Raw genomic sequence first — 461,373 nt, forward strand, 5'->3', positions numbered from 1 at the left:
TTGATGTTGACCAGCCATGGCCAAGGCTATATCATCTAACCTTTGCTCCCCATAGGTAAAATCAAAGGAATGACTAGACCCTTCAGCTGTGAAACCTCTCCCCAATTCATAGGTCTTGGACCCTTCTTCACGCGCCTTCTTCTCGAAAACATCTCTAACATCAGTACGGTCAGTCGCATAAATAAAAGGAGCCCCATTCTTCAAAACACCAACTTTTTCTGCTGCAATTTCAGCATGGGTATTTCCCAAAATAGCCTGATGGTCTAAACCAATCGAAGGGCAAAGGACTGCCAAAGGCTTAAATAGATTAGTCGAATCATGAAGGCCGCCCATTCCAGCTTCAATGAATGCGATATCAACAGGATGGACCTGACCAAAATAGAGGAACATCAGGACTGTGATAATTTCAAACTCTGTCGCATTTTCATGCTCTGTCTCTTTTGGTAGACGTTCAACCACAGGCTTCACACGACTAACCAAGTCAAGTAAGTCCTCTTCTGAAATCATCTGACCATTAAGAGAGATTCGTTCCTTGAAGTCGATAATATAGGGCGAGGTAAAGGTTCCAACTTCATAGCCTGCCTGGGTAAAAATTGTTTGTAGGGCATTGACTGTAGACCCTTTGCCGTTTGTTCCCACGATATGCACAGCCTTGAGATTATCTTGTGGATTTCCCAATTCTTTAAGCATCCAAGCCATACGCTCCAAGCCAGGCTTGATGCCAAATTTTAATTGTCCATGAATCCAATCCAATGCTTCCTGATAAGTCATAATTACTCCTTTTTTGGCTAATGCTTCAACTTAGTCATTAAACTGACCTTTAAACTAGATTCCTAGTTTTTCCTTGAGCTTAATGAGTTGACGTTCTTATTATACCAAAGACTTCTAGTCTATAACCAAAATATGCAAAAAAGGCAACCCTAGGGTCACCTCTTAAGCTTTCTCTTTTTCGTCAATAACAAGACGAACTTTTTTACCTTGAGTAGGTACCGAATAGACAATCGCTCTTATCGCCGTAATAGTACGTCCTTTTTTCCCGATAACACGCCCAATATCGGCTGGGGCAAGATCAAGATGGTACTCCAAATACTCAGGACCGTCAATGATTTTGATGGTCAACTGATCTGGTGAAGCAATTAAAGGTTTAACGATAGCGATAATAAGATTTTCAATGGTATCCATAGGCTAAAAAATTATTTTGAGAATTTTGATTCGTGGAATTTCTTCATAACACCTTCTTTTGAAAGGATGTTACGAACTGTATCTGAAGGTTGTGCACCTTTAGACAACCACTCAAGAACACGCTCTTCTTTAAGTGTTACTTGGTTTTCTTCAACGAGTGGGTTGTAAGTACCAACTGTTTCGATGAAACGTCCATCACGTGGAGCACGTGAATCTGCAACGTTAATACGGTAGAAAGGTTTTTTCTTAGAACCCATACGAGTCAAACGGATTTTTACTGCCATTTTTAATATCTCTTTTCTTTAGTTTTTTTATTATGGTGAGGGCTCTTATCGCCCCTCGACCTTAACTAGTATACCATATAATTTTTATGTGTCAAGAAAAAAACTTGACAGACTTAAATTTTCTATAAAAAAAATTAGAGTTTGACTCTAACTTCCTTTTAGACTATTTCTTAGTTGTGGTCTTATGATTTTTTTCATAAGCTACTTTTGCTTCAGCATATTGAGCTTCTAAACTCTTAGCAGCTGCCTTTGACACTTTCTCATAAGCATCACGACTAGTCAACTTGCCATCCTCGTTGTATGTAGAAACAACCAAGGTATCTTTATTTACAGTATAAGACTTGGTGCGTTTTCCTTTACGGTAGAGTCGGTAGTTATCTACGTTATCCGAAATATAGTAATCTACTAGATTCTTATCTGCATTTGGATAAAGTTGCGAGACAACTTTAGTCAACTCACGCTTAAATTCTGAAACTTCTTTAGTATAGGTAATAGATTTATTCCACTGATCAACAACTTGATATTCCTTCAAATAATCTGAAGCTGTAAAAGTAGGCTGATCCTCCTCACCTTCTTTATAGAAGTAAGAATGCGTTTGTAAATTATTAGAATGATCAACTTTAAGGAAAGAGACGTAAATTTCATCTTTATCTTCATGTTCTTTCAGAGCATTGGTTAACTTACCAGAATTCTCGTCCAAGACCTTAGACGATTTTAATTCCCAAGTTCCCTCAATGTTCCCCGAAGCATTACGCCAAAAACCGTATACACCACCGACAAGCAACATCAAAACAACAGCAACAAGACTAGAAATCAAGGCTCCTTTGCCCCAATTTTTGGCCTTTTGCGACTTTTGATTAGCGTTTTGAATCGTTTCTAGAAGACGAACCTGACTTTCCAATCTCTTTTCCAATTTGGCAACTGTCTGTTCTTCCTTAGATTTAGCTTTGGAAGCTAGCTTTTCGGCTTTTTTCTTATCACGAGCAGCTTGACGAGCAATCTTCTTAGCTGCCTTTTCTTCCTTACGATCAAGTTTTGTCAAATCCTCAGATAATCCAAGATGCTGTGCTTGGTTACTGAAAACTGGAATAGCTTGATTAGGTTCACTCAAGGTATTAACAGAATGATTTCCTGCATCTGGACGAGTTGGCGCATAACTTGCCAAACGTTCCTTAGCCTCTGCGACGCGTTTGCGCTGTTCCTCTTCCTTTTGAATATCCTCAGCCTGACGGCCCGACTGAATGGTTCTTACTTGACCAACAGTCTCTTGAGATAGGGCCTTTCTCTTTTCCTGGGCCGCATTTGCCATAGCTTCTTGCGCGTTGTCACGCTCTTTCTGAGACTGAGCTAGTGCTCTGGCGGTTGCGGTTCCTTCTTCAAACTGTTGGTCAGCTGCTGATTCACCTTGATCAGCTACTTGGTTAGCCTCTGTACCTTCAGAGAGAACAAACTCTCCTCGTTCCAAGGCCTCTTTGAAGTCGATTGGTCTTGGTTTTCGGCCATTAACAGCCTCAAAGTACTCTAACCATTCGTCTTTCAACATAATAAATCCCCCTGAATTAAAAAACACATGATTAACTTCCCTATTTTACCATACTTTTTAACATAAAAATAGGGATTAACAAGAATTCTAAAAATTCTTATTAAGTCCCCATTAATCTTCTTTTGGTGTAATAGACAATAATTGAACAAAACGGTGTTGTGCTGATTCTGTTTCAAGCGTGACGTTGTCGTATCTGAAGAGAATCTCCTCGATATTTGCTAAGCCCAAACCACGACCTGTTCCTTTCGTTGAAAATCCTCTTTGTTTCAAAGGAGCTACATCAATAGAAGCTTCCTTAGTTGAATTTTCAACAACAATAACTGATTGATTTTCCATCTTAAAGATAGCAATAGATAATTTTGGTTTATCTGCTAATACAGTAGCTTCAATAGCATTATCACAAAGAATTGATATGATTGTAATCAAGTCGAGTGGACGCATATCTGTGAAGAAGACCCCCTCTTCAACCTCCACATGACATTGAATACCTTTATCAAAAGCCTCAGCCACTTTAGATGATAAAAGACTCTTAAGTGGCATATTGGTCACACGAGTTAATTTTGCCAAATCAAACTTTTGCTGATTCAGATCTGATGCAGAATCTTTAAGGACACTGTCATAAATCATCTTAATCTGGTCAATGTCTTTCATCTGAATGGCTTCATTAAGCGAAATCATGACATTAGTATAGTCGTGACGGAAACTGCGTAACGTTTCGTAAAGGCTTTCAACCTGCTCAGAATACTTCTCTAGGTCATCCAAGTGACGACGATTTTCTTTTTTTCGCTCATTTTCAAAGTACTCATCTGCATATCTATTGACACTGTAAACAGCATAAAGAATCGCAATATATCCAATCAAGGTTATAATATGGCCAGCATAGTACAAATCAAAGAAACGCGAAGCCACAACTACGGAATAGTTCAGAATCACATAACTAATCAAAACAAAGTTAGTGAAGAACATAATCCGACCAAATTTGCGATCTCGTTCCAAGACCCTCAAATATTTAAAATCAATATTAAGAAGTTTGGAAAGAGCAACAAATGTTGGAATAATTAAAAGGTCAAAGAAAATAAAATAAAGATAACTTTTGTTAAGAAAATCCGATGTGATACCAAATCCTGGCATCAAAAAGTAGGCATAACCATTAAAAATCAAAAGATAAAGAACAAGAGGATAGAAGGCATAAAACGCCAACATATTGGTGGTTCTTTCCTTGCCATAGAAATAAGCATAGAAAAGAAGGTAGAAAGGTGTCATAAAGGACAAACCGACATTATATGACATCCCCAGTATTCCCCCTATACATTCAACTAGGAACGCAATAGGAAGAATCATACGTGGTATCCTAACCAGGCTAGTCTTTTCGTAAATCCACTGTATAACGATGAAATGCAAAAGAAACTCTAATGCAATTTGTAAATTGAGTATCATTTAATGGTTAGCAACTTCCTTCTAAAGATTCTAAATAAACAACAAAAGGTCATACTGCTATTCTATCATAATTCCTGATAATAAATGAGATAAAGTTGAATAGTTATCCCTAATTTCAGAAAAATTTCAATAACAATTAAAGAAAAAAGGAGAGCTAAAACTTTAACGGTTTTTCAACCGTTCCAAAAATTCCTTTTTACGTGTGCGCGAGAGCAGACAAGACTCATCACCCTCAAAAAATACCATATTAGCTGTACGATCAACGCTGGCGACATTGCTAATATTGACAACAAAGGAGCGATGCGTTTGGAAGAAAATGTCATCCAACTTTGCTACTTCTGCAATCTTTCCATAGAATTCTACCAAGTTTAACTTGGTGTGGGCAATCAACTTATGGGGTACCGGAGCTGTCTCAATATATAAAATATCTTCATAAGGAAGATTGACATCATTTTTATCTGTTTTGACAGTTAGGCTCTGAGCCTTAGTTTCTTGTTCAACCTGTGACTGAGCAAAATCTAATAGTTCTACTAGGGCTCTCTTAAGATCCACATCGTCCATGGATTTATCTACAAAATCAAGGGCTTGAATCTTATAACGAAAGGTCAAAGGCATAAATTCGGAATAGGCCGTTACAAAAGCAATTTGTGCCTTTAAATCTTCTTTTCGAATCTCCAAGCCAATATCTAGTCCCTGCTTGGTCTGATTCTTGAGGTCAATATCCAAAAGATAAACCATGGATTTACCTGAGTCCCTGTCAGTATCTAACAATTCCTGACCCTGCTCATAAAAGGTAATCCCATCAACAACGGCCTTCGACTCCTCAACTGCTTCGTCCAATAAACGACTAACACGATGACGCTGCAAGGCATCATCTTCAAGGACGATAATAGAAAGCATCTTATTTCCCTCTTTCTTTCTAATATACTTTAATATACCTACCTAACATTTTATCATAATTAATCGGATAATATTCCTTTTTTTACAGCATAAAATCTTTTTAACTCACCACATTTCATTTATAAAACAATTGTTATCTCCTTGTCATTTCATCTTCATTTTTAGGTGTTATCATGAGAACTGTTTTTGTTTGATATTAAAAAGGAGAAAGTTATGTTACGTTCATTTAAAACACAAGGGACTAAGACAAAGACCATCTTGACCCTTGCAACTGTCGGTATCATTAGTGCTTTTCTTGTGGGAAGTCCTCAGCATGCCTCTGCGGATCAAACCTATGTTTCAGATCCTAATCAGGCTCTGACATTTTCCGAACTTGAAACAGCTACAAATACAAATATCATCGCTCAAACAGGTGTATCTAGTGAAACACCTACTACTGTGACTACTGTGTCACATACCTCTGTGGATGGTCTTCATACACATGAAAATGACTATGAACAAACTCCCGCAAATACTACGACTTTTGAGGAATTGAAACAAGATAGTCAAACAGCTAATAGTACTGTCGACAGCCAGACTGGCAGCAAAACCTATGAGACTAGAATTCCGACAAATACAGATAGCAATCAGAAGGCTGTAGAAAATCAAGCTGAACCAAAGACCGAAACTGTTGCTCAAGCACAAACCTGGTCAAATGATGGTGCTACATGGGTGTCAACAGAAATTAATAATGGTAACGTTCATAAGATTCTATCTACTTATATTCCAAAACCATTAACACCTTCTACAAAACCAACGACAACAGCTACACCGAAACCTAAACAATCAACTCCTGCTGTTAGTCAACCTAAAAAAGTGGCCACAGTCGCTAACAAACCTAAAACACCTACAACTCAGCCTAAGAAACCAACAACGACTGTCACTAAACCTACAGCTCCTAAAGCCACTCCTATCCAACCTGCTAAACCAGTGGACCGAGTTGCTCAAGTATGGCAAAAGAATAACGAACTGGTAAAAGAGAATTACGACACTCCTCACTGGTCAAGTAAGGAAGCAACAGTCTTCATCAATGCTAAGAATCCTGAAATCGTGAACGCCTACAAACAAGCTATCACTTCTTGGAATAACACTGGTGCCTTTAATTTCTTGCTCACTAACGATAAACAAAAAGCTAACATCATTGCTGATGAACGTTATGAAGGTAATGTAGCAGCTCCTCTTGGGGTTACCTACTCTACTTACTACCTCCCAACAAAGCAATATAGTAATGCTACTGTTTACTTGAATACCTTCCATGTTCAAAACAATTATTATCAAAAGAATGGTGGAAAACTCCTTAACACTGCGCAACACGAATTAGGACACTCAATTGGACTTGAGCACAACAGTGCCGTTGCCTCTGTAATGGAACCTAAAGGTGGTAAGACAAGTATCCAACCTGTTGATATTAACAATGTTAAGAAACTCTATAGCAAGATTGTCTAAGTTCTTACACTATTACTACAATTCATAAGCAGACCTATCAGGTTCTGCTTTTTTTATACAGGTGAGTTGACCATTCAAGACTAGAAAATGACTGTTCATGATTATTTCTTACATATTTTAAAAATACGTAAGATTTTCTTCGTTTTTTTTGGTAAAATAGAAAATGTAAAGAGAGACCGGATGAGTTATAGAACTCAACTTTGTTAGTTTTTGCTCATTATTCTCATAAACAGAATAACATAGTCTAGGAACCCTTCTTAACATTTATACCTATCTTCCCCAAACACTTTTCCCCCATTCCTAGATTTCCAGATCTCTCCTAATAAAGAACGTCTAGCAACAGCAGCTAGGCGTTTTTTAGTCTATTAAAGCACATAGTCGTTGGTATTAGCTCACTAGATTAGTAATCGTTCAAAATAATTCTCACAAAATTACCATTCAAGACCAGAAAATGACTGTTCATGATTGTTTCTTACATATTTTTGATATATGTAAGTTTTCTCTGGTTTTTTTGGTACAATAGATAATGTAAAGAGAGATATAATGAGCTGTAGATAAGCGTTTTGTCATTTAAAATTTATTATTCTCATAAACATTTTCTAAATAGTCTAGGAACCCTTCTTAACATTTATAACTATCTTCCCCAAACACTTTTCCCATTCCTAGATTATCAGATCTCTCACAAGAAAAGCGTCTAGCTCACCCGGCTAGGCTTTTTTTCTTTTTCCATACTTTTGCTATAATAGAGCCATACCGTTTGAAAGGAACTCATAAAATGACTATAGATCAGCAACTTCTTTGCTACAAACGTTTACCAAACTGGACAGCTACAACACTTCCGGAAATGGTGACGCAAAAACACAATACTAAGGTGGGAACTTGGGCTAAATTGACCATTCTATCGGGATCTCTTCACTTCTACGAATTAGACGAACAGGGAGAGGTTACTGCCGAGCACCTCTTTACCCCCGAGACAGAGATTCCTTTTGTTGAACCACAAGCTTGGCATCGCATCGCTGCTGCTTCAGATGATTTGGAATGCTATCTTTCTTTTTACTGTAAGCCTGAGGACTACATGGCTAAAAAGTATGACACTAGGGCCCACTCCGAGGTTCTTGAAGCTGTCCAATCTGGCCATATCAAACCTGGTCGCACCCTTGACCTAGGCTGTGGTCATGGCCGTAACGCTCTTTATTTGGCATCTCTTGGGCATGATGTTACAGCCGTTGATGTTAATAACGAAGCTACACAACGCATCCAAATGATTGCAGATGAGGAAAATTACAATGTTAGAGCTGGCTACTACGATATCAATGCTGCTGCTCTTCCTGAGTCTGAGACCTTTGATTTCATCCTCTCAACAGTAGTCTTTATGTTCCTTGATCCGGATCAAATTCCGGCTATTATCAAGAATATGCAAGAGCGTACTGTCGTCGGTGGTTACAATCTAATTGTCTGTGCCATGGATACTGAGGAACACCCTTGTACCATGCCTTTCCCATTTACGTTTGAAGAGGGAGAGTTGAAAAACTATTATAGTGACTGGGAGTTAGTCAAGTATAATGAAAATCTTGGTCACCTTCACCGTTTGGATGAATATGGCAATCCCATCGCCCTTCAATTTGCAACCATGTTAGCTAAGAAGGTTAAATAAGAGCGAATGACTGTAGAAGAGCTGAACACAGCTTGACTTGTCTTCAAAGTAAAAACTAGGAACCCAGTCGGATTCCTAGTTTTTTAATTGTTTACAATGTCTGCATATCCTGATTTAAGGTCTGCATTTTCTGTTTCTTTGACATAATAGACACCACCATTGGTAGTTGGTGAATAAAGCACAAAGGGAGTCCCATCTTTTTTAATGGTGAAGAAATAACGGTGAACAGATACATTTTCCCATCTCTCGTAAACCGAAACAATGGTATACTCAGAACTGCTATTACCATTTGCGGCATAAGTAGCATCCACAGTCTGGTTATGGTCTGACATCCAACGGATAGGCAAGGAAGAGGCTTCATTGGTAATTTCTTTGTATCCAGGCTGATTCATCTGATTGCCCCAAGAAACCATCAAACTAGCAAGTCGACTAGCTTTGTCATTGGTCCAACGTGGATTTTCAGTATAGGCTTCCTTAGCATGGTTAGCATCAGGTGTGTCAATACTTGCACTGCTAGATTCACTTGTCTTCGTATTTCCGGCCAATGAAGTACTTGATGTGGCACTAGCCTTCTCTGTCGATGAAAATATCGAGCTAGCCACTGTGGCAGATGACTTGGTCTGTCTGACGTTCTTCATTGAACTAGAGACTAGAGTCAAGCCAATACCAACGACGATTGCTACTAGAGCTCCCAGAAGAATATAGATATAATTATAATTTTTCGAGATTCCAATAAGGCCAGACTGATAAGCTAATTGCAGTTCATCAGGTTTGGGTTTCCGCCCTTGAACTTGCTCAAAACGACTTATCCATTCTGCTTCTGACAGCTTTCGCATAATTTTCCTCTTCTCTTTATCAATTATCTTCCATCCTATCATAGAACAGTGATGATGACAATAGTAGAGAGAACTTGAGGTTTACCTTCAACCTATTATCCTTTATTTTCAAAATAACGACGAACAATCGGCGCCACTTCTTCACCATAAAGTTTAATAGCCTTTAGAACGTCTTCATGCGGCATAGAACCAATTGGGAGATGAAGCATGAAGCGATTTAGCTGTAAATCCTCAATAATACGAATGATTTTTTGAGCAACGTGAGCAGGGTCCCCAACGAACATGGCTCCGTTTGGTCCAACACTAGCATAGTACTGCTCTTTAGTCATTTCAGACCAGTGTGGGCGATCCTTAGCAATGTTATCCACTGTTTGTTTTGTTGGATAAAAATAATTCTCTATCGCTTGGAAATTATTTTCTTCAATCCAACCCCAAGAATGAGCAGCCACCTTAAGTTGTTCATCCGAATAACCATTTCGAGCACCTATCTCCTTATAAACCTCAACTAATTTTGCAAAGGCCTTTGGATTTCCTCCAATTGTAGCATAGGCAATTGGCAGACCTTTTTCCGCAATTTGAATGGTCGACTCAATGTGACCACCTGTCGCTACCCATATTGGAAAATCATCTTGGACTGCTCGCGGATACACAGGGCGATTGTCAACAGATTGAGTATGCTTACCTTGCCAAGTTAAATTCGTTTGCTTTTTCACTTCCAGAAGCATGTCTAGTTTTTCATTGAAAAGTTCATCATAGTCTGAAAGATCATAGCCAAAAAGTGGGAAACTCTCAACAAAGGAGCCTCTACCCGCCATGATTTCTGCACGGCCACTTGACAGAGCATCAATGGTTGCATACTGCTGATAGACACGAACCGGATCAATAGACGACAAAATGGTTACTGCACTAGATAAACGAATTTTCTTGGTATTGACAGCACCTGCTGCAAGAACAATTTCCGGTGCCGATACCGCAAAGTCTTCACGGTGATGCTCTCCAATCGCATAAATGTCTAGTCCAACTTGATCCGCCAATTCAATCTCTTCAACGAGTTCTCGAATACGTTGGTCATGAGAGATAGCTTTTCCAGTTGATTCTAGGAGGGTTGTTTCTCCAAAAGTTGAAATGCCAAGTTCAATCGTCATAAATCTTTCCTCCAGTGATTCTTTTATTTGTTATGAGAACAAAATTATCACTAATTAGTGATACATACAAATAAAAAAGCCTAAGACTCTATTTTCCAAGAAAGGCTAATAGGGTTAGGCAGAAAAGGAGAACTAAAGCACCCATGACCACTAGGAGACTAAGCTTATAGCCTAGGGGATTTCTAGGATTTAAACTGGTTCCAAGACCACTCCTACGAAGGACAAATAAGGGTTCTGAGGGAGATTGATTAAGGGTGTAATGCAAGAGATACCTTAAGCAAAATAGAAAGTAGAGACTCATCCCTGGAAAAATGGCAAGGGGAAGAATCATTCCCTGTGACCACCAAATCATGATTGTAAGAATGATTTGTATCAATAAGAGAGCCCAAAACAAGTAATAAATGTAGGATTGCTTTTTCATTAATATATACCTCTCAATCTAAGATAAGTATACTCCTCCTAGCTTCCCTTATCAAGCCCATAACTCGCCTGACACCTTATTTTCTGCTACAATAGATAGGAAAGACTCAAAAAAGGAAACTGTACACATGAAATTAATTTCTTGGAATATTGATTCCCTAAATGCCGCCCTTACTAGTGATTCTGCACGTGCTCAATTATCACGCGCTGTTATCGACACCTTGGTCGCTGAAAATGCAGACATCATTGCTATTCAAGAGACAAAACTGTCTGCCAAAGGTCCGACTAAAAAGCATTTGCAAATCTTGGAAGACTACTTCCCTGACTATGACAATACTTGGCGTTCATCTGTCGAACCTGCCCGTAAAGGTTATGCTGGAACCATGTTCTTGTATAAAAAAGAATTGAATCCAGTCATTACTTATCCTGAAATCGGAGCACCGTCAACCATGGACTGTGAAGGACGCATCATCACTCTTGAATTTGACAATTTCTTTGTGACACAGGTCTACACACCAAATGCTGGTGATGGCCTCAAACGTCTGCTTGAACGTCAAATCTGGGACGAAAAATATGCGGATTACCTAGCTGAATTGGACGCTCAGAAACCAGTTCTTGCGACTGGTGACTACAATGTTGCCCACAAGGAAATCGACTTGGCCAACCCTTCAAGTAATCGTCGTTCGCCAGGATTTACTGATGAAGAACGTGCTGGTTTCACTAACCTCCTTGCAAAAGGTTTCACAGATACCTACCGTCACCTCAATGGCGACGTTACAGGAGCCTACACATGGTGGGCCCAACGTAGTAAAACATCTAAAATCAACAATACAGGCTGGAGAATTGACTACTGGTTGACTTCAAATCGTATTGCCGACAAGGTCACAAAATCAGACATGATTGACTCTGGTGATCGTCAAGACCACACACCTATTGTCTTAGAGATTGATTTATAAAATAACTCTAGACCTAAATCACAAAAAGAGTAGACCTGCTACTCTTTTACTATGCCCAATTAAGGAGAAATTATGAAAACCAAACTTAATACCACTCAAAAGCTCGTTCTGTCAGCTATTATGATGGCTCTTTACATCGCTATCCTCTTTGTGTCTCAAGCCATTTCCTTTGGTGCGATTCAAATGCGTCTGGCCACCGCTTTATATGGATTAACCTACATCTTCCCATTTTTGGTATTCCCAATTAGTCTAGCTAATGCCATCGCTAACTCTTTTGGCGGATTGGGATTGATTGACGTGGTTGGTGGTTTCTGTGCTAGCTTTTTAACAACCGGTAGCATCTACCTCATCCGTAAAGCTAAGTTATCTAGCTGGTTCATCATCCTTCCAATCCTACTCGTTCCTGCCTTAGTGGTACCAATCTGGCTTAGTGCCTTGCTCAAACTTCCTTATTTTGCTCTCGTTATTAATCTCCTCCTGGGACAATTAGTTCCTGCGATTTTGGGAGCAGTCCTTGTACGAGAGTTAGCTAAACGAGGATATAAAGACTGACAAACAAAAATATCTCTGCACATTGCAGAGATATTTTTTAGTAATGATATGCTTTCTTGTAAGCTTCTCTTGGTGTCAGCTTGTCACCAGAGATAAGCAAACGGTAGTCAACATTAGTAGGATCTTTTTGATACTCATCAACCCAATCTTGATTCATTTCGAGGTAAAGATTATAAGTTCCCAACTCAGTCGAAACAGTACCTACCTTGTAAAAATCTTTATAACGCTTTTGGTTATCTGTTTTTTTCAATTTTTCATATCGATAATAGGTTCTGGCAAAGTCTGTGAACTGGTATTCTTTCTTATCTTTTCCAGAGCCAGTTGTGACTTCAATGGTGCCCTTGTTATTTGTCAAATGCAAATCATAATCATAATCATTGTGACTATTCACTTGGAAGACGCCTGAAGTAATATCACTATCATCAGAGAATGTCTGAATGTCAGCAAACTTAGCAGCCTGCCAAGAAGCAGGGACTCCTTCATATTCACCATCACTCTGGAGACCTAGAAGTGACCAATAGTGACCGAGATAGAAGGTATTAGACTTCTCACGATCTGTCACCAGTTCACCTACCATCTTAAGGTTTTCAGCACCCAGACGGTATGGGTTAGAGAGATAACCAAAGACTGGGAAGAAATAAATGATGACTGTAAAGGTCAAGAGGGTCTTCATATTAATCTTATTGATAGCCCAGAAGAAATAAGCAGCTGAGAACAAGAGAGCGTAAGCAGCACCGTAGCTGAACTTATGCGCATGGGCAATCAAAAGTAAAATGAAGAAAATAGGTTGAATAGGACGGACCTTGTGATAGATGATAGAGAAAACATCCTCCTTGTCTTCCTCAGATTTGAAAATCAAGGACAAGACAATGGTCAAGAGTACAAAGAAGGCGCCAAACCCGAAGCCAACATCATTTGGACGGAAGAAATAAGCCAAGATGGACATGTCCATCACCAAAAGCCAGACAGATGCAAATTTGATCATGTTGTTACCAAATTTTGCAGCCGTTTGACTAGGTGCCTTTAAAGGTACCTCGAAGGCCTGTGCAAGTGCTCTTTCTTTGGCTTGACGTTCGGCCTCTATTGCTGCTTTCATTTCCTTAGTACGGCGTTCCTTTTGGAACAAATGGGCAACCTTGGTCGGTTCATCTTGCCTTGACTTGGTGATACTCAAAAAGAGTAAATACTGCATGGCAAAGATAAGAGCTGTGTTCCCACCGTATTCTAGGAAGGAACCATTCCAAATACTAGAAACAACTGCAAAAACGATATAACCTCCAATTGAGATTAAAACCGTCAGGAGCAAATGAATCCAACGATAGCGGTAAGTGTATTTATCAGTTGTATCTCGCCTCAAAAACGTGTCACGTGGGTAAAGATACCAGATAACGAAGATAAGTTCAATGGCTTGAACCGCTGTTAGAAAACCAACGTAGTTGAAGCCAAAAACGGCTGCTACCACATTGATGAGATAGGAAATAATAGCCAAAACTCGCAGACTGGTGCGCTTAGACAAAAGTCCAATAGTCATCAGGGTGATAGTTGAGAAGGCAGAAAAACCAGCGCCCATCTTATTATCAAAGATAAACACATTGACAAAGGCAAAAATCAAGATTCCTAAAAGAGTTAAGACTTGTTTTTGCATTTCTTTTTTCTTTTCTTTCATATTTTCCCTCCTTATGGAAATGATAACGTTTCCGTACTCCTATTTTAACACAATTGTACTATTTTTGTCAGATTTAAAAAGGCCTTCGGATAAGCGAAGGCTTTTTCATTAGTTATCTATTGCTTCAATCTTGAGGAAAACAAAATCCCCATCAAAGCGTTGAATATACTTTTGAAAACCTAATAAACTAAAGGTTTCAATCTCATAACGGACCTGATCAACACCATCACTAGTGCTTTCTTCAAGCAATTTTAGTTTTGGAATATCGGATTCCAAGACATCACGGTAAAGTCCTTTATACTCAAAGGTAATTCGAGCCCACTCGTTACCAGAAAGCATTGAGAAAGCTTGATAGCGCACCTGCTCATCTGTAATAAGACGTTCTTTTTGTTCTGGACTGAGCGTGAAAGCCAAATCATTTTCAGATTTGTGAATGGTCTGGAAACGATCTACACGGAAATAACGGATTTCAGAGAACTGATAATCACAAGTAAAGTTATCATCCAGTTTGTAAGAAATACAGTAAAAATAATGGTTGTCAAAAATGACTGAAATTGGAAAGACCTTATATTCCTCCACTTTTTCTCCTGGCTTACGGTAACTAAAAGACAATGGACGTTGGTCCACTATGGCATCGAAAATAGCTGAAATAGCTGGTAAGAGTGACTTATCTTGTTCCTGATAAATCTTAAGCTCTTGATAACTATCTAATTCTAGCTCAGTCAATCGCTTGATTCGTCTGCGCTCCTTGTCGTCTACAGCCCTCTCAACAAAGATGTTGATTATCTCTGCTACTTCATCCTTTCGAAGGGCACGACTCTCTAAAAGAATCTTAGAGAGGATAACTGCCTGATTGTATTTAAGGTTACCGTAGCCTTGTTCATACTGAGCATGATAGGAACCGTATTTTCTGGAATACTTAACCTTCATATTTGGACGGAGTTCAGTCAAGTTCTCCTTGAGCTCACTCACATCCTCTTTAAGCGTACGCTCACTGATACCAAAGCGAGTTAGGTAGTCCGTTTTTGAAATGTCATTTCCCTTTTCCAATTCGGACATAAAGTACAAGAGACGTTTGGTTTTTGATGCTGTCATTATAAAATCCCCCTCTATAATCAAACCTCTTATTACTAAAAAATTGCTGTCTAGTTATTAATTATCATAGATAGTCATCACCAGTGGCCACGAGCCACAGAATTATAACTCAAATAATAGTCCTTTTTCTTTTCGTTATACTCATAAGAAGACCGACATCCAGCTCACACTTAAGAGTATCAATGGCAAAACAAGGGTCAAAAAGAAATGTCGCTTTTCAGCTTTTTCCTCCTGAAAAGCAGATTCAAACTCTGGCCCTTGATTACTAAAAGCCGACTCGAAAGCCTAATCACCATTCTTTCGATGATCATCACTTAAATAACGTTCACTTTCTTTATTAAACAAACATCTACTCCTCTAAATATTCTATATAACAATTTCCCAGTTTTTTCTATTGTAACAAATGAAAGCGTCATTTTCTACAGAAATACTTAAAAAGCAACCTGTCTTAGGTTGCTTAATGGTTTAACATTAGTCATTCTCAATTTTTTCAGCTTCTGTACTGAATTTTTGTGCGATGGCTTCAAGAGCTAATTCATCTGTATCTGGAAGAGTGATGGCATCATCAGAAATCTCATCAATATTTGCATAGAATTCAATGTGATTTTTAAGGTTTTGAAGCTGGATAGGTGCATCACCACCGTATTCGCCATCGAGGTTAATCATCATACGATCATCACTTAGAGGCTCAATATACAGCGAGCTCGTTTTGATATAGGAAATTCTCTTATCGTAGATGTGTTTACCACCTTGGAGAACCTGACGAATAAGGTCTACCAATTCAAAGAGGTTGGCTGTCTTAACCATGATTAGTGTAAATTTACCATCATCCAGTTTAGCATCTGGGGCAATCGTTTCAAAGCCACCAACTGAATTGGTCAAGGCAACAAAAATCATGGAAAGACCACCTTCAAAGACACCCTCATCATGCGTAATGCGGACAGGAACCTTCTTAACTTGTGGCAGCAACTCTGCCCCCTTAACAAGGTAAGCCAAATAACCAAGGACTGTCTTTAAGCGGCTAGGCACACTATAAGTTAGTTCCGTAAAGGAACCCGCAGCCGCAATATTGATGAAGTATTTGTCATCATAGGCACGACCAATATCCATTTGAAGGGTTTGATTTTTAGCAATAACCTTGGCTGCTTCTACAGGATTCCCTCTTGGAATCTTTAAAGCGCGTGCAAAGTCATTTGTTGTCCCCGTTGGAATAACCGCCATTTGTGGGCGCTTTTTGAGTGGGGCAATCCCAGAAACAACCTCATTGATTGTTCCATCGCCACCTGCAGCAATAACTAAGTCAAAGCCTGCTTTGGCTGCACGAGTGGCCTCATTTTTTGCTGAGTTCTCATCTGGTGTTGTTTGAAAGGCTGACGCTTCAAAGCCAGCACCTTCCAGAATATCCAAGACCTCGGCAACATTTTTTTTCATAATTTCTTGTCCAGATGTTGGATTATAAATTAAGCGGGCACGTTTTTGTTTCATATTGAACTCCTATAAATCCAGCAACCAAGCCTCATCTTTTACGTCAATTCCTAGGCTTTGTGCTTTTTCCAACTTACTTCCGGCATCACTACCAGCAACTACTAAATCTGTTTTCTTAGAGACAGAACCTGTCACCTTAGCACCCAGAGCTTCTAATTTTGCCTTTGCTTCACTACGTTTAAGATGCTCCAATTTTCCTGTCAAAACAACTGTCTTACCAGATAGGATGGCATCATCTGCTACCTTTTGCCCAAGGTAGGACAAATTAACTCCATAAGTCTCCAGTTCTTTCATAAGAACTTGAGCTTCTTCCTTGGCAAAATAGCGCTGGATGGATTTGGCGATAACCCCTCCTAAACCATCTACAGCAGCAATTGCCTCGACATCTGCACTTGCTAACTCTTTTATACTGCCAAAAGCTTCTAGCAACTGCTTACTAACCTTGGCACCGACATGACGAATACCCAAACCATAGAGCAATTTCTCCGCAGAATTTTCTTTTGAGGCTTGAATGGCTGCATAAAGTTTTTCAGCAGACTTTTCCTTGAAACCTTCCAATTGGAGGAAATCTTGACTGTTCAATCCATAGATATCAGCTACATCTTTAACCAACTCAGCTTTAAAGAGCTTTTCAACCACTGAAGGTCCCATACCTGCGATGTTCATGGCATCACGAGAGACAAAATGGATGAGGCCTTCCTTAATCTGAGCAGGACAAGAAGGATTAATACAACGTAGGGCAACTTCATCTTCAAAATGTAAGAGACCACTGCCACAAGATGGACATTGCGTCGGTACTTCCATCGGCTCTTGCGTTGTACGCTTGCTTTCTACTACACGAAGTACTGCAGGGATAATATCACCAGCTTTGTAGACAATAACGGTATCACCGATACGAATGTCTTTTTCAGCAATATAATCCACATTATGAAGAGTAGCTCGACTTACCGTTGTCCCTGCTAATTGCACCGGAGTCAAATTAGCAGTCGGCGTTACTACACCCGTACGACCTACCTGCCAGTCCACTGAGAGAAGCTCTGCTTCCTTTTCCTCAGCAGGGAATTTATAGGCAATGGCCCAACGTGGTGCCTTAACTGTAAAACCTAGCTCTTCTTGCATGGCTAAACTATTGACCTTGATAACAACGCCATCAATATCGTAAGCCAAGTCATCACGATCCTGACCGACAGCTTGAATAAAGTCCCAAATTTCATCCATCGATGATGTGACAATACGTCGTGGATTAACAGAGAAACCTAGTTCTGCCACTTCATTCAAGACATCATTTTGTGTGAGACGCTCCGTTGGACTCGCTTCCTGATAAAGGAACGTCGCCAAACGACGCTCTGCAACCACTTTGGTATCCAACTGACGAAGGGTTCCGGCTGCTGCATTACGTGGATTGGCAAATTCGGCTTCACCGTTCTCCTGACGCTGGATGTTGATGCGTTCAAACTCAGCCCGTGGCAGGTAACACTCTCCACGAACGGTAATATTAAGCGGTTGGTCCAACTTGAGAGGAATGTCAGAGATACGCTTGACATTTTCAGTGATATTTTCACCGACAGAACCATCACCACGTGTCGCACCTACCTGGAGAACACCATCCACATAGGTCAGCGAGATAGAGAGACCATCAATTTTGAGTTCAGCCATATAATCAGCATTAGGAAATTCGGCCTTCACTCTCTGATCAAAGGCATCCAGTTCTTCTCGTGAAAAAGCATCCTGCAAACTATAAAGCGGATACTCATGTTGATATTTTTCAAAACCATCAAGGACCAGACCTCCCACACGATGCGTAGGACTATCTGCTTGAACATATTCAGGGTGCTCAGCCTCCAAAGCTACAAGCTCTCGATAGAGCTTATCGTAGTCTGCATCTGACACCGATGGATTATCTTCCGTATAATACTCTTTTGCATACTGGTTAAGTTTAGCAACCAGCTCTTTCATTCGTTTTTCCATAGGAACATTTTAACATAAAAGCAGAAAAAAACGCCTTTACAGACGTTAATTAGGAAACAAAATCAATGACTTTGGCCAATTTCTTAATAAGAATTGCACCAACCAAGAGAGAAGCCAATTCTCCCATAGCAACAGTGAACCAAGTTGCCCAAAATGGTGCTTGAGTAACTAGGGTCAACTCAGCCGCAATCGTCAACATGAAGAATGAGAAGTAAAAGGCAAAGAAAACATGAGACTTGTCAAAAAGGCCACCTAAAATGTCTTGGTTTTTAAAACGGTCAAAGAAATAAACACCTGAACCGACAAAGACCAATGTTGATAGGCTTCCAACAACCACATCAATCATGTTAAAGCTAAAGAAATTAGCAATCACACAGCCCAAAGTAACGGCAATGATATACTTGCGATTATAAAATCCTAAAAGATTGAACATTTCTGCAATTCGGAACTGGTAGGGACCGTAGGAAATTAAGTTAAAGGGTGGCACGACAGTCAAGACCACATAAAGGGCTGCCACAATAGCAATATGTGTTAAATCACGAACAGTTTGTTTTTTCATTTTTCCTCCATAATCAATGTTTTTATTAGCTACGAAAAATCAATAATCCCGTCAAAAGAGCCTGGATCTCACCAAGCTCTTTTTATCATCTAGGAATCATCCTCATGTTTTTTGTGTTTTTTGCTATCACTACCATCTCCAGAAAAACTCTGAATAATAGTAATCACATCTCCTCTTCTACTTTTTAGTTCACCTTGTCTAAGCTCTTGATAGGTCGCATTAAAGACGGCACCCAAAATCAAAATTCTGGCCAAGAAGATGAACCAAAGCATGAAGACGAAAATCATAATGGATCCAAATAACTTGATGTCAACCAATCGACTCAAGGTACGAATCACGTAGGTTCCAAACAAGTTGCTTAAATAACCAATCACTAAAGTCGTAAAGATAGTCCCTGGCATAACATAGCGGATTTTTCGAATCTTCACATTCGGAAGCACGAAATAAAGCACCATCATTCCCAGGAAGACAACTGCAATACTCAGAGGTTGAATACTATTTAGAATAAGCTGGGTCATCTTGGAACCAATAGGATAGGTCTGATTGACAACTCGAAGGACCGACTGAATAATCGTGGACAGCATTAGTGCAAAGGTGAGCAGGAACAAAATGACCAGACTCATGAAACCACCGATAATGTGACTAATAAAGACATCACGGTGTTCTGAAGCACCATACACCTTGTTAATCGCCTTTTGAAGGGAAGACAAGGACTTAATCATAGTCCAGAATCCCGTCAAAGAGGCAACTCCCAACAACTGTCCAGAAGGTGTCGAGAAGATATCCTGAACAACGTTGGCTGCAGGTGCATAAAACTGCTTAGGAAGATGCTCATTCATAAACTTCAATAGATCAGTCGTATCAATATTCAGATAGGGAAAGACATTGGCCGCAATGACTATGAGCGGAAAAACCGTCAAAATGAGATAGTAAGCCACTGCGATAGTTGAAATGTCTATCTCTGCACTACGATAATGCCTAAGATAAACCTGCAAAGGGCGCCACTGGAGTTTATCCAGGAGACGGGCCATTAAGCCTTGTCGTTTCATATTAGTAAGTTCTTTCTTCGCCTTGAGAAGTCAAAATTACTGGACCATCCTTAGTAATAACAAATTGGTGCTCATATTGACATGAAAGTCCACCGTCAAGAGTTTTGTGAGCCCAACCCGTTTCAAGGTCCGTATCAATTTCCCAAGTACCAGTGTTAATCATTGGCTCGATAGTCAAAACCATTCCTTCTTTGAGACGGAGACCTCGTCCGGCTACCCCATAGTTTGGTACCATTGGCTCTTCGTGCATTGTTGGCCCAACTCCGTGTCCAACCAAATCACGAACAACACCGTAACCACGACTTTCAGCGTATTCTTGGATAGCTGCCCCGATATCACCGATACGGTTACCGACTACCGCTTGTTCAATACCAAGATACATAGCCTCACGTGTTACTTCCATAAGTTTTTTAACTTCGTCAGATGGCGTTCCAATCGCATAAGCCCAACATGAGTCAGCCAAACCGCCAGAATATGATTCCGTGTATTTTTTAACCTGAGCAACATTATCAAAATCCAATTTTGACACATCGAGAACAGACTTATCAATAGGTTCTGACAAGACCATATCAACTTTCAAGAGGTCACCGTCTTTCAAAATATAGTGACGTGGAAAGGCATGTGCCACTTCGTCATTAAGGCCACAGCATGTCGCATAAGGGTAATCCATAATACTTCCCTCAACACCAATCTGAAGGGGAAGAACATTTTCTTCTTTACAACGACGACGCACATACTCTTCTACTTCCCACATGTCTACGCCTGGTTTCAAGAGATCACGTAGACCAATGTGAATACTAGCAAGAAAATCCCCTGCCCTATCCATTGCTTCAATTTCACGTGCTGATTTTAATGTAATCATTGTTTTCTCCGTTTTCTTTATATCTTTATTTTTTTAGTTACTAAGTTTTCTTAACCACAACGACTGATTTGCAGACGGTATGATTTCCGTGTGTAACCATAAGGTCCAGATGAGCTCTACGTCTGGTCTCAGCGATAATACTTGGTGTAATCGTCACCTTGTCATCAATCTGAGCCGCCTGAAGAAAGTAAAACATCATCTCTTCAATCACAAGACCATTTTGCTCCTGCTTTTCCATGATACGATAGACAACCTCTTTAACCATCTCTGCAAGAACACCCTGAGTGAGGTTCCCAGAATTGTCAATCATAGTGGGCTCTACCTCAAAGCTGAAAGCATGCTTGTCCTGGTTTAGGTTAGCTATCATTTGATCGCTAAAGGTATGCAAGTTGCCACGATTATTGTCCTGAAGTTCTTCCAAAACCTGACGACGGGTTATGACACCTAGATAGTGTTTTTCTTCGTCCACAACAGGAATGATATCAAAGTCTTCAAAAATCATCTTTTGGGCAACAGTTGCCAGACTAGTCTCAAGTCGTGTCACCGTCGGCTTGGTCATGATTGCCTTAAGCATGGTCGTCGGTTGCTGATTAGACACATCCCGCATGGTCACAATCCCAATCACTTTTTCAGACTCAGATAAGATTGGAAAACGTACCAAGTTGGTCCGTTTAACCAAATTCTGAAAATCCCTGACCGTCATTTCTGGAGTCATGTAGTTGTAGTCTTCTCGTCTGGTATAGACTTGAGCTACAGTCTTGATGTCTGTTTTGATGCGGACATTCGAAAGCGCCTGGTTAATCATAGTTGCCACGGTAAAAGTATCGTATGTTGTTACCATGACCGGAAATTGCTTCAAACGAGAAAGCTCTTTTACCCTATCGGAAACCTGAAAGCCCCCCGTCACTAGAATAGCATTATTGTGTTCCAGGGCAAGCAATTGAATATCCTCACGGTCCCCAACAATAAGAAGGTCTCCCTTGGTTAGATAACGGGTGATATTCTCAATAGTCATGGCTCCAATATAGAACTTACTGAAGACACGTTCCAGACCTTCATGACCAGAGATAACCTCAGACTCTGTAATCTCTGCAATCTCCGCAAAGGTCAGCCTGTCAAGGCGAACTTGGACTTTCTTTTCAATTCGAACCGTCCCACTCCGAGGACGTGTCTCAACCAACCCTCGATTTTCAGCTTCTTTAATTGCTCGATAGGCAGTTCCATCAGAAACCTGTAAGTGATTCGAAATACTACGCACACTAACACGCTTACCGATAGGCAAGGCCTCAAGATAATCTAGAATTTCTTGATGTTTACTCACAGTTCTCCTCCTTCTCAAAGCGGAGATAATCACGCATGGTACGAGTGTATCGGTCTGCTCCCTTAAAGCGAGACACAAGTTTAAAGCCAGATTTTTCCGCTACACGAATCGATGCCTTATTTTCCAAATGTGCAATAAGGATAATACGATCCATTCCCATAGCTGTCAAAGCCAAATCTGACAGACAGGTAACCGCCTCAGTCATTAGACCTCTACCCCAGTAAGAGGCATTCAGAAAATAGCCAAGCTCTGCAGTCCGTTTCTGGACATCAATCTTCTCAAAACGAACGACGCCAATCATCTTATCTAACTCTTTATCTACAATGGCCCATACACCTAGAGGCTCCTTCATGAAATAATGGACCAAAAGGCAATCCGTTTCATGCTGTGTTTGAGTGGCAGGAAAGAAAAATTGTAGATTCTGAGGATTTGATACAATTTCGTGTAAATCAAAACGATCCAAAAAGATGAGTGGTCTAAAAGAAAGGCGCTCCGACTCAAAAAAGGCAAAAGCACCCAGACTAGTCCAAATATCCATGATAGTATTATAACACAGTTTTAGAAATGGAAAAAGGCTCAACCACTAGGGGTTGAACCTTAGACTTAATCTTCAATCAAACGAATATCTGCACCAAGGTCAGAAAGTTTCTCAATGATATTTGAATACCCGCGAAGGATAAACTCAATATTGGTAATTTCAGTTTGACCTTCTGCCATAAGACCTGCCGTAACAAGCGCCGCACCCGCACGTAAATCACTAGCTTTTACTGGTACACCTGAGAGTTGCGTTGGACCGTTATAAACAATCTGTCCACCGAGTACTTGAATATCAGCTCCCATACGAGCCAATTCAGGAACGTGGTTCACACGTTTTTCATAAATTGTATCTATGATTTTTCCTCGACCACTTGCTTTCAATAACAACGGTGTCATCGGTTGTTGTAAATCTGTTGCAAAACCTGGATAAGGCGACGTCTTAATGTCAACAGGTTTTAGATCACCTTGCTCTTCCACAAAGATGGCATCTTCTTCAACTGTCATACGAACACCCATTGCTTCAAGTTTAGCAATAAAACTTTCAAGGTGTTCATAAAGAACATTTTTAACCTTAACTCCCTTACCGATAGCCGCGGCCATAGCAATGTAAGAACCCGCTTCAATACGGTCTGGAATAACTTGGTGACGAGTGCCATGTAAGCTCTCTACACCGTCAATCGTGATAACCTCTGTACCAGCGCCACGTACACGTGCGCCCATATTGTTAAGAAGAGTTGCTACATCAATAATCTCAGGTTCACGCGCCGCATTTTCAATAACCGTACGACCCTCAGCCTTAGCTGCTGCCAACATGGTATTGATAGTCGCTCCAACACTGACCGTATCCATGTAAATATGAGCACCCTTAATGCATTGACCAGCATCAGTCGCAATACGCATAGACTCCGCTTCATAGGAAATGCTAGCACCCATCGCTTCAAACGCCTTAAGGTGAAGGTCAATAGGACGTGGTCCCAAATCACAGCCACCTGGCAAACCTACTGTTGCCTGTCCGTAACGTCCAAGCAAGCTACCGTAGAAATAGTAAGAAGCACGAAGGCTGTTAATCTTACCAAATGGCATTGGCATATCCTTAACGCCTCGTGGATCAATTTCAAGTGTTTCGCCATCACGCTTAACAGAACCACCCATTACCTCTATAATTTCAATGAGGTTATCGACGTCGCTGATTGCTGGTACCCCGTCAAGAGTAACCACTCCATCAGATAAAATAATAGCTGGAATCAATGCAACAACTGAATTTTTAGCCCCTGATACTGTAACTTCTCCCTGAAGTTTCTTACCACCATTGATGATAATTTTACGCATACTGTTCAATCTTTCTTATACTGGAATATTAGCCTTTACATTCTACCATAGATTGAGGTGCATGACAAATTAAGAACTCTAACAATTATCGGACAGTTTCACTTGACCATTTAAACCAACCCTTAAAACGTATGGCTCCGTCTTTATCTGTTCGTAAAACCTTAATGTGACGTTGCTTAAAACGTTCTAATGTTTCATCATTTGGATGTTTATAACGATTGTTCTCACCAGCTGAAACAAGTGCAAGGGAGGGCTGCAACTGATCCAAAAAAGCTTCAGACGATGAGCCTTTTGAACCGTGGTGTCCAGCTTTGAGGACGCTTGCCCTTAAAGTTGGATAGCTGGCCATCAGCTCCTCCTCTCCTTCTTTTTCCAAATCACCAGTAAACAAAAAACTGCTTCCTAATAGTTTTCCGTAAAGAACTATCGAATCGTTGTTACCACCATCACCAATTTTATTGGGATAAAGAACCTGTAGCTTACTTCCCATCATGGGTAATTTGTCGCCAGCCTTTAGAGTGTGAACTGGTCGTTTTAAGGTCCGAAGTCTTTTAACAAAACTAGGTTTAGTCAAAGCCCCCTGACTGACACAGATTTCCTTAATCTTAAACCTCTTGGCCACTTCTTCCAAATCACCAATATGGTCTGTGTCCGTATGCGTCAGGACCAGGTGATCAATTTGAGACACTCCTCTAGCCTGTAGATAGGGAATCAAGGTTTTCTCTGCATTGCTCGTCTGGCTCCCCTCCTGCCATTTTTCCTTTGAACCGAAAGTCACCTTGCCACCCACATCAATTAGGATGGTATCGCCTTTCATACTCCTCAGAAAAATACTATCTCCCTGACCAACGTCAACCATAGTCACCTCATTGGTTAAAGGATGTTTGACCCAGACCATCAAAAGACCAAAAATCATCAAAAGGCAAATCCTAAACTGAGGCTTTTTCCAAAAATCAAAGAGCATAACCAATACAGCTATCATCAAGCTAAACTGTAACAAACTAGGTTTCCCTAAAATTAATGGCTGGCCTATCCAAGATTGTATCCAAGTCAAAAAGGTCTCCATCCATTCAAAAAGTGGGTTGATTTGAGAAAAGATTACCAGTCCTGAAAGGGCAAAGAAGACCGTCAAGACAGGCAAGAGAAAGTTATCAAAGACTATGGAAAATATCGCCGTCAGAATTAAACTCACCGGTTGAAAGGTCCCATAATAGTAAGTTAGAAAAGGCAAAATCCCAAGACTCAATACCAAGCTCATACAGATTGACTTTTTAAGAGATGACATCTCCTCAAAATCAAACAAACACAACAAAAAAGCATAGGAACAACTTAAAACACCTCCCACTGTTAAAAGAAAATGAGGTAAAAAGAGAAACAATAGAAGTAAGGTTATTCCCATATTATCCAGTTTTTTAATACCAAACTCCGCCAACAAACTTTGAATCAGGGAACGTAGGACTGAAGCTGTCCAACCTGTCATTAAGCCATAGCATAAGGAAAAAGGTAGCAAGATAATAAATAGATAATCTTTAGGAAGGCCCAAGCGTAGGAGTCCATAGCGAAACCATCCCAGAAAAAAGCCCACTTGCATCCCCGAAAGTGCGAATAGATGAATAATACCTAGGCTTGTGTAAAGCTGACTCTGCTCATCGAACTCCTTATCCAAATACCCAAAGAGTAGGCCTGTCATATAGTGTCTCATAGGACTAGGAAAATGTGTCTGGATATGAACCAAAGCCCTTCTCCTCAATTGATGGAAAAAAGCTAAGGGAGATAGAGATTTTTGAGACACCACATAATCCAAGCGCTCAATCTGAGCCATTCGATAAATACCTTGGCTGGCTAGATAAGACTGATAATTGAACCCTTGAAAATTACGTTGACCAGTTGCTGGGGATAACTTTATTTTCCCCTTTAATACCAGCGTTTGGCTAGTAGTCTTAAAAAAATGCTGCTCCTTCTCAGATTTGAGTCGGTAAAAGACCTGATAAGTTTGTCCCTTTGCCTTTCCGATAGCTGATAATTGCTCACCATTAACCGATAACGTATCAGCAACCAGAGTCACCTGATTGATTTCAGCAGGAGCTTGTTTATCTTGTATGGTAGCTTTGTGGTGTAAGAATAAAAAGTAGACCAAAAAGAAACTACCTACAATTCCCACCAACTTTAGGGCAGCCTTATTCTTCCAATGATGTTTCAAAAAACAGACCATAAGAAAGACAAAAGTCCCAATAGCATAAACATTAGTGACAAAAACCGTAAAATAAAGAGCAGCTATTAACAGAGCCAAGGAAAAAAGATTGATTGGAGCCTTTTTAAGCCACATAGAGGGACTCTCTGATTTTATCTAAAGTTTTTTCACCAATTCCTGAGACATTTTTCAAGTCATCTATGGATTGAAAGCCACCATGACTTTCACGATAGGCAATGATATCCTCAGCACGCTTAGCTCCAATCCCAGAAATGGTTTGCAACTCCTCTGAGGTCGCTGTATTTAAGTTAATTTTGCCATCCTTAGCACTAGTTTGCCCTCCTTTATCAGAGACCTGACCAGTTCCTGATTGACCAAGAACAGAGAGGTTTTCATCCTTAGTTGCCACATAGACAACCTCTTCGTCTGACAAGCTTGCAGCTAAGTTAACACTCTTAGCATCCGCATCCTCAGTCATTCCCCCAGCGGCTTTGATGGCATCAGTCACCCTAGCGCTTGCTTTTAAGGTATAAACACCCGGATTAGCCACAGCCCCCTTAACATCTACCGTTACTTTTGACTCATCCTTTTCACTTCCTTCAGTCTTTGACTGGGAAGACGCCTCAGAAAGAGACTGTGAGCTTTGTTTGGAGGAGGAGGAGGTTGACAAAGCTGTCACATCTGTATAAGACGTCTCCGCCTCCATGCTGTTGCCGGCACAGTAAGTCATCCATAGGAAGAAGCAAAAAATCACCATCAGTACAGCAATAACACTCACAAACAGACAATTATCTTTGACATAGGCTAGAATCTTTTCCTTCACGCTATTCTCCTTAATTGATATATTTTCTTTCTTATTCGTAAAAAATTTGAAAAATATATCAAAAAGTAAAAAACTCCATCAGATCTATATCTGATAGAGTTATTAGCTTATTTCTGCGTTTCTTTGGCACGGTGTTTTTCAGGGTTCCAAACAAAGCTAGCTACATATGAGAAAGCCATGGTCAAAAGCACTGCAATGATAGCCACAAGACCGAGAGGTACACGGTAAATATAAGTCAATGGGTTTGGTTTTTTGCCTGTTTGATAGCTCAAAGCTTCTTCATCAAGACGATCAAATTCAGACTGGATACGACGAGCAACCTCTTGAATATTTTCGTCATTCAAACGCTTCAAATCTGAAATATCAATAGGATTACCATAGTTCATATCCACACGTTCACCCGTTAAGAGACCCTTGAGCTCACGAGGGCCTTGATAGACAACTGGCATAATCTTAACCTTGGCCATTTTAGCGATAACCGCAACCCCACCCTTAACATCAGAAGAATGACGGCTACCACTTGGAAACATAATCAAACTACGATTACTCTTCTTAAGCATGTTAACAGGGTACTTGATAGCTTCTTGACCAGGATTTTCACGGTCAATTGGAAAGGCGCCACACATGCGGATCCACCAACCAAAGATACGGCTCTTAAAGAGTTCTTTCTTAGCCATGAAAATAAACTGCTTAGGACGGGCTGAAAAGGCCATATAAACAGGGTCCCACCAAGTTCGGTGCGGAGCAACCAAGATATAGTTTTCATCCTTGTCCAATAATTTATTGCGATTGTGGTAATGGGCATTGCCATTGATAATCCAAAGAAGGAAGACAACAAGCCCACGTAAATAAGCGTAAAACACGTTTTTACCTCTTTTTCTACAAGTTTTTTACTATTATACCAAAAAAGGAGCTCTTTTTTCATCGAATTTCTTTGCAAAAGTCTTGAAAATGGTGTGGCACTTTCTAATAGTTTGAGCTATAATGTAGCTATGATAAAAAGTATTAAGATTACAGGGGAAAATCGAAAGGCACTTAATATTTGCCTCATTATTGCAAACTTGGCTGTTTTGGCTATCCTAGGCTTTGTCCTATTCCAACGCCATAACACGAAATCTGAACAAGTAGCCAAGGTTGAAAAGACTGAACAAGTCGCTAATAGCACAAGTTCAGCTTCAGAAAAAGCTAAGGAAGAAGATAAAACACAACTCAAGAAAGGTAGTAACCACAGCATTGCAGCTTCTGACTATGCTTACGATGTTACTGCTGTTAATAACACTATTCGAGGCGAATCTCAGGATATCGACGACAAGGTAGTCTTTTTAACATTTGACGATGGGATTGATCCTACATTGACACCACAAGTCATGGATATTTTGAAAGAATATGGTGTTCATGCTACATTCTTCCACATTGGTTACACCATTACACAAGAAAATGCGGACATCCTCAAACGCCAAATTACAGAAGGACACGCGATTGCCAACCATAGCCTCAGCCATAACTTTAATCTCCTTTATCCAGGACGTGTTCCTAATCAAAGTCAGATTGTTTCTGAGGTTAACCAAACCATGGCTAATTTCCAAGCCATCCTAGGTAAAGACTTCAAGACAAGAATTTTCCGTTATCCTGGTGGTCATATGTCATGGCAAGGTCTAGAAAGTACTGACCAAGCTCTTGCCAAGGAAGGTGTCCAGTGGATTGATTGGAACATGCTTTGTGGTGATGCAGAACCAGCCTCTGTTCGCCCAACGACATCTGAAAGCATGATGGCCTACTTGGATGGTTCACAAAAATATTTCCCTGAGAGTCATGTTAAGGTTGTGCTTATGCACGACACTGCTGGTAAGGAGCTCACAGTTCAGACCCTTCCACAAATCATCGAATACTTCAAAGACCAAGGCTACACCTTTGGTGTCCTAGAGTAATCACTCACAACAGTTCCTTTGGGAGCTGTTTTTTGTTACAATAAAAGCTATGACAAATCCAATTTTAAAAGATGGAGAACGCATTGACCAACTCTTCTCCACAGATGTAAAAATCATTCAAAATAAGGAGGTCTTCAGCTATTCTATCGACAGTGTCCTCCTCTCTCGATTTCCAAAAATTCCCAAGAAGGGGTTAATCGTCGACCTCTGTTCGGGAAATGGTGCCGTTGGCCTCTTTGCTAGTACACGTACTGAGGCACCAATTACCTTGGTTGAGCTACAAGAACGTCTGGCTGACATGGCCAAGCGTTCCGTCACTCTCAACCAGCTAGAGGACCAGGTGACCGTTGTCAATGACGACCTAAAAAATTTGCTTGACCATGCCCCACGATCTCAGGTAGACCTTATTCTCTGTAACCCTCCCTACTTTAAGGCGACAGAAACGTCCAAGAAGAATCTGTCCGAGCACTACCTCTTGGCCCGTCACGAAATCACGACCAATCTAGAGGAAATTTGCCAGGTCGCACGTCATGCCCTCAAATCTAATGGACGCATTGCCATGGTGCATCGCCCTGACCGATTTTTGGATATCATCGACACCATGCGCCAATATAATCTAGCACCTAAACGCATCCAGTTCATCTATCCTAAGATGGGACGTGAGGCAAATATGCTCCTGATTGAAGCTATTAAAGACGGCTCGACAGATGGCTTGAAAATCCTTCCGCCTCTCTTTGTGCATAAGAAAAATGGCGACTATACCGACGAAATCTTTGAGATTTACTTTGGAAAAAAGACTGAGGGTGAGTCCTAGACGATGACAGAAAAGGATAACAAGGCCTACATGTATGTGGTTGAGTGTGCCGATGGCACCCTCTATACAGGCTATACCACAGACGTCGAACGCCGCCTCAAAACCCATAACGCAGGCAAAGGCGCCAAGTATACCAGAGCCCGCCTACCAGTTAAACTCCTCTATTCAGAATTCTTTGACAGCAAGCCTGAAGCCATGAGCGCCGAAGCACTCTTTAAGAAAAAAAGTCGAGAGAAAAAACTGGCTTATATCAAAGAACACACGGAAAAATAACCGTGTGTTCTTTGATATTGGAAAACGCTCTATTTTCATAGAGCGTTTTCATTGTTTATTTATCACCCTTGTTACGGATAACAAAGCCGTTTTTCTTTTCGCTTGAGGTACGGTGTGGGCGTTTATTGCCACGGTTTTCGAAGTCACGGCTATTCTTCTTAGACTTGCGTTTGAAGTCACGACGGCCACCATCTCGGTCATCGCGGTTACGGTCGCCACGGTATCCACCACGACGGTTGTTATCGCGACCACGGTTGCCACGGCCACCTTTGCCGCCTTTACCACCAAAGCCACCACCTGATGGTTTGAATGGCAATGGTTTTTCACGGGCAATTTCCACTTCTGGCATTGTCTCTGGGTCTTGAACGGTCAAGCTCAAGATGTAAAGTGCCAATTCTTCAGGAGTGAATTCTTGAGCCAATTTTACCGCATCACCCTTGAACTTGTCAAAGTTAGAACGGATAGCTTCATCCGCAAAGTCGCGTTCGATCTTCTTAAGGGCAACTTTCTTCTTAGCTTGGAAGGCTTCTTGAGCTGTTGGTGGCTTAAGACCTTTCATGCGTTTCTTGGTCAAGTTTTCGATGATTCCCAAGTAACCCATTTCGTTTGGTGCTACGAAAGTAATAGATTGACCTGATTGGCCTGCACGTCCTGTACGTCCAATACGGTGAACGTAGCTTTCTGGATCTTGTGGAATATCGTAGTTGTAGACGTGAGTGACACCTGAAATGTCAAGACCACGCGCTGCAACGTCTGTCGCAACCAAGATATCGATTTGGTCGTTCTTGAAGTCACGGATAACACGAAGACGTTTGTTTTGGTCAAGGTCACCGTGGATACCCTCTGCACGGAAACCACGAAGTTTCAAGCCACGTGTCAACTCGTCCACACGACGTTTGGTACGACCAAAGACAATTGACAATTCTGGTTGGTCAACATCCATAAGGCGAGTCATGGTATCAAACTTCTCTTGTTCCTTCACTCGGATAAAGTATTGGTCAACGTTAACATTGGTCAATTCTTTAGCCTTGATTTTCACATGCTCAGGGTCTTTCATGAACTGCACACCAATACGTTTGATGGCATCAGGCATAGTTGCTGAGAAAAGGAGAGTTTGACGTTCTTCTGGTACTCGGCTAATGATAGCTTCAATGTCTTCAAGGAAGCCCATGTTAAGCATTTCATCAGCTTCATCCAAAATCAAAGTCTCGATGTTATTGAGTTTAAGAGCCTTACGTTTGATAAGGTCAAGGAGACGACCTGGTGTCCCTACAACGATGTGGGCACCTGAACGAAGGGCCTTGATTTGTTTTTCAATGCTAGAACCACCGTAGACTGAGCGAACTTTAACGCCTTTGTCACGACCAAAACGGAAAAGCTCTTCTTGAGATTGCACTGCCAACTCACGTGTTGGGGCAATAACAAGGGCTTGGATTGTATTTTCTTCTGTACGAATTTTATCTAGGGTAGGCAAACCAAAGGCAGCTGTTTTACCAGTACCAGTTTGGGCCTGACCGATAACATCCTTACCTTCAAGAGCGAGTGGAATTGTCAACTCTTGGATAGGTGATGGTTTTTCAAAACCGGCAGCTACAACAGCTGATTGGATGTCTTCTGATAGGTTTAAATCTGTAAATTTCAAAGTATTCTTCTTTCTATTTGAAGGCGGTGCGAAGCCACCTTATGAGACTTGGTTGTGTAGTAGATTAACTACCTGTATTTAATAGTCGTTTATTTTAACAACTCATCTAGTCTATCATATTTAGAAATAAAAAGACAGGAAATAACGTTTTAAAACCGCCTTCAATTTGAGAAGACGGTTTCACTCACTAATTATTATCTATGGACCAACCAACGCAGGTAGCGGGCCAAGACCAAACAAAGAATCACACTACCGATAATGATGAAAATCCAGGCTGGACTAACCGTCATAAACGGTAAAGGAACATTCATCCCAAAGAAACCGGTAATGACGGCGAGCACTCCCAAGAGTACCTCAATAATGGTCAAATTACTCAAGTTGTTGTTCAGGTTATTGTTTAGGATATTATTATAAGAACCTGACAGTTGCTGTAAGACCTTAGAAATGAGGTCCGTCATGGCTACTAACTGTCTGGCTTCAATCATGGCATCATCAAACTGTTCTTTTTCAACCTCGTTGAGACGACGATAAATGGCGTGCCCCTTGATGTGCTCCAAAAGGAGACGGTTTTGTGTAGCGGCAGCTACCAAATAGACCATGCCTGTTTCCAAATCTGAAAGGTCGTAAAGATTCTTACTTGTCGTAGTCTGCCTTAGACGTCGACTAACCTCATCTTTTTGCTGATCCAAACGTTCAATGACGGGATAGTAGGCATTTGAAATCATCTCAAGTCCTGCAAAGAGCAATTTATAAATGGACAAATCCTCATGGTTATCCACATAGTCTTGCATTTTGCTGATCACATAAGCATTATCCTCGTTACTAATGGTCACCAAACGCGTATCTTGTACAATAAAGGTCAGAGGAATGGTTTCATAGTATTCCTTGTCCTTCTCAAGAGCTAGGACATTATAGATAAAGGTGATTGTTCCATTCTCACGGTTGTAGTCCATGTGAGCTCGTTCATTTTTATCCAAGGCATACTCTATGGTTTCCTGGTCAATATCATACTTGGTATAAAGGTAGGATTGCTCAGAAATAATATCTGAGTCAATATTAATCCAGTGACGCTTATAACCCAGTTCTTTTTCAATAAACATTTTTCTTCCTCATTACTTTAGCACTGCTGCTGCCAAAGCTTGTTGAATTTCAAAGACATTATTATCACTCTTAAATTGAAGGACCTCTGCGGGCTCCAATGCTGATGAAATCCAAATCTTAAGTTCAGCATCTAGGTCAAAGTGCCCTGAACTTTCTACAGTAAAACGAGAAATCGAGTGATAAGGGATAGACTTGTAGGAAGTCTTCTTCCCTGTAACACCTTGCTTATCGACTAAAATCAAGCGCTTCTCTGTAAAGACAATCAAGTCACGAATAAGGACATAGGCTAACTCCACCTGTTCACCTGGAATTAAGATGCCCTCCAATTGGCGCTCAACTTTATCATTATCTTTTTTAGATGCGTTACCAAGCAGTCCTGAAAAAAGTCCCATAGTTGTTTCTCCTTTTTTATTGTAAAGATAATCCTTGCTTTAACTATACCACAATTTTAGGATTTCAGACACTTGCAGAAATGGGTTTCTAGTAGTACAATTAAGGAGTCACAAGAGGAGCAATTGCTGAGAATGGCTAGCTTGATTATTTCTTCAAGACATGCCTAAACTCTTACCACCTGATCAGGTTAGGACCTGCGTAGGGATGTGTCTCAAAATAGATTGAAATAGAGGAACTTCTATGACGTCGTTTTGATGTGGCAAAAAACAGCCAATCAAGACGATTGGTATAGGAGGTTTTTTTATGTCGAAAACAAATATTCGACCAATGATTGAGGTTGCCCTTTTTGCAACCATTGCTTATATCCTGGACCTAGTTACCCAGCCCATGTCACTAGGCCCTTGGATTTCCCTTTCCTTTAAGATGGTACCTATCTTTCTCCTCAGTTTTCGCTGGGGGGTTAAAGCTGGTGCTATGGGCGGTCTTATCTGGGGGCTACTTCAAGTGGTGACAGGACAGGCAGCCGGTGGTTGGCTGACCTTGACACAAGGGTTTCTGGAGTACTTTGTCGCCTTTAGTCTGATTGGTATCAGTGGTGTGGTCAAACCAGCCCTTGATAAAGCCATTAAACAAGGCAATAAAGTCAAGTCTCTGATGGTGATTACTGAGGGGATTCTTCTTGGTAGCTTCGCTCGTTACCTCATTCACTTTATAGCCGGTGTCATCTTTTGGGGAAGCTATGCCCCTAAAGGACAAAGCCCTTATCTCTATTCATTTATTGTCAATAGCTCATCCTTCCTTGGAGAAACATTGGCCAGCCTCATCGTTTTCTTCGCCCTACAACGATTCCTAGGCAGGTTACTAAATACAGAAAAATAAAAGAAACCATAGGACAGTCTTAAGTGACAGTCCTATGGTTTTTCTTGTTTATATAAAAAATAGCAATTATTGCCTATTCACAGTAATAACCTCACTTTTGTTTTACTGTTTTTTATGTTAAGATACAAAAAAATATATGTTCCCATATATGCAAACTGGAGGTTTCCCATGCAAAAATTTGGAGAAATTTTTAAAAAATTTCGCGAATCAAGAGGGATACGATTAAAAGATGTCGCAAAAGCTGGTATCTCGACATCTCAACTGTCTCGTTTTGAAAAAGGTCAGACAGACTTAACCATTACAAAGTTTATGTTGATATTGGACGAGATTAACATGCCTATTGACGAATTCATGTATGCTGTCCATGATTTTCATCGTGATGATCTGAATGAGCTATTGTCAAAAATTCGACTTTTTGTATCAACTCATGATATCGATGGATTAAAGAAGTTACTTAATTCTCAATTAGAATCAGAACCTAAACGAGAGAAGTTTCATCACATTAATACTATTTTATTAAAAATTCGCTTGCAGGATTTATCGGGAGAAAGCTATTATACACAGCAAGACCTAACCGATTTAACCGATTATCTATTTAGTGTTGAGTACTGGGGTTATTATGAATTATTGATTTTTGCAAATACCTTAGATGTGTTGAACCATGAGACTCTTATGGTTTTGGCAAAGGAGATGTCTAGAAGGTCTGATTTTTACAAAGAGATTCCTAATAATCGACGCATGATATCAACCATGTTATTAAATGTTTATATTACATGCATAGAAAGAGAAGAACTCATTGATGCACCGTATTTTGAAAAACAATTAAACCAATGCTTTTTTATCGAGACTGAAATCTATGAACGATTGGTTTTTCAATATGCACAAAATTATTATCAATATAAAAAAGAAGGAAGCAATCAGTCTATTATCGAAATGAAGAGATGTATTGATGCCATAAAATTGGTAGGGAGCAAGAATATTGCAAAGACTTATGAAGCGCATTTGAAAAAATTGATAGATATAAATAGTTAGCAAGCATATATGGGAATTTATTAAATAAGCTTATTATTCTTGTAAAATTATTTAAAAATATGTGTGAATCCAATTTCATTTCCAGATTTGGTAACCAATAAGGAGAAACGATATGTCTAAATCCTTTCTGAAATTACTTATCTCTCAGTTATTTGCTAACTTAGCTGACATTTTTCTTAGGGTATCTCTCATTGCAAATATTTACGTCATTACAAAATCCGTTATTGCAACCTCAATGGTTCCGATTTTAATCGGATTGTCAGCTTTCGTGGCAAGCCTTCTGGTGCCATTAGTAACTAAAAAACTAGCCTTAAATAGAGTGCTTTCATTCACTCAATGTGGAAAGACTTTTTTATTAGCAATACTCCTTGTAATGCTCATTAAGGCTCAATTTGTTCCAGCCTTAGGAATGTATATCTTTGTTGTCGCTATTTCTATCTTAGATGGCTTTGCGTCGCCCGTATCTTATGCCATGATTCCTAGATATGCCACAAATTTGGGAAAGGCAAATGCTGCCTTATCAATGAGTGGTGAGGGAGTACAATTGATTGGTTGGGGACTAGGCGGTCTCTTATATACTTCGCTTGGTCTTTTTCCCACACTGTTGATAGTCTTACTCCTTTATCTCCTCTCCACTTTTGTGATGCTCTTTCTTCCTCAGGCTAAAATAGAGCAGTTAGAAGCGGAGACAAATATTGATACTCTAGTAAAAGGATGGAAGTTAGTTGCAAAAAATCCTAAATTAAAGTTATTTGTTCAAGCAAATTTATTAGAGGACTTCTCCAATACAATCTGGGTATCGTCTGTAATCCTTGTTTTTGTAACCGAGGTGTTAAAACAAACTGAAAGTTACTGGGGCTACTCAAATACAGCCTATTCCCTTGGTATCATTTTAGGTGGAATAATTGTCTACAAACTATCCGAAAAGTTTTTAGCGCATAAGTGGAAAAGTATTCTCTTTTCACTCTTAGCAATGGCGACCATCACAGCCAGTATCCTCTTTTTCTCAAATACACAAACATTTTTAATTTTCTCAAGTTTAATCGGCTTCTTTTCTCAGTTAAAAGAAGTACCTGAAAGTGTCTTTCTTCAGGAAACTGTCGATGAAAACCAGTTAGTACATGTTTATTCTGTATTTGAAGTCATTTCAACCCTTGCTTTTTCAGTTTTCGTCTTTCTGATGAGTTCTATTACTGAAAAATTTGGAATTACAACAAGTTTCTGGCTATCAACAATTTGCATACTTTTAGAAGCTGGCTTGATTTATCATAATCGTAATTATCTAAAGTAATTAATCATAGGTATACTTGATAACTATTAGGTTTATAAAAAATATAGGGCTATCTGATTAGATAGTCCTATATTTTTTTGTGTTGTTTTAGAGACGTGACGTAGTTAGTGAGACGGCTAGCTAGCCACAAGATAGGGGCTAGCGTCAAAAGATGAACGATTTACATAAACTATACATAGTATTACGACATGAGAAAACGGAAACGATAATTTTCCGTTTTCGAGTTAGTAAAGGACTTAGTCACGGTCCTATAGGACGTGGCGTAGATTGCTTAGGCTATGATATAGCCAAGCAATCTTAGTACATTACATCTTCTCTTCCAATGTTACATCTGGATATTTATCTGCAAACCAACGGAGGGCAAAATCATTTTCAAAGAGGAAGACTGGTTGGTCAAAGCGGTCTTTAGCCAAGATATTTCGGCTTGATGACATGCGTTCATCAAGGTCCTCAGGTTGGATCCAACGCACAGTCTTTTTACCCATTGGTGTCATAACAACTTCGGCATTGTATTCATTTTCCATACGGTGCTTGAAGACTTCAAACTGAAGTTGACCAACGGCACCAAGCATGTATTCGCCTGTTTGGTAGTTAGTATAGAGCTGGATGGCTCCTTCTTGCACCAATTGTTCAATTCCTTTGTGGAAGGACTTCTGTTTCATGACGTTTTTAGCAGAAACCTTCATGAACAACTCTGGCGTAAAGGTTGGTAGTGGTTCAAATTCAAATTTGTTTTTACCTACAGTAAGGGTATCACCAACCTGATAAGTTCCTGTATCGTAAACCCCAATAATGTCTCCTGCCACGGCATTTTCGACATTTTCACGAGACTCAGCCATAAACTGAGTAACGTTAGAGAGCTTAGCTCCTTTACCAGTACGGGTTAAGTTAACACTCATACCACGCTCGAATTCACCAGACACGATACGAACAAAGGCAATACGGTCACGGTGACGTGGGTCCATGTTGGCTTGGATTTTGAAAACAAAGCCAGAGAAGTCCTTGTTAAGAGGATCAATCTCGTCACCATCAACTGTCTTGTGGCCATGTGGTTCTGGCGCAAATTTGAGGAAGGTATCGAGGAAGGTTTGAACTCCAAAGTTTGTAAGGGCAGAACCGAAGAAGACCGGTGTCAATTCACCAGCTAAAATAGCTTCTTCAGAGAATTCATTACCCGCTTCTGTCAAGAGTTCGATATCTTCTTTAGCCTGCTCATAGAATGGATTGTTGGCAAAAAGGGTATCACCATCTTCAATCTTGGCAAAGCGCTCGTCACCCTTGTAAAGCTCCAAGCGTTCGTTATAAAGGTCATAAAGTCCTTCGAAGGCTTTCCCCATACCGATAGGCCAGTTCATTGGGTAGCTGGCAATACCAAGCACTTCTTCCAACTCTTCCAAGAGGTCAAGTGGCTCACGTCCATCACGGTCCAATTTGTTCATGAAGGTGAAGACAGGAATACCACGGTGTTTGACAACTTCGAAAAGTTTTTTGGTTTGGGCCTCGATACCTTTGGCTGAGTCAACAACCATGACAGCAGCGTCAACCGCCATAAGGGTACGGTAGGTATCCTCTGAGAAGTCCTCATGCCCTGGGGTATCAAGGATATTGACACGTTTGCCGGCATAGTCAAACTGCATCACAGATGAGGTTACTGAGATACCACGTTGTTTCTCGATATCCATCCAGTCTGATTTAGCAAAGTTTCCAGTTTTCTTCCCTTTTACGGTACCAGCTTCACGGATTTCACCCCCAAAGTAAAGCAATTGTTCAGTGATTGTTGTTTTACCAGCATCGGGGTGAGAGATGATGGCAAAAGTACGGCGTTTTTTGATTTCGTCTTGGATACTCATAGTTTTCTTTCTTCTTTAAAAATAAACTTTTTGATACTTTTCATTAGCGGTATCGGACTTCAATAGCTTCCTTAGGAATTGTAAAACTTCCATGCTCAATAGGAACTGACAGTCATCGGTTTTTACCAGATCGAAAAGTAAGATAGTTGTAGCACTTCTTTCAGAAAATTTCTCTCTTTTTAGGGCTATATTTGTTGTCGAGGCTTGCGATAATCTCGCAGGCACAGCTCCTTTATTATATCCAAATTACAGTGTGAAAGCAATTCTGAAAGCGTTTTGTGTTAGAATAAAACAAATAAAATGATTGGGAGATTATTATGGAGTTTGTTGGAGTACTTGTTTTTGTAACCCTTGTAGGAATGCTTTTCAATGCCTACTTTCTGATTTTACCTTCACTTGAGATGAAAAAGCATCAGATTTGGATATGTTCTGCTGTTCTAGCTATAATCATCTGTTGCTTGTTTCCTTTATCCCTTTTTCTGATTCCGAGCATTATTTACACATTAAATATCTTTGCTCTATGTAAAAGTTTTTCAAAAGGCAAAGGACATAAAGCGGTTTGGATTGCACTAGAAATATTTTGCTTATTATTATCTCCAATTCTAGCTGTGTATCTCTTTGGTTCTATGTTTGCCTTAGACAATTATTACTACTACCTATCTCTAATCATCCCACCATTTTGGGTTATGTGGATTTGGTCATCCCTTAATCTGAGCAAGAAAATCAAAATAAACAAAATTATACTACACAGCATAATGGCAATCCTGCTAGTCCTTCCAACATTGACTATTTATGGCTGTCGACATAACCCAACTGTGTACGGTCGTAGGGTCTCTATCAACAGAGACGGCTTTAAACACGTTTACTGGAACGAGCAGATTTTAGATCATGCCAAACATGTTGAACAGGTGATCGCCCTTGATATTATTGAAAACTATGAAAATGTTGAGAGTATTAGATTTACCGATGTTTATCAAAATAAATATTATTTTGAATCTCCTGACTCGTCTAATCGTTTTGAAGTTGAAGTTCTTATCAATGGTAAATACAAAGCCACCTATGATGTCAATTTTTCCGCAAAAGACCCTAACGATCCAGAAGACAAATATGATAAAGGGGTTGAACTATATAGAATGTCATCTTATGGCCCTAATTTCATCTCAGAGAAGAAAAATCTAAAGAAAGACAAAATTTTTACTCTTAAAGATTTAAATAATCCAAAATATCAAAAACTGCTTAAAAATACTGATATCACCTACTACCAGAAAAATGATATTTATAAACTCAAGAAAAACAACTAAGTCTGGTTTAGAAAAGATAAAAACACGCTATCAACTTTCTGATAGCGTGTTTCTTCATTTATTTAATATTTGTCTTCAAAATGCTCCAAACCTTTTTTCATGATTATCATGAGAATAATCAGAGCTCCTGAAACAGCAAGGTATTTGACAAATAAGGGAGTTCCCATAATAAATGGCGTGTGTTTAAGCATGCCATAGTTTCCACCGATAGTCTGATTAACGATTACCAAAGCTAGATTCAGTAATAAGGTAGCCACGACAATCAGCCGCTTACTGATGGGATGCGTTTTATAACTATTAAAAATTACATTCAGGCTATTGACCAGTAGGGCATAGTGGCCAATTAGGAAAGAAAAGCCTGTGATATGAGGAAACTCATAGGGGTCAAATACTGGATAAATCAATGCACAGTAGGTCCCGACAACTCCCATAATAGCAAAATAGCTCTTTATCTTACTATTTTTCAAGAGGAGAACAGCAAACATGGCCATGCGGCAATGGTAAAGGGGGAGACTAATATAAAGAGGAAAGCCCTGCCAGAGATACCAGGTATAGAGGGCAAAGAGTTGAATGGATTGGATAGTAAGAAAGGTCCAACGCCATATATTATTCTTATACCAACGCCAACTCAAGTAACTCAAGACTACCATCACCAAAAGCATAAGCAAATAATAGGGCAAAGGTATCTGGGGTGGATGAGTTTGGGTGGTTGTCAAAAAATCCTTCATTCTCTTCTCCTGCTGAAATTACTATTCCTGCTATTATATCAAATTTCAGGATAAAGCAAAAACCTGCTTGGAGAGCAGGTTAGAGAACTTAATTCTTAGCTTGGAGTTCTTCCACGACCTTGGCTAGGTTCATAGAGTTAGAGCCCTTGAGCAAGATTTGATCGTGCTCGCCCAGGCTTTCTTTGATTTGCTTAACCATAGCATCAAATTGGTCTTCGTCAGCTGTCTTCTTGAAATAATAGACATGACCAAGTGGGAACATTTGACTAGCAAGTTGTGACAATTCTGCAATGTCTTCACCGTAGAAAATCACCGTATCAATAGCATCTGGTGTCAGGCTGAGAATCATCTGTGTGTGAAGTTGCACAGACTGTTCACCAAGTTCTTTCATATCAGCTAGGACAGCGATTTTCTTGCCTCCTTCATTCTTAGGAATGGCTGAGAAGGTCTCCAAAATGAGCTTCATGGCTGTTGGATTGGCATTGTAAACGTCTGAAAGAATATCCGCACCATTAGCTGCTTTTTTCCATTCAGTACGGTTCTTTGTAAGCTGTAAGTTAGCAAGAGCTGAGAGGATATTTTCCTCAGTTACACCCAAGTGTTTTGCGACATAGGCAGCAACCATGGCATTTGTAGCATTGTATTTTCCAGTGACTGGCAAGGTAACTTGTCCATCTAGGAAGTTAGTTGAGAAGGTGAGATGGTCCTTGAATTCTGTCAAGTCAGAGACTGTAAGCTCTGCACCATCTCCAAAGCGTACCACTTCAAGATTGCTTGGCAAGAAAGGATCAACGATTGGGTCACTTGGCACAAGCAAGAGGCTACCATCAGGCATACCGTCTTGCATTTGCATTTTCCCTTGAGCAATCTTGTCACGGCTACCGAAGAATTCCAAATGAGCCTCTCCGATTAAGGTAACAACGGCTGTTTTTGGCTTAGCCAAGGTAGACAAGAGGTGAATGTCTCCCATGTGGTCTTGTCCCATCTCAAGGACGATTTTCTCCGTATCATCAGGCATGTGGAGGGCTGTATAAGGAAGACCAATCTCATTATTGTAGTTGCCTTGAGTCTTGTAGGTACGATAGGTTGTCGCCAAGATATCATGAATCATGTCCTTGGTTGTTGTCTTACCGTTAGAACCAGTCACAGCAATAACATCAACCTCAGTCTTTTCAAGATAGTAGGCAGCTAGCTTTTGGAAGGCTTCAAGAGCGTCATCAACTAGGATGTGGACTTGATCAGCTGGTAATTCTTTTTCTGTGAATGTCGCTAGGGCACCATTGTCAAAGGCTGTTTGGATAAAATCATGCCCGTCACGCGCACCTTTTAGTGGTAAAAAGAGGTCGCCCGCTGTAATCTTACGGCTATCAAACTCAATCTGGTTAATGGCAACATCGTCATAGGCTGTGACATCATTTTTAGCACCAACAACCTTGGCAATTTCATGGAGTGTCAGTTTCATCTTAAAATCCTCTGTTTTATTTTTACAAGTCTGGTAAGAAAATCTTATTTCTTACCTGCAATCACTCCCAATTATATCACAAATCAGGCTAGCTTTTGCTTGGAAGACGAATTTGTTACAATGGTTGATGAAAGGATTAGGCATGACAAAGAAAAAATTAATCAACCTCTCTAAGGGAGAGGAAAATATAAATAGCGCCTATCAAAGTATCGAAGAACCTAAAGGATGGCACCTTAATTGGAGAAAGATAATCCCACTAGAGCCAACAGCCGAATTGATTATTTTAGTGCTACTGGCACTGCTGTATGGTGGTTTTTATTATTATGATCATTATACAGTCAATGAAGATAACATATATGGTCTCTGGCAGTCTGATCATCATAAGTTAGCGATTTCCTATAAGCATATTCGGAAACGAGGAAATATCGACTGGCAAGTCGTACAGGATGGTAAGTATATTATCTATGCTGCTAGAACTCGCCCGGTCAAACGGCTTAATGACGGAACTCTTCACATGGAGCTCTACACTGTGGAAGGCTACCTGACAGACCTACCCACTAAGGACGGCTTCAGCTATATGGATTTCTATCTTCGCAAAAACAATTATCTTACCTATGACGGTGATTCCTACAAGCGTATCAATTCTGGAAACAAGACTATTACTTGGAAAGATGGTTCTACCAGCCCTTATGGTGAACGGAAAACAACTATAGATGAGGTTTTTGAATCCCTCTATTTGATACTTATGGGGATTTGCTCATTTCTTATCATTATAGAGGCTCGGCAAAAGAGGAGAGAAAAACTAAGTGAGACACCAATCAAAAAGAAAATACGCTGACCGAAAGAAACTCAATCGAAAGTATCATTCACAAAAAGCATATCGAAAAGAACAAAAACGTAAAACAGGATGGCGAGCACGCTGGAATAAATTTACAGACTGTTTAGCCAACATTTTTGGGATATGTTTCCTACTCATGATACCGATTTTCATCGTCCATATGATTTTCTTTGATGATGGGGTTTATAAAGATGGTATCTACGGTCTGTGGCAATCTGAAAATCATAAGCTTGCCATATCATATGAAGATGGGTCAAAGGGAAGTAAGCGTGATTGGGATATTGTTCAAGATGGAAATGTTCTCATCAAAGATGCACGCGTTGATGATATAAAACGCTTAGAGGATGGGACCCTCTACATTGAAGTATATGCCAAGGAAAGTCTGTTTTCAGACCTTCCCACAAAGAACGGCTACAACTATTTGAATATGTATGTCCGTAAAGATAACTACTTGACCTATGATGGCGAATCCTACAAACGGATTGATGATGAAAACAAGAGTATTACCTGGAACGATGGTTCAAAATCCCTTTATGGTCAACGAATAACCTTGTTTGATTGTCTTGAACCTTATATCTTTTTTGGAATGTGGGGAGTATTGCTTGTATACGTTCTTTTCATTGAATGGAAGATCAAAAGAAATCTAAAAAGGAAAAATAGGCTAAATGAGGCATCAAAAAAAGAAAAAATACAGTGATCAACAGGAAATTGATAGAAAAGACCATTCACAAAAAGAATATCGAAGAACACAAAAGTACAAAACTGGATGGCGAGCACGTTGGGGTGAATTCAAAGACCATTTAGTCAAGATTTTTCGGATTTGTTTTCTAATCATGGTACCTATAGTCACCATCTATCTTAGATGCTTTTATGATGGTATCAGTGAAAATAGTATCTACGGGCTATGGCAGTCTGAAAATCACAAGCTTGCTATTTCCTATAACGAAGGAGGAAGAAGTCGTAAGTACGATTGGGAAATTGTACAAGATGGAAAGCTACTTATCAAAAATGCGCGAACTCAGAAAATTAAAGGTCTTAAAGATGGAACCATCTACATTGAAGTTTACGCCAAGGAAAGTCTGTTCTCAGACCTTCCCACAAAGAACGGCCATAACTATTTGAATATGTATGTACGAAAGGATCATTATTTGACTTATAATGGGGAGTCCTACAAAAGGATTGATGATAGGGACAAAACCATTACTTGGAAAGATGGCTCTACCTCGGTCTATGGTGAACGCAAAACTTTTTTTGATTATATTGAACCATTTCTTTTTTGGGGAATCATGGGAGCCCTTTTCTTGTCAATTATTTTCATCGAGTGGCGAGATAGAAAAAACAAAAAGGTAAGAAAAAAATCACCCTAAAACAAGAAAAACCACCCCTGCTTCTAGCTAAGCTAGATAGCCACGGAATGGTTGTTTTATTCTTATTAAGCAAGACTTACTCCTTAGAGAGGAACTAGTCTTATTTCACTTCGCCACCTTCAACCACGAGGTCATCAGCTTTAGCTGCATCACCGTAAGTTGGACGAAGTGTTTTTTCATAATCTTTGTGGAAGAAATTCTCTTCACCAAGTTTCTTAATGTCTTTATTGATAAAGTCAAGGAGTTCTTTGTTACCTTTTTGAACGGCTGGGGCAATGGTATCTGGGTCACCAAGTGATGTGATTCCTACTTCATAACCTTTATTTTCTAGAGCCCAAGCAAGAACTTCTGTATTATCAGTTGAGAAGGCATCGCCACGACCATCAAGGAGGGCTTGGTAAGCATCGCTATATTGGTCATACTTTTGCAATTTGATATTTGGGTAGTTCTTTTCAAAGTAAGTTTCAGCAGTTGTTCCCTTAGTAACAATCAAAGTTTTACCTTCAAGCTCTTTAACGTCCTTAATGACCTTGTCTTTAGGTGACACCACACCGATTGAGACTTTCATGTAAGGAAGGGCAAAGTCCACTTGTTTCTTACGTTCATCAGTTACTGTAAAGTTGGCAAGGGTAATATCTACCTTGTTTGAAATCAAGAATTCTGCACGGTTGGCCGCATCTACTGAGACGTATTTAGGTTTAACACCCAAGTCTTTGGCCAAACGGTTCCCAAGTTCAATATCGTAACCTTGATAAGCACCCTTGTTATCTACATAACCGAAAGGTTTCTTGTCCGCAAAGACGGCGATACGGAGTTCACCACTCTTCTTAATTTCTTCGATAGTACGTGCTTTGGCTGTGGATTTACCAGAGCTACTGTTACTTGAGCAAGCAGTCACTGCCACCAAGGCAAAGACGAGGGCTAATAGGGCAAAAATTTTCTTTGTTAATTTCATAAATATCTCCTAAAATATTATATTTTTACTAAAAACAATGGGTTACAAATAGGCACCAAACTGACTAAAATCAAAGACATTGAGGAACTCTTGAGCCCGTTGTGTCTTCGGATGATTGAAGAATTCTTCAGCAGTCCCTTCCTCAGCGATGACTCCCTTATCCATAAAGATAATACGGTCAGCGATGGCACGCGCAAACTGAAGCTCATGGGTGACAATCAACATGGTACGCCCTTCTTGAGCGAGGTCATTAATCAATTCCAGAACTTCACGAACCATCTCAGGGTCAAGCGAAGCTGTCACCTCGTCAAAGAGGATAACTTCAGGATGCATAAGCAGGGAACGGACAATAGCCACACGCTGCTTTTGACCTCCTGACAGTTGTCGTGCGAAGCTATGCTTCTTGTCCAGAAGTCCCACACGGTCCAAAAGTTTCTCAGCCTCCGCAATGACTTCTTCCTTGTTACGTCCTTGAGCTTTGACTGGACCCAAGATCAGATTTTGCAGGATGTCCAAATGTGGAAAGAGGTCATAACTTTGAAAGACCATTCCGATTTTCTGACGAATCAAGTGGAAATCCTTCTTACTGCCAGTGATAGACTTGCCATCCAGGAGAATATCGCCTCCTTGAATGGTCTCCAAGCCATTGATGCAACGTAGCAAGGTCGATTTCCCACAACCTGAGGAACCCAGGATAACAACGACTTCACCTTGTTTAACATCCAAGGAGATGCCTTTGAGAATCTCATTGTCCCCAAAGGACTTTCTCAAATCCTTGATTTGTAAAATGCTTTCTGTCATCTTAATTCCTCCAACGATTTTCAAGATAAGTAGACAGCTTAGATACTGGGTAACAAATGGCAAAATAAAGAATCAAAATCGTGCCATAAATCCAGAAAGAAGCTGTTGGAATAGTCAGGCGGTTACTGTCGATAATCTGCTGACCAACCTTGGTCACCTCAACCACGCCAATCAAAACCACCAAGGACGTAGTCTTAATCATCCGTGTCACCAGGTTAATAGCCTGAGGCAACAAGCGACGCAAGACTTGTGGAATAATCACGTAGGTATAGAGTTGCCCATTGGTCAGGCCAAGGGCCCTTCCGCTCTCAAACTGGTGTTTAGGTAGCGATGTGATTGACCCACGCACCAAATCACCCATCTCAGCCGTTCCCCAAAGGGTAAAGACGATAATAGCCGATAGCTCGCCTGAAATGTTAATGTTAAAGTTCCTAGCCAAACCAAAATAAACAATAAAGAGCAAGACTAACTGAGGCATGATACGAATAAATTCCAGATAAATACGTGACAAGAAACAAATAATCTTAGACTTCGAAGTCATGACAATCCCAAAAAGGGTTCCTAGTAAAAGGGAAAGAAGAACCGAGACGATGGAAATTCCAATAGTTACGCCTAAACCTTGTAAGATACGTAGGAAATTATTCCCCTGAAGAAGAACCTGAAAGCCCGAATCCTGCATAGCGTAACCTCCTTTCAATCCAACTAAAGACTAGAGAAATCGGCAGCAACATCAAGAGATAAGCCACCACCAACATGCCTAGAGCCACATCGGTTTCGTAGTAAAGACCAATCAAATCCTTGGCCACATACATCAAATCCGCCAAGGCTACCGCTGAGAATACTGACGTTTCCTTGATAAGGAAGATGACGTTAGCACTAAATGACGGAAGCGCCACAGCCACTGCCTGAGGAAGGACCACATAGCGAAAGACTTGGAATGGCGTCAAACCAATAGACAACCCCACTTCATGCTGGGTCTGACTAACAGCCTCTAGGCCACTTCGGAAGGACTCCGCCATATAGGAACCACCCAAGAAAATCAAACCTACCACAGCACAAGCCTCTGACGATAGAACCAAACCTATACGAGGCAAGCCAAAGTAGAGAAAGAAAAGCTGAATCAAGAGCGGCGTATTCCGAGATAACTCAATATAAGCCGTCGAAAGCTGACTCAAAATCGGCACTCGGTAATGACGAATAACACTCACCACCAAGCCCAAAAGGAAGGAACCAAGAATCCCCAGAACGGCAATATGTAAGGTTAAAAAGAATGCCTTCTGATAAAAGGGCAAATATTGTTGAACAATGGACCAGTCCAAAACTTACCTCCTCATTTAAGATACAAAGGGCGTGTAGAATTCCGTAAGCAAATAGGAAACTGACGACGTGTGCTGGCACACTAGGAAGTTTATCTTTTGCTCTAGGAATTTAGCCTGTGTTCAATTCCATAAGATACAAAAGGCGTGTAAAATTCCGTCAACACTTGCTGACTGCCATCTACTTCTAGCCCTTTGACCTTCACTCGCCTCTGATAATCATTGTGATACGCAAATCTTCATCAAACACGAACGAATTGCTTTATTTCATTTGAAACGTTAGATTTATTCTACCACCTGTTAGATTATTTGGATAATATGTATTTTTTATCGAGGTGATAAAGAAAAGATATAAATAAAATCTGGATTTCTGTAAAGAAAAAAACACCTCAGTCTCAGAGATTTCTCCAAGACTAAGATGTTTGTGTTCTAAATCATATTTCTTAAATCAAATGGCTTTCACGTTTATCAAACATTTCTTGTCCCAAGGCCACCAATTCCTTGATAAGGTCTGAGTAAGAAAGTCCCATATTTTCCCAAAGAAGTGGGTACATAGACCATTGGGTGAAACCTGGCATGGTGTTGAGCTCGTTAAGGTAGATGGCTCCATCCTCTGTTAGGAAGAAATCACAGCGGGCAAGACCACAACCACCGAGGGCACGGAAGGCCTTAGCCGCATAAGCACGCATTTGCGTCATAACTTCTGCAGGCACGTGAGCTGGGATGTCCATGGTAATCTTGTTGTCGATGTACTTGGCTTGGTAGTCATAGAAAGCCACATCCTTGACTACTTCACCTGGATCAGTCGTTTTGACAGTTGTATTGCCAAGGATACCAACTTCGATTTCACGGGCAACCACACCTTGCTCAATCAAGATACGGCTATCATATTTGAGAGCCAGATCAATCGCTGCACGAAGCTCTGCTTCATTTTCAGCTTTAGAAATCCCAACAGATGACCCCATGTTAGCAGGTTTGACAAACACTGGGAAGGTCAATTTTTCAAGCGTTTCAGCTACTGCTGCTTCCAAATCTTCACCCTCGATGAAGACTGTGTAGGCAACCTGAGGTACACCAGCAACTTCAAGAATGTGTTTGGTCATAATCTTGTCCATAGCCACACCTGAAGAAAGAACATTAGTACCCACATATGGCAATTTGAGGGTTTCGAGGAAACCTTGGATAGAACCATCCTCACCCATTGGACCATGAAGAACCGGGAATACTACAGCGCCTTCTTCATAAATATCGCTTGGTTTGATAGCCTGACTAGCCACAACTGTGTCATTAGTCATAAGCTTCTCGTCATCACCTGGTGTTTCTGTAAATTCTTGTGTTTTGATAAAATCACCAGACTGAGTGATAAAGTAGGTTTTAACCTCAAATGCGCTGTAATCCACCGCACGCATAACACTCTCAGCTGAGAGCACAGACACTTCACGTTCTGCTGAACGTCCACCGTAGAGAAGGATAAGAGTTTGTTTAGACATAGGTATACCGTTTTCTTTTCTTGATTTTCTAGTCTCAATTTTGAGAACATAATTACCTTAATCATATCACAAAAGGAAGGGATTTTCAAAAAGATTATGGGTAGAGAAAAACAGCCTAAGAGCTGTTTCATTCCTGTCTTAAATTTCATCACCAAGTTCGAACTTAGTACCTTTGAGGGCACGTTTGAGAGACCACTTCCATGGTTTCCCTTCAATAGTGACTTGTTTGTTTTCGAGGTCAACTTTAACATTCTCAACGCCTTTAACAGCAGAGAGTTTTTCGGTAACGGTGTTGACACAACCTTGGCATTTCATTCCTGTAATGTTATATGTTTTTGTCATTTTTCTTTCTTCCTTTTCTTTAAATTGTTTTTTTGATACACGTCTTAATTGATAGAGGGCATAACCAATCGACACTTAGACTTTGCGACGTTTGAGACGCAGAGCATTGAGGACGACTGAGACAGAGCTAAAGCTCATAGCCAGTCCTGCTATCATTGGGTCAAGAAGCGGGCCACCAAAGAGGTGGAGGACACCCATGGCCACTGGGATAGACAGGATATTGTAGATAAAGGCCCAGAAGAGGTTCTCTTTAATCGTTGTGATTGTCGCCTGACTAATTTTCAAGGCCTTAACGACATCCATGAGGTTGGGTTTCATAAGGACCATATCGGCACTTTCCATGGCAATATCTGTCCCAGAACCCATGGCAATACCGATATCTGCAGTCGCAAGGGCTGGGGCATCATTGATACCATCACCAACCATGATGACTGATTTTCCTTCTGCTTGAAGGTCGCTAATCACCCTAGATTTCTCTTGCGGAAGCACTTGACTGATAACACGCTTGATACCAACCTTTTGAGCGATGGCTTGAGCTGTTTGGTCATTATCACCAGTCAACATGATGACTTCTTTGCTCATTTGATGAAGAGCGGCCACCATATCGGCGCTATCTGCTTTAACCTGATCAGCTACACCAAAGAGTCCGATTAACTTACCATCTTCAGCCAAGAAAATAGGTGTCTGACCATCCGCTGTCAAGCTTTGGAAATCAGCTTGTGCTGAAGTCAAGTCGACTTTTTCCTCAGCCATAAGAGTTTGATTCCCAGCTAGATAAGTTTTGCCTGCATAGCTTGCAGTTAGTCCTCGTCCAGTCAAACTTGAGAAATTGTCCATCTCTAACAAGTCCAAGTTAGCATTTTCTGCTGCCACAAGGATGGCTTGACCCAAAGGGTGTTCGGACTTGGCTTCCAAGGATGCCAAAAGTTGCAAGGCTGCTCCGCTATTGTCATAAGTATAGCTAGAAGCGAGCTGAGGTTTACCCTGAGTAATGGTTCCTGTCTTGTCAAAAACGAGAACATCAGCCTTGTGAGCTAACTCGAGCACATCTCCACGCTTATAGAGAATACCATGCTCGGCACCAAGCCCTGTACCAACCATGATGGCTGTCGGTGTCGCAAGTCCCAATGCACATGGACAAGCAATAACCAAGACGCTGACTGCTACAGTCATAGCGAAGGTAAAGGTTTGTCCCATGATAAAGTACCAGAAGAGACCTGAAACAAGGGCGATAGCCATGACAACGGGAACAAAGACCGCTGACACCTGATCGGCAATCTTAGCAATCGGTGCCTTGGTTTGTTGGGCATCCTCAACCAATTTGATGATTTGGGAAAGCAAGGTGTCCTTACCAATCTTTTCAGCTTCATAAATCAAGCTACCCTGACCATTAATAGAACCTGCAAAAACTGGTTTACCAGCTGATTTTTCAATAGGGAGTGACTCACCTGTAAGCATACTCTCATCAATAGCAGAGCTACCAGAAATCACTCGACCATCCACGGCTATCTTTTCCCCAGGTTTGACCACAATATGGTCACCAAGAACAACCTTATCCACAGGAAGCTTGACTTCCTTACCATCACGAAGGACAGTTGCTTCCTTGGCTGACAAGTGCATAAGTTTCTTAATAGCTTCTGAAGTTCGACCCTTAGAGAGGGTTTCAAAGTACTTCCCTAGAGTAATCAGGGTCAAGATAACAGCCACTGACTCAAAATAAAGTTGGTGGGCGTGATGGGCATGCCCCAATGAAATGTGGTAAGTACCATAGAGACTATAAAGAAAGGCTGCCGACGTTGCCAAGGCTACCAAGGCATCCATGTTAGGATGACCCTTGGCCAAGGTACGAAAACCATTACTATAGAAAGAACGGCCTAACCACATGACGGGCACTGTCAAAACTAGCAACACCAAGGCATAAGTCAAAGCTGCATGATGAGGAGACAAGAAGTTTGGCACAGGTAGACCGACCATTGGCCCCATAGCTAGATAAAAGAGAGGAATGGTGAAGACCGATGACCAAATGAGGCGCTCACGCACCTTGTGAATCTTGTCTTCTTCACGTTCTTCCTGACTTTTAGCTGTATCTGGGTTGTAGACTTCAGCCGCATAACCAGCGTCAGCTACAGCCTTTTCAATAGTTTCTGGACTAACCTTATCCCCAGCATAATCTACAGACATTTTTTCGGTGGTTAGGTTAACCACAGCCTTGTCCACACCATCCAACTTATTAACAGCATTTTCAACGTTGGCTACACAGGATGCACAGGTCATCCCATTAACCACAAAGGTTTCTTTTGCCATTTCCTATATCACCTCCATATGATGCCCACAAGCACATTGGCCAGGCACACAGTCACAAACCACCTGATCCACAGGTTCTTTTGCTAAAAGCAAGGCCTGTAACTTGTCCACATCAGCTTGTGTCATCGGCGTCTTCTCGATGAGTTGACCCAACAAGTCGCTGTGTTTGGTCAAACAAATCTTGTCAAAAACTGCCTCTAAAGCTTGAAAATTCGCTTCATCCTCACCCAAGCTGGCTTGATAGATAAACCCTCGTCCTTGACGCTGACTAGTTAGGTAACCCTTGTCCGCCAAACGCCCAAGCAAGGTCTTAACTGTCGAAGCCGACCAGTCTAGCTTCTTAGCTAGAATCGCTATAATCTCTGAAGAAGTCGCTTGCCCCTTAGCCCAGAGCACTCGCATGACTTCCCATTCCGCAGATGAAATTGTCAGCATGATAGCTCCTTTCTGAATGTTGTTATTTGTTTACGTTTGTAGATTTATTTTAACGCTATCGTGAAAACGTGTCAAGGGTTTTGTTTACATTTGTAGATTTATTTTTTAAAAAATTTCCAAGACCACTTCAAGGACCTTGGAACGCTTTCATTATCTTAGGCAAAAAATTATGACTTTAGATTTTTCTGATACAGTTTAGTCATAAGCATTATTCCCAAGACGAGTATAATGACTGGAAGACTGTATCCCAAATAAATCGTAGTGACCTGCAGACCTCTCTTGATAAGCATACCACTGACAAATACAACAATCCCTGTCAAAACCTGATTCAAGACTTCAATTTTCAAATAAAGATTGTTAAGTTGTAAGGGATTCAACTTCTCCTGCAGGTAAACATTTTGTGAGATTCCGGAAATAGTTTGACCAACTGCTAAAAAGATATAGCTAAGCAAAACAGTCGGTAGGTTAGGTACGAATGGAAAGACGACAACGTAACCCAAATAGACAAGAGACCCTAACAAGTAAACGGTCATAGGGGAGTATTTAGTGAGACTTTTGAAAGATAGAATTGAACTCGTTGCTAGAAAGGCAATGGCTAAGAAGGACAGAGAGAAAGAATAGGCCTGACTAGAAATACCGACATCTTTGGTCAGGAAGATAACCTCATAAGCATCATATAAGACACCCACTGACTGTAAGAGTATAGTCATCATAACCATCTTAAGGACGATACTCTGCCTTCCAAAAATAGGACTACCTTGACCGGAAGAAACCTCCTCTTCTGAATCATTCTCACGGTCAAAAATAATCGGTCCCAGTTTAAACAATAAGAGGGTTGCTAGTAGCGTTAGCACACTGTAGACCAAAAATAAGCTCCCTAAATCAAGGCTACCCCAGAGACCAACTATCATAGGTGCTAAGAAATAGGAAGCTGACCCAATCATGGTATAGGTACTGTTAAATTTTTGCAAGTTGGCTTTTTTAACAAGCACAGGCACCGCTGAGGACAACAAACTGTTAAAGTAGGTTGTCAACACTTCAGTCAGAACCACCAAAGCAAATACAAAAACACTGCCCATGGCAAGATAGATCAAAGCAAGACAGACTGCCTTAAGTAATTCAATACCAATCAAAACATATTTTTTATTTGTGATTTTTCCTACAAATTGATGTCCCACATTGGCAAGAATCCCTCCTAAGAATTTGGCAATCCATAGCCCTAAGACATAGTCCACCGAGATTTTAGAGAAGATAATACTCAGTGCTATCGCATAACCGTACTCGATAATCAGCGACAAAAACCTATTAAGGAAAATAATTCTGGAATTGTTGGTAAACATTAACGATTTCTAAACCTTTTCTTTTTCATTGCCCTTATTGTAACACTGAACATACTAGCCTTCAATAGTTCAGCGCATTAGAAAAACACCTCCTAAGAGGTGTCACACTTTACTAAGATAAGATTGAGTTGACAAGGCTACGTCCAAAATCCCTACCTTCTATATACAAAAATGTAAACATGCCAGGGTAAATAACAGCCAAACAAATAATCATAAAGATTATTACTAGAGCTTTCTTGTGTGATACAAAGAATGAAAAAATATGATTAATCATCTTTACTGATACCTTCTCTTCTTTTTTAGCTATTAAATCATTCTATAGTTTTCGAAAAGAAAAAAATAGTGACATAAATGTCACTAAAAAGGCTTATTCATTCAATACGAGATATAGAAAAGTTGATTACGATGATCTATTACTACTTCTAACAGAGATTTACCCCTCAGCTCAAGCCCTTGTAGAGATACAAGGCACCAACAAAAAGAAAAATCAGTGCAAAATGATTCTCTCCTCGATAGAAAAAGAGTAAGGCTCCTATTAAGAAACAGACCCCTAGTATTACCCTCAATGATACTTTCATGTGTCTACCTTCTTTCTATAAGTAAGATGAAAATAAAAACAAGAGATACATTTAATTCGCTACAATCCACCCATATTATAAGCTTGATAACTAAGAAAATCAAATGTCCCAAAGAATGATTTGATAAAAAATACTCCCCATTTCTGGAGAGTAGCATCTGCTATTTTTCAAAGTGTGAACCGAATGTAACAAATTCAGCGACTTCTTCTTCCTTACCGTCGTGGAGGTCACGGACAATTTTTGATCCAACGATAACACCGTCTGACACAGCGTTAAAACGTTTGATGTCTTCCTCTGTTGACACACCGAAACCTGTGAGAACTGGAATGTCTGCATGAGCAGTCAAGTTAGCCAAGTGTTTATCAAGGTCATCACGGTAATTACCAGTCTTACCAGTAACGCCATTGATGGCAACAGCGTAGATAAAACCTTCTGCACCTTCAATCAACTGTTTCTGACGGTCAATACCTGTAGTCAAGCTTACCAAAGGCACGAGAGCAATATCACTGTCTTTCAAATAAGGGGTGATAAAGTCAGCGTGTTCATCTGGCAAATCAGGAATAATGAGCCCCTTGACAGATGTCTCTGCAAGATCCTTAACAAAGGCTTCAATACCATATTGATAAACTGGGTTGATGTAGGTCATGATAACCAAAGGTACCTGTGTTTTTTGTTCCTGAAGCTTCTTGATAATAGCTGTCAAAGTCACATCTTTAGCCAAACTACGTTGTCCTGCTAGTTCAATAACGGGACCATCGGCCACAGGGTCTGACCATGGAATACCCACCTCAATAGCTGAGACACCACTATTTTCTAAGAGAGCGATAGTCTCAAAGAGTCCATCTAGACCTTTAGCGTGGTCACCAGCCATGATATAAGGTACGAAAATACCGCGTTTACTGTCTTTGATAGCTTGTAGGTGTTTTGTTAGTGTTTTTGTCATGGTTTATTTCCCTTCTGCTTCAGCTTCGAAACGTTCTTTAACCTGCATAACGTCCTTGTCCCCACGACCTGAGAGGCAGACGATGAGGCTTTGGTCTGGCGACATCTTAGCTGCCACTTTTTGCGCAAGTGCAATGGCATGGCTAGACTCAAGAGCTGGGATAATACCTTCCAAACGTGACAGAAGTTTGAAGCCTTCAAGAGCTTCTTCGTCTGTGATAGAGTCGTAAGTCGCACGGCCAATTTCGTTGAAATAACAGTGCTCAGGACCAACCCCTGGGTAGTCCAGACCAGCTGAGATAGAGAAGGCTTCCATGATTTGACCATGAGCATCTTGGAGGACATCCATAAGCGCTCCGTGAAGGATACCTGGACGGCCTTTGGCAAAGGTTGCGGCATGTTTTTCAGTATCAAGCCCCAAACCAGAAGCCTCAGCACCATACATGGCTACTGACTTATCATTAACAAATGGGTAGAACATACCGATAGCATTTGAACCACCACCGATACAAGCCATTACAGCATCTGGCAATTTACCACCTGAAATCTCAGCGTATTGGCGTTTGGCTTCACGACCGATGACAGATTGGAAGTCACGAACAATTTCTGGGAATGGTGCAGGACCAAGGGCAGATCCCATGATGTAGTGCGTATCCTCGATACCTGCAACCCAAGCACGAAGGGCTGCATTTACGGCATCCTTAAGCACTCGCGAACCATCTGTTACGCTAAATACCTTGGCACCAAGCAATTCCATACGGAAAACGTTAAGCGCCTGACGTTTAACATCTTCTTCACCCATATAGATTGTACAATCCATGTCGAAAAGGGCTGCGGCTGTCGCTGTTGCAACACCGTGTTGACCTGCACCTGTTTCGGCGATGATTTTCTTCTTGCCCATACGTTTGGCAAGCAAGACTTGACCAAGGGCATTGTTAATCTTGTGGGCACCTGTATGGTTAAGATCCTCACGTTTAAGATAAATTTGTGCTCCACCAATATGGTCAGTCAAACGTTTGGCGTGGTAAAGAGGTGTCTCACGTCCCACATAGTTTTTGAGGAGGTCATCCAATTCCACTTGGAAACTTGGATCTTCCTTGGCTTCACGATAAGCCTTGTCCAATTCAATAACGGCTGTCATCAGCGTTTCTGGAACGAACTGACCACCGAATTTTCCGTAAAATCCTTTTGCATCAGGTTGTTGATATGTCATGCTTTCACTCTTTCTATAAATGCTTTAATCTTGTCTAAATCTTTGTGACCATCTGTCTCGACACCTGAGGACACATCTAAGGCATAGGGGTGGAAAATCTCCTTGGCCTCTGCCACATTGTCCACAGTTAAGCCACCAGCGATGAAATAGTCCTGCTCAATCTGCTTATCAGCCAGGAGTTGCCAGTCAAAGGTCTGACCACTACCAGCAATGGGAGCATCAAAGAGAAGATAATCCGCCTGGCTCTTGACTTGAGAATCACTATCCGAAATCTGAATAGCTCGAATAACTGGTACTGATATCTCTGGAATCAGAGCTTCATCAAAAGTTCCATGAATCTGAACGATATCTAAGGGAACCTTACCGATCGCTTCTTCCAGTTCTTCAAGACTGGGTGAAACAAAGACACCGACGATTTTTGTCTGACCTGTCACACCTTTAGCTAGCTGGTGAGCTTGTTCAAGACTCACTTGACGCTTACTCTTGGCGAACACAAAGCCAATGTAGTCAGCACCTGCTTCAACTGCAGTTGCTACCGCTTCTGGTGTCGATAGTCCACAAATTTTAACCTTTGTCAATTTGCAACTCCTTGACCTTTTCAGCCACATTGTCAGCTGTCATAAGGGCAGTTCCTACTAGAATCCCATTAAAATATGGGGCAACTAAGGCAGCATCCTGACCTGTAAAAATAGCCGACTCAGAAATATAAACAGGCTTGTCCTTGAAATGCGTTGATAACTCTAGACTGGTGTTGATATCTGTCTCAAAAGTAACCAAATTACGGTTGTTAACGCCGATAATCTCAGCACCAATACGATGAGCAACTTCCAATTCTGGCAGATTATGCGTTTCAACCAAGACTTCCAAGCCAAGGCTTGTCGCAAAATCGTAGAGCTCCTTGAGACGAGCCTCTGGCAAGGCCGCTACAATCAAGAGAATGACTGTCGCACCCGCATTACGACTACGCACAATCTGTTTCTCATCAATAATGAAGTCCTTAGCCAAGGTTGGAATAGCCACCTGTGACGAAATCTCTTTCAAATAGGAAATATCACCCTTGAAGAAAACCTCATCCGTCAAAACAGAAATCATGACTGCCCCATTTACCTCATAGGTCTTGGCCTGAGCCACAATATCCACATCTAGGTTAATATCACCCATACTTGGACTAGCTTTTTTCACTTCAGAAATAATTTGCAGCTTGTTTTGATTTGACTTGAGAAAATCATAAAGACGATAGGTCTGACGCAAGGGTTGCAAGTCTTCCATGACCAACTGGGCCACTTCTTTTTCTTTTTGTTCTAAAATTGTTGGGAGAAAGGCTTTACTCATACTTGTACCTCTTGGAGTTGGCGAAGTTTTTCTAGGGCTGAGCCGTCCGCAATCAATTGACGAGCAAGCTCAACACCTTCTTTAATGGTCGCAACCTTACCATTGGCAAAGAAGCCGAGACCCGCATTAAGCACTGTTGTTTCAAGATAAGGACTAGCTTCATTTTTCAAGACACTTAGAAGAATCTCTGCATTTTCCTTGGCATCGCCACCTGTGATGTCAGACAACTCAACCTTTTCCATACCCAAATCTTCATAAGTGAAAGTGTGCTGACTAATGTGACCATCTTCCAAAAGGGTGTAGGTGTTAGTGCCATAGAGGGCAGCTTCGTCCATATTGTCAGGACCTGTGATAATAACCGCACGTTTCCGTCCCAACTGTTGAATAGCATTAGCAACAATTTCTTGTAATTCCACACGATAAAGCCCCATGAGTTGTGTCTCAAGGTCAAGAGGATTAGCCAGTGGCCCAACCAAGTTCATAATCGTTGGAATCCCAAGAGCTTGGCGGGCTGGACCGATAAAACGCATAGCTGGGTGCATGGTTTGGGCAAAGATAAAGGCTAAACCAACTTCATCAAGTGCTTTAGATAGGGTTTCTGGTGATGCCGCAACGTTGATTCCAAGGGCTTCAAGAACGTCTGCCGAACCAGATTTAGAGGAAATCGAACGGTTACCAGCCTTGGCCATACGAATACCGCCTGCTGCTAGGATAAAGCAAACAGTAGTCGAAATGTTGAAGCTATAAGACTGGTCCCCACCAGTTCCACAGTTACACATAGCGTCTGTGAAAGTCTCAGGCAAGACAGTCGCATGTGATTTGAGGGCACGCACGATACCTGTGATTTCATCTGCTGTTTCCCCCTTAGTCTTAAGCCCCATAAGGAAGGCAGCAATTTGGCTTTCTGAGACTTCATTTTTAAGAATGCGGTCAAAGACTGCTTGGACTTGGTCTTGAGACAAGTCTTGACGGTTTGAGATTTGTAGGAATATTTCTTTCATATCTGTTTTCCTTTAAAAAACTGTTCAATGTTTTCTGATGCACGCGAGAGATTTTGAGCGTAGAAAAATCTAGTCCAAAGACTGTCCAACTAGCCTGCAACAATTTTTACGAAATTTTCAACCATCTTAAGTCCATCTGGACTTCCGATGCTTTCTGGGTGATATTGCAAACCGTAAATAGGTAGCTCCTTATGTTGAATGGCCATAATTTCTTGATCATCAGTTGTGATAGCTGTCACATCAAAGCCCTCTGGCATTTGGTCAACAACGATGGAATGGTAACGCATGATTGGGACATCATTGTCGATATCCTTGAAAATAGGTGATGGCGTTTCAAAAGTGATGTTACTTTGTTTCCCATGCATGACATTCTTAGCCAAGCCAAGTTTACCACCAAAAGTTTCCGCAATAGCTTGATGCCCCAAGCAAATTCCCATCATCGGTTTTTTACCAGCGAAATCCTTGATTAAGGCTTCCATTTTACCCGCATCAGCTGGCCAACCTGGACCCGGTGAAAAGACAAGCCCGTCAGCTTTTTCCGCCTCTTCATAGAGGGTCTCATCATCGTTACGCAAGACCTTTACCTCTGTAAATGTCCCTAGGTATTGTGCCAAATTATAGGTAAAAGAGTCATAGTTATCAACTAATAAAATCATTGGGCATCTCCTATTCTTGTCATAGCTTTCGCCTTGTTAATCGTTTCGTAAAATTCATTTTCAGGAACACTATCGTAAACAACACCAGCACCTGCTTGAACATAGGCTTTTTGATTTTTGAGAATCATAGTACGGATGGCAATGGCAAAGTCCATATCTCCTGTCGCAGACAGATAACCAATAGCTCCCGCATAAATACCACGTTTTTCCTGCTCAAGCTCATATATACGACGCATGGCACGAATCTTAGGTGCTCCTGATACGGTTCCAGCTGGAAGGGTTGATTTTAGCGCATCCAGTGCTGTCAATTCCGGCAAGAGTTGTCCCTTAACCACACTGGTAAGATGCATCACATAGCGGAAATACTCAACTTCCATATACTTGGTCACCTTGACCGTACCATTTTTAGCAATCTTACCAATATCATTACGTCCCAAGTCAACCAACATACGGTGTTCCGCAGTTTCTTTGACATCATGTGAGAGTTCATCTGCCAAAGCAGCGTCTTCCGCCTCATTGGTACCACGAGGGCGAGTTCCAGCAATCGGATTGGTTACCACCTCTCCATTTTTCACTGAAACCAAACTCTCTGGGCTAGCACCAATCACCTGATAATCTCCAAAATCGTAGAAATAAAGATAGTTTGATGGGTTGGTCACACGCAAGTTACGGTAGTAATCCAAAGGATCTCCCTCAAAGTCCGCTGAAAAGCGTTGGCTAAGCACACATTGGAACATATCTCCCTCACGAATGAGTTTCTTGGCCTTAGCCACCATATCCATGAAGACTTCTTTTTCGATATGATTTGAAAATTGCAAGGCTTGCAAGGCTTGAGGCGTAAACTCGTTTGGCGCCTGAGTCTGGAGGTTGGTTACCACCTGACCAAGAGCTTGACGCACCGCATCGTTGTCACGACCAGAGTAGATATTGTCCTCAACCACATAAACCTTTTCCTTCTTGTGGTCAAAAATCAAATAAGACTCATAGATGAAGAAATGCATATCAGGTGTCCCAATCGTATCTTCTGGAATCTCACCGATATTTTCATAGAGACCAATCATGTCATAGCCTGCAAACCCGATAGCACCACCTGCGAAAGGTAGATCAGACTTGATGCCCTTGACTGTTACTTGGTCCAAGTATTCGAAAGGATCTTGATTAATAACCTTACCATTTTCATAAAGAACACCATCCTTGAAGGTTACTTCAAAGACCGGATTGTAGGCAACAATAGAAAAACGTGCATTTTCCTTCTCACGAGGAATCGATTCAAGGATAACCTTGTGTTCCCCTTGAACACGCATATAAGCCAAGATTGGTGTTAAGGTATCGGCTGGTAAAATTTTTCTCATAATATTTCCTTTCAAACTGGTTTATCAAGAGTAATAAGACTGATGCAAGGCCCCTTTATAGGATGTATTGGCACCATATTATTCTTTGTTCACTTTCTCTTCCAAAGCAATAAATGCTTTAATCATGCTTCTCCAAACACTTTCAGCCACATCTGGCGATAAGCCAAGCTCTAGTGCCTCCTTACGACGGTTTGCTATCACTTGAGCAACACGATCACTAGCCTGGACAGCAACCTTGTCTCCCTTGGGTTTAAGCCGTCCTGCCTTTTCCACAAGTATTTGACGTTGGGCCAGTAATCGAATCAACTGTCTGTCAATATTATCAATCTCAATTCGAATATCGCTTAATGCATCCATAAATACCCAACCTTTCATTGAATAATGACATAACACTTCTTTAAAGATAAAAGTAAACAAAAAACCTCACAGAGAAAAACTCTGTGAGGGCATTAAATCTAGTTTAACACGGTACCACCTCAGTTAATGGTCTCCAAAAAAACGACCATCATCTCTATCTCCTCTAACAAGGAGTTGCACGGTAAGGGGTGCCAACCGAGAAGAATATGTATTACCTTCTCATTATCATCCAATCAGCCCAATGTTCGCTCATCTCGATTACCTACTCACAATCACCGCAGGCTCCCTGAAAATCTAAGACCAGTTACTTTCTGATTTACTAACTATTGTACTCCTTTTTAGAGGGATGTCAAGAATTTTCTGTTAATTTTGACAATTTCAACGACCCAACTGACTTTATTTCTTACATTATATGGTATTTGCATCTCCTCAGGATATCTTATGAGAATAAGTCAAAATACCTCTTAAACTAGGTTCTCGATATTAAAACTAACTAATATCGTCGTTAGAGTTGTTATATCGAATCTTATTTAATCGAATTACTTGATCTGCTTGTTCCCAAATACCTGGATTATGGGTAGCAATAATAATGATACGATTTGGATTTTTTAGTGATCGAATTAAGTCCATAATTTCTTGAGCATTATCAGGATCCAAAGAAGCTGTTGGCTCATCAGCTAGTATGATAGGAGGATTTTTCAAAAAAAGTTTAGCCAGAGCAACACGCTGTGCTTCTCCGCCAGATAATTCGTATATTTTTTGATTAAGATTTAAATGTTCCAGATGAACATCTTTCATCACTTTTTCTTTGCATTCTTGAATATCATTCTTTCTGAGTTTCTTTCCTACCAACCCCAAATCCAGGTTGTAACTTATACTATCATTTTCAATAAGCCCAAAGTTTTGGAACAAATAACCCAAATAATCACGATAATAGACTTGAGATTTAATCTCTTTCAAGTCTGTATCATCATAAGTGACAGAACCACTATCATAAGTCTCTAGTTTTGCCAGAATATTTAAAAGAGTCGTTTTCCCAGAGCCACTTTCTCCGATAAGCGCATATATCTTTCCTTTATCAAAAGATAAATTTAAATCATCAAAAATAACTCGCTTACCAAAATATTTGCTTAGTTTCTTAATTGCAATCATATTACTTTCCTTTCAAAACACTGACTGAAGTTCTACTCTCAGTAAGCGTCTGTTTGTATAAAATGGTAAACATGTTGATAATAAACAAGGAAACTATAAGTAAACTCATAATCAAATGATGAATCAAGAAAATCAAAAACACAAGTGCAACACCTAAAACACAGATTTGTGAAAAAAGATAGTTAAAATGAACTTCTTCAAACCTCATACCAGATAATCGCTTGATAAAGATTTCTTTTCTAAATTGCTCAAAGTAAAGAAGGTTCATACTGTCAAATAAAAGTATAGAGGTCAATAAACCTAATAAAACACCAATTAATAGAAAAGCAAGGCGACTACGACTCTCTGAAAGAATCTTATAGTAGCTATTACGATTATTAGTCAAATAAGAAACCCATTGATAAACACCACCTTGTTTAAGTAAATCAATGCTATCCTTATAGCCCGTCATGTGTAATCCCGAACCTACTTCTGTTCCCCAAAATAACTGACTACTTGGTGTATCTCCCATTGCTTCAGGGGTAGTCACAACAATAATAGGATCATTAAGGAATTGCATAGGTATGTCACTATCTGTATTGTACAAAAAACGCTTTTTCTTATCTTTTACGAATTCGGTAGAGACCGATACCTTAAATAAGTGATGACTATGAGGATTTAGACTACGACTTGAGAAACCTGACATATATTCTGAATATATACTCTCTAACTCTTTCCTACTATTCTTCAACTTCTCTGGAATTATTAATCCAAATTCGCCACGCTTAAGTTTTTTCATTTGTGCTAAAAATTCATCGGAGACACCAACATTTTGCTTTTCCAAGTAATTAGGTGAAACATAAATGGTATTCCCATTAGGCACATAGTCTGTTATTTTAACCCCATTAGCTATATTTGATACTAAGAACTGACGTAAATTTGTTTTTACAAATAGCCCTTTATCGTCCTTTAGAGTACGATTTGCGAAGTCATACCAAGACTTATTCTGCTTTTCTTCTTCCTTACCTTGTGTAAAGGCAGAGCTATAACTATAAGATAGCTGGTAGTAATTTCTATTTATAGACCACTCTTCTTTAGCACTATTTAATTGCACAAAATCTTGATAACTGTTCAACAACGTACCTACAGTAATACCAACAACTACAATTGCAACGAATTGTCCTAAGAACATCACTCCTAGAAGTCTTCTTAAGGGGAGGCGCCCTCTCATAACTTCAACTAAAGAAGTTGCTTTTAACCCTAGTAGATATATTAAACTTAACCCAAGAGAAATAAAACATAGCGCAAAAAAATATAAAGTTACTCCTGTAAAATAAAGTAATATAGGCAAAGATTGCAAAATCCGAAAATGCCACAAACCTACTCCCCCAATAAGAATAGATAAACAATATGCAACCAATAACTGCCTAGAATCAACGATAAATGATGATAACATTACTTTCATCATGCTTTGCCCCGAAACAAGCTTGATTCCCGCATCCCTTAAATCCTTTATTCGGTAAATCAACACCAGTGAAGCAAAGGTCAACAGAAATAATGCGAAACTAATAAGTGAAACCTCATTCAATAATATTGTTAAAAGTAAAGACAGTATTGAATAAGAAGAAAAATCAACCGCATTATAGCCAAGCTGACTGAATGTCGAGATAAGTTCTGCTCCCTTTAAATCACCTGAGACAATTAGATAGTTACTAACTATATCACTGCCTTCAGCACTCTCCTGAGAAGCCCTTTTTAAATTAGAAGGTGGAGAAACGTGTCCGTAAAACTGATAACGAAAATCTATTTCACCCTTTTCATTTGGTTGAACAATCCGTCTAGCAATTAAGCTATTATGCTCATTAGCTAAATTAGTTAAAGCATCTGTTACTTCCTTGCGATTAGATACCTTATGATCAGTCAAAGCCTGACCAGTCACATCTACAGCATTATAACTCGAAAAAGATATTTGCTGATTTTGTTGAACAATCATTGTGACTAAGTAGCAAGAAAACAGGATAGTCGAGATGAATATAAAAACACGTTTCATACAAACCTCCTAAACGGAACAATTATATATCTTTGTATTGAAATAAAGTTTACGGTCGAAAATGGAACCATTACAAGGAAACAAAAACTAGGTTGACATATTACATTCAACCTAGTCACCGTTACTTAATTAATTATAGTTATAGTAAAAGGCAGCCTGCTCGCCAAAAGACGTTTTAATAAAAGCATACGAAGTCTGACCGGCATAAGCATAGGCCTTACTAGATTTAGAGGTCCAACGACTAACTACAGTTGAACTATGATATTTCGAACCATGATAGTAATTCGAAAAAGCACCACCGTTAGAAGCCCCGTAAGTCCAAACACCACCACCTGGATACTGCGTAGCTGCAGCAACTCCAGACAAAGTCACAAAAGAAGTCACAGCAAGAGCCAAAACCATTAACCATTTCCTCTTTTTCTCATAAGTATTCTCCTTAAAGTAATTGCTACGAAAGGAATAAAATAGCATAAACTATTCATAACATTTCTAAACCTTCATAAGTCAACTGCCACATTAAGTAAGCGCTTACTTTTAAAGTTATTATATACAGTTTTTTCATTTTTTGTCAATACATTTTCAATGTTTTTATAAGAATTAATATCCTTGCTATACAAAAAAGTCCCCAAAGGGACTTCTCGGTTTGATAAACAACGGCAGGGTGACAGTCCTGCATCTCTTTCAGACCCGAAGGTGCGGCGGCTGCCTCTTCCGCCCTCGTTGTTATTTCTTATCCATATTATATCACATTTTCTTAGCTCTACCAGCATTTAGATAATTTTTCAGCTTAGAATCTTTAATCACAAACATGGTACGGACATTAAGTTTATCACATAATCTGACCGCTACCAAAACATTACCATCAATACGTTTGATGTATTCCAAGGACTGGCCATTAGGATGGCGACCGATATAGTCCGGATGAGCAATAATCTCTGGAATACGTTCATAGGTGGCATCAAAATCACTGAATTCCTGGCGATGTTTTTCCATATGCTTCTTACGTTGTGCAGACAGCGTGATTTCTTCACCAGGCTTGTAGTCCAAATCAAAAGCTTTAATGACTTTTGACGTCAAGTGCCCTACTGTTTTCATGCCTCTATTGTACCATACCTCATACACATCAAGGCCGTTCCTACTGTTGAGGTATCAAAAAACTCAAGCCTGTTACCAAGCTCGAGTTTTGACTTATGCTTTTTGGAAAGCACCTTGTTTGTAGCTAATCCAGAAGAAAAGCGGTGTACAGATAGCCATTGCTATCAGATAGATTGGCAAGGTGTAGCTATTAAGTGTCGAAATTTCAATCACATCTCGAAGATAGTAAGAGCTAATTAAGAAACCAAAGACTGAGTAAATAATCAAGGCCACACGTCCCTTATTCAAGGGGATACAAGCACGAATAACGGCAAGGACACCCGTTGATCCCATCATATAGTAGGAAAGCGTCAGCATGTCCGTATTGCTCATGCCAAGATAGACCTGAGATAGATGGAAAATAAGAACACTGATAACCAGCATCAAGGCATTAGGAATAGATAACTGGAGCGAACGTCTGAGGAAATGTTTCTCAACAGGTCGAATATTACGTTCGAAGGTCAAAATAAATGGTGGAAGACCCTCGATAAATTGCCCCGCTAAAGTCATCTGAACCTGAATGAATGGGAAGACCAAGAGGTACTCTGCCTTTCCAAAAACAATACTGGCAATACAGATAAGTCCCAAAAGGAAGGAATAGACCGTTTTGATGAGGAAAATAGGTGCAATGTGGGCAATATTATTAACCACACGACGTCCCTCAAATAGAATTTCAGGAATATCCTTAAACTCAGAATCCATAAGCACCAAGTTGGCAATCTGACGTGTAGCGGGATCCCCTTCAGCCATAACAATCGAACAGTCCGCTTCACGTAGTGCCAAGATATCGTTGACACCATCACCAGTCATAGCTGTGGTATGCCCATTGGCATTAAGCGTTTGGATTAACAACTTCTTCTGATGCGGAGATACGCGACCAAAGATTGCCGTATCTTCAGCCAAAGCCTCCAACTCCTCATCACTGACCTTAGAACAGTCAATATAACTTTGATAATCTGCAAAACCAGCCTGGTGGGCAATATGAGAAACCGTCACAGGATTGTCACCAGAAATAATCTTAAGCGTCACATCTTCTGAACGTAGGTATTCCAAAGTTTCTGCAGCATCCTCACGAATAGGATCGGCAATTTCAAGTAAGGTCAAGCCTTCAACATCATTCGGCAAACTCATGGTCTCTGTATCAACCGCTGACTGACTCCATGCCAAAATCAAAACACGAGAACCACGAGCCTGAGCCTGATCGACTGCTTTTGGATTTTCCTTAAGAAGCATCTCAGGTGCTCCCAAAAAGAGAGTTCCTACCCCGTCAATGCTCATAGCACCCCATTTACGATCACTTGAAAATGGAATAATATCCCCTACCTGATAGTGATGCTCCAGACCTTCATAGGCATTCCGAATCGCCTGAGCCGTTGCATTGTTATCCTTGCTATGCTGCATGTAAGCCGCAAGCAAGCGCTCCAACTCCTCTTTAGTGAAACGCTCTGACAGTAGTTTCAGACCCTTAACGGTCATCTTTCCTTGCGTAATTGTCCCTGTCTTATCTAAACAAAGCACATCGACACGCGCCAAGGTTTCGACAGAGTACATCTCCTGCACCAGGATATGTTTCATTCCAAGCTTAATAACGGCCGTCAAAAGAGAGGTAATTGTCAAAAGGGCAATCCCCTTAGGCAACATTCCCAAAAGGGCTGTCGAACTGGTAACTACCGATTCTTGAAGAGAGAGCTGTTTAATCAAGTAAGCCTCAAAAAAGAGTGCAAGCCCAAACGGTATCACAATCTTGCCCGTAAACTTAGCAATCTTATCCATATTATAGAGGATGCGTGACACAATTGGCTTATGCGTCTTGGCCTCTAGCATGAGCTTATTGGCATAATTGTCCTCGGCTACGTTAATAACCTTAGCATAAACCTGACCACTCACAAGGTAAGAACCCGAGAGCAACTCCTTCCCATCCTTCTTGAGAATAAGGTCACTCTCACCCGTCAGCATAGCCTCATTGAGCTCAGCCATCCCATCAACAACCACGGCATCACTAGGCACCTGTTCACCCGCAGACAAGAGCATGATATCATCCAAGACAATATCCTGAGGATCAATAGAAGTCACCTCGCCATCACGCACCACACGGATCTGATCCTTATTCATGAGATTGAGCTTATCAATCATGCGACGGGCACGCAACTCTGTCATCATCCCCGTAAAGGCATTAAGCACAATGATTCCGAAGAAAAAAAGATTCGACCAAGCCTGAACAGCAATCAAGGCCACAAAAATAGCAAAATTGAGCATATTAAAGGAGTTAAAGACATTACGTCTAAAAATCTCCCAGTTGCTGGAGCCAGTTTTTGCTTTAAAATGATTTGTTTTACCGGCATCTATCCGCCGCTTGACCTCCATCTGCGTCAAGCCTTGTAACTGTTTTTCCATAACTTTCATAGTAGCATAAAAATGAGGTGTTTTCAAAGGTTAGCCGTCATGGAAAGCCAAGAAATGGACCTATTATATCGAACCACTCTCCCGACTATTTCACTCAACCTAAACTACTTTCAAATAGCAAAGGCAAGAGTCCCTACAAAACACTTCTATGCTATCTTATTCTCTAATTAAACCTACTTTGATAAATTAAATTAAACAGCCACTGAAGATTAATTAATGGTTTTGGTTGCTCATCAATCACTGGTTGGACAGTTTCTCTAATTTCTTTTTTGACTTTTCGTTGATTATATTTAATAGTATGATAACGTTTGTCAAAAGCATGTTGGATAGAAAAATTACGATCAAAAAGATAACTTTCACCTGAGTCCAGGAAAAAAAATAGAGTACCATTCGTAAAACTTAATACAGACGTTTTAGTTCCTTTTTCTCTAGTTATAGCGTACGACCCATCATCATCATAGCTAATACCTTCTATTTCCGGTGTATAGGCCCAACCCATATTCTCCATCAACATAATGATGTCCGGTTCCGTTCCCTCTTTATGAGGAATATGCTGAGCATAATAAACAGAGTTAAATTTTATATTAATAAAAGTAAATAGGCTCATTCCTAAGACTGTATACAGCCCTATAACTAGTCCTACAAGAATCCCTAAAAAATTTCTTTTTTGCATTGTCACTTCTCTTTCTTTTTTATCTCCAATCGAATTTTGACTGGATTAACAATAAACCATTGTACAGTATTTATCATAGGTCTTACAATTTAATGATTTGTAATTGCTCTAACATTTGTTATGAATAAGAAAAAATCAAGTCTTTACAAATTTCTTCAATACTCCTCCCCACTTTGTCAATCAAGCTAAACATGGTATAATAGTTAAGATTTTTATACTACTTATTTCTGGGTAGAAGTGGGCAGTAAATTTTAACAAACAAGGGCTAACCCCTTGATATGAAAGGAATCTAGAAACTATTATGATGAACATGCAGAACATGATGAAGCAAGCTCAAAAGCTTCAGAAACAAATGGAAAAAAGCCAAGCTGAGTTGGCTGCTACAACCTTCACTGGAAAATCAGCACAAGACTTGGTTGTTGCTGAATTGACTGGTGACAAAAAAGTGGTCAACATCACTTTTGCTGATGCTGTCGTGGATCCTGATGATGTGGAAACACTTCAAGATATGACTGTTCAAGCACTTAACGATGCTCTTGGACAAATTGACGAAGCGACTAAAAAATCAATGGGTGCCTTTGCCGGTAAATTGCCATTCTAAAAAATGAAAAGGAATCTCGCAGTTCCTTTTTTCTATTAACAATTCAGTCATAACATACAAAAGACTTGGACAAGAAATCCAAGTCTTTTTAAGATAGTCATATAAAAATTTTATTCTTCAACCAAAGCAAGACCTGACTGTGCGTCTTCTTCGTTGGCCAATTTATAGCGATTCTTTTGACCTAAGTAGATGCTCGCTGAATTTAATGAACTTTCTAAATTAGGGTAATTCACATCTTCATTCGCTGTTTGGATAGGTACCGGTCCTGAAATTAATAGCTCATCAGCATTCTTGACATAAATCTGGTATTCTCCAACTTCGCTAGTTTGAGCTAAAATCTCATTCAACAAGTCTGGGTTAAGCGTTTGAGCGACACCATCAACCACTTGATTAGCGTCCTGCTTATGCTCCGATGAGTCCACTACTTCAGTGATAACGATGTAGTCAGGAGTTTCCTCATCTGAAACTTTAGTTCCTTCAGTTTCTGGCTGTTTTTGTCCAGGTGTTTCTTGCTTCTTCGTCTCTTGAGCTTGTCCATCATGGGTCTTCAATTCCTCATCACTAACGGTTTGAACTTTAGTTTGATTAGCATCTAAATCAAGTTTTGGAGCTTCTTTGACATCAGCTGAAGCTCCACTGGTACCCATGAATAGAGCTAGAGTCCCCAAAGTAGCAATCAAGCTGATTACTGCTTTGCCGATAAAACCATTATCTTTGTTTTTAATCATAAATCCCTCACTATTTGTTTGGTTAGCTCTAACTGGCTAACAACGAGTCCAATTTGCTGCTGTAGGTGGTAAAAGGTTGGTTGAGCTGTTTGACCAACCCTTCACCCAGATAACAATCTTAGCATGCAAAAACCTTGATTTCAAGCATTTCTTTAATTTTTAAGCATTTTAAATAAATGACAACTTCATGTCTTAAAATTGATGACAATCTATTATCTGATTAGCTTTTTTACGCTATGCAAATGGTAATTTCTTTAAATGGTACTTAGGGAAATAATACTTGTTTTTTAGACAGATTCTTCAGAAACCACTTTTGCTGACTTACCTCCCAAAAAAATTTATCGGATAGCAAAATTCTGTCCAAACACTTTAAATGCAACTATAAAAAGAATTCTTGATTCAGGTAGTGGAGTTTTCAACATCCTAAAATACTATTAGAAACTAAAACCCCTCAATTAGACCAAAGAAAGCTACAACAAAAGTATTTATAAAACGCATCCCAATAAACAACTCATTCTAAAAATGCGCACCTCTCATTTAGATATCTAATTTTAAAGTATTTACAACTTCTTTAAAAATAACTAACACACAAAAAATGATTACGAAAAGGCCGCTATTTCCCCATGAATAAATTAACCCATATAGAAAATGTATCTTCCAAATGCAAAAAAATGGCGGTATTCTGGATATATCCATGCTCGAAACTATGAAAAAACTCTTTATCCATCATCAACTCTGACGCAAAAGTAGATTCCCTCTGACACCCCTATGGTGAAACATTTACCGACCTAAAGCCTCCGACAATGATGGAAATTTGGAAAAATGGGAAATCCACTCAGTAAAAGACTAAAAATAACCTAACTTTATAACTATTCCACCAAATTTTCACCTCACTCAAAGCTCATCTAGAATAGGTTTTTCTCATGTGTAAACGCTTCACTCAAATTTCTGTCACATGTAAGAAAATCTTATCGTCTTTTGAACCTTTTTTTGCTTCAAAAACTAGATATTCCAAGGAAAATCCGTTACAATAGAGTACGGAAAGATAGGTAATTATCAGCATCATTATTTTCGTATGAAAGGGAAATTCATGGCTTATATTCAAATGAAGCATAGCTATAAACGCTATAAAACCGGTGATCTGGAAATTATCGCAAACAACGACGTAAGCTTTGATATTGAAAAAGGGGAGCTTGTCGTTATTCTCGGTGCCTCTGGTGCCGGGAAATCAACCGTTCTTAACATCTTGGGTGGTATGGACACCAATGACGAAGGCCGCGTCATTATTGATGGTAAGGATATCTCTGAATACACAGCTAAAGAACTGACAACCTATCGTCGTGAGGACGTTGGCTTTGTGTTCCAATTTTACAACTTAGTTTCAAACCTTACGGCCAGGGAAAACGTCGAACTAGCATCCGAAATCGTTCCAAACGCTAAAGATGCTACTCAAACACTCGTCGAAGTCGGTTTGGGAGACCGCTTAGACAACTTCCCATCACAACTATCTGGTGGGGAGCAACAGCGTGTTGCCATTGCACGCGCCGTTGCCAAAAATCCAAAGATCCTTCTTTGTGATGAACCAACGGGGGCTCTGGATTATCAAACAGGGAAACAAATCCTGACCCTCCTTCAAGAAATGGCTCGCAAACAGGAAACAACTGTTATTATCGTGACCCATAATGCTTCTCTAGCTCCAATCGCCGATCGTGTCATTCGAATGCACGATGCCAAGATTAAGAGTGTGGAACTTAATCCTAATCCACAAAAAATCGAGGACTTGGAATACTAGAAAGGAGCACCGTCATGAAAAAAACAACTTATTGGAAAGATGTTTGGCGAACCTTTGTAGCTTCTAAAGGGCGTATGCTCTCTATTGCCTTGCTTATGGCACTGGGATCCTTTGCCTTGATTGGTCTTAAAGTAACTTCTCCTAATATGAAAAAAACTGGGGAACACTTCTTCAAGACGCATCAAACAGCTGACTTGACCTTAATCAGTACTTACAGTATCAACCAAACCGATCAGGACCTTCTCAATACGATTAAAAAGAAGAATGTAGATATCGAGTATGGTTATTTCAAAGATGCTGTCATCAAGGGGAAGAATACGGCATTTCGTATTTTCTCTAAACCTAATAAAATCTCTACTTACGACCTTATTGAGGGGAAACTTCCTACTAAGGACGGGGAAATCGCTCTTTCCTCAACTTATAAAGAAGAATATAGCGTCGGAGATAAGATTAACTTTTCTGAGCCAGTAGATAGCTCAGGGCAAAAACAGTTAAAGGAACAAACATATACCATTACTGGTTTTGTTAATTCCTCTGAACTTCTCTCTAGGAACCGCCTTGGTAATGCCAGCGCTGGTACGGGGAAACTGGATGGCTATGCCATTGTTCCAGAGACGGACTTCACCTCTAATGATTATATGATTGCCCGCATCCGCTACAAGGATTTGGAAAATGTTAGTCCTTTTAGCAAGGAATACGCAAATAAGATTTCTGAACGAAAGGCTGAACTCAAAGAACTCTTTAAAGACGAACCTGAGAAACGCCTCGCTGAAATCAAGTCACAGTCTCAAGCTCAAATTACTCAAGCTAAACAAGAACTTGAAACAGCACTCGCACAGACCCAGCAAATGGCTACAAGCAACCCTGCTGAAGCTGCTAGCGTCAAAGAAGCTACTGCCAAGATTGAAGCCAAACAAAAAGAACTCGAAGAAAGTCAAGCAATGGTTGATAATTTACCAGCGCCTAGCTATCAATTCTACTCTCGTCGAGAGATTCCGGGTTCTGAGGGATATGTTGCTTATGAAAGTAATATTAACATCATTCACGATGTGAGTAACATCTTCCCTGTCGCTCTCTACTTTATGGCAGCTTTGGTTACCTTTGTAACCATGGGACGCTTTGTTGAAGAGGAACGTGGTAAGGCTGGTATTTTCAACGCCCTAGGCTACAGTAGTCCGAGAATTATCCATAAATTCGTCATTTATGGTTTGATTACGAGTATTACTGGTACAACCGCAGGTGTTATTACCGGTCATACACTACTTCCGATTCTCATTCACAATACTTATAAGAGCGATTTGCAGCTTCCTGCTTTCGAATTGCACTTCTACCTAGGACTTACTCTTGTGGCCTTCCTTTTAGGTCTCTTATCTGCTGTGCTACCTGCCTTTGCGGTTGCCAAGAAAGAGCTCTGGGAAAAACCTTCCCAACTCCTCCTTCCAAAACCACCTCGTGCAGGAGCTAAGATTGTCCTAGAACGCATCACACCTCTTTGGAAACGTCTCAGCTTTACGGAAAAAGTTACCATGCGTAATATTTTCCGCTATAAGCAACGGATGTTTATGACCCTCTTTGGTGTCGCAGGTTCTATTGCACTGCTCTTCGCAGGTTTAGGCATTCGATCTTCTGTATCTAACCTTAACCAGCAACAGTTTGAAGACATCATTCACTATGATATGATTGTTGCCAAGCAACCAAATACGTCAAGTGCTTTGGATGAGGAACTCACTAAACTCCTCGATAGTAAAGACGTTAAAGAATACTTGAATGTCCATTTTGAAACCTTGCAAAAAATTGCCGGTAGCAACAAGGACACTCAGGAAATCTCAACCCTTGTCTTTAACGACCGTGACGATAAACTCGTTGATAGTTACGTTAGCTTGCATGACCGAGACCGTAATAAGACTCTCAAGCTATCTAATGACGGAGCTATTATCTCTGAAAAAATGGCCAAACTCCTAAACCTCAAGGTTGGAGATACCATTACTGTGCAAAACAGTCAGGATGAATCTGTCAAGATTAAGATAGCTGGTATCACTGAAATGTACATGGGGCATTTCCTCTTTATGAATGCTAGCTACTACCAAAAAGCTTTTGGAACACCTTCAGTGAATAATGCCAACCTTGTTACTCTCGCTGAACCAACTAAGCAAAATGTTGAAAATATGGCAGCCAAATTCATCAACTTACCAAATGTTTATGGTGTTGTTCAAAACAACAACCTTAAACTGCAGATTAGCACTATGGTCAATTCATTGACACAGGTTATTGGTATCTTGATTACGGTTTCCATTCTCCTTGCTGTGGTTGTTCTCCATAATCTCACTAACATCAACGTTTCAGAACGTATCCACGAACTTTCAACCGTTAAGGTTCTTGGTTTCTACAATAACGAAGTATCCCTCTACATCTATCGTGAAACCATTTACCTTTCAATCATCGGTATCTTCGTAGGGTTCGGTCTTGGACAGGCACTTCACCATTATATGGTAAGCATCATTCCGCCAGATCGTATCATGTTTGATCCATCTCTCGGATTGGCTACCTACCTTTTACCAGCTGTCCTTATCGGCATAATCCTTATTATCCTTGGCTTCGTCGTCAACAAACGTCTTGCCAAACTAAATATGCTTGAAGCTCTAAGCTCAGTTGAATAAGCTAAAAACGCCTGAGAAGTAATTCTCAAGCGTTTTTTATGTTCGATAACCTATTTTGTTTTAGTCTTAGCCAACTCTAGACAGTAGGTCTTCACATGACAATGAGGACAAGTCAGTTTACGAGTCCTAGGTGTATGTCCAGAAATGGCAAACTCTTTAAAACTAGGATCAAAGGTCCTATGACAATTAGGACAGAGGTATTCGACCTGCTTTCTATAATGATATACCAATAGATTTATGGCTATTAAAAATGTCGGACAGACAATAAACAAACCTCTGGGATCCTTAAAATAATAAAAGACAACCAGTAGGCCTAGCAGATAAAGAAGGGAGGTTAGAATGACACTCCCATACATTCTCAACTGCAAATGACGCCATGATTTTTGATTTTCCATAAGACGTGAAATGTCTGACAAATCTTCCAACGAAAGTTGACGCCGCTTAGCAGTGGCTTTTTGCAAGTGACGGGCACGTTTTAGTCTGACCTCTATTTCCTCTGAAGACTTTTCCAAGCTTTCGATTTGGTCTGTCAACAACAGCTCTAAAACCTGTTCCCTATTCTCCTCTTGCAAGAGTTTTTGGATTTGTTTGATTGAGAAATCCAAATCTCTTAAGAAACAAATGACTTGCAGTCGTTCCAAGTCTGATTCGTGATAGATTCTCCGACCACCCTCTGTGACTTCAGATGGCGTCAAGATCCCTCGTTGATCATAGTACTGGACAGTCCTAACAGACACTTCTGCTGCTTTAGCCAACTCTCCTGTTGAAAACTGCGACATCTCAGTCACCTCCTTTTAAGATTTTCTATCAAAGGAGGTCTTTCACCACCTTTGATACCTAGATTCCACCTTATAACGTAAGGTAATATGCAAGCTATCACCCTAGAGGATTTTCTTTTCTTACAGAAAAAGTTAGCTATCACTCTTTACAGCCTTTACAGTTCTTGTAAAGCTTTAGTCGAAAAGACCGCCCAAACCTAAGGCTGCAAAAGGATTGTTACTGACTTCTTCCTGTTGCTCCAAAAGTTTGGCATTCTCATCTAATTCGAGAAACTTCTCGTAAATCTGAGCGGTCATCCGAGCATCCTCCAAGCTGTTATGCCCGTGTCCCTTGATTCCGAAGAAATCTGCCACACTGGTTAGCTTGAGATTGACAATACCATTCAAATCCGAAGCACGACGGTCAAAGGCCTCATCAAAAACATCTAAAGCATATTGCTCTTCCAAGTCTAAACCATTTTCCAACAAAATAGGCAAGTCCGACTTAAGGGCATTGTAGCCGATAAGTGGAGTGTCGCCAACAAATGATTTAAAATCCGCCAGAACGGACTCTAGCTTTGGTGCCTTGGCAATCTTATCCGCTGTAATTCCCGTCAAACCATTGATAAAGGACTGTAAAGGAACGTCCGAATAGACAAAAGAGTCAAACTGATCCACTTCCTCATGCTGATCCATCTTAATGGCAGATACTTGGATAATATGGCTAACACCATCCACTGTGTTGAACTCCAAATCAAAGGCAATATAAGTTTCTAAATTTTCCATTTTATCTCCTATAATAGTTAAAGCTGAGACTGAGTCCCAGCTTCTTTTTTATTTTCCAAATAGACGTCCAAAGAAACCTTTTTTAGAAGCTTCTTCTTGTTTGGTCTGGATTTCTTCCACTTGGGCCTTGGCTTCGTCAACCTCAACCTTAGCCTCATCGAGTTCCAGTTTAAGCTCTTCCTTGTCCTTCATAGCAGTCAAGGTCAATTGTTGCTGTTGATCGATTTGCTTGTCCTTTTCAGCGATTTGAACGTCTTTGACACGCAATTGATCATCCATGTTAGACAACTGCTCATCCTTAGCCTTCAACTGAGCATAAAGACGGGCAATCTCAGAGTTTTTCTCGTCTACAAGAATCTCTAACAACTCACGTTGCTTTGTTTCTTCATCGATTGGCTCATCGTCAAAGATGGTTTTCTTGTAGATTTCCTCCAACTTAATCAAGCCACTGCGTTTAACGACAGTAACCCCTTTAGCATTTTTTTCTAGATCTTCTTCTGGAAGTTGTTTGACACGATTATTGACTGCTTGACGACTAACGCCAAGGATTTCAGCAATCTCGCTGACTGTCTTTTCAATACTCATAATAGCCTCATTTTCTCTTGAAATGTCTTACTATGAGAATATCACAATCACTCCTTTCTGTCAATTTGACTAGTTATTCTGGATATCTGAAGGACTCTTTTTAAGTTCCTTTTTCCTTTCACTCTTCAAACAATTTACTTGATAGGAAGCTAAGCTTTTGGTAAACTATGTGTGGGTATAAATGTATATAGAAGGAAAGTCTTTGACTTAAACAATCGGTACTTCCAAATTAGGTTTGGCCGGTATCAGATCTGTTGTATCTAGGAATGGTGGGAACAATTCCACAAGGTTTGGGATTTTCATTCTTGCTCCAATTATGGGTGGCATTCGAGCAACCTTGGTTGCAAAACTGCTTGATATTGAAGCATAAATCACATTATCTTCAACGGTTTGACTGTTGGAGTTTTTTTATTGTCAATCCACTCGCTCACTAAAGTCTCATATTGCCATCCGAGATTGAAAAAAGCCCTAAATTATGCCATAATAAACAAAAGCAAAATAGAAAGAATGAGTCCTATGAAAAACTTCCGTGATGATATTAAGGTCAATTATTTGGCCCAGCCCTTCTTAGAGCCAATCGTTGAACAAATGACCACTGTATTCGACCCTGAGATTGAGCTAGACATTTACAACCTTGGTTTGATTTATGAAATCACCGTCGATGAAAATGGCCACTGCTACTTCCTTATGACCTTTACTGATACTGGTTGTGGCTGTGAAGAGACTATGCCTTATGAAATCGCTGAAAAGCTAAAATCCATTGACGGCATTAACTCTGTCAAGGTGGAAACCACTTATTCACCAGTCTGGAAGATGACACGTATCAGTCGTTATGGACGCATTGCCCTTGGTATCTCACCTCGAGGCGGAAAATAAAAGGAAAACCGATTGGACATTTCCAACCGGTTTTTTTGAGGCTAACAGCAGATAGACGATCACTTTTTCATGATGCTGCCATCAACTGTCTCAGGATTTAACACCAAAAAATCACATCGCACATATGTCCGGTGTGATTTTATTTTATATCATGTAATTAGGCTTTACCTGATTTATCCATGTTCCAGAAGTCGGTAACGGCACCACGAGATGCTGATGAAACGATGTGAGCATACTTACCGAGGACACCACGGCTATAAAGTGGTGGCAACTCAGTTTCAGCTTTACGCTTCGCCAACTCTTCGTCTGAAACGTGCATAGTAATTTCTTTGGTATCTTGGTCAACTGTAACCATATCACCTGTACGGAGGTAGGCAATAGGTCCACCAACCTGAGCTTCAGGAGCAATGTGACCAACAACGAGTCCGTAAGTACCACCTGAGAAACGTCCGTCTGTCAAGAGGGCAACTTTGTCCCCTTGACCCTTACCAACGATCATTGATGACAATGACAACATTTCTGGCATACCAGGACCACCCTTAGGACCTACAAAACGTACAACAACTACGTCGCCATCAACGATTTCATCAGAAAGAACTGCTTCGATGGCATCTTCTTCTGAGTCAAATACTTTAGCAGGACCAGTGATGTTACGAACTTTAACCCCTGATACTTTGGCAACCGCACCTTCTGGAGCCAAGTTACCTTTCAAGATAATCAATGGACCATCAGCACGTTTAGGATTTTCAAGCGGCATGATGACTTTTTGACCTGGTGTCAAATCATCGAAGGCCTCCAAGTTTTCTGCAACAGTCTTACCAGTACATGTGATACGATCACCGTGAAGGAAACCATTCTTAAGAAGGTATTTCATAACGGCTGGCACACCACCGACGTTGTAAAGGTCTTGGAAGACATATTGACCTGAAGGTTTCAAGTCAGCCAAGTGAGGTACACGCTCTTGGAAATCGTTGAAATCTTCAAGTGTCAAATCAACATTAGCAGCGTGAGCAATAGCGAGCAAGTGAAGTGTCGCATTTGTTGAACCACCAAGTGCCATTGTGACAGTGATGGCATCTTCAAAGGCTTCACGTGTCAAGATGTCTGATGGCTTAAGACCTAGTTCAAGCATCTTAACAACCGCACGACCTGCTTCTTCGATATCTGCTTTTTTCTCAGCTGATTCTGCAGGGTGAGATGATGATCCTGGAAGACTCATCCCCATTACTTCGATTGCTGTCGCCATTGTATTGGCAGTATACATACCACCACAACCACCAGGGCCAGGGCAGGCATTACATTCAAGCTCTTTAACCTCTTCGGCAGTCATATCACCGTGGTTCCATTTACCGATACCTTCGAAAACAGAAACCAAGTCGATATCCTTACCGTTAAGATTACCTGGTGCAATGGTACCACCATAGGCAAAAATCGCTGGAATATCCATGTTAGCAATGGCAATCATAGAACCAGGCATGTTCTTATCACATCCACCGATAGCAACAAAGGCATCGACGTTGTGACCACCCATAGCTGCTTCGATTGAGTCAGCAATGATATCACGAGATGTCAATGAGAAACGCATCCCTGGTGTCCCCATAGCAATACCATCAGCAACGGTAATCGTACCAAATTGAACTGGCCAAGCACCCGCGTCTTTAACACCTTCTTTGGCAATTTGACCAAAACCGTGCAAGTGGATATTACATGGTGTGTTCTCAGCCCAAGTTGAGATAACCCCAACAATAGGCTTTTCAAAACTATCATCCGTCATCCCAGTCGCACGAAGCATGGCACGGTTAGGTGATTTAACCATGCTATCGTAGACAGATGAACGGTGTTTCATGTTATTTTCAGACACGATATTTTCCTCCATAGTTAATAACTATTCTAATTTAGACTTCTACTCCTATTCTAACATAAATTGTCTAAAAAAACTGACCATTTACCAACTATTCTCCCTTTTTAAATTATGCTAAAATAAAGGCATGAAACATTTTGATACTATCGTTATTGGTGGGGGACCTGCTGGCATGATGGCGACCATCGCCTCAGCCTTCTATGGCCAACAAACCCTCCTAATTGAAAAAAACAAACGTCTCGGAAAGAAGCTGGCTGGTACTGGCGGTGGACGTTGTAATGTTACTAACAACGGGACTTTAGACGATCTTCTAGCAGGCATTCCTGGTAATGGACGTTTCCTCTATAGCGTCTTTTCACAATTTGATAACCACGATATCATTGCTTTTTTCGAGGACAATGGTGTCAAACTCAAGGTTGAGGATCACGGGCGTGTCTTCCCTAAGACAGATAAATCACGGACCATCATCCAAGCTCTGGAAAATAAAATTCAGGAACTGGGTGCTAGTATCCTTACCAATACAGAAGTTGTCTCCGTCAAAAAAGTTGATGAGCAATTCCAAGTTAAGTCTTCAGACCAGACTTTTACCAGTGATAAACTCATCGTCACAACTGGAGGAAAATCTTACCCATCGACTGGTTCAACTGGTTTTGGACATGATATTGCCCGCCACTTTAAGCTCCATGTCACTGATCTTGAAGCTGCAGAAAGTCCACTCCTAACCGACTTTCCCCACAAGTCCTTGCAGGGAATTTCTCTTGACGATGTCACTCTGTCCTATGGTAAACACAAGATTACCCACGACCTTCTTTTCACCCATTTTGGCCTATCTGGACCAGCTGCTCTACGTCTTTCCAGCTTTGTCAAGGGTGGTGAGATTGCCCATCTGGACTTTCTTCCCAACCAAAGCCAAGAAAATCTCAAGACTTACTTTGAGGAAAACCGTGAGAAATCTGTCAAAAACACTCTCAAAGCGCTTGTCCCAGAGCGTGTCGCTGAATTTCTAGCAGAAGATAAGGCTGATAGCAAGGTTAAACAACTGCACCCCAAAGACTTGGAAAACATTATCAGTCAGCTTAAGGACATGGAAATCCCAATCATAGGTAAAATGTCACTTGCCAAATCCTTTGTGACTAAAGGTGGCGTTGACCTTAAGGGAATTAATCCCAAGACCCTAGAAAGTAAAAAAGTCCCTCACCTACACTTTGCAGGAGAGGTCCTTGACATCAACGCCCACACTGGTGGCTTTAACATTACTAGCGCCCTCTGTACTGGTTGGGTAGCAGGTATCCAGAGCCCTTGGGACTAGGAAGATTTTTCAATTAACGACAACAAAAAGGTCCCTTCTATGACAGAAGGGACCTTTTGTCTATTTCTAAAAGGAGAGGAGGGGATTCGAACCCCCGAGCCCCGTTAAGGACTACACGCTTTCCAAGCGTGCGCACTCGGCCTCTATGCGACCTCTCCACAACAAACGATTAGCCTATTAATGGCTAATCGTTATTTTAATCAAGTTTTCAAGAGTTAATCTTTAAACTGAGCCTCTACTCGATAGATGACCTGACCTTTTTCTGAGAACTTACGCTCGTATTCAGTCATGACGTTGCCTTCATAATCACTGGCATGAAGGTCCAACCAAACTTTGTTGAGAACCATTCCATACTGTGAAAAGCTCGCCAAACTGTATTCGAAAAGTCCACGGTTGTCTGTCTTAAAGTGAATCTCTCCATTTTCAGGCAAAATTTGCTTATAAGTATCTAGGAAAGTCTTGTAAGTCAAACGACGTTTCTCGTGGCGACTCTTAGGCCATGGATCTGAGAAATTCAAATACATCATATCCACTTCGCCATCTTCAAAATAATTGGTCAAGGCTGAGCCATCCACGCGCAAGAGTTTGACATTTTCAGCACCCGAAGCCAAAACCTTATCCAAGGCATAGCTCAATACAGACAGCTGAATATCAATACCAATGTAGTTGATATCAGGGTTTTGTTGGGCCATACCAGTAATGAAGGCCCCTTTACCAGATCCTACCTCGATATGGATAGGATTGTCATTACCAAAAAGCTCATGCCACTTACCTTTAGCAGCCTCCGGCTCAAGGATAACGTACTGAGGATGGTTAGCTAGGTGTTCCTCTGCACCTTTACGTTTTCTAACTCGCATGTCTACTTTCTAATATCTGTGCAAGATCTCTCTGAATTTACGAAGTTCATAAATTTCTCGGTTGGCATGTTCCATATCACGACTATCAAAGAATTTTGAAATCTGTGTCAAATATGAAAACTGCCCATACCAGTAAATCTTGTCCATCACAAGGTCGTTGTTCTTATAGCCATAGTATGACAACCACTGTGGCCAATGTGCCAATGGGATATAATGGCTGAGGATCTGCGCCACATCATACATACGATCTGTTAGACGTACAGAATCCCAATCAACCAAATAAATCAATCCTGAGGTTGTGATGACAAAGTTACTATGACGAGCATCTCCATGAACAATTGTTGCAATCTCCGCACGAAACTCTGGAAGATGACGTTTCAAATCTCTAACAACGTCTTGAAGGAAGCCATTCTCACGCAATTGGTAAGCAGCGTTTTCCTCCCACTCGTGTAGAAGATCAAAAGGATTTTCAATATGATAATCCAACTGCAAGAGTTGATTAACCAAGTGTTTAGAGCGGTGCAAATTACCAAGAATTTGGATAATCTGTTTACTGTTCATGTCATGTTTGGTCAAAATACGACCATCAAGCCACTCCTGTGCACTCATCATGTCACCATTTCCCAGACGCTTAGCCCACAAGAGCTGCGGTGCAATCTGTTCCTTGGCAAGAGCTGCCAAGATTGGTGTTGTATTCATCTTCACAAAGACGCGATCTCCGTTTGGGTAAGTTCCCATATAGGCCTTACCACTATTTCCTTTGAGAGGAGTCAGGCTCAAATCTTTATCTGTTGATGTCACCTAGGCATCTCCTTTTTCTTTAGTCATTCGTTTCTATTTTAACTTATTTAATAGGTGTTAGTCAATCATCTTCTTAAGCTTGGCTGGTAGGTAAACAAGGCTCAGAACTAGCATCATTCCAACCAAAATCAGACTAAACTTAAGGTCGAAGAGACAAATAGCCTGTACCAAAGTCAGTACAAGTACAATCTGGCTAATCAAGCGCTTAAGATTGCTTACCTGCATGTCTTTTCCAACTGGCATAAGGTTAGCCATTCTCTGATAAGCAAAGTGCGATTTAAGTGCTGTGAGCTGGAAGAGCAAGAGGTAGTCAAAAACAACCACAAGCACCATAGCCAACCATTTTTCAGGAACCAAAAAGATAACTAGAAGCGTTAAAGCAAAAAGTCGTAGGCTAAGGGCAAAGTAATCTCCAGAACGCAAGAAGGCCCTTAGGTAAAGATTGTACCAGGTATGTTCCTTGTCTTTCTTTGTACGTTTGAGAATAGCATCCAAATAAGAACGGCGTTTAACACTCGACGTAATCCCCTTAACATTGGTAAAGAGTGAAAAGAACTTCAGAATCGATTGTTGACGCTTGTTTTCCGCTGCAATAGCCTCAGTCCAATTCAGGCCAGACTGTCTATAAAAAGGTTGGGCCTTTTTCTGGAAAATAAAATACTTAAGAATAGCCATAGCCACAGCTACAAGGATAACTCCCCAAACTGGAAGTCCCAAGGCTAAAAAGAGAGGAATAACCAAAATAAAAATCAGGGTTTGTACTATTACCCAAAATCTAAAAGCACGCCCTGTTGCCTTCTTAACATGGTCTAGCACCTCTTCTTCCTTAACCAAAAGGTAGTGCTTGTCCGCAGGTTCTAGATAAGTAGCAATATTCCCCCAGAAAGGTAATAACAGACACAGCACAAGCAAGCCAAGAATGATTGCCCACGGATTTTTTGGAAAATGCTTCAGCAACTGGCTATACTGAACTAAGACAAAGCCTAGCAGAAAGAGAAGAACCAAGATAAAATGATCATTAAAAACGTAGCGACTATACTTAGCACAGCGGGTATTGAATCGCTTGCTACGCTCCTTAAATAGCTTAGCTATCATGACAATTCTCCCTTAGTTAACTGCATGTAGATATCGTTAAGACTAGCACTATCGTCGCCAAAAGTCTGACGGAGCTCCTCGAGAGTCCCCTGTGCTAAGACTTGACCGTGATGCAAGATCACAAAGCGATCACACATCTTCTCAGCTGAATCCAAAACGTGGGTAGACATGAGAATCGCCTTGCCCTTAGCTTTTTCCTCAGCTAAAAGCTCAATTAGGTCGGAGATTGCCAAGGGATCCAAACCCAAGAAGGGTTCATCAACAATGAAAAGACTGGGGTTAACAATAAAGGCACAGATAATCATGACCTTCTGCTTCATTCCCTTTGAAAACTGAGTCGGAAACCAGTCCAATTTTTCATCTAATCGAAAGAGTTTGAGGTACTTGTCCGCACGTGCCATCCCCTCAGTCACATCAAGACCATAGGCCATCAACACCGTTTCCAAATGTTCACGAAGCGTCAACTCTTCATAGAGACTTGGCGTTTCAGGAATATAGCCAATCTTCTGACGATAACTTGCCGAATCTTGCTGTATGGTCAAACCATCAATAGCAATCTGTCCTCCATAGGGTGTTAAGAGACCAATAATCTCGTTAATTGTTGTTGATTTTCCGGCACCATTAAGACCAATGAGGCCAATCAATTCACCATCAGCCACCTCAAAAGTCACATCTTTTAGGACGGGAATATTAGCGTAACCACCCGTCACCTTTTCTAATTTAAGCATTATCTTTTCTCTCTTTGGTATGATATAATCTATTATAACAAAAACTCATGGAAAGGTCGTTATTATGGATAATTGTATTTTCTGTAAAATTATATCTGGAGAAATCCCTTCATCAAAAGTCTACGAGGACGACAAGGTTCTAGCCTTCCTCGATATTTCACAAGCTACAAAAGGACATACCTTGGTTATTCCTAAAGAGCACGTTCGTAACATCTTAGAAATGTCTGCTGAGACTGCTGAGACTGTCTTTAGCCGTGTTCCAAAAATTGCTCGTGCCGTGCAAAAAGCAACTAGAGCAATCGGCATGAATATCCTTAATAACAACGAAGAAGTTGCTGGACAAACCGTCTTCCACGCTCATATTCATCTCGTTCCTCGTTACGGTGCAGACGATGGTATCCACATGGGATTTGACGAACACGAACCAGACTTCGCTGCCCTGGCTGACCTTGCTGACAGCATCGCTAAAGAGGTAACAGAATGAAAATTGGACGCTTTCTAGCTCTTGGAGCCCTCGCCTACGGTGCCTACTACGCCTATAAACGACGTGAAGACATCAAAGAGGAAATCCTAGACCTCAACCAATCACGAGAAAATATCTCTCACGATCTGGACAATATCAAACGCAACCTTGACATCATCAAGGAACAAAACCTTGTTCTCGCTGACATCAAACAAGACCTTAACTATAAAACACGCGTCTTCAAGAAAAACCTCGAACCCCGACTCAACATCATCCAAGAACGCTTGAAAAAATATCAGGGTGAGGATAAAGAATAAAGGTAAGTAGCCTGTGCTACTTACCTTTTTTATCAATGATGAAAACTTATAAAAAGTTTATGGATAGTGTAATAGTCACTCAATGTTCCTTTTTTTCACAACAGAAAGTACCATTCAATAATAAAAGGCACCACTAATCAGATTAAAGAGAACACTACTAAACCTATTTTCATATAATTACTATTTCTCTTTTAAAGCATTAATAATAGAACGTGTTGCTGATCTCGTTAAGCCTTGATTTTTAGGATGTGTCCTTAAATAGGAATGGACTTTGGTACCAGTATCTGAACGTGTGTAACCATTTGTATTAACAATCTTATTACTTAACAGTTTATCCAATAAATCCATTCTGCATCTCCTCACAATTAGTAATTAAAATTTATACTAAATGAATTCATTGTATCATAGTTACCATTCTGTATATTAGCAGTCCACCCAATATTTTCACCGCTCTTCATTTTATGCTTATAGTAGTTTGCTTTTTTTGCTTTTTCGTCTGATTCCTCAACTTTCTGTCCTGGATTAACTGCAACAAATTCTGATATAGATACTGACTGCTTTCCTTTCGGATCGATACTAGATTGTGACGAACTAAATGGTGTTGCTTCAATACTATTGTTAATTACAATAGTTGATTCAATATTAATTTCTTTATCCGTTAAGTTATCAATAATAATATTTCCACCAGTTCTTGTTATTTTAATATTTTTATCACTATATAGTTCTTCCGTTTTTGCTACTTTTTTTTCGAACCCGTAATACTTTGTCCTACTTTTGACGTATTATTGCCATTAGTAGAATTTTCATTCGAAGAATCTCTAATAGCCAAAAAAATTATTAACAATGTAAATATAAATCCAAAAACTGCAAATACATAAACGCTAACATTAAAAATTTACTTTAACATATCTTTTCCTTACCTTTATTTTTGAGTTTCAATTGTCACTTTTGCCTCGTGGTCCAAAGATTTAATCATTGTAGAGTAGTACTTCTCGGCTGACTCCTTTAATAATTTTTTATTGTCCTTTATAAAACCTTGTTGTTCCTTATTTGAAAAACCTTCTGCAACAGCCTCACCAGTATCTATGTCTTTAGTCGAATAACTAAGAATCCCTCCACTAGTATCGTAGAGTGTATAAGGTTTGTCTTTATCTAATTCAACACCAATAACTTCAAATTTGGGTAATGTAACTTGATAATTATGATTACCATTATCTTTAATGGTTACATCATTCTTAATACCGAATTTTGCCGTATAATTTAGAATAATGAGTGCTTTCTTTTCTGAACCAGGTATTACAAAGTTACTACCAAATAACTTTGTATTATTTTCTATTGACTTAACTTTTTGAATAGATGCATTGAGTAAAACTAACTCACTGACCTTTTCCAAAGATTTTACATTTACTATGATTTCTGTCTTTGGTTTTTGATTACCAGATGACTCACTCCCTTTATATACGCTAAGAAAAATGAATCCTACGACAATCACTAATAAAATCGCTAAAATACCATATATTATCTTTTTCATACTTTTTTCCTATTAACTCATTTCTTCAAAAACAACTGGATTAACAATCCTGCAATCACAATACCAGCTGCAATTAGGGGGTTCAACATTGCTATTCCTACAAGAAGTAGAATAGCCAAAATCCATAAAACTACTTTTAACATTATTTCTCCTTATCAAATAACAAAAGATTGTAATATTAAACCCAAGAAATCACTAACTAAAATTTAATTTTACACAAAAATTATATAGCGATATGAATGCGTTGTCAACGCTTTCTTGAAAATAGAATATATTTTTAACTATTTACCATATTATCATAATTTAAACAATTTTATCTCATTTTATATTTAAGAATAAATATAAAAGTCACAGCTATACACAATACAAGACTTTCCGCTGTGCTAAAAGTGAGAGAAGCAATAATGTTTCCCTCACTCGGAAGATTTGAGACCCAGGCTCAAATCTTAGGAATGGAATCCGCTAGGAAGTCACTTCCGTCCCTAGCACCCAAGGAAAGTCTAAAAAATTTATAAAAAGAAAAGCAGAGACGTTTAACATCTCTGCTTCATAAATAGGATTAGGAGGCTTTATGCTTTTTATTTAGCATCTTTTTCTTTGATAACCAAGACACCATCTTCCATATCAGCTTCTAGGTGTTTAGCATCAAGGTTATCCAAGTGGAAGTCTGTGACTTTGTCACGGATTTGTTGTTCAACCACACGGCGGAGTGGACGAACACCCATGACTTCGTCGTAGCCTTCTTCAGTCATGTATTCTTTAGCAGCTTCGCTAACTGCCAAGTCAATGTCTTTCTTAGAAAGCGTCTTGTTAACTTCAACCAACATAAGGTCTACAATCTTAGAAAGATCTTCTTTGCTCAAGTGTGAGAATTCGATGACAGCATTGAAACGGTTAAGGAATTCTGGACGGAAGTAAGGTTTCAAACGATCCATAAGTTCTGGTTTATCAGCATCTTCTGTCAAGTTAGCTTCGTAACCAAAGCCAGCGTTTGAAGTTGCGATAATCACAGTATTCTTGAAGTTTACAGTGTTACCTTGACCATCTGTCAAACGACCATCATCCAAAACTTGGAGGAGAAGGGTGATGACTTGAGGGTCAGCCTTTTCAATTTCGTCGAGAAGGACGATTGAGTATGGGTTACGGCGAACACGTTCTGTCAAAGTATTGCTATTGTCATCATAACCAACATAACCAGCTGTTGTACCAATCAATTTAGAAACGGCTGTGCGGTCGCTGTATTCTGACATGTCCAAACGGATGATAGCATCTTTTGTTCCGAACATATCAAGAGCCAATTGTTTAGCCAACTCAGTTTTACCAACACCAGTAGGTCCTACAAAGAGGAAGCTACCAATTGGACGGTTACCTTCGTCAAATCCTGCACGGTTACGACGGATGGCACGTGCCACTGCTTCAACGGCTTTATCTTGACCGATAACCTTAGTTTGCAAACGGTGGCCCATATCTTTCAAACGTTCGATATCAGTTGCTCCCATTTGCGATACTGGGATACCAGTCATACGTTCTACAGATTCAGCCACATCGTTAACAGTTGCAGTGACTTTAAGGTCTGCTGTGTGGTTAGCAATTTTCTTTTCAAGTTCTTCAATGCGAACTTTAGCATTTAGAGCTGCTTCGTAGTCTTCTTTGGCAGCTGCAGCTTCTTGTTTAGCTTTTTCTTCTTCGATTTCATGTTCAACAGCATTCACATCAGTCACTGGGTGTTGAGCAGCCAAGTGAGCCGCTGTTACATCGACAAGGTCGATAGCCTTATCTGGCAAGCTACGTTGTGGAATGTATTGGACAGAGAAATCTACTGCTGCTTTCAAGACATCATCTGGCAAGATAACATTGTGGTGTTTTTCATAAAGATCACGAATACCTTGGAGAATCTTGAAAGTATCTTCTGCAGAAGGAGCATTAACCTTAACTTCGTTGAAACGACGAGCAAGAGCAGCGTTCTTCAAGATAGTGTTACGGTATTCATCCTGAGTTGTTGCACCAATCACTGTCAATTCACCACGTGAAAGAGCAGGTTTCAAGATATCAGCAAGACCTTTAGATCCTTGACCATCACCAGTGCTTCCGGCACCAAGAATTTGGTGGATTTCATCGAAGAAGAGAATGATATTTCCAGCTTCTTTGACTTCATTTACCAAGTTTTGAATGTTTTCTTCAAAGCTACCACGGTATTGCGTACCAGCTTCAAGTCCAGAAATATCAATTGAGATGATTTCTTTGTTCTTGATAGCAGCTGGGACATCACCATTTACGATGGCTTGTGCCAAACCTTCAACTACGGCTGTTTTACCAACACCAGCGTCCCCGACAAGGACTGGGTTATTCTTGGTACGACGAGCCAAGATTTCGCAAGCTTCTTGGATTTCTTTGTTACGTCCGATAACAGGATCCAATTTACCTTCGCGAGCTTCTTCAGTCAAGTTACGACCAAGTTTAGCAAGGATACCATCTTGTTTAGGTCCTTTACCTTGGTGTTGAGTTGAGTTCACTGCTTCACCTTCATTACCAGGCAATTGACCTGTTTGACGGTAGATAGCAAATTCTTCAGGTGTCACTTCACGACCGTTAATCATGTAGCGACGGTTTTCTGAACGGTAACCACCCATGTTACCCATCAATTGATTGAAAAGATCATCCATATTGTTAAAGTTGTTGTTCATATAATTACCTCGTTTTGTGTTTTCTTGTGAAATTTTTTAAGTGTTATTTTTTATGTTAATGTGTAAGTTTTGACTTTTACTGACCAAAACCCTAAAAATTTTTAGTAGCTTCAACTACTCTTCTAATAATTTCAGGTTTTGCTCTTGGTAGGAGACTGAGAACTTTCTCAGTCTTAAACAAATTGTCATTTAGCATAAGAGCCACCTTCTTTCTGTGAATCTCTCAATATAGCTAACTCCCAAGTCCCTTTTGAAACTACAAACAGTTTTTTCAGAAAGAAACTTGAATATTAAGGAATCTTTTCTCCTTATAGTTTTATCATATACCTTTCATTTGATCAGGTCAAGAATTTGGTTTTGACTTTTACTGACCTTTCAGATGAAAATTTTTGCAGACTAGCTGCAATCCTTTTTTTATTGGTATATGGGCTATTTACATAACCTTCATAAGGATTTCATTTCCTTATGTTTATATTGTACAACATTAGTCAGTAATAGTCAATAGTTTTTTTGACTTTTTTTGACCTTTGTTATCATTTTTTTGTAGCCAAGCTATAATTACCTTTTTACAATAATCTAGCCAATGCTACAAAACTTATAAGGAAGATAAATCCTTATGTAACTATCATACACTATTAGTCAGTAAAGGTCAATAGTTTTATTTGATCTTTTTTGACCTTTTTGAGAATATTTTCCGAAAAGTAAAAAAGCCTACCAAAGGTAGACCTAATAATGATCTTTAAAAGATAGAAAAGCGACGCTCTTACCATCAATCATATAAATCAAACGATTTTCAGCATCAATTCGTCGAGACCAAGCTCCTTGAAAGTCATACTTTAAGGGTTCTGGCTTACCAATACCTGAAAAAGGATCCCGTTGAATGTCTTTAATTAATTTATTGATTCGCTTGAGGGTCTTCCTATCTTGATTTTGCCAATAACAATAATCTGTCCATGCATCTTCAGTAAAAGTGAGTAACATTTCCTACTCCTTTATTGCATGTTCTTGAGTCTCTCCAGCACGTACCTGAGCCATTCCTCTTAAAACCTTGTCTGATAGTTCTTTATTTTGAACAATACGCAATGTTTCTTGAATGCTATCCCATTCACTCTTTGAGACCACTACAATATCTTCATCAGGATTTTTATTGACTACAGCTAGAGGTTCAAACTCATCATTAACCTTCTTCATATAATCCTTTAAATGATTTCGAAACGTTGAATAGACGACTGCTTCCATTAGCATACCTCATTTTCCTCTTTTCTTTTATTATATACCAAAAGAATAAACTTGTCAGGAACTTGTACAAGTTTATCCTTTCTATTACATTTATTCGCAAAAGAAGCAAAAAAGCCTACCAGAGGTAGACCTTCTATAAAACTATTTTACTCTAATTGGTATGCGTCCGAAGTTTTGTTCGGAAAGCTCGGGATTGCCTAATTGATAAACATTATCCGCTTGTTGTGTAAGCATATCCCAAGGCTCCCTTCCAATCCGAGCCACTATATCCACAGACTTTTTCACAGATTTGAGATGAAACTGCCCTTTTTGAGAAAATCCAAGCACATGAACAGCCTGGGGTAAAGGATTATCCACAGCCCCGACCAGGATATAGGTCAAAATACGACGTACCCGTGCTTTTGTATAGCGTTTGGTTGCTACCTTATCCACCAGTTCCTCCACAGAAGAAACCTCACGGATAGCAGCCTTTAGACGACTAGCAATCTCTTCATTAACCTGGAAAACACTAGTCAAATCAGAGTTTGTAAGAATCTGATAAACCAGCAATTGGAAATAATTATCCCAAGAAACTTGTGGAGAAGTCTGAAAAAGTTTGCTATTTGGCATGAACTTATCCACAAAATCACTATCTTGCTTGTGGAGACGTAGGCTGGTTGCTGAAGCGAAAGATACTTCCTTATCTGAGGAATGATAGCCGGCCCCTTGTCTCTGAATAGGATTCAACTTAATCCCCTTACCAGCACAAGCTTTGGCATAGGCTAAGCCTAGAATATGGTTGGGTGTATTGCCAGTAAAGGCTACACCAGCAAACTTTTCCCACATTTTTTGTGTCTTTTGTGGATAAGATAAGTCACTCGATAAATTTTCCACAAAGGCTTCCATTTCCTCTGACTTTTCAGCATAAACATCTGCGATAGTCTGATAGTCTAGGACTTCTTCCGTGCCAAAGGTAAGGCTATCGATTCCCAGTCGGGACAAGATATCGACGGCACCAGCAGCAAAATAATCGGCAGACTGGACAGATGTCAAGAAGGGCAACTCAACCACAAGGTCTGCTCCATTTTCCAAAGCCATCTGAGCCCTAGTCCACTTATCCACAATAGCTGGCTCACCTCGCTGAACAAAATTCCCAGACATGGCAACGATTTTTACGCCCTCAGCCTGATCCAAGAGATACTTGTGACCGTTATGAAAGGGATTGAACTCAGCAATAATACCTGTAACTGTCATTTTTTCTCCTACTTTTCAACATTTATGTCTCTACACCTTCTATAAGGTCTGAAATTACATTTTTAACATCCTCATGAATCTCATCTTCATTCATTTCTTTAAACACAATATCATTCGTACAATCTTGATTATATTCTTCTTTTATAAATTCATAAAACTTCTTTCTTAGATTTTTACCATTAATCATCGAAATTTTATTTTCAAGTCCCTTATTCCATGAAGAATAAAATAATTCTTCACATTTATCACGAGCCTTCGATGCCTCCCATTTAGGGTTTAATTCTTTTTCATAACCTGTGCCGAGAGAAACTGTTTTATCATAAAATTTATTAAATGTCTGTTCTCGAAAACTATCACAAATTTCTTCTAGTTTTTTATAAAAATTTTTTCTATCATTACTTTTAGATATCCTAAATAAGACTTCTGGAACCAAAAGATAATTTTCAAATTCCTTTTTCGTCCAAATATGGAGTTTTATTACATCTGATGTCTCATCCCTTATTGAATCTAAGTGAGATTCAGGGTAATAGTCCCTATCCAATACACTAATTACACTTATATTCGAATCAATTTTAGAAAATAATTCAGCTACTTTATTGTATTTCTCAAGATTCGAAAATCCTCCTATTTTTTCATAGAATATATTATCGATTGAAAAATCACTATCAGGATACAACTTCTCATAAAATTTCTTCAGTAAAGACATATCATTACCTTCAAGAAACAGTAATTTCTTATAAGTAAACAACCGTATCAAAGACATATTTTGAATACTTCCAATTTCATCTACAACACCTTGAAGCTTAGACAAATTAAGCGTATACTTCAATTTTTTCTTTTTATTACTAACATTCAGAATATTCTCTGAATCGACTTCAGAAATAATTTCTATAGAATGAGTCGCAATAATCACTTGTTGAAAATTTCTACGAACATATTTCAATAATTTTCGTTGCAAATCGGGGTGCATATATATATCTGGCTCATCTAAAATAACCGTCGTTATACCTTGGTTTTTTGATTTAGTAACAAACCACATCATTTGTAACCACATTTGAAGTCCATTACCAACATATCCTAATTCTGTCATAAAGTCATTCTCTCCTACGACTAAAGAGACCAAAGTATTATCTGAAGAGTATTCAAGTTTTGGAGGATTTATTTGCAGATTTTTCCATGTTTGCTTTATTAATGAAGAAAATTCATTAAATACTTTTTCATCATTAGTCATTTCCAAATAAATCTCGTTTCTGAAGTGCAATGATGCTAAATATGTATCTTTATCTTTCATTACTGTTTCTTTCGACAAATATTTTTCAATTTTTTTTAATGGACCTATTTGAGGTAAAATATTTAACTTAGGAAATCCAGAATTATTAAAAGTACCTTTATTAGTAATAAGTTTACCATTCGAGTCATAAATAAGTGCAAATATTAAATCATCATGGAAGTGAACTATAATTTTATAACCATCATCAAATCCTGCAGTGAGTTTTGGTTTAGAATCTTCGTCATAGTTATGAGGAATCGTACTAGTATTGATTTTTAACATCTTACCATTGACAATAATACATTTAGCTTTTCTAGGAAAATCAAGAACCAAACTCTCAGGAATATTTTTAAAAGTTGGTTTGGATAGAGCATAAGAAATTATTCTTAATGCTTCAATAATAGTTGATTTTCCTGCATTATTTTTTCCAACTGCAATTGTTAAATCCTTAAACTCTAGTTTTGTATCTTTAAAGCAACGATAATCTTCTAAATGTAAAAATTTAAGCATCTAATTAGCATCTCCCTTTTCAAATTTTTAAAATAATTTATTACATACGAAAAACCATCGTTTGCTGGTCTTTGTTGGCTCTTTATCTTCAAAGTCAGCATAAAGTTTGAAAGATTTGAAGCCAGCTTGCTCCAACAAGATATCATAAGTCAAGACCTCATAGGTACGCTCCTCATGGACCTCATCATGGCGACTAAAGCTTCCATCTTCCTCTTGGACAAAGAAGGTTAATTCATGAACAATAGAATGCGGTGCCGCATCCTCATAGGTATCCCAAAGCATGGCAAAGTCTTCTGCATTTTCATGGTAAGAATAGCCAGGGAAAACCTCATCCGTTTGATAGGTTGAGTGCACATCAAAGATGAAGACGCCATCTTCATTAAGGGCATTGTAAACCTCCTTGAAGACGTCCCCAACCTCAACTTCGTCCTGCATATAGCAGATTGAATCTGAGTAGCAGGTCACAAAATCATACTTGCCCGCTTGCGATAAATCCAACATGTTGCCTTCAATAAAGTCAATTTTCTGTTTGGCTGAAGAGGCACGCTTCTCAGCAATTTTCAACATATCAGCACTCAAATCGAGTCCAGTTACATCAAAACCAGCTTGAGAAAAGCGAACAGACTGAATTCCAGTTCCACAAGCCAATTCAAGCAATTTCTTTTTGTCCTTAGTCTTTGGCAAATGACGGAGGGAAAAATCCGTCCACAAATCGTAAAGACTATCATCCATAACAGCGTCGTATACCGCCGCAAAAGTTTCATAAGTAGCCATAATTATGATACCAAGTTCGCCCGTAATCGGAAAGGAAATTAGGGGAGTGAGACAGAACGAATTTTCTTAGAAAAATCGTTCGTTGTCTCACCCCCGCAAGGCTGATTAGGTACTCTTCCGAGCTTAAAAAGCGAATGAAGAGTCCAATCAGCTACTGCGCCAAATAATAAATTTTAATATTAATAATTTAACATAGAGCTATCTATTTTCCGACGATTACAGGACGGGTTCAAATCCTTTCTAAGATACAAAGAGCGTCAAAAGCAAAGAGAAAATAGGAAACTTTCTGCCGTATCACCAGATACAAGGAAAGTTTATCTTTTTCTCATGGCTTTTAACTCGTGTTCAGTTGACAAACCAACCAAACACAAGGCTATATCCTTCCTATTAAATCTTTAGTTTAACCAACAAAACCCAGTTGTCGCCAACTGAGTTCAATTTTTATGCCAAATAAGCTGACACATCCACCATTGGTGCTTCGTGCCAGAGTTTTTCAAGGTTATAGTGAGCACGTTCATCTTCTGTAAAGATGTGAACAACGACGTCGTTAAGATCCAAAAGAATCCAACCACCCTTGTTGTCACCTTCCATGTGACTAGCGTCAAGGCCAGCTTCTTTCACTTTCTCACGGATGTTGTCGGCAATAGCTTCCAACTGACGGCTATTCATTGCACTCAAAATAACAAAGTAATCTGTTAGGCTTGTAAGGCCGTACAAATCAAGGGCAACAATGTCTTCAGCTCGCTTTTCATCAGCAGCTTTGACAACCAATTCAAGTAATTCTTCTTTCATTTAATCCTCTTTCATTAAAAAATCGTTTTGTAATCTAAGACATCCGCAAAACACTCATCCCAAATGTTCTCATAAAATTCATTAATTGTTTCTGCCGGAATGTCATCTCCATCAAAGGTTGTAACAGCACCTTCAGGAATTACTAGCTTGTAGCCGTGTTCAAAAGCAACTTTAACGGATGTATCGACACAATATTCTGTTTGCATACCACACAAGACTAGTTGTTTAATTCCTTGTTGCTCCAAGTATTCTTTTAAACCTGTCTCTTTAAACATACTATTGTATTGCTTCTGAAACACCTTTTCATCAGGCTGTCTCTTTAATAGTGGCGATAATTGCCAATCTTCAGAGGTTAGAGCCTCATTTGTTTCAATATGTTGAATGTAGATGATTTCAATCTGCTGTTTTCTAGCCTGATCTTGTAAATAAGAGATTTTCTCTAACAGCTGTTTCGTTTCAAAACCTGTTTCTACTAAGATATTTTGTACATCAATAATGATAAAAGCAGTTTTCACTCATTGATCCTCTTTCAAGTACTTCACAAAAGCATTATAGGTTTCCAAGGTTTGTGGGAAAATCGGTAGAGCTTGATGGGCCAAGTGTTCTACCGTATGGACTGTCTCAAAAGCGACTGCCTTATCCAAGGATTGCTCTGCTACTTGTCTAGCTTCCTCTACCAAAGGGAAATTACGGTTATGCTCAATATAATCAGCCACATAGACAATCTTATCCAGAGTTGACATTTCATGGCTTCCGACGGTATGGATTTCAATACTGCGTAGAATCTCGGGATCAGTCAATCCCAAATCTTCTTGGATTTTGTAAATCCCAACCATGCCATGCCAGACATTATTCCCCCAATTTTTCAATTCAGGATCAAGCTTATATTTATCAATAAGCCCCAAGAATTCCTGATCTGGGAGTTCCTTGGCATAATCATGAAGCAAACCAGCCAATCCGGCTTTCTCAGTATCATATCCGTACTTTTCAGCAAGAGCAATAGCAGCTCGCTCAACACCCAGAACATGATTGAAGCGTTTAGGGCTCATGACCGCTCGAACTTTTTCAAGGAGTTCTTCACGAGAATAGTCTAGGTATTTTTCATAGGTCATTTATAGAGCCCCGCTTTCTTGATGTAGGCAAGTACAGACTGTGGCACCATAAAGTTAGGTGTGCGATCCTTCTTAATGTAAGCTCTGACTGCACTTGAACTAATATCCATAAGGGGCACATCCACCCAAATAACTGGGTAAGACGTTCCAGCCTTATACTTAGGACGCTGAACACCAACAAATTGTACCATCTCGATAAGTTCATCAATACGATGCCACTTAGGTAGGTATTCGACCATATCCGCTCCAATAATAAAGTAATAATCCGTATCAGGATTGGCTTCCGTCAAGAGCTTCATGGTGTCATAAGTATAGCTGATTCCCTTACGTTCCAACTCAATGGTTTCGATGTCCAATCCTTCGATACCGTTAATAGCCAACATAAGCATATTAAGGCGGTGTTTTTCATCAATGGTCTCTTTTTTATTGACATGAGGTGGCTCATATTCAGGCATGAGAAGAACTTCATCGAGACCTAACTGCTGACGCACCTGATCAGCAACAACCAAGTGGGCATTATGAACAGGATTGAAGTTTCCACCTAATATTCCCACTTGCTTACGGCCTGTATCTTTGATTTCTTCCTCTAGTTGAACCTTTGTAAATGGGGTTACGAGATCTAGTGCCATGTACGCCTCCTCTTTCTCAAGCATTATACAACTGACTTAAGGCTAGCTTTAATGCTTCAAAAGTGTTCCTATACCTTAGTTTTTCCTTCACCAAGCAAAGTCGGCAACTATTTTTGGATAGCTTTGACCTTTGGTGACAACTTACGATTTTCTTTTTTAGCTGATTCTTTATAGAGAATCAAGATACGTCCAATCTTAAGGACTGTATCACAGCCAATTTCTTCTTCCAAAATTTCGGCAACTTCATGGATATCTTCCATGGTATTTTGGAGTAGGGTTACTTTGATCAATTCACGAGCATCAAGGGCGTTACGAACGCTAGTTTTGATGTGGTCGTTAAGACCGTTTTTCCCGATTTGTACAATAGGTTTGAGAGTGTGTGCTTCCGATTTGAGGAAGGCACGTTGTTTTGATGTTAATGACATGTTTATTCCTTTTAATTTTTTTGCTGTTTTTCTAGGGTGATACGGACACAAGCAAACCTTCGATTTCATAGCTAATTTTTGAGCCTAGGGTCTCAAAAATTCCGAATCTAAGTCACATTTTATGTTGCTTGGACTATCACGGCGAAAAACACATCGTTTGCTTATGACGAAAATCTAGGCAAACTTCATGTTCATTGAAAAGACTCTTTTTATACTTTTAACTACTTTATTAAGTTTAAATAATCGCTTTTCGTACGACGACGCCAACACCTTCTGGTGCCCAGGCAGCAACGATGGTTGGTTGGTCAGCTTTTCCTTGGACACGAATCCAACCTAATCCCGAGAAGACAATGTCTGTCTTATCTTTGACAGTAAATTCGTGACGAACAAGTTTTGGAAAATCAGCCAGATCCTTTGGTCCAGGAGGCACGAGAAGACTTCCAACATGCTTATCATAGAAGGCATCTGCGCCTTCAAGTTTGGTACGATGAAGCTTCAAGTTATTATCAAAGAAGGCTGTAAAACCTTGCTTATTCCCATCAATAAAGTCAAATCGTCCAAGACCACCTAGGAATAGGGTTTGACCTGCATTTAACTGGTAAGTTTTTGGCTTAATTTCCTTCTTCGGACTAACGTACTTGAGGTCCTTCGCTGACAGATAGTGTGCCATCTGGTGGCGGTGGATGATTCCTGGTGTATCAAAAATGTAAGTACCATCATCCAAAGGAATTTCAATCTTATCAAGGGTTGTTCCAGGGAAACGAGAAGTCGTGATAATATCTTTATCACCTGTAATTTCCTTGATAATCGCATTAATTAAGGTTGATTTACCAACATTCGTCACACCGACAACATAAACATCACGACCCTTACGGAGTTTTTCAATACGCTGAATCAACTCTTTAATGGCGTGATGATTTTGGGCAGACGTCAACATGACATCCACGGGACGCATGCCTTCTTCATGGGCACGTTCTGTCAACCATTGAGTTACCTTACCATCTTTAACAGATTTAGGTAGGATATCCTTTTTATTTCCGACCAAGAGCACATCATTACCAGAAACAAAGCGTAACAAGCCTGGAATGATTGATCCATTAAAATCGAAAATATCAACAACATTGACAACGAGGGCATCACTGTCTCCAACTTCATGAAGCAATTTTAAAAATTCATCATCTGTGATGTGGACATCCACAATTTCATTGTAATGACGAAGGCGGAAACAACGTTGACAGTACAACTCACCTGTTTCTTCAGCTTTTTTTATAGAGCTAGCAGGTGTGTAACCAGCCTTTTCTTTATCTTCTGTTTGAATTTGGGCTCCACAGCCAATACAAAATAATTCTTCCATTAAATTCCTTTGTTAAAGGTCATTGGACCATATGCTTTTTCAATCTTTTTCCACATGCGACGCTCACGCCAACGATTAAACTTGGTTACCCAAGCATCTGATTGCACCAAGGGCTTAACCAAAATCGAGCGAATACCAGCTCGGTGGCTCGCTCTGATGTCAGTCATGAGCTGATCTCCCACCATAACGACCTCGTCACGGTTAAAGTGGTAACGCTCAATCGCTTCATTAATCCCTTTCGTAAAAGGTTTCATGGCACGACTCACGAAATCCACATGGAAATTGGCAACCGCACGTTCAACACGTTCATGTTTATTGTTAGAGACCACAACAACTGGAATGTCAGCCTCTGTCATCTCATCTAACCAAGCACGTAGCTCAGGAGTCCCATCAGGGTTGTTCCAAGCAATCAAGGTATTATCCAAATCGACCAAGACAGCACGAATACCGTGTTCACGTAGCTGGTCAGGTTTCAAATCATAAACAGCCTCCACCATAAAATGGGGCCTGTAATCGTCTATACTCATTTTCTCTCCAAAATGTTAGTTTACCTCTTATTCTACCATATTTTTAAGGTTTATGTGTGGGACTTTAGTCCTATTTTTTAAGAACATCTTTGACATTAAGGTATCGAAAAAGAACCACAATCACTTGGGCTCTATCTTTATCTTTGAATTTTCTCTTGTTTTTTAAGGGCTACTAAATCCTTAAGCGAAATGAGGATAACAGCAAGAACAATTAAAATCATTCCAAGCACATCAATGGCAAAGAAGTGGTCACCCATGATTAAGACCGTTAAAATGACCGATGCCACTGGTTCTACCGATGCCAGAAGACTTCCTTTTACAGCGCCAACCATGGTTGTTCCCTTGAGGAAAACTGTATAAGCAAAAACTGTCCCGATGAAGACCAACCCAAAGAGTGCTAAAAGATTGCCACCAGTCAAGGGTAACTCATACTTCCAGGCTTGGATAGCAATCGGAAAGATTAGACCACCGAGTAACATTCCTAGACCGATGACAATCAGACTGCCCCACTTTTCAATAGCTTTAGCAGGCAGTAAGATATAGAGTGCATAGGTTACTGCCGAGAAGAGGCCCCAGAACAAGCCAATAGGTGTGATAGCCAACTCTGTCACCTGACCATGCGTGGCGATAATAAAGGTTCCCGCAATAGCCATGATAATCGCCACTAACTCTGAGACCGTTGGAAATCTGCGGTTCTTTGCACACACAAAAGCCAGAATAAGGACTGGCGTGACATACTGTAAGACTGTCGCAGTTCCAGCGTTGGTGTACTGAATAGCACTGAGATAGGCATACTGATTCAAGACCAGACCAAAGAGAGCAAATAAGGCGATACTTACTAAGGTTTTCCTATCTTTAATGGCTTGTACTAATTTGTCTCGCTGCCTAAAAAAGACCGAAGCCGTTAGTAAGGTCCCAGCTAGAATCAAACGTAAACTCGTCAAAAGATTGACATTAACCCCATGAGACATCAGGTATTGACCAGAAACCCCTGAGATTCCCCAGGCAATCCCAGCAGTTATGACCATCAGACTACCTTTTAATTGTTTAGACATGTGTTTTCCTCGATTATGATAATGCCTATTTATTATAACACAGGGAGTTGCCAGCCAGGCGATAACTTCAGAAAAATTAAACTGTTTTTCTTGAAGAATTTTCCAGCCACCAACCGACAATCCAGCCAAGGACTAAAAGATAATTCTCAAAAGCTCCAACAGCATTAACAGAGTGATGATATTGAAGATAGCTAAGGAAATGATTTGTTCCAATACCTAGGCCTCCCAGAATCAAAGCAAGCAGAACGGCTCTCAGATAAAACCAATCGTACTTGATGTTAACGGCAAGGAGGATGACCAGAACCGCCACATTCCAAATACCAATCTCCCTCTGCCATCCAACCGAAATACCGTAGCCCGAATGACTTCCCATATAGGTGGGAAAGAATAGCTGAAAAATAATGGCACCAGTCATGGCAAGGATGACAAGGATAAATAGGAATCTTAAGAATTTGTTCATGGGGTTTCTCCTGTTTAAAAGATGCTTAATTTAATATCACTAGTATAACAAAAAAGACCTCAACCAGAGTTGAGATCTTTAATCAAAAATTAAGCTTCTTGTTCTTCTTTCAACAATTTCTTATCGTAGACACGAATAAATGGGAAATAAACAAGGAAGGCGGCAACAGCACAGACAAGAGCAACTAGGACAGCACGGAGATCTGCAGTTCCTAAGAAAGCTCCGATTCCCACTGGGGTTGGCCATGGAACCTGTGCAATAACAGGATTAATCAAATGCAATGCATTAACAAAGTAGTAAATAGTAGCTGTAACCATTGGCGCCAAGATAAATGGAATCGCTAATGCTGGATTATAGATAATTGGCAAACCAAAAATCAATGGTTCATTAATGTTAAATAATGCTGGAACAACTGAGGCACGTCCAATCGCTTTTAGTTGCTCTGACTTGGCAGCAAAAGCAATGTAGAGACACAAACCAAGAGTTGCACCTGATCCACCAGCGATAACAAACATGTTAGAAAATTCACCAGCTACAGCATAGTGTCCACCAGCAGCATTTTCTGCCATGTTAGCAAGTGCGATAGGGTTAACGAAAGCAAAGATAATATTAGCTCCATGAATCCCTACAATCCAGAGAAGCTGAGTTAAAAGATAAATAATCATTAATCCAATCCATGAGTTAGTTAGGTTAGCAACAAACCCAAATGGAATAGCAATAACTTTAAAGATGTCAGTTCCCAGCGCTACGAGTGCACCATTAATAAAGATAACTACAAATGCAACGACGAATCCTGGAATCAAGGCTGTAAATCCACGTGAAACTCCTTCTGGAACAGCTTCAGGCATTTTAATAACCCAATTACGTTTTACACATGTACGATAAATAAGGACTGTCACAATAGCCATGATAATAGCTGTGAAAATACCAGTTGTACCAAAGCGAGTTACTCCATTACCCATTGCCCAACCGTCAACAACGACTGCACCTTCTTTTAGGCTACCTACAGCCTTCATCATTCCACCGTCAAAAATGATTTGTGGAACTGTCATGATAAAAGCCATGAGCGAAAGAAGAGCACCGTTTAGAGGATTCATATTTAGATCTTCTTCTTCTGCATAGATTTTAGTTAACTCATAAGCAAGTGAGAGAACAAAGTAAAGTGAGAGAGAACCCATAGTAGCATAGTTAGCAACCATGTATAGAGAAGTAAACTTATCAAATGAAGCTGAGAAAATATCAGCTACAATTGGCCAGAATGAGAAGGCTTGTGGCAGAATACTAAATACCAAGAACATTGACCCTACAATAGTAAATGGTACAGCTGCCATACCTGCTGCCGTGATTGCACGTACAACTTTAAACTGGGCAAGTTTTCCCATTGGTCCCATGACATGATTTTCAAGGAAACCAAACAATCCGTTTTGTTGATCCATAATCGGACCTCCTTAATAATAATTTTATATTTATTTCAATAGCAATCCTTTTAAAAGATGTTATAAGGTCACAGAACTCTTTTCTAACTGGATAAAGCGTTGATAAGCCTTATCTTTACGTTCATATATTTCTTGAATTCTTTTAAGATTTAACAAGCATAGGCCAAAACCTAGTAAAAGAATAACGAAAACGAAGAAACGTGCAGCTTGATTATTTTCAAAAATTGGGAAAAGAGTTGTGAACAAGCTCGTCCAAGTTAGAACAAGTAGTCCCATCTGAATAACTGCCTGTGAGCGGATAAACATCTGAGTCACCTTCAAACGTTCATCACGCTTGCCATACAATCGAAACTGCTCAACAGTAGCCAAAATCGCTAATACAATTAGTGTGATAGGGAGAACAATAACAAAAGAAGGACGAATAAATTGATTCAAAAGCCAATAAATATTGCCAAAAAAGAAGAGTGCTATTGTATAACGTAGAAGAAGGTAGCGATTAAAGAAAGTATTTTTTAATGCTGTCTCCCGACGTTGACGCTCGATTTCTAGTTGTTCTTTTTTTGTCATTGTCTTCCTCCTTGTTTAACTATATATGCTTAACCAACCTTTCTATGAAGAACCAGCATTTCTTTTGCCACTTCCAATAGAGTCATTGTAGTCATTAAATGGTCTTGAGCATGGACCATGATAATTTCAATCTTAATTTCTACACCACTTGCATAGTCTTGCAAAAGTTTTGTTTGTGCATGGTGTGCTTCTAAAATTTCTTCATTTGAATGTTCTAACTTAGCTTCTGCTTCGTCAAAACGACCTTCTCGCATATCGGCAAACGCTTCATGAATTTCTGTTCTAGCAGTACCTGAATGAAGAATAATTTCAAAGGCTGCAACCTGTAGTTCTTCTTGATTCATATGAACCTCCTATGTTATTTTTTCAAATATTGTAATAAAATCTTCAAAATCCTTGCAATTGATTAATTGCTTTTGTAAGTCATCATTTTCTGTTAAGGAAACTATTTTCTTCGTCACATCCTTCAACCCATCATTACCATATAATGATGGTGATAAAAGAAAAACAAGTTGAATATGTGAACTTTGATTATCCCAAGATATAGGTTCTTGACAGATAGCAACTGATACTTTAACTTCTTTCCCCAAAGGCCTAATGGGATGTGGAACCGCAATTTTTTCAGAAAAGACGACAGAACTTAATTCCTCACGCTGTTTAATTTCGTAAAGTAAAGATTGTTTGAAATCATCCGATTCACCGACAGATAGACCTTCAACCATTTCTTCCAATAGTCGTGTTTTATCACATTTCATCCATACAAAGAAGTTATCTTGACTAAAGTATTGTTTAAAATTATCGTCTTTAATCCGAGCTACTTCTGAACGATTTCCAATTCTCGAAACTTGCATCTGGTCCATAGCCTGACGGATCTGAGATATTTCTTCGGTTTTAAGAAAAACACTCACTGTAAAAACTGGTATCTGAAAGTAAAGGTTTGATAAATCAACAGCCGATACAATAAAATCAATACCGTCTATTTTTTCTTGGTTCAACTCATAGTAACCTATGACATCAACCACCTCTATACGATTCCCAAGCTCAGATTCAAGACGATTTTTAAGCATTTGAGCAGCCCCAAATCCTGTCGCACAAATCGCCAATACTGAAAATTTATGGTTTTCTTTTCGACGTTCGATAGCAGCTAAGAAATGAAGACAGACATAAACTATTTCATCGTCAGATATAGTAGCCTGTGAAAAAGCTTCCATATTTGCAAGAATTTCCTTGGTCATGAAGAATACATCACTATAATTCTGTTTAACCTCATCTACCAATGGATTACTAAGATCAATATGACTGGCTAAACGTACCTGTAAGGTCATCAAATGGGTTATAAGACTCTCAACAAGTTGAAAATCTGAGGAAAAGTGGTATATATCGTCTAACCCTAAGGTTTCAAAACTTTGGACCAACGAGTCTCTCAGTGCCTCTTTAGAAAACTCTGTTTGGTTGTTTTGGGGTAACTGACTTTTAGCTAACAGATGTAAGGTAATATAATCGATTTCTTGAACTGGAAATTCTTGATTGGTTACCTTACTAACTCTTGAAAGAATCTTCTTAGCAACCCGACGTTCGATGTCGTTAACTGCCATCTGACAATCTAAGTTACTAATTTCAAAACCAGACTTGATACGGCCTATTGCTAAAGCTATATGAACAACTAAATTTTGTAAAACAAAATCCGATAACTTCAGATTAGCTTCCTGACATTCTTCTAAAACAATCTTTGCCAATTCCTCTAATGGAAGATTTTGGTCAAAAAAATTTGACTTCACATAAGAGTGTAGTGCTTTAAAAAACTGGTTCTCCAAGAAATAACTCATAATAAAGCGACGTTTGTCTCGTTCTTCACCAGAAACGTAGACACCTTTATTCGCTCTACTTTCTATAGTTAGGCTGTAGTCAGCTAGCATCTGGCGAATCTTTTTAAAATCATTACATAAAGTTGATCGACTAACATATAGCTCCTCAACTAAATCATCAAAAAGAACCGGAACCTGTTCAAACAAGAGCTTATTTAAAATGAAGGCTAGACGATCATCACCTTGAGACATAGACGTTTTTGTACTATAATCGTTGCCTAATTCATAGATTAGACGAAAGGTTTGGCAAACTTCTTGACTTTCAAAAATTAGTCGATAGCCTTGTCCTTGTTTTGACACTAAGCTAACACCTTGAAGGTTTAAGGTTTGATCAATTGATTTCAAGTGATTACGTACAGTTCTATCCGAACAGGACAAGTATTTAGCAAGTTCCTTACTTGTAACATAACGTTCCCTGTGCTTTAACAAGAATTGAAGGATGCCTTTTTCTCTAGTATTTGACACTCTCATATCCTCCTAAAAATGATATTCTCACCTTCTATTATAGGATATTTTCACACCTTAAATTCTTTTTATTGAGCATAAGTCATATTATGAATCATTTATAATTTAGCTAATAGATAATATTAACTAATACCTATTTTTTGCACTATTTCTTTAATGAAGATTAGATATTTTCTACAATCAAATTAGCCATTTTTTCAATTCCCATTGGGATTGGAATATAGGCTTGAGGTGGAATTTGAACAACTGGTTTTCCGACTTTAGCACCTGCTTCTTCAAACTGTTTAAAATACATTTTTGTTTGAGGACTTACAAGGTACAAATCAAACTCTGATGCTGCAATAGCTTTTCCGCCTTCAGTAGCACTAATAGCGTCAACCTCAATATCCTGACCTTTCCCCTTTAAAAACTCCGTTGTTTTCTTCGCCATGAGTGATGAAGACATTCCTGCCGCACAAATAATCAACGCTTTTGCCATAAGATTTTCTCCTTTAATCTAATCCCATCAAATTGATACCTGATTGGGTTATTTCTTATTTACATTTTAATTATAAAGTAAAACGCTTACAATTACCATTGCTGATTTTTCCTCAACGATACGGAAAATAATTATTTGTACTTCAATTTATAAATCAAAATAATCCCAGATAGCAAGAACGAAACACTATTAGCCAAAATCAAAGGTAAGTCACCAATATGAAGACCATGAGCAAGCCACAAAGCAATGCCAATAACCTGCATAACATACATCCCTAAGGCAATCGATTCAGTATCTTTTGTTTTTACTACACGCACAACTTGCGGCAAAAAGGCAAATGTTGTTAAAATTGCTGCAATGCTACCAATCATATTTATTCTCCTATGTTTACTAAAGAAGCTGGGAATTCCCCAGCTTCTTAGTTTTATTCTACCGTTGCACCATTAGATGCAATAACTTCTTTATACCAATTAAATGATTTTTTCGGTGAGCGTTCATAACTTCCTTGTCCATCGTCATCTTTATCCACATAGATAAATCCGTAACGTTTCCTCATCTCACCGGTACCAGCTGAAACCAGGTCTATACAGCCCCAAGGTGTATATCCCATTAAATCAACACCATCTTCAACTACAGCTTTTTTCATTTCACGAATATGAGCACCTAGATAATCAATTCGATAATCATCATGAACCATGCCATCTGATTCAACTTGGTCTATAGCACCGAAACCATTTTCAACAATAAATAGTGGCAAATGATAATGATCTGTAAACCAGTTTAATGCATAACGTAATCCCTCTGGGTCAATTTGCCACTCCCACTCAGATGCCTGAACATAATTATTTTTGACTAAATCTTCTGTTTCAAGATAATCGAAATAAGGATTATTCTCACGATGAGAATCGATAGCAAAAGACATATAGTAACTAAATCCAATATAGTCTACCGTGCCTCCAAGTAAATCCTCTTTATCTTGCTCTGTAAAGTCAACTGAGATTCCTTTACGTTCCCAATACTTGAGAATGTGTTCAGGATATTTACCAAAAACATGTACGTCAGTAAAGTAATAACGTTTTTGCATAGCCTTCATGGCCATTAAAATGTCTTTAGGATTACAAGTTGCAGGATAAATAGGACACATCGCAATCATACAACCAATTTGAAAATCTGGATTGATTTCATGGCCAATTTTTACTGCTCGAGCAGAGGCTACTAACTCATAGTGTGCTGCTTGATACATAATAGCTTCTCGGTCGTCACCTTCCTCGTATACAATACCTGAGTTCGTAAATGGTGCAAAATCTTCCTGGTAATTGGCCTGATTATTGATTTCATTGAAGGTCATCCAGTATTTAACTTTATCTTTATAACGTTTGAATACGACTTCTGCAAAGCGAACAAAGAAATCAATCAATTTGCGATTTTTCCACCCACCATATTCTGTAACCAAATGATAAGGCATCTCAAAATGGGATAAAGTAATTACAGGTTCAATTCCATGCTTCAAGCACTCATCAAAAAGATCATCATAAAACTGCAACCCTTCTTCATTGGGCTCTAATTCATCACCCTTTGGGAAAATACGTGTCCAAGCAATTGATGTTCGGAAGCACTTAAATCCCATTTCAGCAAAAAGCGCTATATCTCCTTTGTAACGATGGTAAAAATCTATGGCCTCATGGTTTGGATAATATTTACCTTCCAAAACACCTGGTGTAATTTCACGGGCAACTCCATGGCGACCAGCTGTCATGACATCAGCAACACTGATACCCTTTCCACCTTCTTGCCATCCACCTTCAAGTTGATGAGCAGCTACAGCACCACCCCATAAAAATCCATCTTTAAAAGTAGTCATCGTTTTTCCTCCTGACTTTGATACTTCTATTATAAACTCCATAAATAGTAATGAAAACGCATTCTTTTTCCATAATACTACGGAAAGTAATAAGTTATCTTTTGCTTGAAAACGCTTTAGATAAAGAGTATACTATACCTCATAAGGAGGCAATATTATGAATTTCATACAGTTTTTAATCACTTTTGCTGGACTTGTTGTTGGAGTTAGCGCTGTTGCTATACTCTTCTGGTACTTAAGTAAGACTTTGAAGAAAAACGTCATTGTACGTAATGGTAACACTTTTACTATTGTTCATCTTAAAGAGCTAGATCAATACCCTGACTTACTTAAGAATACCGATTTCAAGAAAATGGGAAACTGGACAGCTCATGATAATGGACGTGAATTCCGAGGTACTGCTAATGTCTCTAAAGAAACACTTCGCCAATGGATTATTGATAAATATCATTTAAAAGCTCATCAAGTTATTGTCACTGTTCCTGAAGAAATGAAGGTTGCTTCAGCTCTTCCTCATTTCTAAAGTCACTTAGTCTTTTTCAAAAACTCCTAACGAGTCGATTCGTAGGAGTTTTTGTATACCCTGCAAAGAAAAAACCAACCTTTCGGCTGGTTGTTTATCTATTACTCTTCTTTCAACTTAGCCAATTCTTGAGCAAGTAGCTTGAGGGCTACTTGTGGGTTGGCTTGGCCTTTGGTTGCTTTCATGAGGAAGCCTGTGAAGGCCTTGTCAGCGTTACGTTTACCTGACTTGAAGTCGGCTACGGCTGCTTCATTGTCTGCAAAGACTTGGTGGATGATTGGGATCAAGACTTCAGGGTCTGAAATCTGTACCAATCCAGCTTTTTCGACGTATTCACGCGCACCGCCACCGTTTTTCGCCAAATGAACGAAGACTTTCTTGGCAATCTTAGAAGAGATGGTTCCATCTTCAATGATGGCAATCATTTCTACCAAGTTTTCTGGTGTCAACTTGATTTCTTCAAGCGTTTTACCTTCTGCGTTCAAGAATTGAGCCACTTCACCTTGGAGCCAGTTAGACACTTGTTTAGCGTCTCCGCCAAGGGCTACGGCTGCTTCGAAGAAGTCAGATGTGACCTTAGTAGCCGTCAATTGGTTGGCATCATAGTCAGACAAGCCAAGCTCTGTCACATAGCGAGCACGACGGTCTTTTGGAAACTCTGGCAACTCAGTACGCATTTCCTCGATCCACTCATCTGAGATTTCAAACAAGGGAAGGTCTGGTTCTGGGAAGTAACGGTAATCCGCTGCTCCTTCTTTGACACGCATAAGAATAGTGCTCTTGTTGGCTTCATCGTAACGGCGTGTTTCTTGACGAATGACACCACCTGAACGCAAGATTTTCGCTTGGCGTTGCACTTCGTATTCAAGACCTTTACGGACGTTTGAGAAAGAGTTCAAGTTCTTCAACTCAGTCTTGGTACCAAATTCCTCTTGACCGTATGGGCGAAGGGAAATGTTAGCATCCACACGCATAGATCCTTCTTCCATCTTGACGTCTGAAATACCAGTGTACTGGATGACTTCTTTCAAAGCTGTCAAATAGGCGTAAGCTTCTTCTGGAGAACGCATATCTGCTTCAGATACGATTTCGATCAATGGAACCCCTTGACGGTTAAGGTCTACGTAAGAGAAGCCATCTGTTCCATGCGTATTCTTACCGGCATCTTCTTCCAAGTGGGCACGTTCAATCCCGATTTTCTTAGTTGAGCCGTCTTCCAATTGCACTTCAATCCAACCGTTATATCCGATTGGCTCGTCAAATTGCGAAATTTGGTAAGCCTTTGGATTATCAGGGTAGAAATAGTTCTTACGGTCAAAGTGCATGTGCTGGTGGATATCCATATTGAGCGCCAAAGCAGCCTTGATACCAGCATCCACAACACCCTTGTTCAAGACAGGAAGCACCCCTGGGAAAGACCAGTCAATCACATTGGTATTGGCATTTTGCTCGTTTCCAAAGTGGGCAGAGGTCGGTGAGAAAATTTTTGAGTTTGTATTCAATTCAACGTGGACTTCAAGTCCGATGACTGTTTCAAAGTTCATTAATTGTCACCTCCGAAAATAAGGGGTTGTTGCTTGTGGTAATCCGTCGTTGCTTCAAAGGCAGTTGCAGCTTGGTAGATGGTTTCTTCCGAATACTTCGGACCAATCAACTGCAAACCAACTGGAAGACCTTGCGCAAAACCTGCAGGAATCGAAATCCCTGGAAGACCTGCCAAGTTGACTGGAATGGTCAAGAGGTCAGCCAGGTACATGGCAACCGGATCATGGTTGAGCGAATCCAAATCAAAGGCCACGCTTGGAGCTGTTGGACCAAGGATAAGGTCGTAATCCGCAAAGACTTTTTCGAAGTCTTGGATAATAAGGGTACGGACTTGACCAGCTTTCTTGTAGTAAGCATCGTAGTAACCAGATGACAAACTAAAGGTACCAAGCATGATACGGCGTTTGACCTCATCGCCAAAGCCTTGACTACGAGTGTTCACGTAGATATCATCCAAGTTTTTAGCATCTTCTGCACGGAAACCATAGCGAATACCGTCGAAACGTTGCAAGTTTGAAGAAGCTTCAGATGAAGCGATGATGTAGTAAACAGCAACCCCGTATTTAGAATGAGGCAGGCTAACTTCTTCGACAGTTGCTCCCAATTTTTCAAAGTGTTTCGCCGCATTAAGGATGGTTTCTTTGACTTCTGGGTCAATCCCTTCACCAAGGTATTCCTTAGGAAGGGCAATCTTCATGCCCTTGATGTCTTGACCAATCTTAGAAGTAAAGTCTGCTACACGAACAGGTGCAGAAGTCGAATCCTTGGCATCTTCGCTGGCAATGACATTGAGCAATTGGGCATTTTCCTTAACGGTTGGTGAGAAAGTACCGATTTGGTCGAGTGAGCTACCGAAGGCAATAAGACCGAAACGTGAAACAGTTCCATAAGTTGGTTTTAGACCAACAATCCCGTTAAAAGCAGCCGGTTGACGGATAGAACCACCTGTATCTGAACCAAGTGACAAACGGACTTGCCCTGAAGCTACAGAAGCTGCTGAACCACTAGAAGATCCACCAGGCACCTTGCTGTGGTCCCAAGCATTCTTGGTTGGTCCATAGTAAGAAGTTTCTCCAGATCCACCCATGGCAAATTCATCCATGTTGGTCTTCCCGATGACAATCATATCTTTGGCTTTGGCATTGGCAACAGCTGTCGCATCAAAGATTGGCTCGTAGTTGTAGAGCATTTTTGATGCCGCAGTAGTCAAGATGCCATCTGTTGAGATATTGTCTTTGACAGCGAGTGGAATCCCTGACAAGAGGTTATCTGCATCAATTCCCTTTTCATCAATGGCCTTGGCTTGCGCAAGAGCCACTTCTTCTGCCACTGTCACAAAGGCATTGACTGCTTCTTCACGCGCCTTGATATCGTAAAGCGTTGCTTGGGTCAATTCCGTTGCCGAAATTTCCTTAGAGACAAGGAGGTCGTGCAACTCTTCAATGGTTTTATTGTTGAATGACATTAGGCATCTCCTCCATCTTCTAGGATAGCTGGTACCTTGATGTAATAGTTATCTTTTTCAGGTACATTTTTAAACAAGCGGTCACGGTCAGTCCCTTTTTCAGCAACATCCGGACGCAATACGGTCTTGCGGTCAGCCATGGTCGTTGTTGGGGCAACACCTGTTGTGTCCACTTCTTCCAACAATTCCACCATGTCGACAATTTTAGACAAGGTTGTCGCAAACTCAGCTGTCTCTTCTGGAGAGAATTTCAATTTTGAAAGATTGGCAACGTGGGTTACCTCTTCTTGCGTAATTTTCATCTTGCTTCCTTTCGTGAAATGATGATTTTTCAATACCCTCTATTTTACCATAATTTAGCCTATTTTGCTTGGAGGATAAAAAAACTGTAGTAACTTTTTTGTCACTACAGTTTACAGAGATAGAGCTTTTTCAAAACACTTATCGTATGGCTATCAAGAGCTTTCTCCAAGCCTCTAGAATTACAGGTTTCAAATACTGTTTTGCCAGGTCGTATGAGACTTGGTGCATAGACTCAAGATCACTCTCTAAGGCAAATACAATTTTATCCGCCATCTGAGAAACAAGCAGGTCCTCATCCATAGTCTCGCTATAAGGAACCAGATAGCCATTCTCACCATCTTTGATGAAGGTTGGATTGCCATAACGGGCATCAAAACCAACCAGAGCTAAACCTGCTCCCACCGCTTCCATCAGAGTCAAACCAAAGGTCTCCCACTGAGAGGTGGTGACGTAAAGTTCATACTGTGGGTAGACGTCTCGTAAATCCGCATTTCCTCGAAGATGGATGTAATCATTCGCCCCTAGAGTATCAATCAGATCTTGTAGATTCTCTTGCTCCCCACCTTTACCGTAGATGTCATTAGTCGAGAACTCATAGACTATTCTACAGAGGCACCGTTACTTGCGATAACTTCTTTATACCAGTTAAATGATTTCTTCTTAGAGCGTTTAAGGCTACCATTACCATCGTTGTCACGGTCTACATAGATGAAGCCATAACGTTTCTTCATTTCACCAGTTCCAGCAGAAACAAGGTCGATACAGCCCCATGTTGTGTAGCCCCAAAGCTCTACACCATCTTCATTGATAGCATCACGCATGGCCTTGATGTGGGCTGCCAAGTAGTCGATACGATAATCATCTTCGACATAACCATTTTCATCTGGGGTATCCACAGCACCAAGACCATTTTCAACAATAAACATCGGTTTTTGGTAACGATCCCAAATAACGTTAAGGGTAATACGAAGACCTAGTGGGTCAATTTGCCAACCCCATTCTGAAGCTTCCAAATATGGATTTTTAATAGAGGCAAAGATATTTCCTGCTGTCTTTTCATTAACTTCTGGATCACCTGAAGCCACACGACTTGCATAGTAAGAGAAGGAGATAAAATCTACAGTATGCTCTTTAAGAAGGGCCAAATCTTCTTCAGTCATCTCAATCTCAATGCCATCACGTTCCCACTGCTTCTTAGCATAATTTGGATACTCTCCACGAGCCTGAACATCAATAAAGAAATAACTACTACGATCTTCTTGCATGGCTGCCCAGTAGTCACGTGGGTGGGCTGTATTTGGATAATATTGACCTGCTGCCAACATACAACCAACCTTATTTTCAGGGTCAATCTCATGGGCCAACTTGGTCGCCATAGCTGAAGCTACCAACTCATGGTGAGCTGCTTGGTATTTAACCTGTTCCTCATTCTCACCCTCTTCAAAGCAGAGTCCTGCTCCCATAAATGGTGCATGGAGAATCATATTGATTTCATTGAATGTAAGCCAGTACTTCACCAAACCTTTATAACGTGTGAAAAGGGTACGGCAAAGATTTTCATAGAAGCCAAGCATCTTACGGTTACGCCAACCACCATACTCGGTAATCAAGTGCATTGGACAATCAAAGTGTGTGATTGTCACCAAAGGTTCAATGCCATGCTTGTGACATTCTTTGAAGAGGTCCTCGTAAAAGGCAAGCCCAGCTTCATTTGGCTCAGCCTCATCCCCCTTAGGAAAAATACGTGACCAAGCAATAGAAAGACGATAGGTCTTAAAGCCCATTTCACCAAAGAGAGCAATATCTTCCTTGTAACGATGGTACATGTCGATACTTTCCTTAGCTGGATAGAAATAGCCGTCCTCAAAATCAAACATCTTACGACGTCCAGTGATAATTGAAAGACGGTCCTCGCCAATTGGCACCACGTCAACATTGGCTAAACCACGTCCATCAGCATCAAAGGCACCCTCACATTGATTGGCTGCTGTCGCTCCACCCCACAAAAATCCGTCAGGAAAAGTCATTTTTTTAGTCATTGTTCTACCTCTTTATGATTCAAGAATATTTCAGTAATAGTATATACTAATCTGGAATCGTTTTCTTATAGTAAACTACGAAAAACTGATACTATCCTATGATTTTAGACAAGAAGCGAGAGTAGGCCAGATTCCCACTCTCAATCATAAATCTTCTTACTCCACAATTGTTGCTCCAAGAACATTCTTAAAATGCCCGATAGCAAAGTCATGAGCTTCAGGCGTCAAGGAAGCTGTTGCACTCGCTACAACCTCAATATCATAGCCCAAATTATAGGCATCAATGGCTGTATGTAGGACACAAATATCCGTTAAAACTCCTGTCAAAACAACTGTCGTCACACGACGCTCACGCAAACGAATATCTAAATCCGTTCCCGAAAAGGCTGAGTAGTGTCGCTTATCCATCCAAAAGACACGATTATCATCCTTAATAGCATCATATACACCAGCTAACTTACCATAAAGTTCTCGCCCAGACGTCCCTGCAATATTGTGCGGTGGAAAGAGCTTGGTTTCAGGATGGAAGGTATCTCCTTCATCATGTCGGTCCATAGCAACGAAGATATAGTCCCCATTGTCATAGGCTTCTTGAGTTACCTGAGCAATGCGATCTTCAATGGCTTGGGCAGGCTTTCCAGCCGTCAACTTCCCATCATCTGCCACAAAATCATAAGAGTAATCAATTGATATCAATGCCTTTGTCATAATACTTTCTCCTTTAAAAAAAGTGGGGCAGGCTCCTCCTACCTCACTTTCTTTCAGTATTCTTCTTATTCGTATTCTTTCAATTTATCGTAGATACCTTCGTTAAGGACTTTAAGATAAGTCCCTTTCATACCGAGTGAACGGCTCTCAATAATACCAGCTGATTCCAACTTACGAAGGGCATTAACGATAACTGAACGTGTAATTCCAATACGGTCAGCGATAACAGACGCTGTCAAGCGACCTTCCAAACCGTCCAACTCATTCAAGATAGCTGAAACTGCCTTGATTTCTGAGTAAGACAAGGTATTAATAGCCATGTTAATAGCTGTTTGTTTACGAATTGTTTCTTCCAAGTTCTCTGTTTGAAGGTTCAACAACTGCAACCCAACTACTGTAGAGGCAATTTCAACCAAGATAAGATCTTCATCTACAAAGTCATGATCGTTACGCCAAATGATGAAAGAACCAAGACGCATACCACCACCATAGATAGGTGCAATTGTAGTCAAACCATCTGGGAAGTCATCTTTTGACTCCACAGGGAAAATGGTCAAGTCACTGTCAATACCAATGTTTTCTTGAGTGTCATAAACACGGCTGATACCACGTGTGTATTCTTCTGGAAGTTGTTTGGCTTCAAAAAACTCTTCCACACGATCAGTGTTGGTTTTGTACTTCATGGCAAAACCAAGAAGAGCACCACCACCATTAACGATAGCAGCGTTACAATCAATGATATCCGCCAATTGAGCAGCCATGTTGTTGTATGGAAGATCTCCTTCCAAGCTATCTACTGAGCGTTGCAAGATAGATGTAATTTTACGTGTTTTAGCCAGCAAATTTGCCATATTTATTGTCTTCACTTTCTATTGTAATCATAATAATATCAAGCCTTGTACTAATCTTCTGCGTCAAGACCTACTAGCCCTATCATTATAGCACACTTAACCTAGAAATTGCAAACAATTGTCTGAAAATTATTTATTATTCTACTATTCATTATATTAAGTATATTATGGTATTTTTAGGAAAAATGTTCGGATTTTGCTCAAATATGTCCCCTTTTTAGAGACAATAAAAACTGGACAAGCCATTTTGTCCAGTTTTTCAAGAAATTAACGCTTGTAATATGACAAGACTCGTTCGATTTTGTTACCGAGATCAGCCAACTCTTCCACACGAGGAAGGTAGACAATACGGAAGTGATCTGGTTCATTCCAGTTAAAGCCTTTACCTGGAACTAGGAGAACCTTCTCCTTCTTCAAGAGACGAAGACAGAATTCTTCATCATCTTCAATATCATACATATTACGGTCAATTTTAGGGAAGATATAGAGCCCTGCATCTGGTTTAACAGCTGAAAGCCCTGGAATAGCGTTTACGGTATTCGTGATAAACTCACGTTGTTCATAGATACGCCCGCCAGGAATCAAGAGCTCATCCACAGATTGGTAGCCACCAAGTGAAGTCTGAATAACGTGCTGAGAGAGCACATTAGCACAAAGACGCATGTTGGCCAACATATTAAGCCCTTCAATATAGCCTTTGACGTTCTTTTTAGGTCCAGAGAGAACCATCCAACCTACACGGAAACCACAGATGCGGTGAGACTTAGAAAGACCATTCATAGACACACAGAAAACATCTGGTGCAAGACTAGCAATCGCAGTATGCTTTTTACCATCCATAACCAAGCGGTCATAAATCTCATCCGCAAAGATAATCAAATCATTTTGTCGAGCAATATCCACAATCTGTTCAAGGACATCCTTAGGATAGAGTGAACCTGTAGGATTATTAGGATTGATGACTACAATTGCCTTAGTATTTGACGTAATCTTTGATTTGATATCATCAATATCTGGATACCAGTTAGATTTTTCATCACAGACATAGTGTACAGCATTACCGCCTGCTAGACTGACGCAGGCTGTCCAAAGAGGATAGTCAGGCATTGGGACCAAGACCTCATCTCCATCATCAAGCAAGGCCTGCATAGACATGGAAATCATTTCTGAAACACCATTACCAATATAAATATCATCAATATCTACATTTGGGAATCCCTTTAGCTGGCAATACTGCATAATCGCCTTACGAGCTGAGAAAATCCCCTTACTATCTGAATACCCTTCACTGTTACGAACATTCATAATTAAATCACGAATGACTTCATCCGGTGCTGTAAAGCCAAATTCCGCAGGATTTCCCGTATTAAGACGAAGAATCTTTTCACCTTTAGCAATCATACGGTTGGCTTCATCCAAAACTGGTCCACGAATATCATAGGCAACGTGATCCAACTTTGATGATTTATCAAATGTTTTCATAAGTTAATCCTTTCAAAAGATACTAAAAGTAGATACATCTAGCAGAAAATAAGAAAATTCAACACCTGATGGGGATTTCCACTTTTATTGACACCAACTTTAGGCTTGGCCACTTGGTATCATTTCTGAAGACTTGTCTTCCTCTTTTTTAATTATCATGTTTCTTACGAAGCTAATAACAGATTGTATTATACCTCTTTTTCAAGCAATCTTCAATTTTTAGATAATACTGAAATCTTCACATTACTAAGAGCATCCTAAAGTAAGCAGTCAAAAAAAGATTTCAGAAAATCTATAACAACGCTTTCATTTTTTAGATTAAAGGAGTATAATAAAGCTAAAGATAGGAGGTAGAGCTTATGTCTCAACAATATGAACGTATTATGGTAGCTATCGACGGTTCTTACGAATCAGAACTGGCCTTTATTAAAGGTGTGCACGTTGCAAAACGTAATAATGCTCAGTTACTATTGGTACACGTTATCGATACACGCGCCCTTCAAAGCGTTGCGACTTTCGACTCTTACATCTATGAAAAACTAGAAGACGAAGCTAAAGCTGTTTTGGCTGACTTTGAACGCCAAGCCAGAGAAGCTGGTTTAACCAAGATTCGCAAAGTTATTGAGTTCGGTAATCCTAAGAGCCTCTTGGCTGTTGATATCCCTGATAAGGAAAATGTTGACCTTATTATGGTTGGTGCCACAGGTCTCAATACTTTTGAACGCTTGCTTATTGGTTCATCTTCTGAATACATTCTCCGTCACGCAAAAGTTGACTTGCTCATTGTTCGTGACTCTGAAAAAACACTTTAGTCACCTCTCACAAAAGCACCTCTGGTGCTTTTCTCATATGAAAAAGAACCGAGATCCTAAATCTCAGTTCTTTTTTTGTTCTATTTTTCAGACTTTGCTGATTCAGACATTACTTCTGACTCTGAAGTTGACTGGCTTTCTTCGGCCAAGTCTTCACTAGCAGATTGACTTGAGGCACCTGCTTGCTCCAAAGCAAGGCTAGTTGAAAGGCTCTCACGTTCTGCTTCCTGACTAAGGCTAGCTTCAACAATCATGAGTTCCTTTTGACGTTCTGTTTCACGAAGATATTCACGTTCTTCAAATTCTTCCTGACGACGTCTTTCCTGCTCACGTCTTTGAGCTTTTTGACGCTCACGCTTAGCATGACGTTTTTGCGTCTCATCAATCAAGACCTTAGTGTTGTCTTTAATATGCATCCACTTAATAAGACGAACCAAGAGTCTCCATAAGAAGACAATAATTGACTCTGCAAAAAGAAGAATCTCAACCAGAATAACTCCCAACAAGCTCCAAGCCATGAAGAGTGTAATCAATAACTGTGTGAAAATCTTCTTCAAGTCACCCAAATGATTATTGTGAATATTAAGGGTTTCAAGGAAAAGATCTAAAATCCCTTGCAAGAGGTGTGATTTAACAGATTTGTCTCCCTCTAGGCTCAAGTCCGTCTGGACTTCTGCCGGAGTAACAACTGTCAAGTCCCCATCTTGGTAGACATCAATACGATCTCCTAATTTTATATCAAAATCAAAAAGCGTGCGATCTATTTTCTTAAGTCGCCCGTCAGGATGACTGAGATAAACAAAGTCATCATCAAATTTTAAAATACGAAACATAATTTACCTGCTCTTTATTGCTCCCTAAATAATAGCAAAGTTAAAAAGCTCTTGTCAAGAGCTTCTGTTTTAATCCAAGGTTTTAACACCGATACGATTTTTATACTCTTGATACGTTTCAGTGTGCATGAGAGCTTTGGCATTTTTGACACGATCTGCCGTTGGTGGTTTGACCCCTTCCAAAGGATATGGAATACCGAGCTCACGCCATTTGAACTCACCCATTGTATGATAGGGAAGAATTTCAAATTTATCGACATTTTTCAAGGTCTTTACAAACTCACCAAGTTTAACCAAGTGTTCGTCAAAGTCTGTCAAACCAGGTACCAAGACATGGCGAATCCAGACTGGAACTTGTTTGTCAGATAGATATTGAGCAAATTCCAAAATATTCTTATTAGGTTGACGGGTCACAAACTTGTGTTGTTCGGGGTCAATCTCTTTGATGTCAAGTAGGACCAAGTCAGTCACAGCCAAAAGTTTGTCAACAACTTCATGATACTCAGGAGTATTGCGGTACGCAAACCCACAAGTATCAAGCGTACAGTGAATCCCTAGCTTCTTAGCCTCTGTAAAGAGGGCAGTGACAAAATCAATCTGAAGCATGGCCTCACCACCTGATACAGTGATACCACCATGCTCACCCCAGAAATGACGGAAACGAAGAGCCTCATCTAAGACATCTTCAACTGTACGTTCAACAGCCTTATTTGACTCCATAGCCCAAGTATCTGGGTTATGACAATATTGGCAACGCATCTTACAGCCTTGCATGAAAACAATAAAACGGATACCAGGACCATCTACGGATCCAAAACTTTCGGTTGAATGAACAAGTCCAGTCACCTGACTGTAATCAATTTCTGCCATGGCAGCCTCCTTGAAAACGCTTTTTACATGTTTTTATTATACCTCTTTTATCAGAAACATGCTCCATATCTGCCTGAATTCAGGCAAAGGTTATACTATAATACATCTGAATTAAGGAATATCTATACTATACCAGAAGAAAAACAAAAAAACTGGAAAAATCCAGTCTTTTATCCTCTATATTATTGGGCACGTTTCTTAAGACCCAAAAAGGCTGCAGTAGCAAGGAAGAATGTTCCTGCCAATGTCAAGATTACTGTTGATGATTCACCAGTCTTAGGAAGTGTAACTTCCTTACCTTTAGCATCTTTACCAGTCAATGTACCGTCAGCGTTCACTTTGAATCCTACTGTTTCAGGAGCGACAACACTTGTTGTACCATCAGTGTTAGCGATAACAATTTGGCTATTTTGTGTAGACACAATTGTTTGGCCAGCTGCAGTGATAACTGGAGCTGTTGGTGTTACAGTAACAACAGGTTGTCCATTAACATTCACCGCTGGAGTTTCAGAGTTTTGAGGTGCTTCGCTTGTCCCTTTATCAGTTGCTGAAGCTGGGTCTTCTGGCTTATCGGCTGGTTTTGTTGATGAATCAGCTGTTGGAGCCGGTGTCGCAGGTGCTTCCGGAGTTGCTGGTGTTGTTGGCTCAGCTGGTACTTCAGGAACTGTAGGTGTTGGTGTTGTTGGCGTTGCCACACCTGTGTTTGAATCATTGCTACGAGCCAAGTCACCATCACTTGGGGCTGTTGAAGGACCAGTTGTTGCACGATCTGTCGTTGGTTGTGTAAGAACAGCATCATTTGTCGCAATACCATCATCCGCAAAAGAGGTTACTGGTACAAAAGCTCCTAGGGTAAGGGTGAGTAAAAGCAAGCTACTATATATAGATATAGATTTTTTAGAAGCCATTAAGATTCTCCTTTTTTCATTTATCAGTTAACCTACATTCTACCATAAAAAAGTAATAAAAGACCGCTTTAATTAAAATCTTATTTATTTTTATTCTAAATCTTTCAACACGCTGAAATATGTTAGAATACCTTCAAAATTATCGTTATTTTTCTGACAAATTCTAACACTTTTGATAGGTTAAAAAGGCTTTATGACGTATTTTATAGACGTTTTCTAATCTTATTATTTTGATAAACTGATATTCCAAGATAGATAAGAAAAAGCACTTTCACTCATAATGAGAGAAAGTGCCTAATTAGTAAATAGTCGCTTTTAAGTTCCAATATTTTCTAATAAAAACATGTAGAGAACTATTCTTCTGCCTCTTCTGGAGCTGCCGTGATGATTACCTTAAGTTTGGTTACACGACCATCCTTAACCTTATCATTGATAAATTCAAGGTGTTTGTCCTTGTTGATAACTGAATAGTGTTCCTTGACTTCTTGAGTAGGAATGGCTCCCACACCAGTCAAATAATAACCTGCGATAGTATCAACGTCATCACTCTCAAGTTCTGTATCAAAATGTTCATTGAAGTCGTTAAGAGTCATAGCACCCTCGACAATATAGGTATTCTCGCCAATTTCACGAACTTCAATACTAGATTTATCTGTTTCGTCGTCAATCTCACCAACGATTTCTTCCAAAAGATCCTCGAAGGTAACAAGACCAGCAACCCCACCGTATTCATCAAGCAAAATAGCCATCTGATTATTGGTGTTACGAAAGGCCGCCAAGAGATCATTAACGAAGATAGTCTCTGGAACAAAGAGAGGTTCATTCATAATTCGACGAAGTTTGATATTTTCGAAACCAAGTTCGAAACCTGCTTTTAGAAGGTTTTTGGTATGAACGACACCGATAATCTTATCCTTGTCGTCTTCGTAAACAGGAATACGAGAGAAACTTTCCTTGAGAATAGCTTGGATATTTTCTTGAGTATTGTCTTCAATATCAATCATGAAGGCATCTGTACGAGGGACCATAACCTCACGCGCCATCAATTCATCAAGAGAGAATACCCCTTGGAGCATTTCAATTTCTTCAGCCTCAAGTGTATCCTCACTCTTAGTCAACATGTACTCAATCTCATCACGTGTCATCTGCTCATCTGCATCATCAAAGGTCATAGGCGTCAAACGAGACAAAAGATTGGTTGACGCCGAAAGAATCCAAACAAAGGGACTAACAATCTTACCTGTAACAATAATGACAGGTGCCGAGTAGATGGCTAGATTTTCCTTGAGATTCATAGCGATACGTTTTGGATAAAGTTCCCCAAAAACGATAGAGATATAAGTCAAGACAACCAAAGAAATCATGCTACCTGCTGTCTTAGCCCAAGCCACATGACCAAACCAAGTCGCTATCACTGCACCTAGTGATGCAGAGAGACTGGCCCCTTGTAAGAGGCTAATAAAGGTAATACCAACTTGGATAGTTGATAGGAAGTTGTTTGGATTTTCAAGAACCTTGAGCAGGCGGATAAATTTCTTATCGCCTTCTTCTGCCTTTTGCTCCACACGTGAGCGGTTAAGTGATACAAGAGCCATCTCAGATGCTGAGAAAAAGGCTGTAAGCAAGGTTAAAATTAGTAGTAAAATAGATTGAAATAATAAGGACTGACCACTAGAGTCTTCCATTTTTTCTTCTCCTCTAAAAAAAATTCTGACTTTTATTATACCATAATTTCCCAATAAAGGCGTCTATTTTATGCTATAATTAGGGTAATTTATCATCAAAGGAGAGACTTATGTCACTTATACGATTAGAAAATGTCAGCTTGGTCCGCCAAGGAAAAACACTTTTATCTGACCTTAACTGGACAGTTGAAAAAGGACAAACCTGGGCTATCCTGGGACTTAACGGTGCTGGAAAATCAACCCTCTTACGTTTGTTGACAGCTGAATTTTTCCCTTCTGAAGGGAAGGCTGAGATACTAGGCTACACCTTTGGTAATGGAGACATCACAGGTCTTCGTCAACACATCGGTATCGTCAGTTCCTTTATCACTGAGCGTCTACCTCAACATATGACTGCTGAAAAAATCGTCCTTACCGGTAAGTACAAGAGCTCAATCCTCTACAAAGCCTATGGAGACAAAGAGCTACAAGAAGCCAAGGATATGCTAACTTCACTTGGTGCTGGAGATTTGATTGGTCGTAAATACCATGGCCTCTCTCAAGGGGAAAAGCAAATCTGTTTGATTGCTCGTAGTCTGATGGAAGATCCCGACATCATCATCCTTGACGAAGCAACTGTGGGCTTGGATCTCTTTGCCCGCGAAAAGCTCTTACGTCAGATCGACCGTATCACCTCGCTTCCTCACGCACCCCTGGTCCTTTACGTCACCCACCATGCTGAAGAGATTACTGAGAAGATGGACCACATCCTCCTACTCCGTCAAGGAAAAATCGTGGCACAAGGACCAAAAAATGATATCATCACACCGGAAGTTTTAGCTGACTTCTACCAAAATCCTGTTCAAATTATTCCAATTGATGACCATCGTTTTTACATTAACCCTCTTCTATAAAAATCGCTCAAAGAAACAAGTCCCCTAGACATTATCTGGGGGACTTGTTCTTTTATCACTACTCCTCTTTTATTCTAGATACACCATACAAAATTAAGGCTGGAACGATAAGCTGTTCTATAAAAATATATTAAAAAGAAGCCAAAATTTTTCTTGGCTTCTTTTTGTGATAACATTCATTGCTTAAGCTCGACCTCGAGCCAGATTAATCATATCATAGGTTAACGTGTTGCTAGTTTCTTTGAGAGAGTAATCCTCCAAAGTATTGACTTCCTTACGAAGCTGCTTGGCATAACGGCTAGAGATAAGTTCAGCCTGCTCGTACTCGTTGATAACCTTACGTTCCAAATAGTAGCCACGCAACATTTCATCAATATTGTCTGGATGAAGGTGAGTGATAACCCGCTCGACAAAGGCACCTGATTGAATAATCTCAGCCTCTTGAAGGCGACTGCGTTTCAGATAAGACAAGAGATCTGAGTGATAAACACCTTCCAGATTACTCAAGGCTTCCAAAATCTGCTCAGTATTTGTCAAATAGAGCTCAGTCATATGGTCGCGGTTTTCTTCCGTCAACCTAGGACCTCTTCTAGTATCATCCTGATCAATACGAAACTTGAAAGTAAGAGCTAAGTGTAACAATCTACGAAGGCCACGCACAAAGACAGCTAGGGCGTAAGAAAGGCTAGAGACAAAACCACGGTTGATACGACGTTCCAAGCCCTTGATATAACGTTGGTAGAGATTATATTCGAGTTCTGAAATCTTACCCTTCTTGTAGGCATATTCCAAACCCTCACTCTCAATTTCCATAATCATTACTCGGATATTGGCCAACTCTTCTTTGACATCATTTGATTCCTGCTCCAAGATTAAATCTTCCAAGCGTTGATTGTAGTTATCAATCGTAGCATAGACAGCCCCTTGATTGGTAGACTGTTTTAGATCTTTTTCCAACTCACCGACCACATCATTGAGAATGGCAATCTGCATATAATGGTTGGTCGTATGCCCTGGACCAGTGGCTAGCTTAGGTAGGACTAAAATCCCTGTTAAGAAGCTCAGCAAGGTCACACCCGCTACCGTAAAGAGTAAAAGACTATGTTCCAGAGCAGTCATATTGGCAACTGGAAGCAAAAGGATGGTTGCAATGGAAACCGTTCCTTTAACGCCAGAAAAGGTTAACAGAGTAGCACCCTTCCAGATTTTTTTTAGTGATCGTTTGGCCCTCCAAGCTCTTTGGGCAAATACTGCACTAATCATAACAAAACGAATGCCAAACATGGTCGCTGTTAAAAGGACGATAGCAAGCAGCATCCAGAGATTATCGTAGGTACTGCTACGCAGTACTGGCGTTGCTAGAGTTGGAAGTTCTGTCCCCAAGAGGAAAAAGACCATGCCATTAAGCATAAAGGTAATGGTTCCCCAAATCGTATGGGAAACGTTATCCAGCTTGGCATCAAAAACGGTGATTTTTTTGAAACGACTGGCAAGCGAAATCCCTGCTACGACAACAGCAATAATTCCAGAAGCATGAATTTCCTCGGCTACAAAGTAAGAGGAGATTGGTAGTACCAGCTCTAGTAAGAGAGCACCTGTGACATCTGCAGCATCCATATTGTCCAAAATGGTTAAAAAGAGACGATTAAATAAGGCTGTAATCAAGCCAACTAAAAAACCACCAAGCACAGAAATAACCAAATTCCAGCTCGCACCAAGGAGGGAAAAAGCACCTGTTGTCAAGGCAGTCACTGCCACCTGAAAGGCGACCAAGCCAGAGGCATCGTTCAGAAGACCCTCACCCTGCAAAATATAGCTAATCCACTTTGGGAAACTGAAGCGTTTGGAAATAGCGGAATAGGCAACCAAATCCGTTGGCCCAAGGGCAGCACCAATGGCTAGACAGGCAGATAAGGGGACCGAAGCAGGCAAGACGGCCTTAGCAAGATAACCGATTCCCAAGGTAGACACAAAGATAACTGGAAAAATTAAAAATAGAATAAGTTTCCAGTTACGTAGAATACTAGTGATATCACTTTCTTCACCCTCACGAAACAGCAAGGGAGCAATAATGAAAGCTAGGAAAAGTTCTGTTTCAAGCTCGAAAGCGCGTCCCTTAAAAAGTAAACCAATACCAACCCCAAAAATAATTTGAATCAAAGGCAGGGGAAGACGCGGAAAGACACGATTGATAACGTTCGATAAAATCAAGCTAAAAAGAAGAACAAGCAAAGCTAATGATAAATGCATAGCTCCTCCTACCCTTCCTTATGACAACAGTTTGAGAATAGTTCTTTTTGCTTACTAATTTTTTTATCAATGGCAGTGACATCTTCTTTGGCCAAAAGTTTATGGCAACGTTCAACCTCAAGACTAGCTAACTTTTTCTTAATTTTAGCCGTTTTACGATTATCAACCTTTTTTAAAGTATCCTCGGCACTTTGCTTGTCTATATATTTGGCCTGCATATCTGCAAGCTTTTCTTTAATATCTGTAATCATTGTAATTTCTCCAACATCACCAAAAATGGTGGGGTATTAATTTGATTAAGGGGTTGGTAAAGCATAGCTGTAAAATCACGCTGGTCCAAACCGATAACGTACTCAAGCACAGCATCCTTCTCCATATCGCCACCATCATGACCATAGTAAATCATAATAGCTAAACGACCACCCACCTCTAGACGGTCAAGAATTTTCTCAATGGCCTCAAGAGTCGTGTGGGGCTTAGTAATAACACTCTTATCTGCAGATGGCAGATAGCCCAGATTGAAAATAGCTGCACGAATAGGTTCCGTGACATAACGGTCCAGATTTTCATGACCATCTAAAATGAGTTCCGCATTTTCAATTGCCAAGTCCGACAAGCGTTGACGAGTCTTTTCGAGCGCCTGCTCCTGCACGTCAAAGGCATAAACCTTCTTGGCAAGGCCAGCTAGAAAGGCTGTGTCATTGCCGTTTCCCATGGTTGCATCGACAGCAACACTCTCATCATCCAGCACTTGAGCTAGAAAGTCATGAGACAGATGAATTGGTCGTTTAATCATGCTTTTTCCTCCTTCTCGTTAGCTACTTTGCACCCTTGCCATGAGTCACGACGTTCCATCTCTTTGTCAATGGCATTGAGGACTTCCCATTTGTTGAGACTCCACATAGGACCAATCAACATATCTCTCGGCGCATCACCAGTGATTCGATGAATGACGATATCCTCAGGGATGATTTCCAACTGGTCACAGATGATTGACACATACTCTTCCTGACTCAGCAATTTAAGACGCCCCTCGTGGTAGTCCCTTTGCATACGCGTATTGGTCATCAAGTGGAGGAGGTGGAGTTTAATCCCCTGAATGTCATTGTCCGTCACACAACGGCGAACATTTTCCACCATCATCTCGTGGGTTTCCCCTGGTAGCCCATTAATCAGATGCGATACAATCTCAGCCTTTGGCGCACGCTCACGCACACGCTTAACCGTCTCCACATAGAGATCATAGCTGTGTGCTCGGTTAATGAGCTCTGACGTTTCTTCATAAGTCGTTTGCAAGCCAAGTTCGACGGTCACATGCATACGTTCTGTGAGTTCTGCCAGATAATCAATCACATCGTCTGGCAAACAGTCTGGGCGGGTACCGATATTGATGCCAACAACACCAGGCTCATTGATAGCCTGTTCGTAGCGTTCCTTGATAACTTCAAGCGGTGCGTGGGTATTGGTAAAATTTTGAAAATAAACCAGATATTTCTGAACTTCTGGCCACTTGCGGTGCATGAAGTCAATCTCATGGTAAAACTGCTCACGAATCGGTGCCTCAGGTGCTACAATAGCATCCCCAGACCCCGATACCGTACAAAAGGTACAGCCACCGTGGGCCACTGTGCCATCACGGTTGGGACAATCAAAACCCGCATCTATTGGTAGTTTGAAAATCTTTTCGCCAAAAATTTCACGATAGTAATCATTGACTGTTCTATAACGTTTTTTCATAAAGACTATTATAACACTTTGACCTAAAAAAGAGAGTAAGACTCAGACAAAAATCATGGATTTCTGCCTGTCTTACTCTCGCTTCTTATTTAGTCTTTTTCAAATAATCAATGGCTTCTTGAGCTGTTTTAACAGGGACAATTTTCATCTTGGTTCCCAGTTTCTTGGCAGCTTCCTTGGCCTCTTGATAGTTGGTTTTGGCATCTGGATCAGCCTTTTTCATTTCCTTGGTTACTGGATTATTAGGTACGAAGAAAATGTCTGCACCACTATCAGCCGCTGATTTCACCTTGAGGTAGGCACCACCGATATCACCGACAGAACCATCCTTTTCAATGGTTCCTGTTCCAGCAATCTTACGGCCAGCCTTAAGATCTTGACCAGACACCTGATCGTAAATAGCTAGGGTAAACATAAGACCCGCACTTGGGCCGCCAACACCATCAAGTTTAAACTTCACATTTTCAGAACTCTTGACCTCGGTATGATCTGTCAAACCGATACCAATACCATTTTTACCATTGGCAATCTTGATAATCTTACCAGTAGCAGTCTTTTCTTTGTCATCTGTCGTATAAGTGACCTTGACTTTTGAACCCAGCTTAAGTCCCTGAACGTATTTAATCAAGTCAGCAGAATTATCAAAGGTCTTGCCATTAACAGCTGTCACCGTATCGGCAATATTAAGAACACCCTTAAAGCTAGAATCGTCAGCCACCTGAAGTACATAGACACCCATATACTCCAAGCTAGCCTCCTTACCAGCCAGAGTCAAGCCCTGATAAATCGCTTGGTTTTGGGAAGTCTCCATGTAAAATTGGTTGATACGCATGAAATCTTCATCAGAGTAATTCCCAGTTGCCTCTTCAGCTGTTTGAAGCTTTGCAAAATCATTAAGCTGGGCATAGAGCATCAAGGCCAAAGTCGCCTTGGTTTGAGCCACCGCCACAAAATTGTAGGATCCTTTTGAATCATCAGCTTTCTTGTCTACAGTCAAGACTTCCTTGGTATCAAAAGCACCACCCGGAAGCTCAACATAATAATTATTTAGCGGGAAAAAGAGGGCAAATAGGAGGAAAAGTACCGTAAAAATACTTAACAACCACCACTTAATCCGCCAAATTTTCCCTAATAGTGATTTAGATTCGTTCTTGTTTGCCACGCTTGGCCTCCACTTCCTTAACAACTGCTTGAGGAACATAGGAACTAATGTCCCCCTCAAAATAAATCAACTCACGCACACGACTGGAAGAGACTGGTGTTACCTCATGACTAGCAATCAAATAAACCGTTTCAATTTCAGGGGCCAACCCCTTATTGAAATAATCCATATTAGCCTCATAGTCAAAATCTGTCGCATTACGAAGGCCTCGGACCAAATAAGTCACCCCAAGATCTCTGGCGACATCTACAGCCAGACTATCGTGAGCCGTTATAACCTTTACATTGGGAAGATCTGCCACGACCTCTTCCAAGATACGCTTGCGAGTCTCCACGTCCCAGAAGCCCTGCTTATTTTTATTATAAAAGAGACCGATATAGAGCTCATCAAAGAGCTTGCTGGCTCTGGCAATAATATCCATATGCCCATTAGTAATCGGATCAAAAGACCCCGTAAACATAGCAATCTTTGTCATAGCATTCCTTTCTACAACTTCCCTATCAAAGGCTAACGCACGTAAACGGTCACCTTACTGATACCATAGGTTTTCTGTTTCCAAATCCCAAAGTTTGAAATTTCTTCAGGCAGGTCCACAGCCTTATCCGTCTCGCAAACCAACATAACCTCCTCAGCTAAGAGCCCTTGCTCCTCTAACTGAGTAATATTGGCCACAATCTGCTCTTTGGCATAAGGCGGATCTAAAAGTACCAAGTCAAACTTTCCTGTCAATTGTGTCAGCGCACGCGCCGCATCCATCTTCAAAAGCTGGAACTGCTTCTCACTCTTGGTCATCTTGATATTTTCCTGAATAACAGCCTGTGCCCGACGATCCTTTTCCACGAGGACAGCAGACGACATACCACGACTGATAGCCTCAATAGCCAGACTACCACTTCCAGAAAAAAGATCCAAAACACGCCCTCCATCAAAGAAAGGACCAATCATATTGAAAATGGCACCCTTGACCTTGTCCGTTGTTGGACGAGTCGTTTTGCCTTCTAACGTTTTAAGCGGACGTCCGCCAAATTCACCTGCTACAACACGCAAGTCGGTCACCTCGTTTTTACTGATTTTTAGTAAGACTTTTCTATTATAACAAAAAACACGCATAGATGTTGGTCCAAAGGGGACTAGACAAGCTAAATCCCCCCAAGAGAACACAAAAAACTCGAGAACATCCCGAGTTTTTATTATTTTACTTATCACCAAGTGCAGTCACGTAGTTGTAGGCTTCGATACCAGCTGTGGCACCATCACCTACGGCTGTTGTAATTTGGCGAAGGTCTTTCTGACGGACATCCCCAATGGCAAAGATACCAGGAATACGTGTCGCCATCTTATCATCTGTAATTACCCAACCATCTTGGTCAGTGACGTCGAGACCTGTCAAGTAATCTGAAACAGGATCAAGTCCCACATAAACGAAGACACCGCCAAATTCGTGGTTAGTCACCTCACCAGTTTTGACATTCTTGATATCAACACTGCAAACCTTGATGTCATCACCCTTAATTTCTTCAACGACTGAGTCCCAGATAAACTTAACCTTTTCATTGGCGAAGGCACGGTCTTGAAGGACCTTTTGAGCACGCAATTCATCACGACGATGAACAATGGTCACGCTATTGGCAAAGCGTGTCAAATAAATTCCTTCTTCAACGGCAGAGTCTCCACCACCAACGACCAAGAGGTCTTGATTACGGAAGAAGGCACCATCACAGACCGCACAGTAAGATACCCCACGGCTGTTGTACTCTTCTTCGCCAGCAACACCAATGTGGCGATGTTTGGCACCAGTCGCAATGATCACTGTCTTGGTTTGGTACTCTTCATCACCAGTTTTGACAACTTTATAGTCACCCTTGTCTTCGATACCAGACACGATACCATAAAGATTTTCAACGCCCAATTTTTCCAAAGGTTCGAACATCTTCATTGACAATTCTGGACCAGAAATACTTTCAAAACCAGGGTAATTTTCAATATCAGACGTGTTATTCATCTGTCCACCAGGAGCACCTTGCTCCAAAGTTGCCACTTTAAGGTTGGCACGTGCTGCATAGAGTGCTGCAGTCATCCCCGCAGGACCAACTCCAATAACAATTGTATCGTACATAAGTAACTCCTTATATGATTTTCTTGTAGAGATATCTTACACCTAATGTGCCAACAAAGCTAGAATTATGCATTCAGCACGATAAGAATCGCCATAAAAGCAAATGCCAAAACTGGGATCGAAACCATCGACATCATAATAGCATCATAGAGGGCACCTTGACGCTCCTTAACAGTTTTGTCCGCACGACGTAAGGCACGCCATCCAAGCCAAATGGCACCAATCACCAAGCACACAAAGAAAGCAATCACAAGGCCTAAGAGGTAAAATTTAAAAATATTTAATAACATAAATCATCCTAAAGTGAGAAATAGAAAAGGCTGAGATAACATTCTCCAACCTCTAAATTCGACTAGTAATAACTGCACGATGCAGTTTCTGATTGGACTATAGTCGCCTTTGAAACATTCAAAAGTTCCTAATCATCCTTGTGGGACTTTGACTATGGACTAAAATGTCGTCCACTCCCACCACCTTTTCTATTGTAACAAAAATCTCATCTTAAAGATATTGTTTTGAATAAGAAGCGAAAAATTCTTTTGTTCGTTCTTCTTTTGGATGGTTAAAGACTTCGTCAGGTGTTCCTTGTTCAAGAATACGACCTTTTTCAAGGAAGAGCACCTTGTCAGCCACTTGATAAACAAAGTTCATGTCGTGACTGACCAAAATCATAGTTTGACCTGACTTAGCTGCATCAGCGATTGATTTTTCAACCTCACCAACCAACTCAGGGTCAAGAGCAGATGTTGGTTCGTCAAGCAAGAGCACATCAGGCTTCATTGCAAGGGCACGAGCCAAGGCCACACGTTGCTTTTGACCACCTGACAAGTGACGTGGGTAGTGGTTTTCACGATTAGAAAGCCCAACCTTAGCAAGCTCTTCTTTCGCAATCTTGGTAGCTTCTTCGTCAGAAAGTTTCTTAACAATCTTAAGACCTTCCTTAACATTATCCAAGGCTGTACGACGTTCAAAGAGGTTGAACTGTTGGAAAACCATGGCCAACTTACGGCGAAGGGTAAGGATTTGTTCTTTAGTGATAGTCTTAAAGTCGACTTTAAAATCATCAATGGTAATGGTACCAGAATCAGGTTGTTCCAAATAGTTTAAGCTACGAAGAATTGTTGATTTCCCTGCACCAGAGGCACCAACAAGAGCTACAACTTCACCCTTTTCAATGTCAATATCAATACCATCGAGAACCTTTTGACCTGAAAATTCCTTGGTCAAATTTTTGATACTAATCATTAGCGGTCACCTCCAATTCCAGAAATGTCAGTCACTTCAGGCGCCTTAATGGCCATGTGATTTTCAACTGAACGACCAATGTACTCAATCAAGATTGAGATTACCCAGTATACAAGGGCAACTGAGATATAACGTTCAAAGTAACGGTAGTCAGCACCACCCAAGATTTGAGCCTGAGCATACATTTCGACGATACCAGCACTAAAGGCAAGTGATGTTCCCTTAGTCAAGCCAATCAAACTGTTAATCAAACTTGGTGTTGCAATAACTGCCGCATTTGGAATAATAACACGACGGTAAACCTGTGCCGATGTCATCCCAAGAGAACGGGCAGCTTCGATTTCCCCAGCGTCAACGGCCTGAATCGCTGCACGAATGGTTTCACTCATGTAGGCTGCTTCGTTAAAGGCAAAGGCCGTAATCGCGAAGATAGCTGGTGGAATCTCATTGATATTCCAATCCAAACCAAATTCACCATTCAAATAACGAAGGAAGAGTGGTATTCCATAGTAAGTCAACATGAGTTGTACAAGGATTGGTGTCCCACGCAAGAAGCTCACAAAAACTGCTTGAATTGGATAAAGGATACGTACTCGATTGATCTTAACGACCGCAAAGACAAGGGCCAAAATCAAACCGAAGAAAGCACCTGCAATGGTCAATCCCAAAGTCAAAGGCAAGCGTTCCACAATCTTAGGAACAGCATCAAAGACTGCCTTCCATGAGAAGAGCTTACCAGCTGGCATCCAAGACGAAATCCATTTGAAGATAATCGTAATCAGTTGCAAAACATAGCCCCAAAGAATTTCTACTAGCCAAGACAAGGGAATGGCTAAAGCAACAGCTACTGCCAAACCAACCAAGCCAATGATAACTTGGAGATACCAAGGTGACCGATTAAATGCTTCTATACTCTTTTTCACAATGTCGCCCTTTCTTTCTAAAAAAGTAGGTTAGCCTAGTGCTAACCATTCAAATATCTTATCATAATTTTATAGTATTCATTTTAGCACGACTCAGAAAGTCTGTGAAATAGTCTTTTCTTATCATAGTGATAAGAAAATCGTATCACTGATAATAATACCTTGTTAAGACCAAAAAGATTTGAACTAATTCCTTATTTAACGAACAAAGTGAGCATAAACCGAGGCTTTCCGGCGTGAGAAAAACACCTGAAACTTTAAAGTTTCAGGTGTTCGGAAGTTTTGAGACCTTAGGCTCAAAACTTAGTCATGGAGCTTCGACGAAGGTCGCTGACGTCCGTCATCACCTCAGGAAAGCCTCAAAAGAAAGCTTTGTGTTAAATCCAAAGCTGAGACAGCAGTCTCAACTTTTAACAGTCTTATTTCAAATCACTGACGTAATCGCCACCGAAGTATTCCTTGCTGAGTTTGGCAAGGGTTCCATCCTTCTTAAGCTCTTTGATACGCTTATTAACAAATGTCTTGAGTTCCTTACCTTGCTTATCATTTGAGAATAGAAGATATTCCAGACCATCAGTCTTCATACCGATATCGTCTTTAATCTTGTTTACAGCTAGCTTATAGCCTTGATCTTTGACAATGTACTCAGACGAAATCGCATCGTAAAGGATAAAGTCAATTTTTCCTTCTTGAATGTGTTGAATACGTGTTGAAAGACCCGTTGAGCTAGAAGCATAGTTGATAGTAATTGGTGTCTTGTCCGCATTGGCATGGTTCCAATTTTCAAGCAACTGAGCATAGTTAGAGCCAGGAAGCACCTCTGTCGTCTTACCAGACAAATCGTCTAGGCTAGTATACTTGGTACCCTCAGCACTAGTGATGGCATAGTTAGAACGTGAAATCGGATCTGAGAAACCATATTTCTGAGCACGTTCTTCATTGTAGTTGAAGTCGTTAGCCGCAATCTGATAACGTCCAGAATCCACCCCTGTCAAGATGGAATCAAAAGGTGTCGTTACAAACTTGACCTCATATTTGTCCGAATCCTTGAAAATAGCCTTGACCAAATCAATATCATAACCCTTGAAGTCGTCACCTTTTTTGAAAGTGAAAGGTGCCGTATCAGAGTCCGTCGCAACAGTAATCGTCTGCTTTTCACCAGATCCCTTACTGTCACTCTTGTTTCCACAAGCTGCCAAAGTCAAAACTGACAAGCCAAGAATCCCTAAACCTGCAAGCCATTTTTTCATATCTATAATCCTCGATACTTTCATTAATAGTTAGTGATAACAGTTTATCATCTTCATCCTTAGTCGTCTAATAATAAAAACCTAAGTGGTGATAGAAAATGGTTATAGGGGAATCGATACAACGAACAATAAGAAAAGAGCTGCCACTGGTGTGACAACTCTTCTCGTCCAAAAAAGCTTTCCGTACATGTTTAACATCAAATGCAATAAAACTCTATTTTCCCTTACTTGATGACTTACTGCTTGAATCGCTACTGTCTTCAGGTTGATAATCTGATAAATTCTTATGGATACGTTCAGCGTAAACGGCTCTGCTTCCTGATTCATCATGGTCAACCAAGGCTTCGGCAAGCTCTTTATAATCTTCTATAGAAATCGTCCAGTTGCCTCCATCATCTTTGGTTAGCTTGAGGGTCTTTTCTAGATTATCAGCACCTGTCAAAGGTGTATAGGCCATTTCTTTATCAATATCCTTAAATTGTGTCAAATCTCCGTTAAAGTTTTCACCATAAAGGAATTTCGTTGTGAGATCTTTGGCTTTACCTTTTTCCACATCGTTGTTATCAGCTTGATTCCATTGTTTCAACTTGTCAATATCGTTGTCATAGAGACTCATAAGGAGAGTACGAACAGCAGCTGCAGCACCATAGGCACTAACAGAACGTGAAGTAAAGGTAACTGTCGCTTCATTTCCTTTAACTTTGACATCTTTCAGCTTATAGTCCTGAATCTTACCAATCATATTACGACGGACCTTGAGGAACTTAGAAAGCACTTGGGTTGGAGTCTTGGCATCATAACCTTCAATGTATTTAAACGTATACTTGTCTTCCGGTGTATACCCCTTTTCTTCGATAGTATCTGCAACTTGTTTTTCAAAAACATTCGTTTCAGTCCAGGTTTCGTAATTTTCACCGTAGAGTTTTGAAAAACCGTTACTAGATTTTCCAAGCATAGTATCAATTAAAACTGTCGCATCAGCCTTGGCACGTTCTGTCGGAGTTGGTGTCGCTTTTTTCTTCTCAGCTGGTTTATTGGAAGCACAAGCTACGAGAACCAAGCAAGCTGCTAGAATCAGTCCTAAATAGGTAAGAACTTTTTTCATTAATATTATTCCCTCATTTCTTTTAGTTACTCTTTAAGATAGCATAGGTCTGATGATTCTTCAAAGTCACTTTCCAAAAGAAAAAATCAAAACTCTACTATTATAATGACTCCAAATCATCTAGGTCCAATTGCCTGCCTTCTTGATCTTCCAGACCCGTCAGCGTCACACCGAGCAGGCGAACACCGCTGCTATTTTCCTCTAATTGATCAAAAATGGTATGGGCAATCCTTTCGATGGTGTCGAAATCCTGAGTCGATTTGTCCAAGGTCATACGCTTGGTTAAGGTCGAGAAATCCGAATAACGGACCTTGATGACAATAATTCGACCGACTTTTTTATTTTTCTGAGCACTTTCAGCTACCCGCCTAGCATTCTTAGTCAACTCAGCCTTGATGTCATCTTCATTATAAAGAAGTTTGCCGTAGGTTCGCTCACTTCCAATAGATTTACGGACACGATTGGGCCTAACAGGACTATTGGAAATCCCTCTAGCCTTTCGAAAGAGATCAAATCCAAAACGTCCAAAACGATCAATCAGCGTCATCTCAGGAATCTTCAGAAGATCGGCACCGGTGTATATTTCCATGTCATGAAGACGTTCAACTGACTTTTTACCTACCCCATGAAACTTTTCAATAGGTAGCTTTCCCAAAAATTCCTGAGCTTCCTCTGGAAGCACCACCGTCAAACCAGCAGGCTTTTGAAAATCAGAGGCTAGTTTGGCGATAAATTTATTGTAGGAAACCCCTGCTGAACAAGTCAGGTGAAGTTCCTGCCAGATATCATACTGGATAAGTTTGGCTACCTTAACCGCCGATTTGATACCAAGCTTATTTATCGTCACATCAAGATAGGCTTCGTCGATAGACATAGGCTCTACCAAGTCGGTGTAGCGTTTAAAAATCTCACGAATTTGCATCCCTACCTCTCGGTAATGGCTATAATTTCCTGAGATAAAGACAGCATTAGGACAACGTTCATAGGCTTCCTTAGAAGACATGGCTGAATGGACACCATATTTTCTAGCCTCGTAATTACAGGTTGATACCACACCACGTCCCCCAGTTTTTCTAGGATCGTGACCGATAATAACCGGTTTGTCCTTAAGACTGGGGTCATCCCTCATCTCGACCTGAGCAAAAAAGGCGTCCATGTCAATATGGATGATTTTCCGACTGGTATCATTTATTAGAGGAAACTCTAACATGGCTCCCTGCCTCCTTTCTCAGATTTATCTCATTGTAAAGCTTTTCACATAAAACTTTGGGACTACAAAGCATTCTCCCCTTATGATACCAAAATCTATCAAAAAACAGAAATTTATAATACAGATTTGTCGTTTTCGAAACTGTATTATAAAAGAATGTCTCTAAAAACGCAGTTTTAAAGTTGTGTAAGCGGTTACTGTGTGATAGAATACTTCTAGAGAATGTAACAGATGATTTTGTTACTAGAATTATAGGAGATCCAAACTATGGCAACGGTTAAAACTAACACAGATGTTTTTGAAAAAGCGTGGGAAGGCTTTAAAGGAACTGACTGGAAAGAAAAAGCTAGCGTTTCACGTTTCGTTCAAGCAAACTACACACCTTATGATGGTGACGAAAGCTTCCTTGCAGGACCAACTGAACGCTCTCTAAAAATTAAAAAAATCGTAGATGAAACTAAAGCAGGCTATGAAGCTGAAGGACGCTTCCCAATGGATACTCGTCCAACTTCAATCGCTGACATTGACGCAGGATACATTTCAAAAGAAGATGAACTTATCTATGGTATCCAAAATGATGAGCTCTTCAAATTGAACTTCATGCCTAAAGGTGGTATCCGTATGGCGGAAACTGCTTTGAAAGAACACGGTTATGAACCAGACCCAGCTGTACACGAAATTTTCACAAAATACGTGACTACAGTTAACGATGGTATCTTCCGTGCTTACACTTCAAACATCCGTCGTGCACGTCACGCTCACACAGTTACTGGTCTTCCAGATGCTTACTCACGTGGACGTATCATCGGGGTTTACGCTCGTCTTGCCCTTTACGGTGCTGACTACTTGATGCAAGAAAAAGTTAACGACTGGAATGCTATCAAAGAAATCGACGAAGAAACTATCCGTCTTCGTGAAGAAGTTAACCTTCAATACCAAGCACTTCAAGACGTTGTTCGCCTTGGTGACCTTTACGGTGTAGATGTTCGTCGTCCAGCCTTCGATACTAAAGAAGCTATCCAATGGACAAACATCGCCTTCATGGCAGTATGTCGTGTAATCAACGGTGCCGCTACTTCACTTGGTCGTGTGCCAATCGTCCTTGACGTATACGCAGAACGTGACCTTGCTCGTGGTACTTACACTGAATCAGAAATCCAAGAATTCGTTGATGATTTCGTTATGAAACTTCGTACAGTTAAGTTTGCTCGTACAAAAGCTTACGACCAATTGTACTCAGGTGACCCAACATTCATCACAACTTCTATGGCTGGTATGGGTGCTGACGGACGTCACCGTGTTACCAAGATGGACTACCGTTTCTTGAACACTCTTGACAACATCGGTAACTCTCCAGAACCAAACTTGACAGTTCTTTGGACTGACAAATTGCCTTACTCATTCCGTCGCTACTGTATGCACATGAGCCACAAACACTCTTCTATCCAATACGAAGGTGTAACTACTATGGCTAAAGACGGATACGGTGAAATGAGCTGTATCTCATGTTGTGTATCACCACTTGACCCAGAAAACGAAGAACAACGTCACAACATCCAATACTTCGGTGCTCGTGTTAACGTGCTTAAAGCCCTTCTTACTGGTTTGAACGGTGGTTACGACGATGTTCATAAAGACTATAAAGTATTTGACATCGAACCAGTCCGTGATGAAGTTCTTGACTTTGACACTGTTAAAGCTAACTTTGAAAAATCTCTTGACTGGTTGACTGACACTTACGTAGATGCCCTTAACATCATCCACTACATGACTGATAAGTACAACTACGAAGCTGTTCAAATGGCCTTCTTGCCAACTAAACAACGTGCTAACATGGGATTTGGTATCTGTGGTTTCGCAAATACTGTTGATACATTGTCAGCAATCAAATACGCTACAGTTAAACCGATCCGTGACGAAGATGGCTACATCTACGACTACGAAACAATCGGTGAATACCCACGTTGGGGTGAAGATGACCCACGTTCAAACGAATTGGCAGAATGGTTGATTGAAGCTTACACTACTCGTCTTCGTAGCCACAAACTCTACAAAGATGCAGAAGCTACAGTTTCACTTCTTACAATCACTTCTAACGTTGCTTACTCTAAACAAACTGGTAACTCTCCAGTTCACAAAGGGGTATACCTCAACGAAGATGGTTCAGTGAACTTGTCTAAATTGGAATTCTTCTCACCAGGTGCTAACCCATCTAACAAAGCTAAAGGTGGATGGTTGCAAAACTTGAACTCACTTGCAAGCCTTGACTTCGGTTATGCAGCTGACGGTATCTCACTTACTACTCAAGTATCACCTCGTGCCCTTGGTAAGACTCACGACGAACAAGTTGACAACCTCGTAACTATCCTTGACGGATACTTCGAAAACGGTGGACAACACGTTAACTTGAACGTTATGGACTTGTCAGATGTTTACGAAAAGATCATGAGCGGTGAAGATGTTATCGTACGTATCTCTGGATACTGTGTAAACACTAAATACCTCACTCCAGAACAAAAAACTGAATTGACACAACGTGTCTTCCACGAAGTTCTTTCAATGGACGACGCTTTGGGATAAATCTAAGCATATAACAAGAAACAAGCATCCTAGTGATGCTTGTTTTTTCTTAGCTTCTTAAACAGTTTCTACCAAACTGTACAAAACCTTACATTAACAGTTGTTAATAATTATGGATAGGACTATAATACAAACTGAATTTGAAAGAAGGTATTATTATGAAAAAAGTGTTTTTCAAAACTAGTCTTGGAATCACACTTAGCGTCCTAGCTAGTGTCTTATTCCTTGCCCACAAATCTGAATTCTTCAAGGACGATAGTGCCTTATATGATGAATTTGATTCTACGTTGGATTAAGGAGGAGAACTATCATGCAAAAGAAAAAAGCAATTATGATCGGTGCTGGTTTATCAAATATGGCTGCCGCTGTTTACCTCATTCAAGAAGGTAAATGGTCAGGAGACCAAATCACTTTCTACGCTCTTGATAATTACGGATCAAACGACGGTTCCCCTACCCAAGATGTTAAGGATGACTATTGGAATAAAAATCATCCGATGGAAAATCAAAAGGGTTATATTGCTCGCGGTGGTCGTATGCTTAACTACCGTACCTATGTTGACTTGATGGATTTGCTTGATCGGGTTCCTTCAATGACAGAACCATGTCTTACAGCTGCTGAGGATACTCGCCAATTTGATGCCGCACACCCAACCTATGACAAGGCTCGTCTCTTAACAGGCGGACAAGGTATCGTTGATGGTGGTAAGCTTGGTTTGAATAATAAAAGTCGTAAGCTCCTTACGCAGTTAATTATGATGCCTGATTCACAAGAAGAAAAACTAGATAACATCACGATTGCTGACTATTTCAAAGACAATACTGAGTTTTTCGAAAGTAACTTTTGGTTTATGTGGGAAACGACATTCGCTTTTAGGACTCGCAGTTCTGCACAAGAGCTTCGTCGTTACATGCACCAAATGATTTATGAATTCACTCAGATTGAGCATTTAGTTGGTGTTAACCGTACACGCTATAATCAATACGAAAGCATCATGAAGCCTTTGATTAATTACTTGGAAAAAGAGGGCTGTCACATAGTCCTTAATCGTCGTGTTGTTGACTGGAAATTCAAGGACAGCAAGATGCAAGACGAAATTACTGTTACTGGTCTTCACATGGTCAATACTAAAACTGATGAAAATGAGTTCGTCCCAGTGGATAACGATACAGCAGTCATCTTTACAAACGGTTCGATTACTGACTCTGCAACACTAGGTGATTTCAACACTCCGGCTGCAGAAAACATGGATTATGGTGCTGCTTCAAGTCTTTGGAAAAAGGCATCAGATCATTTTTATAACCTTGGTAATCCTGATAAATTCTTCGCTGATCGTGATGCCAGTGAATGGGTAAGTTTCACTCTCACTACTAAAAATCATCTCTTCTTGAACGAAATTGCTCGTATTACCACTCAGGAACCAGGCAACGCCCTTAATTCCTTTATTTCTACAGAACCAGTGACACCACTCGGTCAAAAAGATGTAACCATGTCAATCGTTGTCCATCACCAACCTCACTTCACTAGTCAAAAACCAAACGAAACGGTTCTTTGGGGATACTTCCTCTACCCTCGTCGTCACGGGGAAATCATTGATAAACCTTATATCGAAATGACTGGTAAAGAGATGCTCCAGGAACTTATTGGACAACTTTCAAAGGTAGACCCAGGGCCTATCAATATCAGCGATAAAGAAGAGGAAATCATGGACAGTGTTATTAACTGTATCCCTGTCTATATGCCATATGCTTCTGCTCTCTTTAACAATCGAGCCAAGTCAGATCGTCCTAAGGTTATTCCAAAACATTCAACAAACCTTGCCTTTACTGGAGAATTTGTCGAACAACCTTATCAAATGATTTTCACAGAAAATAGTGCTGTTCGTTCTGGAGAAATCGCAGCTTTCCATTTTGCTGGTATCCCCATGTCACGTTTGGTGAAAACACCTCGTTATGATAAAGATGTCAAAACCTTGTTAAGAGCTGCAAAGAAAATGTTCGATTAAGAATCATTACACACATTAAAGACAGTAAACATCATGATTTCAAAATGTTTGCTGTTTTTTTATTTTTGCAAAAACCAGCTTTCATTATATTTTTCTAAATCTACTATAATTTACATTTGACTTTTTATCAGATTAGCTATAAAATAAAAGCGTTTCCGTTTGGTATCTCCAAACACTTCCTTCTCAGAAGCACCATAGAGAAACGATACTCAATTACGTCAAATGGATAGTGTCTAATAACACGTAAACTATCATTGTTATAAGATTAAAGAATATAAGGAGGACAAATGAATAAGAAAAGTTTTAAACTAATTGGATTAGTAGCTCTCGTAGCAAGTACTATCCTACTCGTAGCCTGCCAGTCTGATACCAAAACTGAATCCTCAAAGTCCAAGGACGTTCAATGGGGTTATACTGATGCTACTGGTCCAGACCATTGGGGTGACCTTTCTAAAGATTATAAACTCAGCAAAAATGGTAAAGAACAATCTCCGATCAATATCACCGGAGCTGAGGACGTTGATCTTCCAGAACTAAACCTTAATAATCAAGAATCAGAGGCTCAAGTTGAAAATAACGGGCATACAATTGAAGTCAGCTTTAAAAATCCAAAGAATACCCTAACGATTGGTGATGATGTCTATAAATTACAGCAGTTCCATTTTCACGCACCTAGTGAGAATGAAATTGATGGTCAGACTTATCCTCTAGAGGGTCACTTCGTCTACAAGACTGATAATGGGAAAATCACAGTTGTCTCAGTTCTCTATAATTATGGCGATGAAAATCAAGCCTTAAAACAAATCTGGGATAAGATGCCTCAGGCTGCTAATACTGAAACCGAGTTGTCTCAACCTATCTCACTAGATGATTTCTATCCTGAAGACAAGGACTACTACAACTTCGAAGGTTCCTTGACAACACCACCATGTACTGAGGGTGTTAACTGGATTGTCTTCAAGAATCAAGAAACCGTTAGTAAGGAACAAGTGGAGAAATTCACTCAAACCCTTGGATTTAAAAATAACCGTCCTATCCAAGATACAAACGGTCGACAAATTAAAGAATAAAACAAGATAAAAAGCTTGATGATGACTCCTCTCATCAAGCTTTTTTTCGTTGACAATTAGTTATAGACTTTGTTACACTTGCCCTATGATTATCAAACATACAAGAGATACACTCTCAGAAACTTACCTCGATGCCGTAGCCATCCGAAACACTGTTTTTGTTAAGGGGCAAGGTGTTCCTCGCTCCATTGAGATTGATGCGAATGAAGCCTACTGCATCCACTTTGTTCTATATGATGACAAAGGCAAGGCTGCAGCAACCGTACGCCTACTACCGAATAAAGACTTGACTCAGCTTACCCTCCAACGTATGGCGGTGCTCGATGCCTACCAAGGTCAAGGTCTGGGGAGCATTCTCCTAAAAGAAGCTGAAGATTTTGCACAAGAACAAGGCTTCCAGACTATTTCTCTCCATGCTCAACTCAGTGCACTTAAGTTCTACCTCAATAATGGCTATCAAGAAGTCGGTAACATCTTTGAAGAAGCTGGTATCCAACACATTACTGTAGAAAAATCCTTAATAAGTAAAAAAGCTTAAGCAGTTGACGTACTGCTTAAGCTTCTTCTTTTGTCGCAAATATAGGATAACCATGCTCGACAGCCAGCACTGTCACATTTTCTCTAGCTTTTAATCTCTCTGTGATTTTTTTCCAGTATTTCTGTCCTGTAAAAAGAAGGACAAAAAATCCCATGTAGACCAAAAAACCAAGAAATTGTTTATAATCAGAAGATGCCATTCTTGATTCTAGTTCTAGTAGCTCAAATAGTCCTCTCAATAGGGCTGTAAAGGTAATCATTATAAGACTAAGTCCATTAAAGTATCCTAAACATATAAGCAAATACTCTATTTGAAGCTTCTTGGAACGCTTTTTGTAGAGTAACTTATAGTCTTGACCATACTTTTCAAACACAGGAAAATGAATATCAAACCCTCTTCTCATATGAAGGACTTTTAAATCGGGTTGGGCACGATACCCAAGGCAATGAATCAGTTTGTATAGTAGTTCTCTTATCAAAATATAAAAAGAAATAATAAGGTTAGATAACAAGCTAATAAATACCAAAACTACAAAAGAGCTTACATCTCTATTAGTCGTCAAAAAAATGATCACCACTGTAAAACACATACCACAGAAAAAGAGACTACTCCCGTTAAGCATGCAAAAGAGCAAACTCAGAAACCAAGGGATAAGCTTTCTTTCCTTGGAGTGTCTACTCGACCGTTTCACGAATCAGCTCCTTCTTCATTATCTCAATTAAAACATCTCTGTCCTTAATCCATTGAGCTCTCTCATCCTTGTAGTAAGTACGATTACTGAGGAAAATCGCCGCACGTTGACGAGGGATATTGATAAGCACAAAGGTACCTGTATAACCAGTGTGAAGAATCCACTCGCCTTGGAGGTCCCAAGCGACACTGCGTTCCTTGTTGGATTGGCTGATATTCTGCGTCATATTTTTAGCAAAATCATCCGTCAAATAATGGTTAACAAAAATCTCTAAGTCTTTTAGTGTTGAAAAGAGACCTGCTGAACCTGTATGTTCTTTGAGAACTCGAGCCTTGGGATCATGAACAGTCCCTCCCGTAACCCCCTTAACTGTTGGAACAGCTACCTCAACTGGGCCAAACTGTGTTTCAGACATACCAAACGGTTGAAAAATCTCGGAGTCAAAGAGCTTATCCAGTGTTTGTCCAGAGACTTTTTCAAGCATCAAACCTAGGAGAATAAAATTTATATCTGTATACAAGAAAGGTTTATCAGCCTTAACTTTGATGGCATTAATAGCAGCAATCAAGCCAGCTTGGTCTAAGTCATCACGATTTGGAATAAAAGGATCAATTCCGCTACTGTGAGAAAGAAGCTGACGAAGGGTTAACGTCTTATCCACAACTTCAGGATAATAGGTCGATAGTTTCTCATCCAAGTCCAATTTTCCCGCTTGCAAGTAGAAAAGACAGAGGGTCCCAACTCCGACTACCTTGGAAACACTAGCTAGATCATAGGTAAGTCCTGGAACTACCGGAATAGTTCCATCCTGAGTTCCTAGATAATGCTCCTGCCAATCTTGTCCGTCATAAAGTGCAAGGCTGGCACCTGGAAAGATGTCAGCCTTGATGTAGTCTGTAATTGTTGACAATGTTTGTTGAAAATTAGTCATTACTTTGTAAACCAAACCTCAATATTGCTCATGTCAGTGAGTGCGAGCAAGTTCCCTTTGCTGTCTAGGTAACTAGAGAACTGTTCTTTTTCAAGTTTATCATGCAAGGCAACCAAGTCATAGTCTTCTGCTACCTTAAACTCTAGAATTTCCAAATCCCAAGTCTGGTCTGGACTCACTTGGAGGTCAGGACCTTCTGCTTTTTCAAAGTGGATAGACAAAGGCAATTCTTCGCCAAAAAGATTATCGTAGAAGAAAGCTGCTTGAGCTGTATCAACAACGTTCAAGGTCAAAGACTCAACCGTAAAGTCTGACACTCCTTTGAAATCTTCTTTTTCTTCAACATCTGCGTATTCAACTGTCTTAAGAGTAGACAAGTCATCTTCGGCATGCATCAAAATAAGACCATTCTCAGGTGAGATTGTTTCAAAGGCATACCCCTTTTCCCCTTGGAAAATAGCCTTGGCTTGGTGATCATCACGCGCCAAAAGGTACTCAATCTCAAGTGGATTTGAAACTTTAATGACCACTTTATTAATTTTCTTAGGACCTTCAACAGCGCGACAACGATAAGCTGGTGACTCCTCAATCACAAAAAGTGAGTTACGGTCTGTCCAATCTGTGAAGACCGCAAGGGCATTTTCCTCAGTCAAAAGCTTAAATCCTAATGTATTTTGGTAAAAATCAATATTTTCTTGTCTGTTATTTACACGAAAAATTGGTGTGTGAAACTTAAAATTCCCTGATTGCGTCATGACAACCTCCATTCTTTTCTATTTTATCCGAAAAGAGCCTGTGTGACAAGGATTTTCCTAAGAAAAAACAGTATTGTAATTTTTTCACTTTCTTTCACACAAATTATGAAAATCATTACATTATCTTTACTTTGGGGCTAGCATTTTCCTCATTTTAGAGTATAATAGAGTCTATGAAAACTCTTGTCAATAATCTGGCATTTAGACATGCCTATCAGGGATTTTTTTTACTGCTGATGATAGCTATCCCAAACATCACCTTAGGTATGACAACCTTATATAACAATCAGACTGGATTGACTTTTACGAAGCTTGAAAGCTGGGGAGTCATCGCTATCAATCTCATCATTTTTTACCTTACCTATCTCTGGGCAAAGAGTGAAGGATTGATGACTCGTTTTAGACTAGACCTCAAGGATGCTAAAGCAATTATCTGGGGCTTTCTCACTATCTTCTTGATGGGAGTCATTGGCAGTAATCTTATGCTACTAACCCATACCAACTACCATGCAGAACTTCAAAAGACGCTCACAACAACGCCTATCCTTCCAGTAACCATTGGTATGATTACGACAGCCTTCCTCCAAGAAATCCTCTTTCGCAAGTGGATTTTCACCTGGTTAGCTCCTTATTCGAAAACAGCTGTGCTAGTCAGCACTGGGCTCTTTTGTCTCTTTCATATGCCAACTAATCTTGCCTACCTCACTCTTTATATCGGAATGGGCTTGGCTCTCTCTATGGTCTACCAAAAAAGAGAAAACTTATCTGCAAGTATCACACTTCATGTTTTATGGAATCTTTACACCTTAGGTGCTACCATTCTAGTAATGACTAATCCAATGTGACTGAGAATATTTTCTCAGTTTTTTATTACTTTCAAAATTTTAAGCATAAAAAAATCTGAAGCACTAACTTCAGATTTTTTGTATTGATTAAAGGTAGAGGAACTTGAACAAAGCTATAGCTAAAACTCCTGCTAAGATTGGAGCTACAACTGGAACCCAAGCATACCACCATTTAGAATCACCTTTGTGCTCACCAAGAACTGTTGTTGGCAAGATGTGGTGGAGAAGACGTGGCATCAAGTCACGGGCTGGGTTAAGAGCTGGACCTGTTGCACCACCAAACGAAATAACCAAGGCTGCAACCAAGAAACCAACACCGATGTGGGCAACCGCAAGTGCACCATTAGCCATTTGACCTGTTACAGCTTCTTTATCATACCCATATTGAACTGCTTGTGAGACTAATTTGTGACCAAAGTAGTTGTTAGTCAAGGCAAGAGCACCAAAGAAGAGAAGGAATGAACCCGCAAACTCATTGGCAAAACCATTAAGCCAAGCACGTTTGTGATTTTCCTCTGAGTCTGAGTTATCATCAACAGCAGAGATTGTAGAGAAGGTACCGAGGATGTTGTTTGGATTCTCAGTTTGAAGATAATAAGGTTGGTGAACCCAAACCACGATAGCTTGTCCTAAGAAAGCACCGAGAAGTTGAGCAATCAAGTAACCTGGAACGGCTACCCATGAGAACAAGCCAGATGCAGCAAGTCCAAGTGTGAAGGCTGGGTTGATGTGGTTACCAGAAACATCACCAAACATAAGTGCTGGCATCATTACCGCAAAACCATAACCAAAACCAATAACAAGCCATCCAGACTTATTACCCTTAGTCCCTTTAAGCTCAACATTGGCAACCGAACCATTACCAAGTGCAACCATCAAAGCTGTCCCAATAAACTCAGTAATGTACTTCATAATCCAATCATGACTGAGCGCTTCTTTTAGAAAATCATTCATTTGTCTCTTTATTTCCTTTCACATTTTACAATAATTTAGACATCTATCATTTTATCAAGTATAATGTCTGATGTAAAGATATTTCTGAAATGTTTACGTATTCTTTTTTTGAGGTTTTAAAGTATGAAATTTAATCAGTTTAGTTACATCCCAGTAAGTCCTGAAATGGCTTGTCAGGAACTCCATTCTCTGGGCTTTGAAGTCTCTCTAGATGCCAGTGCCAAAGCTAATTTTGAGGCTTTTGTTCGCAAGCACTTCCTTTTCTTTGAAGATACTGATTTAGCTTTGAAAAATTGGATTGCTGATACAGAGACTGATCTCCTAACCTTCTTCCAATCAGACCGACCTTTGACTGCTGACGTCTTTGGTTTGGTGGCTCTTCAAATGCTAGGATTTGTCCCTAATGTAGACTTTACAGATAGTGTTGCTTTCCTAGAGGAAATGGCTTTCCCAATTACTTTTGATGGTAGCCTTAATAACCTCCATCAATTGCTAGCAACACGCACACAGTCTGGCAATACCTTAATTGATCAGTTAGTAGCTCAGGATTTGATTCCTGTAAGTAATAACTACGTCTTCTTTAATGGTAAGAGCTTGGCAACATTTGACACTAATCAGCTTTACCGTGAGGTGGTTTATGTTGAAACACCTGTAGATACCGATAAAGATGGCCAGTTAGACTTGGTCAAAATGACTATCTTACGTCCTAATGTGGACTTCCCAGTTCCAGCCATGATGACCGCAAGCCCTTATCAACAAGGGACTAATGAGCCTGCTTCAGATAAGCTTACCCACAAGATGGAAGGTGATTTACTCGTCAAACCAGCAGGTGAAATCTCCCTTAGCCAACCAGAAATCAAGACACCAGAGGCAGACCTTACGCCTATCAATCCTGTCACAAAGGCTCAGGAGCGTTTTGCTCACACAGATACCTACACGCTTAACGATTACATGTTGGCTCGTGGTGTGGCTTCTATCTATGTATCGGGTGTCGGTACCTTCAATTCTGAAGGCTTCATGACCTCTGGAGACTATCAACAAGTTCTGGCCTATAAAGCTGTCATTGACTGGCTCAATGGTCGTGCACGCGCCTTTACTAGCCGAAGTAGACAGCATACCATCACTGCGGATTGGGCTTCTGGTAAGGTGACTACTACCGGACTTTCATATTTGGGTACCATGTCCAACGCCCTTGCTACAACTGGTGTCGACGGTTTGGAGATGGTTATCGCTGAAGCGGGTATTTCTTCTTGGTACGACTACTATCGTGAAAATGGACTCCTCGTCAGTCCTGGAGGCTACCCTGGTGAAGATCTCGACACCTTGACCGAATTTACCTATTCTCGTGCCCTATTAGCTGGAGAATACCTACGCCACCAAAAAGACTACGAGGCTTACCTTAAAGAGCTAAGCACGGCTATTGATCGTACGCATGGTGATTATAGCCAGTTTTGGCATAACCGTAACTATGTGCAGTTCGCAGACCGTGTTAAAGCTACCGTTGTCTTTACACATGGTAGTCAAGACTGGAATGTCAAACCGATTAACGTCTATCAAATGTTCAATGCTCTTCCAGACTCTCTTGAAAAACACCTCTTCTTCCACAATGGTGCCCACGTTTACATGAATGCTTGGCAGTCTGTTGACTTCCGAGAAAGCATGAACGCCTTGATTTGTCAGAAACTCCTTGGTTTGGAGAATGGCTACACACCGCCTACTGTTATCTGGCAAAACAACCAGTCTGAACAGACCTGGGAAGTTCTCGATAACTTTGGACACAACAATGGTAAAAACATTCAGCTTGGTGAGGCTGAAGCTATCATCGCTAACCATTATGAAGAGGAAACCTTCGCCAAATACGGTAAGACTTACCAAAGCTTCAAGGATGACCTCTTTGCTGACAAAGCCAATGCCATCACCTTGGACTTTGAACTGGACCAAGATATCCAAATCAATGGTCGTGTCCACCTAGAGCTCAAGGTTAAGTCTAACACAAACCGTGGTCTCATTTCGGCCCAAGTTCTAGAAATGGGTGACAAGAAGTATCTCGCACCTATTCCTGCACTCAAACGCATGAATTTAGATAATGGCCGTCTCTTCAAGGAAGAAGCCTTACGTGAATTGCCATTCAAGCAGGCAAAATACCGTGTCATTACCAAGGGACACCTTAACCTGCAAAATCGTAAAGACCTCCTCACCATTGAGGATGTCACTCCAAATGAATGGATGACTATCGGCCTGGACTTGCAACCAACCATCTACAAACTCAACAAGGGCGACAAACTCCGACTTGTTCTCTATACCACAGACTTTGAACACACTATTCGTGACAATAGTGACTACGAATTAACCGTGGACCTAAGCCAAAGTCAGATGACATTGCCTTATTAGCTTTTTATAGTCAAAACCACCCGTGAGAACGGGTGGCTTGCTCTTCGGCTGAAAGCCTCTGCTACCGGCCGAGGCCTAAAGGCCTACCGAATGGTTTCCCTTCAGCACCACCTTTGCTAGCTGACCCGAAGGTCTCTTTAAGATTACTTTCTTTTATTATTCTCACCTGTAAACGGATCATACTCCTCAAAAAGACTGAGCTAATCTGCTATCACGTCTTCTTGTAATTGATTACGAATATATTCTTCAATTCGCTTCTGATTTCGCCCAACCGTATCAACATAAAACCCTCGACACCAAAATTTGCGATTCCCATATTTATACTTTAAATTAGCGTGTCGGTCGAATATCATTAAGCTACTTTTACCCTTTAAATATCCCATAAATGAAGAAATACTTAGTTTCGGTGGTATACTCACTAACATGTGAATATGATCTGGGCAAGCTTCTGCTTCATGAATTTCAACGCCTTTTCTTTCACATAATAACCGTAAGATTTGACCAATACTTGCTTTGTATTTCCCATAGATTATCTGACGTCTATATTTTGGGGCGAAAACAATATGATACTTACAATTCCATGTAGTATGTGCTAAACTATTATTATCCTGTCTCATCAGGGGTCCTCCTTTTGTATATTAGTTAGTGGTCGGGAAACCTTATCTAATATAACACTTTAGGGGGACTTTTTTGATACATCGCTAAAAGCTTTTCGGAACCACTAGCACAGCTAGTGGTTTTCGTAAGATAAACAAAAAAATCCCATAGGATGAGAACTCTCATGGGATTTTTTGATTGTGTGGAAATAAACAAGATTTAGGCTTCAATTTTTACGATTCATTTTAATGTTATTTAAACAAATGATATATCCAAGACAATGGAATAATACAAAGATATGCCAGTAAAAATAGAGCATAAAGCTATCAGATTTGATTATCGAATAAAAAAGAAAAATTGCAACTAATAAAATAGAGAACCACAGCGTCTTCTTAACGAATAAAAAGTATTGATGCCATATCTCTTTATCACCCAAAGTAACTTTAGATTTTTTACTTAGGAAAAGATGCATCAAGATCTCTACTAGACTGCTAAGTACTGTTAAAACCCGAATCTTACTTAGAGGAATACCTAAAAAGAATCCCATCCACTCAATAAGTAATTGGGACAAAACAATGGCCGTAAGGGCACGTAGATTTTTTGACATAAAACTTAAACCTCACACTTCTCTCAAACAGAAAGTTTTTACAATACCTAGAAAGTTACCAAAGCATAGATAAGCACTTACAGCCTCGCTATTTTTATAGGCGTGTCTATCATAAACTGCCATTCTAACCTCGTTCACTTTGTTTAATGATTTTAAGCACTCTAGGTGTCAGAAAAACTAGTAAACAAATATCCAAAACAATCACAACAATAATGATTAGACGCCATTCGGCATCTCTCACCGTCAGCAAACGATAAATACCAGCTAAAATAATAGCCAAATGCGCCAAGCCCATACCAGCGTAAATTTGTTTAAGAGTAAACTGTCGTTCTTCAAGTGGACGACGGTCAAGCTCTCGCTTAATCAACAGGGGCAACACAAGTAAAAAGATTGATAGCAATACTAAAGGCAGCCAAAATAAGAAAGAAGAACCATTATATAATAATTCTAAACCAATATTTCCACCTATCAAACCAAAGGCAACAACCATGAGTCGTAAATAACGTAACGTTCCTGAACGAAGTCGGTTAAGATAAGGTATCGCACTCTCCTTTCATCACAATCACTTGTCCGCTTGGCATAATCATAACTAGGACTTAAGGATCTTTCTCTGCTCCTCAACAGATTGGAAAAGAACCTTTTTGCCCCATCTTCCTTTTCTCACTGGACAACTCAACCTTAAAACCAAGAAATCCTCCCTAATGACATCAATAGCCATAACGAATCGCTAGCAATTTTCGCAACTCTGCTATTCGCTCCTCGATAAAGGGAGACAAGGTCAGCTGGTCTTTTCTGACCACTTCGGATATTTCCAGTGACATCCTGCTTAAGATATAGGGAGTGGCTGAACGAGAGTCTGCAAGTTCCGTTCGGTAGGAGTGCAGGACCTGCTTCAAATCAGCATAATCTGGCTTATCTCCAATAGTTTCAATTACTTCATCGATAATAGCTACTGCTTGTTCTCGTCTCTCTTTGCCTCCTGCAAACCATTTAAGTCCTGTCATTAAGAAAACCTCCTTATTTCTTTCAACTAATTTTTCAATCACATCTTTAGTATAGCATTCAAGTGTCTCTATCAGAGCTAGCGTCCCAAAAAGTGGCTATACGTCCCGAGTAGTAAAAAAAAAGACTGAATATCATTTTTGATTCAGTCCATGTCTTATTGAAAAAGCTTTAACTAATTCTTTCTATACTGCCTATAGACTCCAAATAAAAAGAAAAAGAATCCTATTGATGCTAACAAAAGTTGATAGATATTTCCTGATGACAATAGTACTTTGCTATATAAATATATCATCGCAATAGTCGAAAAAATGATTAGGTATTTCTTCATTTGTATCACCTATCTCAAATGAAGATTATTCAGCTGTACCATAACAAAATGCTGTGCTACCGCCTGCAAATCCAGCTCCTGCACCGTCGTTATGAGTTAATTTTGTAAACATTGCTTATACTCCTTATTTTGTCAATTACTTACTTCTCTATATTATGGTTGATATACTTGATGCCCCATAAAAATAGTACGAAACCCAATAATGAAAAAAAACCTACAAATATAGCGATAACTTTTTGATAATAGAAATCTGTTGTCAAAAAACGAAGGCAACTAAGTGTCAGTAACAAGAAACAAGCTAGGGAAGCTTTTAATTGATTTAACACAGTTGGTTCTTCTCTTCTTGTCATTATTTTTCGAATGAGCAATATATCAACCACAACCACTAAGAGGGCTGCTACGATGTAGACCAATTGGAATACGGATGATAAGTTATGAAGTAATTGACTAAAAAAAAGTACCAGTAAGGATATGCTAACTACTTGGGCAATGACAAATAGCACTATATCCCTTTTTGAAACTCTATGTGTCATTGTTGTTCTCCTTCAACACTAGCAAGTGTTTCAAGGTCGAGGGTGTTAAAGTTTTCAATTGTTTGAGTTGCCATGGCAACTACCTCCTAAAATTTTTATCGTGTGATCTCTCAATTACATCTTTAGTATAGCATTCAAGTGTCTCTATCAGAGCTAGCGTCCCAAAAAGTGGCTATATGTCCCGAATGGTAAATTCATACTATAAATATCACATGATATTTTAATCTTATTTTCATCTCATTGTATAACTAAGTCATATTATGATATACTATTACATAATTTATGAATATTTTCAGAAAAGCTACAGCTAGTAAAGATGGAGGAAGCTCCCCTTGGAAATTTATATTTTAGAGGACAATCTCATTCAACAAGGACGACTGGAGATGGTATTGTCTCAAGAGTTAAAAAAATACAATAAAGACTTATCTATTGTACACACCTTTGATAAGCCTCAGCAATTTATAGAAGCGATTGATTCAACAACTTCTAACCAGCTCTTTTTTCTTGATATCGAAATTAAGGGAGAAAAATTAAAAGGGCTCGATATTGCTAAAATCATTAGGGAAAAAAATCCCTACGCTACTATTATCTTTGTCACTACCCACTCAGAGTTTATGCCACTAGTTTTTGATTACCAAGTATCTGCCCTAGACTATATCGATAAAAGTCTCTCTGAAATAGAATTTAGGAAAAAGATAACCAGAGCTTTAGCTATAACTATGAAACCACTTGGAATAGAGAATGACGAGATTTTTGATTTTCAAACACAACATACAGCTATTCACATCCCTTTAAACCAAGTTATCTATATTGAAACTTCTCCGCAAAAGCATTATGTGATACTCCATGGTACAAACAATCAAATGACCTTTCGTGCAAATCTAAAGGACCTTGAAAAAGCTAGTCCTTCACTCGTATCTTGCCATCGTTCGTATCTCATTAACCCTAACAACATTATAAGAATCAACAAATTAAAACGTGAAGTCGAAATGACTGATGGTAGTATCTGTCCTTTTTCACGTACCAAAGCTAAAATGCTGATGGATACTTTTAAAAGAAGGAACCTTCAATGATTATTTTTTTATTTTTGCTTACTGTTGTCTCTGAATGTTTCAATATTTGCCTGTTTCTTTACTTAATAAACAAAAGAGTTTCAATTGGGCATTTTCTTATTATCTTATTTTGTCGCATAGCATATACCAAAATATGTAACAGTCTATCCTGGAAATTCTTATTCTACTTTAACGAAGAAATATTCTATCTTTTATTATCTTTTTTTATATCACGAAAGCCCTACTTACAATCAAAGCTTAAAATATTCAATGCTCTTCTCCCCACAACTCTTAATAATATCAGTTTTAGAGTAATCATTTTCTTTATATTTCCTTTGTTTGGAATCAGTGTTGAAACAATAAAAGTTAATTATCTTATAGCTGTCTCATCTTCTTTCCTAACTATTTTACTATCCTTTCTTTTAATAAAATTATTCAAGGAAAGCTTTGGAGTTATACAAAAAGGACGATTAGCCCCTCTCATATCAAAGAGTATTATTATTGCTGATATCATTATGATTGCTTATACATTTACCCAGCAATATCTCGTCTACCTCGAAAACACTACTCATACATCCACTCTGATAATCAGGAAGTTAATTGTGGTTATTTATCTAGTCTTGTTCTTTATCATGCTTATCTTCTTAGATAGAAATATCCGAGCAACAATACAAAGTCAGTTGGACTTTCAAAAAGATATTCAACTATCGCATCTTACGAATTATAACAAACAGATTGAAAACCTCTATCAGTCGGTTCGAAGTTTTCGTCATGATTATGCCAATATTTTAACAACACTCAAACTTGGTATCGATCAAAATGATATGGCTATTGTAAAAGAAGTCTACGACTCAGTTCTAAAAGATTCCGATAAGCATTTAAAATCGAAAACATTTGATTTAACTCGCTTAATAAACATAGAAGATAACACTATCAAAAGCCTACTTGCAGCTAAGTTCCTAGAGGCAGAAGAAAATAACATTGATATCTCCTTAGATATTCCTGAAACTATCAAACTCGAGGGTATGGAGATGGTCGATTTTATTACTGTAATATCTATCTTTCTAGACAATGCGATGGAAGCATCGATTCAGTCTGACATACCAAAAATGCATATTGGCTACTTCAATCATGGTAATAAGCAAATCTTTATTGTCCAAAACTCAACCCAGGAAGAATTTATTCCTATCTCATCACTTTTTGAGAGAGGTGTCTCCAGTAAAGGGGATCATCGCGGTATAGGTTTGGCCAACGTTAGGAATATATTAGACAACTATCAAAATATTTCTTTAAAAACTGAAAGTATGACTTTTGCATTTACACAGGAACTTAATATATCGAAAAAAGCTTGACTAGTTTCAAGCTTTTTCTGTTGCTCCATCTTACTACTTATGAAAGTATCTTCTAGATTACCTACAGAATAATCAAGTGAAATCATTTATTGTTTAAAATAGTTTTTGACTTGCAAGTAAGCTAGAAAATCACAGAGGATTAACAAAAGCATTAATACGGCTAGTACTATACGGTCTGTGATATCACTGAATGTAAGTAATGTGTAAAACTCTACACAAAGCACAAGAAATGAGATGACAAGAAAGACAATGAAGGACTGCCGTATTGTTAACGGATTTACTGAATCTGGACGTTTCTTAAGCAAACGGTAGAGCAGTCCATTAACAAAAATGACTACTAAAGCTAGTGCTCCGACTGCTAACCAAATCTCTGGAGAGGTCTTGCTTTTGTAGAGAGAAATACTGGTACTTATAAGGAAAACTGCCAGTACAGCAGTGACGACCCTAGAAAATCGCAATACTCTTGAACTAATATTCTTTAACTTCATGATAAAACAATTAAGCTATGAATAACCTCAGTCAGTCTTGTAAACTGAATAAGCTATTACATTTAACTATATTCCTTTCTGTATTTCATATTTCGTTTATACATTGCTATCTTTAGTAGGCTTGAGAATAAGCCCTTAGCGATTAAATTCTACTGGAGATGTAATACAATAGCGTCATTAGTACTGATACTTTAAATAAGCGAATATACATATCTTTGTTTTTTCTATTACAAAGATATGCAATCAAATATAATATAATCTCCGCTATCATTAGCAAGAATAATTTTACTTCGGGAACATCAAAAATAAGCATTTGCAAGCACCTCACGTTCAAAGGGGCCACAAGTTACTTTTTAAACTGTGCCCATTTTTTTAAAAGCAGACTATAAAGAAGCAAGGTTAGCCCAAACAAGTTAATGGTATGGTGAACAGCATCCAAACTTCTAAATAGATTAGCAAGGCCCATTCCTATGAGAATGGTAGCCAGTAAATACGGTTTTGAGTTTTTAAACATACTTTTCTCCTTAAAGTGTTTTTAGCTATCTGTGCACAAGCTATGAATTTTATTATAGATTGGAAGCCGATAAAAAAGTAGTGACATAAATGTCACTACTTGTCTGATTTTATATCCTTGATAATCGTACACATAAGAAAGAGAAAAAGACATAACCCAATAAGATTTAGGCATTGAAGTCCAAAACTCAGTTTTTCTCCCAAGTTATGTAAGGCAACAAGGATGAAGCCCATAGACATCATTAGAGACACTAGACGTTTTTTAGTCATAAGTACAAATACCTCTTCTTTTATATCGAAGTTTTCAACCACTATTCACAAGCTATTCACAGACTAGCAATTGACAAGGTATCTCAATTAAGATTTCTTTTTAATGGAATTGGTAGATTTGTGTTTTTCAAGCAATGACATAATAGGCTTATCCAAAAAAGTCATCAAGGCCATGCAAACCATCCCTAAAATATAACTTTTCAAATCAAACATAATCCATCACCACCAGCATGTTGCTCCATAACCAACACCCCCTACAATAGCACCTCCAGCTGCTCCTGCGACAGCACCTTGCCAAGTACGTGTTTTGATACCTAATCGTAAACCATTACCAACTCCTGTAGCTACTCCTTGTTTAGCAAAACCTCCCCAGCTACATCCACCACCTTCAACGTTTGCAAGTGCCTCGAGATCGAGTGTTTCAAAAGTGTTCATTGTTTGTGTTGTCATTCTAACAACCTCCTAAAATATTATTTTTTAGCTTTTTCTCTCAAGCTATGGTTTTATTATAGGGTGCAAGCCAACAAAAAAGTAGTGACATAAATGTCACCACTCGATTTTGATTTTTAAGAAATCTTTTCGAATATAGAATCTATGGTCTAGACTAGCTTACTCTCCTTCCATTGCACCTGCTTGTAGGCTGTACATCTTGTGGTAGGTGCCGCCGAGGGCTAGGAGCTCCTCATGGGTACCGTGTTCGATGATGCGGCCCTTGTCTAAGACATAGATGCAGTTGGCATCTTGGATTGTCGATAGGCGGTGGGCAATGGCAATGGTTGTGCGTCCTTGACGCATTTTTGCTAGAGAATTTTGGACAATAGCCTCTGTCTCTGAATCAATATTGGCTGTCGCTTCATCTAGAATCAAAATCTTAGGCTGGCTAGCAACGGTCCTAGCAAAGGCTAGAAGTTGGCGCTGTCCGGTTGAAAAACTTGAACCTCGTTCAGAAACTGGAGCATCATATCCTTCTGGAAGTTTGTCGATAAAGTGATTGGCATCCACAAACTCAGCGGCCGCTTTAATCTCTTCATCAGTTAACTCCTGATACATGGCAATATTGGATTTGATTGTACCATGATAGAGAAAGGGTTCCTGAAGGACAAGACCAATGTTCTTACGCAACTCTGTCTGACTATAATCGCGAATATCCACACCGTCAAGAAGAACTCGGCCTGATTGGAACTCATAGAAACGCATAAACACGTTGATAATAGAGGATTTTCCGGAACCTGTAGAACCGACAAAGGCGATGGTTTCACCTTTACTGACAGAGAAGGAAATATTATCCAAAATCTGGTGCTTGCCATCATAGGAGAAGGAGACATTTTCAAAGCGAATATTCCCCTCAGTAACCTTGGCATCTGTATCTCTCTGTTCTGGCTCATAGGTGCGCTCGTCAATCAAGGCAAAGACCCGACCGGCTGAGACCATAGAAGTTTGCAAGGTTGAGAAGTTTTGTGTCACTTCAATCAAGGGATCAAAAAGACGGTTAATGTACTGGATAAAGGCATACATGGTCCCCGCTGTGATACCTAGATAGATACCACGATAGCCAAAATAGGCCATGAGAACAGCATAGCCCAGGAGCTTCAGTAAGCTCATGGCTGGGCGTAGAAAGAGAGAGTCCAGTGACATGGAACGGCTAGCATAAATCAGGTGTTCCTCATTAATAGCATCAAACTCTTTTTTGAGGCGTTTCTCTTGGTTGAAGGCCTGAATGATGCGAATCCCTTCGATACTCTCTGACAGTTTGGCATTTATATCTGAAAGCAAGGCTCTGGTCTTTTCAATGATAACCACTGATTTTTTTCGGTAAAGGTTAACCAAAAGAACAATCAAAGGAAGAAAGAGTACAATAAGCCCGGTCAGACGAATGTCCAACATCATCATAGTGTAAAGGGTAGTGACAAAGATAAATATAGCCGAAATAAAGCTAGACAGAATCCCTGAGAACATCTCACTAATAGTCTCTGTATCATTGGTCAAGCGAGAAACGATAGAGCCTGCGGGAGTCTTGTCAAAGTAAGACATACCCAGTTTTTCCATATTGGCAAAGGCATCTCGGCGAATATCCCTGACAATACTGTAGGACACACGCGCAAAAAAGAGATTTCCCAAATACTGAACTAGTGTCTGCAAAAGATAAAGACCATAGTAACCAATCAGAATTAAGCTTGCTGCCTGATTCATATCATGAAGATAGTGGTCGATAAAATAAGAGGCCACAAGGGGAATAATACTCTTGATAACCGTTGTGGACAAGAGAAAGGCTAAAGCTAGAAAGGTCAAGAATTTGTAAGGCTTGAGATAGGTCAAGAGACGCTTAAACACAGACCATTGGTTTTGATTAGGCATCGGCTTCTCCTCCTTCCATTTCTAACTGTTGAGACTCATAGGTCTTGGCATACCAACCACCCTGAGCTAGCAAGTCCTCATGACGGCCACGTTCAATGATACGACCATCCTGCATGACTAAGATAAGGTCAGCGTGCACCACCGCACTAAGACGATGGGTGGTAATAATAGTCGTCTTGTCCTTGCGGGTATGTTTGAGATTGTCAATAATAGCATATTCTGTCTTGGCGTCAACCGCAGATAAGGAGTCATCCAAAATCAAAATATCTGGATCCAAAATCATGGCCCGACTCATGGCCAGACGTTGTTTTTGACCACCTGATAGGCTGACACCCTTTTCACCAATGATCATTTCAAAACCTTCAGGCATATCCTTGATATCATCATAAACTTGAGCTAACTTAGTTGCTTCCTCTACCTTGTTCAAGGAGAGATCAGGATTACCAAAGCGGACATTGTCTAAAATGGAACTGGCAAAGAGAAACTGGTCTTGAGGAACATAGCCCATCAAGCTACGCAAGTCTGATAGGCGATAGTCTCTGATGTCATGGCCATTCAAATAGATGGCTCCTTGATTGACATCGTGCTCCCGCAAGAGCAACTTGACAAGGGCCGTCTTTCCTGAGCCAGTCTGCCCAACCAAACCAAGGGTTTGCCCCTTGTCCAAGGTAAAATGAATATCTCTCAAAGTATCCTCATCCTCAAAGGCAAAGCGGTCAATCGCATATTCTAAACGACCATTTTCAATACTTGGGAGAGGGTGCGCAGGATCTTGAACATCTGATTCCTGTTCCAGAAGATTTTCAATACGTTGGTAGGATACATTTCCCCTCTGTGTGATATTAAAGAGGAAGCCAATGGCCATCAGAGGCCAAACCAGCATGTCCAAATAGGTAATGAAGGTTACCAAATTTCCGACCGTTATCTGACCAGCCTGAATCATAAAGGCACCGACAAGAAGGGTCAAAACATAAGATGAGCCAACAAAGAGTAAGACCAAAGGATCAAAAAGGCTATCATACTTCATGGTATGCATATTCTTTTTAAAGGTCATCTTATTGGTCTCTTGGAAGGACTGAAGCTCAGCCTCCTGATAGCCAAAAGACTTGGTTACCTTGATTCCTGATACCGACTCTTGAACCTTATTATTAAGTTCTGAAAAGGCTGCCTGGGATTCTCCAAAAGCTTTATGGGTCTTGCGTCCCAAACGACTGGTCGCAAAAGCCATGAAAGGTAGGGGGAAGACAGCCACTAGTGTCATCTGCCAGGAAATGCTGAAAAACATAGTGATTAGGGTTACCAAGGCTGTAATAGAGGCATCCACGGCTGACATGACACCCCCACCAGCCAAGCGGGTTAAAGAGTTGATATCATTGGTTGCATGGGCCATGAGATCCCCAGTTCGGTACTTTTGATAAAAAGAAGGCGACATCTTGGTAAAATGCTCAAATAGGCGTGAACGCATAATCTGGCCTAAGCGATAAGAAGTCGCCAAGATATACATGCGCCAAACATAGCGCAAATAGTACATCCCCAGAGCTGCCAAAAGCAAATAAACGAGATTCAGAAGCAAGATCTGATTGGTCAATTTTCCCGATGTGATAGCATCAATGACCCGTCCCATAACCATAGGAGGAATCAGATTGAGAACCGAAACCAGACTCAGTGCCAAAATCCCAACAATATACCGGCGTTTTTCTAACTTGAAAAACCACCAAAGTTTTGCAATGATTGATTCTTTAAAAGACAAGTTACTCCTCCTATCCTTACAAATGGTTAATAATAGACCTCGTATAAGTCTCTTATGATAAGGTTACTTCCAATAGCGATAGATTGTGCCATCTTCTAACTGAAAGTGACCAATATAAGATAACTTCCCAAAATCAGTAGACTCTGGCAATTGATAAGCAAAGGAATCAAAATTATATACCTTGTTCCCACCATCCACAGAGTAACTCTCCTTATCATGGATAACTGATTCATCTTTCTTAGGGTTCCAAATGCGTCTGATTTCATCAGATGTCTTATACTCTCTGACAAAATTGTACAATTCAAAGTTAGTTGCCTCACTGAGATAGCGACCATCGGTGTTGTAGTTGGCTAATTGAGGCTCTCTCTTAGACTCAGAATAATTCCAAACCTGTCCTCTTTCTCGCATAATATCGGCATCACGGCCACTTTGATAAGTATCTGCCTTAACCATCGTCATTGTTACTCCTAACGTTAATACGGTGACTACTGTCATCATTAAGTGTTTCATTATTTCTCCAAACGTGTTTATTCATTTTTCCCTCTTTTGAATGTGTTGTATTTGTATGATAGAAAATAAGTGAAACCTGAGACGCGTAAGCTCCCAGGTTTTTTACTCTTTTAAATGCGTTTGAATCAGTTTTACAAGAAGGCGGTAGACAACTAGTGCCACCAAACCTCCCAAAGTGTTGGTCCATAAATCATCTAACTCAAAGACACGATTAGCATCAATGAGAAGATCTAGAATGACTTGTCCAACCTCAATCGTCAAAGACATGACAAAGGTCGCTAAAAGGACCTTTTTCCAAGACCTGAATCTTGGGTACAAGGCTAAAAGCCCTAAAATCAGCGGACTCAGCAAGAAAATGTTGGTCACATTTTGCCCAAGCACAAAGACAATCTCTTTAAGACTATCCAGCTGATAAAAGTTGGTCAAACTATTGAATGGGGTTAATAGGACCACTACACGACCAAAATGTTGAATACCAGGGGTTTCAACACCTTCAACTAGCCCGTACTGGGGTGTCCAACATAGGAGCACTAAACAAAGGAGATAAGCACAGACCAAAACTCGGCTTAGCTTTCTTCCTTTTGATGTTAGTTCTCCATCCTTATCTACCCAAGTCTTAAGCTGAAACATCTTACTTACCTTCTGATTTACCAGAAGCTTCTGCTACTGCCTTTTGACGGTCACGTTTCATAGTGTTTGAACGCAATTGTCCACAAGCTGCGTCGATATCTGTACCGTGCTCTTGACGAACCACGCAGTTGACTCCATTTTTCTTGAGCACATCGTAGAAGGCCGCCACACGTTCTTTCGTTGAACGGCTATATTGGTCGTGCTCTGATACTGGATTATATGGAATCAAGTTGATGTATGACAACTTACGGATTTTCTTAGTCAAATCAGCCAACTCTTGAGCATTTTCAGGATGGTCATTGACCTCATTAAGCATGATATACTCAAAAGTTACACGACGGTTGGTTGTCTGGATGTAATACTCGATAGCTTCAAAGAGTTTTTCAAGTGGGAACGAGCGGTTGATACGCATGATGCTTGAACGAAGGTCATTGTTAGGCGCGTGAAGTGATACGGCAAGGTTAACTTGAACACCTTCGTTAGCAAATTCCTTAATTTTTGGTGCCAAACCAGATGTTGACACGGTGATGTGACGCGCTCCAATGGCAAGACCATTGTCATTGTTAATGGTACGCAAGAAGCGAAGCACATTGTCATAGTTATCAAATGGCTCACCGATACCCATAACAACCACGTGGCTGACACGTTCACCGTCACCACGATCGTCAAAGTATTTTTGTACCAACATGATTTGCGCCACAATCTCACCAGCAGTCAAGTCACGTTGTTTCTTAATCAAACCACTGGCACAGAAAGTACAACCGATGTTACATCCAACCTGGGTTGTCACACAGACAGACAAACCATAGTGTTGACGCATCAAAACCGTCTCAATCAACATACCATCTGGCAATTCAAAAAGATATTTAACAGTACCATCTTTAGATTCTTGAACGATACGTTGTTTCAATGGGTTTACGCAGAAATTCTCATTCAATTTAGCAATGAAATCCTTTGAAATGTTGGTCATTTCTTCGAAAGATTGCACACGCTTCTTGTAGAGCCAATCCCAAATTTGTGTAGCACGGAATTTCTTTTCACCGTGTTCCATAGCCCAATCAATCAACTCATCACGAGTAAGACCATAAATAGAAGGTTTGTAGCCTTCCATATCCTCTAACTTCTGACGTTTACGACGTTCTGGTTTTGCTTGTGTTGTTACTTCTGACATAGTTTAATTTCCTTTTTTTCTGATTGTGAAATGCTGACCATCTGACTTGGTCTGGCTTTGTTTCTTCGATGGGGTGTTTTGACCTTTAGATTTTGGAGCTTGCTTCTGACTCTTCTTGAAGTTAGGCTTACGCTCACGACCACCATCCTCGGATCTAGATTTGAACTTAGGACGACGCTTGATTTTCTCAAAGCTTGGGCCCTCTTGATCCCTATCTCTTCGTTTGGACTTGTCTGGCTTTTGCTTAGCAGAAGCTTTTTGCCCCTTATTCTTTTGAGAAGCATTGCGCTCTCTATCTCTAGATTCCTGAGAAGAATTACGACGACTATTAGAACGACGGCGCTTGCGACGAGGCTCCGTCTCCTCTTCAAAGACGATTAACTGCGGCTCTTCATTTTTCAAAATAAAGTAGGCACAGCCAAAGGCACAGTATTCACGCAAATACTCCGATAATCGGCTAATGCGGTCTGTCTTACGCGTATTAGGGCGCTCGTCCTCGTAAAATCCCTTAAGACGAAGCTGATCATTAGACCAGTCCCCAACGATATAATCATACTTGAGCATGATTTCAGAAAAACGTTGCCCAAAGCGGGTAGCGTCTAAAGCATCCTTGTGATTTTCAAGAACTGTAAACTGACAGGCATCTGATTTCAGAAGATCAGCCACATACACAAAGTCTGGCCCTGGATATTTATTATAATTAAACATTTCTGGCAAGATTTCTTTACGCATGTGCCATCCTTTCTGCTCTCTCTTATTTTCTATTCTGATGCTGTAATAATGTCTCTATATCTTATCCCAATTGGCACCATTTTTTCCTAAATACTTGGCCACAAGTCCCCTTAACAAATCTGGAAAAAGAAGAGTAACTTCCTTTTCCTTAACTGTAGGGAAGTAAGAAGCAAAGTAGTACTGGTCCACAAGGACCAAACTAAATTTCTCATTGGAATCTACAACCCTTCTATTATACAACAAATTACCGTTTTTGTAAGCAAAATTCCCCGTGATTACTTCACCAAATGTCTTCCCTCTAAATCCCATACCTTTAATAGCTTGATTTTTAAGGAGTTCAGCCTTAGTAAAAACTTCCTGACAGATTTCTTTGAGTTCTTGTCCTGTCACGACTAGACGTGCCATCCGCATCTGGTGAGGAAGGGCTTCTTGCAGGTCTGCCATGGTCACTTGAGGACCTAGTGTTTTCATGATAAGTCCAGTATTTAAAAGCGTTAACTGACTATGAGTCTCCTGACAAACAGCCTGTAAAACCAATTGACAGGTCTCATCAAAATCTAGTTCTCGACCTAGATTAGCTACCTTTTTCTGAGCTAAACGACGATGGCCTTCCTCACGCATAGCCTTGATAAAGGCTTCGTCCTCCTTGTCTAAATCCAAGATGTAGGACTTGGTGGGAATAGCCTCGACCTGACATTCTATCAATTGCCCATTTTCCACAGTAAGGTCAATACAACCAAGATAATAACCATATCTGTCAGCAGCTGCCAAATAGGTTTCATTGACTAATCTGCCCTCTTCAAAAAGGTGATGCGTGTGACTCCCGATAACAAGGTTTACCTGCGGATAAGTCTCTGCAATCTGCTCATCATAACGTACACCTAGATGGCTAAGAACGATGATTATATCTGCATCCCTTACCTCAGGACGAGCCAAATCCTCTTCCAACCTAGCCATAGGCTCTAACACCTGCCAACCGTTGGGAGCATAGGTAATGTAATATGGGAAGGTGTAGGCCAAAAAAGCAATTTTTGTACCCGCCTTAGTTTTGTGGATAAGATAGGGCTTGCCCCATTCAGGTTGTCTCCCCTCATCCTTGAGATTTCCTATGATCGGCTGAAACTTAGCCTTCTCATAAAGACAGTCTAGCTCATCCTTGGCCAGACCAATCCCCTCATTATTTCCAATAGTCGCATAGTCTATCCCCAACTCATTCATCAGGGCCACATTAAAACGCCCAGCGGTCGCATCAGACAAGGGATGGGACTTATCCACATTGTCCCCAAGATCTGCCTTAATCAACTCTCTATCCGTCTGACTCAAATCATCCACAGCTCGCTTGAGTTGTGGATACTGTTCAAAATGAGAGTGTAAATCATTGATATGAAGAATTCGAATCGTGTCTTTCATGACTCCTATTGTAGCACTTTTGCTATAAAAAAACTTGACAATCATTCTGCCAAGTTTTTACATGCTATTTTTCAAACAGGAACGTATTCCTAGTTAACTTTCTTTTTAACATATTCTTCTGCGAGATGATAGACGTCATCTGCTAGGGATATACTGACATAGATGCACACAATTGAGAAAATTTCTCCTCTAAAGTGTTGCCAAGCAAAGAATATAAGCCCATAAATTAGGAGAGCAAGTACTATTTGGCCAAAAAATTGACTCAGTAATCGCCTAATAACGACAAATAAGGCCATAAGTAATCCCATCTTTAATACCATAACCAATACCCTTTAAGGCTGCACCTTGCCAAGTACCTGTTTGAATACCACCTTTAATGGCTCCTCCAACAGCCCCGACGCCTACGGCAGCTGTAGCTCCCCAAAAACTACATGCTCCACCCTTAACAGTAGAAAGATCTTCGGAATTAAGTGAGTTAAAATTGTTAATGATTTGTGTCGTCATTAAAACAACCTCCTTTAAAATATTTTTTAGCCTTTTCTCAAAAGCTATGATTGTATTATAGATAGAAAGCCAACAAAAAAGTAGTGACATAAATGTCACTACCTGATTTTGAGAGTTGACTCAACTAATAACCTCAAACTTACACATTATTTTACTTTAAACGGAAAGCTTCTTAAAAATGTCTGTGATAAAACTATTTAAAATCTGTCATAGTTTCAGTTCTTAAGACAGCCAATTATTTTGCGAGTGTAGTGAGCATATACTGAGACTTGTCACTGTGATAATGACGACTAAGACTTTGTAGTCATAAGCGTTGGGAAGTTTTGAGACCTTAGGCTCAAAAGAAAAATATATCTTCAAACTAAATAAGGTCTTTTGAGTTTCCAAAAAGTTTGATAATAATCAAAAAAGCTGAAACACTTTGGTTTCAACCTCTTGAATTTTTAAATTAAAATTTGCTCTCACCTAGAAGCCAATACTTAGAAACTTTGCTTCTTAGCTTTACGCTCAGCACGCCCCTTAGCACGGTTAGCCGCACGACGCTCACGTTTGCGTTTCTCGTCAACCTTCCACTGAATTTTCTTCTTGTAGCCAGGTTTGATTTTTTTCTTTTTCTTCTTAACCAAACCGATCATTTCCGTATCAAGTTTTTGATAGGCTTTTTCACGGTTGGCACGACGGTCACGGTCATAGGTATCTTGAAACTCGCCGTCCTTATAGACTTTAGGTTCAAAGGTAATCCCCATCTTTTCAAGCTCACGAATATCTGAGTCGTCACTTGGTTGATAGAGGGTAATGGCTGTTCCTGACAAACCATTACGTCCTGTACGTCCTACACGGTGAACAAAGAAAGACAAATCCTGAGGGATGGCATCGTTGATAACATGGCTAACCCCTTCAATATCAATCCCACGCGCTGCAAGGTCAGTCGCTACAATGTACTCAAAATCAAGCTTCTTGACTTGATTCATGATACGCTTACGCTCACGTGGTGGAATACCTCCATGAATTTTGGCAACCTTAAGACCATTTGACACTAGGTAGCTGTGCAAATCGTCAGCACGTTCCTTGGTATTAACGAAAATCATTGCCAAATATGGCTGCATCCCCTTAAGCATCTCAAGAATCTGTTCATTCTTGTTGCGCCCCTTTGTAGATACCAACCAGTTATCAATGGTGTCTGCAATAACTGTTGAAGTTTTGATTTGTTCCATGACTGGATTGGTCAAATATTTCTTCAAGAATGGTTGCAGTTTTTGAGGGATGGTTGCTGAGAAGACCAAAATTTGCACTTCTTTAGGAAGGCTTGCCGCAATCTTGTCCACAGTATCCAAGAATCCCATGTCCATGGTCATATCAGCCTCATCAACAACAAAAGTATGGGCCTTGTGGATAGCCAAGTCCCCAGACTTAACTAAGTCATAGATACGCCCTGGTGTCCCAATAACAATATGAGGTTGGGCTACCTTGAGTTTCTCAATCTGACGTTGCTTGTCTGTACCACCCACATAGTTAACCACACGAATTTCAGTATCAGAGTGTTTAGCAATCTGTTTTGTTGCTTGGTAAATTTGTGTCGCCAATTCACGTGATGGCGCTGTAATAACAACTTGAACATCGCCACTCTTTGGATTGAGTTTCTCAAAAATTGGCAAGAGGAAGGTATGTGTTTTCCCTGAACCCGTCTTTGATTCACCCACTAAATCACGACCTGAACGAACCACTGGAATCAATTTCTGTTGAACAGGCGTCGGCTCCTTAAACTTGATCTCATCAAGAGCCTCCTGAATAAATGTTTTAAAATTAAAATCTTTAAATGACATATTTTCTTACTTCTTTTCTATCTAGTCTATCCCTATCATTATAACAAAAAAAGAGCATTTCTGCTCTTTTCATTTATTTCATAACGTTTCCAAGAACCATCCAAAGGGTAATGGTACTTGCAAGTGCTCCAACTGTCCAAAGGAAAGCATCAACCTTCCATTCTGACCATTTGTCACCCTTACCCGAGATACCACCCAATTCGAGATGATGGTGGAATGGTGTCATACGGAAAATACGACGACCTTCACCATACTTACGTTTAGTGTATTTGAAGTAGCTGACCTGCAACATAACAGAAGCTGTCTCAAAAACATAAACTACACCAATCAAGAGTAGTGTCCACTCCACACGTAGGGCGATGGATATAACTGCAAGCATGGCACCAAGTGACAAGGAACCGACATCCCCCATAAAGACCTTGGCTGGCTTGTGGTTAAAAACAAAGAAACCAAGAAGGGCCCCAATCATAGTGATGATGATTGTTAAAATAGCGAACTCATCCTTGACAAAAGCGATAATCCCATAGGCAATCAAGCTGATAACCACAGAGATAGAAGCTAAACCATCAATACCGTCTGTCAAGTTCACAGCATTTGAGAAACCAACAATCCAGAATAGGACAAAGAGAACATAAAAGACACCGAGGTGAATGGTTAATCCACCAATAGCTAGGCTATCTGTCCCACTAGGGAGTACGTGGATAAAGTAGAAAAGCAAACCCGCAATAATCTGCAAGGCCATCTTTTGCCAAGGTTTAAGTCCCTCATTGATTTGACGGAAAATCTTAAGGAAATCATCAAGGAAACCAATGATTCCATAAATCAAAATGACAAAGAGAATCCCCGCTGTGGCACCATAGGCTTGGTGTCCCTCGCTAAAGACGTGGAAGTTGAAAATCAAGCTAACCAAGATAGCAACTACTAGGAAGACTGTCCCTCCCATAGTTGGTGTTCCAGCCTTAGCCAAATGCTGCTTCACATCTTCATGCATTTGTTGGCCACCGATTTTCTTGATTTTGTAGTAAGTAATAAAGTGAGGCATGGCGAGCACCGTCAACACAAAGGCGGCCACACCTGCTATCAGACTCATAGTCATCTTAGTCTCCTAAAGTAATGGTAATCTTCTTGGTTTTAGACAGGGCTTTTCCTGCCGCAACACTTTGTTTGGTAACAGTCCCTGACTTGCCACCCTTATAAGTAACTTTAATGCCTTTCCATTTGGCAAAGGTTTCAACGTTCTTCTTGGTCCAACCATACATGTCTGGAAGTTCTGTGAAGTCATTGGTCATGATAAGAATCTGTTCATTAGCCTTAATATTGGCTTTGGCATCTACAGAAACCTTCTCAATCTTATCACCAACCCCCAGAACAATTGGATGAATCAAGTTTTGACGAAGGGTGTTAGCTATCTCACCTGGACTCTTACCGATAATATCGCCGGTTTGATAACTCGTTTCCTCGGTCTTTTCACTACCTTCAGACACAGAAGTATCTAGGGTGTCTCCCATAGACATGGCTTCTTCCAAAACCGGGTTAACCACAGTCGCATAAAAATTATTATCCCAAGTCTTAGGCTCCAGAACAGTCACATACATGATGTATTCTGGATTATCTGCAGGAACCATGGCCACAACTGAGTTGAGAGTTTCATTAGTCCCATCTTTGTAAGTCCCAGTCTTTTCATCGGCAACTTGGGCCGTACCAGACTTAACCGCTACGTCATAGTTACCGACCTTGATAATAGGTGCCCCTTCAGATTTATTGTAAAGGGTACCGAACTCTGGATCCGTACCAACGGAGATCATATAGTTACGCGTTTCAGAAGCAGCCTGCTTAGAAACTGGCTTACCGATAACTTCCTTCTTAGCTGTACGAGCTGTACCTTGGTTAACATCGGCAACTTGTTTGATAAATTGAGGTTCCAACATTATACCGTTGTTTGAAATAGCGGTAAAGGCTCGAAGCATTTGGACCTGAGTCACCGAAATCCCTTGTCCAAAGGATGATTGAGCTATATTAACAGAGTTTCGAGAGACAACCCCTGAAGACTCACCAAACATCCCAAAACGGGTTGGAAGACCAAATTTGAAAAGAGATAAGTAGTTAGACCAAACTTTATCTCCCATCTCTTGTTCCAGCATGGTCATAACAACGTTACTTGAATAAGAGAATCCTTGAGCAAACGTCATGGTGCGACCTGTTGAGATACCTTCATTGATTGACCAGTCATTGATTTCAACGTCATCAACCTTAATACCATTGGCATTACTGTAGGTCGCATTGGGATTGAAGCTTCCATTGTTGATAGCAGCCGACAAGAGCATGACCTTCATGGTTGATCCAGGCTCATACTGAGCTTCGTAAAGACGGTTAACCCAGTCATAGTTTTTCTTAGCCTGTCCTTCAAGGGTATCAGAATTATAGGTCGGACGTTGTGTCGTTGCAAGAATTTCACCTGTCTTAGCATTGACAACAGTCGCCGAGGCATTTACCCCTTGCGTCTGCTCCATAAAGGTATCCATCTGCGTTTCTAGGAAGGTTTGAAGAGGCGCTGACAAGGTTGTATAGATGTTCTTACCATCGATAGCTTCCTTGGTAATGGTTTCCGTACCTAGAAGCGTATTACCGTTTTTATCCTTCTCATAGATGGCTTCACCATCTGTCCCAGTCAAGAGGCTATTGAGCGAGCGCTCCAAACCAGTTTGACCAATCAAAGAATAAGAGCCGTCTTTTTTATTTTCAACAGCTTCGGCACGACCAAGAAACTCTGATGCGAAGGTCCCATTAGGGTACATACGTGACGTTGTTGCTTCAAAGGCCATCCCCTTAATTCCCGCATCTTTAAAGGCTTTCTCTAGTTCTTCTTTAACAGAGTAGGTAATTCCCTTCCCCTTTAGTCCAAAGGAAACTTGATAGGCACCCTTGGTACGCAATTGAGCCAAGGAATCACTCTTTTCAATTCCTAGCTTATCCTTTAAAATATCAGCAACCTTGTCAAACTGACTATCTTGGACATAGAGTTTTTCTTGAGTCGCTGACACATAGCTGGTCGACACGATTGCGTAAATGGCATAACTAGTTGAATCCTCAGCTAAAACATTTCCATTTCGGTCATAAATCGTTCCACGCTTGGCAGCCACTGTGGTCTTAGTGTTATAAGACTTAGCAGCCTGGGTCGACAAATCGACACCAAACTTACTGTCTGTCCCGATAATCACGACAAAGTTGATAATAAAGACGAAAAAGATAAAGATGCTGAGAACCATAAGGTTCTGACCAACGTGCTGTCGGTTCTGGGCTGGCTTTCGCCTATCCCTAACGACATAGTTTAGAAATAAATGTTTAAGTTTTCTTAATCTGTTCATTGGCTATTTCACACTCTTAATACTATCGTTATTAATAGACAGGCCTGCCTTATTAGCAATCTCTTTAATACGGTCAGAGTTAGTCAACTCATTAACCGCCTGCTTAGCATTGTTAAGCTCTGTTTTTTCATCACTAATCTTGCTATTAAGGTCTGTGATTTGTTGCTTGATAGCCTGATTACGCCCTTGTAAAAATACAACAGCGATACTCATCACAATAGCTGTCAAAACAATTGCCGAATAGAAGGCCTTTTCCATACGCGTCATAAAACGAATATGGTTTCTAATGGCTCTATTAACAATCTGATGTTCCTTATTTTCCATAATTATTTCCTGATTTTTTTAGCCACACGCAATTTAGCAGAATGCGAGCGGTTGTTAGCTTCTAATTCTTCCTGACTAGGTAGGATTGGCTTACGATTAACTAAGGCTACCTTAGGTTGGAGGTCTTCAGGAATAAAAGGTAAACCTTTAGGCACATCTACCGTACTGGCTTCCTTGAAAAGCTGTTTAGTCAATCGATCCTCCAAAGAATGGAAGGTAATGACCGAAATACGACCATCTACAGCAAGTAAATCCAAGGCCTCTTGAATAGACTCATCCGCAGCACCAAGCTCATCATTCACTTCGATGCGAATAGCTTGAAAAATTTGCTTGGCTGGATGGCCTTTCTTCTTCAATTCCTTAGCAGGCTTAGCCGATTTAATGATTTCCGCCAGTTCCGTCGTGGTCTCAATTGGTTTAACCTGACGAGCCTGTTCAATCTTACGTGCAATCTGTTTAGAGAACTTGTCCTCACCATACTTGAAGAAAATACGCACCAAATCGTTGTAAGGATAGGTATTGACCACATCATAAGCGGTCAAGCTCGCCTCCTCATTCATGCGCATATCCAGCTTAGCATCCTGTTTATAGGAGAAACCACGCTCACGCTCATCCAACTGTGGGCTAGAGACACCCAAGTCATAGAGAATGCCATCAATTTCAGACACCCCCAAGGCTTCAAGATTGGACTTGAGATTACGGAAATTATCCTTGATGAAAGTCACCATACCCTTATCAATATAGTCCTTGAGACGCACTTGAGCATTATCAATAGCCTTTTGGTCCTGATCAAAGCAGTACAAATGACCCTTTTCAGATAATTGCGACAAAAGATAAGACGAATGTCCTGCGCCACCCAAGGTCGCATCAACATAGATACCATCGGGCTTGATATCAAGCATATCAACAGTTTCGTGTAAAAGAACGGTTACATGGTGAAATTCATTAGTCATAACTTTTATTATAGCACAAGAATGGAGAAATTGTCTCGTTCTGTAAGTTGACAGGATAGTAAAAAAGCCAGACCCAAGGCCTGACTCTTTAGTTCCTATATCATCTGATAAGATTAATCCACTCTGTAAAAATAACTTTCCTCAGATGGCACTCCATTCGTTGCTAAGATACGGTCCTTACTGTTATCTCCCGCATCACTTGCATCACTAACTCCCTTAGGACAAAGCTGAATTGGGGTATTCCCTACTGGACTAGAATCAACATAAGTTAAGGTATATATATCAGACACATACTGATTGGGTGAGACTTTGTCGATAGGATAAGTATAGCCCCAGAAATCCAATTGCCCATCCGAAGTAATGGTGATGGTCTTTCCATTTGAAGATTTCCATGTCCCTACAGCTGATTTGTAGTTGCCGTTTTTGAGTTCATCAGGCTTGAGGGCTGATGAACTTGTTTGAGTTTGTGACGATGTGCTCGAGCTATTATTAGTAGGGGCACTGCTCAGATCCTTCCAATCCCAATTAGAAAGATCAACCTCATCTGCACCCGAATCACTGTCCTCTTTTACAAGAGACTGACCATCACTACTAAAGCGGTAGCCTGCACCTCCACCAGCCATAGCACCAGCACTACCATAGTAGCTGAAGGTGTTATCCATGAGGTAGGCCAATGTCATACGCTCACCCAACATGCCCAGTTGTGAACCTTCTGTCAGACGAACAACCTGACCACTATCCTTAGAGATAGTGTAAATATCCGTAATCACATGTTCTTTAAAAAGTTTACCTGGCTTAAAAGCAAGAATCAACTCATCAACACCATTACCATCCAAATCACGGTAAGTATAGACCGTTGAGGCAGGACTTGTTTGAGAATTAGCATAGGTCACCACCAAAGGATTAATTGAAGCGTCAGTTTGATTGTCAGCTACAGCTGTTTGATACTTGCTGATGATGGCATCATAAGCAGAGGTATCTACTTTCTTCTCTTCACTTGAACTTTCGCTACTATCTGATTGGGACTGCTCTACTGATGAAGATGAAGTCGTCGCTGTTAAGCCATTCTGCAGGTTTGAACAAGCTGTCAAGAGGACTAAACTAGACAAAGCCGTCACTAACACTAAAACTTTACTTTTCATTTTTAGTCTAACTTTCCTTCTCTTTGACTCTTATTCTGCTGTTCCAGAGCTAACATCTGCGCTGTAGGCAGGGGCTGTATAGCTTGAAGCCTCACTATGTGACTCGGTATAAGTTGTTGGTGGCACATAGTTATACTGAGGCGCTTGATAAGTCTCTTGTGCTGAAGAAGGCGTTGGCGCCGATGCTACCGCAGGAGTTGAGCTTGCTTCTGTCTGACTAGCTGCTTCTACCGTTGAGCTTGCTGACGATGATTCGCTTGAAGACTCACTTGAAGTTGAAGAAGATGACGACGAACTTGAGCTCGATGACTTGGATGAAGCCTTGGGTTTGCTTGATGATGATTGCTTAGTCCCCACCTTAACTTGGACCTTAGCATGATTCTGCGCAGGTTGCAAAAAGACGATAGCCAGAGCCAAAAGGATAGCTGGTAGGGTAAATGCCAAAATAAGATAACGTTTTTCTTTTAAATGACGAATTAGTTTCATAGAATATTCACATTTCTTAAATATATTTTAGTATTGATTAGTCTCAGATAAGATTATATCAGAAATATTAAAATGTGCAACATTAACATAAAACTTTTTTGACATCAGAAAAACCAACTCTTTGAGTTGGTTGATTGTCGTTATTGCTGTGGGTTATCGACGTTGTTCAATGGCACTTCTACTTCTGTTGGTTGACACAGTAGAAAAATAAGGATAAAAATACCGACAAATGGAATTAAAGGAATAAAAATATACGGCCAATTATAGCCAGCATCACGCAAACGACGAACAGTTATAGCAATACCAGGTAAAACCGTAGCAACACCATAGGCAAAAAAGATAAGTAGTAAAATAACTCCAATAGTAAATAAATCGCTTGATCCTGTTTCAGCTGCCATTCTTTCAAACACTGCTAGGAGCAAATACCAAGCAAATAAAATCAATACATGTGCCGAATATGCAAACCAGTAATCTGAAGGTGTTGAACGTCCCGTAAAATCAACATAGCCCTTCCAAAATCTTTTGTAGGCTTCAATCATAATTAAAATTCCCCTTTTTTATGTTACTCTCAGTATAACAAGAGAAGAGGAGCTTGACAAATCAACTAAAAAAACAGCCTAGCAAGGCTGTTAAGTCATTATTATTGCTGTGGGTTATTGAAGTTGTTGAATGGATACTCAACCTTAGTTGGTTTACACAACAACACAATTAAGATAATACCACCTACAAATGGGATAAATGCAACAAAAATATACGGCCAATTGTAGCCAGCATCACGCAAACGACGAACAGTTACAGCAATACCAGGTAAACACGCAGCAATACCATAGGCAAAAAAGATAAGTAGTAGGATAAGTGAAATAACAGCTAAAAAGCTTGAATCAGTTGCACCTGCAATTCCTCCAAATACTGCTAACAACACATAAAAAGCAACGACAGTTAACATATTTGCCAAATATGCAAACCAGTAATCTGAACGTGTTGAACGTCCCTCAAAATCTACGTAGCCCTTCCAAAACTTCTTATAAGCTTCGATCATAATAAAATCTCCTCATTTTTTGATAATACTACTATACCAAAAGACCGGTCTTCTGGCAAATTGACTAAGGAGCAGCCTATAAGGCTGCTAAGCACTTTTATTGCTGTGGGTTATTGAAATTATTAAACGCTACTTCTACCTTTGTTGGTTGTAAGGTTAAGATAAAAATAATAAAACCACCAAGATATGGAATTAGCGATAGGAATATCAAGGCCCAGTGGTAACCTGCATCTCGTAAACGACGTACTATGATTGCAATGGATGGTACAAGTGAGGCCAACGCATAGACTCCAATTCCTAACACTACAATATAGACCAAAATCATTTGAAAACTATATGGATCAGATGTATACGTAGAGGAGTCTCCTCCTAAAATCATTATTAGTATGAGTAAGAAACTAAACAATAAATAAACCAAGCATTGCGCAAGAACATTAAGCCAATAATCTGAACGCGTTGAACGTCCCTTAAAATCTACATAGCCCTTCCAAAATTTTTTGTAGGCTTCAATCATAATAAAATCCCCCTTTTTTATGATACCCCCAGTATAGCAAAAGCTTTATACTCTAGCAAATAGACCAAAAAAGCCCCATGAGGAGCTTTTTGTTTATTCTCTAATTTGACCTTGGCCATTAATATAGAACTTGGTTGAGGTAAGGGCCTCAAGTCCCATTGGACCGCGGGCGTGCATTTTTTGGGTTGAGATTCCGATTTCAGCACCTAGTCCAAAGACGAAGCCATCGGTGAAGCGGGTTGAGGCATTAACATAGACAGCTGCAGCGTCAACATCATCTTGGAATTGCTCCGCACGACTGATATCCTGAGTTACGATAGCCTCTGAATGCGATGTCGTGTAAGTATTAATCCATTTAATAGCCTCATCAAGGCTGTCTGCCACTTTAACAGACATAATATAGTCAAGAAACTCTGTCGCAAAATCTTCTGGTAAGGCTGAAACAGCTTTGTCCATCACTTTCAAGGCACGCTCATCCGCACGGAACTCAACAGCCTGAACTTTTGAAATAGCTTTTTCCAAATTAGGTAAGAAGTCTTCCGCAATATCAGCATGAACGACGAGAGATTCTGCAGCATTACACACGCTTGGTCGTTGAGTCTTGGCATTGATGACAATCTGTGTCGCCATATCTAAGTTAGCATATTTATCCACATAAATATGACAGTTACCAACACCCGTTTCGATGACAGGAACCTTGGCTTTTTCTTTAACTGTTTGGATGAGACGTGCTCCACCACGAGGGATGAGCAAGTCTACATACTTAGTCGCCGCCATGAGTTCCTCTGCTACCTCATGAGAGGTATCTTCAACCAGCTGAACAGCATCTGCTGTGATACCTGCATTTTCCAAAGCCTTACGGGCTACTGTAACCAAGGCCTTGTTGGAATTGATGGCATCACGTCCTCCTCGGAGAATGATAGCATTATTGGTTTTAAAGGCAAGGCTAAAGGCATCGATTGAGACATTGGGACGGCTCTCAAAAATCATAGCGATAACACCCATAGGAACACGCTTTTGAACAATTTTGAGACCATCCAGATTCGTATAGCCACGAACTACTTGACCGATTGGGTCCTGAAGATCTGCCACCTGACGGACACCCTCAGCAATTCCTGCGATACGGTCTTCCGTTAAGAGCAAACGATCTTGCATAATCTCTGAAATACCATTTTCCTTGGCATTTGCCATATCCTTAGCATTTTCAGTGATAATATAGGCACTCTCAGCTACTAGAGCTTTAGCTACCTGATTTAGAAGGTCGTTTTTAGCTGCTGTTGATAATTTAGCGATCTGACGACCTGCCACCTTGGCCTGTTGGCCTAGTGTATCGATATATGTCATCTTAGTCCTCCTGTTTAAAGAGTGTACCAATCTTGGCTCCTTCTAGGACACGAAGGATGTCACGTGGATTTTCACCATTCATCAAAACCATTTGGCTATGATTTTCAAAAACCATCTGGGCAGATTTAATCTTACTCATCATACCACCCGTACCAAATTTACTACCAGCACCACCAGCTGAGGCCAGAATTTCCTCGGTAATCTCTGGGACATAGCTACGAAGGGTCGCATCCTCATAAACATTTGGGTTCTTATCAAAAAGCCCATCAATATCTGACAGCATGATAAGTAGGTCTGCACCAACAATCTTAGCAACAATAGCAGACAAGCGGTCATTGTCTCCAAACTTAGTCGCATGGTCCATTTCATCTACGCTGACAGCGTCATTTTCATTCACAACTGGGACAACTCCAAGCTCGAAGAGGCTCTCAAAGGCATTGATGGCATTGGCCAAACTCTCGGGATACTCAACCACATCACGCGTCAAAAGCAACTGAGATACCTTGGTCTGATAATGTGAAAAGACCTGAGAATAAAGGCTCATCATAGCCACCTGCCCTACACTTGAGACAGCCTGTTGCTTACCGACTTCAGCCGGTCGCTTGTCTAGGTCTAGGACATTGAGACCAAAGCCCATGGCACCAGAGGATACGAGGACAACCTCAATACCTTTATTATGCAAGCTAGAAATGACAAAAGCTAATTGATCGATTTTTTCAAGATTAATTTTTCCTGATGGTAAAACCAGAGAGCTAGTCCCGATTTTGATAACCAGGCGTTTTACTGAGTCAAAATTTCGTTTCATGTTTATGATTATACACTAAATTCAGGTATTTTAACATATATAATGCATAAGTTTACATATTAAAGATTTTCAGTAAAAAAGAGTCCCTCCAATCGGAGAGACTCTTTAAACAGTTTGTTCTAGGCAAAAAATATGGCTCTAATACGTTTCCAACGTCTGCGGTCAACAAAGAGATAAACGATTAAGGCAATTAAAGCTATAAGCCCAGATACTATAGCGTTGACTACTAGGGCAATCCAGAACTTACTTGCAAAGAAGACAATACCTCCTAGCAAGGCAGCGATGAAAATTGTAAGAATAAAGATACCCATATAGAGCCACTGTCCGCCACCCCGATTGAAGAGCTGAGTGACTTCCTGCCAATTCACTTCCAATAATTTTAGGTCACGTTCAAAGAAATAGCCACCTACAAGATAGGTTGTTACGAGAAAACCAAGAGCGAAACTTGCCACCAAAATAGGATGGAGATGTGCAAGGAATATTAAACCAAGTCCTCCTAGTAAGAGGGATACACCGACTTGCAAGCCATAGAAAATCCAAAACTTTTGACGAAGATAGTCACCCGTATTGATTGGCAGGCTACGGATAAAGTCAAAGTTTGTTCCCTCTAAGGAAGTTGCCACCCCAAGAAAACTTGTTGGTTGCGCTGAAAAGAAACCAAAGGCAATTCCGACTAAAAGCATGAGCCCGAAATAGTCTGGACCTAAATCTTTCAAAAAGAACGCACCTCCACCCAGCATGATCATATATAATACTGGTACCACATAGGTATTGATAATGAGGGTTGAGTTTCCCAAAGTAGATAAATGATGGCGAACCAAGACCTGTCTTTGACTTCGAGTAACAACTTTTACCTGAGTCTTTCTAGCCTTTTTGTTATAAATGGCTTCGTGGAAATAACGAGGCATTCTGACTTTATAAAACCAAAAGCCCAAGATAAGCACTAAGATAAGAGGAAGATAAAAATTTAGTAGAGCCTCCGGAGATAGAGGAGCAGCTACCACATCATAGTAACCTCTTAGATAAGGCAATAAAGGAAAATCAATATGTCCAGCACCCTTAATATAACCATTAAGAAAACCAACCATCATGATAGGGAACATAATCAATAGGGTTGACAGGGTCATCAAAATAGTCGAATAGAGCTTTTGATGTGAACTGCGAACAATCAGCGTTCCAATACTATTAGACAGAATCACTGAAAAAACGAGATTGATAAAGAGAGAAACGATAAAGGATAGCAGCCCCACGACTATCCCCAGTGGGCCAATAAATTGCCAGTAAGCTAGAATGAGAAGACTAAGGATAGGTACCATGAAGGTCATCCCAACCATAGAACCTGACAAGGTCTTGGCCAAAAAGACTTCTGATGGCTTTAAGGGGAGAGGCAGATAAGCCTTGCTATCCTTACTATCGTAAAAGGTACTATAGAGAGCCGTAAAAGTCTGTAGAAGCCCCATGATTGAAAATGTCAAAAGATATAGGGTTAAGACTCCAGGATTGGCCTTATAATCGACACCTACAAAAAGATAGCTATATACAACCGTAAAAATAATTAAAATCAAGAATTGTTGTCTAAGCATGGCATTAACGATGGAGAAATTAGCCTTTTTCTTTTTCTCCTGACGTTTCTGTAGGTTAGTTACCGCTTGAGGATTTGCATAGAGGAGATTAATTTTAAAAAGCTCCCAAACATGGTTCCAGTTCATGACTACACCTCCTCGATCTTACGTCCAGCCATTTCCAGATAAATGGTTTCCAAATCCTTGTCAGGGTACTGAGACTTAAGTTCAGCTAGAGACCCTTGGAATATGAGTTTTCCTTTCTTCAAAATAGCAATACGATCACAGAGCTGCTCAGCTACACTTAGAACGTGGGTTGAAAAGAGCACACTATTACCCTCCTTAGCATGGTTACGCATGGCTTCTTTCAAATCATAAGATGCCTGTGGATCCAGACCAGTCAAAGGCTCATCCAAAACCCAAATCTGCGGATTAACCAGAAGAGCACCGATAACGACAACCTTCTGACGCATACCGTGAGAGAAGGAAGAAATGAGGTTATAGCGACTTTCCGTCAAGTCAAAGGTAGCCATAAGATTAGTCAAACGTTCCTCAACCTGACTAGCTTCCAAATCATAGATACGTGTCAAAAAGTACCAATAGTCATTAGCAGTTAAATTTAAGAATAAGTCTGGTGAATCTGGCACATAAGCGATTTTTTTCTTGATAGCATCACGATGTTGGCTGAGGGCCATATCATCGACGTAAACTTCACCGTAGCTAGCTTCAATGATAGACGTCAAAATGGAAATAGTCGTGGTCTTACCAGCCCCATTGTGACCAATCAGACCAAAAATCTCCCCATCTCGAATCTCGAGGTTAAGATCTGAGAGAGCATCCTTATCTTCATAACGTTTCGTTACGTGTTCAAAACGAATCATCTTTTATCCTTTCTTGAGAATCTATTTAACAATAGTCTCATTTTACACTTTATATTAGATTATAAATTAGAGTTGTTACCTTGTTTTTTATGAACAATACTCTAAGAACACAGGCAATAGATTTAGATAAGGCTATTTCCTTACCTTCTCATTTATTGTATCATTTCAAAGGTACAATTTCAAGAAAACGTTTGTAAAAACGGGACAATTTTGCATTCGGTCTTTGATAATGCTAAACTTATAGTATTTAGAACACATAGGAGGAAATCACTAGTGCCAACTGGAATTATCATCAACTCGCTATCTATTATCTTAGGAGGAATTGCTGGTGGACTCTTCGGGGACTATCTCAGAGACGATTTCAAGGAGAACCTTAACCTTATCTTTGGTCTAGCCTCTATGGTTATGGGGATTAGTGCTATTATGAATATGGTTAACATGCCTGCGGTTATCTTCGCGGTGGTTATCGGTACCATCATTGGACTGGCCCTAAAGTTTGGAAACCTTATCAACAAGGGAGCTGGTCTTATGGAAAAAGGCTTGTCCAAGATTACACCAAGTAAGCAAACAGGGTTAGCTCACGATGAATTTTATGCGCAACTCTTGACAGTTATCGTCCTTTTTTGTGCGAGTGGTACAGGAATTTACGGGAGTCTTGAGTCTGGGATGACAGGCGATGCTTCTATCTTAATTTCTAAATCTATCCTAGATTTCTTTACGGCTATGATTTTCTCGTGTAGTCTAGGCTACATCGTCTCCATGATTGCCATTCCACAATTTATCGTTTTCTTCCTCCTCTTTGTGAGTGCTGGTTTCATTCTCCCTCTAACAACAAAAGCCATGATTGGAGACTTTAAGGCTTGCGGGGGCTTCCTCATGATTGCGACCGGTTTTCGTATTATGAAACTGCGTCAATTCCCAACAGCAGATATGATTCCAGCCATGATTCTGGTTATGCCTATTTCCTGGGCCTGGGTCAATTGGGTAGTGCCTTTGATTAGTTGATATTAGGATTAAAATAAACTAAAACCGTCAGTCTAATGCTGGCGGTTTTTGTCTGTTTTTATTGCAGTTATGGATCCCAACCATTAAAAACTAGTAATGTTTGTGGCAGTTAATTCTAATTTTTCTAACCTTGTTTAGACTAATATGAGTTTGTTATAATAGCCCTTGTAGGCCTAAGCAACCTACAAGATACTTTTTTTCATAACTATTTCCATCCTCTAATATTTTAACGAACTTACAATACTGATGGAAATCTATCGAAAAGACTGGTGTGTGCACACCGGTCTTTTTTGGTGGGATTAAGACACAAAAAACCACTCTTTCACTATGAAAGAATGGTTAGGCTATAGCTTATACTTCTACGACTTCCAAGTCTTTTCCACCTAGGAGAATAAGGTATTTATCAATCTTATCTATTTGATAGGCTTGGCTGAGTGCTTTAGCATATAGGCTCATTTGCCCTTTGTAACGTTCCTTAAGTTCACTAGGATGAGTGAAGCGGTCCGTCTTATAGTCAAAGAGGACAATACGGTCTTCAAGAAGAAGGTATCCATCGATGATACCACGGACGACAAAATCTTCTTTACTAGTGGGATCTTCTGCCAACATAGCAAATGGTGCTTCACGACGCAACTTACCACGTTTAGCTAGAATGAGCTTCCCAAGTTCGGTGTCAAAGAAGCCTAGTAGCTTTTCTAACTGCACACGCGCCTTAACTTGATCATCTGCCGATACCTGACTCAAGGCCTGTGTCAAATCTTGGAGGGTCACCTTGTCAGAAAGAATCAAGCGTTGCATGAGTTCATGGGTGGCTGAACCAACTGCAGCTCCAGTGACCTTAGTTTTTTGCCCAAAGTCTGGAAGCTCAAAGGTAGCGGTAGTTTCAAGTGGTTGCACTTTCTCTTTCTTGTCCATAATATCCACCCCTTCGGTATCCATAACAGGTTCGTAGAAGGCTTTGAGCTGGCTCGGCGTACGCACAGATGGTAGGTCAATCGCTGGTGCATAAAGCTGGTTGAGTTTTTCAACACTTTCTAAGACAGTTAGAGCACGCTTAATGTCTTCCGTCTGGCGATTGTTAGATAAATCATCAGCATTTACTGCTGCTTGAACTTCAACCTGACCAATAGCCTCTGGGGTCAAGTCCTCAGCCTCAACAAAGCGAACAGTAAACTTGAGATCCTTTCTCATAAAGGCGGTATCTAAAGCCATAACCCAATCCTGATAAGTGGCGATTTGGTCACGGAGAGTTACTGGTAGGCGATTATTTTCGACATCCGTGCCAAATTGCTGGGTTAATTTTTCCTTACTACCCTTACCAACTAGGTAGAGTTTTTTCTCTGCACGAGTCATTGCAACATAGAGCAGACGCATCTCTTCTGAGATACTTGCTCGACGCTCTTCCCTACGATTTTCCTGGAAGGTTAAGGTCTCTAGAACAACATTTAACTTGGGCAAATTGGTGTTTATCTGGTCTTTAAGGTCAGCTAGGTACTTAATGCCAAGTCCTTTTTCACGATTGATAATATACTTACCACTTAGTCCATCCCTACTGTGACCAATGAACTTGCGATTCATCTGCAAGACAAAAACATACTTGAATTCTAGCCCCTTGGACTTGTGAATCGTCATAAGGCTAACGGCATTTTTAGGAACCAAGTCTGTCACTTCCTCTAGGTCGTTACCACTAGAAATGATCTTATCAATCATACCAATAAAACGAGAAAGTCCCTTAAAACCAGTCTTTTCATAGGCATTGGCACGCAAGGCAAGGGCGTAGAGATTGGCCTGACGTTGCTCAGCTCGTGGAAGACTGCCAACATAATCATAATAGAAACGATCGTCGTAAATCTTCCAGATGAGGTCGTAGAGCGAGTGCCACTTACTGTAATCACGCCAATCTGCCAGAGTCTCAGTGAAAAGAGTCAACTTGGCATCAAGTCCTTGTGTGACAACTTCCGGATGAAGGCCTGTTTTAGTGCAAGCTACAAGAAGCTTGTCATAGAATTGTCCTTCGTCAGCCTGGACAGCAATACGAGCCAAATCATCCTCGTTGAAATTAAACATCGGTGAACGAAGGAGGGCAACGAGGGCATAGTCATTAAGAGGATTATTGATGGCACGAAGGGTATCCAACATAATCATAACTTCTAGCGACTCTAGGTAGCTTGACTTGTACTCGTCAGGAACCAAAGGAATTCCGTGCTCCTCGAAGCTTGCCATCAAGTCCAGATAGGTGTTGCGGGTTGGTGCTAGGAGGGTAATGTCCTCAAAACGTACACCCTGCTCGTGAAGTTTGATAATTTCTTTGATAACCAAGGAAATCTCACCACTACTGATAGGTTGATCAGAACCATCCTCGTCAGGAGTCACACTTGCTTCATCACTATTGTAAATCAGAACCTCAGTCTCATTTTCAGGATGGGGCTCTTTTTGCTTCTCGCTACCTGCTACCAACATGTGTGTCTTGTCATAGAGGATGTCCCCGATTTCCTGGTCCATGAGGTGGCTGAAAACACCATTAGTCGCATCAAGAACCTCAGATTGGCTACGGAAGTTCTCTTTAAGGAGAATCAGCTTACCTGCATCTGGATTTTCAAGGAAGAGCTGGAACTTGCCATTAAAAATCTGAGGATCCGCCTGACGGAAACGATAGATGGATTGCTTGATATCTCCCACCATGAATCGGTTGTGACCGTTAGAGAGGAGCTCCAACATGCGTTCTTGGGTATGGCTATTGTCCTGATACTCGTCTACCATTACTTCATGGTAACGGTCCCGGTAGCTGGCTGCCACCTCTGGATTTTCCTCCAAAATACGGATGGCAAAGTGGGCAATATCTGAGAATTCAAAGGCATTTTCCTGAATCTTGGCCTGTAAATACTGGTCTGAAAAATCAAGCACAAAGGCCTGAAGCAGCTCTAACAGAGGTAGGATGTCATCATTATGCTTGGTCAAAACCTCGAGGACCGTTAGTTGGGTATCAATCTCACGCAACTGGGCCACAAACTCATTTTTGGTCTTGTTGTAAGCTTCCTTGTAGGCCTTGAGTTCCTCGTCTTTAGGACGGGTCATATTTGTCAAGCCAGTCCCTCCTGACAGAGTCAAGAGTTGTTTGAGCAAGTCCTCCATATCGGTTTGGTCATTGGCCAAGGCTCCCTCCAGAAGGCTAATGGCATCTGACACATTATTCAGATACTTGGCCTTGGCAAATTCACGCTGAGCTAGACCTAAATGGTCTCTTAAGAAGGCTAAGAAATCAGCCAACAAGCCATCTTTGAGACCCTCTAAAAGCTCAACTTTAGCCTTGTCTGGCTTGGCATCCGTCTGCCCTTTTAAGAGATTCTGACGTAGCCATTTTTCAGGACCTGCAGTAGCCTGAGAAAAGTTATAGACATCGTAAACTAGATCACGGAAGGCCTTACTAGTCTTACCATTTCCAGCGAAGTTGCGGACCAATTTTTGGAAAAGTTGGGCATCCTTCCCTTGCATGTAATCATTGAAGAGATCAACATAAACCTCATTTTTCATGAGTGTCTGCTCAGCAGGATCCGTCATGATGCGAAAAATAGGTGACACACCCAGGAGATAGCCATACTGATTGACCAATTTCTGGGTGAAGGCATCCATGGTTCCAATATCAGCCGTCCCAATTTTGGCAATCTGGTCTGAAAGAAAGACACGCTCTTCATCCGTCTCAACTTGTCCCAACTGCTCTGTCAGACGCTTTTCCAGACGCTCTTTCAACTCACCTGCAGCCTTTACCGTAAAGGTTGAGATAAAGAGTTGGTCAATACCAACGCCACGTCCAATCATATCAAGGATACGCTCAACCATAACAAAGGTTTTTCCTGATCCGGCCGAAGCTGACACAAGAATATTGCTACCATTACTGTAAATGGCCTCAATCTGCTCAGGTGTTAACTTGCGTTCCTTGTCAGAAGCTGCTTCTTGGGCAATGCGTTCCTTAATCTCTGTTGGACTTAAAAAAGCTTTAGTCAACATGGTTGTCCTCCTGGTCTTTTTTGTCTGCTGTCACAGCTTGATTGGTGACAAGAAAGGGGATGATATTTTCAGCAACTTGCATCTGGTTCTTGTCCTCGTCTTTTGTCATCAGATCCAAATAGGCTTCCTTCTTGCCCTTACTTGGTAAACGCAAGAGTTTACGAGCCTGTCCCATGTGCCGGTCGGCCTCAAAATGAGTAATAGCCTTGATTTGATCCCCTTGAACAGATTTGCCATCCTCGGTATAAGGATTGACCGCAAAATTCCCACTTCGAATAATCTCAGCTGCATCTGTAAAGAGCTTAATATTGTAGTCTAACAAGGTTTCTAGGTCCTCCTTGTCATAGGTGACAGTCTTTTGTAAATCATAGTTTCCACCAGCCAGATGCTCTGTTTCTGAAGCCACAAAGAGCCCCTTATAGGTCAATTCCTTATGAGCCTGAGCTGCTAGCTTATCCAGACCAAACTGAGCTAGATTAAGTTGTGGGTCCTGCATGTGAAGATACATGGCACCAAATAGCTGGTCAGCATCGACCTTATAGGTTTGTCGAAGGGCCTCCAGATAGGTCACCAATTGCGGACTGAGGCCATTGTAGAATTTCTGAATATCAAAGACATTTTTACCTGATTTGTAGTCAACGACACCCCAAGCCCCATCCGTTAAACGGTCCACACGGTCAATAATCCCTGTAATCTTGATACTATTTGCTAAAAGCAAGTCAAACTTGGCTTCCTCACGCTCAACTTTAACGGCCGCATTGTCACGCAAAACACTGGCAGTTGAACGGGCGATATCTTCCAAGATCTGACGAGACAAGCGACTCTCTTGGTCCTCGGTATAGAGAATTTCAAAGGGTTGTTCTTGATTGGTCTGAGCAATAGCCTTTTCCAATTTATCATCGAAGTTTTCTGACGAAGAATCACCCATCACACGCTCAAAGACACGGTGCAAGTAAGTCCCGTGGTGTCGTGCATCCGGATGGATGGACTCCAACTCTTCAAGTCCCAAAACATAACGCAAGAAATAAAGATATTGGTTGTTATAGAAGGTCGTCAGAGCCGAAGCTGATAATTTTAGTGGTTCTTCCCCCGGAAAGACCAGCTGCATGACCTGATCATCCACCTTGGTCGTCGTCACATCGTCAATCACATTTGGAATCAAGACTTGGTCCTTATCAAGTCGCTTACGGAGATAACGGACAGCAACTGACCAGAACGTCTGCGTTTCCTTGTCCAAATCAGCATCTAGATGGCTGCTGTTAAGGGCAATGACAGTCGATAGGAGGTCCTTGTAGTTCCCAATCTGGTCACCCTTAGCCTCGAAACGATTACGTCCCTTTTCAACCAGAGGAAGACCAAGGTCAAGAAGTTCCTTCAAATAAACCGACATATCATCTTGACTCTCATTGAGAATTTGTGGCTGACTAAGCACCAATTGTTCACCCGCTGAATTGAAAAGCGACATAGCCACAAAATGCCCCCGCTGACTATTGCTCTGCGTAACAATATCCAAACTCCTGTCTTCATCCGTCGCCTCATTGATACGACTACGTTCCTCATCAGACAGGAGACTCTTATTTTGCCCTACCTTTGGAAAATGTGACTGGGTCATCCCCAAGGCAAAAACATAAGGAGCTGAGTGTGGTTGAATCAAATCGTATTTCTTCACATTGACCACATCGACAGTAGCTGGGACCGTACGGTAATCACAGGCCAACATTCCCGAACGCAAGATAGACAAAAAGTCATCCACTGAAAGTGTTTCTTCCCCAAAAATAGTCTCAACCTGCTCCAAGAGTTGTGAGAAGGCCTTCCAGACCTGTTCATTCTGTTCTTTTTCGGCCTCACTGGCCTTGGCAGTCAAAGCAGCCATCTGACTTGGCACTTGCACAGCCTCTAAAAAGACCACTAGTTTCTTGAGTAGACTAGAACCCTTTTGTTTGCGACTATTAAGCAACTTGTCCAAGGGCTCTACCAGTTGTGACCGCAAGGCATTGAGCTGGTCTAAATCATACTTATCACGACTATTGGCCGTAAAATCAGATAAGAACTTGTGACGCCCCTTGATGTCTGCAAAATTGACATAATACTCAAAAAGATCTAAATCCTCTTGAGCAAAACCGCCATAGAGACCGGATTTTACGAGATTAAGCAGATCCTCAGCACGATAATTATAGCGCCTGATGCGTTCCAGCGAATCCACAAATTGCACCAAAGGGTGGCTAGACATGGTTTCTTCCTTACCGAAATAATAGGGAATATCAAATTTTCGGAAAATCTGCCCCACCTGAAGCTTATAACTCTCCTCATCACCAAGTAAGACCAGAATATCCTTATAGCGCTTACCATCTGCCAGCAACTGACGAATACTCTTGGCAACCTGGGCCACCTCTTCCTTTTGGTTGACCACTTCCCAGACCTGCAAGGCTTGCTTGTCTTGATCGGTCAACTGCTCGTCTACCGTACTAAAATCATGACGACTCTCCAAAAGACGGCTAATGCGAGCAAAAGAAGGATTGCCCTCTTTGTCTGTCGTCACATAGTCGGGTGTCACCTTATAGGTCTGAGCCAAAGTTCTCAAAAAATCCACTGAAGCCTGATAAACATTGCCGTAAACAAAGTTAGCCCTATAAGCTTTTTGACTGGCATAAGTCCCAATGACAATTTGGTGGCACTTATCATTCAAGAGGGCAACTAGGGCCTCCTCCTCGGCAGAGAAACGCGTAAAGCCATCAATGACCAAAACCGTGTTACCCAGGGCCTTATCCAGATGGCCTGAGGTAATTTCCTTGAAGAAGGCACTAAGTTTTGATTGATTGTCAAAATCTCCTGCCAACAAGAGATCCTGAGCCGCACTGAAAATCCTGAGCAAATCCTCTTGTTTCTCAACCTGATCCAAATGCTGCAAATCCAGAACCGTCATATTAGCCTGCTGCAACTCTTTATAAAGGTCCACCAATTGATTAATAAAGTTACTATCCTTGCGCAAACGGCCATAAACCTTGAGCTCATCATCGCCCATATGCGACAACACCTTATAAAAAATCATGGCCAGACCAGTATCATCCAGCTGCGTTTTGGGGTTGCTCGTATTGAGAATAAAGTATCTCGCCATCTGAGTAAAACGAGTCACCGTAATCTCAAAGGATGCTGACTGAGGCAGGTATTCCAAGACCTTACGCTCCTTCTCAAATGACAGGGCATTAGGGGCAATATAAAAGACCCTCTTTCCCTTTTGAGCATAGCTGGTTGCCTGCTCCGTCAGAATTTCTGTTAAATCCTGAGACATATCCGTATAAAGTAATTTCATAAGACGTCCCTTTCTTATCTCTACACCAGTCGTTAGGCCAAGCAAGAACTGCCATTCACTTAGTGCTAACAACCACTAATCCTTGCTATTATAACACAGAATGAAGCAACAATCAGACTCCTCCCTCGCCCCTATCTCCTCCGATGTCCTAAGTTTCTCACATAAGCACAAGCACCACAGCAAAGAGCCCTCCTTCATGGACTTGTACCTAAAAAAAAAGAGCCAAATCCTCTGATTTAGCTCTACATCTTTATTTAAAAATCAATTCCTGTTTGAAGAGGTAATCACCACTGCTTGTAATCAAATTGGCATCACTATACTTCCTAAGAATATCCTTGGCTGAGTGGAGGTTAAGACCTGAGGTCTTCTTCTGGTTTTCTTCCTGCATAATGGCATCAAGGTCAACTTTTTCTTCTTGCGTCCTATTTTCCATGACAAAATGGTAGCTTCCATCCTTATCATGTCGATGAAAACTAAACTTGATTTGACTGGCAGGTACCTGCTTACTCTCATCAATCGCATTACTAAAGAAAATAGACACCAGCAAGGTCAAGTCAACCACGTTCATGGTAAACCCTGAAATCTCCTCAGGAATATCACAAGTCACTGGAATATTACTACGTTTAGCCTCCATCATACGAGCCGAAAGAAGGCTACGTAAGGGTAGGGACTGAATATTTTCCAGCTTAGGATTATCAATGACACGGAAACGTTCAAACTCCTTGGCACTCTCTCTAAGGACATTCTGATACACCTGTTCAGCAAGAGCCTCTTCCTGGTCACGTACTTCCTCTGAAAATTGTTCCACAACCGTCTGATAAGACTGTCTGTATTGTAACAACTCATTGTAGAGAAGATCAATCTTTTGGTTGGCCTTGGTCAAACTATTCAAATGCCTCTTTTCCTCCATGGCCAAACTCTCTTCCAAATACTGCCGAGACAGTTGATTAAGATGGGCAATTAGGAAAATGAAAGCCACTGCGGACAAGAGAACCCAAAGCATCCGAAGTCTCAACTCCACCTCTGAAGAGTAGCCAGGAAACCAACTGTCTAAATTCACACTGAGATAGATTCCCAATAAATAAATGGCCATTGCTATAGCAACTCTTCTAGAAATCTGGAGGTTCTGGAAAGAGTCATCGCTATAGACCTTCCAACGCTTCAAATCCAAGCCCAAGAAACGGTCAAATACAAAATAAAGTGGCAAAATCAAACCGTAAGATAAGAGATAGAAAAGGGCATTAGACCCTACCTCAGCGACAGGGAGATTTAAGAGAAGGGGAATAAAGAAGAGTCCCAATAAGCGATAAAGTAAATCTGACGTCACCACTGGAAACAAAGTATGAAAAGCATACTGGGTCACCGACCAGGTCTTCCCTTTAGCAAGAAAGGCCAAAATCATCAGGATAAAGACATCAAAAACCATAATCATGTTAGTAATATTATACTGAATGACTACATCTAACAGGGCTAAGGTCAAGAAGACCGTCCAGGAGATACGAATGTCTGTCATTCGTTTGAAAATGGCACAATTTATCATCAGAGTTAAAATAAGCTGAATGGCTAGAAAGGCATCTGTATCATAGAGATTTAAAAAATTTATTCCCAAAAACGATTCAAACATCGAATCTCCTTTCTATATATTTTTTTACAAGTTATTTAGTATTCAAATTGCTGTCTATAGATGAACTTATCATTCGTAAAGCTAAGTTTAGACTGAGGGTAACGCTCCATAATATCTTCGAGCTGCTCATTGATTGATAAGTGACTCTCATACGCCTCGTGGGGCGCCTCGGCACTATCTTGCGAAAGGGTTGTCTCTACAGAGAGGACCTGGACCTCACCTCTTTGGTAATAAGACATACGAACTAAACTATTTTCTTGACCATGAGCTCTCAACAAGGCATTGTCCAAGAAGGTCGTTAGAACAGCTGATAAATCCACCACATCGATATGAACTGGGGATATAGGGTCTGGAACCTCCATGATAAAATCAACGCCAACTGCATGAAACTCCATATACTTACTCTCAATGACGGAACGTAACAATTGAGAAAGCAGGTTAGAAATATCTGGCATAACCTTGCTGAAGGGAACCTCTTCATCAGATAGGTTCTGAGTGTCTCCCTCTTGACTAGTAGCCAGAACGGTCTTAACCTTCTTAGGTACGACTACCTTAGGCACTCCATCACGGTATAGCTCCTGATAAAGATGGAGGATATGTCTACTAGATTCCTGTAAGCTCTGGAAATGACGCTCCTGCTCCTCTTTCAACTCCAGAAAAAGTTCATCCTTAATCCACTGGTTGGCATAGGAAACAACGATGAAGAAGGCTCCTGTTGCTAATAGAACGATCAACTTGGCATAATTGTTAACCACTTCCACAGGCCAGATGCTAGCAAAGTAAGGCATGAAATCATTTAGAAGCCCGTATGAAAGAAAGGCAAAGCTAACCCCAATAACAATAGGGGTGAAGTGTATACGTAAGCGCTCCTTTTCCTCGACCTGCAAATATTCATAACCAATAAAACGGTGAACCAAAAGATAAAGAGGATAAGTAACTACCACACATATAAACTCTGTTAAAGATTCTGGAATGCGGCTCATCAAGTCGTCTCCCAAAAGTAAAGGAAAGACGATTAATGACAAGCCTCGTATAATGATATTGGTTGTCCCCCAGGCATAAAAACTATTAAATACCGGCTCTATCCATGGCAAGTCTGGACGTTTGTAATAACTAAAACAAAATAAAATGAGAGGATTAAGTAAAAATTTGAATCCCATAGGAAGAAGGGGAGTCAAAACAACCGACAAAAGACCACCTAATAAAAGTAGCCACCAAGAAATCTTGACCCTACCAGCTGCATGAAACATCAGATAATTGACAAAGAAAATCAAGAGCGTATCTATAGATACTAGCCAATGAAAATCTTTAAAAGCAGCAAGTAGTGATTCAATAATAGAAGTCATTCTTTTCCCCCTCTCCCTCTAATCTGATTTAAGAAACTTCCTCAAAAATCCCCTAGGAAGCCCTTTTTACAACACTACTCATTATATAGCTTTTTGTAAGTTTTCACAATAATTAATTTTATAAGAAAGCCTTCGCCTCCCTAATAATCCGCTTATTTATACAAGGAAGGTTGACTATTAAATTAAAGTTACAAATGTAATATAAAAAGTTGAGATAATTTTATCTCAACTTTCAGATTTATCAGATCTAGTCAGCCTTGTAGTAGAATTGTTTGGCGTCAGATTGTGCACTTCCTGATTGGGTCACTAGGATACGGTCTTTGGTATTATCTGAAGCATCAGGATAGTCTCCTGATATATTCGGTAATGTCGTACCTTTCGGGATGAAAAAGATTATTGCCCCATACATTCCTGTTCTTAGACTCGCTCTCAGATAGCCATTTTCAAGACTGGAATTAGCATTTTGGACCTCATAATCTGTTGGCGCAGTTACTTGATCCTTAGAAAATGTCAAACTACTACCATTCCCATTCTTCCAAGTACCTTCGAGGCTTTGGAAGTTATTATCCTTGATAGCATTAACATCCATGCCTGTTTGCTCGGTCTTGGTTTCCGTTTTTGATTCTGTTTTGGCCTCTGATGAGCTTGATGATGACTCCGATGTTTGTGAAGAACTTGAAGATTCTGAGCTTTCAGATGTGCTAGCACTAGAGTAATGCTTGAGCAACTCTTGGTAAGCCTCTTGCATATCATCTGGTGCTACCTTATAGGTCTGAACAGCCTTCTTATCGTAATTACCCTTCCAGTAGTTCGTCACATAATAAACGGTACCGTTGGAGCCTAGAACGATTTGGTAAGAATCCTTATCTTGGTCAACCAAATCCTTATAAAGCTTGTTGTAGCCATTATAATTGCCACCAGTTTTATCATCAGCTGAGAAGTCCTTAAAGAGGGCTTTTTGTTCAGCAGCATCGTCTTCATACATAGCATGTTTCTTATCCTTCAAGGTATAAAGACGGAAGGATGATGTTGGGCTATAGTCTGCGGTCTTACCACTATTGTCATTAATCCCTAAAGCAAAGGAATCAACTGTGTTTTTATAGTCCTTGAAATCATAGTTTGAGACTTCCTTGCCATTGATGATACCACTCGGAACACCAGTAATATGTTCATAGCCATCCGCATTGATGAGATTAGCAAGGACGGTAATCGTTTGGCTGCTACCTTTTTCCTTAGGTGCCTTGAATGACAGGAAGGTTGGACTACCATCATTGACCTTGGTGATGCTGTCAAAGCTGCTTTGAACTAAAACAGCATCCTTGGCATAATCAGACTGATAGAGCCATTTCCCAAAGGCTTCCGTGATAGACTTAATGTCCTCAGTCGAATAGTCTGCAATATAAGTAGTTTCCTTATCACCATTGACATCGGTCTTAGTCTTGATATCTGCATTTGGCTTATTGGGATCGTTAGAAGACGATTCTGAGCTTGCATCGCTACCAGAGGATGAACTACTTGATTCCAAAATATCCTTAATAATGCTTTTAACTTGGCTACTTGAAGAACTAGACGAAGCCTCGCTAGACTCAACGACTTCAGAGCCTCCCTCAATCTGAGTATAGGTGTCTGATTCAGTCATTTCAACCTTCGCATCTCCTCCAGGTACCATACTTGGTGTGATACGGATAGTACCGTCTGAGCTACCGTTAGTTCCAGGCAACTTAAAGCTCAAAGAACGGTCTTCGCCGGATTGGGCATTAGCCTGATAAGTATCCCCGGTCTCCGTATTTTTGACTTCGTATTTGTCTCCCTTGATCTTACGAACTTCAAAACGCACCTTGTTCCCGGTATTCTTATCGACAACGGTTGTGGCATAAACTCTTGAAGACGATGTAAAAGCCGTGCTCTGAGTGTATTTTCCAAGTACCATGAAGACCAAAAAGACAATTAAGGCTAAACCGATAAACTTTTTATGTTTAAACTGTTTCATGAGGTCCTCCTAGATAAATAGATAGCCAACAACATAGCCAAAGAGAGCAATACAAATCAAGAGCAAAATTTCCAAAACTAAGAACCAGCTAAACTTGAGATCACCCAAACCAACCTTAGACAAAACTTGTCTGAATTTAGAATTTTTCTGTCTGCTCAAGCCACTCGAAAGAGCAAAACCAGTCTTAGCAGCTTCAGCAACTTCCTTATCGCTCGGCTTGCGACCATGCTGCACTTGGAAGTCAATCAGCCATTCATCATATTGTTGCATTTATTTCTCCTTCTTCTGAAGTGTGATGAAAAAGAGTAGGGCGTAAACGAGGCAATGAAGCACCAAGGCCCACCATTGTCCCCAGAATTCGCCTGTAGACCCTTGAAAGGCCTCCAACTGGCTCTTAGGGACAGGAACATGGTACTTAGCCAAGCTAGATGGCAAGTCTGACAAGTCACTAGAAATCCCAAAAAGCTTGTGGCCATAACCAAGATAGATAAATTTTTGTACCCAATCAATGGCCTTTGGCAAAGACAGGATAGTTCCCGACAATGAAAATTGCATGATACCCACAATGACTGCTAGGATAACAGAGGTAATCTCAGATTTGCCAACTAAGGCTGAGATAAAGAGGGCAATAAAATGCGACGCCAAGAAAACCAGGAGCACTGTAATCCCAACTTCCCAACGGTAGGAACCAAAAATATGACCAGCATCTGGAAATTCCTTGTCAAAGAACTTACTAAAGACAGAGTAAGATAGGATAAAGACAATGGTTTCCAAAACGGCAAAGAAGGCGTGAATCCCCATACTAGCCAAGGCGAAGGCTGAACGACTCAAACCTGAGAAAAAGTCACGGTTGAGGACCGAGCGTTCCTTAGAAATATAAATACTGTTTTGAACCACAATCAAGAGACTGGTTGAGAAAAGCAAGAGAAAGAGGGTCATTCGAGTTGTTTCGAAATCTTTCAAAAATCCCTTGTCTTGGATATAGAGGATTAAGCCTTCGAAAGCGACAATGCCCAGAAGAACCTTCACAAAATCCATGTAGTGGTGTTTAAATTTATACCAACTTAATCGTAATGCTGCGTTCATAAGTCTCCCTAAATCTTGTAAATACGTGTTGAAGCATTGAGCTCTTGGTAGACATCTGCTATATTCATATCCATATATTTACGAATCATATAAGGATCGCTAGTCTTGTATTCCAAAAGCAACTCTTCATAGGTTCCTGCAAATGTCGGACGTCCCTTAGACAAGAAGATGATCTTGTCAAAAATAGCCAAATTTTCTGTATTGTGAGTAATAACCACAATAGACTTGTTAGCTGATTTAGCCAAGATTTTCAAGGTACGTAAGAGATTACGATCACTAAGGGCATCCAAACCTGAAGACGGCTCATCAAGGATAAAGTAGGGACTAGGGCTAAGAAGCTCGATACCAATAGAGACACGACGTTTTTGCCCACCAGAAAGCTCTGAGATCTTCTTATTGGCAAATTCCGTCAACCCTAAATCATCCATGATGCCTGCAATGCGATGCTTTTTAGTCAGCTTACCACTCCCTTTCAGATGGTGGTCCGCATAAAAATCAAAGGTCTCAGATACCTTGAGGTACTCACGTAGGAGATTTTGTTGGGGTACATAGGACCAAGAGCGTGAACCCGCAGTCACAGGTTTACCATTTTCTAAAATACGAAATTGTTGGCAAGTCGGTTTAAGCTGGCCTAGGAGAATCTCTGTTAAAGTTGTTTTCCCTGAACCAGAAGCACCCAAGATACCGACAACTTGACCAGTCTCCATAGTAACATCCAAATCTGTAAAGAGCTGGTTATCATTTCCCTTATATTTGAAACAGATATGTTCAAATGTTAATTGATTGGTTTCCATTAATATCTCCTAAGACATAAGTAACATCAAAGCAACAATTAGAATGGCTCCGATAATAAGAACGATGACATTGATATTGAAGAAGAGAATCAAGCTTAGTAAAATCACAAAGGCGAAGGCCGCAAAGAGGTAATTTTTAAGAGGTGACTCTTTGGTCTGAGTCACCGCAACAGGTTCAAAAGGGATTTCCTTTTTAGCTGATAGATTGCTAGCATCAGTGGCCGCCCCCTTCTCAACTTCCGAAGCCTTTCTCTGAGCCTGTCTAAGTTTTCGGTCGTATTGTAACTTCTCATGGTCTGAGAAAAAGATTGAGCGAATCGTGTAGAGCTCACTGCGCAAACGCTCCCCTTCTTTATCCAAGGTACCATTTGTCCAGAGCTCCTCCAGCTCCTCACGTAAAAAGGAAAGAGCCACGAAACAATCTTGAGCCGACATCTCTGGAGAGATGCGGTTACTGACCTCTCTTAAATAGGTCACTTCCTGTCCTGTCTCTGTATCAATTGCTTTGTAGTAGTCTATCATGAGATGAATTTAGCAAAAATAGCTTGAAGTTCTGACAAGTCTTCCTTAACCACTTCTTGGGTTTGGTTGACTTGTGCATTGACTGAAAAGCGTGCCACAACAGTATTACTTCGAGGATCCGATACTGTCACGGTAACAATTTGTTCTGAGTCAAAGGCATAGGTGACTTGTGCCAAGAGCTCGCCTTTCTGACGAGGTTGTGGCACTTGCCCTTCCACTTGTCCCAAAATCTTCACAGCAAATGGATTCTCGTAATTTCCTTCTGTGATACGAAGCTTGAACTTGCTCTGTCCATCCACGACCGCAAAGAGATCCTTAGTAACAGCCAAAGGCAAGACCGAGTTACGTGGAACCACGACACTATTATAGTAGTCACCCACAAAGCTGTAGTTCTTATTTGGATTTTTCTTGAAGAGCAGACCGATTCCCTGAGAGGTCACATCCTTAACAACTACTCTATCTGTCTCAGTTGTCTTACCATCCTGATGTTCAGAGAAGCTAACCTCATTATTGACGATAAGGTCAGCCAAAATAGAAGCTCCCTGTGCCACGATAGTGTCTGGATTAAGGTCAAACTTAGGTTCCAAACCACTCATCAAGCGAATCATTTGACGAATCATTGGCATACGTGTTGACCCACCCACAAGGAGAATATGATCAATCTCTTCCCATTTTAAGCCAGATGCTTGAAGAGTAGACTGCACCTTGATTTCAGTATCTTTGAGGAGGTCCAAGGTAATTTCATTGAAAATCGCTTGAGTAATCAAGACACCGTAACCTTGACCATTGACATAGTGCTCATAGAGAGCTTGGTCATTCACAGACAGACTAGTCTTAATCTGCTCAGCCTTATATTGAAGTTGAATTTTTTCCTTCTCGGAAAGGTTAGTCATATTGACCCCTTGTTTTTCCAACTCCTGCATGATGTAGCCCACAAGACGCTTATCAAAGTCAATCCCACCAAGACGTGAATTCCCATCAGTTGCCAAAATATCATAGGCATGATCAGCCACGCGCATGATGGTAACGTCAAAAGTTCCTCCACCTAGGTCGAAGACCAAGACATTTCCTTGAGCATTTTTAGTGTGGGCATAGGCAATAGCCGCAGCTGTAGGCTCATTGATAATACGCAAGACATTAAATCCTGCGATACGACCAGCATTCTTAGTTGCTGCACGTTGATCTGACGTAAAGTAGGCAGGCACTGTGATAACAGCATCCTTGATACCATCTGCTTGCCCCATCTCCTGACCAACTACATAAGCGCGTTTACGAAATTCGTTCAAAACCAAGGCAGAAAGAATAATAGAATTGACACGTGTGTGGTCTGGTGTATCACTGGCAATTGGACGCCCAATATCACGTTTAAAGTCAAATTTAAAATTTTCTGTACTTCCGATTTCTGTCCCACGCTCAATGGCTTCCTTACCAAAAGACACATGGTTTTGTCCACCAATATTTGAGAAATAAACCGCTGAACGTAAGACCTGATCGTCATTCGTCCCCATCGGAATAATCTCTGGCATATCTTCACGAACAACAGCCATAACGGAATTCGTTGTTCCTAAATCAATACCAATCGCTTTTTTTCTCATAACAATTTCCCTTCTAGCCTCATTTTGAGTTTACTTGACTATCGCTCCAAGCAGGCATCTGCTTAGATTGTCTCCATTCATCGCTGTCACATAAAACTCCAAAAGAGTAAAGTTATTCCAGTCTAGTTTTTTCACTATACTATAGTATCACAAATAAAGAGACTATAAAACAGGAAAAAAGGGGGTAGGACCGAACAACTTTTTACAAATTGTTCCTTGTCCCACTCCCTTGAGTGTCAATCAATCTGATAGATTGGATGAACTTATAAATACAGAGGATATGATCTTCCTCATTGTCATGTTTAGAGCAACTTCTCTCCTAACTTAATCAATCGAACTCTCACCAACATAAATGATTTCTAAATTCCCCAAGGAAACATCCCCTTTGATGTAGAAGTCCTTGCTAGTCAAGTTGCTAGGATTTTCCTCATGCTGTACAGCTGAGAGAGAATTATCCACATTCACATGTACTCGCCAATCACTAGGCACATAGAGACTAAGACTTCCAAGAGAAACGTCCACATCAAACTGGGCAGATGGCCCCTCAATACGGCAATTATCAAAATAGACGGAAGCCTGTCCTAAACTAACATCTGCACTCCCATGCGTAAATTGCTGGTCATTAAGATACTTGGTCACTGATGAAAAAGTGACATCAATATCATTTCCTCCATTATTAGCGTCTGAACCAGTTACACCCAATCCAAAACGATTCTTTGTTTTACCAGAAGAATTGAAGAGAATGTTCAAGCCAATAACTGCAAGAACAGAAGAAAAAATAACGACCGAATTAGATACTGGAAGAAAATGGAACTGTCCATTGAGTGAAAAAAGAGCCACAATACCATAGGCGAAACCAAGACCAAAATGTCGCTTCAAAAGACTAGAAAGAGATAAAATAGCTAATAAGACCACCCAGGCCAACATCCAAATACTAATTTCCCATTTTATAAAGTAGTCTTGTACAATTACCAAAGCTGCCAAAAGGATCAAGAGGATCCCAATTAATTTCTTTCTCATTATCTTACCTCATTTCGTTTAGTCGTTCTTTTAAAACTTGATAGTAGCGTCTTGATACATGGACCTGCTTGTGGGTCTGATAGAAATTCACCGTGCTGGTCCCTGAAAAAGACTTCTCCAAAGAATAAATCTGCTTAGCATTAACAATCGTCGATTTGGAAATCCGACAAAAGGCAATCGGAAGCAACTCTTCCAATTCGTAGAGTTTTTGCTTCACCTCATAAGCCTCATCCTTAGTATGACCATAAATTTTCTCCCCGTCTGTTTCAAAAAAGAGAATATCTGCCAAATCTAGAAAATATTCACTGCGATCCTTGTAAAAGGCTAAGGGAACTAACTTTTGCTTTAGAATAGACTCTTGGAGCTGGGCTAATTCCTGTGTTAACCGAGGAGCTCGAATCAAGATTTCAGGCTCATCCATGGATGGGTCTAATTCGATTCTAACTTTCATAAGACTCCTTTCCTGTCCTTTTGATGGTTCCATTATAACAACTGATTTACACAAAACAAGGTCTTTTAGGTAAGTGGCACGGTTTAGCCCCTAAGAGGTAAAAACAGACAAACAAAAGAACCTGGCAATTACCAGGCTCTCATTTTTAGTGTGGAGGTCTAGCCTCCTATTTGTAATCTGTTCAATGCCAACTAACTGAGAAAGTAACTGTTATTTCACAGTATCTTCACGACTCACTTTTTGTGATTCACCAGCCTTACCATTGATACGGTAGTCGCTGTAGTTAGAACCACTACTGCTAGAGTCACTATCGTCACCAACATATTCCACATTACATGACCAAGAGATTTTATCCTTGATATCTCCTGATGACTTGAATTTCGAATCATAACCATAATAGAAATCATAAACTGCTGTGAAGGTCACCTTGAAGGTCTTCTCACCAGTCTGAACGACTTCTGTGACGTCAACGTCCGAGAAGGTAATACTATCAGCGGCACGGTTTTTAGCACCCGTAGTGTTTCTATCAATATCAGCCGTTACATCCTTGTACATGGTATCATCAGTACCATTAAGGAAAATGTCGGATACACCATCTGGTGTCGTGTTGTGATTAGAAGCGTAGCTGCCAAATTTACCGTAAGCAGCGGTCAAGAGACGATCTGCCGTATCACGATCAAGAACACCATCAGCATCTAGAGTCACCGTTTGGCCTTCAGAAATTTTCTTAATAGACAATGTCTCTGTCTTGATAGAGCTACCATCTTCGAAATTCTTCTTGACATAAACGGCTGATGATCCAGCTACTGCTACCTTGTTAACATCTAGTTTCCCTGAGTTGAGGGTTCCAATCTTGGTACCACCAACGTAGAGGTCTCCATCCTTAAGATTAGACTTAACAGTAAAGCTGAGATACTCTACAGAGAGATTGACTTCTGTTTTAGAGGTCACATTTTCCTCAGATGAGACAGTGATATCTTGATCATTGACCTTACCAGAAGCCACAAAATTGTAGGTTCCTGGATAGAGATGATTCAATTTAGCCGTGTAGTTATTGCCATCTGTGGTCGCGTAAGAAACCCCGTTAATAGTCACATTCAAATCAGCTGTATTAACAGTCAAATCAACCGTTCCAGGATCTACCACGACTCGCCACTTAGGAAAAATAAGGAACTGACGTCCAACCTTTTGCATACGTTCGCCAGACATGAGTTGGCTCTTGCTATAGGCTTGTGTACTTTTAGTGTCTGTGTACTTGACTTCGGATGTTTTAATTTCCTTTTTAGTATCAGACCATACTTGGTATTCCAAGCTATCTTTAAAGCTCTTCTTAGCTGCTGCTTCATAACGTTCTGCTACTTGACCACGTGAGTAGTAATAAGAACCAAAGCCGTAACCAGCAAGTGCTAAGACTGCTGCAACAACACCAGCAATAATCAGGATTTTCTTCCCTTTAGCCATGGCAGGCTTGGCTGGTTTCGCAGCCTTACCATCTGAGATAAATTGATGGATGGTTGACACATCATAACCTGAAGACTTACCAAGTAGGAATTCCTCAGGAAGAGGTTGACGCCCAACATAGGTTTTAAAAGCCTTCATCCAGATAGCTTGTGCTTCTTTAGAAGCGGCCTCTGAATTTTCTTCAGCTTGAGATACTGGTGTAAGCTCCTCAGTTTCTAAAGGAGTCGTTTCCTCTTCATCACCAAGCGGTACATCTTCAAACACTTCCTCGGCAACGTCATACTCATCCACTTCTTCTGTTGGTTCAGAAGGAGTGGCTTCTTGGTCCAAGCCCATTGCCGCAATGCCTTTAATAGCCTTTAAGTCAAAGTCTGCTTTCTGGCCTTCTTCAATCTCCAAAGCATGGGGCGGACGACCAACTGCCTTTTCAAATAAATCAATCCACTTTTCTTTTGTTGCCATAAAGACTCCTATAAACTTACTTTTTCAAAAAATGCTAGAGGTTTACTTAGATTAGAATAGAAGCCCCACCATAAATGATGACATAATAGTAAATACGATTGCAAACAAGATTGACAAAATTACACCATTCAAAAGTGCTGCCAAGATCATTTGATAGAACTTATCAGCCTTCCACGCTGTTGTTACAGGAACAATTGTAAAGAGGTTTGCAAGTGCAAATAAGAAGTAAACAACATAGAACAAGAAAAGTGGGAAGCCAACAAGTCCAATAGCTCCGAACAAGATTGTTACGAGCAAGATTGGCAAGGCCAATGATGTCAAGCGACCAAAACGGTCAAAGCTATTCAAGAAAGTAGTCTCAGGATCACGGAAGATGGCCTTACGTGTCACAAACCCTGCCAAGATGAAGGCAAAGATGAAGAGGAAGGCAGCTAGAATACTTGCGAAGAAAGCTCCAAAACCAATGCTAGATGTATGGCTTGAAAATGAAGATGAGTAACTATCTGTTCCGTAAGAACCAAACATACTAGACAATGCGTTTGTTGTTGATACAACTGGGCTAACAAATTTACGTGCCATAGCGCTCAAGATTGCAAAGAAGGCAAGTCCAGTCAAGAGTGACAAGAAGATATAGTTAAGCCAACCATTGTGTTTACCATAATCTGTCATGTCAGCTGGACGACGCCATGCATTAAGCAACCATGTCCAGTAGTTTTTGAAAGTAGTAGCAAATGCTGATGGTTGCGCTGGTACAACTACAGCTTGACCATTGATAAATTGAACGTTTTGACCTGGTTGAAGAGGTTGACCGTTAGCAAAAGCCGCTTGTTGACCAGCTTGAGGATTGGCAAAACCAGCTTGTGGTTGCGCTGCTTGATTTGGCACTCCTTGTACTGGAGTAGCTTGAGCACCCGCAAAGGTTGGTTGTGCTTGGGCTGCCTGAGCATTTGCAAAAGGAGCTTGCGCTGGCGCTTCTTGGGCACTCGCAAAAGTCGGCTGTGGTTGCGCTTCTTGGGCACCAGCGAAAGTCGGCTGTGGTTGCGCTTCTTGGGCACTCGCGAAAGTTGGCTGTGGTTGCGCTTCTTGGGCACTCGCGAAAGTTGGCTGTGGTTGCACTTCTTGGGCACTCGCGAAAGTCGGTTGTGGTTGCGCTGGCGCTTCTTGTGTTGGAGCAGTTTCTACTGCTGGTGCGTCATCTTGGAACTCACCAGCTGCAAGTGCTGCTGCAATTTCTTCTTCAGTCGCTGAACGACCATTGATGGCTTCAAAAAAATCTAACCAATCTGCTTTAGTCATAACAATCTCCTTAAAAATACATAGAATGACTTCATTTTATCACAAATAAAGCCATTAATAAATGTCATTTTTATTAGAAAAAGGTTCGGAGCAAGCTGTCCAAACCTTTATATCTTCTTATCTGTTTCTTTGTAGAGATTTTTGAATCTGACGATCCAGCTCACGTTTAATGTGTGGTTCTGGTGCAAATCGCTCTTCCCAGTCACTTGGTTTAAGAATTTTGTGGGTCACAGGATCAAAATGGGCTTTTCCATCTGGGAAAATTTTCCCCATATTAGCCTCATGAACCGTATCAAAGAAAGGTTTAGGATCCACCCCCATAAGAACAAATGAACCATAGGTCAAGTAAAGCAAGTCAATCAAAGCATCCACCTGACCAACCATCGTTGACTCTGAGTGCTCTTTAGAACTAACTTTGAGGGCTGCCTTATCAAGAGCAGCATGCAAATCCAGAACAGCCTGACCAAAGACACGCTTGTCCCCACCTGATGAAGCATAAAGGAATTCGACAATTTCTTCCAACTTGAAGTCCGCACGGTGACCAGCTTCCTCGATACCGTAAACACGAGGCATGTCGTTAGTTGAGCCATCCATCAAATGGTGGAAATCCTTAACCTTGTTGAAGTTGTCATCATCACTGGTAAATGAATTTTCTGTCTCAAAATGAATCAAACCGTAGTGTGACAAGGCTTTGGCAATCCCATTTTGGTTATTAGTATCAGTGACATGGGTAGCCTGGTCTTTCAGCTCGTCTTCACCATTACCCATGGCAACACCAATGCCGACGCCAGACAGCATTTCTAGGTCATTTTCCGAATCCCCAAAGGCCATAACCTCACTGAGTTCGAAACCAAAAACCTCACCTAGATGAGCGATACCTTTCAACTTAGATTGGTCCGCTGAAATAATATCGGCTGAATAAGGGCTTGAACGGGTAATCTTCACATGAGGAAACTTTTCTTCAATATCTTGTGTTTCCCCCACCGTCGCTACCATAACCACCTGATAAATAGGCTCACGCATGATAGTCTTAAGAGTCTCAATACTTTGTGGCTTGAAACGACGAATCAAAGACTTGAAACTACGTTCCACCATCTTAGCCCAGGACTTAGGGACAATACGGCTAACGATTTGCCCAAACTTACTCGTTCCCATACTAATAATATTGGAACCAACAAGACCTGTGCTAGTCCCTAGAGAAATCTCTCTACGGTGCTTGGTGGCATAGCGAATCAAGTTGTAGACTGTTGATTTAGGGAGCTGATTTTGATACAGTACCTTGTCATGAGTCAAAATATATTGACCATTATAAGTGACTGCAAAATCCAGACCCAGATTGTCCATGAAAGGCTGAACAAATCCTGGCCCACGACCTGTTGCCAAACCAACTAAGATACCATCTTCCTTCATTTGACTGATAGCTTTTTTAGTCGAACTTGACACACGTTTTCGGTCATTTAGAAAAGTCCCATCAATATCAAAAAAGACTGCTTTAATGGCCACAGAGCTCCCCTCCTTCTAACATTTTATGCTAAAATAAATTATAACACATAATACAATGGTGAGTAATATAAATGAAAAAAAAAATCCTAGTCCTTCACACTGGAGGAACAATTTCCATGTCAGCAGATAATGATGGCAAGGTCAGTCAAAACGATGATAATCCCATGAACCATGTGGGACTTGATTTAGACAATTTAGAACTAACCGTTCTCGATTTTCTTAATATCCCTAGCCCACATATCACACCCTACCACATGCTGGATATTTACAAAAAAATCAAGGAAACAGCTGGGCAATATGATGGGGTGGTCATCACTCATGGGACAGATACTCTGGAAGAGACAGCCTACTTCCTAGACACCATGGCCGTTCCTGAAATTCCAATCGTTTTAACTGGTGCCATGCGTTCGTCGAACGAACTAGGTAGCGACGGAGTCTATAACTATCTCTCAGCTCTACGCGTTGCTAGCGACGACAAGGCCGCTGACAAAGGAATCCTGGTCGTGATGAATGATGAAATCCATGCAGCCAAGTATGTGACTAAGACCCATACCACAAACGTGGCAACCTTCCACACACCAACTCATGGTCCACTAGGAATCATCATGAAGCATGACATCCTCTGGTTCAAAACTGCTGAGCCTTGGGTTCGCTTTGATTTGGAACAAATCACAGGAACAGTCCCAATCATCAAGGCCTATGCTGGGATGGGTATCGGAGATGGAATCATCAGTCTCCTAGACCCTGAAAAGATTGACGGCGTGGTTATCGAGGCCCTAGGTGCTGGAAACCTCCCACCACTAGCTGCAAGAGAAATTACGTCACTTATGGACAAGGGAGTTCCCGTTGTACTCGTTTCCCGTTGCTTTAACGGTATCGCCGAACCAGTCTATGCCTACGAAGGAGGTGGCGTTAAACTCCAAGAAGCAGGCGTTATGTTTGTCAAAGAACTCAATGCACCAAAAGCCCGCCTCAAACTCCTCATCGCACTTAGTGCAGGACTTGAAGGCCAAGAATTGAAAGACTATATCGAGGGGTAAGACATGAAACTTAGCATTGAAGCAACCGATAAATTGGAAAACAAAGATTTCCACTATGAGCTGACAGTCTCAAAAACACATATCGCCATGGTCTGTGGCACCGTGCTAGCCAGTCTAGCCCTGGTCGCATGGCTAAAGAAAAAATAAAAAAAGCTTGAAGCATCGTCACGAGAAAGGTGACTGAACTGCTTCAGGCTTTTAGTTTTCTTCGTCTGGTCTATATTCAAGAATATCTCCTGGTTGACAATTCAACTCCTTACAAATAGCGTCCAGTGTTGTAAAACGGATTGCCTTGGCCTTGCCTGTCTTAAGAACCGAGAGATTGGCTGGGGTAATACCAATCCGTTCTGCAAGCTCACCCGAGCGCATCTTCTTCTTGGCAAGTTCAACGTCCAAATTGACAATAATCATAAGCCCCTCCTAAATCGTGTACTCATTTTCCTCAGCAATGGTATTAGCCTTAGTCAAAATCATAGCAACAGCATAGAGGACAAAACTAACTAGCAAATAACTGATATTAAAGAAACTATAACTCTGGTTGCCTGTCCCAAATGTAAAGATACCATTATTGATAAAGGCCCCAAGAACGAGCAAATGCGCTGACCAACGAACCAACTTAGCATTTTTAGCGATAAAAATATCAGAACGATAAAGATTAATCAGAAAGACACGTAGACACAACAAGAAGCCTATGTTGACTGACATACGAAGGAAATCAATGGTTGCTGTAAAAAGCGTCAGACTAGTGCTAGTACTTTTCACAGTAACCCCCGAACCAAGAAGCATACGCAAACCTTGTTGTAAGAGTCCTTCATGACCAGTCAGGATAAAGGCATCATTAAGAATGGTAATAACAAGACTTAAAAAGCCCGCAAAAAGGAGGACATTAACGAACAGGAGAATACTACGTAGACGTTTCTGTTCTTGCGTTTCCTGACGATTTTTAGCACTTTTGGCCGATCTCCAACCATAATAACTAGAGCCAGCCAAGGCTAGGATGATAAAAAAATAAAATAAGATAGTTGTCATGTGTTACCTCGATTGTAAATTCATTTGATTTCTTTGAGCATAGACTAGAAAAAGCCAAGGTGCCTCTAGGAGCCCTTGACCTCATACTAAATCATTAGCTAACTATTAACAGTATCAATTATATCGAATATCAATATAAAATACTAGTTTATAGGTAAGATTTTACTACTTTTCAAATAAGATTCTTTCACTTATTTAACAGCCGTTTGTCCCTTACGAAGACGGACAGCATCACAAGCTAGAGAGACCAAGAGGAGCCAGACTGATGTGCTGAAGTCCACTACAAGGTGATTAGTCGTTCCCAACTGTAAGAAGATATTCAAGACTGATGGCACAAAGGTTAAGAGAGCAGCCTTTTTCAAGAAGAGAGAGAAATCTTTTGTCCAAAATGCCTTCCAAGTAAAGTCTTTAAGCTCTTTACGAAGGAGACAAAGCAAGGCAAGATAGAAGGCGAATTGTAACTCTGAGACTAGCCAGTAACCCCATCCAGAAAGATAATGAACCTCAGCACCTGGGAAAAGATTAGTCACATCCACAAAAGGAAGGATAAGTAAAGCAAGCATTGCAAGACCGTAGATTGCCATAAGAAGAATAAGAACTGCGTTGATGATTGATTTAAGTGTTTTCATGATAAGTATTTCCTTTATTAAATAGTTTTTGGTATATATTTTCTCTTTTTCGCGAATAAGATTATCTTTATCGAAAACTTATTATCGTTTATCGATGAATATATATTACACTCTTTATTTCTCCTTGTCAACACATTTTTATCGTTTTTCGATATTTTTTTATCTAAATTTAAAAACCAGTCAAGAAAATCTCAACTGGTTAGCTTACTTATGTTAATCGCCTAGACTGGTCATGCTTCCGTCTAGACTTTTTATGAGTTTAAGAAGAGGGATTCTACGTTATGAAAAAAGGAAAAAGGGATTTTGGAAAATGAGGGATGAAAGTTGTAGAATATGGGTAAATTTAGCCTCTTCCTAGCATCAATACTAGTTTTGATAAACCTTAAAGTCTTGAGGATGCTTCTGGAAATTTCGGTTGTAGGTTACTTTGATTTTTACTGTCATTGTTTTGTCCTCCTTTTTAGGAATGGTTTGGCTTAGCCAAAACGTTTTATTATCAAAACCTATCTCGTTTTGATGGTTTTATTATAGGTTACCTAACTTAAAGAAAGCTTGTAATAAGCTTGAAGGAAACTTAAAACTCTCAGTGAGTTTACTGAGAGTTTTTCTGTCTAAAGCATGGATAAAATAATTCCCAGGACTAGAGCCACCCAAACAGCATAGCGAATTGTCGCATGATAGCGGTAACTTTCAATAACCTTGGGTAGCTTTGTAAAGAGATAGGCAATGTAAGCAACTATGGAAAGAAAATACCCTTTAAAATTCCAGGACGAGCCTAAGATACTAAAATCTTCGAATAGGGGCACAAGCATCAGTACAGCCGTAAGCATACACCAGACCGGCAAAAGCGTCCTTTCCTTTTGATGCTGTATATGGATAATCAGCTGAGCTATAAAACCCGCGACGTACATAATCAGTAATACCGAACAAACTAGAGAGATAAGAAGTGAATAAAGATATAGGGTATGAAAGTCCGTCTTTCCTTCTATCAACTTTGCCAATTCGGTAATAAACCAAATCAAGATGAAGGCGAAAAAATAAAACAGGAGACCTAACATCATAAGAAATAAAGGATGCAAGATAGCAAAAAAATCGATTTTTAACCGTTTCTTTTTCATGGGTTTCCTCCTCAATCAAACTCGCCTTGGCTTCTCAAATGAGCTCCAAGCACCTGCCAATCAGCATTCTCACGCCAGTTAGGGTCAGATACAATTTGGCTGGCCACGCGCCTTGCTTCCTCTAAGATATTATAGTCTTCCACAATATCAGCCACTTGAAATTCAGGAATTCCTGACTGACGTGTTCCAAAGATCTCTCCTGAACCACGCATTTTAAGGTCCTCTTCTGCTAGAACAAAACCATCCGTAGTCTCACACATGGCCTGCATGCGTTTTTTCCCGGTATCATTTTTAGGATTAGCCACCAAAACACAGTAGGACTGCTTATGGCCACGACCTACACGTCCTCGAAGTTGGTGAAGCTGGCTAAGTCCAAAGCGGTCGGCATCCATAATGACCATAACCGTAGCATTTGGCACGTTAACCCCCACTTCGATAACTGTAGTTGATACTAAAATCTGAGATTTTTTATCCTTGAAGTCCTGCATAATTTGGTCTTTTTCATCATTTTTCATGCGACCGTGCATCAGGGCCACTCTAGCTGAATCCCCAAAGAAATCTGTGAGTTCCTGATGAAGGGCCACCGCATTTTTCAAATCGAGAGCCTCAGACTCTTCAATCAAAGGTGAAATAAAATAGACCTGAGCATCTTTTTCCAACTCGCCCTTGATCCAAGTCAGTACGGTATCTAGTTGCTCATGTTTAACCCAACGGGTAATAATGGGCTTACGCCCAGCTGGCATCTGGTCAATGATTGACACATCCATCTCTCCAAAGGCAGTGATCGCCAAGGTCCTAGGGATAGGTGTCGCTGTCATCATGAGGACATCAGGATTGTCACCTTTCTCACGGAAAATACGACGTTGATTAACCCCAAAACGGTGCTGCTCATCAGTAATTACTAGCCCAAGCCTGTGATAAGTCACAGCATCCTGAATCAGTGAGTGAGTCCCCACAATCATCTGAGCCTCCCCAGATTCGATTTTGGAAAGAGCTACTTTTTTGTCCGCCGCCTTCATCCCAGAAGTTAGGAGCACTACCTCTAGCTCAGGAAAAAGCCCCTGCAAACTCTGATAGTGTTGCTCTGCTAAGATTTCCGTCGGTACCATAAGGGCAGACTGCAATCCTGCAGTATAGGCCCCATACATAGCCAGGCTAGCGATAACTGTTTTCCCTGAACCCACATCTCCTTGCAAAAGACGGTTCATATGAGCCCCAGATTTCATATCGGCTAGGATTTCCGATAAACTGCGCTGTTGAGCCTCTGTCAAGGGGAATGGTAATTCTGCAATTTTGGCTTTGATTTTGGCCTCATCGTAAGCAATTGCTAGACCATTGGTTTCGGACTTATTCTCAGCCTTCAGTACCTGTAAGTTCATCTGGAAATAAAAGAGCTCTTCAAACTTGGTCCTACGCAGAGCCTGCTTATATTCAGCCAAATCTCTCGGAGAATGCATGGCACGCACAGCCTCTTGACGTCCCATGAGACGATACTTGTCCATAAGCACCTGTGGGAGACTCTCCTCCAACAAATTCAAGGCCCCACTATCAAAAGCTGCCCTTATAGCCTTTATCAGCTGGGCCTGACTAACGCCCTGGGCCACATGATAGACTGGCTGCATATCGTCCTCAACTTGAGCCAACACTTTCATACCAGTCACTGCAGACTTCTTCTGGTCCCATTTGCCAAAAATAGCCACTTCTGCCCCCATCTCAATCTTGTCCACAAGATAAGGCTGGTTGAAGAAACTAATGGCAATCACTGCCTCTCCTTGCTTGATTTTAAAACTCAGACGATTACGTTTAAAGCCATAATACTGTACATTGGCAGGGGTCACCACCGTTCCCGTAATAACAGCCTTTTCGCCATCCATCAGTTCAAAGATAGACTTACTCTTAAAATCTTCATATCGGAAAGGAAAATAAAGCAAGAGGTCCCCAACCGTGTGTAAATCTAATTTGGTAAATTTTTCAGCGGACTTAGGACCAAAGCCTTTCAAATCCGCAATTGGTGAATCTAGTCGAATCATATCCTCTATCATTTCTATCGTGTTCTTCTCCTCGTGAAAGAGGAAGCCTTATCAGCTATTATAACACATGAAAATGCTCTTCACTAAAATCAAAAAATCCAGTATCAAACTGGATTTCTATTTATTTATATTAATCATAGCTACGAGGTACACGATCACTAAGCAAACAAAGGACCTCGTAGTTGATAGTGCCACGTTTTTCAGCCACCTCTGTCGCAGTGATGCTTGCTCCCCCATTTTCCCCCATAAGCGTAACTGGAGTTCCTAGGGGATAAACCTTAGGAAGGCGAACAGTGATCTGGTCCATAGACACACGCCCAACAATTGGGCAAAGCTGTCCATCAACAATAACGTGGAAACCTTGTAAATCTCTGGTCCAACCATCCGCATAGCCAAGCGGAATGGTTCCAATAACCTCATCAGCTGTCGTCGTATACGTTGCACCATAACCCACATCTTGACCTGCTGGCAGGATCTTAACATGAACAAGCGCTGTCTCCAAGCTTAAAGCAGGACGAATGTTATAGGGAAGTTCTAAAACACTGCCACTAGGATTGAGACCATAGATCACGACACCTAGACGTACAGCATTAAAGACTGTTTCTGCATGCCAGATACTCGTCGCAGAGTTGCTAGCATGTACCAAGCGAGGGCGGTCCACCAAGTTATTAACCAAATCCGTAAAGAAGGTCAATTGACGATTGAATTTACTATCATCTGCCTCATCAGCTGTTGCAAAATGGGTAAAAATACCTTCGACATCCGCACCAAGTGCCTTCAGACCAGCAATCAAACTATCTGCATCCCCTTGGCTACGCACCCCAATGCGTCCCATGCCTGAATCAATCTTAATATGACAGGTCAAACCAGTCAAATCAAGCCCTTGATCCTTAGCCATTTCCAACCACTCTAGCGAAGCTACCGTCAGAGTGATGTTTTCTTGAATAGCCAAAGGAACCTCGTCTGGCAAGACGACTCCTAAAATAAGTATCGGTTGCTCTAAACCAGCCTGACGGAGTTCAAGTGCCTCGTCTAGGTTGGAAACACAAAAACCATCTACCTGTTTAGACAAATGCTTGGCCACCGCAACAGCACCATGACCATAGGCGTTGGCCTTAACAACTGCAAAAGTCTGCACCTGTTTAGGGATGTGACTAACCACTTGTTCAATATTTTCTGAAATTGCTGATAGATCAACCTTTGCCAAGGTTGGTCGATGTAAACTTGAGATCATAAGCTATCCTCTTCCAACATCTATCTCTTAGTTTTTTCTAAAATGACACTTGCCTGAACAAAATCACCGCTATGGGAAATCGAGATGAAGACATTGCCTTCAAAAGGCGACTGGGTCACCACTGGAGCTCCCTTGTCATTGGTCAAAATTTCAATATCCTTAAAGCCGACTGCTCCAATACCTGTACCCCAGGCCTTTGAGAATGCTTCCTTACCAGCCCAGCGACCTGCTAAATAGGACATCTGACGATTGCCAGAAAGGGATTCAAAACGCTCCCACTCTTTTGGTGTCAATACCTTTTTTGCAAAACGTGGATTGCGGTCATAAGCCTTTTTAACAGCTGAAATTTCCTGCAAGTCTATACCATGTCCAAAAATCATAATTTTTATGAAAGTCGATTGTGGATTTCACGAATAAGGCTATCTGTCTTATCCCAACCAAGACATGGATCTGTGATTGATTTACCATAAACTTCAGGTGTGTCTTGACGACCATCCTCAAGGTAAGACTCAATCATAAAGCCACGCACGGTATCCGCGATACGCTCATCCCACTCACAGTTAAGAAGGACTTCACGTACAATGCGAACTTGTTCCATGAAGTTTTTACCTGAGTTATCATGGTTTGTATCAACAAGAATAAATGGATTTTCCAAATTAAATGCACTATACTTGTACAAAGCCTTAACCAAGTCCTCGTAATGGTAGTTGACAATGTTCTGACCATTTTCATTGTTGGCACCACGCAAAATAGCGTGAGCGAGTGGGTTACCATCTGTTTTAACTTCAGCACCATTGTAAAGGAAATGCTGTTGGTTCTGCGCAGCATAGATACCATTAAACATGACATTCAAATTTCCTGACGTTGGGTTCTTCAAGCCAATTGGCACATCAATACCTGAAGCTACAAAGCGGTGTTCTTGGTCCTCAACCGAACGTGCTCCAACAGCGTGGTAGCTAAGTAGGTCATCAAAGAAGGAAAGATTTGACGGATAAAGCATCTCGTCAGCGATTGGAAGGCCTGTTTCAGTAATAATACGTGACTGAAGGTGGCGAACCGCCTTAACTCCAGCAAGAAGGTCTACATCACCCTCTGCATCTGGTTGGTGGATAAGCCCCTTATAACCATCTCCATTAGTACGTGGTTTAGCTGTATAAACACGCATAACAATAAAGATTTTATCTTTCACATCTTCCTGAAGTTTGGCCAAACGGTGAGCATAGTCAAGAACGGCTTCTTCATTATCAGATGAACATGGACCAATAACCAAGAGAATACGTTTGTCCTCACCCTTGATAATTTTTGCCAAAGCCTCATCATTAGCCTGTTTAGTTACTAGTGCATCTCCCGTAAGAGCATGTAATTTCCTTACTTCCGCTACATCAATCAGCGGACTATTTTGATGAATTCCCATTTATTTCCCTCTCTTTGTGAAAAGAGAGCGAACCGCTTGGTCATCCAAACGGTTCACTCCCCATACATGGTTTCTGTTACCTTATTATTTTGACAAAGTATCGTGGATTTCACGAATCAATTCTTCTGTCTTATCCCAACCAAGACATGGGTCAGTGATTGATTTACCATAGACATCTGGCGCATCTTGACGGCCATCTTCAAGGTAAGATTCAATCATGAAACCACGTGCAACTTTGTTGATTTTCTCATTCCAGTCACGGTTAATCAAGGTTTGACGAACGATACGGATTTGTTCCAAGTAACGTTTACCTGAGTTATCATGGTTTGTATCAATAACGATGAATGGATTTTCAAGACCCATTTTTTCATAGTGTTCGATGGTTTCAAGAACATCATCATAGTAGAAGTTAGGCACGTTTTTACCATATTCATTCGTTGAACCACGAAGAATAACGTGTGCCAATGGGTTACCTGATGTTTCAACTTCTTCACCGTTAAAGAGGAAGTTTTGTTTGTTTTGTGCAGCGTAGATACCATTAAACATAACGTTAAGGTTCCCTGATGTTGGGTTCTTCATACCAGTTGGAACATCAATACCTGATGCAACAAAACGGTGTTGTTGGTCTTCTACAGAACGTGCACCGATGGCAATATATGACACAAGGTCATCTACCAAAGGAAGGTTTTCTGGGTAAAGCATTTCATCAGCAGTTGTGATACCAGTTTCAGTGATAACACGGTAGTGAAGATTACGCACAGCCTTGATACCATTGATTAGGTTTGGTTTACCTTCAGCATCAGGTTGGTGGACAAGTCCTTTATAACCATCACCATTTGTACGAGGTTTAGCTGTATAAACACGCATAACCATAAAGACTTTATCTTTCACTTCTTCTTGAAGTTTAGCCAAACGGTGAGCATAATCAAGAACTGCATCCTCATTATCAGATGAACATGGACCAATAACCAAAAGTGTACGGTCATCTTCACCCTTGATGATTGCTTCAAGCTCTTTATCACGAGCTTGTTTCTTGGCAAGGGCTTCACCTGTCAATGTAGTTGATTCTTTAACTGCATCAAAATCAATTTTTTCACTTACTGCTTTAAAAACCATAATAATTACCTATTTCTTTTTTCCTAAAATTGTTTACGACCGTGACAATTTTTAAATTTCTTACCAGAGCCACATGGACAGAAGTCATTACGACCAACCTTACTAAAGTCAATTTCTTGACCATTAGCATCTGCTTGGTGAGCCTGGATATTGCCTGTTGCTGTTGTTGAAACACGTTCATTCACATTTTCACGAGATTGTTCATGAATTTGTGCTTTCATCATTGTACGTGTCACATCATATTCAATTGCCCCAATCATATCTTGGAACATCTTGAACCCTTCAGATTGATACTCAACGATTGGGTTGTTTTGGGCATAACCACGCAAACCAACGGCATTACGTAATTGATCAAGGGCATCGATGTGATCCGTCCACTTGTTGTCAACAACCATCAAAATCAAGACTTTTTGGAATTCACGGATAGCTTCCTCTGAACGCAATTTCTTGATTTGACGATCATAAACATCAGCTGCTAACTCATTCAAGTAAACTTTAATAGCGTCATAATTAACACTACGTTTCGTTACCTCTCCCACTTCTCGTAAATCTTCAAGTGAGATGGCATTCTCAGGAACCAAGGCCTGACGAGCAAAGTTCAAAATACCTTTAAGAGCTTCCTCTTGATCATTGCGGCTGTGACCATCTACTGTACGGTTAATCGTACGCTTAATCATAGCCTTAATCTCAGGTTCAAGGTCACGTTCCGCTGTGATAACATCATAACGCTCAGCGTAGATGATTTCACGTTGTTCACGCATAACATCATCGTACTGAAGGACTTGTTTACGAGTATCGTAGTTATTTCCTTCGACACGTTTTTGAGCCGCTTCCACTTGACGAGTCAACATGCGTGATTTGATAACGATATCTTCATCATCAGCGTTCAAACGTTCCAAGACTTGCTTGATACGATCAGAACCGAAACGACGCATCAATTCGTCTTCAAGTGAAAGGTAGAATTGAGATTCTCCTGGGTCCCCTTGACGTCCCGCACGACCACGCAACTGGTTATCGATACGACGGCTTTCGTGACGCTCTGTACCAATGACACAAAGGCCACCAAGGTCAAGAACACCTTCACCAAGTTTAATGTCGGTACCACGACCGGCCATGTTGGTCGCAATCGTAACGGCACCACGTTGACCCGCATTCATGATAATATGCGCTTCTTTTTCGTGGTTCTTAGCATTAAGTACTTCATGAGGAATACCTGCTTCAACCAACATCTTAGAAATCAAGTCAGATGTTTCAACGGCAACCGTACCAACAAGGACTGGCTGTCCCTTTTCATAACGACGTTTAACATCTTGTACCACAGCGCGGAATTTAGCATCCAAGGTTGGGTAAAGAAGGTCGTCGTGGTCAATACGTTGAATTGGACGGTTAGTTGGAATCGGAATGATTCGCATGTTATAGATTTCACGGAATTCATCTTCCTCAGTCTTACCAGTACCAGTCATCCCTGACAATTTCTTGTACATACGGAACATATTTTGGTAAGTGATTGAGGCAGATGTCTTCGTTTCTTCTTGAACCGGTACACCTTCTTTTGCTTCAATGGCTTGGTGGAGTCCATCTGAGAAACGACGACCTTCCATGGTACGACCTGTAAATTGGTCGACGATAAGAATTTCTTGCTCAGGACTTACCACATAGTCGATATCATGCAACATGATGTAGTTGGCACGAAGGGCATTGTCAATATAGTGAGTCAAGGCAACGTTGTCAATATCATACAAGTTGTCCAAGTTGAAGAATTCTTCAGCCTTGTCAATACCTGAGTCATTCAAACCAATTGTTTTTGTTGGAATATCAATGGCATAATCATCCTCTGTCAAGGTCTTAACAAAGGCATCTGCACGATGATACAACTGGTTAGTTTCTGAACTTACAGGACCTGATACAATCAATGGTGTACGAGCTTCATCGATAAGAACCGAGTCAACCTCATCGACCAAGGCATAGTTCAATGGACGTTGTACCATGTTTTCCTTACGAACAACCATGTTATCACGAAGATAGTCGAAACCTACCTCTGAGTTGGTTGAGTAAGTGATGTCACAGTTATAAGCTTCACGTTTTTCAGCTGGTGATTTGGCTGAAAGGTTAATCCCTACTGACAAACCAAGCCAACTATAAAGCTCACCCATTTCAGTCGCATCACGCTCTGAAAGGTATTCGTTAACGGTGATAACGTGTACACCTTCACCTGAAATAGCATTTAGGTAAACAGGCATTGTCGCAGTCAGGGTTTTCCCTTCCCCTGTACGCATCTCTGGGACGTCACCATGGTGAAGAACGATACCACCCATGATTTGCACACGATATGGGAAAAGTCCAAGGACACGTTTTGCCCCTTCACGAACAACTGCAAATGCCTCTGGCAAGAGTTGGTCTAGGCTTTCTCCGTTTTGATATCGTTTTTTAAATTCTTCTGTTTTTGCCTGAAGTTCTTCATCTGAAAGAGCCGCCATTGCATCAGCATAGCTCTCGACTTTCTTGGCAGTTTTTTCTAGTTTCTTAATTTCGCCTTTATCATTTTCAATGACTTTGCGTAATATATTTGCCATCTTTTTTCCTTTCGACAGTCTTTATCTCCATATTTTACCACAAAAGCCCCCTTTAAACAAGAAATCACTCAAGGATTGACAAAGAAAAAAGCCCTAGTTTAAGGGCTTTCACAATGGATTCGCAAATAAACTAAAACTTTTTTATTAGATTCACTGAAAATATCGACAATAATACTTTATGCCTACTTCTCAGAGTTTTCTTGGCTCTCTAGGATATCCTCAAAATCATGCAAAAGATTTTCAAAAGCCTGCTCAAAGAAGGCATGGTCGGTGCTACTATAAGCCTTCATTATCATAGGACTTGCTTCAAAATCAACGTAGAATTGATAGTCCAAGACACCATTTTTCCAGTAAAATTTGATGCTAGGGGAAGCTGTTTTTTCACCACACATACCAGGAATTGCCCGTTGTAAGCCATAAATGTGGTCGCCATAGTCTTTCAGACGATAATAAGCTCCTTCAAAATAATATGATTTGTTGATTTCAATACGCTCAAATAGGGCCGCTAAAACTTTTTCATTACTCATACTTAAGCCTCGTTAGGGTGACTGACAATCATCTCCAATTGTCCATCAATTTCCCAATCTGTCACATCATTTGGAAGAATGAAGTGATCACCTTTCTTTAGACAATAAATGCGTGAATCGATAGTCATGGTCCCATTGCCAGAAAGTACGGAACAAAGCAAATAGGGAGCTGCTTGCTTGAAGTCAACCAAGCCACTGAGTTTCCATTTATACACAGTGAAAAAGGAGTTTGATGTCAAACAAGTCGACTCTAATTGCAAGGTCTTAACAGTTGCTGGGACACTATTTTCTGGATTCCCTAGATTCAAGACATCAAGAGACTGTTGAATATGAAGTTCACGTTTATTTCCCTGATCATCCCTACGATCAAAATCATATACACGATAAGTGGTATCGCTAGATTGTTGAGTCTCTAAGATAAGGATACCTGGACCAATAGCATGCATGGTGCCACTTGGTACAAAGAAAAAGTCACCTTTCTTAACAGGAGTTTTCGCCAAAAGTCCATCCCAATCACCTGCTTCAATCAAGGATGCCAGCTCTTCCTTTGTCTTAGCCTTGTGACCATAAATAATTTCTGCACCCTCTTCAGCATCAATAATATACCAACATTCTGTCTTTCCTAGCTCACCTTCGTGCTCTAGCCCATAGGCATCATCAGGGTGTACCTGCACTGAGAGCCAGTCATTAGCATCCAAAATCTTGGTCAACAAAGGAAAAACACTAGTCTTGGGGTTCCCAAAAAGTTCTGGATTATCCTTGTAAAGCTCTGCCAGGTGGAAACCAGCATATTTTCCATTTTTGACATAGGATACACCATTAGGATGGGCAGAAATTGCCCAGTATTCACCAGTATGTTCACTGGGAATATCGTAACCAAACTCTGTCTTGAGGCGATTACCTCCCCAGATTTTCTCATGCATTGGTGAATCTAAAAATAAAGGTTCCATTACTTCCTCCTGTATAGAGCAAAACGCCTTAAGATTATCTCTTAAAGCGATTTTACATATTTTGTTTATTTGTTTGCATGCTTGTCGGCTACGTCCTTAGCAAGTGCGAAGTTACCAAGTGTTGCAGAACCATTACCTGAAACAGCAGGTGTCACAATATACTCATTTACATCTGGCACCGGAAGGTAACCATTCAAAAGAACTGTGAATTTTTCACGAACACGACGAAGCATGTGTTCTTGCCCCATAACACCACCGCCAAAGACGATAACTTCAGGACGGTAAAGTACTGTTGCTTGGACAGCCGCTTGAGCAATGTAGTAAGCTTGAACATCCCAAACTTCAGAATGCTGATCAATCAATTCACCACGAATACCTGTACGAGCTTCGAGCGATGGTCCAGCAGCCAAACCTTCCAAACATCCACGGTGGAATGGACAAGTACCGTTAAATTCATTGGAAACATCATTTGGGTGAAGCGGTACATATACGTGACCAGCTTCAGTATGACCCATACCACCAATGAATTCACCATTTTGAATAGCTCCAGCTCCGATACCTGTTCCGATAGTGTAGTAAACAAGGCTCTTAACACCTTTACGAACAAGTGTCTCACCATAAGCAGATGAGTTAACATCAGTCGTAAAGTAGAAAGGAACATTAAACTCTTTAGCAATCAAACCAAGAAGGTCAACATTTGACCAATGTGGTTTTGGTGTTGAAGTCACAAAACCATATGTTTCAGAGTTTGGATCAACATCAATTGGACCAAATGAACCAATAGCAATTCCAGCCAATTGATCTTCATAACGTTTGAAAAATTCAATAGTACGGTCAATTGTTTCGTAAGGTGTAGTTGTTGGGAATTGAGTTTTTTCAACGACTTGGAATTTCTCATCGCCAACAGCACAAACAAATTTTGTACCACCAGCTTCCAAGCTTCCGTAAAGTTTAGCCATAGGTAAAGCTATCTCCTTTTATGATCAATAATAACTATTTATACTATTATAAATAAAAGCTAGGCAAAAGACAATCTAAATGAGACCTTGTTTAAGGAGGTACAGACTACTCTGCTTCATACTTTTCTTTATGAGCCATTTAACTAAAAAAGCCGAATTGGCTTCGACTTTTCTAGCTTATTATTTAACTGCGATGAAGTCTGCACCTTCAGCAACTGAACCAGTCGCTACTGATGAAACATCTTCGAAGTCTGCAGTGTTTGTAACGATAACCATAGTTGTATCGTCAAGACCTGCTTCAGTGATTACTGAGCTATCGAAGGTAGCCAAGACATCACCTTTTTTAATGCGTTGATTTGCTTGAACTTTAGCATCAAATCCTTTACCGTCAAGTGAGACAGTGTCGATACCGATGTGGATAAGCACTTCAGCACCTTTATCAGATTTAAGACCGTAAGCGTGACCTGTTGGGAAGGCGATTTGCACTTCACCATCAAATGGTGCGACTACTTGGTTACCTGAAGGTTTGATAGCGGCACCCTTACCCATAGCTCCTGAAGAGAAGACTGGGTCATTAACATTTTCCAAAGCTACAACTTCACCTTTAAGTGGTGCAGCGATTGTTTCAGCTTGCAATGCAACTGGAGCTGATTCTGCAGATGCAATATCTTCAGCAACAACTTCTTTTTGAGCTTCAACTTCTTCCTCTTTGTAACCGAAGATCCAAGTAAGAGCGAAACCAAGAGCAAGTGTTACAAGTACCATAATCACATACTTAAGTACTTGACCGTTAAGGTAAAGAAGTGTACCAGGAACGATTGTTACACCAAATCCTGTACCAGCAAGGTTAAGGATTGATGCCAACCAACCACCAGCAGCACCGGCGATAAGACCCATGATAAATGGTTTACCGAAACGAAGGTTAACCCCGAAGATAGCTGGTTCAGTGATACCAAGTACCGCTGAAAGAGTTGCAGGGAAAGCAAGTGCTTTCAATTTAGCATCTTTAGTTTTAACACCCACTGCAAGTGTCGCACCAGCTTGGGCAGTCATAGCAGCTGTGATGATAGCGTTAAGTGGGTCTTTACCAGTATTTGCAATAAGGTTAGCTTCAAGCAAGTTGAAGACGTGGTGAACCCCTGTAACGACGATAACTTGGTGAACACCACCAATAACAAGACCAGCAAGACCAAATGGCAAGTTAAGAATCCATTCTGTAGCAGCAAGAACATAGCTTTCAACAGTATGGAAGACAGGACCAATGATAAAGAGGGCCAAAGCTGACATTACTGCGAAGACGATAAGTGGACGCAAGAGAAGGTCAAGAACGTCTGGAACCCATTTACGAACCCATTGCTCGAACTTAGCACCAAGCAAACCTACGAAGAAGGCTGGAAGCACTGAGTTTTGGTAACCTACTACTGGAATAAAATCAAAGAAGTAAATTGGTTTAGCAGCACCTGATGCAACATCCCAAGCGTTAGGAAGGGCGTTGTTAACCATCATCAAACCAAGAACCAAACCAAGAAGTGGTGAACCACCAAATACGTTAAAGGCTGACCAACAAATCAAGGCTGGGAAGAAGGCGAAGGCTGTATCTGTCAATACAACTGTGTAAGTATAGAAATCAGTAGCAGCAAAAGCTTTTGATGTTGTACCGAACAAACCAAGAACTGTATCGTTATTGATTGCTCCACGGATACCCATGAAAAGACCAGTCGCTACGATTGCTGGAAGCAATGGAACGAAAACGTCACCGAATGAACGGATAGCACGTTGGAACCAGTTCCCTTGTTTAGCAGCTTCTGCTTTTTGTTCGTCTTTAGATGCTGTTGGAAGACCTTGAGCAACGACTTCGTCGTAAATCTTGTTAACAGTACCTGTACCAAAAATCATTTGGTATTGACCTGAGTTGAAGAAAGCACCTTGAACTTTTTCAATGTTCTCAGCCTTTTCTTTATTGATTTTGTTTTCATCTTTAACCATCACACGTAGACGTGTCGCACAGTGAGCAACACTGTTGACGTTTTCACGTCCACCGAGGGCATCGATGACTTCTTTTGCAATTTGTTTGTTATCCATTTGCAAAATTCTCCTTAATAAAATTTGGTATGAAAGCGTTTAGCTTTTCTTTACGGTAACTATTTTAGCATCTTTCTGTCATATGTCAACCGTTTAGCATAATTTTTTATTTTTTTATGATAAATCGTTGATTTTTCTAGGTAAAACGTTTACTATATTACTAACAAATAGATTAGGAGATCCCTTTATATGAATCTACCAACAGAAGTTCGTTACCGTCCATACGCTGATTGGACAGACGAAGAAAAAACAAAGATTAGAGAAAATGTCGCTAAATCACCTTGGCGTGCAAGTTACCATATCGAACCAGAAACAGGGCTTCTTAATGATCCAAACGGTTTTTCTTACTTTAATGGTAAGTTCCAACTTTTCTACCAAAGTTGGCCATTTGGAGCTGCTCATGGTTTGAAACAATGGGTGCATACTGAAACTGAAGATTTGGTTCACTTTACAGAAACTGGTGTCAAACTCTTGCCAGACCATGAAAATGATAGCCACGGTGCCTACTCAGGTTCTGCTTATCAAATCGGTGATAAACTCTTTATCTTCTATACTGGGAACGTTCGTGATGAAAACTGGATTCGTGACCCACGTCAAATCGGCGCTTGGATGGATAAAGACGGCAAAATCGAAAAATTCGACAAGGTTCTTATCAAACAACCTGCTGACGCTACTGGGCACTTCCGTGACCCTCAAATCTTCGATTACAAGGGACAATTCTACGCTATCGTAGGTGCTCAAAACCACGATAAACAAGGTTATATCAAACTTTACAAGGCAGTAGACAATGATGTCGAAAACTGGGTTGAGGTTGGTAATCTTGACTTTGGTGGCACTGGGTCAGAGTACATGATTGAGTGTCCTAACCTTGTCTTTGTAGATGGCAAACCTGTTCTTCTTTATAGCCCACAAGGTCTCGATAAAGCTGAACTTGACTACGGTAACATCTACCCTAACACTTATAAGATTTTCCAAGATTTCGACACAGAAAAACCTGCCCTCGTTGATGGCACACCAATTATCAACTTGGACTACGGATTTGAAGCATATGCAACTCAAGGCTTTAATACTCCAGATGGTCGTGCCCTTATTGTCAGCTGGATCGGTCTTCCAGATGTGGACTATCCAACTGATAAATATGACTACCAAGGAGCTATGAGCTTGGTTAAAGAATTGTCTATTAAGGATGGCAAACTCTACCAATATCCAGTTGAAGCCATTACAAGCTTACGTGCTAGCCAAGAAGATTTCTCTGGAAAAACGTCAACAACTAACACTTACGAGCTTGAACTTAACTTCGAAGCTAACTCTCAAACTGAACTTGTCCTCTTTGCAGACCAAGAAGGAAATGGCTTGTCACTTAAGGTTGATACTGAAAATGGAATAGTTATCCTTGACCGTTCTAAAGCTGGTGAACAGTATGCGACTGACTTTGGCACAAGTCGTGAATGCACTCTTGATGCCGGTCAAGCTGCAACAGCAAACATCTTTGTAGATAATTCAATCGTTGAAATTTTCTTCAACAAAGGTGAAAAAGTCTTCACTAGCCGCGTCTTCCCAAGTGCAGAGCAAACTGGTATCAAAGTGACATCAGGAAACGTTTCTGGACACTACTTCGACTTGAAATACTAAAGTGATTTATGGTCGCAAAGCTTACTGACGTTGCCGAACTGGCTGGTGTGAGCCCAACCACAGTTTCTCGCGTCATAAACAAAAAGGGCTACCTCTCACAGAAGACCATTGATAAAGTTCACGCTGCTATGCAAGAACTCAACTATAAACCAAATAATTTAGCTCGAGGTCTTCAAGGAAAGTCGGCCAAACTTGTTGGTTTGATTTTCCCAAATATTTCCAATATATTTTATGCTGAGCTTATTGAACACCTAGAAGTGGAGCTCTTTAAGCAAGGCTATAAAACCATCATTTGTAACAGTGAGCACGATCCTAACAAGGAAAAGGACTATTTGGAGATGCTTGCCGCCAACCAATGCGACGGCATCATCTCATCTAGCCACAATCTTGGCATCGAGGATTATGAGAAAGTTGAAGCTCCCATCATTGCCTTCGACCGTAATCTCGCTCCAAAAATTCCTATCGTCTCATCTGATAACTTTGAAGGTGGGAAGTTAGCCGCAAGAGCTTTAGTAAAGGCTGGCTGTCAACGTATTGTCATGATTACAGGTTATGATAATTCAGATTCTCCAACAGGACTTCGTCAACTAGGTTTTAATTACGAATTAAACAAAAAAGGTATTATCTGTCCTGTTCCAAACGACTTATCTCTCATGCGACGTGAATTAGAAATCAAATCTATCATTTCTCGTGAAAAACCAGACGGTATTTTTGTCTCAGACGATCTCACAGCCATCCTAATTATGAAAGTGGCTAAACAAATGGATATTTCCATTCCTGATGACCTTAAAATCATCGGTTATGACGGAACTGCCTTTATCCGTCACTTCTACCCAGAGCTAGCAACTATCCAACAACCTTTGGACGAAATTGCTAAGCTTTGTGTCGAAATTCTTCTCAAGAAAATTAAAGGCAAAACAGTTAATCGTGATTACGTGCTTCCAGTAAATTTGATTGCCGGTGGTAGTATATAAATAAAAGTCGCAAGAAATCTCCGCTTGCGACTTTTATTCTTGTTAAATTTGTAGAAAAAAGAAGTTGAAACAGTGCTCAACTTCTTTTGCTTATGCTTCATCTGTCACGAACTGACTAAGTACACCGTTAATGAACTTAGCAGATGTTTCATCAGAGTATTTTTTAGCGATTTCAATGATTTCGTTGATAGCCACACGTCCTGGTGTTTCTTCAAATGACGTGATTTCATAAAGTCCTAAACGAAGGAGGGTACGATCTGTCACAATCAAACGTGAGAGGCTCCAACCTTCTTTCAATTTTTCTTCAATTTGACTATCAAGTTGAGCCAACTCTTCACGGACGCCTGTTACTAGACTAAGGAGAAAGGCTGGTACATCAACTTCAGTTTCTTCGTCAATTGGCTTGTCATAAGTGTAAGCGAAATGTGCTTGTTCCAGAGCTTCACCACCAAATTCAAGGGCAAAAAGCGTTTGAAAAGCACGCTCACGAAGGTCACGACGTGAATCTTTAAAGATATTAGTCATTCAAAAAATCCTCGTTAAACAATTCAGCCAAGTCTGGTTTTTGTGACTTTTCAGTAACAATAGATTCAACGTGAACGTTGACTTCTGAAATTGCCACTTCTGCCATATCATAGACAGCTGCTTTAACAGCCTTTTGAATTTCAATTGAAACCGCTGGTACGTTAACCCCATACTGAAGTGAAACGTAGATATCAGCATTTACAGTACCATCTTCTTCTGTTCGGAGGTAAACACCACGTCCCAAGCTTGTTTTGCTGAGACTATCCGTAACATTTTTATTTTGAAGGGCGTAAACACCTTCCACTTTAGTTGCAGCGATACCTGTAATCACTTCGAGCACGCGAGGGGCAATTACAATTTCACCGATATTTTCTGTAGTCATCGCATGTTTCCTTTCCGTTAGTTTGGAAAATAAAGCCTTCAAACCAGTGGTTTGAAAGACTTAGTTGGGCTTAGGCACGTGATACGTAAGTACCTTCAGCTGTGTTGATAACCAATTTTTGACCAGCTTCGATAAAGTCTGGAACGTTAACCACAAGACCAGTTTCAAGTGTTGCAGGTTTACCTGAACCTGTAACTGTTGCACCTTTGATTGATGGTTGTGTTTCAGTAACAGTCAATTCAACAGTTGTTGGTACTTGCACACCGATAACTTCTGTTCCGTAGAATTGGATTTTTACTTCTGAGTTTTCAAGGATAAATTTCAATTCTTCTTGAACGTTGGCTACTGGGATTTCATATTGGTCATATGTTTCAGTGTTCATGAAGTATGCAGTATCATCCATTTGGTACAAGTATTGTGCTGGTACTGTTTCGATGATTGCTTGTTCAAATTTTTCTTCTGGACGGTAGCTAGTATCAAAAGTTGAACCTGAGCGAACATCACGCAATTTCATACGCATGATTGTGTTACCTTTACCAGGTTTGTGGTGGCTAGCTTCAAGAACTTTGATCAATTTGCCATCGTTAGTTACGAAAGTCATACCCGCACGGAGTTTACTTGCTTCAATCATTATTAAATACCTCTTTGTAAAAAATTATTATCAGTTTATTCTACCATAAATGACAGCATGGCTCAAATGTTTTATAGATTCAAGCCCAATCCTCAGGCTTTTTTCAAAGAACAAACTAGTCATCCATTCCTAAGTGAACCTCTGGAACATCATGTTGCAAATAAGAAACACCCTTTTGTTCCATCAACTCAATCGCAAATGGGTGCGGTCTATAATTGGCCTTGTAAGTAATCTTTACGATACCAGCTTGCAAGAGGGCTTTGGTACAGTTGATACAAGGAAAATGAGTCACATAAATCTCTGTATTTTTGGTAGAAATCCCCTCTTTGGCACATTGGATAAGGGCATTCATCTCTGCGTGTACCGTACGAATACAATGACCATCTTCCATGTAGTGACCTACTTCGTTACAGTTATCAGTCTCAGAAACCCCGCCATTATAACCTGTAGCGATAATACGCTTGTCCTTGACTAAAACAGCCCCAACAAAGGCACGATCACACGTAGAACGCTTAGAAATCAGCTCTGCATTAGCCATAAAATAATCTTGCCAAGATAAACGGTTTGGCATAAAGTATTCCTCCAAATCTTAGAGAACAATCAATTCCTTAGGCGCAAGGGTAATCAATTCACAACCATTTTCTGTGATAATGATGTCGTCTTCGATACGAACACCATATTTATCAGCCAAATAAACACCTGGCTCGTCCGTCAAGACCATACCAGCTTCGATGGTTTCATCAGAATTACCAAAGTAAGGAATCTCGTGAATGTCAAGACCGATACCATGTCCGATACCATGTGTAAAGTAATCACCGTACCCCGCTTCGACAATAACATCACGCGCAACCTTATCATAGTCACGACGTGTCATGCCAGCCTTAGCCGCATCAATCAAGGCCTGGTTAGAACGTAAAACGATATCATAAATTTCACGCTCCTCATCAGTAGTGTCACCAATATGGATAGTACGAGTCATATCGCTAACGTAGTGGTTGTAGTAGCATCCAAAGTCCATAGTCAGGGTCTCACCAGATTGAATAACCTTTTCTGAAGCAACCCCGTGAGGCATAGCTGAACGGTAACCTGAAGCAATGATAGACTCAAAGGAAATCCCTGAAGCTCCGTACTCGCGCATACGGAAATCTAGGAAGTTTGCCACTTGTAGCTCTGTTGTTTGACCTGGTTTAATGAAATCAAGCACATCTGTAAAGGCACGGTCTGAGATAGAACAAGCCTTACGGATAGTTGCCAATTCTTTTTCGTCCTTGATCATACGCAACTCTTCCATGAAATTGCTTTGTGGTGACAAAGTGTAGCCTTCAAAAATCGCTTGAAGACCTTGGTAGTAAGCAAATGACACCTGATTATCGAAACCGATAGTTTCAAGTTTATCAGACTCGATAATTTTAACAATATCCTTAAGTGGATCCTTAGTTTCAATAATATCAAAGCCATGCACAGATTGTTTGGCAATGAGGGTATAACGTGAATCCGTTAAGAAGAGGCGACGATTCTTAGTAATGAAGACAGTCGCATTTGTCCCCCAGAAATCTGTTAAATAATAGATATTTTTTTGTCCTGTCACCAACAAGGCATCAAGGCCTGATTGGGCAAGTTTGGCATCAAATCGTTCAAGTCTACGTTGCATTATGAATTACTCCTTTGGTATTTTAGGTTAATTATACCAAATTTTCAGACTTTAAAGGATTAAATTGACATTTTAGATTGTTTTTTATTTGAAAAAAACATTAAAAATAGCGCAAAAAACTCTTCTTGTGCTATACTGTAATTGAGATTTTTTAAATTTTTGGTGTTAGAACTGTTGCCTCAGTCCTAGCACTTTTTCTTTGTCGTATTCTTGGTGTGTTGCGAGAATTTTGTAAATGATACGAAGTAGCTTATGTGCGCAAGCAATGACGGCTTTCATCTTACTTCCTCTTTGGGAAATTTTGCTATAAAAAGATGAAAACGCATTGTCTTTAGAGTGAGCCGCAATCAATCCCGACATGGTCAAAGCCTGCTTGATATATCGATTTCCTTGCGTGATATGTGAGGATTTTTTAATGCCAGCACTTTCATAAGATCCTGGGCAGAGCCCAGCCCAAGAAGCTAAGTGTGCGTCTGATTGAAAAGCCTTCACATCTGGTCCAATCTCAGCTAAAATTGTGGCTGCACAAGTTTCACTCACACCAGGAATCATTTGAAGTAATCTATTTTCTTCAGGGAAACTCCTTTTCGATATAAGCTATTATTTCACTCCTTAATTTGTTCATGAGTTTTTGATACAATTGATATTCTTCTAGGCTTTGGTCCAAGAGAAATCGATCCTCCAGTGACAACTTCCCATTCATGGCCTCCATTAATTCTTCGGGACTTGCTTTGACATGCTTGTGAATACAAGCTGTCACATTGTCATAATCAATGAGTTCCCCATTGATAAAGAGCGTTAAAAGAGACTGTCCTGTCTTAGAGAAGATATCAGAAAGATAGCTGGTTAGTTTGATATTAGCACGTTGTAAGAGGTTATGAATTTCATTCTTTATTTGAGTTTGACGTTGTTTGTAAGAACGTAACCTACGAGTGAGTAAACGTAACTGCATCACTTCAGGGCTTGGAATGTAAGATGGCTCAATAAGTCCACAACGTCCGAGCTGTGCAATCCATTCGGCATCTTTCATGTCTGTTTTTCGACCAGGCACATTCTTAATATGTTGGGGGTTAGCTAATATCAAATTGAGTTCTGAGTCTGAGAATATATTAAAGAGTGGTACCCAATATTGGCCAGTGCTTTCAAAAAAGACATGTGTGACGTGATTTTCCAATAACCAATCTAAGGCGTTTTGGAGAGCTATAGTTGTTGTACCAAATTTTTTCTGAATCTTTTTAGGTTTATTGCTTTCTAGTGGACCATCTAGAATACAACAAACGATAGACTTTTGGTGGACATCAATTCCACAACAAGTTTCAATCATAACTTCCATTACAAAAACCTCCTGTTAACTATTGAACAATAGAACAAGAGGCTATTAGTAATTTTATTTTCATGCTCAAGGCATATTCGAGTTATCTCATGACTCTTGTTCATCCAGTTTTTGATACAGGCTAGGCAAAGCCCTATTAAAGACAACGGATTGGTATTGTTCACCTTCATTATAAGCCGAACTATAAGCCGAACTTTCTTTTCTGTCATGAGTTAGCAGGCTAAGCCTGCTTAGAGTTTTTGATGTCATAAAGAAAAAGCCAGATGAAACTCTGACTTTATTAGCATTATACAAAGGCTCGCTTTTCGTAGATAGTTGGTAATCATATTTGATAAATTCTTTTATTTCTCGACTTAGAAAGTAGTCTGTTAGATAAATTTCCCTAAAAGACTTATAAGCAGGTCTGTTAGATTCCTAAAAACTTGCTTAATTTGAGACATTAGGCTATTAACAGACTGGTCTGTATGATTAACTGTATTCTCGCCACCATCCTTGATAGTATCCTCAGAGGGTGATTCCGGTAAGGTTTTTTCCGCCTTCTCTACTACCTCTGTTCCCTCTGGTGTCTCCGTTTTCTCAGTTTCTTCCTTGAAAACAGCCTGATAAATAGCTTGGGCATCCGGGGCACTGCCAAGATAGCCTGAAATCAATTGACCATTTTTGAGACGAATTACACTTGGAGTCCCTGGAATTCCTAGCTTATCAAATAGTATTTTACGAGATTCACGGTCTAACTGATCCGAATCTGTATTGTAATAAAGAAGCTGACCATCAATCAGGGTATTGAAATCCTTCAAAACTGGAGAATTTTGACGACAATAGTAGCAAGTTGGCCGGCCAACATAAAGGATATGGTCCCCTCCATCTTCAGTCAACATATTTGTGACATCACTATAAGAGACTTGCTTCAGATTTTCAAGGTTCTTTTCATAAGTTTCAACCGAAACCTCTTCGGACCTCACTTCTGTCTCAGCCACTCCTGTCTGTGATGATGGAAGAAGTGAATTTTCCTTTGTCTCACTATTAGATTCAGCCTTCTCAACCACTTGTTCGGAAACTGTTTCGGAAGAAATCTGTACATTATCTACCTGACTATTCTCAACAAAATTATTGGATAATTCGATTGTAGATTCCTTAACATCTGGCTCATCCGCTGCTCCACTAAGCACTGCTAACTGGCAAGTACCTAAAACAAAACTCGCCATCAAAATAAATTGTATTTTCTTCATGTATTCTCCTTATTTGTTTACTGTGTAACATCTTATTTTTTACCCATTAACAAAAACAAGGGTACCATGACACTAATTACCATGTTTCTCTCCTTTTTCTATTTAATTAGCACTTTAAAGACTAAGTCCAAGCTATGACTTCATTATAAGAGCTTAACAAGATAAAAAATAGTGACATAGATGTCACCATTCCATAGAATTAAAGACAAAAAGAAAAGGCTAAGTATATAAACTCAACCTGAGACTATAGTAATCAACAGAGAAAATCATTTCTCCTTGTCCTTACCCGCTACCCTAAGCGCAAACAAAGAAAAAGCTAGCGAAAGTGTTGACCAGACGAGACAATGGTCAATAAAAGCAATGTCTTCGGTGAAACTTAGCGTAGCATTTATCATCACAATAAATAGCCAGACAATCACGATAACAATGCTTAAACTTCTAATAAGATTATTCTTCTGTTTATCCATATTACTCTTTCCCATATTTGGTACTCATGGTAACTTCTAATCACCATAAGGGTATTTTCTTTTCAACCACCATCTATTCCAACCCAATCGTTCAGGTAAGGTTTGAGGTCTAGATACAAAATCACCCCCTGTGACATTTTCTAACGTTTCAGTAGTGAGCTCTTCACCATATGCCTTAGTTCGCATTCTTATTTCTCCTTTCTTTTCAAAAATAAATACAGCAATAACCACTTGAACTATACAAAGATTAAGTCGTCTTGGAGACCTAGTGGGTTTGGCTATAAGGCCATTATAAGTTCTCCCTTTTCAAAAAAATAGTGACATAAATGTCACTATCACTGAACACAAAAATCCAGGCCTTTATAAGACCTGTTCCAAAACTTGTTTATTTCTACGGTGTTTCAGAATAAGATAAAAAATAACCTCAAAAAGGAGAAAAGTAAAATAAAGTCCTAAAACGTAAAGCAAAGTTTCCCATTTATCTGTTGCTGATTGAAAATGGCCGTGATAATCCACTGTACGGATGCTAATCAAAAGACAAACATCTAGAAATAGGGCTAGAAGAATACCATTGAAGCCTATAAAAAAACGCTTTTTAACCATAGTCTGACTCCTGTATGTTTTTTTCTTAACAAGAGAATACCAAACTCAACTTAAACCAGCCTAAAGCAAAAAAAAAGACTCAAAGAGCCTTTTTCCTTTATATCAATTTTTCTTTCAGATATTGTCCTGTGTAGCTTTCTGGAACAGCTGCTACCTCTTCTGGAGTCCCTGTAGCTACGATGGTACCTCCACCGACACCGCCTTCAGGACCCAAATCAATGATATGGTCTGCGGTCTTGATAACATCCAGATTGTGCTCAATCACGAGAACAGTGTTGCCATCATCCGCAAAACGCTGAAGCACCTTCAAAAGACGTGCAATGTCATCTGTATGGAGACCAGTCGTCGGTTCATCCAGAATGTAGAAGGACTTCCCAGTAGAGCGTTTGTGCAACTCACTAGCCAGTTTCATACGTTGTGCTTCACCACCTGAGAGGGTTGTTGCTGGTTGTCCCAAGGTCACATACCCAAGTCCCACATCCTTGATCGTCTGCACCTTACGAGCAATCTTAGGAATAGCCGCAAAGAAGTCAACTGCGTCATCAACTGTCATATCCAGAATCTCCGCGATATTTTTCCCTTTATAACGAACCTCTAGGGTCTCAGAATTATAGCGTGTGCCATGACAAACCTCACAAGGGACATAAACATCAGGCAAAAAGTGCATCTCAATCTTGATAATACCATCACCAGAGCAGGCTTCACAACGGCCACCCTTGACATTGAAAGAGAAACGCCCCTTCTTGTAACCTCGAATCTTGGCTTCATTGGTTTGGGCAAAAAGATCACGAATATCGTCAAAGACGCCTGTGTAAGTCGCTGGATTAGAACGAGGTGTACGCCCAATTGGACTTTGGTCAATATCAATCAAACGCTCGATATGCTCGATTCCTGTCACTGATTTGTGTTTACCTGGCTTCTCACTATTGCGATTGAGCTCTTGGGCAATTTTTTTCTTGAGAATTCCGTTAACCAAAGTTGATTTTCCTGAACCAGAAACACCTGTGACTGCAATCAACTTTCCAAGTGGAAACTGGACAGACACATTCTTAAGGTTATTTTCGCTAGCTCCTGTAACCTCGATAAAACGACCATTACCTACACGACGTTCCGTCGGTACGGGAATTGATTTGGCACCTGACAGATATTGACCAGTGATTGATTTCTTGTTCTTAGCCACTTCCTCTGGGGTTCCAGAGGCCATGATTTGACCACCAAAAGCACCAGCACCAGGTCCCACATCGATAAGCCAGTCAGCCTCACGCATGGTATCTTCATCATGCTCTACCACAATCAAGGTGTTGCCCAGGTCACGCATTTTTTTAAGACTTGAAATCAAGCGATCATTATCACGCTGATGAAGCCCAATAGAAGGCTCATCCAACACATATAGGACTCCAGAAAGGTTAGAGCCAATCTGTGTCGCCAAACGGATACGCTGACTCTCACCACCTGAAAGGGTTCCAGCCATACGAGAGAGAGTCAAATAATTAAGACCTACATTATTTAAGAAAGTCAAGCGATCCTTGATTTCCTTAACAATTGGACGAGCGATCACTCCCTCATTTTCACCTAATTCAAGGTTATCGATTTCCTTAAGATGATCTGAAATAGACAAATCAGAGATTTGACCAATATTTAAGCCATTCTCACCACCAACACGAACTGAGAGTGCCGCTTCATTAAGACGATAGCCATGACAAGTTGGACATGACAGCTCATTCATATAACCTCGCATGACATTGCGAGTGAAATCACTATTGGTCTCGTGATAGCGACGATTGATATTAGTCACAACCCCTTCAAAAGGAATGTCAATATCACGCACCCCACCAAAATCATTAACATAATGGAAATGGAATTCACGATCCCCAGATCCGTAGAGAATCAAATCTTGTTCTTCTTTTTTAAGATTTTCAAATGGCGTATCCATATCCACGCCGAACTGCTCCATAGCCTGCTCAAGCATAGCTGGATAATAGTTGGACGAAATAGGATTCCAAGGCGCCAGAGCACCTTCACGTAAGGTCTTACTAGCATCAGGAACGACCAAATCCATATCAACTTCTAGTTTATTACCCAAACCATCACAGGTCTGACAAGAGCCGAATGGCGCATTGAATGAAAAGAGACGAGGCTCCAACTCTGGCACTGTGAAGCCACAAACCGGACAAGAATAATGTTCTGAGTAAAGCAGCTCATTATCATCCATGGTATCCACAATCAAGTAGCCATCTGCTAAACGAAGGGCCGCCTCCACCGAATCAAAGAGACGACTACGGATACCATCCTTATTCACCAAGCGGTCCACAACCACTTCTATATTATGCATCTTAGACTTAGACAACTCTGGCACTTCTGTGACATCGTAAATCTCACCATCTACACGAACACGAACATAACCGTCCTTTTGTACACGCTCAAAAACGGCCTTGTGTTGCCCTTTTCTACGACGAACAATCGGCGCTAAAATTTGCATACGTGTACGCTCAGGAAGAGCTAGAACCTCGTCCACAATCTGTTCCACAGAGGACGACTGAATGGCTCCATGACCATTAGGACAATAAGGGACACCCACACGCGCATACAGAAGACGAAGATAGTCATTAATCTCTGTTGCCGTTCCGACCGTCGAACGAGGGTTTTTGCTTGTTGTTTTCTGGTCAATGGAGATAGCAGGACTCAAACCATCAATCGAGTCCACATCAGGTTTCTCCATATTTCCCAAAAACTGGCGGGCATAAGCCGAGAGACTTTCAACATAACGACGTTGCCCCTCTGCATAGATGGTATCAAAGGCCAAAGAAGACTTACCAGAACCTGACAAGCCCGTCACCACCACCAGTTTATCACGCGGAATCTCCACATCGATATTTTTTAAATTGTGAGCTCTTGCTCCATGAATCACTAACTTATCTTGCATTTTTTTAAGAGGCCCTAGCCCAAAAGCTACTGCCGCTCCTTTCTACAGACGGATGGAAAATCCATCCCGACTTTCTCTCATAATTATAACAAAATTTCAATTTATCCAGCCCAAAAATGTTTCAAATGTAGTATAATGGTGGAGTGTCTAAAAAAGGCAAGGAACATCATCCCAAGCCTCTTTTGACAGCACTAAAAAAGCTAAGAGCAGTGTTAATTAGACTTAAAAGCGATTGTAAAAATCCTTTTATAATCAAGATGCCAGCGCTTACTTAATGACAAAGGAGGGGTTCCCATTGAAACAAATGTTCTTATCCACCGGAAAAGAATTCAAAGAAATTGAAACATTCGAGCCTGGTGCTTGGATTCATTTGGTGAACCCTTCCCAAGAAGAAGCCATGAAGGTCGCAGAACGGTTTAACATTGATATTCAAGACCTCCGCGCCCCTCTGGACGTGGAAGAAACTTCACGTATCGATGTCGAAGATGACTACACCCTGATTCTGGTCGACGTTCCAACCCAAGAAGAGCGTAATAACAAAAGTTACTACGTCACTATCCCATTAGGTATCATCGTTACCGATGAGGTAGTCGTTACTACCTGTCTTGAGGACATCAGCCTTATGGATAACTTCCTCAACCACCGTGTGCGTAACTTCTACACCTTCATGAAGACCCGTTTTGTCTTTCAGATTCTCTATCGCAACGCTCAACTTTACCTAACCGCCCTACGTTCTATCGACCGCCAGAGCGATAAATTGGAAGCTCAGTTGGAAAATGCGACTAAAAACGAGCACTTGATTGACATGATGGAATTGGAAAAATCCATTGTCTATCTTAAAGCATCACTTAAGATGAATGAGCGTATTGTCAAAAAGCTAACAGGTAACGCCTCTAGCTTGAAGAAATATATCGAGGACGAGGATCTCTTGGAAGATACGCTGGTTGAAACCCAACAGGCCATTGAGATGGCAGGCATCTATGAAAACGTCTTGAATGCCATGGCTGAAACCTCTGCCTCTATCATCGGCAATAACCAGAACACAATCATGAAAACACTCGCTCTCATGACTATGGCTCTGGATATCCCAACCGTTATCTTCTCCGCCTACGGTATGAACTTTAAAAACAATTCTATGCCACTAAACGATTTAGATAACGCCTTTTGGGTCATCTTCTTCATGGCAGTCTTCGGGTCATCCTGCGTTGTTATCTACTTTATCAGGAAAAAATGGTTCTAATATAGAGCCTCTTCTTTTCCCTAAACTACAAAACTAAAAAAATAATACTATTTATCGAAAGGTCATCTCATGGACATCCAAAAACTCACCAAGAAAAACCAAGAATTTATCCACATCGCAACTAACCAACTCATCAAAGATGGTAAATCAGACCAAGAAATCAAAGACATTCTTGGCAATGTCATTCCTGAACTTATCGAAAATCAGAAAAAAGGAATTACAGGACGTGGACTCCTTGGTGCTCCAACTGTTTGGGCAGCTAGTTTCTCTCCTGAAAAACACCAAAAACCTGAAACTGGTAAGCCTAACAAAGAAGTGCCAGAAACAGATAAAACTCCTTGGAAGATGTGGCTTGATACCTCACTCTTCCTTCTAGCCATCGTTGCTATCATGAACGCTATCTTTGGTTTCTCAGGTACACAAACTAGCTACGGCCTCACAACCCTTCTTTCAGTGTCATTCATTGGAGGCCTTGCTATGTATACCCCTTATCACTACATCTACCGTCACAATAACAAACCAAAAGAAGAACGTCCAAAATGGTGGTTCAGCATGACCGTCATCACACTCTCTTTTATTGCATGGTTTGCTCTCTTTAGTCTTACAGCCCTTCTTCCAAGCTACCTCAACCCTGGTCTTTCACCAATTGTAATCCTTATCATTGGTGTCATCGCTGGTGTTGCCAAATACTTCTTCAAACGTCATTACAACGTCCAAAGTACTTACGCACCTGCATCTTAATCAACCTCAAGCACCCATAAGGGTGCTTTTTTACGTCAGAAATCTTGACACAGTTGGCTATTCTATACTAAAATGTTAAAGTTAATAGACAAAAGAAAGAATTCCAATAGATGCGTATCAAATTCCCTCTACTAATCATTGCTTGCTGCCTACTACTTATGGCTTGTGGCCACAAGAATACTCAGAAAAACTATCAAGCTTACTATAGTTTTAACAATGTGACGACTTCCACTCAGGAAAAACAGCTAGCAAAAGCCTTAAAAAGCAAGGGTATTCCGACAAAAGACTGGGACAATCTAGCCCCTTATATTAGTCGTTACAATCAGGAAAATACAAATCTCCAACCTGTTGTCAAAAAATGGACCCAAAGTAAAATCGGCAAGGATCAAAATCAATTCGTCACCTTCCTTAATGAAAAAACTTTCGAAGATAACAAATCACATTTTACTGATGACTTAAACTGCCGACGAACATCGTTCCTCCTTCTTCATGACCTTATTACAAGCTCAGAGGACCTCACCAAATTGGACCTCCCCTCTCAAAACGAATTTATAGATCTTAAGTCACGCCACAAAGAGCTAACTTCCAAGGATCAAGCTCTCTATAGTCTCCTCTTTGGAGATAATATCAGCTACCAGTCTACGGATGACCTCCTTAAAGCTTGGAAAAAAGCTGGACTCAAGTTTCCAGAAAAGGTTAAACTCCTCTCAGTCTTTCAAAATAGCCCTGGTGATGTCAGCAATTTCCACACGGCTATAACTTACGAAAAAGATGGCAGTATCTATGTCTTTGAAAAACAGGACCCAACACTTCCTTATAGGTGGAGCCGCTTCAATAATTGGGCAGATATCAAAACACATTGGTTATCAAACCGCTTCAAGGTCTTCAAAGATAATGTCGATATCCTCGTTAACGACCAAAAATTTGATGATTTCTTAGAAAACACACTCTATATACCACAAAACAACCAACTAGCTCCTCAAGATAAATGAGAAGACCAGTTGGTTTTTCTTTTTCCCTAAAGTATAAAATAACACTCAACACACAAGCCTAAAAAGAAAAAAGCCCATAAAATCAAGCCAGAAAAAAACACCCTCAGTCGAGGGCATTATTTTTAGTCTTCGTTTACGTAAGGCATAAGTGCCATAACGCGAGCGCGTTTAATCGCTGTTGTTACTTTACGTTGGTTTTTAGCTGAAGTTCCTGTTACACGACGTGGAAGAATTTTACCACGTTCTGAAACGAAACGGCTAAGAAGCTCAGTATCTTTGTAATCAACATATTCGATTTTGTTAGCTGCGATGTAATCAACTTTTTTACGGCGTTTGAATCCGCCACGACGTTGTTGAGCCATGTTTATTTCTCCTTTATATATTTAATTCGTTTTGTCCATTCTTAGAATGGGAGATCGTCATCTGAAATATCCATTGGATTTGAATTACCAAATGGACTCTCGTCACGACCGAAGTTTGGTGTAGATTGTGCAGGTTGTGATCCACCAAATGAACCACCAGTTGAAGCTCCTCCACCGAATGAATTTGAATTATCAAATCCTCCAGCGTTGTAAGAACCACCACTGTGACCTTCACGTGCCGCACGGCTTTCCAACATTTGGAAATTATCAGCGACAACTTCAGTTACGTAAACACGTTGACCTTGTTGATTTTCATAGTTACGAGTCTGAATACGACCTGTAATTCCAATCAATGCGCCTTTCTTAGCCCAGTTAGCCAAATTTTCAGCTTGCTGGCGCCAGATAACACAGTTAATAAAGTCAGTTTCACGTTCACCATTAGCACCCTTGAAGTTACGGTTAACCGCAAGGCTGAATGTTGCAACAGCAACGTTACTTGGTGTATAACGAAGTTCCGCATCACGGGTCATGCGACCAACGAGTACGACATTATTAATCATAATTTACCTTCTTACGCGTCAAGTTTAACGATCATGTGACGAAGAATGTCACCGTTGATTTTTGAAAGACGGTCAAACTCGTTAAGAGCAAAATCGTTATCAGATTCAACGTTAACAACGTGGTAAAGTCCTTCACGGAAATCTTGGATTTCGTATGCAAGACGACGTTTTTCCCAATCTTTTGATTCAACAACAGTTGCACCGTTGTCAGTCAAGATAGAATCGAAACGTGCTACCAAAGCGTTTTTAGCTTCTTCTTCAATGTTTGGACGAATGATATAAAGAATTTCGTATTTAGCCATTGATATTTTCCTCCTCTTTTGGTCTAATGACTCATGGTCTTTCGCCACGAGTAAGTGAGGTGCACTCACAAGATATAATTCTACCAAAGTTTGAGGGATAATGCAAGGAAAAAGTAAAGAGTTAGAAATTTTCCCTCATAAAAAAATTAAGCCCTATGCGTCATCTTTTCTCCGGTCAAACTTCATGCTAAAATAAGAGAATGCTTTATCATAAAAAGAAATTAGGAGAAAAACTAGGGCTTCCAACCTTTAACCACTACTATAATATTCCTATTACTTCCCTAGAATATGATTTAAAAAACTTAGGTCAGAGTGACGTCTACATTATCACTTTCAAACAGGACAATAACCTCTTTGTTGTTGACATAACACATCAGCTTGGTCATACCAGTCATTTTGATACCGTCTCCCTCTTTGAACAAGACAAGGTCTTATCAGGCATCGCTGCTGTCCCTTTGGCCTCTGTTCATAGCATACAAATCTTGTCTTTTCCAGACAAGTTACACTCTCTGGACCCTAGTCAGCGTCTAAAAAATCTCGTCGCTCTTTACTACAAGGATGCAGAAATCATGCGTTACCTCAAGACGACTAAAAATATCGGTGATCAGGTGGCAAGATATCAATTAGAGGCTGATCGACTAGAAAGACAGGATAAGAGTTTTGACTTCTTCAAGTACGCCAGTCGTAGCAAAATACGAGAAGAAAACGGTCTTTCGGAAGTATCCAGCAAGGACTACGACTTCATTCCTGATTTTCATCCCTTCTTAACCTCACCAAGAAGCCAACAGGTTCTAAGCGTACCAGTAACCTACTGTGATGACAAAACGAAACAGACCGCTAAAATAGACATCATGGGGTGGTATATCAAGGACCAACAACTTAAGATTCGTTGGAAACCCAAGTACATGCGCAAACGTCGATGGCGCTCATCACGTATCTCAATTGATATCGTGACCGACAACTACTTCTTCCAAGGACAAATCTATAGAGACAGTAGCGCCCCCATATTTCTGAACAACCTAAGCTTTGATAGCAAGATTCCTAAGAGCTTCCTGCCGCATCTTAAAAATCAATACCAAATCTTTATGGCTCTAGTCGAAGAACAAAAAAGACTGGCTCTCCTACGAAAGGTCCAGTTAAACAATAAGGATTAAGTAACTTTCAAAATTCAACATATCAAAAAGCTCATTCTTACACGCTAGAATGAGCTTTTAAGATTCTTCAATTGTCATTAGAACATCCTTTTGGAATTTTGTAAAAAATATTTTCATAAGGAGGAGTCATTGTGTGTCACCATTTTTATACCTAGCAATCATAGATTACCTCCATCAACTTACAAATAACTTTTTTGTATTGTAAATTTTCTATTACATTGGTATCACTCCCTAAGCTATTTTATGCAATAACTTGAAGTGTCTCCATTTTTATAACGTCCTAAATTCATCATCATAGTAATCACCTCTGATTCGTATGATTTGAGACCTATCTCCCCATTGACCACTCAATGAGATTTACTTGTCGCCGTTCTTATAACGACTTACATCAAACATCAACATAAGCGTCACCTCGGTACTTTGTTACAAGATTTAAGCATTTAACTTTTGTCGATAGTTTACTCATTTGGCATCGGTATCACTCCTTAAGCTATTTTACGCAACAGCTTAAGTGTCTCCGTTTTTATACCTACTAACATTTCTCATGAGCTTTACCTCACTTTTTGACGTTAATCTTGAGTTTAGCTTTCGATTTCTGGTGGTATCACTCCCTTGTAGCTATTTTATGCAACATTTTTAATCGCCGTTTTTATACCTACTGATATATTTCATGAACTCACCTCGTTCATCTTAAGAATATAGGATTTACGTTTCGTGTGGCATGGGTATCACTCCTTAGGCTATTTTACGCAACAACCTAAGTGTCTCCTTTTTTATACCTACTAACATTTCTCATGAGCTTTACCTCACTTCTTCTTAAGTTAACAGATTTGAGTTTAGCCTTCGACTTCTGGTGGTATCACTCCCTTGTAGCTATTTTATGCGACTGAATTAATCTCCGTTCTTGTAACGTCCTACTGTCATGCGGTCACGCTCCTCAGAGATGATTGATAAAGTTATTTGTTTTGCCTACTGTTTTGTTTAGAGATCTCAGTCTCCGTTTTTGTACCTTGAAATATTGACTCTCACCATGGCTTTTACCTCCTTGATGAATCCTTATCTTCTTTACACTCTTAGTATAATGTAAACGCTTACTTTTGTCAATCTTTTTAACAGAAAAACGCATAATTTTTTGAAAAAAGATTTCTTTGCTACAATAGAGACATGTTAGATTTAAAAGAATACGGCATTGTCATGTGGGATGCTGAGAAAATCGCCTCTTTTCGTCGTACCCTCCTGGACTGGTACGATCGAGAGAAACGAGACCTACCGTGGCGAAGAACTAAAAATCCCTACTATATCTGGGTCAGTGAAATCATGCTACAACAAACCCAGGTTCAGACTGTCATTCCCTATTACGAGCGCTTTTTAAACTGGTTTCCAACAGTTAAAGATTTGGCTGAAGCTCCAGAAGAGAAGCTTCTCAAAGCTTGGGAAGGGTTAGGTTACTATTCACGTGTCCGAAACATGCAAAAGGCTGCTAAACAAATCATGGATGACTTTGATGGTCAGTTTCCAGATACTTATGACAATATTGCCAAACTCAAGGGCATCGGGCCCTATACTGCTGGTGCTATTTCTAGCATCGCCTTTGGGCTCCCAGAACCCGCTGTTGATGGTAATGTTATGCGAGTCATGGCTCGTCTCTTTGAGGTTAATTACGATATTGGAGACGCCAAAAATCGTAAGATTTTCCAAGCGATTATGGACATTTTGATTGACCCTGACCGTCCAGGGGACTTTAATCAGGCGCTTATGGACCTTGGGACCGATATCGAATCGGCTAAAAATCCAAGACCAGACGAAAGCCCTATTCGCTTTTTCTGTGCAGCCTATCTCAATGGAACTTATGACAAGTACCCTATCAAATTGCCTAAGAAGAAGCCTAAACCTATGCAAATTCAAGCTTTTATTATCAGAAATGCAAAGGGTGAATTTCTGCTCGAAAAAAATATCGAGGGACGTCTGCTAGGTGGTTTCTGGTCCTTCCCTATCATGGAAACGGACTTTATTGGTCAACAACTCAGCCTTTTTGAAAAGGATGATTATATTCTCGAGACAGTCTCTCAAAAGGCTATTTTTGAAGAAAATTATGCCCTTAATCCAGAGTGGACGAACAATGATTTTACACCTGTAAAACATACCTTCAGCCACCAAAAATGGACCATCGAGATGGTAGAAGGTAGCGTCAATGACGACAAACTCACTACCGATAAGGAGTTATGCTGGGTAGCGGCTGAGGACTTCGACCAGTTCCCAATGGCCACACCACAAAAGAAAATGATTAAAACTTATGAAGACAGCAAAAAAGGATAGCATTGAGTGCTACCCTTTTTGTTATACGTCACGTTTAGCGTGCTTCCGGCCACGCAAAGCAAGGTATACCTTTGAAAGAACTACTCCCAAAAAGATATAAAACAACTCCAAATAAGTCACATTTTTTGACATCAAAAATTCAATCATAGTACGACACTCCTTTTTATTAAGAACTCCTGTCGCTGTTCTCAGTTATGGTTCTATTATAGGTAATACGGCCAATAAAAAATAGTGACATAAATGTCACTATGACGAAAACAAAAAAGCCGAAACGTTTCAGTTTCAGCTTGTTAATCATTAGTCTACTTTGTAGAAGAAATAACTATCGTCTGTGGTGCCATAAAGTGACTACCCACCCCAGATACGATCCTTACTTTTATCTGACTGATCATCGGCTTTCTCATTTGGCGATGACATTACAGAACCAGTCAAAGATACTCCTTTGGGTAAAAATGCTAATGTTCCACCACTAGGACCAACTTCTTTTGGCACAAGTCCTGCTTTAAAAAAGCCATCAGTAATTTTACCATATTCAATTGCTACCTTTGCCGTATACAATCCTATAAATTGGAATTAATTTACTTCATTGTCTCTTTCTTTTTTCTACATTTGTACACAATAAAATGGACTATACAAAATATAACGAACATAGACGTGAAATTTATCCAGATGTCCATATACGCGGACTGAGCTAAATTTTCTCTAAAGCTCGTAGACCATACATAAAAAAATGCAAGCAAAACTGTCGGTATGTACGAAACTGCATATCTTAGAACCATAGGCTTTATAATCAGCTCTGTAACAAGAGCATATGCCACTACACCTATTAAAACTATGATTGCTCTGTCTATTTCGTGCCAGTTTCCGCTCGGATCCTCATATATTCCGTTATATAAATACAAAATGCTGTTTAGCACCGTTACAAATGTATATAAAACCGTATATGCGAAAATCAAATTCTTATATTTATCCTTTTTCATTGCACTACTACTCCAGAAATTCAAATTTGTTTATCTAATTATAAAATAAAGGTTAACGACTAATCAATTTAATTATATAACTAAAATTAGAAATGTTTATTCCAAATTTATTTGAGAGCTGTTCTAAGTTATTCCTTCCTTTCTAAGTTCATAGATTAGAACTTGTAACTTGCTCTTCGGATGAAAGCCTCTGCTACCGGCCAAGGCTTAAAAAACCACCGAATAGTTCCACTTCAGCACCACCTTTGCTAGCTGACCCGACTAGCAAGTCTCATTAGTATATTAGCTACTGGTCGGGAACCCCTATCTAATATAACACTTTAGGGGGACTTTTTTGATACATCGTTAAAAACTTTTCGGAACCACTAGCATATCTGGTGTTTTTCAATAGGCAAATGGAAAATTTTCTTTCATGTTTTACTTTGCCTCATACCATGTGCGGCCGTCATTCTCATCTGCGATGAGAGGGACAGCGAGTTCGACTGCAGCTTCCATAGTTTCTTTAACCAAGGCTTTCATCGCTACAAGTTCGTCGTTTGGCACCTCAAGGACGATTTCATCGTGCACCTGTAGGAGCATCTTAGTTTTATAGCCACCTTCTACCAGAGCCTTGTCTAGGTTAATCATAGCAATCTTGAGGATATCAGCAGCACTTCCTTGGATAGGAGAGTTGATAGCTGTACGCTCTGCGAAGTTGCGGACGTTAAAGTTACGAGAATTAATATCTGGCAACTCACGACGGCGGTGGAAGAGAGTTTCTACGTAGCCCTTATCCTTGGCTTCACGAACCACATTATCCATATAGGCCTTGATACCAGGATAACGTTCAAAGTAGGTGTCGATATACTCCTTGGCCTTCTTACGGCTAATGCCAAGGTTGTTAGAAAGACCAAAATCAGAAATGCCATAAACAATCCCGAAGTTAACAGCCTTTGCATTACGACGGTCGTTAGGTGTGACATCCTCTGGCTTTTCAATGCCAAAGACACGCATGGCTGTAGAGGTATGGATATCTGCCCCCTCTTTAAAGGCTGCAATCAAATGCTCATCTCCCGAAATATGAGCCAGCACGCGCAACTCAATCTGTGAGTAATCCGAGCTTAAAAGCACTGCGTCCTCAGTCGATGGGACAAAGGCCTTACGGATGAGACGACCTTGCTCCAAGCGAACAGGAATATTTTGCAAGTTGGGATCCACTGATGACAAACGACCTGTCTGAGTTAAATCTTGCACATAACGGGTATGGATTTTACCATCCTCAAGGATATAATCCTGAAGCCCCAAGACATAGGTAGACTGAAGCTTAGTGATTTGGCGGTACTCCAAAATCTTAGCTACAATTGGAGCAATTGGTGCTAATCGTTCAAGGACATCCACAGCTGTTGAGTAACCTGTCTTGGTTTTCTTAGTGTATTCCAAAGGTAGACCCATCTTTTCAAAGAGGATAACACCCAACTGTTTAGGCGAGTTAATATTGAACTCCTCGCCCGCCATTTCGTAGATTTCTTGGGTCAATTTATCAATGACTACTTGGTTTTCCACTGCCATCTCGTTAAGGGTTTGTCCCTTAACCTTAATACCAGCGATTTCCATCTTAGCTAACACATTTGCCAGTGGTAACTCCATGTCAAAGAGAAGCTCTGATTGACCGTGTTCAGCCAATTTTTCAAGCATAACCGGTTTAGCAACCTGAAGGACCTTGACTTTTTTAGCCAGGTGGCTGAGTAAGACATCTTTTTCAGGAACCGCACGCTTAGCCCCCTTGCCATAGACCACTTCATCTGTTTCTAACGGTAGGTCCGTATAGAGACGGGCAATGGTTGACAATTCATTGTCTTCAACGGTTGAGAGCAGATACTTGGCCAGACGTGCATCAAAATTAGCCGTAGGCAAGTCAATACCTAGATGGCTCAAAAGGACCTTACTTCGCTTGAAATCGTAGATATTAACAGCTTTTGAAAGAGCTGCCTGGAAGGCTTCTGATTTGAGTAGGTCTGTATCTGTAGACGCATAAATCTGCTTGTCATTCCCCCAAGCAAAACCGATGATAGGTTCTATGTGATAATTGTCACCGAGGATTTCAAAATAGAAGAAATCGTCAGAGCTAAAGTGAGCTTCTGTCACTTGACTAGGCTCTGCATAGGCCACATCAAAATCCTGCGGAACAGCCTCTCCACCAAGGGCATTTTTGAACTGAACAAAGCCCATCTCGTCATAAAAGGCTGCCAATTTTTCAAGGTCAGGTCCCGTAAAGGCCGTATCATCTAAGCCAATTTCAATAGGAGACTGGGTATCAATGGTCGCCAGAGTTTTAGAAAGGAAGGCTTGCTCCTTATCATTGATGAGATTTTCCTTCATCTTGGACTTCTTCATCTCATCAATATGCTCATAGATACCTTCAAGGGAACCGTGTTCCAAGAGGAGCTTGAGACCAGTCTTTTCACCAATCTTAGTAACCCCTGGAATATTATCGGACTTATCACCCATGAGGGCCTTGAGGTCGATGAATTGCGCTGGAGTAATCCCCATTTTCTCCATGAGGTAGTCAGGTGTGAAGGCCTCAAACTCAGCCACACCTTTCTTCGAAATCTCAACGACAGTATTTTCATCAGTCAGCTGAATCAAGTCTTTATCCCCAGAGACAACAGTAATTTGATAGTCCTCACTGGTATTTTCAGCCATCTTAGCCAAGGTACCGATAATGTCGTCTGCCTCGTACTGAGCCAAGTCATAATAGGCGATACCACGTGCAGCCAACATCTCACGGATATAAGGGAACTGCTCACGGAATTCCTCTGGTGTCTTAGCACGACCAGCCTTGTAGTCTGCGAACATCTCGGTACGGAAAGTTGTTTTGCCAGCATCAAAGGCTACCAAGACATGAGTCGGTTGGATACGCTCAAGCAGGTTGTCCAACATAAGGTGGAAACCGTAGATAGCATTGGTATGAAGGCCATTATTGTTACGAAAACGGTCAATTTGATTATAAAGTGCGAAAAAAGCACGAAAGGCAACGGATGAACCGTCAATTAGGAGTAATTTTTTCTGATTAGTCATAGGTTTATTATAGCATAGATGAGAGCATTGGTTTTAATTGAAAATCTCTTATTTTAGAGAGACTCTTTTGTAAAAGTAGCTAGTCAACATCTGATGACAAAAGGCCGCTCATAAAACGACCTCAGGCATTTCCCACCTCCACGCCCCATAGGCAAATGTGCTATAATAGAAGCTATGAACACAAAGATTTTAGACCAATTAGAATTTAACAAGGTCAAGGACCAGTTCACAGAATACCTGCAGACTGAACAGGCTCAGGCGGAGTTACGTGACTTGGTGCCTATGACCAATTCAGAAAGAATTCAAAATCAATTTACAGAAATTCAAGAAATGGCTGAGATTTTCGTAGAGCACCATGGCTTTGCCATTGGTAGCTTGCGAGATATTTCTGAGCCCTTGCGTCGCTTGGAACTGGATGCTGACCTCAACATTCAGGAGCTTATTGCCATCAAGAAAGTGCTACAAGCTTCAGCTGACCTTGGTCGCTTCTACGCTGACCTTGAAAATGTTGAGCTCGTCGCTCTCAAACGTCTTTTCGAAAAGATTGAAGCCTTCCCAAGTCTACAAGGTAGCCTTCAAAGTATCAATGACGGTGGTTTCATTGAGCATTTTGCTAGCCCTGAGTTGCAGAATATCCGTCGTCAACTCAAATCTTGCGATGATGCTATTCGCCAGACCTTGCAAGACATTCTCAAGAAATCTGGTCACATGTTGGCTGAAAGTTTAATTGCTAGTCGTAATGGTCGTTCAGTGCTTCCTGTCAAAAATACCTACCGTAACCGTATTGCTGGGGTTGTGCATGACATCTCAAGCTCTGGAAACACAGTATATATCGAGCCACGCGCCGTTATCCAGCTTAACGAAGAAATTACACAATTACGTGCAGACGAACGTCATGAGATGGCTCGTATCCTGCATGAATTGTCTGATCAACTCCGTCCGCAAGCTGCTGCTATCGCTAACAACGCTTGGATTTTGGGTCACATGGACTTTATTCGAGGAAAATACCTCTATCTCCAAGATAAGAAAGCGGTTATTCCAAAGATTAGTGACAACCAAACACTCCAACTGCTTAACGTTCGTCACCCGCTCTTGGTCAATCCAGTGGCCAACGATTTGCGCTTTGATGAGGACCTCACAGCCATTGTCATTACAGGTCCCAATACCGGTGGTAAAACGGTCATGCTTAAAACTCTGGGATTAGCTCAACTGATGGCTCAATCTGGCCTTCCAATTTTGGCTGATAAGGGTAGTCGTGTAGCCATTTTCCAAGAGATTTTTGCGGACATCGGGGATGAACAGTCTATCGAACAGAGTTTGTCAACTTTCTCTAGTCACATGACCCACATTGTCGAGATTCTGGACGCTGCCGACAGCAACAGTCTTGTCTTGGTCGATGAGCTTGGGGCTGGTACTGACCCTCAGGAAGGGGCTAGTCTAGCCATGGCAATCCTAGAGCACCTCCGTTTGAGCCAGATTAAAACCATGGCTACTACTCACTATCCTGAGCTTAAGGCCTATGGGATTGAGACGCAACATGTGGAAAATGCCAGCATGGAGTTTGACACAGCGACTTTAAGCCCTACCTATCGTTTTATGCAGGGGGTTCCTGGTCGTTCTAATGCCTTTGAGATTGCTCGTCGCCTCGGTTTGAATGAGATTATTGTCAAGGAAGCAGAAAACCTCACGGATACTGATAGTGATGTCAACCGTATCATCGAGCAACTTGAAGCCCAAACTGTGGAAACACAAAAACGTCTGGAGCACATCAAGAACGTTGAGCAAGAGAACCTTAAATTCAACCGTGCGGTCAAGAAACTCTATAACGAATTCTCCCATGAGTACGACAAGGAACTCGAAAAGGCTCAGAAAGAAATTCAAGAGATGGTGGATACAGCCTTGGCTGAGAGCGATAGTATTCTCAAAAATCTCCACGATAAGAGTCAACTCAAGCCTCATGAAGTTATCGACGCCAAAGGAAAACTCAAGAAACTTGCCCCACAAGTGGACCTCTCTAAGAATAAGGTCCTTCGTAAGGCCAAGAAAGAAAAGGCTGCGCGTGCCCCTCGTGTCGGAGATGATATCATCGTTACCGCCTATGGTCAACGTGGTACGCTTACCAGTCAAGCCAAAAATGGTAACTGGGAAGCCCAGGTAGGTCTCATCAAGATGACACTCAAGGCGGATGAATTCACTCTTGTTCGTGCCCAAGCGGAAGCCCAACAACCTAAGAAGAAACAGATTAACGTAGTTAAAAAAGCCAAGAAGGCATCTGGCGGTCCTCGTGCCCGTCTAGACCTTCGTGGGAAACGTTACGAAGAAGCCATGCAAGAGCTTGATGCCTTTATTGACCAAGCCCTACTTAATAACATGAGTCAGGTGGACATCATCCACGGTATTGGTACAGGTGTCATCCGTGATGCTGTTACCAAATATCTCCGCCGTCATCGCCATGTTAAAAGTTTTGAATATGCCCCACAAAGTGCCGGTGGTTCCGGATGTACCATTGCAACCTTAGGGTAAAAATAGTTAAGAAAGACTGAGACCTTGTGTCCGGTCTTTTTCATATCTTACCAAAACAAAGAACAAAAAAAGTCTCCCTTAATAAAGGAAGACTCAGGTTGAAGACAAAGTCCTCAGAAGTTATACTTCTGGGGATTTTTCTTGCTTTGAAGGAGTATAATAAAAGAAAAAGGTATTTGATGAGGTGTTCCTATGTTTCACAAAGAAAATCCCGAATACAATCGACGTCAAGTAGGATTCTATACGCTTGATGAACTTGTGCCTAAAGACCATTTTCTAAGAAAAGTCGAGGAAACGATTGATTTCTCTTTTATTTATGATCTTGTCGAAGATAGTTATTCCTCGGATAATGGTCGCCCTAGTCTAGACCCCGTTTTATTAGTTAAAATTCCGTTGATTCAATGTTTTTATGGCATTCGTTCTATGCGCCAAACCATTAAAGATATTGAGGTGAATACGGCTTACCGTTGGTTTCTTGGCTTATCTCTGAACGATAAGGTGCCTCATTTTACAACTTACGGTAAGAACTATAGCCGACGCTTTCAAAACAAGGAAGTGTTAGCACACATTTTTAGTCATGTGCTTCATCATGTTTTGGAAGCGGGGCTCATTGATCCCTCAGAAATCTTCATTGATGGGACCCATATCAAGGCAGCTGCTAATAATCATAAGTACAAAACTGTTGTTATTGATCAAAAAGCTAAATTCATGAGTGAACAACTGGAGATTGAGATTAATTTAGATAGGAGAAAACACGCAAAAAAGTTCTTAAAGCCCGCCAAAAAAGGCGAGGCTAAACCTAAGAAACAATCAACGACGGACCCAGACAGTGGTTGGTTTCATAAGGGAGAACATAAGGAGGTCTTCGCTTACAATGCTCAAGTAGCTTGTGATAAACACGGCTGGGCCTTAGCTTATACGGTTGAAGCAGGAAACATCCATGATAGTCAGGCTTTCTCTGCTCTTTTTTTCAAACTAGAACCATTCTCACCTGAATTCATTATTGCGGATTCAGGCTATAAAACACCTAGTATTGCCAAGTTTCTTCTAGAAAAAGGGATTACACCAGTTTTCCCTTACACTAGACCAAGAGGTAAGAAAGATTTTTTACGTCCAAAAGACTTTGTCTATGACGAGCATTTTGATTGTTATCTTTGTCCAGAGAACAAGGTGTTAACTTATCGTACAACCACACGTGAAGGTTATCGAGAGTATAAAAGTAATCCTAAAATTTGTAAGACCTGTCCCTTGTTAGCTATTTGTACAGAAAGTCGCCAGAACCAAAAAGTTGTTGTGCGTCATATTTGGAAAGATGCCCTAGAAGTCTGTGAAGATATTCGCCATCAAAGTGGTATGAAAGAACGGTATCAACACCGGAAAGAAACGATAGAACGGTTATTCGGAACAGCTAAAGAATATCATAACTTACGTTATACCAGAGAAAAAGGAAAGTCCAAAATGGAAGATAAGGTTGGGCTTACTTTAGCGTGTCTAAATATCAAAAAATTGGTAAAAATGATGACAGGAAAAACCTATAATTCTACCCAAATATCTCAATATTATTGGATTATCGGAGAATTAGGTAAGAATATAAAAAAGACAAACATCAAAAACGATGTTTGTCTTCATTCTGAGTCTCCCTCAATCAAGGAAGACTTCTATTTTCTATATCACACTTGTCCACAAATGCTGGATAATCTGACTAACTGGAAAATAGCCATTAATCAAGATACGTAAAACCCAGCTCGATGACAAAAGCGTCTGAATGTTGTTCATAGGAACAGTCGCAAAAATATTCCCCAACATAGTCAAAGGCACAAGACTCACTAAGGTGGCCAAGACGCCACCTACCACTTGGTAACGTCTTTGATCAAGTCGCTCAATTCTCACAAAGTGGAAGAAAATACCAAGAAAGCGTAAGCCATAATAGGCTATACAGTAGATAGCAAAATAAGCAACGCCCGCATAATAGACACGGTCAAGTGAAAAGATGTTCTGATCTTTAAAGAAAGCTATACTAGCATCCTTGGTTGGATTGGTATAAGGTACCCAAAGATTGATAGCCTCTCCTAGCGACCGGTAGAAATAGGCCGCCACACACATGGCGATAATGACTGAAACCACGTAATAAGCTTGCATAAAGAGGCCACGACGGTAGCCAATGTAGAAATTCCAAGCCATAATGGCTAAGACAAGGAGTCCAATCATGCGTCATCCTCATCGTCATTTGTAGCTGTCGCCTTGACCTTGAGCTGTTCAAGTTGCTTAGCTCTCAACGTTTCCAACTCTTTTTCCATATCTTCAACTTGAATTTCGCGTTCCAACTGAGTTGACAAAGAATTGATAGCCATTAGGATAGCGATTGTTTCATTGTCAGCATTTTTCATCTGCTCTTTGATAATTTTATATTTCTCGTGGGCAACACGCTCAACCTCTTCCATGAAAAGGTTGTCCTTATCAGTTGTTAGCGTGAGGTTCTTCTCTCCAAAATGAAATTTGTAACGGTTCTTATTTGCCATTTGCTTGTTAGCTGCCAATCAATGGTGGTCACGGATTCGCCACCGCAGCTTCTCCTTATTTTATTGCTTTTATATCGCCATTTTTAGCAAGATTCAGACACTTACTCTGAGGCGTGTTCGATACTTAAATGCCAACCCATTTTCTCTAATTGTGGAAAAAAGAGCATGGTTAGGCATTCTCTTTCTAATCATTATATCCTAAATTTTAACTTTCGTAAATTTTAGACTTTGCACTTCTTTAGAAAAATAATTTTCAAGGAATCCGAGTCTGTAAAATATCTACCAATTCTCCTTTTTTGTGCTAAAATAGATTTCATGGGCACAATCGTATTAAAAATGACAGCAGAGCAGATTTCGACACTCCAAAAGGACCTGGCCAGCTATGCCACTGCGACTAAAAATCCTTATGCAAGTTTTTCAGCCAAGGTCGATGGAATAAGTGTCATCGCCTATACTTCAGGAAAGGTAACTTTCCAAGGAGCTAAGCCAGAAGTCTTGGCTAGCCGTTTTGGGTACCAAGCTGAACCTAAGCATTCACCTGATGGGCAAAACCTAGCCCTAATTGGATCAGATGAAGTCGGAAATGGCTCCTATTTTGGTGGTCTAGCTGTTGTAGCTAGTCTAGTTACCCCAGCTGACCATGCCTTTTTGAAATCTCTTGGGGTCGATGATTCTAAAAATCTTAATGATATCAAGATTCGTCAGATTGCACCTATATTGGAGGAGAAAATTCCTCACAAGGCACTTCTTCTTTCGCCTAGAAAGTATAATGAAGTGGTTGGAGACGGTAAGAGTCATAATGCTGTGTCTGTTAAAGTAGCTCTCCACAATCAGGCTATCTTCCTATTGTTACAATCAGGTGCTAAACCAGATAAGATTGTCATTGATGCCTTCACCAGTGAGAAAAATTATCAAAAATACCTCAAGAATGAACGCAATCGTTTTGACTTTCCTATCACTTTAGAAGAAAAGGCTGAGGGGAAATACTTAGCTGTCGCGGTGAGCTCTATCATCGCTCGCAATCTCTTCCTGGAAAATTTGGACAAACTCAGCCAAGAGGTTGGCTACACCCTTCCTTCAGGTGCTGGTGCTAAATCTGACCAGGTCGCAACTAAGCTTCTTCAAGCCTACGGAGATCAGGCTCTCCAAGCTACTGCTAAATATCATTTCGCCAATACCAAAAAAGCCTACCAACGCTTAAAATAACCCTGAAAGGCCTTAACTATGAAAAACAAATGGACCCAATACTTCCTCATTTTACTTCGTGAATGGGGACTCTTTATCCTCTTTATCACATTTTTCCTTTTGACTCGCCTCTTCCTTTGGCTCCCTGTCCAGGTTGACGGCCACTCAATGGATCCTACTCTAGCCAATAATCAACGTGTTATCGTTTTGAAACACACATCCATTGAACGCTTCGATATTGTCGTTGCCAAGGAAGTCGAAGACGGTAAGACGAAACAAATCGTCAAACGTATCATCGGTATGCCAGGTGATACCATTACCTATCAAAACGATAAACTTACTGTCAACGGTAAAGAAGTCAAGGAAGAATACCTCAAAGAATTCCAAGCTGCCTTTGCCAAGGATAAGCTACAAAAAGAATATGCTTACAACGATGACAAGAGCAAGAGTGGCTACTTCCAACAACTAGCTAAGGATGCCAAGGCTTTTACAACCAATGCTGACGGTAACACGACCTTCTCTGTCACTGTTCCTGAAGGTAAATATTTCCTACTTGGAGACAACCGTATTGTTTCCAAAGATAGTCGAGCAGTTGGTTACTTTGACAAGAGTGCTCTTGTAGGAGAGGTCAAATTCCGCTTCTGGCCACTTAATAAAATTGGTACCGTTGAGGATAACTAAAAACACTAAATAAGATAAGGTTGGGGAAACCCAGCCTTATTATGTATCTAGGAAAAACACATGCAAGAATTTTATTTTTCAGGAACTATCGAACGCGTCATTTTCGAAAACGCTAGTAATTTTTTCCGTATTCTACTCTTAGAAATTGACGAAACAGACAGTGATTTTGAGGACTATGAAATCATTGTTACAGGAACCATGGGAGATGTCATGGAAGGTGAAGATTATACCTTCTGGGGTCAGCTAACCAATCATCCCAAATATGGTGAACAACTCCAAATGACACGCTACGAACGGTCAAAACCTTCTGCTAGCGGTCTTATCAAGTATTTCGCCAGCGACAATTTTAAGGGGATTGGTAAGAAAACAGCTGAGCGTATTGTCGAGATTTATGGTGAAGACCCTATTGACAAGATTCTCGAGGACCCGAGCAAGTTAGAGCAGATATCTAACCTTTCAAAGGTAAACCGAGAAGCCTTCGTTGCAAAGTTAAAAATCAACTATGGAACCGAGCAAATCTTGTCCAAACTTTCCAGCTATGGACTCACTCCAAAGGCTGCCTCACAAATTTTCAACCAATATAAGGAAGAATCGCTTAATCTTATTGAGGAACACCCTTATCTCTTGGTAGAGGAAGTTCAAGGAATTGGATTTAAAATGGCGGATCAACTGGCTGAACGTCTCGGCATTGCTAGTGATGCTCCTGAGCGCTTACGAGCTGCCTTGATTCATTGTCTGCTAGAAGCCAGTATGGAAGAAGGCGACACCTACATCGAAGCCAAAGCTTTGCTCGAACGAACTATCATCCTTTTGGAAAGTGCTCGTCAGATTGAACTGGACCCCGCCTTGGTCGCTAAGGAATTAACCAATCTCATCCAAGAGGATAAAGTGCAAAATGTAGAGACTAAAATCTTTGATAATACCCTATATTTTGCGGAACAGGGCATCTATACCCACCTAACTCGTATCATGAAAGACCAACCTGACATCAGTACAGAGGACAAAATCCAAGCAAGTCTTGAAGAGGCGGAAGAGGAGCTTGGTATTACTTATGATAAGGTGCAAAAAGACGCCATTATCAAAGCCCTACAAAGCAAAGTATTCATCCTGACAGGTGGTCCCGGGACAGGTAAAACCACCGTTATTAACGGAATCATTAAAACTTATGCCGACCTTCACGGTCTAGATCTCAAAAAGTCTGATTTGCCTATTATTTTAGCGGCACCAACAGGACGGGCTGCTCGTCGAATGAACGAACTCACACAACTCCCTAGTGCCACTATCCATAGACATTTGGGACTCAATAGCGAGGACGATTTCAAGACCTTAGAGGACTATCTCGATTGCGACTTGATTATCATCGATGAGTTTTCTATGGTTGATACTTGGTTGGCCAATCAACTCTTTGAAAGTATCTCTGATTCAACCCAAGTCATCATTGTGGGTGACCAAGACCAACTGCCTTCCGTAGGCCCTGGCCAGGTCTTGGCTGACCTTTTGCAGATTGATGACTTGCCTAAGGTTTCTCTGACCAAAATTTTCAGACAATCTGAGGACTCCACTATCGTTACCTTAGCTAGCCAGATGCGACAAGGCCAACTACCCGCTGATTTCACAGAGAAAAAGGCTGACCGCTCTTACTTTGAGGCCAATGCCAACCATATTCCACAGATGGTTCCTAAAATTGTCTCTGCCGCTATAAAGAGCGGGATCGCTGCTCAGGATGTGCAGATTCTAGCTCCCATGTATCGAGGACAGGCTGGTATCAACAATCTCAATACCATTATGCAGGACCTACTTAATCCTCAAGAAAAGGCCAATCAATTTGCCTTTAATGACATTTTCTTCCGTAAGAACGACAAAATTCTCCATCTGGTCAACGATACCGAACTCAATGTCTTCAATGGCGACATCGGCATCATAACTGATCTCATCCCTGGTAAATATACTGAAAGCAAGCAGGACGAAATTTACATGTCCTTTGATGGCAATGAGGTTATCTATCCTCGTAACGAATGGAATAAGATTACTCTGGCCTATGCCATGTCAATCCACAAATCCCAAGGGAGTGAGTTCCCAGTCGTTATCCTTCCCATCACACGCCAAAGTGGACGTATGCTACAACGTAACCTCATCTACACCGCCATCACACGCGCCAAGAGTAAGCTAGTCATGTTAGGGGAAATCGCAGCCTTTGATTATGCCGTTCGCAACGAAGGAGCTAAACGAAATACTTATCTCATCCAACGTTTTGAACAAACTTATACACAAGCTGTTGATAAGTCTGTCGAAAAGATTGTTAAAAATGAGGCAACAGACGCCTCCAATCAAACAAAAACGAAAAACAACGACCCCTCAGAAACCCTTGAAAACAAAGACTTTTCGGAAAATATCAATCCATCCCCAGATCTTGTTAACACTTATTCACAACCTGTGGATAAGTCTGTTAACAAACCTGTGCAAACAGAAGAAAACTATCGTTTAACTGAAGAAAATTGGTCAACTATAGATCCAATGATTGGTCTCAGTGAAGACGATATTGCTGCCTTTTTTAACAATAACTAAAAAAGACTTGGGAAGCGACTCACTAAGAGCAACTCCAAGTCTTTTCATTTGCTAAAATACGAAACGAATCAGGGCCATAGATATTATACCGACGATTACTGCATAGAGCAGATTTTTGCTCTTAAATGCTACAATTACCGTTGGCACAGTAGCCAGTATTTCCATCCACTTAAACTGTGGCAAGTGACCAATCTTCTCAGTCGTGAGACTAGAGAGAATCAAGGCAAAGAGGATAGAAACTGGTAAGTAGTGCAAAAACCGAACAACGATATCTGGTAAGCCCTTGTATTTCACTAAAACAAAGGGGAGCACACGAGGAACCCAGCTGACCACAAACCCAAGTAGAATAGCAATGAGAATAAATTCATTGACGGCCATCACACATCACCCCCACACTACATCCAACCAAAGTAGCCACTAAAACAGCCAAAGATTCCGACAAGACGACACTAAAGCTCAGATAAGCCACGGCAATAGATAGTAAAATCAAGAGTAGCTTACGCACTCCTTCCCCTAACAAGGCATCAATCTGACTACTTAACAAACCTATAAACATGGCAATCAAAGCAAAATCCAAACCAAAAAGCTCAGGATTAGGAATCATGGAACCAATCAAACAACCAATAACTGATGATACAATCCAAACCAGATAGCTGAAAATATTGTTACCATGCATCCAGTTAGCAGGAATATCTTTATGATGCACATATTCTCCCAATAAAACACCATAACTTTCATCCGTAATCAGACTACCAATTCCCAGCTGATTCCAGAGGCTTGTTTTTGTAAAAATCGTCGTTGCATGTAAACTCATCAACATGTTACGCAAATTAACCAAGAAAACAGTCAAGGTTAACTCACCTAGGCCAGCTCCTGCAACTACTAAGGCACACATGGCAAACTGGGCGGAGCCACCATAGACCAAGGCACACATGAGGCCAACCTCAAGGGCTGATAGACCCGAAGCGGCTGCTACAACACCAAAGGCTAGACCAATAGCTACATAGCCTAAAGCTGTCGGTACCGCGGCTTTTACACCTAAACGAAAGTCAGACACACTCAATTCCTTTCTAAAGGAACCTCTTACCAGACTAGTAAGAGGTTCTTCTTATTCTTCAAATCCTGCAAAGGCTAGACTTGGTTTTGCATTCAAGTCCAACTCAGCAAAATGTTTTTGATCACATTCAATAGCTGCTGCTAGAGCAATCATGCCAGCATTGTCACCACAGAGACGTAAAGGCGGGATAACCACATCTACATCTGTAATTTCTTCAGCCAAGCGCTCACGTAATCCCTGATTGGCTGCCACACCTCCTGCAACAACAAGTGTCTTGACAGGGTAGCGCTCCAAAGCTTTCTTTGTCTTAGCTAAAAGAATATCCAACACAGCAGCTTGGAAAGAAGTACAAAGGTCTTCTTTAATTAGAACATCACCCTTTTGCTCCGCATTATGGTGCAAATTGATGAAGGCTGACTTCAAGCCTGAAAATGAAAACTCCAAGTGGTCTTCCTTAATCATAGCACGTGGAAAATCATAAACATCTTTCCCTTTATGAGCCAATTCATCAATTTCACGCCCAGCTGGGTAGGTCAAACCCATCACACGCCCGACCTTGTCATAGGCTTCACCAACTGCATCATCACGTGTCTCACCAACAATCTTGTAATTTCCCGGTTCTGACACATAAACCAACTCTGTGTGTCCCCCAGACACCAAAAGTGCTAAGAGGGGATATTCCAATTCTTGAACCTCACGCGCTGCCATAAGATGCCCAGCCATATGATTAACTGGAATCAAAGGCAACCCATGTGCCCAAGCGAAGGCCTTAGCTGCTGCCATCCCGACCAAGAGCGCCCCGACCAAACCAGGACCATAGGTTACTGCTACAGCATCTAGTTGTTCAGCAGTAATTCCCGCCTCAGAAAGGGCATCTTTAATGCAAAGAGTTACCACTTCCACATGGTGACGGCTAGCCACCTCAGGAACAACACCACCAAAACGTTTATGGCTTTCCACCTGACTGGCAATAATATTACTTAAAAGTTCTTTCTCATTTTTCAAAACGGCAACTGAAGTCTCATCACATGAGCTCTCCACTGCCAAAATATATCTATCTGCCATTAGACTTCCTCTCGCCTCATGATAACTGCATCTTCTTGAGGCTCATGATAATAATTTTTCCGAATTCCTAGACTTTCAAAACCAAATTTTCTATAAAGTGCCTGAGCGACTTGATTTGAAGCCCTTACTTCTAGAAATATAGGCTCACTACGCTCTTCCAAATGCTTCATCAGCTGACTAGCATAACCACGCCCCTGATAAGCTTTTAAAACGGCGATATTGGTCACCTCAAGCTCACCCACCAAATTTTGAAGGGCTAAAAAACCAACAACTTCTTCCTGATCATAAACATAGAAATACTCCGTCGTATCCAAAGCCAAGTCCGCTACCACTTGTTCTATCGTCCACGGAGATTTGTCATAAACATCCGACAAAATCCGATAAATCAGTTGAGCTTGCTCTTGGTTACTCAATCTAGACGCGCTTGATGTAGTTGTCACGGTTAGTCTCCTCATGCGTCTTAAGCCAATTTTCCTCGGCCTCAACCCGTTTCAAGTAATGTGGAACAAAGGCATCCACATCAACAGAAGGCAAGGATAAGCCTAAACGTCCAATCAGCTGAGCTGATGGAAGACTTGACAAGATAGTTGCCTCTGGGAGACTTTCCTTAATCTGATCCGCAAAATTAGCTACTTCACCCACAAATGTCACCTTTTCATAAACTTTAGCCTGCTCAAGAACATCGACAAAAGCTGCATGGCAATCAGGGACGAGGGCTTGACCATTTTCATAAAAACCAACGTAAACATTATTACGACGAGCATCCATGATAGGAACCACAATACCGTCAACCGAAAGGTCTGTCAGTGCCTGTAGACTTGAAACTCCTACCAAATCAATGTCAAGGGCATAAGCTAAAGTCTTAGCTGTTGCGACAGCCACACGAAGACCCGTATAGGATCCAGGCCCCTGTGCAACCACAATACGTTCCAAATCAGCTGGTTGCCAGCCTGCCTGAGCAACTAAAAAATCGATGGTGGGCATCAGACTAATACTGTGGTTCTTTTTTACTGTGACAGTTGACTCTGCAACCAGTTTTTCATCTTCCAACAAAGCTACTGATAAAGCAGTGCTAGAGGTATCAAATGCTAATATTTTCATCTTTTTTCCTTGTTTCCTTTTATGCTTTTCTATTATAACACAAGTCACTGTTTCCCAGAAACGAACATTTTCCAACTTTTTCCGCCATTTTCTTTATCTAGCCCTTATCTTATGGTACAATAATAGTAATTGTTAAACGAATCAAGGCTACTAGCTATTACTCATAAAAGTGAATATCATAACGTCAAGTAAATCACAGAAAGATTAACTTGACCGGTTTTTTTATAGAATGGCAGAGCCTTTTGGAAAGAAAGGAAAACCATGATTTATAAAGTCTTTTACCAAGAAACTAAAGAGCGCAGTCCACGCCGCGAACAGACAAAATCACTCTACCTAGATATTGATGCAGAAACTGAACTTGAGGGCCGTATCCAAGCTCGCCAAATCATCGAAAAAAACACTGCCTACAACATCGAATTCATTGAGCTCCTCTCAGAAAAAGCTCTTGAATACGAGAAAGAAACAGGCGTTTTTGAAGTAACGGAGTTCTAAGACCATGACATCAAAAATCAATCTAAAACCTGAAGAAGTTGGGGTTTATGCGATTGGTGGTTTGGGGGAAATCGGTAAAAACACCTATGGTATTGAATACCAAGATGAAATTATCATTGTCGATGCAGGTATTAAATTCCCCGAGGATGATCTTCTCGGTATCGACTATGTTATCCCAGACTATTCTTACATCGTTGAAAACGTTGACCGCGTAAAGGCTCTTGTCATTACTCACGGTCACGAAGACCATATTGGTGGTATTCCCTTCCTTCTTAAACAGGCAAATATCCCAATCTATGCAGGACCACTTGCTCTTGCACTTATCAAAGGAAAATTGGAAGAACACGGACTACTTCGTGATGCGCAACTCTATGAAATTAATGCTAATACAGAGCTTACTTTCAAAAACATGAGTGTGACCTTCTTCCGTACAACTCACTCAATTCCAGAACCTCTCGGTATCGTCATCCATACGCCACAAGGTAAGATTGTATGTACCGGTGACTTTAAGTTCGACTTTACTCCAGTTGGTGAGCCAGCAGACCTTCACCGTATGGCTGCGCTTGGTGAGGAAGGGGTTCTTTGCCTCCTCTCAGACTCAACCAATGCCGAAGTACCAACTTTCACTAATTCTGAGAAGGTCGTCGGCCAATCCATCATGAAAATCATTGAAGGCATTCACGGACGTATTATCTTCGCCTCATTTGCCTCAAACATTTTCCGTCTGCAACAAGCTGCCGAAGCCGCTGTAAAAACTGGCCGTAAGATTGTTGTCTTCGGACGTTCTATGGAAAAAGCCATTGTCAATGGGGTTGAACTAGGCTACATCAAAGTTCCAAAAGGAACTATTATTGACCCTAGTGAGATGAAGAACTATCATGCCAGTGAGATTCTTATCATGTGTACTGGTTCTCAAGGTGAGCCTATGGCAGCTCTTGCTCGTATCGCCAATGGTATGCACCGCCAAGTGACACTACAACCTGGTGACACCGTTATCTTCTCGTCTAGCCCTATCCCAGGGAACACAACCAGCGTTAACCGCTTGATTAATACCATCCAAGAAGCTGGGGTTGATGTTATCCACGGTAAAATCAACAATATCCATACCTCTGGACACGGTGGTCAACAAGAGCAAAAACTCATGCTTCGTTTGATTAAACCAAAATTCTTCATGCCTGTTCACGGTGAATACCGCATGCAGAAAGTCCACGCAGGCCTTGCTGTTGATTGTGGTGTTCCAAAAGATAATATCTTTATCATGGAAAATGGTGATGTCTTAGCCCTAACAAAAGACTCTGCGCGTCGTGCAGGTCACTTCAATGCTCAAGATATCTATGTTGATGGTAATGGTATTGGGGATATCGGAGCTGCCGTTCTTCGTGACCGTCGTGATCTCTCTGAAGATGGTGTCGTACTTGCCGTAGCAACTGTCGACTTCAAGTCTAAGATGATTCTAGCCGGTCCAGACATCCTCAGCCGTGGCTTCATCTATATGCGTGAATCTGGCGATCTTATCCGTGAAAGCCAACGCATTCTATTCAATGCTATTCGTATCGCTCTTAAGAATAAGGATGCTAGCATCCAATCCGTTAACGGAGCTATCGTCAATGCTTTACGCCCATTCTTATATGAAAAGACAGAACGTGAACCAATCATTATTCCAATGATTCTCACACCTGATAAATAAAAAAATGGTAGCCATCTAGCTACCATTTTTTAAGTTTAAATCCAATCTGGAGCACAACCCTTCCAACAAGTAAAAAAAAGCGCTTATAACGCTTTTTTCATTTTATGCACCTGGATAAATGTAAGATACTGAACCTGGTGTAGTTGAGTTTTGTGGGTCAAACCAACCACGATAGTTGTTGATTTGTTGTTGACCTTGATAATTTGACTCCAAGATTTGAATTTGACCATCTTGATCAACTTGTGTTACATAACCAACGTGACCATAACCACCATCAGTCCAACATACAATTGATCCTGTCACAGGTGTTGAACCTACAGCATAACCTTGGCTAGCAGCGCTTCCTGCCCAATCGCCACCATTACCCCACCAGTTACTTACCCATGGAGCAACTTCCTTAACACCCCATGTACATTGACCAACTGGGTAACGATTCCAAGTAGCATCTGAATCAGTAGCTGTTACCTCTGAAGAAGAAGCTTCTGTCGTTTCCTCAACTGCTGTCGTAGCACCTGAAACTTCCAAGCTTCCACCAGGAACAATTGTTGACCAAATAGTCATGCCATTTTCAGCCGCCAATTGATAAGGATCTACACCATACTGACTAGCAATCCCGAAGAATGAATCTCCATTTTGAACTGTATAAGTGTCAGCATTAACTGTTTGTGCGACTGTAAGACCGAGCAATAATGCACTTGAGGCTGCTGCCAAAGCAGCTTTTTTTGTAGTTTTCATATTTCCCCCTGAATAAGATTAATATAAAATTAGTTTAACACTCTCATATTTTAATGCGATTAAGGAGGAATAAAGAAATATGACAAAAGAAAACAGCTCAGTTAAAACTACGTAATTTGTCCAAGAACTTAATAAATTAAAAAGTAAAAGAAAACCAGGCATAACCTGATTTTCAAATTTAATTTCTTAATAAATGTCCAAGTAGTTATCAATTTCCCATTGTGAAACAAAGGTAGCATAACTTGCCCATTCCATACGTTTCGCATCAAGGAAGTTTGTATAGATATGATTACCCAAAGCTTGACGAACCACTTCATCTGTTTCCAATGCTTTAAGAGCGTTACGAAGTGTTGATGGCAAATCAATAATACCAGCCTCTTTACGTTCTTCAGGAGACATTGAGTAGATGTTTGTTTCAACTGGATCTGGAGCATCAATCTTGTTGATAATACCATCAAGACCTGCTTCCAAAAGTACAGCAAGTGCCAAGTATGGGTTTGCCATTGGGTCTACTGAACGTAATTCCAAACGTGTACCCATACCACGAGACGCAGGAACGCGGATCAATGGTGAACGGTTGCTACCTGCCCATGCAATATATACAGGAGCTTCGTATCCAGGAACCAAACGTTTGTAAGAGTTAACTGTTGGGTTAATAATTGCAGTATAGTTGTATGCGTGTTTCATCAAACCACCAAGGAAGTAGTAAGCATCTTGAGACAATTGCATACCACGTGGATCCTCTGGATCAAAGAATGCATTTCCTTCTTCAGTGAAGAGAGACATGTTACAGTGCATACCGCTACCAGCAATACCATATTTAGGTTTCGCCATAAATGTCGCATAAAGACCATGTTTACGAGCGATTGTCTTAACAACCAATTTGAAAATTTGGATATTATCACAAGCCTTCAAAACATCTGTATACTTGAAGTCGATTTCATGTTGACCAACCGCCACTTCGTGGTGAGATGCTTCAACATCAAATCCCATTTCTGTCAACACATTAACGATTTCACGACGTGTATTGTCTGCAAGGTCAGTTGGTGCAAGGTCAAAATAACCACCTTTATCGTTAACTTCAAGCGTAGGATTACCTTGTTCATCTAATTTGAAAAGGAAGAATTCTGGTTCTGGTCCAAGGTTAAATGATTTATAACCAACTTCTTCCATATGACGCAAAGCCTTTTTCAAGTTACCACGAGGGTCACCGGCAAATGGTTCACCTGCAGAGGTATAGATATCACAAATAAGACCAGCTACTGCACCATTTTCATCACCCCAAGGGAAAACTGTCCACGTATCAAGATCTGGGTAAAGATACATATCAGATTCGTTGATACGAACAAATCCCTCGATTGATGAACCATCAAACATAGCTTTATTTGAAAGTACCTTATCCAACTGTTCATCTGTCGCAGGAATTTCAACGTTCTTCATAACACCAAGAATATCAGAGAACATTAAACGCAAGAAAGTAACATTCTTCTCTTTGACTTCGCGACGAATATCAGCTGCTGTGATTGCCATAATAGGGGTCTCCTTTATAAAAACCAAAAATAAAAGTTCAAAGCGTAATTAGATACGCAAGTTACCAAATTGTTGTGACGGGGTCGTAAAACGGCCTTGCTGAAGGAGTTCATCATGCAAGATACGTCGAACGTCCGCATCTGTTAAAGCCGCTTGTTTTTGTTGGGCACGAACTTCACGTTCTTCGTACTCATGCTTAATCGCTGCAATATTGTAACCATCATCCAAAAAATCTTTGATTTCCAATAAACGATCCATATCATTTAATGAGTACATCCGACGATTTCCAGCTGTACGTTCAGGTTGAATTAAACCTTGATCTTCATAGTAACGAATTTGACGAGCAGTTAAATCCGTCAATTTCATAACTGTACCAATCGGAAAAACAGCTAGAGAACGCCTTAATTCTTTCTCTCTTGCCATGATCATCCTCCTTTCCTAACAATTATATTCTGAATATTTCTACATGTCAACAGTTTATGTTACTTTTTCTTACACAATAAGCAATTCCCGAACATTACATTGTGTATTCGCTCTAATTTAAGGATTTTATCAAAAAAACATAAAAAATAGAGTTCAATAGAACCCTATCATTCTTATTTTAAGTGTTTAAGTAACCAATCATAATCATAATTGACAAGGATTGCTATAAAGACTCCACAGAAAGTTTCAAAGACTCGAGCAATAACATAAGTAAAGGTATTATCAGGTGGAATAGACAAGGTAATAATCAGAAGTGCAGCCACCCCTCCAATAACACCAGATGCATTATTAAAAGATACATTAATGACAATCGTCAGCATTGTCAAAATTGGAACCAATAGCAAAGTCACCCAAACTGAATGATTAAACCACATATTCACAAAGTAAAATAATAGCGATAAAAGCCCTCCAACCGTATTCGCAAAAATACGTGACTTACCAAACTGAATACTTCTATCGAAGTTTTCTCGAAGACTAAAGACTGCTGTCAAACAACCAATCTGAAGCCCTTCCCACCCTAATGCAGAAAAAAGACCTAAAACTAGAAAGACAGCAATCCCCGTCTTAAGTGTACGCATACCAAATTTAAATTTCTTCGGTTCAAATTTCAATCCCATTTTACTATTTTAACATGATTATGAAACTTTTGGCTACTTCTACAGTATTATGCCGCAAAGTTCAAACTAATAATCGCAATTTTTTGAAAGAAACTTACTTCCCAATAATAGTTTTAGCCTCTATCAAATACTCAATGAGATGACACAAAAAAGAGTTGGTTTCCCAACTCTTTTCATTCTAATAGACTTATTTATCAGTAAGTGCAGCCAATCCTGGAAGTTCTTTACCTTCAAGAAGTTCCATAGAAGCACCACCACCAGTAGAAATCCATGAGAATTTATCTGCACGTCCAAGGTTGATTGCTGCGGCAGCTGAGTCACCACCACCGATGATTGATTTAACGCCTGGTTGTTTCACGATAGCATCCATCACACCGATTGTACCAGCTTGGAAGTCAGGGTTTTCAAATACACCCATAGGACCATTCCATACAACTGTTTTCGCACCAGTCAAGGCTTTATCGAATTCAGCAATTGATTTAGGACCGATATCCAAACCAAGGAAACCTGGGTCTACTGCTTCACCTTCAGTGTCTTTCACTTCAGTGTAGTCAGCAAATGCATTAGCTTCTTTTGAGTCAACTGGCAAGATCAATTTACCGTTTGATTTTTCAAGAAGAGCTTTAGCAACATCAAGTTTATCTTCTTCTACAAGTGAGTTACCGATTTCGATACCTTGTGCTTTGTAGAATGTGTAAGTCATACCACCACCGATAAGAACTTTATCAGCTTTTGCAAGAAGGTTTTCGATAACACCAATCTTATCAGATACTTTAGAACCACCAAGGATAGCTACGAATGGACGCTCTGGAGTTTCAACTGCTTCTTTGATGTAAGCAATTTCGTTTTCAAGAAGGAAACCAGCAACAGCTTTGTCAACGTTTGCTGAGATACCAACGTTAGATGCGTGTGCACGGTGAGCTGTACCGAATGCATCGTTTACGAAGATACCATCTCCAAGTGATGCCCAGTATTTACCAAGTTCAGGATCATTTTTAGATTCTTTCTTGCCATCAACATCTTCAAAACGAGTGTTTTCAACCAAGAGAACTTGTCCATCTTCAAGAGCGTTAACAGCTGCTTCCAATTCAGCGCCACGTGTAACTCCTGGGATAAATTTAACGTCTTGACCCAATTTAGCAGCCAAGTCAGCAGCTACAGGAGCAAGTGATTTACCTTCTTTGTCAGCTTCTTCTTTTACACGTCCAAGGTGAGAGAAGAGGATTGCACGTCCACCTTGTTCAAGGATATACTTGATTGTTGGAAGAGCAGCAGTGATACGGTTATCATTAGTGATCACACCGTCTTTTACAGGAACGTTGAAGTCAACACGAACGAGAACTTTTTTCCCTTTCAAGTCAACATCTTTAACAGTCAATTTAGCCATTTGATCAGACTCCTTAATTTTTTAATACGTTTTCATTATATCACAAAATACCTAAAAGAGATAGCAAAATCAGAAGGATTTCTAGCTTATTACTAGTACAAGTACATCTACCATATAATCAAAATAGAAAGGCAGAATAACAATGAAAAAACAACTAAATAAAATTCAGAAAAAAGCTGATCAGGATTTACATATAATCCTCATACTTACACTTATTCCTCTTTTCTTCTTTCTTACCTTTAAACAAACTCTCGTTTCCTATATTAACCAAACCTCAGTCTCACTATGGACACGTTTAATCCTATTAGCCAGTTTGCAATTTGCCATTGCAGTTTTTGAAACGCCCTTTAACTTGCTTCAAAAGAGCCTTATTTTCTGTACAAAAAAAGAAGAGCCTAAGCTCTTCTTAATATACTATTGAATTATTTAGCAATTTTTGCGAAGTATTCAAGAGTACGTACAAGTTGTGAAGTGTATGACATTTCATTGTCGTACCATGACACAGTTTTAACCAATTGATGTCCATCAACAGTTTGAACTTTAGTTTGAGTTGCGTCAAACAATGAACCGAATGACATACCAACAACGTCAGAAGATACGATTGGATCTTCAGTGTAACCGTAAGATTCGTTAGCAGCTGCTTTCATTGCTGCGTTAACTTCATCAACAGTTACTTCTTTGTTAAGGACTGAAACCAACTCAGTTACAGAACCTGTTGGAACTGGAACACGTTGAGCAGCACCGTCAAGTTTACCGTTCAATTCAGGGATAACCAAACCGATAGCTTTAGCAGCACCAGTTGAGTTAGGAACGATGTTAGCAGCACCAGCACGAGCACGACGCAAATCACCTTTACGGTGTGGTCCATCAAGGATCATTTGGTCTCCAGTGTAACCGTGGATAGTAGTCATCAAACCTTGTTTAACACCAAAGTTATCTTGCAATGCTTTAGCCATTGGTGCCAAACAGTTAGTTGTACATGAAGCACCTGAAATAACTGTTTCAGTACCATCAAGTGTATCGTGGTTAGTGTTGAATACGATTGTTTTAACATCGCTTCCACCAGGAGCAGTGATAACAACTTTCTTAGCACCACCATTAGCGTGCAAGTGTTTTTCAGCAGCTGCTTTAGTTGCAAAGAAACCAGTTGCTTCAAGAACGATTTCTACACCGTCACTAGCCCAGTCAATTTGTTCTGGATCACGTTCAGCAGAAACCTTAACGAATTTACCGTTAACTTCAAATCCACCTTCTTTTACTTCAACAGTTCCGTTGAAACGACCTTGAGTTGTGTCATATTTCAACAAATGTGCAAGCATTGTAGGATCTGTAAGGTCATTGATGCGTGTAACTTCAACACCTTCTACGTTTTGGATACGACGGAAAGCAAGACGACCGATACGACCGAAACCGTTAATACCAACTTTAACTACCATTAGTGATTTCCTCCTTATGAAAATCAAATAAATATAATTTTGAGAGCAAGCTCTCCCTATTGTGAAAAGATTAACTTGAGCGCTTTCAATTCAACCTTTCAACAGTCATATTATATAATTTTTTTCAAAAAATTGCAAATAGAAAAGGCACTTACTTTCATAAGTACCTTAACTTTATAAGTTCTAATTAAGCTTCACCAGAATTTTTCTTGATGATTTCTTCTTGAACTGATTTAGGAACATCTTCATAGTGGTCAAATACCATCATGAATGTACCACGACCTTGAGTTGCAGAACGAAGTGTTGTTGCATAACCGAACATTTCAGCAAGTGGAACATATGCACGAACGATTTGGCTGTTACCGTGTGCTTCCATACCATCAACACGTCCACGACGAGCTGTAACGTGACCCATAACGTCACCAAGGTTTTCTTCAGGAACAGTGATTGTTACAAGCATCATTGGTTCAAGGATAGTTGGTTGTGCAGTCTTAGCAGCTTCTTTAAGTGCAAGAGATGCAGCGATCTTGAAGGCAGTTTCAGATGAATCGACATCGTGGTATGAACCATCGTAAAGCTTAGCTTTGATGTCAACCATTGGGTATCCAGCAAGGACACCGTTAGCCATAGATTCTTCCAATCCTTTTTCTACTGCAGGGATGAATTCACGTGGAACCACACCACCGACGATAGCATTTTCGAATTCGAAACCTTTACCTTCTTCATTTGGAGTAAATTCAATCCAAACATCACCAAACTGACCTTTACCACCAGATTGACGTTTGAAGAATCCACGTGCTTGTGTAGCTGCACGGAATGTTTCACGGTATGATACTTGTGGAGCACCTACGTTTGCTTCAACTTTGTGTTCACGTTTCAAACGGTCAACAAGGACATCAAGGTGAAGTTCACCCATACCAGAGATAACTGTTTCACCAGTTTCAGGGTTAGTTTCAACACGGAATGTTGGATCTTCTTCAGCAAGTTTTTGAAGACCGATACCCATCTTATCTTGGTCAGCTTTAGTCTTAGGCTCAACCATCAATTGGATAACTGGTTCTGGAACTTCGATTGACTCAAGAATAACTTTAGCTTTTTCATCAGTCAATGAGTCACCAGTTGTAGTATCTTTCAAACCGATAGCAGCAGCGATATCACCAGCGTATACTTGTTCAATTTCTTGACGGCTGTTAGCGTGCATTTGAAGGATACGTCCGATACGTTCACGTTTACCTTTAGATGTGTTCATTACATATGAACCTGATTGAAGGATACCTGAGTAAACACGGATAAATGTCAAACGACCTACAAATGGGTCAGTCATGATCTTGAAGGCAAGAGCTGCAAATGGCTCATCATCAGATGCTGGACGAGTTTCTTCTTCGTCTGTATCTGGGTTGATACCTTTGATTGCAGGGATATCAAGTGGGCTTGGAAGGTAATCGATAACCGCATCAAGCATCAATTGAACACCTTTGTTCTTGAAGGCAGAACCACAAAGAACTGGGAAGAATTCAACGTTGATTGTTGCACGACGGATAGCTGCTTTCAATTCCTCGTTAGTGATTTCTTCACCTTCAAGGTATTTCATCATCAAATCTTCGTCAGTTTCAGCAACTGCTTCAATCAATTTTTCACGGTATTCGTTTGCTTGATCAACGTAATCAGCTGGAATATCTTCTTCAAGAATATCTGTACCAAGGTCATTAGTATAGATTTCAGCTTTCATTTTAATCAAGTCAATGATACCACGGAAATCATCTTCAGCACCGATTGGCAATTGGATTGGGTGTGCGTTTGCTTGAAGACGATCGTGAAGTGTGCTTACTGAGTAAAGGAAGTCTGCACCGATTTTATCCATTTTGTTGGCAAATACGATACGTGGAACACCATACTCAGTTGCTTGACGCCAAACTGTTTCAGTTTGAGGTTCTACACCTGATTGTGAGTCAAGAACGGTTACGGCACCATCCAATACACGGAGTGAACGTTGTACTTCGATTGTGAAGTCCACGTGTCCTGGTGTATCAATGATGTTAACGCGGTGACCATCCCATTGTGCTGTTGTAGCGGCAGATGTGATTGTGATACCACGTTCTTGTTCTTGCTCCATCCAGTCCATTTGTGATGCACCTTCGTGAGTTTCACCGATTTTGTGGATTTTACCAGTATAGTAAAGGATACGCTCTGTTGTAGTTGTTTTACCGGCATCGACGTGGGCCATGATACCGATATTACGAGTTTTTGCAAGTGAAAATTCGCGTGCCATTAGGTTTATTCTCCTATAAATATTTTAGTTTACTTATTTATTATAACATTATTGTCAAAAAACGGATAGGCAGGACCTACCCGTTTTTTCACTAATATTTAACTGGTTTTCAAATGATATGAATGATATTATTTGAATTCAGAGTCAGCCTATTACAAATCCATAATCTTAGCTTATGAATATATGACTGTAATTCAGCTTGAAACTTATGATTACCAGCGGAAGTGTGCAAAGGCACGGTTTGCTTCAGCCATTTTGTGAGTATCTTCACGTTTCTTAACTGATGCACCAGTGTTGTTTGCAGCATCCATGATTTCTTTTGCAAGACGATCTTTCATAGTGTGTTCACCACGCGCACGTGATGCGTTAACCAACCAACGAAGACCAAGAGTTGTACGACGTTCTGGACGAACTTCAACTGGGACTTGGTAGTTTGAACCACCGACACGACGTGCACGTACTTCAAGTACAGGCATGATGTTGTCCATAGCTGTTTCAAATACTTCAAGAGCATCGTTTCCAGTTGCTTCTTTGATTTGCTCGAAAGCATCGTATACGATTGTTGCAGCAGTACCACGTTTACCGTCAAGCATTACACGGTTGATAAGACGTGTAACGATTTTTGAATTGTACAATGGATCTGCCAATACTTCGCGTTTAGGCGCTCTATTTTTACGACTCATTTTATCTTATCTCCCTTCTTATCCTTTAGGACGTTTAGCACCGTATTTAGAACGGCTTTGTTTACGATCAGCTACACCTGCAGTATCAAGTGCACCACGGACGATGTGGTAACGTACCCCTGGAAGGTCTTTTACACGTCCACCACGGATAAGAACAACGCTGTGTTCTTGGAGGTTGTGTCCGATACCTGGGATGTAAGCAGTAACTTCGATAAGGTTGCTCAAACGTACACGAGCGAATTTACGAAGGGCTGAGTTAGGTTTCTTAGGTGTCATTGTTCCAACACGTGTTGCAACACCACGTTTTTGTGGTGAAGATACGTTAGTTTGAACTTTTTTGTGGCTGTTGTAACCAACGTTCAAAGCTGGTGATTTAGATTTTACAACTTTTGATTGACGTGGTTTACGAACCAATTGGTTAATTGTAGGCATCTACATTCTCCTGTGTTTTTTTATTTTTGGTTGATATGGCACTTGGTGACAGCCCATATCTGTGTGTACTTTTGCAACTTATGTCAGCACGTCTCTGTACACTTTTGAGAGACCAAAAGTAAAAAGTACCGTCTAATATAGTATCATTTTTTGATAATTATTGTCAAGACTTTCTTGTTAAAAAGAAAAATTCCTAATCGTTAAATTAGGAATACTATCGTAGATTAATTATTTGTCAAAAATATTACCGACTTCAACTTCTACCTTCTGTGCTTTTACATCGATGTCAGAAACAGTAAGTAATGATTTATATTCATGGATATCACGATCACCTTTAGCATTTTCTGCGAATACAGCTACACCTACTAACTCACTATCAAATTCTGAAAGCAAGCTAATCATACCCGTAATGGTACCACCACCTTTAAGAAAATCATCAACAATAAGGACGCGGCTATTTGGTTTCAAACTACGTTTTGAAAGAAACATCTTTTCAATACGATCACTTGAACCACTAACATAGTTTACCGATACGGTTGAACCTTCTGTAATTTTCAAGTCACGACGAACGATAACAAATGGAATGTTCAAGACATCTGCTACTGCATTTGCTAAAGGAACTCCTTTAGTTGCAACAGTCATAACGGCATCAATTTTTTGTCCTTTAAAGGCACTAGCAATGATACGACCAACATTTTTCAAAATAGACGGTGTACTCAGTAAATCAGATAGGTAGAGATAACCACCTGGTAAGATACGATCACTCTCGGAAAGACGTTTACAAAGATCTTCAACCAGACTTCTTGCATCTTCATCAGAAATAGTTGGTGTAAACATAACGCCACCAGATGCACCCGTTACTGTTTCGATTTCTCCTATCTGACTTTCCTCAAAAGCTTTTTTAATGATAGCAACATCTTCTGAGATTGAAGACTTTGCAGCTTCATAACGCTCTGCAAAGGTGTTGAGGCTTGTCAATTGATAAGGATTATTAATCAGGTAGTTTGAAATCACTACCATGCGCTCACTTCGTTTTAATTTCATATGTTACCTATATTTTCTGTACTTTTTAACTATTATACCATAATACAGCAAAAAACGAACATTTTCATATAAAATGCTCGCTTAATTTCGATTTTAATCAAATTTTGGCTTGTAGAAAGAACGATTATCCATAGCAAAGAGACGATTTGTCATTTCTCCTGGACCTACTAGATTAAGGGCTGTCGTCATCATCATCATACTGGCATCAAGATTATCAATCATATGAATAATTTCTGCTTCCATAATACGAGGTCGCACTGGGCTACCATACTCTAGTTGTCCGTGGTGGCTGAGAATGACATGACGCAAAACAACGACATCCTCACGCGTATCATCAATATTGAGCTCCATGAGCACCTTAGTGATTTCTTCATCAATCAAAGCAATATGACCAATTAAGTTTCCACGAACCGTATACTCAGTATTTTCAGGACCAGTAAGTTCAATAACCTTAGCCAAATCATGAAGCATAATTCCGGCAAAGAGTAGGCTCTTATTGAGCTCTGGATAAATATCTCCAATGCTGTCCGCTAGGCGAACCATAGTAGCTGTATGATAGGCTAGTCCACTTTCAAAAGCATGATGATTTGTTTTAGCAGCTGGAAAAGTGAAGAACTCTTTATTATACTTTCGATAAAGGGCACGAACAACACGCTGCCAAGTTGCTTCCTCAATCTTGAAAATCATTTGCTCTAGGTATTCGCGTACTTCGGAAGGATTTACTGGTGGTTTCTCTTTGAAATCAGCCGGATCATTTGGCTCACCAAATGTAGGCAAGCGTAAGGTAATTTGGTTTACCTGAGGAGTATTATTATAAACCTCTCGACGGCCCTCCATATGCACTACTTTACCTGCGGTAAATTCTTCGACATTATAAGGCTGAGCATCCCATAGGTTGCCTGAAATCTCTCCAGTATCATCCTGGAATGTAAAGGCAATGTAATCCTTTCCTGCTCTTGTCTTACGTACCTCTGCACGCTTAATCAGATAAAAACCTTCAAAATACTCGTCTTTTTTCATTTGATTAATCTTCATGCTTGTCCTCGTTTTCTAATCGTGGTAAATCCAACAAACTTTGTATCGCACTGTCTTGATAGGTTTCAATTGTATCAAGAGCTCTAACAATTGCCCTACTCCTTGTGTTAAGAAGACTATCGACGGTTTTACTTGCTGTATTCAATTGTTTCTGAGCTTTAGCTAACATATCTCCAAACCTGCCAAATTCTAGTTTGACGTTACCTAAAATCTTACTAATATCATCCGCATTCTTTTGAATATTCAAAGTTCTAAAACCTACAGACAATGAATTCAAGAGTGCTGATAAGGTTGACGGCCCTGCGATAACAATATTCTCCTCGCGACGAAGGGCGTCAAAGAAGGCTGGTTGGCGTACTACCTCAGCATAAAGTCCTTCCGTCGGCAAAAATAATATACCAAAATTTGTAGTTTCAGGTGGGTTAAGATACTTCTTGTTAATATCCTTTGCAAATCGCTTAATACTAGCCAGAAGTGACTTACGGTGATTCTCAATCTCCTCTTTATTACCAGACTCATAAGCATCTTCCAGACGATAGTAATCTTCCAAAGGAAACTTAGAATCAATGGGAAGGTAGATATATTCGTCTTTATGGTTTCCTGGCATTTTGATTGCATATTCAACTCGTTCACTTGAACCTGATACCGTAGGAAATTCTCGCTCGTACTGATTAACAGTCAATATGTCTTCAATAATTTGCCCTAATTGAAGCTCTCCCAAAATACCTCGTGTTTTTGTATTTGAAAGGACCTTGTTAAGACTTCCAACATCCTTGGCTACATTTTTCATTTCCCCCAAGCCCTGATTAACCGACTCTAACTGTCTTGAAACTGTCTCAAAAGAGGCTTGTAAACGTGTTTGTAAGGTTTGCTCAAGTTTCTCTTCAACTGTCTGACGCATTTGTTCCAAACGTTTCTCATTGGAATCCTGCATATCTTTAACAGCTTTGGTTAAGCTTTGGTTTATTTGCTCAAGACGTTGGTCAGAACGGTCTCGATTATCAGACAAATTTTGATGTAAAACCTCTCGGATATCTGTCAACTGTTGATATAGTTCCATCTGCAATTGGTTCAATTGCTTTGTTGTTTCCAGTTGGTTTGTCTTAGCAAAACTTTCCAATTGAAACGAAACTTGATCTGAAAGATTATCTGCATTTTCTTCCAAACTCTTATTAATCTGTTCTTTTAACTCCATATTCTTCAAGAAAAGAACAATAAGAATCCCCAAGCTTAATAAAGTTAAAAGTGTAAGTAGATAAATCATACTAACTCCTATCTTTAGTCTGGATGACAATCACATATCCATTTGGCACAAGCACTTGAATCGGACCATCAATGAATTCATTGCTAGAATAGATTTTCTTCTGGAAATAATTCATACTAGTTAATTCGTATTTTGCTCCCAAAATCGTCAGTTCTCCATCACCCTCATGTAAAAAAGAAACATATGTCATTCCAGGTTCTGGTAAAACTTTATGACTTCCTTCTGGATAATAAGTAATCTTATTTTGCTTATCTCGCAAACAGATACGCCTCATAAAAGGAGCTAATTCAGGATCGCTGACCAAAAATATATTTGATAACATATGATCAATTCTGCCACCAAAAGCACCGAAAATAGTTACTTCCGCCTCAGGATATAACTGAAATGTAATTTTTAGGGCTAACTCTGTATCCGTGTCATCCTTTTCAGCCGGAGCAATCATACAATCTTTGGTAGCTGATTGGATCATCTCTAACTCTGACCGAGATACTGAATCAAAGTCTCCAACAGACAAATCAATAGGTAAACCTAACTCCAACAAACGTAAGCACGCACGATCCACCCCAACAAAATAATCAAAATCGGTAGTGAACCACTCTAGCTCACCACCGACAAATAAAGCTATTTTAGGCATCGATAGCATCACGAAGCGTTTGAACTTGCGCTGTCAAATCAGGATTTTTGAAGAGGTAAGAGCCCGCGACAAAAACATTAGCCCCCGCCTTGGCACATGCTGCAATAGTGTTATTATCTACACCACCATCAACTTCAATATCGAATGAATAGCCACCTTTTTCGCGAAGCTCCACAACGCGCTCTACTTTAGACATCATTTCTGGAATGAACGCCTGACCACCAAAACCTGGATTTACAGTCATGATAAGTACTTGATCCACTAAATCAAGTACAGGAATAAGTGCCTCAACTGGGGTTCCAGGATTAATCACAACACCTGCTTTCATACCAGCAACTTTGATTTTCTGGAGGGCACCATGGATATGCCTAGTGGCTTCAACATGAATGGTCATGATATCTGCACCAGCTTGTGCATAGGCATCCACATAACGCTCAGGATCAACAACCATAAGGTGACAATCAAAAACTAACTTGCTATGTTTACGCATACTAGCAACCACATCTGCTCCCCAACTGATATTAGGAACAAATTGACCATCCATAATATCAATGTGAACATATTCCACACCTGATGCATCAATACGAGCTAGTTCTGAAGCAAAATTAGCATAATCAGCAGCTAGGATAGAAGGAGCAATTTTATATGACATGAGAGACCTACTTTCTTTTTACAGTTTTTTTATATGTTTCACGACGATTTTCAATTTCACTTAGAAATTGAAGGTAATTATCATAACGGACTTGCCAGATTTGGCCATTTTCAACCTCTTCCTTAACAGCGCAAGAAGGCTCATGGGTATGAGTACAAGAACGGAATTTACAACCATGACTAGCTTGACGAATTTCCGGAAAAGCTTCACTCAAGTCCTCTGCATTATCCACTTCATAATCTAGCGAAGAGAATCCTGGTGTGTCAGCAATCTTCCCACCATGAACGTCATAAAGACTTACAGCCCTTGTAGTATGACGTCCACGACCTAAACTGTCTGAAATCTCACCTGTTTCTAAATGTAACTGTGGGGCAATACGGTTCAACAAGGTTGATTTTCCAACACCCGTCTGTCCCATAAAGACTGTTATTTTATCAGTCAAGAGCGGCAATAGTTCTTCCAAACTGAAGATAAAATCAAAACCAATTCTTTGATATTGTTTTTGAATGGCTTTCATTTCTGAATCATCTTCAACCAAGTCCATCTTAGAAATATAGATTACAGGCTTTATATTTTTATGCTCTAGTAGAACCAAAAAACGGTCCAAAAGATTACAGTTAAAATCCGGTTCCTTAACAGACATAATAACCACAGCCTGATCTATATTGACAATGGGTGGACGCACTAAACTATTGATTCGTTGACCAATTTTAAGGATATAACCTTCTGAATTTTCCTCTGCTGAAAATTCAACAAAATCTCCAACATAAGGTGTTTGTCCTTTTTTTCTAAAATTTCCTCGTGCACGCGTCTGGTATATAACACCATCATGCTCTACATAATAGAAACCTGCCAGTGCTTTGATAATTCTTCCTTGCAAGTGAACTCCTCATTCGTTTAATAGCCCTATTATATCACAAATTAGAAAGCTTTTCTGGAACAAAAAAACGGATTTTCCATTTCCCATGGGCCTCCTTGCATTTTCAATAGATTGCAGTATAATAGGCATATCATCTGCGGAGGTGGTGGAATGGCAGACACGCATGCTTCAGGCGCATGTGCTTTTTCAAGCGTGAGGGTTCAAATCCCTTTCTCCGCATAACTAATAATCCCACTGAGATTCAGTGGGATTTTTGAATTATAGGCCTGCTTCTCTCAAAGCATCTGATAAATGTGCAAAATCAGAAATAGATAAAGCCTCTCCACGAATAGAAGGTTTTATATCTGCAATTTCCAATGCCTTCTCAAGTTTGGATTTTACTTCTTCAGATTTACCAAAATGATTTGTTAAATTATTCCACAATGTCTTACGACGATGGACAAAGCTAGCCTTAGCCACTCGGAAAAGGAAATCCTCATCTTTAACTTCAACCAACGGTTGTTCACGACGCGTCATCTTCAAAATGGCTGAGTCAACATTAGGTGCTGGTACAAAGACTGTACGAGGGACAATGAACGCCACTTTAGCGGTCATATAATACTGAACGGCAATTGATAGAGAACCATAGGCCTTGCTATTAGGCTCTGCAGAAATGCGGTCAGCGACTTCTTTTTGCATCATAACAACAAATTCTGCAAAAGGAATCTTACTCTCAATCAAATGCATCAAGATTGGCGTCGTAATATAATATGGCAAATTGGCTACGACCTTAATTGGTAGTTCTGAATTTTTAAATTCTTTTACCCGTGTCTGTAAATCTGCCTTAAGAACATCTTCATTAATCACGTTAACATTATCATGATCACGTAATGTATCCTCTAAAATCGGAACCAATCGATCATCAATTTCAAATGCCATAACTTCCGCAGCATTTTCAGCCAAGAATTCTGTTAATGCTCCAATACCAGGTCCAATTTCGATTACATTGACATTTTTGTCAATCTCTGCCGTATCAACAATTTTTTGTAAAATATTTGTATCTGTTAAGAAGTTCTGTCCGAAAGACTTCTTAAAGGTAAAGCCATGGCGTTCAAGGACAGCCTTGGTCACGCTATAATCTGCAATTCTCATTTATTCTCTTTTCTTATTAATTTCACGATTTTTATATTTGGACAAAAAATATTCCAAATCCTTAACTATCCCAACCTCTATAATAGCTACTTAATAGCGATTTGATTTTAAGATTACTGGTAGTCTAGTAATTTGACATAGCCTCTTCTAGCTCCTCTAAAGTGATTCCAAACAATTCCAAACGTTTTAGAAGCTGCTTCCCATTGCAATAACCAATACGAAGTGCCTCCCCCAAATATTCTCGACGCTTTCGACTATCTGCTCCCATTAGTAGTCCTAACTTCATAAGATTTGATTTACTAATATCAAACTGATTATCATCATCGTAACTACCTAGAACTCCAGATAAGGCCTTTTGAAGATCCTCAAAACTCGCATGCTCAACCCCCAATGAACGACCTTTAGTCTTAGATTTTGGTGTTGCTTCCCCACGGTTTAAGAAAGCATGCTTTGCTGTCGGAACAGCTTCCATGATGATTTTACGGATACGTTCACCATTATAGTCTGGATCAGTGAAAACAATCACTCCGCGTAAGTCATTAAGCTTATCAATACGCTCTAAGTCGTCTTCATTGATAGCAGAGCCTCTAGTCTCATAGGTATCCACCTCATAAAAACGTCTCAAATTTGCGGTATCATCCTTACCTTCTACCACGATGATTTCTTGAATTTTTATTTTTTCTTCATCTTCTTGCATACTTTAGTCCACTGATTTTGTACTTCATTATCAAAAAATTTTAACTGTGGTGCACTGCCAGGTACTCTCAATTCCAATAGTCTATATATATAAACTAACTTGTCTTTTAAGTTTAAATTTAGCCCTAAAAGTACTTCTTTCTTGTCTTTGTCATAGACTCGTTCAAATGAATTATAGATAGAATTCATCGAGTGCTCTGACGCAAGCTGTAGACATGGCAACTCCAAGTATTTGTTTACTGATTCGTTTTTTAGTATCGATTCAAAAATTGAAATCATCATTTCTCTCTGGCTTAACGGTGTTTGAATCTCTCCACCATACAAGCTGAAAGCGCATCTTGTCTCATTGAATGTCTCATAAGCATGACGTAACTCTTCTTCCGTCATATTCGTCAAATGTGCAACTAGATCCTTAACATCAATTTTTAAAGGAATCATACCAGTTTCAATCAAACATTCTCTAACTAGATCATCTTTTAATGATGAAACCTTACCATCTACCACCCAATCTTCCTTTAACTCACTCGAAACTATAACAAGATACTTAGATCTTATGCTATTCTTTTTAAGATAGTCCAAAGATTCCAACCAAAACAATGCATCAGAATACGAGCTTTTCATAATTAAATTCCCAAATTGAATATACTTCCCCTCCTTATCCTTTAAATCCATATACCCTGGAGAAATCTTAGCATCGTATCGTTTCTTAATCTTTAACACATAATCTTGTAAAATATTCTTATCGTAACATTTACCTAACTCTACATCATTTAACCAGTTCTCTAGTCTATTTTTAAGTTCTTTACCATCATAATCTTCTTTACTTATTATATCTTCCCAACTAAAATTTGAAGTAACCCCTTTCTTTACTCCATTAACTAAATTGTTCATTTCAGAAATTATTTTGTTTAGTTCAGGTCTAATATTTGTTTCAATTTGTTCCCAATACCTATCAGTTACTTCAAAAATTTTATCTGAATCATAATCATTAGAAAATTTTTTATCCCTAAATTCAAATAGTTTTTCCTTGACTAAATCTTTTATTTTATCATACTTAAGTAAGTTATTTTGTTTTTCTATACTTTCTATCACTTGATTTGTGTCCCGTTCCAATTTATAAGTGCCCTGGACCACTTGAGATTCATTATTAAGATATTCTACTTGAGAAACAAATGGAATGAAAGTCTTCACTCTCACTTGATTTAATGCCTCAAAAACCTTATCAGGAGTTAAATAATTTTTAAGCGGATAAAGTATACTATTAGTATCAAAAATAAAAAACGCATCTACTACAACTTCTTTAACAAAGAATTCTTTTGATAAGTTTTTATACTTTTCATTATTAAGATATTCGTGATATTGTTTGATTAAATTCATTTTCCTAATCCTCCATAAATAGTCTAAACTTAATTAAACCCAAAAATCCTCATCGCATTATCATAAGTAGCTCTAGCAACCTCTTCACTTGTTAAACCACGAAGCTCAGCAATCTTATCTACTACGTAACGTGTATAGCCTGTACGATTCTCGCGACCACGTTTGGGAACGGGTGCCAAATACGGTGCATCCGTTTCAACCAGAATCTTATCTAAAGGTAACTTCTGAGCAGCTTCTTGGACATCCAAAGCCTTCTTAAAAGTTACAACACCTGAAAATGAAATCATCATTCCAAGATCAACAAATTTTTGAGCCATTTCTAAGGATCCTGAATATGAGTGCATAATCCCCCCACGAGGACCAACACCAACCTCTTTAATAACAGCGTAGGTATCCTCAAGTGCATCACGTGTATGGACAACAAAAGGTAAATTGTGTTCCTTTGACAAAGCTATTTGACGCTTAAAGACATCAATCTGAATCTCTTTAGGATCTTCCATCCAATAATAATCCAAACCAATTTCCCCAAGTGCCACTACTTTCGGATTATCCAATTGTGATACAATCATATCCTCAATTTCCTGAGAATAGGACCCTGCTTCCGTAGGATGCCATCCAATCGTACTATATAGTTGATCATACTTCTCTGATAGTGCTAAAGATTTATCAATTGTCGGCTTATCAAAACCAACAATATTCATTTTTATAACACCTAGTTCAGCTGCAAAATCTATTTCTTCTTGTTCTTTTCCTGCAAAATTATCCACATTAAGGTGGGTATGCGTATCAAAAATTTCAATCATAGGTCTATTATAACAAAAACGAGCGAGCATAGCTCACTCACCTTTTCATTTTATTAAACAAAGAGTCGCATATATTCTATCTTTGTACAACGATTCATTACAATATCCTGTCTATTCGCTTGACGAAGAATAGTCTCAGCCTCCTCATTCTCAAGACCAATTTGACTCCAAAAAACTTTTGCATCCGTTTCAAGAAAATCATAAGCAACATCTGGTAAAAACTCACTTCGTCTAAATACATCAACAATATCAATCGAAAATGGGATATCTTTAAGATAAGCATAAACATGCTCTCCAAGAAGCTCCTGGCCTTCTAGTTTGGGATTTACTGGTATGATACGATAACCAGCAGCTTGTAGAAAATGAGCAACCTGATAAGATGCTGCCTCCTTACGATGAGATAAACCAACAATTGCAATCGTCTTTGCTGATTTTAGATAAGACTCTATAACCTCAGCAGTAGGATTTTGAAATGAATAAGACATAAGACTCTCCTTGTCGTTCGAATAAAATAAAAATCCCTAAACGGGACTGTGACGATTAGTTAGCTAAGCTCTGCAACGATAGCTTTAATTTGTTCTTTTGTATGTACACCTGCAACTTGCTTAACAACCTCACCATCTTTTTTGAAGAGTAAAGTTGGAATAGACATGATTCCAAACTTCTGAGCTGTTTCTGGGTTCTCATCAACATCAATTTTAACAATCTTAAGTTCATCTTCTGAAATCTCTTCAGAAAGTTGCTCAAGAATTGGTGCTTGCATCAAGCAAGGCCCACACCAAGTTGCCCAAAAATCAATCAAAACGAGCCCTTCAGCTGTTTCTTGTTCAAATGTAGCATCTGTTACTACTTGTGTCATATATTCATCCTCCTAGACATTATAAAACTTTTGTAGACCTATTCTATATGATTCTAAAGGCCATTGCAAGAATTTGACACATACATAAAAAATTCTTATCAAATATTAATCATTGCCTATCATAGACATCACTTGCTCACAGCCTATCTTGGGAGTATAATAATAAAAAACTAAAAAATAGAAATGAGTAAATATGGATAAAGATGCAATGATTACCTATCTCATAGGTGAACTCAAAAAAGAAAATCTAGAATTACATGATTTGATTATCCCAGAAGAACTCGAGGAAAAGCAAAAGCTTCTCAGAGCGCTCTTTAATACACGTAAACCAATGGCAGCATCAACACAATTCTTGACAATACAAGACCTTTACCTACAAGTTAGGAAAGGGGAACGTGGATTTGTACAACTCACTTCACTCCAGCCCATCCCTCAAGATGATCGCATCTACCTCTGGAAGGGTGATATTACAAGACTTGAAGTAGATGCAATCGTAAATGCAGCCAATAAAACCTTACTAGGATGTATGAAACCACTTCATGATTGTGTAGATAATGCTATTCATACATATGCAGGTGTTCAGTTACGCCAAGCTTGTTTCGAACTCATCTTAGAACAAGGATATGAAGAACCCGTTGGCATGGCTAAAATCACCCCAGCTTACAATCTTCCTTCTGCCTTTGTCATTCATACTGTAGGTCCGAAAATAGTAGACCAACCAACACAAATTGATGAAGATCTTTTAGCAAAAAGTTATCTTTCAGTATTAGCATTAGCTGAGAAAAATAACATTGAATCAATTGCTATTCCATGTCTATCAACTGGAGATTTCAATTTTCCAAAACAAAAAGCTGCCAAAATCGCCATTCAAACAGTCAAAACCTTTATTGATGAATCAAGTATAATAAAAAAAGTTATATTTAACGTATTTGATGATGAAAATTTAACAATTTATCAAAAACTCCTTGCTGAATAAAAAAGAAGAAAATCAAAATGATTTTCTTCTCAGAATGAAGACAAACATCGTTTTTGATGTTTGTCTTTTTTATATTCTTACCTAATTCTCCTATAATCCAATAATATTGAGATATTTGGGTAAAATTATAGGTCTTTCCTGTCATCATTTTTACCAATTTTTTGATATTTAGACACGCTAAAGTAAGCCCAACCTTATCCTCCATTTTGGACTTTCCTTTTTCTCTGGTATAACGTAAGTTATGATATTCTTTAGCTGTTCCGAATAACCGTTCTATCGTTTCTTTCCGGTGTTGATACCGTTCTTTCATACCACTTTGATGGCGAATATCTTCACAGACTTCTAGGGCATCTTTCCAAATATGACGCACAACAACTTTTTGGTTCTGGCGACTTTCTGTACAAATAGCTAACAAGGGACAGGTCTTACAAATTTTAGGATTACTTTTATACTCTCGATAACCTTCACGTGTGGTTGTACGATAAGTTAACACCTTGTTCTCTGGACAAAGATAACAATCAAAATGCTCGTCATAGACAAAGTCTTTTGGACGTAAAAAATCTTTCTTACCTCTTGGTCTAGTGTAAGGGAAAACTGGTGTAATCCCTTTTTCTAGAAGAAACTTGGCAATACTAGGTGTTTTATAGCCTGAATCCGCAATAATGAATTCAGGTGAGAATGGTTCTAGTTTGACAAAAAGAGCAGAGAAAGCCTGACTATCATGGATGTTTCCTGCTTCAACCGTATAAGCTAAAGCCCAGCCGTGTTTATCACAAGCTACTTGAGCATTGTAAGCGAAGACCTCCTTATGTTCTCCCTTATGAAACCAACCACTGTCTGGGTCCGTCGTTGATTGTTTCTTAGGTTTAGCCTCGCTTTTTTTGGCGGGCTTTAAGAGCTTTTTTGCGTGTTTTCTCCTATCTAAATTAATCTCAATCTCCAGTTGTTCACTCATGAATTTAGCTTTTTGATCAATAACAACAGTTTTGTACTTATGATTATTAGCAGCTGCCTTGATATGGGTCCCATCAATGAAGATTTCTGAGGGATCAATGAGCCCCGCTTCCAAAACATGATGAAGCACATGACTAAAAATGTGTGCTAACACTTCCTTGTTTTCAAAGCGTCGGCTATAGTTCTTACCGTAAGTTGTAAAATGTGGTACCTTATCGTCCAGAGATAAGCCAAGAAACCAACGGTAGGCTGTATTCACCTCAATATCTTTAATGGTTTGGCGCATAGAACGAATGCCATAAAAACATTGAATCAACGGAATTTTAACTAATAAAACGGGGTCTAGACTAGGGCGACCATTATCCGAGGAATAACTATCTTCGACAAGATCATAAATAAAAGAGAAATCAATCGTTTCCTCGACTTTTCTTAGAAAATGGTCTTTAGGCACAAGTTCATCAAGCGTATAGAATCCTACTTGACGTCGATTGTATTCAGGGTTTTCTTTGTGAAACATAGGAGCACCTTATCAAATACCTTTTTCTTTTATTATACTCCTTCAAAGCAAGAAAAATCCCCAGAAGTATAACTTCTGAGGACTTTGTCTTCAATCTGAGAAGAAAATCAAAATGATTTTCTTCTTTTTTATTGCATAACTGAATGCTCTTTTAAAAGATTAAAAAATGAGGGATAATCTCTTTTAAGATTAACAAAACCACCATCCTTAGACAAGAAACTATGTTCAGAAGCAGCTGTACAAACAAGAACACCATTCTGATTTACCATATGGTACACAAAAGAAAGTTTAGCAGATTTAACACTTTTAACATTAATCTCAATAGAAATCTGATCTGCAAAAGTAGAAGTAGCTTTATAGTCACAGGAAATTGAAGTAACAGGAGAGATAATTCCCTCCTCTTCAATTTTTTCATAAGGCCAACCTATCTCTCTTAGAAAAAAAGTTCTAGCCTCTTCCATCCATCGTACATAATTAGAATGATGAGTAATACCCATTCGATCTGTTTCATAATACTGGACCTCGTGTTTACAAATAAACATAAGAACCTCCAAAAAAAATTAAGAAATAAAATCTAAAATGTCATCCTCAGAAAGAGAAGAGTCGCAAACAACCTTAGCAGTTCCATTTTCTGAAACAAAGAGGGCTGGAACGGTAGCAATGCCATATCTTTTACGTAAAGCTTGAATATCTTCAAGATCTTCACTATTTTCACTATTAATATAGAAAATAGTAAGATTTGAATTACGAGCAACATTTGATAATTTAGGTTCAAAAAGTTGACAATATGGACAAGAAGGACGTCCAATAAATAAAATAAACTTATCCATAGAAGAAATTTTATCTTTAGCAGTAGAAATAGCAATAGGTGTAAACTCTGATGCAAAATTCGACATAATAATACCTCTCAATTAAAATATAATCATATCATATCTGAAATTTAGAGTTTTAACAAGTAAATAACTTGACAAAAAAAGCTAGACCTAAGTCCAGCAATGAAATCATTACTCCGCCAGTAGGACTCGAACCTACGACATCATGATTAACAGTCATGCGCTACTACCAACTGAGCTATGGCGGATAAACGCTAAGCGACTACCGTATCTAACAGGGGGCAACCCCCAACTACATCAGGCGTACTAGGGCTTAACTTCTGTGTTCGGCATGGGAACAGGTGTATCTCCTAGGCTATCGTCACTTAACTCTGAGTATTCTCAACTCAAAATTGAATATCTATACTGTATCAAGAAACCAAATCGTTGTCAATATGTCTCAGTTACTTTCTTTGGATAAGTCCTCGAGCTATTAGTATTAGTCCGCTACATGTGTCACCACACTTCCACTTCTAACCTATCAACCTGATCATCTCTCAGGGCTCTTACTGATATAAAATCATGGGAAATCTCATCTTGAGGTGGGCTTCACACTTAGATGCTTTCAGCGTTTATCCCTTCCCTACATAGCTACCCAGCGATGCTCTTGGCAGAACAACTGGTACACCAGCGGTAAGTCCACTCTGGTCCTCTCGTACTAGGAGCAGATCCTCTCAAATTTCCTACGCCCGCGACGGATAGGGACCGAACTGTCTCACGACGTTCTGAACCCAGCTCGCGTGCCGCTTTAATGGGCGAACAGCCCAACCCTTGGGACCGACTACAGCCCCAGGATGCGACGAGCCGACATCGAGGTGCCAAACCTCCCCGTCGATGTGAACTCTTGGGGGAGATAAGCCTGTTATCCCCAGGGTAGCTTTTATCCGTTGAGCGATGGCCCTTCCATGCGGAACCACCGGATCACTAAGCCCGACTTTCGTCCCTGCTCGAGTTGTAACTCTCGCAGTCAAGCTCCCTTATACCTTTACACTCTGCGAATGATTTCCAACCATTCTGAGGGAACCTTTGGGCGCCTCCGTTACCTTTTAGGAGGCGACCGCCCCAGTCAAACTGCCCGTCAGACACTGTCTCCGATAGGGATAACCTATCTGGGTTAGAGTAGCCATAACACAAGGGTAGTATCCCAACAACGCCTCACTCGAAACTGGCGTCCCGAGGTCATAGGCTCCTACCTATCCTGTACATGTGGTACAGATACTCAATATCAAACTGCAGTAAAGCTCCATGGGGTCTTTCCGTCCTGTCGCGGGTAACCTGCATCTTCACAGGTACTAAAATTTCACCGAGTCTCTCGTTGAGACAGTGCCCAAATCATTACGCCTTTCGTGCGGGTCGGAACTTACCCGACAAGGAATTTCGCTACCTTAGGACCGTTATAGTTACGGCCGCCGTTTACTGGGGCTTCAATTCATACCTTCGCTATTGCTAAGCACTCCTCTTAACCTTCCAGCACCGGGCAGGCGTCACCCCCTATACATCATCTTACGATTTAGCAGAGAGCTGTGTTTTTGATAAACAGTTGCTTGGGCCTATTCACTGCGGCTGACCATAAGTCAGCGCCCCTTCTCCCGAAGTTACGGGGCCATTTTGCCGAGTTCCTTAACGAGAGTTCTCTCGCTCACCTGAGGCTACTCGCCTCGACTACCTGTGTCGGTTTGCGGTACGGGTAGAGTATAATTAACGCTAGAAGCTTTTCTCGGCAGTGTGACATCACTAACTTCGCTACTAAACTTCGCTCCCCATCACAGCTCAATGTTATAGATATAAGCATTTGACTCATATCACACCTCACTGCTTGGCCAGACACTTCCAATCGTCTGGTTTAGTTAGCCTACTGCGTCCCTCCATCACTATATACTCTAGTACAGGAATATCAACCTGTTGTCCATCGGATACACCTTTCGGTCTCTCCTTAGGTCCCGACTAACCCAGGGCGGACGAGCCTTCCCCTGGAAACCTTAGTCTTACGGTGGACAGGATTCTCACCTGTCTTTCGCTACTCATACCGGCATTCTCACTTCTATGCGCTCCAGCACTCCTCACGGTACACCTTCTTCGCACATAGAACGCTCTCCTACCATACCTATAAAGGTATCCACAGCTTCGGTAATATGTTTTAGCCCCGGTACATTTTCGGCGCAGGGTCACTCGACTAGTGAGCTATTACGCACTCTTTGAATGAATAGCTGCTTCTAAGCTAACATCCTAGTTGTCTGTGCAACCCCACATCCTTTTCCACTTAACATATATTTTGGGACCTTAGCTGGTGGTCTGGGCTGTTTCCCTTTCGACTACGGATCTTAGCACTCGCAGTCTGACTGCCGATTATATCTCGTTGGCATTCGGAGTTTATCTGAGATTGGTAATCCGGGATGGACCCCTCACCCAAACAGTGCTCTACCTCCAAGAGACTTAACATCGACGCTAGCCCTAAAGCTATTTCGGAGAGAACCAGCTATCTCCAAGTTCGTTTGGAATTTCTCCGCTACCCACAAGTCATCCAAGCACTTTTCAACGTGCCCTGGTTCGGTCCTCCAGTGAGTTTTACCTCACCTTCAACCTGCTCATGGGTAGGTCACATGGTTTCGGGTCTACGACATGATACTAATACGCCCTATTAAGACTCGGTTTCCCTACGGCTCCGTCTCTTCAACTTAACCTCGCATCATATCGTAACTCGCCGGTTCATTCTACAAAAGGCACGCTCTCACCCATTAACGGGCTCGAACTTGTTGTAGGCACACGGTTTCAGGTTCTATTTCACTCCCCTCCCGGGGTGCTTTTCACCTTTCCCTCACGGTACTGGTTCACTATCGGTCACTAGAGAGTATTTAGGGTTGGGAGATGGTCCTCCCAGATTCCGACGAGATTTCTCGTGTCTCGCCGTACTCAGGATACTGCTAGGTATAAAGACTATTTCGAATACGAGGCTATTACTCTCTTTGGCCTACCTTCCCAGGTAGTTCTTCTATAATCTTTAAGTCCACGTTGCAGTCCTACAACCCCGAAGAGTAAACTCTTCGGTTTGCCCTCTTGCCGTTTCGCTCGCCGCTACTAAGGCAATCGCTTTTGCTTTCTCTTCCTGCAGCTACTTAGATGTTTCAGTTCACTGCGTCTTCCTCTACATTACCTTAACAGTAATGAGTGACAGGCATAACCTGCCGGGTTCCCCCATTCGGACATCTCTGGATCATTGCTCACTTACAGCTCCCCAAAGCATTTCGTCGTTAGTCACGTCCTTCATCGGCTTCTAGTGCCAAGGCATCCACCGTGCGCCCTTATTAACTTAACCTTATTTTGGTCTTTCGACCTAACTCATTAAATATTCACAGCGTTTCGGTTTATTTTCTTGTTACTATCTATATGTAATTAATTACATATGGAATTTGATATAGATATTCAATTTTCAATGGACAATACTTGAATCTTGCGATTCAATGGAGCCTAGCGGGATCGAACCGCTGACCTCCTGCGTGCAAAGCAGGCGCTCTCCCAGCTGAGCTAAGGCCCCACAAGACCTCTCAAAACTAAATAAGAAACTCAAGTACATTCCGTTTTTCCTTAGAAAGGAGGTGATCCAGCCGCACCTTCCGATACGGCTACCTTGTTACGACTTCACCCCAATCATCTATCCCACCTTAGGCGGCTGGCTCCAAAAGGTTACCTCACCGACTTCGGGTGTTACAAACTCTCGTGGTGTGACGGGCGGTGTGTACAAGGCCCGGGAACGTATTCACCGCGGCGTGCTGATCCGCGATTACTAGCGATTCCGACTTCATGTAGGCGAGTTGCAGCCTACAATCCGAACTGAGATTGGCTTTAAGAGATTAGCTTGCCGTCACCGACTCGCAACTCGTTGTACCAACCATTGTAGCACGTGTGTAGCCCAGGTCATAAGGGGCATGATGATTTGACGTCATCCCCACCTTCCTCCGGTTTATTACCGGCAGTCTCGCTAGAGTGCCCAACTGAATGATGGCAACTAACAATAGGGGTTGCGCTCGTTGCGGGACTTAACCCAACATCTCACGACACGAGCTGACGACAACCATGCACCACCTGTCACCGATGTACCGAAGTAACTTTCTATCTCTAGAAATAGCATCGGGATGTCAAGACCTGGTAAGGTTCTTCGCGTTGCTTCGAATTAAACCACATGCTCCACCGCTTGTGCGGGCCCCCGTCAATTCCTTTGAGTTTCAACCTTGCGGTCGTACTCCCCAGGCGGAGTGCTTAATGCGTTAGCTGCGGCACTGAATCCCGGAAAGGATCCAACACCTAGCACTCATCGTTTACGGCGTGGACTACCAGGGTATCTAATCCTGTTCGCTCCCCACGCTTTCGAGCCTCAGCGTCAGTTACAGACCAGAGAGCCGCTTTCGCCACCGGTGTTCCTCCATATATCTACGCATTTCACCGCTACACATGGAATTCCACTCTCCCCTTCTGCACTCAAGTTTGACAGTTTCCAAAGCGAACTATGGTTGAGCCACAGCCTTTAACTTCAGACTTATCAAACCGCCTGCGCTCGCTTTACGCCCAATAAATCCGGACAACGCTCGGGACCTACGTATTACCGCGGCTGCTGGCACGTAGTTAGCCGTCCCTTTCTGGTAAGCTACCGTCACAGTGTGAACTTTCCACTCTCACACTCGTTCTTGACTTACAACAGAGCTTTACGATCCGAAAACCTTCTTCACTCACGCGGCGTTGCTCGGTCAGGGTTGCCCCCATTGCCGAAGATTCCCTACTGCTGCCTCCCGTAGGAGTCTGGGCCGTGTCTCAGTCCCAGTGTGGCCGATCACCCTCTCAGGTCGGCTATGTATCGTCGCCTAGGTGAGCCGTTACCTCACCTACTAGCTAATACAACGCAGGTCCATCTTGTAGTGGAGCATTTGCCCCTTTCAAATAAATGACATGGGTCATCCATTGTTATGCGGTATTAGCTATCGTTTCCAATAGTTATCCCCCGCTACAAGGCAGGTTACCTACGCGTTACTCACCCGTTCGCAACTCATCCAAGAAGAGCAAGCTCCTCTCTTCAGCGTTCTACTTGCATGTATTAGGCACGCCGCCAGCGTTCGTCCTGAGCCAGGATCAAACTCTCATTAAAAAATTTAATAATTGTTCGAGCGTTAACTCATTACCGTCGTCTGACGATTTATTCTTGTAAATTGACAGGTTATAATTTCTTCTATAACCCTGCACTTGGTTTCTTATTCAGTTCTCAAAGGTCTTTGTCTCTCTTAAGACAACTTCTGTATTCTAGCAAATCTAGAATGTCTTGTCAACACTTTTTTTGAAGTTTTTTCACTTCTCGTGTCCGCTGTCTCTCGCGAAACAGCTTATTTATAATATCATCTCTAGCTTGTCTTGTCAATAACTTTTTTAAAGTTTTGGAACCTTTTCAAGTTTGTGGCAAGGCAATTAAGACAACTTTTATATCTTATCACCCAAATTAATGCTTGTCAATAGGGTTTTGCAAAAAAATAAAGCAGTACAATCATGTACTGCTAAATAAATTATTTAAAAATTTCTTTTACTTGACTTGTAACCATACTTTTCTATAAAGTCTTGGCGGAACTCAAGTAAATTGTCATCTATAATAGCTTGTCGTACTTTAGCCATTAAATTCACCAAGAAGTAGAGATTATGATAACTTGTCAGGCGAATTCCAAACGTTTCATCCGCTTTCAACAAATGTCTCACATAAGCACGTGTGTAATTTTTACATGTATAACAATCACACTCAGGATCTATAGGGCTAAAATCTTCTGCATACGCCGCATTTTTAACCACGAGGCGTCCTTGACTCGTCATACAAGTTCCGTTACGAGCAATTCGTGTTGGGAGAACACAATCATACATGTCAACGCCACGAATAACACCGTCGATCAAACTATCTGGTGCCCCTACCCCCATAAGATAACGTGGTTTATTCTCAGGAAGTAAAGGTACAGTAAAGTCTAGAACTGCATTCATCTCTTCATGAGTTTCTCCTACTGCAAGACCTCCAATTGAATAACCTGGAAAATCCATGGAAACCAAATCCTGTGCAGATTGTCTACGAAGATCTTCAAAACCTGCTCCCTGTACGATTCCAAAAAGACCTTGGTCATGTGGACGACGATGTGCTTTCAGCCCTCGTTCTGCCCAACGACTTGTACGTTCAATAGAATTTTTCACATAGTCGTATGGTTGGTAAAATTGAGGGCATTCGTCAAAACTCATCATAATATCTGAACCGAGATTGTTCTGAATCAAGATCGCTTTTTCAGGAGATAAAAACATCTTACTTCCATTAAGGTGATTTTTAAAAGTTACACCTTCTTCCGAGATGTTTCGTTTTTCGGCCAATGAATATACTTGGAAACCACCGCTATCTGTAAGAATCGCTTGGTCCCAATTCATGAATTTATGGAGTCCTCCAGCTTTAGCAACGAGCTCATCACCAGGTCTTAGCCATAAATGATAGGTATTGGCCAAAATAATTCCTGAACCCATCTGTTTTAATTCTTCAGGAGATTGCGTTTTTACTGTAGCTTGGGTACCTACAGGCATAAACATCGGTGTTGGAAAAGTTCCATGAGGCGTGATAATTTCCCCCAAGCGTGCCCCTGTGTGTTTTTCTTTCTTTATAAGACGATATTTAATAGGAAAGTCAGTCATTTATACTCCTTACATTAGGAAAAACAGTCCTAAGTATTTTTTAGTAAGTGGTCATTATCCACAACCGCTTTAGTTTATCAAAAATTACAAGAATTGTCAGCTCTATATTTTCAAAGTTTCGATGAATAACAACAAACATCAACACTATCATTTATAGCAAAAAACAAAAAGCAACAGTCTCGAGCACTGTTGCTTTCAATAATGTCTTAAGCTGAAAGAACTTTACGTCCTTTACGACGACGAGCTGCAAGAACACGACGTCCGTTTTTAGTTGACATACGGTGACGGAATCCGTGTTTACGTTGACGACGGATTTTACTTGGTTGATAAGTACGTTTCACGTTGAATACCTCCTGATAGATTTTCGTATTCGTTTAGCCGGCTATTTTTGATCAGTTACTAAACATACCATACTATTTTATAGCAATAGCTTAATCTTGTCAAGAATTACTTAGATATTAATTTCATTATATCTTCGATGCCCGGAGGCTAGTGATAACTGTAAACTACAATGCCGTTCCTATATCATCGCTTGCTCATAACCTCCTTGCTAGTTTAGCTATTTTCTTGAGTACCTCTTTTCGCTTATGGTCACTCATATACTCAACAGGTGAAACCTGGGTAACTTTGACCGGTTTAATACCACAAGGTTTTAGGACTTGAAATTTTAGGACTTTGCTATAATCTTGAACTAAAGGTAGAACTATCTTTGGTGTATTGTGGGTTGTAATAATCCAAGCTTTCCCAGTCAATTTACCATCCAATCCACGGGGTGTATTTTCATAGGCAAAGCCAGCAACAAAAACGCGTTCAATAAATCCTTTCAAGATAGCTGGCATTCCACTCCACCAAGTTGGAAAAATAAAAATCAACTGATCTGCCCAAGTTATTAAATCTCGATAGTCTTTCATAGCTACATCGTGCGCTAAGTCTCTTCTCCTATGTGTTGTATCAAAACGTAAAACAGGATTGAACTTCTCTTTATACAAATCTAGAATCTTTAACTCATGTTTAGACGATAAATTTTCTTTAACAGTCTCTAGTATAGAGGCATTGTAGCTCTTATCGTTTGGATGGGCGTAGATAATCAAGTTTTTCATTGTTTAGCTCCTTTAACATAGATGTCTAACATAGTACTAACAGTCTCTTCAATAGTGTTACTATTGAAATTATCACCAATAGGACTCCTTACCAAAACGGCTAATCCAGTAATAAAACTCCAGATATGAACTAATATTTCTGCCTCACTACCCGAAATATTCATGTTACTTTTCAGCTCCAGAACCACACTCTTAAAGTGCTCAAACCCTGGTAAATGGGCATTAACAGAGATACTGTCCCGAGTGAGCTCCATATAATTGAAAGGAAACTTAATAAACAAGGCCTCAAAACTATTTGTTTCTTTTTGAGCAAATGCCACAAAATTACAGCCCATTAATACTAATTGACCTCTTACATCAAGCGAAGAGTCTACCCCTTTTGTCAGATACTTCAAAAAGATCTCAGATAAATGCTCCAAAACTACCTGAAGATAGACATCCTTATTTTCAAAGTGCTTATAGGGTGCCCCATGGGTGACCCCACATCTTTGAGCCACCGTTCGGATAGATAGTTGATCGACACCTCTTGTTCTTATCTCCTCGGCTCCAGTTGCGATTAACTTTTCCTTCAATTCAGCAGTATTACGTTTCATTTTGACTCCTATTTCCATCTAAGTAGACAGCGACTACCTTTTAAATAAAGTATACACCGTCTACTTTTTGTTGTCAAAAAAACTAGCCTTCAAATAAGACTAGTTTCTGTAAGCAATAAACGCTATTGTAATCATACTTTTGTCACAACAACGTAACGATTAGGATCGTCCCCTTCCGAGTGACTTTCAACACCTTCAATTTGAGAAAGTGCCTTATGGATAATTTTTCGTTCGCTATTCGTCATTGGATCCATAACGTACTCTCGACCTGTTTCTTTTACTTTAGCCGCCGTTTTTTCTGCTAAATCAATCAAAGTCTCTGTGCGTTGCTCCAAATAATCACGAACATTAAGAACAACACTAAAACGTTTAGAATGACGATCGTGCAAATAATTTTGTGCTAAAAGTTGTAAAGACTTGAGAACCTTGCCATGATAACCGATAACACGACTAGGTTGGTCTGTTTCAATCTGAATGATAATATTGCGACGATTGTGACTAACCTCTAGACTAGCATCAACATCCATTTCATAGATAATTTTTTCGAGGTAAGATAAAACATCATCTGCAGCCCCTTGAATATCTTCTAAATTATTTTCAGAAGACTCATCCGAACTAAACTCAGATGCCACAAAAGAACTGAAATCTCCTTCAGAAGTTTCCGGAGTTTGAACTTGAGCCACCGGTTCTAGTTGGGGCTCAAGCGAATTTGCCATAAATTCTGTAACATCCCCTTCTGATGACTCACGTTTAACAGATAGAGGAATAATTGTTGCCTTTGGTTGCTCCTGTTTCTTATCTGGCAACTCTTCATCAAGAGTCTCTGTAGAAACTGGTTGCTTTAAGTCTTCATGTGCAATTTCCTTATTATCTGAAACCGTAACAAGTTTTGTCACTTTATTGAAAGCAATCGTTTCGTCTTTTGGACTTGCGACAGAATCGTCTAATTGTTTTATAGCATCAGGAGCCACTTTAACGGTGTTTTGATTTGCTTCATGAGTTATCTTTTCATTTATTGGTTCAACACTAACTCGAGCTGGCTTCTTTCCGAACCCTAGAAAACCTTTTTTCTCACGAGAAATCACCTTAATATGAGCCTTCATACGAGGTAAATTAAGATCTTTCAAACCTTTTTCGATAGCTTGTTCGACTGTTCGTCCAGAATAGACAACCATAATAAGCCTCCTTATTTACGTTTATGCGCCTTTTTCTTGGCACGACGAATCTTAGCTTTACGTTCTTTTTCTTCCGCTTCCAAACGATTACGTTCTTCAATGATTTTAAACGGATTATTAAAAATCAAAATCTGAACAACTTGGAAGGCGTTTGAAACTGCCCAGTAAAGTGCTACCCCTGAAGAAATCTGAGTTCCAAACCAGAAAATAAAGATTGGAAGCATGATATTCATAACAAGAAGCATTGCACTACGATCTTTAGCCGCCTTATTTGTCAACCAAGTTGAAAGGAAGGTGAAAGCAGCCGCCAAAATCGGAAGAATAAAGTAAGGGTCTTTCTGACCTAGGTCAACCCAGAGGAATGTTCCTTCTCGCAATTCTGGCACTCTTGTGAGCGCTCCATAAAGAGCCATCAAAATAGGAAATTGGATCAAGAGAGGAACGAAGCTTGCGTAAGGATTTACACCATGCTCTTTATAAAGATCTTGTTGTGCATAAGCAAGAGCTTCACGATTCTCGCGTCCAGGATACTCACTCTGCAAGCGACGTAACTCTGGCTGCAACTCTTGTAGTTCACGGCTTGACTTAATTTGGCGATTATACAAAGGAATCATTACTGCACGAATTAAGATCGTGAAAATAATAATACCTAATCCAATAGAACCACCAAATGAAAGCCCTTGAATAGCCTTCCCAAACATTAAAATAAGACGTTCCCAAAGGCCTGTAGAGTGACTTGTAACATCACTTCGTCCACACGCGGACAAAAGCAAGAGAGCTCCTGCACCTAAAACAGATATATTAAGTTTTTTCTTCACTAAAAACTCCTTTTTAATACGATAAAGAACTGCTTCGCTTCCATTCATTAAGAGTATCTCAAAAATCAGGAGTGACTTTAGTTTATCTTACAATGTAAAGAAGCAAAATAATCTTCTAGTCCTTATATAACTTTGCTATTTTTAAGACATGAACGAGATTGCTATAAATGTCTTGATAACTTAAGTCTTCAACACCTTTACGAGCAATAACGACAAAATCTTGATGTTCTAACTGAGATGACATGTCCATTAGTGCATGTCGTAGACGACGTTTTACCCGATTCCGAGTAACCGCATTACCAAGACGCTTACTGACTGACAAACCCACTCTAAAATGAGGTAGATCACGATCCAGACAGTAGACAACAAATTTTCGATTAGCAACACTGTGTCCTGCATCAAATAATGCTTTAAAGTCTTTCTCTTTCTTAACGCGATAAGATTTTTTCAAAATGCGACTCCAAACTCAAAATTAGTACTATTATATCATAAATAGCAAAAAAGCCCAAAACCTTATGGTTAGGGCCTTAGAGACTTATTTTTTTAGAGCTTTTTGAGCTTCTTTGATTTGCCATTTAACCTGGTCAAAACCAGTTCCACCAAGGGAATGACGACGTTCAACAGCTGTATGAGATTTAAGTGTCTCATAGATGTCCTCTTCAATTAGGTCTGAAACTTCTTGATAACGTTCGAGAGGAACATCCTGAAGGTAATAACCAGCTTTGGTACACTCAAGGACAAGTTTTCCAACAATCTCATGTGCTTCACGGAATGGTAGGCCTTTAGATGCAAGATAATCAGCCAACTCTGTAGCATTTGAAAAATCTTTCTCTGTTGATTCTGCCATATGTTTGTCATTAACAGTCATTGTATTGAGCATGCCTGCGAGAATATCAATAGCGACAGTAATCGTTTCTACCGTATCAAACATACCCTCTTTATCTTCTTGGAGATCTTTATTGTAGGCCAAAGGTAATGACTTCATCACCGTCAACAATCCAATCAAATTGCCATAGACACGACCTGATTTCCCACGAATTAGTTCTGCCATATCTGGGTTTTTCTTTTGAGGCATAATAGAAGAGCCTGTTGAAAAAGTATCAGATAGAGTTACAAACTTAAACTCGTTAGAACACCAGTTAATGATTTCTTCACAAATACGTGTCATATGCATCATGAGAATACTTGAGTTTGACAAGAATTCGAGAATAAAGTCACGATCGGAAACAGCATCCAAGGAATTGCTATATGGTTTTGCAAAACCCATTAAGTCAGATGTCATATTACGATTAATCGGGAAAGTTGTTCCTGCTAGTGCAGCAGCTCCGAGTGGAGAGATATCCGTATGCTTGATATTAAATTCAAAACGTTCGGCATCACGTGTAAACATGTTGTAATAAGCCATCAAGTGGTGACCAAAAGAAATCGGTTGTGCATGCTGCAAGTGAGTGTAGCCTGGCATAATTGTATAGGTATGTTTGTCTGCTAGATTGACCAAAGTAGCACGTAAGTTATCGAGCTTCTCAATAACTTCCACTAGTTTGGCTTTTAGATACAAGTGCATATCCGTAGCTACTTGGTCGTTACGTGAACGTGCTGTATGAAGTTTTCCTGCTACTGGTCCAATTTTAGCTGTCAAAAGACTCTCCATATTCATATGAATATCTTCATTGGAAACATCAAATTCTAGTTTACCAGCCTTATATTCCTCAAGCAGTTCTTCCAAGCCCTGTTTAATTTGCAATGCTTCCTCTTTGGTAATAATTCCTGTCTCACCGAGCATAGTAACATGGGCAATAGACCCTTTAAGGTCAAACTCTGCCATTTTTTGGTCAAATGAAATTGAAGCACCGAATTCTTCTACCCATTTTTCAAGACTAGCTTCGAACCGACCGCCCCATAGTTTATGATTTTCTGCCATAGTTTTATTTTGAAGATTTCCCCTCACTGGGATAATCTTCTATCCTTTCTTAATACTTATAACAAGTAACGACCTCTTTGGTCACAATAACTTAAATGAAAAAAGCTAGATAGTATTTGTCTAGCTTAATTTGTCTCTCTGGACACTTGTTTTCCTAAAACCCGATCTCTGTCGTAGTTTATTTAGGCTCGTGACGCCTCTCAGAACGCCTTAACGATAATAATATAAGTTATAAGAAAAGAGTATCAGATGTGGCTCTCTGTCCACTTTTATCTGATAAGAAGCGTTTTTCTTCTAATAGCCTACTTTTCTTATGAAATTTGTCATTAATTGTCAAATGGATGGTTAACTTGTGAATTAACCTGAGTTGGAAGACCCCAAAGCTTGATAAATCCAATCGCAGCATCCTGATCAAAGCTGTCAGCTGATGTGTAAGTAGCCAAGTTTTCATCATACAATGAATTAGCTGATTGACGTGCTACTACTTGAGCATGCCCTTTGTAAAGTTTAACTTTAGCGATACCATTAACAACTTTTTGTGTTTCCTTAATATAAGCAATGATAGCTTGTGTTGCTGGGCTAAACCACAAAGCATTGTAGATAAGGTTTGACAATTCATTTTCAAGAATTGGCTTAAAATGAGAAACTTCACGTACCAAAGTTAAGTCCTCAATTTCTTTATGAGCTGTCAAAAGGGCGATAGCTCCTGGACATTCATAAATTTCACGAGATTTGATACCTACAAGACGGTTCTCAACGTGGTCGATACGTCCGACACCATGCTTACCAGCAATAACATTCATCTCTTGGATAAGGTCAGCCAATTTCATTTCTTTACCGTTAAGAGCAACTGGTTTCCCTTCTTTAAAGGTTACATCGACATATTCAGCTTCATCTGGCGCAGACTCTGGTGAATTGGTAATCCCAAAAGCCTCTTCTGGAGCTTGATTCCAAGGATTTTCAAGAACACCACACTCATTAGCACGTCCCCAAAGGTTTTGATCGACTGAGTAAGGATTATCAAGGTCTGCTGGAACTGGAACACCATTAGCCTTAGCATACTCAATTTCTTCCTCACGAGACCATTTCCATTCACGCACTGGCGCCACTACTTTAAGACTTGGGTCTAGGGCAGCAATGGCAACTTCGAAACGAACTTGGTCATTACCTTTACCAGTACAACCGTGAGCGATAGTCGTTGCTCCTGTTTTATGAGCAATCTCAACCAATTTTTTAGCAATAATTGGACGACTAAGCGCTGAAACCAAAGGATATTTTTGTTCATAGTAAGCGTGAGCTTGAAGTGCTGGAAGCACATAATCTTCAACAAACTCATCTTTAACATCAAGCACGTATGACTCAACAGCTCCAACTGTCAAAGCTTTGTCATGGATAAACTCAAGATCTTTACCTTCACCGACATCCATACAAACAGCAATAACATCATAATCTTTTTTAAGCCATGTAATAGCGACTGAGGTATCAAGACCTCCCGAATAGGCAAGAATAACTTTCTCTTTTGACATAATATTTTTCTCTTTTCTTATATTTTCTTGTGGTTGCTATCTCTATCAACCTTACGAGACTAATTATATTGCATATTTATTCACCTGTCAACACTTTTTTGTTATTTTTTTATATTTATTTCATTTTTATTTATTATTCTGACCTAAAAAATGCTTAATCCTTAATTTTTATTCAATTTTATGCAAGGAATGGTAGAAAATAAAAAAACACTCTTGAAACTATACAAATAGATTCAAAAGCATCTTTAACTATCTATCTTCTAAAATGCCAAAAGGCCTGTACAAAGTACAGACCTTTTGAACAACAGCATCATCGGTAGAGAACACAACAGCAATTTTAGATAGAATGAATGAGGGAAATTATTATGTTTAAGGGACTAACTTAAACCATACATTCTTCTTGCTCTCTAACCTTGATTACATTATAGCATGCAACCCCAGGATGTATGTCGCTATTTCCTAAAATGTCGGATTTCACTCACAGAATGTATTTTTTATCTTAAACTACAATAATTCCTTAAAAACAAAAAAACAGCTTGATTTCTCAAGCCTTTTAATGTCTATAAAAAAGATATGTAATTGGACGAGCGGCCAATAAAAAATGGGGATTAGGAAAAAGTTATATAAAAGTACATTATTTATTTTCATAAAGTGTATGTAGATTTCAATAAGATTGACGATGTCTCATTCCGAATCACATATCTTGGTTATATCATAACCTTTTTCAATTTAATTGTCTATACGATTTCATAGAATGTCATTTTTTTGTCCTGAACTGTAATTCTTTAGTATTTTTTTTATAAATTATTAAATTTCATTACTAAAAGACATCTATTTAGTATTTTTATGAAAACCAATTACTTATAAAACAATCAATCATCTACAAAATAGTGATACATCACCCTTAAATTTAATACTCCCTGTCAACTGTAGTGGGTGACGAAAAGCTAACATCTAGAGAGGACCGAATAGGGAGCCCACTGAAAAAGTCATCAATCGATGGATTTTTTGTTATGCCCAATGCACACTTTCCCATAGAATACTTCATAAGGTGTTTTCCAGTTAAGACATTTTCGTGACCTATTATTAAGTTTGTTCTCCCATAGCTGAATAGTCTGATCATTAACCAATGTTAGATCACTACCCTTTGGAAAATATTCTCTAAATAATCCATTCGTGTTCTCATTGGTTCCTCGTTGCCATGGAGCATGAGGGTCAGGAAAATAGACTTCAATGTTCAATTGATCACTCAATTTCTGATGATACGTGAATTCTTTCCCTCTATCAGGAGTTACTGTATACTTCGTCAAGGGTTCTAACAGTTTTACCATAGCTTCTATTACCAACTTGCTTTTCTTAACAGCTACCTTTTTGATTTTTAGAAAACGAGAATAACGGTCTGTTAGAGTAACTAAACAAGCTTTTCCAGTTTTACCTGCAACAGTATCGGCTTCCCAATCTCCTATTCTAGTTCGATTATTAGCCTCTTCTGGTCTTTCGTGAATTGTATGAGAAATGGATATTTTCCCTCTATTTTCAACATGACCTTTTGTATGACGTGTTTTCCCACGATGACGAAGTTTACGAATGACACCACGAGCACCATGAGATAATGAGTTATCCTCAAAATGTCCTCGATAAATGGCTCTATAGATTGTTTGATAACTAATAACAGTTTTTCCGTACTCTATTCGCAACCGACCTTCTATTTCTTCAGGAGACCATTGGTAATCGAGAAATAGATGTTTGACGGTATTGCTTAAATTGTGATCTATTTCAAGCATACGCTTCCGCCCACAGTGTGATTTAGCCCTATGGTAAGACTCCTGTGCATGACTTGGAGAATAGCTTCCTATAGTAACTAGTCCATTCAATTCTATTTTACTAGAAAATCTTATGAGTTTTTATTGTGCACTTATATTGTATATTCAAGAGACACTCAAAAAGCACTACAATCTCTACAGTGGTTTTACCCACTACAGAAATTATAGAGCCAAATTTAAAAGTCTGATTTAGTCACTCCCACTAATGATTTCTTACCTCTGACCATTTTTTAAGTAGGGCCTTCATTTTCAAGCGAGAAACCGGACATGAATCACCATTCTCAAAATAAATCATCAGTTGCGTCTTATCAATACGGGCAATATTATCCAGATTAACTAAAAAGGAGCGGTGACATGAAAAGAGTATTTTATTCACCGAAGTAATATCTCCAAGATTAGCATAAAACTCCAGGCGCTCTGTTTTAGTAATTAACATTACCTTATGAGGAGTTGCAGCTGTCGCAAAATAATAAATATCTCGCATCGGAACTTGTATTCTAGACTGAGCAGTTTCAAACACAAACATCTCATCATCGTCCACATCTCCAATTTTTTGATTTACAAAAGTCAAGGTTTGTTTCAATTGTTGTTTGAATTCCACATTAGAGACTGTCTTTTCAATAAAATCAAGTGCGGAAACCTTATACTTAAAACTAATTGGAGCAAATTCTGAGTGAGTTGTTACAAAAATAATAACCGCATTAGCATCTTGTTGACGAATTTCAGAGGCAACTTCTAACCCCTTCTTTCGATTGCCATCAATATCAATATCCAAAAGAAAAATCTGATGGTTCCCCTTCTCGTTGATGCTGGACAATAGTTTATGTGGTTTAGAAAAAACTTCAAGTTTTCGTACAGAAAACGCACCCTCTGAAACCAATTCTCTGATGATATCACTAATACGTGTTTGTTGCATCAAATCATCTTCTAAAATATATATATTCATATTAGGGCCTCATTTCTAGTATTTGCATCATTTTATGTTTCTGACTTCGAACAGAGAAGGATGTATTCGGATAACGTTCCAAGATATCTTGAACAGCATTTATACCTGCGTCCCCCCCATTGATAGGAATTTGAGATGACATCATTGAAAGTAAAGCTTTTTCATCTGAAATTGCACTTTCAACAATAAAACTCTGGCAGCCCTCTTCATCAAAATAGGCAATACTAATAAAGCCCTCGTGGGCTTTGCGAGCACCATCAATAGCATTATTCATAAGATGACCTAAAACAACTGCTAAATCTAAGTCAGTTAGATAGCTATGAATCACTGGATCAGGAATTTCTGCATGAATGTTGAGTTGATACATCTGAGCTTCATGATACTTTGATGAAAGTAGACTATGAATACTTGAGTTTTGGATATTATCCAAATCTGTAACATGAGTAGAGAGGCGGTACTGATCTCGATACACATAAAGATCAACCAAATCTTTTTTGTAAGAACGAATATCTCCTGTTCTTTCGATATCTCTCAGATTATTAAGCAGAAAATTATAGTTAGAGCGAACATGCATCAAGTCTCTATACAAACCTTCTACCCTAGTATTCTCACGCTTCAAATCATCAAGATAGTTGGCTTGCTTCATCGCTAAATCCTGCTCTATTTTTTCCTTAGCGAACTGGTTCACAGCTCCTAGTACAAAGAGGAGTAAGTAGAGATATCCCACTACTAATGGTAAACGAAACCTACCCTCAAGATGTAACTCTGGAAAATAAGTATCAAATGTCGACACCAAAAAGATAACTAAATAATAAAGCAAAAGAAGCATGTTGACCAAACCCAGACGGTTCTTTTTTTCTTGTTGGGCAGCAACTTTCAATATATCTGTAAAATCTAGACGTAAAATAAAATCTACTATTCTAACCGTCAACATGACGAAGGAAAGTGGTACCATAGACCACCAAATATTAGTGTTTAAAGTATCAACAGTTATGCCAAGTATCGGCGGAAAGAAGAAAGTAGCCAAAAAACGTCTTGCCAAATCGACTAGTACCACTGGGTAAAAACCTAGAAAAAAGCGCTCTACAGAAGTGACACTTTTATTCAGTTGGTAGCTAAATGTCAATGTTACAATGGCTACTAAGGGAGGTACTATGCCTATATAGCGTCCAATGAGTTGTCCCCAAATGCATAGAGCAACATCAAATAACAAATAAAGTATACGATTTTTAAGATTAGTGTTTTGTCCACCAATACGTAAATAGATATCCCAAATAATGACAAACATCAAAATTTGAAAAATGACGTTACCTAGCATAGCTACCTTCCTCCTTCCTACAATTATGGTATTACCGTGACAATTTGATAGGTTTTAAATAATTCTTTTTTATTTGTTAAACCGATACCGTTTGACCAGCAAAACTGGGCAAAATCTCGACTAACAACCAGACTATCGTCAGGTTTCGGATTAGCTTCCTGGTTGGTATTCTCAAGAATAAAGCTGAGATTGCCATCCTCATTCTGTTGAATAAGGAAACCAATATCTGTCTCCGGCTCCTTGGCCCAAAGTTTTTCAGCTAAGTTCATGCAACGTTCTAAAACTCTAATAAGAACTGCAACATTTAAATTATTAGGATAAGCATCAACATTGACATCCAACCTAACTGTGACACCTTTTTGTTCCAAAGGAATAACTTGGTTTACAATCCAACTTCTTAATACCGGATAAGGAATCTCGAACAAAGGAGCCAACTTATCATTTAAATCCAAATTATCAAGTTTAAGATGGTTCAAATGCTCATGATAAACGGATAAAACCTCTGACAATTGATTTTTAGCCAGAGGAGTCTCAAGAGCTACCAAAAGACTCTCAAAATCTTTTTCAATAGGTTTTACTTTTGTAAAAAGATCCTCAATATGCTTATTATAGACTTCCAAGTTATAGACATAGGTCTCCACAGCTTCCTTACTACGTTCTCTGACAAATTTATGAGAATAGCGGTTCAAGGTTGTTACCATTAGGAGATAAACCGCCATTGCAATAAAAATTGGCCCTCTCACATCACTACCTGTAGATACCAAAAGAATACTACAAGTAATGTAGAGTGCAAAGGTCAAATCAACCGCAATCAATAAACGCTCACGACCATGGGAATAAATCAGCTCCTTAATCTTGTCAATATCTGAACTTGATAGATAATTGACATAGAGAAAAAAAGGATAAATCATCACATAAGATAGCAAATTTAGGAAGAAATTTTCTTGAATCTCAACCAAGCTCATATTTGTAAATAAGTTACTGAATACATAATATGGTGTAAAAGTCGCAAATAAATCAGTAAAGAGAACCGAGAAAGCCCCAAAAAAGAGGCTTGCCCAGAGCGTCAAACGATGCTCCCGCCGTTCCTTTAAGGCCAAAGCTAGAAAGATAACAACTTGATAATAGAAGCCATCACCTTTACCAAATGATACCACTATACCTAAGAGACTTAAACAAAATACTTTCCAGTAAGCTAGAGTGCTCCTTGTTAGTTTTTTATAAATAAACCAGGTAATATGAAAACTAATAATCTGAATAATACTATTTTCAAGTGATACCATGGTCCAAAGCTGTAAGTTCATGATAATATTTCCTGTTTACACTCAAGAGACAGTTTCGTCATCTTCCTCAACGAGTTCTTGACCAGCCTTTTTCAAAATATCCTGATAGGTTTGTTCAATAAGGTCAAAATCCCCACTATCAATACTTGTCTGCATACTAATGAGTATATTTTCATAATCATGTTTAAATGAGCGTACACTCTTATAGGCAGTTTCGATTTTTTCATTATAAGCTTCCAGACTCCTCAAGTGCTCCTCTTGTTCTCTGAGAATTTTGCTATCACGTACGTCTTTACCATAAGAAACAAAGCGAACAAGAATATACATGTGTATAAGGAAACCAACCCAAATATAAATTTGAGGGTAACCTGGGAGATAGGTCTGACTCAGAAGCAAGGAGAAAATCTCCCGTTTAAAGAGAATAAGCAGATAACTGATAATTAAAATATGATCAACTTGCAAGAGCATACTCTTATATTTATCCTGCAAGTCCTGATATGGTTCCTTAAAAAAGCTATCTAAACCGAACATTTTTTGCAAGCCTAGAAAGAAGGGAAGAACAACACTATCTACAACCAAGATTCCTAAATGGTTTGGAACCAATTCGACCGGCTTATTAAAGAAAACTCGGAAAAAATAAAAACTAAAGAAGCTTGTAATCAGAGTCCAAAAGACAGGGGCAAAGAAAGCATAAAAATACTTTTCTTCTCGTAGAGCCTGAGGTTTTTCAAGAAAAATAAAGACTAGGAGATAAATCGCATCTGGAATATCAATTTGCCATAGCACCTTGGCTAACCACTTAACGGCAGTTACTACGATTACATAAGGAATGTAACTGTAAGTAAAAACATCTAGATAAGCCATTCTAGCTAAAATCACAAGATGTGAAACGACAACAACCAAAGCAATAAGGCCGTCAATCACAAGTTGCATATGCTTTTCCCCTTTCTATTTTCCCTATCCTCTACAAATATTATCTTTGATTTATCAATTATCCTGAAAAGAGAGTACCTGTGTAAAATGATGGTCACAACTACGAGTCTCAAGATTTACTTTTGGATAGCGATTAAGTATATCTGCAACCTTAGACAGACCAAGTCCTCGGCCTTCTCCTTTACTAGAAACCCCTTCATCAAAAATCCTTGACACAGGAATACGTTCTTCTCTGGTTGTATTGTCAATAACCAAGATAAGATAACCTTGATTTTTAAAGAAGGATATGGTTAAAGTAGGATCTTCAGAATCCACTGCCGACTCAATAGCATTGTTTAAGAAGACAGAAGAAATCACAACCAAATCTAAGGCCTCTATCTGAGTTGACGATATAACATCTGGCAACTCCAAATTGACCTTAATTCCTAAGTTCTCAGCCTCAAGCACTTTAGCAGAAAAGAGACTCTTGAGAGATGTGATTTCTAAGTTGATTAAGCGTGACAATTCATAATTTGACAAAGTTAAGCTATTTCCAGATTTTTCTAAAAGTTCTGCATACTCTTGTTTCAAAGCAGGTAAGTCTCGTCGTTGGATACTAACCTCCATTGTTTTAAGCCCTTCGAGATAATCCTTCTTCACCTGAGAAATATCATTATAGAGTTTTTCTAAACGGTGGCTATATTCTTCTAAACTTTCCTCGTGTCTAGCCATTTCTTCGGTCAACTGGTCCTTCACTCTTTTCTTAGAATAGATATTAAGCTGAGCAAAGAGCAAAATAAAGAGAATGGAGTAGACAATCGTAATACTACCTGCTAAATAAATAAAGAGACCTGAGTAAGGAAAGATATTACTGGCATAGAAAATAATTAAAGATAAAATAATATAAGCCAGAGTCACCCCAACCAATAAGCGTTGTCTAACTTGGTAAGTATGGTTATTTCCCATAACATTGAGAGCACCAAAGTCAATAAAGAACACTTTGACAATCAGATGAAAAATTGGGTAAATCAAGAGATAAGACAAAGCAATGAGTACTGGGGTGTCCTTGACCTGTAAGTAATTAATTTGAAAAATCCATGGGAAAAAGTAAAGTTGAAGCAGTTTCGAGGTGATTTCAACAAAAACCCACGGCAAAAAGGTGAAAAGAAAAGAATTCTTTTCACTACTTGATATTTTATTTAAGAAAAGATAGCAGAACAAAAGTGCTAAGAGCGACCCTGTAATGCCTCCAACAAATAGAGAGAGCAAGAGACTCCCTGCGATAAACCAGCATTTACTCTTCCAAGTTTTGAGCAAACCTGACATATCGTGACTAACAATTAAAATAGCCAATAGACGTAGAACCGTAAATAAAACAATCATCTCTAGACTCCCCCTTCCTTTCAAAAATCAACCTACTTTATTGTAACATAAATATATAATTTAGCATCACTCCTATTAGAAAAAGCTAAAAATATAAAGCTATTTTTTCCTGATTGAGAACAATCTAACATCAGACAATCCCACATGTCCCCTACTTTTCATAAACATAAAAAAGAGCTTAGAAAAACTAAGCTCTTTAACTGACTCATTACCTATTTTTATGGGTACATGCCAATAACATAGTAGAAATACCAACCAAATCTTCTCATAATGCTCACTCCTCCCTAATTTTTATTACCAATCTATTATAAAACTAATTTAAAGTTTTGAAAATGATGATATGATTACGAAATATCATCATTATATTACAAAAGTAGACTTAGCAATTATCATATAATCATTGACATATCGCTTATGTGCATTCGAAACCCCAACGATTGTTGGGGTTGTTTTTATAGTGTTGCAAGAACTTGATCAATATGTTTGATTGATTTTTCACGACCGAGCAAGAAAATAGTATCTGGCAATTCTGGACCGTGCATTTCTCCTGAAACAGCAATACGGATTGGCATGAAGAGATTTTTCCCTTTGATTCCTGTTTCTTTTTGAACAGCCTTAATTTGTGGGAAAATGTTTTCAACAACAAACTCATCATCAGACATAGCTTCGAGTTTGGCTTTAAAAGCTTTAAGTACTGTTGGTACTGTTTCACCAGCCATAACTTCTTTTTCAGCCTCTGTCAATTCTGGGAAATCTTCAAAGAAGAGATTTGTAAGAGGGACAATTTCTTCTGCAGCTGTCATTTGTGGTTTATAGAGTTCCACTAATTTCTCAGCTTTATCTGTCAAACGACCAGCTTCTTCCAAGAAAGGTTTGCAAAGAGCAAAGACCTTATCGAAATCTGCATTCTTAATGTAGTCGTTACTCATCCAATCCAATTTCTTCTGGTCAAAGGCCGCTGGTGACTTGCTTAGACGGTTTTCATCAAAAAGTTTAATGAGTTCTTCACGAGAAAAGATTTCGTCTTCACCGCCAGGATTCCAACCAAGAAGAGCAATGAAGTTAAAGACTGCTTCTGGAAGGTAACCTTTTTTACGGTAATCTTCGATAAATTGAAGGGTGTTAGTATCACGTTTAGACAACTTCTTACCAGTTTCAGAATTGATGATAAGAGTCATGTGTCCAAACTCAGGAGCTTCCCAACCAAGAGCTTCATAAACCATGAGTTGTTTTGGTGTATTGGCAATATGGTCATCTCCACGGATAACGTGTGAAATTTGCATATCGTGATCATCAACAACTACCGCAAAGTTGTAAGTTGGGTAACCATCTTTCTTCTGGATAACCCAGTCACCACCGATATTACCACCTTCAAATTCGATATCTCCCTTAACGATATCATGCCATTTATAAATTCCTGACTCATTAACCGCCAAACGAACTGTAGGTACAATACCTGCTGCTTCACGTTCTGCGATGTAGGCAGCTTTTTCTTCTTCAGTCATGCCAAGGAACTCGTTAATGTAACGAGGAGTTTCACCAGCCGCTTCTTGACGTTCGCGCTCTGCAGCCAACTCTTCTTCAGTGACATATGACTTATAGGCTTTACCTTCTGCCAAAAGTTGATCAATATATTTTTGGTAAAGTGGCAAACGCTCTGATTGACGATAGTTTTCGTGTGTCTCAGGACTTTCATCCCAGTCAATTCCCAACCAACGCAAGTTATCAAGCTGTGAACGCTCACCATCTTCAACGTGACGTTTACGGTCAGTATCTTCAATACGGATAATGAATGTACCACCATGATGACGTGCATAAAGGTAGTTAAACAATGCTGTACGAGCATTACCAATGTGTAGAAGCCCTGTTGGACTTGGTGCGTAACGAACGCGGATATCTTTAGCCAAGATAAATCTCCTTTTTATGTTTCATTCTTCAGTCTTTGGATACCTATTGAGCCTAAAGTCCCTTTCTTAGAACTAACTTAAGATGATAAGTACCAGTAGGCAACTCTATCCCCCCAAACTTTCCAAATAAAAATCTAGAAGCGAGTACCAATCTTTCTTATTATATCACAATCTAGGGTGGTTCGAGAAATTTTGTTAAAAAAACGACTACCTAAAGGTAGACGTTTTCAATAGATTACTTAACGTGTTTGGCAAGATCTTTTTGAGCTTTGTCATTAGATTTCGCTCTTTCTTTAAGCCAATCTTTATAAGCTGAATCATATTGTTTCTTAGTCACAATATCATCTTGAGATTTAAGATACTTGAAGTAGTATGTAGAACCTTTATCACCGGCTTGAGCATAAGCTCCTGAGAATGGCTTAATACGAGAAATTACAGCAGCTGCACCGTTATAAGTAGTCGTTGGGATATAAAGTGCACTATCCGTCAACCATGCCTGAGCTTTTGCATATTTTTCATAACGAGCCGTCAAGTCTGTTGTTTCCTTAGAAGCATCATCAACCAATTGGTCATATTCTTTAAGACCTACTTTTTCAACCGCTTGACTATTTGGATTGTCATAACCCATGAAAGATTTAGTATTTTCACCATTTGTAGTCTTCAAGACATCAAGATAAGTTGATGGATCAAGGTAGTCAGGCTCCCAAGCCACACCTACTGACAAGTCCCAATCCTCTGCCGCTGCATTTGAAGCAGAGTAGGTAATGTTATAGAAATCATCAGTTGACAATTGATGAAGATCAAGTACAACATTGTCTTTTCCAAGAGCTGATTCAATAGATTGTTTAAGTGACTGCACTTGGTTCACAAAGATTTTATTTGACTGATTGACAGGAACATCCAAATGGATTGGGAACTGAACCCCTTCTGCTTGAAGAGCTTCTTTGGCTTTAGCAAATTCAGCCTTAGCTTTTTCTGGGTTATAAAGACCGTCTTGACTGTCTGCAAGATTCACACCAGACCACTCATCACCATAAGCTGGAAGTTGATCCATTACCATTGTTCCGAAGTCCTTACCATCTGCTTGAACAAAGTCTGGTTTAACAAAGATATTACGAACGGCAGTGCTTCCACCTTCCTTACCGTTAAGTTGTGCGGCGTAATTTGTACGGTCAATGGCAAAACCTAATGCTTGACGGAAATCTTTGTTAAGAAGAGCTGTCTTAGTTGATGTCTTTTGTTGATCATTTTCTTTAGATGTATGGTCATAAGTTTGACGATCGATATTAACACCGACACCTTCTACAGCTGCTCCAGGTTGTGTATAGAAAATATTGTCTTTGTACTGTTTTTTAACTTTAGAATAGTTTGAGCTAGTTGGGTATAGACGAGCTAAGTTATAGACTCCATCAGTGAAGTTACGTTCCAAGGATTCTTGGTCTGTACCATCATCGTAAGTCAATTTAACTGTATCAAAATAGACATTATCCTTATCCCAGTAGTTTTCATTCTTGGTGAACTCAATAGAAGATTTCGTTGTCAAAGATTTAAGAAGATATGGACCGTTATAAAGAATAGATGTTGGGTCTGTTGACTTACCAAAGTCTTTACCTTTAGATTTCAAGAAATCTTCATTAACAGGCCAAGTAACAGAGTAGGTCAATTTTGAATTCCAGTAAGGTTCTGGTTGGCTAAGCGTATATTGCAAAGTGTAATCATCAACTGCTTTGATACCAACATTTGAGAAGTCCTTGTTGGCACCTGAAAGGTAATCATTCAAGCCCTTAACTGAGTTTTGTAGCAAATAAATCGCTTCAGAATTAGTATCAGCAGCATGCTTAAGACCTGTTACAAAGTCTTTAGCTGTTACATTGGCATATTCTTCACCGTCTGAAGTGTACCATTTGACACCCTTACGAATCTTGTAAGTATAGGTCAAACCATCTTGAGAAACAGACCAGTTTTCAGCGACAGAAGGTTTTAGATTCCCATATTGGTCATTTTCAAACAAACCATCAACACCGTTACTAACGGCTGTCGTCATGTTTTTCTTATTTGTAGAAACATAGTCTAGGGTTGCAGGATCGCCACCGTAAACATAATTATAAGTCTTACCAGACGTCTTACTTGATGACGAGCAAGCCGTTAAAACACCTACAGATAACAGGCCTACGGTTGCTAGTAAAAATACCTTACTCTTTTTCATTCATTGCCTCCTTAAATTCGCAACGTAAAAAGTTCAAAAATCAATAATTATGTGTATACGCTTAAATTATACCATAAATTCGAAAAAGCAACACTACTTTCTGAATATTTTTTATTTTCTGCTCAAATTTCGTGTTTAGAGTAAGAAAAAAGCCTATCCGAAGATAGGCTCTTTACTACTCTTACAATGAGTTAGGATCAACTTTGATACCAGCACCTTGTGTAGTAGTGATTGAAAGGTTTGTGATGTATGTACCTTTCGCTGTAGCTGGTTTAGCTTTTTGGATTGCATCGTTAAATGCTTTGAAGTTTTCAACCAATTTTTCAGTTTCGAATGAAACTTTACCGATGATAGCTTGTACGTTACCTGCTTTATCAGCACGATAAGTGATTTTACCACCTTTAGACTCTTCAACTGCTTTAGCAACATCCATAGTTACAGTACCAGTTTTAGGGTTTGGCATCAAGTTACGTGGTCCAAGGACACGTCCAAGACGACCAACGATTGCCATCATGTCTGGTGTTGCAACAACAACGTCAAAGTCAAGCCATCCACCGTTGATTTTAGCAACGAGTTCGTCTTCACCAACGAAGTCAGCACCTGCTGCTTTAGCTTCTTCAGCTTTAGCACCACGAGCAAATACAAGAACGCGTTGAGTTTTACCAGTACCGTTTGGCAATACCATTGCTCCACGGATTTGTTGGTCAGCTTTCTTAACGTCGATGTTAAGGTTGTATGATACTTCAACAGTAGCATCAAATTTTGCGAAGTTAGTTTCTTGTGCAAGAGCTACAGCTTCTTCTACGCTGTAAGCTTTTGTGCTGTCGATTTTCTCAAGAGCAGCACGCATTTGTTTGCTTTTTTTAGCCATGTTAATTATTTCTCCTTGTGTAATGTGGTCATAACGACTTTCATCTTCCACGTCACTCAGCGAAGTGAGACGACGTCTGTGGTTTTCTTGTTAACTGAATTAGTCAGTAACAGTGAATCCCATTGAACGTGCAGTACCTTCGATCATGCGCATAGCTGATTCGATGTTTGCAGCGTTCAAGTCAGGCATTTTAGTTTCAGCAATTTCTTGTACTTGTGCACGAGTTACTGAAGCAACTTTAACTGAGTTTGGAGTACCTGAACCTTTTTCAACACCTGCAGCTTTTTTCAAAAGAACAGCAGCTGGTGGTGTTTTAGTGATGAAATCAAATGATTTATCTTCATACACAGAGATAACAACTGGGATAATCATACCAGCTTGATCAGCTGTACGAGCGTTAAACTCTTTAGTGAATCCCATGATGTTGATTCCGGCTTGACCAAGAGCTGGTCCAACTGGTGGAGCTGGAGTCGCTTTACCAGCAGGAATCTGAAGTTTTACGATGTTTTCGACTTTTTTAGCCATTTTGTAATTTCCTCCTATTGTGGTTTTGGCGGTAAGTAAGTTTTGTTACCTCCCACAAGTATGTTTTTACATACCTTATCTATTATACAGAAATTCTTTTTAGATGCAAGAATTTCTTATTAAGTTTAGGAAAAAATTTACATAAAGGCCTTTTCGAGGTAAAATAGACTTATGATTCTATATAAATTCTTTGCTATAGCATTTTTGATTTTAACACCTATCTTTGCTTTCATTATCCACCGCTTCTTCAGTTTAAAATACCTCGGGCTTAATTTTGCTGATCTTACCTTCCCACTTTATTTTATTGAAGTGGTTGCTGTGTCAGCCCGTTTCTTTACCCATAGTTTTTTGCCTTACATCACCATCTTATTATCCTTGGCGGCTATCATTATCACGATTCAAATGCTGAGAAAAACACAATCCTTTAAATTTAAACGTTTTCTTAAGTTGTTCTGGCGTATCAGCTTTTTTATCACCAGTCTTTTCTATTTGGGGACTGTGATTCTCATTTTTATCGTTTCTTAAAAACTAGATTAACTCAGCAGATTTATTGTGTGCTGAGTTTTTTATGTCAAAACATGAAAAAAGCAGGCAACCATGCCTGCTTAACTTTTCGGTATTAGGGTTGAACTTGAGTCATTCGACCAGTATCTACATCATAAACCGCACCGGAGATGATAACATCCTCAGGGATAAGCGGTGACTTACGAAGAATGGCCATATCTTCACGAACACTCTCTTCCACATCTGTGAATGGAAGAAAATCTTGATCAGAAACATCAACACCAAGTTCTTTATTGAGATAGGCGGTAAACTCATCGTTCTTAAAGGTCTGAGCACCACAATCTGTATGGTGAAGAACTACGATTTCTCGTGTCCCCATCTGTTGTTGAGAAATGACCAAAGAACGAATCATATCTTCCGTCACACGACCACCCGCATTACGCAAAATATGAGCGTCACCTAGTGCCAACCCCAAGGCCTGAGCAACGTGAAGGCGTGAATCCATACAAGTCACAATAGCCACCTTAGTCTTTGGTTTCAAGGGAAGATGGGCTGTCCCGTGGAGGTCAACGTAGGCTTTGTTGGCATTGAGAAAGTTTTCAAAATAAGACATAATAACTCACTTTCTAATGAAGAAAATAATTTGACTATCAAATTATTTACACACTATCTTATCATCTTTTTATTAACTTGTCAGCTATTGAGTTCTCAACATAAAAAAAGGAGAATAAATGCTAACAAGCATCCATCTTCCTTCAATTTGTATTATGAGCGTTTTGGCAAGTATCTATTAAGCAAGCCTGCAAAGGTTTGAAGATTGAGACTTTGAACATAAATTTCACCTGTTCCTCTAAAGGTATTAACAACACCCTCTCCTGTCCCAATAGACTGCCAGAAACCATTTTCCAGGTGAATATTATAATCAAGTGTCTGACTCCAGGCAACGACATGAGCATTATCAATAGTCACTTCTTGATTGTTTAGCTCAATTTTTTTAATAGAGCCGTAAGCATTTGCCAAGAGAGTTCCTTGGCCTTGGGTAGTCATTACAAAGAAACCACCCTGACCACCAAAAAGAGCCTTACCAACAGACTGGAGCTCCATTGTATAGTAAGCTGTGCCATCAAGTGCTAGAAAGGCACCGTCGTTTAGTCGGTACTGTTTTTCACCTAAATAAAGTGGAATCACCTGACCTGGAGAATCAGGGGCCAAGGCTATATAGCCGTTATTGGACTGCGAGACAACCTGAGTAATAAAGCTACTTTCGCCCGAAACCATTGAACGCCCAACTGCTTTTACAAAGCGACCTAAACCTGATCCACTGGCATTTAATTTGGTACTCAGTGTCACATTCGGTGTGTGATATACCATACTGCCACGCTGGATAAAGACTGTTTCACCTTGATTAAGAGATAACTCTACTAAAGGGAACTGCATGTTGCTGTCTGTGAAAAATTGCATAATAAATACCTCCCTATTCTTAAGAAAAGTATAGCATCGAACAGGTGATTTTGCAAGCGCTTCCAAATTTTGGCTTTGAGGCATTTTTTAAGAAAAAACTTTTTTGAGTACTTCTCCCACTGTCGTAACGCCAACGACCTGGATACCTTCTGGAATTTTCATGCCATGCAGGGAATTCTTCGGAGCATAAATCTTAGTAAAACCTAATTTAGCAGCTTCATTAATGCGCTGTTCAATGCGAGTTACTCGGCGAATCTCTCCAGTCAACCCAATTTCTCCTATAAAAGCTTCTTGTGGATTGGTTGGAAGCTCCTTGTAACTAGAAGCAATCGCAACCGCTACAGCAAGGTCAATAGCTGGCTCGTCCAATTTGACACCACCAGCCGATTTGAGATAGGCATCTTGATTTTGGAGAAGAAGGCCACAACGTTTCTCTAAAACAGCCATAATGAGGCTGACACGGTTAAAGTCCAGTCCCGTCGTTGTCCGCTTGGCATTACCAAAGACGGTTGGTGTCACCAAGGCTTGAACTTCAGCTAGAATAGGTCTGCTACCTTCCATTGTCACAACAATGGCAGAACCTGTAGCACCGTCTAGGCGTTCCTCTAAGAAAACCTGGCTAGGATTTAGCACCTCTACCAAACCACCAGACTGCATCTCAAAAATCCCAATCTCATTGGTTGAACCAAAACGGTTTTTGACTGCTCGTAAAATACGGAAGGTATGATGACGTTCCCCCTCAAAATAGAGCACAGTATCCACCATGTGTTCCAACATACGTGGTCCTGCCAGCTGTCCCTCCTTGGTCACATGCCCAACAATAAATGTGGCAATGTTATTGGTTTTGGCAATCTGCATAAGTTCAGCAGTGACTTCACGAACCTGAGATACAGAACCTTGAACGCCAGAAATCTCTGGACTCATGATGGTCTGAATAGAGTCGATAATGAGGAAATCGGGTTTTATAGCCTCCACTTGGCTGCGAACCGCTTGCATATTGGTCTCAGCATAAAGATAAAATTCGTTATCAATATCACCTAAACGTTCGCTCCGCAATTTGATTTGCTCGGCAGATTCTTCTCCAGATACATAGAGGACCGTACCCTTGTTAGCCAGTTGCGTTGACACCTGTAAGAGGAGGGTTGATTTCCCTATCCCTGGATCTCCTCCAATAAGAACCAGACTTCCCGGAACCACACCACCACCTAAAACACGGTTAAACTCGTCCATATCAGTCTTTATGCGGGCATAATTGATTGAGGATACTTCTTTTAATTTAGTTGGTTTAGACTTTTCACCCGTCAAACTGACACGGGCATTTTTCACCTCCTGCACCTCAACCTCTTCTTCAAAAGAGGACCAAGAAGAACAGTTGGGACAGCGCCCTAGATATTTGGGTGAATTGTAGCCACATTCTCGACAAACAAAAGTTGATTTTTTCTTTGCTATGATAATTCTCCTTCTACGATTACTCCGACAGAATGCCACTTATGCAATGTTTTTTTAAATTTCTTCTGGTTGGCAACTCCGACAGCGGACAAATCGACAGAAACCTGATAATTCTCCTTGACAGCTGCCAAAATGGAAGCCTTGACACAGCCATTGCCATCTACCCCTATAAACTCTAAGCTTTTAGCAGCATTCCCCTCTAAAAAATCTTTTAAATCTGGATTAGTAAAGCAAGAAGCCCGACGCTTCTCAAAGATACGAGAAGATACAAGCAGCAAGCCGGTCGCAAATTTCTTCTTTCTATCTTTTCTCTCCCAGAAAAAACGATTGAGAATATAGATAACCCGGTCGCTGGGATAGCTAGCAATTTTGTCATTTACAGCTACAATCAGTTCTTCATGATATGCTTTTCCTACAGCAACATAATCTGACTGCATATCGATTACTAACAAATAATCTGCCACTTTGCTTCCTCTACTGTCCAGTCGATCCAAAGCCACCTGTACGAACACCATCAGCTTCGTCTCCATCTACAATCAAGAAAGGCATAAAGACACCTTGAACGATGCGTTCGCCAACTTCAAGAGTCACGGGCTGATCAGTAATATTTTTCATCTGGGCGAAGATATGACCTTCATTTCCTGGATTTCCATAGTAATCGCCGTCAATAACGCCAACTGAATTAATCAAGACCAGACCCTTTTTACGAGGGTTTGACGAACGGTCATAGAGATAGAGGACCTCACCAGGTTGCATGTAAGCCTTAACACCTGTTGGGACGAGAACAATGTCCCCAGGAGCAATTACAGTGTTCTCTGCTACCTTTAAGTCATAACCTGCAGCATGAGCTGTCTCACGTTTTGGAAGCAAGTCCTGATTGTTATACGTTGATACAAGTTCAAATCCACGAATTTTTGTCATTATTTTTCCTTTCGATACATCTATTGACTAGTATTTGTATAAACTAGCCATGCTAGCTTCAGACTTTTAAATCTATCCTATTATAATCTATTCGAAATAAGATGACAAAGGTAATAGTCTAATCACTTTCTCATTAAACGAAGATTGACTTTTAACCAGGAAAACGCTAACATAATACTAGATATAATACTTTTAAGGAGAATTGTCATGAAATTCATCGGACTTGTTGGTACGAATTCAAAACGTTCAACTAATAGACAATTATTGCAATATATTCAGAAACATTTTGCAGATAAGGCAGACATCGAACTTGTTGAAATCAAAGACCTCCCTGTCTTTAACAAACCCGCTAACAAACAATTGCCAGAAAGTGTCCTTGAAATCGTTAAAAAAATCGATGAGGCTGATGGGGTTATTATTGGAACACCTGAGTATGACCACTCAATTCCAGCTGTTCTCATGAATGCTTTAGCTTGGGTCTCATACGGTGTTTTCCCTCTTTTGAATAAGCCTGTTATGATTACAGGAGCATCTTATGGAACTCTAGGAGCTTCTCGTGCACAGCTACAACTTCGTCAAATTTTGAATGCTCCAGAAATCAAAGCTAATGTGCTTCCAGACGAATTCTTGCTTTCACATTCCCTTCAAGCTTTTGATAGCAACGGCGATTTAGTTGACCTCGATGTCATCAAAAAATTAGATGCTATTTTCGATGACTTCCGTCTCTACGTCAAAATTACTGGTAAACTCTCACATGCTACAGAGTTATTACATAAAGAAGCTGAAGACTTCGACTGGGAAAGCCTATAAGACAGGAGAATATAAACTATGAAATTTGTTGGACTCGTTGGAGCAAATTATGACCAATCATATAACCGTAAACTGCTCGAATTTATCAGAAGACATTTTAAAATTAAATTTGAACTTGAAGTTTTAGAAATTGATGAAGTTCCTATGTTTAACCAAGATGAAAAATGGGATGAAAGTTTCCAACTTCGCTTACTTAATAACAAAATTACACGCGCTGACGGTGTCATCATTGCAACACCTGAGCACAACCACACTATCTCTGCAGCACTTAAATCAGTATTAGAGTGGCTATCATTCGAAGTGCACCCTTTTGAAAACAAGCCTGTAATGATTGTTGGTGCTTCTTACTACGACCAAGGAACTTCACGTGCCCAAGTGCATTTGCGTAAAATCCTTGAAGCACCTGGTGTCAATGCCTATACACTTCCAGGTAATGAATTCTTGCTTGGAAAGGCTAAAGAAGCCTTTGACCTTGAGGGGAACATTACTAACGAAGGTACTATTAATTTCCTTGAACAATGCTTAGACAATTTCATCCAATATGTAGGAGTGGTTTCTAAATTGAAAAAACCAAAACCAATTGAACCTGAAGACTTGGATTGTAACAACCCAATCGCTACAACTGTTACCGAAGTTGATCCTGACGATCCAGAGTGGGTAGAAAAAGTAGCTGAAATCACTGGTGCGGTATCTGGTGATACCTACGTGAAATTGGACCACGGTATTTTGACGGTTAATCAAATTGACATGTTCCTCAAGGCTATGCCGTTTGAATTGACCTATGCCGATGATAACAACCAGTTCCTCTACTACAATAACGCCCATCAAGATCCTGACACTATGTTTGCTAAACGTGTGCCACCTCAATCTGGTAGCCGTATGTCAACTGTTCACGGCTCACTTCCACCAGCTCGTATGAAAAATGTAGAATGGGTTATCGGTACACTTCGTAATGGTAACCAAGAATATGTTCGTACGATTGTTCCAGGGTCACCTGAAGGAGTTATCAATACGCATAACTATCAGGCTATGTACTATGATGATGGTTCTTATGCAGGAATCAATGAAATCGTCTTTAACTTTAAACCATGGCTTGACTGGTATCTCGAAACAACTGGTCAACGCCTTGTCGGAGGAAGCGGTCCTTTTGCACCAGCTGCAGCTAGTCATGGCGGTAGCGACGCCACATCTGGAGCATCAGATGCTGGTGGTCATGGTGGCGACGCAGCCCCAGCCGCAGATGCCACATCTGGAGCATCCTCATATTAAGACTTGGAAAAGTTGGGACAACTGTCCTAACTTTTTTTCATGGTCATCTTAGATTCATTTTCACTCGAGCTTGCGCATTTGCCATGCTCCAAGCCACACATTTTAGAGGTAAAACTATGTCTCAATTTCAAGAAAAAGTATTCGCTGCTTGTGCTAAAAAAGAAGCTCTCTTTGACGAAAGTCTGGGGCGCTATGCCTTGCGTTCTATGCTTGCAGGAGCTTATCTTACCATGTCGACTGCTGTAGGAATTATTGGTGCGGATGTTATCGCAACAGGTATTCCAGCCCTTTCTCGTTTTGTCTTTGCCTTTATCTTTGCCATCGGACTGGTCTTCGTTCTCATATTCAATGGAGAGTTGGCTACTTCAAACATGATGTTCCTGACCAGTGGTGCCTATTATGGTAAAATCAAATGGAGCAAGGTGTGTACCATCCTCCTCTACTGTACCTTCTTTAATTTTGTCGGTGCCCTTATCTTGGCCTGGTTCTTCAACCAATCCTTCTCTTTCCAACATTTGACTGACAAGAGTTTCTTAGTTACTGCTGTCTCAACCAAGCTTGGAAAAACAGATTGGATGAACTTTACAGAAGGTATTACAGCTAATATGTTCGTTAATATTGCCATCTTGGGCTACATGCTCCTCAAAGAAGAATCTGCTAAAATTTTCATTGCACTATCAGCTATCTTTATGTTTGTATTTTTGATTAATGAACACTTGATTGCTAACTTTGCTTCTTTCATGTTGCTCGTTTTCAACGGTGTGCGTGATGCTGTGGATAATTTCACTTTGGCAAATATTCTACGTCAGTGGGTAGTCGTTTTCTTCGGTAACTGGATTGGCGGAGGTATTTTCATTGGTTTGGCATACTCTTGGCTCAATAAAACTAAAACACCTCACATTGATTAGGAGACCACATGCGTCAAAAAACATTCATCAAACAAACCAGCCTAGCTATTCTACTGTATTTTATTTGCCTAGCCCTTGCAGTGACTATTGATTTAATCTTTTTCAAAGTCAAAAATATGTATCATACGCCTGCTTTAGCGGCTATCTTTGCAGGCTGGGTCTACTTGGGGCTTATCAGAAAGACAAAACAATTTGGAGCAATTACCTGTCTGGGTATCTTTATGTCCCTCTTCTTCTTTGCCTCTGGACACTTTGTTCTAGCCTTTCTTCCTAGCTTTCTAGCTGGCCTTGTCGCTGACTTTCTAGCTAAGAAAGGGAACTATGAGAATAATAAACTTAATCTACTTTCCTATATGATCTTTTCCCTAGGAAACTTAGCACCCATTATCACCATGTGGCTTGCACCCAAAGCCTATATCGCACAGCTCCTAGCCAAAGGGAAAACTCAAGATTATGTAAATCAAGTTATGGTTCCCTTTACAGCCAGTCATGCCTTAATCCTGATTGGAGGAACGCTCATGGCTGCTCTCATTGGAGGCTACATTGCCCAAAATTGGCTAAAAAAAAATAAATAGCCATCAGCCCTCCTAACAGAGAGTACAAGACAAACATGCTTTTCTTATGTTATAATGAGAAAGAATACAGTCTTTTTCTACTTTGTTAGAAAGGACCTAAAGGGAGACCTAATGATGAAAAAACAAAAAATCGCTGTCTTGGGCCCTGGTTCATGGGGAACTGCCCTTGCTCAGGTACTCAACGACAACGGACACGAGGTTCGTATTTGGGGAAATATCCCTGAACAAATTGATGAAATTAACGAGAAACACACCAATACCCGCTACTTCAAGGATGTGGTTTTGGATGAAAACATTAGAGCCTACAAGGAGCTGTCTGAAGCCCTAGATAGTGTCGACGCTGTTCTCTTTGTTGTTCCAACCAAGGTTACTCGCTTAGTTGCTAAGCAAGTTGCTGAACTTTTGGACCACGAAGTTGTTGTCATGCATGCTTCAAAAGGTTTGGAACCTGGAACACACGAACGTCTTTCAACAATCCTTGAAGAAGAGATTCCTAAGGAACTTCGTAGTGAGATTGTTGTCGTATCTGGTCCAAGCCACGCTGAAGAAACTATCGTTCGCGATATCACCCTGATTACAGCAGCATCTAAGGATCTTGAAGCGGCACGCTATGTCCAAGGTATTTTCAGTAATAGCTACTTCCGCCTCTACACCAATTCAGATGTGATTGGTGTTGAAACAGCTGGTGCTCTTAAAAACATTATTGCGGTAGGTGCTGGTGCCCTCCACGGTATGGGTTATGGGGACAATGCTAAGGCAGCCGTTATTACTCGTGGACTTGCGGAAATTACTCGTCTTGGTGTGAAACTTGGGGCTGATCCTTTGACTTACAGCGGTCTATCTGGGGTTGGTGACCTTATTGTTACAGGAACTTCTATCCATTCACGTAACTGGCGTGCTGGGGATGCGCTCGGTCGTGGAGAAAAACTAGAAGACATTGAACGTAACATGGGAATGGTTATCGAAGGTATTTCAACCACAAAGGTTGCCTACGAAATCGCCCAAGAACTCGGCGTCTACATGCCAATTACAACAGCAATCTACAAGTCTATCTATGAGGGTGCTGATATTAAGGAATCTATTCTCAATATGATGTCCAATGAATTGCGCTCTGAAAATGAATGGGATAAAAAATAAAATCTAAGGAGTTCTCATGAAGAATCAAAAAGTTAGAAAAGCTATCATCCCCGCTGCAGGACTCGGAACACGCTTTTTACCAGCTACTAAGGCCTTGGCCAAAGAAATGTTGCCAATCGTTGACAAACCAACTATTCAATTTATCGTTGAAGAAGCCCTCAAATCAGGTATCGAAGATATCTTGGTGGTTACTGGTAAGTCAAAACGTTCTATCGAAGATCACTTTGATTCAAACTTCGAATTAGAGTACAACTTGGAACAAAAAGGTAAGACAGACTTGTTGAAATTGGTTAATGATACCACTGCTATTAACCTCCACTTTATCCGCCAAAGCCACCCACGTGGCCTTGGAGATGCTGTTCTTCAAGCTAAAGCATTTGTCGGAAATGAGCCATTTGTTGTTATGCTTGGTGATGACCTTATGGATATCACTAATGACAAAGCTGTACCATTGACTAAACAGCTCATTAACGATTATGAGGAAACACACGCATCAACCATTGCAGTTATGCCTGTACCACACGAAGAAGTTTCTTCTTATGGTGTCATCGCCCCTCAAGGCGAAGGCGAAAATGGACGTTATAGCGTTGAAACTTTCGTTGAAAAACCAAATCCAGAGGATGCACCAAGTGATCTTGCTATCATCGGACGTTACCTTCTAACACCTGAAATTTTCGGTATTTTGGAAACTCAAGAACCAGGTGCTGGAAACGAAGTCCAATTGACTGATGCTATCGATACGCTTAACAAGACACAACGCGTCTTTGCTCGCGAATTTACTGGAGACCGTTATGATGTCGGTGATAAATTCGGATTCATGAAAACATCAATCGATTACGCACTTAAACATCCTCAAATTAAAGATGACCTCAAGCAATACCTCATTGACTTGGGTCACAAACTTGAAGGCAAACCAGCTAAAAAAGACTAATATAAAATCCATCGAACATGACATTCGATGGATTTTTCATATGACTTAAAAATAAGTGAATCCTAGAAGAATCAGCAATAGTAAAATGTAGGTTAAAAGAGCTGTAAAACGCCAACCTTTACTAAATAAGCGACTTTCAACCTTGTTAGCCAAAAAGATAGCTGCAAGAGCACCTCCAACTAAACCACCAAGATGGCCTGTAATCCCAACACTAGGTGTAAACAGGTTGAAGATTAAGTTTATGACAATCAAAGCCAAGTAATTGCGACCTAACTGATTAAGCAAAGGACTATGACTATAGTAGCCAAGAATCACAACAGCCGCAAAAAGTCCAAACAAGGATGTCGAAGCACCAGCTGCAATAACATTAGGCGTAAAAAGTAAGGTAAAGGCATTTCCCATAACACCAGCTAACAAATATAGCCCTAGAAAACGTAGAGTCCCAAAAATATGCTCAGCCATTTTCCCCATAAAGTAAAGGGCAAGCATATTAAATAGAAAATGCTCAATACCTATATGCACAAAAATCGGTGTTACAAGACGCCAGAGGTTCAGTGGGCTGTACTGAACAAAAGCACCGTACATAGCCCCCATCTTAAAGAGGCTCAAAGGTGAGGTCGCTTGAAAGCCGTTTAAAAGATATTGACAGATAAAAGTCAACGTCGTAAGCCCCAACAATAGATAGGTTGCTGGGTATTTCTTCCACTCATTTATTTGCATGTGACGACCTCCTTAACAGGAATATCATAGCTGTCTGGTTGAAAATCATGTTTCTGGCAAGGATAAACCGTACTAACGGTCTCCCCTTCAAAGTCAGACAAAAAGCGGTCATAGTAACCTGCTCCGTAACCAATACGATAGCCTTCATCATTGAAAACTACTCCTGGCACATGAATCAAATCAATCTCTGATTTATCCACAGCCAAATCAGACGCAGGTTCCATCAAGCCAAAAGAGGTTGCAACAAGATTATCTGGATCATAATCCACAAAAATCATTCGACCTTGTTTATATGTTTTAGGAATCAACAGTCGTTTACCATCCTTTAAAGCCTGATTGATTAAAAGACTGGTATCATATTCATGAGGAAAAGACAAATAAGTCGCAATCACCTGGGCATCTTTATAAGCAGGTAAGGCAATCAATTGCTCCAAAAGATATTGATCTATCTTAGCCTTAGTCTCAGGATCTTGTGAAGTTAACTGAGCCAAGACTGTTTTTCTAAGTTCATTTTTCATAGGTTTATCATATCAAAAAAGCTACCAAAAGTCAGACTTGGTAGATTTTTTAGCTGTATCAACTATGGTTAGGCTTCTGCCTTGTGTTTAAGGAATTTTCCAATTTCAGTCACTGCAAAAGCGAGGGCATCTTCATTTGGACTCATCTTAGGATGGTGAAGTGCATATGGCGTGTCAATTCCCAACCAGAACATGACACCTGGAACCTTACTAAGCAAATAACCAAAATCCTCTCCAGTCATAGCTGGTGGACAATCAATCAAGTTGACCTCTGGGCTAGCATCAAAGAAGCTCATTAACTCTTTAGCCAAGGCTGGATTATTTTCCACAGGAAGATAACCACCTTGTTTCAACATGATATCCACTTCCATACCAAAGCTAGCTGCCACGCCTTCTGCAATCTGACGCACGCGCTTCTGGATAAGGAGACTCATTTCCTGAGTAAGGGTACGAATAGTTCCATAAACCTCTGCAGTTTCAGCGATAACATTATTAGTAGTTCCTGCATGGAACGAACCAAAGGTAACTACCCCACCCTGGATAGGGTCAACATTACGACTAACAATCGTTTGCACCTGAGTAATAAAGTAAGAAGCTGCTACAAGGGCATCATTGGCCTCATGTGGAAAGGCTGCATGTCCACCTTTCCCCTTGAAAGTAACGAGGACTTCACAAGTCCCAGCAAAAAGGGTGCTTGTGTTAGTCGCAATATCACCTACCTTGAAATCTGGACGGACGTGAAGGCCATAGAACTCATCTGGCAACCAATCTCCAAAGGCACCATCCTCATACATAAGCATACCACCAGCTTCATTTTCTTCAGCCGGCTGGAAGAGGAAGAGCATGTTATTTTTAGGCTGTACTTGAAGCATCTGATCCAAGAGACCAAGCGCTGTGGTCATGTGCATATCGTGTCCACAAGCATGCATACGACCTTCATGAGTAGACTTGAAGTCAAGACCTGTTTCCTCTACGATTGGAAGACCATCAATATCTGTACGCCAACCAATAGTCTTTTCAGGAGCATGCCCGTGAAGATAGACAAGAATCCCTGTACGCCAAGTACGTTTCTCCACAAAATCCTTACCTTCAGTCATTTCAGCAATACGCTCTAAGAGATAAGCCTGAGTTTTAAATTCTTCCAAACCAATTTCAGGAATTTGGTGAAGGTCTCGTCTGATTTTAATTAAATCAAGTGTCATGTTTTTATCCTTTTTATTTGTCTTATTTTATAGAGAATCTAGAAATAGAGGCCTTACAGGCCTCTACTATCAATATGTTACAAGTTACGCAAAGCATCTTCGAGTGCTGTTTTTTGTTGTGTTTTCTCATCAATTTCCTTGATGATACGAGCTGGAACACCAGCCACAACCACATTTTCAGGAACATCTTGAGTAACGATAGCTCCAGCAGCAACGACTGAACCGTTACCAACTTGAACACCTTCAATAACAACAGCATTGGCACCAACAAGAACGTTGTCACCGATACGAACTGGGTCTGCTGAAGCTGGTTCAATCACTCCAGCAAGGACTGCACCCGCACCGATGTGGCTGTTTTTACCAACAGTAGCACGACCACCAAGGATAGCACCCATATCAATCATAGTACCAGCACCAATTTCAGCACCGATATTGATTACAGCACCCATCATAACGACAGCATTGTCTTCGATAGTTACTTGGTCACGGATAATGGCACCTGGTTCGATACGTGCATTAAGGTGACGTTTATCAAGCAAGGGAACAGCTGAGTTACGACCATCTTGTTCCACAACATAGTCCTTGTTTTCAGTCAAGTTAGCAAGAAGTGGTTCAATATCTTTCCAGTCTCCGAAAAGAACGTTACCAAGTTTAGTGACAGAAGCTGGAACAGCAGTTGCCAATTCCCCTTCAAAAGTTACTTTAACATTCGTTTTCTTTTCAGCATTACCGATAAAAGCGATAATTTCTTGTGCAGACATTTTTTGTGCAGTCATGAGATTCTCCATTCACATAAAGTTAGGAATTATTATACCAAAAATTCTGATAATTGTCTTTGCTTTTGCCAAATACAGTGTATTTTTATGTAAAATTGGTCTTTAGAGCCTCTATATCAGTAATCACTCGGTCTGGCTTGATTGGGGAATTCTCCAGTTCTCGACGGGAATAAGGGAAGGTATTGAGCAAGATACCATCGATCCCAACTGCTTCAGCCACAGCAATATCAGTCGTCAAGTCATTTCCAACCATGACAGTCTCAGACGGGTTTAACCCATAATCATCCAAAACTTGCTTTAAAAATTCAGGTTGAGGCTTACAGATACCGGCATCCGAAGACAAGTAAATAGCATCAAAATAAGATCTTAACGCCATTAGGTCAATCTCAGCGTTAGTAAAGGCTGCTTGAGCATTAGACAAGAGATAAATCCGACAGCCCTGTTCTTTTAGAAAGGCTAGCACCTCCTTGGTATGGGGATAAGCCGTCACATGTTTGCGAGATAAGACGCGAAAGACCATTGCTATCAATTGTCCCCAATCTTCCGGCTGATTAGAATTACTAGACTGAGGCCGAGCATCTACATAAAGCTGGTTAAAAATGTGGGCTAAATCAATTTCTGGATAAGCAACTCCTTTGAGCTCTATTAACTCCTTACGGGCCTGATCCACGTGCTTAGCATAAGCCTTTTTAAGAGCATCACCCTCATAAGCCGCTCCATAAGCCTGATATAGTTGGCCTAGTTTATCCCATAACACAGGATCCTTCTCATCGGTTAGGATATCAACCAAGGTACCATAAAAATCAAAAATGTAGTTCTTATAGGCTCTGTTTTTCATCGCTTTTTACCCATTACTGAAACTTTCCTACTTATTGCTCTCATCATACACCTTTTAGGAAGACCAAACAAGCTAACTGAGACATTTTCCCATCAAAAAAATCCCAACGATTGTTAGGATTGCTTATCATCTCTAATACGGCCAATCAGCAGTTCTCCCGCAACGGTTAATTGCGTCACTGAAGTCAAGTCCAAAGTATCCTTATTGGCATGGAAAAAAAGAGGTGTCATCTCGGCAAATGTTTGAACATGCTCTGATGGCATAGACCAAGTCTTAGCAATCGTCACACGCTCCAAAAGGTCACAGGACTCTTGAAAATGTTCCAGAACATCCTGGTTCGAATAAGCCTGCGCCTCCGGTAACAATTGGCGAAACTCTTTAAGATGATCCTCATGAGGAATAACCTTAAAAACCAAGCCATAATCAGACAAAAGTCGTCCAAATTCTTGATAATTAGCTGGTGAAAAAATATCTAAAATCACATCAATACTATGTTCACGTAAAGGCAATTGAGCCAAATCGCCAACAAACCAAGCTACGTTTTTCTGAGGATTTTGACGTGCCGCAAGAAGGATTGAATCCTTAGACAAGTCAAAGGCCATGAAATCCTTGTCAAACTCTTGAGCCAACTGACGGCTATAATAGCCTTCACCACAGGCAACATCTAGAACGTGCGAGTGTTTAGGAAGGTCACGCAAGTGCTCTGAAATCACCTCCAGAATAGGATCGTAATAGCCTGCCGCAAGAATCTGACTCCTCTTTTCAAAAGAAGCCATATCATAGTGCTTATCTCCCTTGGTCTGTCTCAAAAAATTAACAAAGCCCTGCTTGGCGATATTAAAGGTATGCCTATTCTGACAAACCAAGCTAGACAAATCCAAATGCATTGGCGCCTGACAGATAGGACAAGCAAAAAGACTCTCTTGATCTTTAAAAACACTAAATTTGGCCATAAATCCTCCTTAACACAAAAAAAGAGCACACACCTGAAATCGCTTAGGGCTGCTGGATTCCTCCCCTGACCCGCTTCACGCACAGATGTTGCTCCGAAAAATATTATACCATAAATTGAAGTGATTGCAAGTAGAGAACTTATGATAAGACTAGCTAGACCTACCCCTATCAATCCCTATTATCTTCTTCTGTCAGTATAACCTTCGATAAAACATAAGACTTACCATGGTGACATTTATGTCACTACTTTTTTATTTCTCGACACCTTATAATAAATCCATAGCTTGAGTAAAGCACCAAAAGCTAGTGACATGGCTGACTTTATTGAAAGGAGAAGTCATATTTAACATATCTCTTAACTCGTGGTGAGAGGGTATGAGATTTAAAAACTCACCAAAAATAAAAAAAGGAGAATGACAATGATTAACAAAGAAATGAAGGCAGCTGACCTAGCCTCAGTAACAGGAGGCGGATGGAAGACTAACCTTGCCATTGGAGGGCTCTGCCTAGCTTCAGGACCTATTGGAACTATGGTATGCCTTGGAGCCTACAATGGCTACATGGACTCTGCGAGATAAAAGAAAGGACATATGAACAATGACTAAGACCATTAACAATCGTAAAAACATGACTACTCAAGAACTTGAAACTGTATCAGGTGGAGTGGTTCCTTGGGCCGCTATTTCTGTTGGCATTGCTGCTGCAAAACTGACTTATGACCTTAGCTATGCTGCAGGTAAGTCTTTCTATAACCTCACCCACTAACTAACAGAACTCGGCTGACATCTCAAAGATTTTGAGGATGATAACTCATGAAACATATAAACAATCAAACAAATAATACTACTGCTAATCAATCACCTAAAATGAATAACTATTTACTCGTAAAAATAGCTTTAGCTGGAATTATCAGTAGCCTACTTCTGATACTCCTAATCAACCTTATCTTTTATGTACGATTAGGAACACCAATTATTGATACTAATTTGAAGTCCGCTTTTGGTACTCTGATTCTCTTTATGCCTATTTTTCTTTTAACAAGTGAGAAAGAAAAAAATAAAGCATAGAAAGAGTGACCTAAATTGCCTTCAGGAAAACAAAAAAATCATCTTCCATTAAAAAGTGCAAGTCCCTTTGGACTTGCACTTTTGTTTACATCTCTTGCCTTGTTTCCAATTTAGCCAATCGTTTGGCTTCTTTTTTGCGTTCACGACTCTGACGGAAAAAGTCTTGCATAATCTTAGCACACTCTTCCTCCATGACACCAGTCTCTACTTCTACGCGATGGTTGAGACGCTCATCTCTTAGGATATCGTAAAGGCTACCCGCACCACCAAACTTTTGATTGCTTGCTCCATAGATAACTTTAGGAATACGAGCCAAGCCAATTGCCCCACTACACATGACACAGGGTTCGATGGTTACAAAGAGGGTACAATCTAACAAACGCCAATTGCCTACAGTCCTATTAGCCTCTTGAATAGCCATGACCTCCGCATGCATGATAGCTTGATTGAGCTCCTCACGTGCATTGTGCCCACGGCCTATGACTTCGCCATCTTTAACGATGACACAGCCAATTGGAATCTCTGCTTTATCTAGAGATTTTTCGGCCTCCTTAAGAGCTTCAGACATAAAAAAGTCTTTCTCTTCTTGGGTAAAGTCAAGCATTAGTGTCACTCCCGTTCCAAGATTTGCGAGACAATATCTCACTTAGTCCTTCTATTATAGCATAAGAAAAGAAATACCGAAGACCTCCATTTTAAAGGACACAAAAAAAGCTAAGACGAATCATCCTAGCTTCAAACACATTAGTCTGGTGAGTCTTAGGAATCACACCAATGTGTTCCCCCAAGGCTAGACGAAAAGTCAACGACCGCTTAACATCCTAATTCATATGTCAGTCGGAGTGTCATAGTCAATTGTCTGTGAAATCATTATACAGGCCTAAGGCCTCACAACGATAAACAAAAATGCAACTGTCTCAAACAATTGCAAGGATAGCGTTATAGTTGTGATATTTCACACTTTCCTTCCAAACAAATAATGCCTACTATAAAAGTAACTTTTATAGCTTTTTCCTTACCCATCTATAGTTTATCATGAAACCTCTATCATTTAATTTAAAAATCGGTAATAAAACAATGATATAGATTAGAAACAACTGTTAATTGTATGCATTGTTTTGAATATTTTGCTTAACATTTAAAACGTTGATATATCAACGTTTTATGGCTTCCTAAACTATTTTTTCTAGTCTATCTACACTATTAAACACCTATCATCCTAAGTCTTATCTAATTTTACTGTTTATTAGTCTAACAAGTGTTTAATATTTTATCTCCAACAATTCTTCAAAACAAGGTATGGAACAAGATAATGATTTTTTATAGAGGTTGCTTCAAAGATAGGAGACCTAGATAGCTAGTCAAAGGATAAACTAGAAGGGAAGCTCTTCTTCCAAGACGAGGTCAGCCAAGTCATTATCAGGATTATTTTCCCTAACAGCACGCTGAGCACGACTCTCCAGAAGTTGGAAAGAGGAACAAAGCACTTCAGTAACGTAATGGGTTTGACCATCCTTATCGTACTTACGGGTACGAAGCTCCCCATCAAGAGAAATTAAACTCCCCTTGCTAGCATAAGATACTAAGGTCTCAGCCAAACGCCCCCAGACAACCACTGTAATAAAGTCAGCCTCACGATCACCATTTTGCGTCTTATAGCGACGATTAACCGCAACTGTAACACGTGTAAAAGACCTATCGCTAGCAGTTTTTACCATTTCAGGAGTCGCCGTCAAACGTCCAATTAAAATAACTTTGTTATACATTTTTTTACCTCCACCTATCTATTCGTAAGCGGAAGTAAAAAATAGATTATTTTAAATAGCTTTACAGGTTCCTTTGAGAGTATCCTTACTAATACTCCAATCTACATAAGCAAATTGTCCTAATATTCCTAGTAAAATAGGAGACTATTACTTTTCTAGTAATACTGCTCTCTCAGATATTTTCATGACAGCAGTTGAATGTTAAATTTTCTCTACTCGTTTAGCTAGCTCAACGTTTTTGAACCACAATTTCCCATGAAGCAGGACCGACTTGTTCAAAGCGCGTCACAGGATAATCATTATCTGCAGCCCAGTTTGGTATACTTTCCGTTGCTTGCGTACAATCGAAAGCTATCAACAACTCATCACCAGTAGCTAATTCAGCCATTTTTTTCTTCGCATCAATCAATGGGAATGGACATACCAATCCACCCGTTTCAAGTTTTATCAAAGCCATATGATATTCTCCTCTTAATTTTTGTTGGGTTTTACAAAGATAATATAGGAAGCTGTCCAAACACCTAAAATAGTCACTGGTAAAGCAATCCATCCCTTACTAGAAAAAATTGCTGTAGCTGTTAAACCATTACCAATCGTACAGCCACCAGCCCATGAAGCACCGATTCCCATAAAAATACCCCCTAGTGTGCTCTTACCGATGGTTGACAAGTCTGGCAAGCGCCAACGAAACTCTCGAGAACCCTTTGCAGCAAGAAAGGAACCAAGAAAAATCCCCAATACAAGAAAAACACCCCAACCAAGCTGTTTACTATCACCTGTAATAATATAACTAATTAGATGTGCTGAGGGAGTTGTAATCCCTAACCCTCCAACACGACCCGTCAACTGACTAGCAGGCCAAGCAATTAAAGCAACAAGACCTATCAGAAATCCTGCAAAATATTTATGGTAAGTTTTCTCAAAAAGATAGTGTCTCACTCCCTTATATTTTGATGGAAGCGTAGCAATCTGACGTCTGGGCTTACGTAACTCTCGAATGACAATGAAACTTGTTATAGCTACTAAGAAAACAAGAAGATACCAAACCGGAATTCCTAATTGACCAGCTAAATCATCATTAATTACCCATCGCTTAGCTATTAATTGATTCAAAGGAACAAGAAATCCTGATTTCATAGCCGCTGCACTTGTCATATAAAAGAATAGTGCAACCCAACTACCTAGGAGACCTTCACCAGCACGATACCACGTTCCTGTGGCACACCCCCCAGCGAGAACAATTCCAAAACCAAATAGATAGGAACCCACAATTGCTCCTAACACGGAAAATTCTTCATAAGGGTTTCCAATAATACCTAATTGAATCAGGGAAAGTACTCCTATACTTTCTACTGTGATTGCAATAAGAAAAGCGTAAAATAATGTATTATTACGTGCAATATACATATCTCGGAAACCACCAGTCAAGCAGAAACGAGTTCGTTGCAAAATGAATCCAAATATCAGACCAATGAGCCCACCAGAAAGAATAGTTGTAAGCATAAGTACCTCCTAAAGTAAATATTGATTACATTTTAAGAAAAATATTATAACTTGCATAATCTTTCTTTTTTATGATTAGCTATAAACTTTCTTTATGACAAACAAAAAAGCGGCTTACTTACCGCTTCTTTTACTATTTACCCTTTCCAGTGTTTGGCTGGATCAAAAGTCTCACCGACTACTGCTGAATCATCAAGTTCAATAATACCACGTTTTTGTGGGGCATTTGGAAGTGCCAACTCACGTGGGGCACACATCATACCATAACTATCTTCACCACGAAGTTTTCCTGGGAAGATAAGGGCACCGCTAGGCATCATAGCACCAGGAAGTGCTACGATAGTTTTAAGCCCAAGCGCTGCGTTTGGTGCTCCTGCAACGATTTGGACCTTCTTATCACCGATGTTCACTTGGCAGATGTTAAGGTGGTCACTGTCTGGATGTGCAACCATTTCATCAATTTGTCCAACCACAAAGACTGGACCTTGTGTGTTTTCCAAACGCTCTTCAAAGCCCTCTTTAGCCAATTCCTCGTTCAAGACAGCTACATCTTGGTCTGACAAAAAAACTTGACCGTTACCTTCGATATCAATGAGGCTTGACGCTTCAAAAATATTCCAAGCAAGAGTCTTGCCTGTTTCATCAGCTGTGACACGCGCCACTTTACCTTTACGTTCTACGCTACGTTTGATGTCCTTAGTATCTTCCAAGATAACCAACAAAACGTCGCCAACTTGTTCCTTATTGTATGCAAAAATCATGGGTTCTCCTTATACTGTTGCCAAAAAGGCATTGATTTCTTCTTTGGTTTTACGAGCTTTATTGACCAAGCGTCCCAATTCCTGACCTTTCTGAGTCACGACAAAACTTGGGATACCAAAAATATTCCAAGTTTGCGCCAAAGCCATATAATCATCACGGTTGACACGCACAAAGGTCATATCTGGATGGAGGGCTTCAATTTCAGGCATAACGGGATAGATAAACTGGCAGTCTGGACACCAATCAGCAGTGAAAAAGAAAACCACCTTTTGATCACTTTCGACATAGCTTGCCAGTTCTTCAAGATTCTTAGGAATAATCATGCCTGCTCCTCCTCATAGGTCAAGATATCCTCTGCATAAACAAAGCTATAGGCACGTCCATCCTCTAAGACGATACCTCCTGTAAGCCCTGGATTTTCCTTATCAGTGGGATTCGTATAGAGGACTGCGATAGTCCCCAGGTGTGATAATTCTTGTCTAATATCTTGGATTAATGCAGCCTTCTTCATTTCTGCACGTGACTGTCTATACTTCTCTGCCATTGCCAAGAGACCTAAAGCTCCTACGCCTCCAGCAAACAAGGCCAATGTTTTACGTTTCATATGAAACATTTTACCATATTTTTAGACGAATGGGGAGAGGCTACCTATCTCTTAAGAATCGTGCTAAAATAGTAACAAGTACTACTCAAGGAGGATTTTATGACTACCCTATTTGATAAAATTAAAGAAGTAACCAAGCTCAGTGCTACTTCAGGCTTTGAAGCGCCAGTACGCGACTACCTTCGCCAAAATATTACACCACTCGTAGATGAGGTCCAAACAGATGGTCTCGGTGGTATTTTCGGTATCAAGCATAGCCAGGCGGAAAATGCCCCTAAGGTGCTCGTGGCTGCCCACATGGACGAAGTTGGGTTTATGATTAAGGAAATCAAGGCAGACGGGACTTTCCGTGTCGTCGAACTTGGTGGTTGGAACCCACTGGTTGTCAGCTCACAACGCTTTACCCTACACACCCGTGATGGTCGTGTTTATCCTGTTATCTCAGGTTCGGTGCCACCTCATTTCTTACGTGCTAGTGGCGGGGCTTCAAGTCTTCCTAGTGTTTCTGATATCGTCTTTGATGCTGGTTTTGCCAACCAAGAAGAGGCTAATGCCTACGGTGTTTTCCCAGGTGATGTCATCATTCCTGAATCAGAAACGATTCTCACAGCCAATCAAAAAAATGTGATTTCTAAAGCTTGGGACAACCGTTATGGTGTTCTCATGATTCGTGAACTCTTGGAAAACGTTAAAGATCAAGAACTCAATAATACTCTAATTGCTGGTGCCAACGTTCAAGAAGAAGTTGGTTTACGTGGTGCCCATGTTTCTACCACTAAATTTGATCCTGAAGTTTTCTTTGCAGTGGACTGTTCTCCTGCAGGTGATATCTATGGTAATCAAGGTAAGGTAGGTGATGGAACCCTTATTCGTTTCTTCGATCCAGGTCACATCATGTTGCCAAATATGAAAGATTTCCTTTTGACTACAGCTGAAGAAGCTGGTATCAAATATCAATACTACTGTGCTGCGGGCGGAACAGATGCTGGTGCCGCTCACTTGCAGAATGCTGGTGTCCCATCAACAACTATCGGTGTTTGTGCCCGTTACATTCACTCGCACCAAACCCTTTATGCGATGGATGACTTCCTAGAGGCACAAGCCTTCTTACAAGCGATTGTTAAGAAGTTGGATCGTTCAACAGTGGATTTGATTAAAAACTACTAAGACAAGGAGTAACCCATGATTATTGGTTTTATTGGCGTTGGAAAGATGGCGACAGCCATTATCAACGGCCTAAATACAAGCTCACATCGTATCATTATTTCAGGGTCTTCCTTGGCTCGTTCACGCCAAATTGCAGAGGAACTAGAGGTTGAAGCTGCTGCTTCCCATCAAGAATTGTTGGATAATGCTGATTTAGTCATTCTTGGTATCAAACCTCAAATGTTTGATAAGGTACTAACTGGCCTCAATTTCCATCAACCTATCATGAGTATGGCTGCTGGAGTAACCTTGGAACGCCTCGCTTCACTTACCAGTCCAGACCTTCCTCTCATTCGTATCATGCCTAACCTTAACGCTCAGATTCTCAAGAGCACTACTGGTCTTTGTACCAACGATAAGGTATCCGAGGACCTTTTGGCAGTTGCCAAGGAAATCACAGACAGTTTTGGAACCACTGTTGAATTGGCTGAGAAGGACTTTGATACCTTCACTGCCCTAGCTGGCTCTAGTCCGGCCTACATTGCCCTCTTTATCGAGTCTCTGGCTAAGGCTGGCGTCAAAAATGGCCTAAGTAAGCAGGTCGCTCTGACCATTGCCACACAGACTGTTCTAGCTACTGCTGAAAATCTCAGTCTTGGTAGCGACAGTCCACATGATCTTATTGACAAGGTATGTAGCCCTGGTGGGACTACTATCGCCGGTCTCATGGACCTTGAGCGTACAGGCCTCACCCATAGTGTGGTTTCAAGTATTGACACCACTATTGCTAAAGCTAAAAAACTATAGTCAAAACCACCCGTGAGAACGGGTGGCTTGCTCTTCGGCTGAAAGCCTCTGCTACCGGCCGAGGCCTAAAGGCCTACCGAATGGTTTCCCTTCAGCACCACCTTTGCTAGCTGACCCGTCTAGCGGGTCTCTTTAAGATTACTTTCTTTTATTCTTCTCACCTGTAAACGGATCATACTCCTCAAATAGACTTAGCTGATCTGCTATCACGTCTTCTTGTAATTGATTACGAATATATTCTTCAATTCGCTTCTGATTTCGTCCAACCGTATCAACATAAAACCCTCGACACCAAAATTTGCGATTCCCATATTTATACTTTAAATTAGCGTGTCGATCAAATATTATTAAGCTACTTTTGCCCTTTAAATATCCCATAAATGAGGAAATACTTAGTTTCGGTGGTATACTCACCAACATGTGAATATGATCTGGGCAAGCTTCTGCTTCATGAATTTCAACACCTTTTCTTTCGCATAATAATCGTAAGATTTGACCAATACTTGCTTTGTATTTCCCATAAATTATCTGACGTCGATATTTGGGTGCGAACACAATATGATACTTACAATTCCATGTAGTATGTGCTAAACTATTATTATCCTGTCTCATCAGGGGTCCTCCTTTTGTATATTAGTTAGTGGTCGGGAAACCTTATCTAATATAACACTTTAGGGGACTTTTTTGATACATCGCTAAAAGCTTTTCGGAACCACTAGCACAGCTAGTGGTTTTCGTGAGACAAGAAAAAAGCTCGGAATCTTCCGAGCTTTATTTGATATATGGCGCTAAAAATTGCAAGAGTAACAACATTGAAACCGCAATACTATTGTTAATGATATGGGCCATGATACAGTACTCTAACTTTTGAAACTTACGATATGCTATCCCAAGGACAAACCCCATACCTGCGTATACAATCCAAACACCAATACTATTCGGCATATGAACAAGACCAAAAAGTAAACTACTAACAATCAAGCCAACAATAGAATCGGGGTTAAAGACACGTCCCATGAGAAGCCCTCGAAAAACCAGCTCTTCCACAATCGGTGCCATAATTACCGTAAACGTTATGAGAAGGAAGGGATTCATATGGGCATTTTCTATGGCTGCCTGATTGGTGCTATTACTAACACCTTCCATCATCATGACCATAGAACCAATCCTAGTAACAATATAAATACCTAAGTAGGTCAAGCCAATCATCCCCCAGGCCTTCAGGCCTTCAGGGAAGAAAGTGCCTTAAAGCCTTCGAAAAGCCCAAGACGTTTTCCTAAGAAAAGAGCTCCTGCGCTCATGAGAAGCAAGACAAAAATTAAGAGACAGACTAACCTGGTATCTTTGACACCTAAATAGATGGTTGGAACTTGATCAATAATTAGTATTAGGAAAGCTAGTAAAAAATAGAGAAAGCGTTTGAGAATTGACCCTTTGTTCATGAGAAGCCACCTCTTTTCATCATTTATTTGTATCTTTATTATAATACAACGAAACTTATTTGACAAGATAATAAGAGCACGAAAGGTGAATTTTTCAAGATAATATAGGTTCTTATCCTATTTTGGATAGAATGAGACGAATAAGGGCAAATCCCAATACTAAGCCATAGAGCAAGACAGATAAGACTGTAACATAGGGCAACTGAATATTGACAAAGGCATATAAGGCGATTAAAGCAAAGATAAGCAAAAACTCTAGAATCAGAGTTGCAACTGCTGTCGCCATTAAAATCTGTTTATTTCGCTCATCATAGGCAGCAATATACATCCGATGAAGACGTTTGGAATGGGTAAGTGTAGCAAAATAATAGATTGACAAGACATAAACCCCAATGGTAAGTCCTAAAACTAAGCCTAGAGCATAATCACTAAGATTGTTAGAGCGAATAATAAACAATCCCAAAACACCCAAAGACAAAAGAGAACAGGCTACTCGTGTAATGTATTTCTTAAACTCATCCTCTGTTTTTCTCTTTCCTACTAACATTTTTATTAACATATCTTAACACTCCCTTTATTATCCTTTATAAGAGCAATATAACTTTTTTCACTGACAACTTTAAACACTTATTTACCTTAAACGAAAAGACTGAGTAGTACACTTATGCTATTGTTTAAGATATGAACACCCATACTGTACTCGATACGCTTAGTCTTATAATATGTTATCGCAAGACCAGCTGACATAATACCATAGATGACAATTGTCTGAAGCGTAAATGCTGAGTGACCAGCCATAAAGAGAAGACTGGAAATAACAAGACCCGTCTTAAAGTATTTTCCAAAGAGCACCTTGGCTAAGAGTCCTCTAAAAATGATTTCTTCCATAATCGGAATAATAAAACCGGCGACTACTAGGTAAAGATAGAATGGTACGTGGGCAAAGATAGCATTTAAAGCATCTTGATTTTCCATAGTCGCATTGTGTGTTAACTGACCAATAAAATACCCTAGAAGATCACCTAGGAAAAAGATGACGAGATTAAGAGAAGCAATCGCAACGAGACGTCTCCAATTAATCTCTTTAAGCGATAAGAGTTTAAATCTATAAGCAATCACGATAAAAATAGCCAAACTCCCTAATGCCCAAATACCGTAACCTATTTGCTCCACAAGTGAAAACTTACCATCCTGAGTAAGTAGCGGGAAAGCACCTAATAGTGTTAAATCTAAGATTAGTAGAGTGAGCGCTAAAACAATAACACCAATTTTCTTCATGACTTGTTTAAACATATCTTTTCTCCTTAATCTTCCTCAAAAATAAAGACTTCTTCAATAGTCTTTCCAAAATATCTAGCAATTTTAAAAGCCAGTTCCAACGACGCATTATAGCGACCTTTTTCGAGTGAAATGATGGTCTGCCTCGTGACCCCCATCTCATCTGCTAACTCTGCCTGACTAATCTTATTAGCCTTGCGAAGTTCCTGAATTTTTGTTTCCATGTGGCACCTCAACCTTATCGTTTATTCTCAAATAGTTAAACTCCTTACTTTTCTTTGTTAAGTTAACTTTACATTTATAGTATAGTTCACTTTACATGTTTTGTAAAGTCTTTTTTACATTTTTTGTAAAGTTTTCTTTACTTATAGAATTACACATAAATAGAAATATTCGAATGATTCTGTCAGTGCATTCAAAAAAGCTAGCCAATCACTCGGCCAACTTTTCTGGTCTTATCAAATTTTTGATAACTTATTTAGTTTTAAGGCGCTCAACATCACGCGCAATCACCAACTCTTCATCTGTTGGGATAACAAATACTTTAACAGCTGACTCTGCTGTTGTAATGTCGCCTACATGTCCAAAGACATTCTTTTCAGAATCCACTTCAATACCAAACCAAGTGAGACCATCTAAAACTGAAGCACGAACTTCCGCAGAGTTTTCACCAATACCTGCTGTAAAGACGATAGCATCCGCTCCGTTCAACACACCGAAGTATTGAGCAATGTATTTACGCAAACGATCCACATAAAGATCATAAGCTAAGGCACATTTTTCATCACCAGCATTCTTACCAGCAATGATATCACGCATATCACTTGATTTTTCAGAAATGCCAAGAAGGCCTGATTCCTTATTAAAGACGTGACGGATACGCTCAGCATCTGCCATCTCAGGTTCACGGTCAATAACAAATGGAATAATCGCAGGGTCAAGATCCCCAGTACGTGTTCCCATCATAACGCCACCAAGTGGTGTCAACCCCATTGACGTGTCTACTGATTTACCACCATCAACGGCAGTAATAGAAACACCATTTCCCACATGGGCTGTGATAATCTTAGTTTCTTCAATTGGCTTACCTAACAACTTAGCTGCTTCTTGAGAAACATATTGGTGGCTAGTTCCGTGTGCTCCATACTTACGGACTTGGTAGTCTGTATAGTAACGATTAGGCACTGGATAACGGTAGGCCACTTCCGGCATAGATGTATGGAAGGCTGTATCAAAAACAGCAACACTTGTAATATCTGGGAGGAGCTCCTTAAAGGCACGAATCCCTGAAGCTGCACCTGGATTGTGTAAAGGTGCTAAAGCTGACAATTCTTCAATCTTAGCCAAGGCATCTTCATCCACCAAGCTTGATTCTTTGAAATATTCTCCACCAGCAACCACACGGTGACCAACACCTGTAATTTCATCATAGCTCTTGATAATATCAAAACGAATCAAATCATCAAGCAAGATTTTTACTGCCTGAACATGGTCAGCAATATCTAGAGTTTGCGATTCTGAACGGTCATCAAATTTTACTGTTGAAACAGAATCTTTCAAGCCGATACGTTCAATCAAACCCTTAGCAAGAACAACTTCATCTGGCATCTCATATAGTTGCCATTTCAAGCTTGAGCTTCCTGCATTAATTGCTATTGTTTTTGTCATAAGCCACCTCTTTGTAAAACGCTTTCAATAATATAGTCTTATTCTAACATGTTTTGCTAGAAAATGGAATTATCTGATTTCCATTTTTGGAAATTCTCTGTAAAATCTTTGAGGACCTCTGGGTTTTGCAAATCACTAAGTGGATAAACGAAGGTCTCAGGAGCATTTTCAGTTTGTTTTTTAAGCACAAAGATAGACTTCATGTTATGTTTATTGCCAAAAGCTGCTTCTGGAAGAGTGATAACGGCAATAATATCAGCATATCCTGATAGCCATTTCTTAAGCAAATCACTTTGTGGGCTTGTCAAAAGATTAGTTGGTGCCAAAAGAATAGCAATACCATCTTTCTTCAGGTACTTGAGTGATTGCTCCATGAGAAGGTGATGGGCATAGGTGTGTTCACCGGTTGCTGCAACCTTGAAACGACTCGCAATTTCATCATTAGGGTAGTAACCAACAGGTAGGTCACTAATAATAACATCACTCTCTTTGAGAATATGTGGTCGAACAGCATCTTCTTGAATGTAAACTGCACTTGAATTCACCACATCAGCAATACTAGCTGACAAATCGATAAGAAGATCGTCAACTTCCATTCCCATATAATTAAGGGTTTTCTGACTATTATTTAGAAGAGTTTCAGCCAAGTTTCCTGTCCCCGAACCAATCTCCAAAACATCTAATTGGTCGTCCTTGGTCAAACCTTCGAGTAGGTAGAGGATGATAAATCCAATAGCATCAGGTGTAAACTGGTGATTGGCTTGTAAGGCTTCCAATTGCCCTAGCTTGATAAACAAGAACTGAAAAGCACGACGCCACTCCTCTTTGCTTAGATTAAGGGCACGTAATTTCTCGTTGTTTTTGATGATGACTTCATTAGCTACCTCAGCCCCCAAATAATAGGAATTTTGCTCAATAAGCGCATCGTAAGCATGGGTTCCAAGATCATTTTCAATGGTTTGGACATTTTCTAACAACAGCTCAAAGGCTGTCTCAATTGCTTCAAAATTCATGATTTCCTCCGTCCTTCTATCATATCAAAAAGGAAAGAGAATTTCTATTTCTGCTCCTGCTTCTTCACATAACGATAGGTCTTGATTTGGCCTTTACTGGCAACTCTAACAATCACTTGTTTGTCCTTAACCTCGTAAGTCGTAGTTCCCTGGGAAAAACTAAAAGCACCTGCTTCCTTGTCCGCCAAGTCCATGGTCATCTCTGCCATGAGACGACTCTGACTGGAGATCATTTGCGCTTGGTTCTGCCTAGAGCTAGCAACCACCCGCTCCAGATAAACATGCAGAAGAAGTGTGAAAATGCCAGCCATAAAAAGAGCGTAGAGAAGAACGCCTCCCCTAACCTGTTTTTTCAAAAGCATAAACAAAACTCCTTTGTAGCCCATTTTTAAGAGTCACTTGGATGGTGACTATCTGGTTATTTTGACTAATTGTACTAGCTTTTACATTGAAAAGCATTGGTTGGTAGCCTCGACCGTCAGCATTTGTTTTTCGAAAATCAGTAGCACTTGAAAGGCCAAAAGCCAGGTCTTGATTATCCTGCTTGACATAGAGCTTGTTCCCTTCTACCTTTACCAACTGACAACCTTCTAACTCTGCCTCCATTTGTTGAACAAATAGAAGCCAGTCTTGGCTTTCTTGTTGCTTGACCTGCTTAACATTGCTCACCAATACTGTGGTCAGACCTTGATAAACTTGAACTGAACCAGCAATCACCAACAAGGCCACTAGACACTCCAAGAGGGTAAAAGCACGAACCTTGCTATTGAGAGACATGAATAATCTCCTTTCCTGATTCATAAACCGCGATACCTTGCTTGCTACGTTTTACTGTCACTGTGATGCCATTTAAGGTCAACTGATCCTGTTTGGTCTGAACTGCCATGGTTGCCACACTCAAAACCTCCTGTTGGTGGAGATTCCTAGCCATTAGCCTACGATTGGTATTAATCTGATCCAAGATAAGACCACTGACGAGTACTAAGACAGCCATTGCTATCAAGCTTTCGATAAGAATATAGCCTCTAAGAGACCGTCTTTTTATATTTACCGCTGCCCATGTTAAGCTGATAGGTCACCACCTCCTTATCACTTGAAAAACGAATCTTGGTGAGGCTAGAGTTGCCTCCTTTGGCATCAAATACTAGCGTCTGCCCCTTATCCAGATGTATATTTTTAGGAATCACCAGACTTGATTTTCCGTTACTGATTTTATCCTTGGACAACTGCAATTCAACATTGGACCCTTCCGCCGCTGCCAAGCGCTGACTATCTCGGTATAGGTACTCAAAGCGCAGATAAAAAAGATTAGTCTCAACCTGCTGAAAAATACCTGTGACTGAGCCTGATAAACTCAGAGTGAGAAAGGCAACCACTGCTAGAGTCACCAGACTCTCCAACAAGGTAAAGGCTCTAATTGGCCACTGAGCGGCTTTCGCCACCATGTTTCGCATAGTAATCATTGTATGAATCTGCCTGTTTTTGCGTGATTTGACCTTCTGAAACAAGAGCGGCTAAGCTAGCTGTCTTGTTATTCTTCATTTCATAAAGTTCTGCTTGAGAATCCACGACCTTGACCACAGCCGCATTTCCAGTCTCTTTAACAGAATCCTTCTGCTTGCTCAAGTTAGGTACAAAGAGCAAAAGGAGAATACTGATAATGAGAAGCACGACCAGCATTTCAATCAGTGTAAAAGCTCGTAATTTAACGGCATTCAATTTTTTCAACATCATTTTCATGACATCATTCCTTCCATATTTTGATACATTGGTAATAGCATAGCTGCATAAATCATTACAATCACGATAGCAACAATAACAAAAATGAGGGGTTGCACAAAGGTTGTTGCCTTATTAAGACGGTTAAAGAAAGCCTGCCAAACCTCTTCAGCATAGACTTCTAACTCATAGCCCAACCTAGCATTAGCCTCTCCATAAGCAATAATTAAGGATAGTTCCTTAGTGAAGAAAGGGTGACTAGCAATACGATCAGGAAAACTCTGTCCTAGCATCAAGGCTTCCTCTAAATCAGCCCCCAGCTCACGAAAAAGCTTTGATTTTTGCTCTTTCATTAGAGCAACTAAGTCTAGCAAGTCAATACCTTGCCCTAAGAGATTTCCCCATTCTCTAGCATAATAGGCAGTCGTATATAGCCTGACAGTTTGGCCTATAAAAGGGATTTTGGCCATTCGTCGATAAAAGACAAGGGCTGACTGGCGTTTGACCCATAGATAGAGAATTAAGCTTAATACAAGAAGTCCGCACAAAGTCACAAAAAAGAGTTGGGGAAAAATTTGAACCAACTGTACAGCCCAATTCTCCTTACCATCCCCCTCTAACAGTTGAGGCAGAAGATAATTTTTGAGCCCCAACATAATCAGAACTAGGAAACCCAGAAGTAGAATAGGATAGGTTGCTACCTCCATGAGTTTCTTACGAACCTTGGTCATACGAAGCATATAGGTTTCAATCTTGGTTAAACTCCCTAGAAGATTACCGTGCTTATCAGCAAGGGCAATCTGAGTAACAATATTGTCCGAAAAGCCCACTGCCGCAAACATCTGGTCCAACCTATCGCCTCGCATTAAGCTCGCTTTCATAAGAGACAATGACGATTCTTTCAACAGGTGACTTCGCTCCAAAAAGGCTACGATTTCAGTCAAGGTAAACCCTGCCTTTAACAGTTGTTTGAAAAGCTGGATAACCTTGAGTTGCTGATTAATCTTTAATTTTTTCCCCTTGGATATCCCCTTCAGTGAGATATCCTTGTTTAACCAAGCCTTCCAACTGCTGGTTCCAGCTGGTTGACGAATGGCTTTGGAAATTTTCACTGGCAAAATCTATCACACCTCCTCCCTTAATCAGACGCATGTAGGCAATCCCTTGAAGAGCATTATCCAACTCGGACTTATCTACACCAAGGTCCAGAAGACGCTCATAAACACCTGACACACTCTTTGCGTGAATAGTTGAAAGAACAGTAACTCCCGTCAGACTAGCTCTAATAACCGCTCGAGCAGTCTCCTTATCTCGAATTTCTCCAATAATCAAAACATCCGGGCGGTGACGTAATGATAGCTTAATCAAATTATCATAGGTCATGTCAATTGCTTGATTCACCTGGAGTTGCAAGACATTATCCTGTTTAATTTCCACAGGGTCCTCAATCGAAATCACCTGCTGCCCCTTAAAACGCTCCTGAACCAACTCATGCATAAGCGTAGTCTTTCCAGAACCAACGGGACCTGCAAAGAGATATAAGCCACGATAATCCAAAGCATCCATAATAGGCTGGATTCCTTGATTCCAGTACACTAATTCTCGACGTTCAGAATGTAGAACACGAATAACTAAACTTTCTAAGCCGCGATAATCCCCAACGGTAGACAAACGCAGAGAAACCCTTTGACCATCACCACAATCATAGTCACAGGAACCTAGTTGACTCCTACGCTTCTCACCCACCATCATTCCCGCCACAAATTTAAAGTGACCAATAAGACTAGCCATGAAATCAGGCCGATATACATCAATTAATCTCCTCTCTTGGCCAACTCGCATATAGAGCTCGTAATTATCCTGACGTGGAATGACATAGATGTCTTGAGCCCCACAACTATCAGCATTTTTGATCATTTCCTTAGCAAATTCTGTTACCATAAGGACCTCCTCATAGACCTATTCGTAAAAAGTTTAAGAAAATGAAAAGAAGCCCGAAAAAATTCGAGCTTCTGCATTATTTAACGTTTAATTTTACAGTGGGCATGATTTGGAAGGTCATTTCGCTTTTCATATCCCGGACGGTATTTTTCCTCAGGAATTTCCTGCCAATCATCCAAAAGAGCAATCGATTGATAGACCTGCAGGTATTCGTCACACTCCTCACACCAGTGCTTATCCTCTTGATCCCAAAAAGCAGTCATGACACTACTACGGCTGATATAACTTGGCAAGGTTTCTTCCATCGCAAACCAAAGTTTTTTATAGTACTTGAGGGCATCGTAAAAATTTTCAAATTCCTTAGTACTGATGATATCCTCTTGCCATCCTTCTAGGAACCACCACGGTTCCAAATCCCCTTTCATTTCAACTACTTGGTACATTTTTCTTTCTCACTTCATCTTTGGTGTTCTTATTATACAAAATTTTCTGGAAAAGATAAAAAAAATGGTCTTATATTTTATATTTATCAAAAATAGAAGAAATTCTAGTCATATAAATACGAAAAGAACCCACAATTCATTGTGAGTTCTTTTGCTTTCATTTTAGTCTTCAGATGATTCCACAATTGCTTCGTCAACAGCAATGTTTTCAATAACTTCAACTTCGTTAACTGAAAGTGGTTCAATGTTACGGTAACGAGCCATACCTGTACCAGCAGGGATAGTCTTACCAATGATAACATTTTCTTTAAGACCAAGGAGATGGTCTTTCTTACCACGGATAGCTGCATCTGTAAGGACACGTGTTGTTTCTTGGAAGGAAGCCGCTGACAAGAATGAATTTGTTTCAAGTGAGGCTTTCGTAATACCAAGAAGGACTGGACGAGATGTTGCAGGAACACCACCAGAGATAACAATATCCTTGTTAGCGTCTGTAAAGTCAGAAATGTCCATAAGTGTACCTGGAAGGAGATCTGTATCCCCTGGATCCATAACACGTACTTTACGAAGCATTTGACGAACCATTACTTCGACGTGTTTGTCACCGATTTCTACCCCTTGGCTACGGTAAACTTTTTGTACTTCTGCAAGAAGATAAGTTTCAACTGACAAGGTATCACGTACTTCAAGGAGACGTTTAGGTTGGATTGAACCTTCTGTCAAGGCCGCACCACGGTGTACTTCGTCACCCACTTCAACTTTCATACGAGCTGTAAATGGAACAACGTATTCACCCATTCCAGTCTTACCTTGAACGAAGACTTTCTTAGTACGTGTTGCAGCATCTTCTTCGATTTCAATAACAGTACCCTTAACTTCAGTGATAACCGCTTCCCCTTTAGGGTTACGTGCTTCAAAGATTTCCTGGATACGTGGAAGACCCTGTGTGATATCGGTGTTTGAGGCTACCCCACCGGTGTGGAAGGTACGCATAGTAAGCTGTGTACCAGGTTCCCCGATAGATTGAGCGGCGATAGTACCAACTGCTTCACCAACTTCAACCGCATCACCTGTTGCCAAGTTGATACCGTAACAGTGACGGCAGACACCGTGACGTGTGTTACATGTAAAGACTGAACGGATAGTTACTTCTTCAACACCAGCATTGACAATAGCAGCAGCCATGTCTTCAGTAATCAAAGTATCTGGACCTACGATTACTTCACCTGTTGTAGGATTCTTAACTGATTTCTTAGTGTAACGACCTTGAAGACGTTCTTCAAGTGTTTCCGTAACTTCTTTACCATCAGTAATCGCACGGATGAGAAGACCACGGTCTGTTCCACAGTCGTCTTCACGGATGATAACATCTTGGGCAACATCAACCAAACGACGAGTAAGGTAACCTGAGTCGGCTGTCTTAAGGGCCGTATCGGTCATACCTTTACGCGCACCGTGAGTAGAGAAGAACATTTCCAAAACGCTCAAACCTTCACGGAAGTTTGAAAGGATAGGCAATTCCATGATACGTCCGTTAGGAGCGGCCATCAAACCACGCATACCGGCAAGTTGAGAGAAGTTAGAGATGTTACCACGAGCTCCTGAGTCCATCATCATAACGATTGGGTTCTTAGGATCTTGTGTTTCAATCAGACGTTTTTCAAGGGCTTCTTTCGCTTCACGCCATGTTGTTGTAACAGCAACATAACGGTCATCATCTGTCATCAAACCACGACGGAAGGCCTTGTTAATTTCTTCAACACGGTGGTGAGCAGCATCGATAATTTCTTGTTTGTTATCGATAACTGGGATATCGGCGATACCCACTGTCAAACCAGCAAGTGTTGAGTGGTAGTAACCAAGGTCTTTCAAACGGTCAAGGAAGGCTGATGTTTCAGTCGTACGAAGACGTTTGAAGGTTTCAGCGATGATGTTACCAAGATTTTTCTTCTTGAACGGTGCATTAATTTCCAAACTATCAATTACTGTTTGGATATCTTGACCTGGTTCAAGGAAGTACTTATCTGGTGTACTATCTGTCAAGTTCTCATTTGTTGTTTCTTGAAGATATGGAATTTCCGCTGGAATGATTGAGTTAAAGAGAATCTTACCAACAGTTGTAACCAAAATCTTGTGAAGTTGGTTTTCTTTCCAAGGTTTATCAGGCATGCTGTCTACCGCGATACCGACACGGCTATGCAAGTGAACATAACCATTACGATAAGCCATCACTGCCTCATCAATATCCTTGAAGACCATACCTTCACCCTCACGGCCTTCTTCTTCCATAGTCAAGTAGTAGTTACCAAGAACCATATCCTGAGATGGTGTTACGACCGGTTTACCGTCTTTAGGGTTAAGGATGTGTTCAGCCGCAAGAAGGAGCAAACGTGCTTCAGCTTGAGCTTCTTCAGACAATGGAACGTGGATGGCCATTTGGTCACCGTCAAAGTCGGCATTGTAGGCCTCACATACCAATGGGTGAAGACGAAGGGCCTTACCATCAATCAAGACTGGTTCAAAGGCCTGGATACCCAAACGGTGGAGGGTAGGTGCGCGGTTAAGAAGTACTGGGTGTTCCTTGATAACATCTTCAAGAATATCCCAAATACGTTCATCACCACGTTCAACCATACGTTTAGCGGCTTTCACGTTACCTGCGTATTCACGCGCAACGATTTCACGCATCACAAATGGTTTGAAAAGTTCGATGGCCATCAAACGTGGCACACCACATTGGTACATTTTAAGTGTTGGACCAACGGCGATAACGGAACGTCCAGAGAAGTCAACACGTTTACCAAGCAAGTTTTGACGGAAACGACCTTGTTTACCTTTAAGCATGTGGCTCAAAGATTTAAGTGGACGACTACCTGGTCCAGTAATTGGACGACCACGACGTCCATTATCGATAAGGGCATCTACCGCTTCTTGCAACATACGTTTTTCGTTTTGCACGATGATACCTGGAGCATTCAATTCAAGCAAACGAGCCAAACGGTTGTTACGGTTGATAACACGACGATAAAGATCGTTCAAGTCTGATGCCGCAAAACGTCCACCATCCAATTGAACCATTGGACGAAGGTCTGGTGGCAATACTGGCAAAATGTTAAGAACCATCCATTCTGGTTTGTTACCAGACTTATAGAAGGCATCAAGAACGTCCAAACGACGAACAGCCTTAACACGTTTTTGACCAGTTGCTGTCTTCAACTCTTCTTTGAGTTCAGCAATTTCAGCTTCCAAATCCACTTGTTTCAAGAGATCTTGGATAGCTTCTGCACCCATTTTAGCGACAAATGAACCATGTCCATACTCTTGCAATTTTTCACGATATTCACGTTCTGTCAAGAGAGATTTTGGTTCAAGTGGTGTTTCCTTTGGATCGATAACCACGTAAGCTGCGAAGTAGATAACTTCTTCAAGCGCACGAGGACTCATGTCCAAAGTCAATCCCATACGAGAAGGGATTCCCTTGAAGTACCAGATGTGTGATACTGGTGCTTTCAACTCGATGTGACCCATACGTTCACGACGAACCTTAGCACGTGTTACCTCAACACCACAGCGGTCACAAACGATACCTTTATAACGGATACGTTTGTATTTTCCACACGCACATTCCCAGTCTTTAGTAGGACCAAAGATTACTTCATCGAAGAGACCTTCGCGTTCTGGTTTGAGCGTACGGTAGTTGATTGTTTCAGGTTTCTTAACTTCACCATAAGACCATGAACGGACCTTAGTTGGTGAAGCTAGTGTGATTTGCATACTTTTAAATCGATTTACGTCAACCACTAGTATTACCTTTCTTTTGTTCTATTGACAATAGCAGCGCTATTCTCACCTTTATCAGCTACCTTAGCAGAGAGTGTGAACTCCCTCTCTAAAGCTTATTTTATTCTGTTTTATCTGAAGCTTCTTCTTTAGCTTTTTCTAATTCAGCAGCTTCTTTGGCTTGTTGTACACGTGCTTTTTCAAGATCATCGACGTGCATGACATCGTCATCTTCACCTTCATCAAGATCACGCAATTCAACTTCGTAGTCATCCTCATCAAGGACACGCATATCAAGACCAAGTGATTGCAATTCTTTAACAAGTACTCGGAATGATTCTGGTACACCTGGTTTTGGAATTGGTTTACCTTTAGTGATAGCTTCATAGGCTTTCAAACGTCCGTTAACATCATCAGACTTGTAAGTCAAGATTTCTTGAAGAATGTTTGAAGCACCGTAAGCTTCAAGGGCCCAAACCTCCATCTCACCGAAACGTTGTCCACCAAATTGTGCTTTACCACCAAGAGGTTGTTGAGTAACAAGTGAGTAAGGACCAACTGAACGGGCGTGAAGTTTATCATCAACCATGTGGTGAAGTTTGATCATGTACATGACACCAACTGACACACGGTTATCAAATGGTTCACCTGTACGTCCATCGTAAAGGATTGTCTTAGCATCACTATCCATACCTGCTTCACGAACAGTATCCCAAAGGTCTTCTGAGCTTGCTCCATCAAAGACTGGTGTTGCGATGTGGATACCCAAGTTACGAGCAGCCATACCAAGGTGAAGTTCCATAACCTGACCGATGTTCATACGTGATGGCACCCCAAGAGGGTTCAACATGATATCAACTGGTGTACCGTCTGGAAGGTAAGGCATGTCTTCAACAGGAACAATACGAGAAACAACCCCTTTGTTACCGTGACGACCGGCCATTTTATCTCCGACCTTGATCTTACGTTTTTGTGCGATATAAACACGAACAAGCATGTTAACACCTGATTGCAATTCATCACCGTTTGCACGTGTGAAGATTTTAACATCACGAACGACACCATCACCACCGTGAGGTACACGGAGTGATGTATCACGTACTTCACGAGATTTATCACCAAAGATAGCGTGGAGAAGACGTTCTTCAGCAGAAAGGTCTTTTTCACCCTTAGGTGTTACCTTACCAACAAGAATGTCGCCTTCTTTAACCTCAGCACCGATACGGATAATACCCATTTCGTCAAGGTCTTTGAGGGCTTCTTCACCAACGTTTGGCAATTCACGTGTGATTTCTTCAGGCCCAAGCTTTGTATCACGTGTTTCTGATTCGAATTCTTCCAAGTGAACAGATGTATAAACGTCATCTTTCACAAGACGCTCACTCATGATAACGGCATCCTCGAAGTTGTAACCTTCCCATGTCATGTATGCGACAATAGGGTTTTGACCGAGGGCCATTTCTCCACCTTCCATAGATGGACCGTCAGCGATAAAATCACCTTTTTCAACAATATCGCCAACCTTAACCAAAGTACGTTGGTTATAGGCAGTACCTGAGTTTGAACGACGGAATTTTTGAATAGTATAAACATCAAGAGAACCATCTTCACGACGAACTTCAACTTTATCAGCATCAGAGTAGACAACTTTACCGTCGTGTTGAGCAATAACTGCAGCTCCTGAATCGTGGGCAGCTTGATATTCCATACCAGTACCAACATAAGGTGCTTTAGGATCAATCAAAGGCACAGCCTGACGTTGCATGTTGGCACCCATGAGGGCACGGTTAGAGTCATCGTTTTCCAAGAAAGGAATACATGCTGTCGCAACGGCAACTACCTGTTTAGGAGAAACATCCACGAAATCTACAAGGTGTGATGGGTACTCTTGGTTATTACCTTGATGACGCCCCATAACGATCTCTTCTGCAAATGTTCCATCTTCGTTCAATTTAGAGTTAGCCTGAGCAACTGTGTACTCATCTTCTTCGTCGGCAGTCAACCAAACTACTTCGTTGGTTACTTTACCAGTTGCACGGTCAACCTTACGATATGGTGTTTGAATGAAACCATACTTGTTAAGGTGTCCGTATGAAGACAAGTTATTGATCAAACCGATGTTAGGTCCTTCAGGTGTTTCAATTGGACACATACGACCGTAGTGCGTGTAGTGCACGTCACGAACTTCATATCCGGCACGGTCACGTGTCAAACCACCAGGTCCCAAGGCTGACAAACGACGTTTGTGTGACAACTCTGACAATGGGTTGTGTTGGTCCATGAACTGTGACAACTGTGAAGAACCAAAGAATTCTTTAACAGCTGCAGTTACAGGGCGAATATTGATGATTTGTTGTGGTGTCAAGACTTCGTTATCTTGAACTGACATACGCTCACGTACGTTACGTTCCATACGAGCCAAACCAATACGGAATTGGTTAGCAAGCAATTCACCAACAGCACGGATACGACGGTTACCAAGGTGGTCGATATCGTCTACTTTACCGATACCTTCAGCAAGGTTGAGGAAGTAGCTCATTTCAGCCAAGATATCCGCTGTTGTCAAAGCACGAACTTTGTCATCTGGGTTGGCATTACCAACAATTGTAACCACACGGTCTGGATCATTTGGTGCAACAACCTTGAATTTTTGAAGAACAACAGGTTCTGTAACCACCGCATAATCGTTTGGTGTGTATACAAATTTGTTCAAATCACCATCCAAGTATTCTGCGATTGAATCAATCACATCACGTGTCATTTCAGTACCAGCTTCAACAAGGATTTCACCTGTTTCAGGATCTACCAAGTTTTCAGCAATTGTTTGTCCCAAAAGACGTGTCTTGATGTTAAGTTTTTTGTTGACTTTGTAACGGCCAACAGCAGCTAAGTCATAACGACGTGGATCAAAGAAACGAGCTACAAGCAAGCTACGTGAGCTATCGGCAGTTTTTGGTTCACCTGGACGAAGACGTTCATAAATTTCTTTAAGCGCTTCATCAGTACGTGAATCTGCTGGGTTTTTGTGGATATCTTTTTCAATGGTGTTACGAACCAACTCGCTATCACCAAAGATATCAACAATTTCGTCATCACCTGAGAATCCAAGCGCACGCACAAGCGTTGTGAATGGAATCTTACGTGTACGGTCGATACGAGTGTAGGCGATGTCTTTTGAATCTGTTTCGAGCTCAAGCCATGCCCCACGGTTAGGGATAACTGTTGATCCATAACCCACTTTGCCGTTTTTATCAACCTTATCGTTAAAGTAAACACCAGGTGAGCGCACCAACTGAGAAACAATAATACGTTCACCACCATTGATGATGAAAGTACCCATCTCAGTCATAATAGGGAAATCTCCGAAGAAGACTTCCTGAGTTTTGATTTCACCAGTTTCTTTGTTAATAAGACGGAAAGTCACAAAGATAGGTGCTGAGTATGATGCATCGTGGATACGAGCTTCTTCAAGTGTATACTTAGGCTCTTTCAATTCGTAACCAACGAATTCCAATTCCATAGTGTCTGTGAAGTTTGAGATAGGAAGTACATCCTCAAAAACCTCTTTAAGACCAGTATCCAAGAATTCTTTGAATGAATCCGTTTGGATTTCAATCAAGTTTGGTAAATCAAGAACTTCTTTGATTCTTGAAAAACTACGACGGGTACGATGTTTCCCGTATTGAACGTCATGTCCTGCCAAGTCTTCTACTCCTTTTCTACATTCGAGACCTGCTTTGCAAGTCGTGCACTTTAAATATTTGTCTTCTGCCTTTTTCAGTTGCTTGTCCCATTGACAAGTGATTAAACACTAAGATCCACTTAACTGATTAATGATAAGCGATAACTTAATCTGTGAATTTTTAGAACCTTTAAACATGCGTTACAACACTTGGAAATCCTAAAAATAAGCACAAAAATAGCAGCTAAATCTGACCGAAAAAACGTTGATTTAACTGCTGTATCTCTTGATTGGACAATATTTCAACCAAGTAAGACGACAAATAGTTGTCTATATTATACCTAATTTTTTACTTTTTTGCAAGTTTTCTTGGCAATTCCTAATGCCCTCCAAGAATGCTAGACCAGGCTTTTTGATAGTCACTGTCGGTTCCACCAATAGCAAACTTGTAAGTCGTATCTCCAGGTCCATTTTTAGCCCAGTAAGTATCAACCATTTCACCACTTACAGAAACATTACGACCATTGACAGACACTGTTGCTGGTTTAAGACCTGTTGATTTAAGCACACTTGCCTTAATGGCACTTGAATCGATATTAAACTTATCTCCCGTTTTAAAAATACCTGGATTAGCATTATAGATAGCGGAAGTCAAACGAGCCATATATTGGGAATTATATATGTAACCCGTTTTAGAATTGGTTGGTGTATTATTATCATATCCGGCCCAACCACCAAGAGTAATACCAGGCGTTGACACAATCAGCCAAGCATCCGCAAAGTTATCTGTCGTTCCTGTTTTACCCATCCAGTCCGCTGAGGCTGCTGCACCATTGACATTTTTCAATTCAGAATGAAATTGAGTTGTTGCTCCTTTAACTACCACTTCTTTGAGTAAGTTATCCATGATACTAGCCGTAGCTCTTGAAAAAACTTGAACTCCTTCAGATTTATGCTGATAGATAACTTCGCCAGTCCGGTCAGTAATACTATCAATCATATGGCCCTTCTCATAGACGCCACCATTGGAAAGCATTTGATAGGCATTTACTTGCTGGGCAACCGTAGTTTCAATTCCCCCGCCAAGAGGTAAACTTTCGATATTGTAGTTAGCAATCTTATAACCCATCTTGGTCATGTAACCCTCAACATCAACATCATGACGTTGAAGCATTTGATAAGTCCAAAAGGCTGGAATGTTCCATGAGGTATTGAGTGCCTCTTGTAGGTTCATCATAGCTGTACCCTTATCACCATCATGGAGAATAGGCGTTCCACCCGTAAAATTAGTTGGGTAGTTAGAAAGGATACTTGAGCTACCCATCAAACCTTGATCAATAGCAATTCCATAAGCGATAATAGGCTTAATAGAGGAACCTGGGGAGCGTGCCGTATCAAAGGCATGGTTATTTTGGTTATTTTCGTAACTACGACCACCAACAAATCCTAGAATTGCTCCGGTCGCATTATCCATGAGCACATTTCCGACTTCAACTCCACTATTACCTCCTTGGTCAAGGAGGCCACCATATTGACTCGCAGCATCTTGCATCGCATTATAAACTGCATTGTCAATAGTTGTCTTAACGCTGTAGCCACCGGTTTGGAGCTCTTGAAGAGCCCTCTCACGATAGCTTTCCTTTGTCTTATCATTTTTCAACTCTTGACTCGATACCTTGTCATGTTTAACGAGGTAATCATACATGACACCCTGAGCCTCAGACATGACAGAATAGTACAAATAGTCATGACTTACGGCATCAGACTTCTCACCAGCCTTGAAATCTTTAGTGATATCATAATTCTTATAGCTTTCGTACTGCGACTTATCTAGATAGCCACCGCGATAAAGATTGTAGAGTACATCTTGTTGACGTGCCAAGCCATAAGAAAGATCCTCTGCGTTTTTTAATTGTCCATCAGCTGTATAAGGTGAGTAGACAATTGGGCTCTGTGGTAAACCTGCCAGATAGGCAGCCTGAGGAACTGTCAAATCCGCTGCAGATACGCCAAAGATACCTTGAGCAGCCTCCTCAATACCAGCAATATTTTTCCCCTTGTTATTACGTCCAAAAGGAGAAACATTCAGATAATCGGTTAAAATTTCATTTTTAGAAACACGACGCTCCAATTGTAAGGCATAGATAATCTCTGCCGCCTTACGTTTAAAGGTTGGTGCATCTCCTGTTACCTGTTGCTTAATTAACTGCTGCGTTAGCGTCGAACCACCACTTGAAGAGCCAACTCCCAAAACTGATGACACCAAAGCCCTAAATACTGCCTTTGGCACAACACCCTTATGCTTCTTAAAATTTTCATCCTCAGTCGCAATGATGGCATTTTTGACATTGTTAGAAATCGCATCACTCTCAATAGGTGTTCTCAGCAAGTCAGTATCAATATCCGCAATCTTCTTAGAATCGGAATAGCTCATCGAAGATACCAAACTAACCTCACTAATCTGATTCAACAAGGTTTTGTCCTTAATCGACGGAACAGTCTCAATTTGACTCCCCAAATAACCCAAACCAATTCCTGCACCGAACAAGGTAAGGACGATAATAACCACATAAAAGAAATCAGACAAAAGCTTTAAGGTTTTTAAGAAAACATCGCCCATGTCTAAGAGTGTCATCCGGTCCTCAGGCGACTTTCTCCCTTGCTTACGATTCCACTTAGAATCAGTCGTAGATTTCCTTTCATTAAAAGATTTATCCCCTCTTTTAGACCTAAAACCAGCAAACCTTGTGCGAATAGCCTGCCCTAGTCGTCTAAAATAATTTATTATTTTTTCAAAATTCATAGAAATACCTCAAAGCCTATTATAACAAACTTTGACAAAGCTTGCATAGGACTACTTTCTTTTGGTATAATGGTGCAGAATATACTTTACTGGAGAATATCATGACAATTTTTGAAGAACTAAAAGCACGTGGCTTGATTTTTCAAACCACAGATGAAGAAGCCCTTGTAAAAGCCTTTGAAGAGGGACCAGTCTCATACTACACTGGTTATGACCCAACAGCAGACAGTCTCCACCTTGGACACCTTGTAGCTATCCTTACAAGTCGCCGACTTCAATTGGCTGGACACAAACCTTACGCCCTCGTTGGTGGTGCAACAGGTTTGATTGGTGACCCATCATTTAAAGATGCTGAACGTAGCCTCCAAACCAAAGAAACCGTTGAAGGTTGGGTTGAAAAAATCCAAGGTCAGCTCTCTCGTTTCCTTGATTTTGAAAATGGCGACAACAAAGCCGTTATGGTCAACAACTACGATTGGTTTGGTTCAGTCAGCTTCATCGATTTCTTGCGTGACGTGGGTAAATACTTCACAGTTAACTACATGATGAGTAAGGAATCTGTTAAGAAACGTATTGAAACAGGTATCTCTTACACTGAGTTTGCCTACCAAATCATGCAAGGTTACGATTTCTATGAACTCAACGATAAGTACGGCGTAACCCTCCAAATTGGTGGTTCTGACCAATGGGGTAATATGACAGCAGGTACTGAGCTCTTGCGTCGTAAAGCAGATAAATCTGGACACGTCATTACAGTTCCACTTATCACAGATTCAACTGGTAAAAAGTTCGGTAAATCTGAAGGTAACGCTGTCTGGCTTGATGCTACTAAAACAACACCTTACGAAATGTACCAATTCTGGCTCAATGTTATGGATGACGATGCTGTTCGCTTCTTGAAGATTTTCACTTTCTTGTCACTTGAAGAAATCGAAGAAATCGGTAAAGAATTTGACCAAGCTCGTCACCAACGTTTAGCACAAAAGGTTTTGGCTCGTGAAGTTGTTACCTTGGTTCACGGTAAAGATGCCTACGAACAAGCTGTTCACATCACTGAACAACTCTTCGCTGGTAATCTTAAAGCTCTCTCAGCACGCGACCTTAAAGTTGCCCTTAACGGTGTCCCAACTTATGAGATCTCAGGAGATGAAAATCTGAACATCGTTGAACTTCTCGTCAACGCTAAGATTTCACCTTCTAAACGCCAAGCACGTGAAGATGTCCAAAACGGTGCTATCTACATCAATGGTGAACGTGTACAAGACTTGGATTACACCCTCTCAGATGCAGATAAAATTGATAATGAAATTACTGTTATCCGTCGCGGTAAGAAGAAAAACTTTGTCTTGACTTACTAATTTTATGGCTATTCTCACTCCTTAATGGAGTGAGTTTTTTTTTACCCTTGAATTGTCAAATTAAGTGCATACTTTCCCCATAGAATACTTCATAAGGTGTTTTCCAGTTAAGACATTTTCGTGGCCTATTATTAAGTTTGTTCTCCCATAGCTGAATAGTCTGATCATCAACCAATGTTAGATCACTACCCTTTGGAAAATATTCTCTAAGTAATCCATTCGTGTTCTCATTGGTTCCTCGTTGCCATGGAGCATGAGGGTCAGGAAAATAGACTTCAATGTTCAATTGATCACTCAATTTCTGATGATACGTGAATTCTTTCCCTCTATCAGGAGTTACTGTATACTTCGTCAAGGGTTCTAACAGTTTTACCATAGCTTCTATTACCAACTTGCTTTTCTTAACAGCTACCTTTTTGATTTTTAGAAAACGAGAATAACGGTCTGTTAGAGTCACTAAACAAGCTTTTCCAGTTTTACCTGCAACAGTATCGGCTTCCCAATCTCCTATTCTAGTTCGATTATTAGCCTCTTCTGGTCTTTCGTGAATTGTATGAGAAATGGATATTTTCCCTCTATTTTCAACATGACCTTTTGTATGACGTGTTTTCCCACGATGACGAAGTTTACGAATGACACCACGAGCACCATGAGATAATGAGTTATCCTCAAAATGTCCTCGATAAATGGCTCTATAGATTGTTTGATAACTAACAACAGTTTTCCCATACTCTAAGCGCAACCGACCTTCTATTTCTTCAGGAGACCATTGGTAATCGAGAAATAGATGTTTGATGGTATTGCTTAAATTGTGATCTATTTCAAGCATCCGTTTCCGCCCACAGTGTGATTTGGCATTATGGTACGATTCCTGTGCATGATTTGGAGAATAAGCTCCTGATTTTGTATGGCGCTTCCACTCACGACTAATACTAGATGGATGACGATGAAGTAACTTAGCAATTTGAGAAAAATTTAGGCCTTGCGTACGGTAAATGAGAATACTTTCACGCTCGTCTATGGTAAAATGATGGTAGCTCATAAGATTTCCTTTCGTAACTAGTTCGTTCAATTCTATTTTACTAGAAAATCTTATGAGTTTTTATTGTGCACTTATATTGTATATTCAAGCCAAAAAAGAGCAGTAGGATTGATTACCAACTACTCTCTTCAGAACACAAAAAAACCAGTACTAAACTGGTTTTTGAGACTATCACATTAGTTATAGATTTTGAATGCGTCATCGTCGTTTTGACCAACGAATGGCATTGCTTTACGCAATTCAGCACCAATCTTTTCAATTTCAAGCTCTTCAGCTTCTTTACGGTAAGCTTTCAAACGTGGGAAGCCAGCATCATGGTCTTCAACGAATTCACGTGCAAATTTACCTGATTGGATATCAGCAAGGGCAGCTTTCATGTTTTCTTTGACTTCTGGACCGATGACACGTGGACCAGTTACAAAGTCACCAAATTCTGCAGTATTTGAACATGATTGACGCATTTTCTTGAATCCACCTTCGTAGATCAAGTCAACAATCAATTTCATTTCGTGAAGCACTTCAAAGTAAGCTAATTGTGGTGCATAGCCTGCTTCAGTCAAGACTTCAAAACCAGCTTCAATAAGGTGTGTCAACCCACCCATAAGAACCGCTTGTTCACCAAACAAATCTTCTTCAGTTTCTTCTTTAAATGTTGTTACAAGTAATCCAACACGTGCAGAACCAATACCTTTAGCCCAGTCCATAGCGATATCTTTAGCATTACCTGTAGCATCTTGGTATACTGCGTAAAGTGCAGGAACACCAAAGCCTTCTGTATATGTACGGCGTACCAAGTGACCTGGTCCTTTAGGAGCAACCATAAAGACATCAACATCTTTAGGAACCTTGATGAATTCGAAGTGGATGTTAAATCCGTGTGCAAAACCAAGAGCTTTGCCTGCACTCAAGTTTGGCTCAATTTCATCTTTATAGATATCTTTTTGAATTTCATCTGGTGCCAAAACCATAATGATATCAGCCAATTTAGTTGCTTCTGCTACTGTGTAAGTATCAAAACCATCTTCTTTAGCTTTATCAAATGATTTACCTGGACGAACACCGATGATCACATCGTGACCTGAATCACGCAAGTTTTGTGCATGCGCATGACCTTGTGAACCGTAACCGATAACGGCGATTTTTTTACCGTCAAGTGCTGCTACTTTTACGTCTTTTTCATATTCCATTTGAACTGCCATAGTAATATGTCTCTTTTCTAAAAAATATTTTATTGCCTTTTTAAGGCTGGGTTAACAAATTTAGGTTGGATTTTTTAATCACGGGTAAATCCAGTAGCACCCGTACGAGCGATATTCTTGATTCCGTAAGGACGAATAACTCGTAGAAGCGCCTCGCTCTTTTCAGCATCACCAGTCATCTGGATAGTGATAGAGCTTGGTGCCACATCAACCACCGAAGCACGGAAAGGTTGAATAATCGCCAAGATTTCAGCACGCTTAGAGGTTGGTGCTGATACCTTAACTAGGATAACTTCACGTTCCAAGTGTGGCTGATCCGTGATATCACGGATACGGATCACATCAATCTGACGATTAAGCTGTTTGATGATTTGTTCCACTTCATTTTGAGAATTCACATCAATAATAATCGTAATACGTGAAACGTTAGGATCCTCAGAAGCCCCTACAGAGATACTTTCAATATTAACTTGACGTCGTGAAAGAACACCTGTGAAGCGGTTAAGGACACCCGAACGGTTCTGAAGTTTAGCTGTTAACATTCTACGCATTGAACTTCACCCCCAACATTTCATGATTACTCTTACCAGCCGGAACGATTGGCAAGACATGCTCTTTACGAGAGATATCCACCTCGATGAACATTGGTACGTCTTCCTTGATAACTTCCAAATCCTGATCAATTGTCTCTGGATTATCAAACTTGTAGGACTTAATGCCGTAAGCTTGAGCCATCAATTGGAAATCTGGGAGGGTATCAAAGACAGACTCTGATGTACGCCCTTCGTAGAAGGACTCTTGCCATTGACGTACCATACCAAGTGAGTGGTTGTTCAACATAACAACCTTGATTGGCACCTTGTAAATATTTAAGATAGCCAATTCTTGGTTCGTCATTTGGAAACCACCATCACCAACAAAGAGGATAACTTCTTTATCAGGATTAGCAATTTTAGCACCAATTGCTGCTGGGACACCGAATCCCATTGTTCCAAGACCACCTGAGGTCACCAGTTGACGCTCATTTTGGTATGGATAATACTGAGCTGTCCACATTTGATGTTGTCCAACGTCAGTAACAACAACGGCATCACCCTTAGTCAATTCACCGATACGCTCGATAACTGCCTGAGGCTGTACCATACGTTCTTTCTTATCGTAAGAACGTACACGTTCTTTGTCTTTTGTGACTTTTTCAATCCATTTTTCAGTGTTATTCTGAACCACTGGTTCTGCTAAGAGCATTTCAAGAGCTTGCTTAGCATCACCAACAACTGGAAGGTCCACTGCAATAATTTTACCAATCTCAGCTGGATCTACATCAATATGGACAACCTTAGCATTCTTAGCAAATGTTTTAGGATTACCTGTCAAACGGTCATCAAAACGACAACCAATAGCAATCATAAAGTCAGCATCCGTCATAGCAATGTTAGCCGCATATGAACCGTGCATACCACCCATACCCAAGAAAAGGGGATGACTAGTAGCAATTGTCCCTTGTCCTAGAAGACTTGTGACAACTGGGATTTGGTAGCGTTCTGCAAAAGCAACTAGCTCCTTAGCAGATTCAGAATAAGACACCCCACCTCCAGCTACAATAACCGGTTTCTTAGCTTTCCCCAACTGCTTCAAGATTTTCTTGATTTGCATTTCGTTTGGTCTTAGCGTCGGTTGGTAACTTGGAAGATTAATTTCAGGATCGTTGATGAAGGCTGTTTCCTTAGCTACGACATCTTTAGGGAGGTCGATAACAACTGGACCAGGACGACCAGTTGTTGCAATATGAACCGCTTCCCTAATAATACGAGGAATATCAGCTGTATCGCGAATCTGATAATTGTATTTTGTAATCGGCATGGTAATTCCGACAATGTCAGCCTCTTGGAAGGCATCCTTACCAATACCTGATGTTGCTACCTGACCAGTAAAGACTAGGAGAGGTACGCTATCACTCATAGCATCTGCAATCCCTGTAATAGCATTAGTGGCACCAGGACCACTCGTTACAAGAGCAACACCGAGTTTACCAGTTGATTTGGCATAACCTTCAGCTTCGTGCAGACTTCCTTGCTCATGACGAGATAAGATATGATTAATCTTGTCATTTTTGTAAATAGCATCATACAAAGGAAGAACCGCTCCGCCAGGATATCCAAAGATAGTTGAAATCCCAAGTTCAAGAAGTGTATCAAGAATCAAATCAGCACCAGAGCGTGCTTCTTCAAGTTCAATTTTCTTCACATGGACCTCCTTTAGTAGTTGTTTTTTTCGAATTGTCTAAAAATTCAAAACCTTGTATACTATGATAACATTTTTAACCAAATTTGCAAGGGTTTCAGAGAAAAATATCACAAACTCTTCGGAAAGAATGTTCTTAGTTTTTTTCTTGTGCTTGACGTTCTGCTTTACGTTCTTCGAATTCTTCGTCACTCATCAAAGTTCCGCCGACATTGGCTGATTTAGCAAAGGCTGTATAGCGACGCAACCAACCACTTGAAATTTTTGATTTGAAAGGTTTCAAATGTTTGCGACGTTCTTCAAGGGTTACATCATCGACAAGCAGATCAAGAGTACGGTTTGGAAGATCAATCACGATTTCATCGCCATCTTCGATTAGGGCGATATTACCACCTTCTGCTGCTTCTGGAGAAACGTGACCAATAGCAATACCACGAGTAGCTCCTGAGAAACGGCCATCCGTAATCAGTGCCACATCCTTACCAAGACCGCGTCCGACAATCTTAGAAGTTGGTGCCAACATTTCTGGCATACCAGGACCACCCTGAGGACCTTCGTATCGAATGACAACGACATGTCCCTTCTTAACTGTTCCATTGTCAATCAACTCAAGGGCTTGATCTTGTGAATCACAACAAATAGCTTTACCGCGGAAAGTTTTAACAGATGGATCTACACCACCAACCTTGATAACAGCTCCATCCTGAGCAATATTTCCGTAAAGAATAGACAAACCACCAACTGGTGAAATAGGATGCTCAATCGGATGGATAATTTCTTCATTTTTGATTTCAGCACCAGCTACATTTTCTTTCAAGGTTTTACCAGTAACTGTAATACGATCACCCTTAATGGCTCCCTTTTTAATCAACTGATTGATAATGGCTGGAACACCACCAGCTTCATGCACATCATGCATGGTGTAAACACTTGAAGGGGCAATTTTAGAGAGATAAGGTGTCTTCTTGGCAATTTCATTAATGTCCTTAAGGTCATAATCAATACCAGCCTCACGCGCAATAGCAAGGGTATGGAGAACAGTATTGGTTGAACCACCCATAGCCATATCAAGAGCAAACGCATCATCGATAGCTTCTTTGGTCACAATATCACGTGGGCGAACATTATTTTTGATGTTATCCATCAATTTTGTGGCTGCTTGACGAACCAATTCACGACGTTCATCTGAGACAGCTAGGATAGTACCGTTACCTGGAAGGGCAAGACCCAAAACTTCCATCAAACAGTTCATTGAGTTAGCGGTAAACATCCCTGAACATGAACCACAAGTTGGACAAGCATTTTTCTCCAAATAATCGAGCTCTTCCTTGCTCATATCTCCAGCCTGATAGGTACCTACAGCTTCAAACAAACTTGATAGCGTCGCTTGATGACCAGTCATGTCAACGCCACCCTTCATAGGGCCACCAGAACAAAATACTGCTGGCACATTAGTACGCATGGCTGCCAAAATCATCCCTGGCGTAATCTTATCACAGTTAGGAATATAGAAAACCCCGTCAAACCAGTGGGCATTAATAACTGTTTCTGCAGAATCGGCAATCAATTCACGAGATGGAAGACTGTAACGCATCCCAATATGCCCCATGGCAATCCCATCATCCACACCAATGGTATTAAACTCAAAAGGAATACCGCCAGCCTCGCGGATAGCTTCCTTGGCAATATCTGCTAATTCACGCAAGTGAACATGCCCTGGAACAATATCAATATAAGAGTTACAAATAGCAATGAAGGGCTTTTGCATATCCTTGGCAGATTTAACTTGCCCAGTCGCATACAAAAGTCCGCGTGCTGGTGCCTTATCAACACCAACTTTGATCATATCACTTCTCATGATGTTACCTTCAATCTATAAAATTTCTTACAACATATGTTACCACTTTGGAAAGTAATGTCAAGGAATTTTCAGAATATTTCTGTAATTTCGAAAAGATGTCCCAGCCGTATCAAAACTGACAAAACAAAAAGGAAGCTCTAAGACTTCCTAAATGATTATTTCAATATTATTCAACACTAAAGAGGTATGGATAAACTGGTTGGTCTCCTTGGAAGATTTCAACTTCGATACCTTCGTGAGCCTCTTCCAATTTTTCCGCAAGTGCTTGAGCTTGTTCTTGATTACCTTCTTCGCCGACATAAATCATAACAATTTCACTGTCTTCGTCAATCATCTTGTCAAAAGTGTCAAGAAGGGCTTGATCCATATCTGGTGTAGACACAAGGATCTTACCATCAACCATACCAAGGATATCATTTTCATGAATCTCAAGTCCGTCAATAGTTGTGTCACGTACCGCCAAGGTCACGCTACCACTTGTTACATCTGAAAGACTAGCTGTCATAGCTTCAACATTCGCTTCGATACTTTGGCTAGGATCAAAAGCAAGCAAGCTTGTAAAGCCTTGTGGTACTGTACGCGTTTCAACAACTGCCGCATTGACATCTACTACCTCAGCAGCTGATTGTGCTGCCATAAAGATGTTTTTATTGTTTGGCAAGATGATAACATTCTTAGCATTAACCTGCTCAATAGCCTTAACAATATCTTCTGTTGATGGGTTCATTGTTTGACCACCTGAAATCACATAGTCAACACCTTGTGATTTGAAGATATCTGCAAGCCCATCTCCAGCAACAACTGCAATAAGAGCAAAGTCTTTAGGAGCAGAAGGTGCAGCTTGGATAGCTTCTTCTTTTTGAACTTGTGCATCGTGTTGGTTACGCATGTTGTCAACCTTAACTTTGACAAGAGCCCCATATTTAAGACCTTCTTGCATGACAAGACCTGGATCCTCAGTGTGGACGTGAACTTTGACAATTTCATCGTCATTAACAACAAGGAGAGAATCCCCAAGGTTGCTCAAGTAATTTTGGAACTCTTCATAGTCAAAGTCCTTCACATAAGTTGGACCTTGTTTGAGACCAATCATGATTTCCGTACAGTAACCAAAAGTAATGTCTTCTGTTGCAACATGACCAGCAACTGACTTATGATGTTCTGCATTGATCATCTCTGTCATAGTAGCTGGTGTCGCTTGGAAGTCCTCTGAAGCGATATACTCACCTGTGAGGGCTGACAAGAAACCTTCATAAATGAAGACCAAACCTTGACCACCTGAGTCTACCACACCAACTTCTTTCAAAACTGGAAGCATCTCTGGTGTCTTAGCCAAGGCAGCTTTAGCTCCGTCAAGAGCTGCACGCATAACCTCAACAGCATCATTTGTAGATTCAGCTTTCTTAATCGCTGCTGAAGCTGCACCACGAGATACTGTAAGGATTGTTCCTTCGACAGGTTTCATAACAGCTTTATAAGCAACTTCAACCCCTGCTTGGAAGGCATGAGCTAGATCTTGGCCGTCAAGTTCCGTTTTATCCTTGATACTTTGACCAAATCCACGGAACAATTGTGACGTGATAACACCTGAGTTACCACGGGCACCCATCAAAAGACCTTTAGACAAAATCTGACCAACTTCACCAACTGTTGAAGCTGATTGATCTGCGACAGCTTTGGCTCCGTTATCCATAGTCATTCCCATGTTTGTTCCAGTATCTCCATCTGGTACTGGGAAGACATTGAGTGAATTCACATATTCTGCTTGCTTACCTAGACGTGTTGCTGCCGCTTGGACCATCTCCTGAAGCAAGCTTGTTGTAATTTTAGACACTAGTTTTCTCCTACGACTTTAATATTTTGAACGTAAACATTTACTGTTTCAGCCTTGATACCGAGTTGATTCTCAAGATTAAATTTCACACGTTCTTGAATATTTTTTGAAACCTCACTAATCTTAACACCGTAACTCATAACAGTGTAGACATCCACAGTGATACCTGCATCAGTAGATTTCACGACAACTCCTTTTGCGTAGTTTTCTTTTCCAAGAAGTGCTTGAAAATTATCTCGGATAGCACTCTTACTTGCCATACCGACAACGCCAAAAATTTCTGTTGCTGAACCGCCAACTACTGTTGCGATGACATCATCTGACAATTCGATTTGACCATCTTTTGTATTGATTTTTACAGTCATAATTACTACCTCAAAAAGTTTTTATCAGCTTATTTTACCATATTCGAGCCTACTTGTAAAAAATAAGAAGAAGATACCCTTTGAATAAGAGTATCTTCTCAGTATTTATCATTAAAACTTTCTCTTTACGAGATAACGACGGTACATCACGTAGAGGAAAATCGCACGCCATACATTATCAACAACGGTTGCAATCCAGACACCAGCAAGACCCATTCCCAGACTCACCCCAAGGAAGTATCCTGAGAAAATTCGAATAATCCACATCCCAATAGTTGTCGCATAGAAAGGCATCTTAGCCTTACCCAGACCTTGCCAAACTGCTGTGTAAACTAAAGTCCCCGAAGTCACAGGATTCCCAAGGAAAGAATAAAGAATAACTACCTGACTAGCCGCAATAGCTGCTTTATTATCTGTAAAGAGACCTGATAATCCTTGGCCAAAGAGCAAGATACTCCCTGAAACCAGAACCATCAAGAAGGTGGAAATCCAATAAGACTCTCGTATAATACGCTTCATCTGCGTCTTATCCCCTCGACCCAGACTATTGGCAACCAAGATAACCGTAGCCGTTGCGACTCCCATACCAGGCATATAGTTAAACTGGGTGAGGTTTTCACCAATGGCGTTACCACCGACAACGGCTGTACCAAAGGTAACAATAATAGCCACGATGACCACATCTCCAGCACGCATCATCAGTCGTTCACCTGCTGCTGGCAGTGCAATCCCCAACAACTCTCTATTAAAAGGTTTGGTAATTTCAAGCTGCTTCACATCTAGTTTCATCGCTTGCCAGAGTATCACTGTCCCAACCAGACGAGAGAAAACCGTAGCTGTAGCGACCCCAACAATCCCCCAATGTCCAACAAAGATAGCTAAAGAAGATAAAATAGCATTAAGAACATTGGTCAAAAGACTGACAACCATGGAAATACGAGGTCGTCCCTTGGCTCGTAGGATGTTACCAAAAGTAGTCATCAAGGCTAAGAAGACCACTCCTCCACCGACAAGAGCAAGGTAGAGACTACCAGCCTGAGTCACAGATTGCTCAGTACCTAAAAGATTAAGAATGGCCCCACCACCAAAAATGGAAAGTAGACCAAGGATGAGACTAAGAGCAAGGGTAATAATAATAGCATCCCAAGTGTCTCGGTTAGTCGCTTTTTCATCACCTTTTCCTAGACTTCTAGCAATGACACTGGCACTTGAGGCTCCTAGAGCAATGAAGATAGCTTGGTAAATCGTAATGATATTATTGGCTACGGAAACCCCCGATATAGCGATAATACCCACCTGAGCCACTAGGTAAGAATCGACAACCCCCATCAACATTTGTAGAAGGTTTTCGGCCATAGCAGGCAAGGCTATGTTTAGAATTTTCTTTGTTTCTGTCATAATATTCTTTTCTATATTGATAAAAATAGGGCTGATTTCTCAGCTCCTATTTTTTTATTCTTATACACCAAGATAGCTTTCAACTGCTTTTTGCATATCAGCTGCCGCAACAACTGTTTTATGGCGAACTTCTGCATGTTCAAGTCCATCTACAGCCGCTGGGATAGCTACACCTGAAAGTTGGTGCAAATCTTCTACTGCTTTGAAATCATCCCCACTGTCTTTACCAGTGACAGCTGAAACAGCCACACGTGGGAATTTGTATGGGCTAGCTGTTGAAGCGATAACTGTTGGTGTGTGGTCATCTGTCTTTTGAACATATGCTTCGTAAACAGCTGAGGCAACTGCTGTATGAGGATCTTCGATATACTTGTCTTCATCATAGACACGCTTGATTTCAGCAGCTGTTTCATCCTCAGTTGCAAAACCTGCTGCAAACAAATCAAGAATATCTTTATCTGCATCAGCCAAAGTATACTCACCCTTAGTCACAAGTGCATCCATAAGCTCTTTAGTCTTAGTAGCATCATTACCAAGAAGGTGGAAAATCAAGCGTTCCAAGTTAGAAGATACCAAGATATCCATAGAAGGGCTTGTTGTTACCTTGAAGTCACGTTTCTTGTCATAAGTACCTGTTGCGAAGAAGTCTGTAAGGACGTTATTTTCATTAGAAGCACAGATTAATTTGCCAACTGGAACACCAATCTGACGTGCATAATAAGCCGCCAAGATATTACCAAAGTTTCCTGTTGGTACTGTGAAGTTCACCTTATCTCCGTTTTGGATATGACCTGCCTTAACCAACTGTGCATAGGCATATACATAGTAAACCACTTGCGGTACCAAACGACCAACGTTCATTGAGTTAGCTGATGAGAATTGCGTATGATGAGCCAACAATTTCTCACGCAAATCAACATCATTAAACATACGTTTCACATCTGTTTGAGCATCATCAAAGTTACCATCAATGGCAATAACGTGAGTATTAGCTCCTGTTTGAGTGGTCATTTGCAATTCTTGGATTTTTGAAACACCGTCTTTTGGATAAAAGACAATGATTTCAGTTCCAGGAACATCTGCAAAACCAGCCATGGCAGCCTTACCAGTGTCACCTGATGTCGCTGTCAAGATGACAATCTTATTATCAACACCTTGCTTTTTAGCTGATGTTGTTAGCAAGTATGGCAAGATTGAAAGGGCCATATCTTTGAAAGCGATAGTAGAACCATGGAAAAGTTCAAGGTTGTAGTGGTTCTTAAGTTTAACTACTGGTGCAATGGCAGCTGTATCAAACTTGTCATCATAAGCATTTGTGATACAGTAATCCAATTCCTCTTCAGTAAAATCATCCAAGAAAGCTGACAAGACCAATTTAGCAACTTCTTGATAAGAAGCGTCTTTCAATTGATCAAAGTCCAAAGCAACCTCAGGCGTTGACAACGGTGTGAACAAGCCACCATCTGTTGCCAAACCTTGAAGAATAGCTTGACTAGCTGTTACTTTATTATTTTCGTCACGTGTTGATTGGTATACAAGTGTCATGGTAAATCCTCTTTTTAGATAGTCTGTGGCTCTATTGTAGCATAATTGTCAGAATATTTCTACACGTATTGTGACTTGTGAGAAAATCATTCGGATATCACCCTATTTTCTCCTCTCAAAGACATGAAAAAATCCGGAATAGCTATTCCAGATGTCATCTTAAAATTTATCTTTGGTGTCATTCTTAGTTGAGAAAGTAATATCTTTTGATTTGCCATCACCACTAAGCGTTACTTTCTTATCTTTTTTAGTCACTTTTAGCTCTTGGCCTTTTTTCACATTGAGACCATCAATATCAACGTCTTTGTTGACAGAAGTAACAGTCATCTTATGTCCCAAGCGACTAACCTTCCCTTTGAAAAGGGTTGTCGTTGTTTCGCCTGTCTTCGAATCATACTTTTGACCGCTGTCTTTTGCAGCTTTTTCAAGAGCTTCATCAAGTTCTTTTTCTATAGTTTCCTCACTATAATAGTTTTCAAAGGAATCTCCATAGAAGGCTTTAAATAAATCTCCAAAGGCTGAGAAGGACTTCTGAACCCTCTCACGATAATCCTTGATGTAAGTTTTCTTGTCAAAAGTATAGCCAGCAGTCACCTTCGCATTGCTACCTTTTACCTTCATGGTTACAGCAGTATCTGTAAAGTACTTTTCAAGCTCCTTACTATCCAAGTCTGTCAAACTTTCAGACATGCTTGAACTATACTCTCTACCTAGAGAACTACTGTACCATTTGCCATCAATATTACCTGTCACATAACGGTAAGTCATAAAGCCACCGATACATAAGAAGACGAGGACTACCGCTGACAAAACTGAGACTAGGATGCGTTTTTTCTTTTTGGGATCCATTGGTTTTTTAGGAGCCAAATTTGCCATAGCTACTTGTCCTTCTGGAAAAGCAACCATAGAAGGTGCTGTTGTTGTTACCGCTGGTGCCGTTTCTGTTGGTAGAGGACTAGTGCTTGTCTCGACGATTTCTGCCTCAACCTTAATAGGTTCAGTAGTAGCTGTATCTTCAGCTTTAGCTGGTGCTTCATTAACAAACTCTCCAGCTTTCAAAGCATCCGCCATTTCCTGAACACTCGGCTTACGTCCGTTTACCGTCTCAAAATAGTCCAACCATTCTGCTCTTGTCATTTATATTCCCCTTTAATTTCCTTTTTTATTTATTTTTTGTAAAACTAATGTCACCGAATTCACTGTGTGCCTTGATAGTAAAGCCTTCATTGTTAGGCGTATAATCTAAGACATCACCTTTTTTAAAAGCATCTGAATCTCCAGCCTTATCCACAGTGATTGTTTGCTCCCAACGGTTAATATCTCCCGTAAAAGCAGTTGTTGTGACACGACCGGTTTTGGCATCGTAGGTATAGCTCTTTGGAAGTTCTTTCTTCACTGTCTCATCAAACTGTTTATAGTAGTCTTTTTCTGACAATGAATAACTATCAAAAACCTCCGAGAACTCCTCACCGTACTGACCTTTCAATTCAGTAACTCTACTCTGGTAAGCCTGATAAAGACCTTTACGATTGTAAACAAAGCTCACTTTTAAGTGAGCCTTATTGTCAGTAATACTCATTGCTGTATTGATATCGGTGATAAGATTTTGACCTTGTGGTAAAGCATTACTAACTTTATTCTTAGTATTAGCAGTATCTTTCAGAGTGGCTAACATTTTCTCACTAAAGGTTGGGCTTGTCCAATCGCCCTCAATGCTTGCGGCTCGATAACGGTATCCCATCACGAGACAAACGATCAAAAGTATGGTGAGTATCGCTGCAATCACACCTGATACCATCCCCACAATATTCTTTGAGGTTACTGGCTCCTTTGATTCTTTTACTTGTTGACTAGGATTGAATTGAACACTCACCATCCTATCAGCATTAAACTCTTTAAACTTATTAGTCGCTCTATTCCCTTCCATGAGAGCCCCCGATGGTCCCATTTTATGAGGCTTAAGAGGGTGTGCTGTTTCACCCAAGCTAAGCCCTTCTTCTTTTGTCATAGGAATCTCCTTATCTTGCTGTAAGGTTATTATAACAATTCTTAAAGCGTTTTTCTATCTTATTCAAGAAAGTCCTTTATTTTTAATTTGGATAAACACTCTAATATAGAAGATTCCTGGCAAAAAAAGTAGCCCTTATAGAGCTACTTTAGTCTATCACTTACCCTTTATAATCAAAGGCAATTTCGATAATTTCTTTCAATTCTGAAATAAGCGGTTCTTTCGGATTAGCTGTTGTACATTGGTCTTCATAAGCATGTTCGGCCAAAGTATAGGCAGTGTCTTGAAGAAGTTTCTTAGTGACACCTTGTCCCTTCCAGTTCATGTCAATACCAACGGCAATACCTAATTCGTATACTTTTTGTGCCAAAAGTTCAACCAATTCAGCATCTGATTGTTTGTCAGTACCCCATCCCATGAAACGAGCAATATCAGCATAATCCTTGTCTGCACGGAAGTAGTCATATTTAGGGAACATGGCGTGTTTTTGAGGATCACGACCATTGTAGCGGATAACGTGAGGTAGAAGAATTGCATTGGTACGTCCGTGTGGAATATTGTACATTGGACCAATCTTATGTGCTAATGAGTGACTAATACCAAGGAAGGCATTGGCAAAGGCCATACCAGCCATTGTTGACGCATTATGCATTTTTTCACGTGATTCTTCATCACCAAAACGGTAAGAATGTTCAAGATTTTCAAAAACAAGTTTAATCGCTTGAAGTGAAAGTCCGCGTGTATAGTCGCTAGCCATGACTGATACATAAGATTCAATAGCGTGAGTCAAAACGTCCATACCTGTATCTGCCGTAACGCTGGCAGGTACACTCATAACCAAAGCAGGGTCGACGATAGCAATATCCGGAGTCAAAGCGTAATCTGCCAATGGATACTTGATATGAGTTTCACTATCAGTGATAACCGCAAATGACGTTACTTCTGAACCCGTACCTGAAGTTGTAGGGATACAGATAAATGTGGTCTTTTCAGCATATGGAATCTTATAGGTACGTTTACGAATATCTAAGAATTTTTGTTTAGCACCGAAAAAGCTTACATCTGGGTGTTCAAAGAACATCCACATAGCCTTAGCCGCATCCATTGCAGAACCACCACCAAGGGCAATAATGACATCTGGTTGGAAGTCTACAAAGCGTTCCAAGCCTTTATAAACCGTATTCGTAGATGGGTTAGGCTCAACATCTGAGAAAACTTCAATCATTGGATCGTGACGGTTGAGTTCCAATTGGCGTTTAACCAAGGCAGCGTAGCCAAACTGAACCATACCTGGATCACAGACCAACATTACACGCTTAGCTTTGATATGACGCAGATATGTTATTGAGTCTTTTTCAAAGAAGATTTTTGGTGGGACGCGAAACCATTGCATATTATTGCGACGCTTTGACAATGTTTTTACGTTAAGAAGGTCAAATGAACTAACATTGTGAGAGATTGAGTTGTGTCCGTATGAGCCACAACCAAGAGTCAATGATGGGATCATGTTATTGTAGATATTACCGATACCACCTTCAGCTGATGGGCTATTTACCAAGACACGGCAGGCTTTCATGCGAATACCATATTGGAGTTGGAGCTCTTCATTTTCAGTGTGGATAACAGCTGTGTGTCCGAGACCACCCAAATTGAGCATACCTTCTGCTTTTTTGAATCCATCTTCAACGCCATCAGATTTGATAAGGGCAAGTACTGGAGACAATTTTTCCAAGGCAAGTGGGTGTTCCATTGTTGCATCTGGAATTTCTGCCAAAAGCAATTTTGTACCTGCAGGAACTTTAAGACCAGCTTTTTCAGCGATTTCAATAGCTGAGTGACCTACAATGGCACCATTTACAGCTGTACGCGCTTCATTAAGAACGACTTTTTCCAATTTAGCAATGTCGGCTTTTTTAGAAATGATGACACATTGATGTGCTTCAAATTCAGCCTTAACTTCGTCATAAATAGCTGCATCAACGATAGCTGCTTGTTCAGAAGCACAAATCATACCATTGTCAAAACTCTTTGAAAGAATGATATCGTTGACAGCACGTTTAACTTTAGCATCTGCCGCAATATAGGCAGGTACATTCCCAGCTCCTACACCAAGTGCTGGTTTACCAGTTGAGTAAGCTGCTTTAACCATACCAGGTCCACCAGTCGCAAGTACTGTGGCAATCTTAGGATGGTTCATCAAGAGACCAGTCGCTTCGATAGATGGCTCTTCAATCCACTGAATACAGTTCTTAGGTGCACCAGCTTCAATAGCAGCATCACGAACAATGCGCGCAGCTTCTGCTGATGATTTTTGAGCTGATGGGTGGAAGGCAAATACAATTGAGTTACGTGTTTTCAACGCAATCAAAGCTTTGAAAATAGTAGTAGATGTTGGATTAGTTGTTGGAGTTACCCCACAGATAACACCTACCGGCTCAGCGATAGAGACCAAACCTTGCTCTTTATCTTCAGCAATAACACCGACTGTCTTGTCATTTTTGATGCTATTCCAAATATATTCAGAAGCATACATATTTTTTATAGCTTTGTCTTCATAAATACCACGACCTGTTTCGTCAACAGCCAATTTTGCAAGATACATGTGTTTATCAAGCGCTGCGATTGCTGCATGGTGAACAATGTGATCCACTTGCTCCTGTGTAAAGTCAGCCATTTCATTGAGGGCTTCAACCCCCTTTATTGCCAATTCATCAATTACTGTTTGAATATCTTTAGTTTGTTTAATTTCTTTAGTCATATAAAACTCCTTTTAAGCACTTGTTAAAAAAATCACAAGCTTTTGAACAATATTATTATAGCTCTTTATTCAATTTTTGTAAACCCTTACAACGACAAAAATAAAGAAATCCATCCATTTTAGGACAGATTTCATCATTATTACCAAATAATCACACGATCTTCTGGGGCACGCCACATGCCGTCGCCTTCTTTAACGTCAAATTCCTTGTGGAATTCGTCGAAGTTGCTCACGATAACATTGGTGCGCCATTTAGCCGGAGCATGCACATCCACGCTAGCTAACATTTGCATGTATTCTTCACGTGCTTTCATACGCCAGATTGTCGCAAAATTAACAAAGAACTCACGAACTGAAAAATCCTTATCTCGTTTAGCGGCCTCTAAGGCACAGGCTACACCACCGAGGTCAGCAACATTCTCAGAAACAGTCAATTTACCATTGACCTTGGCACCATAAGAATCCAAGCCCTCAAACTGATCCACAATCTTGTCAGTACGTTCCTTAAAGGCTGCATAGTCTTCCTCAGTCCACCAGTTCTTAAGACTACCATTCTCATCAAAGGAAGCTCCGTTTGTATCAAAGGCATGGGAAATCTCGTGAGCAATGACAGCACCAATACCACCATAGTTGGCTGATGAGCTTTGTGCAATATCATAGAAAGGTGCTTGAAGGATAGCTGCTGGGAAAACAATTTGGTTCTGCTGTGGATCATAGTAAGCATTAACCATGTGGGCAGGCATATGCCACTCACTACGATCAACAGGTTGATTCCACTTGCTCCAACTATGTGCAACTGAAATTTCGACTAACTTCTGTGCATTATCAACAAGTGACAAGTTCTCATCAATAATCTTCTTATCATATGTCTCAGGTAGTTTTTCTGGATAACCGATATGAGGTGTGATGACATTGAGTTTCGTAATAGCCTTTTCACGTGTCTCAGGAGCCAACCAATCTGCTGTTTGAAGGCGTGATTTATAAACATCAATCATAGTTGCCACCTTCGCTTCAACATCTGCTTTTGCTTCTGGAGAGAATTTTTCGCCTGCATACCAAAGTCCAAGAGCCTGATTGTAATGTCCTTGTGCCAAATAGTAGGCTCCTTTTTTCTTGTCCCAGGCTTGTGGTGTTCCTGAAAGCGCACGACCATATTTTCCAAATAGAACACGAAGTTCGTCTGTCAAATAGGCATTCCAAATTGTCGTAGCATCGATAAGTAGGCTCGCCTTAAGTAGCTCCCAATTATCTTCTGAATAATATTCTGCCGCAAATTCTGTCCAGAAGCGCTCTTCAGGAACGATAACTTTATCAGGAACTTGTCCCAAGATTTCTGTGAAGATGTTATCAAGTGGGAGTTCCGGTGCTAGCTTGGTAAAGTCTTCCCAATCATATGGGTGGTAGAGTTCCACATACTCGGAAGATTCTTCACTCGAAAGGACATACTTGGCCAACTTAGCATCAAGGGCGATAACCTTGTCCAAGATATCTTTGATTTCTTCAGCTGTAAAGCCATATTTCTCAAGGAGTTCTTCTTCCATTTCACGCCAAATTCCTAAAAGCTCCTTGCCCTTCTCATTATCCTCAGTGTAATAGGTTGTATCAGGTAAAATAATACTTGGCGCTGCTGCCCAGAGGACATTTAATTGAGCATTCATAAAGTCTGGAGATACACCGAATGGGAACGCATTAGGTTTACCAGACATCTCGTACTCAGCAATTTTCGAAGCAAATTCTGAGAATGAGGAAAGCTTCTTGTATTCTTCAATCCAAGGTTTAACAGGCTCGATACCCAATGCCTCACGTTTGTCAAAGTCCGCAGCCATACGGTGAAACTTAATGAAGTTTTGTAGAATAGCATTGTCTGGAATATTCTCTCCTGCCAACCACTGATCAGTCGTTTCAAGCATAAGGTCTTCAATTTCATCTGCTAAATCTGAGAAACCACCTGTACGTGGCTTATCATCGGGAATCACTGCTGTTTTTTCCCACTCACCATTAATCGCATGGTAAAAATCATCTTGTAAGCGTGTCATTACACTTCCTCCATCAACATTAAAAGTGCTTTCATTATAACAAAATTCCCCAGCAAAAGCATTTACTGAGGAAAGTTTGGCTTATTTTACTAAGATTGCTAGGGTTTGATAAGGCTTAAGACTTACCTTTTCAGCAAGCTCTGCATCGTCATAGTTTGATAAGAGCACGCGCCCTGACTGGTATTCTGCTGGAATCTCCACTTCTGCTTCACTTCCATAAAAATTATTGAGTACCAAGAGTTTTTGACCATCTAAGTGACGTTCAAATGCATAGACTTGTTGACTATCTTCAAGTGCCGGCTGATAGCTGCCTTCTGAAATAATCGGCATTTCTTTACGCAAGCGAATCAATTCTTTATAGAATTTAAAGATTGGTCCGTCGATTTCATTTTCAACGTTGATGTCTTTGTAAGATTTACCAGCTTTCAACCATGGAGTGTCTGTTGAAAAACCTGCATTTTCAGAAGCATCCCATTGCATTGGCGTACGTGAATTATCACGTGACTTAGCTTGGATAATCTTAAAGGCTTGCTCAGGAGACTTACCTTGGTCCAAAAGCATCTGGTAGGCATTGATGGATTCGACATCCACATAATCTGCCATAGAATCATAGTCTGGATCAATCATTCCAATCTCTTCGCCCATGTAGATATACGGAGTTCCACGTGACAAGTGAATGCTAGCTGCTAGCATGGTCGCTCCTTCATTACGGAAGTTCTTGATATCTACAAAGCGATTCAAGGCACGAGGTTGGTCATGGTTATTCCAGAAAAGGGCACTCCAACCACCACGTTCACTCATTTCCTTGCCCCAAGTATGATAGAGACGTTTGAGCTCTTCAAAATCAAAAGGAGTAATGGTTCATTTTTGACCATCTTCATAGTCTACTTTAAGATGATGGAAGTTAAAGGCCATAGACAACTCGTGGCGCTCCAGTGCTGAATACAAAACACAGTTGTCAATGGTTGTCGATGACATCTCTCCAACTGTCATAAAGCTATCATCAGAACCAAAGGTCGCTTCATTCATCATACGAAGATAGTCATGAACAATTGGTTTATCCGTATAAGCTGGTTTCCCTTCATTTTCAGGGCAATCCACCAAGACCTCATCTTTCCCAATCAAATTGATCACATCGAAACGGAAACCTCTAACTCCCTTGTCACGCCAGAAGTTGACCACCTTGAACAACTCCTTACGAACATTGGGATTACGCCAATTGAGGTCTGCCTGTGTTTCATCAAAGAGGTGAAGATAGTATTTCCCTGTATCTCCAAAAGGAGCCCAGGCAGAACCACCAAATTTAGATAACCAATCGGTTGGTTGGTCCTGAATGAAGAAGAAATCTTGGTAATACTTGTCACCAGCCAATGCTTTTTGGAACCACTCATGCTCCGTTGAGCAATGGTTAAGTACCATGTCTAGCATGAAATCAATCTTGTGCTCCTTACCGACACGGACCATTTCTTCAAAATCAGCCATATCTCCAAAGACAGGGTTGACGGCTGTATAGTCTGAAATATCGTAACCATTGTCACGTTGTGGGCTCGGATAGAAAGGATTGAGCCAAACCATATCCACGCCCAACTCTGCTAGATAAGGAATTTTTTCAATGATTCCTCTGAAATCACCGATTCCATTTCCTGTAGTGTCCTTATATGATTTTGGATAAATTTGGTAAACAACCTTTGTTTTATCTAATGCCATTTGTTTAACCTCTTTTTAACAAGGGGGCGGAGCCTTGATACCTCCACCCCTCATGTGTCATTATTTTGTACGTGTTGCAGTCATGAGAACATCCCCACGTTTGATATCACGTGGAAGATCACCTTCAACATCTGCTTGGAAATCATCTTGATTTGTAATGATTACTGGAGTCTCAGTGACCAAACCAGCTTCTTTGATAACATCCATATCAAAACTAATCAATTGTTGACCAACAACAACTTTATCACCTTGTTCAACATGAGCCTCAAACCCTTTTCCGTCAAGACTAACCGTATCCATACCAATGTGCATTAGCATTTCAACACCTTCTTCAGAAACGATACCTACGGCGTGCTTAGTTGGGAAGAGTACTGTCACTGTACCATTCACTGGTGAAACCAATTCACCTTGACTTGGTTCAATCACGACACCTTGTCCCATGACACCTGATGAGAAGACAGGATCTGTTGCTTGGCTAAGCGGTTTAACTTGGCCAGCAAGTGGGCTAACAACCTCTGCTGACTCAGCAAGAACCGTTGGTTGTACCAAACCTTCTGAAGCTTCTTTAAGCGCTTCTTGTGCATGCCCATCTTCCTCTGTTTTCGTTAAAAATCCAGTTTTGTGGAAGAGGAATGTCAATACCATAGCAACTACAATATCAACAATCATAATAATCGCAAAGATTGCCCAATATTGAGGTTTAATTGAGAGAATAGCTGGAAGACCACCGATACCAATAGAGTTTGCTTGAACTCCAAAGACTGCTGAGAGCAATCCTGACAAGGCAGAGGCAGACATACCTGCTACTAATGGATAGACATACTTAACGTTAACACCAAAAAGTGCTGGTTCAGTGACACCAAGATAAGCTGAAATAGTTGCTGGAAGTGAAATTTGTGCTTCACGTTCATCGTGACGTTTAATAAAGTAGTACGCAAATACTGCTGAACCCTGTGCAATGTTAGAGAGGGCAATCATCGGCCATAAACCAGTACCACCAGCAGTACGCACCAACTCAAGGTCAATCGCATTAGTCATATGGTGAAGACCAGTGATAACAAATGGTGCATAGATGGCACCAAAGATCGCACCGAAGAGCCATTTAACAGGACCAGTCAAACCGGCCAATACCACACCTGAGATAAGGCCTCCAAGCCACCAACCAATTGGACCAAGAACAGCGTAAGAAAGGATAACTGCTGGAACCAATGATAAGAGTGGCACAAAGATCATTGAGATAACTTCTGGAATATATTTACGCCAGAAAATTTCAAGATAAGAGAGTGTCAAACCAGCCAAGAGTGCTGGAATAACTTGTCCTTGGTAACCAACTTTTTCAAAACCAAGGATAAAGTGTGGAACATCTCCCGCAGCCTTGTGAGCCGCATATTCATAGGCACTAAGCAAGCTAGGATGAACCAAGCAAATCCCAAGTACAATACCAAGAATTTGACTTGTCCCCATCTTACGAGAGACAGACCATGTGATACCTACTGGCAAGAAACCAAAGATAGCACCACTGATGACTGAAACAATTTCATTAACCCCTTCCCAGAATTTCGAGACCTCAACAATTGTTTTACCACCTAGATTACTGAATTGGATACTACCCAAGACATTTTGCAGACCAAGAAGAAGCCCCCCCAACAATCAAAGCTGGAATCAAAGGCGTAAAGATCTCCGCCAAGGTTGTCATAACACGCTGAACTGGGTTTTGGTTGCTCTTGGCAGCTGATTTAGCAGCTTCTTTAGAAACACCTTCAATCCCTGATACAGCAGTGAAATCGTTATAAAAGATTGGCACATCATTACCAATGATAACTTGGAATTGACCTGCATTGGTGAAGGTCCCCTTAACAGCAGGAATGGCTTCGATTGTTTTCACATTTGCCTTCTTGTCATCACCAAGAACAAAACGCATACGCGTCGCACAGTGAGTAACAGCAGTCACATTTTCTTTACCACCGATTGCAGCAAGCAGATCTTTGGCTTATTGTTCAAATTTACCCATTTGAATCTCCTTTTCTTTTTTGACAATATCTGATTGACTTGATAAACCGATTGTAAACGATTGCAAATTTGTCTGCAAGTGTTCCGGTGTTTTTTTAACATATTTTTGTAAAAAAACATCGGTTGTATGTTTTTTTACCTACAAATGAGGAGAAAGATGAAAAAATATCAGATTATTTATAAGGATTTAGAAAAAGCTATCCATGAGCAAAAGTATCAAGTGGGAGACTTTCTCCCCACCGAGCAAGAACTGGTTCAATCTTACCAGGTTAGTAGAGATACTATACGAAAGGCATTAACCTTACTCGTTGAAGAAGGCTTGGTCAAAAAAATTCATGGCTCTGGTTCTCAGGTTATTAACCAGGAACAAATCAACTTTCCTGTGTCTGACCTTACTAGTTACCAGGAGCTAATCGAGCAACAAGGCCTTAATTCGCAAACCAACGTTATTTCTCTGGATAAAATCATTGTTGATTCAAATCTCTCAGAAAGAACTGGTTTTTCTAATAGCCGACAGGTTTGGCGTGTTGTTCGTCAAAGAGTCGTTGATAGCTGTGCCTCTGTTATAGATATTGATTACCTAGACGCCAGCCTTGTTCCGCAACTAAACCGTAGCATTGCTGAATACTCTATTTACGACTACATTGAGAATCAGATCAACCTTAGCATTTCCCACGCCTTTAAAGAAATCACTATCGATAATGCTACCGATCAGGATAAGATTCTTATCGACCTAGGTAAGGACCAGCACGTCGTCTGTGTCCGTTCAAAAGTTTATTTAAACAATGGAAAACAGTTCCAATTTACGGAAAGTCGCCACAAACTTGAAAAATTCAAATTTGTTGATTATGCCAAGCGCCATCATTAAAACGAAAAGCCCAGCTAACAGAAAAAGTATCGGACATTCTTGTCCGATACTTTTTAGTTTTTACGGATAGGATCTGCTAGATACTCCGCACGAGCACCACCAATTAACTTAGGACGACTAGCCAAAGCAGTCACATGGGCACCACCTAATTCTGGAATAATAGGGCGAAGAGGAACTTGGACCCTCTTCACATGCATACCAATAGAGGTATCTCCAATATCAATACCAGCCTGAGCGACAATTTCCTCCACCTCAACAGGATCCTTCATATAGTCGAAAGCAGCCAGCTGACCACTTCCCCCAGCGTGCAAGGTAGGAAGAACATTCACAATTTCCAAATCTTTAGCCATGGCAAGCTCACGCTCGACAACCAAAGCACGATTCAAATGTTCACAGCCCTGAACAGCCAAGTAAATCCCTTTAGGTTCCAAAACCTCAAGAATAGTTTTCACAATTCGTTGACCAATTTCGCGGCTAGAGGCTTTGCCGATAGTCCCACCAGCAACCTCACTGGAAGACAGGCCCAAGACAAAGATAGCTCCTCTCCCAATAGCTGAACGTTCAACAATATCTTCTACAAGCACACGTGTCTTCTCTTCTAAATCTAGCAACATCACAACAGCCCTCCTTTAGACAACAGCTGTATTCAGGATTCGCACAATAAGATAGTACAGAATCACAAAAAAGATAAGGAAAAATACCCCTAATAATAATAACTGCCTACGGCGTTTCTTACTTAGATCCCAAGAGAAACCAAATCCCATCAAAAAAGGACCAACACTATAACTTAGCATAAACCATAAATCTACGCGTGCTATAAGCCAAAAAGAAGAAATAAAGGCCACCAAACCAATTAAGGATAAAATCCAAGAAAAGTCCCAACGATCTGATTTAGCAAAAGCCAAACCTATTAAGAAGCAACCCAAGGCAGGCATGATAATAAATGATAGGGTCATAAAATAAAACATGCCATTATTATAGCATGTTTTACAGTTTCATGTTAGTGGCGGTTAATAACACCATAAGCAATAGTGAATGCAATAGCAGCAATACCTACAACGATTGCCATGATAGCCCAAAAAATAGTCATCGCACGGCGTCCCTTACGATTGTTGAAAGGAAGTCCCCAACCAACCATGATAACACCTAGCAATCCAAGCCAGATTTTATAAGTGATAACAATTGCCGAATCAAAATAGGCAAAAGCAACCAAACCTAAACCTAGCAAAGAAATCAAATAAGACCACTTACCCTTCAAAAATGAAGGCAAGGCCCAACCAAATAACACTAAACCTAGTAGAGCAAGAGCTCCACCACCAAAAAATACAGGTACAATATAATTATCAAACATATTCATATTATAGCATATCTTAAAAAGTTAGGAAATAGAATCTATCAACCAAAGCCATATCCACTCTTTAAAATTTGTTTACTCTCAATCACAGATTAATTACTATTTATTTTGGTACAAAAAAACAAGATCCGAAAAGGACCTTGTTTTAATAAGCTAATTAAGCTTTGTTTGCGCTACTTCTATAATCAAAACGAACTGAAATTTAGAAATCGGGGGCAAAATGGGGGCAAAACATAAGAAAAAGGCTTGTCCATGTTGGACAAACCCTTTATTTTCAAGCTTATATAGTCTAATTAAGCTTTGTTTGCTGAACCGAATACGTCGATACGTTCTTCAACAGCTTCTGTAATAGCTTCGAAACCTGGTTTCAAGAATTTACGTGGGTCGAAGAGTTTCTTCTTGTCGTATTCTGCTTCATTTGCTTCGTATTCAGCAACAAATTTACGTGTTGCGTTAGCAAATGCGATTTGACATTCAGTGTTAACGTTAACTTTAGCAACACCAAGTTTGATAGCTGCTTGGATTTGATCGTCAGGAATACCTGATCCACCGTGCAATACGATTGGGAAGTTAGGAACAGCTTCTGTCAATTTTTGCAAGTGGTCAAGGTGAAGTCCGCTCCAGTTTTCTGGGTAAGGACCGTGGATGTTACCGATACCTGCTGCAAGGAAGTCGATACCAGTTGCAACCATAGCTTTAGCATCTTCGATTGGTGCCAATTCACCATCACCGATGATACCATCTTCTTCACCACCGATTGTACCAACTTCAGCTTCAACTGATACACCGTTAGCGTGTGCAAATTCAACAACTTTAGCTGCTTTTTCAAGGTTTTCTTCAACTGGAAGGTGTGAACCATCAAACATAACTGAAGTGTAACCTACACGGATACATTCCAAAGCATCATCGTAGTGACCGTGGTCAAGGTGAATAGCAACTGGTACAGTGATACCCATTGATTCAACCAATTCTTCGATAAGAACTTTACACAATTTGTAACCACCCATGTACTTAGCTGCACCCATAGAAGTTTGGATAAGTACTGGAGCTTGTTTAGCTTCTGCTGCACGCAAGATAGCTTGAGTCCACTCAAGGTTGTTTGTGTTAAATCCACCAACTGCGTAACCATTATCACGAGCTGCTTGGACAAATTTTTCTGCTGAAACGATTGCCATTATAAAGGCCTCCTATATTTTTTTGGGTTTGAACCCGTTTACAAGTTTATTCTATCACAATTAGACTCAAAAAACTAGCTTTTCTACAATTTGTAAGCGTTTTGATTTTTTAATACAAAAAAACCAGTCATCTGACTGGTTACTCTGCGGAAAGAGGGACTTGAACCCTCACGACCTAAAGCGGTCACAGGATCCTTAGTCCTGCGCGTCTGCCAATTCCGCCATTTCCGCTAACAACATTAGTTATTATATCAAGATTGACAACTCGTGTCAATACTTTTTTTGAAAGTTTTTATAACTTTCTCTTGTCTCTTTCGAAACAACTACTATATAATACCATTTATTGTTTGCTGACGTCAATACTTTTTTGCCTTTTTTTAAATTTTTTAGCAAAAGTTATCTATGTATATCTTTTATCAAAGGTTAAGCTAAACTCTTATTCAGTTTATCTAATTTCTCTCTAAGGGGAGCTAAGTAGACTTCTTCTCCAAAACCACGCGATTTTAAGCCATCCTCAGCACAAGACAATAGCGATTCTGTCAAAGGTAAAATCATTTTGAGATCTGTAGCAGAAATATCCTTTTTCGAAAATAAACGACGAATTTTAGGAAAATCATAGTCAAATGCTTCAAAAAAAGGTGAGTCATTCAAAATATTTTCCAAATTTTCCAAATTGACTAAAAGACCAAGGTGAAAGGCTGCTGGTGCAAAGGTTGATGAGAAAGGTTGGGTACAAACACTGCGAAACTCAATCGTCCCTCGCGTCGTTAAATCTTGGAATTGATAAGAACGGTGAGTCTTAAAATCTTCCTCACTTGGCTCAATAGTGACTACTTCGCCATGAATAGAGTGTGCTTTGACAGATGACGTACTGAGATAGTCTTTAGCACGTATTGGTTCAAAATAGTAGGTTTCATCACCACGCTTAGCAGTAAAAATGGCTGTCTCAGACAAGTAAGAAAAATAGTCATCTACGCTCTTAAACACCTTGGGAAATACCCCTGCATTTTCCTCAAACACACCATGCATGGAAATCTCCCAGAAAACATCACGAGAAAGCGCTAAATCCCAATCTGAGCCCCAAAATTCAGAGTTTGCCAATAATACTGCTTTGGGTCCCTCTATTTGATTAAAAGCATTTAAAACCCTTAAATAGGACGTTTTTGAAACATCTAACTGTACCTGACTCCCACAGATGAAAGAACCATATTCTGGATAATCATGAAAGAAAGGATCCTTCTTTGCTTTAGATAGCTCGAGAAAATCCATAAGCATCTCATAACGAGGAGATTTAACAGGTCTGTTGTCATTTTTTGCCCAGTTTGGATTCACTCCCCAACCTTGCAACTCATGATTATGATTCTGCAGATAAGGTTGGATTATACCGAGGTAAGTATCCAAACGTTCCTCAACCTCAGAGATTCTTTCAGCCTTTGCAAAAGCAAACTCAATCGTATTGTAGGAGACTTCAAAAAGAATCATATCTCCAGAAGCTTTATCGATAAGCTGAATGGGATTGTTATCAGAATCATACTTATCAGCTTGAAAATCAAAATTATCCAAGAGATAGACTAGTAACTGTTTTGTAAGAGAGACATCTGTAGCATTACCACTCAAATTAACAACTGGGTATTCCAACTCAATCCCCACAAATAATTCCGGTTGCTCCTTAATTGGCTCATAATACCTTTGCTTAAGCAGTTCCTTGGCTGTTGTCAAAATAATGTCCCCCTTTTTGAAATAAGCTTATTTCATTATATCAAAATATTCAGACGATTTATAGCCCAAAAAAACGCCTGCTTACGAAAAATAACAGTATTACCTTTCGTAAACAAGCGTTACATGCTTATTTATTCCCATTTTTATGATGAGTGTTCCCGCTAGGCGTTTGCCCAGCGGTAGACCAGAGCTAGACTAAGAAAAGCTAAGCTATTCCATCATCATAACACTCAACAAAATTGATAAAAATTAAACAAGTTCGATGATTGCCATTGGGGCAGCATCGCCACGACGTGGTTCTGTTTTAAGGATACGAGTGTATCCACCGTTACGTTCAGCATAACGAGGTGCGATTTCTGAGAAAAGTTTTTGAAGAGCAGTTGTTGATGTATATTTATCAGTTGCTTCATCATAGCTTTCAGATGCAATTTCGTTACGTACAAATGCAGCTGCTTGACGACGTGCGTGCAAATCACCACGTTTACCAAGAGTGATCATTTTTTCAACTGTTTTACGGATTTCTTTAGCACGTGCTTCAGTTGTAACGATTGCTTCGTTAATGATAAGATCTGTAGTCAAATCACGAAGAACCGCTTTACGTTGTGAGCTTGTGCGTCCAAGTTTACGGTAAGCCATGTTATCCTCCTATATTATTATTTATTGTTTTTGAGTCCAAGTCCAAGATCAGCCAACTTAACTTTGACTTCTTCAAGAGATTTACGACCTAGGTTACGGACTTTCATCATTTCAGGCTCAGTTTTTTCTGTCAAATCATGAACGGTATTAATACCGGCACGTTTCAAACAGTTATATGAGCGTACAGACAAATCAAGTTCTTCGATGGTACGGTCAAGCACCTTTTCATCGTTCACTTTTTCAGTTTCTTTCATTACATCAGTAGCTTTAGCAACGTCAGTAAGGTCAGTAAACAAGTTCAAGTGTTCAATCAAAACGCGAGCCGAGAGACCGAGGGCATCTTCAGGGATGATTGTTCCGTTTGTCATGATTTCGATTGTCAATTTATCAAAACCATCGTTGCTACCTACACGGGCAGGTTCAACTTGATAATTGACTTTTTTCACTGGTGTGTAGATTGAATCTACAGCCAATGTTCCCACTGGTGCATCATCTTTCTTGTTTTCATCTGCTGGAACATAACCACGGTTTGTAGCTACTGTCATAGTCGCTTTCAAAGAAGCTCCTTCAGCGATAGTGAAAAGATAATGATCAGGGTTAACAATTTCAATGTCGCTATCAGTCAAGATATCTCCAGCAGTAACTTCAGCTGGACCTTGGACATCAAGTTCAATTGTTTTTTCGTCTTCGACGTAAGATTTTACAGCAAGTCCTTTAATATTAAGGATGATTTGCATCACGTCTTCACGGACGCCTGGTACGGTATCAAATTCGTGGAGTACTCCATCAATCTTAATTGATGTTACGGCAGCACCTGGAAGTGATGACAAAAGTACACGACGAAGAGAGTTACCCAAAGTTGTACCATAACCACGTTCTAGTGGTTCGATGACAAATTTGCCGTAATCTTTATTTTCATCAATTTTTGTTATTATTGGTTTTTCAAACTCAATCATTTATTATACTCCCTCGAAACGAACCTTGTGTACTATTGTTATTAAAGATTACACACGACGACGTTTTGGAGGACGACAACCATTATGTGGTACAGGTGTTACATCACGGATTGCTGTTACTTCAAGACCTGCAGCAGCAAGAGCACGGATAGCAGACTCACGACCTGAACCAGGACCTTTAACAGTTACTTCAACTGTTTTAAGACCATGTTCTTGTGCAGATTTAGCAGCAGCTTCTGAAGCCATTTGTGCAGCAAATGGTGTAGATTTACGAGAACCTTTGAAACCAAGAGCACCAGCTGATGACCATGCTACAGCGTTACCATGCACATCTGTAATCATAACAATAGTGTTATTGAAAGTAGCGTGAATGTGAGCAATACCAGATTCGATATTCTTTTTCACACGACGTTTACGTGTTGGTTTAGCCAATGTTTTTACCTCCTATTTTATTTTAATTATTTTTTCTTACCTGCAATCGCAACAGCTTTACCTTTACGAGTGCGGGCATTGTTTTTAGTGTTTTGTCCACGGACAGGAAGTCCACGACGGTGACGGATACCACGGTATGAACCGATTTCCATCAAACGTTTGATGTTAAGGTTAACTTCACGACGAAGGTCACCTTCAACTTTGATTGCATCCACTTCGCGACGGATAGCGTCTTCTTGATCGTTTGTCAAATCTTTAACGCGGATGTCTTCAGAAACGCCTGCAGCAGCCAAGATTTTCTTAGATGTTGCAAGTCCGATACCGTATACGTAAGTAAGTGAAATTACTACACGTTTATCGTTTGGAATGTCAACTCCAGCAATACGAGCCATGATTTCTCCTTTCTATATTATCCTTGACGTTGTTTGTGTTTTGGATTTGTTGGACAAATTACCATAACACGACCGTTACGACGAATAACTTTACAGTATTCGCAAATTGGTTTAACCGATGGTCTTACCTTCATGTTTTAATCCCTCCAATTATTTCGATTATTTAAAGCGGTATGTGATGCGTCCACGTGTCAAATCATAAGGACTCATTTCAACAGTCACACGGTCACCGACCAAAATACGAATGTAGTTTTTACGGATTTTACCAGAAACTGTCGCCAAAATTTGGTGTCCATTTTCCAATTCAACAGTAAACATAGCATTAGGCATAGTTTCTACAACTTTACCTTCAATTTCAATCACGTCTTCTTTTGCCACGCAAAAGTACCCCCTAAAATTTCGATTTGATTTCCTCTGAGCACAGAGGTAACAATTATAAGTCAGACTAAAGTATTATAACATGCTTAAGTCTGATACGCAAGTAAGATTATATAATTATTTAATTGCTGCAATCGCTTTTTTAACATCAGCGAATACATCATCGATATCTTGGTTACCTTGAATATCTGATACAAGACCAAGCTCACGATAATGTGCAATAATTGGCTCACCCTGAGCAATGTTTACATCAAGACGACGTTTAACAGTTTCAGGTTTGTCATCTTCACGTTGGAAGAATTCATGTTCGCCACAAACATCACATGTTCCTTCAACCTTAGTTGGGTTGAATACTTTATGGTAAGTTGCACCACATGAGCGACAAATGAAACGACCTGAAAGACGTTCAACCAAGCTCTCTGGATTAACTTCAATATTGATTACACCGTCAAGTTTAATACCAAGTGCTTTCAATGTTTCATCCAATGCATGAGCTTGCTCAATAGTACGTGGATAACCATCAAGCAAGAAACCTTTTTCAGCAATATCAGATTCAGCCAAACGCTCTTTAACGATTCCGTTTGTCACTTCATCTGGTACCAATTCACCTTTATCGATGAATGATTTTGCCAAAGTTCCCATTTCTGTTTGGTTAGCCATAGCAGCACGGAACATATCACCAGTTGAGATGTGAGCTACACCAAATTCTTCAACAATTTTTGCAGCTTGAGTCCCTTTACCAGCACCTGGTAGACCCATAATTAAAAGATTCATCTTACGAACTCCTTATTTTTGTTTTCAAATAACTCTATCAAAGTTTAAAAACATTGGTAGAGTTATCAAAAAACAAAAGAGAAGGGACAGAAAGTAACCTTTCTTTCCCTCTCAATTGTTCATGAGAAGACTTAGTCTTCAAGATTCATAAATCCAACGTACTGACGTTTCAATAGGTAACCTTCGAGTTGTTTCATACCTTCGATACCAGTTGAAATCAAGATCAAGAGAGATGTACCACCAAGCGCGATTGAGCTTGTAAGGTGCATAAACTGTTGAGCCGCAATTGGAGCCAATGAAATAAACGCGAGAAATACAGCCCCGATTGTTGCCAATCTCTTAAGCAATGAAGACATATACTTTTCAGTCTCACGACCTGGACGAACACTAGGAATGTAAGACCCATTCTTTTGAAGATTTTCTGCAGTTTTTTCAGGATTTACTTGGACAAATGTGTAGAAGAATGAGAACAAGATAATCAATATTGCGTAAGTAATCATTCCACTAGGCGTATTATACGAGAGTAGTCCTTGTAAGTGTGATAACCATGTAACCTTCGAGAAGAATGGAAGAATAGTACTAGGAATTGTTGTAATCGAGCTAGCAAAGATAACGGGAATAACACCAGCTGGATTAACTTTCAATGGAAGGTAAGAACTCGTTGGAGCCCCTTGAACCAATTTAGTATATTGAATTGGAATTTGATATTCTGCCTGTTGAACAAATGTCGTAAAGAAGACAATCGCCAAACCTACCACAATTAGCAAAGCAACTATGATATATGAACGAGTCAATTCTCCTGAACGAACGTTGACAAAGAAATCCTCGTAAATTGTTGAGAACATTTTTGGAATAGAAGCAATGATCCCTGAAAAGATAATCATTGACACACCATTACCAAAACCTTTATCTGTGATTTGTTCACCAAGCCATGTCACAATTATGCTACCAGCAGTTAGAATTGTCCCAATCAATAGGTAGGTTGAAACATTTGGTGTTTTAACCAATGAAATTGATGAGAGAGTATTAAAACTTGCTGTAATACCAATCGATTGAACAAAGGCTAAAACAAGAGTAATATAGCGAGTCGCTTGGTTCAATTTACGACGACCAACTTCCCCTTGTTTGCCCCACTCTACAAATTTTGGATAAATATCCATCTGCAAAAGTTGGACAATGATTGATGCTGTAATGTAAGGACTAACCCCCATCGAGAAGATAGAGAAGTTATTCATGGCATTACCAGACACCAAGTTAAGCATGTTCAAGAAAGGTAAATCACTTAATTGTTTCAAACTTTCCGCATTGATACCAGGAACTGTTACATGAGTCCCTACACGAAAAACGAAAATAATGAAGATTGTAAATAAAATCTTATTACGAACGTTTTTGACTTTCAATGCGTCTTTTAATAGTTTAAAGAACATAATGAGTTACCCCTCATTAGATGACTTCGATTGAACCACCTTTAGCAGTGATAGCTGCTTCAGCAGATTTTGAGAATTTAGCTGCTTTAACAGTCAATTTCTTAGTCAATTCGCCGTTACCAAGAACTTTAACGCCTGATTTTTCAGCACGAACGATTCCAGCTTCTTTAAGAACTGCTGGAGTTACTTCTGTACCATCTTCAAAGACGTTCAATTGATCAAGGTTTACAAGTGCGTATTCTTTAGCGTTGATGTTAGTGAATCCACGTTTTGGAAGACGACGGAACAATGGAGTTTGTCCACCTTCAAATCCTGGACGTACGCCACCACCGCTACGAGCTTTTTGACCTTTTTGACCACGGCCTGAAGTTTTACCGTTACCAGATGAAGTACCACGACCTACACGGTTACGGACTTTACGAGAACCTTCAGCAGGTTTCAATTCATGAAGTTTCATTATTATTTTCTCCTCTTTTTGTAAAATGCTAGCGCCTCTAACCAAGTAAGGTAGCTTAATTAGAAACTCGCCTATACATGAAATTCAGTTTAAGTCGCAAGGGAACCCTCACGACTTAAATCAATTTTTATTTAACGTCTTCTACAGTTACCAAGTGAGATACTGCGTTGACCATACCACGGATAGCAGCGTTGTCTTCTTTAACAACTGAGCTATTCAATTTACCAAGTCCAAGAGCAACAACTGTTTTACGTTGTTCTGGTTTGCGTCCGATTGGAGACTTAGTCAAAGTAATTTTAATTTGAGCCATTGTTATCTCCTTTCTTATGCCAAGTCAGATACTGAAATGCCACGAAGAGCCGCAACTTCTTCAGCACGTTTAAGTTGTTTCAATCCTTCAACAGTCGCACGAACGATGTTGATTGGAGTGTTTGAACCGAGTGATTTAGATGTTACATCAGCAACACCAGCCAATTCGATGACGGCACGAACTGCACCACCAGCGGCAACCCCAGCCCCTTCAACAGCTGGTTTCAACAATACTTTCGCTCCACCAAATTCTGAACGAACTTCGTGAGGAATAGTTGTACCAACCATAGGAACTTCGATAAGGTTTTTCTTAGCTGCTTCAACTGCTTTACGGATAGCTTCTGGAACCTCTTGAGATTTACCAGTACCAAATCCTACGCGACCATTACGGTCACCAACAACAACAAGAGCAGCAAAACGCATGTTGCGTCCACCTTTTACAACTTTAGTAACACGGTTGATAGCAACTACGCGTTCTTCAAGTTCTACTGCATTATCTTTAAATGCCATTATTAAGTGTCCTCCCTATTAGAATTTCAATCCGTTTTCACGAGCTGAGTCAGCCAAAGCTTTAACACGTCCGTGATAGAGATATCCACCGCGGTCAAACACCACTTCAGAAATACCTTTAGCTACTGCGCGTTCAGCAACAAGTTTACCGACAACAACGGCTTGTTCTGTTTTAGTTCCTTTAGAAACTTCTTTATCAAGAGTTGATGCACTTGCGAGCGTTACACCCGCTACGTCATCAATAACTTGAGCGTAGATGCCTGTATTAGAACGGAAAATGTTCAAACGTGGGCGATCAGCAGTTCCAGAGAGTTTTCCGCGAACGCGACGGTGGCGTTTTTGGCGGAGTTTGTTTTTATCTGGTTTCGAAATCACAATTTTCACCTCTTAATTATAATGCTTGCTCATAAGAGCTTTTGGTAAAGAGACAATCCAAAAAGAATTGCCAAAAGAATAAAATCCTATTATTTACCAGTTTTACCTTCTTTACGACGTACGTATTCACCAACGTAACGGATACCTTTACCTTTGTAAGGTTCTGGTGAACGAAGGCTACGGATGTAAGCAGCTGTTTGACCAACAACTTCTTTGTTAATACCACTTACAACGATTGAAGTTGCAGATGGTACTTCAAAAGTAATACCTTCTGGAGCTTCAACTTCGTCTTGGTGAGATTTACCAACTGAAAGAACAAGTTTTGTTCCTTGGAGTTGCGCACGATATCCGACACCGCGCATTTCAAGTTCTTTTTTGAAACCTTCAGAAACACCAACAACCATGTTGTTCAAGTTTGCACGTGAAGTACCGTGGATTGTTTTGTTTTCTTTTGAGTCGTTTGGACGGTGAAGTGTAACTTCGTTGCCTTCAACTTTGATTTCAATGTTTTTGTTAAACTCACGAGTGAGTTCGCCTTTAGGTCCTTTAACAGTAACAACGTTATCGTTGTTTGTTACTTCAACACCAGCAGGCAAAGTAATAACTTTATTACCAATACGTGACATAGTATTTAATTCTCCTGTTAGATTATCAAGCCACAAAGTGACTAGTTTTCACGGGGATGAGTTTCATCGAATATAATCAACGAAACTCGCACAAATCATTTGAGATAAGTGCTTAGTATCAGCTTCTTACCAAACGTAAGCGATAACTTCTCCACCAACGTTCTTTTGACGAGCTTCTTTGTCAGTCAAAAGACCTTCTGAAGTAGAGATGATCGCGATTCCAAGTCCGTTAAGAACTTTAGGAACATCTTCACGTTTAGAGTAAACACGAAGACCTGGTTTTGAGATACGTTTCAAGTTAGTGATAACACGTTCACCGTTTTGTCCGTATTTCAAGAATACGCGGATGATACCTTGTTTGTCATCTTCGATAACTTCAACGTTTTTTACGAAACCTTCACGTTTAAGGATTTCAGCGATACCTTTTTTAATGTTTGATGCAGGTACTTCAAGTACTTCGTGTTTAGCTTGGTTAGCGTTACGAATACGTGTCAAGAAATCTGCAATTGGGTCAGTCATAACCATTTTATATTTTCTCCTCTTACTAGTAGTTTGAATAATTCACTTGCTAGTTAATGATTGAGCTAGGCTCAGATTGTGTTTAATACAATCAAATTAGGTAAAACTAAATTGATTGTACCATGTTTTTACCAAGAAGCTTTGGTAACACCTGGAATTTGACCTTTGTAAGCCAATTCACGGAAGCAAACACGGCAAAGTTTAAATTTGCGATAAACTGAGTGTGGACGTCCACAACGTTCGCAACGAGTGTAAGCTTGCGTAGAGAACTTCGCAGGGCGTTTGTTCTTAGCAATCATTGATTTTTTAGCCAATTTATTTACCTCCTAGATTATTTTGCAAAAGGCATTCCAAGGCCTTTAAGCAATTCACGACCTTCTTCGTCAGTGTTAGCAGTAGTTACGATAACGATATCCATACCACGTACTTTATCAACATCGTCGAAGTTGATTTCTGGGAAGATAAGTTGTTCTTTAACACCAAGTGTGTAGTTACCACGTCCATCAAATGATTTAGTTGGAACACCATGGAAGTCACGAACACGTGGAAGTGATACTGATACCAATTTATCCAAGAATTCGTACATGCGTTCACCACGAAGGGTAACTTTAGCACCGATCGCTACACCTTCACGAAGACGGAAGCCAGCGATTGATTTCTTAGCTTTAGTAATCAATGGTTTTTGACCTGAAATAAGTGCCAACTCAGCAGCAGCTTTTTCAAGAGTTTTAGCGTTGTTTACAGCTTCACCAACACCCATGTTGATAACGATTTTATCAACTTTTGGCACAGCCATAACTGAAGAATAGTTAAATTTTTCAGTCAAAGCTGGAATTACTTCGTTAGTGTATTTTTCTTTAAGACGGTTAGCCATTTAATACTTTCTCCTTTCCTTCGTGATTAGTCAAGCACTTCGCCTGATTTTTTGTTGTAACGAACTTTTTTGCCGTCAACAACTTTGTAACCTACACGTCCAGCTACACCGTTCTTGTCAAGAACTTGAACGTTTGAAGCATGGATTGGTGCTTCTTTTTCCACGATAGCACCTTGAGGGTTTTCAGCTGATGGTTTTTGGTGTTTTTTGATGATTGCAACACCTTCAACAACAACTTTGTTTACTTTTGGAAGAGCTTTAAGAACTACTGCTTCAGTTCCTTTGTCTTTACCAGCAATAACGCGAACTTTATCGCCTTTTTTTACAAACATTTGAGTATTTCTCCTATTATTTCTTACGCCCTAATGGGCACCCTGACTATATCAGGGGACTAAGTTTGTGTTAATTCAGATTAAAGTACTTCTGGCGCCAAAGATACGATACGCATGTATCCACCTTCACGCAATTCACGTGCAACAGGGCCAAAGATACGAGTTCCACGAGGAGTTTTGTCATCGCGGATGATTACTGCAGCGTTGTCATCAAACTTGATGTATGAACCGTCTGGACGGCGAGCACCAGTTTTTGTACGAACGATAACAGCTTTAACAACATCACCTTTTTTAACAGCTCCACCTGGTGTAGCTTGTTTAACAGTTGCAACGATAACGTCGCCGATGTTAGCGAATTTACGTCCTGAACCACCAAGAACTTTGATAGTCAAGATTTCACGAGCACCGCTATTATCAGCAACTTTTAAGCGACTTTCTTGTTGAATCATTTCAATTGTCTCCTTTTAGTTTTATTAGATAATAACAGCTTCTTCCACAACTTCTACAAGACGGAAGCGTTTTGTAGCTGAAAGTGGGCGAGTTTCCATGATACGAACGATATCGCCTTCTTTAGCAACGTTGTTTTCATCATGTGCTTTGTATTTTTTAGAATAGTTGATACGTTTACCATAGACTGGGTGGTTACGTTTAGTTTCAACTACAACTGTGATTGTTTTATCCATCTTGTCAGATACTACGCGTCCAACAAGGGTTTTACGTTGATTACGTTCCATTATTAGAATTGCTCCTTTCCCAATCTATTATTTGATTTCAGATTGCACAGTTTTAACACGTGCAATTTGTTTTTTCACTTCGTTCAAACGGGCAGTTTGATCAAGTTGACCTGCTGCAGCTTGGAAACGAAGGTCGAAAAGTTCTTTCTTAAGTTCGTTTTCTTTTTTAGCAAGCTCTTCTTGAGACAAGCCACGAAGCTCAGCAACAAACTTTTTGATTTCTTCAAGTTTCATGTCTTCTCCTTATTCTGCTTCACGTTTCACGAATTTACATTTAACTGGCAATTTGTGGCTAGCAAGACGAAGTGCTTCACGTGCAACTTCTTCAGAAACACCTGCGATTTCGAACATTACTTTACCACGTTTAACTGGTGCTACCCAACCTTCAGGTGCCCCTTTACCAGAACCCATACGTACACCGATAGCTTTAGCAGTGTATGATTTGTGTGGGAAGATCTTGATCCAAACCTTACCACCACGTTTCATGTAACGAGTCATGGCAATACGAGCAGCCTCGATTTGACGGTTTGTGATCCAGTGGCTAGTTGTAGCTTGAAGACCGTATTCACCGAATGATACTTCTTTACCACCTTTAGCCTCACCGCGCATTTTTCCACGGAATTCACGACGGTGTTTAACACGTTTAGGTACTAACATTTGTTATTTGCCTCCTTTAGTGTTTTTACGAGCTGGAAGAACTTCTCCACGGTAGATCCAAACTTTAACACCAAGTTTACCGTAAGTTGTGTCAGCTTCTTCCCAAGCGTAATCGATATCAGCGCGAAGTGTGTGAAGTGGAACTGTACCTTCAGAGTATCCTTCTGCACGGGCGATATCTGCACCGTTCAAACGACCTGATACTTGAGTTTTGATTCCTTTAGCTCCAGCACGCATTGCACGTTGGATAGCTTGTTTTTGTGCACGACGGAAAGCAACACGTTGCTCAAGTTGACGAGCAATTGTTTCACCAACAAGGTGAGCGTCCAAATCAGGTTTCTTGATTTCAACGATGTTGATGTGTACTTGTTTTCCAGTCAATTTGTTAAGTTGAGCGCGAAGAGCGTCAACGTTTGATCCACCTTTACCGATAACCATACCTGGTTTAGCAGTGTGAAGTGAAACAATAACTTTGTTTACAGCACGTTCGATTTCAATAGTTGAAACTGAAGCGTCTGCAAGTTCTTTTTGAATGAATTTGCGGATTGCCAAATCTTCGTGAAGGTAATCTGCGTATTCTTTTTCAGCATACCATTTCGCATCCCAGTCACGGATGATCCCGACACGCATACCAATTGGATGTACTTTTTGACCCACGAGTTTACCTCCTTATTTTTCTGACACAACTACAGTTACGTGAGTTGTGCGTTTGTTGATTGGTGAAGCTGAACCTTTCGCACGTGGACGGAAACGTTTCATTGTTGGTCCTTCGTTTGCGAATGTTTCAGATACTACCAAGTTAGCTTTTTCCAAACCAAAGTTGTTTTCTGCGTTAGCGATAGCAGAGTTAAGAGTTTTCTCAACAATGCGTGCTGCTTTGTTTGGAGTGAATTTCAAGATTGCGATTGCATCAGCAACGTTCTTACCACGGATAAGATCAAGAACAAGACGTGTTTTACGAGGTGAAACACGCACTGTACGAGCCATTGCTTTAGCTGAAGTAATTTCTGCCATTGTGTCCTCCTCCTATTAACGACGTGTTTTCTTATCGTCAGCTGCGTGACCTTTGTAAGTACGAGTTGGTGCAAATTCACCAAGTTTGTGACCTACCATGTCTTCTTGGATGTAAACAGGAACGTGTTTACGTCCATCATAAACTGCGATAGTGTATCCGATGAAACTTGGGAAAATCGTTGAACGACGTGACCAAGTTTTAATTACTTTTTTCTTTTCGTCATTTGCTTGAGCTTCAACTTTTTTCATCAAATGCTCATCGACGAAAGGTCCTTTTTTAAGACTACGTCCCATTTTGTAGTTTTCTCCTTTAAATTGAATGTACCACAGCGGCTTGCACTAAGAAGCGCTACCGAGTTGGCGGATGTTATGTGCTAAGCGACTAAATTATTTTTCGTTACGACGACGAACGATAAGTTTGTCAGATTTAGCTTTCTTGTTACGAGTTTTAAGACCAAGCGCAGGTTTACCCCATGGAGTAGATGGCGCTTTACGTCCAACTGGTGCTTTACCTTCACCACCACCGTGTGGGTGATCGTTAGGGTTCATTACAGAACCACGAACTGTTGGGCGAATACCTTTCCAGCGATTACGGCCGGCTTTACCAAGGTTGATAAGTGATTGTTGTTCGTTACCTACAGTACCGATAGTTGCACGACATGTACCAAGAACCATACGAACTTCGCCAGATTGAAGACGAACAAGTACGTATTTACCTTCTTGACCCAAAACTTGAGCAGAAGCACCAGCGGCACGGATAAGTTCAGCACCTTTACCTGGTTGAAGCTCAATGTTGTGGATAACTGTACCAACTGGGATGTTTGCAAGTGGAAGAGCGTTACCAATCTTGATATCCGCATCTGGACCTGAAACGATACGTTGACCTACTTCAAGACCTTTAGGTGCGATGATGTAAGCTTTAACCCCGTCAGTGTAGTGTACAAGAGCGATGTTTGCAGTACGGTTTGGATCATACTCAATTGTTTTAACAACTGCTTCAACGCCATCTTTGTTACGTTTGAAGTCAATCAAACGGTAGTGACGTTTGTGTCCGCCACCTTGGTGACGTACAGTGATACGACCGTTGTTGTTACGACCAGCTTTGTTCTTAAGAGAAACAAGCAATGATTTTTCAGGAGTGCTTGTAGTGATTTCTGCGAAATCCAAAGAAGTCATGTTACGACGGCCATTTGTCGTTGGTTTATAAACTTTAATACCCACGTTAATTTCTCCTTTGATTATTCAGCTTCAGCTGCAAACAACTCGATTGCTTTAGAATCAGCTGTAAGAGTGATGATAGCTTTTTTAGTTTTTGAAGTGAAACCAGTGTAACGTCCAACACGTTTTTGTTTTGGTTTAACAGTTACAGTGTTCACGCTAGCAACTTTAACACCTTCAAATGCAGCTTCAACTGCTTGTTTGATCAAGAGTTTGTGTGCACGTGTATCAACTTCGAAAGTGTATTTTCCTGCTTCAAGAGCAACCATAGATTTCTCAGTGATAACAGGTTTTTTGATTACGTCATACAAATTCATTATGCAAGAACCTCCTCGATTGATGAGATAGCTTCTTTAGTAACAAGAAGTTTATCTGCGTTTACGATGTCAAGTACACTTGCAGTTGCAGGAGTTGCAACAGTTACGTTTGCAAGGTTACGTGCTGAAAGTTCAGCGAATTTGTTTCCTTCTTCAACGATAACAAGTACTTTAGAATCGATGCTAAGAGCTGAAAGAACGTTTGCGAATTCAGCAGTTTTTGGAGCTGCAAATGAAAGAGCTTCAACCGCTACAAATTTATCTTCTGCAACTTTAGCTGAGTAAACAGATTTCAATGCAAGGCGACGAACTTTTTGAGGAAGTTTGTATCCGTATGAACGTGGAGTTGGTCCGAAGACAACACCACCACCACGCCATTGTGGTGAGCGGATAGAACCTTGACGAGCACGTCCAGTTCCTTTTTGACGCCATGGTTTACGTCCACCACCTGATACTGCTGAACGGTTTTTAACCGCGTGAGTACCTTGGCGAAGGCTAGCACGTTGGCTGATTACGACATCAAATACTACTGATTCGTTTGGTTCGATACCGAAGATAGCGTCGTTAAGTTCAACTGTGCTAACTTCTTTACCAGTTTGGTCAAATAGTTTTACGTTTGCCATTTTTAACTGATTTCTCCTTTCTTATTATTTAGCAGCTTTAACTGCTGATTTGATAGTGATAAGAGATTTCTTAGCACCTGGTACGTTACCTTTGATAAGGATAACGTTTTTCTCTGGGATAACTTGTACAACTTCAAGGTTTTGAATTGTCACACGGTTGCCACCCATACGTCCTGCCAAGTGTTTGTTTTTGAAAACACGGTTAGGCGCAACAGGTCCCATTGAACCTGGACGACGGTGGTAACGAGAACCGTGAGCCATAGGTCCGCGTGATTGACCGTGGCGTTTGATAACACCTTGGAAACCTTTACCTTTTGAAGTACCAGTTACGTCAACAACATCTCCAGCTTCGAATGTGTCAACAGTGATTTCTGATCCAACTTCCAAGCCTTCAATGTTTTTGAATTCACGAATGAAGCGCTTAGGAGCTGTGTTAGCTTTCGCTACGTGGCCTTTGGCAGGTTTGTTGCTCAATACTTCGCGTTTGTCGTCAAAACCAACTTGAACTGCTTCGTAACCGTCTGTTTCAACAGTCTTAACTTGAAGCACAACGTTTGGAGTAGCTTCGATGACAGTAACAGGGATAAATTCACCTGCTTCAGTGAAGATTTGAGTCATTCCCACTTTTTTCCCTAAGATTCCTTTTGTCATGAGAAAATATTTCCTTTACTTTATTGTTTTTTCAAAAAGTTTTTTATGAGCGTTTTTTATGCTCAAAAAAGTTTTTAACGAGCGTTTTTTATGCTCAATGAATCAAGCTTTAAATTAAAGTTTGATTTCTACGTTCACACCACTTGGAAGATCAAGTTTCATCAAAGCGTCAACTGTTTTTTGAGTTGGGTTGATGATGTCGATAAGACGTTTGTGTGTACGCATTTCAAATTGTTCGCGAGAATCTTTATATTTGTGAGTCGCACGAATAATTGTGTAGAGACTACGTTCAGTTGGAAGTGGAACTGGCCCAGCAACTGTCGCACCTGTGCGAGTTGCAGTTTCTACGATTTTTTCAGCCGCTGTATCAAGCGTACGGTGTTCGTAAGCTTTCAAACGGATACGGATTTTTTTGTTTGCCATTTTTTCTCCTCTTTCGTCTATTTAAGATAATAGGCTAGCTCCTCAAGAAAACCAACACGGATTGCGTGGCAGTGCAACCAGGCGTGTCGCAACCTCTTGTATCATAGCTAAGCGCTGTATTTACAGCACCATAATATAATAACAAAAGAACCTACTCATTGCAAGGGATTTTTTAAGTTTTTTTCTTTTTCTTTATTTTCTTTTTTGCCTAAACAAAAAAATCCATCTTCGATGGATTTTTTATCAACTTTCTTGAGTGTAGTCGTACCCCATGTGTTCATAGGCTTTAACCGTTGCAACACGTCCTGTTCGTGTTCGCATAATAAATCCCTTTTGAATTAGATAGGGTTCATACATATCTTCTACCGTTTCTCGCTCTTCAGCAATATTAACTGACAAGGTACCTAGACCAACTGGTCCCCCACCATACATTTCAATCATGGTGCGGAGAATTTTTTGGTCTACATAATCTAGTCCTTCATGGTCCACATCCAACATAGTCAACGCCTTGTCTGCAATCTTATCATCAATGATGCCATCACCCATAATTTGTGCATAGTCTCTCACGCGCTTAAGTAGGCGGTTAGCAATACGAGGCGTCCCACGGCTACGACGTGCTAGCTCTAGAGCAGCTTCAGGTGTTATAGTCATGTCAAAGATTTCTGAAGTACGTTCAATAATTTCCTTCAAATCTGGTAGCTCATAATATTCCATATGACCATTAATCCCAAAGCGAGCCCTCAATGGATTTGACAACATACCTGCTCGAGTAGTTGCACCTACTAATGTGAACGGTGGTAACTCTAGATGGACACTACGACTTGTTTCGCCTGCACCAATCATGATATCGATGTAGTAATCTTCCATAGCACTATAAAGAACTTCTTCAACTGCCATAGGCATCCGGTGAATCTCATCAATAAATAAGATATCACCTGGCTCCAAGTCATTGAGTATAGCAACTAAATCACCAGCCTTTTCAATTGCTGGCCCAGACGTCTGCTTTAAATTGACGCCCATCTCATTAGCTATCACAAAAGCCATAGTTGTTTTCCCCAAACCTGGAGGACCAAACAAAAGAGTATGATCTAGGGCTTCATCACGAAGTTTAGCTGCCTCTATAAAAATCTTTAATTGGTCTTTAACCTTATCTTGACCAATGTATTCCTTAAAGTACTGTGGACGAAGGGTACGCTCAACATACTCTTCATCTCCTAGTAAATCATTATCTAATATTCTTGCCATAGGCTTATTTTAGCACAAAACAAAAAATGCAGTCAAAATTTGTCCATAAAAAAGAAGACAAGACTTGCCTTCTCTTTTAATTATTTCTTACCACCTTTAACTGGTGCTTTATCAGCTTTCTCTATAGCTTCTTTAATTGTCTTAGTATAGAGTTTAGCACCACGGTTAATAGAGTCGCTATCAGATCCAAAGTGAACCCCATCTGTACCATTCCAGATAGAAATATTTTCTTTAGCCACTTGATACCAGTCAGCAACCGTCACAAAGTCATATTTCTCAGCCATCTCTAACTCATACTTACGTAACTGAAGCAAAGATTGAGCCTCGTTACCAGATTTACTTCCATTATATGGTGTTACAAAGATAATATGGTGACCCTTAGGTAAATTCTTGATGATTTTATTAATAACGCCTTTATAGTCGTCAATCTCATTAACACCACCAGCAATGACAACATCCTTAGCAAGAGCATTACTATCCGCGTAATCTTTAAGCAAATCGTTGATTGTTGATAGGTTACGACTGACTACTGCATCTATAGCGACATTATCAATACTTGATTCCAGCTGATCTTTTGATCTAAGAGCTACGGAGTCCCCTAAAATTGTCACTCCCTTATTCACACCAAATGAAGTAGCCTGACTGTTCTCCGCATTGGTACGCGTTAATTTCATCTTAGTTTGAGCTTGCGACAACCCATTAGCTTCTAAATCTTTCTCAAAGTTCCCTACAGCCGGCGCAAAGAGAGAAATAAGCACTGTGATTAAGGTGAGACCACTAAATACATAAAGCACAATATGTCGGTACGGCGTCAAGTCTAGGTCTATTCCAAAGAGACTGGCCTTTCTTCCTGCAATAAATGGCTCTATTATATAGTAGGAAAGTGTCGCAAAAACAATTGACAGAATCGTTGTCAGAATGACTGCAATAATATTATTGGTCAATTGACTAAAGATAATATATAGTGGCCAGTGAAAAAGATAGACACTATAACTGATCTCTGCCAGATAACTAATAAGAGCAGGCTCTGATTTTCCAGGCAATTTCTCATGGAGGACACGGGCAGAGTAAATCATAACAGCCGTGAACAAACTTGCCAAAACAAAACCAAATAGGTAGGTGATGCGTTCCTCAAAATGAAGGACTAAGCCTAACAATACGAGCAAGGCAAAACTCCCTGCCATATAAAGGACTGTCTTTTTCAGAGTCCAAAGACGTATATTTTTCTTGAACCTAGCGGTCGTTTCATACACACCTGAAAGTGTCGCAAAGAGCGAGCCTAGGAAGAATGGATAGGCATGCGTAATTGATGAGAAATATAAGCGAGAAAAACTATCAACAAAGAAAGCACTAATAAACATTGATAAGAAGCTCACCATAAAGCAAGCAAGAGATACCATAAAGACTAGGCCTCTAAATTGATTTTGATGTTTGACACGCTTAGCTAGGAACCAAAGCAAGGCACCCCAAAGAATATAATAGTGAATCTCAATAGCCAGACTCCATGTATGGAGGTAAATATGCTGGTTAAACTGGTTCTCGTAATTTCCTCCAGTCAGAATCTCATAATAGTTAGTTACAAAACCGATAACAGAGGTAATTTGACGTCCAATACCTGCAATAAAATCATTTCGAACCAAGAGTGCCAAAGGGGTACAGATAAGCACCATCAACACAAGTGGTGGTACGATCCGGTAGAAGCGTCGTCGCATAAAACCAAGGTAATCAATGCGATGCGTCCGAGATACCTCATCGATCAAAAGCGCTGTAATCAAATACCCTGAGAAGGTAAAGAAGACATCAACACCGATGAAGCCCCCAGGAAGAATACTTGGGAAGAAATGATAGATCAGAACCAAAAATAGTCCTGTCACACGAATATAAGAAAACCAGTTAATTCTCATCCTTTAAAAATCCCCTGTTTAAATTTTCCTTTGTAGGTAACCTTATTTTCAGTAGTCAATTTTCCTTGGCCATCGGCTTGGCCAGACTTGAACTCACCTTGATAAATCCAACCCTCATGAGATTTGAAGGTTCCTTGACCATTAAAGGAACCATTCTTAAATTCTCCCGTGTAGGTATCACCATTGTCATAGGTCAGAGTTCCTTGACCATTCAAACGGTGGTTCTGCATCTGACCTTTATAGGTAATCTTAGTCCCATCAATCTTGATAGAATGTTGCGTTTTTATAGTCACCAAAAACAAGGACAGGGCGCATAAAATAATAACCCCTACTGTGATACGTTCAAATTGATTTCGGTCAATATCAATATTTTTAAAATCAAAATCCTTTAGTTGTTTAAAATTCATTGTCTATCCTTAATCCACTGTAACCAGTCTCGACAACCTGCAGTTACCAATTTATATGTTTCTTCAAAGTCACCTGTGTACCATGGGTCCGGCACTCCACCAGGTCTGAAAAGCTTGATTTTATCGTCATAACGCCCTGCAGATATCTGTAGAAGATTCTCAACATTTGACTCATCCATTCCCACAACTAGATCAAAGAACTCAAAATCAGCCCGACTAATCTGCTGTGAGCCTTTGGAAGAGTCAAAAGAAATAGCATATTTCCTTAAAATCTTTTGGGTACCTTGATGAACTGGATTTCCATGCTCCCATGAAGATGTCGCGCGACTTTCGATATGCAAAGACTCTCCTTTGTCCAGCTCTTTCATCACAAATTCTGCCATTGGGCTACGACAAATATTCCCCAGACAAACAAATACAATCTTCTTCATTATTCACCTCTTGCCCAAAAACTATTAAGAGATATGCTCACTTATTTTCTTTGTCAAAATTACGAACACACTTTTAAATCATGAAAGTAGGTTCTCATTAATTTTCATTTAATCAATCCATATTATACCGAAAAACTAATCAAATAGAAAGGTTTCTTTCCTAATCATATCGAAAAATTAGTAACCTTTTTAACAGTTGCAACATTCATATTAATCTATAAGTTTAAGGCGTGAGAAAAGAGAACCTAGTTTCCTAGATTCTCCTTTTATTGGCTTTAGATATTTGACCAAACACTTTCAAGAATGTTTGTTTGTTCACGTCCTGGTCCTACAGAGAAAGTAGAGATACGTACACCTACCAATTCACCTACACGACGAACATAATTACGAGCATTTTCAGGAAGCTCATCTAAACTACGGCAACCTGTGATGTCTTCTTCCCAACCTGGCAATTCTTCATAGATTGGTTTACAGCGTTTCAATTGCTCAAGACTAGCTGGGTAGTAATCAATACGCTCACCGTCAAGGTCGTAAGCTACACAAATTTTTACAGTGTCAAGACCTGAGAGAACATCGATACAGTTCAAGCTGAGGTTTGTGATACCTGATACACGACGGCTATGGCGCATCACCACTGAGTCAAACCATCCCACACGACGTGGACGTCCAGTTGTTGTTCCATATTCATGACCAACTTCACGGATACGTTCACCTACTTCATCAAATAACTCAGTTGGGAAAGGACCATCACCAACACGACTCGTATAGGCCTTACATACACCTACGACCTTATTGATTTTAGATGGACCAACACCTGAACCGATTGTAACACCACCCGCAACTGGGTTTGATGACGTTACAAATGGGTAAGTACCTTGGTCAATATCAAGCATAACCCCTTGAGCTCCTTCAAAGAGGACACGTTTACCTGCATCAAGAGCGTCGTTCAAGATAACAGATGTATCTGTAACGTACTGCTTAATTTGTTGTCCGTAAGCATAGTATTCTTCAAAAATCTCATCGAATGATAATTCTTCAGCCTCATACATCTTACTGAAAAGACGGTTTTTCTCAGCTAAGTTTGTTTTCAAACGATCAGCAAAGATTTCTTTGTCCAAAAGGTCTGCAATACGGATACCTACACGCGCAGCCTTATCCATATAGGCAGGCCCAATACCCTTGTTAGTTGTACCAATCTTATTATCACCTTTAGCAGCTTCTTGCAGTTGATCAAGTTTAATATGGTACGGCAAGATAACGTGCGCACGGTCAGAAATACGAAGGCTCTCTGTTGACACACCTTCCGCATGAAGATATTCCAACTCTTTGACAAGTGATTTAGGATTGACCACTACACCGTTCCCGATAACAGAGATTTTCTCTGGGAAGAAAATACCTGATGGAATCAAGTGCAATTTAAATTTCTTACCATCGATAACAATCGTGTGACCTGCATTGTCTCCACCTTGATAACGTGCGATCACTTCGGCATCTTGACTTAGGAAATCTGTAATTTTCCCTTTACCTTCATCACCCCACTGGGTACCCACAACAACTACTGATGTCATATTATTTTGATAACGGACAGCTCCACCTTTACGAGGCTGTCCCCACCTTTCTTGAAAAACTTCACGGTGGGAATTTCACCCACAAGTTTCGCGTTACAGTTTATTATAGCAGAAAAAAGGCTATTTGTTCAACGTTGAAAGCGCTTCTTACAAAATATTCTGACAGTTATAGCTAAGATTGCAACTCGTTATTTACTATCTCTTTTTTATCCTTACATCTTATATAGAACTACCAGCTATTTTATGACTAAATAATTCTAGTAGCTATTAACCTGCTTCATATAATGATTTAACTGCCTTTGATTCTTTAAAATAATTGTCTTGTCAGAATAATTTTTAACAACTGTATGATATTGCTCGACATATTTTTTGGAACGTCCGTCTAATAAAATCCATTTCACAAATGCAAAATCAAATTTTTCATTACAGTCTTCTGCCATGCTAGGACGTGTCTTTCCCCTATATGTTAAATAGCGCCTAAATGCCCGATAGAGACAATTAACTCTGTTAAAGTTGAAATAGACAATACAGTCAGCTTCCCTCATCCGTTCTTCATAAAGACAGGCCGAGTAATTCCCTTCAATAATCCAATCACGTTGTAGCATAAATGTTGATATATCGTCAGTCATTTCATCAACTGTTCGCTCTTGCCAATTTGATGTGAAATGAATTTTATCTAAATGAAGAACCTCACAATTGTAGTGTTGACCTAAAAAATTTGCCAAAGTAGACTTTCCAGAGCCGCTATAGCCAATGATTGCAATTTTCAATACAGGTCTCCTTTTTCAATTCTGTTTCCTGACTAATATCATAACACAAAGCATATATCTTAGAAGGAATTATCATTTGGAACAACTCTCGTTTGGACAAACAAGCACGTAAAGTTCTGTTTAAAGTGAGTTCTTTCTTAGAAAAATAAAAAAAAGAGACCTACAATCAAGTCTCTTTTCGATATTAAACTGCCCCCTACATGAATTTGTAAGAACTTTTCATATTGAAAATAAACAAAAATGTTGAAATATAGCTGATTTTAGGGAAATACTTTTAGGTATTTTCAATGTCAGGATTTAAAAATGGGGCAAAAGTGGGGCAAAAACAAATTAACGAAAAAAATATCGAGTTCGTGCATCAAGTAAATGATAAATTGCAAGAATAAGTGCAACATTTACTCGAACTCATCCTCTAGAGCTTCACTAGCAGTTCTGTAAGCTAAACATTTTCGTGGTCGGTGATTGATATCATATAAAGCCTTGGTTCCCAAAGCTTTTTTATGTTATAAACTCATTAAAAGAACCCCCAGTTAGATTTGGAATATTTTTTATTCTGTGTCACATAAAAATAAATAAAATGAATGGCTATAGCTAGAGCGAAGATGGTTGCAATACTCAGCACTATTGTAGGATTCGAAGCGAAAACCAAAGAGAGAATCAAGGCAGCCAGATAGAGTGTCGCTTGAGCACAGTAGTAACTTTTCGAATAGCGAAGATAGTTTTTGTTATAGGGCCCATTTGCTAGGACAGCAGCTTGGAAGAGGCCAATTCCGATATAAAAGAAGCTGATTGCAACGAGAAGATTAGCCTCAGGATTCAGAAGAAAACCCATCGAAACTGTCATCAACATAAGCCCAATGAAAATAGGATAGTGACTATAAATTATAAATAATCCCTTTTGATTGGATCCTTCGTCAATAGCATGGTCAAATTCACCAAAATAAAACAAGAACAGAGAAAGCATGATAACGAAATTAAGAACCGAATATATCGAGAAATTCTCAACTGTAAAGAAGTTAACTAGCCCAATAACCATCTCTCCAAACGTAATAATGACAAGAAGGGAGACGCGCTCGATTAAATGGGGAAGATTTACTTGGAAATGCTCATCTTTAGTAATCAAGAAAATTGGCACAATAAATGTTAGCAGAATACTAGCAATAAAGATATAGACTCCAACGTAAATAGGAAAAAGAGCTGCCAGATAGACTCCTAAGCTTTGTAGACCTGTCAACCATAGAAAACCTTTGATACTTTCCCGATCAGCACTATCGGTTGATCCTCTAAAAAACTGAACCAAATATTGAAAAAATAAGGTAAGGGTTAATGTGCCAACAGCCCAACAGGTATGATAGTACCATTGTTGCCAATTGTATCCAATCATATTGGATATAAAGAGCATAAGTCCCATGTTGATAAACATGATTACCATGTTAAATAACGAGTTTGTTCCATAGCGATTGGTATAAATGGTTTGAATCATCCAGGAATTGATGATAACCATGACAGAGATGAAGAAATCAAGTAAAGAGTCCCAAGCCAAAACACCGTTATGAATAGGGTGAATTAAAGCAGTTGCTTTTGAAATTGCAAAAACAAACACTAGGTCATAAAATAGTTCTGAAAATTCTACACGTTTATGCTTAATAAGAGTTGCCATCTTAAGACCTTTCTATTCTAGAAGTACAATTTATTATAACAGAAAATGGTAATGAGAGAAAAGGAGATGCTTAAATAACTTCATGTGACGCGAATTGTCAAAACCTTGGAGCACATTTACCTCATGTACCAACTCACAGGCAGAGTGTTTGATGATTGATAATGAAGAATGGGTAATGAAAAAATTATCGAAATGGATAGGGAATATCCCTTTTTATTTTGCTTTAAATCAGATTTTTGGATGGAATAGTAGATGATAAGACAAAATATCTTTGAAGATACAAAAAGACAAACGCCAAAAATGACGTTTGTCTACGTTCTGAGGTAGCCTTTAGGCTCCCTTTTTTCTTAGAAAATACCGATGAGTAATTGCATGCCAAGACTAGTCAGGATGATAGCGATCCAGCAAAGGGCTCCAAGAAGAATGGATTTTCCACTGGATTTGATCATAGCAACGAGGTTAGTTTTGAGACCAATAGCACTCATAGCCATGATGATGAGGAATTTGGAGAGCTGTTTGAGAGGTGAAAAGAAGCTATTGCTAACACCAAAAGAAGTAAGGACGGTAGTTAGCAGAGAAGCTAGGATGAAGTAGAGAATGAAAACGGGGAAGATTTTTTTAAGCTTTACTCCTTGGTTGTTGTCTTGTTGACGGCTTTGCCAATAGGAGAGGAAGAGAGTAATAGGGATAATAGCTAAGGTACGAGTCAGTTTGACAATGGTTGCAGATTCTAGAGTATTGGTATGATACAGACTATCCCAGGAGCTAGCTGTGGCTGTTACAGAGGAAGTATCGTTGACCGCAGTACCCGCAAAGAGAGCAAAACCTTCGTTGGAGAGATGGAGCCAAGAACCTAGAGTTGGAAAGATAAGAGCTGCCAAGACATTGAAGAAAAAGATAACAGAAATGGCTTGGGCTACTTCTTTTTCCTTGGCGTGAATAACAGGAGCAGTCGCTGCAATGGCAGAACCGCCACAGATAGAAGAGCCTACCCCAATCAAGGTAGCTAGCTTTGTATCCATGTTAAAAAATCGTTGGAAAAAGAAAGCAATAATTAAAGCGATAGAAATAGTCGAGAGGATGACAGGAAGGGAAGATTTTCCAACTGCGAAAACTTGTGAGATATTGAGTCCAAACCCAAGCAAGATAACAGCATACTGAAGCAATTTTTTGGCGCTATAAGTCAAACCAGCATCCAGTTGTTTATAGGGAGTGAGAAAGGGGTAGAGAATCATTCCGATAAAAATGGCGAAAACAGGTGCTCCCACAACAGGCAGAAAGCCTCCTAAAACCCAAGAGATGATAGAAATGATAAGACAGGCTAACAGTCCTGCCCAATTTTTTGATAGAAATGACATAAAAACCTCCGAAAATAAATACTTCTTATTATAATCTTATCTGTCAGAAAAGTAAAATAGAAAGTAGGAATAAGGTTGTAAATTAACGGAATTTTGCGGTCAGAGAGCTTTTGTAGTTCAATAGATATATGTTCTTTGACCAATAAGGATGCAAATGTGGCATATGTTATTGAAAAAAAAATGAATTTGATGAGCCTGGATATGTGAAGTAATTATGTGAGATAAGAAAATAAATAAGAGAGTTGAAAATGTACTGCACCCCAAAAGTTAGACAGAGAAAATCTAACTTTTGGGATCAGTACATATCCTCGCTTTTTTTAATCTAATAGGTCCTTATTTTCAATTAAGAGTTCTAGTGGGGATTTATCTCTTGCTACAATAAAACCAGGTTCATATTGGTTATGAAATGTTCTTTTCGGAGAAGTTGGATCCATATACAACTCTTCTCCATCTTCTGTGTATAGTTGGTTGCCTCTTGTTAGGTAAAGTAAATCCTCTAAGTACTGTCCATCTGTTTCTAGAAAATGTTCGATGTATTTGACAGCTTTTAAGATTTCACTTACTTTATCAGAGTATTCATTAGTTTCAAGAACACTCTTTTCTAACTCAATCTCTTTACTAGTTCCAAATAGTTGGGTTGGAGTTGCATTAAAATATTCTGCTATCTTATCCAAATTTGCAAAGGTAGGATAGCTTTTTTGTTTTTCGTAATCAGAGATGGACTGTTTACCGATTCCTAAATCTTCCGCAAGTTGAGTTTGACTTACTCCTTTTTCTATGCGTAGTCGTGCCAAATTGGGTCCAAAATTTTGAATAATAAAGGTCATGATAAACTCCTATGTTGTATTTTAAACTTATTCTATCACCTATAAACTTACAAATCAAGTTTTTAGTTGACTACTCAAAATATTTTTTATAAAATATATTTATAACTTACAAATAAGTTATAAACGATACAAATAACTCATATGTTTAGGAATAGTGAGTGAGGAGGAATTTGAGGACGAGACTATGACTATGACTATGACTGATGACTATTCGAAGCCTTGGAGCTAGAAATTGTGTGGACAAGGGCAAGGGACGAGCCTGACGGGAAGTCAGGCGAAGTCCTGCAGGCTGCCGTCCAGACAATTTCTAGCCAAGCAAAAGCTGGCTATTCTAACAGCCAGCAAAAAGGGACACTTAGGACAACGTCCAAAGAACGACGGAACGAGCAAACGTTGATTTGACAGTGTTTCTGAGACCTAAAAAATCTAAAAGAAGGGGGGACAATTTTGTTGGTTTCTATACAAGATTTAAGAAGCATTCAAGAACGATGTGAAATAGGAGAATTAGTACAGAGGTTAGATGTCAGTATTGATAGATTAACGGTTATCTGGGATACAGACACTGGTTCCCTAAGACGAATTTTCAAAAATCTGAAACAGGCAATAAGTACAAAAGTTGACTCATTTGAAATATATGATAATGTTCGAGATGATGTCTTTACTTTAGCTAAAGTTTTTAATGAGTATGATTCGATCAATATTATATTTTTTCAATTATCCACTTATGGAGGTGAACAATTAATTCGAATTGATTTCAATCCTAATACTTTAAAAGAATTTGATGGAATGAAAGTATGGAGGCAATTAATGTATTTTGCCAGATTGAATTCATTGATGGTACGTTTGTCTCGTTTTGATTTAGCATTTGACATTTTCAACAGGCCTGATATCGTTAATTTGCAACATATTAAAGGTGGTGTTACCCATAAGGTCTTCTATGGTCGAGGGGGCGAATTAGAGACGAAATATTGGGGTTCTAACGGTAGTAATGTACAAGTTAGGTTATATGATAAGAATAAAGAAATCATTGCTCACAAGCGCGAAGAGAAGCTAGATTTGGCTGTAAATCCGTTTTGGTGGAGACTGGAGTTCCAACTCAGAACCAAAGCGATTGGTGAGGAGATGGTCCAAGATATTATGAATCGACTTGATAATTTCGGATTTTATAAGCTAGAACATATTCGAGTAGAGCAAAGAGCATTTACAATTATCTTTCTCAACAATCCTGAACTGTTATCATTGGCTTTTCCAAATTTAAAATCAGACAGCATCAAAAAGAAAAAAACAAGAGTCCGCAAACTATTGAGAGAAGAAACGAACCAATTTGCGGAAGAATTAAAAGAAGTATTAATACAGAATCTCCCTAAATTAAATACAGAATTACAACTACTTGTAGGCGAGTTTCTGAATTTAGAAAATAAATAAGGAGGATAACTATGGACAATAATTTAATTAGTAACAAAGAATTAATTGAAATGGGCTATCGCCCTCATACAGCGAATGATATCATTCATCAGGCAAGAGAATTACTTGTATCACGAGGCTATACATTTTATAATCGCAAACGTTTGATGGTTGTTCCAAAAAGTGTTGTAAATGAGATTCTAGGAACAGAGGTGGCGTAATATGGCAAGTGTTCGTTATCGAAAGCGAGGAGATAGCAACTTATGGACCTATGAAATTCGTAACGAAGGAAAGACTGTTGCTCATAATAGCGGTTTTAAAACAAAAAAGCTTGCAGAGTCAGAAGCTGAACCGATTCTGCAAGAACTTCGTTTAGGGAAAAGAATTTCTAGAGATATTTCTCTTGTAGATCTATATCAAGAATGGCTTGAACTAAAAATTCTACCGAGTAGCAGGTCGGAAGAGACAAAGAAAAAATATCTTCTCCGTAAAAACACAATTGAAAGATTATTTGGAAATAAAAAAGTCACTCAAATTCGTGCGAGTGAATACCAAAGAATAATGAATAAGTATGGGCAAACAGTTGGTAGAAATTTTCTTGGTAGATTGAATACTGGAATCCATCAGAGCATCCAAATGGCAATTGCCGACAAAGTTCTAATAGATGATTTTACACAACATGTCGAGTTATTTTCATCCAAAGAACAACAGATGACCGAAGAGAAATATTTGCATACAGAAAAGGACTATCTGGATTTACTTTTAGCAGTAAAGAGAAAATTTGATTACCAACGATCAATTGTTCCTTATATCGTCTATTTTCTATTAAAAACAGGGATGAGGTTTGGAGAGTTAATAGCGTTAACTTGGAATGAAGTTGACTTTGACAGAGGACTGTTAAAAACATATAGAAGGTTTAATACCCTTTCTCATAAATTTGTCCCTCCAAAAAACAAAACGTCTATTCGTATGGTACCGATAGACGAAGAATGTATTAAGATATTACAAGTCCTAAAAATTGAACAAGAGAAGGCTAATAAAGAGCTAGGTATCAAGAACAGGTATAAAATGATTTTTCAGCATTATGGATATATTCATATGGTACCAGATATTGCTAGTGTCAATAAAGCTTTGAGTGTTCTTTTAAATGAATTAGATATTTATCCAATTATCACGACAAAAGGAGCACGTCATACCTATGGAAGTTACCTCTGGCACAAAGGATTTGACCTTGGGGTTATTGCAAAAATTCTAGGGCATAGAGATATTTCAATGTTAGTAGAAGTATATGGACACACTTTAGAGGAGAAAATTTTTGAGGAATTTAATCAAATCAAAGATGTCTGGAAAGATTGCTCATAAAAAAATATGGGGCAAATGATGGGGCAAATCAGTTATAGACAAGCAAAAAAGCCTTTTAAATCAAGGCTTTTTCTTCTGTATTTCTATGCCCCCTACAGGGCTCGAACCTGTGACCCATGGATTAAGAGTCCACTGCTCTACCAACTGAGCTAAGGAGGCTGGATGCTGTATTGGTACCGATGATCCACGGTTTGTATTGAACCCGCGACGTAAAAAAGCAGGTGGGCGACTCGCTACTAACTTCAGTTGCTTCTGGGTGAGCCAGCCTGCACACTGTTAATAGACCTCTGTCTCCCGATAATACAAAAATTAGTCGGTCAACACTTATATGTGGATTCGTATACCACAGCAATTTCTATGTTTTTATGATACCACTTTTGAAAATTATTGCAAGAGGAAAAATCAATTTTTTTGCAATCGTTTTCGTTGATTCCTCTCGTATTACCTAGATAACTTATCGATCCGTTCTTTATTAGCTCCAAGAGCTCTTTCATATTTCCCGGTTTCATTGGGTTGGAAATAATTCACACCTCTTAATTTATCCGGAAGATATTGTTGTTTGACCCACTTTTCAGGATAAGCATGGGGATACTTGTAATCTTGTGCATTGCCCAGTTCCTTGCTTCCAGCATAGTGTCCATCTCTCAAATGACGAGGAATCGGTAAATTTCCTGATTTTCTAAGGTCTGCCAAGGCAGCATCCATAGCCATATAAGCCGAATTCGACTTAGGAGATAAAGCTAAGTCAACAACTACATTGGCAATCAAAATTCGCGCCTCTGGGAAACCTACTTTCTGTGCAGCTTCCAAAGCTGTAACCGTGTGAACTTGCGCATCAGGATTAGCTAAACCAATATCCTCGTACGCAATCACAGTCAAGCGTCGTGCTAGACTAGGGAGATCTCCTGCTTCAACCAAACGTGCTGCATAGTGAAGACTGGCATTAACATCAGAGCCTCGAATAGATTTTTGCAAAGCAGAAAGTACATCATAGTGTCCATCACCGTCTTTATCCATGGTGATATAGCTACGTTGTAAACTATTTTCCACTGTATCTAAAGTAATATGGCGAAGCCCATCTTCTGAAGCTAGCGTCGACATGACAGCTAAATCTAAGGAATTATAAGCCGAACGTAAATCACCATTAGTAGCCGTAGCAATAAAATCTAGAGCATCCTCATCTAACTGGACATCAAAGTCAAAGCCACGCTCCTTGTCCTCTAGAACACCTAGGATAGCTTCCTTAATATCCTCGTTAGAGAGTGGTTCCAACTCAAATATTTGTACACGACTACGGATGGCTGGTGTGACAGAAAAAAACGGATTCTCCGTCGTAGCCCCAATCATGATAATATTGCCATTCTCTAAGAGTGGCAATAAAAAGTCTTGTTTAGCTTTATCCAAACGATGAATCTCATCTAGAAGCAGAACTAAGCCACCTGAAAATTTAGCCTCTTCCGCAATTTCCTGCAGGCGTTTCTTGCTATCAACAGTAGCATTAAAGGTTCTAAAAGCAAATTTTGTTGTTCCTGCAATAGCACTAGCTATTGAGGTCTTCCCGATTCCTGGTGGCCCGTAGAGAATCATTGACGACAGCATATTCGCTTCTACCATACGGCGAATAATTTTACCTTCACCAACCAAATGCTTCTGACCAATCACCTCTGAAATTGTACGTGGACGCATGCGTAGAGCAAGATTATCTGGCATCTTCTCTCCTTTTTTAACTGATTTTTTCTTATTATAATAAGCATATACTATTTTGTTATAAAAAGAAATTATAAATAGTTCTTGTCAAACCTAAATTCTTATGATAGAATGTTTTGGTATGTGGTGCTAGCACATCCGTAATAAATTCTACCTAGGAGGAAAACACGAAATGGCTAAAGTATGTTACTTTACAGGACGTAAAACTGTTTCTGGAAACAACCGTTCACACGCTATGAACAAAACTAAACGTGCCGTTAAACCTAACCTTCAAAAAGTTACTATCCTTGTTGATGGTAAACCTAAAAAAGTTTGGGCTTCAGCTCGTGCGCTTAAATCTGGTAAAGTTGAACGCGTTTAATCTTATTGGATATTAAGAGAGATGACTTCAGTCGTCTCTTTTTTTGTTCATCGACTTTCCCTTTTGGCTATACTTATGTTATAATAAAGAACTAACAGATAATTCTTATAGAAAGAAGGTGTCAGTATGGGATTTACAGATGAAACTGTTCGTTTCAACCTAGACGACGGTAGCAAAGATGAAATCAGTAATACTTTGACAAATGTTTACCGTTCGTTGGCTGAGAAAGGTTACAATCCTATCAACCAAATCGTCGGTTATGTTCTGAGCGGTGATCCTGCTTATGTTCCGCGTTATAATGACGCCCGTAACCAGATTCGTAAATACGAACGTGATGAAATCGTTGAAGAACTCGTTCGCTATTATCTTAAAGGAAATGGAATTGACCTCTAATGCGAGTAATGGGACTTGATGTTGGCTCAAAAACAGTAGGAGTTGCGATTAGTGATCCCCTCGGTTTTACAGCCCAAGGCGTTGAAATTATCAAAATTGACGAGGAGGCTGAAGAGTTTGGTTTCGACCGACTAGGCGAGCTCGTTAAAGAATATAAGGTAGAAAAATTTGTTGTTGGTCTTCCTAAAAATATGAATAACACTGAAGGACCACGTGTTGAGGCAAGCAAAGCCTATGGTGACAAAATCAAGGAAATCTTTGGAATTCCTGTAGATTACCAAGACGAACGCTTGACAACTGTTCAAGCCGAGCGTATGTTGGTTGAACAAGCAGATGTCAGCCGTGGTAAACGTAAAAAAGTTATTGATAAATTAGCTGCCCAACTTATTCTACAAAACTACCTCGATCGAATGTTTTAAGAAAGTGTAATAGAGACCTAATAGTCAAATGACAATCTAGTAAACTGCCAAGCAAATATACTAGATTTCCTCACTATTCAGTGCTCTCTACAAAAAGGAGAACAATATGTCACACAATCACGACCACAACCATGATCATGAAGTCATCACTTTAGTAGACGAACAAGGAAATGAAACACTTTTTGAAATCTTGTTGACTATTGATGGACGCGAAGAATTTGGTAAAAACTATGTTCTTTTGGTACCAGCTGGTGCTGAAGAAGATGCTAACGGGGAAATTGAAATCCAAGCATACTCATTCACTGAAAATGAAGACGGTACTGAAGGCGACCTTCAACCAATTCCTGAAGATTCAGATGCTGAATGGGATATGATTGAAGAAGTTTTCAATAGCTTCATCGATGAAAACTAAAAAATATTCAATGCTATAGGCAAAGAAATGACTTGTTAAAAGGCTCTTTGTCAACTGTAGTGGGTGACGAAAAGCTAACATCTAGAGAGGACCTGATAGGTCTTCTCTTTTTTTATGTTTAGAGTGATGAAGACACGTTTCTTAAAGTTGATGAAGTTTCTAAAACCGAAGCCCAACCGTTTGATGTCTTTAATCAACTTGTTAGTCGCTTCGAGTTTCGCGTTTGAATAGTCAGTTTCTAGCGCATTCTTGATGTATTGCTTGTGTCTAAGAAAAGTCCTAAAGACCGTTTGAAAGTAGTGATTGACCTTACTCATGTTCTCCTCTATTAACTCAAAAAATTCATCTACCCTCTTCTCCTGAAAGTGAAAAAGCAAAAGCTGATAGAGGTTGTAGTCATTAGCGAGCTCTTCTGAAAAGTCTAGAGTCTTCTCAACGACTTCATGTGGTGCTAAAGTTTGTCGGAAAGTCTTTGAATAAAAAGAGCTGAGAGATAACTTACGGCTGTCCTTTTGGAAGAGTCGCCAGTGATTTTTCAAGGCTCGATAGGGTAGTGACTTCTTATCAAACTGGTTCATAATAGCAATTCTTGTCTTTAAAAAGGCTCGACCAAGGTGCTGGATAATGTGGAAACGATCAAGAACGATTTTGGCGTTTGGAAAAAGTTTTTTGGCTAGTGGCATATAGGTCCCAGACATATCCATCGTGATAAACTGTACCTGTTGTCGGACTTTCAATGGATACTTCAAAAAGTAGTTTCGTATAGTGGTTTGGCGACGATTATCAAGGATGGTTATGAGTTTGTTTGTCTCATAGTTCTGCGCAACAAAAGCCAATTTCCCTTTCTTGAACCCAAACTCATCCCAGGACATAATAGCTGGGAGTTTGTCATAGTGTTCCTTGAAAGTAAACTGGTCGAGTTTACGATAGACAGTGGACGTTGACACGCGAAGTCTTCTGGCAATATCCGTTAATGACACCTTCTCAGTTAGGAGTTGTGTAACCTTTTGTCGGACAAGGTTGGAGATTTGACAGTTTTTCTCAACGATTGATGTCTCAGCTACCGTGACTCTCCTACAATTTTTACACTGGAAGCGGCGTTTCTTCAGACGTAGTAGTGTTGGAGTTCCCGCTTGTTCGAGAAGAGGGATTTTAGAAGGCTTTTGAAAGTCGTACTTGATCATTTTTCCATGGCAATGAGGACATGATGGTGCAGGATAATCGAGTTTTGCTTGAATCTCTATATGAGTGTCAGTTTCAAAAACAAGTGAAATATTGATATTTTGGTCTTTAATTCCGATTAATTCTGTGGTATTCTTAATAAGTCTCATAAGTTCTTCCTAATGATGGTTTGGTTGCTTTTCATTATAGTTCTTATGGGACTTTTTGTCTGCATTCAAAAAGCTCTATAATCTCTACAGTAGTTTTACCCACTACAGAAATTGTAGAGCCTGTTAAAAAGAGATTGGGATATTGTATCTCAGTCTCTTTTTTAGATATTTTTTTCTTAAATGTAAGAAATTAGAGGAAAATTGACTAAATGGTATTATCTGATATACTTTAAATAAGACAATTAGGGGATAAGACCCTTTTATTTATAACTTTCCAAATGTCAACAAAGGAGTTTAATTGTGAGTCCATACAACGAAGACAATACTTTAGATTCAAGTGGCTACCAAAGTTATCATCGAAGCCACCATCGCTCTCATACACAAGATAATCAATCCGAAAAGATTGAAGTGACAATTCAGGGACATACAGAAGAATCAAATTCGTCTCAAATAGAGAAAAAAACTAAGATTTCACTTCCATGGAAGCATAAAGGCCATATCCTGATTCTCAGTTTGATTTTGAGTATTTTTAGTATATCAGTACCCTGCTTTACAGACTTTGCCAATAATATACAGTCTCAAAACCTTTACATTGCAAAAATGTTTGCCAATGGTAGCTTACCCTACTCTGACTTTTTTGCGACAGGCGGCTTCTTTTATTACTTACTAGTTTCTCTGGCTTTCCGTTTAGGATCAACTCTTTGGCTGATTCCTATTCAATTCCTTACCTACTATCTTTCTGGAAGTTACCTTTACAAGACTGTCATGCACATGACAAACAAGAAGGAAATTGCCACTCTAATTAGTATTATTTTCTATGTCACTAATGGAACACTTGGTTTTGGTGGGCTCTACCCTATCCAATTTGCTATGCCTTTTGTCCTAGGTGCTATCTTCTTCTTAACTCGTTACTTTGCGGGTCATAGTCGTGATGAAGCCTTTATTCTTTACGGCTTCGCTGGCACTGCGGGAGCTCTTTTTGAAGCTCGAACTCTTATTTTCTGGATATTGTCACTTGTGACAATCTTCGTTTACAACCTTGTCAACAAGCACTTTGCTCGTGGTTTTTATCAAGTTCTTTGTATTATTTTTGGTAACATTCTAGTATTGTATCTATGTCTTTACTTTATCCTAAATTTACAAATTACATCGGACTATATTAACCAAGTTTTGGTTTACAACTTTACACAACTTGCTGTAGAAAAAAATGACTTTCTACTTACGTTAGCTTACCAAAGTTTTGCTGTCATCGGCTCTGGATTACTTATTGGTGCACTTACTACAAGCAACCACCTTCTTGGCGATGCTAAAGATAAGAGCATCAAGTGGGTACTACTCCTTAGTTTTATCTTTACAGTAGTTTACAGCTTGTTCTCTCAAAGTTTTGGACTTTACAGTATTCTCAACATCGTACCTTATGGTCTAGTCTTGACAGCACTTTCTTTAGATGATGCTATTAAAAAGAGAGCAGAGCGAACTTCTCACCGACGTCGTAATGGTAACCAGATTCACACACTTAAAGTTTTTGGTATCTTCCTTAGTCGTAATTACTTCTTACCTATTGCAGTCTTTGCATTTGCTTTCGCGATGCCAATCATTATGTTCCTATTTAATTTAGGAAATAATACTGAACGTAGTACTGTTGCAAATTACCTCGCTAAAAATACCAAAAAAGATGAAACTATCTACGTTTACGATTCATCAGCAAAAATTTATTTGGAAAGCGGTCGTAAAGCAGCTTCACAATTTGTTCTTCCAGAACTTAACACAGCTAAATCTAGTCATCAGAAAGCTCTCTCAGATACTATTATCCAAGATTCAGCACAATATATCGTTGTCCAACAAGATACACAACTACCTTCTGATGTTAAATCTACACTTTCAAAAAACTATAAAAAAGCCCCTTTAAAAGGCGTTGAACGATACACTGTTTACGTCCTAAAATAGGTCGAAAAATCAATATATAGTGGTTGAGATAAAAATATACCACAATATATTGATTTTTTTTTGCCTAGTGCTATAATTAGTAACGAGGTGATTTTTAGATGATTACATTAGAAAAAGAAAAGGTTACAATCAACCCTGATATCAAAGTCATCAAACGTGATGGTCGTATGGTTGTCTTTGATTCAAGTAAAATATATGAGGCTATCCTCAAAGCAAGTGAGGCTATTACACCTATCACACCCTTGATTGAAGCAAAGTTGGAGGGAATTGCCAACCGTATTGTTGCTGAAATCAATGACCGCTTCACTCAAAATATCAAAATATATGAAATCCAAAGCATAGTAGAGCACGAGTTACTCGAAGCTAACGAATATGCTATCGCTCAAGAATATATCAACTATCGTACCAAACGTGATTTTGAACGTTCTCAGGCTACTGACATCAATTTCACCATTAGTAAACTTGTTAATAAAGACCAGGCTGTTGTTCATGAAAATGCTAATAAAGATAGCGATCTTTACAATACACAACGTGATTTAACCGCAGGAATTGTCGGAAAATCTGTAGGACTTAAGATGCTTCCTCCACACGTGGCAAATGCTCATCAAAAGGGTGATATCCATTTCCACGATTTAGACTACAGCCCTTACACACCTATGACCAACTGTTGTTTGATTGACTTCAAAGGCATGTTGGCAAATGGTTTTAAAATTGGTAACGCTGAAGTTGAAAGTCCTAAATCCATTCAAACTGCAACAGCACAAATTTCACAAATCATCGCAAATGTTGCCTCTAGTCAATATGGTGGCTGTACTGCAGACCGTATCGATGAGTTTTTAGCTCCTTACGCAGAACTTAACTACAAAAAACACTTAGCTGATGCTAAAGAGTGGGTAGCTGAAGAAAAACGTGAAGACTATGCACGCGCCAAAACGCGTAAAGATATCTACGATGCTATGCAATCTCTTGAATACGAGATTAATACGCTTTTCACTTCGAATGGACAAACTCCCTTTACCTCTCTCGGTTTCGGTTTAGGGACAAACTGGTTTGAGCGTGAAATCCAAAAGGCTATCCTACAAGTTCGTATTTTAGGACTTGGCTCCGAACACCGTACAGCCATTTTCCCTAAACTCATTTTTACCTTAAAACGTGGACTTAACTTAGAGCCTAGCTCACCTAACTACGATATTAAGCAACTAGCTCTTGAATGTGCAACAAAGCGTATGTATCCAGATGTCTTATCATATGACAAAATCGTTGAATTGACAGGTTCCTTTAAGGCTCCTATGGGATGTCGTTCCTTCCTACAAGGGTGGAAGGATGAAAATGGTGTTGAAGTTAATTCTGGACGAATGAATCTGGGTGTTGTAACCCTTAATCTTCCTCGAATTGCCCTAGAATCTAGGGGAGACCAAGATAAATTTTGGGAAATTTTTGAAGAAAGAATGGGAATTGCCAAAGATGCACTCGTCTACCGAGTTGAACGTGTCAAAGAAGCTACACCTGCTAATGCACCTATTCTTTATCAGTACGGGGCCTTTGGCCAACGTCTAGGTAAATTCGATAATGTAGATCAACTCTTCAAACATCGTCGTGCAACTGTATCACTTGGTTATATTGGGCTTTATGAAGTAGCATCCGTTTTTTATGGTAGTGACTGGGAGACTAATCCAGAAGCCAAAGCGTTCACGTTAGATATCGTTAAATCTATGAAAAATGCTTGTGAAAGTTGGTCTGACGAATATGATTATCATTTCTCTGTTTATTCAACACCATCAGAGAGTTTGACGGATCGTTTCTGTCGTTTGGATACTGAAAAGTTCGGTGTCGTGACTGATATCACAGATAAAGAGTATTACACCAACTCTTTCCACTACGATGTTCGTAAAAATCCAACACCATTTGAAAAATTAGAATTCGAAAAAGCATACCCAGAAGCTGGCGCAACTGGTGGATTCATCCATTACTGCGAATATCCAGTCCTCCAGCAAAATCCAAAGGCACTCGAAGCTGTCTGGGACTTTGCTTATGACCGTGTCGGTTACCTCGGAACGAATACTCCAATTGATAAATGCTACAAGTGTGATTTTGAAGGGGACTTCACCCCAACAGAACGTGGATTCATGTGCCCTAACTGTGGCAACACAGATCCTAAAACAGTTGATGTTGTCAAACGTACTTGCGGCTATCTAGGAAACCCACAGGCACGCCCAATGGTTAAAGGACGCCACAAAGAAATCTCTGCTCGGGTCAAACACATGAACGGTTCAACCATAAAATATGAAGGTAAACACCTTTAATAAGACCTAGAATACATTATAATAAACTAGAAGCAGCTGGATGATACCTTCCAACTGCTTTGCTTATTTCATTTTTAGAAAGGAATATAATGGGAAAATATCAATTAGATTATAAAGGTATGCAACAAGTGGAACGTTACCACGAAAAAAATGCAACCGTCAAAAACGATAAAAAAGCACATGTCCAAGCCCTTTTGAAAAAAGCTGGAAAGAAGAAATAATATGATCTTACGCCGACCGAGTCAAATAGATAAAGAAGCTATCTTAGAGATGATGGCTGAATTTGAAAGGGAGCAATCTGCTCATGACGGTGGATTTTGGAACCCCGACAATTTTGTTTATGAAGAGTGGCTAGAAGAAAATATTCAAGCGGAAGCGGGACTCAATATTCCTGAAAACTGGGTTCCTGCTATCCAGCTGGTTAGTTTTGACGAAGCGGATCATGCTCTTGGTTTTCTCAACCTTCGTCTCCGATTAAATGACTACTTACTAGAAAAAGGGGGCCATATTGGCTACTCTATCCGTCCATCCGAACGAGGAAAGGGTTATGCGAAAGAATCACTCCGTCAAGGCTTACAAGTAGCTAAAGACAAGAATATTCATCGTGCTCTGGTCACTTGTAGTATCAAGAATCCTGCTAGTCGAGCTGTTATATTAGCCAATGGTGGCCAGTTGGAGGACATTCGCCATGAAACTGAGCGCTATTGGATAGATTTGGAGTAGAATCATGACATGGAATACACCAAAACCACAGGAATGGAAGTCTGAAGAACTTAGCCAAGGACGTATTATTGACTACAAAGCTTTTAATTTCGTTGATGGTGAAGGCGTGCGTAACTCCCTTTACGTCTCTGGTTGCATGTTTCATTGCGAGGGATGCTATAACGCTGCCACCTGGTCCTTTAAGGCAGGAATTCCCTATACTAAAGAACTTGAAGAACAAATCATGAGGGATCTAGCTCAACCTTACGTACAAGGTCTCACGCTACTTGGTGGTGAACCCTTCCTAAACACAGGAATTCTCATTCCCCTAGTCAAACGCATTCGTGAGGAACTCCCGGAAAAAGATATCTGGTCTTGGACTGGTTATACTTGGGAGGAGTTGATGCTTGAAACTCCTGATAAACTAGAACTTCTTCAACTCGTTGACATTCTCGTTGACGGCCGCTTTGACATCACTAAAAAGAACCTTATGCTCCAGTTTCGAGGATCATCTAATCAACGTATTATTGATGTCAAAAAATCTCTTAATCAAGGAGAAGTCGTTATTTGGGACAAGCTAAATGACGGTCAAACCAACTATGAACAAGTCGATCGTAAAGATATGCTATAAAAAAAGTCTGAGCTTATAACTCAGACTTTTTTATGCAATTTTAACAAAAACTAGCTCATTATTAGAGGATAAATCCTCACGAAAATTAAACTCATCAAAAGACAATTTTCGTAAATCATTAATCGTTTGACAATTCTCCTCCATAACAGCTGTCAAAAAAGCCCCTCTTGCCTTTTTGGAAATCGTAGAGTGAGTCTTAAGAACCCCATTGCGGTCTTCCATAAAACTAACCGTGAATAACTGCTTACGAAGAGTTGGACTAAAAACATCCTCGAATTCACTCGAAAGCAAAGAAACAACTGGAACTTGACTCTCCTCTAAAAATTGGTCATATTCGGCACGCCAATAGTTTTTTAAGGACTGACCATTAACCCTTATCTTCGTGTGAAAGTCATGACGATGTTCTTGGATCGGGTAAAAAGCGGGAATGATTCCATAAAAAGAAGATGTGATAAATACTTGTTGGCCTAAGAAATCTTTTTCACATGTGGATAAGTCACTACGTTTGATGTGACGATACATCAATCCATTAAAAAGCTCGACAGCCGGATAATTCTTCGCTTCTCCCGACAAAATCGCAGCCCAGCGCTGCTTTTCTTTCTCAGCCTGCTCAGGCTTTATTTTATAAGCTGTGGATAATTCATCTGTGGACAATTTTGCCATTTCAGTTAGGATAGCCGCACTCTTTTCGGATAATTTTTGAGACGAAACTTCCTTACTGGCCTTCATTTCTTTTGCGGTTGGAATTAAAAATCTAATCATACTGATATTGTAAAGTCAAGCAGGCATTTCGTCAAGAATTCTCTCCAACAAAAAAGAAGCTAACGTTCGTCAACTTCCTTTTTTTGTTAGTCATCTAAATCAACAAAACGACCTAGAATATGTACATTTTCTGCGATGGAGACAAAAGCTTTAGGATCTGCTTTTCTCATATAATGCTTGAAGTCAGTATACTCTTCACGCGTAATAATCGCCAGTAATACTGCTTTCTTTTCGTGATTATAAGTCCCTTCCGCATCATTAATCATCGTTACTCCACGGTGGAGTTTTTTCTGAATCATCCTTACAACTGGGTCGGGATTACTTGTGACAATCATAGCCTGCATTTTCTTTTGTTTCGTGAAAATCGCATCTGTAACTCGACTAGAAACAAAAATAGTCACCATTGAATAAAGAGCATATTTCCAACCAAAAAGAATGCCCGCAAAAACCATGATAATCCCATTGACAATCAAGGAGATATTCCCAACATCACGGCCTGTTTTCTTACGAATAGTGAGGCTAACGATATCCGTCCCTCCACTAGAGATACGTGATTTTAAACCGAAACCAATTCCCGTTCCCATGACCAAACCACCAAAGATAGCATTGATCAAAGGATCCTCTGTCAAGGTTACATGTGGCATCACCTGAATAAAAAGGGAGCTCATCGTTACTGTAATGAAAGTAAAGATTGTAAATTTATGGCCAATCTTATACCAAGCCAGAATCAAGAGAGGGATATTAATTGCATAGAAAGTCAATGATACTGGTATCTCAAAGCCTAAAGTTCTAACACTCAATGCCGATAAAACCTGTGCCAAACCTGTTGCTCCACTGGAGTAAACATGTCCAGGTTGAAAAAAGAAATTAACGGCGATTGACGATAAGAGCCCGTAAAGTAAAGAAGCTGAAACTTTTTCAGTATATTTTTCACGGGAAATACTACGTGCAGCCTGCAAAACGCCCATTTTCTTCGCAGACTTTTTCGCTACAAATTTAACATGTTTATGAAGAGGTGCTTTATTCATTTTCTAAATCTACATGAAGGGCAAGTTCTTCCAACTGTTTATCAGCCACAAGACTTGGAGCCTGAGTCATAGGATCTGATGCCTTATTATTTTTAGGGAAGGCAATCACTTCACGGATATTATCTTTACCTGCAAGAAGCATAACAAAACGGTCAAGACCGATAGCCAAACCACCATGTGGTGGGAAACCATAGTCCATAGCTTCAAGAAGGAATCCAAATTGCTCATAGGCTGATTCTTCAGAGAAACCAAGGGCTTTCAACATACGTTCCTGTAGGTCTTTATGATTAATACGTAGACTACCTCCACCAAGCTCATAACCATTCAAGACAATATCATAAGCTACAGCACGTACCTTGGAAAGATCTCCTTCAAGCTCTGCTGCAGAATCTTCTGTTGGCAAAGTAAATGGGTGGTGAGCAGACATATAGCGTCCTTCTTCTTCAGACCACTCAAACATTGGCCAATCGACAACCCAAAGGAAGTTGAACTTAGTGTTGTCAATCATGTCAAGTTCTTTAGCAATTTGATTACGCAAAGCACCAAGTGTGTTATTAGCGATTTCAAGTGTATCTGCTACAAAAAGAACTAGATCATTTTCTTCGAGGTGTAAAGCATTTGTCAACTTATCCTCAATACTTGTCAAGAATTTAGCAACTGGACCTGCTAGAGCTCCATCAGTCATCTTAACCCAAGCAAGACCTTTAGCACCAAATTGTTTGGCAAACTCTGTCAACTTATCAATACTTTTACGTGAGTATTTGTCTGCATTTCCTTTGACAACAATTGCCTTAACAGCTGGCGCCTCAGCAAACACTTTGAAGTCTACACCCTTGACAACCTCTGTCAAGTCTTGTAAAAGCATGTCAAAGCGTGTATCTGGCTTGTCAGAACCATAGTTATTCATGGCATCATCGTAAGACATGCGTGGGAATGGTAATGTAACTTCAATTCCTTTAGTTTCTTTCATAACCTTAGCAATCAAGCCTTCTGTAATATCTTGGATTTCTTGCTCATTAAGGAATGACGTTTCCAAGTCAACTTGTGTAAACTCAGGTTGACGGTCTCCACGCAAATCTTCATCACGGAAACACTTAACAATTTGATAGTAACGGTCAAAACCAGCATTCATCAATAATTGTTTAGTGATTTGAGGACTTTGCGGAAGAGCATAAAAGTGACCTTGGCTAACACGGCTTGGAACCAAGTAATCTCGAGCACCTTCTGGTGTAGATTTTGTCAACATTGGTGTTTCAACATCGATAAATTCCAAGTCATCAAGATAATTACGGATGGCGTGAGTTACCTTTGCACGGAGCTTAAAGTTTTCCAACATCTCTGGACGACGAAGATCCAGATAGCGGTAACGCATACGTGTATCATCACTAGCCTCAACACCATCTTTAATTTCAAATGGTGTTGTTTTGGCAGTATTAAGGACTTTAAGGTCTTCAACTTTAAGTTCGACAGCACCTGTAGGCAAGTTATCATTAGCTTGTTCACGCGCTTCAACAGTTCCTGTGACTTCAATAACAAATTCGCTACGCAAACTTTCAGCTGTTTCAACAACATTAGCGTCCGCATTTTCAGGGTTAACAACCAACTGCATCAAACCTTCACGGTCACGAAGATCGATGAAAATCAAACCTCCGAGGTTACGACGGCGAGATACCCAACCTTTCAAAGTAATAGTAGTTCCGATGTGTTCACTACGAACACGTCCGGCATACATAGAACGTTCCATAAATACACTTCTTTCGTTAATTTTTTAGTCTTAACTATTATAGCAAAAAGCCCATCAAAACCCCACCCATTTCAGGTTAGAATTTAATAGACTTTCTTTTTTATAAAACTATTTGCCAAATTGTTTCAACAAATCACTAGTATCCACGTAATCTTCAGCAAACTCTTCAAAATCTTCAAAACGATAATCAGCTGTTTCTAAGTCAAGTAAACTATTCCAACGGAATCCGTAAACATCTTCAATGATAACACTAAGTTCATCGGTTTCCTCGTCTACCTGCCATCCCAAATAACGTTCCTGTGTTTCAAAACTTAAGACCACATCTTGACAATCTTGACGCCAAACTTGACCGAGTAATTGCTGGCACATCGCATGATCACTTGCAGGCTCATCATTAAACCAAGTAAGGTCATGTTTATCAAGAAAGGCAATCAATTGCCAAAACTGTTGTTGGAAACGAATGGGCATACTACGATCAAAAGCCAAACTGAACTTCTCACTCCGTTTGAGCATATCAACTATACTAACCATATGCCCCCTACTTTTCTAACTGTTCGAGGACTGCTGCAAAGTTTTTAGTTAGCTCTTCGAAACTTACAGTAACTTCCTCACGAGTAGTATTATTTTTGACATTAACCTCACCTGACTCCACTTCACTCTCACCTAATGTGATAACAGTCTTGGCCTTGAAGGTATCTGCTGACTTAAATTGTGCCTTAATCTTACGTCCAAGGTAATCACGTTCAGCCTTAAATCCTTGATAGCGGATAGCTTGAACTAACTCAAGAGCTTTGCCATTGGCACCTGAACCAAGTACTGCAATGTAAACATCCAGACTTTCTTCCACCGGAAGCTCAATACCCTGTTTATCAAGAACCAAAAGCAAGCGTTCTAAACCAAGTCCAAAACCAAAACCAGCTGTTTCTGGACCACCGAAGTATTCAACCAAACTATCATAACGACCACCTGCACAGATTGTCAATTCAGACTTATCAATAGTGGTAATAAATTCAAAAATCGTGTGATTATAGTAATCAAGACCACGTACCATATTAGTATCAATCACGTAAGGAATGTTAAGACTATCGAGCATGGTACGTACTTCGTCAAAGTGCGCTTGACTTTCTTCATCTAAATAATCAAGGATAGAGGGAGCATTTTCAACTGCAACCTTATCTTCTTTTTCTTTTGAATCGAGTACTCGCAAAGGATTTTCATCCAAACGGCGTTGACTATCTTTTGACAAACTTTCACGCATCGGTGTCAAGTAGTCAATCAAGGCCTGACGATAAGCCAGACGACTCTCAGTATTTCCAAGGCTATTCAAATGAAGGGTAACATCCTTAATGCCTAGCGTATTAAAGAGTTGGTAGGCCATAGCAATGGTTTCAACATCTGTTGCTGGATTTTTTGATCCAAAGCACTCTACACCTAGTTGGTGGAACTCACGCAAGCGTCCTGCTTGAGGACGTTCATAACGGAACATTGATCCAATATAATAAACTTTAACAGGTTTTTGGACCTCTGGCGCAAAGAGTTTGTTTTCTACATAAGAGCGTACAACCGGTGCTGTTCCTTCTGGACGAAGTGTAATATGACGGTCTCCCTTATCATGAAAATCATACATTTCCTTAGTAACGATGTCAGTTGTATCACCTACTGAACGTGAAATTACCTCGTAATGTTCAAACATAGGTGTACGAATTTCACCATAATTGTATTTCTTAAATGTTTCACGTGCAACATTTTCCACGTACTGCCATTTGGCGCTATCAACAGGTAAAATATCCTGCGTTCCCTTAGGTTTTTGAAGTTTCATAATGATGATACAGGCCTCAAATAGACCTGCCCTCCTTTTCCGTTATTACAGATATAATCACTCTATTCTATCATAATTTACATAGCTTTTGGGAAATGGTGGAGGATTTTTCAACGTAAGAAATAAACAGACCTCTCGGTCTGCCACAATCATTAATCTTCCTTATAAAGAATGAAGGTCACAATGAAAGATACCACAACAGAAATTACAAGACCTGCAATAGCTGTGTAAAAATATTTAAGTGTATCTTCACCGATATACGCTGCAATCGTCAAGAGACCTGGGGAACCACCCGCAAAATTTCTCGCACCTAAAATACCAAGGAAGAAGCCACCTACTCCCCCTGCAACAATAGATCCTATAAGGGCTGCTTTATTTTGCAAAGTTACCCCATAAAGAGCCGGTTCCGTAATCCCACAAATCGCAGTAATTCCAGCCGATGAAGCCAGAGCTTTCTTATTGGTATCCTTAGTTTTTAAAGCAATAGCAAGAGCTGCTCCACCCTGAGCCACATTTGAAGCCAAAGCACCTGGCTGTGCAATCGTATCATACCCAATAGTCATACGGTTATTGATTCCAATGGATACTAAGCCATAGTGAGTTCCTGTTGTAACCATTAACGGGAAGAGGTTGCCCCTACAATTGTTGGAACAACCCATGGGCCAAAGTTTTCCAACCACTTAAAGAAATCCCCCAACCAGTTACCTATGACAGTACCAATTGGACCTAAAATCAAAAGTGTTACGATTGCAGTAATTAATGTCGTAATCATAGGAACCAAGAAAAACTTTACAGCCTTTGGTGAAATTTTAATCGCAAAGCGCTCCACGTAACTCATAAACCAAACTGCCAAAATAACAGGGATAACCGTTGATGAGTAAGAAGTTAATGTAAGAGGAATACTAAAGAAAGAGACGCCATGACCTGATTCCTTGGCAGTTGTCACAATCTGAGTAAAAGTTGGGTGTAATAAAATAGCACCAATCAACATCCCCAATTGAGCATTCGTCTTAAACTGTCGAGCTGCTGAGGCACCTAAAAATACAGGTAAGAAATAAAATCCAGCATCGCCAATAAAATTAAGAACTTGATAGTTAACATCATCTACAGCTACTACCTTAAAGACAACCAAAAGGGACAAAACGGCCTTGATCATCCCTGCTGCTGTAATTACTGGTAAGATTGGGGTGAAAATCCCAGAAATAAGAGCTAAAAAGCTTTGAAGAGGAGTTCTATCTTGTTTTTCCGATGATTCCTTAGATACTTCATCTAGATCCAATAAACCTTCTAAAGCGCGGTATACATTTGGTACATCACTCCCAACAACAACTTGATACTGGCCACCACTCTTAGCCAAACTCACCACACCATCGATAGCTTGAACAGCCTCATCATCAGCTTTAGAATCATCTGCTAAGGTAAAACGTAAACGTGTCGCACAATGGGTTAGATTCTGAACGTTCTCCTTTCCTCCTACAGCTTCTAAAATTTTCTGCCCTATTTCTTTATAATTCATAACACTTCCTTTCTATATTCATAAAAAGAGAGAACAAGCTGAGCCTGTCCTCTGTATTTTTTCTATTATGACCAAACTTTGTCAGTAATTGTTTTAATCAATTGCAATTTATTCCACTCGTCTTGCTCAGTCAAGATATTACCTTCTTCAGTTGAGGCAAAACCACATTGAGTTGAGATACCAAGGTTCTTAAGTGGTACAAGTTCAGCCGCTTCATGGATACGAGCAATGACAGCATCTACATCTTCCAAAGCTGGATCCTTAGAAGTAATCACACCAAGTACCAATTCAACATGATCACGGTTATTCCAAATCGTTGGAAGTGGTGCGAAGCTACCTGAACGCGCATCATCGTATTCCAAGAAGAAGATATCATAGTTCAATTGACCAAGATATTTAGCGACTGAATCATAGCCACCTTCAAAAAGATAAGTTGACTTAAAGTTCCCACGACAAATGTGAGTAGCCAAAGTCAAATCTTCTGGAAGACCTTCCAAAGCTTTATTGATAGTGTATACATCATCCTCAGCAATTTTTGCCAACTCAGCTGTTTTCTCAGGATTATTTTTTTCATTCTCAATCTGTTGAATCAAATAACCCCAAGTCGTATCATCCAATTGTACATAACGTGCACCCAAATCGTAGAAATGTTGGATGGTATCATGGTAAGCTTTAGCCAAATCATCAAGGAAATCTGTCCATGAATCATAGTAATCAGCATAAAGATCACTACGGTGGTCACGGTTAATGATGAGTGATGGACTTGGAATAGTTACTTTTGGAGTAATTCCTTCAGGAGTCACTGATTTAAGATATTCAAAGTCACGATAGAAAGGATGATTAGGATTTTCAGCAATTTTACCATTGATACGAACGTTAGTTGTACGTGTCTTAGCTCCATGGAATTTATATGAATCCTCTTGTTGGTAAGCTTCAAAACCAGTTAGGTTCCATAGGAAGTCAAGGTGCCACCAAGAACGACCAAATTCACCATCAGAAACGACTTGAAGACCATTTTCTACCTCATGATGAACCAATTCCTTAACCAATTCATCTTGTACTTTCAACAATTCATCTTGCGAAATCTCACCATTGGCAAATTTTTCACGTGCTTCTTTTAAAGCTTGTGGACGAAGGTAAGAACCAACATGATCAAAATGATAATGAACTTTACTCATAGTTATTTACTCCTTTTTATTCTTTCATTTAATGTAATAATAAGCCTATTCTAGCACTTGCTGTTATAGCTGTGAAATATGTATTTACTATCACATTATATAGTTTTTAACTATATATTTTCTTGAGAAGTTTTTTGTCAAGTAACTTTACTTTACAAAAAAGATATGTTATTCTGTTATAGTTGATTTAAAATCAAGAACATAAATATTAATTCGGAGGAAATAAAGAAATGGCAGTACCTGCACGTCACACTTCAAAAGCGAAGAAAAACAAACGTCGTACACACTACAAATTGACTGCTCCATCAGTACAATTTGACGAAACAACTGGAGATTACTCACGTTCACACCGTGTATCACTTAAAGGATACTACAAAGGACGTAAAATCGCTAAAGCTAACGCAGCTAAATAATAGAAGGGAGATACCATGCGCGTAAATATTACACTTGAACACAAAGAATCTGGTGAACGCTTGTACCTTACTTCAAAAAACAAACGTAACACTCCAGACCGTCTTCAATTGAAAAAATACTCACCAAAATTGCGTAAACACGTAATCTTTACTGAGGTGAAATAGGGATTCGCTACATGTCACTAGACGGTAGGAACCTTGATTTAAAGCGATTCTTGATTTTCTAAATTTCACTACATCGCAATATAAATCAACCGAATCACTACCTTTTTCACTACCTTTTTTTGAAATAAGAATACTGATTCGGACAATCAAATGTACGAGGAGCTTCATAACGAAGCTCCTCTTTTTATATCCCTACCCCTTAAATATTTTCGAAAGAGCATAGCTCATTCAAAGATTTGCGAAATTAAAAAGCACAGGTTCAAACTAACCTGTGCTTTATCGAGTAATAAAAAAGGGGGACTTGCCCCCACCAAAATTCCCTTTTTCGTTTGAGATAACCTCGAACCTAGGGTACATTTAGGGGACTTGCCCCTTCCGTACTTTAATTCTAAACAAAATCTTTTTAAAAGTCAATTATTTTTTTCAATTTTTTATAAATTTTTCTCATAGTATCATCGTCAACAACTCCCATTTTTTTTGCGGATAATCTATTTTTCGATACCGTCCTCAGCTGGTCTAACTTAACAGTTGCATCTTTTTTTAGAAAAGGAAAATAATCTTGTTTCAACACAAAATCAAATGGAAACTTTAATCCGTCTTGCTTTCCATTTTTATACTTGTATTTTATTCTTGACGTAAGAGGAGCTACAATAACTGTAGATTGTTTTACATTGTACTTAGTCGAAGATATAATTAATACTGGTCTTTTTTTATTTATCTCGTTACCAATATTTTCACCTAACTCGCAAAAATAGATTTCACCTGTATTATACTCCCACCCCAGCATATCTGATTTATAGTTAAAAAAATCCAAGCTTATGTTTGATTTTTCATATGCCCAGTCAGCTAGATTAATTAGTTTTTCTTCTGTTTCTTCACTCATAATTGATTATCTTCTCCAAATTTTTTCAATCCATATCCCTCTATATTAGGATAATTATAAATTTTTGATTTAACTTTTCTATATAAAGTTGATTCAATATCTTTGCAAATTTTATTATGTAATTCATAGCCAATCATATCTGCCAGTTCTAAGTATGGGTATGATTGTTTTTTATCTGCTGTTCTTTTGTTATTAAAGTATACACCTTTAATTCTTGAACATGTACTACCACTAACGTAATTAGTTCCAGATTTTATTTTAGGTACAATATTTCGTAACAAATTTAGGTCTTCTTTTCTACCTCTTGCTTCAAGTACAATTATACCCGTCTTCCCACGCTCTTCTAAATAAAAAGCATAACGCTCAATGAGGAACACTAGAGAAAACCAATAAACTGGGTATGGGTGACTGTATCTTTTTGTCAAAAAATCCTTATTAATTCCTGATGAAAAAATAGTAATGTTGGCACGCTCTATAAATTGTAACAATTCCGTACTCATATTTGGATAATTAATTATTTTAGGATTAAATGCACCAATTTTTTTACGATAATCTCTCGAATGAAATACTACTCTCTGTTCATTAAACATTGCATTTTTCCAATACTTATGCTTAATAGCCATAATATCAGAGATGATATTTTCACCTTCCTCACCTGCAATTAAAACACCTGTCATCGAAAACCAACGATTGTTTTGATTATAGTTTTTCAATGTCGGCACCCCTGTTTCATCAATGAAAAGCATATAATCAGTCTTACCATCAAATTGTTCAAAACTGGTAGGGCTATATTTCCAATAATTAGACATTATTTTTCTCCTTTTTTGATATCTCTAACCGTTTATCAGACCATTGCACAACGTCTTTGATTACCATTTTTTCAATCGCTCTACCAATACGGTTCATAAAATTATAATCAATTTCTCCATCTTCAACCGGTAAAAGAATATTCAATTCATCAGCATCTTTGGCATAAAAATTTCTTGAATAACTGAATTTACCAGAATTGGCTACATTATGAATGCAAGTTGTCAAAAATAGATTTGACCATTTTGAAAGTTTCTCTGTATGTACAACAGCAACATGGTCATCTGCACCATACTTATAGTTTCTATATTTTGCAGAACCAAACATATCAATCGTAATGGTGTTCTCGGAAAAGATTATAGTATCATTACCAACAAATGCTGAGATACCCATATCAGTTTCTCCAGCAGTAACAAAAGGTAGAGTACCATATATTCTATCTGAGCTTTTAAGTCGTCTTCCTCTTGTCGCTTTGCCAAATAGTTTTTCAAGATTAAAGAGCTTCCATTCATAAGAACCATACTGACTTAGAGCGCTCTCTTCGTCCTCAGTTAATTTATAATCTTTTAAATTTGTTACCGATAGATACACCTCTAGCGTCTCGATACGTTCTGTCTCAATCAAATTCATGTAAGAGTGCATATATTTAATGGCTATTTTATTATCAATGGTTGGAAGTATTATCTCAGTTTGTTTTAATATCTTTTCATTGAATGAACTACTTCCCCAAGTAAAATTACTAAATGATTTTTTCATTGCCGTAATAATAAATTGAGCAACACTTGAAGATAATTCACCATGTAAAAAAGAAAAGACTTTAATTTTATCGCCTGTAAAATACGCATTTTTTTGATAAAACATTGTTGCTGTATCTTGACCAAAACTAATTGTTTTGGCAGGATTCAAATATTGGCTATCCTCAGTTATATATCCTCTAACTCCATTGTTCTTATCTCCCCTAGCAACATAAGGGTATATTCCATCGAAAGTAAGCGTATTAGCATTAAATTTTTTCTTAGGTGTAGAGATAGTAAATATTTCTTCAATTCTATATATCTTCCAGACGCCCCCACTGTCTTCAAATTCTTTATTCAACTTTTGAAGCTGAGGGCTTACAATTTTTTTAAGCTGTCATCTCCTCTATTCTGCATTAATTGTGACACTTCCCACACCAGATAATCAGATACAGTTTTTCTGAAATCATCTATTGTGGGGATGGTATTCATTTGGATATGATGGTCAAAATTCCAGTCTTCACCATGCTTTTCACCAGATAGAGCAATAACATCTTCAATGTACTCTTTTTCCGTGAAAATGTTCAACTCATCTTTACCAAATTTGACAAGATTAACAACTTCTTCATAGCGACCTATAGCATTATCAATATCTTTTAAGTTAGAACTTGCTTTAGCTTTTTTTCGATTAGCTCGTTTATAGCCATCATTTCGAAGGTCAATAAATTTCACTCGTTGTTTAGATTCGTGTTTTTCTCCAACCTTAAAAACATATATCGATGTTTGAACGCTTGACTTACCAATAAATAAATCTACTGGCATTTTAATAGACGCTAAAAGCGTATTGTTTTCTAAAATCTTCTGATTGATTTCTTTTGCTTTTCCTGCACCTGCTGAGTCTTGGATAATAATAGAAGCATAACCACTTTTCATCATAGATAAGGCACGCTTGACAAAATTCATACCATTTCCCGTTTCAGAGTATGGAGGATTTAAAAGGAACACATTAGCTGGGAAATGTTCGTTATCTTTTCCGTAACCATATTTCCCATCAAATTTCTTCAAACTATCATCTTGCAAGATATTACTTGAACCATCTCCCATAAGAATCATGTTCAATACAGCTAACATATAGATTTCTGGAAGAATTTCAATCCCAAGAATTTGTTCCGCCTTGATTTTCTCTTCCTTTTCTCTGAGTTCATCAGGACTTGTAATTTCCTTTTTAGCGTCATCTAACATCAGATTCATGGCAGCCACCAAAAGACCACCGGAACCAGTTGCAAAGTCCCAAACATACGAATCTTTATTTACTCGTGCTAGTCTTGCCATAAGAAGTGCTACATACCGAGGAGTTAACACCACGTCATTTTGGTCATCACCTGCAAAGCTCAACCATCTAAACATGATATTAAAGAGCTTACCTGTAAAGTCCGTATCCACTCCGATTTTGTAAAAATAACCTAAGTCGTCAATCACTTCTGTAAAGATTTCTTTGAGAAGAGACACCCCATTCCTTGGGTCTGAAAAGCTAGATTCAAGAATCGTAGGCTCTAGGTGACGTAAGATTTGTTTCTGTTTGGCTTGTGGTAAGTTCTTTTCTTTCAGAAACGCCTTGATTTTACGGATTAAAATATCTCCATCTGTATCACCTTCTTCGTTAGAAGATTTTAAATCTGCTGGTTCTAAGGGCTTTACCTTACCTGCAACTCCTAAGTTTGCCATGATACTAGCAGCCACTAAGTGTATACGTGCCAAGGCACTGATATTTTTCTGCTTGTTGAAAAGACTTTCGTTTATCTTTGTTAGGGCATCTTCAATCCTATCTTCACGCTTTTGGTGAATCAAACGTAGTTCAACTTCTGACAGTTGTAGTTCTTTTACCTTTTCCGTAAACTCATCAAAGTTTTCAGGCTTTAAGAAAGATAAATCGGAATACTCACCAACTTTTTGACCGATACCGTAGTTAGACTTGGAGACATAGTAAACACCAAAACGTGTTTCAAGATTGCCTGCCTCGTCCTCATCTCCTGTAATTCCAATCGCAATGACATTTGTATAACTAGAATATTGCAGAATAGCATTGGCATAGTGAACCGCCCCATTTACCGCATAGCCATTAATATTGGTATAGTTGGGTTCACCCTTTTCTTTACCGCTTGTTTTCGTATTAGCGACATGGTCTTCTTTGTCTAGTTTTACAAGTTTATTACTGCCCCACTTCAATTCAATCATGATAGGGTAGTAGTCTAGCTTACTATCTTTCAATAATAGCTTAACATCAACTAGATTCGCACCCTCACCACCTGTTTTAGAAGGTGCTTTTGACAAGGCTTTGTCAATTTCAGGATTGACACTTTCGTTTTGTGTCACAAACTCCATATCATAGGAAGTCAGCCACTTTTCAACTTCACGTTGGATTTTTACTTCTTTACTCTGCTTCGTTGCCATTGGTTAAACCTTCTAATACACTCATTAAGTTCGCTCGCTTAATAGCCCAATGAGTATTCTCCAACTCAAATGAGTCAATCATAAGTTCATCTTTATGTATGTTCACCCAATCTATAGGTACACTTTTCGCCGTTTCAAAATAAAATACTGGGTCCCCCCCATATTTAGGTATGTTTATTTCTCTCAACCGACCCAAGTATCCAAATGGAATCTCCTTGTTATTCTTATATTCGGGAAGAAACAGAGCTGGAAGACTAACTATTTCCTCAACATCATCAAATGAAAACCTAGAGAACTTGGTTCTAATATGCTCTGGTGTCCCATTAAGCATCCTATCTCTTGGTATTGTAAAACAAGTCTCTTTATATTCCTCATCATATTTTACAAATAGATTGTAAAAGCCATCTGTGAGTAGCATTGTTCGAGAAGGAACATAATTTACTACATTATTAACATTATTAGCTTGCTCAATATTATAAATCTTTTCTGCAGTTTGTTGTAGTGTTGATTGGAAAAATTCTGTCGGTAAATTTTCCTGACTTTTAAGTTGGTTTGTCAATGTCCTCTCCTTAATTTAAATTTTCTACATGTCCTATATTATAAATATTATTAGCATGCTGATTTATAAATTTGGAATTATTAAACACCTGTTTTGTTATTGTGTCATCACTTTCAACATTAGAATTAAATTCTTCTTCAATCTCAACATCTGATTCTTCAACATGCTCTTGTTCCTCAAACTCTTCCACACTTGGATTATATCGAGTTATTTCTAAGTCATTCATATGTTGCCCAAATTCTTTATTAGTGAGTTTCCAAGGAGCCTGTACTCCGCTTTGAGAATACCATGCTTCAAATGTTGGCTTACCAAGAGTATTATCTATTTTGTTGACAAAAATATATCTCATTACATCTAATAAGAATGACTCAATCTCGATTACTTCAACTTCTAATAATTCTTGCTTAAATTTCGATTCATTTGGGGAAATTCTAAAATTCTCTGAATCGTCGATTGTTTCATCATCACAAATAGTTTCAATAACAGCAGAAACAAGCCATTTTAGTTTTTGTTCCGAAAGCTTATCATTGATAAAAACAGACATACGTTCAAGTGTGTCTGTTTTATTTTGTTCGACAGAATCATTAAATGAATTAATAAACCTTGAGTCTTCAAAGGGTAAGTACTCTGATTTAGATATAATACATTTTTTATAAGAAGTTACATTTTTTTTAAAGGTCCCCACATAAGGCGCTTGTTGAACTTCTCCTGTAAAAATATCAATAAGAGATTTCATAATATCAATATCAGATAATTTATCGGTTTCCTTTTTCAAATATGAACTTCGAGCCTTATTCTTTATTTTTTTAGCTTCAAGAATGAGCCCAAATAGTATCCCACCTGTTAAATATGGAATTTTAGCAGACATTTTTACTCCTCCTAATGCATTTAGTAACCTTATCCACCTTAAGAACACTCCCCACTATTGCAAGAAACACTATCTACTTCATAATAAAGGGTGAAGATAAGGCAACAGGGAAACTAATACCTATTATATCAAATTTCCCCTCTTCCTTATAAAAAATTTAATAGTCCTAACTGATGCGCATCAAACGGACGGATTGAAACGAATATGATAACTCAGGCGATAAAGGTCGAGTTTTACATATATCTGTTTATCCGTTTATTTGGTGTGTCTTTTTTGCACCTATCGGTATTCAGTACAGTTCATATTAGTTTCTTTCTGTCCAAACACAGGACTCAGAAAGGAATTCTTATGGCAATTAAAAAATTTAATGACCGTCTTACTCCAGAGGAGAAAAAGGAACTCGAACGCTGGGATAAATTTCTACGTAATGACAATAAAACATTTGCAAATGCAAATCGTCGTGACCGATATCACAATCTCGGAAGTCTTGATAAAAACATTTCCATTGATGGACGTAATACTGACCTATATGAGTTAATAGCTGATACCTCTCCCAACAGTGAAGAAGTTTGCTTACAAAATGAAATGTTAGGACTCATAGCCAATTTCATTGAAACTTTAAATTCAAGTGACAAAATCATCATGCAAGGCAAACTAGCCGATAAGCCTATGTCATCAACTAAATTGGCCAAGCTTACTGATCTTAGCGATAAAACCGTAACAGCTCACTTTAAAAAACATCAAGAAGCATTGCAAAATCTTTTAAAAGATTATGTCTAACACCTAAAACTGATAATCAGATAGATTATCAGTTTTTTTGTGAAATGCTCCGAATTTAGACAACCGAATCTCCTTAAAGATAGGAAGAAAATAAAAAAATATTTTCAAAAAACTCCGAAATTCATCTCCTGAATCTCCTATAAGATAGAAAGGAAAAATTAACAAGTCCAGCTTCATGACCTTAAACCGAGCATGTCAACTTTACTTTAAAACAAAACACAAAATAGAATACACGAGGTATTTAAACTATGAAAATGAAACCACAGTACCGCAAAGGTGGATACTCAAAACAAACAGCAGAACAATACGTTAACCTTCAAGCTCCTATCTACCTGCTTAGTGACGAGCTTGAACCGCAACAAAAATTTGAAGATGGTAAACCAACTGGTGAAATTATCGCTTACAAAACATGGTTTGGTCAAAAAGGACTCCCACCATTTCAAGTGAAATTTCTTGAAATGCCTACACTTCCTGACTACCTTTCTCTCGTTAGTTTTGATAACTTACAAGCATGTGAAGTCAACTATAATGTTTACTTCAAAGCCGATGCATTGAGAGAGGTGAAATAATGGTTCAATCTCTTACAAAAAGAGAGTTGGAACAATACCTGTTACAGAGCCTAAATATGGCTTTAGGCTCTTTGCTACAGGGTGAAACGTCTTATACCAACTCATTTGATATTGCAGTTAAAGAAGATGGCTTTATCTTTATTCCTCGTCTTCCTTCCGGATTCATCATTGATGATGACCTATATCAAAAGATTTTCTTAATCGCTAATGCATCACTCTATCCACAATACACATTATTAAAACAAAATTCTGCTTACTTTGTCGCACTGAAAACAGATGACATTCATGTTCAGCGTGGGCTGTACTTTCCTTGGAAAAAAGGGATTTCTGAACGTCTAGTAATTTCCAACCTTGAGCAATTCACCTCATCTCTAAAAAGTAATGATATTCCTGTCATGAAAAATCTAGTCATTAACTATGATAAAGTAACTTCCGTTGCTATTGCTGGAAACTCGGGAAGTGGGAAAAGCTATACTCTGACTTATCTATTAAGTGTCCTTAAAAATATCTCTGACCTGATTATCGTTGACCCCAAATTCGACACTCCTTCACGCTGGGCAAAGCAGAATCAAATTGCTGTTATTCACCCTAAAGAAAATCGTTCAAAATCTGACTTTGTATCAGAAATTAATGAAAGTTTAAGTCAATGCCTATCTATTATTCATAAGCGTCAAGGGATTCTCTTTGAAAATCCACATCATGAATTTAAACATCTAACTATTGTTATTGATGAGGTACTTGCCTTATCAGAAGGTGTCAATAAAAATATCAAAGATTCCTTCTTCTCCTTACTATCGCAAATTGCTTTATTAGGACGAGCAACAAAGGTCCATCTGCTCCTTGTCAGTCAGCGATTTGATCACAATACAATTCCTGTATCAGTACGAGAACAACTCAACGTGCTCATTCAAATAGGTAACATCAATAAGAAAACTACTCAATTCTTGTTTCCAGACCTTGACCCTGAAGGCATTGTTATTCCAATCGGCAAAGGCACAGGACTTATTCAAATTATTGATAATGAACATCCATATCAAGTATTACCCTTACTTTGTCCAACATACTACACACAGAAAGGTATTTTATAGCTTATGCAAACAACATATTTCCAAAAATTTTTCAATCTATCTGCTTTACTATTTCTTACAGCTACCCTAAGTGCATTCTGCACAATCTTCTTTGGAATTAGTATGAATTCCTTAAAAGAAATCACCTATTTAATCTTTATTTATCACTTTACAAATATAGTGTTCTGGATTAGCCTATCAATTTCACTTATCAGTTCTCTTATTTTCATTTTGCTCATTAGTCGTGAAATTAATAGACGACAAGAGGAAGACAACCTATCAAATCTATGTAAATCCATTAAACAAACCTTGTCAATCCGTATTTTTCTACATCAAAGCGAACTCTCCGAAGCAGTAACTACAACTGAACAAGCAAAAGTAACACACTACAATCCTGTAAACAAATACTTTAACCAAGCAGTTCGAAAAGCAATTGTAGACATTCGAGAGAATAAAGTTACTCTGTTGATTCATATTCCTAAAACTCAACAAGCAACAAAAATTCTAAAAGATGTGGAAATGCTTATAAGCGAAGAAATTGCCAACCGTAACCCTAGCTATTACTTTTCACACCCTGAGCGGAAAGGGAAATGGCTGTACTTTATCGGAACTAAACGAAAATAGATAAAAGGAACGGCGCTGTGGCTCACGTAGTGAAAGCCAAACAGCGCCGTTTTTACCGTGAAATTTAGGATTAAGTGGGGTTACTACGACCCCCACTTAATCCAATAATCAATAATCAAAAAATCAAAATTTTTCTCAAAAGACTCCGATTTGTACCTTCCCAATCTCCTAATAGATAGAAATAAAAAAATTGAAAGCGAGGAATTTTTCCTATGGCAAAAGAACAACGTTCCAATAAATGGACTTTCCTATTTTATAAGGAAAGTGCACCAGACAACTACTTAGAAACCCTAGAGGAGATTCATGTTCCATTTGTACTGTCGCCGTGGCATGACAAGGATGTAAACAAAGAAACAGGAGAATTTAAAAAGGCACACAAGCATGGAGCATTCTTTTTTGATTCTCTCAAAAGTTACTCTCAGGTGTCGAAACTTATCAAAAATAAACTTAATGGTCCTGCCCACGTTGAACCTGTAATGTCACCCAAAGGGTTATACGACTATTTTATTCATGCGGAGAACCCTGATAAAACTCCTTACGAAATTGAAGATATCGAAAGTGGATGTGGGTTTGAACTGGATAAATTTCTAGTACAACAAAATACTGATGATTTTACAACCAAGGTCATTGATACGATTGAACGAAAGGACTTCACAGAGTTTGAAGAACTGGTATGGTACGCCCGAGATAATAATACCGCTCTACTGGAACTAATCATTGAACGAACCTACTTTTTCGCTCGTTATCTTGATTCACGTCGGCATAATCCGAAACGTCTAGAAAAAGTAATTAAAGAACAGAAAGGAACAGCTGATGGACATTATTAAACTAAACCAAATTGAAGAATTACTGAACACACTTATTGCCATCATTCAGAAAGGACTTAAAAAAAATAGTTTCTACGGAATCGTCACACAAAAAGAACTTTTGAAAATTTTACAGATTTCTCCAAATACTTTGAAATCATGGGAAAGCAAAGGTTTGAAACGGCTTGAACCACCAATTGAAGGAACACGTACCATTTATTACAAAATGGAAGATGTTATTGACTTTTTAACTATTTAACTTCAAAATGTGCTAGAATGAAATTATCAAACAAAGAATGTGAGGGTTCTATTCTAGCCTTTTGATTGTCCGAAGAAAGAGGCTCTATGAGTAAAGAAATCATTCAACACAATAATAAAAAGATAACAAAAATCACCAAACAAAATGGTGATATCAGCTATTCACTCAAAGGTGTTTATATTGGAACTGATGTAAAGACAGGTAAACGAATCACCAAAACTATTACTGCTAAGACATTGAAATCTTTAGATAGAAAAATTGTTGAAGCTAAAATTGATTTTGAAAAAGCTGGCTCTACTATTAAAGAAACTATCCAAATTGATAATTTTGAAAGTCTAGCTGAAATATGGTTTAGCAACTTCAAAACTTGGGTATCATCTCAAAACACCATTAACCGAGTTAGAGGCTATCTTGATACCTATATCATTCCACAATTTGGAGAATACAAACCTGAACAGATTGAACCTGCTGATATCCAACTTTGGGTAAACAAATTAGCTGAAAAAGCAAAGAAGTACGTTGATTCCGGGGTGAAACGTGCCCCAAAAGGGAATGCTAGAGATTTTGGGGCAATAGCTCACAAGGTTAGTGATATTTTTGACTTCGGTATTACAAATTGTGGACTAACTACTAATCCTGCTAAAACAATTAAAATTCCTCCAAAACCAAAATCTAACAAAGAGCGTGTCATGGTACTTCATGATGACGACCTGAAACACTGGTTGTCTTACCTTGAAAGCTTGCCAAATACAAGAGCAAATAGACGCTTTAAGGTCATTTGTAACACACTATTAGCATCTGCATTACGAATTAGCGAGTTACTAGCGTTAGAAATTACTGACCTTGACTTTGAAACCAATGAAATTCTTGTCAGTAAAACTCTGATGTGGAAAACCGCAAATAAGAAACTAGGTAGCAAAGGGGAAATGATTTGTAAAAAATCTCCCAAAACAGATTCTGGAAATCGTAGAGTTGCTGTTCCACTTTCAGTCATAGAAAGCCTCAAAGATTTTCATGAAGAAATGACTATCTATTTTGAAAAACACGGTCTACCGAAGTCCAAGCTCATCTTTCCAACAATTTATGGTAACTATATGTGCGATAGAAATGAAAGAGCAACCCTTAAAAAGCGATTGTCCGCTTTAGGACTACCCGATTATGGTTTTCATTTATTCCGCCATACACACGCTTCTATGATGTTAAATGCAGGTATGAACTGGAAAGAGTTGCAACATAGAATGGGACACAAGTCAATCAAAACAACTATGGACACATACGCTGAACTAGCACCTAAAAAGAAATTTGAGGCAGTGAATATTTTCTTAAATAAAATGGAAGAACTAGCAAATTAATTTCATCACTACCTTTAACACTACCTTTTTACTTCAAAAGCCCATAATCCTTGATATGACAAGGTTTATAGCTTAATCATTTAACCCTTACTGAAGTAAAATAATTGAATTAAAAACCATGAAAATAAGATTTTCATGGTTTTTCTATTACGGCTCTTTGTCAACTGTAGTGGGTGACGAAAAGCTAACATCTAGAGAGGACCTGATAGGTCTTCTCTTTTTTTATGTTTAGAGTGATGAAGACACGTTTCTTAAAGTTGATGAAGTTTCTAAAACCGAAGCCCAACCGTTTGATGTCTTTAATCAACTTGTTAGTCGCTTCGAGTTTCGCGTTTGAATAGTCAGTTTCTAGCGCATTCTTGATGTATTGCTTGTGTCTAAGAAAAGTCCTAAAGACCGTTTGAAAGTAGTGATTGACCTTACTCATGTTCTCCTCTATTAACTCAAAAAATTCATCTACCCTCTTCTCCTGAAAGTGAAAAAGCAAAAGCTGATAGAGGTTGTAGTCATTAGCGAGCTCTTCTGAAAAGTCTAGAGTCTTCTCAACGACTTCATGTGGTGCTAAAGTTTGTCGGAAAGTCTTTGAATAAAAAGAGCTGAGAGATAACTTACGGCTGTCCTTTTGGAAGAGTCGCCAGTGATTTTTCAAGGCTCGATAGGGTAGTGACTTCTTATCAAACTGGTTCATAATAGCAATTCTTGTCTTTAAAAAGGCTCGACCAAGGTGCTGGATAATGTGGAAACGATCAAGAACGATTTTGGCGTTTGGAAAAAGTTTTTTGGCTAGTGGCATATAGGTCCCAGACATATCCATCGTGATAAACTGTACCTGTTGTCGGACTTTCAATGGATACTTCAAAAAGTAGTTTCGTATAGTGGTTTGGCGACGATTATCAAGGATGGTTATGAGTTTGTTTGTCTCATAGTTCTGCGCAACAAAAGCCAATTTCCCTTTCTTGAACCCAAACTCATCCCAGGACATAATAGCTGGGAGTTTGTCATAGTGTTCCTTGAAAGTAAACTGGTCGAGTTTACGATAGACAGTGGACGTTGACACGCGAAGTCTTCTGGCAATATCCGTTAATGACACCTTCTCAGTTAGGAGTTGTGTAACCTTTTGTCGGACAAGGTTGGAGATTTGACAGTTTTTCTCAACGATTGATGTCTCAGCTACCGTGACTCTCCTACAATTTTTACACTGGAAGCGGCGTTTCTTCAGACGTAGTAGTGTTGGAGTTCCCGCTTGTTCGAGAAGAGGGATTTTAGAAGGCTTTTGAAAGTCGTACTTGATCATTTTTCCATGGCAATGAGGACATGATGGTGCAGGATAATCGAGTTTTGCTTGAATCTCTATATGAGTGTCAGTTTCAAAAACAAGTGAAATCTTGATGTTTTGGTCTTTAATTCCGATTAATTCTGTGGTATTCTTAATAAGTCTCATAAGTTCTTCCTAATGATGGTTTGGTTGCTTTTTATTATAGGTCTTATGGGACTTTTTGTCTGCATTCAAAAAGCTCTATAATCTCTACAGTGGTTTTACCCACTACAGAAATTATAGAGCCTCTATTACTCAAAGAGGATCTCCTATGACAAAATTAGAAACATTTAGATGGCGTATGTGGCATGTTTATCTCCTTATTTTTATAACCATTCTACTTACAGGTACATTCGTTCGCTATGGTTATAGACTTCAAGCCGCTTATTCCTTAGACGATAGACTTTACGACTATACTAACAAAAAAAGTCACTGTCTACTCTATAGTCGACCACCTAGCTAAAAGCTTCCATATTAATTTTGAAAATCATTTTAGGAATACTCTAGACTCATGTCCCAGAAATAAATTTCACTCCTTTGGTAGCAAATAAACAATGTAATTCATAGTAAAAAAGATCAACACATTATTGTTGATCTTTTATTTTCACTCTAAATCTTTTAGAATATCTGTAAATCTATGTGTAAACATAGCTGTCATCCCCCATATATTTTCTGTCAAGTTTCTGTAGAAAGGAATATGACGTTCACTATACCCAAAATTATATTTTTCTCTGTTTTTTAGCAGGAAAAATGGGAAATCTTTTGCATCACTCAAGGTAGAAGTCACTTTATAATAAATCGGATTCTCTGTCAACAATGTGTCAACATAAACTGTAAACAACCGTTTCACCTCTTCATTTGGATGAATATCCTCCCAATTTTCTATATTTATCTTTCCAACAAAGCAATGGATGGTTCTCCCCTGATGAATCAGATAATCAATCTCTCCCCAAATGTCAATTCGATCAGGAGTTAAGTTTAGTTCCTCACAAGTTTCTCGTATAGCAGCTTCTTGAAAAGTCTCACCGTCTTCGACACGGCCACCAGGAAAAGAGACCTCACCTGGTTGAGAAATATGCTCACTTCGTACTTGGTAAAGGATTTGATACTTATCAGTTTTTACATCATATATCAAGGGTAAGAGCACTGCATAGCGTCCTTTCTCCCCTAGTGGCTTCGGCTCGTAATGAGCTAGTTTATCTTTAATAGTCATAAGAACTCCTTGACTTCATATTATCATAAAAAAGAAGATATCCCTATTGTATAAAATTTTTATATATAAAATATTGACATATCTTTCTAAAAGAGATACACTCAATGTGTAAAATAATTATATATAATTTTTATACATATCTAAAAGCAAAGGAGCACACTATGTATTTTCCAACATCGTCAATCCTGATAGAGTTCCTAATACTAGCTATTATCGATAGAGAAGACTCTTATGGCTATGAGATTAGTCAAACCATAAAGCTTGCAGCTAATATCAAGGAGTCAACGCTTTATCCTATTCTAAAAAAGCTTGAAAAAGCAGGCTATATGACCACCTATAGCCAAGCGTATCAGGGGCGTAAACGTAAATATTACAGTATTACCCAAGAGGGAAAAAATCAACTTCAATTTCTTAATGAAGAATGGTTAACCTATAAAGAAACCCTAGATGGTATTGTAGAAGGGAGATTAAGACATGACAAGGACTGAATATATAGCCAAATTAACAAAATATCTACGAAAATTACCACAAAAGGACTACGAAGAGGCCCTCGAATATTTCATGGAATATTTTGAAGAGGCCGGACCTGAAAATGAAGCTCAGGTTATTGCAGAATTAGGTACACCTAAGGAAGCAGCACATGAAGTCATTAGTCGTCTTCTAGACGAAAAGATTATTGAGGATAAGAGTAGCTTACGTAATAAAACAACTATCCTCTGGATTGCGATTCTAGCTGTTTTAGCCAGTCCAGTCGCCTTACCAATTCTACTACTCTTCCTAGCTATGCTATTGACACTTCTTTTGATTATTTTTGCAGTTATAGTGACTGCCCTAGCTCTTACCTTTGCCTTGCTCATTAGTGGTGTTTACACTTTCTTTACAAGCTTCTCTCTCTTAAATGTTTCACTAGCTTCAACACTGTTTGGAGGAGGTCTAGGTCTATTGATGTTTGGAGGAGCACTCCTACTACTTTTGATTTCATTTGAAATCTGTAAACTTATTGTAAAGCTAATTACCCTATTGATTAAATGGCTCATCAAGAAAGGAAGAAAATCATGAAAACTTGGAAAAAGATTGTCCTCGGAGTGTCTCTTATCTCTCTATTTTTAGGAGGAGGATTAGTAGCTTGGGGTTATAGTCAAGGTGGCTTGACAGATTTACAAAATCAAACTAAAAGTGAGCAAGATTATGTCAAGAAAGAAGTTGAGAACTTCAATAAAATTGATATTAAAAGTAGTAGCTACAATGTGCTTATAAAAAATGGTGACGTTGACAAAGCAACGCTTTCTTACTACCAAAAAACAAAAAATCCAATTGACACATCTGTAAAGGATGGTCAATTGACTATCAATGATAGCAACTCTGAATTAGATTCAACTTCTAACAAACATATTAACTTTTTCGGATTAAAAGATTTAGTAAGGCTTTCTACTCTCAACGAGGAAGTCAGAAATAAAACCATTGTCATTACACTCCCTAAAAAACAAACGATTGATTTTTTAAAGGTTGATTTAGCAACTGGAAATCTAGATTTAAGTAATAGCACCATCAAACAAGCAGATATCAATCTAAATGTAGGGGACCTAACTTTTACTAAAATGATTGTCAGCAACCTAAAAGCTAACCTTGATGTTGGTAGTGTTGATAGTAATCATACACTTTTTACTAACTCAGATTTATCTATTGCAATGGGAGATTACTCTGGAGAGAACCTAATTTTCAATGGTCACAATAAACTTGATATTACATCCGGTGATATTGAACTAGCTCTTAAAGATTACACGCTCAATGTTCAAGCCGATAGTCATTCAGGAGAGGTGGACATCACAAATAACCTTAAGATTTCAAAGGATAACACACTAACCATTACCTCAGACCTCGGTGATATAACTGTTGAATAACATAAAAAGCCAGCTCACATTAGAGCTGGCCTTTAGTTTATTCATTTTCAGACTTTGGTCTATAAATAATAATACCTACAACTAAAAAAATAAGTAAGAAAATGAATAACATACGTACTTGATTTGAGATTTGTCCTGTCATTGAAATAGTTTGACGAAGACCTGATACGGAGTAGGACATTGGTAAGAATGGTTGGACGACCTTAAAGAACTTAGGACTAAGTTCAATTGGATAAGTCCCTGCACTAGAACCTAGCTGCAAAAGGAGCATAATCATAGAAGCAAATGCACCATATCTATCATCCCAACCCACAAGGGCTGTAACGAGCGCCATTAAAGTCCATGCTGCAAGGAGAATCATACCAAATGTAGCTAATGGATGATTTGGTTCAACTCCCACAAATCGAATGGCAATATAAAGGGCAATTGCAGCCATAGTCGTAATGATACCATTGATAAAGAACTTATTCTTAGCCCAATCAAAACGGCTCGTAAAGTTTCTTCCCGTCAAGCTCTTAGCAAAGATAACATTAGTTGAAAGAGCGACAACCATAAGAGAAACAGAAATCATATATGGAGCCATCCCCACACCATTAGTGTCAACGTTATCCTTATCAGTTTTCTTCTCTTTAAGCGGAGCACTAACCATTTTTGCATTGTCTGAGTTTACAGAAACAAGAGATAATTGCTGATTAGCCTTATTTAATGAATCAGATAATGTAGAAAGGTTAGTTGACAGACTTGTCAATCCATTTGTTAAGGTATTTCCGCCCGTTGCTAATTGTTGAGCTCCTGTATTGAGAGCACTTGTACCACTCTGAAGAGTAGCAAAACCAGTCATTAAACTACTACTGTTAGCATCTAGAGTTTGAGCACCACCGGCAATCGTTGACACAGCACCAGTATAAGTTGACAAACCATTTGAAAGTGCGCTTGCACCTGTTGCTAGAGTACTTTGAGCGGTTGACACACCTGATGCCACTTGAGTTGCTCCTGGTGATAATTGATTGACAAGTACTGAATTGACATTAGCAATATTAGCTTGCATTGATGATACCGTTGATGAAGCTACAGGGAGAAGAGCATTCGCCGAACTTGCAATGCCTGAAATAGACGTTTGTAGAGAAGCCAAACTACTTGAATCTCCGCTACTAGTTGTTGTCGTACCTGTCAAGCTAGATAAAGCAGTTGACATACTTGACACATCAGATGCAATAGTTGAAGCATAACTACTAGCTGTAGAGCCTGCATTACTAATTGCCGATGTAATCTCTGCTTGTTGATCTGCCGTCAAGCTTTGATAAGCAGCTGTTCCTTGTACCGCAGCCAAATCATTTGCTTTATCAGTTGCACTAGCTGTTGCTATAGAGCTAGCTGCAGAAGAAATATTTGAAAGATAAGTCGCTATTGAACTTGTATCTACTGATGTTGTTGATGTTCCACTTGGTAATGATGTGTTACTTACCGCTGTATTAAGATTTTGAATTGCTGTATTTAAATCAGTTAAATTAGTTGATAGGGTTGACAACTGTGCTTGCTGTTCTTCGGATAAACTTGTTGCTGTAGCCATTTGACTGAGCGCTGTTGACAACGAATCTGCACCTGTAACTAAGGTATTCATGGCCTCTGCTCCTGATACAAATTGACCTGCAGCAGAATTAACAGCCTCAGAGTTCGCATTTAACTGTGACAAAGCGCCTGACAAAGTTGACACACCTGAAGTATAGGCAGACGCGCCTGAACTCAAGGTATTAACACCTGCAGCCAATGTTTGTGTAGAGCCAGCAAGTGTTCCTAAACCATTTGATAAGGTCTGACTCCCAGACTGAAGTGCGCCTGCACCTGCATATAATTGACTAGCCCCATTCGCTGCAGTTCCCATACCACTCTGAAGTTGAGACATACTCCTAAAGACAGCTCCAACATAAGTTGACGTAATATTTTTAGAAACGGTATCCTTCAACTTAGACATGGCAGAATCGCTCATTTTTGAAGAAACGAAGCTATGTCCTGCTGTTGTTTGATAAGAAATTTCCAGTTTCTTGGGATCATTTGTCAAAAGACTTGCTGCATTACTTGAGAGGTTTTCTGGAAAAGTGATTACCATATAGTAATCACCATCCTCAATCCCTTTTTGAGCTTCATTTTCAGTCACAAAGTGATAGTCTAGATTTTTGTTTTTAGACATATTGTCTACCATATCATGACCAATATTCAGAGTCTTATTCTGGAAACTAGCACTCTTATCTTTGTTCACTACTGCCACTGGTAAGTGTTTGACATTACCATAAGGATTCCACATAGAAGACAAAAAGATTAGATTATATAAAGCAGGTATCAATGAGACACCAATAATAGTTATCCAGAGCTTTGGACTTTTAAGAAGAGCCTTTAATTCTGCTAACATATTTCTCCTTTTTAGACATTGTGTTTATTTTTATGATATAATCAATTATAAACTCATTTACCTGAAAATCAATGTTAAACAATCGCTTTTTGGACACATAGTCTAAAAGTGTATAAAAGGAGATTTGTATGTCAAAAGATCAAAGACGCGCGCAAACAAAAAAAGCTCTTTTAGATGCTTTAGTAATATGTCTTGAAGACCAAGATTTCAATGATATTACTACCATTCGTCTGGTTCAAACAGCAGGGATTAGCCGTTCGAGTTTTTATACCCACTACAAAGATAAATATGAAATGATTGATAGTTATCAGAAAGAGCTTTTCCACAAGCTAGAGTATATCTTCGATAAATATGAAGGAAAGAAAGAGGGAGCCTTTCTCGAAATCTTTGAATTTCTCACTCGTGAAAAGCTCCTATCAGCTCTATTGTCTACCAATGGATCAAAAGAAATTCAAGATTTTCTGATACATAAACTTCAGCGTATGATAGCTGAGGACTTCATTGATCCCACTGCTGAAGAAAGAGATCTCAAAGGATTCGAGAAAGACTATGCCAGTATTTATTTTGCGCATGCTATTTTTGGCGCTTGTCAAGCCTGGATAAATAAAGGAAAAAAAGAATCACCTCAAGAAATGACAGACTTTCTTCTACGATTTATTCCACAATAAAATAACTTCAAAAGCATAAAAAAGCTGCAAACCATTTCAATAGTTAAAGCAGCTTTTTCTTTTACAATAAAATCCTTAAAATATGGGAATGATAAGTGAAAGCAAGGTCAAAATTGCGGGTCCGCCTTGCGTTAAAATAATTTTCTTATTGGCAGTTATAGCACCATAAATAGCAGCAAAGAAAACATTGAATACAAAAACAGTTACAAGTAGCTGACTATTTGTAAAAATCCCATACAAGAGGAATACAGCAATCAAACCATTGTAAATTCCTTGATTTTTAAATAAGTTTGTAACAGAATCACGTTGAAGTTCTTCTTTGCTCATATTGAAAACACGACTAGTCGTGTCTGAATGTGTCGCAAAAGTTTCCAAATACATGATATAGAGATGCTCCAAAGCAACAATCCCAGCTAAAATTAGTGTAATAATAGACATAGTAGCCTCCTTCTTAAATAACTTTGATAGTATATCAAAAGTGAACCTTTAAAACAACATGTACGTTTCATACAATTTGAAATATGGTAAAATAAAGAATGAAAGAGAGGTTCTTATGACAAAGACAGAAGTAATCCAACGTCTCCAAAAAGATCTGGGAATTCCCAGATTTCAGGCTTATATAGAGGATAAAGATTACTCCGAAGAGGAGTACGACCAACTAAAAAAAGATTTTGAAGCCTATTTCACTAACTACGTTTCAAATGTTTCAGCAGATTTTGAAGGCGGATTGGATAATAAATAATTTATACCTGAAAATCATCTATTATCATATTTCCCCCCTAGTCACTTGTATTAGACTAGGGACTTTTTTTATTAGAAAACAAAAAAGCCGCCTCATTCTATGAGATGGCCATGGAATCAATCTAGCAAATATCTAAGCAAACCCAAAAATCAACGATTTAAGATAAATAAAAAAGCCCATAACAACGGGCTTTTTGCAAAATGAATCTTAAAATTAAAGCATTTTGTTGTAGAATTCAACGACAAGTGCTTCGTTGATTTCTGGGTTGATTTCATCACGTTCTGGAAGACGTGTCAATGAACCTTCAAGTTTTTCAGCATCAAATGATACAAATGCTGGACGTCCGATAGTAGCTTCTACTGCTTCAAGGATAGCAGGAACTTTAGCTGATTTTTCACGAACTGAGATTACTTGACCAACTTCAACGCGGTATGATGGGATATCAACACGTTTACCGTCAACAAGGATGTGACCGTGGTTTACGAATTGACGTGCTTGACGACGAGTAGTTGCAAGACCGAGACGGTAAACAACGTTGTCAAGACGACGTTCCAAAAGAACCATAAAGTTGAAACCAAGTGTTCCACCTTTAACTTTAGTAGCTTGTACGAACAAGTTACGGAATTGTTTTTCACCCAAACCGTATGAGAAACGAAGTTTTTGTTTCTCAGCCAATTGCAAACCGTACTCTGAAAGTTTTGAACGGTTGTTTGGACCATGTTGACCTGGTACGTAGTTACGACGTGCCAATTCTTTACCTGTGCCTGTAAGTGAGAAACCAAGGCGACGTGATTGTTTCCATGATGGACCTGTATAACGTGACATTAATAATGTCCTCCTATAAAAAAATATTTTTAGGAAATAACGTTTTAGATAAACCTGATTCGTTCAGAAAGACTTCGCCCAAACAGCAAAGGTTACTTTTCTAGCCGACTTCCTGTTGACGAGCTTCATTTTATCCTGCTATTATTTCACATACTTTGATATTCTACCACGAAAAAAAGCCCAAGTAAAGGCTTTTTCTTATTTATTTTCGATTTCAGCTTGTTCCTCAGGACTCAAATAACGAATGAGAGTCTTCTCAGTCAAAATATCTGAATATGTGTAAGATTCAACATAACTATTATTAATAGCTCCTGCTTGGGAACTGAAGTCTTGATATTCAACAATAAACAATGATGGATAAACTTCTGTTAATCGACCAATTTTATTCTTTTCACGTTTACGCCCATTCTCTAGGGTCAATTCTACTAGCTGACCTTCATGTGACTTAATAGCTTCCTTGATGTTTTTCATCTTAGCAACATCTGCAAATGCATCACTCATATATATCTCCTTAAATCTGAAAATTATGATTCCTCAAACTGAGCAATCGATGAAAATTTATTGTATTCTTTTTGGAATAGTAACTTGACTGTTCCACGCGCACCAGCACGGTTTTTTTCTAGGATAACTTCGATGGTATTATCTTCAATCGCATTCTCTGGTTCTTCACCTTCTTTTCGGTAGTAATCATCACGATATAAGAAGGCTACAATATCGGCATCCTGCTCGATAGATCCTGACTCACGAATATCAGACAAAACTGGACGTTTATCCTGACGTTGTTCAACCCCACGAGATAACTGACTCAAGGCAATTACAGGAACTTTGAGCTCCTTGGCCAGGATTTTTAACTGTCTTGAAATATCTGAAACCTCTTGTTGTCGATTTTCTGGTCGCGTCCCTGTAATCAACTGCAAATAGTCAATCACAATGAGACCGAGACCACCCTCTACTTCTTGTGACAATTTACGGGACCGTGCACGAATCTCAGTAATCTTTATACCAGGGGTATCATCTATATAAATAGGTGCCTCAGCCAATGCCCCTTGAGCAATCATCACATTATTCCAATCTTGCTCTGTCAATTGACCTGTACGTAAAGCATGGGAATCAATCATCCCTTCAGCTGCCAACATACGATCAACCAAGCTTTCTGCACCCATCTCTAGAGAAAAGACTGCAACAGCTTTATTTTGCTTGGTACCAACATTCTGAGCAATATTCAGCACAAAGGCTGTTTTACCAACTGCGGGACGAGCTGCTAAAATAATTAATTGATCAGGGTGTAAACCTGTTGTAATCTTGTCAAGGTCACGGAAACCTGTCGGTAATCCAGTAACATCTGATGTTTGCTGTGAACGCATCTCCAAAGTATTAAAATTGACATCAAGAACTTCTGATATTTTGCGGAAACCACTACGATTGCTATGCTCTGAAACATCAACTAGGGCTTTCTCAGCATTCGCAATAATTTCATCAGATTCAGTAGCGCCCTCATATGCTTGGTTGACAGTCTCTGTCAATCTATTTATAATACGGCGAAGCATGGCTTTCTCAGCCACAATCTTAGCATAATACTCAGCATTTGCGGATGTTGGGACACTATTGACCAAATCTACAAGATAAGAAATACCCCCTATATTTTGGAGGTCATCTTGGTCATCTAGAATGGTGCGTACTGTCGTGGCATCAATGGCATCATTTCGATCCGACAGCGTTACCATTGCTTTAAAAATGACACGATGGGAATACTTGTAAAAGTCGTCTGCTTCGATAAACTCTCGAACTGTAATCAACTTTTCCGGGTTAATGAAAATAGCCCCTAGAACAGACTGTTCCGCTACTAAATCATGGGGTTGCACTCGTAATTCTTGAGCTTCTGCCACAATTATTCCCTCCTTTACAAGATTTACTTATAGTGTCAACGAATTACTCAGCACTATTTTTGATGTTAAGTTTAATTTGTGCACTCACTTCTTTATGAAGCTTTACAGGAACCTCAATTAGACCAATCGCACGAATAGGATGTTCAAGTTCAATATGGCGTTTATCAACTTTAATACCAAATTGTTTTTGAAGTCCTTCTGCAATCTTTTTGGCTGTAATTGAACCAAAAGTACGTCCGTCTGGTCCGACCTTCTCAGTAAATTGAAGACGATTTTCTTCTTTTTCAAGTTGCTCTTTAACTTGCTTCGCTTCAGCCAACAACTCTGCTGCATGTTTTTCTTCAGATTTTTGCTTACCTTTCAACTCACCGATAGCTTGGTTTGTAGCTTCCTTGGCAAGATTCTTTTTAATCAAGAAGTTTTGAGCGTAACCTGATGGTACTTCTTTAATTTCGCCTTTTTTACCTTTACCTTTAACGTCTTGTAAGAAAATAACTTTCATTTTAGTCCTCCTTGGGAGCCAATTCTCCCATAATAGTTTCAATCAATTTATTTTTTGCTTGAGCAACACTACAGTCTCGCAATTGGCAGGCCGCTAAGTTGAAATGGCCTCCACCACCCATTTTCTCCATAATACGTTGTACATTAATCGTTTTATGGCTTCGAGCAGATATATTCACAGTAGAATCACTGGTCCTAGCGACAACAAAAGTTGCTTCGATACCTGCCATGGCAAGCATCGTATCTGCTGCCTTAGAAATCACAACATTATTATAACATTTAGGATTATCACCTGAGGCAACAATGATATCATCTGTAATACGTTCACCTGCTAGAATTAGCTCATTGATACGTCGATACTCTTCAAAATCAGTGGCAGAAATCGTTTGGATTTCTCCACTATCACTTCCTAAACTACGCAGATAAGAGGCGACATCAAAGGTTCGACTAGTCACACGAGTTGAGAAATTTTTAGTATCCAACATGATACCTGCCATAAGGATAGAGGCTTGGATTTTACTCAAACGTTCTGGGGCACCTTGGAATTGCAACAACTCCGTAACCAATTCACAAGCTGAGCTCGCCCCACTTTCAATAAAGGTCAAAACAGCATTTTCAGGAAAATCATCATCTCGACGGTGATGGTCTACGACAATAACTTCATTAAATCGATCATAAAAATCCTTAGATAAAGTTAAATTGATTTTAGAATGGTCAACCATAATTAGTAACGAATGTTGGTTGACTAGCTCCTCAGCCTCTGAAAGTGTAATAAGAGGTGACTGACCATCTTCTTTTAAACGTTCGACTGCACGCTCAATATCTGCATTCATAGCCGTATCATCGTAAACAGCATAGCTTTTTCGAACAATTTGACTGGCAAAATGAGCCATACCGACCGTTGCCCCTAGAGCATCCATATCGAGATTCTTATGTCCGACAACAAACACTTTTTCGACTGTTTTCAACTTATCAGAGATTGCAGTCATCATGGCCCTTGTTCTTGTACGAGAACGTTTTACTGTTGAAACAGAACCTCCTCCAAAATAAAGAAGTTCCTTGTGATCATCGTTTTCCTTGACAACAGCTTGATCTCCACCGCGAACTAGTGCGATATTCAGATTCTGCAAGGCAACCTGACCGATTTGATCATGCTTAAGCGTACCAAATGAAATTCCCATGCTCAAAGTCAGTGGTAATCCACGCTCCTGAGCCTGCTGACGGAAGTCATCCAAGACTGAAAACTTTTGATCCATGAATTCTGTCAAAACACTGTAGTTGGTGAAGAAATAAAAACGATCGCCTTCAATACGTCGATAATGAATATGCTTGGCCTTAGCAAACTCAGAAATAAACCCTGCCACAAATGTATTGATTTTTGAAACATCGGCATCGGGTAAACTTCCCGTCACATCGTCATAGTTATCAACTGAAATAATCCCGATAACAGGACGAGTCATATTTGGATCAGCATTTTCATCTTGATCATAAACATTGTCAATAAAATATGTCAACTTATTGTCAAAATCCACAAAAGCGGCATATTTATTATCACCAACGGTTATCACATTCGAAGGTGAACCCTTTCGTTTCTGGGAAATAAAATCCGCAATCAACTGCTTATTGAAATTTCCATTTTCATCCGAAAGTACTAGCTTCGCATAGGGGTTGAACCATTCAATATGATCGTTCTCATCAAAAGTAATAACCCCAACAGGCATCTTTCCGAGAAGGGTCTTCAAAGAATCTTCAACATCCTGATTCAGTTCATCTAATTGCTCTATTTCTAAGGACTCATATGTTGTCTTTTGGTAATGCAATAAGGCAACAACTACTACCATAATAATAAAAAGCGCAAAAATGAGTGCAGACTCCGATTTTAGTACGCGAACAAAAATAGTAGCAATTCCAAAAAGAATTAGCCCAATCATTACAAGATGAATCGTTGCAAAGTGAAATCTTTTCATATAAAACCTCTTAATCTAACAATTATAACATAAAAAAGCCTTAATTAAAAGGCTTTTAAACGTGTTAGCACCGTTAGTCTACTTTCCTGCGGGCCTTATTATTACCTTCAAGATAAACCATCAAAATTGAGATATCTGCTGGGTTGACCCCTGAAATACGACTCGCTTGACCAATGGTCTCAGGATTGATTTTCTTAAATTTTTGACGAGCTTCGGTAGCAATGGAATCAATAGCATCCCAATCAATATTTTTTGGAATCCTCTTTTCTTCCATACGTTTCATCTTAGCTACTTGATCCAAAGCTTTATTAATATAACCTTCATACTTGATTTCAGTCTCAAGCAACTCTACTATCTTCGCGTCCAAATCTTCTGCAGCTGGACCTACAAACTGAGTAGCTGTGGCGTAATCAATCTCTGGTCTACGCATAAACTCTTTAGCTGTCATGGCATCTGTCAATGGCTTAAAGCCTAGAGCTTGAATTTTTTCATTCGTCTCTTTAATAGGTTTTAATTTTTCTTTTGACAGACGTGTCAACTCGCTGTCAAACTGATTTTTCTTAATTTCAAAGATACGCCAACGTTCATCGTCAACCAAACCAACTTCTCGACCAATAGGTGTCAAGCGCATGTCAGCATTATCATGACGTAATATGAGACGATACTCTGCGCGTGATGTCAATAAACGATATGGCTCCAAGGTTCCTTTTGTGACAAGATCGTCAATCATTACACCAATATAGGCATCACTACGTTTGAGAATAAGTTCAGGTTTACCTTGAACTTTAAGAGCCGCATTGATACCAGCAACTAGACCTTGACCTGCTGCCTCCTCGTATCCAGAAGTTCCGTTGGTCTGTCCTGCTGTAAAGAGACCTGAAATCAACTTCGTTTCAAGTGTTGCACGTAGTTGATGAGGGAGCACGATATCATATTCAATCGCATAACCAGTTCGCATCATCTCTGCCTTTTCGAGACCTTTAATTGAGTGAATCAACTCTTTTTGAACATCTTCTGGCAGACTAGTTGACAGGCCTTGCACATAGACTTCCTCAGTCTCTCTTCCTTCAGGTTCAAGGAAAAGTTGATGGCGATTCTTATCGGCAAATCGGACAATTTTATCTTCGATTGATGGACAATAACGAGGTCCTACCCCCTTGACAATACCTGAAAACATTGGGGCACGGTGTAAATTATTATTGATAATATCGTGGCTCTCTTGATTCGTATAAGTTAGCCAACAAGGAATTTGATCCTGAAGATAATCTTCATCCTTCGACAAGAATGAAAAATGATTCGGCTTTTCGTCACCTGGTTGAATTTCAGTTTCTTCGTAATTAATTGATGATGCCTTGACACGAGGAGGGGTACCTGTTTTAAATCTTCCTATTTCAAGGCCAAGATCCCTCAAGTTATCTGCCAATGTAACAGATGCAAGACTATTATTAGGACCTGAAGAATATTTGAGCTCACCTAGGATAATTTCACCACGCAAAGCTGTTCCTGTTGTGACAACAACCGCTTTAGCTCCATATTTTTGATTTGTGGCTGTTCTGACACCAACTACCTTACCATCTTCAACAAGAATTTCATCAACCATGGATTGACGGAGAGTCAGGTTTTCCTGACGCTCAACTGTATGCTTCATTGTCATAGCATACAAGGCTTTATCGGCTTGTGCACGTAAAGCTCTGACAGCAGGTCCCTTACCGGTATTCAACATTTTCATCTGAATATAAGTTTTATCAATATTTTTACCCATCTCTCCACCAAGGGCATCAATCTCACGGACAACAATCCCCTTGGCAGATCCCCCAATAGAAGGATTACATGGCATAAAAGCCAGCATCTCTAGGTTAATAGTCGCTAATAAAACCTTACATCCCATGCGGGCTGCAGCTAAGCTAGCTTCCACACCAGCGTGACCAGCACCAACAACAATTACATCAAAATTTTCATCAAACTCGTAAGACATTTTTTAGATTTATGCAGTGATTTACAATCAACTGCCCATCCTTTCCTTGTTTTTTCCTACAAAAATAGCCAAAACTCCAGAAAACTGTACGCAAAAACGCACAATTCTCATGAGCTTTGACCATCATGACTATTGTTAAAGTTATTTTATCAAATCAAATCGTTTTGTCAATGAAAATCACTGTTTAATCAAGGTCTGCACACTGACGATAATCATCTGTATACCTATGGAGAATAGTAAAAGTCCCATCATTTTCGTTATAATTTTCATCAAATTTTCTCCCAAGAAGCCTGCAATTTGTTTTGCACTTCTTAACAGGAGATAAGTGATGACACATAGTAGAGCAAAAGCAACTACGGTTATCAGTTGATTCTGCAAACCTCCATTAGCCAGACTTAAAGCAGTTGTAATTGTACCTGGTCCTGCAAAAAGTGGCATTGCAAGAGGAGAAATAGCAATAGACATTGGATCTGAATTTACTGCTTGCTGCTCCATTCCTTTATAGCTAGGTGAATGATTACCATTAATCATATGGTAACCGATAACAGCCACTAATATTCCGCCAGCAATTCTGAAAGAAACAATTGTAATTCCAAATACTTTAAAAATGAAATCTCCTGAAAAGATAAAAACAGTTATAATAACAAAGGCAATCAAAAGACTCCTAAAAGCAATTTTTCGTGAAATTTTTTGACTATCATCTGCTACTAAAGCCATGTAAGCAGGAAGATTTGAAATTGGGTTCATTATAGCGAAAAATGCCATAAATGCATAAAAAAATTGTGAACTCATCGTTTTTACTCAACTCCAGTTAGATATACTGACAAACTTTTCCGTCTTTATACGCCTGGTCAATAATACCGCCGCCTAAACATTCCTGACCATCATAGAAAACAACGGCTTGACCAGGTGTAATAGCACGCTGAGGTTCAGCAAAAATAACCTCTGCTTTATCACCTTTAACCTTTACAGTAACTTTACTATCAGGTTGACGATAACGGAATTTTGCTGTGCACTCCATTTCAAATTCTTCTGGCATATCTCGAGTAAAGTGAATCATTGAAGCGTCAAGAGAAGTTGACATCAACGACTCATGGTGGAAACCTTGACCCACGTAAAGAATATTTTTAGAAAGATCTTTCCCTACTACAAACCAAGGAGCATTATCTCCGCCTTTTTGGCCACCAATACCCATACCACCACGTTGACCAATAGTGTAATACATGAGTCCGTTGTGTTCGCCCATATCACGACCATCGACAGTCATCATACGACCTTTTTGAGCTGGTAAGTATTGACTAAGAAACTCTTTAAAGTTTTTCTCACCAATAAAACATATTCCTGTTGAATCTTTTTTCTTGGCTGTTGCAAGACCTGTACGTTCAGCAATCTCACGAACTTCTGGCTTTTGTAGATGTCCTAAAGGAAACATCGTTTTCTGCAACTGCTCTTGCGAAAGTTGACTAAGGAAGTAGGTTTGATCTTTATTGTTATCTGCACCACGCAACATATGGACAATGCCGTCTTCATCGCGAACAACTTGAGCGTAATGTCCTGTAGCCACATAATCCGCTCCCAATGTCATCGCATAATCTAAGAAAGCCTTAAACTTGATTTCCTTATTACACATAACATCTGGATTAGGGGTACGGCCTGCACGGTACTCTGCTAAGAAATACTCAAATACACGATCCCAGTACTCTTTTTCAAAGTTAACAGAGTAATAGGGGATACCAATCTGATCAGCTACTGCTGCTACATCTTTATAATCTTCGGTTGCGGTACACACACCAAATTCATCTGTGTCATCCCAGTTTTTCATGAAAACACCGATTACATCATAACCTTGCTCTTTTAAAAGTAAGGCTGTTACTGATGAATCAACGCCACCACTCATACCAACAACAACACGTGTTTTTGAATTATCAGTCATAGATAACTCCTCCCATCAAATAAAAATTAACATAGACTTGAAGGGTCTAGTTATTCAAATATCGATTTGAAGGTCGATTTTGAAGCGTAAAAGCACGCAAGCTTAATTATATCATGATTAAAGAATAATGCAAAAAGGTTACCACTAGGCAACCTTTTTGATACTTATTTTCGTGTAAAGCCACTGTAAACCTATTACTCCTAAGACTATTATTGGAATCAATAACGCTACAAATAGCCATCCTGGCTCCTTATAACTTAATACAAGTTTATTTTGTCCTTCTTGTGAGGAAACGGTCGGTGTACCAATCGTTGACAAGTCATAGTCATCCTTGTCTAGTTCTTTACCATTTAGTGTCAAGATAGAATCTTTATAGACAACTATCGGTAGATTCAGTTTCTCCCCTTCAGCAGCTTGCCAAGTTAATACAAGATAACCATCTTCGAGTAGCTTTTCTGCCTTCTGATTCGTAACGATATTTTCATAATAAAGATCATAAGTGTTCTGCTTACCTATTGTCCCATATATAGGTACGTAATCTGGTGTGGGTTTGACAACTAAATTTAAAAACTGTGACAAGTCACTGTCATTCATGGTAAGACTTATCGTCTGATAATCTCCTTCAACGTAAGTATGTTTAACAATGGAAATAAGTTCACCATCTTGTGCCGCAGTTTTTACACGATCGGTAGTATCCATCATGTTCTGAATAAGACCAACACCCGCAAAGGCAAAGAGTAAAACAGCAATACTTTTTCGCCAGTTTACAAATCGCGTGACCGTTAACCCCGTAATTGCTAAAAGTAAAATGGTGGCAGGAACAAAGAATCTAAATGGAAATTGAATCAGTTCAGCAAATGTATTTCCATTTTCTACTAGATACTGCCACGGAAAAAGACCTGTCGATAAGAAGAAGAAAATAAAATAAATAAAGTGCAGTATTTTTTTCCATCTAGCAAATTTCTTCCAATTCAAAACAGCGTAAAGAAACTGTAAAATGAGTAACACCATTAATGAAATTGGGGTATATAGCCAGTATCTTGCTGTCCCATCTATCCCATTCTTACCAATTTCTCTATTTATAAATGGATCTAAGAGATGATTAGTCCCTCTCAAATATAGGAGTACTAACCAGACATTGACAGTCAGTAAGAGGAACAGAATGACTGCTATACCTACTTGAACGAAGGTTTCCTTTTTCTTAGCGATAGGAGACTTTACAAAAGTGTAAAGATAAAAAGGAAGATACATCATCACTAATATCAAAGCACTAAGTACGTGAACCTGAAAAATCAATGCTATAGACAAGGCAAGTCTAATTGGTTCTACTTTTTGATAAAAGACATAGTGAATTGCTGGAATAAAACAAAAAGGTAGTAAAGCCGCTCCCCAACTAGAGAAACCCTGACGCATCGTCCAGTATTGGATAGAGAATGTTGTCGCATAGAGTAAACCTAGTGACAAGGCAATGTTTGTCTTAACTTTACACTGCTTGAGCAAGGCATACATTGAGGACTCAGCTAGTATATGTAGTAATACCCTTGACACAATCTGATAACGAAACCAGGTGCCACTTATTAAAATAAGCCCTCCTTGTAAATAGGCAAAAAAAGGACCGTAAAGAGCATTGACAATGCGGCCTGACTGTTGGAATCCATATAAAGATAAAAAGTAAGAAAGGTTACCATTTTTTAGTTGCATAGCAGCTTCATAGAACCTGTTATAGTGAAAGATGGAATCTGAACCTAAAATGACTTTTCTTGTAAATAGTTGTGGTGTAACCAATAATACAGCAAAAGCTATAATAATCAGAGAAACCCACAACTTTTCTCTTGATTTAAAAATTTGTTTCATTGCTATACCTTTCATTCCTATTATAACAAAAAGGCCATACCCTACCTAGTAATAACAAGTAGCTCTATAAAACAGATTACCTACATCCAAATTAAAAAGCTGAGAGTACGCTCCCAACTTCTATTAATATTAGTAATTCCAAGCTGACAAACCTTGTGCGTTATAGGCATTCAAGGCTGATTGAATTTGATCCTCAACTGTTGCAGTAGAGCCCCATCCAGGCATTGTTTGAAAAAGACCTGATGCACCTGAACCATTTGCTGCAGTATGATCACCATTTGACTCACGCGCAATAATTGACTCCCAAGTTGACTGAGGAACACCAGTAGCTGCTGCCATCTGTGCCGCTGCATAGGAACCAACTTCTCCTGCAGTGTTCCCATTTGAGAGAACAACCGACCCGCTACCAGTTGCAGCAACCGAAGGAGCTGTTCCAGTATTTTGAGTCGACGTAGTATCAGTATTCGTTGAAGCAGCGCTTGTAGTAGCAGTATCTGACTGAGACTTTTCAGCTGCTTCTACCGATTCTCCTGTTATTTCTGACTGAGGCTTACTTTCTTCAACATTTTCTTTATTAGCTTTATTCTCTTTACTTGAGCTAATTTCTGTTGATTTAACTAAATCTGCTGTCGATTCTGACGTTGTTGATGCTGTTGAAGGTGCTGGGGTAACAGAATCTGAAAATGCATTAACCAACCCTTTATTAATTAGTGTAGACAGTGATACTGCCAAAATTACAATAAAACTTGTTACAATTGCCACCGATACCGCCAATGATTTCTTCGCTGCTAATTTGATACGGCGTCCCTTATAACTTTTTTTAAACATAAATCCCTCCTAGTTAATTCTAGTTACATTCATCATAACTTAGTAATATTACTGCCGATTATTTGTATTATGTCTAATGTTACAATGATTTATCATTTTAATAAAAAAATGCCAAAAATCTGGCATTTTCCCCTTATTTGTATGAGATTTGACTAGTTTTCCTCATAAGTCAGTAATAATGATTTAGTACCAACCATTAGCATTCCAGAAAGCAAGAGCTGCTGTCCATGAACCATAACGGCTTGCTACATAATTGTCTGCTACCTTCTCTTGATTTTCAGGAGACAAGTCTCCGTTCAAATATGATGATGCTAATTGGTAACGTCCATAATATTGCCCATTTTGAGCTGTATAGCTACCGCTTGACTCACGTTGCGCGATTTCTTCTTTGGCAGCTGCCTCTGAAGAAGAAAGATTTGTATTGGTTGCTTGAGTATCTTCACTTTGTGTAGACTCTGTTGATTGTGTTGATTCAGCAGCTGCTTCTGTTGTAGCTGTTGTAGCTGAAGGTTCTGTAGTCTCTTCAGTTGTTTCATTAATTGTTAAGTTTTGACCAATAGAAATCTTATTGGCGTCTTGAATACCGTTTTTTGAAACGATTTCATCTACGGTCGTACCATTTTTCTTAGCAATAGCTGAAAGTGTATCGCCTTTTTGAACTGTGTAAGTTTCTGCATTAGCTAAAGCTGTTGCCCCAAGTGTTGCTACTGTAACAAGTCCCAAAAGACCTAATTTTTTAGTGTTAGATGTATTCTTTTTTTGCATGATGATGCTCCTTTATCTATTTATAGTCCAATCCATATTAGTCAAAGATTTTAAGTTATTTTATTGTTTATGACTAATAGGTAAATCAACTGGCTTACTCTATATAGGGATTTCTCAATCCAGATTAAGCTGAAGAACTATAACCATGTATCTATGATACCTTGGAAATATAACATCCCCTTGTTAGGGATATTAAAAATATTACAAGTAGGTTGGGATTAGACGAAAAAAGAACGCCTACGTGGGCGTCCATCTAAAACTTCTAGGTCTTAAGACCTAGTTTTTATTTATCTCAACGAATTAACTCTTAAGATAAAAAAGCATTAATCCTAAAGCTAAAATAGCAATAATTGATAAGGTATCTCGACCATTCCATGAAAGTCGACGATATTTTGTTCGTCCTTCACCACCTTGATAGCCTCGTGCTTCCATAGCAATCGCCAGAGCATCTGCTCGTTTAAAGCTTGATGCAAACAAAGGAATTAAAATAGGTATTATTGATCGTACTTTTTGAATAATATTTCCTTCACCAAAGTCAACACCACGCGCCTTTTGAGCATTCATAATACGAGTCGTATCATCCATCAAAGTTGGTACAAAACGTAGACTCAAAGATAGCATTAAACCAATTTCATGTGCTGGCACTTTGAAAACAGTAAAAGGTTTTAAAAGTGATTCAACTGCATCAGATAAACTTAAAGGTGTTGTCGTTAGAGTAAGTAGGGTGGAAAAACTAATAATGAGGATAAATCTAAGGAATATCATCCAACCTTGATTTAAACCGACTTCCGTAATCTTTAAAAAGCCGATAGACCAAAGCACACTCCCTTTTGTATTGAAGAAAACTTGAAATAGGGTAGAAAATAAAATAATCCAAATCATTGGTTTGATTCCACCTAAAAAGAAACCAAGTTTTATTTTAGACAAGAAAACCAAGAAAAGTGTAAATAAAGTTATTACAGCATAAGTTAAGGGATTATTAGCCCAAAAGATAATAACAATATAAATCAGCATAGCTAATAATTTACTTCTAGGGTCTAATCGGTGTATAAAAGAGTCCCCAACAATATAACGTCCAATAATTAACTTATCCATGCGACACCACCTCTACGAATTCCTCGATTGTAATAGGGAGACTTTCAAATTGATAACCTTTTTCTTGTAGCTGTAGCGCAAACTCTGTGATTTTAGGAACACCTAACTGCTTTTCTTTAAGAAAAGTAACCTTTTGAAAAACATCTTTAGGAGCTCCCGACAACACTAGTTGCCCTTTTTCCATAACATTCACAGCTGTCGCATAATCGGCAACATCATCCATCAAGTGAGTAACTAAAACAATCGTCATTCCAGAAAGATGTAACTCCTTAAAGAGAGACATCAATTCCTTCCGGCCCTGTGGATCTAGACCAGCAGTCGGTTCATCCAGCACTAAAATATCTGGTTGCATAGCTAGAATCCCTGCGATGGCAACACGTCGCATTTGTCCCCCTGATAAATCAAAAGGATTCTGTCCATGAAACTCTTCCGGGAGTCCAACTAATTTTAGACTTTCAATAGCACGTTGTTCTGCTTCTTCCTTAGAAACTCCGAAATTTTGAGGTCCAAAGGCAACATCTTCTAAAACAGTTTCTGCAAATAACTGACTTTCTGGAAATTGAAAAACTAAACCTACCTTCTTACGAATTGGTTTTATGTCCTTATTCTTTGATTGACTGGTTATAATCGTATCATCAACGTGAACCTGACCACTAGTGGGTAAATAAAGGCCATTCAAGAGCTGCATAATAGTAGATTTACCACTTCCTGTATGTCCAATAAAGGCCGTATATGAACCATCTTTTATCGTCGTCGTCATATCAAAAAGGGCACGCCCCTCAAAAGGAGTACCCGCTTGATAGATATAACTTACATTTTTGAGAGAGATTCCCATAGTTGTTCTACCAATTCCTTTTCTGTCAGATAGTCTTCACAATCTATCAGACCTTTATTTCTTAGCTTTTGAGTTAATAATGCACTAAAAGGGATATCCAAACCTAAGTCAACCAACTCTGAGCCCCTACTAAATAGTTCACGAGGACTTGAAACAGACTCCACTTTACCTTTTTTCAAAACCAAAACACGGTCACTCAAAGCGACCTCATCGAGATCATGAGTAATTGATAAAACAGTCATTCCGTACTCTTTACGAATAGCTTTAATAGATTGAATCAATTCCTGGCGACCTTCTGGGTCAAGCATGCTGGTTGCCTCATCCAAAATCAAAATAGATGGTCTCATAGCTACAATACCTGCAATAGCCACACGTTGTTTTTGGCCTCCAGATAATCTAGCTGGCTCTCTATCCTTAAATTCTGACATTCCCACAAATTCCAGAGCCTCTTGAACCCTTAAAGCCATTTCTTCATAGGGAACACCTTTATTTTCAAGACCAAAAGCAACATCATCTTCAACAGTTGCCCCAACAAATTGATTATCTGGATTTTGAAAGACCATACCAATCTTATCACGGATATCCCAGACATTGTCTTCTGTTAATTCTTGACCATCAACAATAATCTGCCCAGACTCTGCCACTAATAGTCCGTCAATAAGACGTGCTGTCGTGGATTTTCCAGAACCATTATGCCCTACAATGGATAACCATTCCCCACGTTTCACGTGAAACGATACATCATCAAGAATATAGGATGGTTGATCTTGATGATATTTAAACTTTAAATTTTTTATTTCAATCATTGATTTATCGTACTATTTGAAAGTATCCTTAAATAAGAAACCTGCACCTTTGAAATAATCATAGCCTGAGTAAATTGTAAAGAACAAAGCAATATAAAGCATAATTGTTCCTACAAAATGCAGATGACACAATAATAGAATAATAGATAACATCTGAGTCACTGTCTTAATCTTACCAGGCATAGCTGCAGCGAGAACTGTACCACCGTTCTCCACTAATAAAAGACGAAGACCTGTGACTGCAAGCTCACGACAGATAATAACTGAAACCACCCAGGCTGGCGCTTGATTAATACCGACTAACATAATAAATGCTGACATCACTAGCATCTTATCTGCCAATGGATCTGCAAATTTCCCGAAATTAGTAACAACATGCCATTTTCGTGCCAAATAGCCATCTAAATAATCTGTAATACTGGCAATAGCGAAGACAACCGCCGCAGCAATATGCATGACATTACTTGACGCAAGTGATGTCATCAGTAAAAAGATAGGAATCAAAACAATTCTAGCAAGTGTCAATAAATTAGGTAAATTTTCTTTTTTAAACATTTCTTCTCGATTCTATTGGATTCTTAATGTGAGGTAGCTAGGTGTATTTTTATCTAATTGAGATAAATCAAGTGACTCCCCATTTACCTTTAGAGTTACTTTTGAAGATTGAGCAATAATAATTTGAGTTGGTTTAGTTTTATCAGAAAAATCTAAAGAGTATTTTGAATTTTTCGTTTTTGAAAGGAGGTAACTCTCTGATGTATCTGAGTTATCTACTGAAAACCATGTGTCATCACTATCTTTTGATAGCTCCACATCTAAAACTACTGAAGAATTTACATTGGAGAAATCAACCATTAATTGATTGCCTTGAGTTGTCGTTGTAACATTTGCCCCCGAAACGGTAACCTCAGAAATGCTTCGTGACGATTTAGCCTTACTAGCCGTTGACAGATGATTAACTGTAGAGATTGTATTTGGTTTTATCACCTGAGGTTGATTAGAAAGATGTCTAATAATAATATAACCTACTGAACAGATGATAAGTAACGAAACCGCACTAAGCATTAGTAAAGGTAGATAGTTAGACTTTCTTTTTTCTTCACGTTTATGCTTTAAAAAGCGTGACATAGGAGCTTTAGCAGCTAAGGCATCTTCCTTACGTTCAACTGGTTTCTTCTCTTTTTTTAGTTTTTGCTCATTCTGTCTCTGCTCCTCAAACAGACGTTTTCCATCTAAACCAACCGAAGTGGCATACTTTTCAAGCGCCTCTTGCTGAATGTCCTCTGGCAAAGCCTTAAGTTGATCCATTTCCATAGCCAGAAGAAACTGGGCTTCGACTCCAGAAAATTTTTCTACATCATACAAACTTAACTCTTTCTTTATACGCGCTGCACGTAATTGCTCACCTAGAGAGTGTAACTTCATTTTTCCCCTTTCTAATATTCTTCTTTGTTTTCGTGTCTCTATTATAGCAAATAATCACTTATTTAGGGAAGACAACAAAATCGGTAATCTCCATATTTGAGAGATAGTGATTCAAAAAATCCTTCAACTCCTTGGAAGTAATGCTCATCAGTTCCTGACCAAAATCAAAGTATGTTTTATCATTCTCAAAATACGCTAAATATTGGCTCCCTAAATTCTGGATATTGTCTAGACTACGTAAAAATTCACCATACAAGGCTTTCTTTTGTAAATCCAATGCTTCTTCCGTCAACAATCGTTTTTTATCTGCCGATGTCATCACTTGACGAATTAAACTTGACATACGGATAGGCTCTGCAGTGTCCATAGTCATAACGACAAATGAATATCGATTAGATACCTCGTATTCAATTGACACAGACTCGTCTATTTTTCCTTCAGCATACCAATTTTGATAATAAGGAGACGTCCAGCCAAACAGTAAATTGAACAATAACTGTACCAGTATGTTTTCTCTCATACGATTATCAGTAAAAGGAACACTCTTAAAACCAATGGCTAGTTTTGAGATGAATATCTCCATTTGAAGACTATCTAATTTTTGGATATCTGACTCAATGGGGTGCTTTTCTTTCTCGACTATTCTCTCAGGTGGTGTAAACTTACTTTGTTTTTCATTGACAAAATTGTAAATATTTTCAACATCAAAATTGCCCACTAAGACGAGATGACAGTTTGCTGGCCTGTAAAAGCAATCAAAATTATCTTTTAAGTCCTTTACAGTAATTTCTTCAATGCTATCAACACTTCCAGCAATGTCTTGTCCTAATATAGTATTAGGATACAAACT

General features: G+C 39.8%; 458 protein-coding genes, 6 tRNA genes, 3 rRNA genes, 2 other RNA genes, 7 pseudogenes and 1 riboswitch (2 of these 477 running past the window's edge). Of the genes and pseudogenes, 94 read left to right on the plus strand and 382 right to left on the minus strand.

What is annotated here, in order from left to right:
• The 6 genes from NST80_RS08065 to NST80_RS08090 all read right to left on the minus strand — a co-directional run.
• Window positions 1–771: the 5' portion of a folylpolyglutamate synthase/dihydrofolate synthase family protein gene (locus NST80_RS08065; protein WP_342504594.1), read on the minus strand. It extends 492 nt beyond the left edge of the window; 771 of the gene's 1,263 nt are visible here — the first part of the coding sequence; the start codon lies at window positions 769–771; its stop codon lies off the left edge, out of view.
• 162 nt (window positions 772–933) lie between these two features.
• Entirely contained in the window at window positions 934–1,182 is a 249-nt protein-coding gene (locus tag NST80_RS08070) for a KH domain-containing protein (protein ID WP_073685868.1), read from the minus strand.
• A gap of 11 nt (window positions 1,183–1,193) precedes the next feature.
• Window positions 1,194–1,466: a 30S ribosomal protein S16 gene (gene rpsP, locus NST80_RS08075; protein ID WP_002884675.1), complete on the minus strand. Its 273-nt coding sequence runs from the start codon at window positions 1,464–1,466 to the stop codon at window positions 1,194–1,196.
• 163 nt (window positions 1,467–1,629) lie between these two features.
• Window positions 1,630–3,009, minus strand: a complete 1,380-nt coding sequence (locus NST80_RS08080) for a hypothetical protein (protein ID WP_084869348.1) — start codon at window positions 3,007–3,009, stop codon at window positions 1,630–1,632.
• Between the two features lie 111 nt (window positions 3,010–3,120).
• Window positions 3,121–4,299, minus strand: coding sequence for a GHKL domain-containing protein (locus tag NST80_RS08085; protein WP_342504595.1), 1,179 nt, complete (start codon window positions 4,297–4,299; stop codon window positions 3,121–3,123).
• A 309-nt stretch (window positions 4,300–4,608) separates the two neighbouring features.
• Window positions 4,609–5,346 carry a LytTR family DNA-binding domain-containing protein gene (locus NST80_RS08090; RefSeq protein ID WP_013991018.1) on the minus strand — a complete coding sequence of 246 codons (738 nt, stop codon included), beginning with the start codon at window positions 5,344–5,346 and terminating at the stop codon, window positions 4,609–4,611.
• A 213-nt stretch (window positions 5,347–5,559) separates the two neighbouring features.
• Here NST80_RS08090 and NST80_RS08095 point away from each other — a divergent pair, with 213 nt between their 5' ends.
• Both NST80_RS08095 and tehB read left to right on the plus strand, forming a co-directional pair.
• Entirely contained in the window at window positions 5,560–6,831 is a 1,272-nt protein-coding gene (locus NST80_RS08095) for a matrixin family metalloprotease (protein WP_013991019.1), read from the plus strand.
• Window positions 6,832–7,606: 775 nt separating this feature from the next.
• A complete protein-coding gene (tehB, locus tag NST80_RS08100; RefSeq protein ID WP_045001527.1) occupies window positions 7,607–8,485 on the plus strand; it encodes an SAM-dependent methyltransferase TehB in 879 nt (292 codons plus the stop codon).
• A gap of 83 nt (window positions 8,486–8,568) precedes the next feature.
• On the opposite strand, the gene NST80_RS08105 is transcribed toward tehB, so the two are convergent.
• Together NST80_RS08105 and NST80_RS08110 are read right to left on the minus strand one after the other, a co-directional pair.
• On the minus strand, window positions 8,569–9,321 hold the full coding sequence (locus NST80_RS08105) for a DUF4767 domain-containing protein (protein WP_014632747.1): 753 nt from the start codon (window positions 9,319–9,321) through the stop codon (window positions 8,569–8,571).
• Window positions 9,322–9,416: 95 nt separating this feature from the next.
• Complete coding sequence (locus tag NST80_RS08110) at window positions 9,417–10,466, minus strand: LLM class flavin-dependent oxidoreductase (RefSeq protein WP_118172321.1); 1,050 nt, start codon at window positions 10,464–10,466, stop codon at window positions 9,417–9,419.
• A 548-nt stretch (window positions 10,467–11,014) separates the two neighbouring features.
• Here NST80_RS08110 and NST80_RS08115 point away from each other — a divergent pair.
• Entirely contained in the window at window positions 11,015–11,842 is an 828-nt protein-coding gene (locus tag NST80_RS08115; RefSeq protein WP_002884246.1) for an exodeoxyribonuclease III, read from the plus strand.
• Window positions 11,843–11,914: 72 nt separating this feature from the next.
• The gene (locus NST80_RS08120; RefSeq protein ID WP_118172319.1) at window positions 11,915–12,394 is read left to right on the plus strand and encodes a QueT transporter family protein; all 480 of its coding nucleotides are present in this window, start codon (window positions 11,915–11,917) and stop codon (window positions 12,392–12,394) included.
• A 37-nt stretch (window positions 12,395–12,431) separates the two neighbouring features.
• Here NST80_RS08120 and NST80_RS08125 read toward each other — a convergent pair whose 3' ends face one another.
• The 13 genes from NST80_RS08125 to NST80_RS08185 all read right to left on the minus strand — a co-directional run bounded on the left by NST80_RS08125 (window position 12,432) and on the right by NST80_RS08185 (window position 28,142).
• On the minus strand, window positions 12,432–14,060 hold the full coding sequence (locus NST80_RS08125) for a hypothetical protein (RefSeq protein ID WP_118172318.1): 1,629 nt from the start codon (window positions 14,058–14,060) through the stop codon (window positions 12,432–12,434).
• A 108-nt stretch (window positions 14,061–14,168) separates the two neighbouring features.
• Window positions 14,169–15,155 carry a WYL domain-containing protein gene (locus tag NST80_RS08130; protein ID WP_183138265.1) on the minus strand — a complete coding sequence of 329 codons (987 nt, stop codon included), beginning with the start codon at window positions 15,153–15,155 and terminating at the stop codon, window positions 14,169–14,171.
• A gap of 471 nt (window positions 15,156–15,626) precedes the next feature.
• A complete protein-coding gene (locus tag NST80_RS08135; RefSeq protein WP_013991028.1) occupies window positions 15,627–16,640 on the minus strand; it encodes a diacylglycerol kinase in 1,014 nt (337 codons plus the stop codon).
• Window positions 16,641–16,649: 9 nt separating this feature from the next.
• Window positions 16,650–18,608 carry an NAD-dependent DNA ligase LigA gene (ligA, locus tag NST80_RS08140; protein WP_118172316.1) on the minus strand — a complete coding sequence of 653 codons (1,959 nt, stop codon included), beginning with the start codon at window positions 18,606–18,608 and terminating at the stop codon, window positions 16,650–16,652.
• Between the two features lie 49 nt (window positions 18,609–18,657).
• A complete protein-coding gene (locus NST80_RS08145; RefSeq protein WP_096832652.1) occupies window positions 18,658–19,167 on the minus strand; it encodes a QueT transporter family protein in 510 nt (169 codons plus the stop codon).
• Window positions 19,168–19,256: 89 nt separating this feature from the next.
• Window positions 19,257–20,216, minus strand: coding sequence for a YihY/virulence factor BrkB family protein (locus NST80_RS08150; protein ID WP_045768785.1), 960 nt, complete (start codon window positions 20,214–20,216; stop codon window positions 19,257–19,259).
• A 1-nt stretch (window position 20,217) separates the two neighbouring features.
• The gene (locus NST80_RS08155) at window positions 20,218–21,078 is read right to left on the minus strand and encodes a methionyl aminopeptidase (protein WP_004183173.1); all 861 of its coding nucleotides are present in this window, start codon (window positions 21,076–21,078) and stop codon (window positions 20,218–20,220) included.
• Window positions 21,079–21,118: 40 nt separating this feature from the next.
• The gene (gene spxR, locus NST80_RS08160; RefSeq protein ID WP_002884454.1) at window positions 21,119–22,399 is read right to left on the minus strand and encodes a CBS-HotDog domain-containing transcription factor SpxR; all 1,281 of its coding nucleotides are present in this window, start codon (window positions 22,397–22,399) and stop codon (window positions 21,119–21,121) included.
• Window positions 22,392–22,937: a GNAT family N-acetyltransferase gene (locus tag NST80_RS08165; protein WP_013991031.1), complete on the minus strand. Its 546-nt coding sequence runs from the start codon at window positions 22,935–22,937 to the stop codon at window positions 22,392–22,394. Before NST80_RS08165 ends, spxR begins: the two co-directional genes overlap by 8 nt.
• A 65-nt stretch (window positions 22,938–23,002) precedes the next feature.
• Window positions 23,003–24,265, minus strand: coding sequence for a UDP-N-acetylglucosamine 1-carboxyvinyltransferase (locus tag NST80_RS08170; RefSeq protein ID WP_013991032.1), 1,263 nt, complete (start codon window positions 24,263–24,265; stop codon window positions 23,003–23,005).
• Between the two features lie 85 nt (window positions 24,266–24,350).
• Window positions 24,351–26,591, minus strand: coding sequence for a DNA internalization-related competence protein ComEC/Rec2 (locus NST80_RS08175; protein ID WP_183138266.1), 2,241 nt, complete (start codon window positions 26,589–26,591; stop codon window positions 24,351–24,353).
• A complete protein-coding gene (locus tag NST80_RS08180) occupies window positions 26,581–27,279 on the minus strand; it encodes a helix-hairpin-helix domain-containing protein (protein ID WP_013991034.1) in 699 nt (232 codons plus the stop codon). Before NST80_RS08180 ends, NST80_RS08175 begins: the two co-directional genes overlap by 11 nt.
• A 107-nt stretch (window positions 27,280–27,386) precedes the next feature.
• Window positions 27,387–28,142: a 1-acyl-sn-glycerol-3-phosphate acyltransferase gene (locus tag NST80_RS08185; RefSeq protein ID WP_045768783.1), complete on the minus strand. Its 756-nt coding sequence runs from the start codon at window positions 28,140–28,142 to the stop codon at window positions 27,387–27,389.
• 129 nt (window positions 28,143–28,271) lie between these two features.
• On the opposite strand from NST80_RS08185, the gene NST80_RS08190 reads away from it, so the two are divergent.
• Genes NST80_RS08190 through NST80_RS08200 form a run of 3 tightly spaced genes read left to right on the plus strand, consistent with a single transcriptional unit; the run spans window position 28,272 to window position 30,294 of the window.
• Entirely contained in the window at window positions 28,272–29,207 is a 936-nt protein-coding gene (locus tag NST80_RS08190) for a polysaccharide deacetylase family protein (protein ID WP_045768797.1), read from the plus strand.
• A 49-nt stretch (window positions 29,208–29,256) separates the two neighbouring features.
• On the plus strand, window positions 29,257–30,021 hold the full coding sequence (locus NST80_RS08195; RefSeq protein WP_013991037.1) for a tRNA1(Val) (adenine(37)-N6)-methyltransferase: 765 nt from the start codon (window positions 29,257–29,259) through the stop codon (window positions 30,019–30,021).
• A gap of 3 nt (window positions 30,022–30,024) precedes the next feature.
• Window positions 30,025–30,294, plus strand: a complete 270-nt coding sequence (locus tag NST80_RS08200; RefSeq protein WP_013991038.1) for a GIY-YIG nuclease family protein — start codon at window positions 30,025–30,027, stop codon at window positions 30,292–30,294.
• Window positions 30,295–30,349: 55 nt separating this feature from the next.
• On the opposite strand, the gene NST80_RS08205 is transcribed toward NST80_RS08200, so the two are convergent.
• From NST80_RS08205 to NST80_RS08215, 3 genes are all read right to left on the minus strand, one after another.
• The gene (locus tag NST80_RS08205) at window positions 30,350–31,936 is read right to left on the minus strand and encodes a DEAD/DEAH box helicase (RefSeq protein WP_004183188.1); all 1,587 of its coding nucleotides are present in this window, start codon (window positions 31,934–31,936) and stop codon (window positions 30,350–30,352) included.
• Window positions 31,937–32,130: 194 nt separating this feature from the next.
• Complete coding sequence (locus tag NST80_RS08210; protein WP_073686637.1) at window positions 32,131–33,036, minus strand: magnesium transporter CorA family protein; 906 nt, start codon at window positions 33,034–33,036, stop codon at window positions 32,131–32,133.
• 12 nt (window positions 33,037–33,048) lie between these two features.
• Entirely contained in the window at window positions 33,049–33,429 is a 381-nt protein-coding gene (locus NST80_RS08215) for a PH domain-containing protein (protein ID WP_004183191.1), read from the minus strand.
• Between the two features lie 103 nt (window positions 33,430–33,532).
• Window positions 33,533–33,652, plus strand: a riboswitch (TPP riboswitch).
• An 81-nt stretch (window positions 33,653–33,733) separates the two neighbouring features.
• On the opposite strand from NST80_RS08215, the gene thiT reads away from it, so the two are divergent.
• The 3 genes from thiT to NST80_RS08230 all read left to right on the plus strand — a co-directional run bounded on the left by thiT (window position 33,734) and on the right by NST80_RS08230 (window position 36,632).
• Window positions 33,734–34,309, plus strand: coding sequence for an energy-coupled thiamine transporter ThiT (gene thiT / locus NST80_RS08220; protein WP_004183193.1), 576 nt, complete (start codon window positions 33,734–33,736; stop codon window positions 34,307–34,309).
• A 168-nt stretch (window positions 34,310–34,477) separates the two neighbouring features.
• A complete protein-coding gene (locus NST80_RS08225) occupies window positions 34,478–35,341 on the plus strand; it encodes an Rgg/GadR/MutR family transcriptional regulator (RefSeq protein ID WP_118172084.1) in 864 nt (287 codons plus the stop codon).
• A 112-nt stretch (window positions 35,342–35,453) separates the two neighbouring features.
• Window positions 35,454–36,632 (plus strand): ryptide export MFS transporter, encoded by a 1,179-nt coding sequence (locus NST80_RS08230; RefSeq protein WP_048673836.1) that lies wholly within the window; start codon window positions 35,454–35,456, stop codon window positions 36,630–36,632.
• Between the two features lie 305 nt (window positions 36,633–36,937).
• On the opposite strand, the gene NST80_RS08235 is transcribed toward NST80_RS08230, so the two are convergent.
• Complete coding sequence (locus tag NST80_RS08235) at window positions 36,938–38,482, minus strand: peptide chain release factor 3 (protein ID WP_002884210.1); 1,545 nt, start codon at window positions 38,480–38,482, stop codon at window positions 36,938–36,940.
• 317 nt (window positions 38,483–38,799) lie between these two features.
• Between NST80_RS08235 and NST80_RS08240 the strand changes: the two genes are divergently transcribed.
• Complete coding sequence (locus NST80_RS08240; protein WP_118172082.1) at window positions 38,800–39,783, plus strand: hypothetical protein; 984 nt, start codon at window positions 38,800–38,802, stop codon at window positions 39,781–39,783.
• A gap of 62 nt (window positions 39,784–39,845) precedes the next feature.
• Here the strand turns inward: NST80_RS08240 and NST80_RS08245 are convergent, their stop codons facing one another.
• Window positions 39,846–40,511, minus strand: a complete 666-nt coding sequence (locus NST80_RS08245; RefSeq protein WP_118172081.1) for a YwaF family protein — start codon at window positions 40,509–40,511, stop codon at window positions 39,846–39,848.
• A gap of 88 nt (window positions 40,512–40,599) precedes the next feature.
• Window positions 40,600–41,973 carry a UDP-N-acetylmuramoyl-tripeptide--D-alanyl-D-alanine ligase gene (murF, locus tag NST80_RS08250; protein ID WP_118172080.1) on the minus strand — a complete coding sequence of 458 codons (1,374 nt, stop codon included), beginning with the start codon at window positions 41,971–41,973 and terminating at the stop codon, window positions 40,600–40,602.
• A 142-nt stretch (window positions 41,974–42,115) separates the two neighbouring features.
• On the opposite strand from murF, the gene NST80_RS08255 reads away from it, so the two are divergent.
• From NST80_RS08255 to NST80_RS08265, 3 genes are read left to right on the plus strand one after another with little or no spacing between them, the layout of a single operon-like run.
• Window positions 42,116–42,811: a hypothetical protein gene (locus NST80_RS08255; protein ID WP_229058099.1), complete on the plus strand. Its 696-nt coding sequence runs from the start codon at window positions 42,116–42,118 to the stop codon at window positions 42,809–42,811.
• Window positions 42,780–43,508 (plus strand): hypothetical protein, encoded by a 729-nt coding sequence (locus NST80_RS08260; RefSeq protein WP_096832647.1) that lies wholly within the window; start codon window positions 42,780–42,782, stop codon window positions 43,506–43,508. The genes NST80_RS08255 and NST80_RS08260 overlap by 32 nt, the downstream gene beginning before the upstream one ends.
• Entirely contained in the window at window positions 43,477–44,178 is a 702-nt protein-coding gene (locus NST80_RS08265) for a hypothetical protein (RefSeq protein WP_096832646.1), read from the plus strand. The genes NST80_RS08260 and NST80_RS08265 overlap by 32 nt, the downstream gene beginning before the upstream one ends.
• Before the next feature lie 100 nt (window positions 44,179–44,278).
• Here the strand turns inward: NST80_RS08265 and NST80_RS08270 are convergent, their stop codons facing one another.
• From NST80_RS08270 to NST80_RS08380, 23 genes are all read right to left on the minus strand, one after another.
• Window positions 44,279–45,133, minus strand: a complete 855-nt coding sequence (locus tag NST80_RS08270; protein ID WP_096832645.1) for a cysteine ABC transporter substrate-binding protein — start codon at window positions 45,131–45,133, stop codon at window positions 44,279–44,281.
• Between the two features lie 42 nt (window positions 45,134–45,175).
• On the minus strand, window positions 45,176–45,934 hold the full coding sequence (locus NST80_RS08275; protein ID WP_014632733.1) for an amino acid ABC transporter ATP-binding protein: 759 nt from the start codon (window positions 45,932–45,934) through the stop codon (window positions 45,176–45,178).
• A 1-nt stretch (window position 45,935) separates the two neighbouring features.
• Window positions 45,936–46,613 (minus strand): amino acid ABC transporter permease, encoded by a 678-nt coding sequence (locus NST80_RS08280; protein ID WP_049528350.1) that lies wholly within the window; start codon window positions 46,611–46,613, stop codon window positions 45,936–45,938.
• Complete coding sequence (locus NST80_RS08285) at window positions 46,573–47,253, minus strand: amino acid ABC transporter permease (RefSeq protein WP_002884251.1); 681 nt, start codon at window positions 47,251–47,253, stop codon at window positions 46,573–46,575. Before NST80_RS08285 ends, NST80_RS08280 begins: the two co-directional genes overlap by 41 nt.
• Window positions 47,254–47,693: 440 nt before the next feature.
• On the minus strand, window positions 47,694–48,740 hold the full coding sequence (locus tag NST80_RS08290) for a D-alanine--D-alanine ligase (protein WP_183138267.1): 1,047 nt from the start codon (window positions 48,738–48,740) through the stop codon (window positions 47,694–47,696).
• Window positions 48,741–48,878: 138 nt separating this feature from the next.
• Complete coding sequence (copZ, locus tag NST80_RS08295) at window positions 48,879–49,082, minus strand: copper chaperone CopZ (protein ID WP_004183213.1); 204 nt, start codon at window positions 49,080–49,082, stop codon at window positions 48,879–48,881.
• Between the two features lie 75 nt (window positions 49,083–49,157).
• Window positions 49,158–51,386 carry a heavy metal translocating P-type ATPase gene (locus NST80_RS08300; protein WP_004183214.1) on the minus strand — a complete coding sequence of 743 codons (2,229 nt, stop codon included), beginning with the start codon at window positions 51,384–51,386 and terminating at the stop codon, window positions 49,158–49,160.
• Between the two features lie 3 nt (window positions 51,387–51,389).
• Window positions 51,390–51,821, minus strand: coding sequence for a CopY/TcrY family copper transport repressor (locus tag NST80_RS08305; protein ID WP_004183215.1), 432 nt, complete (start codon window positions 51,819–51,821; stop codon window positions 51,390–51,392).
• 167 nt (window positions 51,822–51,988) lie between these two features.
• Complete coding sequence (locus NST80_RS08310) at window positions 51,989–53,119, minus strand: MFS transporter (RefSeq protein WP_231910680.1); 1,131 nt, start codon at window positions 53,117–53,119, stop codon at window positions 51,989–51,991.
• Between the two features lie 780 nt (window positions 53,120–53,899).
• Window positions 53,900–54,682: a tryptophan synthase subunit alpha gene (gene trpA / locus NST80_RS08315; RefSeq protein ID WP_118184831.1), complete on the minus strand. Its 783-nt coding sequence runs from the start codon at window positions 54,680–54,682 to the stop codon at window positions 53,900–53,902.
• 3 nt (window positions 54,683–54,685) lie between these two features.
• Window positions 54,686–55,894, minus strand: coding sequence for a tryptophan synthase subunit beta (gene trpB, locus NST80_RS08320; RefSeq protein WP_084870992.1), 1,209 nt, complete (start codon window positions 55,892–55,894; stop codon window positions 54,686–54,688).
• Complete coding sequence (locus tag NST80_RS08325; protein WP_118184833.1) at window positions 55,891–56,472, minus strand: phosphoribosylanthranilate isomerase; 582 nt, start codon at window positions 56,470–56,472, stop codon at window positions 55,891–55,893. Before NST80_RS08325 ends, trpB begins: the two co-directional genes overlap by 4 nt.
• The gene (gene trpC / locus NST80_RS08330) at window positions 56,459–57,226 is read right to left on the minus strand and encodes an indole-3-glycerol phosphate synthase TrpC (RefSeq protein ID WP_183138268.1); all 768 of its coding nucleotides are present in this window, start codon (window positions 57,224–57,226) and stop codon (window positions 56,459–56,461) included. Before trpC ends, NST80_RS08325 begins: the two co-directional genes overlap by 14 nt.
• Window positions 57,223–58,227: an anthranilate phosphoribosyltransferase gene (gene trpD / locus NST80_RS08335; RefSeq protein WP_183138269.1), complete on the minus strand. Its 1,005-nt coding sequence runs from the start codon at window positions 58,225–58,227 to the stop codon at window positions 57,223–57,225. Before trpD ends, trpC begins: the two co-directional genes overlap by 4 nt.
• A gap of 89 nt (window positions 58,228–58,316) precedes the next feature.
• Window positions 58,317–58,883 carry an aminodeoxychorismate/anthranilate synthase component II gene (locus NST80_RS08340; RefSeq protein ID WP_013991050.1) on the minus strand — a complete coding sequence of 189 codons (567 nt, stop codon included), beginning with the start codon at window positions 58,881–58,883 and terminating at the stop codon, window positions 58,317–58,319.
• Window positions 58,880–60,235, minus strand: a complete 1,356-nt coding sequence (gene trpE / locus NST80_RS08345; RefSeq protein ID WP_118184839.1) for an anthranilate synthase component I — start codon at window positions 60,233–60,235, stop codon at window positions 58,880–58,882. The genes NST80_RS08340 and trpE overlap by 4 nt, the downstream gene beginning before the upstream one ends.
• 78 nt (window positions 60,236–60,313) lie before the next feature.
• Window positions 60,314–60,592, minus strand: a complete 279-nt coding sequence (locus NST80_RS08350) for a chorismate mutase (protein WP_045002037.1) — start codon at window positions 60,590–60,592, stop codon at window positions 60,314–60,316.
• Window positions 60,593–61,081: 489 nt separating this feature from the next.
• Window positions 61,082–61,744 carry an ABC transporter ATP-binding protein gene (locus NST80_RS08355; protein WP_014632717.1) on the minus strand — a complete coding sequence of 221 codons (663 nt, stop codon included), beginning with the start codon at window positions 61,742–61,744 and terminating at the stop codon, window positions 61,082–61,084.
• Between the two features lies 1 nt (window position 61,745).
• Window positions 61,746–63,773: a DUF1430 domain-containing protein gene (locus tag NST80_RS08360; protein WP_149561194.1), complete on the minus strand. Its 2,028-nt coding sequence runs from the start codon at window positions 63,771–63,773 to the stop codon at window positions 61,746–61,748.
• Window positions 63,774–63,902: 129 nt separating this feature from the next.
• Entirely contained in the window at window positions 63,903–64,175 is a 273-nt protein-coding gene (locus NST80_RS08365) for a lactococcin 972 family bacteriocin (RefSeq protein WP_118058198.1), read from the minus strand.
• 342 nt (window positions 64,176–64,517) lie between these two features.
• On the minus strand, window positions 64,518–64,868 hold the full coding sequence (locus tag NST80_RS08370; protein ID WP_014632713.1) for a PBECR2 nuclease fold domain-containing protein: 351 nt from the start codon (window positions 64,866–64,868) through the stop codon (window positions 64,518–64,520).
• Window positions 64,869–64,961: 93 nt separating this feature from the next.
• Window positions 64,962–67,310 (minus strand): cation-translocating P-type ATPase, encoded by a 2,349-nt coding sequence (locus NST80_RS08375; protein ID WP_045001508.1) that lies wholly within the window; start codon window positions 67,308–67,310, stop codon window positions 64,962–64,964.
• 163 nt (window positions 67,311–67,473) lie between these two features.
• On the minus strand, window positions 67,474–67,983 hold the full coding sequence (locus NST80_RS08380) for a hypothetical protein (protein WP_118058196.1): 510 nt from the start codon (window positions 67,981–67,983) through the stop codon (window positions 67,474–67,476).
• Window positions 67,984–68,284: 301 nt separating this feature from the next.
• Between NST80_RS08380 and NST80_RS08385 the strand changes: the two genes are divergently transcribed.
• Window positions 68,285–68,584, plus strand: a complete 300-nt coding sequence (locus NST80_RS08385) for a YbaB/EbfC family nucleoid-associated protein (RefSeq protein ID WP_002884818.1) — start codon at window positions 68,285–68,287, stop codon at window positions 68,582–68,584.
• Between the two features lie 110 nt (window positions 68,585–68,694).
• Here the strand turns inward: NST80_RS08385 and NST80_RS08390 are convergent, their stop codons facing one another.
• On the minus strand, window positions 68,695–69,312 hold the full coding sequence (locus tag NST80_RS08390; protein WP_045769077.1) for a hypothetical protein: 618 nt from the start codon (window positions 69,310–69,312) through the stop codon (window positions 68,695–68,697).
• A gap of 1,090 nt (window positions 69,313–70,402) precedes the next feature.
• Here NST80_RS08390 and NST80_RS08395 point away from each other — a divergent pair.
• Together NST80_RS08395 and NST80_RS08400 are read left to right on the plus strand one after the other, a co-directional pair.
• Window positions 70,403–71,104, plus strand: coding sequence for an ABC transporter ATP-binding protein (locus tag NST80_RS08395; RefSeq protein ID WP_045001504.1), 702 nt, complete (start codon window positions 70,403–70,405; stop codon window positions 71,102–71,104).
• Window positions 71,105–71,118: 14 nt separating this feature from the next.
• Window positions 71,119–73,761 carry an FtsX-like permease family protein gene (locus NST80_RS08400; RefSeq protein WP_183138270.1) on the plus strand — a complete coding sequence of 881 codons (2,643 nt, stop codon included), beginning with the start codon at window positions 71,119–71,121 and terminating at the stop codon, window positions 73,759–73,761.
• Window positions 73,762–73,811: 50 nt separating this feature from the next.
• On the opposite strand, the gene NST80_RS08405 is transcribed toward NST80_RS08400, so the two are convergent.
• From NST80_RS08405 to NST80_RS08415, 3 genes are all read right to left on the minus strand, one after another.
• Complete coding sequence (locus NST80_RS08405; RefSeq protein WP_004183250.1) at window positions 73,812–74,540, minus strand: MerR family transcriptional regulator; 729 nt, start codon at window positions 74,538–74,540, stop codon at window positions 73,812–73,814.
• 174 nt (window positions 74,541–74,714) lie between these two features.
• Window positions 74,715–75,305 carry a 3'-5' exonuclease gene (locus NST80_RS08410; RefSeq protein WP_070579620.1) on the minus strand — a complete coding sequence of 197 codons (591 nt, stop codon included), beginning with the start codon at window positions 75,303–75,305 and terminating at the stop codon, window positions 74,715–74,717.
• 48 nt (window positions 75,306–75,353) lie between these two features.
• On the minus strand, window positions 75,354–75,890 hold the full coding sequence (locus NST80_RS08415) for a DUF536 domain-containing protein (RefSeq protein WP_002884601.1): 537 nt from the start codon (window positions 75,888–75,890) through the stop codon (window positions 75,354–75,356).
• Between the two features lie 516 nt (window positions 75,891–76,406).
• On the opposite strand from NST80_RS08415, the gene NST80_RS08420 reads away from it, so the two are divergent.
• A complete protein-coding gene (locus tag NST80_RS08420; protein WP_084870997.1) occupies window positions 76,407–76,766 on the plus strand; it encodes a metal-sulfur cluster assembly factor in 360 nt (119 codons plus the stop codon).
• Between the two features lie 157 nt (window positions 76,767–76,923).
• On the opposite strand, the gene ilvD (NST80_RS08425) is transcribed toward NST80_RS08420, so the two are convergent.
• Window positions 76,924–78,627: a dihydroxy-acid dehydratase gene (gene ilvD / locus NST80_RS08425; protein ID WP_002884316.1), complete on the minus strand. Its 1,704-nt coding sequence runs from the start codon at window positions 78,625–78,627 to the stop codon at window positions 76,924–76,926.
• A 127-nt stretch (window positions 78,628–78,754) separates the two neighbouring features.
• Here ilvD (NST80_RS08425) and NST80_RS08430 point away from each other — a divergent pair, with 127 nt between their 5' ends.
• Window positions 78,755–79,936, plus strand: coding sequence for an NAD(P)/FAD-dependent oxidoreductase (locus tag NST80_RS08430; RefSeq protein ID WP_045769072.1), 1,182 nt, complete (start codon window positions 78,755–78,757; stop codon window positions 79,934–79,936).
• Window positions 79,937–80,007: 71 nt separating this feature from the next.
• Here NST80_RS08430 and NST80_RS08435 read toward each other — a convergent pair.
• From NST80_RS08435 to NST80_RS08455, 5 genes are all read right to left on the minus strand, one after another.
• A tRNA-Ser gene (locus NST80_RS08435) sits at window positions 80,008–80,094 on the minus strand.
• A 57-nt stretch (window positions 80,095–80,151) separates the two neighbouring features.
• Window positions 80,152–80,793, minus strand: coding sequence for a tRNA (guanosine(46)-N7)-methyltransferase TrmB (gene trmB, locus NST80_RS08440; protein WP_003096317.1), 642 nt, complete (start codon window positions 80,791–80,793; stop codon window positions 80,152–80,154).
• Between the two features lie 9 nt (window positions 80,794–80,802).
• Entirely contained in the window at window positions 80,803–81,594 is a 792-nt protein-coding gene (locus tag NST80_RS08445) for a phosphotransferase family protein (protein ID WP_118172077.1), read from the minus strand.
• Between the two features lie 57 nt (window positions 81,595–81,651).
• Window positions 81,652–82,689 (minus strand): ABC transporter permease, encoded by a 1,038-nt coding sequence (locus NST80_RS08450; RefSeq protein ID WP_037599161.1) that lies wholly within the window; start codon window positions 82,687–82,689, stop codon window positions 81,652–81,654.
• The gene (locus tag NST80_RS08455; RefSeq protein ID WP_037599160.1) at window positions 82,686–83,417 is read right to left on the minus strand and encodes an ABC transporter ATP-binding protein; all 732 of its coding nucleotides are present in this window, start codon (window positions 83,415–83,417) and stop codon (window positions 82,686–82,688) included. Before NST80_RS08455 ends, NST80_RS08450 begins: the two co-directional genes overlap by 4 nt.
• Window positions 83,418–83,481: 64 nt before the next feature.
• Here NST80_RS08455 and NST80_RS08460 point away from each other — a divergent pair, with 64 nt between their 5' ends.
• Together NST80_RS08460 and NST80_RS08465 are read left to right on the plus strand one after the other, a co-directional pair.
• A complete protein-coding gene (locus NST80_RS08460) occupies window positions 83,482–83,901 on the plus strand; it encodes an HIT family protein (RefSeq protein WP_037599159.1) in 420 nt (139 codons plus the stop codon).
• A complete protein-coding gene (locus NST80_RS08465; RefSeq protein WP_014634939.1) occupies window positions 83,898–84,197 on the plus strand; it encodes a hypothetical protein in 300 nt (99 codons plus the stop codon). The genes NST80_RS08460 and NST80_RS08465 overlap by 4 nt, the downstream gene beginning before the upstream one ends.
• 180 nt (window positions 84,198–84,377) lie before the next feature.
• Here the strand turns inward: NST80_RS08465 and NST80_RS08470 are convergent, their stop codons facing one another.
• The 25 genes from NST80_RS08470 to NST80_RS08590 form a co-directional block, all read right to left on the minus strand.
• Window positions 84,378–84,545: a hypothetical protein gene (locus NST80_RS08470; protein WP_014634940.1), complete on the minus strand. Its 168-nt coding sequence runs from the start codon at window positions 84,543–84,545 to the stop codon at window positions 84,378–84,380.
• A gap of 574 nt (window positions 84,546–85,119) precedes the next feature.
• Complete coding sequence (locus tag NST80_RS08475; RefSeq protein ID WP_002884297.1) at window positions 85,120–85,728, minus strand: DUF4230 domain-containing protein; 609 nt, start codon at window positions 85,726–85,728, stop codon at window positions 85,120–85,122.
• Between the two features lie 17 nt (window positions 85,729–85,745).
• Window positions 85,746–85,871 (minus strand): hypothetical protein, encoded by a 126-nt coding sequence (locus tag NST80_RS08480; RefSeq protein WP_002884447.1) that lies wholly within the window; start codon window positions 85,869–85,871, stop codon window positions 85,746–85,748.
• Between the two features lie 435 nt (window positions 85,872–86,306).
• A complete protein-coding gene (locus tag NST80_RS08485) occupies window positions 86,307–88,412 on the minus strand; it encodes an ATP-dependent Clp protease ATP-binding subunit (protein WP_037599158.1) in 2,106 nt (701 codons plus the stop codon).
• Window positions 88,413–89,138: 726 nt separating this feature from the next.
• Window positions 89,139–89,393, minus strand: a complete 255-nt coding sequence (locus NST80_RS08490) for a Txe/YoeB family addiction module toxin (RefSeq protein WP_014634942.1) — start codon at window positions 89,391–89,393, stop codon at window positions 89,139–89,141.
• 3 nt (window positions 89,394–89,396) lie between these two features.
• The gene (locus tag NST80_RS08495; RefSeq protein WP_013991075.1) at window positions 89,397–89,651 is read right to left on the minus strand and encodes a type II toxin-antitoxin system Phd/YefM family antitoxin; all 255 of its coding nucleotides are present in this window, start codon (window positions 89,649–89,651) and stop codon (window positions 89,397–89,399) included.
• A 141-nt stretch (window positions 89,652–89,792) separates the two neighbouring features.
• Window positions 89,793–90,884: a nucleotidyltransferase gene (locus NST80_RS08500; protein ID WP_118172076.1), complete on the minus strand. Its 1,092-nt coding sequence runs from the start codon at window positions 90,882–90,884 to the stop codon at window positions 89,793–89,795.
• A gap of 22 nt (window positions 90,885–90,906) precedes the next feature.
• Entirely contained in the window at window positions 90,907–92,664 is a 1,758-nt protein-coding gene (locus NST80_RS08505; protein ID WP_037599156.1) for an AAA family ATPase, read from the minus strand.
• 27 nt (window positions 92,665–92,691) lie between these two features.
• Window positions 92,692–93,438: a class I SAM-dependent methyltransferase gene (locus NST80_RS08510; protein ID WP_230309987.1), complete on the minus strand. Its 747-nt coding sequence runs from the start codon at window positions 93,436–93,438 to the stop codon at window positions 92,692–92,694.
• Between the two features lie 441 nt (window positions 93,439–93,879).
• Window positions 93,880–94,230: a ribosome silencing factor gene (gene rsfS / locus NST80_RS08515; protein WP_002891669.1), complete on the minus strand. Its 351-nt coding sequence runs from the start codon at window positions 94,228–94,230 to the stop codon at window positions 93,880–93,882.
• A gap of 14 nt (window positions 94,231–94,244) precedes the next feature.
• Window positions 94,245–94,745 carry a cysteine hydrolase family protein gene (locus tag NST80_RS08520; protein WP_037599154.1) on the minus strand — a complete coding sequence of 167 codons (501 nt, stop codon included), beginning with the start codon at window positions 94,743–94,745 and terminating at the stop codon, window positions 94,245–94,247.
• Complete coding sequence (yqeK, locus tag NST80_RS08525; RefSeq protein WP_183138271.1) at window positions 94,746–95,342, minus strand: bis(5'-nucleosyl)-tetraphosphatase (symmetrical) YqeK; 597 nt, start codon at window positions 95,340–95,342, stop codon at window positions 94,746–94,748.
• Window positions 95,339–95,971 (minus strand): nicotinate-nucleotide adenylyltransferase, encoded by a 633-nt coding sequence (locus tag NST80_RS08530; RefSeq protein WP_183138272.1) that lies wholly within the window; start codon window positions 95,969–95,971, stop codon window positions 95,339–95,341. The genes yqeK and NST80_RS08530 overlap by 4 nt, the downstream gene beginning before the upstream one ends.
• Window positions 95,972–96,078: 107 nt before the next feature.
• Window positions 96,079–96,396 carry a ribosome assembly RNA-binding protein YhbY gene (gene yhbY, locus NST80_RS08535; RefSeq protein ID WP_002884193.1) on the minus strand — a complete coding sequence of 106 codons (318 nt, stop codon included), beginning with the start codon at window positions 96,394–96,396 and terminating at the stop codon, window positions 96,079–96,081.
• 235 nt (window positions 96,397–96,631) lie between these two features.
• A complete protein-coding gene (gene yqeH, locus NST80_RS08540) occupies window positions 96,632–97,750 on the minus strand; it encodes a ribosome biogenesis GTPase YqeH (RefSeq protein WP_045769062.1) in 1,119 nt (372 codons plus the stop codon).
• Complete coding sequence (locus NST80_RS08545) at window positions 97,750–98,277, minus strand: YqeG family HAD IIIA-type phosphatase (RefSeq protein ID WP_002884676.1); 528 nt, start codon at window positions 98,275–98,277, stop codon at window positions 97,750–97,752. Before NST80_RS08545 ends, yqeH begins: the two co-directional genes overlap by 1 nt.
• 137 nt (window positions 98,278–98,414) lie before the next feature.
• Window positions 98,415–99,332 (minus strand): DMT family transporter, encoded by a 918-nt coding sequence (locus NST80_RS08550; RefSeq protein WP_183138273.1) that lies wholly within the window; start codon window positions 99,330–99,332, stop codon window positions 98,415–98,417.
• A gap of 76 nt (window positions 99,333–99,408) precedes the next feature.
• Window positions 99,409–99,792: a hypothetical protein gene (locus tag NST80_RS08555; RefSeq protein WP_004183296.1), complete on the minus strand. Its 384-nt coding sequence runs from the start codon at window positions 99,790–99,792 to the stop codon at window positions 99,409–99,411.
• An 89-nt stretch (window positions 99,793–99,881) separates the two neighbouring features.
• A complete protein-coding gene (gene celB, locus NST80_RS08560; protein WP_004183297.1) occupies window positions 99,882–101,228 on the minus strand; it encodes a PTS cellobiose transporter subunit IIC in 1,347 nt (448 codons plus the stop codon).
• A gap of 60 nt (window positions 101,229–101,288) precedes the next feature.
• Window positions 101,289–101,795: a hypothetical protein gene (locus NST80_RS08565; protein WP_004183299.1), complete on the minus strand. Its 507-nt coding sequence runs from the start codon at window positions 101,793–101,795 to the stop codon at window positions 101,289–101,291.
• Between the two features lie 29 nt (window positions 101,796–101,824).
• Window positions 101,825–102,139: a PTS cellobiose transporter subunit IIA gene (locus NST80_RS08570; RefSeq protein ID WP_004183301.1), complete on the minus strand. Its 315-nt coding sequence runs from the start codon at window positions 102,137–102,139 to the stop codon at window positions 101,825–101,827.
• 9 nt (window positions 102,140–102,148) lie between these two features.
• Complete coding sequence (locus NST80_RS08575) at window positions 102,149–104,131, minus strand: BglG family transcription antiterminator (RefSeq protein WP_155213954.1); 1,983 nt, start codon at window positions 104,129–104,131, stop codon at window positions 102,149–102,151.
• A 157-nt stretch (window positions 104,132–104,288) separates the two neighbouring features.
• Window positions 104,289–104,603, minus strand: a complete 315-nt coding sequence (locus NST80_RS08580) for a PTS cellobiose transporter subunit IIB (RefSeq protein WP_003096262.1) — start codon at window positions 104,601–104,603, stop codon at window positions 104,289–104,291.
• Between the two features lie 131 nt (window positions 104,604–104,734).
• Entirely contained in the window at window positions 104,735–104,974 is a 240-nt protein-coding gene (locus NST80_RS08585) for a SemiSWEET transporter (protein WP_004183305.1), read from the minus strand.
• Window positions 104,975–105,027: 53 nt separating this feature from the next.
• Window positions 105,028–106,464 (minus strand): 6-phospho-beta-glucosidase, encoded by a 1,437-nt coding sequence (locus tag NST80_RS08590; protein ID WP_045769060.1) that lies wholly within the window; start codon window positions 106,462–106,464, stop codon window positions 105,028–105,030.
• A 157-nt stretch (window positions 106,465–106,621) separates the two neighbouring features.
• Here NST80_RS08590 and NST80_RS08595 point away from each other — a divergent pair, with 157 nt between their 5' ends.
• Window positions 106,622–106,987 carry a hypothetical protein gene (locus NST80_RS08595; protein ID WP_004183307.1) on the plus strand — a complete coding sequence of 122 codons (366 nt, stop codon included), beginning with the start codon at window positions 106,622–106,624 and terminating at the stop codon, window positions 106,985–106,987.
• Between the two features lie 101 nt (window positions 106,988–107,088).
• Here the strand turns inward: NST80_RS08595 and gatB are convergent, their stop codons facing one another.
• The 8 genes and pseudogenes from gatB to NST80_RS08635 all read right to left on the minus strand — a co-directional run bounded on the left by gatB (window position 107,089) and on the right by NST80_RS08635 (window position 115,380).
• On the minus strand, window positions 107,089–108,531 hold the full coding sequence (gatB, locus tag NST80_RS08600) for an Asp-tRNA(Asn)/Glu-tRNA(Gln) amidotransferase subunit GatB (protein WP_004183308.1): 1,443 nt from the start codon (window positions 108,529–108,531) through the stop codon (window positions 107,089–107,091).
• Window positions 108,531–109,997, minus strand: a complete 1,467-nt coding sequence (gene gatA / locus NST80_RS08605; RefSeq protein WP_004183310.1) for an Asp-tRNA(Asn)/Glu-tRNA(Gln) amidotransferase subunit GatA — start codon at window positions 109,995–109,997, stop codon at window positions 108,531–108,533. The genes gatB and gatA overlap by 1 nt, the downstream gene beginning before the upstream one ends.
• A complete protein-coding gene (gene gatC, locus NST80_RS08610) occupies window positions 109,997–110,299 on the minus strand; it encodes an Asp-tRNA(Asn)/Glu-tRNA(Gln) amidotransferase subunit GatC (RefSeq protein ID WP_002884769.1) in 303 nt (100 codons plus the stop codon). The genes gatA and gatC overlap by 1 nt, the downstream gene beginning before the upstream one ends.
• Window positions 110,300–110,438: 139 nt before the next feature.
• Window positions 110,439–110,879: pseudogene (locus NST80_RS08615) on the minus strand (glycosyltransferase); the annotation flags it as partial.
• Window positions 110,880–110,899: 20 nt separating this feature from the next.
• Window positions 110,900–112,339 (minus strand): 6-phospho-beta-glucosidase, encoded by a 1,440-nt coding sequence (locus NST80_RS08620; RefSeq protein ID WP_037605656.1) that lies wholly within the window; start codon window positions 112,337–112,339, stop codon window positions 110,900–110,902.
• A gap of 156 nt (window positions 112,340–112,495) precedes the next feature.
• Complete coding sequence (locus NST80_RS08625) at window positions 112,496–113,047, minus strand: isochorismatase family cysteine hydrolase (protein WP_004183314.1); 552 nt, start codon at window positions 113,045–113,047, stop codon at window positions 112,496–112,498.
• A 65-nt stretch (window positions 113,048–113,112) separates the two neighbouring features.
• Window positions 113,113–113,898 carry a GTP-sensing pleiotropic transcriptional regulator CodY gene (codY, locus tag NST80_RS08630; protein ID WP_045772004.1) on the minus strand — a complete coding sequence of 262 codons (786 nt, stop codon included), beginning with the start codon at window positions 113,896–113,898 and terminating at the stop codon, window positions 113,113–113,115.
• A gap of 267 nt (window positions 113,899–114,165) precedes the next feature.
• Complete coding sequence (locus NST80_RS08635) at window positions 114,166–115,380, minus strand: pyridoxal phosphate-dependent aminotransferase (RefSeq protein ID WP_070850097.1); 1,215 nt, start codon at window positions 115,378–115,380, stop codon at window positions 114,166–114,168.
• A 359-nt stretch (window positions 115,381–115,739) separates the two neighbouring features.
• On the opposite strand from NST80_RS08635, the gene NST80_RS08640 reads away from it, so the two are divergent.
• Entirely contained in the window at window positions 115,740–116,192 is a 453-nt protein-coding gene (locus NST80_RS08640; protein WP_002891687.1) for a universal stress protein, read from the plus strand.
• A gap of 80 nt (window positions 116,193–116,272) precedes the next feature.
• On the opposite strand, the gene NST80_RS08645 is transcribed toward NST80_RS08640, so the two are convergent.
• The 4 genes from NST80_RS08645 to NST80_RS08660 form a co-directional block, all read right to left on the minus strand.
• Entirely contained in the window at window positions 116,273–117,025 is a 753-nt protein-coding gene (locus NST80_RS08645) for a hypothetical protein (RefSeq protein WP_070847055.1), read from the minus strand.
• A 69-nt stretch (window positions 117,026–117,094) separates the two neighbouring features.
• Complete coding sequence (gene pflA, locus NST80_RS08650; protein WP_021143691.1) at window positions 117,095–117,895, minus strand: pyruvate formate-lyase-activating protein; 801 nt, start codon at window positions 117,893–117,895, stop codon at window positions 117,095–117,097.
• Between the two features lie 182 nt (window positions 117,896–118,077).
• Window positions 118,078–118,803, minus strand: a complete 726-nt coding sequence (locus NST80_RS08655) for an LPXTG cell wall anchor domain-containing protein (protein WP_118058281.1) — start codon at window positions 118,801–118,803, stop codon at window positions 118,078–118,080.
• Window positions 118,804–119,156: 353 nt separating this feature from the next.
• A complete protein-coding gene (locus NST80_RS08660; protein ID WP_045769057.1) occupies window positions 119,157–120,488 on the minus strand; it encodes a hemolysin family protein in 1,332 nt (443 codons plus the stop codon).
• Window positions 120,489–120,598: 110 nt separating this feature from the next.
• Here NST80_RS08660 and NST80_RS08665 point away from each other — a divergent pair, with 110 nt between their 5' ends.
• Window positions 120,599–121,381: an ABC transporter ATP-binding protein gene (locus NST80_RS08665; RefSeq protein ID WP_045769056.1), complete on the plus strand. Its 783-nt coding sequence runs from the start codon at window positions 120,599–120,601 to the stop codon at window positions 121,379–121,381.
• 183 nt (window positions 121,382–121,564) lie between these two features.
• Here NST80_RS08665 and NST80_RS08670 read toward each other — a convergent pair whose 3' ends face one another.
• The 14 genes from NST80_RS08670 to dinB form a co-directional block, all read right to left on the minus strand.
• Window positions 121,565–123,631 carry a sodium:proton antiporter gene (locus NST80_RS08670; protein ID WP_183138274.1) on the minus strand — a complete coding sequence of 689 codons (2,067 nt, stop codon included), beginning with the start codon at window positions 123,629–123,631 and terminating at the stop codon, window positions 121,565–121,567.
• An 8-nt stretch (window positions 123,632–123,639) separates the two neighbouring features.
• Window positions 123,640–123,882, minus strand: coding sequence for a hypothetical protein (locus NST80_RS08675; protein ID WP_014634967.1), 243 nt, complete (start codon window positions 123,880–123,882; stop codon window positions 123,640–123,642).
• On the minus strand, window positions 123,879–124,427 hold the full coding sequence (locus NST80_RS08680) for a class I SAM-dependent methyltransferase (RefSeq protein ID WP_045772008.1): 549 nt from the start codon (window positions 124,425–124,427) through the stop codon (window positions 123,879–123,881). The genes NST80_RS08675 and NST80_RS08680 overlap by 4 nt, the downstream gene beginning before the upstream one ends.
• Window positions 124,424–125,368, minus strand: a complete 945-nt coding sequence (locus tag NST80_RS08685; RefSeq protein WP_004183328.1) for a TIGR01212 family radical SAM protein — start codon at window positions 125,366–125,368, stop codon at window positions 124,424–124,426. Before NST80_RS08685 ends, NST80_RS08680 begins: the two co-directional genes overlap by 4 nt.
• A gap of 85 nt (window positions 125,369–125,453) precedes the next feature.
• A complete protein-coding gene (locus NST80_RS08690; RefSeq protein WP_045769055.1) occupies window positions 125,454–126,530 on the minus strand; it encodes a SepM family pheromone-processing serine protease in 1,077 nt (358 codons plus the stop codon).
• Window positions 126,508–127,005 carry a pantetheine-phosphate adenylyltransferase gene (gene coaD, locus NST80_RS08695; protein ID WP_014632676.1) on the minus strand — a complete coding sequence of 166 codons (498 nt, stop codon included), beginning with the start codon at window positions 127,003–127,005 and terminating at the stop codon, window positions 126,508–126,510. Before coaD ends, NST80_RS08690 begins: the two co-directional genes overlap by 23 nt.
• A 32-nt stretch (window positions 127,006–127,037) precedes the next feature.
• Window positions 127,038–127,586, minus strand: a complete 549-nt coding sequence (rsmD, locus tag NST80_RS08700) for a 16S rRNA (guanine(966)-N(2))-methyltransferase RsmD (protein WP_231910681.1) — start codon at window positions 127,584–127,586, stop codon at window positions 127,038–127,040.
• Window positions 127,587–127,725: 139 nt separating this feature from the next.
• Entirely contained in the window at window positions 127,726–128,646 is a 921-nt protein-coding gene (gene trxB / locus NST80_RS08705; RefSeq protein WP_014632674.1) for a thioredoxin-disulfide reductase, read from the minus strand.
• A gap of 65 nt (window positions 128,647–128,711) precedes the next feature.
• Complete coding sequence (locus NST80_RS08710) at window positions 128,712–128,936, minus strand: DUF4059 family protein (RefSeq protein WP_002884393.1); 225 nt, start codon at window positions 128,934–128,936, stop codon at window positions 128,712–128,714.
• 211 nt (window positions 128,937–129,147) lie between these two features.
• Complete coding sequence (locus tag NST80_RS08715) at window positions 129,148–129,891, minus strand: amino acid ABC transporter ATP-binding protein (RefSeq protein ID WP_014632672.1); 744 nt, start codon at window positions 129,889–129,891, stop codon at window positions 129,148–129,150.
• Window positions 129,891–130,637, minus strand: a complete 747-nt coding sequence (locus NST80_RS08720) for an amino acid ABC transporter permease (protein ID WP_096832659.1) — start codon at window positions 130,635–130,637, stop codon at window positions 129,891–129,893. Before NST80_RS08720 ends, NST80_RS08715 begins: the two co-directional genes overlap by 1 nt.
• Window positions 130,638–131,233: 596 nt before the next feature.
• Complete coding sequence (locus NST80_RS08725) at window positions 131,234–132,064, minus strand: transporter substrate-binding domain-containing protein (protein ID WP_004183337.1); 831 nt, start codon at window positions 132,062–132,064, stop codon at window positions 131,234–131,236.
• Window positions 132,065–132,278: 214 nt separating this feature from the next.
• On the minus strand, window positions 132,279–133,169 hold the full coding sequence (locus tag NST80_RS08730; RefSeq protein WP_183138275.1) for a peptidase: 891 nt from the start codon (window positions 133,167–133,169) through the stop codon (window positions 132,279–132,281).
• A 100-nt stretch (window positions 133,170–133,269) separates the two neighbouring features.
• The gene (dinB, locus tag NST80_RS08735) at window positions 133,270–134,379 is read right to left on the minus strand and encodes a DNA polymerase IV (protein ID WP_045769047.1); all 1,110 of its coding nucleotides are present in this window, start codon (window positions 134,377–134,379) and stop codon (window positions 133,270–133,272) included.
• Window positions 134,380–134,646: 267 nt separating this feature from the next.
• Between dinB and pflB the strand changes: the two genes are divergently transcribed.
• From pflB to NST80_RS08760, 5 genes are all read left to right on the plus strand, one after another.
• Entirely contained in the window at window positions 134,647–136,959 is a 2,313-nt protein-coding gene (pflB, locus tag NST80_RS08740) for a formate C-acetyltransferase (RefSeq protein WP_045769046.1), read from the plus strand.
• A gap of 158 nt (window positions 136,960–137,117) precedes the next feature.
• Window positions 137,118–137,255: a hypothetical protein gene (locus tag NST80_RS08745; protein ID WP_004183341.1), complete on the plus strand. Its 138-nt coding sequence runs from the start codon at window positions 137,118–137,120 to the stop codon at window positions 137,253–137,255.
• Between the two features lie 14 nt (window positions 137,256–137,269).
• Window positions 137,270–138,964 carry an oleate hydratase gene (locus tag NST80_RS08750; protein ID WP_084871005.1) on the plus strand — a complete coding sequence of 565 codons (1,695 nt, stop codon included), beginning with the start codon at window positions 137,270–137,272 and terminating at the stop codon, window positions 138,962–138,964.
• 287 nt (window positions 138,965–139,251) lie between these two features.
• Complete coding sequence (locus NST80_RS08755; RefSeq protein WP_084871006.1) at window positions 139,252–140,034, plus strand: carbonic anhydrase family protein; 783 nt, start codon at window positions 139,252–139,254, stop codon at window positions 140,032–140,034.
• A gap of 85 nt (window positions 140,035–140,119) precedes the next feature.
• On the plus strand, window positions 140,120–140,572 hold the full coding sequence (locus NST80_RS08760; RefSeq protein WP_049529020.1) for a GNAT family N-acetyltransferase: 453 nt from the start codon (window positions 140,120–140,122) through the stop codon (window positions 140,570–140,572).
• 16 nt (window positions 140,573–140,588) lie between these two features.
• Here the strand turns inward: NST80_RS08760 and NST80_RS08765 are convergent, their stop codons facing one another.
• The 3 genes from NST80_RS08765 to NST80_RS08775 all read right to left on the minus strand — a co-directional run bounded on the left by NST80_RS08765 (window position 140,589) and on the right by NST80_RS08775 (window position 142,949).
• Window positions 140,589–141,134, minus strand: a complete 546-nt coding sequence (locus NST80_RS08765; RefSeq protein WP_229039812.1) for a hypothetical protein — start codon at window positions 141,132–141,134, stop codon at window positions 140,589–140,591.
• Between the two features lie 112 nt (window positions 141,135–141,246).
• Window positions 141,247–142,194: a serine hydrolase domain-containing protein gene (locus NST80_RS08770; RefSeq protein ID WP_014632661.1), complete on the minus strand. Its 948-nt coding sequence runs from the start codon at window positions 142,192–142,194 to the stop codon at window positions 141,247–141,249.
• Window positions 142,194–142,949 carry a CppA family protein gene (locus NST80_RS08775; RefSeq protein ID WP_004183351.1) on the minus strand — a complete coding sequence of 252 codons (756 nt, stop codon included), beginning with the start codon at window positions 142,947–142,949 and terminating at the stop codon, window positions 142,194–142,196. Before NST80_RS08775 ends, NST80_RS08770 begins: the two co-directional genes overlap by 1 nt.
• 266 nt (window positions 142,950–143,215) lie before the next feature.
• Here NST80_RS08775 and NST80_RS08780 point away from each other — a divergent pair, with 266 nt between their 5' ends.
• Complete coding sequence (locus NST80_RS08780; protein WP_229039813.1) at window positions 143,216–143,794, plus strand: CPBP family intramembrane glutamic endopeptidase; 579 nt, start codon at window positions 143,216–143,218, stop codon at window positions 143,792–143,794.
• Window positions 143,795–143,881: 87 nt separating this feature from the next.
• On the opposite strand, the gene gla is transcribed toward NST80_RS08780, so the two are convergent.
• Complete coding sequence (gene gla / locus NST80_RS08785; RefSeq protein ID WP_014632658.1) at window positions 143,882–144,748, minus strand: aquaglyceroporin Gla; 867 nt, start codon at window positions 144,746–144,748, stop codon at window positions 143,882–143,884.
• 123 nt (window positions 144,749–144,871) lie between these two features.
• On the opposite strand from gla, the gene NST80_RS08790 reads away from it, so the two are divergent.
• Window positions 144,872–147,139, plus strand: a complete 2,268-nt coding sequence (locus tag NST80_RS08790) for a Xaa-Pro dipeptidyl-peptidase (RefSeq protein WP_014632657.1) — start codon at window positions 144,872–144,874, stop codon at window positions 147,137–147,139.
• Between the two features lie 200 nt (window positions 147,140–147,339).
• On the opposite strand, the gene tnpA (NST80_RS08795) is transcribed toward NST80_RS08790, so the two are convergent.
• The 5 genes and pseudogenes from tnpA (NST80_RS08795) to NST80_RS08815 form a co-directional block, all read right to left on the minus strand.
• The gene (gene tnpA / locus NST80_RS08795) at window positions 147,340–147,756 is read right to left on the minus strand and encodes an IS200/IS605 family transposase (protein ID WP_002886752.1); all 417 of its coding nucleotides are present in this window, start codon (window positions 147,754–147,756) and stop codon (window positions 147,340–147,342) included.
• Between the two features lie 711 nt (window positions 147,757–148,467).
• Window positions 148,468–148,833 (minus strand): hypothetical protein, encoded by a 366-nt coding sequence (locus NST80_RS08800; RefSeq protein ID WP_013991116.1) that lies wholly within the window; start codon window positions 148,831–148,833, stop codon window positions 148,468–148,470.
• Window positions 148,834–149,050: 217 nt separating this feature from the next.
• On the minus strand, window positions 149,051–149,347 hold the full coding sequence (locus NST80_RS08805) for a bacteriocin immunity protein (protein WP_013991117.1): 297 nt from the start codon (window positions 149,345–149,347) through the stop codon (window positions 149,051–149,053).
• A gap of 469 nt (window positions 149,348–149,816) precedes the next feature.
• Window positions 149,817–150,209, minus strand: coding sequence for a hypothetical protein (locus NST80_RS08810; protein WP_003094909.1), 393 nt, complete (start codon window positions 150,207–150,209; stop codon window positions 149,817–149,819).
• An 8-nt stretch (window positions 150,210–150,217) separates the two neighbouring features.
• A pseudogene (locus tag NST80_RS08815) lies at window positions 150,218–150,283 on the minus strand (ComC/BlpC family leader-containing pheromone/bacteriocin); the annotation flags it as partial.
• Window positions 150,284–150,541: 258 nt separating this feature from the next.
• Between NST80_RS08815 and NST80_RS08820 the strand changes: the two are divergent.
• A complete protein-coding gene (locus tag NST80_RS08820; RefSeq protein ID WP_013991119.1) occupies window positions 150,542–151,282 on the plus strand; it encodes a response regulator transcription factor in 741 nt (246 codons plus the stop codon).
• A 581-nt stretch (window positions 151,283–151,863) separates the two neighbouring features.
• Window positions 151,864–152,613: a GHKL domain-containing protein gene (locus tag NST80_RS08825; RefSeq protein ID WP_013991120.1), complete on the plus strand. Its 750-nt coding sequence runs from the start codon at window positions 151,864–151,866 to the stop codon at window positions 152,611–152,613.
• An 86-nt stretch (window positions 152,614–152,699) separates the two neighbouring features.
• On the opposite strand, the gene NST80_RS08830 is transcribed toward NST80_RS08825, so the two are convergent.
• From NST80_RS08830 to NST80_RS08950, 25 genes are all read right to left on the minus strand, one after another.
• Window positions 152,700–153,101, minus strand: a complete 402-nt coding sequence (locus tag NST80_RS08830; RefSeq protein ID WP_013991121.1) for a hypothetical protein — start codon at window positions 153,099–153,101, stop codon at window positions 152,700–152,702.
• 346 nt (window positions 153,102–153,447) lie between these two features.
• Window positions 153,448–153,615, minus strand: coding sequence for a hypothetical protein (locus NST80_RS08835; RefSeq protein WP_013991122.1), 168 nt, complete (start codon window positions 153,613–153,615; stop codon window positions 153,448–153,450).
• A gap of 488 nt (window positions 153,616–154,103) precedes the next feature.
• The gene (locus tag NST80_RS08840) at window positions 154,104–154,334 is read right to left on the minus strand and encodes a Blp family class II bacteriocin (protein ID WP_014632652.1); all 231 of its coding nucleotides are present in this window, start codon (window positions 154,332–154,334) and stop codon (window positions 154,104–154,106) included.
• A gap of 159 nt (window positions 154,335–154,493) precedes the next feature.
• Window positions 154,494–156,239, minus strand: a complete 1,746-nt coding sequence (locus NST80_RS08845; protein ID WP_045001456.1) for an ABC transporter ATP-binding protein — start codon at window positions 156,237–156,239, stop codon at window positions 154,494–154,496.
• Window positions 156,232–157,989, minus strand: a complete 1,758-nt coding sequence (locus NST80_RS08850) for an ABC transporter transmembrane domain-containing protein (RefSeq protein WP_118172209.1) — start codon at window positions 157,987–157,989, stop codon at window positions 156,232–156,234. Before NST80_RS08850 ends, NST80_RS08845 begins: the two co-directional genes overlap by 8 nt.
• A gap of 63 nt (window positions 157,990–158,052) precedes the next feature.
• Window positions 158,053–158,442, minus strand: coding sequence for a hypothetical protein (locus tag NST80_RS08855; RefSeq protein WP_229056978.1), 390 nt, complete (start codon window positions 158,440–158,442; stop codon window positions 158,053–158,055).
• Window positions 158,443–158,601: 159 nt separating this feature from the next.
• The gene (locus tag NST80_RS08860; RefSeq protein WP_049553913.1) at window positions 158,602–159,129 is read right to left on the minus strand and encodes a VanZ family protein; all 528 of its coding nucleotides are present in this window, start codon (window positions 159,127–159,129) and stop codon (window positions 158,602–158,604) included.
• Between the two features lies 1 nt (window position 159,130).
• On the minus strand, window positions 159,131–160,240 hold the full coding sequence (gene rlmN / locus NST80_RS08865) for a 23S rRNA (adenine(2503)-C(2))-methyltransferase RlmN (RefSeq protein ID WP_096832658.1): 1,110 nt from the start codon (window positions 160,238–160,240) through the stop codon (window positions 159,131–159,133).
• Window positions 160,241–160,303: 63 nt separating this feature from the next.
• Window positions 160,304–161,032, minus strand: coding sequence for a YutD family protein (locus NST80_RS08870; protein WP_118172210.1), 729 nt, complete (start codon window positions 161,030–161,032; stop codon window positions 160,304–160,306).
• A 54-nt stretch (window positions 161,033–161,086) separates the two neighbouring features.
• Entirely contained in the window at window positions 161,087–162,442 is a 1,356-nt protein-coding gene (locus NST80_RS08875) for a metallophosphatase (protein ID WP_073686768.1), read from the minus strand.
• 273 nt (window positions 162,443–162,715) lie between these two features.
• Window positions 162,716–162,946 (minus strand): Blp family class II bacteriocin, encoded by a 231-nt coding sequence (locus NST80_RS08880; protein ID WP_002884558.1) that lies wholly within the window; start codon window positions 162,944–162,946, stop codon window positions 162,716–162,718.
• A 479-nt stretch (window positions 162,947–163,425) separates the two neighbouring features.
• Entirely contained in the window at window positions 163,426–164,769 is a 1,344-nt protein-coding gene (locus NST80_RS08885; RefSeq protein WP_002884262.1) for a DEAD/DEAH box helicase, read from the minus strand.
• 73 nt (window positions 164,770–164,842) lie between these two features.
• Window positions 164,843–165,865, minus strand: a complete 1,023-nt coding sequence (mraY, locus tag NST80_RS08890) for a phospho-N-acetylmuramoyl-pentapeptide-transferase (RefSeq protein WP_265107493.1) — start codon at window positions 165,863–165,865, stop codon at window positions 164,843–164,845.
• A gap of 1 nt (window position 165,866) precedes the next feature.
• Window positions 165,867–168,134: a penicillin-binding protein PBP2X gene (pbp2X, locus tag NST80_RS08895; protein WP_265107492.1), complete on the minus strand. Its 2,268-nt coding sequence runs from the start codon at window positions 168,132–168,134 to the stop codon at window positions 165,867–165,869.
• 3 nt (window positions 168,135–168,137) lie between these two features.
• Window positions 168,138–168,458: a cell division protein FtsL gene (ftsL, locus tag NST80_RS08900; protein ID WP_002891750.1), complete on the minus strand. Its 321-nt coding sequence runs from the start codon at window positions 168,456–168,458 to the stop codon at window positions 168,138–168,140.
• 2 nt (window positions 168,459–168,460) lie between these two features.
• Entirely contained in the window at window positions 168,461–169,411 is a 951-nt protein-coding gene (gene rsmH / locus NST80_RS08905; RefSeq protein WP_002888254.1) for a 16S rRNA (cytosine(1402)-N(4))-methyltransferase RsmH, read from the minus strand.
• Window positions 169,412–169,524: 113 nt separating this feature from the next.
• Window positions 169,525–170,553 carry a hypothetical protein gene (locus tag NST80_RS08910; RefSeq protein WP_265107491.1) on the minus strand — a complete coding sequence of 343 codons (1,029 nt, stop codon included), beginning with the start codon at window positions 170,551–170,553 and terminating at the stop codon, window positions 169,525–169,527.
• 30 nt (window positions 170,554–170,583) lie between these two features.
• Window positions 170,584–171,039: a Wzz/FepE/Etk N-terminal domain-containing protein gene (locus NST80_RS08915; protein WP_265107490.1), complete on the minus strand. Its 456-nt coding sequence runs from the start codon at window positions 171,037–171,039 to the stop codon at window positions 170,584–170,586.
• A gap of 140 nt (window positions 171,040–171,179) precedes the next feature.
• The gene (locus NST80_RS08920; protein ID WP_175061970.1) at window positions 171,180–171,578 is read right to left on the minus strand and encodes a DUF805 domain-containing protein; all 399 of its coding nucleotides are present in this window, start codon (window positions 171,576–171,578) and stop codon (window positions 171,180–171,182) included.
• 101 nt (window positions 171,579–171,679) lie between these two features.
• On the minus strand, window positions 171,680–172,078 hold the full coding sequence (locus tag NST80_RS08925) for a DUF805 domain-containing protein (protein WP_002884632.1): 399 nt from the start codon (window positions 172,076–172,078) through the stop codon (window positions 171,680–171,682).
• A gap of 97 nt (window positions 172,079–172,175) precedes the next feature.
• Entirely contained in the window at window positions 172,176–172,592 is a 417-nt protein-coding gene (locus NST80_RS08930) for a DUF805 domain-containing protein (protein WP_049545893.1), read from the minus strand.
• 93 nt (window positions 172,593–172,685) lie between these two features.
• Window positions 172,686–173,936, minus strand: a complete 1,251-nt coding sequence (locus tag NST80_RS08935; protein WP_265107489.1) for a glutamate-5-semialdehyde dehydrogenase — start codon at window positions 173,934–173,936, stop codon at window positions 172,686–172,688.
• A gap of 1 nt (window position 173,937) precedes the next feature.
• Window positions 173,938–174,741, minus strand: coding sequence for a glutamate 5-kinase (gene proB / locus NST80_RS08940; RefSeq protein WP_004183407.1), 804 nt, complete (start codon window positions 174,739–174,741; stop codon window positions 173,938–173,940).
• Between the two features lie 119 nt (window positions 174,742–174,860).
• A complete protein-coding gene (locus tag NST80_RS08945) occupies window positions 174,861–176,450 on the minus strand; it encodes an ABC transporter permease (RefSeq protein WP_342504597.1) in 1,590 nt (529 codons plus the stop codon).
• A gap of 2 nt (window positions 176,451–176,452) precedes the next feature.
• Window positions 176,453–177,184, minus strand: a complete 732-nt coding sequence (locus NST80_RS08950) for an ABC transporter ATP-binding protein (RefSeq protein ID WP_002891761.1) — start codon at window positions 177,182–177,184, stop codon at window positions 176,453–176,455.
• Between the two features lie 273 nt (window positions 177,185–177,457).
• On the opposite strand from NST80_RS08950, the gene NST80_RS08955 reads away from it, so the two are divergent.
• Window positions 177,458–178,189: a DUF554 domain-containing protein gene (locus NST80_RS08955; protein ID WP_002891763.1), complete on the plus strand. Its 732-nt coding sequence runs from the start codon at window positions 177,458–177,460 to the stop codon at window positions 178,187–178,189.
• 351 nt (window positions 178,190–178,540) lie between these two features.
• On the opposite strand, the gene addA is transcribed toward NST80_RS08955, so the two are convergent.
• The 15 genes from addA to NST80_RS09030 form a co-directional block, all read right to left on the minus strand.
• On the minus strand, window positions 178,541–182,194 hold the full coding sequence (gene addA, locus NST80_RS08960; RefSeq protein WP_073949654.1) for a helicase-exonuclease AddAB subunit AddA: 3,654 nt from the start codon (window positions 182,192–182,194) through the stop codon (window positions 178,541–178,543).
• Window positions 182,184–185,504, minus strand: a complete 3,321-nt coding sequence (rexB, locus tag NST80_RS08965) for an ATP-dependent nuclease subunit B (protein WP_342504598.1) — start codon at window positions 185,502–185,504, stop codon at window positions 182,184–182,186. Before rexB ends, addA begins: the two co-directional genes overlap by 11 nt.
• A gap of 250 nt (window positions 185,505–185,754) precedes the next feature.
• Window positions 185,755–187,128, minus strand: a complete 1,374-nt coding sequence (locus NST80_RS08970) for a GHKL domain-containing protein (protein ID WP_004183414.1) — start codon at window positions 187,126–187,128, stop codon at window positions 185,755–185,757.
• 35 nt (window positions 187,129–187,163) lie between these two features.
• Window positions 187,164–188,474 carry a hypothetical protein gene (locus tag NST80_RS08975; RefSeq protein ID WP_118172215.1) on the minus strand — a complete coding sequence of 437 codons (1,311 nt, stop codon included), beginning with the start codon at window positions 188,472–188,474 and terminating at the stop codon, window positions 187,164–187,166.
• 247 nt (window positions 188,475–188,721) lie between these two features.
• Window positions 188,722–190,464, minus strand: coding sequence for a DUF6287 domain-containing protein (locus tag NST80_RS08980; protein ID WP_118172216.1), 1,743 nt, complete (start codon window positions 190,462–190,464; stop codon window positions 188,722–188,724).
• 9 nt (window positions 190,465–190,473) lie between these two features.
• Window positions 190,474–190,734 (minus strand): hypothetical protein, encoded by a 261-nt coding sequence (locus NST80_RS08985; protein WP_002884593.1) that lies wholly within the window; start codon window positions 190,732–190,734, stop codon window positions 190,474–190,476.
• The gene (locus NST80_RS08990) at window positions 190,735–191,550 is read right to left on the minus strand and encodes an ABC transporter permease (RefSeq protein ID WP_084871023.1); all 816 of its coding nucleotides are present in this window, start codon (window positions 191,548–191,550) and stop codon (window positions 190,735–190,737) included.
• 8 nt (window positions 191,551–191,558) lie between these two features.
• Window positions 191,559–192,344, minus strand: coding sequence for an ABC transporter ATP-binding protein (locus NST80_RS08995; protein ID WP_002891779.1), 786 nt, complete (start codon window positions 192,342–192,344; stop codon window positions 191,559–191,561).
• A 9-nt stretch (window positions 192,345–192,353) separates the two neighbouring features.
• A complete protein-coding gene (locus NST80_RS09000; RefSeq protein ID WP_070579442.1) occupies window positions 192,354–192,866 on the minus strand; it encodes a hypothetical protein in 513 nt (170 codons plus the stop codon).
• Entirely contained in the window at window positions 192,863–194,461 is a 1,599-nt protein-coding gene (locus tag NST80_RS09005) for an Hsp70 family protein (protein ID WP_004183425.1), read from the minus strand. The genes NST80_RS09000 and NST80_RS09005 overlap by 4 nt, the downstream gene beginning before the upstream one ends.
• Before the next feature lie 324 nt (window positions 194,462–194,785).
• Window positions 194,786–195,481, minus strand: coding sequence for a hypothetical protein (locus NST80_RS09010; protein ID WP_045769177.1), 696 nt, complete (start codon window positions 195,479–195,481; stop codon window positions 194,786–194,788).
• 4 nt (window positions 195,482–195,485) lie between these two features.
• Entirely contained in the window at window positions 195,486–195,932 is a 447-nt protein-coding gene (locus NST80_RS09015) for a LytTR family DNA-binding domain-containing protein (RefSeq protein ID WP_004183428.1), read from the minus strand.
• 210 nt (window positions 195,933–196,142) lie between these two features.
• On the minus strand, window positions 196,143–197,855 hold the full coding sequence (locus tag NST80_RS09020; protein WP_118172217.1) for a hypothetical protein: 1,713 nt from the start codon (window positions 197,853–197,855) through the stop codon (window positions 196,143–196,145).
• A 51-nt stretch (window positions 197,856–197,906) separates the two neighbouring features.
• Complete coding sequence (locus NST80_RS09025; RefSeq protein WP_118172218.1) at window positions 197,907–199,151, minus strand: DUF6574 domain-containing protein; 1,245 nt, start codon at window positions 199,149–199,151, stop codon at window positions 197,907–197,909.
• Between the two features lie 117 nt (window positions 199,152–199,268).
• On the minus strand, window positions 199,269–200,654 hold the full coding sequence (locus tag NST80_RS09030; RefSeq protein WP_084871027.1) for a Cof-type HAD-IIB family hydrolase: 1,386 nt from the start codon (window positions 200,652–200,654) through the stop codon (window positions 199,269–199,271).
• A 71-nt stretch (window positions 200,655–200,725) separates the two neighbouring features.
• Between NST80_RS09030 and NST80_RS09035 the strand changes: the two genes are divergently transcribed.
• Both NST80_RS09035 and NST80_RS09040 read left to right on the plus strand, forming a co-directional pair.
• On the plus strand, window positions 200,726–201,694 hold the full coding sequence (locus NST80_RS09035; protein ID WP_118172219.1) for an asparaginase: 969 nt from the start codon (window positions 200,726–200,728) through the stop codon (window positions 201,692–201,694).
• A gap of 3 nt (window positions 201,695–201,697) precedes the next feature.
• A complete protein-coding gene (locus NST80_RS09040) occupies window positions 201,698–201,841 on the plus strand; it encodes a hypothetical protein (RefSeq protein ID WP_013991161.1) in 144 nt (47 codons plus the stop codon).
• A gap of 51 nt (window positions 201,842–201,892) precedes the next feature.
• Here NST80_RS09040 and NST80_RS09045 read toward each other — a convergent pair whose 3' ends face one another.
• The 14 genes from NST80_RS09045 to NST80_RS09110 form a co-directional block, all read right to left on the minus strand.
• Complete coding sequence (locus NST80_RS09045; RefSeq protein ID WP_002889236.1) at window positions 201,893–202,105, minus strand: helix-turn-helix transcriptional regulator; 213 nt, start codon at window positions 202,103–202,105, stop codon at window positions 201,893–201,895.
• A 9-nt stretch (window positions 202,106–202,114) separates the two neighbouring features.
• Window positions 202,115–202,723, minus strand: coding sequence for a DUF2975 domain-containing protein (locus tag NST80_RS09050; protein ID WP_049553918.1), 609 nt, complete (start codon window positions 202,721–202,723; stop codon window positions 202,115–202,117).
• A 191-nt stretch (window positions 202,724–202,914) separates the two neighbouring features.
• On the minus strand, window positions 202,915–203,352 hold the full coding sequence (locus NST80_RS09055; protein ID WP_045769172.1) for a hypothetical protein: 438 nt from the start codon (window positions 203,350–203,352) through the stop codon (window positions 202,915–202,917).
• Window positions 203,353–203,963: 611 nt separating this feature from the next.
• A complete protein-coding gene (locus NST80_RS09060; protein WP_004183442.1) occupies window positions 203,964–204,470 on the minus strand; it encodes a hypothetical protein in 507 nt (168 codons plus the stop codon).
• An 11-nt stretch (window positions 204,471–204,481) separates the two neighbouring features.
• Window positions 204,482–206,512 (minus strand): ATP-dependent DNA helicase RecG, encoded by a 2,031-nt coding sequence (gene recG, locus NST80_RS09065; RefSeq protein ID WP_257881484.1) that lies wholly within the window; start codon window positions 206,510–206,512, stop codon window positions 204,482–204,484.
• A gap of 118 nt (window positions 206,513–206,630) precedes the next feature.
• Window positions 206,631–207,734, minus strand: a complete 1,104-nt coding sequence (alr, locus tag NST80_RS09070) for an alanine racemase (protein WP_045769171.1) — start codon at window positions 207,732–207,734, stop codon at window positions 206,631–206,633.
• Window positions 207,735–207,754: 20 nt separating this feature from the next.
• Window positions 207,755–208,114, minus strand: coding sequence for a holo-ACP synthase (gene acpS / locus NST80_RS09075; protein ID WP_021143628.1), 360 nt, complete (start codon window positions 208,112–208,114; stop codon window positions 207,755–207,757).
• Window positions 208,115–208,119: 5 nt separating this feature from the next.
• The gene (locus tag NST80_RS09080) at window positions 208,120–209,148 is read right to left on the minus strand and encodes a 3-deoxy-7-phosphoheptulonate synthase (RefSeq protein ID WP_342504599.1); all 1,029 of its coding nucleotides are present in this window, start codon (window positions 209,146–209,148) and stop codon (window positions 208,120–208,122) included.
• 84 nt (window positions 209,149–209,232) lie between these two features.
• Window positions 209,233–210,264: a 3-deoxy-7-phosphoheptulonate synthase gene (locus NST80_RS09085; protein WP_045769169.1), complete on the minus strand. Its 1,032-nt coding sequence runs from the start codon at window positions 210,262–210,264 to the stop codon at window positions 209,233–209,235.
• A 23-nt stretch (window positions 210,265–210,287) separates the two neighbouring features.
• Complete coding sequence (secA, locus tag NST80_RS09090; protein WP_045769168.1) at window positions 210,288–212,837, minus strand: preprotein translocase subunit SecA; 2,550 nt, start codon at window positions 212,835–212,837, stop codon at window positions 210,288–210,290.
• A gap of 182 nt (window positions 212,838–213,019) precedes the next feature.
• Window positions 213,020–213,364 (minus strand): hypothetical protein, encoded by a 345-nt coding sequence (locus NST80_RS09095; RefSeq protein WP_014632612.1) that lies wholly within the window; start codon window positions 213,362–213,364, stop codon window positions 213,020–213,022.
• Window positions 213,365–213,366: 2 nt separating this feature from the next.
• Window positions 213,367–214,314, minus strand: a complete 948-nt coding sequence (gene manA / locus NST80_RS09100; RefSeq protein ID WP_045769167.1) for a mannose-6-phosphate isomerase, class I — start codon at window positions 214,312–214,314, stop codon at window positions 213,367–213,369.
• Window positions 214,315–214,379: 65 nt separating this feature from the next.
• On the minus strand, window positions 214,380–215,273 hold the full coding sequence (gene scrK, locus NST80_RS09105; RefSeq protein ID WP_049527455.1) for a fructokinase ScrK: 894 nt from the start codon (window positions 215,271–215,273) through the stop codon (window positions 214,380–214,382).
• 180 nt (window positions 215,274–215,453) lie between these two features.
• Window positions 215,454–217,355 (minus strand): sucrose-specific PTS transporter subunit IIBC, encoded by a 1,902-nt coding sequence (locus NST80_RS09110; protein ID WP_014632610.1) that lies wholly within the window; start codon window positions 217,353–217,355, stop codon window positions 215,454–215,456.
• A 189-nt stretch (window positions 217,356–217,544) separates the two neighbouring features.
• Here NST80_RS09110 and NST80_RS09115 point away from each other — a divergent pair, with 189 nt between their 5' ends.
• Both NST80_RS09115 and NST80_RS09120 read left to right on the plus strand, forming a co-directional pair.
• Window positions 217,545–218,987, plus strand: coding sequence for a sucrose-6-phosphate hydrolase (locus tag NST80_RS09115; protein ID WP_183138279.1), 1,443 nt, complete (start codon window positions 217,545–217,547; stop codon window positions 218,985–218,987).
• A gap of 8 nt (window positions 218,988–218,995) precedes the next feature.
• Window positions 218,996–219,961 (plus strand): LacI family DNA-binding transcriptional regulator, encoded by a 966-nt coding sequence (locus NST80_RS09120; RefSeq protein WP_118184996.1) that lies wholly within the window; start codon window positions 218,996–218,998, stop codon window positions 219,959–219,961.
• Window positions 219,962–220,051: 90 nt separating this feature from the next.
• Here NST80_RS09120 and nusB read toward each other — a convergent pair whose 3' ends face one another.
• From nusB to uvrA, 12 genes are all read right to left on the minus strand, one after another.
• Window positions 220,052–220,486 carry a transcription antitermination factor NusB gene (gene nusB / locus NST80_RS09125; RefSeq protein WP_002884506.1) on the minus strand — a complete coding sequence of 145 codons (435 nt, stop codon included), beginning with the start codon at window positions 220,484–220,486 and terminating at the stop codon, window positions 220,052–220,054.
• Window positions 220,479–220,868: an Asp23/Gls24 family envelope stress response protein gene (locus tag NST80_RS09130; RefSeq protein ID WP_002884704.1), complete on the minus strand. Its 390-nt coding sequence runs from the start codon at window positions 220,866–220,868 to the stop codon at window positions 220,479–220,481. The genes nusB and NST80_RS09130 overlap by 8 nt, the downstream gene beginning before the upstream one ends.
• Window positions 220,869–220,938: 70 nt before the next feature.
• Entirely contained in the window at window positions 220,939–221,499 is a 561-nt protein-coding gene (gene efp / locus NST80_RS09135) for an elongation factor P (protein ID WP_002884532.1), read from the minus strand.
• 115 nt (window positions 221,500–221,614) lie between these two features.
• Window positions 221,615–222,070, minus strand: coding sequence for a deaminase (locus tag NST80_RS09140; RefSeq protein WP_002884736.1), 456 nt, complete (start codon window positions 222,068–222,070; stop codon window positions 221,615–221,617).
• An 18-nt stretch (window positions 222,071–222,088) separates the two neighbouring features.
• Window positions 222,089–223,150 carry a Xaa-Pro peptidase family protein gene (locus tag NST80_RS09145; protein WP_022496297.1) on the minus strand — a complete coding sequence of 354 codons (1,062 nt, stop codon included), beginning with the start codon at window positions 223,148–223,150 and terminating at the stop codon, window positions 222,089–222,091.
• Between the two features lie 165 nt (window positions 223,151–223,315).
• Entirely contained in the window at window positions 223,316–223,702 is a 387-nt protein-coding gene (locus NST80_RS09150) for an IS110 family transposase (RefSeq protein WP_045768432.1), read from the minus strand.
• 19 nt (window positions 223,703–223,721) lie between these two features.
• Window positions 223,722–224,483, minus strand: a complete 762-nt coding sequence (locus NST80_RS09155; protein ID WP_049529073.1) for an IS110 family transposase — start codon at window positions 224,481–224,483, stop codon at window positions 223,722–223,724.
• Between the two features lie 368 nt (window positions 224,484–224,851).
• Entirely contained in the window at window positions 224,852–225,712 is an 861-nt protein-coding gene (locus NST80_RS09160; protein WP_183138280.1) for a thioredoxin family protein, read from the minus strand.
• Window positions 225,713–225,978: 266 nt separating this feature from the next.
• Entirely contained in the window at window positions 225,979–226,179 is a 201-nt protein-coding gene (locus NST80_RS09165; protein ID WP_183138281.1) for a hypothetical protein, read from the minus strand.
• A 36-nt stretch (window positions 226,180–226,215) separates the two neighbouring features.
• Entirely contained in the window at window positions 226,216–226,365 is a 150-nt protein-coding gene (locus NST80_RS09170) for a hypothetical protein (RefSeq protein WP_175060900.1), read from the minus strand.
• Window positions 226,366–226,539: 174 nt separating this feature from the next.
• Window positions 226,540–226,782, minus strand: coding sequence for a DUF3923 family protein (locus tag NST80_RS09175; RefSeq protein WP_013991179.1), 243 nt, complete (start codon window positions 226,780–226,782; stop codon window positions 226,540–226,542).
• 97 nt (window positions 226,783–226,879) lie between these two features.
• Window positions 226,880–229,705 (minus strand): excinuclease ABC subunit UvrA, encoded by a 2,826-nt coding sequence (uvrA, locus tag NST80_RS09180; RefSeq protein ID WP_049553708.1) that lies wholly within the window; start codon window positions 229,703–229,705, stop codon window positions 226,880–226,882.
• Between the two features lie 295 nt (window positions 229,706–230,000).
• Between uvrA and NST80_RS09185 the strand changes: the two genes are divergently transcribed.
• From NST80_RS09185 to NST80_RS09195, 3 genes are all read left to right on the plus strand, one after another.
• Window positions 230,001–230,945 carry a magnesium transporter CorA family protein gene (locus NST80_RS09185; RefSeq protein ID WP_045769126.1) on the plus strand — a complete coding sequence of 315 codons (945 nt, stop codon included), beginning with the start codon at window positions 230,001–230,003 and terminating at the stop codon, window positions 230,943–230,945.
• A 69-nt stretch (window positions 230,946–231,014) separates the two neighbouring features.
• The gene (locus NST80_RS09190) at window positions 231,015–231,686 is read left to right on the plus strand and encodes a DUF1129 domain-containing protein (RefSeq protein WP_013991182.1); all 672 of its coding nucleotides are present in this window, start codon (window positions 231,015–231,017) and stop codon (window positions 231,684–231,686) included.
• Between the two features lie 110 nt (window positions 231,687–231,796).
• The gene (locus tag NST80_RS09195) at window positions 231,797–232,678 is read left to right on the plus strand and encodes a DUF4300 family protein (RefSeq protein WP_004183473.1); all 882 of its coding nucleotides are present in this window, start codon (window positions 231,797–231,799) and stop codon (window positions 232,676–232,678) included.
• A gap of 122 nt (window positions 232,679–232,800) precedes the next feature.
• Here NST80_RS09195 and rpsR read toward each other — a convergent pair whose 3' ends face one another.
• From rpsR to rpsF, 3 genes are read right to left on the minus strand one after another with little or no spacing between them, the layout of a single operon-like run.
• Entirely contained in the window at window positions 232,801–233,040 is a 240-nt protein-coding gene (rpsR, locus tag NST80_RS09200) for a 30S ribosomal protein S18 (RefSeq protein WP_000068665.1), read from the minus strand.
• Between the two features lie 41 nt (window positions 233,041–233,081).
• Window positions 233,082–233,600, minus strand: coding sequence for a single-stranded DNA-binding protein (locus NST80_RS09205; protein WP_002891844.1), 519 nt, complete (start codon window positions 233,598–233,600; stop codon window positions 233,082–233,084).
• 11 nt (window positions 233,601–233,611) lie between these two features.
• Entirely contained in the window at window positions 233,612–233,902 is a 291-nt protein-coding gene (gene rpsF / locus NST80_RS09210; protein WP_002884188.1) for a 30S ribosomal protein S6, read from the minus strand.
• 200 nt (window positions 233,903–234,102) lie between these two features.
• Here rpsF and NST80_RS09215 point away from each other — a divergent pair, with 200 nt between their 5' ends.
• Entirely contained in the window at window positions 234,103–235,056 is a 954-nt protein-coding gene (locus NST80_RS09215; protein ID WP_004183517.1) for a hypothetical protein, read from the plus strand.
• A 1,164-nt stretch (window positions 235,057–236,220) separates the two neighbouring features.
• Entirely contained in the window at window positions 236,221–237,372 is a 1,152-nt protein-coding gene (mutY, locus tag NST80_RS09220) for an A/G-specific adenine glycosylase (protein ID WP_014632598.1), read from the plus strand.
• A gap of 348 nt (window positions 237,373–237,720) precedes the next feature.
• Here the strand turns inward: mutY and NST80_RS09225 are convergent, their stop codons facing one another.
• The 3 genes from NST80_RS09225 to polA all read right to left on the minus strand — a co-directional run bounded on the left by NST80_RS09225 (window position 237,721) and on the right by polA (window position 241,409).
• A complete protein-coding gene (locus tag NST80_RS09225; RefSeq protein ID WP_014632597.1) occupies window positions 237,721–237,930 on the minus strand; it encodes a hypothetical protein in 210 nt (69 codons plus the stop codon).
• A 20-nt stretch (window positions 237,931–237,950) separates the two neighbouring features.
• On the minus strand, window positions 237,951–238,352 hold the full coding sequence (locus NST80_RS09230) for a DUF6608 family protein (RefSeq protein WP_004183523.1): 402 nt from the start codon (window positions 238,350–238,352) through the stop codon (window positions 237,951–237,953).
• Between the two features lie 417 nt (window positions 238,353–238,769).
• The gene (gene polA, locus NST80_RS09235) at window positions 238,770–241,409 is read right to left on the minus strand and encodes a DNA polymerase I (RefSeq protein WP_049553707.1); all 2,640 of its coding nucleotides are present in this window, start codon (window positions 241,407–241,409) and stop codon (window positions 238,770–238,772) included.
• A 174-nt stretch (window positions 241,410–241,583) separates the two neighbouring features.
• Between polA and NST80_RS09240 the strand changes: the two genes are divergently transcribed.
• Together NST80_RS09240 and NST80_RS09245 are read left to right on the plus strand one after the other, a co-directional pair.
• Window positions 241,584–243,932, plus strand: a complete 2,349-nt coding sequence (locus NST80_RS09240; RefSeq protein WP_049553706.1) for an endonuclease MutS2 — start codon at window positions 241,584–241,586, stop codon at window positions 243,930–243,932.
• A gap of 192 nt (window positions 243,933–244,124) precedes the next feature.
• Window positions 244,125–245,669 carry an IS1182-like element ISSth2 family transposase gene (locus NST80_RS09245; protein ID WP_342504600.1) on the plus strand — a complete coding sequence of 515 codons (1,545 nt, stop codon included), beginning with the start codon at window positions 244,125–244,127 and terminating at the stop codon, window positions 245,667–245,669.
• On the opposite strand, the gene NST80_RS09250 is transcribed toward NST80_RS09245, so the two are convergent.
• Entirely contained in the window at window positions 245,598–246,140 is a 543-nt protein-coding gene (locus NST80_RS09250; RefSeq protein WP_045771669.1) for a CvpA family protein, read from the minus strand. The two genes, NST80_RS09245 and NST80_RS09250, sit on opposite strands and share 72 nt — an antisense overlap.
• The gene (locus NST80_RS09255) at window positions 246,137–246,451 is read right to left on the minus strand and encodes a hypothetical protein (RefSeq protein ID WP_004183554.1); all 315 of its coding nucleotides are present in this window, start codon (window positions 246,449–246,451) and stop codon (window positions 246,137–246,139) included. The genes NST80_RS09250 and NST80_RS09255 overlap by 4 nt, the downstream gene beginning before the upstream one ends.
• A gap of 315 nt (window positions 246,452–246,766) precedes the next feature.
• Between NST80_RS09255 and rnhC the strand changes: the two genes are divergently transcribed.
• The 3 genes from rnhC to NST80_RS09270 are packed head-to-tail and all read left to right on the plus strand — an operon-like array spanning window position 246,767 to window position 250,882.
• A complete protein-coding gene (gene rnhC, locus NST80_RS09260) occupies window positions 246,767–247,657 on the plus strand; it encodes a ribonuclease HIII (RefSeq protein WP_045771670.1) in 891 nt (296 codons plus the stop codon).
• Between the two features lie 18 nt (window positions 247,658–247,675).
• Window positions 247,676–248,317, plus strand: a complete 642-nt coding sequence (gene lepB, locus NST80_RS09265; RefSeq protein WP_045771671.1) for a signal peptidase I — start codon at window positions 247,676–247,678, stop codon at window positions 248,315–248,317.
• A gap of 60 nt (window positions 248,318–248,377) precedes the next feature.
• Window positions 248,378–250,882, plus strand: coding sequence for an ATP-dependent RecD-like DNA helicase (locus NST80_RS09270; RefSeq protein WP_045769120.1), 2,505 nt, complete (start codon window positions 248,378–248,380; stop codon window positions 250,880–250,882).
• 51 nt (window positions 250,883–250,933) lie between these two features.
• On the opposite strand, the gene NST80_RS09275 is transcribed toward NST80_RS09270, so the two are convergent.
• The 5 genes from NST80_RS09275 to tsaB are packed head-to-tail and all read right to left on the minus strand — an operon-like array spanning window position 250,934 to window position 254,105.
• The gene (locus tag NST80_RS09275; RefSeq protein ID WP_045769119.1) at window positions 250,934–251,260 is read right to left on the minus strand and encodes an AzlD domain-containing protein; all 327 of its coding nucleotides are present in this window, start codon (window positions 251,258–251,260) and stop codon (window positions 250,934–250,936) included.
• Window positions 251,247–251,939 carry an AzlC family ABC transporter permease gene (locus NST80_RS09280; RefSeq protein WP_013991201.1) on the minus strand — a complete coding sequence of 231 codons (693 nt, stop codon included), beginning with the start codon at window positions 251,937–251,939 and terminating at the stop codon, window positions 251,247–251,249. Before NST80_RS09280 ends, NST80_RS09275 begins: the two co-directional genes overlap by 14 nt.
• A gap of 51 nt (window positions 251,940–251,990) precedes the next feature.
• Window positions 251,991–253,004, minus strand: coding sequence for a tRNA (adenosine(37)-N6)-threonylcarbamoyltransferase complex transferase subunit TsaD (gene tsaD / locus NST80_RS09285; RefSeq protein ID WP_049553489.1), 1,014 nt, complete (start codon window positions 253,002–253,004; stop codon window positions 251,991–251,993).
• Window positions 253,004–253,459 carry a ribosomal protein S18-alanine N-acetyltransferase gene (rimI, locus tag NST80_RS09290; RefSeq protein ID WP_049553488.1) on the minus strand — a complete coding sequence of 152 codons (456 nt, stop codon included), beginning with the start codon at window positions 253,457–253,459 and terminating at the stop codon, window positions 253,004–253,006. The genes tsaD and rimI overlap by 1 nt, the downstream gene beginning before the upstream one ends.
• Window positions 253,419–254,105 (minus strand): tRNA (adenosine(37)-N6)-threonylcarbamoyltransferase complex dimerization subunit type 1 TsaB, encoded by a 687-nt coding sequence (gene tsaB, locus NST80_RS09295; RefSeq protein WP_049553487.1) that lies wholly within the window; start codon window positions 254,103–254,105, stop codon window positions 253,419–253,421. Before tsaB ends, rimI begins: the two co-directional genes overlap by 41 nt.
• 261 nt (window positions 254,106–254,366) lie before the next feature.
• Here tsaB and NST80_RS09300 point away from each other — a divergent pair, with 261 nt between their 5' ends.
• Both NST80_RS09300 and NST80_RS09305 read left to right on the plus strand, forming a co-directional pair.
• On the plus strand, window positions 254,367–254,597 hold the full coding sequence (locus tag NST80_RS09300; RefSeq protein WP_002947111.1) for a DNA-dependent RNA polymerase subunit epsilon: 231 nt from the start codon (window positions 254,367–254,369) through the stop codon (window positions 254,595–254,597).
• A gap of 4 nt (window positions 254,598–254,601) precedes the next feature.
• The gene (locus NST80_RS09305; RefSeq protein ID WP_049553486.1) at window positions 254,602–256,284 is read left to right on the plus strand and encodes a ribonuclease J; all 1,683 of its coding nucleotides are present in this window, start codon (window positions 254,602–254,604) and stop codon (window positions 256,282–256,284) included.
• A gap of 102 nt (window positions 256,285–256,386) precedes the next feature.
• Here the strand turns inward: NST80_RS09305 and NST80_RS09310 are convergent, their stop codons facing one another.
• The 5 genes from NST80_RS09310 to NST80_RS09330 form a co-directional block, all read right to left on the minus strand.
• On the minus strand, window positions 256,387–257,019 hold the full coding sequence (locus NST80_RS09310; protein ID WP_045771678.1) for a CHAP domain-containing protein: 633 nt from the start codon (window positions 257,017–257,019) through the stop codon (window positions 256,387–256,389).
• A 186-nt stretch (window positions 257,020–257,205) separates the two neighbouring features.
• Window positions 257,206–258,549: a type I glutamate--ammonia ligase gene (gene glnA / locus NST80_RS09315; protein WP_002884322.1), complete on the minus strand. Its 1,344-nt coding sequence runs from the start codon at window positions 258,547–258,549 to the stop codon at window positions 257,206–257,208.
• A gap of 48 nt (window positions 258,550–258,597) precedes the next feature.
• A complete protein-coding gene (locus NST80_RS09320; protein ID WP_004183576.1) occupies window positions 258,598–258,972 on the minus strand; it encodes a MerR family transcriptional regulator in 375 nt (124 codons plus the stop codon).
• Between the two features lie 173 nt (window positions 258,973–259,145).
• The gene (locus tag NST80_RS09325) at window positions 259,146–259,649 is read right to left on the minus strand and encodes an aromatic acid exporter family protein (protein WP_002884568.1); all 504 of its coding nucleotides are present in this window, start codon (window positions 259,647–259,649) and stop codon (window positions 259,146–259,148) included.
• 187 nt (window positions 259,650–259,836) lie between these two features.
• A complete protein-coding gene (locus NST80_RS09330; protein WP_002884739.1) occupies window positions 259,837–261,036 on the minus strand; it encodes a phosphoglycerate kinase in 1,200 nt (399 codons plus the stop codon).
• Between the two features lie 142 nt (window positions 261,037–261,178).
• Here NST80_RS09330 and NST80_RS09335 point away from each other — a divergent pair, with 142 nt between their 5' ends.
• On the plus strand, window positions 261,179–261,457 hold the full coding sequence (locus NST80_RS09335) for a hypothetical protein (RefSeq protein ID WP_045769116.1): 279 nt from the start codon (window positions 261,179–261,181) through the stop codon (window positions 261,455–261,457).
• A 1-nt stretch (window position 261,458) separates the two neighbouring features.
• On the opposite strand, the gene gap is transcribed toward NST80_RS09335, so the two are convergent.
• The 10 genes from gap to rsgA all read right to left on the minus strand — a co-directional run bounded on the left by gap (window position 261,459) and on the right by rsgA (window position 271,365).
• Window positions 261,459–262,472, minus strand: coding sequence for a type I glyceraldehyde-3-phosphate dehydrogenase (gene gap, locus NST80_RS09340; protein ID WP_013991208.1), 1,014 nt, complete (start codon window positions 262,470–262,472; stop codon window positions 261,459–261,461).
• 187 nt (window positions 262,473–262,659) lie between these two features.
• Window positions 262,660–264,741 carry an elongation factor G gene (fusA, locus tag NST80_RS09345; RefSeq protein WP_002891917.1) on the minus strand — a complete coding sequence of 694 codons (2,082 nt, stop codon included), beginning with the start codon at window positions 264,739–264,741 and terminating at the stop codon, window positions 262,660–262,662.
• Window positions 264,742–264,953: 212 nt separating this feature from the next.
• Window positions 264,954–265,424, minus strand: a complete 471-nt coding sequence (rpsG, locus tag NST80_RS09350) for a 30S ribosomal protein S7 (RefSeq protein ID WP_002884746.1) — start codon at window positions 265,422–265,424, stop codon at window positions 264,954–264,956.
• Between the two features lie 18 nt (window positions 265,425–265,442).
• A complete protein-coding gene (gene rpsL, locus NST80_RS09355; RefSeq protein WP_002884809.1) occupies window positions 265,443–265,856 on the minus strand; it encodes a 30S ribosomal protein S12 in 414 nt (137 codons plus the stop codon).
• Between the two features lie 228 nt (window positions 265,857–266,084).
• Window positions 266,085–266,900 carry a pur operon repressor gene (purR, locus tag NST80_RS09360; RefSeq protein WP_002891918.1) on the minus strand — a complete coding sequence of 272 codons (816 nt, stop codon included), beginning with the start codon at window positions 266,898–266,900 and terminating at the stop codon, window positions 266,085–266,087.
• A 93-nt stretch (window positions 266,901–266,993) separates the two neighbouring features.
• Complete coding sequence (locus NST80_RS09365; protein WP_002884679.1) at window positions 266,994–267,935, minus strand: 3'-5' exoribonuclease YhaM family protein; 942 nt, start codon at window positions 267,933–267,935, stop codon at window positions 266,994–266,996.
• Window positions 267,925–269,199, minus strand: coding sequence for a DNA recombination protein RmuC (locus NST80_RS09370; protein ID WP_045769115.1), 1,275 nt, complete (start codon window positions 269,197–269,199; stop codon window positions 267,925–267,927). The genes NST80_RS09365 and NST80_RS09370 overlap by 11 nt, the downstream gene beginning before the upstream one ends.
• 1 nt (window position 269,200) lies before the next feature.
• Window positions 269,201–269,833: a thiamine diphosphokinase gene (locus tag NST80_RS09375; protein WP_049553482.1), complete on the minus strand. Its 633-nt coding sequence runs from the start codon at window positions 269,831–269,833 to the stop codon at window positions 269,201–269,203.
• Entirely contained in the window at window positions 269,826–270,485 is a 660-nt protein-coding gene (gene rpe / locus NST80_RS09380; protein ID WP_049553481.1) for a ribulose-phosphate 3-epimerase, read from the minus strand. Before rpe ends, NST80_RS09375 begins: the two co-directional genes overlap by 8 nt.
• Before the next feature lie 7 nt (window positions 270,486–270,492).
• The gene (gene rsgA, locus NST80_RS09385) at window positions 270,493–271,365 is read right to left on the minus strand and encodes a ribosome small subunit-dependent GTPase A (RefSeq protein WP_014632574.1); all 873 of its coding nucleotides are present in this window, start codon (window positions 271,363–271,365) and stop codon (window positions 270,493–270,495) included.
• 136 nt (window positions 271,366–271,501) lie between these two features.
• On the opposite strand from rsgA, the gene NST80_RS09390 reads away from it, so the two are divergent.
• A tRNA-Leu gene (locus NST80_RS09390) sits at window positions 271,502–271,584 on the plus strand.
• Between the two features lie 39 nt (window positions 271,585–271,623).
• Here the strand turns inward: NST80_RS09390 and rsmA are convergent.
• The 6 genes from rsmA to trxA all read right to left on the minus strand — a co-directional run bounded on the left by rsmA (window position 271,624) and on the right by trxA (window position 276,231).
• Complete coding sequence (gene rsmA, locus NST80_RS09395) at window positions 271,624–272,496, minus strand: 16S rRNA (adenine(1518)-N(6)/adenine(1519)-N(6))-dimethyltransferase RsmA (protein WP_013991214.1); 873 nt, start codon at window positions 272,494–272,496, stop codon at window positions 271,624–271,626.
• Between the two features lie 124 nt (window positions 272,497–272,620).
• Complete coding sequence (gene rnmV / locus NST80_RS09400) at window positions 272,621–273,193, minus strand: ribonuclease M5 (RefSeq protein WP_118172384.1); 573 nt, start codon at window positions 273,191–273,193, stop codon at window positions 272,621–272,623.
• The gene (locus tag NST80_RS09405; RefSeq protein ID WP_118172386.1) at window positions 273,169–274,569 is read right to left on the minus strand and encodes a PIN-like domain-containing protein; all 1,401 of its coding nucleotides are present in this window, start codon (window positions 274,567–274,569) and stop codon (window positions 273,169–273,171) included. Before NST80_RS09405 ends, rnmV begins: the two co-directional genes overlap by 25 nt.
• A gap of 29 nt (window positions 274,570–274,598) precedes the next feature.
• A complete protein-coding gene (locus NST80_RS09410; RefSeq protein WP_070847204.1) occupies window positions 274,599–275,372 on the minus strand; it encodes a TatD family hydrolase in 774 nt (257 codons plus the stop codon).
• Between the two features lie 53 nt (window positions 275,373–275,425).
• A complete protein-coding gene (locus NST80_RS09415; RefSeq protein WP_070847195.1) occupies window positions 275,426–275,857 on the minus strand; it encodes a CoA-binding protein in 432 nt (143 codons plus the stop codon).
• 59 nt (window positions 275,858–275,916) lie between these two features.
• Entirely contained in the window at window positions 275,917–276,231 is a 315-nt protein-coding gene (gene trxA / locus NST80_RS09420; protein WP_002884315.1) for a thioredoxin, read from the minus strand.
• Window positions 276,232–276,424: 193 nt separating this feature from the next.
• On the opposite strand from trxA, the gene NST80_RS09425 reads away from it, so the two are divergent.
• A complete protein-coding gene (locus NST80_RS09425; RefSeq protein WP_070849563.1) occupies window positions 276,425–277,207 on the plus strand; it encodes a protein-ADP-ribose hydrolase in 783 nt (260 codons plus the stop codon).
• Here NST80_RS09425 and NST80_RS09430 read toward each other — a convergent pair.
• From NST80_RS09430 to rplK, 27 genes are all read right to left on the minus strand, one after another.
• The gene (locus tag NST80_RS09430) at window positions 277,152–278,678 is read right to left on the minus strand and encodes an IS1182-like element ISSth2 family transposase (protein ID WP_342504601.1); all 1,527 of its coding nucleotides are present in this window, start codon (window positions 278,676–278,678) and stop codon (window positions 277,152–277,154) included. The two genes, NST80_RS09425 and NST80_RS09430, sit on opposite strands and share 56 nt — an antisense overlap.
• A 128-nt stretch (window positions 278,679–278,806) precedes the next feature.
• Complete coding sequence (locus tag NST80_RS09435; RefSeq protein WP_118172480.1) at window positions 278,807–279,220, minus strand: acyl-CoA thioesterase; 414 nt, start codon at window positions 279,218–279,220, stop codon at window positions 278,807–278,809.
• An 18-nt stretch (window positions 279,221–279,238) separates the two neighbouring features.
• Window positions 279,239–279,574, minus strand: a complete 336-nt coding sequence (traF, locus tag NST80_RS09440) for a conjugal transfer protein TraF (protein WP_118172483.1) — start codon at window positions 279,572–279,574, stop codon at window positions 279,239–279,241.
• A 111-nt stretch (window positions 279,575–279,685) separates the two neighbouring features.
• Window positions 279,686–279,759 (minus strand) — tRNA-Asn (locus NST80_RS09445).
• Between the two features lie 5 nt (window positions 279,760–279,764).
• A 5S ribosomal RNA gene (gene rrf / locus NST80_RS09450) occupies window positions 279,765–279,880 on the minus strand.
• Window positions 279,881–279,963: 83 nt separating this feature from the next.
• Window positions 279,964–282,863 (minus strand): 23S ribosomal RNA (locus tag NST80_RS09455).
• A 146-nt stretch (window positions 282,864–283,009) separates the two neighbouring features.
• Window positions 283,010–283,082: transfer RNA gene (locus NST80_RS09460), tRNA-Ala, on the minus strand.
• Window positions 283,083–283,136: 54 nt separating this feature from the next.
• Window positions 283,137–284,684 (minus strand): 16S ribosomal RNA (locus tag NST80_RS09465).
• Together the 16S, 23S and 5S rRNA genes with 2 tRNA genes alongside form the textbook arrangement of a ribosomal RNA operon.
• 413 nt (window positions 284,685–285,097) lie before the next feature.
• Window positions 285,098–286,240, minus strand: coding sequence for a tRNA guanosine(34) transglycosylase Tgt (gene tgt, locus NST80_RS09470; protein ID WP_049527868.1), 1,143 nt, complete (start codon window positions 286,238–286,240; stop codon window positions 285,098–285,100).
• 206 nt (window positions 286,241–286,446) lie between these two features.
• Window positions 286,447–286,581, minus strand: a complete 135-nt coding sequence (gene rpmH, locus NST80_RS09475; protein WP_002885866.1) for a 50S ribosomal protein L34 — start codon at window positions 286,579–286,581, stop codon at window positions 286,447–286,449.
• 195 nt (window positions 286,582–286,776) lie between these two features.
• Window positions 286,777–287,340 carry an NAD(P)H-dependent oxidoreductase gene (locus NST80_RS09480; RefSeq protein ID WP_013991221.1) on the minus strand — a complete coding sequence of 188 codons (564 nt, stop codon included), beginning with the start codon at window positions 287,338–287,340 and terminating at the stop codon, window positions 286,777–286,779.
• Window positions 287,337–287,933, minus strand: a complete 597-nt coding sequence (locus tag NST80_RS09485) for a TetR/AcrR family transcriptional regulator (RefSeq protein WP_013991222.1) — start codon at window positions 287,931–287,933, stop codon at window positions 287,337–287,339. Before NST80_RS09485 ends, NST80_RS09480 begins: the two co-directional genes overlap by 4 nt.
• A gap of 131 nt (window positions 287,934–288,064) precedes the next feature.
• Window positions 288,065–289,108 (minus strand): RNA-binding cell elongation regulator Jag/EloR, encoded by a 1,044-nt coding sequence (jag, locus tag NST80_RS09490; RefSeq protein WP_183138282.1) that lies wholly within the window; start codon window positions 289,106–289,108, stop codon window positions 288,065–288,067.
• An 11-nt stretch (window positions 289,109–289,119) separates the two neighbouring features.
• Entirely contained in the window at window positions 289,120–289,926 is an 807-nt protein-coding gene (locus NST80_RS09495) for a membrane protein insertase YidC (protein ID WP_013991224.1), read from the minus strand.
• 115 nt (window positions 289,927–290,041) lie between these two features.
• Complete coding sequence (gene rnpA, locus NST80_RS09500; RefSeq protein WP_002891957.1) at window positions 290,042–290,377, minus strand: ribonuclease P protein component; 336 nt, start codon at window positions 290,375–290,377, stop codon at window positions 290,042–290,044.
• Window positions 290,378–290,461: 84 nt separating this feature from the next.
• Window positions 290,462–291,847 (minus strand): argininosuccinate lyase, encoded by a 1,386-nt coding sequence (argH, locus tag NST80_RS09505; RefSeq protein WP_041817286.1) that lies wholly within the window; start codon window positions 291,845–291,847, stop codon window positions 290,462–290,464.
• A 326-nt stretch (window positions 291,848–292,173) separates the two neighbouring features.
• On the minus strand, window positions 292,174–293,373 hold the full coding sequence (locus tag NST80_RS09510) for an argininosuccinate synthase (RefSeq protein ID WP_013991226.1): 1,200 nt from the start codon (window positions 293,371–293,373) through the stop codon (window positions 292,174–292,176).
• A 992-nt stretch (window positions 293,374–294,365) separates the two neighbouring features.
• Window positions 294,366–295,247 carry an IS30 family transposase gene (locus tag NST80_RS09515; protein ID WP_342504603.1) on the minus strand — a complete coding sequence of 294 codons (882 nt, stop codon included), beginning with the start codon at window positions 295,245–295,247 and terminating at the stop codon, window positions 294,366–294,368.
• A gap of 151 nt (window positions 295,248–295,398) precedes the next feature.
• A complete protein-coding gene (locus tag NST80_RS09520) occupies window positions 295,399–296,142 on the minus strand; it encodes a LytTR family DNA-binding domain-containing protein (protein WP_002886967.1) in 744 nt (247 codons plus the stop codon).
• Window position 296,143: 1 nt separating this feature from the next.
• On the minus strand, window positions 296,144–297,460 hold the full coding sequence (locus NST80_RS09525) for a GHKL domain-containing protein (protein WP_118172199.1): 1,317 nt from the start codon (window positions 297,458–297,460) through the stop codon (window positions 296,144–296,146).
• A gap of 23 nt (window positions 297,461–297,483) precedes the next feature.
• Window positions 297,484–298,764: a hypothetical protein gene (locus NST80_RS09530; protein WP_045771784.1), complete on the minus strand. Its 1,281-nt coding sequence runs from the start codon at window positions 298,762–298,764 to the stop codon at window positions 297,484–297,486.
• Between the two features lie 21 nt (window positions 298,765–298,785).
• On the minus strand, window positions 298,786–299,676 hold the full coding sequence (locus NST80_RS09535) for a hypothetical protein (protein ID WP_045771785.1): 891 nt from the start codon (window positions 299,674–299,676) through the stop codon (window positions 298,786–298,788).
• A 54-nt stretch (window positions 299,677–299,730) separates the two neighbouring features.
• Window positions 299,731–301,038 (minus strand): GHKL domain-containing protein, encoded by a 1,308-nt coding sequence (locus NST80_RS09540; protein WP_183138284.1) that lies wholly within the window; start codon window positions 301,036–301,038, stop codon window positions 299,731–299,733.
• Between the two features lie 452 nt (window positions 301,039–301,490).
• The gene (gene gltX / locus NST80_RS09545) at window positions 301,491–302,945 is read right to left on the minus strand and encodes a glutamate--tRNA ligase (RefSeq protein WP_013991233.1); all 1,455 of its coding nucleotides are present in this window, start codon (window positions 302,943–302,945) and stop codon (window positions 301,491–301,493) included.
• A gap of 235 nt (window positions 302,946–303,180) precedes the next feature.
• A complete protein-coding gene (locus NST80_RS09550) occupies window positions 303,181–305,151 on the minus strand; it encodes a peptide ABC transporter substrate-binding protein (RefSeq protein ID WP_045771786.1) in 1,971 nt (656 codons plus the stop codon).
• Window positions 305,152–305,332: 181 nt separating this feature from the next.
• Window positions 305,333–306,022 carry a 50S ribosomal protein L1 gene (gene rplA / locus NST80_RS09555; RefSeq protein WP_002885800.1) on the minus strand — a complete coding sequence of 230 codons (690 nt, stop codon included), beginning with the start codon at window positions 306,020–306,022 and terminating at the stop codon, window positions 305,333–305,335.
• A gap of 99 nt (window positions 306,023–306,121) precedes the next feature.
• Window positions 306,122–306,547, minus strand: coding sequence for a 50S ribosomal protein L11 (gene rplK, locus NST80_RS09560; protein ID WP_002885648.1), 426 nt, complete (start codon window positions 306,545–306,547; stop codon window positions 306,122–306,124).
• Between the two features lie 171 nt (window positions 306,548–306,718).
• Here rplK and NST80_RS09565 point away from each other — a divergent pair, with 171 nt between their 5' ends.
• A complete protein-coding gene (locus tag NST80_RS09565; protein WP_002885872.1) occupies window positions 306,719–307,072 on the plus strand; it encodes a DUF3397 domain-containing protein in 354 nt (117 codons plus the stop codon).
• A gap of 94 nt (window positions 307,073–307,166) precedes the next feature.
• Here NST80_RS09565 and NST80_RS09570 read toward each other — a convergent pair whose 3' ends face one another.
• The 5 genes from NST80_RS09570 to NST80_RS09590 all read right to left on the minus strand — a co-directional run bounded on the left by NST80_RS09570 (window position 307,167) and on the right by NST80_RS09590 (window position 310,882).
• Window positions 307,167–307,664 (minus strand): carbonic anhydrase, encoded by a 498-nt coding sequence (locus NST80_RS09570; RefSeq protein ID WP_045771787.1) that lies wholly within the window; start codon window positions 307,662–307,664, stop codon window positions 307,167–307,169.
• A gap of 152 nt (window positions 307,665–307,816) precedes the next feature.
• A complete protein-coding gene (locus NST80_RS09575) occupies window positions 307,817–308,512 on the minus strand; it encodes a TIGR00266 family protein (protein WP_037598509.1) in 696 nt (231 codons plus the stop codon).
• Window positions 308,513–308,599: 87 nt separating this feature from the next.
• Window positions 308,600–309,961: a DNA repair protein RadA gene (gene radA, locus NST80_RS09580; protein WP_072903619.1), complete on the minus strand. Its 1,362-nt coding sequence runs from the start codon at window positions 309,959–309,961 to the stop codon at window positions 308,600–308,602.
• Window positions 309,958–310,425 carry an isochorismatase family protein gene (locus NST80_RS09585; RefSeq protein ID WP_073687066.1) on the minus strand — a complete coding sequence of 156 codons (468 nt, stop codon included), beginning with the start codon at window positions 310,423–310,425 and terminating at the stop codon, window positions 309,958–309,960. The genes radA and NST80_RS09585 overlap by 4 nt, the downstream gene beginning before the upstream one ends.
• Before the next feature lie 10 nt (window positions 310,426–310,435).
• Complete coding sequence (locus NST80_RS09590) at window positions 310,436–310,882, minus strand: dUTP diphosphatase (protein ID WP_045771790.1); 447 nt, start codon at window positions 310,880–310,882, stop codon at window positions 310,436–310,438.
• Between the two features lie 207 nt (window positions 310,883–311,089).
• Between NST80_RS09590 and NST80_RS09595 the strand changes: the two genes are divergently transcribed.
• The 6 genes from NST80_RS09595 to galU all read left to right on the plus strand — a co-directional run bounded on the left by NST80_RS09595 (window position 311,090) and on the right by galU (window position 316,512).
• On the plus strand, window positions 311,090–311,692 hold the full coding sequence (locus NST80_RS09595) for an NADPH-dependent FMN reductase (protein WP_002886986.1): 603 nt from the start codon (window positions 311,090–311,092) through the stop codon (window positions 311,690–311,692).
• Between the two features lie 18 nt (window positions 311,693–311,710).
• Entirely contained in the window at window positions 311,711–312,961 is a 1,251-nt protein-coding gene (locus NST80_RS09600; RefSeq protein WP_002885631.1) for an NAD(P)H-dependent oxidoreductase, read from the plus strand.
• A gap of 116 nt (window positions 312,962–313,077) precedes the next feature.
• The gene (locus tag NST80_RS09605; protein WP_045771791.1) at window positions 313,078–313,869 is read left to right on the plus strand and encodes a formate/nitrite transporter family protein; all 792 of its coding nucleotides are present in this window, start codon (window positions 313,078–313,080) and stop codon (window positions 313,867–313,869) included.
• An 8-nt stretch (window positions 313,870–313,877) separates the two neighbouring features.
• On the plus strand, window positions 313,878–314,444 hold the full coding sequence (locus NST80_RS09610; protein WP_002886989.1) for an MptD family putative ECF transporter S component: 567 nt from the start codon (window positions 313,878–313,880) through the stop codon (window positions 314,442–314,444).
• A gap of 114 nt (window positions 314,445–314,558) precedes the next feature.
• Window positions 314,559–315,581: an NAD(P)H-dependent glycerol-3-phosphate dehydrogenase gene (locus tag NST80_RS09615; protein ID WP_002886991.1), complete on the plus strand. Its 1,023-nt coding sequence runs from the start codon at window positions 314,559–314,561 to the stop codon at window positions 315,579–315,581.
• 16 nt (window positions 315,582–315,597) lie between these two features.
• Window positions 315,598–316,512, plus strand: coding sequence for a UTP--glucose-1-phosphate uridylyltransferase GalU (galU, locus tag NST80_RS09620; RefSeq protein ID WP_002886993.1), 915 nt, complete (start codon window positions 315,598–315,600; stop codon window positions 316,510–316,512).
• 45 nt (window positions 316,513–316,557) lie between these two features.
• Here galU and NST80_RS09625 read toward each other — a convergent pair whose 3' ends face one another.
• The 7 genes from NST80_RS09625 to ffs form a co-directional block, all read right to left on the minus strand.
• Entirely contained in the window at window positions 316,558–317,232 is a 675-nt protein-coding gene (locus NST80_RS09625; RefSeq protein WP_002886995.1) for a rhomboid family intramembrane serine protease, read from the minus strand.
• Window positions 317,223–317,750, minus strand: coding sequence for a 5-formyltetrahydrofolate cyclo-ligase (locus NST80_RS09630; RefSeq protein ID WP_002886996.1), 528 nt, complete (start codon window positions 317,748–317,750; stop codon window positions 317,223–317,225). The genes NST80_RS09625 and NST80_RS09630 overlap by 10 nt, the downstream gene beginning before the upstream one ends.
• A 68-nt stretch (window positions 317,751–317,818) precedes the next feature.
• Entirely contained in the window at window positions 317,819–318,952 is a 1,134-nt protein-coding gene (locus NST80_RS09635) for an N-acetyldiaminopimelate deacetylase (protein WP_002886997.1), read from the minus strand.
• Window positions 318,953–319,029: 77 nt separating this feature from the next.
• On the minus strand, window positions 319,030–319,728 hold the full coding sequence (dapD, locus tag NST80_RS09640) for a 2,3,4,5-tetrahydropyridine-2,6-dicarboxylate N-acetyltransferase (protein ID WP_002886999.1): 699 nt from the start codon (window positions 319,726–319,728) through the stop codon (window positions 319,030–319,032).
• An 85-nt stretch (window positions 319,729–319,813) separates the two neighbouring features.
• On the minus strand, window positions 319,814–320,566 hold the full coding sequence (locus tag NST80_RS09645; RefSeq protein WP_002887000.1) for an HAD family hydrolase: 753 nt from the start codon (window positions 320,564–320,566) through the stop codon (window positions 319,814–319,816).
• A gap of 113 nt (window positions 320,567–320,679) precedes the next feature.
• A complete protein-coding gene (locus NST80_RS09650) occupies window positions 320,680–321,519 on the minus strand; it encodes a methyltransferase domain-containing protein (protein WP_002887001.1) in 840 nt (279 codons plus the stop codon).
• Window positions 321,520–321,533: 14 nt separating this feature from the next.
• Window positions 321,534–321,619: signal recognition particle sRNA small type (gene ffs / locus NST80_RS09655), an RNA gene on the minus strand.
• Between the two features lie 320 nt (window positions 321,620–321,939).
• On the opposite strand from ffs, the gene NST80_RS09660 reads away from it, so the two are divergent.
• The 3 genes from NST80_RS09660 to NST80_RS09670 are packed head-to-tail and all read left to right on the plus strand — an operon-like array spanning window position 321,940 to window position 322,587.
• A complete protein-coding gene (locus NST80_RS09660; RefSeq protein WP_002885650.1) occupies window positions 321,940–322,098 on the plus strand; it encodes a class IIb bacteriocin, lactobin A/cerein 7B family in 159 nt (52 codons plus the stop codon).
• Between the two features lie 19 nt (window positions 322,099–322,117).
• Window positions 322,118–322,285 carry a class IIb bacteriocin, lactobin A/cerein 7B family gene (locus NST80_RS09665; RefSeq protein WP_002887002.1) on the plus strand — a complete coding sequence of 56 codons (168 nt, stop codon included), beginning with the start codon at window positions 322,118–322,120 and terminating at the stop codon, window positions 322,283–322,285.
• Between the two features lie 47 nt (window positions 322,286–322,332).
• A complete protein-coding gene (locus NST80_RS09670; protein WP_045001373.1) occupies window positions 322,333–322,587 on the plus strand; it encodes a hypothetical protein in 255 nt (84 codons plus the stop codon).
• Between the two features lie 85 nt (window positions 322,588–322,672).
• On the opposite strand, the gene tadA is transcribed toward NST80_RS09670, so the two are convergent.
• The 7 genes from tadA to NST80_RS09705 all read right to left on the minus strand — a co-directional run bounded on the left by tadA (window position 322,673) and on the right by NST80_RS09705 (window position 327,222).
• On the minus strand, window positions 322,673–323,191 hold the full coding sequence (gene tadA, locus NST80_RS09675; protein ID WP_049529273.1) for a tRNA adenosine(34) deaminase TadA: 519 nt from the start codon (window positions 323,189–323,191) through the stop codon (window positions 322,673–322,675).
• Between the two features lie 769 nt (window positions 323,192–323,960).
• Entirely contained in the window at window positions 323,961–324,353 is a 393-nt protein-coding gene (locus NST80_RS09680) for a single-stranded DNA-binding protein (protein WP_049529272.1), read from the minus strand.
• Window positions 324,354–324,582: 229 nt separating this feature from the next.
• The gene (locus NST80_RS09685; RefSeq protein ID WP_003095911.1) at window positions 324,583–324,810 is read right to left on the minus strand and encodes a sulfurtransferase TusA family protein; all 228 of its coding nucleotides are present in this window, start codon (window positions 324,808–324,810) and stop codon (window positions 324,583–324,585) included.
• Between the two features lie 14 nt (window positions 324,811–324,824).
• Window positions 324,825–325,856 (minus strand): YeeE/YedE family protein, encoded by a 1,032-nt coding sequence (locus NST80_RS09690; RefSeq protein ID WP_049529271.1) that lies wholly within the window; start codon window positions 325,854–325,856, stop codon window positions 324,825–324,827.
• 137 nt (window positions 325,857–325,993) lie between these two features.
• Window positions 325,994–326,617 (minus strand): YtpR family tRNA-binding protein, encoded by a 624-nt coding sequence (ytpR, locus tag NST80_RS09695; RefSeq protein ID WP_049529270.1) that lies wholly within the window; start codon window positions 326,615–326,617, stop codon window positions 325,994–325,996.
• 9 nt (window positions 326,618–326,626) lie between these two features.
• Window positions 326,627–326,941: a thioredoxin family protein gene (locus NST80_RS09700; RefSeq protein WP_045771798.1), complete on the minus strand. Its 315-nt coding sequence runs from the start codon at window positions 326,939–326,941 to the stop codon at window positions 326,627–326,629.
• On the minus strand, window positions 326,938–327,222 hold the full coding sequence (locus NST80_RS09705) for a DUF4651 domain-containing protein (protein ID WP_003091918.1): 285 nt from the start codon (window positions 327,220–327,222) through the stop codon (window positions 326,938–326,940). Before NST80_RS09705 ends, NST80_RS09700 begins: the two co-directional genes overlap by 4 nt.
• Window positions 327,223–327,321: 99 nt before the next feature.
• On the opposite strand from NST80_RS09705, the gene pepA reads away from it, so the two are divergent.
• Both pepA and proC read left to right on the plus strand, forming a co-directional pair.
• Window positions 327,322–328,389: a glutamyl aminopeptidase gene (gene pepA / locus NST80_RS09710; RefSeq protein WP_265107588.1), complete on the plus strand. Its 1,068-nt coding sequence runs from the start codon at window positions 327,322–327,324 to the stop codon at window positions 328,387–328,389.
• A gap of 15 nt (window positions 328,390–328,404) precedes the next feature.
• Window positions 328,405–329,175, plus strand: a complete 771-nt coding sequence (proC, locus tag NST80_RS09715; RefSeq protein WP_049545691.1) for a pyrroline-5-carboxylate reductase — start codon at window positions 328,405–328,407, stop codon at window positions 329,173–329,175.
• Window positions 329,176–329,313: 138 nt separating this feature from the next.
• Here the strand turns inward: proC and tnpA (NST80_RS09720) are convergent, their stop codons facing one another.
• The 18 genes and pseudogenes from tnpA (NST80_RS09720) to pbp1b form a co-directional block, all read right to left on the minus strand.
• Window positions 329,314–329,787, minus strand: a complete 474-nt coding sequence (tnpA, locus tag NST80_RS09720; protein ID WP_342504605.1) for an IS200/IS605 family transposase — start codon at window positions 329,785–329,787, stop codon at window positions 329,314–329,316.
• A gap of 159 nt (window positions 329,788–329,946) precedes the next feature.
• Window positions 329,947–330,617, minus strand: a pseudogene (locus NST80_RS09725) (type II CAAX endopeptidase family protein).
• 112 nt (window positions 330,618–330,729) lie between these two features.
• Complete coding sequence (locus tag NST80_RS09730) at window positions 330,730–331,176, minus strand: CAAX protease (RefSeq protein ID WP_104021398.1); 447 nt, start codon at window positions 331,174–331,176, stop codon at window positions 330,730–330,732.
• A 77-nt stretch (window positions 331,177–331,253) separates the two neighbouring features.
• The gene (locus NST80_RS09735; RefSeq protein WP_265107593.1) at window positions 331,254–331,910 is read right to left on the minus strand and encodes a type II CAAX endopeptidase family protein; all 657 of its coding nucleotides are present in this window, start codon (window positions 331,908–331,910) and stop codon (window positions 331,254–331,256) included.
• Window positions 331,911–331,921: 11 nt separating this feature from the next.
• Entirely contained in the window at window positions 331,922–332,119 is a 198-nt protein-coding gene (locus tag NST80_RS09740; RefSeq protein ID WP_002885716.1) for a helix-turn-helix transcriptional regulator, read from the minus strand.
• A gap of 250 nt (window positions 332,120–332,369) precedes the next feature.
• On the minus strand, window positions 332,370–333,563 hold the full coding sequence (locus NST80_RS09745) for an acetate kinase (RefSeq protein ID WP_048674220.1): 1,194 nt from the start codon (window positions 333,561–333,563) through the stop codon (window positions 332,370–332,372).
• A gap of 56 nt (window positions 333,564–333,619) precedes the next feature.
• The gene (locus tag NST80_RS09750) at window positions 333,620–334,576 is read right to left on the minus strand and encodes a class I SAM-dependent methyltransferase (RefSeq protein ID WP_002887012.1); all 957 of its coding nucleotides are present in this window, start codon (window positions 334,574–334,576) and stop codon (window positions 333,620–333,622) included.
• A gap of 44 nt (window positions 334,577–334,620) precedes the next feature.
• Window positions 334,621–334,938: a competence type IV pilus minor pilin ComGG gene (gene comGG, locus NST80_RS09755; protein WP_021144683.1), complete on the minus strand. Its 318-nt coding sequence runs from the start codon at window positions 334,936–334,938 to the stop codon at window positions 334,621–334,623.
• The gene (gene comGF / locus NST80_RS09760; RefSeq protein WP_002887014.1) at window positions 334,916–335,353 is read right to left on the minus strand and encodes a competence type IV pilus minor pilin ComGF; all 438 of its coding nucleotides are present in this window, start codon (window positions 335,351–335,353) and stop codon (window positions 334,916–334,918) included. Before comGF ends, comGG begins: the two co-directional genes overlap by 23 nt.
• Window positions 335,340–335,570 carry a competence type IV pilus minor pilin ComGE gene (comGE, locus tag NST80_RS09765; RefSeq protein WP_013991265.1) on the minus strand — a complete coding sequence of 77 codons (231 nt, stop codon included), beginning with the start codon at window positions 335,568–335,570 and terminating at the stop codon, window positions 335,340–335,342. The genes comGF and comGE overlap by 14 nt, the downstream gene beginning before the upstream one ends.
• A gap of 31 nt (window positions 335,571–335,601) precedes the next feature.
• Window positions 335,602–336,030 (minus strand): competence type IV pilus minor pilin ComGD, encoded by a 429-nt coding sequence (gene comGD / locus NST80_RS09770; protein ID WP_014632541.1) that lies wholly within the window; start codon window positions 336,028–336,030, stop codon window positions 335,602–335,604.
• Window positions 335,990–336,304, minus strand: a complete 315-nt coding sequence (comGC, locus tag NST80_RS09775) for a competence type IV pilus major pilin ComGC (protein ID WP_037611125.1) — start codon at window positions 336,302–336,304, stop codon at window positions 335,990–335,992. Before comGC ends, comGD begins: the two co-directional genes overlap by 41 nt.
• Before the next feature lie 8 nt (window positions 336,305–336,312).
• On the minus strand, window positions 336,313–337,413 hold the full coding sequence (gene comGB, locus NST80_RS09780) for a competence type IV pilus assembly protein ComGB (RefSeq protein ID WP_129852292.1): 1,101 nt from the start codon (window positions 337,411–337,413) through the stop codon (window positions 336,313–336,315).
• Window positions 337,295–338,236: a competence type IV pilus ATPase ComGA gene (comGA, locus tag NST80_RS09785; protein WP_048674224.1), complete on the minus strand. Its 942-nt coding sequence runs from the start codon at window positions 338,234–338,236 to the stop codon at window positions 337,295–337,297. Before comGA ends, comGB begins: the two co-directional genes overlap by 119 nt.
• 80 nt (window positions 338,237–338,316) lie before the next feature.
• On the minus strand, window positions 338,317–338,679 hold the full coding sequence (locus NST80_RS09790) for a DUF1033 family protein (protein WP_002887019.1): 363 nt from the start codon (window positions 338,677–338,679) through the stop codon (window positions 338,317–338,319).
• A 162-nt stretch (window positions 338,680–338,841) separates the two neighbouring features.
• Window positions 338,842–342,480: a DNA-directed RNA polymerase subunit beta' gene (rpoC, locus tag NST80_RS09795; protein WP_002887020.1), complete on the minus strand. Its 3,639-nt coding sequence runs from the start codon at window positions 342,478–342,480 to the stop codon at window positions 338,842–338,844.
• Window positions 342,481–342,580: 100 nt separating this feature from the next.
• On the minus strand, window positions 342,581–346,162 hold the full coding sequence (rpoB, locus tag NST80_RS09800) for a DNA-directed RNA polymerase subunit beta (RefSeq protein ID WP_002885744.1): 3,582 nt from the start codon (window positions 346,160–346,162) through the stop codon (window positions 342,581–342,583).
• Between the two features lie 358 nt (window positions 346,163–346,520).
• Window positions 346,521–348,944 (minus strand): penicillin-binding protein PBP1B, encoded by a 2,424-nt coding sequence (gene pbp1b, locus NST80_RS09805; RefSeq protein ID WP_013991270.1) that lies wholly within the window; start codon window positions 348,942–348,944, stop codon window positions 346,521–346,523.
• 101 nt (window positions 348,945–349,045) lie between these two features.
• On the opposite strand from pbp1b, the gene tyrS reads away from it, so the two are divergent.
• A complete protein-coding gene (tyrS, locus tag NST80_RS09810; RefSeq protein ID WP_002887023.1) occupies window positions 349,046–350,302 on the plus strand; it encodes a tyrosine--tRNA ligase in 1,257 nt (418 codons plus the stop codon).
• A gap of 55 nt (window positions 350,303–350,357) precedes the next feature.
• On the opposite strand, the gene NST80_RS09815 is transcribed toward tyrS, so the two are convergent.
• The 15 genes and pseudogenes from NST80_RS09815 to treP all read right to left on the minus strand — a co-directional run bounded on the left by NST80_RS09815 (window position 350,358) and on the right by treP (window position 372,277).
• The gene (locus NST80_RS09815) at window positions 350,358–351,344 is read right to left on the minus strand and encodes an IS30 family transposase (protein WP_013990693.1); all 987 of its coding nucleotides are present in this window, start codon (window positions 351,342–351,344) and stop codon (window positions 350,358–350,360) included.
• A gap of 176 nt (window positions 351,345–351,520) precedes the next feature.
• Window positions 351,521–352,543: a ketol-acid reductoisomerase gene (ilvC, locus tag NST80_RS09820; RefSeq protein WP_002887024.1), complete on the minus strand. Its 1,023-nt coding sequence runs from the start codon at window positions 352,541–352,543 to the stop codon at window positions 351,521–351,523.
• Between the two features lie 74 nt (window positions 352,544–352,617).
• Window positions 352,618–353,094: an acetolactate synthase small subunit gene (ilvN, locus tag NST80_RS09825; protein ID WP_002887025.1), complete on the minus strand. Its 477-nt coding sequence runs from the start codon at window positions 353,092–353,094 to the stop codon at window positions 352,618–352,620.
• Window positions 353,087–354,787, minus strand: coding sequence for an acetolactate synthase large subunit (locus NST80_RS09830; RefSeq protein WP_002887026.1), 1,701 nt, complete (start codon window positions 354,785–354,787; stop codon window positions 353,087–353,089). Before NST80_RS09830 ends, ilvN begins: the two co-directional genes overlap by 8 nt.
• A gap of 133 nt (window positions 354,788–354,920) precedes the next feature.
• Window positions 354,921–356,642: a dihydroxy-acid dehydratase gene (gene ilvD / locus NST80_RS09835; protein WP_002887027.1), complete on the minus strand. Its 1,722-nt coding sequence runs from the start codon at window positions 356,640–356,642 to the stop codon at window positions 354,921–354,923.
• 169 nt (window positions 356,643–356,811) lie between these two features.
• Window positions 356,812–358,479: a DAK2 domain-containing protein gene (locus tag NST80_RS09840; protein ID WP_014632536.1), complete on the minus strand. Its 1,668-nt coding sequence runs from the start codon at window positions 358,477–358,479 to the stop codon at window positions 356,812–356,814.
• A complete protein-coding gene (locus NST80_RS09845; protein ID WP_002885694.1) occupies window positions 358,479–358,844 on the minus strand; it encodes an Asp23/Gls24 family envelope stress response protein in 366 nt (121 codons plus the stop codon). The genes NST80_RS09840 and NST80_RS09845 overlap by 1 nt, the downstream gene beginning before the upstream one ends.
• Window positions 358,845–358,955: 111 nt before the next feature.
• The gene (locus tag NST80_RS09850) at window positions 358,956–360,242 is read right to left on the minus strand and encodes an MATE family efflux transporter (RefSeq protein WP_118172204.1); all 1,287 of its coding nucleotides are present in this window, start codon (window positions 360,240–360,242) and stop codon (window positions 358,956–358,958) included.
• A gap of 60 nt (window positions 360,243–360,302) precedes the next feature.
• A complete protein-coding gene (gene thrC, locus NST80_RS09855) occupies window positions 360,303–361,787 on the minus strand; it encodes a threonine synthase (protein ID WP_045769373.1) in 1,485 nt (494 codons plus the stop codon).
• Window positions 361,788–361,946: 159 nt separating this feature from the next.
• Entirely contained in the window at window positions 361,947–362,924 is a 978-nt protein-coding gene (locus NST80_RS09860) for a hypothetical protein (protein ID WP_045769372.1), read from the minus strand.
• A gap of 25 nt (window positions 362,925–362,949) precedes the next feature.
• A complete protein-coding gene (locus tag NST80_RS09865; protein WP_002887035.1) occupies window positions 362,950–363,795 on the minus strand; it encodes a hypothetical protein in 846 nt (281 codons plus the stop codon).
• A gap of 160 nt (window positions 363,796–363,955) precedes the next feature.
• A complete protein-coding gene (adhE, locus tag NST80_RS09870; protein ID WP_002887036.1) occupies window positions 363,956–366,553 on the minus strand; it encodes a bifunctional acetaldehyde-CoA/alcohol dehydrogenase in 2,598 nt (865 codons plus the stop codon).
• 140 nt (window positions 366,554–366,693) lie between these two features.
• Entirely contained in the window at window positions 366,694–368,589 is a 1,896-nt protein-coding gene (locus tag NST80_RS09875; protein ID WP_118172206.1) for a M13-type metalloendopeptidase, read from the minus strand.
• Window positions 368,590–368,670: 81 nt separating this feature from the next.
• Window positions 368,671–370,296 (minus strand): annotated as a pseudogene (treC, locus tag NST80_RS09880) (alpha,alpha-phosphotrehalase).
• 60 nt (window positions 370,297–370,356) lie between these two features.
• Window positions 370,357–372,277: pseudogene (treP, locus tag NST80_RS09885) on the minus strand (PTS system trehalose-specific EIIBC component).
• Window positions 372,278–372,463: 186 nt separating this feature from the next.
• On the opposite strand from treP, the gene treR reads away from it, so the two are divergent.
• On the plus strand, window positions 372,464–373,174 hold the full coding sequence (treR, locus tag NST80_RS09890) for a trehalose operon repressor (protein WP_183138285.1): 711 nt from the start codon (window positions 372,464–372,466) through the stop codon (window positions 373,172–373,174).
• Window positions 373,175–373,227: 53 nt separating this feature from the next.
• On the opposite strand, the gene NST80_RS09895 is transcribed toward treR, so the two are convergent.
• The 44 genes from NST80_RS09895 to NST80_RS10110 form a co-directional block, all read right to left on the minus strand.
• The gene (locus NST80_RS09895; protein WP_021144703.1) at window positions 373,228–373,788 is read right to left on the minus strand and encodes a TIGR01440 family protein; all 561 of its coding nucleotides are present in this window, start codon (window positions 373,786–373,788) and stop codon (window positions 373,228–373,230) included.
• Between the two features lie 15 nt (window positions 373,789–373,803).
• Window positions 373,804–374,142 carry a hypothetical protein gene (locus NST80_RS09900; RefSeq protein WP_183138286.1) on the minus strand — a complete coding sequence of 113 codons (339 nt, stop codon included), beginning with the start codon at window positions 374,140–374,142 and terminating at the stop codon, window positions 373,804–373,806.
• Window positions 374,143–374,174: 32 nt separating this feature from the next.
• On the minus strand, window positions 374,175–374,531 hold the full coding sequence (locus NST80_RS09905) for a hypothetical protein (protein WP_002885732.1): 357 nt from the start codon (window positions 374,529–374,531) through the stop codon (window positions 374,175–374,177).
• A 290-nt stretch (window positions 374,532–374,821) separates the two neighbouring features.
• Window positions 374,822–375,703: a class II fructose-bisphosphate aldolase gene (locus NST80_RS09910; protein WP_064520875.1), complete on the minus strand. Its 882-nt coding sequence runs from the start codon at window positions 375,701–375,703 to the stop codon at window positions 374,822–374,824.
• 145 nt (window positions 375,704–375,848) lie between these two features.
• Window positions 375,849–375,934 (minus strand) — tRNA-Leu (locus NST80_RS09915).
• Between the two features lie 192 nt (window positions 375,935–376,126).
• Window positions 376,127–377,422, minus strand: a complete 1,296-nt coding sequence (locus NST80_RS09920) for a gamma-glutamylcysteine synthetase (protein WP_183138287.1) — start codon at window positions 377,420–377,422, stop codon at window positions 376,127–376,129.
• A gap of 249 nt (window positions 377,423–377,671) precedes the next feature.
• Window positions 377,672–378,058 (minus strand): 50S ribosomal protein L17, encoded by a 387-nt coding sequence (gene rplQ, locus NST80_RS09925; RefSeq protein WP_002885709.1) that lies wholly within the window; start codon window positions 378,056–378,058, stop codon window positions 377,672–377,674.
• 17 nt (window positions 378,059–378,075) lie between these two features.
• A complete protein-coding gene (locus NST80_RS09930; protein WP_045769366.1) occupies window positions 378,076–379,014 on the minus strand; it encodes a DNA-directed RNA polymerase subunit alpha in 939 nt (312 codons plus the stop codon).
• Window positions 379,015–379,062: 48 nt separating this feature from the next.
• Window positions 379,063–379,446: a 30S ribosomal protein S11 gene (rpsK, locus tag NST80_RS09935; protein WP_002885718.1), complete on the minus strand. Its 384-nt coding sequence runs from the start codon at window positions 379,444–379,446 to the stop codon at window positions 379,063–379,065.
• A 26-nt stretch (window positions 379,447–379,472) separates the two neighbouring features.
• On the minus strand, window positions 379,473–379,838 hold the full coding sequence (gene rpsM, locus NST80_RS09940) for a 30S ribosomal protein S13 (RefSeq protein WP_002885820.1): 366 nt from the start codon (window positions 379,836–379,838) through the stop codon (window positions 379,473–379,475).
• Window positions 379,839–379,855: 17 nt separating this feature from the next.
• Window positions 379,856–379,972 carry a 50S ribosomal protein L36 gene (gene rpmJ / locus NST80_RS09945; RefSeq protein WP_000868345.1) on the minus strand — a complete coding sequence of 39 codons (117 nt, stop codon included), beginning with the start codon at window positions 379,970–379,972 and terminating at the stop codon, window positions 379,856–379,858.
• A 25-nt stretch (window positions 379,973–379,997) separates the two neighbouring features.
• Entirely contained in the window at window positions 379,998–380,216 is a 219-nt protein-coding gene (infA, locus tag NST80_RS09950) for a translation initiation factor IF-1 (protein ID WP_001040189.1), read from the minus strand.
• A gap of 117 nt (window positions 380,217–380,333) precedes the next feature.
• A complete protein-coding gene (locus NST80_RS09955) occupies window positions 380,334–380,990 on the minus strand; it encodes an adenylate kinase (RefSeq protein WP_002885632.1) in 657 nt (218 codons plus the stop codon).
• Window positions 380,991–381,121: 131 nt separating this feature from the next.
• On the minus strand, window positions 381,122–382,417 hold the full coding sequence (secY, locus tag NST80_RS09960) for a preprotein translocase subunit SecY (RefSeq protein WP_002892081.1): 1,296 nt from the start codon (window positions 382,415–382,417) through the stop codon (window positions 381,122–381,124).
• A 16-nt stretch (window positions 382,418–382,433) separates the two neighbouring features.
• Window positions 382,434–382,874 carry a 50S ribosomal protein L15 gene (rplO, locus tag NST80_RS09965; protein ID WP_002885849.1) on the minus strand — a complete coding sequence of 147 codons (441 nt, stop codon included), beginning with the start codon at window positions 382,872–382,874 and terminating at the stop codon, window positions 382,434–382,436.
• A gap of 127 nt (window positions 382,875–383,001) precedes the next feature.
• Window positions 383,002–383,184: a 50S ribosomal protein L30 gene (gene rpmD, locus NST80_RS09970; protein WP_002885773.1), complete on the minus strand. Its 183-nt coding sequence runs from the start codon at window positions 383,182–383,184 to the stop codon at window positions 383,002–383,004.
• Between the two features lie 14 nt (window positions 383,185–383,198).
• Window positions 383,199–383,693 carry a 30S ribosomal protein S5 gene (gene rpsE / locus NST80_RS09975; protein WP_002885626.1) on the minus strand — a complete coding sequence of 165 codons (495 nt, stop codon included), beginning with the start codon at window positions 383,691–383,693 and terminating at the stop codon, window positions 383,199–383,201.
• Between the two features lie 18 nt (window positions 383,694–383,711).
• Window positions 383,712–384,068, minus strand: coding sequence for a 50S ribosomal protein L18 (gene rplR, locus NST80_RS09980; protein ID WP_002885810.1), 357 nt, complete (start codon window positions 384,066–384,068; stop codon window positions 383,712–383,714).
• An 89-nt stretch (window positions 384,069–384,157) separates the two neighbouring features.
• Window positions 384,158–384,694: a 50S ribosomal protein L6 gene (rplF, locus tag NST80_RS09985; protein WP_002887056.1), complete on the minus strand. Its 537-nt coding sequence runs from the start codon at window positions 384,692–384,694 to the stop codon at window positions 384,158–384,160.
• A 126-nt stretch (window positions 384,695–384,820) separates the two neighbouring features.
• Window positions 384,821–385,219 carry a 30S ribosomal protein S8 gene (rpsH, locus tag NST80_RS09990; RefSeq protein ID WP_002885642.1) on the minus strand — a complete coding sequence of 133 codons (399 nt, stop codon included), beginning with the start codon at window positions 385,217–385,219 and terminating at the stop codon, window positions 384,821–384,823.
• 122 nt (window positions 385,220–385,341) lie between these two features.
• Window positions 385,342–385,527: a type Z 30S ribosomal protein S14 gene (locus NST80_RS09995; protein WP_001085699.1), complete on the minus strand. Its 186-nt coding sequence runs from the start codon at window positions 385,525–385,527 to the stop codon at window positions 385,342–385,344.
• Between the two features lie 17 nt (window positions 385,528–385,544).
• The gene (gene rplE / locus NST80_RS10000; RefSeq protein WP_002887058.1) at window positions 385,545–386,087 is read right to left on the minus strand and encodes a 50S ribosomal protein L5; all 543 of its coding nucleotides are present in this window, start codon (window positions 386,085–386,087) and stop codon (window positions 385,545–385,547) included.
• A 26-nt stretch (window positions 386,088–386,113) separates the two neighbouring features.
• Complete coding sequence (rplX, locus tag NST80_RS10005) at window positions 386,114–386,419, minus strand: 50S ribosomal protein L24 (protein ID WP_002885874.1); 306 nt, start codon at window positions 386,417–386,419, stop codon at window positions 386,114–386,116.
• Window positions 386,420–386,499: 80 nt separating this feature from the next.
• Complete coding sequence (gene rplN / locus NST80_RS10010; RefSeq protein WP_002885711.1) at window positions 386,500–386,868, minus strand: 50S ribosomal protein L14; 369 nt, start codon at window positions 386,866–386,868, stop codon at window positions 386,500–386,502.
• Between the two features lie 24 nt (window positions 386,869–386,892).
• Window positions 386,893–387,156 (minus strand): 30S ribosomal protein S17, encoded by a 264-nt coding sequence (gene rpsQ, locus NST80_RS10015; RefSeq protein ID WP_232585530.1) that lies wholly within the window; start codon window positions 387,154–387,156, stop codon window positions 386,893–386,895.
• Window positions 387,157–387,180: 24 nt separating this feature from the next.
• Complete coding sequence (gene rpmC, locus NST80_RS10020; RefSeq protein WP_002885754.1) at window positions 387,181–387,387, minus strand: 50S ribosomal protein L29; 207 nt, start codon at window positions 387,385–387,387, stop codon at window positions 387,181–387,183.
• Window positions 387,388–387,396: 9 nt separating this feature from the next.
• The gene (gene rplP, locus NST80_RS10025; RefSeq protein ID WP_000960950.1) at window positions 387,397–387,810 is read right to left on the minus strand and encodes a 50S ribosomal protein L16; all 414 of its coding nucleotides are present in this window, start codon (window positions 387,808–387,810) and stop codon (window positions 387,397–387,399) included.
• Window positions 387,811–387,813: 3 nt separating this feature from the next.
• Window positions 387,814–388,467 carry a 30S ribosomal protein S3 gene (gene rpsC, locus NST80_RS10030; protein WP_002885727.1) on the minus strand — a complete coding sequence of 218 codons (654 nt, stop codon included), beginning with the start codon at window positions 388,465–388,467 and terminating at the stop codon, window positions 387,814–387,816.
• Window positions 388,468–388,479: 12 nt separating this feature from the next.
• On the minus strand, window positions 388,480–388,824 hold the full coding sequence (gene rplV, locus NST80_RS10035) for a 50S ribosomal protein L22 (protein ID WP_002887063.1): 345 nt from the start codon (window positions 388,822–388,824) through the stop codon (window positions 388,480–388,482).
• Window positions 388,825–388,839: 15 nt separating this feature from the next.
• Complete coding sequence (gene rpsS / locus NST80_RS10040; protein ID WP_000533765.1) at window positions 388,840–389,118, minus strand: 30S ribosomal protein S19; 279 nt, start codon at window positions 389,116–389,118, stop codon at window positions 388,840–388,842.
• Window positions 389,119–389,211: 93 nt separating this feature from the next.
• The gene (rplB, locus tag NST80_RS10045) at window positions 389,212–390,045 is read right to left on the minus strand and encodes a 50S ribosomal protein L2 (RefSeq protein WP_002887065.1); all 834 of its coding nucleotides are present in this window, start codon (window positions 390,043–390,045) and stop codon (window positions 389,212–389,214) included.
• Window positions 390,046–390,062: 17 nt separating this feature from the next.
• The gene (locus NST80_RS10050) at window positions 390,063–390,359 is read right to left on the minus strand and encodes a 50S ribosomal protein L23 (protein ID WP_002885771.1); all 297 of its coding nucleotides are present in this window, start codon (window positions 390,357–390,359) and stop codon (window positions 390,063–390,065) included.
• Entirely contained in the window at window positions 390,359–390,982 is a 624-nt protein-coding gene (rplD, locus tag NST80_RS10055) for a 50S ribosomal protein L4 (RefSeq protein ID WP_002885795.1), read from the minus strand. The genes NST80_RS10050 and rplD overlap by 1 nt, the downstream gene beginning before the upstream one ends.
• Window positions 390,983–391,006: 24 nt before the next feature.
• Window positions 391,007–391,633, minus strand: a complete 627-nt coding sequence (rplC, locus tag NST80_RS10060) for a 50S ribosomal protein L3 (RefSeq protein WP_002885755.1) — start codon at window positions 391,631–391,633, stop codon at window positions 391,007–391,009.
• Window positions 391,634–391,747: 114 nt separating this feature from the next.
• On the minus strand, window positions 391,748–392,056 hold the full coding sequence (gene rpsJ, locus NST80_RS10065; RefSeq protein WP_002885653.1) for a 30S ribosomal protein S10: 309 nt from the start codon (window positions 392,054–392,056) through the stop codon (window positions 391,748–391,750).
• Between the two features lie 243 nt (window positions 392,057–392,299).
• Window positions 392,300–393,301, minus strand: coding sequence for a Holliday junction branch migration DNA helicase RuvB (gene ruvB, locus NST80_RS10070; RefSeq protein WP_002887068.1), 1,002 nt, complete (start codon window positions 393,299–393,301; stop codon window positions 392,300–392,302).
• An 80-nt stretch (window positions 393,302–393,381) separates the two neighbouring features.
• Window positions 393,382–395,205 (minus strand): acyltransferase family protein, encoded by a 1,824-nt coding sequence (locus NST80_RS10075; RefSeq protein ID WP_070847216.1) that lies wholly within the window; start codon window positions 395,203–395,205, stop codon window positions 393,382–393,384.
• Complete coding sequence (locus NST80_RS10080; RefSeq protein ID WP_002885750.1) at window positions 395,202–395,612, minus strand: membrane protein; 411 nt, start codon at window positions 395,610–395,612, stop codon at window positions 395,202–395,204. Before NST80_RS10080 ends, NST80_RS10075 begins: the two co-directional genes overlap by 4 nt.
• Window positions 395,609–396,043 carry a low molecular weight protein-tyrosine-phosphatase gene (locus tag NST80_RS10085; RefSeq protein ID WP_013991289.1) on the minus strand — a complete coding sequence of 145 codons (435 nt, stop codon included), beginning with the start codon at window positions 396,041–396,043 and terminating at the stop codon, window positions 395,609–395,611. Before NST80_RS10085 ends, NST80_RS10080 begins: the two co-directional genes overlap by 4 nt.
• Before the next feature lie 275 nt (window positions 396,044–396,318).
• Window positions 396,319–397,611 carry an adenylosuccinate synthase gene (locus NST80_RS10090; protein WP_002887072.1) on the minus strand — a complete coding sequence of 431 codons (1,293 nt, stop codon included), beginning with the start codon at window positions 397,609–397,611 and terminating at the stop codon, window positions 396,319–396,321.
• 257 nt (window positions 397,612–397,868) lie between these two features.
• On the minus strand, window positions 397,869–398,381 hold the full coding sequence (locus NST80_RS10095; protein WP_013991290.1) for a DNA topology modulation protein: 513 nt from the start codon (window positions 398,379–398,381) through the stop codon (window positions 397,869–397,871).
• A 514-nt stretch (window positions 398,382–398,895) separates the two neighbouring features.
• Window positions 398,896–400,041 (minus strand): low temperature requirement protein A, encoded by a 1,146-nt coding sequence (locus NST80_RS10100; RefSeq protein WP_014635148.1) that lies wholly within the window; start codon window positions 400,039–400,041, stop codon window positions 398,896–398,898.
• Between the two features lie 347 nt (window positions 400,042–400,388).
• Window positions 400,389–401,399: a YeiH family protein gene (locus tag NST80_RS10105; RefSeq protein ID WP_060971609.1), complete on the minus strand. Its 1,011-nt coding sequence runs from the start codon at window positions 401,397–401,399 to the stop codon at window positions 400,389–400,391.
• 317 nt (window positions 401,400–401,716) lie between these two features.
• The gene (locus NST80_RS10110; RefSeq protein WP_014635150.1) at window positions 401,717–402,226 is read right to left on the minus strand and encodes a helix-turn-helix transcriptional regulator; all 510 of its coding nucleotides are present in this window, start codon (window positions 402,224–402,226) and stop codon (window positions 401,717–401,719) included.
• A gap of 219 nt (window positions 402,227–402,445) precedes the next feature.
• Between NST80_RS10110 and NST80_RS10115 the strand changes: the two genes are divergently transcribed.
• From NST80_RS10115 to NST80_RS10130, 4 genes are read left to right on the plus strand one after another with little or no spacing between them, the layout of a single operon-like run.
• Window positions 402,446–402,628, plus strand: coding sequence for a hypothetical protein (locus NST80_RS10115; protein ID WP_048790917.1), 183 nt, complete (start codon window positions 402,446–402,448; stop codon window positions 402,626–402,628).
• 45 nt (window positions 402,629–402,673) lie between these two features.
• Complete coding sequence (locus NST80_RS10120) at window positions 402,674–403,651, plus strand: replication initiation protein (RefSeq protein ID WP_048788676.1); 978 nt, start codon at window positions 402,674–402,676, stop codon at window positions 403,649–403,651.
• Between the two features lie 11 nt (window positions 403,652–403,662).
• Entirely contained in the window at window positions 403,663–403,851 is a 189-nt protein-coding gene (locus tag NST80_RS10125; RefSeq protein ID WP_000369785.1) for a DUF3173 domain-containing protein, read from the plus strand.
• A 1-nt stretch (window position 403,852) separates the two neighbouring features.
• Window positions 403,853–404,992 (plus strand): site-specific integrase, encoded by a 1,140-nt coding sequence (locus NST80_RS10130; RefSeq protein WP_003091984.1) that lies wholly within the window; start codon window positions 403,853–403,855, stop codon window positions 404,990–404,992.
• An 86-nt stretch (window positions 404,993–405,078) separates the two neighbouring features.
• On the opposite strand, the gene NST80_RS10135 is transcribed toward NST80_RS10130, so the two are convergent.
• From NST80_RS10135 to NST80_RS10145, 3 genes are all read right to left on the minus strand, one after another.
• A tRNA-Lys gene (locus NST80_RS10135) sits at window positions 405,079–405,151 on the minus strand.
• Window positions 405,152–405,347, minus strand: a non-coding RNA gene (gene ssrS, locus NST80_RS10140) — 6S RNA.
• An 86-nt stretch (window positions 405,348–405,433) separates the two neighbouring features.
• Complete coding sequence (locus NST80_RS10145; RefSeq protein ID WP_002887077.1) at window positions 405,434–406,702, minus strand: replication-associated recombination protein A; 1,269 nt, start codon at window positions 406,700–406,702, stop codon at window positions 405,434–405,436.
• A gap of 169 nt (window positions 406,703–406,871) precedes the next feature.
• Between NST80_RS10145 and rpmB the strand changes: the two genes are divergently transcribed.
• From rpmB to NST80_RS10165, 4 genes are all read left to right on the plus strand, one after another.
• The gene (gene rpmB / locus NST80_RS10150) at window positions 406,872–407,060 is read left to right on the plus strand and encodes a 50S ribosomal protein L28 (protein ID WP_002885786.1); all 189 of its coding nucleotides are present in this window, start codon (window positions 406,872–406,874) and stop codon (window positions 407,058–407,060) included.
• A 126-nt stretch (window positions 407,061–407,186) separates the two neighbouring features.
• Window positions 407,187–407,453, plus strand: coding sequence for an IreB family regulatory phosphoprotein (locus NST80_RS10155; protein WP_002885737.1), 267 nt, complete (start codon window positions 407,187–407,189; stop codon window positions 407,451–407,453).
• Window positions 407,453–407,872 carry a Holliday junction resolvase RuvX gene (gene ruvX / locus NST80_RS10160; RefSeq protein ID WP_002887078.1) on the plus strand — a complete coding sequence of 140 codons (420 nt, stop codon included), beginning with the start codon at window positions 407,453–407,455 and terminating at the stop codon, window positions 407,870–407,872. The genes NST80_RS10155 and ruvX overlap by 1 nt, the downstream gene beginning before the upstream one ends.
• A 106-nt stretch (window positions 407,873–407,978) precedes the next feature.
• On the plus strand, window positions 407,979–408,284 hold the full coding sequence (locus tag NST80_RS10165; RefSeq protein ID WP_002887079.1) for a DUF1292 domain-containing protein: 306 nt from the start codon (window positions 407,979–407,981) through the stop codon (window positions 408,282–408,284).
• A gap of 81 nt (window positions 408,285–408,365) precedes the next feature.
• Here NST80_RS10165 and NST80_RS10170 read toward each other — a convergent pair.
• Window positions 408,366–409,615 (minus strand): annotated as a pseudogene (locus NST80_RS10170) (ISL3 family transposase).
• A gap of 300 nt (window positions 409,616–409,915) precedes the next feature.
• Between NST80_RS10170 and NST80_RS10175 the strand changes: the two are divergent.
• From NST80_RS10175 to nrdG, 5 genes are all read left to right on the plus strand, one after another.
• The gene (locus NST80_RS10175; protein WP_183138290.1) at window positions 409,916–411,562 is read left to right on the plus strand and encodes a hypothetical protein; all 1,647 of its coding nucleotides are present in this window, start codon (window positions 409,916–409,918) and stop codon (window positions 411,560–411,562) included.
• A gap of 98 nt (window positions 411,563–411,660) precedes the next feature.
• Window positions 411,661–413,865, plus strand: coding sequence for an anaerobic ribonucleoside-triphosphate reductase (nrdD, locus tag NST80_RS10180; protein WP_195401958.1), 2,205 nt, complete (start codon window positions 411,661–411,663; stop codon window positions 413,863–413,865).
• An 89-nt stretch (window positions 413,866–413,954) separates the two neighbouring features.
• On the plus strand, window positions 413,955–414,086 hold the full coding sequence (locus NST80_RS10185; protein ID WP_014635155.1) for a hypothetical protein: 132 nt from the start codon (window positions 413,955–413,957) through the stop codon (window positions 414,084–414,086).
• 1 nt (window position 414,087) lies between these two features.
• A complete protein-coding gene (locus NST80_RS10190; protein WP_049553534.1) occupies window positions 414,088–414,588 on the plus strand; it encodes a GNAT family N-acetyltransferase in 501 nt (166 codons plus the stop codon).
• 4 nt (window positions 414,589–414,592) lie between these two features.
• Window positions 414,593–415,198: an anaerobic ribonucleoside-triphosphate reductase activating protein gene (gene nrdG / locus NST80_RS10195; protein WP_002885801.1), complete on the plus strand. Its 606-nt coding sequence runs from the start codon at window positions 414,593–414,595 to the stop codon at window positions 415,196–415,198.
• Between the two features lie 30 nt (window positions 415,199–415,228).
• Here the strand turns inward: nrdG and yaaA are convergent, their stop codons facing one another.
• The 8 genes from yaaA to NST80_RS10235 form a co-directional block, all read right to left on the minus strand.
• Complete coding sequence (gene yaaA, locus NST80_RS10200; protein ID WP_183138292.1) at window positions 415,229–415,960, minus strand: peroxide stress protein YaaA; 732 nt, start codon at window positions 415,958–415,960, stop codon at window positions 415,229–415,231.
• A gap of 86 nt (window positions 415,961–416,046) precedes the next feature.
• The gene (locus tag NST80_RS10205; protein ID WP_070475392.1) at window positions 416,047–416,988 is read right to left on the minus strand and encodes a YitT family protein; all 942 of its coding nucleotides are present in this window, start codon (window positions 416,986–416,988) and stop codon (window positions 416,047–416,049) included.
• The gene (aspS, locus tag NST80_RS10210; protein WP_002887089.1) at window positions 416,981–418,732 is read right to left on the minus strand and encodes an aspartate--tRNA ligase; all 1,752 of its coding nucleotides are present in this window, start codon (window positions 418,730–418,732) and stop codon (window positions 416,981–416,983) included. The genes NST80_RS10205 and aspS overlap by 8 nt, the downstream gene beginning before the upstream one ends.
• A 108-nt stretch (window positions 418,733–418,840) precedes the next feature.
• Complete coding sequence (locus NST80_RS10215) at window positions 418,841–419,263, minus strand: hypothetical protein (RefSeq protein WP_183138293.1); 423 nt, start codon at window positions 419,261–419,263, stop codon at window positions 418,841–418,843.
• A 7-nt stretch (window positions 419,264–419,270) separates the two neighbouring features.
• Window positions 419,271–420,551 (minus strand): histidine--tRNA ligase, encoded by a 1,281-nt coding sequence (hisS, locus tag NST80_RS10220; protein WP_183138294.1) that lies wholly within the window; start codon window positions 420,549–420,551, stop codon window positions 419,271–419,273.
• Window positions 420,552–420,703: 152 nt separating this feature from the next.
• Window positions 420,704–421,210: a PTS transporter subunit EIIC gene (locus NST80_RS10225; protein WP_338402052.1), complete on the minus strand. Its 507-nt coding sequence runs from the start codon at window positions 421,208–421,210 to the stop codon at window positions 420,704–420,706.
• The gene (locus tag NST80_RS10230) at window positions 421,168–422,067 is read right to left on the minus strand and encodes a PTS transporter subunit EIIC (RefSeq protein ID WP_229056984.1); all 900 of its coding nucleotides are present in this window, start codon (window positions 422,065–422,067) and stop codon (window positions 421,168–421,170) included. Before NST80_RS10230 ends, NST80_RS10225 begins: the two co-directional genes overlap by 43 nt.
• Window positions 422,068–422,132: 65 nt before the next feature.
• Entirely contained in the window at window positions 422,133–423,245 is a 1,113-nt protein-coding gene (locus NST80_RS10235) for a vitamin B12 independent methionine synthase (RefSeq protein ID WP_183138295.1), read from the minus strand.
• A 230-nt stretch (window positions 423,246–423,475) separates the two neighbouring features.
• Here NST80_RS10235 and rpmF point away from each other — a divergent pair, with 230 nt between their 5' ends.
• Both rpmF and rpmG read left to right on the plus strand, forming a co-directional pair.
• The gene (gene rpmF, locus NST80_RS10240; protein WP_002885630.1) at window positions 423,476–423,658 is read left to right on the plus strand and encodes a 50S ribosomal protein L32; all 183 of its coding nucleotides are present in this window, start codon (window positions 423,476–423,478) and stop codon (window positions 423,656–423,658) included.
• A gap of 15 nt (window positions 423,659–423,673) precedes the next feature.
• Complete coding sequence (gene rpmG / locus NST80_RS10245; protein ID WP_002262412.1) at window positions 423,674–423,823, plus strand: 50S ribosomal protein L33; 150 nt, start codon at window positions 423,674–423,676, stop codon at window positions 423,821–423,823.
• A 403-nt stretch (window positions 423,824–424,226) separates the two neighbouring features.
• Here rpmG and NST80_RS10250 read toward each other — a convergent pair whose 3' ends face one another.
• Genes NST80_RS10250 through NST80_RS10275 form a run of 6 tightly spaced genes read right to left on the minus strand, consistent with a single transcriptional unit; the run spans window position 424,227 to window position 430,125 of the window.
• Entirely contained in the window at window positions 424,227–424,706 is a 480-nt protein-coding gene (locus NST80_RS10250) for a type II toxin-antitoxin system PemK/MazF family toxin (protein ID WP_201061234.1), read from the minus strand.
• Window positions 424,703–425,515 carry a DUF3800 domain-containing protein gene (locus NST80_RS10255; protein ID WP_342504611.1) on the minus strand — a complete coding sequence of 271 codons (813 nt, stop codon included), beginning with the start codon at window positions 425,513–425,515 and terminating at the stop codon, window positions 424,703–424,705. The genes NST80_RS10250 and NST80_RS10255 overlap by 4 nt, the downstream gene beginning before the upstream one ends.
• On the minus strand, window positions 425,508–426,608 hold the full coding sequence (locus NST80_RS10260; protein WP_201061231.1) for a restriction endonuclease subunit S: 1,101 nt from the start codon (window positions 426,606–426,608) through the stop codon (window positions 425,508–425,510). The genes NST80_RS10255 and NST80_RS10260 overlap by 8 nt, the downstream gene beginning before the upstream one ends.
• Window positions 426,609–426,625: 17 nt before the next feature.
• Window positions 426,626–428,698, minus strand: coding sequence for an N-6 DNA methylase (locus NST80_RS10265; protein ID WP_201061229.1), 2,073 nt, complete (start codon window positions 428,696–428,698; stop codon window positions 426,626–426,628).
• Window positions 428,679–429,257 carry a hypothetical protein gene (locus NST80_RS10270; protein ID WP_201061227.1) on the minus strand — a complete coding sequence of 193 codons (579 nt, stop codon included), beginning with the start codon at window positions 429,255–429,257 and terminating at the stop codon, window positions 428,679–428,681. Before NST80_RS10270 ends, NST80_RS10265 begins: the two co-directional genes overlap by 20 nt.
• Before the next feature lie 10 nt (window positions 429,258–429,267).
• Complete coding sequence (locus NST80_RS10275) at window positions 429,268–430,125, minus strand: hypothetical protein (RefSeq protein WP_201061226.1); 858 nt, start codon at window positions 430,123–430,125, stop codon at window positions 429,268–429,270.
• 348 nt (window positions 430,126–430,473) lie between these two features.
• Between NST80_RS10275 and NST80_RS10280 the strand changes: the two genes are divergently transcribed.
• From NST80_RS10280 to NST80_RS10310, 7 genes are all read left to right on the plus strand, one after another.
• Window positions 430,474–430,905, plus strand: coding sequence for a hypothetical protein (locus NST80_RS10280; RefSeq protein WP_201061224.1), 432 nt, complete (start codon window positions 430,474–430,476; stop codon window positions 430,903–430,905).
• A 254-nt stretch (window positions 430,906–431,159) separates the two neighbouring features.
• Window positions 431,160–431,474 (plus strand): hypothetical protein, encoded by a 315-nt coding sequence (locus NST80_RS10285; RefSeq protein WP_041817409.1) that lies wholly within the window; start codon window positions 431,160–431,162, stop codon window positions 431,472–431,474.
• Window positions 431,474–432,562 carry a cell division protein FtsK gene (locus NST80_RS10290; protein ID WP_183138298.1) on the plus strand — a complete coding sequence of 363 codons (1,089 nt, stop codon included), beginning with the start codon at window positions 431,474–431,476 and terminating at the stop codon, window positions 432,560–432,562. Before NST80_RS10285 ends, NST80_RS10290 begins: the two co-directional genes overlap by 1 nt.
• A gap of 3 nt (window positions 432,563–432,565) precedes the next feature.
• On the plus strand, window positions 432,566–433,165 hold the full coding sequence (locus tag NST80_RS10295) for a hypothetical protein (RefSeq protein WP_013991317.1): 600 nt from the start codon (window positions 432,566–432,568) through the stop codon (window positions 433,163–433,165).
• A 212-nt stretch (window positions 433,166–433,377) separates the two neighbouring features.
• Window positions 433,378–433,992, plus strand: a complete 615-nt coding sequence (locus NST80_RS10300; protein ID WP_021152664.1) for a replication protein — start codon at window positions 433,378–433,380, stop codon at window positions 433,990–433,992.
• Window positions 433,979–434,230, plus strand: a complete 252-nt coding sequence (locus NST80_RS10305; RefSeq protein WP_155213268.1) for a MerR family transcriptional regulator — start codon at window positions 433,979–433,981, stop codon at window positions 434,228–434,230. Before NST80_RS10300 ends, NST80_RS10305 begins: the two co-directional genes overlap by 14 nt.
• A gap of 86 nt (window positions 434,231–434,316) precedes the next feature.
• Window positions 434,317–435,582, plus strand: a complete 1,266-nt coding sequence (locus tag NST80_RS10310) for a site-specific integrase (RefSeq protein ID WP_013991320.1) — start codon at window positions 434,317–434,319, stop codon at window positions 435,580–435,582.
• 191 nt (window positions 435,583–435,773) lie between these two features.
• Here the strand turns inward: NST80_RS10310 and NST80_RS10315 are convergent.
• A pseudogene (locus NST80_RS10315) lies at window positions 435,774–437,023 on the minus strand (ISL3 family transposase).
• A gap of 478 nt (window positions 437,024–437,501) precedes the next feature.
• Entirely contained in the window at window positions 437,502–438,110 is a 609-nt protein-coding gene (locus NST80_RS10320) for a CoA pyrophosphatase (RefSeq protein WP_002887097.1), read from the minus strand.
• Between the two features lie 161 nt (window positions 438,111–438,271).
• On the opposite strand from NST80_RS10320, the gene NST80_RS10325 reads away from it, so the two are divergent.
• Genes NST80_RS10325 through NST80_RS10335 form a run of 3 tightly spaced genes read left to right on the plus strand, consistent with a single transcriptional unit; the run spans window position 438,272 to window position 440,011 of the window.
• Window positions 438,272–438,598, plus strand: coding sequence for a PadR family transcriptional regulator (locus NST80_RS10325; RefSeq protein WP_002887098.1), 327 nt, complete (start codon window positions 438,272–438,274; stop codon window positions 438,596–438,598).
• On the plus strand, window positions 438,585–439,169 hold the full coding sequence (locus NST80_RS10330; RefSeq protein ID WP_002887099.1) for a DUF1700 domain-containing protein: 585 nt from the start codon (window positions 438,585–438,587) through the stop codon (window positions 439,167–439,169). Before NST80_RS10325 ends, NST80_RS10330 begins: the two co-directional genes overlap by 14 nt.
• Window positions 439,166–440,011, plus strand: a complete 846-nt coding sequence (locus tag NST80_RS10335; protein ID WP_118172353.1) for a DUF4097 family beta strand repeat-containing protein — start codon at window positions 439,166–439,168, stop codon at window positions 440,009–440,011. The genes NST80_RS10330 and NST80_RS10335 overlap by 4 nt, the downstream gene beginning before the upstream one ends.
• Window positions 440,012–440,048: 37 nt before the next feature.
• Here the strand turns inward: NST80_RS10335 and NST80_RS10340 are convergent, their stop codons facing one another.
• Window positions 440,049–442,418, minus strand: coding sequence for a YhgE/Pip domain-containing protein (locus NST80_RS10340; RefSeq protein ID WP_183138299.1), 2,370 nt, complete (start codon window positions 442,416–442,418; stop codon window positions 440,049–440,051).
• A 128-nt stretch (window positions 442,419–442,546) separates the two neighbouring features.
• Between NST80_RS10340 and NST80_RS10345 the strand changes: the two genes are divergently transcribed.
• Window positions 442,547–443,086, plus strand: coding sequence for a TetR/AcrR family transcriptional regulator (locus NST80_RS10345; RefSeq protein WP_002887102.1), 540 nt, complete (start codon window positions 442,547–442,549; stop codon window positions 443,084–443,086).
• Window positions 443,087–443,161: 75 nt separating this feature from the next.
• On the opposite strand, the gene NST80_RS10350 is transcribed toward NST80_RS10345, so the two are convergent.
• Window positions 443,162–443,524 carry a DUF1304 domain-containing protein gene (locus tag NST80_RS10350; RefSeq protein ID WP_002887103.1) on the minus strand — a complete coding sequence of 121 codons (363 nt, stop codon included), beginning with the start codon at window positions 443,522–443,524 and terminating at the stop codon, window positions 443,162–443,164.
• A 115-nt stretch (window positions 443,525–443,639) separates the two neighbouring features.
• Between NST80_RS10350 and NST80_RS10355 the strand changes: the two genes are divergently transcribed.
• Window positions 443,640–443,828: a hypothetical protein gene (locus NST80_RS10355; protein ID WP_002885644.1), complete on the plus strand. Its 189-nt coding sequence runs from the start codon at window positions 443,640–443,642 to the stop codon at window positions 443,826–443,828.
• A gap of 213 nt (window positions 443,829–444,041) precedes the next feature.
• On the opposite strand, the gene rpsD is transcribed toward NST80_RS10355, so the two are convergent.
• From rpsD to NST80_RS10440, 17 genes are all read right to left on the minus strand, one after another.
• Entirely contained in the window at window positions 444,042–444,653 is a 612-nt protein-coding gene (gene rpsD, locus NST80_RS10360; RefSeq protein WP_002885833.1) for a 30S ribosomal protein S4, read from the minus strand.
• Between the two features lie 198 nt (window positions 444,654–444,851).
• Entirely contained in the window at window positions 444,852–445,154 is a 303-nt protein-coding gene (locus tag NST80_RS10365; RefSeq protein ID WP_002885699.1) for a Veg family protein, read from the minus strand.
• Window positions 445,155–445,177: 23 nt separating this feature from the next.
• Window positions 445,178–446,539 carry a replicative DNA helicase gene (gene dnaB / locus NST80_RS10370; protein ID WP_002885809.1) on the minus strand — a complete coding sequence of 454 codons (1,362 nt, stop codon included), beginning with the start codon at window positions 446,537–446,539 and terminating at the stop codon, window positions 445,178–445,180.
• A gap of 43 nt (window positions 446,540–446,582) precedes the next feature.
• Window positions 446,583–447,041, minus strand: a complete 459-nt coding sequence (gene rplI, locus NST80_RS10375; protein ID WP_002885729.1) for a 50S ribosomal protein L9 — start codon at window positions 447,039–447,041, stop codon at window positions 446,583–446,585.
• Window position 447,042: 1 nt separating this feature from the next.
• A complete protein-coding gene (locus tag NST80_RS10380; protein ID WP_013991330.1) occupies window positions 447,043–449,007 on the minus strand; it encodes a DHH family phosphoesterase in 1,965 nt (654 codons plus the stop codon).
• A gap of 73 nt (window positions 449,008–449,080) precedes the next feature.
• Complete coding sequence (mnmG, locus tag NST80_RS10385) at window positions 449,081–450,982, minus strand: tRNA uridine-5-carboxymethylaminomethyl(34) synthesis enzyme MnmG (protein WP_014635191.1); 1,902 nt, start codon at window positions 450,980–450,982, stop codon at window positions 449,081–449,083.
• A gap of 177 nt (window positions 450,983–451,159) precedes the next feature.
• The gene (locus NST80_RS10390) at window positions 451,160–451,774 is read right to left on the minus strand and encodes a MarC family protein (protein ID WP_070578654.1); all 615 of its coding nucleotides are present in this window, start codon (window positions 451,772–451,774) and stop codon (window positions 451,160–451,162) included.
• Between the two features lie 19 nt (window positions 451,775–451,793).
• Window positions 451,794–452,915: a tRNA 2-thiouridine(34) synthase MnmA gene (gene mnmA, locus NST80_RS10395; RefSeq protein ID WP_118172350.1), complete on the minus strand. Its 1,122-nt coding sequence runs from the start codon at window positions 452,913–452,915 to the stop codon at window positions 451,794–451,796.
• Between the two features lie 144 nt (window positions 452,916–453,059).
• Window positions 453,060–454,769 (minus strand): hypothetical protein, encoded by a 1,710-nt coding sequence (locus tag NST80_RS10400; protein ID WP_118172348.1) that lies wholly within the window; start codon window positions 454,767–454,769, stop codon window positions 453,060–453,062.
• 129 nt (window positions 454,770–454,898) lie between these two features.
• Window positions 454,899–455,597, minus strand: coding sequence for a transglycosylase SLT domain-containing protein (locus NST80_RS10405; RefSeq protein ID WP_002887109.1), 699 nt, complete (start codon window positions 455,595–455,597; stop codon window positions 454,899–454,901).
• A 183-nt stretch (window positions 455,598–455,780) separates the two neighbouring features.
• Window positions 455,781–456,362 (minus strand): LysM domain-containing protein, encoded by a 582-nt coding sequence (locus NST80_RS10410; protein WP_070846969.1) that lies wholly within the window; start codon window positions 456,360–456,362, stop codon window positions 455,781–455,783.
• Window positions 456,363–456,662: 300 nt separating this feature from the next.
• Window positions 456,663–457,457, minus strand: coding sequence for an energy-coupling factor transporter transmembrane protein EcfT (locus NST80_RS10415; RefSeq protein ID WP_070846971.1), 795 nt, complete (start codon window positions 457,455–457,457; stop codon window positions 456,663–456,665).
• A complete protein-coding gene (locus NST80_RS10420) occupies window positions 457,450–458,292 on the minus strand; it encodes an energy-coupling factor transporter ATPase (protein ID WP_014632481.1) in 843 nt (280 codons plus the stop codon). Before NST80_RS10420 ends, NST80_RS10415 begins: the two co-directional genes overlap by 8 nt.
• On the minus strand, window positions 458,268–459,098 hold the full coding sequence (locus tag NST80_RS10425) for an energy-coupling factor ABC transporter ATP-binding protein (protein ID WP_048790841.1): 831 nt from the start codon (window positions 459,096–459,098) through the stop codon (window positions 458,268–458,270). The genes NST80_RS10420 and NST80_RS10425 overlap by 25 nt, the downstream gene beginning before the upstream one ends.
• Before the next feature lie 12 nt (window positions 459,099–459,110).
• Window positions 459,111–459,653 carry a CDP-diacylglycerol--glycerol-3-phosphate 3-phosphatidyltransferase gene (gene pgsA / locus NST80_RS10430; protein WP_002885640.1) on the minus strand — a complete coding sequence of 181 codons (543 nt, stop codon included), beginning with the start codon at window positions 459,651–459,653 and terminating at the stop codon, window positions 459,111–459,113.
• Window positions 459,654–459,665: 12 nt separating this feature from the next.
• Window positions 459,666–460,523, minus strand: a complete 858-nt coding sequence (locus tag NST80_RS10435) for a RodZ domain-containing protein (RefSeq protein WP_118172347.1) — start codon at window positions 460,521–460,523, stop codon at window positions 459,666–459,668.
• Between the two features lie 58 nt (window positions 460,524–460,581).
• A protein-coding gene (locus NST80_RS10440) for a pitrilysin family protein (RefSeq protein WP_118172345.1) crosses the window boundary here: on the minus strand, window positions 460,582–461,373 show its 3' portion. The gene runs 486 nt beyond the window's last position; only the last 792 of its 1,278 coding nucleotides appear in the window; its start codon lies off the right edge, out of view — the gene reads right to left on this strand; its stop codon occupies window positions 460,582–460,584.

The organism is Streptococcus sp. FSL K6-1323, assembly GCF_038630745.1.
GTDB classification, from domain to species: Bacteria; Bacillota; Bacilli; order Lactobacillales; family Streptococcaceae; genus Streptococcus; species Streptococcus salivarius_D.

Bases quoted from the DNA above. Each gene is read 5' to 3' on its own strand.
- NST80_RS08070 (WP_073685868.1), bottom strand. From the start codon at position 1,182: ATGGATACCATTGAAAATCTTATTATCGCTATCGTTAAACCTTTAATT.
- rpsP (WP_002884675.1), bottom strand. From the start codon at position 1,466: ATGGCAGTAAAAATCCGTTTGACTCGTATGGGTTCTAAGAAAAAACCT.
- NST80_RS08080 (WP_084869348.1), bottom strand. From the start codon at position 3,009: ATGTTGAAAGACGAATGGTTAGAGTACTTTGAGGCTGTTAATGGCCGA.
- NST80_RS08085 (WP_342504595.1), bottom strand. From the start codon at position 4,299: ATGTCATATAATGTCGGTTTGTCCTTTATGACACCTTTCTACCTTCTT.
- NST80_RS08090 (WP_013991018.1), bottom strand. From the start codon at position 5,346: ATGCTTTCTATTATCGTCCTTGAAGATGATGCCTTGCAGCGTCATCGT.
- NST80_RS08095 (WP_013991019.1), top strand. From the start codon at position 5,560: ATGTTACGTTCATTTAAAACACAAGGGACTAAGACAAAGACCATCTTG.
- tehB (WP_045001527.1), top strand. From the start codon at position 7,607: ATGACTATAGATCAGCAACTTCTTTGCTACAAACGTTTACCAAACTGG.
- NST80_RS08105 (WP_014632747.1), bottom strand. From the start codon at position 9,321: ATGCGAAAGCTGTCAGAAGCAGAATGGATAAGTCGTTTTGAGCAAGTT.
- NST80_RS08110 (WP_118172321.1), bottom strand. From the start codon at position 10,466: ATGACGATTGAACTTGGCATTTCAACTTTTGGAGAAACAACCCTCCTA.
- NST80_RS08115 (WP_002884246.1), top strand. From the start codon at position 11,015: ATGAAATTAATTTCTTGGAATATTGATTCCCTAAATGCCGCCCTTACT.
- NST80_RS08120 (WP_118172319.1), top strand. From the start codon at position 11,915: ATGAAAACCAAACTTAATACCACTCAAAAGCTCGTTCTGTCAGCTATT.
- NST80_RS08125 (WP_118172318.1), bottom strand. From the start codon at position 14,060: ATGAAAGAAAAGAAAAAAGAAATGCAAAAACAAGTCTTAACTCTTTTA.
- NST80_RS08130 (WP_183138265.1), bottom strand. From the start codon at position 15,155: ATGACAGCATCAAAAACCAAACGTCTCTTGTACTTTATGTCCGAATTG.
- NST80_RS08135 (WP_013991028.1), bottom strand. From the start codon at position 16,640: ATGAAACAAAAACGTGCCCGCTTAATTTATAATCCAACATCTGGACAA.
- ligA (WP_118172316.1), bottom strand. From the start codon at position 18,608: ATGGAAAAACGAATGAAAGAGCTGGTTGCTAAACTTAACCAGTATGCA.
- NST80_RS08145 (WP_096832652.1), bottom strand. From the start codon at position 19,167: ATGAAAAAACAAACTGTTCGTGATTTAACACATATTGCTATTGTGGCA.
- NST80_RS08150 (WP_045768785.1), bottom strand. From the start codon at position 20,216: ATGAAACGACAAGGCTTAATGGCCCGTCTCCTGGATAAACTCCAGTGG.
- NST80_RS08155 (WP_004183173.1), bottom strand. From the start codon at position 21,078: ATGATTACATTAAAATCAGCACGTGAAATTGAAGCAATGGATAGGGCA.
- NST80_RS08165 (WP_013991031.1), bottom strand. From the start codon at position 22,937: ATGGATATTTGGACTAGTCTGGGTGCTTTTGCCTTTTTTGAGTCGGAG.
- NST80_RS08170 (WP_013991032.1), bottom strand. From the start codon at position 24,265: ATGCGTAAAATTATCATCAATGGTGGTAAGAAACTTCAGGGAGAAGTT.
- NST80_RS08175 (WP_183138266.1), bottom strand. From the start codon at position 26,591: ATGTGGCTTAAAAAGGCTCCAATCAATCTTTTTTCCTTGGCTCTGTTA.
- NST80_RS08190 (WP_045768797.1), top strand. From the start codon at position 28,272: ATGATAAAAAGTATTAAGATTACAGGGGAAAATCGAAAGGCACTTAAT.
- NST80_RS08195 (WP_013991037.1), top strand. From the start codon at position 29,257: ATGACAAATCCAATTTTAAAAGATGGAGAACGCATTGACCAACTCTTC.
- NST80_RS08200 (WP_013991038.1), top strand. From the start codon at position 30,025: ATGACAGAAAAGGATAACAAGGCCTACATGTATGTGGTTGAGTGTGCC.
- NST80_RS08210 (WP_073686637.1), bottom strand. From the start codon at position 33,036: ATGTTTATTGAAAAAGAACTGGGTTATAAGCGTCACTGGATTAATATT.
- NST80_RS08215 (WP_004183191.1), bottom strand. From the start codon at position 33,429: ATGGGACTTTTTTCAGGACTGCTTGGTAACGCATCTAAAAAAGATAAT.
- thiT (WP_004183193.1), top strand. From the start codon at position 33,734: ATGTCGAAAACAAATATTCGACCAATGATTGAGGTTGCCCTTTTTGCA.
- NST80_RS08225 (WP_118172084.1), top strand. From the start codon at position 34,478: ATGCAAAAATTTGGAGAAATTTTTAAAAAATTTCGCGAATCAAGAGGG.
- NST80_RS08230 (WP_048673836.1), top strand. From the start codon at position 35,454: ATGTCTAAATCCTTTCTGAAATTACTTATCTCTCAGTTATTTGCTAAC.
- NST80_RS08235 (WP_002884210.1), bottom strand. From the start codon at position 38,482: ATGAGTATCCAAGACGAAATCAAAAAACGCCGTACTTTTGCCATCATC.
- NST80_RS08240 (WP_118172082.1), top strand. From the start codon at position 38,800: ATGGAGTTTGTTGGAGTACTTGTTTTTGTAACCCTTGTAGGAATGCTT.
- NST80_RS08245 (WP_118172081.1), bottom strand. From the start codon at position 40,511: ATGAAGGATTTTTTGACAACCACCCAAACTCATCCACCCCAGATACCT.
- murF (WP_118172080.1), bottom strand. From the start codon at position 41,973: ATGAAACTGACACTCCATGAAATTGCCAAGGTTGTTGGTGCTAAAAAT.
- NST80_RS08255 (WP_229058099.1), top strand. From the start codon at position 42,116: ATGACAAAGAAAAAATTAATCAACCTCTCTAAGGGAGAGGAAAATATA.
- NST80_RS08265 (WP_096832646.1), top strand. From the start codon at position 43,477: ATGAGGCATCAAAAAAAGAAAAAATACAGTGATCAACAGGAAATTGAT.
- NST80_RS08270 (WP_096832645.1), bottom strand. From the start codon at position 45,133: ATGAAATTAACAAAGAAAATTTTTGCCCTATTAGCCCTCGTCTTTGCC.
- NST80_RS08275 (WP_014632733.1), bottom strand. From the start codon at position 45,934: ATGACAGAAAGCATTTTACAAATCAAGGATTTGAGAAAGTCCTTTGGG.
- NST80_RS08280 (WP_049528350.1), bottom strand. From the start codon at position 46,613: ATGCAGGATTCGGGCTTTCAGGTTCTTCTTCAGGGGAATAATTTCCTA.
- NST80_RS08290 (WP_183138267.1), bottom strand. From the start codon at position 48,740: ATGTCTAAACAAACTCTTATCCTTCTCTACGGTGGACGTTCAGCAGAA.
- copZ (WP_004183213.1), bottom strand. From the start codon at position 49,082: ATGACAAAAACATATAACATTACAGGAATGAAATGCCAAGGTTGTGTC.
- NST80_RS08300 (WP_004183214.1), bottom strand. From the start codon at position 51,386: ATGGCAAAAGAAACCTTTGTGGTTAATGGGATGACCTGTGCATCCTGT.
- NST80_RS08305 (WP_004183215.1), bottom strand. From the start codon at position 51,821: ATGCTGACAATTTCATCTGCGGAATGGGAAGTCATGCGAGTGCTCTGG.
- trpA (WP_118184831.1), bottom strand. From the start codon at position 54,682: ATGACAAAAACACTAACAAAACACCTACAAGCTATCAAAGACAGTAAA.
- trpB (WP_084870992.1), bottom strand. From the start codon at position 55,894: ATGACATATCAACAACCTGATGCAAAAGGATTTTACGGAAAATTCGGT.
- trpC (WP_183138268.1), bottom strand. From the start codon at position 57,226: ATGAGTAAAGCCTTTCTCCCAACAATTTTAGAACAAAAAGAAAAAGAA.
- trpD (WP_183138269.1), bottom strand. From the start codon at position 58,227: ATGAAAGAAATATTCCTACAAATCTCAAACCGTCAAGACTTGTCTCAA.
- NST80_RS08340 (WP_013991050.1), bottom strand. From the start codon at position 58,883: ATGATTTTATTAGTTGATAACTATGACTCTTTTACCTATAATTTGGCA.
- trpE (WP_118184839.1), bottom strand. From the start codon at position 60,235: ATGAGAAAAATTTTACCAGCCGATACCTTAACACCAATCTTGGCTTAT.
- NST80_RS08350 (WP_045002037.1), bottom strand. From the start codon at position 60,592: ATGGATGCATTAAGCGATATTCGAATTGAGATTGATAATATTGACAGA.
- NST80_RS08355 (WP_014632717.1), bottom strand. From the start codon at position 61,744: ATGATTGCAATTAAGAAACTAAGCAAATATTTTGGTAAGCGAGTTATT.
- NST80_RS08360 (WP_149561194.1), bottom strand. From the start codon at position 63,773: ATGAAACGTGTTTTTATATTCATCTCGACTATCCTGTTTTCTTGCTAC.
- NST80_RS08365 (WP_118058198.1), bottom strand. From the start codon at position 64,175: ATGGTTTTGGCTCTTGCTGTGACTTCTTTTGTGACTTTGTCTGGAGTT.
- NST80_RS08370 (WP_014632713.1), bottom strand. From the start codon at position 64,868: ATGAAAACAGTAGGGCACTTGACGTCAAAAGTCATTAAAGCTTTTGAT.
- NST80_RS08375 (WP_045001508.1), bottom strand. From the start codon at position 67,310: ATGAAAGTTATGGAAAAACAGTTACAAGGCTTGACGCAGATGGAGGTC.
- NST80_RS08380 (WP_118058196.1), bottom strand. From the start codon at position 67,983: ATGCAAAAAAGAAATTTTTTAGGGATTCTTGTAGGACTAGTTATAGGG.
- NST80_RS08385 (WP_002884818.1), top strand. From the start codon at position 68,285: ATGATGAACATGCAGAACATGATGAAGCAAGCTCAAAAGCTTCAGAAA.
- NST80_RS08390 (WP_045769077.1), bottom strand. From the start codon at position 69,312: ATGATTAAAAACAAAGATAATGGTTTTATCGGCAAAGCAGTAATCAGC.
- NST80_RS08395 (WP_045001504.1), top strand. From the start codon at position 70,403: ATGGCTTATATTCAAATGAAGCATAGCTATAAACGCTATAAAACCGGT.
- NST80_RS08400 (WP_183138270.1), top strand. From the start codon at position 71,119: ATGAAAAAAACAACTTATTGGAAAGATGTTTGGCGAACCTTTGTAGCT.
- NST80_RS08405 (WP_004183250.1), bottom strand. From the start codon at position 74,540: ATGTCGCAGTTTTCAACAGGAGAGTTGGCTAAAGCAGCAGAAGTGTCT.
- NST80_RS08410 (WP_070579620.1), bottom strand. From the start codon at position 75,305: ATGGAAAATTTAGAAACTTATATTGCCTTTGATTTGGAGTTCAACACA.
- NST80_RS08415 (WP_002884601.1), bottom strand. From the start codon at position 75,890: ATGAGTATTGAAAAGACAGTCAGCGAGATTGCTGAAATCCTTGGCGTT.
- NST80_RS08420 (WP_084870997.1), top strand. From the start codon at position 76,407: ATGAAAAACTTCCGTGATGATATTAAGGTCAATTATTTGGCCCAGCCC.
- NST80_RS08430 (WP_045769072.1), top strand. From the start codon at position 78,755: ATGAAACATTTTGATACTATCGTTATTGGTGGGGGACCTGCTGGCATG.
- trmB (WP_003096317.1), bottom strand. From the start codon at position 80,793: ATGCGAGTTAGAAAACGTAAAGGTGCAGAGGAACACCTAGCTAACCAT.
- NST80_RS08450 (WP_037599161.1), bottom strand. From the start codon at position 82,689: ATGATAGCTAAGCTATTTAAGGAGCGTAGCAAGCGATTCAATACCCGC.
- NST80_RS08455 (WP_037599160.1), bottom strand. From the start codon at position 83,417: ATGCTTAAATTAGAAAAGGTGACGGGTGGTTACGCTAATATTCCCGTC.
- NST80_RS08460 (WP_037599159.1), top strand. From the start codon at position 83,482: ATGGATAATTGTATTTTCTGTAAAATTATATCTGGAGAAATCCCTTCA.
- NST80_RS08465 (WP_014634939.1), top strand. From the start codon at position 83,898: ATGAAAATTGGACGCTTTCTAGCTCTTGGAGCCCTCGCCTACGGTGCC.
- NST80_RS08470 (WP_014634940.1), bottom strand. From the start codon at position 84,545: ATGGATTTATTGGATAAACTGTTAAGTAATAAGATTGTTAATACAAAT.
- NST80_RS08475 (WP_002884297.1), bottom strand. From the start codon at position 85,728: ATGAAAAAGATAATATATGGTATTTTAGCGATTTTATTAGTGATTGTC.
- NST80_RS08480 (WP_002884447.1), bottom strand. From the start codon at position 85,871: ATGTTAAAAGTAGTTTTATGGATTTTGGCTATTCTACTTCTTGTAGGA.
- NST80_RS08485 (WP_037599158.1), bottom strand. From the start codon at position 88,412: ATGAACAACAACTTTAACAATATGGATGATCTTTTCAATCAATTGATG.
- NST80_RS08490 (WP_014634942.1), bottom strand. From the start codon at position 89,393: ATGTTACTCACTTTTACTGAAGATGCATGGACAGATTATTGTTATTGG.
- NST80_RS08495 (WP_013991075.1), bottom strand. From the start codon at position 89,651: ATGGAAGCAGTCGTCTATTCAACGTTTCGAAATCATTTAAAGGATTAT.
- NST80_RS08500 (WP_118172076.1), bottom strand. From the start codon at position 90,884: ATGACAGTTACAGGTATTATTGCTGAGTTCAATCCCTTTCATAACGGT.
- NST80_RS08505 (WP_037599156.1), bottom strand. From the start codon at position 92,664: ATGCTTAAATTTTTACATTTAGAAGATTATCGTTGCTTTAAAGATACA.
- NST80_RS08510 (WP_230309987.1), bottom strand. From the start codon at position 93,438: ATGGCTACTTATGAAACTTTTGCGGCGGTATACGACGCTGTTATGGAT.
- rsfS (WP_002891669.1), bottom strand. From the start codon at position 94,230: ATGAAAGAAGAATTACTTGAATTGGTTGTCAAAGCTGCTGATGAAAAG.
- yqeK (WP_183138271.1), bottom strand. From the start codon at position 95,342: ATGACCTATGAAAAATACCTAGACTATTCTCGTGAAGAACTCCTTGAA.
- NST80_RS08530 (WP_183138272.1), bottom strand. From the start codon at position 95,971: ATGGCACTAGATCTCGTAACCCCATTTACAAAGGTTCAACTAGAGGAA.
- yhbY (WP_002884193.1), bottom strand. From the start codon at position 96,396: ATGTCATTAACATCAAAACAACGTGCCTTCCTCAAATCGGAAGCACAC.
- yqeH (WP_045769062.1), bottom strand. From the start codon at position 97,750: ATGGAAGAATTATTTTGTATTGGCTGTGGAGCCCAAATTCAAACAGAA.
- NST80_RS08545 (WP_002884676.1), bottom strand. From the start codon at position 98,277: ATGAGTATAGACGATTACAGGCCCCATTTTATGGTGGAGGCTGTTTAT.
- NST80_RS08550 (WP_183138273.1), bottom strand. From the start codon at position 99,332: ATGTCTAAACAATTAAAAGGTAGTCTGATGGTCATAACTGCTGGGATT.
- NST80_RS08555 (WP_004183296.1), bottom strand. From the start codon at position 99,792: ATGAACAAATTCTTAAGATTCCTATTTATCCTTGTCATCCTTGCCATG.
- celB (WP_004183297.1), bottom strand. From the start codon at position 101,228: ATGGATCAACAAAACGGATTGTTTGGTTTCCTTGAAAATCATGTCATG.
- NST80_RS08565 (WP_004183299.1), bottom strand. From the start codon at position 101,795: ATGACAAAAAAAGAACAACTAGAAATCGAGCGTCAACGTCGGGAGACA.
- NST80_RS08570 (WP_004183301.1), bottom strand. From the start codon at position 102,139: ATGAATCAAGAAGAACTACAGGTTGCAGCCTTTGAAATTATTCTTCAT.
- NST80_RS08575 (WP_155213954.1), bottom strand. From the start codon at position 104,131: ATGAGAGTGTCAAATACTAGAGAAAAAGGCATCCTTCAATTCTTGTTA.
- NST80_RS08580 (WP_003096262.1), bottom strand. From the start codon at position 104,603: ATGGCAAAAGCGTTGATTATTTGTGCGGCAGGAATGTCTTCATCACTC.
- NST80_RS08585 (WP_004183305.1), bottom strand. From the start codon at position 104,974: ATGATTGGTAGCATTGCAGCAATTTTAACAACATTTGCCTTTTTGCCG.
- NST80_RS08590 (WP_045769060.1), bottom strand. From the start codon at position 106,464: ATGACTACTTTTAAAGATGGATTTTTATGGGGTGGTGCTGTAGCTGCT.
- NST80_RS08595 (WP_004183307.1), top strand. From the start codon at position 106,622: ATGAATTTCATACAGTTTTTAATCACTTTTGCTGGACTTGTTGTTGGA.
- gatB (WP_004183308.1), bottom strand. From the start codon at position 108,531: ATGAACTTTGAAACAGTCATCGGACTTGAAGTCCACGTTGAATTGAAT.
- gatA (WP_004183310.1), bottom strand. From the start codon at position 109,997: ATGTCATTCAACAATAAAACCATTGAAGAGTTGCACGACCTCCTTGTC.
- gatC (WP_002884769.1), bottom strand. From the start codon at position 110,299: ATGAAAATTACGCAAGAAGAGGTAACCCACGTTGCCAATCTTTCAAAA.
- NST80_RS08620 (WP_037605656.1), bottom strand. From the start codon at position 112,339: ATGACTAAAAAAATGACTTTTCCTGACGGATTTTTGTGGGGTGGAGCG.
- NST80_RS08625 (WP_004183314.1), bottom strand. From the start codon at position 113,047: ATGACAAAGGCATTGATATCAATTGATTACTCTTATGATTTTGTGGCA.
- codY (WP_045772004.1), bottom strand. From the start codon at position 113,898: ATGGCAAATTTGCTGGCTAAAACACGTAAAATTACATCTATCTTGCAA.
- NST80_RS08635 (WP_070850097.1), bottom strand. From the start codon at position 115,380: ATGAAAACATTTGATAAATCATCAAAGTTGGATCACGTTGCCTATGAT.
- NST80_RS08640 (WP_002891687.1), top strand. From the start codon at position 115,740: ATGTCTCAACAATATGAACGTATTATGGTAGCTATCGACGGTTCTTAC.
- NST80_RS08645 (WP_070847055.1), bottom strand. From the start codon at position 117,025: ATGTTTCGTATTTTAAAATTTGATGATGACTTTGTTTATCTCAGTCAT.
- pflA (WP_021143691.1), bottom strand. From the start codon at position 117,895: ATGGCAGAAATTGATTACAGTCAGGTGACTGGACTTGTTCATTCAACC.
- NST80_RS08655 (WP_118058281.1), bottom strand. From the start codon at position 118,803: ATGGCTTCTAAAAAATCTATATCTATATATAGTAGCTTGCTTTTACTC.
- NST80_RS08660 (WP_045769057.1), bottom strand. From the start codon at position 120,488: ATGGAAGACTCTAGTGGTCAGTCCTTATTATTTCAATCTATTTTACTA.
- NST80_RS08665 (WP_045769056.1), top strand. From the start codon at position 120,599: ATGTCACTTATACGATTAGAAAATGTCAGCTTGGTCCGCCAAGGAAAA.
- NST80_RS08670 (WP_183138274.1), bottom strand. From the start codon at position 123,631: ATGCATTTATCATTAGCTTTGCTTGTTCTTCTTTTTAGCTTGATTTTA.
- NST80_RS08675 (WP_014634967.1), bottom strand. From the start codon at position 123,882: ATGATTACAGATATTAAAGAAAAGCTTGCAGATATGCAGGCCAAATAT.
- NST80_RS08680 (WP_045772008.1), bottom strand. From the start codon at position 124,427: ATGATTAAACGACCAATTCATCTGTCTCATGACTTTCTAGCTCAAGTG.
- NST80_RS08685 (WP_004183328.1), bottom strand. From the start codon at position 125,368: ATGAAAAAACGTTATAGAACAGTCAATGATTACTATCGTGAAATTTTT.
- coaD (WP_014632676.1), bottom strand. From the start codon at position 127,005: ATGACAAAGATTGCTATGTTTACGGGGTCTTTTGATCCGATTACTAAT.
- trxB (WP_014632674.1), bottom strand. From the start codon at position 128,646: ATGTACGATACAATTGTTATTGGAGTTGGTCCTGCGGGGATGACTGCA.
- NST80_RS08710 (WP_002884393.1), bottom strand. From the start codon at position 128,936: ATGTTATTAAATATTTTTAAATTTTACCTCTTAGGCCTTGTGATTGCT.
- NST80_RS08715 (WP_014632672.1), bottom strand. From the start codon at position 129,891: ATGATTAGTATCAAAAATTTGACCAAGGAATTTTCAGGTCAAAAGGTT.
- NST80_RS08720 (WP_096832659.1), bottom strand. From the start codon at position 130,637: ATGCCAGCTGGTAAGCTCTTCTCATGGAAGGCAGTCTTTGATGCTGTT.
- NST80_RS08725 (WP_004183337.1), bottom strand. From the start codon at position 132,064: ATGAAAAAATGGCTTGCAGGTTTAGGGATTCTTGGCTTGTCAGTTTTG.
- NST80_RS08730 (WP_183138275.1), bottom strand. From the start codon at position 133,169: ATGAAAAAAGTTCTTACCTATTTAGGACTGATTCTAGCAGCTTGCTTG.
- dinB (WP_045769047.1), bottom strand. From the start codon at position 134,379: ATGTTAGAGTTTCCTCTAATAAATGATACCAGTCGGAAAATCATCCAT.
- pflB (WP_045769046.1), top strand. From the start codon at position 134,647: ATGGCAACGGTTAAAACTAACACAGATGTTTTTGAAAAAGCGTGGGAA.
- NST80_RS08745 (WP_004183341.1), top strand. From the start codon at position 137,118: ATGAAAAAAGTGTTTTTCAAAACTAGTCTTGGAATCACACTTAGCGTC.
- NST80_RS08750 (WP_084871005.1), top strand. From the start codon at position 137,270: ATGCAAAAGAAAAAAGCAATTATGATCGGTGCTGGTTTATCAAATATG.
- NST80_RS08755 (WP_084871006.1), top strand. From the start codon at position 139,252: ATGAATAAGAAAAGTTTTAAACTAATTGGATTAGTAGCTCTCGTAGCA.
- NST80_RS08760 (WP_049529020.1), top strand. From the start codon at position 140,120: ATGATTATCAAACATACAAGAGATACACTCTCAGAAACTTACCTCGAT.
- NST80_RS08770 (WP_014632661.1), bottom strand. From the start codon at position 142,194: ATGACTAATTTTCAACAAACATTGTCAACAATTACAGACTACATCAAG.
- NST80_RS08775 (WP_004183351.1), bottom strand. From the start codon at position 142,949: ATGACGCAATCAGGGAATTTTAAGTTTCACACACCAATTTTTCGTGTA.
- NST80_RS08780 (WP_229039813.1), top strand. From the start codon at position 143,216: ATGACAACCTTATATAACAATCAGACTGGATTGACTTTTACGAAGCTT.
- gla (WP_014632658.1), bottom strand. From the start codon at position 144,748: ATGAATGATTTTCTAAAAGAAGCGCTCAGTCATGATTGGATTATGAAG.
- NST80_RS08790 (WP_014632657.1), top strand. From the start codon at position 144,872: ATGAAATTTAATCAGTTTAGTTACATCCCAGTAAGTCCTGAAATGGCT.
- tnpA (WP_002886752.1), bottom strand. From the start codon at position 147,756: ATGAGACAGGATAATAATAGTTTAGCACATACTACATGGAATTGTAAG.
- NST80_RS08800 (WP_013991116.1), bottom strand. From the start codon at position 148,833: ATGGTTGTTGCCTTTGGTTTGATAGGTGGAAATATTGGTTTAGAATTA.
- NST80_RS08805 (WP_013991117.1), bottom strand. From the start codon at position 149,347: ATGACAGGACTTAAATGGTTTGCAGGAGGCAAAGAGAGACGAGAACAA.
- NST80_RS08810 (WP_003094909.1), bottom strand. From the start codon at position 150,209: ATGACACATAGAGTTTCAAAAAGGGATATAGTGCTATTTGTCATTGCC.
- NST80_RS08830 (WP_013991121.1), bottom strand. From the start codon at position 153,101: ATGAAGTTAAAGAATATTAGTTCAAGAGTATTGCGATTTTCTAGGGTC.
- NST80_RS08835 (WP_013991122.1), bottom strand. From the start codon at position 153,615: ATGTTTAAAAACTCAAAACCGTATTTACTGGCTACCATTCTCATAGGA.
- NST80_RS08840 (WP_014632652.1), bottom strand. From the start codon at position 154,334: ATGACAACACAAACAATGAACACTTTTGAAACACTCGATCTCGAGGCA.
- NST80_RS08845 (WP_045001456.1), bottom strand. From the start codon at position 156,239: ATGCCTAATCAAAACCAATGGTCTGTGTTTAAGCGTCTCTTGACCTAT.
- NST80_RS08855 (WP_229056978.1), bottom strand. From the start codon at position 158,442: ATGGTTAAGGCAGATACTTATCAAAGTGGCCGTGATGCCGATATTATG.
- NST80_RS08860 (WP_049553913.1), bottom strand. From the start codon at position 159,129: ATGTTTCAGCTTAAGACTTGGGTAGATAAGGATGGAGAACTAACATCA.
- rlmN (WP_096832658.1), bottom strand. From the start codon at position 160,240: ATGGAAGGCTACAAACCTTCTATTTATGGTCTTACTCGTGATGAGTTG.
- NST80_RS08870 (WP_118172210.1), bottom strand. From the start codon at position 161,032: ATGCGTAAAGAAATCTTGCCAGAAATGTTTAATTATAATAAATATCCA.
- NST80_RS08875 (WP_073686768.1), bottom strand. From the start codon at position 162,442: ATGAAAGACACGATTCGAATTCTTCATATCAATGATTTACACTCTCAT.
- NST80_RS08880 (WP_002884558.1), bottom strand. From the start codon at position 162,946: ATGACGACACAAATCATTAACAATTTTAACTCACTTAATTCCGAAGAT.
- NST80_RS08885 (WP_002884262.1), bottom strand. From the start codon at position 164,769: ATGTCATTTAAAGATTTTAATTTTAAAACATTTATTCAGGAGGCTCTT.
- mraY (WP_265107493.1), bottom strand. From the start codon at position 165,865: ATGACTATGAGTCTGATAGCAGGTGTGGCCGCCTTTGTGTTGACGGTG.
- pbp2X (WP_265107492.1), bottom strand. From the start codon at position 168,134: ATGAACAGATTAAGAAAACTTAAACATTTATTTCTAAACTATGTCGTT.
- ftsL (WP_002891750.1), bottom strand. From the start codon at position 168,458: ATGGAAAATAAGGAACATCAGATTGTTAATAGAGCCATTAGAAACCAT.
- rsmH (WP_002888254.1), bottom strand. From the start codon at position 169,411: ATGACTAATGAATTTCACCATGTAACCGTTCTTTTACACGAAACTGTT.
- NST80_RS08910 (WP_265107491.1), bottom strand. From the start codon at position 170,553: ATGAAAAGTAAAGTTTTAGTGTTAGTGACGGCTTTGTCTAGTTTAGTC.
- NST80_RS08915 (WP_265107490.1), bottom strand. From the start codon at position 171,039: ATGAAACTAATTCGTCATTTAAAAGAAAAACGTTATCTTATTTTGGCA.
- NST80_RS08920 (WP_175061970.1), bottom strand. From the start codon at position 171,578: ATGATTGAAGCCTACAAAAGATTTTGGAAGGGCTATGTTGATTTTACG.
- NST80_RS08925 (WP_002884632.1), bottom strand. From the start codon at position 172,078: ATGATCGAAGCTTATAAGAAGTTTTGGAAGGGCTACGTAGATTTTGAG.
- NST80_RS08930 (WP_049545893.1), bottom strand. From the start codon at position 172,592: ATGATTGAAGCCTACAAAAAATTTTGGAAGGGCTATGTAGATTTTAAG.
- NST80_RS08935 (WP_265107489.1), bottom strand. From the start codon at position 173,936: ATGACATATATCGATACACTAGGCCAACAGGCCAAGGTGGCAGGTCGT.
- proB (WP_004183407.1), bottom strand. From the start codon at position 174,741: ATGAAACGAAATTTTGACTCAGTAAAACGCCTGGTTATCAAAATCGGG.
- NST80_RS08945 (WP_342504597.1), bottom strand. From the start codon at position 176,450: ATGAACTGGAACCATGTTTGGGAGCTTTTTAAAATTAATCTCCTCTAT.
- NST80_RS08950 (WP_002891761.1), bottom strand. From the start codon at position 177,184: ATGATTCGTTTTGAACACGTAACGAAACGTTATGAAGATAAGGATGCT.
- addA (WP_073949654.1), bottom strand. From the start codon at position 182,194: ATGTTGACTAAAGCTTTTTTAAGTCCAACAGAGATTAAGGAACGCATT.
- rexB (WP_342504598.1), bottom strand. From the start codon at position 185,504: ATGAAATTACTTTATACGGATATGTCTCAGGATTTAACAGAAATTCTG.
- NST80_RS08970 (WP_004183414.1), bottom strand. From the start codon at position 187,128: ATGTTTGAATCGTTTTTGGGAATAAATTTTTTAAATCTCTATGATACA.
- NST80_RS08975 (WP_118172215.1), bottom strand. From the start codon at position 188,474: ATGACTTCTATTATTGAATCACTACTTGCTGCTTTTAAAGATTTTCAT.
- NST80_RS08980 (WP_118172216.1), bottom strand. From the start codon at position 190,464: ATGAAACAGTTTAAACATAAAAAGTTTATCGGTTTAGCCTTAATTGTC.
- NST80_RS08985 (WP_002884593.1), bottom strand. From the start codon at position 190,734: ATGCAACAATATGATGAATGGCTGATTGACTTCCAAGTGCAGCATGGT.
- NST80_RS08990 (WP_084871023.1), bottom strand. From the start codon at position 191,550: ATGAACGCAGCATTACGATTAAGTTGGTATAAATTTAAACACCACTAC.
- NST80_RS08995 (WP_002891779.1), bottom strand. From the start codon at position 192,344: ATGGAAACCAATCAATTAACATTTGAACATATCTGTTTCAAATATAAG.
- NST80_RS09000 (WP_070579442.1), bottom strand. From the start codon at position 192,866: ATGATAGACTACTACAAAGCAATTGATACAGAGACAGGACAGGAAGTG.
- NST80_RS09005 (WP_004183425.1), bottom strand. From the start codon at position 194,461: ATGAGAAAAAAAGCGATTGGTATTGATTTAGGAACAACGAATTCCGTT.
- NST80_RS09010 (WP_045769177.1), bottom strand. From the start codon at position 195,481: ATGAGAAAGAAATTAATTGGGATCCTCTTGATCCTTTTGGCAGCTTTG.
- NST80_RS09015 (WP_004183428.1), bottom strand. From the start codon at position 195,932: ATGAAAGTTAGAATCGAATTAGACCCATCCATGGATGAGCCTGAAATC.
- NST80_RS09020 (WP_118172217.1), bottom strand. From the start codon at position 197,855: ATGGCAACAAAAGAAAAGTGGATTGATTTATTTGAAAAGGCAGTTGGT.
- NST80_RS09025 (WP_118172218.1), bottom strand. From the start codon at position 199,151: ATGACTAAAGCAGATTGGTTAGATTTTTTTGAAGCCATCAATGGTCGT.
- NST80_RS09035 (WP_118172219.1), top strand. From the start codon at position 200,726: ATGAAAAAAAAAATCCTAGTCCTTCACACTGGAGGAACAATTTCCATG.
- NST80_RS09040 (WP_013991161.1), top strand. From the start codon at position 201,698: ATGAAACTTAGCATTGAAGCAACCGATAAATTGGAAAACAAAGATTTC.
- NST80_RS09045 (WP_002889236.1), bottom strand. From the start codon at position 202,105: ATGATTATTGTCAATTTGGACGTTGAACTTGCCAAGAAGAAGATGCGC.
- NST80_RS09050 (WP_049553918.1), bottom strand. From the start codon at position 202,723: ATGACAACTATCTTATTTTATTTTTTTATCATCCTAGCCTTGGCTGGC.
- NST80_RS09055 (WP_045769172.1), bottom strand. From the start codon at position 203,352: ATGAAAACACTTAAATCAATCATCAACGCAGTTCTTATTCTTCTTATG.
- NST80_RS09060 (WP_004183442.1), bottom strand. From the start codon at position 204,470: ATGAAAAAGAAACGGTTAAAAATCGATTTTTTTGCTATCTTGCATCCT.
- recG (WP_257881484.1), bottom strand. From the start codon at position 206,512: ATGATAGAGGATATGATTCGACTAGATTCACCAATTGCGGATTTGAAA.
- alr (WP_045769171.1), bottom strand. From the start codon at position 207,734: ATGATCTCAAGTTTACATCGACCAACCTTGGCAAAGGTTGATCTATCA.
- acpS (WP_021143628.1), bottom strand. From the start codon at position 208,114: ATGATTTTTGGACATGGTATAGACTTGCAGGAAATTTCAGCTGTTAAA.
- NST80_RS09080 (WP_342504599.1), bottom strand. From the start codon at position 209,148: ATGGGAATTCATCAAAATAGTCCGCTGATTGATGTAGCGGAAGTAAGG.
- NST80_RS09085 (WP_045769169.1), bottom strand. From the start codon at position 210,264: ATGGTTTTTAAAGCAGTAAGTGAAAAAATTGATTTTGATGCAGTTAAA.
- secA (WP_045769168.1), bottom strand. From the start codon at position 212,837: ATGGCAAATATATTACGCAAAGTCATTGAAAATGATAAAGGCGAAATT.
- NST80_RS09095 (WP_014632612.1), bottom strand. From the start codon at position 213,364: ATGAGTAATGAAAAAGTTTTAGCGGCCCTATTTGAGCGTATTGAAATC.
- manA (WP_045769167.1), bottom strand. From the start codon at position 214,314: ATGGAACCTTTATTTTTAGATTCACCAATGCATGAGAAAATCTGGGGA.
- scrK (WP_049527455.1), bottom strand. From the start codon at position 215,273: ATGGCTAAACTTTACGGAAGCTTGGAAGCTGGTGGTACAAAATTTGTT.
- NST80_RS09110 (WP_014632610.1), bottom strand. From the start codon at position 217,355: ATGGATAACAAACAAATTGCAAAAGAAGTCATCGATGCCCTCGGTGGA.
- NST80_RS09115 (WP_183138279.1), top strand. From the start codon at position 217,545: ATGAATCTACCAACAGAAGTTCGTTACCGTCCATACGCTGATTGGACA.
- NST80_RS09120 (WP_118184996.1), top strand. From the start codon at position 218,996: ATGGTCGCAAAGCTTACTGACGTTGCCGAACTGGCTGGTGTGAGCCCA.
- nusB (WP_002884506.1), bottom strand. From the start codon at position 220,486: ATGACTAATATCTTTAAAGATTCACGTCGTGACCTTCGTGAGCGTGCT.
- NST80_RS09130 (WP_002884704.1), bottom strand. From the start codon at position 220,868: ATGACTACAGAAAATATCGGTGAAATTGTAATTGCCCCTCGCGTGCTC.
- efp (WP_002884532.1), bottom strand. From the start codon at position 221,499: ATGATTGAAGCAAGTAAACTCCGTGCGGGTATGACTTTCGTAACTAAC.
- NST80_RS09140 (WP_002884736.1), bottom strand. From the start codon at position 222,070: ATGCCAAACCGTTTATCTTGGCAAGATTATTTTATGGCTAATGCAGAG.
- NST80_RS09145 (WP_022496297.1), bottom strand. From the start codon at position 223,150: ATGCAACGTAGACTTGAACGATTTGATGCCAAACTTGCCCAATCAGGC.
- NST80_RS09150 (WP_045768432.1), bottom strand. From the start codon at position 223,702: ATGATTCCTGGTGTGAGTGAAACTTGTGCAGCCACAATTTTAGCTGAG.
- NST80_RS09155 (WP_049529073.1), bottom strand. From the start codon at position 224,483: ATGGAAGTTATGATTGAAACTTGTTGTGGAATTGATGTCCACCAAAAG.
- NST80_RS09160 (WP_183138280.1), bottom strand. From the start codon at position 225,712: ATGAAGAAAATACAATTTATTTTGATGGCGAGTTTTGTTTTAGGTACT.
- NST80_RS09165 (WP_183138281.1), bottom strand. From the start codon at position 226,179: ATGGATAAACAGAAGAATAATCTTATTAGAAGTTTAAGCATTGTTATC.
- NST80_RS09170 (WP_175060900.1), bottom strand. From the start codon at position 226,365: ATGCGAACTAAGGCATATGGTGAAGAGCTCACTACTGAAACGTTAGAA.
- NST80_RS09175 (WP_013991179.1), bottom strand. From the start codon at position 226,782: ATGGTTAAAAAGCGTTTTTTTATAGGCTTCAATGGTATTCTTCTAGCC.
- uvrA (WP_049553708.1), bottom strand. From the start codon at position 229,705: ATGCAAGATAAGTTAGTGATTCATGGAGCAAGAGCTCACAATTTAAAA.
- NST80_RS09190 (WP_013991182.1), top strand. From the start codon at position 231,015: ATGGACATCCAAAAACTCACCAAGAAAAACCAAGAATTTATCCACATC.
- NST80_RS09195 (WP_004183473.1), top strand. From the start codon at position 231,797: ATGCGTATCAAATTCCCTCTACTAATCATTGCTTGCTGCCTACTACTT.
- rpsR (WP_000068665.1), bottom strand. From the start codon at position 233,040: ATGGCTCAACAACGTCGTGGCGGATTCAAACGCCGTAAAAAAGTTGAT.
- NST80_RS09205 (WP_002891844.1), bottom strand. From the start codon at position 233,600: ATGATTAATAATGTCGTACTCGTTGGTCGCATGACCCGTGATGCGGAA.
- rpsF (WP_002884188.1), bottom strand. From the start codon at position 233,902: ATGGCTAAATACGAAATTCTTTATATCATTCGTCCAAACATTGAAGAA.
- NST80_RS09215 (WP_004183517.1), top strand. From the start codon at position 234,103: ATGCTTTATCATAAAAAGAAATTAGGAGAAAAACTAGGGCTTCCAACC.
- mutY (WP_014632598.1), top strand. From the start codon at position 236,221: ATGTTAGATTTAAAAGAATACGGCATTGTCATGTGGGATGCTGAGAAA.
- NST80_RS09230 (WP_004183523.1), bottom strand. From the start codon at position 238,352: ATGAAAAAGGATAAATATAAGAATTTGATTTTCGCATATACGGTTTTA.
- polA (WP_049553707.1), bottom strand. From the start codon at position 241,409: ATGACTAATCAGAAAAAATTACTCCTAATTGACGGTTCATCCGTTGCC.
- NST80_RS09240 (WP_049553706.1), top strand. From the start codon at position 241,584: ATGAACACAAAGATTTTAGACCAATTAGAATTTAACAAGGTCAAGGAC.
- NST80_RS09245 (WP_342504600.1), top strand. From the start codon at position 244,125: ATGTTTCACAAAGAAAATCCCGAATACAATCGACGTCAAGTAGGATTC.
- NST80_RS09250 (WP_045771669.1), bottom strand. From the start codon at position 246,140: ATGATTGGACTCCTTGTCTTAGCCATTATGGCTTGGAATTTCTACATT.
- NST80_RS09255 (WP_004183554.1), bottom strand. From the start codon at position 246,451: ATGGCAAATAAGAACCGTTACAAATTTCATTTTGGAGAGAAGAACCTC.
- rnhC (WP_045771670.1), top strand. From the start codon at position 246,767: ATGGGCACAATCGTATTAAAAATGACAGCAGAGCAGATTTCGACACTC.
- lepB (WP_045771671.1), top strand. From the start codon at position 247,676: ATGAAAAACAAATGGACCCAATACTTCCTCATTTTACTTCGTGAATGG.
- NST80_RS09270 (WP_045769120.1), top strand. From the start codon at position 248,378: ATGCAAGAATTTTATTTTTCAGGAACTATCGAACGCGTCATTTTCGAA.
- NST80_RS09275 (WP_045769119.1), bottom strand. From the start codon at position 251,260: ATGGCCGTCAATGAATTTATTCTCATTGCTATTCTACTTGGGTTTGTG.
- tsaD (WP_049553489.1), bottom strand. From the start codon at position 253,004: ATGGCAGATAGATATATTTTGGCAGTGGAGAGCTCATGTGATGAGACT.
- rimI (WP_049553488.1), bottom strand. From the start codon at position 253,459: ATGAGGAGACTAACCGTGACAACTACATCAAGCGCGTCTAGATTGAGT.
- tsaB (WP_049553487.1), bottom strand. From the start codon at position 254,105: ATGAAAATATTAGCATTTGATACCTCTAGCACTGCTTTATCAGTAGCT.
- NST80_RS09300 (WP_002947111.1), top strand. From the start codon at position 254,367: ATGATTTATAAAGTCTTTTACCAAGAAACTAAAGAGCGCAGTCCACGC.
- NST80_RS09305 (WP_049553486.1), top strand. From the start codon at position 254,602: ATGACATCAAAAATCAATCTAAAACCTGAAGAAGTTGGGGTTTATGCG.
- NST80_RS09310 (WP_045771678.1), bottom strand. From the start codon at position 257,019: ATGAAAACTACAAAAAAAGCTGCTTTGGCAGCAGCCTCAAGTGCATTA.
- glnA (WP_002884322.1), bottom strand. From the start codon at position 258,549: ATGGCAATCACAGCAGCTGATATTCGTCGCGAAGTCAAAGAGAAGAAT.
- NST80_RS09320 (WP_004183576.1), bottom strand. From the start codon at position 258,972: ATGGCAAGAGAGAAAGAATTAAGGCGTTCTCTAGCTGTTTTTCCGATT.
- NST80_RS09325 (WP_002884568.1), bottom strand. From the start codon at position 259,649: ATGGGATTGAAATTTGAACCGAAGAAATTTAAATTTGGTATGCGTACA.
- NST80_RS09330 (WP_002884739.1), bottom strand. From the start codon at position 261,036: ATGGCTAAATTGACTGTTAAAGATGTTGACTTGAAAGGGAAAAAAGTT.
- NST80_RS09335 (WP_045769116.1), top strand. From the start codon at position 261,179: ATGAAAAAACAACTAAATAAAATTCAGAAAAAAGCTGATCAGGATTTA.
- gap (WP_013991208.1), bottom strand. From the start codon at position 262,472: ATGGTAGTTAAAGTTGGTATTAACGGTTTCGGTCGTATCGGTCGTCTT.
- fusA (WP_002891917.1), bottom strand. From the start codon at position 264,741: ATGGCACGCGAATTTTCACTTGCAAAAACTCGTAATATCGGTATCATG.
- rpsG (WP_002884746.1), bottom strand. From the start codon at position 265,424: ATGAGTCGTAAAAATAGAGCGCCTAAACGCGAAGTATTGGCAGATCCA.
- rpsL (WP_002884809.1), bottom strand. From the start codon at position 265,856: ATGCCTACAATTAACCAATTGGTTCGTAAACCACGTCAATCAAAAGTT.
- purR (WP_002891918.1), bottom strand. From the start codon at position 266,900: ATGAAATTAAAACGAAGTGAGCGCATGGTAGTGATTTCAAACTACCTG.
- NST80_RS09365 (WP_002884679.1), bottom strand. From the start codon at position 267,935: ATGAAGATTAATCAAATGAAAAAAGACGAGTATTTTGAAGGTTTTTAT.
- NST80_RS09370 (WP_045769115.1), bottom strand. From the start codon at position 269,199: ATGATTTATCTACTTACACTTTTAACTTTATTAAGCTTGGGGATTCTT.
- NST80_RS09375 (WP_049553482.1), bottom strand. From the start codon at position 269,833: ATGCCTAAAATAGCTTTATTTGTCGGTGGTGAGCTAGAGTGGTTCACT.
- rpe (WP_049553481.1), bottom strand. From the start codon at position 270,485: ATGTCATATAAAATTGCTCCTTCTATCCTAGCTGCTGATTATGCTAAT.
- rsmA (WP_013991214.1), bottom strand. From the start codon at position 272,496: ATGAGAATTGCAGATTATAGCGTGACCAAGGCTGTCCTTGAACGCCAT.
- rnmV (WP_118172384.1), bottom strand. From the start codon at position 273,193: ATGCAAGAAGATGAAGAAAAAATAAAAATTCAAGAAATCATCGTGGTA.
- NST80_RS09405 (WP_118172386.1), bottom strand. From the start codon at position 274,569: ATGAATTTAATCAAACAATATCACGAATATCTTAATAATGAAAAGTAT.
- NST80_RS09410 (WP_070847204.1), bottom strand. From the start codon at position 275,372: ATGATTGAAATTTTTGATACGCATACCCACCTTAATGTGGATAATTTT.
- NST80_RS09415 (WP_070847195.1), bottom strand. From the start codon at position 275,857: ATGTCTTATTCATTTCAAAATCCTACTGCTGAGGTTATAGAGTCTTAT.
- trxA (WP_002884315.1), bottom strand. From the start codon at position 276,231: ATGACACAAGTAGTAACAGATGCTACATTTGAACAAGAAACAGCTGAA.
- NST80_RS09425 (WP_070849563.1), top strand. From the start codon at position 276,425: ATGGATAAAGATGCAATGATTACCTATCTCATAGGTGAACTCAAAAAA.
- NST80_RS09430 (WP_342504601.1), bottom strand. From the start codon at position 278,678: ATGTTTCACAAAGAAAACCCTGAATACAATCGACGTCAAGTAGGATTC.
- NST80_RS09435 (WP_118172480.1), bottom strand. From the start codon at position 279,220: ATGTTTATTTGTAAACACGAGGTCCAGTATTATGAAACAGATCGAATG.
- traF (WP_118172483.1), bottom strand. From the start codon at position 279,574: ATGTCGAATTTTGCATCAGAGTTTACACCTATTGCTATTTCTACTGCT.
- tgt (WP_049527868.1), bottom strand. From the start codon at position 286,240: ATGACTGACTTTCCTATTAAATATCGTCTTATAAAGAAAGAAAAACAC.
- NST80_RS09480 (WP_013991221.1), bottom strand. From the start codon at position 287,340: ATGAAAAACTTGATTATCTACGCCCATCCAAACGATAAGAGCTACAAT.
- NST80_RS09485 (WP_013991222.1), bottom strand. From the start codon at position 287,933: ATGAAACGTAATACTGCTGAATTGAAGGAAAAGTTAATCGCAACTGGA.
- jag (WP_183138282.1), bottom strand. From the start codon at position 289,108: ATGGTTGTCTATTCTGGACGAACAGTCGAACAAGCTATCGAAAAAGGT.
- argH (WP_041817286.1), bottom strand. From the start codon at position 291,847: ATGGCAGAAAATCATAAACTATGGGGCGGTCGGTTCGAAGCTAGTCTT.
- NST80_RS09510 (WP_013991226.1), bottom strand. From the start codon at position 293,373: ATGTCAAAAGAGAAAGTTATTCTTGCCTATTCGGGAGGTCTTGATACC.
- NST80_RS09520 (WP_002886967.1), bottom strand. From the start codon at position 296,142: ATGAATATATATATTTTAGAAGATGATTTGATGCAACAAACACGTATT.
- NST80_RS09525 (WP_118172199.1), bottom strand. From the start codon at position 297,460: ATGCTAGGTAACGTCATTTTTCAAATTTTGATGTTTGTCATTATTTGG.
- NST80_RS09530 (WP_045771784.1), bottom strand. From the start codon at position 298,764: ATGAACTTACAGCTTTGGACCATGGTATCACTTGAAAATAGTATTATT.
- NST80_RS09535 (WP_045771785.1), bottom strand. From the start codon at position 299,676: ATGCAACTTGTGATTGACGGCCTTATTGCTTTGGTTGTTGTCGTTTCA.
- NST80_RS09540 (WP_183138284.1), bottom strand. From the start codon at position 301,038: ATGATTGTTTTATTTACGGTTCTACGTCTATTGGCTATTTTAATTGTT.
- NST80_RS09550 (WP_045771786.1), bottom strand. From the start codon at position 305,151: ATGAAAAAGAGTAAGGTATTTTTACTAGCAACCGTAGGCCTGTTATCT.
- rplA (WP_002885800.1), bottom strand. From the start codon at position 306,022: ATGGCTAAAAAAAGCAAACAAATGCGTGCTGCTCTTGAGAAAATCGAC.
- rplK (WP_002885648.1), bottom strand. From the start codon at position 306,547: ATGGCTAAAAAAGTCGAAAACATCGTAAAACTTCAGATTCCTGCTGGT.
- NST80_RS09565 (WP_002885872.1), top strand. From the start codon at position 306,719: ATGATTCTATATAAATTCTTTGCTATAGCATTTTTGATTTTAACACCT.
- NST80_RS09570 (WP_045771787.1), bottom strand. From the start codon at position 307,664: ATGTCTTATTTTGAAAACTTTCTCAATGCCAACAAAGCCTACGTTGAC.
- NST80_RS09575 (WP_037598509.1), bottom strand. From the start codon at position 308,512: ATGCAATTTTTCACAGACAGCAACATGCAGTTCCCTTTAGTAGAGTTA.
- NST80_RS09590 (WP_045771790.1), bottom strand. From the start codon at position 310,882: ATGACAAAAATTCGTGGATTTGAACTTGTATCAACGTATAACAATCAG.
- NST80_RS09595 (WP_002886986.1), top strand. From the start codon at position 311,090: ATGAAATTCATCGGACTTGTTGGTACGAATTCAAAACGTTCAACTAAT.
- NST80_RS09600 (WP_002885631.1), top strand. From the start codon at position 311,711: ATGAAATTTGTTGGACTCGTTGGAGCAAATTATGACCAATCATATAAC.
- NST80_RS09605 (WP_045771791.1), top strand. From the start codon at position 313,078: ATGTCTCAATTTCAAGAAAAAGTATTCGCTGCTTGTGCTAAAAAAGAA.
- NST80_RS09610 (WP_002886989.1), top strand. From the start codon at position 313,878: ATGCGTCAAAAAACATTCATCAAACAAACCAGCCTAGCTATTCTACTG.
- NST80_RS09615 (WP_002886991.1), top strand. From the start codon at position 314,559: ATGAAAAAACAAAAAATCGCTGTCTTGGGCCCTGGTTCATGGGGAACT.
- galU (WP_002886993.1), top strand. From the start codon at position 315,598: ATGAAGAATCAAAAAGTTAGAAAAGCTATCATCCCCGCTGCAGGACTC.
- NST80_RS09625 (WP_002886995.1), bottom strand. From the start codon at position 317,232: ATGCAAATAAATGAGTGGAAGAAATACCCAGCAACCTATCTATTGTTG.
- NST80_RS09630 (WP_002886996.1), bottom strand. From the start codon at position 317,750: ATGAAAAATGAACTTAGAAAAACAGTCTTGGCTCAGTTAACTTCACAA.
- NST80_RS09635 (WP_002886997.1), bottom strand. From the start codon at position 318,952: ATGACACTTGATTTAATTAAAATCAGACGAGACCTTCACCAAATTCCT.
- dapD (WP_002886999.1), bottom strand. From the start codon at position 319,728: ATGACTGCACAAAAAATGTCTGCACAAGAAATTATCGCTTTTATCGGT.
- NST80_RS09645 (WP_002887000.1), bottom strand. From the start codon at position 320,566: ATGAAAAACAGAGCCTATAAGAACTACATTTTTGATTTTTATGGTACC.
- NST80_RS09650 (WP_002887001.1), bottom strand. From the start codon at position 321,519: ATGGCCAAATTTAGTGTTTTTAAAGATCAAGAGAGTCTTTTTGCTTGT.
- NST80_RS09660 (WP_002885650.1), top strand. From the start codon at position 321,940: ATGATTAACAAAGAAATGAAGGCAGCTGACCTAGCCTCAGTAACAGGA.
- NST80_RS09665 (WP_002887002.1), top strand. From the start codon at position 322,118: ATGACTAAGACCATTAACAATCGTAAAAACATGACTACTCAAGAACTT.
- NST80_RS09670 (WP_045001373.1), top strand. From the start codon at position 322,333: ATGAAACATATAAACAATCAAACAAATAATACTACTGCTAATCAATCA.
- tadA (WP_049529273.1), bottom strand. From the start codon at position 323,191: ATGCTTGACTTTACCCAAGAAGAGAAAGACTTTTTTATGTCTGAAGCT.
- NST80_RS09680 (WP_049529272.1), bottom strand. From the start codon at position 324,353: ATGTATAACAAAGTTATTTTAATTGGACGTTTGACGGCGACTCCTGAA.
- NST80_RS09685 (WP_003095911.1), bottom strand. From the start codon at position 324,810: ATGGCTTTGATAAAACTTGAAACGGGTGGATTGGTATGTCCATTCCCA.
- NST80_RS09690 (WP_049529271.1), bottom strand. From the start codon at position 325,856: ATGCTTACAACTATTCTTTCTGGTGGGCTCATTGGTCTGATATTTGGA.
- ytpR (WP_049529270.1), bottom strand. From the start codon at position 326,617: ATGATTTTTGCATACAATAAGGAACAAGTTGGCGACGTTTTGTTGGTT.
- NST80_RS09700 (WP_045771798.1), bottom strand. From the start codon at position 326,941: ATGATTATTCCTAAGAATCTTGAAGAACTGGCAAGCTATGTCGAAAGT.
- NST80_RS09705 (WP_003091918.1), bottom strand. From the start codon at position 327,222: ATGAAACGTAAAACATTGGCCTTGTTTGCTGGAGGCGTAGGAGCTTTA.
- pepA (WP_265107588.1), top strand. From the start codon at position 327,322: ATGACTACCCTATTTGATAAAATTAAAGAAGTAACCAAGCTCAGTGCT.
- proC (WP_049545691.1), top strand. From the start codon at position 328,405: ATGATTATTGGTTTTATTGGCGTTGGAAAGATGGCGACAGCCATTATC.
- tnpA (WP_342504605.1), bottom strand. From the start codon at position 329,787: ATGAGACAGGATAATAATAGTTTAGCACATACTACATGGAATTGTAAG.
- NST80_RS09730 (WP_104021398.1), bottom strand. From the start codon at position 331,176: ATGTTAATAAAAATGTTAGTAGGAAAGAGAAAAACAGAGGATGAGTTT.
- NST80_RS09735 (WP_265107593.1), bottom strand. From the start codon at position 331,910: ATGTTTAAACAAGTCATGAAGAAAATTGGTGTTATTGTTTTAGCGCTC.
- NST80_RS09740 (WP_002885716.1), bottom strand. From the start codon at position 332,119: ATGGAAACAAAAATTCAGGAACTTCGCAAGGCTAATAAGATTAGTCAG.
- NST80_RS09745 (WP_048674220.1), bottom strand. From the start codon at position 333,563: ATGACAAAAACAATAGCAATTAATGCAGGAAGCTCAAGCTTGAAATGG.
- NST80_RS09750 (WP_002887012.1), bottom strand. From the start codon at position 334,576: ATGAATTTTGAAGCAATTGAGACAGCCTTTGAGCTGTTGTTAGAAAAT.
- comGG (WP_021144683.1), bottom strand. From the start codon at position 334,938: ATGCTTTTGAAAAAACAGGTTAGGGGAGGCGTTCTTCTCTACGCTCTT.
- comGF (WP_002887014.1), bottom strand. From the start codon at position 335,353: ATGTCTCTCAATAGCAAGGTTCGTGCTTTTACCCTCTTGGAGTGTCTA.
- comGE (WP_013991265.1), bottom strand. From the start codon at position 335,570: ATGGCTGTCTTAGTACTCGTCAGTGGTCTTATCTTGGATCAGATTAAT.
- comGD (WP_014632541.1), bottom strand. From the start codon at position 336,030: ATGCGAAACATGGTGGCGAAAGCCGCTCAGTGGCCAATTAGAGCCTTT.
- comGA (WP_048674224.1), bottom strand. From the start codon at position 338,236: ATGGTAACAGAATTTGCTAAGGAAATGATCAAAAATGCTGATAGTTGT.
- NST80_RS09790 (WP_002887019.1), bottom strand. From the start codon at position 338,679: ATGTACCAAGTAGTTGAAATGAAAGGGGATTTGGAACCGTGGTGGTTC.
- pbp1b (WP_013991270.1), bottom strand. From the start codon at position 348,944: ATGAATTTTGAAAAAATAATAAATTATTTTAGACGACTAGGGCAGGCT.
- tyrS (WP_002887023.1), top strand. From the start codon at position 349,046: ATGACAATTTTTGAAGAACTAAAAGCACGTGGCTTGATTTTTCAAACC.
- NST80_RS09815 (WP_013990693.1), bottom strand. From the start codon at position 351,344: ATGAGCTACCATCATTTTACCATAGACGAGCGTGAAAGTATTCTCATT.
- ilvC (WP_002887024.1), bottom strand. From the start codon at position 352,543: ATGGCAGTTCAAATGGAATATGAAAAAGACGTAAAAGTAGCAGCACTT.
- ilvN (WP_002887025.1), bottom strand. From the start codon at position 353,094: ATGCGTAGAATGTTAACAGCTAAACTTCAGAACCGTTCGGGTGTCCTT.
- ilvD (WP_002887027.1), bottom strand. From the start codon at position 356,642: ATGAGAAGTGATATGATCAAAGTTGGTGTTGATAAGGCACCAGCACGC.
- NST80_RS09845 (WP_002885694.1), bottom strand. From the start codon at position 358,844: ATGACTGTAAAAATCAATACAAAAGATGGTCAAATCGAATTGTCAGAT.
- NST80_RS09850 (WP_118172204.1), bottom strand. From the start codon at position 360,242: ATGACAGAAACAAAGAAAATTCTAAACATAGCCTTGCCTGCTATGGCC.
- thrC (WP_045769373.1), bottom strand. From the start codon at position 361,787: ATGACACTTGTATACCAATCAACACGTGACGAAAATAATAAAGTAACA.
- NST80_RS09860 (WP_045769372.1), bottom strand. From the start codon at position 362,924: ATGACAAGAGCAGAATGGTTGGACTATTTTGAGACGGTAAACGGACGT.
- NST80_RS09865 (WP_002887035.1), bottom strand. From the start codon at position 363,795: ATGACAAAAGAAGAAGGGCTTAGCTTGGGTGAAACAGCACACCCTCTT.
- adhE (WP_002887036.1), bottom strand. From the start codon at position 366,553: ATGACTAAAGAAATTAAACAAACTAAAGATATTCAAACAGTAATTGAT.
- NST80_RS09875 (WP_118172206.1), bottom strand. From the start codon at position 368,589: ATGACACGCTTACAAGATGATTTTTACCATGCGATTAATGGTGAGTGG.
- treR (WP_183138285.1), top strand. From the start codon at position 372,464: ATGAAAAAATATCAGATTATTTATAAGGATTTAGAAAAAGCTATCCAT.
- NST80_RS09895 (WP_021144703.1), bottom strand. From the start codon at position 373,788: ATGTTGCTAGATTTAGAAGAGAAGACACGTGTGCTTGTAGAAGATATT.
- NST80_RS09900 (WP_183138286.1), bottom strand. From the start codon at position 374,142: ATGTTTTATTTTATGACCCTATCATTTATTATCATGCCTGCCTTGGGT.
- NST80_RS09905 (WP_002885732.1), bottom strand. From the start codon at position 374,531: ATGAATATGTTTGATAATTATATTGTACCTGTATTTTTTGGTGGTGGA.
- NST80_RS09910 (WP_064520875.1), bottom strand. From the start codon at position 375,703: ATGGCAATCGTTTCAGCAGAAAAATTTGTCCAAGCAGCTCGTGATAAT.
- rplQ (WP_002885709.1), bottom strand. From the start codon at position 378,058: ATGGCTTACCGTAAACTTGGACGCACAAGCTCACAACGTAAAGCGGTT.
- NST80_RS09930 (WP_045769366.1), bottom strand. From the start codon at position 379,014: ATGATTGAGTTTGAAAAACCAATAATAACAAAAATTGATGAAAATAAA.
- rpsM (WP_002885820.1), bottom strand. From the start codon at position 379,838: ATGGCTCGTATTGCTGGAGTTGACATTCCAAACGATAAACGTGTAGTA.
- rpmJ (WP_000868345.1), bottom strand. From the start codon at position 379,972: ATGAAGGTAAGACCATCGGTTAAACCAATTTGCGAATACTGTAAAGTT.
- NST80_RS09955 (WP_002885632.1), bottom strand. From the start codon at position 380,990: ATGAATCTTTTAATTATGGGTCTACCAGGTGCTGGTAAAGGGACTCAA.
- secY (WP_002892081.1), bottom strand. From the start codon at position 382,417: ATGTTCTTTAAACTATTAAAAGACGCATTGAAAGTCAAAAACGTTCGT.
- rplO (WP_002885849.1), bottom strand. From the start codon at position 382,874: ATGAAACTTCATGAATTGAAACCTGCTGAAGGTTCTCGTAAAGTCCGT.
- rpmD (WP_002885773.1), bottom strand. From the start codon at position 383,184: ATGGCTCAAATTAAAATTACTTTGACTAAGTCTCCAATCGGACGCAAA.
- rpsE (WP_002885626.1), bottom strand. From the start codon at position 383,693: ATGGCATTTAAAGATAATGCAGTAGAACTTGAAGAACGCGTAGTTGCT.
- rplF (WP_002887056.1), bottom strand. From the start codon at position 384,694: ATGTCACGTATTGGTAATAAAGTTATTACTTTGCCTGCTGGTGTTGAA.
- rpsH (WP_002885642.1), bottom strand. From the start codon at position 385,219: ATGGTTATGACTGACCCAATTGCAGATTTCTTGACACGTATTCGTAAC.
- rplE (WP_002887058.1), bottom strand. From the start codon at position 386,087: ATGGCTAACCGTCTTAAAGAAAAATACACTAACGAAGTAATTCCAGCT.
- rplX (WP_002885874.1), bottom strand. From the start codon at position 386,419: ATGTTTGTAAAAAAAGGCGATAAAGTTCGCGTTATTGCTGGTAAAGAC.
- rplN (WP_002885711.1), bottom strand. From the start codon at position 386,868: ATGATTCAACAAGAAAGTCGCTTAAAAGTTGCTGATAATAGCGGTGCT.
- rpmC (WP_002885754.1), bottom strand. From the start codon at position 387,387: ATGAAACTTGAAGAAATCAAAAAGTTTGTTGCTGAGCTTCGTGGCTTG.
- rplP (WP_000960950.1), bottom strand. From the start codon at position 387,810: ATGTTAGTACCTAAACGTGTTAAACACCGTCGTGAATTCCGTGGAAAA.
- rplV (WP_002887063.1), bottom strand. From the start codon at position 388,824: ATGGCAGAAATTACTTCAGCTAAAGCAATGGCTCGTACAGTGCGTGTT.
- rpsS (WP_000533765.1), bottom strand. From the start codon at position 389,118: ATGGGACGTAGTCTTAAAAAAGGACCTTTCGTCGATGAGCATTTGATG.
- NST80_RS10050 (WP_002885771.1), bottom strand. From the start codon at position 390,359: ATGAATTTGTATGACGTAATCAAAAAACCTGTTATCACTGAGAAATCT.
- rplD (WP_002885795.1), bottom strand. From the start codon at position 390,982: ATGGCAAACGTAAAACTATTTGACCAAACTGGTAAAGAAGTTAGCACA.
- rplC (WP_002885755.1), bottom strand. From the start codon at position 391,633: ATGACAAAAGGAATCTTAGGGAAAAAAGTGGGAATGACTCAAATCTTC.
- rpsJ (WP_002885653.1), bottom strand. From the start codon at position 392,056: ATGGCAAACAAAAAAATCCGTATCCGTTTGAAAGCTTACGAACACCGT.
- ruvB (WP_002887068.1), bottom strand. From the start codon at position 393,301: ATGGCAAGAATATTAGATAATGATTTACTAGGAGATGAAGAGTATGTT.
- NST80_RS10075 (WP_070847216.1), bottom strand. From the start codon at position 395,205: ATGAGAATTAACTGGTTTTCTTATATTCGTGTGACAGGACTATTTTTG.
- NST80_RS10080 (WP_002885750.1), bottom strand. From the start codon at position 395,612: ATGAATTTTAAACAACTAAAGGATTTTGATTTTAAAAATATTGATATT.
- NST80_RS10085 (WP_013991289.1), bottom strand. From the start codon at position 396,043: ATGAAGAAGATTGTATTTGTTTGTCTGGGGAATATTTGTCGTAGCCCA.
- NST80_RS10090 (WP_002887072.1), bottom strand. From the start codon at position 397,611: ATGACATCAGTAGTTGTTGTGGGTACCCAGTGGGGTGATGAAGGTAAA.
- NST80_RS10100 (WP_014635148.1), bottom strand. From the start codon at position 400,041: ATGGCAACTCTTATTAAGCATAAACGTGTAGAATTTTCAGAACTATTT.
- NST80_RS10105 (WP_060971609.1), bottom strand. From the start codon at position 401,399: ATGTCATTTCTATCAAAAAATTGGGCAGGACTGTTAGCCTGTCTTATC.
- NST80_RS10110 (WP_014635150.1), bottom strand. From the start codon at position 402,226: ATGACCTTTATTATTCAAAATTTTGGACCCAATTTGGCACGACTACGC.
- NST80_RS10125 (WP_000369785.1), top strand. From the start codon at position 403,663: ATGGACAATAATTTAATTAGTAACAAAGAATTAATTGAAATGGGCTAT.
- NST80_RS10130 (WP_003091984.1), top strand. From the start codon at position 403,853: ATGGCAAGTGTTCGTTATCGAAAGCGAGGAGATAGCAACTTATGGACC.
- NST80_RS10145 (WP_002887077.1), bottom strand. From the start codon at position 406,702: ATGCCAGATAATCTTGCTCTACGCATGCGTCCACGTACAATTTCAGAG.
- rpmB (WP_002885786.1), top strand. From the start codon at position 406,872: ATGGCTAAAGTATGTTACTTTACAGGACGTAAAACTGTTTCTGGAAAC.
- NST80_RS10155 (WP_002885737.1), top strand. From the start codon at position 407,187: ATGGGATTTACAGATGAAACTGTTCGTTTCAACCTAGACGACGGTAGC.
- ruvX (WP_002887078.1), top strand. From the start codon at position 407,453: ATGCGAGTAATGGGACTTGATGTTGGCTCAAAAACAGTAGGAGTTGCG.
- NST80_RS10165 (WP_002887079.1), top strand. From the start codon at position 407,979: ATGTCACACAATCACGACCACAACCATGATCATGAAGTCATCACTTTA.
- nrdD (WP_195401958.1), top strand. From the start codon at position 411,661: ATGATTACATTAGAAAAAGAAAAGGTTACAATCAACCCTGATATCAAA.
- NST80_RS10185 (WP_014635155.1), top strand. From the start codon at position 413,955: ATGGGAAAATATCAATTAGATTATAAAGGTATGCAACAAGTGGAACGT.
- NST80_RS10190 (WP_049553534.1), top strand. From the start codon at position 414,088: ATGATCTTACGCCGACCGAGTCAAATAGATAAAGAAGCTATCTTAGAG.
- nrdG (WP_002885801.1), top strand. From the start codon at position 414,593: ATGACATGGAATACACCAAAACCACAGGAATGGAAGTCTGAAGAACTT.
- yaaA (WP_183138292.1), bottom strand. From the start codon at position 415,960: ATGATTAGATTTTTAATTCCAACCGCAAAAGAAATGAAGGCCAGTAAG.
- NST80_RS10205 (WP_070475392.1), bottom strand. From the start codon at position 416,988: ATGAATAAAGCACCTCTTCATAAACATGTTAAATTTGTAGCGAAAAAG.
- aspS (WP_002887089.1), bottom strand. From the start codon at position 418,732: ATGGAACGTTCTATGTATGCCGGACGTGTTCGTAGTGAACACATCGGA.
- NST80_RS10215 (WP_183138293.1), bottom strand. From the start codon at position 419,263: ATGGTTAGTATAGTTGATATGCTCAAACGGAGTGAGAAGTTCAGTTTG.
- hisS (WP_183138294.1), bottom strand. From the start codon at position 420,551: ATGAAACTTCAAAAACCTAAGGGAACGCAGGATATTTTACCTGTTGAT.
- NST80_RS10225 (WP_338402052.1), bottom strand. From the start codon at position 421,210: ATGGGTTGTTCCAACAATTGTAGGGGCAACCTCTTCCCGTTAATGGTT.
- NST80_RS10230 (WP_229056984.1), bottom strand. From the start codon at position 422,067: ATGAATTATAAAGAAATAGGGCAGAAAATTTTAGAAGCTGTAGGAGGA.
- NST80_RS10235 (WP_183138295.1), bottom strand. From the start codon at position 423,245: ATGAGTAAAGTTCATTATCATTTTGATCATGTTGGTTCTTACCTTCGT.
- rpmF (WP_002885630.1), top strand. From the start codon at position 423,476: ATGGCAGTACCTGCACGTCACACTTCAAAAGCGAAGAAAAACAAACGT.
- rpmG (WP_002262412.1), top strand. From the start codon at position 423,674: ATGCGCGTAAATATTACACTTGAACACAAAGAATCTGGTGAACGCTTG.
- NST80_RS10250 (WP_201061234.1), bottom strand. From the start codon at position 424,706: ATGAGTGAAGAAACAGAAGAAAAACTAATTAATCTAGCTGACTGGGCA.
- NST80_RS10255 (WP_342504611.1), bottom strand. From the start codon at position 425,515: ATGTCTAATTATTGGAAATATAGCCCTACCAGTTTTGAACAATTTGAT.
- NST80_RS10265 (WP_201061229.1), bottom strand. From the start codon at position 428,698: ATGGCAACGAAGCAGAGTAAAGAAGTAAAAATCCAACGTGAAGTTGAA.
- NST80_RS10275 (WP_201061226.1), bottom strand. From the start codon at position 430,125: ATGTCTGCTAAAATTCCATATTTAACAGGTGGGATACTATTTGGGCTC.
- NST80_RS10280 (WP_201061224.1), top strand. From the start codon at position 430,474: ATGGCAATTAAAAAATTTAATGACCGTCTTACTCCAGAGGAGAAAAAG.
- NST80_RS10285 (WP_041817409.1), top strand. From the start codon at position 431,160: ATGAAACCACAGTACCGCAAAGGTGGATACTCAAAACAAACAGCAGAA.
- NST80_RS10290 (WP_183138298.1), top strand. From the start codon at position 431,474: ATGGTTCAATCTCTTACAAAAAGAGAGTTGGAACAATACCTGTTACAG.
- NST80_RS10295 (WP_013991317.1), top strand. From the start codon at position 432,566: ATGCAAACAACATATTTCCAAAAATTTTTCAATCTATCTGCTTTACTA.
- NST80_RS10300 (WP_021152664.1), top strand. From the start codon at position 433,378: ATGGCAAAAGAACAACGTTCCAATAAATGGACTTTCCTATTTTATAAG.
- NST80_RS10305 (WP_155213268.1), top strand. From the start codon at position 433,979: ATGGACATTATTAAACTAAACCAAATTGAAGAATTACTGAACACACTT.
- NST80_RS10310 (WP_013991320.1), top strand. From the start codon at position 434,317: ATGAGTAAAGAAATCATTCAACACAATAATAAAAAGATAACAAAAATC.
- NST80_RS10320 (WP_002887097.1), bottom strand. From the start codon at position 438,110: ATGACTATTAAAGATAAACTAGCTCATTACGAGCCGAAGCCACTAGGG.
- NST80_RS10325 (WP_002887098.1), top strand. From the start codon at position 438,272: ATGTATTTTCCAACATCGTCAATCCTGATAGAGTTCCTAATACTAGCT.
- NST80_RS10330 (WP_002887099.1), top strand. From the start codon at position 438,585: ATGACAAGGACTGAATATATAGCCAAATTAACAAAATATCTACGAAAA.
- NST80_RS10335 (WP_118172353.1), top strand. From the start codon at position 439,166: ATGAAAACTTGGAAAAAGATTGTCCTCGGAGTGTCTCTTATCTCTCTA.
- NST80_RS10340 (WP_183138299.1), bottom strand. From the start codon at position 442,418: ATGTTAGCAGAATTAAAGGCTCTTCTTAAAAGTCCAAAGCTCTGGATA.
- NST80_RS10345 (WP_002887102.1), top strand. From the start codon at position 442,547: ATGTCAAAAGATCAAAGACGCGCGCAAACAAAAAAAGCTCTTTTAGAT.
- NST80_RS10350 (WP_002887103.1), bottom strand. From the start codon at position 443,524: ATGTCTATTATTACACTAATTTTAGCTGGGATTGTTGCTTTGGAGCAT.
- NST80_RS10355 (WP_002885644.1), top strand. From the start codon at position 443,640: ATGACAAAGACAGAAGTAATCCAACGTCTCCAAAAAGATCTGGGAATT.
- rpsD (WP_002885833.1), bottom strand. From the start codon at position 444,653: ATGTCACGTTATACAGGTCCATCATGGAAACAATCACGTCGCCTTGGT.
- NST80_RS10365 (WP_002885699.1), bottom strand. From the start codon at position 445,154: ATGAGTGATGCATTTGCAGATGTTGCTAAGATGAAAAACATCAAGGAA.
- rplI (WP_002885729.1), bottom strand. From the start codon at position 447,041: ATGAAAGTTATTTTCTTACAAGACGTTAAAGGTAAAGGTAAAAAAGGC.
- NST80_RS10380 (WP_013991330.1), bottom strand. From the start codon at position 449,007: ATGAAAAGATTTCACTTTGCAACGATTCATCTTGTAATGATTGGGCTA.
- mnmG (WP_014635191.1), bottom strand. From the start codon at position 450,982: ATGTCTTACGAGTTTGATGAAAATTTTGATGTAATTGTTGTTGGTGCT.
- NST80_RS10390 (WP_070578654.1), bottom strand. From the start codon at position 451,774: ATGAGTTCACAATTTTTTTATGCATTTATGGCATTTTTCGCTATAATG.
- mnmA (WP_118172350.1), bottom strand. From the start codon at position 452,915: ATGACTGATAATTCAAAAACACGTGTTGTTGTTGGTATGAGTGGTGGC.
- NST80_RS10400 (WP_118172348.1), bottom strand. From the start codon at position 454,769: ATGAAACAAATTTTTAAATCAAGAGAAAAGTTGTGGGTTTCTCTGATT.
- NST80_RS10405 (WP_002887109.1), bottom strand. From the start codon at position 455,597: ATGTTTAAAAAAAGTTATAAGGGACGCCGTATCAAATTAGCAGCGAAG.
- NST80_RS10410 (WP_070846969.1), bottom strand. From the start codon at position 456,362: ATGCAAAAAAAGAATACATCTAACACTAAAAAATTAGGTCTTTTGGGA.
- NST80_RS10415 (WP_070846971.1), bottom strand. From the start codon at position 457,457: ATGGATAAGTTAATTATTGGACGTTATATTGTTGGGGACTCTTTTATA.
- NST80_RS10420 (WP_014632481.1), bottom strand. From the start codon at position 458,292: ATGGGAATCTCTCTCAAAAATGTAAGTTATATCTATCAAGCGGGTACT.
- NST80_RS10425 (WP_048790841.1), bottom strand. From the start codon at position 459,098: ATGATTGAAATAAAAAATTTAAAGTTTAAATATCATCAAGATCAACCA.
- pgsA (WP_002885640.1), bottom strand. From the start codon at position 459,653: ATGTTTAAAAAAGAAAATTTACCTAATTTATTGACACTTGCTAGAATT.
- NST80_RS10435 (WP_118172347.1), bottom strand. From the start codon at position 460,523: ATGAAGTTACACTCTCTAGGTGAGCAATTACGTGCAGCGCGTATAAAG.